Origin of the sequence: Rhodococcus sp. F64268 (assembly GCF_023015605.1) — a bacterium.
GTDB lineage: Bacteria > Actinomycetota > Actinomycetes > Mycobacteriales > Mycobacteriaceae > Rhodococcus.
In genome coordinates, this window is the sequence record NZ_JALKAI010000003.1 from 57,510 (window position 1) to 384,081 (window position 326,572).

Consider the following 326,572-nt stretch of genomic DNA (forward strand, 5'->3'; position numbering starts at 1 on the left):
CCGTCGTACTCGACCTCGTCGGACAGCGGGTACCGGCTCCAGATCCCGGTCCCGCCCGCACCGGGCTCCGGCGACACGAAGTGATACGGCAACATCCGATCGAGGCCTTCGCGCGCATAGGCTTCGACCGCTTCGGGTGTCAGCTCACTCACGGTCAGCAGATCGACGCGGCGCTCCTCGACTTCGGAGACCACAGTTGCCGGATCGGCTTCACCGAAGAGAACGTTGGCCTGCATCACGGTGAGCACCTCTCCCCCGCCACCGGCCGATTCCCCGATGTATCGGGGCGCCTGGATCCACACTGCGGCGACGACGGTCAGCAGCGCGACCGCGGTAGCGAGGCGGTACCGCAACAGCGCGAAGACCACTGCACCGAGCACCGATCCAATCATCATGTACGACGCCGCGGATGCCGCGAGGACAGGAAGTCGCGCCGACGAGGTGCTGTAGTGCAACCCGACCCCGACCGCGCCGACGAGGGTCGCGAGACCCGCCACGACCGCCGCAGCCCACCGAAACGCCGTCACCATCACACCCGACAGCAAAGCACGCAAAGATGTAGAGAGGATGTGGGGCGGGCGGGGCTCGAACCCGCGACCAATGGATTATGAGTCCACGGCTCTAACCGACTGAGCTACCGCCCCTCTGCAGCGACACGTCGCCGCAGAGCACTCTCCCGTACCGGACAGCGCGTACGCATGGTACCCGGCAGCAGATACCTTCCGACGCATCGGGGGTCGCGACCCCTCTGAGAAACCTTCCCCCGCTTACTCGGGTCTCCTCAGGTTGTCGACGCGAGGAAACCCGAGAACGTGGGGGAAAGTCGCGAACCTGGCCTACAACCCAGAAATCCTCCCACCCCGCGTGGGGTGGGAGGATTTCGTGCGCTCCCCCGGCTGGACTCGAACCAGCAACCCTTCGATTAACAGTCGAATGCTCTGCCAATTGAGCTACAGGGGATTGACCTGCGGTGCTCCGGGGCGTTTCCCCCGGTGCGTGAAAAACCATAGCGCCCCTCCCACCGCAGCACCAAATCGCCTGCATGTGGGCATGCGGAGCGTCATCGGGCAGGATGGAGCAGACGCGCACACAGGGTGGAAGGACGACACATTGATGGGATTGTTGGTCGGGGTTGCCGCGGGATACGTGCTCGGCACCCGGGCAGGCCGAGCCCGATACGAACAGATCAGCAAGACCGCCAAGGCGGTGGCCGCCAGTCCGGTCACCAAAAAGGCCATCGAGGTGGGACGCCAGAAGCTCTCGGACTCATTGAACCCGCAGCCGAAGCTCGAACCGATGAAGCCGATCGACGAGACGACGACGGTCATGATCCCGCGAGATCAGCTCAAGAAGTAGCGTCAGCCGGCCAGGCCATCGCTGCCCGAATCGCCGATGGCCTGGTCGAGCAGGCTACGCCGATACTGTTCCAATGCGACGAGGTCGCCGAGCAGCGCATGGAATTCGTCCGACTCCGTGGCCGGCGAGATGCGTTGCAGCTTCGATTTGAGCTCTGCGACCTGCTCGCCTACCCATACTTCCTGCAGACGCGCGAGCACTCCCCCGATGTAGCGGGGCATGCGGTCCTCTTCCGCGGGGATCGGCTCGACTGCGAGTTCCGTCACCAGCGAGTGCACAACCGGGTCGGTTGCGGCGCGACCGACCGCGTCGACCCATTCGGCACCGCCCATTCCCGAACCGACGCCACCGACGCGAGCGATCGCCTCCCGCACGGCAGAATACGCGGGGTCGGTGAACGTCTCAGCGGGCAAGGAATCGAACACCGTGCCCGCGATACCCGGATACTGCAGCGCAGCCTTGAGGCCGTCTCGTTGCGGCCACAGCGCAGGGTCGCCCGGCCGTGGACGGCGCATCGCCGACTCCTGCGACGAGGAACTCTTGTCGACCGCGGCGGCCCGCGATCGGGGCGCTGATGCCCGGCTGCTCCCGCGACGCGCGTCTTCCTGGACTCGGCGGCGAACCATGGGGATGTCGTCCCAGCCCACCCAGTGGGCCAGTTGCACCGCGTAATTGTCCCGCAGGGAGCGGTCCTTGATCTGGGCAACAACCGGTACACAGCGACGGAGCGCTTCGACGCGCCCTTCCGCCGTGTCGAGATCGTGTTCGAGCAGGATCGACTTCACCACGAACTCGAACATCGGGGTGCGCCGCGCGACGAGATCACGGACAGCGGTGTCGCCGGATGCCTGCCGGAGCTCGCACGGATCCATACCTTCCGGTGCGATCGCCACGTACGTCTTCGCTGCCGTCTTCTGGTCGCCCTCGAACGCTTTCATGGCCGCGGCCTGCCCGGCGGCGTCACCGTCGAAGGTGTAGATGACCTCGCCGCGGAAGTAGCTGTCGTCCATGAGCAGGCGCCGCAGCATCGCGAGGTGCTCATCACCGAACGCGGTACCGCACGAGGCAACAGCGGTTTTCACCCCGGCGAGGTGCATGGCCATGACATCCGTATAGCCCTCGACGATCACCGCCTGATGCGATTTGGCGATCTCCCGCTTCGCGAGGTCGAGACCGAACAGCACCTGAGACTTCTTGTACAGCACCGTTTCCGGCGTATTCATGTACTTGGCGGTGATGGTGTCGTCGTCGTAGAGCCTGCGGGCACCGAATCCGATGACATCGCCTGCGAGATTGCGGATGGGCCAGAGCAACCGGCGGTGGAACCGGTCGATCGGTCCGCGACGCCCCTGCCGCGACAATCCCGCCACCTCGAGTTCCGCAAACTCGAATCCGCGGCCGAGAAGGTGCTTGGTGAGCTGATCCCAGCCCGCCGGCGCGTACCCGCAGCCGAACATCTCGGCGGCAGACTGGTCGAAGCTGCGCTCGGTGAGGTAGTCGCGCGCGGCCTGCGCGTCGGGGCTGCGGAGCTGTTCGGCGTAGAACTGCTGCGCAGCGGCATTCGCGGCAACCAGACGGGCACGGGTACCGCGATCGCGCTGCACGGATGGGCCGCCGCCCTCGTAGCTGAGGGTGTAGCCGACACGTTCGGCGAGCTGCTCGACCGCCTCCACGAAGCTGACGTGTTCGATCTTCTGGATGAACGAGTACACGTCGCCACCCTCACCGCAACCGAAGCAGTGGAAATGCCCGTGGTTGGGTCGGACGTGGAACGACGGCGACTTCTCGTCGTGGAAGGGGCACAGCCCCTTCATCGAGTCGGCGCCCCCACGTTTGAGGGCGACATAGTCGCCCACTATGTCTTCGATCCGAACGCGGTCGCGAATGGCCGCGATGTCTCTGTCTGAAATTCTGCCGGCCACGACGACGAGTCTAGGCCGTGATCACACCACGTCCGGCAGCGGACGCTGCTAGCCCCAACTGGCCTGCGCGGCGAGACTGTCGCGGTCGATCCGCTCCAGTCGCGATTCGGTACAGGACGCGATCTGATCGACGACGACACGCACCTTGGCTGCCTCGTCGGGCGCGGCCTCCCACTCCGCGACGTAGATCGGGTCGAGGCCTACCGGCGCCGTACGCAGCAACCATTCGGCCACCCGATGGATTCGTTCGCGCTGGCCCGCCTGCCTCGTTCGATGAGCGCTGTCGGACATCACGAACTGCAGAGCCATGGTCTTGAGCAACGCGACCTCGGACGCCACGATCGACGGGATCACCAGGTCGGCGTCGTAGCGGGTGATCGGCGCATCGCCGGTGGCGGCACGGGTACCGCTGATCGCGGCCGTCGCATAACGGCCGACGAGTTCACTGGTGAGCCGTTTGAGCGCGACAGAGCTGGTGAGCGTGCCGTCGTATGTTCCCACCCCGACCACGACAGGCAGAGTGAACAGGCGCTGCGCGGCCTCCTCGAGCTCGGCCGGGTCGAGGCCGGAGAACTCTTTCATGCCCAGTGCGATCAGACCGGCCACGGAGTCGGCGTCGCCGAGGATCCGCAGGTCGATGCGACCGTCGATCACACCGTCTTCGACGTCGTGCACCGAGTAGGCGACGTCGTCGGACCAATCCATGATCTGCGCCTCGAGGCACCGGCGACGCTCGGGAGCACCGTCGCGGATCCAGTCCAGTTCGTCGGCGTCGTCGTCGTAAGCGCCGAACTTCGCTCCCGGCGCGGGGCGGATCCACGGATATTTGAGCGTCGCGTCCAACGAGGTACGAGTGAGATTCAAGCCCGCGCTCGTGCCGTCCGCATGGAGGATCTTCGGTTCGAGTGCAGTGAGGATCCGCAGGTTCTGGGCATTTCCTTCGAAGCCCCCGCACGGCGCCGCGACCTCGTCGAGCGCGCGTTCACCATTGTGGCCGTAGGGCGGGTGACCGATGTCGTGGGCGAGTCCTGCCAGGTCGACCACGTCGGGGTCGGCCCCGAGTCCTTCGGCGATGCTACGACCGATCTGGCCTACCTCCATCGAGTGGGTGAGCCGGGTGCGTGGGGTGTCGCCGTCGCGGGGACCCACCACCTGCGTTTTGTCCGCGAGGCGGCGTAGAGCAGCGCAGTGTTGGACGCGGGCGCGGTCGCGCGCGAAGGCGGTGCGATCGGCCGCAGCGGCTTCCGCACCGGCAAGTCCCGATCGTTTCGGCGCTTCCTCCGCACGCCGCGCGAGGTCGTGTTCGCTGTATCCCGGCATCCCACCGCCCTTCGTCGTTGCGCTTCTGCTCACTGGTCTGCCGTGTATTCGAAATCCGCCGAGTAATGCGTGATCTGGTACCAGATGAGCGCCCCGGTTTCCCGGGCAATGCCGTGGAACTGCGACTCGCGTGTGAATACTGCCGGACCCTGCCGAGTGGGTGCGGTCCATGCATCGAGCCCGGCATCGCGTGCCATCGTCCGCGTGCGCAGGCCGTGCCAGGGGTCGCTCACCAGGACGGCGGAAGACAGACCCATCTCGCTCATCTCCTCGCTGACCGCCTTGATGCTCAGGAGGGTGTCGGACCCCTCCTCGACCGCCACGATGGCGTCCGCGGGCACGCCGGACTCGATGAGGTAGTTCTTGCCCGCGGCCGCTTCGGTGAACAGATCGCCCTCCTGCTTGCCACCGACCGTGACGATCGTGTCGGAGACACCGTGTTCGTAGAGTTTGCGCGCCTGCTCGAGGCGCGCCTCGAACACCGGCGACGGAGTTCCCGAGTACTGAGCGGCACCGAGGACGACGATGGCGTCGGCCGGTGTCCAGTCATCGATGCGCGCAACCTGCCACACCCGCACTGCCGTGCCGCCCACCACCAGGAGCGCAGCGAGGATCACTCCGGCAATCAGTCGACGGCACCACCGAGCGAGTCGAGCCCCGAGACTGCGCTGGTCGTCGGCGACGCTCGTGGCGATGTCGGGGCGGCGGGATGCGGTGCTCACTCCCCGATTCTGCCAGTGTCCGCCCGGACACCCTTGCGGACACGCACCACGGAACCATCCGGACGCACGAAACCGATAGATTCGTCCCATGGCTCACCCACCGGCCGCGCAACGGCATCTCACGCCTGCCGCACTCGCCCTCATTCCCGTCCTGCTCGCGGTCGCAGCCTGGTTGATGGCTCCTGCACTGGCCTCCGCCGAGCCGCCGTCGCGACTTCCGCAACCGATCACCGACACAGCGGGTGTACTGAGCGACGACGACACCGCCCGCATCCAGGCCGCGACGAATGTCTTGTACGACGAGCATCAGCTGCAGCTGTGGGTCACGTACGTGTCGACGTTCGACGGGTACGACCGCGATACCTGGGCCCAGACAACTGCGCGAGCCAGCGGATTCGGCTCGGACACCGCCCTGCTCGCTGTCGCGACCGACGATCGCGACTTCGCACTGTGGACTCCGAATGGATCCGAGATCAGCTCGTCCGAACGCGACCGGATCGCGACGAACGACGTCACGCCAGCGTTGCGCACGAGCGACTGGGCGGGAGCCGCAGTGGCCGCCGCCGAAGGCCTCGGCAACGCCCTGACCCCCTCGAGCGCACCCGTGACGACACTGCTGGTCGGCGGTGGTGTCATCGCCGCAGGTGCCGGCGGGGTGTACCTGTACTCACGGCGGTCGAAGAGCAAGCGCGCGGAGGCCGGTGCCGCGCAGGCGGCCCAGCTCGACCCCAATGACGTGGACAGCCTGCGTTCGCTGCCGCTCGAGGGTCTCGAACTGTATGCGCAGGAGGTACTCGTCGAGACCGACAACGCGGTGCGATCGAGTTCTGAAGCTCTCGAGCTGGCGCGCGGCGAGTTCGGGCCGTCCGCGGTGCAACCGTTCGACCGGGCGTACGAGCAGGCCAGAGCTGCTCTGACTTCCGCGTTCGAGATCAGGCAGCGTCTCGACGACGACATCCCGGAGACCCCGCAGCAACAGCGCGACATGCTCGTGCAGTTGATCTCGTCGTGCGGTAAGGCGAACAACGATCTCGACGCGCAGGTCGAGGCGTTCGACACCATGCGCAATCTGCTTCTCGATGCCCCGAAACGCCTCGACGCGCTGACTCAGCGCGCAATCGGCCTGCGGGCGCGGCTCCCCCGGTCCGAGACGGTCCTCACCCAGCTGCGCGGCGAGTTCCCTGCCGGTGCGCTGGCCCCCGTCGCCGACAATGTCGAACTCGCGCGGGAGGAAATCTCGTTTGCCGAGAAGGCAATCGACGAGGGCCGGACCGCGGTCGCGCGACCCGCAGGCGAGCAGGGCGACGCGGTACGCGCCATCCGCGAAGCCGAGGGCGGCCTGGGCCATGCGACCACGCTGCTCGACTCCCTCGACCATGCGGCCGAAGACATCCGGCGAGCCATCGCAACGCTCCCCGCCGCGATGGAGGATGCGGCACAGGGCATCGCAGATGCTGCGCAGCTCGCAGCAGCGGGCGGACCGGAACTCGACGAAGCACGGAAGTCGGCCCAGGACGCGCTCGATCGTGCGCGGGCCGAGCAGCACAACGACCCGCTGGGCAGTTTCACGCGCGTGGTGGAAACCGATGCACGACTCGACGCGTTGCGAGCTCGGACCCGTGAGGCGCAAGAAGCCGCGGAGCAGGCCCGGCTACGCTTGCAACAGGACATTGCAGCGGCACGAGCACAGGTCACCGCTGCGTCGGATTTCATCGGCACGAGGCGCGGTGTCGTCGGAGCGCAGGCCCGCACCCGGTTGTCCGAGGCCGAGCGTCACCTGCAAGCGGCACAGCAACTGGAGCACTCCGATTCCGCCGCCGCGATGCAGCACGCGCAGTCCGCCGCGAACCTGGCTGCGAAGGCGTTGCAGTCGGCTCAGAACGATGTGCAGAAGTGGGACCGGCAGCAGCGGCCCCCGGGTGGAGGCTCGTCGGGCGGCAACATGACCGGCGCGATCCTCGGCGGCATCCTCATCAACAGCGTCCTGAACAGCGGCCGCGGAGGCGGTGGCTTCGGCGGTGGGGGCGGTTTCGGCGGCGGTGGCGGTTTCGGCGGCGGTGGTTTCGGCGGGTCGAGCGGGGGCCGTTTCTAGAGAACACGCCGAGCCCACACCATCAGTGATGCGAGAACATCACTCTCGCCACCACCGAATTGCCTTCTTGTTTCGGAGATCCCTGGTAGCTTGCCCGTCAACCGCCGAATAGGTGATGAATGCCACATTCCACGTGAGGAGCTCCTTGTCGTGACGCAGACGGATTCCGGCAGAAATCGCATCCACTTCGATCGACACGCCCCTGCGTATCGAGAACAGTTCGAGTCGATCACCAAGGACATGCACGCGGGTTGCCCCATTGCGTGGACCGACACCCACGGTGGGCATTGGGTCGCGGCCGGGGCCGACGAGGTGTTCCACCTCGCCCGGTCCGAAGACATCTCCAACGACAACGACGTCCAGGGCGTCCGGCGCGGATACCGTGGCATCACGATTCCCACCGGAGAACTGCCGAACGGCGCACGCGGCGGCATGCTCGAGATGGACCCGCCCGAGCATCGGTACTACCGCCAGACGCTGAACCCCTACCTCTCACCGGCGGCTGTCAAACGATGGATTCCGGTCATCGACGAGGTGGTCCGCGCGTGTCTCGACGAAAAGATCACCACCGGACGGATCGACTTCGTCGACGATCTCGCAAATATCGTGCCTGCGGTGCTCACCCTCGGAATGCTCGGCATCCCGCTCGAAAAATGGGCGATCTACAACGAACCGGTGCACGCGTCGGTGTATACCCCGCCCGACTCCCCCGGTCGAGCCCGCGTCGCCGACCTGCAACGCGCGATGGGAGCCGACCTCTATGCCGCTGTCGCGCAGGCTCGCGTGGATCCACGTCCCGGACTTGTGAATGCGGTGGTGCATGCGGATATCGACGGCGAGAATCCGCCCGATGTGGAAGTCCTCGGCATGCTGTCGCTGTTGATCGGCGGAGGGTTCGATACGACGACCGCACTCACCGCGCACTCACTCGAATGGCTGTCACACAACCCGGACCAGCGAGAACTGCTGAGCCGCGAGCGGGAGACCTTACTCGACTCCGCAACCGAGGAATTCCTGCGATTCTTCACACCCGCCCCCGGAGACGGGCGTACCTTCTCGGCCGACTGCGAATACGCAGGAGCACAGTTCCAAGAAGGCGAACGACTGTGGCTCTCGTGGGCGATGGCCAACCGTGATCCGGCGCTGTTCGACGATCCTCACAACATCGATCTCGAACGAAAAGGAAATCGCCACTTCAGTTTCGGACTCGGGATTCATCGCTGCATCGGATCCAACGTCGCGCGAACAGTGTTCAAACGGATGCTCGTCGCGGTACTGGACCGAATGCCGGACTTCCACTGCGACCCCACCGAGGCCGTGCATTACGAGACCATCGGGATCATCCAGGGAATGCGGAACCTTCCCGCAACCTTCACTCCCGGCCCCCGACTGGGCGCCGGTCTCGACGAGACGCTCGCCCGACTTCAGACGGAGTGCGACGAGCAAGGACTCGCCGAGCCCATCACAGCGCAGACCGGAAAGTCGCAGTAGACGCAGAAGGCAGGCCCACCGCGTCGACGCGGTGGGCCTGCCTTCTGCTTTGTGCCTGGGATCACCCAGCGCGGGTACCGGCTATCAGCACCCGATCAGACGCTGCGCGAGGTAGCCCTCGACCTGATCGAGGCTCACGCGCTCCTGCGCCATCGTGTCGCGCTCACGGACGGTGACGGCCTGATCGTCGAGGGTGTCGAAGTCGACGGTGATGCAGAACGGCGTGCCGATCTCGTCCTGGCGACGGTAGCGACGACCGATCGCGCCCGCGTCGTCGAACTCGATATTCCAGTTCTGGCGAAGACGGGCGGCGAGATCCTTGGCCTTCGGGCTCAAATCCGCGTTGCGGGACAGCGGCAGCACCGCTGCCTTGACCGGCGCGAGCCTGCGGTCGAGGCGCAGCACGGTGCGCTTGTCGACGCCGCCCTTGGCGTTGGGCGCTTCGTCCTCGGTGTAGGCATCGACGAGGAATGCCATCAGCGACCGGGTGAGGCCTGCAGCCGGTTCGATCACGTACGGCGTGTAGCGCTCGCTGGTGGTCTGGTCGAAGAAGCTCAGGTCGGCACCCGAATGCTGTGCGTGGGTGGACAGATCGAAGTCGGTGCGGTTGGCGACGCCCTCGAGCTCACCCCATTCGCTGCCTTGGAAGTGGAAGCGGTACTCGATGTCGACGGTGCGCTTCGAATAGTGCGACAGCTTGTCCTGCGGGTGCTCGTACAGGCGCAGGTTGTCCTTGTTGATGCCGAGGCCGGTGTACCAGTCCATCCGGTAGTCGATCCAGTACTGGTGCCACTGTTCGTCTTCACCCGGCTTGACGAAGAACTCCATCTCCATCTGCTCGAACTCACGCGTGCGGAAGATGAAGTTGCCCGGGGTGATCTCGTTGCGGAAGCTCTTGCCGATCTGGCCGATACCGAACGGCGGCTTCTTGCGCGACGTGGTGAGCACGTTTGCGAAGTTCACGAAAATGCCCTGAGCGGTCTCGGGCCGCAGGTAATGCAGACCCTCTTCGCTCTCGATCGGGCCTAGGTACGTCTTGAGCATCATGTTGAAGTCGCGGGGCTCGGTCCATTGCCCCTTGGTGCCACAGTCGGGGCACGCGATCTCGGTCATCGCGACGGAGTCCGGGTCGTCGAGCTTGTTCTTCTCGGCGTACGCCTCCTGCAAGTGGTCCTGCCGGTGGCGCTTGTGACAGCTCAGGCACTCGACGAGCGGGTCGTTGAAGACACCGACGTGGCCGGAGGCGACCCACACCTGACGAGGCAGGATCACCGACGAATCGAGGCCCACGACGTCGTCACGGCTGGTGACCATGTTGCGCCACCACTGCTTCTTGATGTTGTCCTTGAGTTCCACGCCGAGCGGGCCGTAGTCCCAGGCCGACTTGGTGCCGCCGTAGATCTCACCGCAGGGATAGACCAGCCCACGGCGCTTGGCGAGGTTGGCAACGGTATCGATCTTGGATTTGGGTGCCACTCGGATTCTCTCCATCTCGGATGCGGGTTCGCAGCATGCGTCGATCTCCAAGACTATCGTTCGGTGGCCGGGCACCGAACACGCGGCGGTTGACATGCACATCCATGCATATCAAAATGAGATCGGTTTGCAATAGTGCGCTGTCCGCCTCCGAAGGAGCATCCTTGAGTCTCGACTCCGGTCAACACGACTGCACGGTGAGCGCTCGCACTTCCGAACCGCACGAACCCTGCGAGATCCGGCAGCCGATCCCCCCCGACACTTTGGTCACCGCGGGCGAATTGCTCCGTGCACTGTCCGCGCCGATCAGAATCGCGATCGTCCTTCAATTACGGGAATCCGCGCGATGCGTGCACGAGCTCGTCGGCGCACTCGGCGTCACCCAACCACTGATCAGCCAGCACCTACGTGTCCTGAAGACCGCCGGTGTCGTCCGCGGAGACCGATCCGGACGTGAAGTCCTCTACCGACTCTCCGACGAACATCTCGCCCACATCGTCGTCGACGCTGTCGCCCATGCCCAGGAACCTACCGCCCAGGGCACAATCGCCCTGGGAACACCTGAACAGGAAGGTTGACGTCCACCTTGACCTCCGCCCGCAAGCCCCTCGTCGGGGTTCGCTCGACCAAACAACGCAGCGCGATCGTCGCCCTGCTCGACGACACCGAAGAGTTCCGGACGGCCCAGGACCTCCACGACGAACTCCGCAAGCGCGGAGACGCGATCGGCCTGACCACCGTGTATCGAACACTGCAGTCGCTCGCCGAGGCGGGCAGCGTCGATGTGCTCCGCACCGATACCGGGGAGTCGATGTTCCGACGCTGTTCCTCGGGTCATCACCACCATCTCGTGTGCCGCCGCTGTGGATTCACCGTCGAGGTGGACGGACCCGAGGTCGAGCGCTGGGCACACGAGATGGCCGACGCGAACGGATTCGTCGACGTCAGTCACACCATCGAGATCTTCGGCACGTGCAAGGATTGCGCATTCGCCGAGGACTGATCGGTCATGGCGTTTCGTCTGTAGAACCGGCGCCTGCGCCGACGGCCTCCCGAGCGCTCGCAGCACCGTCGAGTACCAGCAGGAGCATCGTCGTCAGTGCGGTGTCTTCGAGGCCGCTGATGGGGAACGAGTAACGCAGGACGACGTCGGCCTCGGCGTCTCGTTCGATCAGATGAACCGAACCGAACTGCACGGCGTCGGCAGCCGTGACCACCCGAGCGCGCACGTCGTCGTCGAGGGGAAGGTCCCAGCCGAGGACCCCGGTGAGCGACACGACATCGAGCCCGTCGGTGAGGGTGACCACCTGTGCCGCGAACGGGACCGCGCCGTAATCGAATCCGAGGGCGTCGTCGCCATTCGGCCCGGAGGTGCGCAGGTCGACGAACGGGGCGAGCAGACCGGCAATCCGCTCTCGGAAAACCGTCATTTCACACCGCCGAACCGACGGTCGCGGGACGCGTACTCGACGCAGGCCGACCAGAGGTCGCGTCGGTCGAAGTCGGGAAAGTTCTTGTCCTGGAATACCATTTCGGCGTAAGCCGATTGCCACAGCAGAAAGTTCGAGGTCCGCTGTTCCCCTGACGGCCGAAGGAACAGATCGACATCGGGCATATCGGGCTCGTCGAGATAGCGGGCCACCGTCGCTTCGGTCACTTTCTCGGGATCGATCTCGCCGGCCGCGACGCGACGTGCGATCTCGCGGGCCGCATCGGCGATCTCGGCTCGGCCACCGTAGTTGACGCACATGACGAGAGTCATCACGTCGTTGTCCTTGGTGAGCTCCTCGGCGATCTCGAGTTCCTTGATCACGCTGCGCCACAGGCGCGGGCGACGCCCGGCCCACCTGACGCGCACACCCATCTCGTGCATCTCGTCGCGGCGGCGGCGGATCACGTCACGGTTGAAACCCATGAGGAACCGGACCTCGTCGGGGCTGCGCTTCCAGTTCTCGGTGGAGAACGCGTACGCGGACAACCACTTGACGCCCACCTCGATGCTGCCGCACACGGCGTCCATGAGAACTGCTTCGCCTCGTTCGTGGCCGGCGGTGCGCGGCAATCCGCGCTCCTGCGCCCAGCGACCGTTTCCGTCCATGACCAACGCGACGTGCTGCGGAATCAGCTCGGGCTGGATGATCGGGGCACGCGCCCCCGACGGATGCGGGTCTGGTGGGCGGATGGTGCGGTCAGCCGGTCGGTGCGGTTCGCGTCGTCGAATCACGGTCTCCATCCTGCCTGACGCCGACTTCCGGGCTCCCGCCCGCGTGCGGACCGCCACGTTCGATGAGCGGCAGTGTCCGTAGTTGACGCTCGAGGTGCCATTGCAGATGCGCAGCGATCAGACCGCTCGTCTGACTCAGTACCGAGGCCGATGCAGATTCGCTGACCTCCCAGTTCCCCCGATTGAGCGCATCCATCAGCTCCAGCACTCCCGGCGCGGGCGTCGCCGCTCCCGGCGGCCTGCATTCGACACAGACGGCACCGCCCGCTCCTACATGGAACGCCGTGTGTGGTCCCGGACGGTCACAACGGGCACAGTGTGTGATCGCGGGTGCCCAGCCTGCGTAGAGCATGGCGCGCAGCAAGTAGGCGTCGAACACCAACTCCGGAGGACGCGTGCGGTCGCACACCGCGCGCAGGGCACCGACGGTCAGCCCGTGGAGCCGCGGAACGGGAGCGCGTTCCTCGCCGGCAAGGCGTTCGGCCGTCTCGAGAATCGCACACGCGGTGGTATAGCGCCCGTAGTCGTCCACGATGCCGATTGCGAACGCGTCGAGTGTCTGGACCTGGGTGACGACATCGAGATTGCGCCCGGGGTGCAACTGCACATCGATGTGAGCGAAAGGTTCGAGGCGCGCACCGAACTTCGAGCGGGTGCGGCGAACCCCCTTCGCGACGGCTCTGACCAGCCCGTGACGGCGGGTGAGCAGGGTGACGATGCGGTCGGCCTCACCCAGCTTGTGCTGGCGCAGCACCACAGCGTTGTCCCTGTACAACTTCACGCATCCGAGTGTGTCATGTCGCAACGACAACGCCTTCGCGGTGCGCGACCCCGCGTCGGGAACCTCGACACCGATACTGAAACGCGTTACTGTTCGTTCGAACGAACAACTTGGGGGATGCATGACCACGCACGACGTAACCACCCGATCCGCCGGGCTGACCGAGACCGTTGCCGCACTCGACGCCGGCATCGCCACCTCGGTCGAACTCGTCCGCGTCGCACTCGACCGGATCGACGCGAGCCGATCCACACTCAACGCTTTCCGCGTCGCACGGCGGGAAGCAGCGCTGACCGAGGCAGCCGAGGCCGATCGACGCCGCGCCGCGGGCGAACGCGGTCCCCTGCTCGGCGTCCCGATCGCAGTCAAGGACGACACCGACGTCACCGGTGAGACCACAGCGTTCGGCTGCCCGGGCGAACTCCCGGTTCGCAACGACGACGCCGAGGTGGTCCGCCGTCTGCGCGACGCCGGTGCAGTGATCGTCGGCAAGACCCATTCCTCCGAGGTCGGTCAGTGGCCCCTGACCGGGAACTCCACCTACGGATACACACGCAACCCTTGGTCACGGGGGCACACACCTGGCGGATCATCCGGCGGGAGCGCCGCGGCGGTCGCCGCCGGACTGGTCCCCGCAGCACTCGGCTCCGACGGCGCCGGTTCGGTTCGGATCCCGGCCGCCTGGACCAATCTGGTGGGCATCAAGCCGCAGCGCGGTCGGATCTCGATGTGGCCCCATCCCGAGGCGTTCTATGGGCTGACCACGCACGGACCACTCGCCCGCACGGTCGCCGACGCTGCGCTTCTCCTCGACGTGGTGAGCGGCAATCGCGCAGGCGATCTCCATCGGCGCGAGCCGATGGCCGTCTCCGACGCGGTAGGACGCGACCCCGGACGACTGAGAATCGCGTTGTCACTGAAGCTTCCGTTCACCGCCACGCCGAGACAGCTCGATCCTCGGGTACGTGTCCGCATCACCGCACTCGCCGCGACCCTCCGCGATCTCGGACACGAGGTGATCCTCGCCGACCCGGACTACGGAATCATGTTCGGTCTGAATTTTCTTCCGCGGTCGATGGCCGGAATCAACGACTGGGTGAGCGCGTTGTCCGACCCGTCCCTGACCGACCCGCGCACACGTGGCAATGCCCGCACCGGCAAACTCCTGCACGGATTTCCGCTTCGCGCCGCGAGAGCCGCCGAGCCCAGGCTGCGGCGCCGTGTCGGCCGGATATTCGACCGGGTCGATGTCGTCCTCACACCTACTACCGCGACACCGCCGCCGCCGATCGGTGCGATCGACGGCCTCGGTGGCTGGGCCACCGACAAGGTGATCACCGCAGCGTGCCCGTATGCGTGGCCCTGGAACGTACTCGGATGGCCCGGAGTGAACGTTCCTGCCGGTTTCACCGACGAAGGATTGCCCGTAGGTGCACAACTTCTCGGGCACGACGACTCCGAGCCGATGCTCGTCTCGCTCGCAGCGCAACTCGAATCGGTATTGCGCTGGGACGAACAGAGCCCGGTCAGGTGGTGGTAGTCGTGGCCACCGATGCCCGGCACCGAATCATCGAGGCAACACTGCATCTCGTCGGAACGGACGGAATCGCGGGAATCACCAATCGGCGCATCGCGTCCCGCGCCGAGGTGTCGCTGGGGTCGATCACCTACCACTTCCCCAGCCAATCCGATCTGCTGAAGGCGGCGCTCACGACCTTCGTCGATGAAGAGACCGAACGACTGCGCACGATCGCCGACACGTATCGTTCCCAGACACTGTCGGTCATGGAAGCCGCGGCTCTCACCGAGCGGGTCGCAGAGGATCTCGCATTCACCGCCGAACGGATCGCACCGTACGAACTGTGGATCCAGGCGGGCCGGGATCCGGATCTGCGTGCAACTGCGGACGAATGCTGGTCAGCGTACGACGCACTGACCGTGGCGATTCTCCGCGCCCTCGACGTCCCGAACGCGGAGGTGATCGGGCCGATCCTGGTCGCGACGATCGCCGGACTGCAACTGCGGCGTCTGTCGACCGGGTCCGGCGCGGATCTTGCCGCCGCGACACTCCTCCTGCTCCAGGGAGCAACGCAACCCTGATCCACCGCGTTACGCTACGTCTTCCTCAGAGTTGCACCGTTCCGCTACCCACTTCCCTACCGCCCTCCAGGACACCGACTTCCACGTCCTCCGAATCGACGGTGACTTCGGCTGTGCATACGATCGGAACGGTCGACCTCGTCCCCGGTGCGAACGGCTCACCATGCGCAGGCCCCTTGATCGTGCAGGTGATCGCGTCCGCCGACGCAAAGGACACCTGTGGGCGATATCCGGAGAAGAATGGGCTGCTGCGTCCACCGACGTTGCTCGGCTTCATCGACAGGTCGACGAGAATCTCTTCTCCCGCAGGGAACGTGACCGGACCCACCGCGACTTCGTCTTCCGCGAGACACCCGGCGACGAAGAGCAGCGACGCCGCGGCAACCGCAAGAGCGGCATATACACGCATTCGGACCTCCGCATCGACAACGATGCGGAGACCCTAGCTCCATCGGACATATCCGACATCTACGTCTTCCATCGGGAAGATCATCCGAACGCGGCAGCGACGGGGGTCAGAATCCGAGGCGACCGAGTTGCTTGGGATCCCGCTGCCAATCCTTGGCGACCTTGACATGCAGATCCAGGAAGATCTTCACCCCGAGCAGCTTCTCGATCTGAGTGCGCGCCGCCGTGCCGACCTCGCGCAGACGCGCGCCACCTTTACCGATGACGATGCCTTTCTGGCTCGGGCGTTCCACGTAGAGCAAAGCGTGCACATCGAGCATCTCACCCTGTTTCTCGGTGCGCCCCTCACGCTCTCGGATCTCCTCGATCACCACGGCAAGCGAATGTGGCAGCTCGTCGCCGAGGCCCTCGAGTGCCGCCTCTCGAATCAGCTCCGCCATGAGGGTTTCTTCGGGTTCGTCGGTGAGTTCACCGTCGGGGTAGAAGGCAGGCCCCGGCTCCATGTGCGAGGCGATAACGTCGACGAGGACTTCGACCTGCTCCCCCGAGGTCGCCGATACGGGAACCACGTCGGTCTCGCTGCCAAGCAACTTCGACACAGCGAGTAGCTGCGCTGCGACCTGCTCCTTGCCCACCTTGTCGATCTTGGTCACGATGCCGATCAGCGGAGTGCGCGGCGCCACGGTGCGGACCTGTTCGAGAATCCAGCGGTCGCCTGGGCCGATCTTCTCATCGGCGGGAAAGCACATGCCGATGGCGTCGACCTCGGAGTATGTGTCGCGTACGAGGTCGTTGAGCCGCTGACCGAGCAAGGTCCGGGGCCGGTGCAGTCCCGGCGTGTCCACGAGGATCAACTGCGTGTGGTCACGGTGAACGATTCCTCGAATCGTATGGCGAGTGGTCTGCGGTCGCGACGACGTGATGGCAATCTTGCTGCCCACCAGAGCATTCGTCAGCGTCGACTTGCCGGTATTGGGACGCCCCACGAAACAGATGAATCCGGAACGGAATTCGGAGTCGCTCATACTGTGTTCTGCCATCTGGTGTTCGACGCTGCTACGTCCTCGTTCACGATGCAGAGCACGCGCCGTCCTCCTTTCGTGAGGTGGGTGAGTCGTCGGATTCCGGAACGCGCCGGACGAACACGGTATTGACGCGGACGCGGCCGCGGACATCCGGGCCGCCTTCGCCGCGCAGGATGAGTCCGTGGGTGTGCACCTGCGACCCCGGCAGCGGAACGCGCCCGAGTTCGTAGCCGAGTAGTCCGCCGACGGTGTCGACCTCGGCGTCGTCGATCTCGATGCCGAACAGATCGCCGAGATCTTCGACCGGGAGGCGCGCGGAGACACGATAGGTGCCATCACCGAGAGCCTCGATATCGGGGATTTCCCCGACGTCGTACTCGTCGGCGATCTCGCCCACGATTTCCTCGATGAGATCCTCGATCGTGACCAGACCCGCGATGCCGCCGTATTCGTCGACGAGCACGGCCATATGATTGCGGTCGCGCTGCATATCGGACAAGAGGTCGTCGAGACGCTTCGAATCGGGCACGAACACCGGCGGACGCATCACCTCAGCGACCGAGACACTGTGGCCGCCGTCGCTCGCGTCGTAGGTCTGTTGTACGAGGTCCTTCAGATAGACGACCCCGCAGATGTCGTCGACGTTCTCGCCGATCACCGGGATGCGGGAATGTCCGCTGCGCACGGCGAGAGAGGTCGCCTGCCCTGCGGTCTTGGTGCTCTCGATCCAGACCATCTCCGGTCGGGGAACCATGATCTCGCGCGCGGTGGTGTCGCCGAAATCGAAGACCGACTGGATCATCCGTCTCTCGTCATCGGCCACCACTCCGCGTTCCTGCGCCAGGTCGACGAGCTCGCGCAGCTCGATCTCGTTGGCGAACGGGCCGTTACGGAACCCTCGGCCGGGGGTGACGGCGTTACCCACGAGGATCAGGACCCTGCTGATCGGGCCGAGGACCACACCCAGCACGCGCAGCGGCGAAGCAGCGGTAAGTGCGATCGTGTAGGCGTGCTGCCTGCCGAGTGTCCGCGGCCCCACACCGATCACGACATAGTCGATCACGACCATGACCGCGGCACTGATGACGAGAGCCGCCGTACGATTCAAATGACCGAGCAGCTCCCCGGCGAGCACGACTGTCGCCGTGAGCTCACACAGAATACGAAGCAGCACGGCAAGATTGACGTATCGAGGCCGGTCGTCGAGGATTGCGCGGAGCCGGCGGGCACCCGCACGGCCTTCCTTCGCGAGGTCGTCCACGCGCGCAGGCGAGACCGTGTTGAGCGCAGAATCGATGGCCGCGAAGAGCCCGCCGATCACGACGAGCAGTACCGCGAGGACGTAGGAGATCACGGTGCTCACGCCGGCCTCACTCCAGCGGCGATGCCGGTGGTCTCACATCGCGTCCCATCTTCCGACGACACGGCTCAGATCTCCGGATTGTCGACGAATCCGGCCTTTCCGAGCAGCTGCTGATCGCGCGCGGCAAGCCGTGCGTCACGCTCGGCAAGGCGCAGTTCCTCGTACCACTCGGCGAGTAACTGGTTCTGGAGGCCGAACATCTCCTTCTCTTCCTCCGGCTCGGCGTGGTCGTAGCCGAGCAGGTGCAACATTCCGTGCACCGTGAGAAGAGCAAGTTCGTGGTCGAGCGAATGACCGGCCTTCTCCGCTTGGTCTGCGGCGAACGACGGACACAACACGATGTCGCCGAGCATGGACGGGCCCGGCTCGGGTGCGTCCGGTCGGCCTCCAGGCTCGAGTTCGTCCATCGGGAACGACATCACGTCGGTGGGTCCGGGCAGATCCATCCAACGCACGTGCAGATCGGCCATGGTGTCGGAATCCACGAGCACCATCGACAGTTCCGCAGCGGGATGCACGTCCATTCGGGCGATGACGAAACGGGCGACGTCGAGCAGTTCTTCCTCGACGACCTCCATCCCGGACTCGTTCGAGATTTCGATGCTCATGACTGTCGTTCCTTCTGCACTTCTGACGGATTCGGGTTGTGCGGCATGCTCACCGGCGCTGGATCCGGTGTTGTGCGGCGCGACGCTGGGCTCGGTTGCCGATGCCCGTTTCGCCGGCCCGCTCGGCTTCGAAGCGCCCGTAGGCGTCGACGATGTCGGAGACGAGCCGGTGACGCACCACGTCGCTGCTGTCGAGCCGTGCGAAGTGGATGTCGTCGATGTTGTCGAGGATTTCGGCAACAGCGGCGAGACCCGACCGGGCGCCCCCGGGCAGGTCCACCTGAGTGATGTCGCCGGTCACGACGATCTTCGACCCGAAGCCCAGACGGGTGAGGAACATCTTCATCTGCTCAGCAGTGGTGTTCTGCGCTTCGTCGAGGATGATGAAGGCGTCGTTGAGGCTCCGACCACGCATGTACGCCAGCGGCGCGACCTCGATCACCCCGGCCTGCATGAGCTTCGGAATCGCTTCGGGATCCATCATGTCGTGCAGGGCATCGTGCAGCGGACGCAGATACGGGTCGATCTTCTCGTGGAGAGTTCCCGGCAGGAACCCGAGGCGTTCACCTGCTTCGACCGCGGGTCGGGTGAGGATGATGCGGGTGACCTGCTTGGCCTGCAGAGCCTGCACTGCCTTCGCCATCGCCAGGTACGTCTTGCCGGTGCCCGCCGGACCGATACCGAACACGATCGTGTTGGCGTCGATCGCGTCGACGTACCTCTTCTGATTGAGCGTCTTCGGACGGATCGTCTTTCCACGTCGCGACAGGATGTCGAGGCTGAGCACCTCCGCCGGCGACTCGGACAGCCCGTTCGTGAGCATTCCGACGGTGCGGCGCACGGCATCGGGCCCCAGTTGCTGACCTCGGCGCACCAGCGTGACCAGTTCACCGATCACCCGTTCGGCAAGGGCTACGTCAGCGGGCGTACCACTGAGGCTGACGGTGTTGCCTCGCACATGGATGTCGGCGGCAAGGGCCGCTTCGAGTGCGATGAGGTTCTCGTCGGCTGTGCCGACCAGGGGAGCTGCAGCCTCTGGCGGAAGATCCAGGCTCGATCGGACCGGGATCCGGCCTGCGTCGTCGGGGTCGCGTGTGCGGTCTGGTTCACTCACGTGGACGGAACGGCCTGCTTTCGGGTCAGATACGGACACGACGGGCGTCGTGTCCGTAGCCCAGTCTAGCGCCGTACGGTGCGCGGCTTCACGGCATTGCTGCGGCCGGCGCCCGGGCTCCGCATCGCGACCCCGGAATCACGCCCTTGCGTGCAGCCACCGCTGCGCCGATGCGACCACTTCGGCGGCGCGATCGGGAGTCACGCCGGCGAGGACCAGCACGCCGAGCGCCATGGCACGGCTCGCATCGTCGACCACCCCGTGATTGGCCTGTTCGAGCGTGGCCATGGTCAGGCCTTCCATCATCCCCACGAGGACAACGGTCGGCAGATAGGCGGAGAACACCCCCGCTGCGCGTCCCCGTTCCACCACACCGCACGTGTGGGTGCGGACCGGCGCGATCAGCTCGGCGATGCGTTCCTCGCCGACTTCCTTTCTGGCAAAAGACAGCAACACCCGGTATCGATCGCCGACAGGACTCAGGCGCAGCACTCCGACGGCAAGCGCCACGTCAGCATCCTCGGGCTCGGGCTGCTCGACGGACGCCGCGAGCGCCGTCCCTGCCTCGTCCGCGAGCCCTTCGACGAGCGCGTCGCGGTTCGGGAAGTGCGCGTATACGGTGCGTCGCACCACGCCTGCTGCTTTCGCGACGTCGTCCATGCTCGCATCGGAGTTCGCTGCAAAACATCGCATCGCCGCGTCGAGGATCCGCGAGCGGTTCGCGTTGGCACGCTTCCGCGGACTGGGGACCGATTCCTCCACGCTGCTCATCCTCGCTTCGCCACAGATGTGATTCACCGTCCAGTCTAGTTGCACACTCATGTGCAACTAGTTACATTGCACATGACTGTGCAATTACGGCCCGGTGTCCGGGCTTGCCCGAGGAGAACCGCATGACCGACACCGTCCCGGATGCTCGGAAAACCGCCGAACCGGACCCCTATCCCAGGCGTTGGGCCGGCCTGGCAATCCTTTGCCTGAGCTTGCTCATCGTGGTGATGGCGAACACCGCCCTGATCGTCGCGGCACCCGGCATGCTTCGCGATCTGCAGCTCACAAGCACCGACATGCAGTGGGTCATCGACGGATACACCGTTCCGTACGCGGCGCTGATGCTCCTGTGCGGCGTTCTCGGCGATCGGTTCGGTCGACGACGCGCACTCCTCGTCGGGCTCATGGTGTTCGCCGCCGGAGCCGTGTACGGAAGCCTGGCAGACAGCGCCACCGAGGTGATCGCCGCCCGCATCGCGATGGGGGTCGGCGCTGCGGTGATCATGCCCGCAACCCTCTCGCTCCTCGTGGCGATGTTCCCGGCACACGAGCGCACCCGCGCGATCGCGGCATGGGCCGCAACCTCCGGACTCGCCATCGCGCTCGGTCCCCTGCTTGCCGGATGGCTACTCGAATCACATGAGTGGGGCTCGACATTCCTGATCAACGTGCCGATTGCCGCGGCCGCGGCAATCGCTTCCCTGATCCTCGTCCCACCGTCCCGCGCAGACAACGTCGACCGCACCGACTGGATCGGGGGGTTGTTGTCGATCCTCACCGTCGGCGGTCTCGTCTACGCGATCATCAACGGATTCCACTTCGGCTGGAGCACAGCGACTCTCGGCATCATGGCGGTGTCCGTCGCTGCAGCGGTGGCATTCGTCGTGTGGGAATTGCGGCACCCGCAACCACTCCTCGAGCTCAGGCTGGTCGCCGATCGGACGGTCGGGGCAGCGTGTATCGCGGTGTTGCTCTTGTTCTTCGCAACTTTCGGGGTCATCTACTTCGTTGCGCAGCAGTTCCAGTTCGTGCTGGACTACGGACCGCTCGAAACAGGCCTGCACCTGCTTCCGCTCGCCGGGGCGGTGTCCGCGGGCGCGGCCGCAAGCTCTCGCCTCGCACCCCGCTTCGGCTCACGGGTGACGGTGACCGCCGGGATGGCTGCGGCTACGGCCGGGGTACTGGTGCTCACGCAGTCCCACTCCGATTCCGGGTACGGGATCTACCTTGCGTGCCTGCTGCTCCTGGGCATCGGCATCGGCATATCCACGCCGCCTGCCACCGACCTGATCATGGCCGGTTTCCCCGAGAACGAGCTCGGTGCAGCCGGCGGACTCAACGACACCGCTGTCGAATTCGGTGGTTCACTCGGAATCGCTTTGCTCGGCTCGGTTCTCGCCACCACCTACCATCAGTCGATCGCAGGCTTCCTCTCGGAGCTGCCGTTCGGACAGCTGACGGGTCCCATGGCCGAACAGGCAGAACTGGCCGTTGCCGCAGCGGGCGACTCCGTGGGCGGTGCCTCCATCGTCGCGGAGGAACTCGCCACGAATCCGTTTGCCTCGCAGCACGCGGAACCGTTGCGAGAAGCTGCGGGCTCCGCGTTCTCCGACGCCATCGGGCAGGCGAGCCTTGTCGGGGGTATTGCACTGGCGGTCGGGACTCTGCTGGTCGCGACGATGCTGCCCTCAGCAGACCGAAGCCCACACGATCACATCGAGCTCGTCTCCAGAAAGTAGTCGCTCAGCGGACCGATTCACGAACCCACCGGCAGGTCTTCGTCGAGCCACGGGTCTTCATCGAGCACCGCCTTCATCGTGAGGTCCCAGCTGCGAGTGCTGCGGTCGAGGAAGGCATTGTGGCCTTCCCCAGGTACCTCCCACAGCACGACCCGGTCGCCGGCAGCGCCTGCGGCCGTCGCGTAGGCGCGGCTGGCAGCCACCGGCACCTGCAGGTCCTCACTGCCGTGGATGCAGACCGTGGGCACGCCGCTCGGTACCCGATGCAGCGGCGACGCATCGCGATAGACCTGCGGGTCGTCCGCATAAGACGCTCCGAAGAGGGCTTCGAGTGCGGCGCCCCCACTCCGGGTGGCGGCTCGGGACGCGAGGTCGAGTGCCCCGGCCTGGGAGATCACGCGACTCGGCCGCACCGGGCATTCCCGCTGCCCCGCCACCCACAGCGCAAGTTGGGCACCTGCGGAATGCCCGACGATCCGGACATCGCCGGTATCGAGCGGAGTCGGCGACGCTGCGGGCAGCAACGTCCGGGTCGCGGCGAGCGCCGCCTCGATGTCTGCGCTCGTTTCCGGCCAGGCCCCACCGGCACCGACCCGACGGTATTCGACGTTCCACGCCGCCACCCCTCGCCGAGCGAGTTCCGCACCCAACGTCGTCGCCAGATTGAGGTGGAAGTCGGCGCTCCAATAGCCGCCGTGAATCAGCATGACGACAGGGACCGGGCCGTCAGCCCCGGGCGGGGTGTACAGGTGCCCGAACTGGGCAGGCTCGGAACCGTAGTCGATGCGGAGGCGTGGCATACCCAGCATTATCGATCAGCTCAGGGGCTGCCTGCCCCACCGATCGGTGAGCACACCCACTGCACCGAGCGCGACGGCAGCGGCCGACGAGGTACGCAGAACCGTCGGACCGAGCGAGACCGCTGTCGCGCCTGCTCCGACGAGCGCTTCGACCTCCGCATCGTCGAGCCCGCCTTCGGGGCCGACGATGAGAACGAGTTCGGGGGCCTGCGCAAGGGGCAGCGACGAGAACGGAACGGTGGCCGATTCGTGCAGCACCGCGACGACACCACCGCGTTCGACGGTCGCCCGCGCCCGGGAAACGACTTCGGCGGTGCGGTGTAGTGAGTCCACCTCGGGCACATATGCCCGACGGGACTGCTTCGCGGCGGCCGTCGCCGTCGCCTTCCACTTCGCCAAACCCTTGTCTGCCTTGGAATCCCACCGCGCAACGCAACGTGACGACTGCCACGGCACGAACCCGTCGGCGCCCGCCTCCGTCGCGAGTTCTATGGCAAGTTCCGACCTGTCGGATTTCGGAAGGGCCTGGACCACGGTCACGACCGGGCGCGGCGGTTCGATCATGCCGCGCCGGAGGACGGTGGCTTCGAGCCGGTCCTTGGCCACGGCCGTCACCTCGACGTCGGCGACGCCACCCCTTCCGTCGGAGAACACGAGCCGTTCTCCGACGGGGATGCGACGCACCGTCGCCGCATGCCTGCCCTCTTTACCGTCGAGGACTGCAAGCGCCCCGATCTCCGGCAGCGGGTCCAGATAGAACAGCGTCGCAGCCACCGTGGTCGCCTAGCGGACGTTGAACGCGTCGCGGAGACGCGAGAACAGCCCCGACGAATGCTGAGACGACTTCGACACGACCTCGACACGGTCCCGGTCGCTCACGGTCCGGTACTCACCCAGGATCTTGGTCTGTTTGTGGTCGAGCTTGGTCGGCACCACCACTTCGAGGTGTGCGTGCAGGTCACCGCGCGCGCCCGAGCGCAGTTTCGGCATGCCGTGCCCACGAATGACCGACACCGAGCCTGGTTGGGTTCCGGCGTCGACGGTGATGTCGACGGTTCCATCGAGGATCGTGTCGAGGCTCACGGAAGTTCCCAGGGCGGCGTCGACCATCGGCACGCGAATGGTGCAGTGCAGGTCGTCGCCGTCGCGGACGAAGATGTCGTGCTGTTGTTCCTGGACCTCGACGTACAGGTCGCCTGCCGGACCGCCACCCGGACCGACCTCGCCCTGCGCCGCGAGACGGATACGCATTCCGTTGCCGACCCCGGCGGGGATCTTCACCGTGATCTCGCGGCGGGCGCGCACGCGGCCGTCGCCGCCACACTTGTGGCAGGGGTCGGGGATGGTCTCACCGACACCGCGACATGTGGGGCACGGTCGCGAGGTCATGACCTGCCCGAGGAACGAACGCTGCACGGACTGCACTTCACCGGCGCCACCACAGGTCTCACACCGGACAGGCTTGGAATCGCCGTGCGTGCCGGAACCCGTGCACGAGTCACACAGAATCGCGGTGTCGACCGTCACACTCTTGGTGACCCCCCGGGCGCATTCGTCCAGGGTCAGCCGCGTACGTAGCAACGAGTCCGCGCCCGGCTGGACACGGCCGCGAGGCCCGCGGGATCCGCCTCCCCCGCCACCGCCGAAGAACGCCTCGAACACGTCGCCGAGGCCACCGAACCCTGCTCCGCCGAATCCGCCGGCGCCCGCGCCGCCACCCGACGCGAGCGGGTCGCCTCCGAGGTCGACGATGCGCCGCTTCTCCGGGTCGGAGAGCACCTCGTACGCGGCAGAGATCTCCTGGAATCGCTTCTGCGCCGACTCGTCCGGGTTGACGTCAGGATGGTGCTCGCGTGCCAGCTTGCGATACGCCCGCTTGATCTCCTGGTCGGTCGCATCCTTGGACACGCCGAGCGTCCCGTAGTAGTCCACGTTTGGTTCTCGTCCTTACTTCGTCTACACAGAATTGGGCATGCTCAGCGCTCGCCGAGCACCTCACCGATATATCTCGCAACGGTTGCGACCGACGCGATGGTTCCCGGGTAATCCATCCGGGTGGGGCCGAGTACACCGAGCCCACCGAACACCGTCCCGGCCGCACCGTAACCGGTGGACACCACGGAGGTGCTGCGCATCTCGGCGACTTGGGTCTCCTCGCCGATTCGGACGGTGACCCGTCCGGCGTCCTGGCTGGCAGCGAGCAGTTTGAGGACCACCACCTGCTCCTCGAGTGCCTCGAGGACGTTCCGCAACGAACCCGGCATGCCGGGCAGGTCTTCGAAATCGGCGGCGTTGCGAGTCAAGTTCACGGTACCGCCGAGCACGAGCCGGTCCTCGGGGTGCTCGACGAGAGTTTCCACCAGCACGGTGGCGCAGCGGATCACGACGTCACGAAGGTCTTCCGGTGCGTCCTCCGCAAGTTCGGAGACCGCGATCGATGCAGCGGCGAGCCGCTTTCCGCTCAGCGCGTTGCCGAGCAGATCGCGTAGCCGCACGAGGTCGTCGTCTTCGAGGACGTCCCCAAGTTCGACGATCCGCTGATCGACACGTCCGGAGTCGGTGATGAGTACGAGGAGCAGACGCGCCGGGGTCAAGGCGACCACTTCGAGATGTCGCACGGACGACGACGACAGGGTCGGGTACTGCACCACGGCTACCTGCCGAGTCAGTTGCGCCAGCAGCCTGACCCCTCGACGCAACACGTCATCGAGATCGACACCGGATTCGAGGAACTGCAGAATTGCGCGACGCTCGGCCGCAGACAGTGGCTTGACCTCGGAGATCCGGTCGACGAACTGCCGGTAGCCTTTGTCGGTGGGTACCCGTCCCGAACTGGTGTGTGTCTGCGTGATGTATCCCTCGGCTTCGAGGACCGCCATGTCGTTCCGGACCGTTGCGCTCGACACACCCAGATTGTGACGATCGACGAGTGTCTTCGACCCGATCGGTTCCTTGGTGGACACATAGTCCGCCACGATCGCCCGCAGAACCTGGAATCTCCGTTCCTCGGTGCTCGACATCTGCCCACCTCCGTTCCCCACGTGCATGCCCGAACACGTGCACCTCGCGCGCGATGCACGCGGGCGCAGTGTGCCGTACCCGATCAGTCTAATCGTGCGGGAACCGAACAGACCCATCCGCCACCCCGTGCGTAGTGTGGGCGCATGATCTTCAAGGGCGTCCGGGACGGAAAGCCGTATCCCGATCACGGCCTGTCGCTGCGCGACTGGTCGAGGATTCCTCCACGTCAGATTCGCCTCGACGAGATCGTCACCACCACGAAGGTTCTCGAGCTCGATCGACTCCTGTCGGAGGACTCGACGTTCTACGGCGACCTGTTTCCTCACGCTGTGCAGTGGAAAGGGGTGCTGTACCTCGAGGACGGGCTGCACCGGGCCGTGCAGTCCGCGCTACGGAACAGGCCGGTACTCCACGCTCGTGTCTTCGACTACGACGCACTCGCCCCGCTCTCGGGAGCGGCCTCCCCCGAGCAGACCGATCCGGCCGGTCCCGAGATCCTCGGCGAACCCCGGTTTTTCTAGCTCATTCGCGGGTCGGTGCCGAGCAGGATGGTCCGCACCACCCCGTCCGCGAGCAATCGGCCGCGGTCGGTGAGGATCAGGTGATCATCGGCTACGACGGCGAGGCCGTCGTCGACGACCGTCCGCGCCGCGTCGAGTTCACCGGCGTCCAGCTCTGCCAGTGGAAGTCCGGTGCGCAGCCGCACGGTGAGCATCACCGATTCGGTGTGGATGTCGGCAGCGGTCAAGGTCTCGCTACCGGCAACCGGTAGCTGCCCTTCGGCGAGCACGCCCGCATAGCGCCCGGGGTGTTTGACGTTCCACCAGCGCACTCCGCCGACGTGACTGTGTGCCCCCGGACCTGCCCCCCACCAGTCCCCGCCCTCCCAATAGCCGAGATTGTGACCGCATCTTGCCGAACGGTCCTCGGCGCGAGCCCAATTGGAGACCTCGTACCAGGTGAGTCCAGCTTCCGCGAGCCGGCGGTCGATGCGTTCGTACCGAGACGCGAGTACGTCGTCGTCGGGCGCAGGGAGTTCACCCCGCCGGACCCGGCGGGCCAGTGCGGTTCCGTCCTCGACGATCAGCGCATAGGCCGATACGTGATCCACGCCGGCGTCGAGCACGGCATCGAGCGACGCATCGAGATCGGCGTCGGTCTCGCCCGGGGTGCCGTAGATCAGGTCCAGATTGACGTGTCCGAATCCGGCCTCGCGAGCTTCACGCGCCGCGGCGACGGGACGCCCCGGAGTGTGCGTGCGGTCGAGCACCGCGAGTACGTGGGAGGCCGCCGACTGCATACCCAAGGAGATTCGGGTGTAGCCGGCGTCACGAATCCGAGCGAAGAACTCGGGCGACGTCGACTCGGGGTTCGATTCGGTGGTCACCTCGGCACCGGGTGCGAGCCCGAACGACGATCGGACCGCACTCAGCACGTCGGCAAGCCCGTCGGCGCCGAGCAGGGACGGCGTACCGCCACCGACGAACACGGTCTCCGCAGCCGGGGTACCGCGGCCGCTGCGGTCGAGCATTTCGGCGCCTGCGTCGAGTTCGCGCCGGAGTCCTTCCAGCCACGACTCGGGCGAGGCCGCGGACCCGAGCTCACCCGCGGTGTAGGTGTTGAAGTCGCAGTAACCACAGCGGGTCGCGCAGAACGGCACATGCACGTACACCCCGAACGGTCTGCTGCCGACGCCGTCGAGTGCGCTCGCCGGCAGTTCGAACCCGTGTCCCGCACCGGGCGCAGTGCGTTCAGCACCTAGTGCACTGCCGGTTCTCGTCTCACTCACAGCCTCCAGTGTTCCAGAGACCCGGCGAGCTCCCGTCGGCGCAGCGCGCCTACCTCGACATTTCCCCGATTTTTGGTGGAAATGCCTTCCGGATTCGGAAACAGCCCCGTGACATGGCACAATGTTCGCCATGACCGGACTCGGAGTGCGACTCGTGGCGCGACGCCACGTCGACCTCAAGCGTGTCTGTGCGTCTTTCTGTCTGCCCTGCGCCGCCTGTCGCTAGTTTCGGCACTATCCCCGGCACATCCCAGATCCCGCCGGGTCGAGGCGTGTTCGCATGAGGTCAGCCCCCTCGCGCCTTCGATCCGGTCCTTCGAATCCAGGAGAACTGCATGTCGTCGACCACCGACGTCGCTCCCGCCGCCGACACGGCACCCCCGGCTCGCCGCCGCTCGGCGAAGCCCACCAAGCGCCGCGCAGAAGGCCAGTGGGCGCTCGGTTACCGCGAGCCCCTCAACCCGAACGAGCAGACCAAGAAGGACGACAACCCGCTCAACGTTCGACAGCGGATCATCGACACCTACCAGCATGTCGGATTCGACAACATCGACAAGGCGGACCTCCGCAGCCGCTTCCGCTGGATGGGCCTGTACACGCAACGGGCCGAAGGATACGACGGTACGTGGACCGGCGACGACAACGCCGATCTCCTCGAGGCCCCGTATTTCATGATGCGGGTCCGCACCGACGGCGGCGTTCTCAACACCGCACAGGTGCGCGCGATCGCGGGCATCTCGAAGGATTTCGCGCGCGATACCGCCGACATCACCGACCGCCAGAACATCCAGTTCCATTGGGTCGAGATCGAGAACGTGCCGGAGATCTGGCGTCGCCTCGAGGCCGTCGGACTCGAGACCACCGAGGCCTGCGGCGACTGCCCCCGCGGAATGCTCGGCTCCCCCCTCGCCGGTCTGTCCCCGAACGAGGTGATCGACGCGAGCCCGGCGCTCGCCGAGATCAAGCGCCGCTACATCGGCAACCCCGAATACTCGAACCTTCCTCGCAAGTTCAAGACTGCGATCTCCGGACAGCCCGATGTCGTACACGAGATCAACGACGTCTCGTTCGTCGGCGTCGTTCATCCCGAACACGGCCCGGGCTTCGACTTGTGGGTCGGCGGCGGTCTGTCGACCAATCCGATGCTCGCCGAACGCACCGGCGCGTGGATTCCGCTGGATGAGGTCCCCGATGTGTGGGAAGGCGTCGTCGCGATCTTCCGCGATTACGGCTACCGTCGGCTGCGTTCCAAGGCACGTCTGAAGTTCCTCATCAAGGACTGGGGCATCGAGAAGTTCCGCGAGGTACTCGAGACGGAGTACCTGAAGCGGCCGCTGATCGATGGGCCGGCGCCCGAGACACCGCTCCATCCGATCGACCACGTCGGCCTCACCAAGCAGACCAACGGACTCAACGCGGTCGGATTCTCCGCCGTGTCGGGTCGAGTGTCCGGCACGACGCTCGACGTGATCGCCGACGCGATGGACGAGGCGGGCACGGACTCGCTGCGGCTGACCCCGTACCAGAAGCTGATCGTCGTCAACGTTCCGGACGACAAGATCGCCGGCCTCGACAGTGCTCTCGAAGGCGTGGGTCTGAGCTCGCGTCCGTCGCGGTGGCGCCGCAACCTGATCGCCTGCACCGGCCTCGAATACTGCAAGCTGTCGTTCACCGAGACCCGGAGCCGGTCTCAGAACCTCGTGCCGGAACTCGAGAAGCGCCTCGCCGAGCTCAATTCCCAGCTGGACGTGCCGATCACGCTCAACTTCAACGGCTGCCCCAACTCCTGCGCGCGCATTCAGATCGCCGACATCGGGTTCAAGGGAATGCTGGTCGACGATGGTGACGGAAACCAGATCGAGGGGTTCCAGGTACACCTCGGTGGCAGCCTCGGGTTCGATATCGGATTCGGACGCAAGCTGCGTCAGCACCGCATCCTCGCGCACGAGGCGACCGATTACATCGAGCGCATCGTACGCAATTTCATCAAGCACAGGAACGCAGGCGAACGCTTCGCCGAGTGGACCGTACGAGCAGATGAGGCGGATCTTCGATGACCACATCGACACACACCACCGACGACCTGCGAGAGCTCGCCGCGCAGGGGGCGGCAAACCTCGCAGGTGCGTCGGCTCAGGAATTGCTTCGCTGGACCGAGGACACGTTCGGTGACTCGTACATCGTCGCGTCGAACATGCAGGACGGGGTGCTGGTGCACCTCGCCGCCCAGATCCACCCCGGCGTCGACGTCCTGTTCCTGGAAACCGGCTACCACTTCCCCGAGACCCTCGGCACCCGTGACGCCGTGGAGCAGGTGTACGGGGTCAACGTGATCAATGCCGCAGCGAAGCAGACCGTTGCCGAGCAGGACGCACTGCTGGGCAAGGATCTGTTCGCCCGCGAGCCCAACGAGTGCTGCCGGCTGCGCAAGGTGGTGCCTCTGAAGGAGTCCCTGAGCGGGTATCGCGCGTGGGTCACCGGCATCCGGCGAGTCGAATCGCCGACGCGAGCGAACGCACCGTTGATCTCGTTCGACGAAGCGTTCGGACTCGTGAAGATCAATCCGATCGCCGCATGGTCCGACGAGGACATGCAGAACTACATCGACGAGCACGGGATTCTCGTCAATCCCCTCGTCGACGAGGGCTACCCGTCCATCGGGTGCGCCCCGTGCACGAACAAGCCACTTCCCGGGGCCGATCCGCGCAGCGGACGCTGGGCCGGCCAAGCCAAGACCGAATGCGGGTTGCACTCCTCATGACACTCATCGATACGAAGCCCAACGAAGAACGAATCAAGCTCGACGGCAACAAGTTCGACACCCTCGACGCCCTCGAGTCCGAAGCGATCCACATCTTCCGCGAAGTTGCGGGCGAGTTCGAGCGTCCCGTGATCCTGTTCTCGGGGGGCAAGGATTCGACCGTTCTGCTGCATCTCGCGATCAAGGCCTTCTGGCCTGCACCACTGCCCTTCGCGCTGCTGCATGTCGACACCGGCCACAACCTCCCCGAGGTGCTCGCATTCCGCGACCACGTCGTCGAGAAGTACAACCTGCGGCTGCATGTCGCGAGCGTCGAAGAGTACATCGCCGACGGCCGCCTCACCGAGCGGCCCGACGGAATCCGCAACCCCCTGCAGACAGTGCCTCTCCTCGACGCGATCTCGGAGAACCGCTTCGATGCCGTCTTCGGCGGCGCCCGTCGCGATGAGGAACGTGCACGCGCAAAGGAGCGGATCTTTTCGCTGCGCAACGCATTCGGCCAGTGGGATCCCAAGCGCCAGCGCCCCGAGCTGTGGAATCTCTACAACGGCAAGCATGCCCCCGGTGAACAGGTGCGTGTGTTCCCGCTGAGCAATTTCACCGAGCTGGACATCTGGCGCTACATCGCGCGCGAGAACGTAGAACTCGCAAGCATCTACTACGCGCACGAACGCCCCGTCTATCAGCGTGACGGTATGTGGATGACGCCCGGTGTGTGGGGCGGCCCGAAGGACGACGAGGAGTTGCAGACTCTCTCGGTGCGTTACCGCACGGTGGGTGACGGCTCCACTACCGGCGCCGTGCTGTCCGACGCCGCCGACAACGAGGCCATCCTGGCCGAGGTTGCGGCATCGCGCCTGACCGAACGCGGCGCTACTCGTGGCGACGACCGAGTTTCCGAAGCGGCCATGGAAGACCGCAAGCGAGAGGGCTACTTCTGATCATGAGCGACCTCCTTCGCCTGGCTACCGCCGGGAGTGTCGACGACGGCAAGTCCACCCTCGTGGGCCGCCTGCTGTACGACACGAAATCCGTTCTGGCCGACCAGATCGATGCCGTGACCCGTGCATCCGTCGACCGTGGCCTCGATACACCCGACCTGTCGCTCCTCGTCGACGGCCTGCGCGCCGAGCGGGAGCAGGGCATCACCATCGACGTTGCCTACCGGTACTTCGCCACCCCGAAGCGCAGTTTCGTGCTCGCCGACACCCCCGGTCACGTGCAGTACACGCGGAACACTGTGTCCGGCGCCTCCACCGCGCAGCTCGTCGTGCTGCTCGTCGACGCACGCAAGGGTGTGATCGAACAGACCCGCAAGCACGCAGCCGTGCTCGCACTTCTCGGCGTGCCCAAACTTGTTCTCGCTGTCAACAAGATCGACCTCGTCGAAGACCCGGCACAGGTCTTCGCCGACATCAGGGACGAATTCACCTCGCTCACGCGCTCACTCGGCTGGGCCGCCGAGGACGTGCAAGAGATTCCCGTGTCGGCGTTGCACGGGGACAACGTCGCCACCCGCTCGCAGAACACCCCGTATTACGACGGCCCGACCCTCATCGAGCACCTCGAGTCCGTCCCGGTCGACGCCGATACGCACGGACGGCACGATGTCGGCCTGCGGTTCGCGGTCCAATACGTGATCCGGCCCCGCACTGCTCAGTTCCCCGACTATCGCGGCTACGCCGGTCAGATCGGCGCCGGTTCGGTCCGTCCCGGCGACCAGGTCGTGATCCTGCCGTCCGGTATCCGCACGACGGTCGAGCGCATCGACACCGCCGACGGTGAACTCGACGTCGCGCATGCCGGTCGATCGGTGACGTTGATTCTGGCCGACGACGTCGACGTTTCACGTGGCGACGTGATCGCAGCGCCTGGAGCACCGGAGCCGATCGGCGAATTCGAGGCGACCGTGTGCTGGCTTGCCGAGAAGCCGCTGCGTCCGGGTGCTCGTCTGCTGCTCAAGCACGGCACGCGCACAACGCAGGCGATCGTCGGCACTCTCGAGGAGCGCTTCGACGAGCAGAACCTGACCTCTGTCCCCAACCCGGAATCGTTGGAACTCAACGAGATAGCACGGATCTCGGTGCGCGTCGCCGAACCGATCGCTGCCGACGACTACAAGGTCAACCGCCGCACCGGAAGTTTCCTCCTCATCGATCCGGCCGGTGGCAACACCCTTGCGGCCGGTCTGGTCGGGAACGGGCTCTCCGACATCGAGCTCGGGGATCACGTTCCCGCATGATCCCGCTGATCGCTGTCGCGCACGGCAGCCGTGACCCGCGCTCAGCGCGGGCCGTAGCTGCCGCGCTCGCAGCGGTCCGCGACCGGCATCCCGAACTCGATGTCCGGCTCGCGTTCCTCGATCTGAACAGCCCGTCGGTCCCGCAGGTGCTCGATACGGTGGCCGCCGCAGGGCATCGACAGGCTGTCGTCGTTCCGTTGCTGCTCGGCAGCGCGTTCCACGCGCGTATCGATCTTCCGGCGCTGCTCGCGGAATCCGCGATCCGCAACCCCTACCTCGACATCGTGACCTCCGAGATCCTGGGCGACGACGAACTGCTCGTGTCGGCGGCGCGCGACAACATTGTTGCCGCGGGCGTGTCGCGGGACGATCCGGCGGTCGGAGTCGCGCTCTGTGCGGTCGGTTCGCGCCGGGCCGGTGCGAATTCGTCGACCGCGATGGTCACACCACGCGTATTGGCCGGGACCGAGTGGAGTTCGGGCCGAACATGCTTCGCGACGGCGACCGAGCCGTCCGTGGAAACGGCACTGACGGAACTCTCCCGCGCGGGTGCGCGCACACTCGTGCTCGTGCCGTGGATGCTGGCGCCCGGACTGCTGTGGGATCGGGCGTGCGCCGCAGCCGAATCTCTTCGGGGCGTGCACATCGCGGCGACCCTCACCGATCATGCGGCCATCGGTGACGTGATCGTCGCCCGCTACCTGGCCGCCGTCGCTGCGTCCCGCATGCTCGTCGCCGCCTGACGGAGGTCACACGAGACACGGCATCCGCCACTGCGAGTGTTCGCGCGGTATTCACCTTCTTCGGCTAGAACGGTAGATATCCGTCCGTGGGCAACCCGTTCGCCGGGAATCCCGATCCGCGAGGAGAACGCGTGCAGAACGAGCTACGGCACTACATCGACCGTCTCCGCACCGAAGGCTATTCGGTCCGGGACGATCACGGCGAGGATCCCGACCTCATCGACACCCACGGACGCGCGGTCGACACCTGGCGTGAGAACTACCCCTACAAGAAGCGGATGGACCGCGCAACCTACGAGGTCGAGAAATACCTCCTTCAGATCGAGCTACTGAAGTTCCAGGCGTGGGCGCAGGAAAACAGGTCGAAACACATCATCGTGTTCGAAGGCCGTGACGCCGCCGGCAAAGGTGGCACGATCAAACGCTTCCAGGAGTACATCAACGTTCGGCATGCGCGTGTGGTCGCTTTGAACAAGCCGTCCGACCGCGAGTCCGGACAGTGGTACATGCAGCGGTACATCGAGCATTTTCCCACCGCAGGCGAGCTGGTGATGTTCGATCGCTCCTGGTACAACCGCGCGGGCGTCGAGCGCGTGATGGGGTTCTGCACTGACGAGGAGTACAAGCGGTTCCTGCGACAGGTGCCGTTGTTCGAGCAGCTGATCATCGACGCGGGAATCTCACTGACAAAGTTCTGGTTCTCGGTGACCCAGAACGAGCAGCGCACCCGCTTCGCAATTCGCCAGCTCGATCCTGTCCGTCGATGGAAGCTGTCGGAAATGGACCTCGAATCCCTCGACAAGTGGGATCAGTACACCGCTGCGAAGGAAGTGATGTTCCGGCGTACCGATACCGACCACGCGCCGTGGACCACCATCAAGTCCAACGACAAGAAGCGCGCCCGCATCAATGCCATGCGCTTCTTCCTCAACCAGTTCGACTACGACGACAAGGACAGCCAGGTCGTGTTCGCGGCCGACCCCAAGATCGTGCAGCGCGGAAAGGACGCGGTCGGCGACTGAACACAGTGCGCGGCGGTGTCCGTCAGGTACCGAGATCCTCGATCCCTGGCGGCCCGATGTGGTCTGTACCACACTGGTGGCAGAGTAAGGAGAGACCACCATGGGCACTACACCGAACAAACGGGGAATCGTGGCGGGCGTCGACGGTTCCGACAGTGCGCTCGGTGCGGCGCGCTGGGCCGCATCGATCGCGCTCCGCTTCGGCGAACCTCTTCAGCTGACACACGTCGTGCCGGAACGACCATCGAGCAACGGTGCCGCTGCAGGCCCGGCAGGAGATAATGCGCTCGACGCGGCGGAGGCCGCGGTGCGTGCTGCGCAACCCGAGGTCGTCGTCGAACGCACCATCGAAGTGGGTAAGCCCGCACAAGCCCTCGTCGAGAGGTCGGATGCCGCACGCATGATCGTGCTCGGCCACACGACGACGAGTGAGCTGCAGTCCATGTTCGCGGGGTCCGATGTCGTGCGCACTGCGAACCATGCGCACTGTCCGGTCGTGTCATGGCGCGGCGAGCCCGGTCCGACCGAACTCGACGGCAAACCCATCGTTCTGGGGGTCGACGGCAGCGCATTGAGCGCGAAAGCCATCGCCCATGCCTTCGAGATCGCGGACAAGGCGGGCGCGCCGCTCACCGCGGTGCACACCTGGACCGAACAGTCCACCCTCACGTACGGCGAAGGCTCACGATTCACCGACTGGGAGGCCTACCAGGAGCACCGGACCGCGGAACTCGCGGAGAGCCTGGCAGGCTACCGCGAGAAGCATCCCGACGTCGAGATCTCGTACAGCGTCGAGCGCGGCAAACCCGATGTGATGCTTCTCGAACATTCCGCGCACGCACAGCTGGTGGTCGTCGGCAGTCACGGACGCAGCACCATCGCGTCCGCGCTGCTCGGCTCGACCAGTCAGAATCTGATCCACCACTCGATGTGCCCGGTCCTCATCTGCCGTAGCTGAGGCTCCCGCCTAGTCGGCGCTCACCACAACGGGCCCACCGGGTGCGGCAGTGACCTGCGCGTACACCGTATCTCCGGCCTTCAGACCGAGTGCACGCGCATCGCCACGGGTGATCTGCGCGATGAACGGCTCGCCGGTGGCGGCGTTCGTCAACTCGACGCGCACCTCGAACCCGAGATGCACCACCCGTTCGACGGTGGCGCGGGCGACACCGAGTTCCTCCGTACCCGACGCCTGCGCGACCTCGAGTCCGGGTTCGTGACCGAGCCGGATGTCGTGCGGCCGCACGAGCCTGCCGTTGAACTTCGAGACGTTCCCGAGAAACGACATCACGAAGTCGTTCTCCGGGCGGTCGTAGAGATCCTCCGGCGTCCCGACCTGCTCGATCCGTCCTCGGTTCATCACGGCGATGCGGTCGGCGACATCCAGCGCTTCCTCCTGGTCGTGTGTGACCAGCACAGTGGTCACGTGAACCTCGTCATGGAGTCGGCGCAACCAGGTCCGCAGGTCGGCGCGTACCTTCGCGTCGAGCGCGCCGAACGGCTCGTCGAGCAGTAGCACCTGAGGGTCCACCGCCAGAGCTCGGGCGAGCGCCATACGCTGCCGCTGCCCACCCGAGAGCTGTGCGGGGTACCGATGCTGGAATCCGTCCAGGCCGACGACCTCGAGGAGTTCGTCGACCTTCGCCCTGATCTGCTGTTTCGGGAGCTTGCGGATCTTCGGACCGAACGCGACGTTCTCACGAACCGTCATATGCTTGAAGGCAGCGTAATGCTGGAACACGAAGCCGATCCCACGTTTCTGCGGCGATACGTGCGTGACGTCGTTGCCCGCGATGTGGACGGTGCCGCCGTCGAGGGATTCGAGCCCGGCGATCGATCGCAGCAGCGTCGATTTACCCGAGCCGGACGGACCGAGAAGGGCCGTCAACGAGCCGGGCGGGATGTCGAGGGAGACGTCGTCGAGCGCGGAGAAGTCGCCGTAGTTCTTGAACGCCCCGGTAACGGTGATCATGCTTTGGTGCTCCTCTTGCGGTCGAGCAATGTCATCAGCAGCAGGACCAGCACTGCGATGGCCATGAGCAGGGTGGCCGCGCTGTACGCGCCGAAGGTGTTGTGGTCGTCGATGTAGCGAGCATGAACGAGCAACGTGAGGGTCTGAGATACCCCGGGAAACCCGGACGAAACCATGATGACCGCACCGAACTCGCCGAGCGCGCGGGCGACGGTGAGGACGATGCCGTACGTCAACCCCCAGCGAATTGCCGGCAGGGTGATTCGCCGGAACGTCTGCCACTTGCCCGCACCCAGCGTCGCGGCGGCCTGCTCTTGTTCCTCTCCGATCTCGTAGAGGACAGGTTCGACCTCGCGCACCACGAACGGCAGGGTGACAAAGATCGTCGCAATGACCATGCCGGGGAGTCCGAAAATTACTCTGAATCCCAAGGATTCGAGCCCGCCGAGCCAGCCGCCCGCACCCCACAGCATGATCAGCGCGACACCGACGACGATCGGCGACACCGCGAACGGCAAATCCACGACGGACTGCAGAAGTCCGCGTCCCGGAAATCGTCCACGCACGAGCGCGAGCGCGACGACGATGCCGAACACGACATTGACGGGGACGACGATCGCGACGATGAGCAACGACAGGTTGAGCGCGGAGATCGCTGCGGGCGTCGAGATCGAGTCGACGAACGCCATCACACCGTTCTCGAAGGTGCGGTAGAGGATGACGCCGATCGGTACGACCAGCAGTGCCACCAGATAGCCCAGAGCGATCACACGCAGCGAGATACGCGAGAGCGGAGAGAGTTTCACGCGTCGCTCTCCTCACGGACACGACCGCGGTTCGCGACGAGCCGCAGCACGAACAGTGCCACGAACGCGATGAGCAACAGTGCCACCGAGACCGCCGCGGCGTTGACGGGCCGGTCGATCTCGATCTGCTGCTGAATGTACTGTGATGCCACCTGAGTCCGGCCGGGAATGTTCCCTCCGATCAGCACGATCGAGCCGTACTCCCCGATTGCGCGGGCGAACGCAAGCCCGACTCCGCCGAGGATCGCGGGCGCCAAGGTCGGTAGCACCACGGTCCGGAAAGTCGTGAAGTTGTCGGCACCGAGTGATGCCGCGGCCTCCTCGACCTCTCGGTCTGCCTCGATCAGGACGGGTTGGACCGACCGCACCACGAACGGCAGCGTGACGAACGCAAGCGCAACGACCAGACCGGGCTGTGTCGCGTTGAGCTGGAGACCGACGGGGCTCTGCGGTCCGTACAGCGCGAGCAGCACGATGCTCGCCACGATCGTGGGAAGAGCGAACGGCAGGTCGATCAGTGCGTTGACGATCTTCTTGCCCGGAAACTCGTCCCGTACGAGTACCCACGCGATCAATGTGCCCATCACCGCGTTGATCAACGCCACCACGACGGACACGGTGACCGTGATGCGAAGGGTGGCCAGCGCGTTCGGTGTAGTTACGGCGTCCCAGAATCCACCGAAGCCTTCCGCGAAGGCTTCGGTGGCCAGGGCCGCGAGTGGTAGCAGGACGATGATGCTCAGCCACAGGGTGGCGATGCCGATTCCGAGCGGGCCTACGGCCCCGGTTACTTTCGCGGCGGTTCGCCCACGCTGCTTCGGGGCGGGCGCTTCTACTGGCGTACTCACGGTCGGTTCTGCTTCCGGCTCTACTTCGTTGCGTTGTCGTAGATCACGGCGATGGCGCCGGTGCCTTCGGCAAAGAGCTCCTCATCGACGGCACCCCATCCACCGAGGTCGTCGATCGTCCACAACGTTTCGGGTTCCGGGAAGTCCGCAGAGAATTCCTCTGCAACGGCAGGGTCGACGGGCCGAAATCCGGCTTCACCCCACAGGCGCTGGGCGTCCTCTGTGTAGAGGAAGTCGAGGAATGCCTGGGCCTTTTCCGCGTTCGCTGAATCGCTGATCACCGCAGCCGGGTTCTCGATCTTGAAGGTCACCGGCGGCGTCACATGCTCGACCGGATCGCCGTTGCGCTCGATGAACAGTGCCTCGTTCTCGTAGCTGAGTAGCACGTCTCCGGTGCCCTGCAGGAACGTTTCGGTGGCCTCGCGACCGGACTTGGGCTGCACTTTCACGTGGTCCTGGACGAGGGCGGTCACGTAGTCGAGCCCGGCCTGCTGGTCCTGCCCACCGTTGCTCTTCGCAGCGTAGGGGGCGAGCAGGTTCCACTTCGCCGATCCCGAGCTGAACGGATTCGGTGTAACGACCTCGACGTCATCACGCAGAAGGTCGTCCCAGGTCCGGATATTCTTGGGATTGCCCTCACGCACGACGATCGTCACCACGGAACCGAACGGCACGCCCTTGTCTGCGCCGGTATTCCAGCCCTCGTCGATGAGACCCGCGTCGACGAGTCGTGTGATGTCGGGTTCGACGGAAAAATTCACGAAATCGGCGGCGGCGCCATCGCGTACCTTGCGCGACTGGTCGCCCGAGGGGCCGTAGGACTGCTGGAACACGACTCCCTCACCTGCCTCGGTCTCCTGGAATGCCGGGATCAACAGGTCGAAACCGGTCTTCGGCACCGCGTACGCATACAGGTTGACGGTGCCGCCGGAACCATCGGCGCCCGTGTCACCACCGACGGTATCGCTGGCTCCGCCGCCCGAGCACGCGGTCAAGAATGTGGACGTCGCGACGGCGAGCGCCGCCAGGCCGAGAAATGTGGAACGAATCGTCATCGTGGGTGCCTCCTGCAGGCTGTTCCGGACGGAACAGAGCGGACAGATCTGGGATTCGGGAAATCCGGGTCGATGTCATCACGAGACCGCAGCCACGGTCGCCCGCCTCACAGAATCGGGCAGGGCACAGCACTCGTCCGAAGCCGGTCCATTGGAGAACCGACGACAGGCGATACCACGGGGTCGCGAACCCGGTTGCCGGTGCGGTGGAACCGCTGACATCGGCGCGGGTGGATCAGCGACAACAACAGTCGATGTCGGCAACAGACGGCATGCCCACAGCAATCAACGCCAGTTCATGGCGTGCGCTGGGCAATGCGTTTGCAGACACTCGGCAGACTCTAGCAGAGCTTGAACGGGGGTCCAGCAGGAAGTTCGACGCCCGAGTTCTACAGCGTCAGCAACCACGCGACGACTACGAGAACGAGAAGCGCGATGAGCGCCAGGGTCACTCGCGAGCGTGGCATGTCAACAATCCTCCGTGTTCGGTGCCGATGGTGCTGTGTCTCCGTTCCGTGGAGACGGTCCGGGTTCGCCTCGCCCCAGCGCGGCGAAACCCGTCGCGATGACGCGGTCCAGCACCCAGGCCACCGCACCACCCAGCGGCACCATCACGATCAGCACCAAAGCGGTCTGGGGCACGAACGACAGGCCCGTGAGCCACAGTTCGAACCCGTCCCACCACGATGCCGCCCGTTCCATCCCGCCCACTGTAGTGCGTCCGCCCGTTTGCCCTGCGTCACACCCGCGCCGGACCGATCATGGAGAGATGACCTCCGCCGCACACACACCGTCGTCCCTGCCGAACCGCACACCGTTCCCTCCGATCGGCGACTACGGGTTCCTGTCGGACTGCCAGACGTCATGTCTGGTTGCGCGCGACGGTTCCGTCGAATGGTTGTGCGTGCCGCGCCCCGATTCACCGAGTGTGTTCGGCTCACTGCTCGATCGCAGCGCAGGTCACTTCCGCATCGGGCCGCACGACCGGTCGGTGCCCGCGGCCCGCCGGTATCTTCCGGGAGGAGTCGTACTGGAGACGACGTGGCAGACCGAGACCGGTTGGATCGTCGTCCGTGACGCGCTGGCCATGGGACCGTGGTACGACCTTCACCGACGCTCCCCCATCCAACGCAGGACTCCGTCCGATTGGGAAGCCGAGCATATTCTCCTGCGCACTGTTCGGTGCGTGAATGGCACGGTCGAACTGAACATGAGTTGCGAACCCGCCTTCGATTACCATCGCGGCGGCACGCAGTGGGAGTACACCGGCGACGTGTACGAGGAGGCGACGGCCGTGTGCGCAGACGCACCGGACGAACACCCGCGGCTGCGCCTGACCTCCAACATGCGCCTCGGCATCGAGGGCCGGGAAGCGCGTGCCCGGACCCGCATGAGAAAAGGTGACACCGTCTTCGTCGCCCTGTCGTGGGGCGATCAGACGCCGCCGCGCACCTTCGAAGAAGCCGCCACGAAAATGCTCACGACTCAGGACTACTGGCGCGAGTGGGTCACGACCGGCAGGTTCCCTGATCACCCGTGGCGCACCTATCTCGAACGCAGTGCACTGACCCTCAAGGGACTGACGTATTCCCCGACCGGCGCTCTCCTCGCAGCCGCCACCACCTCTCTCCCGGAAACACCTGGAGGTGAACGTAATTGGGACTACAGATACGCCTGGGTGCGCGACTCCACCTTTGCCCTGTGGGGCCTGTACACCCTGGGCCTCGATCGCGAGGCCGACGACTTCTTCTCGTTCATCCTCGAGGTGTCCCGGGGCGCCGACGGCAAGGACCACCATCCCCTACAGGTCATGTACGGAGTCGGGGGCGAGCGCGTACTGGAAGAATCGCAACTCGACCATCTGAGCGGCTACAACAATGCCAGACCCGTGCGCATCGGCAACGATGCATACCGGCAACGCCAGCACGACGTGTGGGGCGCCCTCCTCGACTCGGTGTATCTACACGTGAAGTCGCGCGAGCAGATACCGGAATCCCTGTGGCCGCTGCTCAGCAACCAGGTCGAGCAGGCGGCCGCGCACTGGCGGGAACCCGATCGCGGGATGTGGGAAGTGCGCGGCGAGCCTCAGCATTTCACCTCGTCGAAGGTGATGTGCTGGGTCGCGCTGGACCGCGGCGCCAAGCTCGCCGAGATGCACGGCCAACCCGACCACGCGGCGCGCTGGTCGGCAGTCGCCGACGAGATCAAATCGGACATCCTCGAGCACGGCGTCGACGAACGCGGCGTTTTCACTCAGCGGTACGGCGATCCGGCACTCGACGCGTCGAACCTGCTGATTCCGTTGCTCCGATTCCTCCCGTCCGATGATCCGCGGGTGCGCGCAACGGTACTCGCGATCGCGGACGAACTGACCGAGCACGGTCTCGTGCTTCGCTATCGGGTCGAAGACACCGATGACGGACTTTCCGGACAGGAGGGAACATTCACCATCTGCTCGTTCTGGCTGGTGTCCGCACTCGTCGAGATCGGCGAGGTCGAACGGGCATCGATGCTGTGCGGTCGATTGCTCGATTTCGCGAGCCCGCTGAAGCTGTATGCCGAGGAGATCGACCCGGCGACCGGGCAACACCTGGGCAACTTCCCCCAGGCTTTCACCCATCTCGCTCAGATCAATGCGATCGTGCACGTAATCCGCGCCGAACAACGCACCGAATCAGGTGAATTCAAGCCCGCGCATGCGCGGCACTGAGCCCGGTCACGAACCCGCGAGGGCCTCCAATTGCGGGCGAAGCTCGTCGAGCGCGTACCCGATCGACAACGACGAGGGAACATTGAATGCGGCAACGGTCGGATAGTCGACCACAGCCAGCCCACCGTTCGCCACCGACGGCAACCGATCGAAACCGGGCAGGGCCATCAGATCTTCCTCGGTCCCGCCATTGGGAAGTATGACGAGCAGGTCGGCGACCAGCGCGTCGACACGTTCGGGACTGAGCATCACGCGACCGGAGGAGACACCGGCCTCCTCGACCAGCGCCTGCGGAAGCGTCATCCCCAGTTGTTCGAAGAGGGCCGACGCGCCGTCGGACGGATCGGCGACGACGACGAACTGCTGATCGGCGAACATGAACTGGGACAGGACCGCGGTCTTGCCCTCGAGCTCAGGGAAGGCATACTCGTCGATCTCGGCGTTCCTCTCGGCGATGATCCGCTCGGCGTCGCCGGAGCGATCGAGCAGGGTCCCCAGGGCGCGGAGTTGGTCGTCCCAGTTGTCGACGCCGGTCTCACCGAGCGGAGCGACCGTGGGTGCCACCTCGGTCAGAGTGTCGTACGAATCGGCGGAGGTGATCTGCCAGTTCCCGAGAATCAGGTCTGGTTCGAGTGCTGCGATCGGTTCGATCGGCAGTGGCCCCTGCATGGTCGCGTCGTTTCCGGCCGTGAGGTTGACGGCGTCTGCCGATACGTCACTCTGCCAGGGGTACAGGCCGCGCTCGTCACCCGCCGACCCCGCGCTGAGGTAGCCGACGGGTTGGACGCCGAGTTCGAGAAGCGCATCGACCCACTGGCTCGATGTCGCGACGATGCGCTCCGGGGTGCCCTCGATCGTGGTGGTTCCGAAAGCGTGCTCCACAGAAACGGTCTCGATGGCCCCCACCGAGTCGGTGTCCGCGTCGTCCGTGGTCGAGCACCCGGCCAGCCCGACACCGACCAGAACGGCTGCGGCACACACCGACAGGAATCTCACACGCATTGCAGAACCACCCTTCAGATTTAGGTCAGGCATACCTTAATCTGCGGGCGGCGGAAAGGGAACTGCTTCAACGGAAGCGGCCGAGCAACGTCTCCGCCTGCGCGCCGATACCGCGAATCACCTCGCCCGCGGGCCGCTCGGCCCGGACGAGCCCTGCTGCTTCCCCTGCGTAGACGACTCCGATATCCGGATCGTCGCCGGCGTATTCATCGGCAAGGGTCTGCTCGTCCGCCCCACGGCCATGCCATGTCTCGGTGAAGCTGTTGACCAGGGCGCGGCCGCCCCACCGGGCCGGCCACGGCTGGTGGCGGGCCTTGTCGAACACATCGGTGTACACGGTGTCGGAACTTCCGGCCGCGATCAACCGAGCGCGAGCATAATCCGGTCCTACAGTTTCCGGGCTGGCAAGCAGAGCAGTCCCCACCAGAGCACCGACTCCCCCGGACGCGAGCACGGCGGCAAGCCCGCGACCCGACGCAATGCCCCCGGCAGCGAGTACCGGAAGTTCGGTGGACTCGAGCACTTCCTGCAGCAATGGCAATGTCCCGATCCTCCCGGTGTGACCACCGGCCTCGTGACCTTGCGCAACCACCGCGTCGACTCCCGCGGCCTCGACCACTCGAAGATCCTCGAGGGTGTTGATCTGGGAGATCACGGTGGCACCGGCATCGTGAACCCGTTGGACATACGGAGCGGGGTCGCCGAACGACAGAGCAACCACCTGCGGACGGTGCTCGAGGACCGCACCCAGAAGTGAATCGTCGTCGTACAGAGACCACGTCATGAGACCGAAGCCGAGAAGCCCGCCGCCGATCTCGCGTGCCGTCCGGGCTTGCTGCTCGAGCCACTCGGCGTTGTTGTATCTCGCCGCTCCGATCAGCCCCAGGCCCCCGGCCTTGGTGACCTCACCGGCGAGAGCCCCACCGGCCCGTCCACCCATCGGCGCCCCCACGAGCGGAATCGTGATTCCGAATTCACGTGTCAGCCAGGTCTCGAGCACGATGGGGTCCTTTCGCCGAGCGGTTACTTCTTGGGCTTGTCCGAGGACGCCTCCGACGACAAGGCCGCAACGAATGCTTCCTGCGGCACGTCGACGCGACCGATCGTCTTCATGCGCTTCTTGCCTTCCTTCTGCTTCTCGAGCAGTTTGCGCTTACGACTGATGTCGCCGCCGTAGCACTTGGCAAGCACGTCCTTGCGGATCGCGCGAATGTTCTCGCGCGCAATGATCTTCGAGCCGATAGCGGCCTGCACCGGCACTTCGAACTGCTGGCGCGGGATGAGTTCCTTGAGCTTGGTCGTCATCTTGTTGCCGTACGCTGCCGCGGCGTCCTTGTGCACGATCGCACTGAAGGCATCGACCGCTTCTCCCTGCAGCAAGATATCGACCTTGACCAGGGCAGCTTCCTGTTCACCGGCTTCCTCGTAGTCCATGCTCGCGTATCCGCGCGTGCGCGACTTGAGGGAGTCGAAGAAGTCGAAGATGATCTCGGCCATCGGCAGGGTGTAGCGCAGTTCCACGCGGGTCTCGGACAGATAGTCCATGCCTCCGAGCTCACCGCGCCGTGACTGACACAGCTCCATGATCGAGCCGATGAACTCGCTCGGCGCGATGATCGTGCACTTGACGATGGGCTCGTAGATCTCGCGGGCCTTGCCTTCGGGCCACACCGACGGGTTGGTCACGATGACTTCCTCACCACCCTCGAGCACGACGCGGTACACCACGTTCGGGGCGGTGGAGATCAGGTTGAGGCCGAATTCGCGTTCGAGCCGCTCACGGGAGATCTCCATGTGCAGCAGACCGAGGAATCCACACCGGAATCCGAAGCCCAACGCAACGGAGGTCTCGGGTTCATAGGTGAGCGCGGCGTCGTTGAGCTGGAGCTTGTCGAGAGCGTCGCGCAACACCGGGTAATCGGAACCGTCCACGGGGTACAGGCCGGAATAGACCATGGGCCGCGGTTCGCGGTAGCCGGTGAGCGGCTCCGAGGCTCCACCGCGCGCGAGCGTCACCGTGTCGCCCACCTTCGACTGACGCACGTCCTTCACGCCCGTGATCAGGTAGCCGACCTCTCCGACACCGAGGCCGGTTGCCGCTTTGGGCTCCGGTGACACGATGCCGACCTCGAGCAGCTCGTGGGTGGTGCCGGTCGACATCATCTTGATCTTCTCGCGCGGCATGATCTTGCCGTCGACGACGCGAACGTAGGTCACGACACCGCGATAGGTGTCGTACACCGAGTCGAAGATCATCGCGCGGGCAGGTGCATCGGAATCACCGACAGGCGCGGGAATCTGCCGGATCACCTCGTCGATCAGCTCGGGGACTCCCTCGCCGGTCTTGCCGGAGACACGCAGCACATCGGAGGGCTCGCACCCGATGATGTTGGCTATCTCACCCGCATACCGATCGGGATCGGCGGCGGGCAGATCGATCTTGTTGAGAACCGGAATGATCGTGAGGTCCTTGTCGAGCGCGAGGTAGAGATTCGCCAGGGTCTGCGCCTCGATTCCCTGCGCGGCATCGACGAGGAGCACGGCGCCCTCGCACGCCTCGAGCGCGCGCGAGACCTCGTAGGTGAAGTCGACGTGGCCGGGGGTGTCGATCAGGTGCATGACGTAGTCTTCGCCGTCGAGTTTCCACGGCAGCCGCACGTTCTGCGCCTTGATCGTGATACCGCGTTCACGCTCGATATCCATCCGGTCGAGGTACTGGGCGCGCATCTGCCGTTCCTCGACCACGCCGGTGAGCTGCAGCATCCTGTCCGCCAACGTCGACTTGCCGTGGTCGATGTGCGCAATGATGCAGAAGTTCCGGATCTTCGCGGGATCCGTGAAGGTGGTGTCGGCGAACGTGGTGATGTCGTGCTCCTGACTCGGGCCGGCAGCGGCCTGGGGCCGCGGTCATCTTGAAGAATATCCAAGAGTCGCAATCGCCGAGTCGTCGGCTGTGCCGACAGGTAGGTACCTCGTGTGTACCCGCACGACTGCTCATGCTCGGAAGCGTGGTTACACTGGCCGATCGTGGCTGGCAAGTGGATGCAAATGGGCAAGCAACTCGGACGTCTTGCGGTCGAACACGGCCCGCGGCTGTACAAGCAGTTGCAGCAGTCGGGAGCACTCGACCGCGCGAAGGGTGCACTGACTCAGGACTCCGGCCGAGCTGCGCCCGCACCTACTCCCGGTCGTCCCGTGGCTTCTCGTACCAGCCCGACGGCGCAGCGTGCCCGCACGATCGAGTATTCACCCGATCTCGACGGAAACGCCGATCCCGGCGAGATCGTCTGGACGTGGGTGGAGTACGAAGAAGATGCGAGCCAAGGCAAGGACCGTCCCGTCCTCGTCGTGGGGCGCGAAGGTTCGACGCTGCTCGGCCTGATGCTCTCGTCCAACGGCGACCGCGACGGACACCCCGATTGGGTCGGGATCGGCACAGGCCCGTGGGATCGCGAGAACCGACCGAGCTGGATCCGACTCGACCGCATCCTGGATGTTCCGGAAGACGGCATCCGCCGCGAAGGCGCGATCCTCGAGCGTTCCCGTTTCGATCGGGTCGCATCGCGCCTCCGCGCGGATTTCGACTGGGCCTAGAAGGACTGGGCCTGGAAAGCCGGACATACAGTTCAGGACAGCGGGCTGCTGTTCTACGAGGCGCGCAATCCCTGATTACGGCCGAACAACAACGTGTAGACGAGCGCACCGAGCGCGCCTCCGATGAGCGGGAACACGATGAACAGCCACAGCTGCGCAAGCGCACCGTCTTGATAGAACGCCACTGCAAGACTGCGTGCCGGGTTGACCGAGGTGTTGTCGATCGGGATGGCGATCAGGTGGATCACCGCAAGTGAGAATCCGATCGCGAGTCCCGCGTTGAGCACATCGGAGATCTGATCGGTGCTGGCGAGCACCACGAAGACCAGCAGGCCGGTGAGCAGGATCTCGATGATCATCGTGGCGCCGATTCCGTATCCGTTCTCGATGACTCCGCCGAGTGGTCCCTCGATCGCGGAGGGGCTGTGCGGGCCCCATCCGTTCGCTCCCAGTCCGTCGGCTGCCCGGTCGTAGGATGGCAGTGACGACGCGACCGCGAAGATCGTGACACCGGCGATGAGACCGCCCACGACCTGAGCGATCCAATATCCGACAGCGCGAACGGGCGTGACGTGCCCGACGATGAGCTGGCCCAACGTGACCGCCGGATTGACGTGGCATCCCGAGATCGGGCCGATCGTGTAGACGAGGAAGAGCAGCGTCAGACCGAACGCGAGCGCAACGCCGAGGTTGCCGACTTTCGCTCCGGCGAACACTGCAGTTCCGACTGCGGAGAATACGAGCACGAATGTGCCGATGGCTTCAGCGATGTACTTCCTGACATCCGAGAAGTCGTTCGGACCGGCCGCCTCCTGGGCAGTTTCATGTTCTGACGTCATGCCGTCAGTGTCACGCCGATACCTGTGACGCGTGGCCGACTCGCACCCTTGTTGTGAGATAGACAACATTTTTCGCCCCACAGATCGCCGGAGCGCCGGGGCGATACTGTCGGATCGGTTTGGGCATTGACGGCCAACGCTGGTATCGTCGACCGTCGTGCCCTAGCGCACCCAGAGCTTTCCTATCAACTACCAGCAAGACGACAGGATTTTACGCGTGGCCAACATCAAGTCCCAGGTGAAGCGGATTCGCACCAACGAGCGCAACCGGCTCCGGAACCAGTCGGTGAAGTCCTCGCTGCGCACTGCGATCCGTTCGTTCCGCGAGGCCGCGGCCGCTGGAGACAAGGACAAGGCCAACGAGCTCCTCGTCGCCACCAGCCGTCAGCTCGACAAAGCAGCCAGCAAGGGCGTCATCCACGCCAACCAGGCTGCGAACAAGAAGTCTGCTCTCGCGAAGCTTGCCAACAAGCTCTGAGCCCTCAGCTCCGAGGTAGAGGACGCAAGCTCTGCTGACACAAGGCCGCACCTTTTCGGAGGTGCGGCCTTCGGTCGTATCGGTGGCGGGTCGTCAGGCGACCAATTCCGCGATGGTACGGACCGCGGACTCCACCGCATAGTCGGCGTCGGCTGCCGCACCCTTGACATCGGCGTTGAGTGCCGCGACCACCCCGAGTGCGGTTCCGATCGATTCCGGTGCCCACCGACGCGCTTGCCCCTGCGCCTTCTTGACCTTCCACGGCGGCATGCCGAGCCCCGACGCCATGGAGAACGGATCTCCCCGTCCGGCCGATCCCACTTTCGCGATGGTGTGCACAGCATCGGCGAGGGCATCGGCCAGCAGGACATGTGCGACGCCCCGGTGCATCGCCCATCGCAACGCTTCCATCGCTCCGGGGAGATCTCCTGCCACTGCCTTCTCGGCAACGTCGAATCCGGTGATTTCGGCTTTACCCGAGTAGTAGCGGCGGACCGCGTTCGCGTCGATCTTGCCGCCGGTATCGGCCACCAGCTGACTGCATGCCGCCGCGAGTTCGCGTAGCTCGGAGCCGACCGCGTCGATCACGAGTTGTTCGACGTCTCCTGCAACCCGCACGCCGGCCGCCTGGAACTCCTGGTGCACGAATGCGCGCACCCATTTCGCGCGCTCCCCTGCCTTGCCGGGGACCTGGCACGCATATTCTTCGGCACCGCACTTCTGCAGCGCCCCCACCATCGCCTTCGTGCGTCCTCCACCGGTGTGCAGGATGACCAGGGTGACCCCGTCAGGGGGTGCTGCAGCCGCGTCGAGAATCAGGGTCACCGCATCTTTGCCTGCGTCGGCGGCGGATTCGAGGATGACCACCCGGTCTTCGGCGAACAGTGACGGACTCAGAAGTTCGGCCAGTTCCGGAACGCCCGCATCCCCTGCGCGCAACCGCGAGACCGGAAGATTTGCGCCTGCACCGCTGCGGGCCCGTACCGTCGCGATGATCTTCGTGACCGCGCGGTCGACCAGGAGTTCTTCGTCGCCGAGAACCAGGTGCAGGGGTGTGTCGCTCACGGACCGATCGTGCCACGTGAGTCCGACACTACGGCCAGCGCCCCGGACCCGGCACGCACCACGGCAATATCTCCGTGCAGGTCGGTACGCAGTATCCGGGAGCCCACCTCGTGCAGGGCCTCGACGATCTCGAGGTGCGGATGCCCGAACGTGTTGTCGCGTCCCGCGCTGATCACCGCGACGCGGGGGCGTACCGCGGCCAGGAAGGCTTCCGACGTCGTCCGCGAGCCGTGGTGAGGAACCTTGAGGACGTCGGCGCGCACATCGACCCCGTTGCGCATCAACGCGTCGAGTGCGGGTGCCTCCGCGTCACCCGGAAGCAGGATGCGTCCCACTGCTGTCTCGGCAACCATCACCAGCGAAAGGTCGTTCTCCGAATCGCCGGAGCGTTCAGCGGGGGGACCGAGGATCCGGATCGTCACCGAACCGACGCGCAGTACCTCCCCGGCCGCCGCCTCTCGGATTCGCACTCCGAACTCGGTGGCCTGGTCGGTCAGGTCTGCCACCGTGTCTCGGCCCATCGCACCCGGGCCGACGATCACCTCCCCCACCCTGCGACCCTGCAACACCCCGCGCACACCACCCATGTGATCGGCATGCAGGTGCGAGACGATCACGACCGGCACCGAGTCGATATGCAATCGTCGAAGGCACCGATCCACCGGTGTGGCCTCCGGCCCCGAATCCACGACCACCGCAGTACCGTCACCGGCAGCGAGCACCACTGCGTCGCCCTGCCCCACATCGCAGGCCGCGAACACCCACTCGTTCGCCGGCCAGCCGGGGGCGAACAGGCGTACGGGAATCCACACCGCGAGCACCGAGGCCGCCGCGACACCGGCAGGATACCGAATTCTCTTGTAACGCAGGAGGACACAGCCAGCAAAAGCCGCGCAGCAGACCACCGCCGCCCCCCAAGGCCCGTCCGGCAGCGAGAACTCCGCCGAGGGCACTGATGCTGCGCGAGCGGCGACGGCAATGAGCCACCACAGCATCGGTGCTGCGCCCCGCGCGAGGAACTCGGCGGCACCTGGGACCACCGGCGCGCACACTGCCACGAGCGAACCGAGAACGGTCAGCGGCGCAAGCACCGGCGTCACCAGAATATTCGCGGCCACCGCCACGACACTGACGGTCCCCGTCGCAGCTGCGAGGATCGGTGCGGTCACGATGTACGCCGCGCACGATACCGCGCACACCTCGGCCACCGCCCGGGGCCATCCACGCGCCTGCATCGACGCGACCCAGACCGGCGCAATGAGCACGAGTCCGGCGGTGGCCGATGCAGACAACGCGAATCCCACGTCGACCGCGAGGTCCGGCCACACCAGCACCAGAAGCCCGATTGCCGTGCACAGTGCGGGAAGTGCCTGCCTCTGCCTCCCCGCGACGAGCGCCAGGAGCGCGACCCCTCCCATCGCCGCGGCACGCAACACGCTCGGCGACGGACGCACGACGATCACGAACAGCACCAGTGCCGTACCCGCCAGGACAGCGCCCGTCCGCGGGCCTATTCCGACGAACCTGACCAGCAACAGAATCGCCCCGAGCAGGATACTGACGTTCGCACCGGACACCGCCGTCAGGTGTGTCAGACCCGACACTCGGAAGTCCTCGCGCACGTCGTCCGGGAGTCGGCTCGTATCACCGACGATCAGTCCTGGGAACAGTCCGGCCGCAGAAGGACTCAGCGCTCGTGCCGACACCTCGGCCAGATCCTCCCGGATGCCGGCTGCCCATTCCGCAAGAGCCGAAGGCGCTTCCGTCGCGCGCGGTGCGCCGTCGGCCCGGAGGACCGCCACCGAGGTCCCCGGATCCATGCCTCCCGAGGCCACATTCTCGGATACCCTGCCCCGCATGGTGACTCGCTGCCCCGGCAACAGATTTTCCCAACCACCCGCGGGAGCGAATACCACCGCTGAGCCCCCGACTGCCATCGACTCACCGCCCAGCGTCACGTGGCGTATCGCGACAGGAACACGCACCTGTGGTTCACCACCGAACGGTGAACTCCGAATCAACCGTGGATCATCGGTCGGTTCCACCACTGCGGTGGTCCAGGCATCGGCCGGTGCCGTCGCGAGCGGATGGTTCTCGACGAACCACATCCGCACGGCGACAGCAGCGCCGCATCCTGCAGTGACGACCAGAACGACGACCACTCCCCGCAGCACCGGGCCCCGTGTCGACGAACGCCCCCTGCGCGTTCGCCGAGACGGGGCTCCCGTACCCGCCGCCAATAGTGCGACGACCAGTGCCCCCACCGCGGCAAGCGCGGCCACGAGCACCGAGATCCGCCAACCCCAACAGAGACCGATCAGGGTTGCAGCCCACACCGCGAGGGTGCACGGCAGGAGTCGGGCGTCCACGGAGACCGGTGCGGTCACACGGCCACCAACTCGCGTAACCGGGCCAGTCTGGCGGGGCCTATCCCATCCACCTCGGAGAGCTGCTCTACGTCGGTGAACGGTCCGTTGTCGCGTCTCCACGCGACGATCGCCGCTGCGGTGACAGGACCCACACCGGGCAGCGCATCGAGGGCAGCTTCGTCGGACGTGTTGAGATTCAACGGATTCTGGCCCTGCCCAGGTTCACCATCGGCCCCATCCGCAACACCGCCTCCCGTCCCGGACACCGCGCTGCCTTCGGGAACCGGGTGCGGCGGCGCCACTCCGACGACAATCTGGTCGCCATCGGCCACCCGCCGAGCGAGGTTCAGACCGAGTAGGTCTGCGCCTTCACCGGCGCCGCCCGCCGCTTCGAGTGCATCCGCGACTCGGGCGCCCTGGCTCAGGTGCACCAATCCCGGCTGGGTCACGAGCCCGACCACACTCACCACCACCTCCGCCTGCTGCTCGGGCACCGGAGCATGCGACGACGTCGCGAGCACTTCGACAGCAGGCAGCGGCGGAACGGATTCGGGTACCGGACGGTCCCGCCACACGACGACGACCGCGACGAGAACTGCCACAACCGCCACCGCTGCGAGCGCCTTACCACCACCGCGGCCGGCGTCCCAGCGCGCCGTACGCATCCGCTCGAGGACGCTCAGTGACTCACCGGCCTCATCAGGTCGCGAACGGTCTGTGAACAGGTCGTCGAGCTCGTCCTGGTCGTCGTTCCCGGCCCGACCGATCGTCTCGGATCGCACGATGGCATCCAGCCGCGTTCTCGCGAGGTCTCCGTCGCTGCCCATGCCGTGACGCTAACGCCGGCCCGGGCGGTGAAGCGCTCGCGGACCACCGTGACGCGAAATCTGTGGATGGATGGAGCAGCTGTGGATAACCGTCCGGTCAGCGCTGTGCCACGACGATCCCGATCGCCCCCGGACCGACGTGTGCACCGAGCACTCCGTCGATCTCACAGATGAGGAGTTCGGACGCGTCGGGGATCCGCTCGGAAAGTTGCTCCGCCAGCAGATCTGCGCGTTCGGGTGCTCCACGATGATGCACCGCGAGGAGTGGGGCGGGCCCGGCCTCGGCGACGATTCCGTCGACCAGTTTCGAAAGCGCCTTCGTCATCGTCCGAGTCTTCTCACGCAGCACGAGTTTCCCGTCGACGAGATGGAGAACGGGTTTCATCGCAAGAGCCGTGCCGAGCAGTGCGGTGGCCGTACCGATGCGACCGCCGCGGCGCAGGTGGTCGAGTCGGTCGACCACCAGCAGAGTCCGTCCGGATGCTGCCACCTCGACTGCACGCGAGTACACCTCGTCGAGATCGGCGCCGAGTTCGGCCGCACGCGCCGCTTCGAGTGCGGCAAATCCCAAACCCATCGCGGTGTTCTGTGAATCGATCAGCCGCACCCGATCGCCGAGCGAGTCGGCGGCGTGCTTCGCAGCCTCCCAGGTGCCCGACAGCAGTCGCGACAGGTGTACCGCCACTACCCCGTCGCCGTCGCTGTCGTCGAGTGCACGCGAGTAGACCTCGAGCAGTTCGGCCGGCGACGGGCCGGACGTGGTCACTCCCGACAGATCTTCGGGAAGCTCATCGATACCCTCGCGAAAATCCCCCCCCTCGGAGATCACGTGCAGGGGAACGATCCGGATGTCGTATCGCTCCGACATCTCCGGATCGAGACAACACGACGAGTCGGTGACCACCACTACTGACACGGCACCTACCGTATGCCGTCGGAGGCGGGATGCGCATCCGGACGAGCCATCCGCACCGCGTCGATCATCGCCTCGGCAACCTTGCGGTGCCCGTCCCATCCCCAATGGATTCCGTCGGGGTTCGCCTCGTCCGAGAAGACGTTCTCGCGTACGGCTTCGCCGAGATCGACCAGGGGAACCGACTTTTCGTCGGCCCACCGTGAAATCGCACGGGCAGCAGGGCGCCGCCCACGATGCACCGACCGGTACTGCTCGCTGTCATGGACGGACGGCAATGTCCCGATCACCGGCAGGTCCGGTCGCATGTACGCGAGGGATTCCCGGATGGTTTCGAGATACTCGACACTCACCCGAGGAGGAAGCGCGACCGGCCAACCGAGCGGTGACAACCGCGGTTGGGCCCAGCCGTATGCGGTACGCACGGTCCTCCGCAGCGAGGCAGGCCGGACATAGCGCATGCTTTCCCGCAGGGCCGTGGGCAACGGCGACGGCAACGTGTCCATCCCGCCGACAGCGAGTACGACCGCACCGGCGCGTGGAATGGCAGCCCACACGCGGGGATCCTGTGTCATCGCCCACCATGCGTCACGGGTGGTCCAGCCGATGCGTGCGATGAGGTCGACGTCCCACCCGAGGGCGGCTGCCGTGAGATTGGGCCAGATTCGCGGATCGTCGGCCGGTAGGCCGCCTTTGGGCCCGTAATAGCTGAGGGAGTCGCCTATCACCAGCAGCGAGGGCCTCGGCGCGGCCGTTCCGGATTCAGAGAGCGTCATCGGGCGACACCGTTGCCGACGCGTTCCATACATCGAGCCGCCAGGTCGGCGAATCACCGTAGCCGCTGAGCTGCACCCAGCCGGTGTTCCCCAGCCCCCCGAGAACCGGCCATCGCTCGACCGGCAGGTCGAGCAACGACGCGGTCAGCGCGGCGATCAACCCACCGTGTGCGACGAGCACGATCGGCCGGTCGCTCCACTGCTCGTGCTTGGCGAGCAGCTCGTCGACGACGGGCCGGCTTCGTCGGGCGACGTCCTCGCGGCTCTCACCGCCCGGCGGCGCCCACGTCGCATCTCCTCTCCACTGCGCACGCGCGCCCGGGTGGCTCGCATCGACCTCGGCGTGGGTCAACCCCTGCCACTGTCCCAGGTGTGTTTCACGCAGCCGGGGATCGATCTCGACCGGCAGCCCTGAGCGATCGCCGATCGTCGTTGCGGTGTCGTAGGCACGTCGCAGATCCGACGAGACGATCGTGATCGGATCGAAAGCGGCAACCGTGTGGGACACCGCCAGCGCTTGGCGACGACCGAGGTCCGACAGGTCGGTGTCGAGCTGGCCCTGCATCCGGCTGGTTGCGTTGTACTCGGTCTGTCCGTGGCGCAGCATGATCAAGTGCCGCACCCGCACCGGCGCACTCACTCACGCCCCGTATCGTCGTCCGCCGCGGAACGCGGGCCGCCGATTCCGTCGACCGGGACCGTCGGACAGTCCTTCCACAGACGCTCGAGGGCGTAGAAGTTGCGCTCTTCCTCGTGCTGGATGTGAACGACGACGTCGATGTAGTCGAGCAGGGTCCAGCGTCCTTCACGTGTGCCCTCGCGACGGACCGGCTTGTGCCCGGCGTCGCGCAGCTTCTCCTCGACGTTGTCGACGATCGCATTGACCTGACGCTCATTGGGGGCCGATGCGATGACGAAGCAATCGGTGATCACCAGTTGCTCCGACACGTCGAGCACTACGACGTCGGTCGCCAGCTTTTCGTCTGCCGCGAGGGCCGCGATCCGGGCCATCTCGAGGGCTTCTGCCGTTGCGCTCACTAGGTGCTCTTTCTCTCGGTGTTCACGTGGTTCGATGTGGGTGCATCCACATAGAGGTGACGCTTACTGATGTACTGCACCACACCGTCGGGCACGAGATACCAGACCGGACGGTGATTGTTGACTCGGGTACGGCAGTCCGTCGAGGAGATTGCCAGCGCCGGGATCTCGACGAGGCTCACCGCTTCGGCCGGAAGTCCCTCGAGGTGCGGGGCGAGGTGTTCCACGCTGAGGTCGTAGCCGGGGCGGGAGACCCCCACGAAACGTGCGAGCTCGAACAACGTCGGCCAGTCCTGCCATGACAGGATCGAGGCGAGGGCATCAGCGCCGGTGATGAAATACAGTTCCGAGTCCGGATACTGTTCTCGCAGGTCGCGAAGCGTATCGACGGTGTAGGTCGCAGTACCGCGATCGATATCGACGCGGCTGACCGTGAATCGGGGGTTCGACGCGGTCGCGACGACGGTCATCAGGTACCGGTCTTCGGCGGCGCTGACTCGCCGACCCGATTTCTGCCATGGCTGGCCGGTCGGTACGAAGATCACCTCGTCGAGACCGAATCTGGCGGCGACCTCGCTCGCGGCGACGAGGTGACCGTTGTGGATGGGATCGAATGTTCCGCCCATCACGCCCAGGCGTCGCGGGGACCCCGGGTGTCGGTCGGATGGCTGAGGCACGGTTGTCCAGCTTACGGGTTGACGTCCGTCACGCTATGACTGACCGGGGATTTCTCCCGCAGCCGGCGGTGCCAGGGGCCGGGCGCCCCGGCGGTGAACGACCGGCATGCGCCCGCGGGGCCGTCCGATCAGACCGGCAGCAGAGCAGCCACCACCTCGGCCAATTGTTTCGCCGAACGGCATTCGTGCATGGTGATGACCTCGCTGTACACCCGCGCTGCCGAGTCCCCGGCGCCCCATTGCCCACGCGGCTCCGGGTTGAGCCAGTGCGCGTGCCGCGCCACCTGGACCATGTGCCCGAGGGCATCGAGGTTGGGGTTGCGGTAGTTGTTCCGCCCGTCTCCGAGGATCAGGAGGGAACTGCGGCTGGTGAGGCTGTGCGCGTGCCTCTCGTTGAAGGTGGCGAAGGCGTTGCCGTAGTCGGAGTGGCCATCGTATGTGATCAGCTCCGCTTCGCGGAGCATCTGCGACATCGCTGTCCCGAGGTCGATGCCTGCGGCGAAATGATGGGTCACCTCGTCGGTGGTGTCGATGAACGCGAACACCCGGACGCGCGAGAACTGCTCGCGCAGTGCGTGGACCAGCAGCAGCGTGAAGTGCGAGAACCCCGCGACCGAGCCTGAGACATCACACAGGACGACGAGTTCCGGTCGCGCGGGGCGGGGCTTGCGATTGACCAGATCGATAGGCACACCACCTGTTGACATCGACTTGCGCAGCGTGCGTCGCAGATCGATGGCACCGGCGCGACTCCGGCGGCGCCGCGCGGCGAGCCGGCTCGCGAGCAGACGTGCGAGCGGCATCACCTGTCGGCGCAACGCAACGAGCTCCGAGTCGGACGCGCGCAGGAAATCGACTTCTTCCGCGAGTTTCGGAACCCCGTACTTCTCGACTCGCTCGCGACCGAGTTGTTCGGCGGTGCGACGGCGCGTTTCCCGTTCGATCATCGCCCGGAAGTCGGCGATCCGGCGTGCGGCGGTCTGCCGCGCGACCTCGGTCTCGTAGTCACCGCTGTCGCGGTCGTCGCGGGACCCGTTGCCGAGGAGCCCCTCGAGAATTCGAGTGAGCAGAGTCTCCGGGGAGACGTCGCGCAGAGTCTGGTACGCCGAGAACGACGGCCCGTTCGACGATTTGTACTGGCCGAGCGCTTCGACGAGCTGTGCGGTGAGCATCTCGGTCGCGGCAAGCGCGTCCGGGGAATCGTCGGCGAGGAGTTCGGCGATCAGGTCGCGGACCGCCTCGAGGTCGATCTCGCCGGAGGGCGTTCGAGGCAACGTGAACTCTGCACCGTCGGCGCCACGCCTGCCGGTCGCGGCGGGGAACCACAGATCGAACAACGCGTCGAAGGTCGGGCGGTGGGTCGGCCGACGCAAGAGTGTGCACGCCAGCCCTTCACGGAGGATTTCCCGGTCGAGCAGGTCTATCACCGACATGACCTGCCCTGCATCGACAGTCTCGGACGGACCCACCGCGATGCCGCGACGACGCAGTGCCTCGACGAATCCGACGAGATGACCTGGAATGCCGTACGGGGCCCGCAGCGCTGCACCCGGACCGGATGTCGGTGCGTCGGCCATGTCAGTTCAGCCGGAGCTCGGCTGCCGCACGGTCCTGATCGGACCGATGCTTGAGGACGACCCCGAGAGTGGTGCGTACGGCCGCATCATCGAGGGTGTCCATCCCCAGTGCGAGCAACGTCCGGCCCCAATCGATCGTCTCGGCGACCGATGGCACTTTCTTGAGCTGCATGCCGCGCAACACATGGACGGTGCGGACGAGTTGCTCGGCGACCGCTTCGGACAGCTCGGGGACCCGGCTCGCGAGGATCCTTCGTTCCAGATCGGCATCCGGGAAATCGAGGTGGAGGAAGAGGCATCGCCGCTTGAGGGCCTCGGACAATTCGCGGGTCGCGTTGGACGTCAGGACCGAGAACGGCTTACGGGACGCCCGGATGGTGCCGAGTTCGGGGACCGTCACGGCAAAGTCGCTGAGTACCTCGAGGAGCAAGCCCTCGATCTCGACGTCGGCCTTGTCGACCTCGTCGATCAGTAGCACCGTCGGGTCGTCGCGCCGGATCGCGGTGAGCAGGGGACGCGACAGCAGGAACTCCTCGGAGAAGACGTCCTCCTTCGTCGAATCCCACGATCCGTCTGCTGCGGCGTCGGCGCCCGCCGACTGGATACGGAGAATCTGTTTCGCGTGGTTCCACTCGTAGAGCGCGCGGGATTCGTCGACACCCTCGTAGCACTGCAGCCGGACCAGTTCGGCACCGGAGGTCTGCGCAACGGCCCTCGCCAGTTCGGTCTTGCCGACGCCGGCGGGGCCTTCGATGAGCAGCGGCTTGTCGAGCCGGTCGGCGAGGAACACCGACGTGGCCGTGGCCTTGTCGGCGAGGTAGCCGGTCTCGGCGAGCCGGTCGATCACGTCCTGGACGTCCGCGAAGATCGGCGGAGTGGTCGGCAGCGCACGATCCACGCTGTGTCCTTTCGTCGTGCTGATCGGTCGTCGTGCTGATCGGGCTGGTCAGGCGGGACGCGTGTGGCCGTCGCCCCACACCACCCATTTCGTAGAGGTGAGTTCGGGCAGTCCCATCGGGCCCCGAGCATGCAGTTTCTGAGTGGAGATGCCGATCTCCGCACCGAACCCGAACTGCTCACCATCGGTGAACGCGGTGGAGGCATTGACCATCACGGCCGCCGCATCGACACGAGCGGTGAACTCTCGGGCCGCAGCGAGATCCGACGTGACGATCGCTTCTGTGTGGCCGGTGCCGTACGTGTCGATATGCCCGACTGCGGCCTCGAGATCGTCGACGAGCGCGAGCGCCACATCGAGCGTGAGGTACTCCTGGGTCCAATCGTCCTCGGTTGCAGGCACCAGTCCGGGCAGGTCGCCGTGCACGGTGACGCTGTGGGATTGCAGCACCTGCAACAGCTTCGGCACCGCGGTGTCGGCGATGGCCTTGTCCACGAGGATCGTCTCGACGGTGTTGCACACACTCGGACGCCGTGTCTTCGCGTTGACGACGATCTTCTCGGCCATCTCCAGGTCGGCGGCAGAGTGGATGTACACGTGGCAGTTGCCCACACCGGTTTCGATGGTGGGCACCGTCGCGTCGCGGACCACGGCCGCGATCAGGCCGGCGCCGCCGCGCGGGATGACCACGTCGACGAGCCCGCGGGCCTGGATCAGATGCGTCACCGACGACCGGTCGGCGCTCGGCAGCAACTGCACGGCATCCTCGGGGAGTCCCTGAGCGGCGAGCGAATTCCGCAGCGCCTCGACAAGCGCCGCATTCGAGTGTGCCGCGGACGACGAGCCGCGCAACAACGCTGCGTTGCCCGACTTGAGAGCTAGACCGAACGCGTCGACGGTGACATTCGGCCGCGCCTCGTAGACCATGCCCACCACGCCGAGTGGCACACGGAGTTGGCGGAGTTCGAGGCCGTTGGGCAACGTGGAACCGCGCACCACTTCGCCGACCGGATCGGGCAGCCCCGCGACCTGACGCAGACCCGATGCGATGCCCTCGATACGAGCCTCGGTCAGGCGCAGTCGATCGAGGAGCGACTCTTCGGTACCGCCCGCACGCGCCGTGTCGATGTCGACCGCGTTGGCCGCGAGAACCGCATCCGATGCCGCGAGAACTGCATCGGCTGCGGCGTGGAGCGCAGCGTCCTTCTGCGCGGTGGTGAGGAGGGCGAGACGCCGGGAGGCGACACGGGCGGCGCGTGCGGCAGCGTGTACCGCTTCGCGTGTGTCGATCGCCTGGGCTTCCGCGGAATCGGATGCGGTGGAGTCAGGGGTCACGGCAGTCATGACCACAGCGTAGTCGCGTCGGTGACGGAGCCGACAGGCCGGCCGTACCGGATCGCCGGCGGTACCGGATCCGGGTCGATGGTCAGCGCAGCCCGGTTCCCCGAGCGAGTGCAGTGCGGATCAGCGTCGAGACGAGTTCGCGGTTGTCGATGCCTGCAGCCTCCCACATCCGCGGATACATCGAGATCGAGGTGAATCCGGGCATGGTGTTGATCTCGTTGATCACCGGACCGTCCTCGGTGACGAAGAAGTCCACCCGGGAGAGTCCCTGGCAGTCGAGTGCGCGGAAGGCACGCACCGCCAGGTCGCGGATCTCGGCGGAGATCTCATCGTCGAGCTTGGCCGGGACGTCGAATTCACACACGTCGTCGAGGTACTTGGTGTCGAAGTCGTAGAACGCTTCGTGGTTGCCCGACGAATCCGGCATGCGGATCTCGGCGACGACGCTGGCCCGGACTTCTCCATCGGGGAACTCGAGGACGCCGCATTCGACCTCGCGGCCGACGATCGCCGACTCGACGATGACCTTCGGATCGTGCAGGCGTGCCTTGTCCACTGCGGCGTCGAACGACGGCCAGTCGGTTACTCGGCTGATACCGATCGATGATCCACCACGCGCGGGCTTGACGAACACGGGCAGGCCGAGGCTGTCCTTCTGCTCGTCGGTGAGCGTCGCGACCCCTGGGCGGAGGACGATCTGAAAGCCCACCGGCAGACCTTCGGCTGCGAGCAACTTCTTGGTGAATTCCTTGTCCATACCCGCCGCACTGGCGAGAACGCCCGGCCCGACGTACGGAATTCCTGCAAGCTCCAACAGACCTTGGAGGGTGCCGTCCTCGCCGTTGGCGCCGTGCAACACGGGAAAAACGACGTCGACCGATGCGAACACCTTGCCGAAGTCACCTTCGTCGAGGGCCACGAGGTCGCCGCTTCGGGTCGGGTCGGCGGTGAGCACAAGTGCGGAACCGGTCGTGTCGACGACGGGCAGTTCGCGCCCGGCCATCGCGAGCTTCTCCGGATCCGAGCTTGCGAGTACCCAGGCACCGTCCTCGGTGATCCCGACCGGGACGGCTTCGTAGAGGTCGGGATCCAGGTTGCGGAGGACGCTGCCTGCCGAGACGCAGGAGACGGAATGTTCGTTGCTGCGGCCGCCGAACACGACAGCCACCCGGGTGCGGGGGTTACTCACGGCACACACGGTACCGGTAGGACCGGTCCTCGCCCCAGCCGGTTTCCCGTCGTTCACGAGGTGCGCAGCGCCACGTCGAGATCGGAGAGCAGATCCTCGGTGTCCTCGATACCGCACGATAGGCGCACGAACCCCGGGGGTACCGGATCGCCCCAGCGGGCGCGCCGATCCGCTGTTGTATGGATGCCTCCGAAGCTGGTTGCAGAGACCACCAACTCCGACCTTCGAACGAACCGGTGGAAGCAGTCGGAGTCGTCCAGTAGGAAGGTCACGAGCGGGCCGAACCTGCGCATCTGCGCCGCAGCAACCGGGTGGGCCGGATCCGTCGGCAGGCCCGGATAGCGCACGTCCGCGACAGCGGGATGCTCGGCCAACATCTGCGCGATGGCCTGCGCGTTTGCGCACTGTCGCTCGAAGCGCAGACCTGCCGTTCCGAGACTCCTATGGGCGAGCCAGGTCTCGAACGGCCCCAACACCGTCCCCGACAGCAACCGTTCACGGTCGAGCCGTGGAAGCAGCGCATCGTCACGCACCGCGATGTATCCGAACAGGAGATCACTGTGTCCGCTGAGTGATTTGGTACCGCTCGCGACCACGACGTCCGCACCGAGACCGAGCGGTTGTTGTCCGAGCGGTGTGGCGGTGGTGTTGTCGACGAGGAGAAGGGCGCCTACCGCACGGCACGTCGCCGCCGTCGCAGTGAGGTCCACGGTGTCGAGTCCCGGGTTGGACGGAGTCTCGACGAGAACCAGCGCACCCGCGTGCGCGTCCGCGAGCACTGCGGTGAGTGTGCCGTCACCGAACTCGGACACAGATAGCTCGCGGACCACCACACCGAACGGTTCGAGACAGTCACGCGCGTACTTGCGAACCTGGTAGTACCCGTCCGACGGGACCACGACCACTCCGCCGGGGCACGCGAGCGAACGGAGCGCGACGGTGATCGCGGACATTCCGGAGCCGACGACGCGAGCCGACGACGCGCCCTCGAGGCTCGCGAGCGCCCGTTCGAGGTGGCGCCACCCGGGGTTCGACGCGCGGGCGTAGGTGTCCGACGCGGCGCTTTCGTCCTCACCGAGTCGATACGGCGCCGCGAGCACCGGGCCGGGTTGCAACGGATCTCCCGGAACACCTTCTACGGCAACAGCTTCGACACAGCGGGTCGAATCTCCGAGCATCGGGTCACTCCGGCTTGATGCGGCGGCCGAGCAGCAACCCGATCGCGTCCTGAACCGACATACCCTCGTGGCAGACGCGGTGCACGGCATCCGTGAGAGGCATCTCGACATCGTAACTGGCGGCGAGTTCCCGCACCGATGTGCAGGATTTGACTCCTTCGGCCACCTGGCCGTGCGTCGCCTCCTGCGCACTCTCGAGGGTCCCGCCCCGACCGAGCCGCTCACCGAAGGTGCGGTTGCGCGAGAGCGGCGAGGTGCAGGTGGCGACGAGATCACCCACCCCCGCCAGACCCGCCAACGTCGCAGGCTTCGCCCCGAGCGCGGTTCCGAGGCGGATGATCTCGGCCAGGCCGCGGGTGATGATGCTCGCCACCGTGTTGTCTCCCAGCCCCACACCGGCAGCCATCCCGCACGCGAGTGCGATCACGTTCTTGCACGCGCCGCCGATCTCGCACCCGACGACGTCCGTGTTCGTGTAGGGACGGAAATAACCTGTGGCAGAGGACTTCTGAATCTGCATTGCGCGGGTGGAATCGGGGCACGCGATCACCGTGGCTGCGGGTTGACCCGCGGCGATCTCACGCGCGAGATTCGGCCCGGACAGCACCGCGATCCGGTTCGGTTCCGCCCCCGTGACCTGACCGATCACCTGGCTCATCCGCATCAGCGTGCCGCTCTCGATCCCTTTCGCGAGACTGAGTAGGGTCGTGCCCGAGTCGATGTCGTCCCGCCACTCGGCGAGATTGCTGCGCAGCGCCTGGGACGGGACTGCGAGGACGACGAAGTCGGCTCCGTCCAGCGCCGCCCGGTGATCGGAGGTCGCCGACAGGGTCGCGGGCAAACGGACACCGGGGAGGTAGTCGGGATTCTCGTGCCGCTCGTCGATCGCACGTGCCATCTCCTCCCGACGCGCCCAGACGGTCACGTCGGTACCCGCCTCGGCGAGAACTTTCGCGAACGCCGTCCCCCATGAACCCGCCCCCAGAATCGCCGCTTTGGTCACACGGTCCCCCTCATTCGTCTCGTTGCGCAGTCGTCTCGCCGCGCTGTCGTCTCACCGCATCACGGCCCCGCCGGATGCATGTCTCCACCACGGGTGCGTCCAGTATCGCCCAAACGGGATGGGTGCACCGCGAGACGGGACGCCGGGATGCATCCGGTGGCGGAACTGGCAGAATCCACGACATGACTGCTGTGCACGTGCTCGTCCCCGTCAAGGCCTTGGGCCTGGCGAAGACGCGGCTCGCGCACGTCTTCGACCCGGCCACGCGCTCCGACCTGGTTGTTGCGATGCTCATCGACACCCTTGCCTCAGCACTGGAGTTACCCGGTTCCGTCGCGACCGTGGTGACGTCGGATCCGGTCGCGACCGAGGTCGCGTTCGCGCACGGCGCACGAGTCCTGCCCGATCCTGCCTACCGGGGGGAATCCGATCCCCTCAACGCGGCGCTCGGGGTCGCAGCGGCACGCATCCGCGCGCAATCACCCGAAACCGATCTCGTCGCGCTCCATGCGGATCTTCCGGCGTTGCGATCATCGGAACTCGCGGCCGCGCTCACCGAATCGAGGCGGTTCGGCAGAGCGATCGTCGCGGACCACACCGGAGACGGAACTGCTGCGCTGTTCCAATGCACGCCTGGTCGCCCGCTCGAGCCGATGTTCGGTATCGACTCCGCACGACGACACGTCCGGTCCGGGGCAAGGGCTCTGACGGAACCTCTGGACGGATTGCGTTTGGACGTCGATACCCTCGACGATCTCGAGGCCGCCGTCCGGCTCGGCACCGGCGATGCCACGAGCCGAGTTCTGGACCGGATCGGGTTCGCGCTCACGGAGCGGTCTCCCGGCGTCCACTGAGTGACGTCCTCCCGGCCTCGAACAACCGGGATTCCTGCCGCAGCGCTACACGTCACCTCAGTGAGTTCTTGTTCCGACGAGTCACACTCCCCACCGAGCACAGCTTCCGGTTGCCTCGGATGCTGAACCCGTTGCGGGTGAGCCGGATCGATTGCCGATCGTCCTTGCGACGCACCGCACCGCCACCCCGACGGCACACGATCGACGGAACGGCGAGCACCGACGACGGTGTGGTCACGGATCCACGGTGTTCCTGCAACAATGAGGTAGTGACCCACGGCGATACCACCGACTCGAATGTCGGATTCGAAGATGCAGTCCCCGCCCGCGCCGTTTCCCGACCAGTGCGAGGCACCGCAACACCCGCCGCCCCGCCCGCCGCAGCCGAACATCGCACGCTCGGCACGGAGGGACTCCCGGCCGACCGATACCTCAACCGCGAACTGAGCTGGCTCGATTTCAATGCGCGAGTACTCGCACTCGCCGAGGACAAATCGATACCGTTGCTCGAGCGAGCCAAGTTCCTGGCGATCTTCGCGTCCAATCTCGACGAGTTCTACATGGTGCGTGTCGCAGGCCTCAAACGGCGCGCGGAAACAGGGCTGTCGGTACGCTCCGCCGACGGCCTGTCGCCGAGGGCACAACTCGCATTGATAGCGTCGAGCACACAGGAGCTCGCCGGCCGCCAGGCCCAGGTCTTCCTCGAATCGGTGCTTCCCGCTCTTGCCGCCGAAGGCATCTCGATCATCCGTTGGTCGGATCTGGACGAGCCCCAGAAGACGCGGTTGACACGATATTTCGCCGAGCAGATCTTTCCCGTCCTGACCCCGCTCGCCGTGGACCCGGCCCACCCGTTCCCGTATATCAGCGGGTTGAGCTTGAATCTTGCTGTCACTGTGAAAGACCTGAATTCAGCGGGCGAGCATTTCGCACGCGTGAAGGTCCCCGACAACGTCGACCGCTATGTCCGGGTCGACCAGGTCGACACGTCACACCGGATTCCGGCCTTCCTCCCGCTGGAAGAACTGATCGCTGCGCACCTCGACGTTCTGTTCCCCGGCATGGAGGTCGTCGAGCACCACGCCTTCCGAGTCACCCGTAACGCGGATTTCGATGTCGAGGAGGATCGCGACGAAGATCTGCTGCAGGCCCTCGAACGTGAACTCGCGCGCCGGCGCTTCGGGTCTCCCGTGCGCCTCGAGGTCTCCGACGACATGACCGAGCACATGCTCGAATTGCTGCTGCGAGAGCTCGATGTGGATCCGTCCGATGTAGTGCAACTGCCGGGTCTGCTCGATCTGTCCAGTCTCTGGCAGGTGCACGCTGTGGACCGCCCGGATCTCAAGGATGCTCCGTTCGTGCCCGCGACCCACCCGGCCTTCGGTGAACGCGAAACCCCGAAGAGCGTGTTCTCGACACTGCGTGAGGGCGACGTGCTCGTTCATCATCCGTACGAGTCGTTCTCGACGAGCGTGCAACGCTTCATCGAACAGGCGGCTGCCGACAGCCAGGTGCTGGCCATCAAGCAGACGCTGTATCGCACTTCCGGAGACTCCCCCATCGTCAATGCACTCATCGCCGCAGCGGAGGCAGGCAAACAGGTCGTCGCGCTTGTCGAGATCAAAGCGAGGTTCGACGAGCAGGCGAACATCCAGTGGGCTCGCAAGCTCGAGCAGGCAGGCGTGCACGTGGTGTACGGGCTGGTGGGCCTCAAGACACACTGCAAGACCTCGCTCGTGGTGCGCCGTGAGGGGTCGACGATCCGGCGCTACTGCCACATCGGCACAGGCAACTACAATCCGAAAACTGCTCGTCTGTACGAGGATGTGGGTCTTCTCACATGCTCACCCGAGATCGGTTCCGACCTGACCGATCTGTTCAATACGCTCACCGGGTACTCCCGAAAGGCGCAGTACCGCAACCTCCTCGTCGCTCCGCACGGCGTTCGGAAGGGCATCATCGAGCGCATCGAGCGCGAGATCGAGCATCACGCGACAGGCAAGCCCACCGGAATCCGCCTCAAGGCCAACGCGCTCGTCGACGAACAGGTCATCGACGCGCTGTACCGCGCTTCACGTGCCGGCGTCTCCGTGGAGATCGTCGTTCGCGGTATCTGTGCGCTTCAGCCGGGTGTGCCGGGGTTGAGCGAGAACATCACCGTACGCTCCATTCTGGGACGATTCCTCGAGCACTCCCGCATCCTTCATTTCCGTGGCAGCAACGAGTTCTGGATCGGCAGCGCCGACATGATGCACCGAAATCTCGACCGCCGCGTCGAAGTCATGGTCCAGGTGAAGGATCCCCAACTGTGCTTGCAGCTGGGTCAGATCTTCGACTCGGCGCTGGATCCTGCAACTCGATGCTGGACTTTGGAATCCGATGGTGTCTGGTCCGCGAGCCCCGCGCCGGGAACCGCCGCGCGCGACCATCAGGTCGAGCTCATGAGAATTCGCACCTCGTGAACGGAGGACAGGTGGCCGAGGCATCGGACAATTCGTCACCCACGGACATTTTCGCGGCGGGGACGCTGCTCTGGAGGCCGAGCGCGAGCGGCCTGGAGTTGGCCATGGTCCACCGGCCGAGGTACGACGACTGGACTCTCCCGAAAGGCAAACTCGACCCCGGGGAGACGGCGATCATTGCGGCGCTGAGGGAAACCGAGGAGGAGACCGGATTCCGGGCCGAGCTCGGACGTGGCCTCGGACGTGTCACCTATCCGATGCCCGGTACGGATCAGCGCAAGCAGGTCGATTACTGGACCGCGCGGTGCACCTCGGGCGAGTTCGTCCCGAACGACGAAGTGGACATACTCCGATGGGTTTCGCCCGATATCGCCTTCGACGAGCTGTCGTACTCGATGGATCACACTGTATTGCGCCGGTTCCTGGAGTTGCCTCCCGATACTCGGACAGTGCTCCTGGTACGCCACGCCAAGGCGGGTAGTCGTAAGGACTACGACGGCGACGACCGGGCCCGCCCGCTCGAGGAAAAGGGTCTGCGACAGGCCGCGGCACTTGTACCCCAGCTGTCCGCGTTCGGCGCCGATGCCGTCTTCTCCGCAGACCGTACGCGGTGTATCGAGACCATCGAGCCGCTCGCTGATCACCTCGATCTCGAAATCGCTCTGGAGCCGATGCTCTCGGAAGAGGATTACGCAGCCGATCCCTCGCTCGCTCACAAACGGATTGCGGAGGTCATCGAGAACGGGAAGGTACCCGTCCTGTGCAGTCAGGGCGGCGTGATTCCGGGCCTGCTCCAGTGGTGGGCGGAAAAGTCGGGATTCGACCTCCCCGAGGGACGTACCCGTAAGGCGAGCACGTGGGTCCTGTCGTTCCACGACGGGAAGCTCGTTGCGGCCGAATATCTGGACACTCCGTTCGCATCCGATCGTCCCTGAGCGCTACTGGAATTCGCCGACGCGAATCCCGGTACTCGACTTCCGCCGGATACACCTCCGGCGGCTACCGGATCTCCCGATAGCCGCCGGAGGACTCAGCCCGCAGTGGACGGGCCGATCAGATACCGGACAGGCCTACTTCTTGCCTGCGGCCTTGCGCGCCGTGGTCTTCTTGGCCGGAGCCTTCTTCGCCGCGGTGGTCTTCTTCGCTGCCGCCGTGGTCTTCTTGGCCGGAGCCTTCTTCGCCGCGGTGGTCTTCTTCGCTGCCGCCGTGGTCTTGGCCGGAGCCTTCTTCGCCGCGGTGGTCTTCTTGGCTGCCGTGGTCTTCTTGGCTGCCGTGGTCTTGGCCGCGGTGGTCTTCTTCGCTGCCGTGGTCTTCTTGGCTGCCGTGGTCTTGGCCGCGGTGGTCTTCTTGGCCGCCGTGGTCTTGGCTGCGGTGGTCTTCTTGGCTGCGGTGGTCTTCTTGGCCGCCGTGGTCTTCTTGGCCGCCGTGGTCTTCTTCGCGGCCTTCTTCGCCGCGGCAGCCTTCTTCACTGCAGCAGCGGCACCACGCTTGACTGCCGGACCGCTCGCCGGAAGCTTCTGTGTCCCGGCAATGACCGCCTTGAACTGAGCACCCGGACGGAACGCCGGAACCGACGTCGGCTTGACCTTGACGGTCTCACCCGTCCGCGGGTTGCGAGCAACACGAGCCGCGCGACGACGCTGCTCGAAGACACCGAAACCGGTGATGGTGACGCTGTTGCCGGCATGTACGGCGCGAACGATCGCGTCGACGATGTGCTCGACAGCGTCCGTCGCGGTGCGCCTGTCCGAACCGAGCTTCTCGGTCAGAACATCGATCAATTCTGCCTTGTTCATTGATTTCCTCCGCATATCACGGTCCACCGTCAGACCGACTCGAGTCCACGGTAGCCCCGCAAACGGTCAAGAGTCTATGTGCCACGCCAATTCTCATGCAAATACACGGCAGGCCCGAGCCGAACAACGGTTCGGCTCGGGCCTGCCAGGCGGCGTCGAAAGCCTTCGATCAGGGCGCTGAGATGGTGCGCGGTTTCCAGGAAGGCCTTGCCTTCTCGTACTCGGAAATCGCCTCTACCTGGCGCAATGTCAGGCCGATGTCGTCAAGACCTTCCATCAGACGCCACCGGGTGTAGTCGTCAATGGTGAACGGCACCACGGTTGTTCCAGCGGTCACAGTCCTGTTCTCCAGACTCACCTCGAGTTCGAGACCCGGCTGCTGTTCGATGAGTTTCCAGAGCAATTCGACATCGTCCTGACTCACCTGAGCGGCGAGCAATCCGGCCTTTCCGGCGTTGCCGCGGAAGATATCGGCGAAACGCGACGAGATCACCACCCGGAACCCATAATCGGACAGGGCCCAGACGGCATGCTCTCGGGAGGATCCCGTTCCGAAATCCGGGCCTGCAACGAGAACACTTCCGCGGTCGAACGGTGGCGTGTTGAGGACGAACGCCGGATCGGTGCGCCATCCGGCGAACAGTCCGTCCTCGAATCCCGTGCGGGTGACCCGTTTCAGGTAGACGGCAGGGATGATCTGATCGGTGTCGACATTGGACCGGCGTAGCGGAACGCCGATGCCTTTTACGGTGGTGAAGGCTTTCATCGAATTCTCTCCTCGTCCCGTGCTCTAGTCCAGATCCGCCGGGGCGGACAGTGTGCCGCGAACGGCAGTGGCAGCCGCCACAGCCGGGGACACGAGGTGCGTTCGCCCACCCTTGCCCTGGCGGCCTTCGAAATTGCGGTTCGACGTGGATGCGGAGCGCTCGCCGGGCGCAAGCTGATCAGGGTTCATTCCCAAGCACATCGAGCAGCCGGCCTGACGCCATTCCGCGCCTGCCGCAACGAAGATCTCACCGAGACCTTCGGACTCGGCCTGAGCACGAACACGCATCGATCCGGGTACAACGAGCATCCGAACACCCTCAGCGACCTTGCGGCCCTTCAGAACGTCCGCAACTGCCCGCAAGTCTTCGATACGGCCGTTGGTGCACGATCCGACGAAGACTGTGTCGATCTTGATATCGCGCAAAGGCATCCCCGGCTCGAGGTCCATGTAGCGCACTGCCTTCTCGGCTGCCAGACGTTCGGTCTCGTCGGCGATCTCATCCGGAATCGGCACCGCTCCGCCGAGCGGAAGCCCCTGCCCCGGATTGGTTCCCCACGTCACGAACGGGGTCAATGCGCTGGCATCGATGTGGACCTCAGCGTCGAAAACGGCGTCCTCGTCCGTCTTCAGCTGTTCCCACTCGGCCACCGCAGCGTCCCACTCGGCACCTTGCGGTGCGTGCGGACGTCCCCGGAGGAATTCGTAGGTGATGTCGTCGGGTGCAATCATTCCTGCGCGGGCACCCGCCTCGATCGACATGTTGCAGATCGTCATCCGAGATTCCATCGACAGCTTGCGGATCGCCTCACCGCGATACTCGAGCACATAACCTTGTCCACCGCCGGTACCGATCTGAGCGATGATCGCGAGAATCAGGTCTTTACTCGTGACGCCCGGTGGCAGTTCGCCATCGACGTTGATCGCCATCGTCTTGAACGGGCGCAGCGACAAGGTCTGTGTCGCCAGAACGTGTTCGACCTCGCTGGTGCCGATACCCATCGCGATCGCGCCGAACGCACCGTGGGTGGCGGTGTGGCTGTCGCCGCACACCACCGTCATGCCGGGCTGGGTCAGTCCGAGTTGAGGTCCGACCACGTGGACGATGCCCTGCTCGAGGTCGCCCATGGGATGCAAGCGCACGCCGAACTCTTCACAGTTTCGGCGAAGCGTCTCGACCTGCGTGCGCGACACCGGATCAGCAATCGGCTTGTCGATGTCGATTGTCGGGACGTTGTGGTCTTCGGTCGCAATCGTCAGATCGAGACGACGCACGCCTCGTCCGGCCAGCCGCAGACCGTCGAACGCCTGCGGGCTCGTTACCTCGTGTACGAGATGCAGGTCGATGTAGATCAGGTCGGGTCTACGCGCCGATCCCTCTCCCTCACCGCGCACAACCACGTGCTGGTCCCACACCTTCTCTGCCAGAGTCTTTCCAGCCATCTTCTCCACCTGTCGTACGTGCCGTGCGCGAACCCGGATCTCAGGGCTGTCCGAGTCGCGCCTGGTGCCGTGTCCGTCTCGAATCGGATGCGCTATGCTTCCCACTATGCGAGACGGATGTATCGACCTATGAGACAGCATAGCGGGATCGGCGTGCTGGACAAAGCTATGGCGGTGCTCCATGCGGTAGCGGAGCAACCATGCAACCTCAACGAGCTGTGTGCGCGCACCGGTCTACCGCGCGCAACTGCCCACCGCCTCGCGGTCGGGCTCGAGGTACATCGCCTGCTCATGCGTGACGGCGACGGCCAATGGCGCCCGGGGCCCGGTCTGGCCGAACTGTCTGCGGGCGCGGGCGATACGCTCCTCGAAGCCGCCTCACTGGTCCTCCCCCGCCTTCGCGAGATCACGGGAGAGAGCGTGCAGCTGTACCGCCGGGACGGCACCCAGCGCATCTGCATCGCCGCGCTCGAACCTCCGACCGGCCTACGCGACAGTGTTCTCGTCGGCGCGCGTCTGCCCATGACGGCCGGATCCGGCGCCAAAGTTCTGCTCGCATGGGCCGATACGGCCACCCAGCGCACCCTCCTCCCCGATGCCGCATTCGGGGAACGCGTGCTCTCCGAAGTCCGTCGGCGAGGGTGGGCGCAGAGCGCAGCCGAACGCGAGCCAGGTGTAGCCTCCGTGGCTGCGCCGGTACGTGACAGCAATGGCACAGTCGTGGCAGCGATCTCGGTCTCCGGCCCGATCGACAGAATGGGCCGTCGGCCGGGGGCCCGCTGGGCCGCCGACCTGCTCGCCGCCGCAGACGCTCTGCACAAGCGCTTGTAATCCGCGGGTTTCACGTCGCCGCAACGCTGGACGCGTTGGTGGCACACCCCAGCGGGGTGTGCCACAGTTCTGCGCATGGGAACGAATCGCCGCGCAGAGATCACGATGACAGAACCGGAAATCAGCGACTTCCTACACCAGAGCCGCGTTGCCACACTGGCGTCGCTGGGACCGCACGGCGCACCACATCTGGTGGCCATGTGGTACGCCGTGCGTAACGGCGAGATCTGGTTCGAGACGAAGGCGAAATCGCAGAAGGTCGTCAACCTTCGCCGCGACCATCGCATCACGGCACTCGTCGAGGCCGGCGATACGTACGACCAATTGCGCGGCGTCTCGATCGAAGGCCGTGCCGAGATCGTCGACGATCGCGACATCCTGTTCGACGTCTGCAAGGACGTGTGGGAACGCTACACCGGCCCGTACACCGATGCCATGCGCCAAGCCGTCGAACAGATGATGCACAAGAGGGTGGCGGTGCGGGTGGTACCGCAACGCGTTCGGTCCTGGGACCACCGCAAGCTCGGAATGCCCGCGGTTCCTCTCGGCGGCACGACAGCCGCGTATCTTCCTCGCGCCGGTCGCTGACTGCAATATTCACGCGACAAGTCCGCTCCCGTCGCGCTACATTCGCCATCAGGAGGGAGGTAGGACAATGACCGACCCGGCAAAAGAACGCATCAGGGCAGAGTTCCTCGCAGCACTCGAACGCAAGAAGCAGAACAAGAACGGCGGCACCGCACACCTCGACGCGACGTCGAAGGCGCACGGGCCGCACGCGAACGCCGATCATCATCGGCAGTTCCGGCGCAAGAGCGGGTGATGGAAACGAAAGAAGACCCTCCGGAGATCCGGAGGGTCTTCTTCGTTGTAGCCCCGATGGGATTCGAACCCACGCTACCGCCGTGAGAGGGCGGCGTCCTAGGCCGCTAGACGACGGGGCCGAGAACTTACCCGGACTCGATCGACCGTGTCCGGCGATCGAACCCTACAGAAGAAGAATCCCTCCGACCCGGAGGTCGGAGGAGATCCATGGTAGCCCCGATGGGATTCGAACCCACGCTACCGCCGTGAGAGGGCGGCGTCCTAGGCCGCTAGACGACGGGGCCAGGATCTTCTTCTGTTTGCGCTCCCCGGAGGAAGCTCAGCCAGCATAAACCGGCAGAGATACGATAGCAAATCACCGTATCGCAGCTGGGGTACCAGGACTCGAACCTAGAATGGCTGAACCAGAATCAGCTGTGTTGCCAATTACACCATACCCCAATGGTCTGTTCCTTCGGCCTGCGCTGTTCGCGCTCCGGCCTCCGTTCCGAACCGAGAAGAAGATTAACACCAAGGGGGTACGGAACCACAAATCGCCTGTTCAGAGCCATAAGTTTGCTCGCCTTCCCCGAACGGGTCCATCCCCCAGGAAGACCCGAAGGGCAACCGCCCGTACCGGCGATTGCCCTTCTCCTGAGGGTCGGTCCGATCCGACCTCAGCATCGGTCAGACGATCGTGGCGCGGGCCGCCCGCAGACGCGCGAGCGACCGCTCGCGGCCGAGCAGTTCCATCGACTCGTAGAGCGGCGGGCTCACATGCGAGCCCGTCACGGCAACGCGAACAGGCGCGAACGCCTTCCGCGGCTTGAGGCCGAGATCGTCGATCAGTTTCGTCTTGAGCGCACCCTCGAGTTCGGGGGTGGTCCATGCGTCGAGGCCCTCGACGGCCGCAATCGTCGCGTCGAGCACCGCCGCGGCATCGTCTTTGAGGTTCTTCGCCGCGGATGATTCGTCCAGTTCGAAGTCCGCCTCGTCGACGAACAGGAACTTCAACAGGCCCCACGCATCGCTGAGGACGACGATGCGGGTCTGGACGAGGTCTGCGGCCACTGCGAAGAGTCTGTCGTCGACGTCTGCGGTGATGTGCCCGTGCTCGACAAGGAATGCCTTCAGGCGGGTCGCGAAGTCGGCGGGCGCAAGCAACCGGATGTGCTCGGCATTGATCGCATCTGCCTTCTTCTGGTCGAAACGGGCCGGATTCGAGTTGACCTTGGAGATGTCGAACGCTGCGACCATTTCTTCGAGCGAGAACACGTCACGGTCGTCGGCGAGCCCCCAGCCGAGGAGTGCGAGGTAGTTGAGCAGGCCCTCGGGAATGAATCCGCGGTCCCGGTGAAGGAAGAGGTTCGACTCCGGGTCGCGCTTGGACAGCTTCTTGTTGCCCTGGCCCATCACGAACGGCAGATGCCCGAACTCAGGCGTGAAATCAGCCACACCGATGCGCTGCAGTGCTGCGTACAGCGCGAGCTGACGAGGCGTCGAGGAGAGCAGATCCTCGCCCCGCAGCACATGTGTGATCTTCATCAGAGCGTCGTCGACCGGGTTCACGAGCGTGTACAGCGGGATCCCGTTGCCTCGGGTGAGTGCGAAATCGGGCACGGTACCCGCTTTGAACGTTGTCTCACCGCGCACGAGGTCGTTCCAGGTCAGATCCTCGGCGGGCATCCGGAGCCGCACGACCGGCTTGCGCCCCTCGTCGAGGTAGGCCTGCCTCTGTTCGGCGGTCAGGTCACGGTCGAAATTGTCGTATCCCAGCTTGGGATCGCGGCCCGCCGCCTTGTGCCGCGCTTCGACCTCCTCGGGCGTCGAGAACGACTCGTAGGCCTCACCGGCCGCGAGGAGCTTCGCGACGACGTCGAGATGCAGATCCCGTCGCTGCGACTGCCGGTAGGGCTCGTAGGGGCCACCCACCTCCGGACCCTCGTCCCATTCGAGACCGAGCCAACGCAATGCGTCGAGGATTGCCTGGTACGACTCCTCACTGTCCCGGGCGGCGTCGGTGTCTTCGATACGAAAGACGAACGTGCCGCCGTGGTGCCGCGCGAATGCCCAGTTGAACAAGGCGGTGCGCACAAGGCCGACATGCGGGGTGCCGGTCGGGGACGGACAGAAACGGACGCGAACTTCGCTGGTGGTCATCGGCTCACTCGGGTCGAGGGACGGAAATTCAAAGACCCTCCCAGGCTAGCCCTCGACCGCGCCGCGGGAACGGCGGACCGACAGCTCAGGCGCCCTTGCCGACCACGGGGTTGGTGAGCGTTCCGATCTTCTCGACCGTGACCGAGACGGTGTCGCCGGCCTCGATCGGCCCGACGCCCTCCGGCGTACCCGTGAGGATCACGTCGCCCGGCAGCAAGGTCATGATCGCCGATACCCATTCCACGAGTGCGGGAATATCGTGCACCATCATCGAAGTCCGGCTGCGTTGACGAGGCTGTCCGTTGACCTCGGCAGAGATCTCGAGATCCGAGGCGTCGAGATCGGTTTCGATCCAGGGCCCGAGGGGGCAGAACGTGTCGTGCCCCTTGGCGCGGCCCCATTGACCGTCCTTCGCCTGATGGTCACGGGCGGACACGTCGTTGGCGACCGTATAGCCGAGGATCGCCTCGCGGGCCTTCGCCGCGGTGACGTCCTTGCACGGGCGACCGATCACCACCGCCAGCTCGGCCTCGTGGTGCACGAGCGACGTGTTCCGCGGAATCACGATGGGCGCCCCCGGTCCGATGATGGAGGTGTTGGGCTTGAGGAAGATCACAGGTTCCTCGGGGACATCGTTGCCCATCTCCTCCGCGTGGGCCGCGTAGTTGCGCCCGACCGCAATGACCTTGCTCGCCAGGATCGGTGCGAGTAATCGCACATCCGCAAGCGGCCAGCTCCGGCCGGTGAACGTGGGCGTACCGAACGGGTGCTCGGCGATCTCTTTCGCGATCGCAGAGTCTCCCTCGCCTTCGATGCTGACGAAGGCGACACCGTCCGGACTGGCAATTCGACCAAGGCGCATGCCGGGAGTCTATCGGTCGCCCGACCCTTGGATCGACGCGCGGCCCCCGCAGGTATAGAGTTCTCCCAGGTTTCAAATAACGGGATTTTTATCTCAGATAGTGAGAAACAATGAGTGTCCTCACCATCGGGAACCGACGATGGCTGATCCTGGCGCTGGGCGTCTTCGCCCAGACCGCCCAGGCGACAGTGGTCAACGGTGCCGCATTCCTCATCCCCACCTGGCACGACGACGCCGGATACACCCTCGCTCAGTCGGGAACCCTTGCTGCCGCACCACTGTTCGGCGGAATGTTCACCCTCGTCGCGTGGGGTGCCCTCGCCGATCGCTTCGGCGAACGCCTCGCCCTGTCCACAGGCATGGCGATCACGGCCACCGCAGTCACCGCTGCGACGTTCACCACGTCACCGGCCGCCCTCGGAGTTCTTCTCGCGTGTGCCGGCGCGGGCGCAGTGAGTGCCAACGCTGCGAGCGGTCGCGTCGTGGTCGGCTGGTTTCCGATACATCAGCGCGGGCTCGCAATGGGTATCCGTCAGATGTCGGTGCCGCTCGGCGTCGCCGCCTCCGCACTCGTCATTCCGCAACTGGCACGCGATCACGGGACCGCCTGGGCACTGGCCTTTCCCGCGATCGTATGCGGCGTCGCCGCCGTGGCGTGCGCAGTCGGGATCGTCGACCCGCCTCGTCCCGACCGGGCCGAGGCAGCGCGCACCGGAGCGTTGACGAACCCGTACCGGACCGGCGCTGAGCTGACCCGTATCCATGTCGCATCGATCCTGCTCGTGATTCCCCAATACGTCGTGTGGACATACGCGTTGGTCTGGCTGATCGCCGACCGCGGATGGGACGAGACCGGCGCCGGGCTGGTCATCACCGCGGCACAGATTCTCGGGGCGCTCGCGCGAGTCGTGGTGGGCGCGTGGTCGGACCGTGTCGGCAGCAGACTGGGCCCGCTGCGGATCGTGTCGGCGATCACCGCGGTGTCGATGCTGGCACTCGCAGCAACCTCACTCGCAGACTCCCCCGCAGCTGTTGCGGTGCTGCTCCTCGCCTCGGTCGCATCGTCGAGTCCGAACGGCCTCGCGTTCACGGCGGTCGCCGAAATAGCGGGACCTTATTGGGGTGGACGGGCACTCGGCGTCCAGAACACCGGTCAGTTCGTCTTCGCCGCCGCCGTGGGTCCGGTATTCGGTGCGCTCATCGCGACGGTCGGCTTTCCGTTGGCATTCACTCTGTCGGCGATCGCACCCGCGGCCGCGATTCCGGTGGTGCCGAAGCGGGACTGAGGTCGTGCGTGGTTCCGATGGCAGCTGCCATCGGAACCACGCACCGTCGCTCAGAGTGCGGCGGTGATACGGTCGCCGATCTCGGTGGTCACGACCGGCGAATCACCGCGTGAGGCCAGATCTGCCTCGACCGCGGACTCGACACGCGCGGCATCTTCGTCACGTCCCAGGTGACGCAGCAGCAGCGCCGTGGACAGGATCGCGGCCGTCGGATCGGCGATGCCCTTGCCGGCGATGTCCGGCGCCGAGCCGTGGACCGGCTCGAACATCGACGGGTTCGTTCCCGACGCATCGATGTTGGCGCTCGCAGCCAGGCCGATACCGCCGGTGACCGCACCCGCGAGATCGGTGATGATGTCGCCGAACAGGTTGTCGGTGACGATGACATCGAAACGCGACGGGTCGTCGACCATGTAGATGGTCGCCGCGTCGATGTGGCAGTACGCGGTCTCCACCTCCGGGAACTCCTTGCCGACCGTCTCGACCGCGCGGGTCCAGATCGCGCCGGCGTTGGACAGCACATTCGTCTTGTGGATCAGCGTGAGGTGCTTGCGGCGGGTCTGCGCCAGCTCGAACGCATAACGCACGACGCGCTCAGCACCGAACCAGGTGTTCACCGACACCTCGGTGGCGATCTCGTGCGGGGTCCCGACGCGGATCGCACCGCCGTTGCCGGTATACGGCCCCTCGGTGCCTTCTCGCACCACGACGAAGTCGATGTCCGGATTTGCCGCGAGCGGAGACTTCGAACCCGGGTACAGCCGCGACGGACGCAGGTTCACGTGGTGGTCGAGCGCGAACCGCATGTTCAGCAGCAGGCCCCGCTCGAGGATACCGGGGCCGACGAGCCGCGGGTCGCCGATCGCACCGAGCAGGATCGCATCGTGCTCGCGGATCGCCGCGAGATCGGCCTCGGGCAGAAGCTCACCGGTCTCGTTGTACCGGCGCGCACCGAGATCGTACTCGGTGGTCTCGAGGTCCGGAACAAGCTTGTTCAGGACCTTCAGCGCCTCGGCCGTGACCTCGACACCAATGCCGTCACCGGGGATGACCGCAAGTTTCATTTTATGTGCTCTCTTCCTGTGCGACAGTGGCCGCGACCGTCCGGGACGGTCGCGGCCACTGAACGGTGCAAAGCGATGATCAGGACAGGTCGACCTGCGCCACGCGCGCGTCGAGCTGTTCGACGATCTGCGCGACCTCTGTCTCCGGGACGAGCTGCGCGACGCGCAGGATGACAGTTGCGCCGGGGCCTTCGGCGTCCTGGCTCAGTGCTGCAGCCTGGATATCGATGCCGGCGTTACCCAGCACGGTACCGAGGGTGCCGAGAACGCCCGGCCGGTCCTGGTAGTGGACGATGAAGTTGTGCCCTTCGGCACGCAGATCGAAGCTGCGGCCGTTGATGTTCACGATCTTCTCGACCTGCTGGAGTCCGGTGAGGGCGCCCGCGACGGTGGTGACGCCACCGTCGGCGGCCACAGCGCGTACCTCGACCGAACTGCGGTGGGTCTGGGCCTCGCTGACGCTCTCGACCTCGATGCTGACGCCGCGCTGCTCGGCGAGCTGCGGAGCGTTGACGAAGGTGACCGGCTCGTCGCTGCTGGCCGAGAAGAGGCCCCGCAGCGCCGCGAGACCGAGGATCTCGACATTCTCCACCGACAGCTCGCCGCTCGCGATGACCTGCACGTTCTGGACGGCTTCCGGCGACAGGGTGCCTGCGAGCAGACCGAGCTTGCGGACGAGTTCGAGCCACGGTGCAACCTCTTCGCCGACCGGGCCACCGGAGACGTTGACCGCGTCGGGAACGAACTCGCCGGCGAGCGCAAGGAGCACACTCTTCGCAACGTCGGTGCCTGCGCGGTCCTGCGCTTCTGCGGTCGAGGCACCCAGGTGCGGGGTCACGACGACGTTGTCGAGGTCGAACAGCTTCGAATCGGTGCACGGCTCGGTGTTGAACACGTCGAGACCGGCGGCACGAACCTTGCCCGACACGAGCGCGTCGTACAGTGCGTCCTCGTCGATGAGCCCACCGCGCGCAGCGTTGACGATGATCACGCCGTTCTTCGCCGTGGCGAGACGCTCCGCGTTGATCAGACCCGCGGTTTCTTTCGTCTTCGGCAGGTGAACCGAGATGAAGTCGGCGCGCGAGACGAGCTCGTCGATGTCGACGAGTTCGATGCCGAGTTGTGCGGCGCGAGCGGCAGGCAGGTAGGGGTCGTACGCGATGACGTGGGTCTCGAACGCGGCGAGACGTTGTGCAAACAGCTGACCGATCCGGCCGAGGCCGACGACACCGACCGTCTTGCCGAGGATCTCGGTGCCGTTGAAGCTCGAGCGCTTCCAGGTGCGCTCACGCAGCGTGCGGTCGGCGGCGGGCACCTGGCGTGCTGCAGACATCAGCAGTGCGACGGCGTGCTCGGCGGCGGAGTGGATGTTCGAAGTGGGAGCGTTGACCACCATCACGCCTCGCTCGGTGGCGGCGGCGATGTCGACGTTGTCGAGACCCACACCGGCGCGGCCGACGATCTTCAGCTTCGGAGCTGCGGCGAGGACTTCGGCGTCGACGGTCGTGGCCGACCGCACCAGCAATGCGTCCGCGTCGGGCACCGCAGCCAACAGGGCCGGGCGGTCCGGGCCGTCCACCCAGCGCACCTCGACTCCGTCACCGAGGGCATCGACGGTCGATTGCGCAAGCTTGTCGGCGATCAGGACAACTGGACGGCCATTCTGGCTCACGTGCAAACTCCCTGTGTCGTGTAGATGGTGAACAGTCGACGGCGCGGGCACCTGACGGTAGGCGTGTTCAAGCCGTGACGGCCCATAGTTTAGTGCCCCTGCGGTCCCAGTGGGCCCACGGGGATGCCGCAGTACTCGCCGGTACTCATTGGAACGACACGAACACCGGTTTCGGCTCGACGGTCATGGTCTGCTCGGGTGTGAATGTGGGCACATCCTCGTCGTAGAAGTTCTTCCACGCCATGTGGATCTGTGGCGGGAGCCCTTGTTGCAGCGCACCCCACGTATCCATTTTCTGAGCGGGCGAGCCGTGTCCGTCTGCGTGCAGAACCACCGAAACCTCCGGCCTGCCTGCGTCGACGAGTTCGCGCGTGGTGATCATCGAACTACGGAACTGATGCAGAACGAGCATCTTCTGAGGCAGATCGTGCCGCTGCACGAGGTCGGCGAGGTATGCCACCACTTCGTTGATCTCGGACGAATCGACCGAACCGATCTGCACCATGTGCTGCTGCCCCGGCGCAAGCCGCCATTCCGGGTCGAGTGCGAGACCGACGTTCGGTCGCGCGAGAAACTCTTCGTAGATCCGGGCCTGCTCGAGGAAGTGTGTATGGCCGGGCTGCAGATCCAGTACGACGTAGATGCCCGCCGCTTCCGCTTCGTCGATGATCGGGCGAAGCTGCTCGGGTGGGGTGACGCGCGAAAAACGCCCGTCGGTACCGGGATCGGCGGACGCGACCGTCGCGATGATCTCGAAGGCAGGCAACACCGGCTCGGCCGAATACTGTTGGTATTGCGCCGCGAGGTCGCGCACCCGTGTGATCGCACCCGCGGTGTCCTGCTCCCCGAACGCGCCGAGCGCCGGCCCGCTAGGATGACCGTAGAGCGCGACGAATCGCCTGTCGGGGAACAGATTTCGTCCACCCCCGAACAACTCCGATTGCGCCGGAGGGACGAGGTCGCCGATCTCGGGGACCTCGATTCCAGGTATGACGATATCGGGTCCCGCGGGCGCAGCATGTGCCGTGACCACTGTGCCGCTTGCGCACAACACTGCAAGGATCGCTGCTCCCGCGACAGTTCTCGAAGTTCGTCCCATGGCGATACCGTAGGGTCGCGTGCGCCTGGAACAGCGTCGCCACACCAACAACATCGGTCACAATCCGGACACCGATGATCCATGGGTCACTCCTGGCCGTCACCGGATTCGGCGCTGCCGTCCCCCCATACAGCACTACCGTCGACAACATCGCGGGGCGGTGCGTCGACTTCAGTGCGACCGATACCCTCGTCATCGCGGTGACGAAACGCGATGACTCCGGCCCGGACCGTCGGGTGGAACCGGTCGTCGCCGAAGCGGCCGCCGGTGGCCATTCTCCGCAGTCGATCCTTGACCGGTCCCTTCATCGCCGCGAAATCGAGTCGGACCCCTTTGCGCCGGAGATCCTCGTCGAGTTCCTCGAGGGCCTCCACTGCGGTGGTATCGAGATCGGTGATGGGTTCGGCTGCGAGAATGACCCACTTCACGGGATGTTCGGCGCGGGAAACCCGCTCGCGCACGTATCGCGTGAGAATCGCCCCGTTGGCAAAGAACAGCGGCGCATCGAAACGGACCAGCACCAGCCCTTCGATCCGATGGCCCTCGGGGTGGCGATCGATGTCGTGATATCCCGCGACGTCGCGCAGTTCCACGAGTTCGGTGCGGTGGGGCTGCCAAGCCCGCACGACGACGACGATCAACGACAGGCCGATTGCGACGAGGACGCCCTGCAGGACTCCGGCGAATGCGACGCCGGCGAACGCCGCGATCGACAATCCGAATTCGACCTTGCTGACCTTCCACAGATGCCGGACGGCCCTCACGTCGACCAGAGCGCTCGCCGCCACGATCACCACTGCACCGAGCGCGGCCTGCGGAAGGTACGCCGTCAATCCGGGCGCCATCAGAAGAAACGCCAGAACCGTGAGCGCTCCTACCGCACCCACGAGTTGTGTGCGGCCCCCGGCATGCTCGACGACCGGCGTTCGGCTGCCACTCCCGCACACGGGGAAGCCGCCCGTGAGGCCCGCCGCGACGTTGACCGCGCCGAGGGCACGCATCTCCGAACTTCCGTCGACGTCGTCACCGTGCCGCAACGCGAACGTCCGGGACAGGACCGCCGTGTCGGCGTACGCGATGAGCGCGATGGCCACGGCCGGACCGAGCAGTTCGGCCACATCGTTCCATCCGACGCCGCCGAGCGCCGGCGCGGGGAAGCCCGCGGGTAGTTCGCCCACCATCGCCATCCGGTCTGTCAGGGAGAACACCGCGGTGACCAGTCCGGCCCCGACGACGGCGATGAGGACGCCCGGGATCACCGGAACGAATCTGCGCACCACGACGATCGTGAGGATGCAGGCCAGGCCCATCGACAGCGCGTACCACTGTGGGCCGTCCTCGATCACGTCGTCGACGACATCCGCGAACTCGGGTAACACACCGGATTCGTCGTCTTCTGCGCCGAGAAGCAACGGAAGTTGGGCCACGATGACGATGACCGCGATCGCATTGAGAAAACCGATGCGGATCGGATTGGACAGCAGTTCGGTGACGAACCCGAAACGCAGGATACCCGCGAGCAGGAGTATCAGGCCGACAAGAATCGCCAGGACGCCGGCAAGGGCGATCGCACGTTGCGGATCGCCGCCGGACGCGAGCGGGATCACGGCGGCTGCAATCAATGGGGCGAGCGCGGAATCCGGTCCGAGAACGAGAATTCGGGACGGCCCCACGAGCGCGTACACGAGCATCGGCACGATCGTCGCGTACAGGCCGGTGTAGGGAGGCAGGCCTGCAGCTTGCGCGTATCCCATCCCGGCAGGTACCAGGAGTGCGCTCAGAACCAGTCCGGCGGTGATGTCGCTGCGCAACCACCGACGCTGGTAGGTGCGTGCCACGGCTACGCCAGGGAGCCGGCCGGGAGCGGTCCAGAACGACATCAATTCAGTATCTCTTCCGCGCGGTATGCGCGAGTGCGGTACCGGATCGGCAGCCCTGCAGAAACGCAGCGGCCCGGTGCACCGTGTGGTGCACCGGGCCGCCGGAAGCCCGGACCGACTATGCGGTTTCGGTGATGGGGCGATCGACCCAGCTCATCAGGTCGCGCAGCTTCTTGCCGGTGACCTCGATCGGATGCTCGGCGTTGGCCTTGCGCAGACCCTCGAGCTCGGTGTTGCCGTTCTCGACGTTTGCGACGAGACGACGGGTGAACTCACCGGACTGGATGTCCGCGAGGATCTCCTTCATGCGCTCCTTGGTGCCCGCGTCGATGACCCGCGGACCGGAGAGGTAACCACCGAACTCCGCGGTGTCGGACACCGAGTAGTTCATGCGGGCAATGCCACCCTCGTACATGAGGTCGACGATGAGCTTGAGCTCGTGGAGAACCTCGAAGTAGGCCATCTCAGGGGCGTAGCCCGCCTCGACCATGACCTCGAAACCGGTCTTGACCAGTTCTTCGGTGCCACCGCAGAGGACGGCCTGCTCACCGAACAGGTCGGTTTCGGTCTCTTCCTTGAAGGTGGTCTTGATGACGCCGGCGCGGGTGCCGCCGATGCCCTTGGCGTAGGACAGTGCCAGCGCCTGACCCTCACCCTTGGGATCCTGGTGCACTGCGATCAGAGCCGGAACACCCTTGCCGTCGACGAACTGACGACGCACGAGGTGACCGGGACCCTTCGGCGCGACCATGCCGACGGTGACGTTCGCCGGAGCCGTGATCAGGTCGAAGTGGATGTTGAGGCCGTGGCCGAAGAACAGCGCGTCGCCGTCCTTCAGGTTGGGCTCGATGTCATCCTTGAAGATCGACGCCTGCGCGGTGTCGGGAGCGAGCACCATGATGACGTCGGCCCACTCCGAAACCTCGGCGGGGGTGCCGACGGTCAGGCCCGCTTCTTCGGCCTTGGCCCGCGACTTGGAGCCCTCCTTCAGGCCGATGCGAACCTCGACGCCGGAGTCGCGCAGGCTCAGCGAGTGCGCGTGCCCCTGACTGCCGTATCCGATGACCGCGACCTTACGGCCCTGGATGATCGACAGGTCGGCGTCGTCGTCGTAGAACATCTCGACTGCCACAGTGGTTACCTCTTTCAGAAAATATGGGTGTGTTCAGGCTAACGGGTCGCCGTGATGGACTTCGGACCGCGTCCGACCGCAACGACTCCGGACTGCACTATCTCGCGGATGCCGTGCGGTTCGAGCATGCGCAACAGCGCATCGAGCTTGGACCGGGTGCCGGTGGCTTCGATGGTCAGCGACTCGGGCGAGACGTCGATCACCTTGGCGCGGAACAGGTTCACTGTCTCGATGACCTGTGTGCGCACGCTGGCATCGGCGCGCACCTTGATCAGCAGAAGTTCGCGGGCGACAGATGCCTCGTCCTCCTGCTCGACGATCTTGATGACGTTGACGAGCTTGTTGAGCTGCTTGGTGACCTGCTCGAGGGGGAACTCGTCGACCGTCACCACGATCGTCATCCGGGAGATCTCCGGGACCTCGGTGCCACCGACGGCGAGCGATTCGATGTTGAAGCCGCGCCGCGAGAACAACGATGCGACTCGGGCCAGCACGCCCGGCTTGTCCTCGACGAGGACACTGAGGGTGTGGCTCGTGCTCACTTGTTTTCCTCCTCGGCGGCAGCCTGCTCACTGCGCGCACGGTCGCGCTCGATGGTCTCGTGGATCACGGTGGGGTCGTCGGCGGAGTCGTCGTCGAACAACGGACGGATGTCGCGGGCAGCCATGATCTCGTCGTTGCTGGTTCCCGCAGCCACCATCGGCCACACCTGGGCGTCCTTGCCGACAATGAAGTCGATGACAACGGGACGGTCGTTGATGGCCTGGGCCTGGCGGATCGCGTCCTCGACGTCTTCCTCGCGCTCGACACGGATGCCCACGCAGCCGAGCGCCTCGGCCAGCTTCACGAAATCGGGGATACGCAGGGTATGCGTGGACAGGTCGGTGTTCGAATACCGCTGCTCGTAGAACAGCGTCTGCCACTGGCGCACCATGCCCAGGTTGCCGTTGTTGATCAACGCGACCTTGATCGGCACACCTTCGACCGCGCAGGTTGCGAGCTCCTGGTTGGTCATCTGGAAGCAGCCGTCGCCGTCGATCGCCCAGACCTCGGCCTCGGGCTTACCCATCTTGGCACCCATCGCAGCGGGCACCGCGTAGCCCATCGTGCCGAGGCCACCGGAGTTCAGCCAGGTACGCGGCTTCTCGTAGTCGACGAACTGCGCAGCCCACATCTGGTGCTGACCCACACCTGCGCAGTAGATCGCGTCAGGTCCGGCGAGCTTGCCGACGGCCTGGATCACGTACTGCGGCGAGAGAGTGCCGTCGGTATGCCGGTCGTAGGACAGCGGGTACGTGCTACGGAGGTCGTCGAGGTAGACCCACCACTGCCCGTACTCGAGCGTCGTGCCTGTCGCGAGGTCGGCACGGACCGCTTCGAGCAGCTCGACGATGACCTCCTTGCAGTCACCGACGATCGGCACGTGGGCGTGCCTGTTCTTGCCGATCTCCGCCGGATCGATGTCGGCGTGGATGACCTTGGCGTCGGGAGCGAACGTGTCGAGCTGACCGGTGACGCGGTCGTCGAACCGGGCACCGAGAGTGATGAGCAGGTCGCTCTTCTGGAGCGCCGCCACGGCTGCGACGTTGCCGTGCATGCCGGGCATCCCGCAGTGCAGCTCGTGACTGTCGGGGAATGCACCACGCGCCATGAGTGTGGTGACCACGGGGATCCGGGTCAGCTCAGCGAGCTCGAGCAGCTCCGCGGAGGCGTCGGCCTTGATCACACCGCCACCGACGTACAGGACGGGGTTCTTGGAATCGGCAATCAGGCGCGCGGCCTCGCGGACCTGTTTGCCGTGCGGCTTGGTGACGGGACGGTAGCCGGGCAGATGCATCTCCGGCGGCCAGCTGAACGTGGTCTGCGCCTGCAGGATGTCCTTCGGTATATCGACGAGCACAGCGCCCGGCCGACCCGAGGACGCCAGGTAGAACGCCTCCGCGAGGATGCGGGGGATGTCGGTGCCTTCGGTGACGAGGAAATTGTGCTTGGTGATGGGCATCGTGATGCCCGAGATGTCGGCCTCTTGGAACGCATCGGTACCGATCAGCGGACGCCCGACCTGGCCGGTGATTGCAACGACCGGGACCGAGTCCATCTGCGCGTCGGCGAGCGGGGTGACCAGGTTGGTCGCGCCCGGGCCGGACGTCGCCATGCACACACCGACCTTGCCGGTTGCCTGCGCGTATCCGGTCGCCGCGTGGCCTGCGCCCTGCTCGTGACGGACGAGCACGTGGCGCACGCCCTTCGAGTCGAAGAGCGGGTCGTACACGGGAAGAATCGCACCACCGGGAATACCGAATACCGTGTCGACCTCGAGCTCTTCGAGAGCCCGGACTACGGCCTGGGCACCGGTGACCCGCTCGGGGGCTACCGAGCGTCGGCCGGCGGGCTGTGTCGCGGCCGCTGCGGGAGTCGGGCTTGCAGACCCCGGCTTCCGCGGCGAGGGTTGAGGACGTGCGGTTGGTGCGCTCACTACGAATTCCTCTGATTCTGGCTCCGGGCAACAAAAAACCCTCGTCAGCATTGTGCTGTACGAGGGTGGCGCGTCGTGGGCGAGTTGCAATAAGCGGCTCAGGCGACGACGCGCCGGCCGATTACGAGCAACCCATTCTGATTCACGCGATCGACGGTAGGCGCGTGGAGTAGAACAGTCAACTTGGTTCGGTCACTGTCCCAGAATGTGAGATGCCATGGCTGCGGTGAGAAGATGGTGAGGTGTCATCTCCACAGCAGCCCGTGCCACCGAGCCCATCCTCCCACACTCCCGAGCCCACGACCGAACCGACGACGCAGGTCATCCAGATCTCGCGGCTTTCTTTCCTCGCGTGCGGCCTCCTGTTCCTCGCGGTGCTGTCCCCCGCAATGGCGTGGCCCGCCGCCTTCTCGTGGATGCTGGTGATCCCAATCCTCGTCGTCGCATGGGTACTGCGGGTACGCACCGTCGTCGGACCCGACGGCATAGTCGCGCGCGCGACGTTCTCGACGACGAGAATCGGCTGGGATTCACTGAAAGGCATCCGATTCCCCAAACGCGGCTGGGCACGCGCGACCCTCACCGACGACACCGAGGTCGCCCTTCCCGTGGTCACTTTCGGGCGCCTGCCTCAACTGGCCGAGGCCAGCGGCGGACGGATCACCGACCCGTACGCGGCAGCTCGGGAGGCTGAGCTCGCGGAAGCGGACAAGGAACCGGAGGACGACGACGTGATATCCGATACACCGGCCGAGTCCGAGTCGGATCCGGGTAGCAAATAGCACGGGAGTAGATTCGAACTCGTCGCGCCCCAGTCCCGTCACAGCCCGGCAATCGGGGCGCACCAGGTCAATGCGCCGCACCACAAAGCCCCGTCAAGGAAGTCAGCCCATGCCCCCGTTGAGGTCACGCACCACCACCGTCGGACGTAATGCAGCCGGCGCGCGCTCCCTGTGGCGCGCCACCGGCCTGACCGACTCCGATTTCGGCAAGCCGATCGTCGCCATCGCGAACTCGTACACCCAGTTCGTTCCCGGCCACGTCCACCTCAAGGACGTCGGTGAGATCGTCGCCGACGCCGTACGGGCCGCGGGTGGCGTCGCACGCGAGTTCCACACGATCGCCGTCGACGACGGCATCGCCATGGGCCACGGCGGAATGCTGTACTCGCTTCCGAGCCGCGAGATCATCGCCGACTCGGTCGAATACATGGTCAACGCACACACCGCCGACGCACTCGTGTGTATTTCCAACTGCGACAAGATCACACCCGGAATGCTCAATGCGGCCATGCGCCTGAACATCCCGACGGTGTTCGTCTCCGGCGGGCCGATGGAGGCAGGCAAGGCCGTCGTCGTCAACGGTGTGGCGCAGGCACCCACCGACCTGATCACCGCGATCTCCGCGTCCGCGAGTGAAGCTGTCGACGATGCCGGTCTCGACGAGGTCGAGCGCAGCGCGTGCCCCACGTGCGGTTCATGCTCGGGCATGTTCACCGCGAACTCGATGAACTGCCTCACCGAGGCACTCGGTCTCGCATTGCCGGGCAACGGATCGACTCTCGCGACCCACGCGGCGCGTCGTGCGCTGTTCGAGCGGGCGGGCACCACCGTCGTCGAGGCGGCACTGCGTTACTACCGCGACGAGGACGACTCGGTCCTGCCCCGCAACATCGCTACGCCCGCTGCGTTCCGTAACGCGATGGCCCTCGACGTCGCCATGGGCGGTTCGACCAATACGGTGCTGCACACCCTCGCCGCGGCGCAGGAAGGCGAGGTCGACTTCGATCTCTCCACGATCGATGCGATCAGCCGCAAGGTGCCGTGCCTGGCGAAGGTGTCACCGAACTCCGATTACCACATGGAGGATGTGCACCGGGCCGGCGGAATCCCCGCGATCCTCGGTGAACTCCGCCGCGGCGGACTGCTCGAGACCGACGTGCACACCGTCCACACCGAGAGCTTCGATCAGTGGCTCGACGACTGGGACATCCGCTCCGGCAAGGCCACGGACGAAGCACTCGAACTCTTCCATGCCGCTCCCGGCGGAGTGCGCACCACCGAACCGTTCTCGACCGACAACCGCTGGTCGTCGCTCGACACCGACGCCGTCGGCGGTTGCATTCACGACATCGAACACGCCTACACCGTCGAGGGCGGACTCGTCGTGCTGCGCGGCAACATCGCCCCGGACGGCGCGATCCTCAAGACCGCAGGCATCGACGAAGACCTCTTCCACTTCGAGGGCCCCGCCTTCGTCGTCGAATCCCAGGAAGAAGCGGTCTCGGTGATCCTGGGCAAGAAGATCAAGCCCGGCGACGTCGTCGTCGTGCGCTACGAGGGACCTGCCGGCGGCCCGGGCATGCAGGAGATGCTGCACCCCACGTCGTTCCTCAAGGGTGTCGGACTCGGCAAGGTGTGCGCCCTGATCACCGACGGACGCTTCTCCGGCGGTACGTCGGGGCTGTCCATCGGTCACGTCTCCCCCGAGGCAGCGTCGGGCGGCGTCATCGGCCTGATCGAAAACGGCGACCGGATCCGCATCGATGTGGCGACCCGCGCCCTCGAGGTGCTCGTCGACGACGATGTGCTCGCCGAGCGTCGCGCGAAGATGGAGGCATCGGAGCGTCCGTGGCAGCCCGTCGACCGTGAACGCACGGTCTCGAAGGCACTGCGCGCCTACGCGGCACTGGCCACGTCCGCAGACAAGGGAGCGGTCCGGCAGCTGCCGTAGTCCCTCAGCTGACGAACAGGCCGCCGCGATCGTCCGATCGTGGCGGCCTGTTCTCGTCCGGACGGGCTCAGCGGCCGAAGATCCACAGACACACACCCGCCGCGACCCCGAGAAGCAGCGCGACGAACGACCCGAGGAACGGGCGGGTCGCCCACTTGCGGGGGCCGTCCACGGCGATCCGGCCCGGACCGGTGAGGGTGAGCGACACCGCGGCGGCCACGAGAAGCGCTTCGAACTCGAATCCCGTCTGCTCGCTCGCGAAGAACTGCAGACCGGGTTCGAGTTCGTGTTTGAACAACACCGCGTTGATCATGATCGCGACGATCGCCGCTGCGGCAAGTGGCGTCAGCAGGCCCAGCACGAGGAAAGCACCCGCCGCGAGCTCACCGGCAGCGGCGACGATCGCGAGAATGTTCGGCTGCTGGTATCCGGCCTCTCGGAGCGTCTCCTCGAACCCGTCCAGGCCGGGACCTCCCCACAGTCCCACCAGCTTCTGCAGCCCGTGGACGATGAGGATTCCGCCGACCGCGAGCCGCAGGACGAGAAGGCCCAGGTCGAGAGTTCCGCGACGGGCTTTGACGACGGGCGGTTGCCCGGTGTCCACCGGACCCGCCGCAGCAGGCTGGTGAATCTGCTCGGTCGGCGCCGCGTAGGGCGCGCTGTACCCGGAATTGTCGAGTGCTGAATTGTCGAAGCCGAGATCGTCCTCGGATTCGAGCATCGAGGGACGTTCCCGGCGCATCTGCAACGTCGGGTCGTCGAAGGGACTCGAACCTGTGTCCGGCGCGCCGCCGGTTTCCTTGTCGGCCACGGTTCCAGGGTAGGTCTCCGAGCCGCCCGTACCCGGCATACGCGCCGCCGCGCGTCGTCCCGGTAACGTTTGCTGCATGACGAGGGGCGCGCGGTCGGCAGGTTCGTGGAAGATGCGTACGAGCGCGGTGGCCCTCGCGATCGGGGTGCTTGTCGTTCCGTCATGCGCACAGTTCGACGACGCAGCCACCACCCCGTTCACCTCCGCCCCGTCGTTCGACGCGGGGGGCGTCGCACCCGAGCAATCACCGAGCACGACCACCACACCGAGCACACCGCCGGTCCCTCCTGGACCGTGTGTCGATCCCGATCCCGCCGTGATCGCTACCTGCCTCGATACCACCGGCGGTCTGATCGCTCTCCCCGACGGCAATTCCGCGCTCGTGACCGAACGGCGCACGGGCCGTATTCTGCGGGTCACCGTCGGTGAGGAACCCGTCGAAGTGGCGACTGTGCCCGTCGACGGCTCGGGAGACGGCGGGCTGCACGACGTCGTTCTGTCGCCCACGTACAACGAGGACCGCCTGCTCTACGCCTACATCACCACGCCATCCGACAATCGGGTGGTGCGAATCGCGGCGGGCGACGTTCCCAAGGACGTCCTGACCGGGATCCCGCGCGGCGCCACCGGAAATGCGGGGGCACTCGAATTCGTCTCGCCGACCGAACTCGCGGTCCTCACCGGCAATACGGGGGATCCGGCCGCTGCGGACAACCCTTCGTCGCTGGCCGGAAAACTCCTGTCGCTTCCGCTGCCCGCGCCCGGCGCAACGGCGGCACCGACCGTCACGCTGTCCGGTGTCGGTGAGGCCGGGGACGTGTGTCGTGATCCGAGCGGCAACCTGTGGATCACCGACCGCACCGTGCTCGAGGACCGGTTGCAGCGGGTGAGCATGGACGGCGCGGCAGCAGCCGGGCCCGCGTGGACCTGGCCGGAGAAACCCGGAGTCGCAGGATGTGCCGCGTCCCCCGAGGGTCTCGCGGTGTCACTCACGGGAGGGAAGGCCGTGGCAGTACTGCCGATCGATCCCGGAACGGGTGCTGTGACGGCCGCGCCGACCGTCACGCTCGAAGACCGCTACGGCATGCTGCGTGGTGCGTCCGCCGGACCCGATGGCCTGCTGTGGGTTTCGACCGTCAACAAGTCGGGCGACGAACCCGGGCCCAACGACGACCGCGTCATTCGGATTCAGTTCCCCGCCGGTGGTGGCGGATTCGACTGACGGTCCGCGCCGGCGGTTTCCCGACGCTCGGGTAGCAGCCCGGCAAGCGTCGGCATGATCAGCACGGTGATCGCTCCAGCGGCGACCAGGATCGACGCGCTGGCAGTGGACATGTGCCCCGCCGACACCGCGACACCCGTGACCGCGACGATGAGCGGCAGACCTGTCGTGGAATACAACGCGATCTGCAGCTGCTCGGACGTGGCGAACCGAATTCCGTTCTCACCCCGATCGAATCGCGACGCGACGAACACCGGCACCCCGCGCACGAGCACCAGGAGCACGAGGAATGCGATCAGCACTCCGGGTTCGCTCGCGACCGCGCCTACGTCGATGGCCATTCCGGAGGTGACGAAGAAGACGGGGATCATGAATCCGTATGCGAGGCCGTCCAACTTCGACTCGAGCTGCTCATCGCCCTTGGGAACTGCCCGGCGCAGAATGAAGCCGGCAGCGAACGCGCCGAGGATCACATCGAGATCGAACACTGCGGCCACCGCAATCAGTCCGACAAGCAGCAGCATCACCAGCCGGACCGGTGTCTGTGCGGTGGTGTCCGATGTACTGCGGACGAACTGCAGAAACTGCGACCCCTCCCGCAGGGCCCATCGGGGCAGGACCGCGACGACCACGGCTACAAGGGCGAACACGGCCAGGACGATGAGGGATCCGAGCGCACCGCGCGTCCCCAGCAGCACTGCCATAGCGATCACCGGAAGGAGCTCACCGACCGCCCCGTGGTTGAGCACCGAGCGGCCCAGCCGGGTCGCGACGAGACCGCGGTCGGCGAGGATCGGCAGCAAAGTGCCCAATGCCGTTGACGTGAGTGCGATTGCCACAGCGACGCCGGCATGTACGACACCTGCCGAAGACAACACCGCGACCGCACCGGCGGCGAGACCGAAACACACCATCCAGGTGATGAGTGCGCGGCGTCCACCACGCCCTGTCAGTTCCTTGGGGTCGATCTCGTAGCCCGCGAGCAGGAACAGCAGTCCCAGTCCGAGTTCGCGCAACATCTCGATCTCGCTGTCGACCGACGCGATCCCGAGCGCGTACGGCCCGATCACGACTCCGGCGGCGAGCAGCAGCACGACCTCGGGTACGAGTCGACGCGGCAGCACACCGGCAATGAGCGGCGCGAGGACCGCCGCCACCGTGATCCAGAGGAGCGAGGTGGCGACGGCAGCGTCCATGGATCGCTACATTAGCGACCCAAGATCAGCTGCACGCGGCGATCACGAGTTCCTTGACGCGGGCAGGGTCGGCCTGTCCACGAGTTGCTTTCATGACGTCGCCCACGATCTTGCCTGCGGCCGCAACCTTGCCCGAGCGGATCTTGTCGGCGATGTCAGGGTTCGCGGCAAGTGCCTCGTCGACGGCGGCCTGAAGCTTGCTGTCGTCGCGCACGACGACGAGTTCGGGGTGCGCCTCGAGGATCTGTGCGGGCTCGCCCTCGCCTTCGAGAACGTAGTCGACGACCTTGCGCGCGAGCTTGTTCGTCAGCTTGCCCTCGGCGACCAGCGCGATGACCTGTGCGAGTTGCGCCGGGGTGATGGGCAGCTCGACGAGTTCGACGCCGCGGGTGTTCGCCTGCTGAGCGAGGTAGGCAACCCACCACGACCGTGCTTCGGACGCGGGCGCTCCGGCCTCGGTGGTCGCGATGACCAGTTCGAGAGCACCCGCGTTGACGAGATCGCGCATCTCCTCGTCCGAGACACCCCAGTCGGCCTGGATACGCGCGCGGCGCAGCCACGGCAGCTCGGGCAGGGTTACGCGCAGCTCCTCGATCCATGTGGCGTCCGGCGCGACCGGCTCGAGATCGGGCTCCGGGAAGTACCGGTAGTCTTCGGCGGTTTCCTTACGGCGACCGGGAGACGTCGTGCCGTCGGACTCCTGGAAGTGGCGGGTCTCTTGAATGACCTCGCCGCCACTGGTCAACACGGCGGCCTGGCGGCGCATTTCGTAGCGGACAGCGACCTCGACGGACTTGAGCGAGTTGACGTTCTTCGTCTCGGTGCGGGTGCCGAATTCCTTCGCACCGATCGGCATGAGCGAGATGTTGGCGTCGCAGCGCATCGAGCCCTGATCCATCCGGACGTCGGACACATCGAGTGCCTTCAGCAGATCACGCAAGGCCGTGACATAGGCGCGAGCCACCTCGGGGGCACGCTCTCCTGCGCCGGTGATCGGCTTGGTGACGATCTCGACGAGCGGAACACCGGCGCGGTTGTAGTCGAGCAGCGAATGGCTGGCACCGTGGATACGTCCGGTGGCGCCGCCGACGTGCAGCGACTTGCCGGTGTCCTCTTCCATGTGGGCGCGCTCGATGTCGACTCGCCAGGTGGTGCCGTCGTCGAGAACGACATCGAGGTAGCCGTCGGTGGCAATCGGTTCGTCGTACTGCGAGATCTGGTAGTTCTTCGGCTGATCCGGGTAGAAGTAGTTCTTCCGCGCGAACCGTCCCCACGGGGTGATCGAACAGTTCAGCGCGAGGCCGATTCGGATTGCCGATTCGACCGCCTGCTGGTTCACCACCGGCAGGGCACCGGGAAGGCCGAGGCAGACCGGGCATACCTGCGTATTCGGCTCGGCGCCGAACTCGGTCGGGCACGGGCAGAACATCTTGGTGGCGGTGTGCAGCTCGACGTGCACCTCCATGCCCATCACGGGCTCGAACTTCGCGAGCACGTCGTCGTAGGCGAGCAGGTCAGCAGACACGGAGGCAGTCATGCTCACGATTTTAGACGGCCACCGGTGTCAGCCGAAGATGACCCGCATCTCCTGGTAGCGCTCGTCCGGGACGTACTTGGGATCGGCGAGCGCCTCCTCGAAACCGACTCGGGCGATGTCTGTGCCGTGCAGGGCGACCATATGCCCCCATTCTTCGTCTGCCACCAGGTCGGTGACGGCCATCCCGAGCCTGGTGGCGAGGACCCGATCGAACGCGGTCGGGACGCCACCGCGCTGGATGTGCCCGAGCACCGTCGCACGCGTCTCGATCCCGGTGTGTTCCTCGATGAGCGGTGCGAGCACCTCGGCGATGCCACCGAGGCGGGGCCGGTCGAATCCGTCGAGTCCCTTGGTGGAGTGGGCATGCGTCATTTCGGGCAGGGTGAAACCTTCCGCGACGACGACCATCGGTGCGCGACCCCGGTCTCGCACACTGGTGACCCATTCGCAGATCTGCTCGAGACTTTCGGGTTGTTCGGGAATGAGAATGGCATGCGCTCCCCCGGCAGTGCCCGAGTGCAATGCAATCCATCCGGCGTGCCGTCCCATCACCTCGAGCACCATGCAACGCTTGTGGGAGTTCCCGGTGGTCCGAAGTCTGTCGATCGCGACGGTGGCGATCTCGACAGCAGTGTCGAAGCCGAATGTGTAGTCGGTGCGGCTGAGGTCGTTGTCGATCGTCTTGGGAACCCCCACGATCCGGATGCCTTCCTCGAACAGACGTTTCGATGCGGACGCGGTGCCTTCACCACCGATGGCGACGACCGCGTCGATACCGAGCCGGTCGAGTGTGGCCTGAATGTTCTGCGCTCCCCCGTTCGGTCCCTGATACGGGCCGAATCTGCTCGTACCCAAGATGGTGCCACCCTGCTGGGCGAGGCCCCGAACCCGGCTGCGATCCAAGGGGATCACGTCACCGTCGACAAGCCCCCGCCAGCCGTCGAGAAATCCGACGAACTCCTGGGCGTGCACCTCGGTTCCCTTCAGGACCGCCCCGCGGATCACCGCATTGAGTCCGGGGCAATCGCCGCCGCTGGTGAGAATGCCGATCCTGGTCATTCGCCGAAACCTTCCGCCGCGTGGAATCGTGCCGTCTCGACATCCTGCCCGCTGAGGGCACCGACGGCATGTCGATCGGACATCACCACAGTTCCCGCGACCCTGCCCGCTTCCCGCGGCAGCAGCTGCTGATGTGGGAAGCCGACGACCGCGCGGGAAGGTTCAGCCCGGAGTGACGACACCGGATTCGTAGGCGAGGACCACTGCCTGAGCGCGATCGCGGAGGTGCAGTTTGCCGAGCACCTTCCCGACATGGGTCTTGACCGTCTGCTCTGCGACGAACAGTTTCGCGGCGATCTCCTGATTCGACAGGCCGTGTGCGATGAGTTCGAGAACCTCGAGTTCACGCGGGGTCAGGACGTCGAGCGCACGGGCGCGACCACGCGCAGGCGCACGCCGACTGGTGACGTCGGCAATGAGTCTGCGGGTGACCGTCGGCGCGAGCAGCGCCTGTCCCTCGGCGACCACGCGAACGGCCCGGACGAGTTCGTCGGCCGGCGCATCCTTGAGCATGAACCCGCTTGCACCCATTCCAAGTGCCTCGTACACGTACTCGTCGAGGTCGAAGGTCGTGAGCATCAGCACGCGAGTCTTCGGTTCGCGTGTGTCGGCGAGGATCCGACGTGCCGCGTCGAGACCGTTCATTTCGGGCATCCGCACGTCCATCAGCACGACGTCGGGGCGCAACCTCGCCACTTCGGACACCGCGGTGCGCCCGTCGGGCGCATCGCCGACTACGCTGATGTCGTGCTGCGCCGCGAGCAGCGCACCGAAACCCTGCCGCACCATGGCCTGGTCGTCGGCGATGAACACCGTGGTGGGTGCGGACGCTGGGGCGAGGGAGGTCGGCTCGGTCACGGCCACAGCCTAGTACCGCATTCGTGCGTTGATCTTGTTGCAGCCCCGGCGAGTGCGGTTCGGGGAGGACTGCGGACGCGTCATACTGCGACGACCGTAGGCAGCACCGCGTGGACCTCGAATCCGCCGTCGGGTCGCGGATGCGCAACGAGCCGGCCACCGACCGTTGCTGCGCGCTCTCCCATACCCCTGATGCCACTGCCCCCGTTCCGATCCGACAGCACCACCGCCTCCACGGCCTCCGTACGCGGGCCGTTGGTCACGGCCATCTCCACTGTGCCGGGGCTCCATCGGATGCGGACGTCGACCGCTGCACCCGGAGCATGCCGAGCACTGTTGGTCAACGATTCCTGGAGGATCCGGTACACCGCCAGACCCACACCGTCGCTGACGCCGACCGGCTCACCGGTGATCTCGGTGTTCAGCCGCACACCGGCACGTTGCGACGCGGCAAGCAATTCACCGATTCGCTCGACGCCGGGTTGCGGTTCGTTCTCCGGGGTGTAACCGTCACTGCGCAGTACACCGAGCAGGCTGCGCACCTCATTGAGTGCTTCGCGGGCGGTCGCGCCCAGGGAGTCGAATTCGGCTCGAACCTCGTCGGTGACGTCGGTCAACCGATAGGGGGCACTCTGCGCTTGCACGACAACCATCGACATGTGGTGGGCGACGATGTCGTGGAGATCGCGCGCGATACGCGCTTTCTCCTCCAGTACCGCGCGGCGCGCGCGCTCGAGTTCGCTGACCTCCTCCTCGTGGGCCAGTTGCCGCCGCGAGATCACCAACCAGCGCACCAGTAGACCGAACACGACGAGGGCGGTGAGCCCCACCATCCAGCCCCATCCGTCGTCTCCCGGCATGTACAGGAAGAACAACAGCACCGTCGCGATCCACACCACGAGCACGACGCGGATCTCTTCCAGAACGGACACGGCGAGGACGAGCGCGAGGAGCACGATGATGTGCACTACCTGCCAAGGGTAGGTGTAGTCCCCGACCCTCTCGAACGCCAGCGGGATCACCAGCGCGGCGAGTGCGGTGACAGCCCAGCCCAACGCCGGGCGGCTGAACACGAACACGAACGGGAACACTGCGAAGCCGGCGACGAGCGGCATCAGCTGCGGCATCGTGTCGTGGGTGAGTGGCAGTGTCGGCCACGCAACCGCATACAGGATCAGCGTGACGACGACTGCGATGACCGTCGGCCAGCGACCGCGTCCCAGTTTCGCAGTGGTCTTCACTGCGGAGGTCGCTCCGGTACGCATCATCGTTTTCACGCCCTCCACGCTAGGAGTACGTGTCTTGCCTGTCCTCATACCTGAGAGTGAGTTCGCAGCAACCCTGCGGTATGAGGATGGCTTCCCGGAACCACTCCCGCGCGTGATCCGGCGTGGTGGAGGTCGTTCATACCGTCTGAATCATGATCAACCGAACCGCAACACGCCGCACGGCGGCCACCGTACTACTCGGTGCCGGGGCCGCTCTCTGCGTCGGTGCCGCATCCCCCGCGAGTACCGCTACGACCGCGGACCCGGCAGTTGCGGCTACCGTCGCCGCACTTGTGGCCGACGATACTGTCGGTGCGCTCGCGGCGTTCCCGGACGGCTTCGCCGAGGTCATGGGATACCACCCGTCGATCGAACCGGGCAACACCATCGACGGTGTACTCACCGACCCGGACGGTGACTGCTCGTCACCTGTCGCGCTCCCCTCGGATTTCGAACCTGCGTGCCGTAGCCACGATCTCGGGTACGACCTGCTCCGGTATGCACGCGACATCGGCGGCGAGCTCGGGCCGCAGGCCCGGCGCGACCTCGATGCGCACCTGCAACGGAACCTCAACGCCGCGTGCGCGACCGGGACGAGCGAAGCGACGGGTGATGTCACCGGGGCGAGCGAAACGACGGGTGAGGCCACCGAGGCGAGCGAAGTGACGGGTGAGGCCACTGCCGTTGTGGAACCCAGGTGCGACGTGATGGCGGGAATCGCCTCTGCGGCGGTGCAGATCAACTCGTGGCGCCAGGGTTACCGCCTTCCCGAATCCGAATCGCCGATGCCCTATCTGGCTGCAGCCGGTGCGGCGGTCGTCGCGGGCAGCACTTTCCTGAGGAGGACGAACCGGTGACGATCGACCTGACCCACCCCGCACCGGCGGCTGATAATCCGGGTGGGGATACCCCACACCCTCGTACCCTATTCCCTCACAAAGCTTTCGGACCCCGCCTGGGCTCGACTGTGGCCGCGACCCTCGCGGCTGTGGTCTCGCTCGCACCGTCGCTGTTGCCGAGGGACTCCCTCACCCAAGGGGTCCTCACCGGGGTCCTCATCGCAGTCGCACTTGCAGTCACGGCGTTGAGTCGACGCCTTGTGCCCCATCGGGTTCGAGCGCAGCACGGTCCACGCGAGGCGGAGGCCCGCTGGCTCGCAGCAGCAGTCGCGACTGCAATGGTCGCGGTGAGTGCGACGTGGGCGCATCACTGGCAGAACGCACTTCGTGCCGCGATGGAGGTGGCACCGATCGGATTGCACTACTGGCTCGAAGTACTCGCCGGAGCCGTCGTGACGGCATCGATTCTCGTGGGAGGCGCCACAGGCATCCGCACCCTGGTCCGAATGGCCGGTCGTACGCGCTCGATCGCGGCATTGGCGACGGCAGCGATCCTTCTCGCGTGGGGTATCACCTCGGTCGTCTCCCCGTCGCCGGATACGGCATCGGCATCCACTCCGGTAGCCACGCTCGACCCTGGGGTGTCCGGCTCCCCCATCTCACTGGTGAACTGGAACAGTCTCGGCACGCAAGGGCGACGATTCGTCTCGATCGAATCCTCGGGGTCGCCCGTGCGGGTCTACGTCGGGTTGGCTGCAGCCGCAGACGATGAGTCGCGCGCGGCGCTCGCGGTCCGGGAACTCGAACGCACCGGCGGGTTCGAACGGGAGCACCTTGTCGTCGCGATTCCCACCGGGTCCGGGTGGGTCGATGCCAATGCTGTGCAGGGATTCGAGGACCGCTGGGGCGACGACGTCGCCATCGCGGCACAGCAGTACTCGGACACGCCGAGCTGGGTCACGTTCGTCTTCGACCGCGACGCAGCCTCCCGGTCCGCCCGGGCGCTTGTCTCTGCCGTGCGCGAGCACATCGCCACGATGCCTCCCGATCAGCGACCCGACCTGCACGTATACGGACAGAGCCTCGGCTCGATCGGTGGCAGCGCTGTGTTCGACGACATCCAACCGGGCCTGTGCGACGCACTGTGGGCGGGTCCGCCGGCCGGATCGGTGCGCACCGACGGGGCGACGGTGCTGGCGAACACGTCGGATCCCGTCGTGTGGTGGCAGCCGTCGCTGTTGTGGTCGCCACCGGATCTGTCGCGTGCGGTGCAGGACGCGCCCGTACCGACGTGGCTGCCGGTGGTGGGGTTCCTGCAGACCACCGTCGACCTGTTCACCTCACTCGACTCGGCTCCAGGACACGGGCATCGCTACGGAACCGAACAGGCGCAGTGCGAACCGGCGGTGTCGTAGCCGCGCCGATGCGAACCGGCGGTGTCGTAGGCACAGGCCCACGGCACCGCCGGTCGGTCGATCGGAAAAGTCAGGCGACGATCGGTCCGCGGGCAGCTTCGAATGCCGCTCCGACACGGTAGAGCCGCTCATCGGCCAGCGCGGGAGCCATGATCTGCAGCCCGACGGGCAGTCCGTCGTCCGCCGACAGGCCCGATGGCACCGACATCGCGCAGTGACCCGCCAGGTTGGTCGGCAGGGTGCACAGGTCGGACAGATACATCGCGAGCGGATCGTCGACCTTCTCGCCGAGCTTCCACGGGGTAAACGGGCTCGTGGGCGAGACCAGGACGTCGACCTGTTCGTAGGCCTTGTCGAAGTCCTGCGCGATGAGCGAACGCACCTTAAGCGCCTGACCGTAGTAGGCGTCGTAGTAGCCCGACGACAGTGCGTAGGTGCCGATCATGATGCGACGCTTGACTTCCTTGCCGAATCCGGCGGCGCGGGTCGCGGCCATGACCTGCTCGGCACTCATCGAACCGTCGTCGACGCGCATGCCGTACCGCATTGCGTCGAAACGAGCGAGGTTGGACGACACCTCCGAGGGCAGGATCAGATAGTAGGACGCGAGTGCGTACTCGAAGTGCGGACACGACACCTCGACGACCTCGGCACCGAGCTTGGTGAGGGTCGCCACGGCAGCGTCGAACGACGAAATCACACCGGGCTGGTAGCTGTCGGAATGCAGTTCCTTGACGACGCCGATCTTCATGCCCGACAGGTCGCCGGCTGCACCCTGTCGCGCGGCCTCGACCACGGGACGAACCGCTGCGTCGACGGAGGTGCTGTCGCGAGGATCGTGTCCGGCGATCACCTCGTGCAGCAATGCAGTGTCGAGAACGGTGCGACCGCACGGACCACCCTGATCGAGCGAAGATGCGCACGCAACGAGACCGAAACGCGACACCGTGCCGTACGTGGGTTTCGTCCCGACCGTCGCAGTGACGGCTGCAGGCTGACGGATCGAGCCGCCGGTGTCGGTGCCGATGGCGAGCGGCGCCTGATACGACGCGAGAGCGGCCGCGGATCCGCCACCCGATCCGCCGGGGATCCGCGTGGTGTCCCACGGGTTGCGGGTGGGTCCGTACGCTGAGTTCTCGGTGGATGATCCCATCGCGAACTCGTCCATGTTGGTCTTGCCGAGAATCGGGATACCCGCCTGACGGAGCTTCGTCGTCAGTGTCGCGTCGTAGGGCGAGACCCAGTTCTCGAGGATTTTCGAGCCGCACGTGGTGGGCATGTCGGTGGTGGTGAACACGTCCTTGAGCGCGATCGGAACGCCCGCGAGGGCCGACGCCGGCTTCTCGCCTGCAGCCACCGCACGGTCGACGTCGGCTGCGGCGGCGAGTGCCTGCTCGGAGCCGACGTGCAGGAACGCGTTGTATTCACCGTCGACCTCGGCGATCCGGTCGAGGTGCGCCTTCGTGACCTCCACGGAGGACACCTCGCCGGCGTGGATGCGTGACGCGAGCGTGGCGGCGTCGAGTTTGGTGAGATCGGTGCTCATTCGCCCTCCCCCAGGATCTGCGGGACGGCGAAGCGTCCTTCTTCGACAGCGGGAGCGCCGGACAGAGCCTCGTCGGGCGTGAGTCCGGGCAGCACGACGTCGGCACGGGTCACGTTGGTGACTGCGTTCGGGTTCGCCATGGGCGCCACATCGTCCGCGGCAACCTCGGAGACCGCCTTGACGTGGCTGAGGATGGAATCGAGCTGGCCGGAGAACTCGTCGAGTTCCGCATCGGTCAGCGCAAGGCGGGACAACCGGGCGAGGTGCGCAACCTCGTCACGGGAAATGGCAGGCACCGTAGGTGGCCCCTTTCCGGTGGTGATGGATCATCTGGCGTTCGAACGTCCTGTCCAGGGTAATGCCCCACCGTGGCGGCCGTGTACTCGGTTCGGGCACCACCCGAATCGGCCCGCTGCATTGCACATGGGGGAAACCTTTGTTTCATTCATGTGACGCCGCCACCTATGACCGGGCATTTTCCGGCGCTAGGTCACGATTCCCCCGACGAGCGTTCCTACGCGCGCTGCGCGAGTGAAAAGATGGACGATGCCGGGGGTTCCGACTGCTGTCATGGTTGTGCGACCTGCACCCCTGGGCCGGCGTGTTCACGCGTCGGCGAAGAATGTGGGAAAGGACGCACGTGTCGTACCTGCTACGTGTCCAGCTTCCCGACCGTCCCGGTAGCCTCGGCGCACTCGCGTTGGCTCTGGGTTCGGTCGGCGCAGACATCCTGTCGCTCGACGTGGTCGATCGTGGTGCCGGCTTCGCCATCGACGACCTCGTGGTCGACGTGGAACCGGGGAAGCTGCCCGACACTTTGATCACCGCCGCGGAGGCCTTGGACGGCGTCACCGTCGACTCGATCCGCCCGTACGCGGGCATCCTCGACACTCACCGCGAGCTCGAGCTCATCGATCAGGTTTCGGCGGCACGCGACGACCGCCTGCAGGTGCTCGTGGATGGCGCGCCTCGTGTACTGCGGGTGAGTTGGGCCACTGTCCTCGGAGTCGGGGCGCACGGCACGTACCGCATCGTCGGAAGTCCCGGGGCTCCGGAAACACGGCCCGCCGACACCCCGTGGATGCCTCTCGAGAAGCCGGCACTGCTCGATCATGAAGCCGAGTGGGTGCCTCGATTGTGGCGGGACATGGACACGATGCTCGCGGCGGCGCCCCTTGGCAGATCGGATCGAGTTCTCATGCTGGGAAGGCCGGGCGGTCCCGAATTCCGGCCATCGGAGGTTGCGCGGATGGGCTACCTCGCGGGAATCATCGGCACGGTGCTCGGCTGACTTTTCAGTCGAGCACCAACCGGCGAGCAACCGCGATCGCGTCCCGACGGGAGTGCACACCCAGTTTGCGGTAGAGCGACCGCAATTGGGTCTTGACGGTATTGAGACTGACGAACTGTGCCTCAGCGATCGTCCCAGCATTGCCACCTGCGACCAGTGCTTCGAGAACTGCCGATTCCCGCGGGGTCAGCCGCACCGTCGGCTGTGTCGTGCGAAAGGTGCCGAAGTCGAGCGCGATCTGTTCCAGATCGACCGGGAGGTCGACACCGAGATCCGTGATGTTCCGAACCATCGACGGAGCAAGGCCGGTGAACGGCCTCAGCATCCCGGTCTGTCGCGACAGCGCGGCGGCACGGAACATGCAGCGGCGAGCATCGTTTCGCCTGCCCAGCGCGCATGCTGCTGCCGCGCCGACAACGGCTAGCTCCATCGACACCCGCGGTGGGCAACTCGGGTCGTCGCGATAGTGATGCCCGATGGCCTCGGCGCCTACGGGATCGCCGGCGAACAGGCGGACCCGTGCACGCGCAGCTGCCGTGAGCGTGTCGGTCGACCGCGCCACGACTCGCCGAGCCTCGTCCGGGCGACCGATCGCCAGATTGAGGTCAGCGCGGACCGCATCGAGCAAGTGGCCGGACATCCCGCCGTACAACCGGGAAAAACGCTTGATCTCGGACTCGATGTACTGCAGGCCGTCGGCGGGCAGTCCGGCGAGAAGTGCGTGCTGCCCGTTCGCATACAGAGTGAATGCCCAGACTTCCTCGTTGTCATCGGGTGATCCCAGCTCCGTGAGGATGTCGAACGCGCCATTGGGATCGAGTCGGTCCAGGGCGACGAGTGCCGACGCGACCAGGCCAGGTGACCTCACGATCGTCTCCTCGGCGGGCGGCAGCGGCCCATGCCGATGCTCCTCGTCGATCCAGAGTCGAGCCTCGGTGATCGAACCACGTAGCGCGTGGGTCAGCGCGAGCACACCTGCGGCGGTTCGCTCGACGAAGGTGGCGCTTCCGAGACGATGAGCAAGCCGGAGCAACACCGGCGCGTCATCGATGCGGCCCGCGAGCAGGTAGGTGAACCCGACGTGCAGGTGATCGAGAGCCCCGGCGTTCGGTGTGGCGACATCCGGGGCCTCGGATGCCTGCAGCAGCTCGCCGGCAGCATCCTCACACGCCGCGGCCGCCTCCGCGAAGTGACCTCCGAGGCGCAGATCGATCGCCCGCATCAGTGTTGCGGCGGGCTCAGGCAAGGAGGCGGGAGGACGCTCCCCGTCGACGATCGACCCAGAAATGTCGCGAGGTTCGGTGAGCCGGCGATGCAGCCGCCGGATTGCCGCCACTGTCGGATCGTTCTCGACGACTCCGACCGGAATCCTGTTCACCAGGGCCTCGCTGACGGTGAGAAGGAATCCACCTGAGTACAGGGTGGCCCAATGTTCCGCCACTATCGTCACCGCACATTCCCAATTGCCACTTTCCACCGCTTGTACGAGGGCGTTGTGTGCGTTCGAGTGCTCCAGCCAGAATCGGATCAAGGTGGTCCGGGTGCCCCGGAGTTCGTCGGAGCATTCGGCCTCGGCCGTGCGTAAGAGCGATTCTCGAACGGCGCCGGGGTACGTCCGCATCGACAGGTCGGTTCCCGGTTCCGATTCGACCATTCCGGCAGACTCGAGTGCGTCGACGAATTCCACGGGGTCCACCACCGAAGGCAATACTCCCGCGGACGAAGCGAGCGGAGTCGCGATGGCGGCCGACATCAGAACGGATCGAAACCGCGACGCAAGCGGGGGGTCGATGGCAATAGCTCGCAGAATTGCGGTGTCGACAGCCGTGTCCATGAGGCGATCGATACGATTCTCATCGTCCGGAACCTGCACACTGTCTGCCTTCAGCACCTCACATACGGCTTCGATGAGCGCCGGTGCTCCTCCCGTGCGTCGCACGATTCGCCGAACCACGCGAGAACCGTGCGGCACCGCGGATGCGCGCAGAAAAGCGCTGACCTCCCTATCGGTGAAGGCAAGTACATCGGAGGTGAGCATCATCCGGCCGGGAACACTGTCGACGTGACGACACCATTGTCCCGCAACTCGTGTTGTGACAACGACTCTCAACCGCGGGCACCGGGCGAGCAGATCACCGACATGTTCCTCGACCGACTCGACCGCACCGATTCCGTCGAGAATCAGCACAATCGGGCGGTGCTGCGCCACGAGAAGCGAACGCAACTCCTCGAAACCGGCACCGCAGTGGTCCGGTGGTGCACTACCGAGGTACGCGCACACGGAGCGTAGGACGGCGGACCAGTAATCGTCCTTCGTCACATCGGCCGATGGCGCCTCCACGAAGACCGGGACCGCAGCGGAAATGGGATCCGCCATGAGCCATGTGCGAACCAATGTGGTCTTACCGGCGAATCGGTTGCCGTACACCACAATCAATGTTGCCGAACTCGACAGCAGTGAGAAGAGTCGGCTGCGAAACAGTGGCAGTACGTGGGGCACCTATGCGAAATCCTTCTGCTCGGAAGGTGCGTAACACCACCACAGGCCCGCATCTTCAATCCCGCAATCGAGCTTACGCAGAGCGTAACAACAACGGGGACGAATTGCCGTGATACGGAGCGAATGCAGAAAACCCTTTGCTCGCGACCGATGTCGAATACTTTTCACCCGGCTGATCCACCGGATTCCTCGCAGCGGATAGCGACGCGCGGGAAGGCGTCCAGGCGAACAGCCTCCCCGCGCCGACGATCAGTGAGGTTTTCTCACCAGGAGTTCGCTGACGGCGGCCGGGGACATTCGGGCGGTGTGGCGTGAGATGAGGACGTGGGGTCCTACCTGGTAGAGATCGTTTCGACCAAGAAGCAATCCCGAAGCAGGACCCCACGTGATTTCCTATCGTGCCACGCTCGACGTGCCCGAGCGCACCCTGGCCTTCGTCGCCAGTGCCCTGGCCGCGCATCGCACCCGAGTCGACCGCCGACCATGGCAGCGGGCCGCAACCGTCTACGTCCAGGCGGTAATGGTGCTCCGCTGGTTCCGCGACGGCACCGACGTCGCCGCCCTGGCGCGCGATGCCCGAATCTCGCCGGCAACCGCCTACCGATACCTACACGAAGGCATCGACGTGATCGCCGCCCACGCCCCTGACCTGCACGAGGTCCTCGCCCACGGGAGTGCATCCGGGTCGGAACACGTCGGACTCGACGGCACCTTGATCGCCGCGACCCGATGCCGGGAGCGCTCCGAAGCCGGACACGACTTGTGGTACTCGGGCAAACACCGCCGACACGGCGGCAACATCCAGGTCCTGACCGACCCGACCGGCTACCCGGTCTGGGTCTCCGACGTCGAACCCGGCTCGGTTCACGACATCACCGCTGCTCGACTCGGCGGAGTCCTCGGCGCCCTCTATGAGGCCGCCACCGGCGGGATGCCCACCCTTGCCGACAAGGGTTACACCGGTGCCGGGATCGGTGTCCACACGCCGACCAAGGGCCGCGACCTCGATGCCGGCACTCGATGCCGCAACACACTTCTGTCCGCGATGCGCGCTCCGGCGGAACGTGCGAATGCCCTGCTGAAGACCCGCTGGAAGGCCTTACAACGAATCAGTCTGTGTCCGTGGAGGATCGGCACGATAACCGCTGCCGCCCTCGTGCTTCTTCACCTACAAGCCCCCGCCTGGCGAGAAAACCTCAGTGTGCGAAACCCCTCGCGGTGTGTCCCCTGCCCACTCCGGCACGCAGATGCTCGACCACATCCTTGATCGACACGGCAAGCTTGTATGCGAGGTCGCGGCTGAAACCCTCCCTCAGGACCACCCTCAACACAGCAATTTCCTCGGCGTCGGCGGGCATGGTGTATGCGGGAACCTGAAAACCACGGGCACGCAGTTCGTGAGAGATGTCGAAGACAGTGAATCCCGGATCCCCCACCAGCCGGAACGAGAGAACGGGTATCGCTGACCCATCGGTGATGATCTCCATGTCGTCGATTCCCGAGATCTCGCGCGACAGCATCAATGCGGTGTCCCGCAGCGATTCCATGATCTGGGTGTAGCCGGCGACCCCCAGCCGGATGAAGTTGTAGTACTGGCCGACCACTTGGTTACCTGATCGAGAGAAATTGAGCGTGAAGGTCGGCATGTCCCCGCCGAGATAATTGACCCGGAACACAAGATCCTCCGGTAGGTGTTCCTTCGACCGCCACACCACGAATCCGATTCCCGGATAAGTCATTCCGTACTTGTGGCCGCTGACATTGATAGAGACGACACGGGGAATACGGAAGTCCCACTCCAGATCCGGATGCAGGAACGGGACCACGAATCCCCCACTTGCCGCATCGACATGCAACGGGACATCCGGTCCGCCGTCCGCAGCAACCTCATCGAGAGTTGCAGCGATATCCGCGACCGGCTCGAGTTCACCGGTGAACGTCGTCCCGAGAATTGCCACCACACCGATGGTGTTCTCGTCGACGGCATCGCGGACCTGTTCCGGAGTGATGACGTACCGACCCTCCTCCATGGGCAGATACTTGGGTTCGACGTCGAAGTACCTGCAGAACTTCTCCCAGACGACCTGGACGTTGCTACCCATGACCAGATTGGGTCTGGCGGAGTCCTGACCCGCCGCGGCGCGCTTCTGCCGCCACCGCCATTTGAGCGCGAGGCCCCCCAACATCACAGCTTCGGACGACCCCACGGTCGAGACGCCGGTCGCCGACATCGGATCGGTCGGGGACAGACCCTCGGCATGAAAGAGTGCCGCCACCATGTTCACGCAGCGGGTCTCGATCTCTGCCGTAGCCGGGTACTCGTCCTTGTCGATCATGTTCTTGTCGAAGGTTTCCGCCATGAGGCGGTCGGCCTGTGGATCCATCCACGTAGTCACGAACGTCGCAAGGTTCAGGCGCGAGCTTCCGTCGAGCATCAACTCGTCGTGGATGAACCGATACGCCGCCTCGGGCTCGGTTTCCGTCGTCGGGAGCCGTAGCGCCGGAATCGGGTCGGTTCCGAGACGCCCTGTGTAGGCAGGCGCGAGCGTCTCCGAAGGGGCGGCAATGTGATCTGACATCTCTTCCTCCGATACTCGGCATCGAATCTCTGTCCGATCCGATTCCTGTTGTGGACTGGATTTCGTCTGAACCGATCACGCTGCGATCAGACCTCGATCGGCGGGTAGAGCCTTTCCATCGTGTAGCGGCGATTACGTCGAACGGAGAGCGCGCTCGCGGACAAGGACACGAGCAGGATCCCTGTGAGGACGGCAGTCGCGATCCACAAGCGCGAATCGATCTGGTCGGCCACCGTGAGCTGGCGCAAGCCGTTGACCGTGTATGTCATCGGGTCGAAGGGATGGATGTACTGGAACGGTGTCGCTGTGGTCGGCACGGGATAGATGCCACCGGCGGACACGAGTTGCAACATCAGGAATGCCAGGGTGACGACACGTCCGACCGCCACTCCGAATACCGCGTTGAACGCCTGGATCATCGCCAAGTAGGTCGCGGACACCAACATCAGGAACAGGATCGTTCCCGCCACGTGCTTCACGTCGAGCCCGACACCGAAATGAACGACCGTGTACATGACCACCACCTGGAGCACACCGACGAGCAACGCGGGCCAGTACGACGCCAGAACCGTCCGGTACAGCCCGACACCCGCGACTGTCGGCCGTGACTGCAGCGGAGTCAGCAGCATCCAGGTGATGATACCGCCGACGAACAGCGCCAGCGAGAGGAAGAACGGAGCAAACCCGGTGCCGAACGTCGATGCTTCGTTGGTCGTGTGCTGCTGCAGCGCGACCGGCGTCGACAATGTGTCCGCCGTCGCGGTGCGTTGTTGATCGGTCCAGCTCGGTACCTGCTGCGCCCCCTTGGCGAGCGCATCAGCAAGTTCATGCGAGCCGGACTGCAGTTCGACCATTCCAGAGGAGAGCTGTCCGGCACCGTCCGACAACTGGAAACTGCCGTCGGTCAGCTGAATCAGGCCCGAATGCAGCGTTGCCGCACCCGAATTCAGCTCGTTCACACCACTGCGCAGCTCGCCGACCTCGGCCGCGAGCCCGCCGCCCTGGAGCATCGCCAGACCGCTCTGGAGGGGACTGTTCGGATCGTTCAGCTCATATTCCAGAGCCCGCGCATCCCCCTGCAGTCGTACGATCTCGGCGCGCAACGCCTCGGTATCGGAGACCACCTCCTGTGCAGTGAACGGCGTCAATGCGGTGATGGCCTGCTGGACGATCGGGTCCGAACTCTGCCCCAGGATGTCGATGACCTGTTGAACCGCGATCCCCGCCGAGGCCTGCGCCGGTTGAGGTATCCGGTCTTCCAGCGCGACGATCGATGCTCGAAGCTGTGAGGCCTGACTTCCAACGTTCGACAACTGCCCGCTGTCGAGAGCGTTCAGGAGTGGACCGGTGACACCGTCGATCGCGGTGGCGAGCTGATCCGCACCGGCAGCCAGCTGAGCCGACCCGTCGCGCGCGGTGACCATGTTGTCGGCGAGTTCGGTGGCGCCCGCGTCGAGCTGATCTGCCCCTTCCGTCGCGGTGTCGACTCCCGAAGCGAGCGTTCCCGCGCCGGTGGCCGCCTGCTTCAGGCCCGAGCCCGCAGTTTCCAGCCCGGTGAGCACCTGCCCGACGCCCTGGGCGCCGATCGTCGAGTTGACCTGGCTGATCACCTGTTCCGACGCATCCTGGCCGATGATGGTCGCGAGGTAGTTGTTGGCATCGTTGAAGGTGAAGGTCAGATTCGCCTTCTCGGGATTGCTGCCGTTCGGCGACTCCACCGCCGCAGTGAAGTTCTCCGGAATGGTGATCGTGTAGTAGTACTTTCCGCTCGCCAGACCGTCGGTCGCATCGCTCTCCGACACCTCGTGCAGATCGAGCTGCCCGGACGCGATGAGCGACTCGACGACCTGATCACCCGCGTCGACCTGCTGACCTGTTGCGGAAAGCCCGGTGTCGTTGTTGACGATCGCGGCCGGAATCTTGTCGACCGCACCGAACGGGTTCCAGAAGGCCCACAGATACATGGCGCCGTACAGAAGCGGCATGAGGATGATCGTTGCAATAGCGATACGCGGCATGGTGCCGCGGAAGTACCGTTTCGAATCACTACCGAGGGAAACTCCTGCCAGCATCGGTCACCTACCTTCGGTCATGACGCCGATGTCGCCCGGTCCGAGGAGTCCGTGCAGGTCGACCACCGCCCGCACCCCCGAATCCGGCTTCTGCGGGTTCACGTCGGCGGTGATCACCGATTGCTGCTCTCCGAGGGCGACGAGTCGCTCCAGCAAGGTCTCGCGCTCCGCATCGTCGGCGATCTTGTCGATCCGTCCCACCACCAGAAGGGGCGGTCGGTGGGTATTGGCCACCGCGATGCGCAGCAGTAACTGCGCAATCTCCGGCAGGTCGTCGACGAACGCGTTGAGCGGTGGAATCGGTACGTCCCCGAAGACCTCCGAGCACATGTCGGCGACGCCCTCCTCGTCGACGCGCGGAACGAACTTGTACCACGGTGAGTTCCAACGTTTCTGCTCGGTCACGAGATCACGCACGGTGACGGACGGCTGGACCTCGTCGAGTTCGTTCATGCAGGCGATGGCAGAACGGGCGAGCACCTTCCTCGGCTGGTTCTCGAAACCGAGGACGGTAAGAGATCCCCGCGTCAGCCGCATCCTCCCGCACAACGCCATCAGCAGCGCCGTGCGCGCGGCGCCGGCCTGCCCCGCCACCACCGTCACACCCCCCTGATCGATATCCAGGTCGAGGGGGCCGAACACGTGCCCCCACGGACCGTGGAGTTCGATGGCTCGCGCGGACACGAGACTGCCCGGAATGTGCGTCCATTCGGACCGGTCCACGTCGAACGCGCCGGGATCGTCGTATTCCTCGGCTCCGGATTCTTCGAGATTCGTTTCGGCCAAAGCTCATCCCACATTCCGAGTCATGTTCATCGATGTCCGGACATCCCCGGCCGTGCACTCACGAAGGGACGTCATATACCGAGACCCCGCTTCAGAGCTGGTTCTTGACGATCCGGCCGTTCTTGACGATCACGGATAGATTCTTCTCGGGATCCGCCAGCAGTGTCAGGTCATCGAGGGGATTTCCGTCCACGAGCAGAACGTCGGCCCACGCGCCCTTTCGGATCACCCCGAACAGGGCCTGCCGATACGGGTCCCTCTCGCCGGCGAGGCGGAACAGTTCCGCGTTCCCCGACGTCAACATCCTCAGGGACTCGAGGTTGGTGTAGTGGTCACCGAGCCGGGCTGCCATCTCGCTCTGCCGAGGAGCGATCTGCGGCTCGAGCAGCAGGTCGGTGCCCCACGCCGTCTTGACACCGTACTTCTTCGCCCACTCGTAGACATGGTCCACTCCGGTGCAGATCTCCCGATCCTTCTCCGCGCGATCAGGGTCGGGATAGTGGTGGTCGCCCAGCGCAAACGGCTGCATCGACAACCACACCTCCTTTTCCGCGATGAGCGCGATGGTCTCTTCGTCCGCGAGGTGGCCGTGCTCGATGGAACGGACGCCCGCCGCGAGCGCCCGCCGGATCCCGGTGACGTTGTAGACGTGGGTCGCTACGTAGGTGCCGTAGTCGGTCGCCGCGTTCACCGCGGCCCGAAGTTCCTTGTCGATGAACTGAACCGTGTACAGGGGGTCGTACATCGAGGCCGCCCCACCACCGACCATCAGTTTGATCTGGGACGCGCCCTTCTTCAGTTGTTCTCGCACGCCGGCGAGAACCTGATCCTCTCCGTCCGCGACCCGCATGAACCCGATCTGCTCGGCGCGGCTCTGATCACCACCGAATACCGTCGGGCATTGGTAGACGAACCCGAAGTCACCGTGCCCGCTGGTCTGAGAAAGCGCCGCCTGGGAGGGGTAGATCCTCGGCCCTTCGAACAAACCGCGGTCGATCACCGACTTGATGCTGGCGGTATCACCGGCCATGTCCCGCACCGCGGTGAAACCTCGGTGCAACATGTTCTTCGCCTCCGCGAGGCCGTTCAAGGCGATATGAGCCTCGGAACCCATCACCATGTCGACGTAGGAGTTGGCGTTGCCGACGAGGTGGACATGAGCATCGCTCATCCCCGGCATCAACACTCGATTCGCCCCATCGACGACGATGGTGTCGCGACCCGGTTCGTCGCCGATCGGCGAGTCGGACACCGCGCTGATGGTGTCTCCGTCGATCAGCACATCGCCACCGAGCAAGTCACCGGAGTGACCGTCGAACACGCGAACATTGCGAAATAGCAGACGATTGTCGAAATCGGGGGTTGCCGTCATGAGCCGGACGCTAATCCGGATATTCCCGGCGCGCGCCCGATCCAACCGACGGACACGGAATTCACCCCACCACTTCACCCTCATCGCCCTCACCGCGGAGAACCTTTCCCGAACAGGGACTTTCGGCCCGGATCGGCCTCCTGATATCCCGCGTGTCGTGCGGAACAGTGTTCTACACTGCCGCCATGCTGATCCGCCCGACATTGCGCGTGCAGTCATGGGGATTCGTTGTCGGCGCTTTCCTGTTCGCGCTCGGTTCCGCGCCGGGAATCTCGAGTGCGCTGGGGACTGCCGGTGCAAATACTTCGTTCTTCGTCGGCTCGTGGTTCTTCACAGGCGCAGCGTTCGTCCAGCTCATGCTCAGCGGCGCCGCGACCGTGTCGGACAAGCAGGGCGTCGGAATTCGCGCCGAGTGGCTCTCGGCGATGATCCAGTTCCTCGGAACTCTTCTGTTCAATGTGAGCACCGGCGCAGCTCTGCACGCGCACACAGTCAAGGGCGAAGAGCATTTGGTGTGGAACCCGAACCTCGAAGGGTCACTGTGCTTTCTCGTCTCGAGCGCGCTCGCCGTACTGATCCTGTGGCGCGAGAAGGGATACTGGTTGCCGCGGTCGAAGGACTGGCAGAGCGTATGGCTCAATATGCTCGGGTCCATCGCCTTCGGTGTGTCGGCGGTCGGCTCGTACGTCCTCGATACCGGTAACACACTCGACCCGAGCCTCGCCAGTATCGGAACGTTTGTCGGTGCCCTGTGTTTCCTTGTTGCGTCGGCGGTCTTTCTGGGCAGCCGGAACGCACCCGAGCCGACCCGATCAGTGGCCACCTGAAGTCTCGCGACCCCGGAGTCAGGCCTCGGCGTCGCCGAGCGAACCGAGGACTGCCCCTGGCCCTTGCTCGAGCAGGACACGGAATGCGTCCTCTTCCAGAATCGGGATGCCCAGATCCGACGCCTTGTCGGCCTTGGATCCAGGATTATCACCGACCACGACGAAGGCGGTCTTCTTCGATACCGAGCCCGCTGCCTTCCCGCCCCGCACGAGAATCGCTTCCTTGGCCTCGTCGCGTGAGAGCCCCGCGAGAGTGCCCGTCACCACGATCGACATTCCCTCCAGGGTGCGCTCGATCGATTCGTCGCGCTCGTCCTCCATGCTGACACCGGCGTCGGCCCATTTGTCGACGATCGCCACGTGCCAGTCGACGGTGAACCATTCGACGACGGCAGCAGCGATGGTTCCGCCGACACCTTCGACCGCGGCGAGTTCGTCGAGGGACGCCGACCGGATTCGGTCGAGACTCCCGAACTCGGTGGCCAGGGCTCGGGCCGCGGTGGGCCCCACGTGCCGAATCGACAGTGCGACGAGGACGCGCCAGAGCGGTTTCTGCTTCGCATTGGCGAGGTTCTGCAGCAGACGCTCGCCGTTCTTGGACAACACACCTTTGCCGGTCTTGAAGATGGATGTGCGCATCAGATCGTCGGCGGTGAGTGAGAACAGGTCGCCTTCGTCTCCGATCGCCTCGGACTCGAGCAAGGCTGTTGCCGCTTCGTACCCGAGAGCCTCGATGTCGAAGGCACCGCGGCCGGCCACATGGAAGACCCGCTCGCGCAGCTGGGCCGGGCAATACTGCTGGTTCGGGCAGCGAAGGTCGACGTCGCCCTCCTTCGCCGGGGCCAGAGGAGTCGAGCATTCGGGGCACTCACTGGGCATCACGAACGGGCGTTCGCTGCCGTCGCGCAGGTCGACCACAGGCCCGAGGACCTCCGGGATCACATCACCGGCCTTGCGCAGCACGACGGTGTCGCCGATCAGGACACCTTTGCGTCGGACTTCGGACGCATTGTGCAGAGTCGCGAGCGACACCGTGGATCCGGCGACCGTGACCGGCTCCATATACGCAAAAGGTGTCACGCGGCCGGTGCGCCCGACACTGACCCGGACGTCGAGCAATTTGGTGGTGACTTCCTCGGGCGGGTACTTGTAGGCGATCGCCCAGCGTGGAGCACGTGATGTCGACCCGAAGCGACGGTGCAGTGCCATCTCGTCGATCTTCACGACGAGACCGTCGATCTCATGTTCGACGTCGTGGCGGTGCTCGCCCCAGTACTTCATCCGGTCGATCACCGCGTCGGCGCCGGTGACCCGCAAGGTGTGCGGTGAAACAGGTAGGCCCCAGGCCGCGAGCGCATCGTAGGCATCGGATTGAGATTCGGGACGGAACCCTTCGATCCGGCCGAGGCCGTGGCAGATCATGCCGAGTCGGCGCTTCGCCGTCACCGCCGGGTTCTTCTGTCGCAACGACCCCGCAGCCGAGTTCCGGGGGTTGGCGAACGGCGGCTTTCCCTCGGCTACGAGGCCGGCGTTGAGGGCCTGGAAATCCTCGAGCCGGAAGAACACCTCGCCGCGCACTTCGAGGACCGAAGGAATCGGGTATTCGTCTGTACCGGTGAGTCGTTCCGGGACGGAGTCGATCGTCATGGCGTTGAGGGTGACCAGTTCGCCGGTGCGCCCATCTCCACGCGTGGCTGCACGAACGAGCCGTCCGTCCTCGTAGACGAGGTTCAGTGCGACGCCGTCGATCTTGACCTCGCACAGGTAGTGCAGATTCGATCCCGCCTCGGATTCGACGCGTGAGAGCCAGGCGCGCAGTTCGTCCTCGTCGAAGACGTTGTCGAGGCTGAGCATGCGTTCGAGATGATCGACCGCCGTGAAGTCGGTGGCGAAACCGCCACCGACAAGCTGGGTGGGCGACTCGGGGGTGCGCAGGTCCGAGTACTCGTCTTCGAGCGCGTCGAGTTGCCCGAGCAGCTGATCGAATGCACCGTCGGAGATGATCGGAGCGTCGCGCACGTAGTAGCGGAACTGGTGCTCACGCACTTCCTCTGCGAGCTGCTGCCAGCGCTCGCGCACTTCGGGTGGAGCTGTGTGGGCCACGTCCGTCGGTTCACTCACAGCTTGTAAGCCTAGTCGAGGGGACCGACGATCCCGTCAGAGCGATTCGGGATCTTCGGAGAATGCTGCGGAGATGTCGCTCGCCATCCGGAGCGCCGTGCGGGCCCACGCGGGGTCGGCGCCGGCGAGACCGCACGCCGGCGTCGCCGACACCGACCGCAGCGTCGTGCGCGAGAAACCCAGCCGGTCGATCAACGCGACTGCGGGCTCGGCAAGTTCCCTCCAGGTCGGAATCTTCTCCGGGGCGACCGTCGGAACGAGGCCCATCAACAGAATCGTGCCCGAGTCGAGCAGTTCTCCTACCGGGTCGAGCTCGGCCCGTGTGAGCTGCGCGAAGTCGAACGAAACGGCTGCTGCCTCGCTGCGCCGGAACAGGTCTGCGGGAAGTCCGCCCGAACAGCAATGCACCGCCGCCGGGGAGCCGAGGCCACCGAGTGTCGTATCGAGAACCTGCTGAATCTCTGGTTCGGGCACGGCAGGTACGGTTTCGAGCATCGTGCGCCCCTGCAGTGTGCCCGCGAGGACCGCGGGCAAGGCAGGCTCGTCGATCTGAACGACGACGGAGACGCCCAGACGCCGGTGGAGCTCCGCCGAGTGCCGCGATATACCTTCGGCCAAGGACTCCGACAGGTCTCGTACGGCGCCCCGGTCGACGAGAGCACGTCGACCTGTCGCCAGTTCGGCGTGCGCGGCAAGAGTCCACGGGCCGATCGACTGCACCTTGACGGTGCGATCGGCGCCGGCGCCCGCGAGTTCCCATGCTTCTTCGAACGCGTCGAGATCCTGCTTCAGCAGGTCTTCGGCGATACGTGCGACCGCACCACGCCCGGCGCGCAGGCGGTAGCCAGTGGTCGTGGTGTCGAGGTGCATGTCGACGAGCAGAGCACTCGCACGACCGATCATGTCGGCACCGAGTCCCCGCGCGGGCAGTTCCACCAGGTGCGGCAGTGCAGGGAGTTCCCCGACGATCACCGCGGCGGCCTCACGAGCGTCGGTGCCCGGCCATGAGCCGATTCCGGTGGCCAGGCCCGCCCAGGGGTTCACGTGTTCCCGCTCTGTCGTCACTGGTCTCCGGTCGCTCGGGTCGCCGCGATCGTGCCGCTCCCGAGGACGATGTCGCCGGCCGGGTCCGGTCGATAGAGAACTGCGGCCTGGCCTGCCGCGACACCGGTCAGGGGTTCGCGAAGCGAAATGTCGATTCCGCCGGCGACGTCTTCGGCGACCGCTGCCGCGAGACCGCCGTGCGCACGTACCTGCACGACGCATTCGATCGGCCCGGCCGGCGCGGAACCCGCTGTCCACACTGCCCGTTCGGCCCGGATCGACGACACCTGCAGGCGTTCGGCACTTCCCACCTTCACGGTGCCGGTCTCGGGTTCGATCTCGGTGACGTAGCGAGGGCGACCGTCAGCACCGGGGCCCGCGATCCCGAGGCCCTTACGCTGGCCGATCGTGAAGCCGTGCACCCCTTCGTGTTCGGCGAGAACGTCGCCCGAGTCGGCGTCGACCACCGCACCCGGTCGGACACCGATCCGCGCCCCGAGGAAGGCGCGGGTGTCGCCGGAGGGAATGAAGCAGATGTCGTGGCTGTCCGGCTTGTTCGCCACCGCCAGGCCACGCTCCGCGGCCTCTTCACGGATCTGCTCTTTCGGGGTGTCTCCGACGGGGAACATTGCACGCGAGAGCTGTCCGGCGGTCAGCACTGCCAGTACATACGACTGGTCCTTGTCTGCGTCGACTGCGCGACGCAGGACACCGTCGGCGAGTTGCGCGTAGTGACCGGTCGCGACCGCATCGAAGCCCAGGGCGACAGCGCGATCCGCCAAAGCCGAGAACTTGATCTTCTCGTTGCAGCGCAGGCACGGGTTCGGGGTCTGCCCCGCGGCGTAGGCGGCAACGAAATCGTCGATCACGTCCTCTTTGAAGCGATCGGCGAAATCCCATACATAGAAAGGGATTCCGAGCACATCAGCAGCGCGGCGCGCATCGCCCGCGTCTTCCTTCGAGCAGCACCCGCGCGAGCCCGTACGCAGCGTGCCCGGCGCCGCGGACAGCGCCAGGTGCACACCGACCACGTCGTGTCCGGCATCGACAGCACGGGCCGCGGCAACCGCCGAATCCACACCGCCGCTCATTGCCGCAAGAATCCTCATTCTCGGTCACCTCCTCGTCTGCCGACGCTCGCCATCCCGGCGGCGCGCGCCCGCTCCACCACCTGCGGCAGCGCCGCGAGCAGAGCATCGATATCATCTTGGGTTGTAGTGTGCCCCAACGAGAAACGTAAGGATCCGCGCGATACGACAGGGTCACACCCCATCGCTACCAGCACATGACTCGCCCGCGCCACGCCAGCGGTGCATGCCGAACCCGTCGAACATTCGATCCCGGCGGCGTCCAGCAACATCAACAGCGAATCGCCTTCACACCCGGCGAAGGTGAAATGCGCATTACCCGACAACCGATCGGCGCCGACGGGACCGTTGAGCGCCGCGCCGGGAACCACTCGCTCGACACCGGAAATGAGCGCATCCCGTAGGGATTCGAGTTCTGCAGTACGCGAGGATAATTCGGCAGTCGCGTATCGAAGGGCGGCGGCCATGCCCACGATCGACGCGGCGTCCTGTGTCCCGGACCGCACGTCTCGTTCGTGGCCGCCACCGTGCGCAAGCGGCACACACGGCACTTGCCTGCCGAGCAGCAGCGCACCGACGCCCTGAGGACCGCCGAACTTGTGCGCAGCCACGGTCAGGGCCGACAACCCGCTCGCTGCGAAGTCGACGGGCAGGTGCGCGACCGCCTGGACCGCATCGCTGTGGATCGGGACACCGAACTCTGCGGCCACCGCAGCGAGCCCGGCGATCGGCATCACGGTGCCGACCTCGTTGTTCGCCCACATGACCGTGACGAGCGCGACCTCGTCGGCGTGGGCCTCGAGCGCTTCCCGTAATGTGCGCGGATCCACGCGCCCGACTTCGTCGACGGGCAGCCAGGTCACGTCCGCACCCTCGTGTTCGACGAGCCATTCGACGGCGTCGAGCACGGCGTGGTGCTCCACGGCGCTCGCGATGATGCGGCGGCGCCGCGCGTCCTGCGCACGCCGGCCCCAGTAGATGCCCTTGACGGCGAGATTGTCGCCCTCGGTACCGCCCGAGACGAAGATCACCTCGGACGGACGCGCACCGAGATCCGCCGCGATCGACTCGCGGGCCTCCTCGATACGGCGCCTGGCGGCACGTCCGGAACCGTGCAGGGACGATGCGTTTCCGACCGTCGCGAACACTTCCGTCATCGCCTCGATCGCCGCGGGCAGCATGGGCGTGGTCGCGGCGTGGTCGAGATAGACGGTGGTCTTCGAGGTGCCGGACGGACCGGCGGCGGGCAAGGTCATGACCGATCCAGGATAGCCGGTGGATCGGGCGACTGTTGCGGTCACCTGGGTGACGGTGCGCTCACCTCCGTGTCCGCGCTCGGCGCCTGTTCGGGCACTGCTGCCCGGACCAGGTGCGGGACGCCGTCCCGTCCGGACGACCGTACCGCCCGTTCACACCGGGCAGCGAGGTCGCGGCGATCGGAACCCGGCCACTCGAGCGGTGCCACCGTCACCGACGCGACCAACCCGCGCGAGCGCACGAGCCGGGCGATCGAGGCTCCGATCGTCTCCTCACCCACAAACGCAGGCGCGGCGGTCCGCACGCCGGTGTGGTCCAGGTACGCGAACCCGATCGGCTGCACCGGGCACTCCGCATCGATCGCGGCTTCGAAGAGCGCTGAGCGAAACCCTCCGTAGGCGCGACCGCACCAGGTCGTCCCCTCGGGGAAGACCGCGACACGCTCACCGGCTTCCAGTCGCGTGCGGACGACGTCGACGACACCGGGCAGAGCACGCAGGCGTTCACGTTCGATGGGAATCACGCGCATTCGCCGCGCCAGCGACCCGAGGGTGCCCCAGTCCAGCAGGTCGGCGCGCGCCACGAACCCGGCTGGAGAGACGGTCATGATCACCAGCACGTCGATCCACGACACGTGAGGGGCCACGACGAGGAGTCCCCCCTCGTATCCGCGCCTGTCGCGTTGGTCCGTGACGGTCACGCGCATTCCCACGCACCGCAGCAGGCCGCGAGCGCCCGCGCGCAGGATCGCCTCTCGTGCAGAGGCCGGGGCGAGCCGGGTCGCTGCGAGAATCGGGGCGCAGGCCAGGAGCACCACGACGCTGAACGCACGCATGACGACGATCGGCCACGCGACGCGACGTGACGCCGCGGGAAGACAACCCTCGCCGCAGGGGCTCGCCGGCATCCACGCGTGCGCGCGTGTGGTCATGCTTCGCTGCTTTCCGCGGCGCTCCGAAGGCGCTCGAGGTAGCGGATGTTCGCGTCGTGCAGGCTCAGCATTGCGACGAAGTCCGCTACGCCGAAGCCGGGATCGTGTGCGGGTTCACCACAGATCCGGGCGCCGAGTCGTAGATATCCGCGCATGAGCGGCGGAACGGTCACCCGCGCGGGCTCGTCGACTTCGTCCAGGCATCGACCGTCGACGGTCACCGGGTTCAAGGGACGGACCCGTCGTTCGGGCTCGATGCCGTGACGTGCGAGCACCATGTCGCGCACACCCCGCACGTTTGTTCCCACAGCCTCGCCGGGGTGGAGCTGCATCGGCACCGAGACGCAGCCGATGACCCGATCGTGGCCCGTCAGCTCCAGGTAGCGAAGAATCCCGGCCCACATGAGCGTCAGGACGGATCCGGAACGGTGGGCTGCATCGACGCACGCGCGACCCATCTCGACAGCACGCAGACCGTGAGGGTCGAGGGCTGTGAGGTCGAACTCGGTGGCGGTGTAGTAGCCGCCTGCCTCGAACGCGGCGCGCGGCGGCAGCATCCGGTAGCAACCGACGAGTTCGCCGGTGCCGTTCTCGTGCGCGAGCAGGTGGTCGCAGAAGTCGTCGAACGGGTCGGCGTCGAGGTCGCTGCCGTCCGCGGGTAGTGCGAAACCGGGTTCGGCGGCGAACACTCGGCGCCGTAGCCGCTGCGCGGCTTCCCGGTGGTGTCCCTCGGTGGAAATACTCAGGGAGTATCGCGGACCGGACAGCACCGGAACCGTGGATTCTCGCGTGTGTGACAGCACCGCTGTTGTGGTCATGGTGCAGGTGTAGCGCGGCGGTGCGGCACGTCGGCAGCGGTGCGGTGTCTCGTTCGTGAACAGGGTGGAACAACCACGCGGCCCCGCCCCGGGAGTCCGGGAGGGGCCGCGTGGAGTACTACGCGAAGGACCTTCTCAGCCCTTGTGCTTCTTGATTGCCTCGGTCAGCTGCGGTGCGACGTTGAAGAGGTCGCCCACGACGCCGTAGTCCGCGATCTCGAAGATCGGGGCCTCTTCGTCCTTGTTGACCGCGACGATGGTCTTCGAGGTCTGCATACCTGCGCGGTGCTGGATGGCACCGGAGATGCCGAGCGCCACGTACAGCTGCGGCGAGACGGTCTTGCCGGTCTGGCCGACCTGGAACTGGCCCGGGTAGTAGCCGGAGTCGACAGCGGCGCGCGAGGCACCGACTGCGGCACCGAGCGAATCGGCGAGCTCCTCGACGACCGAGAACTTGTCGGCACTGCCGACGCCGCGGCCACCGGACACGACGATGGACGCCTCGGTGAGCTCGGGACGGTCGCCACCGACGACGGGCTCACGCGAGGTGACCTTGACGGCGTTCTCTTCCTGCGCCGGAACCTCGACGTCGACGCGCTCTGCGGCACCGGCCTGCGGAGCGGACTCGATGGCACCCGGGCGAACCGAGATGACCGGAACCTCGCCGTTGGCCTTGGCGTCCACGGTGAACGCGCCACCGAAGATCGAGTGGACTGCCGAACCGTCGGCCTTGACGTCGACGACATCGACGAGCAGGCCCGAGCCGATACGCGCGGCGAGACGGCCGGACACCTCCTTGCCCTCGACCGATGCTGCGGTGAGGACGGCGGCGGGGCTGGTGGACTCGACGAGGGCGGCGAGAACGTCGACCTTCGGGGTCACCAGGTAGCCGTCGACGAGGTCGGACTCGGCGGCGTAGACCTTGGCGGCACCGGCCGCGGCGAGCGCTTCCTGCAGCTTGTCTGCGGTGCCCGCAGGGCCTGCGACGACGGCGGACGGCTCACCGAGTGCGCGTGCGGCGGTGATGAGCTCGACGCTGACCTTCTTCAGTGCACCCTCGGCGTGCTCGACGAGCACGAGTACTTCTGCCATTGCTTGCTTCTCTCCCTAGATATGTCTGCTGTGTGCCGTGGGGCGCGATCAGATGATCTTCTGGCCGACCAGGTACGTGGCGATCTGGTTGCCACCCTCGCCCTCGTCCGCGACGCGCTCACCCGCGGTGCGCGCGGGCTTCGGCGTGACACCGGTGACGGTGGTGGCAGCGTTGGCGACACCGAAGATCTCCGGGTCGAGACCGATCTCGGCGAGCGTGAGGGTCTGCACTTCCTTCTTCTTCGCGGCCATGATGCCCTTGAAGGACGGGAAGCGCGGCTCGTTGATCTTCTCGGTGACCGAGATGATGGCGGGCAGCGGAGCCTCGATGCCGAAGAGGCCCTCGTCGGTCTCGCGCTCGCCGGAAGCCTTGCCGTCGGCGACGGTCAGCTTGCGCAGGTGGGTGAGGTGGGGCAGGCCCAGGTACTCGGCGATGATCGCCGGCACAGCACCAGCCCGGCCGTCGGTGGCTTCGTTACCTGCGATGACCAGCTCGACGCCCTCGATCTGACCGAGCGCAGCAGCAAGCGCGTACGAGGTCTGGATGGCGTCCGATCCGTGGAGAGCGGGATCGTTGAGGTGGATGGCCTTGTCAGCACCCATCGACAGCGCCTTGCGGATCGCATCGGTGGCGCGGTCGGGTCCGGCCGTGAGGACGGTCACCTCGCCGCCGTCGCGCTCCTTGATGAGCAGGGCTTCTTCGACGGCCCGCTCGTTGATCTCATCGAGCACGGCATCGGCTGCTTCACGGTCGAGGGTGAAGTCGCCGTCGGTGAGCTTGCGCTCGGACCACGTGTCGGGGACCTGCTTGATCAAAACGACGATGTTCGTCATGGGTCTACGTCGACCTCCTGTGTAGCTGCTTCGGATCGGAGAGGCGATGCCTGAACCGACTACTCGTGCCTGTCGCACGCTGCGTGCGTCAGGTTACCAAACGCTAAGTTACCGGGTGGTAACTTAGCAGAATTCACGGTTCACCATAACTGCAGACGAGGAGCGAGATGGCTGTGATCTGGACCACCGAGTCCGACGCCACACACGGTGGGTCTACTCTCGGGGCGGTGAGCGACTCCACCGTCCGCGCCGACGGCGCGCAACAGCTGCCACTGACCGGCGAACGGACCGTCCCCGGCATCGCCGAAGAGAACTATTGGTTCCGCCGCCACGAAGTGGTCTACTGCGACCTGCTTCCGCGATGCGCCGGCCGCACCGTCCTCGAAGCCGGTGCAGGCGAGGGGTACGGAGCCGACATGATCGCCGACGTCGCCACACGTGTCATCGGACTCGACTACGACGAGAGCGCTGTCGCGCACATACGCGCCCGCTACCCGCGCGTCGACATCCGCCAGGGCAACCTCGCGGACCTCCCCCTCGACGACGCCTCCGTCGACACTATCGTGAATTTCCAAGTCATCGAACACCTTTGGGACCAGGATCAATTCCTCCGCGAATGCCACCGCGTCCTGACGCCCGGAGGCGAGCTGCTCATCAGCACCCCCAACCGCATCACCTTCTCCCCCGGGCGCGACACCCCGCTCAACCCCTTCCACACCCGCGAACTCGACGCCACCGAGCTCACCGAACTCCTCGTGGACGCGGGCTTCCGCGTCGAACTCGTCACCGGGGTCCACCACGGCAGCACTCTGCGCGCACTCGACGCCAAATACGGCGGCTCGTTCATCGATGCGCAGATCGAACGCGCCCTCGCCGGTGAGCCGTGGCCCGACGAACTCACCACCGACGTCGCGGCCATCACCTCCGACGACTTCGCGCTCTACTCCGAGAACATCGACGACAGCCTCGACCTGGTCGCGATCGCGGTGAAAGATCCCGCCCCATGAGATCCGCACGCGAACCCGGGATGTTCGCCCTGGTCCTCCACTCTCATCTGCCCTGGCTCGCAAACCACGGCCGGTGGCCGGTCGGCGAAGAATGGCTGTACCAGTCCTGGGCAGCGACCTACCTTCCCGTTGTCGACGTCCTGCGCCGCCTCGCCGACGAGGGACGCACGCGGCTGCTGACCCTCGGCATCACACCCGTGCTCGCCGCGCAGCTCGACGATCCACACAGCCTCACCGGAATGCACCACTGGCTCGGCAACTGGAAGCTGCGAGCACACGAGGCGGCCGCAATGGCCGAACAGTCCTATCGCGCACTCGGCGCGCGAGAACATCGGGCTGCCGACCAGGCACTCGAAACCTTCGAAACCCAGTGGCGCCACGGCGGATCACCCGTCATCCGCAGCCTCATCGACGCCGACACGATCGAACTCCTCGGCGGACCGCTCGCGCATCCGTTCCAGCCGCTGCTCGATCCCCGACTCCGGGCGTTCTCGTTGTCCGAAGGGCTGGAGGACGCACGCCGACGGTGGCAACACACCCCACGCGGAATCTGGGGGCCCGAATGCGGATTCACCCCCGGCATGGAAGAAGGCTACGCAGCAGCGGGTGTCGAGCACTTCATGGTCGACGGGCCCGCACTGCACGGCGACACCGCACTCGGACGGACCGTCCGCGAGTCCGAGGTCGTGTGCTTCGGCCGTGATCTGCAGGTCTCCTACCGGGTGTGGTCTCCGAAATCCGGATACCCCGGGCATTCGGCGTACCGCGACTTCCACACCTACTGCCACGACACGGGTCTCAAGCCCTCACGCGTGACCGGACGTACTGTCGCATCGGAGGACAAAGCCCCCTACGACCCCGACCTCGCATCGGCGGCCCTCGATCGTCACGTCGCGGATTTCGTCGACACCATCCGAAAGCGCCTGCGCAGCGAATCTGCCCGAATCGGACGCGACGCCCTCGTCGTCGCCGCGTTCGACACCGAACTGTTCGGGCACTGGTGGTACGAAGGACCAATCTTCCTGGAACGACTACTGCGCGCCCTTCCCGAAGCCGGGATCGACGTCGGCACCCTCGGCGATGCACGCGACCGCGGATACGTCGGCGGACCGGTCGATCTCGAGGACTCGTCGTGGGGATCGGGAAAGGACTGGCGGGTGTGGGCCGGGGATCAGGTCTCCGATCTCGTCCACCTCAACGACGAGGTCGTCGCCACGGCACTCGACACCATCGACAAGTCTCGCGACGCACTCGGATCGAACGCCCCGGCCTTACGGAACCGGGTGCACGACCAGATTCTGCGTGAAGCACTGATGACCGTTTCGAGCGACTGGGCATTCATGGTCAGCAAGGACACCGCTGCCGGCTACGCGCGCGACCGCGCCCACAAGCACGCCCATGCCACACGTGAGATCGCGGCCGCGGTCGCGGAAGGCCGTACTGCCGCCGCGACCCGACTCGCCGACGCATGGAACAGAGCAGACAATCTGTTTCCCGGACTCGACGCGCGGCGCCTTCCCGGACGACACGGAGGTCCCCTGTGACAACGACGAACGCTCGCCGGCTCAAGATCCTCCTCGTGTCATGGGAATACCCCCCGGTCGTGGTGGGCGGACTCGGCAGACACGTGCATCATCTGGCGACCGAACTTGCCGCAGTCGGACACGAGGTGGTGGTGCTGTCACGCCGCCCCACGGGCACCGACGCATCGACCCATCCGACGATCACACACATCTCCGAGGGCGTCCTCGTCGTCGCCGTGGCCGAGGACGCGCCGCACTTCGAGTTCGGCACCGACATGCTCGCCTGGACACTCGCGATGGGCCACGCGATGGTCCGCGCAGGAGTCGGGCTCAGCCGCGGTGGCATCGGCGACGGCTGGCAACCCGACGTCGTGCACGCGCACGACTGGCTCGTAGCGCACCCCGCAATCGCCCTTGCCGAATACTTCGACGTTCCATTGGTTTCCACCCTCCACGCCACCGAAGCGGGCCGGCACAGCGGATGGCTGTCGGGTCGCATCAACCGGCAAGTGCACTCGGTGGAATGGTGGCTGGCCAACGAATCGGATGCGCTTATCACGTGTTCGGCATCGATGCGGGACGAAGTCACCGAACTGTACGGTCCCTCGCTGCCCAAGATCTCGGTGATCCGCAACGGCATCGATATCACCACCTGGTCCTACCGGGAACGGCAACCCCGGACCGTTCCGGCACAACTGTTGTACGTCGGCCGACTCGAGTACGAGAAAGGTGTGCAGGACGCGATCGCGGCGTTGCCGAAGATCCGGCGCTCACATCCGGGCACCACGCTCGTCGTCGCCGGTGAGGGGACCCAGTTCGAGTGGCTGCGTGAACAGGCACGCCTGCACCGGGTGGCGCGGTCGGTGTCCTTCGTCGGCAACCTCGACCACACCGAACTGCTCGGCTGGTTGCACGGCGCCGACGCCATCGTCCTGCCGAGCCGCTACGAGCCGTTCGGCATCATCGCCCTCGAAGCGGCAGCAGCGGGCACTCCGCTCGTCGCGTCCACCGCAGGCGGCCTCGGTGAAGCGGTGGTCGACGGCGCGACGGGATTGTCGTTCCAGCCCGGCGATGTCGCAGGTCTGGTGTCCGCGGTACGTGAGACCCTCGACGATCCGGTCGCAGCGCAGGAGCGGGCGCGTGCAGCACGTGAACGACTCACCGACGACTTCGACTGGGGCGTGGTCGCCGAGGAGACCGTCGAGGTCTACGCCGCCGCGAAGCGCCGGGTCCGGCATCCGATCGCGCGGCCGACGATCCCGCAGCGTCCCCTGCCCGATCGCGGCTGAGCTACACGCCGTCCTCGTCGAGGCGCAGATCCCTGCGGTAGGTATCGACCTCGCAGGGTACGGCGAGCATGGCGACGAGTTCCGGGTGCGCCGCGTCGACGGGGCCGGTGTGGACCGGCCGGTATCCGAGCGCGGTGTACCACCGCGCCAGAAACCGCTTCGACGGCAACTCGGTGTCGCGGGGACGGATGATCTCGAGTTGCATCACGTCGCAACCCGCTGCTGCACAACGCTGCTCGGCGAAATCGATGAGTCTGCGCCCGATGCCGTGCCCGCGGAAGCGGGGCGCGGCGGCGAGCATCCCGAACTCCGCAGTCGCAGCGTCGAGCCGGACCACCCGTATGCACCCGACGAGCGTGTCGCCGAGCCACGCCGCGATCATCTCACCGGCCCGGATCATCCCGTCGACCTCCGAGCTACTCGTACGGGTCGTCCCGCTCGTCCACATCCCGTCTTCCGCGACCGCGTAGACGGAATTGACGAGGTCCGCGACCGTTGCAGACACTTCGGTACCCGCACCGGCATGCAACTCGGTGATCCGCACCGCCTGCATCGTCACCTTCTTCACCACACCTCGATTCCGCTGGCCCGTTCGGACTATTTCGGGGACACATCCGGCGCAGGCAACAACGGTGGCTGCCTGTCGAACCACGACTCGGCCTGTTCGAGTTCACCGGCGAGTGCGAGCAGCAGCGCCTCGCCGCCGAGCGGGCCGACGAACTGCACCCCCAGCGGCACTCCCTCACTCGTCCAGTGCAGCGGCACGGAGATGGCCGGACGGCCGGTGATGTTGGCCAGCTGTGTATAGGGGGTGCGGCCGAGGTTGTCGTCGATCACCTTGTCGATCAACCCACTCCAGCGCGCGAGTCGTCCCATCCGGGTCGCCATGAGGGCTGAGCCGAGTGCTCGCATCCACCTCGGCGTTGCCAGTTCGCCGACCCGAGCCGGCGGATACGCCAGTGTCGGTGTGAGCAGCAGGTCGTAGCGTTCGTGGAACGCGGCGAGGTCGCGAATGTAGCCTGCCCAGCGGGCATGTGCGGCAAGATAATCCGGCGCCGACACCGTTCGGCCGAGTTCGGCGAGAAAACGGGTGTCGAACTCGAACCCATCCGGCCCACAACCGGTGCGGCGCCTGGCCTCGTCGACCTCGAGCGCGAGCGACGCGAACCACATGGTCAGGAAGTCGGCGGCGAGGCGGCGCTCGTCGATCCCGGTCTCTGCAGGTTCCACGTGGTGTCCGAGTTCGTCGAGCAGCACCACCGCGCGATCGACTGCGGCGATGGCCTCGGTGTGGACGCCGGTACCGATCGGAGAGTCTGTCGCGTAACCGATCCGTAGACGCCGGGGTGGTGTCTCCAACGCCGCCGCATAGGAACCGGGAATACCACCGGTGGTATACGGTGCCGCCGGATATGCCCCGGCCATCACGTCGAGCATCGCGGCCGAGTCGCGGACCGTTCGGCTGATCACTCCGTTCGACACGGCGCCGTGCAACGGTTCGCCCCCGACCGGCCCCGTGGGTACCACGCCCCGGCCGGGTTTGAGACCGACGAGACCACAGCAGGCCGCTGGGATACGGATGGAGCCGCCGCCGTCGTTCGCACCCGCCACCGGAACGACACCGGCGGCCACGGCAGCCGCGGAACCACCCGAAGAGCCGCCGGGAGTAAGCGCACGATCCCACGGATTACGGGTTACCCCACCGGATTCCGGCTCGGTGATGCCCTTCGCACCGAACTCCGGTGTGTTGGTCTTGCCGAAGATGACGAGGCCGGCGTCGATCCAGCGGTCCACCACCACAGCGTTCTGTGCCGCCGGAAGATCGGTGAGGGCTCGGGAGCCACTTCCGGTGGGCGTTCCGATCACGTCCTGCAGGAGGTCCTTGACCAGGAACGGCACGCCCGCGAACGGCCCCGTCAGTGGGCCGTCCGCGCGCACCCGGGCCCGATCGTCGAGTCGCTGCACGACCGTGTTCAGGGTCGGGTCGACGGCGTCCAGGCGCGCGAGCGCCGCGTCGAGCAACTCGACCGGCGACACCTCGCCCCCGGCCACGAGTCCCGCGAGCCCCACCGCGTCGTAGCGGCGATACTCGGCATACTCCACCGTCGTTTCCTTCCAGAGGTCCGTCAGGTTCCAGTGTTCGCGTCGACGGGGGGGTCGCCTGCCTTCTTGCGTGCGATGTCCTCGAGTGCCGCAACATAGGCTGCGCGATCGGCCGCGCCGGCGTCCCAGGCGTCCTTGCGATTCTTCACGACCCGGGCGGGAGACCCGACGGCGATGCCGTAGTCGGGGACGTCGCCCTTGACGACAGCGTGGGCACCGAGCACGCACCCCCGACCGACCCGGGTACCGCGCAGCACCGAAACCTTCGCCGCGATCCAGGTGTCGGGGCCGATCCGGACGGGGCTCTTCACGATGCCCTGGTCCTTGATCGGATAGGTGATGTCCTCGGTGCGGTGGTCGAAGTCGCAGATGTAGCACCAGTCGGCGACCAAGGTCGACGCGCCGATCTCGATATCGAGGTAGGTGTTCACCACATTGTCCTTGCCGAAGACGACCTTATCGCCGATGCGCAGGGATCCTTCGTGGCACCGGATGGCGTTGCCGTCGCCGATGTGGACCCACTTACCGATCTCGAGCCGCGCCAGTTCCGGTGTCGCGTGGATCTCCACATTCTTCCCCAGGAACACCATCCCGCGCAGCACCACATGCGGATTCGCCAACTTGAACTTCGCCAGCCGGTAGTACCGCACGAGGTACCACGGGGTATACGCCTTGTTGGCCATCACCCACCGCAGCGAGGACGGTGTCAAGAATCGGGCCTGGTCCGGATCACGACGCCGCGAACCGCGCCACCTGGTGCTCAACGGTGCACCCCACATGCTCGTCATAGCACGCAAGCCTACGGCGTCGAGACACGCCGTCTGCGGTCTGCCTCGCCCGTTACGTGAAACACCCGGCCCGATACGCTGGCGACTCGAATCCGAAAGTCCTGAAGGAGTTGAGCGATGCGGGGTGCCCTGCGAGCTGCAGTGCTGACGGCAACGGCAGCACTGGCGTTGAGCGGGTGCGGTGGCGGCGACAACGGTGGACCGTACTCGGCGGGCGCGTGGCCGGGACGCCACTCGGACGCGCGCAACAGCAACACGACTGTCAGCGACGGGCTCGACGACATCACGTCGTCGTGGTCGCGGGCGACCGGTGGCGCTGTCGGGTCCCCAGCGACGGTGGCACCGAACGGCCAGGTCACCATCACGTCGGCTACCGATGCAGGATGCAACATCTTCTCGTACCAGATGGACAACGGACGCAAACGCTGGTGTACACGACTCGGTCCGGGAGTGGCGGACATCAGCCCGGTCGCTGACGATGTCGCCAACGTGTACGTCGGTGAGGCCGGTGGTCTGCTCTCGTTCACCGAGAACGGCCAGCGCCGTTGGCGGATCCCGGTGAGCGGCACTCCCCGCACCGTGCAGTTCGCCGGTGACGGAAGCCTGGTCGTGATCACCCATTTCGGTCAGGTCAACATCGTCGATCCACAGACCGGAATGCTCCGTGCACCGCTGTTCGATCTGGTCCCGATCCCCGGGGTCGAGGACGGTAGCAATATTCCGCGCCGGCAACCCGACCACGGATTGGCCGGTTGCTTCGGTGGCTCCCCGGATTGCCCCGTCGCGACCACCCCCGCCGTCGACCAGGGCACCGGCCGCATCTTCACCACGGTGTGGCGTCCCGCCGCCGACCGCGCCGCACTGGTCGCCCTGCGGTACCCGGGGGGCGAGGCCCCCGTCGTCACCGAGGAATGGTCGAACGTCGATCTTCCGGGCGGTGCCACGACAAGTCCGGTGCTCTCGGCCGATGGCACCACGGTGTACGTCCACGACGGCGAAGGCGCACTGTGGGCAATCGACGCCGAGACCGGACAGGCTCGATGGAGTCACGACCTCGGATACACGCCGGCGACCGGTCCTGCCGTCACCGATGACGGCCTGCTCGTGCTGTCGGCAGGTGGCCCCGGCGCGCTCACCGCCCTGCGCGACACCGGCGACGCCGCGGAGGCAGCCTGGGAACGCGACGACCTCCGGCAGGCCGGTGTCCCGGCACTCACGGCGAACGGTCGCGGCTACACGATCATTTCGGGCGACGACGGCCTCACTGCGCTCGTGTTCGACGCGTCCGACGGACGGACTCTCGACGAGGAGATACTCCCCGGGACGACCGGGTTCTCAGTAGGGACGGCTGTCGGTCCGGACGGTCAGCTCGTCGCCACGACCGTGAACGGAGAGTTGCACGTGCTGGACGGCGCCGAGGACTGAGCCGCACCTGCCGGACAGCGGGGTGTCAGCGGCTCGCGCGGCACACGAAAGCCACGGGCGTCCGACCCACACGGGTGAGCACAATGCTCAGGGCGTCGGTGCCGCGCAGCTTCAGTCGCGGGCGCAGCCGGGCGGGGTCGACGTCGACCCCGCGCACCAGGATCTCGGCCGAACCACAGTCGAGTCGAGCGAGGGCCTGTCGCAGGTTCTTCTCGGAATACTTCAGCTGCTCGAGTATCCGGAAACCACGCACACCGTCGGGAAGTACATCACCGGTGAGATAGGCGATGCGCGGATCGAGTTGCCACAGACCATGTCTCGCGGCGTAATGCCGCACGAGGCCTGCACGCACGATCGCGCCATCCGGGTCGATGATCCATTCGCCGGGAGCCTGCTCCGGGATCTCGTCGTCCATCGCATCGGTGATCTCGACAGCCGGCCCGTCCGACCTCAGAACGGTGGCGCGACGACGGATTCCCGCCTCGGTCAGGCCGGGCGAGTAGAGGCAGGCCTCACGAACACCCGAGTCGAGCGAGACGACCTCGACCTCGCCGTCCCATGCAAGTTTGTCGAAATCGAGGCCAGGAGCGCACTTCACGGCGAGATCGCGACCGGAGTAGACGTCGAGCAGGTCCGGAAGCGGAGGCTGCAGCGCGGCCGGATCGTGGGTACGCCGGCCACCGGATCTGCGCGCCGGATCGGCGATCACCGTGGTTCCGCGTGTCACCGGCCGCAATGCATCGGCCCGAACCACGTGGGCGCCGGGGACATTGTGGACCGCCATCGCTAGACGCACCTCGTCGAGATCGCTCCCGACGACGGTGTCGGCCACACCGACCAACGCGGCCAGTTCTGCGCCCACCGAACAGGTCACGTCGTGAACCTGTCGACCTGCGAGGCGGCGCGCTCGGTGCGCTGCGACCGGCGACGGGGTCGCCTGTTGCGCCGCGTCGTCGGTGAGCAACCACACGTGCGCGCCCCACAGCTTGGTTGCGGCCTTGCGACGCGCCAGTACCGTCTCGACGAGTGGTGCTGCGTGGTCACCGAAACGCGTACGCGCCCAGTCGATATCCGACAGGCGCGTACGCGTCGACAGCTCCCGGGCGTCGACATCGGACAGTGCTGCAACGCCGGGACCCGACGTCAGATACTCGACGTCGGTGAGCGTGAACTCGTAGCCCAACTATTTGCCGGGCTTCACGCCGGTGATCATCACGTTGTAGAAGAAGTTGCGCGGCACCACATGCTTGAGCACATTCTCGTCGACCCAGCTGAGGGTCTTCCAGCCGCCGAATGCGAACTTGGCCCAATTCCAGCCGAGCTTCTCCTCCGGGACCGCCGCCTCGAACGTGCGAACCGGCCAACCGAGCAGTGCAGCCGCGAACTCTTCGCTCGAAGCTTCGACCTCGACCGCACCCGCCGAAGTGGCAAGTTTCTCGAGATCCGCGGGGTCGAACGTGTGCAGGTCGACGACCGCTTCGAGCGCAGCGGCGCGCGAGGACTCGTCGAGTTCGGTCTGCGGGCGGCGCCAGTCGCTCAGGAACGGCAGCTTGGTAATGGTCGTGGTCGCCTCCCACGTGATGCGACCGAGCCACCGCGCGTAGAAATTGCCGACGGTGCTGGGCTCGCCCGCGAAGACGAAACGTCCGCCCGGCTTGAGCACACGCAGCACCTCGCGCAGCGACTGCTCGACGTCGGGGATGTGGTGCAGCACCGCGTGACCGACGACGAGGTCGAAGGTGTCGTCCTCGTAGGGAATGGTTTCGGCATCGGCAACGCGACCGTCGACGTCGAGGCCCAGGTTCTCCGCGTTGCGCAGCGCAACCTTGACCATGCCGGGCGACAGATCGGTCACCGACCCGCTCTTCGCGACCCCGCCCTGCATGAGATTGAGCAGGAAGAAGCCGGTGCCGCACCCGAGTTCCAGTGCGCGCTCGTACGGCAATTGCTGCTCACCGGCCGCAAGGTCGAAGCGACCGCGAGCGTAGTCGATGCATCGTTCGTCGTAGGAGATCGACCATTTCTCGTCGTAGGTCTCGGCTTCCCAGTCGTGATAGAGCACCTGAGCGAGCTTGGAGTCCTCGAGAGCAGCCGCGACCTGCTCGGCGGTGGCGTGCGGGTTCGGCGCGGGATCGGTCCCGTCGGTCCTGCTTGCAGTCATGACGCAGATCCTACCCGGCAGTAAGCTCTCGACAAGTGGTCCGTCCCAGCACTTTACTTACCGAGGAACTCGGCCTTACCCGGCCCGTTCTCGATGAACGACTTCATACCGATCGTACGGTCTTCGGTGGCGAACAGGCCCGCGAAGACGTGCTGCTCGATCTTCAGACCGGTGTCGAGATCGGTCTCCAATCCCTGATCGATCGCAGCTTTCGCTGCAGCAAGCGCGCGGCCTGCGCCCTTGGTGAACTGCGCGGCCCACGTGCGTGCGGCATCGTAGACGGCATCGGGTGCAACGACCTCGTCGACGAGCCCCATCGAGAGGGCCTCGTCGGCTCCTACGAAGCGGCCGGTGAAGACGATGTCCTTGGCCTTCGACGGTCCGACGAGACGCGCCAGTCGCTGGGTTCCACCGCCGCCCGGGATGATTCCGAGCAGCACCTCGGGGGTGCCGACCTTGACGTTGTCGCCGGCGATACGGCGATCCGCGCCGAGTGCCAGCTCGAGTCCGCCACCGAGTGCGTACCCGGTGAGCGCCGCGACCGTTGGTTTGGGGATGTCGGCGACGGCCCCGAGCGCGGACTGCAGATCCTCGATGATCTTGCTCATCTGCACGTAACTCAGGTCGGCCATCTCCTTGATGTCGGCGCCGGCGGCGAAGACCTTCTCGCCGCCGTACACGATCACGGCCTTGACGTCGTCGCGCACGGTAGCTTCGCGCGCGGCGTCCCGGATCTCCTCCTGGACCTGCCGGTTCAGGGCATTCATCGGGGGGCGGTCCAGTCGGATCGTGCCGATGCCGTCGGAAACCTCGAGTGTCACGAATTCAGCCATGTGCCCCAGCCTAGAGGTCGTCGCAGGCGCCGTCTCGGCGAGCCGAGTCAGATGTCGTCCTCGGCGAGCCGACTCAGATGTCACTGCGATTCGCCCAGGGGTGCGGGCCGCCTCCCTCGTAGTAGCCCTCATCGCCGTCGAACGCGATGTGGATTCCGGCGTCGGTCCGGCTCATGACAGGCAGGATCGTGGGAATCTCCGGTTCGGCCGCCAGGATCTCGGCGACCGTCGCGTACTTCGACAACTCGGTGAGCTGAGCCCAGGTGGGGGGAAGCAGCACCGACCGACCGGACCTCCAGTGTTCGAGTGATTCTGCCGGCGTCTGCCAGAGCACGTGTTCCGCCTCGCTGGTCTCGCCGTCGGCGTCCTGTCCGTCCGGGGCGGCAGCCACGAAGAAATGCGTGTCGTAGCGTCGCCGCTCACCGAGCGGAGTGATCCACCGGGCCCACGGGCGGAGGAGATCCGCACGCAGTACGAGCTTTTCGCGAGTCAGGAAGTCGCCGAACGACAGCTCGCGTGCTTCGAGCTGCCTGCGGTCCTGCGCGTGGGATGCGGTGTCGGCGAGCACCGATTCGGGGTCCGGGCCGGCGAGCAACACCCCGCATTCTTCGAAGGTCTCGCGCACCGCAGCCAGCACCAACGCCTGTGCCCGGGCCGTTGTGACATCGAAACGCTGCGCCCACCAGTCGACGTCACGCCCGGTCCACCGCACCGACGCCTCACTGTCACTGCGGTCGACACCGCCGCCCGGGAACACGGTCATGCCGCCTGCGAAGTCCATACCCACGACTCGCTGGAGGAGGAAGACTTCGACCCCCCGTGCCGAGTCACGGACGAGCATGACGGTGGACGCGTCCTTCACCGGCACGGATGTGGGGTCGAAGGTGGTTGCCGAGCGTTCGTTAGCCATGCTCGGAGCCTAATCGATCAGGCCTGTACGAACCCGCCCTGTCTCACCCGCGGCGGTGCCGCCCCGGTTCGCTCGTGCGGCGAGCGAAGAAGCGGTCGTCGGCCTTGTCCAAAGTGATCGACTGGCTGAAGGCAGCGCTCAGATTCTCCGCAGTGATCACATCGTCGATCAGGCCCTGCGCGACCACACCGCCCTCCTTGAGCAGCATCGCGTGGGTGAAGCCCGGCGGGATCTCCTCGACATGGTGGGTGATCAGGACTGTCGCAGGCGCGTCCGGGTCGGCGGCGAGTGTCGCGAGCCGCGCCACCAGTTCCTCACGTCCGCCGAGGTCCAGGCCTGCGGCAGGTTCGTCGAGCAGCAGCAGTTCCGGATCGGTCATGAGCGCCCGCGCGATCAGCACCCGCTTGCGCTCCCCCTCGGAGAGGGTTCCGTATGTGCGCTGAGCCAGATGCTCGGCGCCGAGGCTCTCGAGCATTTCGACCGCACGCGAGGTGTCGATGTCGTCGTACTTCTCCCGCCACCGGCCGAGCACACCGTATCCGGCGGAGATCACCAGATCGACCACCAACTCGTCGCGAGGGACGCGATTGGCGAGTGCCGACGACGACAGTCCGATGCGAGGCCGCAGCTCCGACAGGTCGGTGCGGCCGAATGTCTCGGCCAGCACGTGCGCGGTACCGGAGGTCGGGAAGTCCTCGGCAGCGGCGACACGCAGCAATGATGTCTTACCTGCGCCGTTCGGACCGAGCACCACCCAACGCTCGTCGAGTTCCACCTTCCAGGTCACGGGGCCGACGAGGACGTTTCCTCCTCGCCGCACCAAAACATCTTCGAATTCGATGAGCAGATCGGGATCAGGTTGTGCCACGCCGTCCATCTTCGCTCACGTCCCCGGTCGGGACACGGCAGGATCTCCTTCGTGTCGTCATCCACTCGTGTGCACACCTCTGCCGATCGCACGGCCGAGGCCGATCGATCACCGTTTCCCCTCGGCGCAACACCGGGCGACGGGGGTACTCACTTCGCTGTCCACGCTCCGCAGTGCGACCGCGTGCAGGTCTGTCTGATCGGCGACGACGGTCGGGAACGTCGCGTCGACCTGCCCGACCGCACATTCGGTATCTGGCACGGCACGATCCCCGATGCCGGTCCGGGCTCCAGGTACGGCTATCGCGCGCACGGGCCCTGGAACCCCCGCGACGGCCTGCGAACCAATCCGCACAAGATCCTTCTCGACCCGTGGGGCCGACAGGTCACCGGAAGCGATGTCGGCGACACCGGGCGATTGCTCGCGTACGACGACGAGCCGTTCGGCTCGATGTCCTGTGTCGATTCGCTCGGGCACACACCCTTGTCGGTCGTCACCTCGGCTGCCTCGCCCGGGACGGCACAGCATCGCCGACCGCGCATCCCGTGGGAGGACACCGTCATCTACGAATTGCACGTCGGTTCGTATTCGGCCGCGCATCCCGGCGTACCGGACGCGCTACGGGGTACCTATCTCGGGTTCGCGCACCCGGCGGTGATCGGCCACCTCGTACACCTGGGTGTCACCGCGGTCGAACTCCTGCCAGTGCATGCATTCGTCACCGAACCTCCGGTGCGGGCCAGGGGAATGCGCAATCACTGGGGGTATTCGACCGCGTCGTTCTTCGCGCCGCACCCCGGTTATGCCGCAGTACCAGGCAATGAGATCGCAGAGTTCCGCACGATGGTCACGGCGCTGCACGACGCCGGGATCGAGGTGATCCTCGACGTCGTCTTCAACCACACGTGCGAGTGGTCGGTGGCGGGACCGAGCTTGTCGTGGCGCGGGCTCGATGCTCCCGGGTACTACCTTTTGAACGACACCGGCCACGATATCGATCTGACCGGCTGCGGCAACACCGTCGACGGCGCGTCGCCGATCACGGTGCGGATGATCTGCGACAGCCTTCGCTATTGGGCAGCGGACATGGGCGTGGACGGTTTCCGGTTCGATCTCGCGAGTGCCCTGGGCCGCCGGCACGGCGGTGCATTCGATGCCCGCGCCGCATTGTTCACCGCCATCACCACCGACCCGGTGCTCACCGAATGCAAACTCATCGCGGAACCGTGGGATGCGACGTCCGAGGGCTATCAGCTCGGCCGGTTCGGTGTCCAATGGTCCGAGTGGAACGATCGCTACCGCGACGCAACCCGACGCTTCTGGGCGCGACGTTCCGGAGTGCGTGAGATCGCCACTCGCCTGACGGGCTCGGAGGACCTGTATCGGCATTCCGGCCGCCGGCCGTCGTCGTCGATCAATTTCGTCACCGCCCACGACGGGTTCACCGTCGCCGACGCAGTCTCGTTCACTCGCAAACACAATGCCGCGAACGGTGAGGAGGGCCGGGACGGTTCCGACCACAACGAGTCGGTGAACCACGGCATCGAAGGACCGACCGACAACCGCGCGATCCTCACCGCGCGCGCTCGACACGTCCGTGCCCTGCTCGCCACATTGCTGCTGTCGGCAGGCACTCCCCTGCTCCTCGCGGGCGACGAGTTCGGCCACACCCAGCGAGGCAACAACAACGCGTACTGTGTCCCCGCCGGGACGCCGGTGTCCGAGGCGTGGCCGCTCGACTGGGAACGCGCCGACCACGAACGCATCGAGTTCGTCCGCTTCCTGCTGGAACTACGCCGCAGAGTGCCCGTGCTCCGGCAACGTCGATTCTTCGAAGGCCGGGCCCGCACGGTCGGTTATCCCGACCTCGTGTGGTTCGGGGGCGATGGCAACGAACTACAGGATGCCGACTGGCACGACGACGACCGCCACACAGTGCAGGCGTGGCTGGACGGATCGGGCCTGGCGACGATGTCGTCGACGGGCAGACCTCCTCCAGACACCAGCGGCCTGTTCGTCCTGCACGCCGGCGACTCGATGGCGGTGACGTTGGCAAGCCCCGAGTGGTACCACGGCGACATCCGGTGTGTGTTCGATTCCTCCACGTCCGATGGCCGTCCGATCGATTCGGCCGCGTACCGCGTGGGGTCGTCGTTCTCGCTGACGGGACCGACCGTACTGGTGTTCCGGGCCGAGAACTGACCAGCGAGGCAGCGAGGGTTTCGGGCAGGACGGTGACTGGTCAGGACACGGTGGCGATCACGGTCATCGAGCCCGGTTCGACCTCCGTGAAACCGGCGTCACGCACTGCGACGCCCGCACCTTCCTCGACTCCGACTGCGAGCTCACTCCACCGGCCGGGGTCGGCGTCACGAACCGCGCACCGAAAGCCGGTCGCCGCCCATGCGCGCGCCGAGTCGACGTCGAGGGCCCCGGCCAGCAGCATCGAGGCGTGACCGACCTGAGCGGCAGCTTTTCCGACCGTCATTCCGAGTGCCGCGTTCACCCACAGCACAGGCACGCCGGCGGGAGCATCGACAGGATCGTCGTGAGGCAGATCCGTACCACCGATCTGCAGTCGCGCGATACGAGGATCGAGGTCGCCCACCGGGCCGGGGACGAGCGCACGGGCCTGCGCTCCACCGCGGTCGACGGTCACCCCATCGATCTCCTGCACGGCACGCCACTGCGCCCCGCGGGCACGACGGCTCACCTTGCGGATCCGGGCGTCGTTCCACGCGAGGAACGCGTCCTGCCACTCGCCTGGTCCACCGTCTTCTCCGGCGCCGACCCGAGGGTCCAGACACAGCGCCACTGTCGCGACGGCCACGGCCTCGAGCAGCGCGCTGCGGGCAGGAGGTTCGGCTTTCGGGATGTGCAGGACGAGCGGCATCGCGAGCACAGCGGACGGATCGTCCGGGTCGTCGCGGTGTCCGTAGCCGCCCGCGAGTACCCCGTGCCTGGATCGGAATCCGGGATCGGCGAAAACCGGGTGCGGCTCAGGCACCGTGCTCGAGTGGGACGCGCCGGAGCGTTCCGTCGCCGCGGTCTGCTGCCTCGATCTCCTCCCGCGTCACGCCCAGGACGAACAGGACGGCGTCGAGATACGGGTAGGACAGCGCGGTGTCGGCGACCTCACGCAGCGCGGGCTTCGCGTTGAAGGCGATACCGAGACCGGCTGCGCTGAGCATGTCGATGTCGTTGGCGCCGTCGCCCACCGCGACGGTCTGCTCGATCGGGACGCCGGCGTCGTCGGCGAACTCCCGGAGCGCGCGTGCTTTCGCCGCGCGGTCCACGACGTCTCCGACGACCCTGCCGGTGAGCTTTCCGTCGACGATCTCCAGCGTGTTGGCGCGTACGAAGTCGAGTTCGAGGTCGTGCGCGAGGCCTTCGATGACCTGACGGAAGCCACCCGAGACGACTCCGCACCGGAATCCGAGACGACGCAGCGTCCGGATGGTGGTGCGCGCACCGGGCGTCAGTTCGATCTGCTCGGCCACCTCGTCGATCACGCTGGCGGGCAAGCCCGCGAGGGTGGCCACTCGCTGCTCGAGCGATTCGGTGAAATCGAGTTCCCCGCGCATCGCGGCCTCGGTGACGGCGCGGACCTTGTCCTCGACACCGGCGTGTGCGGCGAGCATCTCGATGACCTCACCCTGGACGAGCGTCGAATCGACATCGAACACGATCAGGCGCTTCGATCGGCGGGCGAGACCACCACGCTCGACGGCGATGTCGACGTCCAGACCCGCCGCGAGTTCTGCGAGTGCCTTGCGCAGGGCTTCGTCGGCGACGGCGCCCTGGTCGGTGGCTGTGACCATCAACTCGAGGCCGGTGAGCGGGTAGTCGGCGATGCCGCGGATCGAGTCGATGTTCGCTCCGAGCGAGGCGAGCGTACGGCCGACAGAGCGCATGGCGCGGGCGCTGACGGGGCTACCGAGCACGACAACCGCATGGGTGGAGACAGCGCGGCCGTTCACCGGCCGGGCGCCGACCTCGACGTCGGCGTTCATACCGATGGTGGCCATCGCTGCCTCGACCTCGTCCTGCAGGGCCTCGGGATCGCCGGGGCACACCACGACGACGCCGAGCGTGAGCCGCCCTTTGATGACAACCTGCTCGACATCGAGCAGGTCCACGTCGTGGCGGCTCAACGCGGCGAACAGCACCGAGGTCACACCGGGATGGTCCGGGCCCGTCACCGTCACGAGCACAGTGGTCTCAGACGCCACTACGTCTCCGATCTTCGTCAGTCGAATCGTGCACGGCCGAAACACGTGCCCGTCCATTGTTGCAGTCGCGTGTGTCCCTGACGTGCGGGGGTTCTGGCCCTGCGAATCGACTCGGGCCGCAGAAGGCGAAGACCCCGCCGGTGGGGCGGGGTCTTCGTTACAGCTCTTCAGGGGTGGCGTGTCTAGTCTTCGCCGGCTCGCGGATGGTCGCCGGGAGTGCGATCCGCACCCTCGAGCACGTTCACGTTGTGCTTGTGGCTGCCCGGTCCGACATGCGCTTCGGCGCGCATCCGCTCCACCATGTGCGGGTAGTGCAGTTCGAATGCGGGACGCTCCGAGCGAATGCGCGGCAGTTCCGTGAAGTTGTGGCGCGGCGGCGGGCAGGTGGTAGCCCACTCGAGCGAGTTGCCGTAGCCCCACGGATCGTCGACCGTGACGACCTGGCCGTAGCGGTAGCTCTTGAAGACGTTCCACATGAACGGCAGCGTCGAGGCGCCGAGGATGAAGGCACCGATCGTCGACACGATGTTCAGGTTGGTGAAACCGTCGGTCGGGAGGTAGTCCGCGTAGCGACGGGGCATGCCCTCGTTGCCGAGCCAGTGCTGCACCAGGAACGTCAGGTGGAAGCCGACGAAGGTCAGCCAGAAATGCCACTTTCCGAGACGCTCGTCCATCATCCGGCCCGTCATCTTCGGGAACCAGAAGTAGATGCCGGCGTAGGTGGCGAACACGACCGTACCGAACACGACGTAGTGGAAGTGCGCGACGACGAAGTAGGTGTCGTGCAGGTGGAAGTCCAGCGGCGGGCTCGCGAGGATGACGCCGGACAGACCGCCGAACAGGAAGGTGATCAGGAAGCCGACCGAGAACAACATCGGTGTCTCGAACGTCATCTGGCCTCGCCACATGGTGCCGATCCAGTTGAAGAACTTCACGCCCGTCGGCACAGCGATCAGGAACGTCATGAACGAGAAGTACGGGAGCAGCACGGCGCCGGTTGCGTACATGTGGTGAGCCCACACGGCGATGGAGAGCGCAGCGATACCGATCGTCGCGTAGACGAGGCCGGTGTAACCGAAGATCGGCTTACGGCTGAAGACCGGGAAGATCTCGGACACGATGCCGAAGAACGGCAGCGCGATGATGTAAACCTCGGGGTGGCCGAAGAACCAGAACAGGTGCTGCCACAGGAGCACACCACCGGTGGCCGGGTCGTAGATGTGGCCACCGAGGTGACGATCGACGAACAGGCCCATGAAAGCGGCGGTCAGCAGCGGGAAGACCAGCAGGATCAGGATGCTGGTGATCAGGATGTTCCAGGTGAAGATCGGCATCCGGAACATCGTCATGCCGGGAGCACGGAGGCACACGACGGTGGTGATGAAGTTGACGCCACCGAGGATGGTGCCCAGACCCATGACACCGAGGCCGAGGATCCAGAAGTCCGCACCGACGCCCGGGGAGTGCAACTCACTGGTGAGTGGCGTATATGCCGTCCAACCGAAGTCGGCAGCGCCGCCGGGGGTCACGAAGCCGAGCATCACGATCGTCGCGCCGAACAGGTACAGCCAGTAGCTGAACGCGTTCAGTCGCGGGAACGCCACGTCCGGCGCACCGATCTGCAGCGGCAGGATGTAGTTCGCGAACGCGAACACGACCGGGGTCGCGTACATGAGCAGCATGATCGTGCCGTGCATGGTGAACAGCTGGTTGAACTGCTCGTTCGACAGGAACTGCAGCCCCGGAACCGCGAGTTCGGTGCGCATCAGGAGGGCCATGAGGCCACCGATGAGGAAGAACGACACCGAGGTGATCAAGTACATGATCCCCAGATCCTTGGGATCTGTGGTGGTGATCATCTTGTAGATGAACGAACCCTTTGGTCCCTGCCGCGGCGGGTATGGCCTTGCTGCAGCTATCTCTGGGACTGGCTGGGGCGCTACGGCAGTCACTAATCCTCCTGAATGCGCGCTCGACTCGGGCTGGAGGCGAACGGTCTCTCTGGCTTGCGCTCATCGAATCGTAGACCGTGCGCGCACCACTCGTTAACCGGGTCCTACTCGCTGTCGTACTCGGCCGCCACACTACCGCTGAACCCGCGATTCGCACACGAGCGAATCGCCGCGTCCAGCACGCGATGCACCCCGAGTGACGCACATCACTTCCTGGGGGAGTGCCCGCGTAGAGCACCGTTCTCGACGCGGCCCACTGTGGCAGGATCGCCGGGGCCGATCTGCACAAGCGATAGCCTGATTCGTCCCCTCTACAGGAAGTGGTGGAATTGCCCGCGCATCGTGTCCGCATCGTCGCTCTCGCCGCCGCCACGGCTGCCCTCACGGTCGCCGGCTGTTCGGCTCCGGCCGACGACCCGGCCTCCGAGATCGTGCGCACCACCACTCGCATCGCGGGCGCCGCCGTGGTGGGTATCGAACGCGACACGACGACGGCGTGTGCACTACCGAGCCCCCCCGATCCGGGCCTGCCCGCCGATGGCACACACGCGGTCATCCACACGGCCGGTGTGTCCGAGGTCCCGAACGATCCGCGGCGGATCGTCGTTCTCGATGCAGCTTCGCTCGATGCCGTGTGCGCGCTGGGTCTGTGGGAACGTGTCGTGGGCGTGAGTAGCGCCTCGGACGAGCGCCCCGACTACCTCGGAACCGGTGTCGCGGAGATTCCTGCGGTCGGTTCGCCCGGCTCCCCCGATCTCGCTGCGGTCGAGCAGGCTCAACCGGATCTCATCCTCGGCGCATCGGCCGACACCGGGCTCTACGAATCGTTGTCGTCCGTCGCGCCGACCGTAATAGTCGGGGCCGACCAGGTGTTCTGGCGGCAACAGTTCGAGCGCGTCGGCGAATCACTCGGCCGGTCGGGCGCGGCACGCCAGGTGCTCGAGGAATATTCGGTGGCGGCGCGTGAACTCGGCAACGAACTCACTTCCTCGCAGACACAAGCATCTCTCGTCCGCTTCACCAGCGACGGACCCACCATCGACGGCACCGCATCCTTCCCCGGTCAGGTCCTTGCCGATCTGGGAGCCGAGAGACCGGCCCCCCAGCGGTTCGGAGTCGAGGACGGCCGCGCATACCGACCGGTCGACACCGAGGACCCTTCGCCCGCCGACGGAGATGTGATTTTCGTCCGATTCGACGGACAGGACGGCCTCGATCGGGGTACGGAATACATGAAGCGGGACGAGTGGCTCGATCTCGGTGCTGTCACCGACAACCGGCTGTTCTCCGTCTCGGACGAGGTGTGGTCCACGGCCGGCCCGGTCGCGGCCCACGCAGTACTGACAGATCTGAGGCACTCACTCAATGGCTATTCGAACTGACAACACTGCAGGTCGAACTGACAACACTGCAGGTATCCACCGGATCGGGATCACCCTGGCGGGCGCACTGACCCTCGGCATGCTGGGTATCACGCCGGCAACAGCCCAGCCTGCCGTCCGAGCAGACATCGAGGTATTCGCTGCCGACGGGATCACTCCGCTCGGCGACACTCCCGTCCACGAGGGCGACACGGTGGTGGTTCGCGGTATCGGGTTCGACCCCGAGGCCAACCGCACCGGCGGGCTGCCGGTGCCGGTGCCGCCCGGTGTGCCGCACGGTACGTTCGTCTCGTTCGGCGGTTTCTCCGAGCACTGGCGGCCGTCCGAGGCCGCTCCCACCGAGAATCGCGCCACGGTGCGCTCCACCAACGCGTGGGTGTTGTCGGAGCGTGCACTGAACCAGGTCCCGGATCGTCCGTTCGACATGCGCCGCACGGTGCGGCAGCAATGGGTTCCGCTCGCCGACGACGGATCGTTCACGGCCACGATCACCATCGACGCCCCCGAGACCGTTCCCGACGACGCCCGGTACGGCATCTACACCTTCGGAGCGGCCGACGCTGTCAACGCCGAGCAGGAGCTTGCGGTGCCGGTGAACTTCGACCCCTCCCCCGGGCCGAATGCCCCGGTTGCGCCGTCCCCGGATCTCGTGTGGGGATTCGCACCCGGATACAGCGATCTCGTCACCGGAACCACGCAGGGTTCGGTCGTCGGCAGCGACGGCGCCTCGGTCCGCGACGACGGGACGATGACCTTCGAACTCTCCGACGCACGGATCGATACCGCCACGGGCCTCGGCCGCATCGAGTACCGCGGCACCGTTGTGTCGTTCACGCGCTTCCATCTACTCGAGATCGCGCTCGCGAATCCGTGGATCGAGTTCACCACCGACGGCACCTACCTCACCGCGGAGTCCTCGACCGGCGATCAGGTCGGCACCGACTCGATGAGCCGGATCACGCTGGCCCGCCTCGATACGCCGGCCGAGGGCGGACGCACCCAGTGGAGCGATGTTCCCGCCCAGTTCGCGGTGCCGCTGCAGCCGACCGTCCTGCTGCCGCACTCGGGGCAGACCGCCTCCCCAGTGTCGTTCCACTTCTGAGGCGTTCGGATAGACACGCATGCCCATCCCTGATTTCGTCGCTGCCCTCCGCACTCACGTCGGCCATGACCCGCTGTGGTTGTCTGGGGTGAGCGCAATCGTCCTCGACGATGACGGGCGCGTCCTGCTCACCTGCCGCGCCGACAACGGCAAGTGGGCGGTGGTGTCGGGCATTCTCGAGCCCGGTGAGGAGCCGGCCGCTGCGGCGGTCCGCGAAGTGGCGGAGGAAACCGGGGTCGACGCCGAGATTCTCCGGCTCACGAGCGTCGACGTCACCGAGCCGATCACCTATCCCAACGGAGACGTCGCGCAATATCTGGACGTCTCGTTCGTGATGCGCGCGACCGGTGGGTCGGCCCGGGTCGCCGACGACGAGAATCTCGAGGTGGCGTGGTTCGCGCCGGACGAGTTGCCGACGCCTCTCGCTACAACGTCAGCCCTGCGCCTGGAGAAAGCGCTCGCGGACCGCAGGGAAGCGTGGTTCCGCTCCCCCTGACAGCCCCCTCGGGACTCCTGCAACCGTTACAGACATGCACCCGCTTCCAGGCGGAAGGGGGTGCATGTCGGTATGTGGGGCTTCTACACGGGAATCAGAAGTCCCAGTCCTCGTCTTCGGTGACGACAGCTTTGCCGATCACGTACGAGCTTCCCGACCCCGAGAAGAAATCGTGGTTCTCGTCGGCGTTCGGGGACAATGCCGACAGGATCGCCGGGTTCACGTCCGCCTCGTCCTTCGGGAACAGCGCCTCGTAGCCGAGGTTCATCAGCGCCTTGTTGGCGTTGTAGCGCAGGAACTTCTTGACGTCCTCGGTCAGCCCCGCTTCGTCGTACAGGTCCGAGGTGTAGTGGGTCTCGTTGTCGTACAGCTCCAGCAGCAGATCGAAGACCCACTCCTTGAGTTCGTCACGCTCTGCCTGCGAAACCTTTTCGAGGCCCTTCTGGTACTTGTAACCGATGTAGTAGCCGTGCACCGCCTCGTCTCGGATGATCAGGCGGATCACGTCGGCGGTGTTGGTGAGCTTGGCCCGCGAGGACCAGTACATCGGCAGGTAGAAGCCCGAGTAGAACAGGAAGGACTCGAGCAGCGTCGAGGCGGCTTTGCGCTTGAGCGGATCGTCGCCCTGGTAGTAGTCGAGAATGATCTGCGCCTTGCGCTGCAGGTTCTCGTTCTCCTCCGACCACCGGAACGCATCGTCGATCTGGCGAGTCGAGCAGAGCGTGGAGAAGATCTGCGAGTAGCTCTTGGCGTGCACCGACTCCATGAACGCGATGTTCGTCAACACCGCTTCCTCGTGCGGCGTGACCGCGTCGGGGATCAGCGAGACGGCACCGACGGTGCCCTGGATCGTGTCGAGCAGAGTCAGGCCGGTGAACACCCGCATGGTGAGCTGCTGCTCGTATTCGGTGAGCGTGCCCCACGACGGAATGTCGTTGGACACCGGCACCTTCTCGGGCAGCCAGAAGTTACCGGTGAGGCGGTCCCACACCTCGGCGTCCTTCTCGTCGGGGACGCGGTTCCAATTGATCGCGGAGACGCGGTCGATCAGCTTGACGCGTGTGCCGTCGGCCGGCGTGTGCGCTGCTGCAGTCATCGGTTACCTACCTGAATTGTGTGCTGGTGCAAGGACTGTCTCGACAGAGGTCACAACATGCAGGAGACGCAGTTGTCCACCTCGGTCCCTTCGAGGGCCATCTGACGCAGGCGGATGTAGTACAACGTCTTGATTCCCTTTCGCCACGCGTAGATCTGGGCCTTGTTCACATCGCGGGTGGAGACCGTGTCCTTGAAGAACAGAGTCAGCGACAGGCCCTGGTCGACGTGCTGCGTGGCCGCCGCGTAGGTGTCGATGATCTTCTCGTACCCGATCTCGTACGCGTCCTGGTAGTAGTCCAGATTGTCGTTGGTCAGGTACGGCGCGGGGTAGTAGACGCGACCGATCTTGCCTTCCTTGCGGATCTCGACCTTCGACGCCACCGGGTGGATGGAGCTGGTGGAGTTGTTGATGTACGAGATCGATCCGGTCGGGGGAACGGCCTGGAGGTTCTGGTTGTAGATGCCGTGCTCCTGCACGGACGCCTTCAGCTCGCGCCAATCGCTCTGGGTGGGGATGGTTACGCCTGCGTCGGCGAACAGGGCGCGCACGCGATCCGTCTCCGGCTCCCAGGCCTGCTCGGTGTACTTGTCGAAGAACTCACCCGACGCGTACTTCGACTCCGGGAACCCCTTGAAATGGGTGCCGCGTTCGATGGCGATGCGGTTCGATGCGCGCAGCGCGTGGAACAGCACCGTGTAGAAGTAGATGTTCGTGAAGTCGATACCCTCGGCCGAGCCGTAGAAGATGCGCTCGCGCGCCAGGTAGCCGTGCAGGTTCATCTGGCCGAGGCCGATGGCGTGGGACTCGTTGTTACCCTTCTCGATCGACGGCACCGACGCGATGCTCGTCTGGTCGGAAACCGCGGTCAGGCCACGGATCGCGACCTCAATGGTCTGCGAGAAGTCAGGTGAGTCCATGGTCTTCGCGATGTTGAGCGAGCCGAGGTTGCACGAGATGTCCTTGCCCACATGGCTGTAGGACAGGTCGTCGTTGAACTCCGACGGCGTCGAGACCTGGAGGATCTCGGAGCACAGGTTCGAATGGGTGATCTTGCCCGCGATGGGATTCGCGCGGTTGACAGTGTCCTCGAACATGACGTACGGGTAACCGGACTCGAACTGCAGCTCCGCGACCGTCTGGAAGAATTCGCGTGCCTTGATCTTCGACTTGCGGATGCGCTTGTCGTCGACCATCTCGTAGTACTTCTCAGTGACATCGATGTCGGCGAACGGCACACCGTAGACGCGCTCGACGTCGTACGGCGAGAAGAGGTACATGTCCTCGTTCCGCTTCGCCAGCTCGAACGTGATGTCGGGGATCACGACACCGAGCGACAACGTCTTGATGCGGATCTTCTCGTCGGCGTTCTCACGCTTGGTGTCGAGGAAGCGGTAGATGTCGGGGTGGTGCGCATGCAGGTACACCGCACCGGCACCCTGACGGGCACCGAGCTGGTTGGCGTACGAGAACGAATCCTCGAGCAGCTTCATGATCGGGATGACACCCGACGACTGGTTCTCGATCTTCTTGATCGGCGCACCGTGCTCACGGATATTGGTGAGCAGCAAGGCAACTCCACCACCGCGCTTCGACAGCTGCAACGCCGAGTTGATCGAGCGACCGATCGACTCCATGTTGTCCTCGATGCGCAACAGGAAGCACGACACGGGCTCGCCGCGCTGCATCTTGCCGGAGTTGAGGAAGGTCGGGGTCGCCGGCTGGAAACGGCCGGAGATGATCTCGTCGACGAGGTGCCGGGCGAGGATCTCGTCGCCGTCGGCCAAGGTCAGCGCCACCATGCACACGCGGTCCTCGAAACGCTCGAGGTATCGCTTGCCGTCGAACGTCTTGAGCGTGTACGAGGTGTAGTACTTGAATGCACCGAGGAACGTCGGGAAGCGGAACTTCTTCGAATACGCCTGCTGGAACAGTGATTTGACAAAGTCGCGCGAGTATTTGTCCAGAACCTCGGGCTCGTAGTACTTCTCCTCTACGAGGTAGTCGAGCTTCTCGTCGAGGTTGTGGAAGAAGACTGTGTTCTGGTTGACATGCTGCAGGAAGTACTGGCGTGCGGCGGCCACATCCTTGTCGAACTGGATCTCGCCGTTCGGGCCGTACAGGTTCAACATCGCGTTGAGTGCGTGGTAGTCGAGCGACTCGTCTGCCGCTGCGCTCGTCGTCCGAGCAGGATCGGTAATGGTCACAGTGCTGCCCCTACATATCGGAAGGTATGAAATCAGCCGCGCAGCCGGCGGGCGCGCGGTACTCGAGAACTGCGGGCCGCAGCCCGCCTGTGCGTTATGCCGTCCGGAGGCTCTGCCCCCAGAATTGCGCGAGACCATCTCGAACGCGCTCGACGTCGTCGGCTGTGCCCATCAATTCGAACCGATACAGATACGGCACCTTGCACTTTCGCGAGACGATGTCGCCCGCGAAACAGAACGATTCACCGAAATTGGTGTTTCCTGCCGCGATCACCCCGCGAATAAGACTCCGGTTGTGCTCGTTGTTCAAGAATCGGATCACCTGTTTGGGCACGAAATTCGTGTCGCGACCCGTGATGTTGGTGCCGCCCCCGTACGTAGGCAGGATCAATACGTACGGAGTGTGAACTTCGAACGCGACCCCGCGGTCGTGCAGCGGGATCCGGATTGCCGGGATCCCGAGTTTCTGCACGAACCGGTGGGTGTTCTCGGATGCGCTCGAGAAGTAGACCAGAGACGTCCCCGGGGTTGATCCCTGCGAGGTCATCGGTACTCACCAACTTTTCGGTCGATTGTGAAGACCGGTCCGGATTGCGGTGGTCGTACTGCCGCGGCGGGCCGCGTGGGGTCAGGCTGCGACCGCAAGCGCCTTGATGCGATCGGGACGGAACCCCGACCAGTGATCCTCGCCGGCCACCACAACGGGCGCCTGGAGGTAGCCCAGCGCCATCACGTAATCGCGGGCTTCGGGGTCCTCGGAGATGTCGACGACCGAGTAGTCGATACCGGCCTTGTCGAGGGCACGATAGGTGGCATTGCACTGGACGCAAGCAGGCTTGGTGTAGACGGTGATGCTCATGAAAACCCCTCTTTCACACGGCCCTGACCGGCCGGAAGACTGACTGCTGCGCGACGGAGGAACGCCCATCGAACCAACTCGATCCCACTTCCCCGAGGGATCGATCACGTTGTGGGCTTCCAACGGTCTAGACACTACACCTTGTGCCCGACGGATACATAGAACCCAGGATGTTGTGAGTTACATTCTTGATATTCGCAGGTCGCCTGACTTTCCCGCCTTCGGATCAGGTGCTCGAGCGGCGTGTCGGCACCGCCTTTCACGGGCGTTTCCACACAGTGTGACGCGATCCACCGACAAGTGCGGTGGGACGCGTCACCGTTGCGGTCAGGGCAGCGCCTGGAACACGTCCTCGAGGCGTGCGGGCAGATCTCTCACCCGAACTCCCGTCGCGTGCCACAACGCGTTGACGACAGCAGCTGCACTCCCGACGATGCCGATCTCCCCGACGCCTCGCGACCCCGTTGGTGTGGCCCGCATATCGTCCTCATCGAGCCACCCGGCGTCGACCTCGCCGATGTCGGCGTGGGTGGGCACGTGATACTCGGCCAGATCGTGATTCACGACGTGCCCGAAGCGATCGTCACGAACGCTTTCCTCGAACAGCGCCATCGAGATGCCGAAGCACATTCCCCCGATGAACTGGGAGCGGGCCGTGCGGGGATTGATCACCCGCCCCACGGAGAACATTCCCAGCATTCTCGGCACCCTGATCTCACCGGTGTCGGAATCGACGTGGACCTCCACGAAATGTGCGCCGTACGACTGAGCACGGTGATGCTCGAGCTCTCGATTCTCCCCTGCCGTCGCTGTCACCTCGGCGCCGGCTTCGGGTCGGTCTCCGAATCGTTTCCGGAATTCCTCGGCAGCCGTGACGATCGCGGTGCCCCACGACGAGGTACCCGACGACCCTCCGGCGACGGTCGCGTTGGGCAACGCGCTGTCGCCGATCTCGACGCGCACGTTCTCCACGTTGCAGCCGAGCGCGTCAGCGGCAATGAGGGTCAAGGCCGTCCACGCACCTGTCCCCAGGTCCGCTGCAGCGATCCGCACAATGAACCGGTCGTCGCCTTCGTGATGGATCGTTGCTCCCGAGCCGGGATTGACCATATGCGGATATGTGGCGACCGCGACACCCGTGCCGGTGAGCCACCGCCCGTGACGTCGAAGCCCTGGTTCGCGATCGTCCGGATCCCAGCCGAACCGTCGTGCACCCTCCTGGAGGCACTCGACCAGCCTCCGCGACGACCACGTCGCCCCGGTCTCCGGGTCCACCTCGGGTTCGTTGCGAATACGCAGTTCGATCGGGTCGATTCCGCACGCGGTCGCGAGTTCGTCCATCGCAACTTCCCCGGCGTACATCCCGGGTGCCTCACCGGGAGCCCGCATCCAGAACGGCGCGGGCACGTCCAATGCCACCGCCCGGTGGGCGGTCCTCAGGTTCGGTACCCGGTACAGGCTTCTGGCCGACACCGCGGCCTGCTCGACGAACTCCGCGACGTGCGACGACTGCGTGTATGCCTCGTGGATCATTCCCTCGAGCCTGCCGTTGCGATCGGCCGCGATACGCACGTGTGACGACGTCGGGGCTCGGTATCCGACGTAGCCGAACATGTCCTGTCGTGAGACCGCGAACTTCACCGCGCGTCCCGGTAGCATGCGTGCGGCCATGGAGGCGAGCACGTCATGCGCATGGGGCGCGCCCTTCGATCCGAATCCCCCACCGATATACGGGCAGATCACGCGGATCTGCGCGGGATCGATACCCAGAACGGGCGCGAGTGCGTCCACCACTCCGTGCGGGTGCTGAGTCGAATCGTAGAGTGTCAACTCGTCGTGTTCCCACAACGCCACCACCGTGTGTGGTTCGAGCGGATTGTTGTGTTCCTCGGGGGTCGAATACCACTGGTCGACAACGATCTCAGCAGTATCGAACACAGCGTCGACGTCGCCGCGTTCGCTGTCTGCGGGATAACCGCCATTGGCTTTCTCCGGCGCATACATCGCCGGGTGATCGTGCCGAAATGCCACATCATGCGGCTGCGGCGCGTAGTCGATGATCAACAGATCGCAAGCCTGCCTGGCCACTTCGGGCGTCTCCGCGATCACAGCCGCAACCATCTGCCCCCGATACAGGACATCCGGGCTCTGAAGGACGAAATACTCGCCTTCCGCTTCGGCGGTAAGACGTGGGGCATCGAAGGGAGAGAGCACAGCCAGCACTCCGGGAACCGCCCGTGCCGCTACCGTGTCGATGGTCTGCACACGGCCGCGCGCGATCGTCGCGGTCGCAGGTACGAGATACGCAGGATCGGAAACGTGATGCTCGTATGCATACGGCGCGGTTCCCGTCACCTTTCTCGATCCGTCCACCCGTGCAGTCGACGTGCCGATGGCACGGTTTTCGAGGCGCCTCATGCGAACTCCTCCCGAGAGATGCGGTGGGCGAGGTCGCGCAGTACAGCGACGACGGTGCGCCGAAGCAACGTCACCTTGAAGGCGTTCCCGTCGACCGGCCGGGCGGCGGCGAGTTCGGCGTCCGCCGCCGCGGTGAACGCCTCGTCACTCGGGGACTGCCCGAGCAGCATCTCCTCGGCACGGTGTGCACGCCATGGCCTGTGCGACACTCCACCGAACGCGAGTCGGCAACCACTGATCGCACCGTCGCTCACGGTCAGTTCCGCCGCGACCGACACCAGGGCGAACGCAAACGCTGCGCGATCCCTCACTTTGCGGTAGTCAGAGGCACTACCCTGCGGTGCGGGAATATGGACGCCTACAACGAGGTCATCGCGGGCAAGAGTGGTGTCGAGTTCGGGTGTGTCCCCGGGCAGTCGGTACAACTCTTCGATCGGGATGGCCCGTTCCCCTTCCGGACCGAGGACGACGGCTTCGGCATCGAGAGCGAGCATCGCCACCGCCATGTCGGACGGGTGGGTCGCGACGCATCGATCGGACGCCCCGAACAGCGCGTGATACCGCGTGTAGCCGCCGAGGGCCGAACATCCGCTGCCGGGTTCGCGCTTGTTGCACGGCGTCGACAGGTCACGAAAGTACACACACCGGGTGCGCTGCAGAAGGTTGCCTCCCGTGGTCGCCGAATTCCTCAGCTGCGGCGAAGCGCCCGAGAGCAACGCACGGGCCAGCATCGGATAGCGCCGCCGCACCACCCGATGCGCGGCGAGATCGCTGTTCCGCACGTTGGCGCCGATGCGGACGCCACCGTCCGCAGCGTCGACGATGTCGTCGAGCGACAGTCGCGAGATATCGACCAGCAGGCCAGGTGTCTCGACTCCGAGTTTCAGGTTGTCGACGAGATTGGTCCCTCCTGCAAGAAATGTGGCATCGGGGTTGTCATGGACGAGCGCGACCGCACCGGCTGGGTCCGTAGCCCGTTCGTAGCGCAACAGCTTCATCACTCGCGCCCTCCGGTCGATACGCCCGGTCTTTCTCGCGCGATCTCGGCGATCGCAGCAACGATGTTCGGATATGCCCCGCACCGGCACAGATTTCCGCTCATTCGCTCACGGATCTCGTTGCCGTCGAGAGCGACAGTCGAGTCGAGATCCTCGGTGACGTAGCTGGGACTTCCGTGCGCAGCCTCGTCGAGCATCCCGACTGCAGAACAGATCTGACCGGGCGTGCAGTACCCGCACTGGAACGCATCGTCGTCGATGAACCGCTGCTGAAGTGGATGCAACTTGCCCTCGGAGGACAGCCCGGAGGCAGTGACGATATGCGCCCCCTCGTGGGAGACCGCGAGAGCGAGACAGGCCACGGCACGGCGGCCGTCGAGCAGTACGGTGCACGACCCGCACTGACCGTGATCGCACCCTTTCTTTGCAGAGATGATGTCGAGACGATCGCGAAGCGCGTCGAGAACAGTGGTACGCACATCGACCCTGACGCGCCGTTCTGCGCCGTCGACATGGAGCACTATGTCGCGCTCGTATCCGTTCGAGACGGAGGCCGATACGTTTTCCGTTGCCATGAGCGAACCTTCCGAACGGTGGGCTGTGCACTGGGCATTCCCGTCGGCGACTCGTTCCAATCGTTTGCCGGCGGAATCGCAGATATCGAGCCATGGCAACCCCGTGATTTAGGTAACGCTGGCCTAACCGTAGGATTGCAATGCCGGTCTCGGCATCAGCACGCAGGAGGAAGATCTTGTCCACAACATTGCACCGCCGCCGTAGTCGCGGCGCCCGCCTGGTGGCGGCCGCCGGCGCCCTGGCACTCGGAGTCACCATGACGGCGTGCTCGTCCGGTACCGAGTCGAATGAGGAGGCTTCGAGCCTGCCACCCAATCGAGCGGGGAATGGCCGCGCACCGTGGAGACCTCCGAGGGCCCCGTCACCCTCGATGCCCAACCCGAACGGATCGTGTCGACGAGCGTGACCCTCACCGGTACCCTGCTCGCCCTCGATGCACCGCTGTACGGCACCGCCGCGCAGCCGCCGAGCACAGTCACCGACGAGAACGGCCTGTTCACACAATGGGCCGATATCGCAGCCGACCGCGACGTCGAGACCCTCTACCAGGGCGAGCCCGATATCGAGGCGATCACCGCAGCGACACCGGATCTCATCGTCGTCTCGTCGAGCGGTGCAGATTCCACCCTCGATCAGGTCGAACTTCTCTCCCGGATTGCACCGACCCTCGTCTACGACTACTCGGACAAGTCGTGGCAGGACCTGACGGTGCAGATGGCCGAGGCCGTCGGCGCAGAGGAGCGGGCGGACGAGCTTCTTCACGAGTTCGACACCAAGGTCGACGAAGCGAAGACCGCGATCGCACCCGCACTCGCCGAGGAGAACACGGTGAGCATCCTCACCTACAACTCCCCAGAGGATTCCCGGGTCTTCACCGGCGAGTCCGCTCAGGGCCGCCTCGCCACCCGGCTGGGATTCGAGATCGCGTCCGTTCCCGAGACGGCAGGAGCAGCCGCTGCGGGACGCTCGGACATCATCGCCGTGGCGACCGAGAACCTGTCGCTGGCGCTGACCGGAGCGAACACGTTCATCATCAACGCCCTACCGGAGGACGCCGACCGCTTGAAGACCGATCCGACGCTGGCCAACACGAAGTCGGTCCAGAACGACGCCGTCTACGCGCTCGGCTACGACAGCTTCCGTCTCGATTACTACAGCGCGACCAACGTCATCGATCGCATCGTCGACGCGCTCGGCTGACCCAGCACCCGGCGGCGACGCGCTCCGATATCGACATGGGAACGGGCCGGAAGCCTCTGAGGTTTCCGGCCCGTTCCCATGCGAAAGTCATGATCAGGCGCTGGCGAGAGCTGCCTTCGCATCGGCGAGCGCGACCACCACGGCAGAGATCTGCTCGGCGGTCTGAGCGTGCTCCTTGGCATGCGCCTCGCCGAACTTACCGAAGGTCTCTCCGATGGTGAGTGATCCACCCTCGATGACCTTGCCACCGGCGATACCGGCAGCCTTCGTCGTGTCTTCGAGCGCCCATTTGCCTGCGTTCTGGCTCGGCGACTGACTCACGACAGCGACCGGCTTGCCTGTCATCGCGCCCACACCGTACGGCCGGGAGAGCCAATCGATGGCGTTCTTGAGAACGGCAGAGATGGTGCCGTTGTACTCGGGCGTGACGAGCAGAAACGCGTCCGCGTCCGCGGCAGCATCGCGCAGCGCAGCAGCAGCGGCCGGAACGGTCTCGCCGTCGAGATCTTCGTTGTAGAAGGGGACCTCTGCGAGGCCCTCGTACACGGTGACCTCGACTTCGTCGGGCGAAACTGCGACGGCGGTCTCCGCAAGCTGGCGGGTGACAGCTGCGGTACGGAGGCTGCCGACGAGGGCGAGAACTCGGGTCTGGGCCATGATCGGATCCTTAAAATCTGGGAAGCAACTACGCCGAGCATAACCGGACTGCGGTCCGATTCCATTCCGGGTCGGATAAAGTGTGACCTTGTGAACACCCCGCTACCCATGGCCAGCGAAAGCACCGAACGGTGCGACGCCGCACGCAACCGACAGCGCCTCCTCGACGCCGCCGCGATGCTCGTCGCCGAACGCGGACCTGACGCGGTGACCATGGACGCCCTCGCAGCGCGCGCCGGCGTCGGCAAGGGAACGGTGTTCCGTCGCTTCGGCTCACGTGCGGGACTCATGGCTGCGCTCCTCGATCACAGCGAGTCCGCATTCCAGTACGCCTGCATGTACGGTCCTCCCCCGCTCGGGCCCGACGCCGCGCCGATCGCGCGGCTGATCGCATTCGGCCGGGCGCGCATCGAACTCGTCGAAGTCCAGGGCGAACTCCTCCGCGCGGCGGAGAGCTCCGTCGAGACCCGCCACGGCAACGCTCCCAGGCAGGTCTCGCTCATCCACCTCGAAATGCTCCTGCGCACGATCGGGATGGGCACCCGGTCCGGCCTGCTCGCCCACTCGCTGTTGGCCGCACTCGACCCCGGATTGATCCTGTACCAGTGGCGCGAGCTCGGCCATTCGCTGAAAGAACTCGCCGACAACTGGGCCGACCTCGCGCACAGGGTCGTCACCGGCGACGGTATTCCGAGCACCGAGTAGTCCAGATGAACCCGAGTGCAGAACACTCCACGTAGCGTGAGCGGATGACTCGCATCCTCGGCCTCCTAGCGCTGTGTTCCGTGGCAGTCGCTGTCTCCGCATGCAGCACCGGCGCATCCGATCCCTCCGGATCCGGTTCTGCCGACGATCTCACCGGTCGCACGTTCATCTCGACCGAGGTGAACGGCAGTCCGATTCCCGGCGGTGGGCCACTCGTCGTGGAATTCCCGGAACCCGGCCGACTCGCCGCGACCGCCGGGTGCAACCGCTTCGCCGGTGCGGTCGATCTCGCTGACAGCACCCTGCGTTCCCCTGATCTTGCGAGCACGATGATGGCGTGCCCGCCCCCTCGCGACGGAGCCGACGGATGGCTGAGTTCCCTCGTCGCCGAGTCTCCGCAGTGGAGCCTCGACGGCGACGCGCTCACCCTCACCGGTGACGGAACGACGGTGTTTCTCACCGACAAGAAGGTCGTCGACCCCGACCGGCCGATCAGCGGAACCGAATGGTTCGTCACAACCGTGCGCACCTCCGACGCGGTCATGTCGTCGGCCGCGCTGGATGAGACCGCCCCTGAACTGGTGGTCACGGAGGACGGACAGGTCTCGGGCAGCACCGGATGCAACCGGTTCACCGGAACCGCCGAAGTCAGCGATGGCACCATCGTGTTCGGTCCGCTGGCGACCACCCGCGCCGCGTGCACCGACCCCGAACTCACCGAGATCGAAAACCACGTCCTCGCGGTCCTCTCGGGTGAAACGACCTACGTGATCGACGGGGCCGAGATGACACTCACCGCGTCGAACGGTGTCGATGGGCTGGGCTACCGCGCCCGCTAGGCCCCAGTGTCGTCGGAACCAGTGTCGTCAGAACCGCTCCTCGAGCCACTGTGCGAGGGCCCGTCCGGCGACGTCGATCTGCTTCGGCCAGTCCATTGCCGACTCGTCGGCGTGGTCGCTGACGTACTTCACCAACCGCGCTCGCGTCCCCATATGGCACGCAGCGGACGCCACCGCGAACCCTTCCATGTCGACGAGATCGGCACGCGCTGCCAACGCGTCACGGACCTCTGCGTCGGAGACGAACGTGTCGCCCGTCGCGAGGACGGTGCCGTCACCCTCATCGACCGAGAGTTCGTCCTCGACCGGATGCCCGAGACTGCGCAGCACCTTGCTGCTGATGTCGTGATTGATCACCGTCGACGGCACGTAGAGTCCGCCGTGATGACCGTGCAGCGCACCCGCCGTACCGATGTTGACGACGAGCGGCCGTGCGTCTTCGGGGTAGCGCGCAAGCGCCGCAGTGACCGCAACTGCCGCGGTGACCTTCCCGATGCCGGTGATCAGGACGTCGTACCGGTCTGCCACATGCGCCGCTTCGGCCTTCGTCGCGGATACGACGAGAATCCCCTTCATACGCTGCCCTTCCCGGTCCGATCGGTTGCGCGCGCACCACCCGGTGCAGCAACAACCAGTTTCCCGCACCGTATCGCGGCTCATCGCACGTCGGCGACATGACCTAGAGTTCCCGCATGGAGAATCTTCGCGATCGCATCATCGATGAACTCGGAGTCCGACCCACCCTCGACCCGCGGGCCGAAATCGACGCGCGCGTGCAGTTTCTCGCGGACTACCTGCGCAGCACCCCGGCAAGAGGCTTCGTGCTCGGAATCAGCGGAGGACAGGACAGCACCCTGGCGGGTCGCCTCGTGCAGCTCGCGGCGGAGTCACTGCGCTCCGACGGGCACGAGGCCGAGTTCGTCGCTGTCCGCCTCCCCTACGGTGAACAGGCCGACGAACACGATGCGCGGATCGCACTCGACTTCATCAGGCCGGACCGCGAGTTCCGCGTCAACGTCAAGCCCGGTGCCGACGCGACGGCGGCCGAAGCTGCAGAGGGCATCCGAGAGCTCCTCGGACCCGAGACCGGACTCCGCGACTTCGTCCGCGGCAACATCAAAGCCCGCGAGCGCATGATGCTGCAATACGCGATTGCGGGCCAGCTCGGCTACCTGGTGGTCGGCACAGATCACGCGGCAGAAGCCGTCACCGGCTTCTTCACCAAGTTCGGGGACGGCGGGGTCGACATCACCCCGCTCACCGGTCTGACGAAGCGACAGGGCGCGGCGCTCCTACGCGAACTGGGTGCGCCGGAGACGACGTGGAAGAAGATTCCGACCGCAGACCTCGAGGACGATCGGCCGGCCCTGCCCGACGAAGTCGCACTCGGCATGACCTACGCCGAGATCGACGACTACCTCGAAGGCAAGGACGTCACCGCGGAGGTGGCAGAAAAGGTCGAGCGCATGTTCCTCGCGACGAGGCACAAGCGGACGGTGCCGGTCACTCCGTACGACACCTGGTGGCGCTGAGCGCTACCCGCCGGCGAAGGGCGGTAACACGTCCACCTTCGCCCCCGCCGGGTAGGTCAGATCTCGGGTGAGTTCGCCACCCCCCGCTCCCGGTTCGACGAGGTACGCGGCGACCGACAGGACCCGTTCCATGTCGGCGCCGTGTCGCTCGATCAGAGCCGCGCGCAGTGCTGCCAGGTCGGAGCCGACCGCGAGGTCGACCGTCTCCTTCTCCCGTCCCGCGGCGTCGGCTGCCGCCGCGAAGTACCGCACCTCGATCCCGGTCATCTGATCAACCACCGATTGCTCCCATACTGCGTTCCGGCGGAACGAAATCCGCCGCGTCGATGCCGTGTCCGGCCCACTTGTTCCACATCGCGCCGCGCCACAACGCGGCAAGCTCGTCGTCGGTCGCACCACCACGGATCGCCGCCCGCAGATCGGTCTCCCGATCACTGAACAGGCACGACCGTACGGTGCCCTCCGCCGTCAGACGCGTGCGGTCGCAGTCCGAACAGAACGACCGGGTCACCGAGGCGATGATCCCCACCGTCGCGGGGCCCCCGTCGACGGACCACCGTTCCGCGGGAGCCGACGGGTCCTCACGGGCGGTCTCGGTGAGAGTGAAGCGGGCACCGAGCACCTCGAGCAGACGCTGTGCGGTGACCATGTTCGTCCGCGCCCATTCGTGGTCGGCGTCGAGGGGCATCTCCTCGATGAACCGCAGTTCGACGCCTTCGTCGAGGCACCACTGCAGGAGGTCGGCGGCGCCGTCGAGGGTTTCGGGCATGAGGACCGCGTTGACCTTGACCCGAGTGAATCCGACGGTCTTGGCCGCGCGGATGCCTGCGAGGACCGAGTCGAGTCGGTCGCGGCGGGTCAGCCGGGCGAAATGATCGCGGTCGACGGTGTCGAGGGAGATGTTGATGCGGGACAGTCCGGCGTCGCGGAGGCCCTGTGCGCGGTGGGCGAGTCCGACGGCGTTGCTGGTCAGCGCCAGGGGCACGTCGGGGGCGATGCGGCGGCAGCCGGCGATGATGTCTTCGAGGTCGCGGCGCATGAGGGGTTCACCGCCGGTGAACCGCACTTCCTGTACGCCGAGTCGGCCGGTGGCGACTCCGACCAGGCGCACGATTTCTGCGGTGGTGAGCAGTTGCTCGCGCGGGATCGGGGGTAGGCCTTCTTCGGGCATGCAGTAGGTGCAGCGCAGGGAGCATTTTTCGGTGATGGAGACGCGCAGGTCCCGTGCGACGCGCCCGAAGCGGTCGAGCAGGTCGGGCACGTCGGGGCGGTCCGATACGTCGTCGGTCCCCCCGCGCACGGACGGCATTCCCACATCCACGGCAGTCACAGAATCACCGGCCTCATGCCGCCAGTATGCCTATCGAACGCGCCCGGCGATACGAATGCCACGGAAGGCACCGGTACGGTAGTCGCCATGGCAGGCGGCAGGCGGTCCGTGGAGGAACATGCACAGCACGTAGCGGAGCTTCTCGAACCGCTCCGGTCGGTACCTTCTGTCCAGGTGCCGCTTGCACGGTCGCTGGGCCGGACACTGGCCGAGCCGGTCCACGCACCGATCTCGCTTCCTCCGTTCCGGAACTCTCAGATGGATGGTTACGCCGTCGACGCAGCGTCGGTCGCCTCCGTGCCCGTCACGCTGACCGTGCAGGCCGTCATCGCTGCCGGCGACGCAGTCTCCACCCTGAACGGAGGCGCCGCACTCAAGATCATGACCGGTGCTCCGATCCCCGACGGTGCCGATGCGGTCGTTCCGGTCGAGGACACCGAGACAGACGACGCGGCGGGCACCGTCACCGTGCATCGCACGGCCACCTCCGGCACGTACGTGCGCGAGGCCGGCAGCGATGTGCACGCCGGGGAGCTTCTGCTCCCCGCCGGCACGGTTCTCGCGGCCCGGCACATCTCGGTCCTCGCCGCAGTGGGCCTGACCGACGTGCCTGTTCGGCAGCGTCCCCGTGTCGCGGTGATCTCCACGGGCAGTGAGCTCGTCACCCCTGGCGAAGCACTCGAGCCCGGGAAGATCTACAACTCGAACGGTCCGGCTCTCGCGGCGAGTGCCGCCGCGAACGGCGCCGAGGTCGCCTCGATCGCGCACTGCGAGGACGACCCCGACGAGTTCGCCGCCATGATCGCCCACGCCGTGGCCGTCGCCGATGTCGTCTTCACCTCCGGCGGCGTCTCGAAGGGCGATTTCGAGGTCGTCAAGGACACCCTCGAGCCGCGTGGCGGCACCTTCGTGTCGGTGGCAATGCAACCGGGCGGACCGCAGGGCACCGCTGTCGTCGACGGCGTACCGATCCTGACGTTCCCCGGTAACCCCGTGAGCGCGCTGGTCTCGTTCGAGGTCTTCGCCCGTCCGCTCCTGCGCGACCTCGCGGGACTACCTGCCGTCGTTTCCGGCACGCGACCGCTTGCTGATGGCATCAAGTCCATGCCGGGCCGTCGTCAGTTCCTGCGCGCCCGTCTCGATGGTGACAATGTGGTGCCTCTGCCCGGACACGGTTCTCATCTGGTTGCGGGACTGGCCACCGCGGATGCGCTGATCGACGTCGACCCCGACACCACCACCCTCGAATCCGGAGATCTCGTGAAAGTGCTTCCACTGTGAGCGAATTGAGTCATCTCGACGACCAAGGCCGCGCGCGGATGGTCGACGTCTCGACGAAGAGCGATACGCATCGAGTCGCCGTCGCTGCAGGCGAGTTGGCGACCACCGCCGAGGTGATCGCGCTCGTCCGCGCCGACGACATGCCGAAGGCAGACGTACTGGCCACCGCCCGCATCGCAGGCATCGGCGCAGCCAAGCGCACGTGGGAATTGATTCCCCTGTGCCACCAGCTTGCCCTGTCGACGGTGAAAGTGACGTTCGGTTTCACCGACACGACGATCACGATCGAGGCCGTCGCAAAGACCACCGGCCCGACCGGGGTCGAGATGGAGGCACTCACCGCGGTGGCCGTCGCCGGCCTCACCCTGCACGACATGGTCAAAGCCGTCGATCCCGCGGCGGTACTCAACGGTGTACGGCTGGTGTCGAAGGAAGGCGGCAAGCGGGGGCGGTGGTTCCGTGACGACGCACCCGAGCAATCCGATACGTCGGTAACCGAACCGGCGGCGGCACGATCCGCCGTCGTCGTGGTGTCCTCCACCGGCGTGGCCGCAGGTACCCGCGACGACAAGACCGGCCCGACGATCGAGAAGTGGCTCACCGAGCGGGGGTTCACCGTACGGGGGCCGCTGATCTACGCCGATGCGCAGATCGCCTCGGGCCTGGCCGACGCCCTCACCGGCGGCCCCGCCCTGCTCATCACCACCGGCGGCACCGGAGCGTCCCCCACCGACGCCACGCCCGAAGCCACCCTCGCGGTCCTCGACCGCGAACTGCCCGGTGTCGCCGACTCCATCCGACGGCGCGGCCTCGACGTCACACCGCACGCGGTGCTCTCCCGCGGAGTCGCCGGCCTCGCCGGATCCACGGTCGTGGTGAATTTGCCCGGGTCGCCGGGCGGGGTCAAGGACGGGCTCGCCGCACTCGACCCGATCCTCGATCATCTGTTGGCGCAAGTATCCGGAGGCGGAGCCCATGAGTGACCTATTTGCAAGAATTTCGTCGGAGCCGTTGGATCCTGCCGCGGTGGACGCCGCAGTCGCCGGACCCGAACACGGCGCAGTGGTGGTGTTCACCGGCGCGGTGCGCAACCACGACGGCGGCAAGGCAGTGACGGCGCTCGAATACAAGTCGCACCCGGACGCCGAGGCGTTCCTGCGGCGCGTCTGCGAGGAGGTGGCGACGGAATCCGGTCTTCCGGTCGCGGCGGTCCATCGGGTGGGCGAACTCACCATCGGCGATCTCGCGATCGTCACGGCGGTCGCCGCACCGCACCGAGCAGAGGCATTCGCGACGTGCGCCGAACTCGTCGAACGCATCAAACATGAAGTGCCCATTTGGAAACGGCAGCAGTTCGCCGACGGACTCTCCGAGTGGGTCGGCGTCTGCTGACCACCCCTGCCCTTCCGAGCGAATGGCACCGTCCCCGCCTCGGACGCGGCGACGGTGCCATTCGCTCACATGCGGGGACGCTGGTTCGGCGACGCGTGGGGTAGGCTGTCCCGGTTCGGGTGTCACGACGACATCCACCGTCGTGGGATACCGGCGGCCCGGGATCGTGCCCGGCCCGCAAGCGCACTTCATCGGCCTTCCTCGCGGCGATCACACCGCACCATCTCGGGACCGCTCCCGTATGCGTGCACACACGCCGCAGTGAAAGGCAGCGCTGTTCTATGACCACATCCTTTTCCGATCTCGGGGTTCCCCGTCCCCTCGTCGCCGCACTGAGCGACTCGGGCATCACCAGTCCGTTCCCCATCCAGGCGGATACCCTTCCCGATTCGCTCGCGGGTCGCGACGTCCTCGGCCGCGGCCGCACGGGCAGCGGCAAGACCCTCGCCTTCTCGATCCCACTGACTGCCCGCCTCTCAGGAGGTTCGACGCGCGCTGCCGGACGCCCCCGCGGCCTGGTGCTCGCCCCCACCCGCGAACTCGCCACCCAGATCGCCGCTGTGGTCGAGCCCCTCGCCCACACCGCGGGTCTACGGGTCACCACGATCTTCGGTGGCGTGTCCCAGAACCGTCAGGTCGAAGCCCTCCGGCGCGGCGTCGACATCGTCATCGCCTGCCCGGGCCGCCTCGAGGACCTGATGCGTCAGGGTTTCGTGAGCCTCGATTCGGTCGAGGTCACCGTCCTCGACGAGGCGGATCACATGGCCGACCTCGGATTCCTGCCCGGCGTCACCCGTATCCTGAACGCCACCGCAAAGGACGGGCAGCGACTGCTGTTCTCGGCGACGCTGGACAATGGTGTCGACAAGCTCGTCAAGAAGTTCCTGAGCAACCCGATCCTCCATTCGGTCGACGAGGCCAACTCTCCCGTTGCCGCGATGACGCACCACGTGTTCGACGTCGCAGGCGTCGATGCGAAGAAGGACCTCGTGCGCACCCTCGCGTCGGGGACGGGTCGTCGAATCCTGTTCATGCGCACCAAACATCAGGCCCGCAAGCTCGCCAAGCAGCTCACCGACTCCGGTATCCCCTCGGTGGATCTGCATGGCAACCTGTCGCAGAACGCACGCGACCGGAACCTGGCGGCGTTCGCATCAGGTGAGGCACGCGTGCTCGTTGCCACCGACGTTGCGGCACGTGGTGTGCATGTCGACGACGTACAACTGGTCGTGCACGTGGATCCGCCTGCCGAACACAAGGCCTACCTGCACCGGTCCGGACGGACCGCGCGCGCAGGCAGCGCAGGCGATGTGGTGACCCTCGTGCTCCCGGACCAGCGCAAGGACCTCGCGACCATCATGCGCAAGGCGTCGATCAATGTCACTCCGGTGAAGACCACCGCCATTTCCGAGCACGTCCTCGCGCTTGTCGGCGAGATCGCGCCGCACGTGCCGCCCGCTCCGAAGCAGGCGGCGACATCCGGGTCGAACCGCCCGGCTCGTTCCGGTGCTCGCCGCAACGGCGGCTCTCGCCAGGGCACCGGTACACGCAGCGAAGGTGGAGCACGCCAAGGCGGATCGGGTCGTCAGGGCTCGGGGGCACGCAACGGTTCCGCCGCACGCCAGGGCGCGGCGGGGGGTCGTCGTACCGCAGCAGCAGGCCAGGGCGCAGCGGGCGGCGGCCGACGTCGGGCACCGCGCCGCAACACAGCTGCCCACTAGAAACACCCCGCGGTTGCGCCGCCGAGTACGTAAACAGGTTCTCAGCGCGGCGTGAACCGGTGGACGGCGTACATCGCGTCCGCCGACACCGGTTCGCCCGCCACGCAGCGATGCAGCTGCTCGCGAACGGCGTCGGAATCCAGATCGGCCCCGATGACGACGAGCCGGGTGGTTTCCGGGGCGTCGTCGCCGCGACCGGGTGGTTCGAATCGGATATGGTCGCCGACCGTCTGCAACAGGTATCGGGTCGAGCGCAGGCCCGCGGTGACCGTCACATAGCCCTTGATCCGGAATACTCCGGCCGGCTGGTTCTCCAGGAGATCTACGAGCGCGCGCGGATGCAAGGGTGCGTCGCTTTCGAAGGTGATGGAGTCGTACCCGTCGTGCAGGTGCCGATGATCGTGCTCGTCCTCTTCGCGGAGGAGGTCGTCGAGGGTGAGCTGTTCGCCGGCTCGTGGTTCGGCACGCCCGGAGAAATCGAACAGCAGACCCGGGTCGATCCGACCACGCTCGGTCGAGACCACCGCCGCACGTGCGTTGAGTCCGCACAGGCGGCCGAGCAGGTCGTCGTGGGCGTCCGCGTCGACGCGATCGGTCTTGTTGAGCAGAATCAGATCGGCCATTGCAACGTGCTGGTCGAGTTCGGGATGCCGCTCCCGCGTGTTGTCGAACTCGTAGGCGTCGACCACGAGGACCAGGCCACCGTAGGTGATGTACTCGTTCTCCGAGCTCACGACGAGCCGCACCATGTTGCGTGGTTCGGCCAGCCCACTCGCTTCGACGACGATGACGTCGAGATCGGATTTCGGGTGTGCGAGTCTGTCGAGCATCGCGTCCATGTCGCTGACGTCGACCGCACAGCACAGACATCCGTTGCTGAGCGACACCATGGAGTCGACTTGACCGGCAACCATCATCGAGTCGATATTGACCGAGCCGAAGTCGTTGACTATCACCCCGATTCGTGCACCCCGGGTGTTTCGCAGCAGATGGTTGAGCAACGTGGTCTTACCCGACCCGAGGAAACCGGCGACAACGACGACCGGAATCTTCCGTTTCGCCATGTGTTCCTCCTCGACCGTCGTTCGTCCGGCCCATGCTAGGACGTGACCCGGCCGAGGGGGCCACCCGCCCTCGACGTGCCGTGCGCGGTTCCGGTAGCAGGCGCTACCGGAACCACGCACGGGTGGTAGTCAGCTACCTCGCTTGATCCACTCCTCCAGGTGCGGCGACTCGGTACCGATGGTGGTGCCGTCGCCGTGCCCGGTGTGCACTGTCGTCTCGGCAGGCAGAGCGAACAGCTTGTCGCGAATCGACCCGATGATCGTCGGGAAGTCCGAGAAGGAGCGTCCGGTCGCGCCCGGACCACCCGAGAACAGGGTGTCGCCGGTGAACAGTTCTCCGGCCTCCGGCACGTACAGGCAGGTCGAGCCCGGCGAATGGCCCGGCGTCGCGATCGCCTGGATGTCGGTACCCGCAACAGCAATCCGCTGACCATCCTCCAGCGTCCCGTGCGCGACGCCCGGATGGGTCATCTCCCACAGCATGTTGTCGGCCGGGTTCAGCAGGATCGGTGCGTCGAGGCGCTCCGAGAGCTCCGGTGCAACGGTGATGTGGTCGTTGTGCGCGTGTGTGCACACGATCGCCACGACCTTGCGACCATCGACGGCGTCGATGATGGGCTGTGCGCTGTGCGCAGCATCGATCACCACCACATCGTCGTCGTTGCCGACGAGCCAGATGTTGTTGTCGACTTGCCACTGGCCGCCGTCGAGCGCGAACACACCGGACGTGACGACCCGGTCGATCCTGATGGGGCTCGTCGCGCTCACAACACCACCACCGAACGCAGAACCTCACCGCGATGCATCGTCTCGAATGCCTTCTCGACATCGTCGATACCGATGCGCTCGGTGACGAACTTCTCGAGCGGAAGCCGTCCCTGCTGGTACAGGTCGACGTAGGTCGGGAAGTCGCGTTCGGGCAGGCAGTCGCCGTACCACGAACTCTTGAGCGACCCGCCGTGCGAGAAGAAGTCGATCAGCGGCATCTCGAGTGTCATGTCCGGGGTCGGTACGCCGACCAGGACGACCGTGCCTGCGAGGTCGCGGGCGTAGAACGCCTGCTTGTACGTCTCGGGGCGGCCGACCGCATCGATGACCACATCGGCGCCGAATCCTCCGGTGATCTCCTGGATGCGCTCGACCGCGTCGACGTTCGTCGAGTTGATCACGTGGGTGGCGCCGAGATCGGTGGCCCACTCGAGCTTCTTGTCGTCGCGGTCGACGGCGATGATCGTGCCCGCACCTGCGAGACGCGCACCCATGATGGCGGCGTCGCCGACACCGCCGCAGCCGATGACGGCGACGGACTGGCCTCGGGTGATGCCGCCGGTGTTGACTGCAGCACCCAGACCGGCCATCACGCCGCAGCCGAGCAGCCCCACGACCGCGGGATCGGCGGTCGGGTCGACCTTGGTGCACTGGCCTGCGTGTACCAGCGTCTTGTCGGCGAACGCGCCGATACCGAGGGCGGGGCTCAGTTCGGTTCCGTCTTCGAGGGTCATCTTCTGAGTGGCGTTGAAGGTATCGAAGCAGTACTGGGGTTGGCCTCGTTTGCACGCGCGACACCGACCGCACACGGCGCGCCAGTTCAGGACGACGAAGTCGCCCACCTCCACCGAGTCGACGCCGTCACCGACCGATTCGACGACACCCGCCGCCTCGTGACCGAGCAGGAACGGGAACTCGTCGTTGATGCCGCCTTCACGGTAGTGCAGGTCGGTGTGGCACACGCCGCACGCGGCGATCGCGACAACGACCTCACCCGGTCCCGGATCCGGAATGACAATGGGCACGACCTCGACGGGCGCACCCTTCGCACGTGCAACAACTCCCCGGACTGTCTGCGACATGGTGGTGTCTCCTTCGTGACGGTGTACGGAGCCTGATCGGCCTCCGCCACGACCATATCGACCCGCCGAGCTCTCCGAACCTGATCGAAGGGCGGGACCCACCTATCCGAACGACCAGCCGCTGCTTTCGGCGAATATCCGTCGATATGTAACGCGGCAGTAAGTTTCCGCGACGTGTGTGGTGACCCGCTCGTAATTCCCGCCCGGATTCTTCCGAATGGTGAGATCGGAATGGTAATTGCCCATGGCAACTCATAACTCGTCGTCCCGACGCCGCCTTCTGGCCGGCGTCATGGCTCCTGTCACTCTCGGCGTCGCGGCCATCGTCGCGATCACAGTGGCGCAGCCGAACGTGCCCACCACCGCAGATCCGGCACTCGTCGTGTCGACACAGGACTGCTACGACATGGTGACCATCTCGCTCGGTGGCAGAGGCGACGCGCCGCATGACCAGAGCAAGATGCTGGTCACGCCGGACGGGACCACGCTGCCCGCAGCGCTGTCGGACGATTACCACAGCCATTGGGTGGACCCGGTGGTCAACGCACCGCGGGACACGGTCGGCGACGAGTCCTACGCAGCCGTCTATGTCGACTACCCGGCTCACATGGACTCCTATGAGGAGGCCGTCAACGGCGGCGTCGAAAACACGAAGACGATCATCCAGGCCATCCAGGTTTCGTGCCCCGACACGAAGTTCGCCATCGTCGGCTACAGCCAGGGCGCCGATGTCGCGCGCCGGGCCGCCCAGGAAATCGGCAACCAGAAACCGAACGAGGACGGGTCGTACGACATCATCGATCCTGATTCGGTCGTGGGCGTGGTGATTCTCGCCGACGCCGGACGCGCTGCAGGTGAAGGGCAATTCCCCGGCGCCGAGAACGAATACGGCAATCCCGACGGATTCGACCGGAAGTACCAGGACGGCAAGGACAGCGCATCCGGAAGTGGTGCACTGCCCGACACCGGCGGCGGATTCGGTGCACTCGACGGCAAGGTCGCATCGTTCTGCTCCGAAGGCGACCTGACGTGCTCGGCGCCCGAGAACATCGCACTCCTGCAACTCGCGATCAACGTCGGACGGCAACTCAACATCGATGCGTTGCAGCGTGACGGGCTCACCCCGGAAACCGGTATGAACGTCGCCCAGGTTCTCAGCGGCGTGGCACTGGCCGCCCTCGCCGACATTTCCGCGAACGACGAGTGGATGCAATCGGACGAAACCTTCCTCGATGTGCTGATCAAGGTCTCGGATCCCACGTACGTCCCGAACGATCCTGCGGTGAAGAATGTTTCGACCGATGGTACCGAGGAGCCGATTCCCGCCGACCGTCTCGCGAACCTGGCGTACCTGCCCGAGAAACTGTTCAAGGAGGTCGTCGGTTTCATCGAGGACAACCAGAACACTCTCCAGGTGGCGCTGAGTGATCCGTACCAGCAGACCCTCGGCCCCGACACCGGACACCACTTCGACTACTGGCGCGACAACGGCGAGGGCAAGCCGTTGACCTCCGCCGAGTACGCGGCCGCATGGCTGACCCACCTCGCCGAGCAGGCGAAGAACGGTGAGCCGGTGAAGACCGACGTCGACCCGAAAACCGCGAAGCTCGGCATCGCGAGCGATGAGGCTCTCGCGGTCGAAACCACCTCCACCGCCACGACATCACCTTCCGAGGTTCCCGCAACCGATGCCACCGTCTCGACCGACGCCGCCGTCCCGACCGACGGCATTGCACCGGCGCCGGGGGCAGTCGTCCCCGCACCGGTCCAGGGCACCGCGCCTGTCAATGGCACCGCGCCTGTCAATGGCACCGCGCCTGTCGATGGCACCGCACCGGTGGACCCGCTCGCCGTACCCGCTCCCGGTGCGACCCCACCGGCCGAGGGGCTCGACATCCCGGCGCCCGGACTGACCCCGGCTCCCACAGCGACCACACCCGCACCTCCCGCGGGTGACGGCAGCGTGACCTCCCCCGACCAGCAGGTCCCGGGATCCACTGCAACAACGAAGGCACCGCAGCCAACCACCACCACGTCGGTGCGGGAACCCGCAGCAGCCTGACCTACGACCCGAGAAACAAAGTCCGAGTCACGAACTCGACGTCAGCCCGCGGCTTTGACACCGGCTTCCGCACCGAGTGCCGCTGCCTCGCCGCGGGTACTGACGTCGAGTTTTCTCATGAGGCTCGCGACGTGGAACTTGACCGTGGATTCGCTGACTCCCAACCGCTCTGCGATCACCCGGTTTCGCCGCCCCGCGACGAGGTGTTCGAGAACTTCGATCTCACGAGCGCCGAGTCGTGCCAGAGCATCGGCCGCGGCTCCCCCGGGTGTCGGTATCGGGAGGTCCAGGGGCAACGTCGCACTCACGCGGCAGCCCCATCCGGCCGTCGACTCGGATTCGATGGTGCCGCCCATCGTTTCGACCCGGTCACGTAGCCGGCGTTCGAGGTCGGCCGCGTCGACCTCGCCTTGCCCGTCGTCGCGGATATCGACGCCGAGTTGTGCGCCGTCGCAGCTCCACGCAACCCTGATACGCGTGACCTCGCTCTGCGCCGACATGGCGAGGACCGCTCCGCGAGCCAGCGCGCGGGCAGCGTGCGCGACCTCGCCGGGCAGCGCTCGTCCGTGGACGGGTGGACTCACCATTTCCAATTCGAGGTCACGGTGACGGACGAGAGAGCGCAATTCGCCGTGCATCCGGGCGAACGCTGTCGTCACCGCCTCTTCGGCCAGTTCACGGTGCGCGTCGACGGCCGAGCGCAGTGCGATCAATGCTCCCGTCGCGGTTTCGCGTGCCGTGGCGCGGGCACGGCTGTCGTCGAGATCCTTCGAACGCAGGGTCGCCAGGATCGTTTCCAGGGTGAGCGCGTGCGCTTCCGTGAGTTCGGCGACGGTACGCGCACGCTCCGCGGACGCCGCCCTCGATTCGGCAAGGTACGCGGGGCTCGCACTGTGTACCTGTAGCTGGATGCCGGTCGCGACGATCGCGAACAGCGACCGCACGAGCTCGAGAGACGCAGCGGAAGCGCGTGCTCCGCGTGGTACCAGGACGAGAAGGGTGTCGGTGCGATCCAGCATCACGCATACGTCCCGGTCCCGCCCCGCAACCCGCGCCGGACCTCGCCGGATCTCCCCTACCGTCAACTCGGTTCGGATCCGGTCGAGCTCCGCAATCGTGACCCGATCGACGATTGTGGGATCGCCCGCGACCTTGCGCGGCCGTCCGGTGCATTCACGTGTGAACACCACGAGTGCGCTGTGCGGAACGAGGGCGCCGATCAACACCGAGAAGCGCTGGCCGATCTCGGTCAACGGGCCCACCAGTACGTCCCTCGTGTCGGTGATCAGGATGTCGGGACGAGGCCGTGCAGTACTCACGGACCCACGATATCGGCCGGTATCATCCGATTTACCCCCCAGTCGCGGTAGGAGGTGTTCGGGTATGGACGCCGGAATCACTCCGAGTATCGACCACGGGCCCGGAACTGTGCCGCACCTGCTGCTCGACCGAGTACGTCGGACTCCCGGCGCAGAGGCATACACGTATCCGGATCGCGACGAGTGGCACGCCGTCACGTGGTCCGATGTGTACGCCGCGGTCGTGCCGCTGGCTGCGGGGTTGATCGCCCGCGGTGTCGTCGCCGGTGAGCGGGTCGCGATATGCGCTGCCACGAGCTTCTCTGCGATCCTCGCCGATCTCGCCATCGCCTGTGCCGGCGGTGTCGCGGTCCCGATCTATCCGGCCACCCGGGACGACGAAACTCGCACGCAGACCCATCGGGCCGGCGCTGTGCTCACGTTCGCCGACCGGCCGGTTCTCAGCAGTCCCGTTCAACACCTGGATCGTCTCGACGATCTCGCCGCGGAAGGCCGAGCACTGCTGGCGTCGGACCCCGGAGCGGTGTCCCGCCGGATCGCGGCACTGACCGCGGACGATCCGGCGTGGCTGATCTATACGGCGTGCGACGACGGCCGGACCAAAGGCGTGTGCCTGACCCACCGCGCCGCGACCTACGGCGCCGTCGCGGTGGCACAGACCGGCATCGTCTCCCCGGCCGACCGCCAGCTGCTGTGGCTCCCCCTTGCGCACGTGTTCGGTCGTGCATTGCTGCTGATGGGGATCCGGGTCGGCTTCCCCACCGCAGTCGACGGTCGTGCAGACCGCGTGGCAGACAATCTGCGGGCCACCCGGCCGACGTTTCTCGGATCGGTTCCTCACGTGCTCACCAAGGTCTGCACCCTCGACAGTGAGGATCTCGGTGGTCGATTGCGTTTCGCGATCTCGGGTTCTGCACGGTTGAGCGGCGAGGTGATCGAGCGCTTCGATCGTCGCGGGATACCCGTCCTCGAGTGCTACGGGATCACCGAGACCGCCGGACCGGCATGCGCGAACCGTCCCGACATGCGGCGCGTGGGTACGGTCGGTGTTCCGTTGCCCGGAACACGGATTCGCATCGACGCGGCCGGCGAACTGCTCATCCGCAGCCCCGGGGTGATGACCGGCTACGACCACGACCCGGCAGAGACGGCCGCAGCGCTCGACTCCGAACGTTGGTTCCACACGGGTGATCTCGCTCGAATCGATGCCGACGGGTTCGTCACGGTCACCGGGCGCAAGAAGGAGGTCTTCAAGACCAGCACTGGCAAATACGTGTGCCCGGCAGCGATCTCCGAACGGTTTCGTGCAGTGCTGCCGGGTGCCGAACTCGTCGTCGACGGTGAATTACGCCCGTACTGTGTGGGCCTCGTGTTCACCTCACTCCCCGATCCGGTGGTGGATGCCGCCCTCGACCGGTTGAATACAACCTTGAACCGCTGGGAGAAGGTCCGCCGGTTCTCGGTGATCCGCACGCCGCTGGACACGCACGACCAGAGCAAGGCCGGTAGACCGATCCGCGAGCGGGTGCTTACGCGTTACGCCACAGTCACTTCCGGCCTGTACGAGCGCGGTCAGTTCCGGAATTCCGGTTGATCGAGCAGGCGTAGCCAGCTGCCGTCCGACTGTCGACGCACCACCTGGGCTCGCGCCCCGGCACCGTCGCCGGGAGGCGTGCTGGTCAGCGCAATATCCCCGCTGGCCAGTGTCGGGAGCGGCGCCTCCGGTTCGAATCGTGGCGCGTTCGCGAGGACTGTAGCCCACAGTTCCCGGATCGCAGCCCGTCCGACGGTCGTCTGCCCCGGCGGATACGCCATCACTGCATTTTCTTCGTAGAGCGCTGCCACGCCGTCCGCGTCGCCCGCGTTGGACCGTTCGACGAAGAACCTGGTGAGGTCCTCTGGCCGGTAGGCCTTCTCGTACTGCATCTTCTGCGTCATATCTCCAGCATCGAGCACTCCGATTGAGAACTCCAACAGATTGTTCTTATCGGAACTAGAATCTGTGGTTATGGAACTGAGGCAGCTCGAGTACTTCGTCGCGGTCGCCGAGGAATGCAATTTCACCCGCGCTGCAGAACGGGTTCACATCAGCCAGTCCGGCGTGAGCGCGCAGATCCGGCAGCTCGAACGCGAACTGGGCGCCCCACTGTTCGAGCGTTCCGCGCGCACCGCCACCCTCACCACGGCAGGCAAGGCCGCGCTCGAACATGCCCGGGCCGCGCTGAATTCCGCGAAGTCGGTGAAGACCGCGGTCGATGAGGTCGGGGCGGTGATCCGAGGCGAGCTGACTGTCGGAATGGTCACCGCGTGCACGGTGACGCCTCTGTTCGACGCGCTGTCGCTGTTCCACCGCGCCCACCCCCGCGTCGAGATCGCCTTGCTGGAGGACTCGTCCGATCGCCTCGTCGAGCGGGTGCGGTCACGCGAGATGGATGTTGCGCTCGTCGGCACGCCGTACGGCCCTCCCGACGACCTCGAGTCGATCCTCCTGATCCAGGACCGGCTCGTCGCGGTGATACCCGACGAGCATCCGCTGGCGCGGCGGCCGGACATCAGGCTCGCCGAGGCCACGTCCCACCCGCTGGTGTGCCTGCCCATCGGTACCGGTATCCGATCGGTCCTCGACATTGCATGCCGTGCTCGCGGTATCGAACCGGCCATGGCGATGCAGGCGAGTGCACCCGATGCGGTCGTCGATCTCGCCGCACGGGGCCTCGGCGTCGCGATCCTGAGCGAATCGATGGTGGCATCTCGAACAGGACTGTCGATCGCTGTCATCGACGACGTCGACGTCCCCGCGACGTTGTCGCTGATCTGGTCGGTACCGGCAAGTCCCGCGCTGGGAGTATTGCTCACCCATCTCCGGCACGCCTTCGGCTCATGACTCCACGCTATGGCCGGTGCGGTACGCGTTCCTGTAGTCCGAGGGTCGGACGCCCGCGGTCCGCGTGAAGGCCGCACTGAAGGAGAACGCGTCTGCGTAGCCGACCTCGCGAGCGATACCGGCAATCGTGGGGTCGGTGCCGCGAAGCCGATCTGCGGCGATTGCCATGCGTCGCCCGGTCAGATACCGAATCGGGGATTCGCCGAGCAGTTCGGTGAAGCGCCGAGCGAACCACGCGCGTGACACCCCCGCTTCGGCAGCGAGGTCCGTGACAGTCCACGGGTAGCCAGGATGCTCGTGGATCAGCGTCAACGCCTGTCCGACGGCCGGGTCTGTCTGCGCGCGGTACCACCCTGGGACGGGGGCGTCCGGTCGCGCGAACCAGGCTCGCAACGCGACGATGAGCGTCAGGTCGAGCAGCCGGTCGAGCACGAGCTGCTGGCCCGGCGCGTCCTGAACGACCTCGTCCGCGAGTCGACACACCACCCAGTCCGGAACCTCACCGGCGGGCACGACCAGCACGTCCGGCAGAGCCGCGAGCAATCTGTCGTCGACGTCGCCTGCAACTTGGTAGGTGCCGTACACCACGACCGTCGTGTCGGCGCCCGGTGTCGCCGAGGCAGTTCGCCGACCGGTCCGCAGCTTTTCGGTGACGTCGACCCCGCCGGGTGTCGTGTAGCGATCGCCGGGCAGTGCGACGAGTTGCGGCGCGATTCCCGGCGCATCGGCCACCGTGTACGGCGACCGAAGGCTGACGATCGCGACGTCGCCCGGCCCGACTCGAACCGGCTCGGCGTCGTCGACGAGCACCCACATGTGACCTTCGATCACCGCGACGAGCATCAGCGGTGCGCCGTCGGCGATACGGATCGACCAGCCACGGGCCATCCCGGCCCGGTAGAGCACCGCACCGCGGGCTCGGACCCCATCGAGAAGATCGGTCAGAAGGTCGATGTGGCAATCGTAGAACGGCTGGTCCGTCGACTCGGTGGACGCGCACACATACGTACGAGAGTCACAGAGATGGATCGCCCTCCGCAGGCCAGGTTGACTGGGCACATCACCGCAACCGAGCGAACTGGAGGCACCGTCATGGCGATCATCGTGATGACCGGCAGCAGTTCAGGATTCGGAGAGATCGCCGCACGGCTGGCGCGTGAAAAGGGCGCAGATGTGCTCGCCGGCGCGCGCACGGTGTCGACGAACTTCATTCCGGTGGATCTGGCGTGCCTCGACTCGGTCCGCGCGTTCGCCGCGACGGTCCGGCAACGTCTCGGCGACACGCCTCTCGACGCACTGGTACTCAACGCCGGGTTGATTCTCCCCAACGATGCCGAACGTACCCACGACGGGTTCGAGACGACCTTCGCCGTCAACCATCTCGCGCACTATCTGCTGGTGCGCCTGTTGATGCCTTCATTCGCAGAGGAAGCCCGCATCGTGATCACCACGAGTGGAACACACGACCCGACCCTCCGCACCGGACTGGAGGCGCCGCGGCACGCCGACGCCGACCTGCTCGCGCACCCGGACCGCGACACCGAGCGACACCTGGTACCGCAGCGGGCCGGACAGCATGCCTACAGCGCGTCGAAACTGTGCAACGTGCTCACCGTGCGAGCGCTGAGCGTACATCCCGACATCCGTGCCCGGCACATCACAGCGCTCGCGTACGACCCCGGGCAGGTCTTCGGCACCGGATTGGTTCGAAGCCTGCCGCGTCCACGACGTATCGCATCGTCGGTGTTCGGGACGGCCCTCGGCGCTCCACTGCGGCGGCTCGACCGCACGATGAACACACGCGCCGCTGCGGGACTGGCCCTGGCATCTCTCGTCTCCGGCAGGACGACACCTCCACCCGGCCGCTGTTATGCGGCGCTGCGCAGCGGGCGCTTGAGCTTCCCGGATCCGTCGACGCTCGCACGTAGGGACGACGTGGCGCGCGCGTTGTGGAACGACAGTGCGCGGATGGTCGGGCTGACGGTCGATGAGAGCCTCGGGACGCCAGGTCTGCCGAGTCGCTAGGACAATTCACATCGCAGGAGTTCAGCCCCAGCGGCGAGCGCGACCATCGTGCCCCGTGCGACGCATCGGCCCGGTAGGCGAGGGCCTCGTTGAACACCACCCGGCAGCACCCGAACACTCGGGACAGCGCCCTGTGCTGGTCCCCTGTGGGATAGGCGCGGTAGCGGTATCGCTCGAGCACCTCTCGACGATGACGAACCCACTCCGACTGGGCCGGAGTGGGTTCGTGATTGTGGAGCTAAGGGGACTCGAACCCCTGACCCCCACACTGCCAGTGTGGTGCGCTACCAGCTGCGCCATAGCCCCATATTCTTTTTTGCGCCGGGGCGACCCCCTTGCGCTGAAAGAAAAACTACACCATTGCTCTCTGAGCCAACAAATCGCCTGGTCAGGGCGGTGACAAGCACGAGCGCTCGTCACCGCCCGTCGCCTCAGCCTGCGAGCTCGGACACCCAGTTGTCGTTGCCGAGCGCATCGATGACAGTTCCGTTCTGGATGACGGCGGGAGTGCCCGCCGCTCCTGTGGTGGCAAGAAGCTGCCGACCGGCCTCCGCAGACACCGTTGCCCGCTCGACTCGGGCGCCGTCCGCGATGCACGTCACCGCGTCCTCGGACGCTCCGGCATCACGGGCGATCTGCGCCAGCTGCTCGTTGCTGTGATCGCTGTCCCCGCCCTCTGCCGGTTGATTGTCCGGGGAGAAGATCGCGGCATGGAACGCCGAGAATGCGATCGCGTCACCGGTCTCCGCAACGCACTGGTTGGCTGCGACCGCGCGGGTCGAGTAGTCGCCGCTGCTCGACAATCGGTCGAGGAACGCAAGGATGTGGTACCGCACCGCGACCGTACCTTCGTCGATCGCCTGCGCCAGTTCCTGTCCGTGCTCGTGCTCGAGTTCGGCACAGTACGGGCACATCGGGTCTTCGAAGATGTCGATGGTGGTAGCGGCGTCCGGCAATCCGAGCAGAATCGTGCCGTCGTCGTCGAGCGTGACGTCGACCGCAGCGTTGCTGACGGTGCCGTACCCGTCATTGCGGGAATCGGTGCTTCCCGACTGCCACAGCACTCCTCCGATGACGAGGACCGCAATGATCACGACCGCGATACCACCCAGGATGTAGGTGGACGTGTTCGATGTAGGTTCCGGCGAATATTTGACCGGCTTGACCTTCTTCGCACTCACGAATGCTGTCCTTCGTTCATCGGTGAATTGTCCGGCTCCACTTTGCCACCGGGGTCTGAGTTCCTCCTGAGAGCCACTCGGGAATGCGGACCGAGCGCAAGGGGAGTGCGCGGGAAGACAGCCAGCCATACCGACATGGCGAGGAAGACGACATCACGTGTGATCTCGCGAACATAGTCTCCGGCGTCGATCCCTTCCACCACGCCGCCGCCTCCGAAGCATCCGCAGTCGATCGACAGCCCTCGGCTCCAGGCCGAGATGATCGCGCCGATGAGAACCACGAGCGTCACTCCGGACAGCATCGCGGCAGGCCGCACCGCCAGCCCTACCAGCAGCAGGACCCCGAGAACGAGTTCGACCATCGGGAGTACCGCGGCCACGGGCCTCACCAGTTCGGCGGGAAGAAGCTGATAGGCCCGCACTGCAACCACGGTCTGCGTAGGATCGGCGAATTTGATCCATCCGGAGATCAGCCACACCGCGGCGAGGCCCAGCCGTGCCGCTGCGGAGACGATACGAATCCACACGGGAACGACCTTACATCTCGGCCCGTCAGCGATCCGTATCGCCGGTCACAGGCTTCTGGACGACGGGTTCGGTCGCCGGCGCATCCTGACGCGGTGCCCGCGCCAGGGCCCAGGGAATCACCGCCGCCAGCATTATCGCCCCCGTCACACCGAACGCCACCGAATAGGACCAGCGCTCAGCGATCATGCCGGCCGCGATCGGGCCGACCACTGCCCCGATGTCCGAGGTCATCTGGAACGTGGCGAGTACCGGTCCCCCTCGCGCTTTACTGCCCACCACATCGGCGATCGCAGCCTGCTGCGACGGGTTGATCAGGCCGGATCCCACGCCGGCCACGGCGGACGTGATCAGGAACACCGTGAGGTCGGACGACAGACCCATCATGACGGTGCTCACACCGCAGACGACGAGCCCGGTGAGCACGAACGGTCGCCGCCCGTATCTGTCGGACCACGCACCGGACTTGACCAGCACGAGCGCATTACCCACCGCGAACGCGGTCAGTGCGACACCCGCGATCCCTTCGCTCTGGTTCAGGGCTTCGACGACGAACAGCGGCACCATCGCGACGCGGACACCGAACACCACCCATCCGTTGGCGAAGTTCGAGGTGAGCGCCGCGCGGTAGGTCGACGACCGGAGTGCGGTGCGCAGCCTCATCACGGGAGCGCCATCAGCCGATGCCGGTTGCGCGAGGTGAGACTTGCGAAGACTGATCCAGACCACGGATGCCGCCAAGAGCAGCGCGACCGCGTAGATGAGGAAAGGTGCTCGCAGACCGAGGCCGACGAGGGCTCCGCCGAGCAGTGGCCCTGCAATGTTGCCGAGCAGGAAACTCGTCGCGTACAGCGCGGACACGCGACCGCGCGCATCGGGCGGTGCGATACGCACGAGCAGCCCCAGCGCAGCCACGGTGAACATCGTCGAACCGATGCCGCCGAGCCCCCGGAAGACCAGGAGCTGCCAATAGGTCTGGGCGAAAGCGACCGCGCCCGTGGACACCGCGACGATGAGAACACCGGTGATGTAGATGGGCCGCTCGCCGAGTTTCTGGACGAGCAATCCGCTGGCCGGCGCAAAGGCGAGTCGCATGAACGCGAATGCCGAGATGACGACAGTGGCCGCGGTGATTCCGACGTCGAAGCTCCGCGCGAATTGCGGCAACGCGGGAGCGACGAGACCGAAGCCCAGGGCGATGACGAAGCTCGCCGCGACGAGTACCCAGATTTCCCGCGGCAGAGCCACGTCACGTGTACGCATGATGCGGCAATGTTAGCGATGCACACGACCGCGCTCGGTGCGCGCCCGACGTGCGCCGCGTGTCAGCCCAATACCGCCGACACCAGTTCGCGTGCCGCGTCCTGGACCTGAGCGAGATGTTCGGGGCCGTTGAACGATTCGGCGTAGATCTTGTACACGTCCTCGGTGCCGGAGGGACGCGCCGCGAACCACGCGTTCTCGGTCGTCACCTTCAGTCCACCTATCGCCGCGCCGTTGCCTGGCGCCTCCGTGAGCGTCGCGGTGATCGTCTCGCCCGCGAGCTCGGTGGCGCTCACCTGCTCGGGCGACAGCTGCGCGAGGATCGCCTTCTGCTCTCGCGTCGCAGGCGCGTCGACCCGCGTGTAGGCGGGATCCCCGTACCGTCCGGCGAGCTGGGCGTAACGCTGCGAGGGCGTCGCACCGGTTACCGCGGTGATCTCGGCGGCCAGCAACGCGAGCACGATGCCGTCCTTGTCGGTGGACCACACCGCGCCGTCGCGACGCAGGAAGGAAGCCCCCGCGCTTTCCTCGCCCCCGAACCCGAGGCTCCCGTCGAGCAGCCCCGGCACGAACCATTTGAAGCCCACTGGCACTTCGAGCAACTCACGTCCCAGTCCGGCCGCGACGCGATCGATCATCGACGAGCTCACGAGAGTCTTGCCGACCTTGCTTCCATCCGACCAGCCCGGCCTGTTCCCGAAGAGATAGTCGATGGCCACCGCAAGATAGTGGTTGGGGTTGAGCAGGCCACCGTCGGGGGTGACGATGCCGTGGCGGTCCGCATCCGCGTCGTTGCCGGTGGCAAGGTCGTATTTGTCGCGTGCGCCGATGAGCGATGCCATTGCGTTCGGTGACGAGCAGTCCATCCGGATCTTGCCGTCGGTGTCGAGTGTCATGAATCGCCATGTGGCGTCGACGAGGGGGTTGACGACGGTGAGGTCGAGGCGGTGCCGGTCGGCGATCTCGCCCCAATAGTCGACGGACGCACCACCGAGCGGATCGGCTCCGATGCGCACCCCCGCACCCCGGATCGCGTCGAGATCCACGATGTTCGGGAGGTCGTCGATGTAGGTGCCGAGGAAGTCGTAGCGGCCGGCCGCCGCAAGTGCGGCGACCGCTGATACGCGCTTGACGCCTGCGAGGCCCGCCGCGAGGAGTTCGTTGGCGCGGGCCGCGATGACGGAGGTGGCGTCGGTGCCGGCGGGTCCACCGTGCGGCGGATTGTATTTGAAGCCCCCGTCGCGGGGCGGGTTGTGGGACGGCGTCACGACGATGCCGTCGGCGGACACACTGCCGCCGGAATTGTGGCGCAGGATCGCGTGGCTGACCGCCGGGGTCGGTGTGTACCGATCACGCGAATCGATCACGACGTCGACGTCGTTGGCGATCAGAACCTCGAGCGCGGTGGTCCACGCGGGCTCGGACAATGCGTGCGTGTCGCGGCCGAGGAACAGCGGCCCGGTCGTTCCCTGTGCTGCGCGGTACTCGACGATAGCCTGGGTGGTGGCGAGGATGTGCTGCTCGTTGAAGGCCGCGTCGAGGCTCGACCCGCGGTGCCCTGACGTTCCGAACGCCACCTGTTGAAGCGGGTTCTCGGGATCCGGACGGACCGTGTAATAGGCCGTCACCAGATGCGCGAGGTCGACCAGATCCTCGGGTGCTGCCGGTTGCCCCGCTCGTTCGTGCGCCATGGGTCCTCCTCGTCGAACGCGTGTGGTGACCATCTTGCCTGCGGTGCTGTATCCACGCGGCCGTCCTGTGTCGTTCGCGTCGGATCCGTGGGGCTGCTCGTCACCCGCATTCGGCAAAGGTGCCGAACGGCGAATCCGACATCGTGAACGTGCAGGTAACCGCTGGTCAACGTGGAACCGATCGATGCATGAACCCGGGGTGTAAAGCTCGGCGGCCTCGCGAGCTCATGAAAATACCCCGGGTGAAAGACCTTGTCTGGCCTTTCACCCGGGGTATTCGGTGGAGCTGCCGGGAATCGAACCCGGGTCCTCCGCCGCCTCGCCAAGGCTTCTCCGTGTGCAGTCCGCTATGTCTCTACTTGGATCTCCCGGTCTCGCGAACAAGCCGTGATGACGATCCCAGTCACTGTTTGATGTCCCATCCGACTCCGTGACCGAGCCGGTAGGTGAAGCCCTCTAGCTGATGCCAGTACCCGACCCGAGGGCGAGATCGGACTGACAGACACGCTTCGCTACTTAGGCAGCGAGAGCGTAGTCGCGCTGATTGGAATCGGCGCTTAATTGGTTGCAGCGACGCTTACGGTGGTCTCTTGCCTGCACCGACACGCTTCCCTTGACTCAACGTACGTAGTCGAAACCGTTCAGCCCCGTACGCGCCTGCGACGTTCGCAGGACTACCTACATTAACGTCACCCGCACCCGATGTCATTCCCATTTCCAGGATTGTCGGATGACGCCGCTCACAACGCCCCGATGACCGAGACGAGCACTCAAGTCCCGAAGGTGATCATCGCGACCGACAGACACGCGAGGATCATGCCCGTGTATTGGCCGCGACCGAGTCGCTCTCCCAGCACGACGAGCGCGAGCAGCACGGTGGCCGCGGGGTAGAGAGCCCCGACGACGCTCACCAGCGAGAGCATCCCACCCTGGAACGCGAACATCATCGCGGCGTTCGACACCACGTCGAGCAGCGCGACGGCGACGACATGCCGGTACAGCAACCGCGGCGGACCCGTGAACTGCCGTACGGCCACGGCAACGGCCCACACGACGGCGGTCGCGGAGAGACGTTGGAACACCAGCGGCCAGAGGCCGGTTCCGTCGGGGACCTGATCGAGCGAGATGAAGGTGAGCGCGAATGCCACACCCCCCGCTGCAGTGAGTCCCGCGACACGAAGGGTGAAGGCCGGATGCTCGTCGCCACCGACGGTTTCTTTCGACTCCCTGCTGACGAGCACGACCGCAATGAGCGCGACGACGATCCCGACCCCGGCGAGCGGCCCTGGACGCTCCCCTGTGACGAGGCCGGCAAGGACGGGGATTCCAGCTACGAGCAGCGCAGTCACCGGCGATACCACCGACATCGGGCCGGATGCGAGGGCACGATAGAACCACCACACCGCGAAGCCACCGAACAGGCCCGACGCGGCACCCCAGATCAGCGATTCCGCGGTCACGTCGCCGCCCGCGATCGGTGCGATCACAAGGACGATCACCAGCGACAGCGGATACGACGCAACGACGAACGACAGTGCGGTGGCCCGCCGAGAAGCGACACCACCGAGAAAATCGCTGACTCCGTAGCCGACCGCGGCCACGAGAGCCAACAGGACCGAGGTCAGCGCATACCTTTCACCCGCCTGCCGAGTTCGCGGGTCACCTCGCGTTCGGCAGTGCGACGGGCGAGATCCTGCCGCTTGTCGTAGTCCTGCTTGCCCTTGGCGAGTGCCAACTCGACCTTGACCTTGCCGTCGGAGAAGTACATTGAGAGCGGTACCAACGTCTGGTTGCCCTCACGGGTCTTGCCGACCAGCGCGTCGATCTCACGCCGGTGCAGCAGCAGTTTGCGGGTTCGACGCGGAGCGTGGTTGGTCCAGGTGCCGTGCCCGTACTCCGGGATGTGCAGCCCGCGCAGCCACACCTCGCCGTCGTCGACCGTCGCGAACGCGTCGACGAGTGACGCCTTCCCTTCCCGTAGGGCCTTCACCTCCGTACCGACAAGCGCAATGCCCGCCTCGTACGTATCGAGGATGGCGTAGTTGTGCCGCGCCTTACGGTTCGTGGCGATGACCTTCCGGCCCTTTTCCTTCACGTGCAGGCCTTTCAGGTTCAAATCGGTCGAAGTGGAACACAGTCCAGCATAGGAACCCGCACAAATCGTTATTCACGCACGTACAGGCGCAGTGTCGCGTACGCGGTGATCGCTGCCATGCCCACGCCGACGAGTACGAGGAACGGAGCGACGAGCAGGATGTCGCTGTCGGTGATTCGCGCGACGATGTTCGCGCCGTAGACCTCGGCAAGCATGTCGTCGACGAACAGCGACTTCGCAGCGAACAATCCGCCGATGGCAAGGGCTGCGCCGACGATCGCGGCCACGACGGCTTCGAGGAGGAACGGCAGTTGGGTGTACCAGCGGGTCGCACCGACGAGGCGCATGATGCCGACCTCGGTGCGGCGGGTGAAGGCGGCAATCTGCACGGTGTTGGCGATGAGCAGGATCGCCGCGACGGCCTGGATGGTCGCGATCGCGAAGGCCGCATTACGGATGCCGCCGAGCACACCGAACAACCGCTCGACCAGGTCTTGCTGGTTGAGGATGCTGTCCACACCCGGCCGTTCCGCGAAATCGGTCTGAATGATCGCGAAGCTCGACGGATCGGACATCTTCACCTTGAACGATGCGGGAAAACTCTCGGGACTGACGAGCTCGGCCAATTCGGGTTGGTCCGCGAAGACACGCTCGGTGGCGTCGAGCACCGCATCGTCGCGACTGAGGTACTGGACGGACACCACGTCGTCGGTGTTCTCGAGGTCGGTGCGCAGGGTGCTGCAGAGTTCCTGTTCACATTCCGGGTCGAGTGACGAGATGTCTTCGGTGAGGAACACCTGGATCTCCACCCGGTCGAGGAAGATCTTCTGCGTCTTGTCGGCCATCTGGACAACGAGCAGACCCGCACCGAACAGCGCAAGTGAGATGGCGGTGGTGAGGATCATCGCAACGGTCATGGTGAGGTTGCGGCGCAGGCCGGTGGTGACCTCGCTGAACAGGAAGCTGACGCGCATGGGGTCAAGGTCCTTCGGTTGCCGGATGGACTGGTCTCGGAACGGGCGACCGGGTCAGCGACCCACGCCGTACACGCCGCGTGCTTCGTCGCGGACCACCCGGCCCAGGTCGAGTTCGACGACGCGGCGCCGCATTGCGTCCACGATGTGGTGATCGTGCGTGGCCATGAGCACCGTGGTGCCGGTGCGGTTGATCCGTTCGAGCAGCAGCATGATGTCCTGGCTGGTCTCGGGATCGAGATTGCCGGTGGGCTCGTCCGCCAGCAGAACCAGCGGCCGGTTCACGAACGCGCGTGCGATCGCAACACGCTGCTGCTCACCACCGGACAGTTCGGTGGGAAGGCGCCCCGCCTTGCCGGACAATCCGACGAGGTCGAGGACTTCGGGCACGGTCCGTTCGATCACGGAACGGGGCTTGCCGATGACCTCGAGCGCAAACGAGATGTTCTCCGCCACGGTCTTGCGCTGCAACAGACGGAAGTCCTGGAAGACGCAGCCGAGATTCTGGCGCAGTTTCGGGACCCGCCGCGCCGACAACTTGTTGACGTGGAAATCCGCCACGTGGATCTCGCCGCTCGTGGGTGTGTCCTCGCGGAGCAGCAGGCGCATGAAGGTCGACTTCCCGGAGCCGGACGGGCCGATGAGGAAGACGAACTCGCCTTTGTCCACCTCGACGGACACGCCGTCCAATGCGGGTCTGGTCGACGTCTTGTAGGACTTGGACACATTTTCCAGGCGGATCACGACGGCAATGCTAGCCGTTACCGGATGGTGACCTATTGCCCCGGCTCACCGGTCGGTTCTGTGCCCGACTCCCCGTCGAATCCTGGGAGTCCCGGGATCTGCGGCAATCGGAAGGGATTCGCATCGGCAGTAGTGGTCTCGGGGGGCTGCGTCCCGGTCATCGGGGCGGGCGTGTCGCCCGGTGTCGTCGTGGCAGTCGTCGGTTCGGACGAGGGCGCAACGTCGGTAGTGGTGGTCGGAGGCGCCTGTTCGGTGCTCGACGCGGGTGGAACGTACGGCACGAACGGTGTCTCGGAGATGATGACTGCTCCGGTGGGCGGCGTTCCTGTTCCGTCGGCCTGGCTCTTGTCCTGATTGAGAGTCAGATATGCCGCCCACAGCCCGAGCCACACGATGCACAGCACGAGGGTGCTGGTGCGTACCCGGCCGCGGAACAGATGGGTCGGGATCCGGATACGGTGCGATCGCTGGTCGTCGGTCACGGTTCCCCCGATCGTTCCACGACGCTTGCGGTGTCGAGTTGCGGACTCACTGTGATTCCCTTGGCGCGAAGCGCCCCCGCGATGCGCGCGCGGAGCAGACGACCGACCTGGAACTGCTTCCCCGGCAGAGTTCGGGCGACGATCCGCATACTGACCTGGTCGACCTCGAGGCTCTCGACACCCATCACGCTCGGCTCGTCGAGCAGGAGTTCTCGCACGCGCGGCTCGTTGTACGCGGCGACGCCCACATCTCGGAGGATGTCACTGACCGCACCGATATCGGCACTGACCGGAATCGGGACGTCGATTACGGCGCGCGCCCAGTCCTTCGACAGGTTGATGGCCTTGTTGATCTGACCGTTCGGCACCGTGATCACTTCGCCGGCCGCGCTGCGGACCCGAGTCACCCGGAGGGTGACGTCCTCGACGGTGCCTACGGCGTCCTCGGACGACCCTGTCACCGAGATCTGCACGGTGTCACCGAATCCGTACTGACGTTCGGTGATGATGAAGAAGCCGGCGAGAATGTCCTGCACGATGCGCTGCGCGCCGAAACCGACCGCAGCACCCACCACGGTTGCCGGTGCCACGAGCGAACCGATCGGCAGGTTGAGATAGTCGAAGATCTTGAGCGCTGCAACGATGTAGACGAACGCGATCACCATCCACGTCACGACCTGTGCGACCGAATGACGATGCTTGGTCGCCTCCGAGCGCACGAGGTCGTCGGACTGCCGGTAGCGATCGTCGATCCGCCGGGTCACCCGGCCGCCGGTCCACGAAACGAACCGGGCGATGATGACGGCACCGAGGATCGTCAGAGCGATCAGCAGTCCGCGGGTGGTGACCCAGTTCAGCAGGACATCGGTGGGAAACAGCGTTCATTCCTTCGAAAGGGACCCGGGCCGGGATCCTGCCCGACCCGAACCTACCGGCTCACGCGTTCTGTTCCTCGCCCATCCGCCAGCGGATGCCGGCTTCGAGGAAGCCGTCGATGTCGCCATCGAGAACCGAGGACGGGTTGTTGACTTCGTACTCGGTGCGCAGGTCCTTGACCATCTGGTACGGGTGCAGCACGTAGGAGCGCATCTGGTTTCCCCACGAACTGCCGCCGTCACCCTTGAGGGCATCCATCTCGGCGCGCTCTTCCTGACGCTTCCGCTCGAGGAGTTTGGCCTGGAGGACACGCATCGCAGACACCTTGTTCTGCAACTGCGACTTCTCGTTCTGGCAGGTGACGACGATGCCGGTTGGCACGTGCGTCAGGCGGACCGCGGAGTCGGTGGTGTTGACCGACTGCCCGCCGGGGCCGGACGACCGGTAGACGTCGACGCGGACGTCGTTCTCGTCGATATCGATGTGGTCGGTGGTCTCGACCACCGGCAGCACCTCGACCTCGGCGAACGAGGTCTGGCGTCGGCCCTGGTTGTCGAACGGACTGATTCGAACGAGGCGGTGCGTGCCCATCTCGACCGACAGAGTGCCGTAGGTGTAAGGGGCCTTGATCGCGAAGGTCGCCGACTTGATGCCTGCTTCTTCGGCGTAGGAGGTGTCGTACACCTCGACGCCGTAGCCGTGCTTGTCGGCCCATCGGATGTACATGCGCATGAGCATCTCGGCCCAGTCCGCGGCGTCGACGCCGCCGGCACCGGAACGGATGTTGACGAGGGCATCACGTTGGTCGTACTCGCCCGACAGCAACGTCCGCACTTCCATCGCCTCGATGTCGGCGCGCAGGGTCTCGCGCTCGGAGTCGGCGTCGGCCAGCGCAGCTGCCTGCGCTTCACCCTCTTCGTCCTCGGCGAGCTCGTAGAGCACGGGAAGGTCCTCGAGCCGCTGACGTAACTCTTCGACGCGGCGCAGTTCGCTCTGCGCGTGCGACAGCTGGCTGGTGACCTGCTGGGCATGCTCCTGGTCGTTCCACAGGTCGGGATCGGCCGCCTGATGTTCGAGCTCGTCGATACGGCGGCGCAGCTCTTCCACATCGAGAACCGACTCCACCGTCCGGAGGGTCGTCGCGAGCTCGGCCAGGTCTGCGGAAACATCGGGATGCACGATTCTCTAGGCTACCGGCTAGGGGCTAGCGTCTGACGCATGGCCACCGACTACACCGCCGATCTCGAACTCGCACTGCGTCTCGCCGACGCCGCAGACGCCGTCACCCGCGACCGTTTCCGCGCGCTGGACCTGAAGGTCGACGACAAACCCGACCTGACACCGGTGTCCGACGCCGATCTCGCGGTGGAACGCCTGGTGCGGGAGACACTTTCCTCCGAGCGGCCCGACGACGCGATTCTCGGGGAGGAATTCGGCGGCGATCCGGTCTTCGAAGGCCGCCAATGGGTGATCGATCCGATCGACGGCACCAAGAACTTCGTGCGGGGTGTGCCGGTGTGGGCGAGCCTCATCTCACTGATCGTCGACGGTGTCCCGGTTGTCGGCGTGGTCAGCGCTCCGGCGCTGCACCGCCGGTGGTGGGCGTGCTCGGGGGCCGGCGCGTGGTCCTCGCACGACGGCAGCGAACCTCGTGCCATCGCGGTGTCCGGGGTCGGATCGCTCGCGTCGGCGTCGCTGAGCTTTTCGAGCCTCTCCGGCTGGAACGACCGCAACATTCGTGACCGGTTCATCGACCTGACTGACGAGGTGTGGCGCGTACGCGCTTACGGCGACTTCTTCTCCTACTGCCTCTTGGCGGAAGGCGCGCTCGAGATCGCGCTCGAACCCGAAGTGTCGCTCTGGGATCTGGCAGCGCTCGATGTGCTCGTCCGCGAAGCGGGTGGGGTGTTCACGAATCTCGACGGCACGGCAGGACCGCACGGCGGAAGTGCGGTGGCGACGAACGGCGCGCTCCACGACGAGGTCTTGAGCCGCCTCAGGTCCTGATGCCCATCCGACCCTGATGCCCATCTGGCCCTGCCCGCGCTGCATTTCACCTGCGGCGCGGGCAGTGTCGTCCTGCCCGGACAGCTGTGAACTTACTCGAGAGTAGACACATACCTTACTCAAGAGTAAGATTGACTCCTGTCCGCTCCGATACAAGAAACTTCTGGTGATCATGAGCAAGCAAGACAGTGTGGCCCGGAACACCCCCCGAGACACGTCCGCAGTCGGCCTCAACCCGATCAAACGGGACGCCATGGGAGCAGCGATGCGCGTACTCACGCGGATCACCGGGTCCGAACTCGCCGACCGCTACAACTTCCGGCAGACGATCGACCGGGTCACGTACGAGTCCACCAAGACCGGATTCAAGACCCTCGGCGCCGCGACCCGCACGTTCAAGAAGGTGTCCGGCGGCAACGGCCCCGAGCGCCTCGCCACCGCGAAGAACGCCGACTACTTCGACCTCACCCCTACCGACGACCAGCAGATGATCTCGGAAACCGTGCGCGACTTCGCCGCCGAGATCCTGCGTCCGGCCGCACACGACGCCGACGAAGCTGCAGCCGCACCCGCCGACCTGCTCGCACGCGCCGCCGAGCTCGGCATCACGCTCGTCAACGTGCCCGAAGCGTTCGACGGCGCAGCCGCCGAACGCGGAGTGGTCACCAACAGCCTCGTCGCCGAGGCCCTCGCACATGGCGATATGGGTCTTGCGCTGCCGATCCTCGCGCCGAGCGGCGTCGCCGTAGCACTGACCGAGTGGGGCACCGACGACCAGCAGAAGACGTACCTGCCGGCATTCGCCGGCGAGGATGTTCCGCAGGCATCCGTCGTCATCGCGGAGCCCCGCGCACTGTTCGATCCGTTCGCGCTGCGCACGAAGGCCACCCGATCCCCGAGCGGGTACCGGCTCAACGGAGTCAAGGCCCTCGTTCCGGCGGCCGGTAGCGCCGAACTGTTCATCGTGGCAGCAGAACTCGACGGTAAGCCCTCGTTCTTCATTGTCGAAGCGAAGAGCAAAGGTGTCGTCATCGAGGCCGATCCCAGCATGGGCCTGCGCGCCGCCGGCCTCGGCCGCCTCCTGCTCGAGGATGTCGCCGTGCCGCAATCCGCGCTACTCGGCGACGAGAACCCGGACGTTCGTGCGGAGCAGTACGCCGACGCGGTCCGGTTGTCGCGCCTCGGCTGGGCGTCGCTCGCCATCGGCACCGGGCAGGCCGTACTCGACTACGTGGTCCCGTACGTCAACGAGCGCGAGGCATTCGGTGAGCCGATCAGCCACCGCCAGGCGGTCGCGTTCATGGTCGCGAACATCAAGATCGAACTCGACGGCCTCCGTCTCGTCACCCTCCGCGGCGCAGCCCGCGCCGAGCAGGGCCTGTCGTTCGCTCGCGAAGCAGCGCTCGCTCGCAAACTGGCGACGGACAAGGGAATGCAGATCGGTCTCGACGGCGTCCAGCTACTCGGCGGCCACGGCTTCACCAAGGAACATCCCGTCGAGCGTTGGTACCGCGACCTGCGCGCCATCGGCGTCGCCGAGGGCGTCGTCCTCGTCTGAGCGGCCCTGACACACACAAGGAACCTGTGATGATCAATCTCGAACTTCCCAAGAAGCTCAAGGCTTCCGCGAATCAGGCCCATCAGGTCGCCGCCCAGATCTTCCGACCCGTCTCCCGCAAGTACGACCTCGCGGAACACGAGTATCCCGTCGAGCTCGACACGATGGCGGCAATGGTCGAGGCGCTCAACGATTCCGGCCAGGGCGCAGCGGGTGCGACGCTCGGCCGCGAAGGCAAAGAAAAGAAGTCCGACGGCAACAACGCCAACGGCGGAAACATGGCCGGCCTTCTCAATGTCATCGAAACCTGCTGGGGCGACGTCGGCTTGACACTGTCCATCCCCTACCAGGGCCTCGGCAACTCGGCTATCGCCGCGGTCGCCACCGACGAGCAACTCGAACGATTCGGCAAGGTGTGGGCCTCGATGGCGATCACCGAACCCAGCTTCGGATCGGACTCGGCCGCAGTCACCACCACTGCCGTTCTCGACGGCGACGAGTGGGTCCTCAACGGCGAGAAGATCTTCGTCACTTCCGGCGAGCGCTCCTCGCACGTCGTCGTCTGGGCATCGGTGGACAAGTCGAAGGGCCGGGCCGCGATCAAGTCGTTCGTCGTTCCCCGCGATGCGCCCGGATTGAGCGTCGCGCGACTCGAGCACAAGCTCGGTATCAAGGCCTCCGATACTGCGGTACTGCTGCTGCAGGACTGCCGCATTCCCAAGGACAACATCCTCGGTTCGCCCGAGGTCAACGTCGAGCAGGGCTTCGCCGGGGTCATGCAGACCTTCGACAACACCCGCCCGATCGTCGCAGGCATGGCGATCGGTCTCGGTCGCGCAGCACTCGAGGAACTGAGGGGCATTCTGTCTGAGGCGGGGGTGGAGGTCAGTTACGACACTCCTGCGAACAACCAGCACGCCGCGGCCGCCGAGTTCCTCGCACTCGAAGCCGACTGGGAAGCCTCCTATCTGCTCGCCCTGCGGGCGACGTGGATGGCAGACAACAAGAAGCCCAACTCGCTCGAGGCATCGATTTCGAAGGCGAAGGCCGGTCGTACGGGTACCGCGGTCTCACTCAAAGCCGTCGAACTCGCCGGCACCTACGGGTACTCGCAGCGCCCGCTGCTCGAGAAGTGGGCCCGCGACAGCAAGATTCTCGACATCTTCGAAGGCACACAGCAGATCCAGCAGCTGATCGTGGCCCGCCGTGTGCTCGGGAAGTCGTCTTCCGAGCTGAAGTGACCGAGCTGAAGTGACCGAGCCGACGTAGACCCTGCAACACGGCTCGACGCTCCCCAGGGGAGGCAGGCGAAACCCTCGCCGCACTCGAGTGCGGCGAGGGTTTCGCCTTGTCGGGGCTCCTCGAGATCCAGACATTTCCCCTCACGAGGGTCCCTGGCGCCGCTAGCGTGTAGTGAAGTTCACCGCAGCCGAGAGGGTCCCGTGCCCGAGCAGGACGTTCTGGAACGACTCACAGGTGGTCGCGCGAGCATGCGTCAGATCACCGACAGTCTCGGCGCCCTCGCGGTCATGCACCGCTGCGGCCTGTTGCATTTCCCGCGCATCGATCGAAGCCTCGCGACCATGGCCGCCGCCAGGAAGTACGGTCCCTTCGCCGGCGCGGTGCATGCCCACGCCACTCGAGGCCTCGACGCCACGGCGATCTCCGACGAACGCGGTGGTGTCACGTATATAGAACTCGACGCGGCTTCGAACGCGCTGGTCCGCGCATGGATATCCGACGGGGTGACACCCGGATCCATTGTCGGTGTGATGGCCCGCAACCACCGGGGCCTGGTGCTGACGATGGTGGCTGCAGCAAAACTGGACGCGCGACTGGTGATGATGAACACGGGGTTCGCGCCGCGGCAACTCGTCGAGGTTGCGGCCCGAGAGCAGGTGTCGGCCTTCGTGTTCGATTCGGAGTTCGCGGCCGTCGCCGCAGCGCTACCCGCCGATGTCCGAAGATATCTCTCGTGGCAGGACGATCCCGTTCAGGGGATTCCCACCCTCGATTCCGCGGCCGCGGGTTTCGACCGCTCCGCTGTTCCTCCGCCCGAGAACTTCGGCGGCTTCGTCCTGCTCACGAGCGGCACCACCGGCACACCCAAGGGCGCCCCCCGCGCGCGCACGTCACCACTGGCCTCCGCGCAATTCGTCGACCGAGTCCCGTTGTGTGAAGGACAGACGATGGTGATGGCGGCACCGGCCTTCCACGGAACCGGGGTCTCGCAGCTGGCACTCGCGCTGGCACTCGGGCAGACGGTGGTGATGGTGCGCCGCTTCTCCCCGATCGACACCCTGCGAGCGATCGAGACCCACAGCGGGGACATCCTGGTCGTCGTCCCCACGATGCTCCAGCGCATCCTCGCGCTGGGCGCACCGAAGATCGCCGAGTTCGATACCGCGAGCCTGCGCATCATTTTCTCGGCCGGCTCGGCACTGTCTCCCGACATCTGCCGCCGCACCAGAGAGTCGTTCGGCGACGTCCTCCACAACCTGTACGGCTCGACCGAATGCGCGGTCGCGACCGTCGCAACGCCCGAGGATCTTCGTCGCGCACCGGGGACTGCGGGTCGTGCACCGGTGACCTGCCACGTCGAACTGTTCGACGACGATGGTGGCCGCATCACCACACCGGGCGTGATCGGCAGGATCTTCGTCAAGAGCGGACTGAGCTTCGCGGGTTACACCGACGGCCGCGACAAGGAACGCCTCCGCGGCCTGCTCTCCACCGGCGACGTCGGGCACTGGGACGAACAGGGCTATCTGTTCGTCGACGGCCGCGACGACGACATGATCGTCTCCGGCGGAGAGAACGTGTACCCACTCGAGGTGGAGAACGTGCTGGCCGAACGCGAGGATGTACTCGATGTGGCTGTGGTCGGTGTTCCCGATCCCGAGTTCGGTCACCGGCTGCGGGCCTTCGTGGTGCCGGACCCAGATTCCCGGCCCGCCGCCGACGAGATCAAGACATTCGTCAGGTCCAACCTCGCCCGCTACAAGGTTCCGCGCGACGTAGTGTTCGTCGACCGACTACCCCGCAATGCGACCGGCAAGCTTCTCCGTCGAGTACTCGAAGAAATGGATCCGGTTGCGCCTGACGACGAGCACGGAGACGACGAAAAGCGAAGGCCGGTCTCCTGATTCGGAAGACCGGCCTTTGCGTTGGTAGCGGGGACAGGATTTGAACCTGCGACCTCTGGGTTATGAGCCCAGCGAGCTACCGAGCTGCTCCACCCCGCGTTGCATGTCCAAAGCTACACGAGCAGGGAAACGAAAGGCAAATCGCCTGGGATACCGGCGCTTTGGCACGGATTCGGTGACCTGAGCCACTTTCCTGTCGTGATCCCCCACACATAACGAATGAATAACAAGTGTGCAACTAGGCCGCAAACTTCGCGCCTCACCTGCACTGACGCATCCCCGAGTCTCACATTTTGGACATCGATAGTTGAAATCTGCAGGATGACGCCTCGCCCCATTCACTTGTACGGTCGGTCCCGGTTCGAATCCGCCGGACCACCACCGGCCCGCAGCCGCCGAATCTGCCCGCGGGAACCGGTGCCTACGAAGACCTTCGGAGGGGCAGAGGCACACGCACTACCACCGCAACCCGATCGGTTGTCGATGTCGTGCGGTTGCTGCGAGCGCGAGAGGACCACCCAGCATGACCACACTGTTGAACAAGCACGCACTTCGCACCGTCATCGTCACAGGCGCACTCGCCGCCATCCCGCTCGGCCTTGCTGCGGGCACCGCCTCCGCCGCTCCGAACAACTGGGACGGTGTCGCGCAGTGCGAAAGCGGCGGCAACTGGGCGATCAACACCGGCAACGGCTACTACGGCGGTCTTCAGTTCTCCCAGAGCACCTGGGAAGCCAACGGCGGCACCGGTAACCCCGCCAATGCTTCGAAGGAAGAACAGATCCGGGTCGCCGAGAACACGCTGCAGACCCAGGGCCCCGGCGCATGGCCCACCTGCGGCCAATACCTGACCACCGAGACCGCACCGGCAGCACCCGCACCCGAGGCACCTGCCGCCCCGGTCGTGCCCGATGCCCCGATCGCCGAGGTGCCAGCTCTCCCCGCCGAGGTCCAGCAGGCGATCGACGCTGCGGGCGACCTCGCCGCGCAGCACGGCTTCGACGCGCAGTTCTCGCAGCTCGTCAGCGTCGCCGGACTCTGATCCCGCCGCGAACAACGACGAGGCCATGCCACCGGCAGGGCCTCGTCGTCTCATATGGCACCAGGCCACCGAACATCCCAGCTGCTACTCAGCCGCCACTCGACTGGTAGCTCTCGACCGCGCGCTGCACCCGCGCGAGGGCATTGCCGTAAGCGTCGAAGTCGCCACTGCGCTGCGCGTTCGCGAGCTCATCGAGCGCCGAATCCAGTTCGGTCACTGCAGCCTCACGGCTCGCCGGTGGCACCGCTACCGGCGGCGACCCCGGTTCCGGCTGCTGACCTTCGTCGGGCACCGCACCCTCGACCGGCTCGGAGCGAGTGTCGTCCTCGACCTCCGCGCTCGACACCGCTGACCCACCGGGAGCCGTCGCGGCGTCGCCGACACCGGGACCGAATACCTGATCCAAGGCCGCGGCCAGGGTCGGTGCGTATCCGATCCGCACGCCGCCGCCCGAGCCCGGCTCACGGTAGCTGACCAGCACGCGCGACAGCTGCGGGAACGTCGATGTACTGCCCGCTGTCGGATTGCGCTCGGTGTACATCGGTTGGACGTACAGGATGCCGCCCTCGGCAATCGGCAACGTGAGCAGGTTGCCGTACTGGATCCGGTTGGATCTTTCGAGCAACGTCCGCTCGGAGGCGACACGAGTGTCGGAGATCATCGCGTTCTGTGTCTGCTCCGGACCGAAGGTCTGCGTGTCGGTCGGCAATTGCAGGATCGTGAACTGCCCGTAATTCTCCGGATCTGCCTCCACCGAGATGTACGCAGACAGGAACTGACGGTTGTAGCCCACCATCGCGGACGTCAACCGGAATCTGGCGTCAGCGGTGTCCTCATCACCCATCAACAGGTAGTACGGCGGCTGATTGGCGGTGGTGTCCACCGTCGGGTCTGCCGGGACCGACCAGAACGCGTTGTTCGTGAAGAATTCGAGTGGCTCGTCGACGTGGTACTTCGCGAGCATCTCGCGCTGAACCTTGAACAGATCCTCCGGGTAACGGAAGTGCGAACGAAGCTCGTCGGAGACCTGATCCTGCGGAGTCACTGCATCCGGGAAGACCCCCATCCAGGCATTGAGAACGGGATCCTGCTCGTCGACCTGGTAGAGCGTGACAGTGCCGTCGTACGCGTCGACGGTGGCCTTCACCGAGTTACGGATGTACGAAACTTCCTTGCGAGGCAGCAGACGTCCGGTGTTCTGATCGATGCTGTCCTCGAGGAGACCTTCGAGCGAGCTGCGCTGGGCATACGGATAGTTGTCGAGCGTGGTGTACGCGTCGACGATCCACACGATGCGGCCATCCACTGCTGCCGGGTAGGCGTCGCCGTCGGCGGTGAGCCACGGCGCAACCTTCGTTACGCGGTCGCGGGGGTCGCGGTTGTACAGAATCTTCGAGTCGCCACCGATCGCGCTGGAGAAGAGGATATTGCGCTCGGCATAGGTCGCGGCGAATGCGAACCGGTTGATCCAGTTGCCGATATCGACGCCGCCCTCACCGGTGTAGGTGTAGGTCTCGGTGTCGGTGTCGTACTCGCGCGGTGCTGCGCCCTCACTGCCACCGACGATCGCGTAATCCGGGTCGGCCTCGGCGATCACCTCACCGAAGTAGATGCGCGGCTGCTCGACGGGGATGACCTGGTTGCCTGCCGCCTGAGAGGCGAGGTCGCTGATCATATAGACCGGGTAGCCGCTGTTGCTGTTCGCAGCCTCTTCCGCCGAGGTGCTGGCGGCGGCGTTGACTCGATTCGCAGGAGCGGCGACCAGACCGTTGCCGTGGGTGTACACGGTGTGGCGGTTGATCCAGTCGGTCTGGTTGCCGGTCAGGCTCGTCGGAGACAACTCACGTGCGGCGACGATGTAGTCCTCGACACGCCCCTCGACCTCGTAACGGTCGATATCGAGAGACTCGGGGTAACCGTAGAAGTTCTTGAGCTGAGTCTGCTGAGTAAAGGTGCGCGGGAGCACATTCGGGTCGAGTAGACGGGTGTTCGCGATCGTCGTGATATCGGCGGGAACCTCCTCGGGAGAGACTGTGCCTACTCCGGGATAGTCCTTGTACGTCACCTTGTCATCGGTGATTCCGTATGCCTCACGCGTGGCCGCGATGTTCCGTTCGATGTACTCGCGTTCCTTGTCGGCAGCGTTCGGCCGGACGGAGAACTGCTCGACCATGAGCGGGTAGATCGCGCCCACAAGAATCGACGACAGCACCAGAAGCGCCGTTGCAAGAGCAGGGATCCGCAGATCGCGGAACACGATCGCCGCGAAGAACGCGATCGCACAGATGATGGCGATCGCCATCAGGATCAGCTTGCCGGGCAGAACCGCATTGATGTCGGTGAAACCTGCGCCGCTGAACGTGGGTTCCTTCCGGCCGCTCCACAGCAGTTCGTACCGGTCCAACCAGTAGGCCACCGCCTTGAAGGCGACGAACAGGCCCGCAAGGACCGCCAGCTGAATCCGAGCCGCATTGGAGATGTGGCCACCAGTACCGCCCCGCCCCGCGAGGCGGATTCCGCCGAAGATGTAGTGGGTGACCAGACTCGCGAAGAACGACAGGATGATCGCGACGAACAACCAGTTGAGGACGAAACGGAAGAACGGCAGGTCGAACGCGTAGAACCCGACGTCCAAGCCGAACTGAGGGTCGGTGGTGCCGAACGACCCCCCGTTGAAGAACATCTGGACGGTCACCCAGCTCGACTGGGCGATCAGGCCGGACAACACGCCGATGCCGATCGGGATACCGAGCCCGAAGGCACGCATCCGGGTCATGACGGTCGTGCGATACCGCGCGATCGGATCGCCGGGACCGGCTGTCGGCACGAACACCGGTCGCGATCGGTAGGCGAGGAACAGTGCAAGCCACAGCACCGCCGCCACCACGAGGCCGACGACGAAGAACAGCACAACTCGCGTCAGAAGAACTTTGACGTACACGCCGCGGAAATCGACGGAGCCGAACCACAGCCAATTGGTATAGGTATCCAGGATTCTCGGGCCGAGAAGCAGCAGCACGGCCACCACCAAGGCGAGAATCAACAGAGCTTTGCTCCGCTTCGACAGACTCGGTACTCCGGTCGGGGGCCTCATGCCCACGTGCCACGCTCCCAACTCGTACGGCGACGCGGCGATCCGCGCCGTCTCCACCTCGTGTCACAATCCGGTGACCGTTTCGCCCTACTCTACGGAAACCGCGCGCCGCGGGTGCACCCACCGCTCCGGTGGACACATCCGGGACTGTCGAATGTCAGGATAGGCATGTGAACGATCACCTTCCTGTTCCTTCCCCCGATGCGCTCTCGCATGCCGTCCACGAGATCATCGATTTCGTCGATGCGGAGGGCTGGGACCGACCTCCGGTGATGTTCGCCCTCGTCCCCACGGCCTTGCTCGCAGCCGCGGAACCGACCCTCAGCGACCAACTCGACGACGGCCACCAGTACACGCCGATCGTGCAGGATCTGCTGCCCGACGACATCGAGGGCGGCAGTCCCGCACTGGAGGAGTTCCTCGCGACAACAAGCTGGCCGGCTTCGGTATCCGGGTGTGCCCTGGTGCAAGAGATCGTCGTGCTCCCCCCTGCCGCGGAAACCGACCTGGATGAGGCGCTCGTCCCTCTGCTGGCCGACAGACATGCTGCCGACGATGCCGCCCTCGGCGCAGCACATGCGCACCCGGATCGCCGCGAGGCGCGATTGATCTCTGCGGTGCTACGCGACGGCCCGTCGATGAGCCTGCTCGAGCTGCGTCCCACGGACGACGATCCGTTCGCGGGCGCCGAACTGCGCGTCGCCGACGACCTCGCGCCGAATGTCATCGAGGCGTTGTATGCGACGCTCGAGGCTAGCGAGGACGACTGAGCGGCACCCGCGCGGTGTCCGGTCAGCGAGAATCAGCCGCAGGTGGGCGCGTCGCCTCCTGAGGTGATGGCCGCGAGGGCGTCGATTGCACCCTCGAGTGTTTCCACCTCGATCAGCCGGATACCGTCGGGCGTGTCGGACAGCGCTTCGGCGCAGTTGTCGGCCGGAACCAGGAAGAACTCGGCGCCGTCCTCGGCGGCCGCCGTCAACTTGTGGGTGATACCGCCGATCGGTCCCACGGCACCGTCCGAATCGATGGTCCCGGTACCTGCGACGTGCTTTCCACCGTTGAGTTCGCCCTCACTGAGTTTGTCGACGAGCGCGAGGCTGAACATCAGGCCCGCCGACGGGCCACCGACGTCGGCGAGGTTGAACGTGACGGAGAACGGGACATCCGGGAGTTCCTCCGTACCGATTCCGAGAAAGCCCTTGTCGGGGTCGCTGGGGCGTCCCCCCACCGTGACGGGAACAACCTCCTCGACGCCGTCCCGTTCGACCGTGATCTCCAGATCACTGCCCGGCGCGGTGTCGCCGACCACGCGCTGGACCTGACCGGCGGTGCTGACCACCTCACCGCCCACCGCGAGGATCCGGTCGCCTTCACGGAGCAGATCCGTTGCCGGGGCATCATCGGCCACCTGCGCAACGCGGAGCGTGACGGGCATGTCCAGATAGTGGAGCGCAGCGAGTTCGGCACTCCGCTCGGACTGCGCGAACTGTGCGTGATCTGCCGCCTTGACCTCGTCCTTGCTGCGCGTCGGCGGGTACACCTGTTCGCGCGGCGCCAGACCGTAGCGTCCGCTGAACCAGGCCAGAATTGTCTGAGCGAGCGTGAGGTTGTCGGTGACCCCCACCGTGGTCATGACCAGTTCACCGGTGGTGGGGTCGGATTCGACGCCCTCGATCTCGATGACCGGTGTCCCGTCGACCTCGCCGAGCGTGTCGAAGGTCGGCCCCGGACCGAGCGCAACATAGGGCACACGCACATTGAATGCCAGCACCGCGAGGACCAATACCGGGAGCAGAACGGCAACGGGCAACACGAGGCGTCGATTCACCCGGCCAGGGTAGCGGGCGCGCGCTGTTCGCGTTCAGCGTGACCGCACCGGCCGTTTCCGACTCCGTCCCCTTGTACCGTTGACGGTATGAGCGACACCCCCTTCGGATTCTCGAACCCCGACGACGATCCCGACCGCAAGAAGGACGGGGGGTCCGACGGCGGTGCAAGCGGCTCCGAAGGCGGATTCCCGTTCGGTTTCGGAGTTCCCGGCAGCGGCGGCGACAACCCGTTCGGTGCACAGGGCTTCGACCCCTCCCAGTTCGGGCAGATGCTGAGCCAGTTCGGCCAGATGCTCAGCGGCATGGGCAGCGCAATGGGCACAGGCGAGTCCGGTCCCGTCAACTACGAGGTGGCCACCAAGCTGGCCCGTCAGCAGATCGGATCGGTGACCCCCGTGTCGGCGGGCACGACCGACGCTGTGCGCGACGCCGCGCGCCTCGCAGAATTGTGGCTCGACGCAGCGACAACGCTCCCCGCCGGCGCCACGAAGGCCGTGGCATGGACGCCGGTCGACTGGCTCGACAACACGCTCGACACGTGGAAGCGCCTCGCCGATCCGATCGCGGAGCAGGTCAACGGCATGATGGCACAGGGTCTTCCCGAAGAGGCCCGAGCAATGGTCGGGCCGATGATGGGCATGTTCGCCCAGATGGGCGGAATCGCGTTCGGCTCGCAACTCGGCCAGGCGCTCGGTCAGCTTTCGAAGGAAGTGCTGACCTCGACCGACATCGGTATCCCGCTCGGCCCCGAAGGCACCGTGGCGTTGATGCCCGCGGCAATCGAAACTTTCGGAGAGGGACTCGAACAGCCGGCTCAGGAGGTACTGGTCTTCCTTGCGGCGCGCGAATCCGCCCACCAGCGGCTCTACAGTCATGTGCCGTGGTTGCGGCAGCGTCTGCTCGGTGCGGTCGAGGAGTACGCGCGCGGAATCAAGATGGATTTCTCGGCGATCGAGGATCTTGCGCAGGGCATCGATCCGGCGGCACTGACCGACCCGTCGAAGATCCAGGAACTCCTCGGCCAGGGCGCGTTCGAACCTCAGACCACGCCGGAACAGAAGGCCGCGCTCGAGCGGCTGGAGACGATGCTCGCGCTGGTCGAAGGCTGGGTCGAGATCGTCGTCTCCGACGCTCTCGGTGATCGCCTTCCCGGGGTCGCAGCACTGAGTGAGACTCTCCGCCGTCGACGCGCAACGGGTGGTCCCGCGGAACAGACCTTTGCGTCGTTGGTGGGCCTCGAGCTCCGGCCACGGAAGCTGCGGGAGGCCGCGACGCTGTGGCGACGCCTCACCACCGATGCCGGTGCCGACGCACGCGACAAGGTCTGGGCACACCCCGACCTGCTTCCGGATTCCTCCGACCTCGACAATCCCACGGCATTCGTCGACCGGGTGATCGGGGGCGGAACCGATGCATTCGACGACCCCATCGCGCAGCTGAAGGCGACCATGGAACGCGAGAAGGCCGAGCGCGACGACAACTCGGACGACGAGAATCCCGACGCATCGAACTGAGACCTGTTTACTCTGGTCACAGGCGTTCAGCCCTGTGGATAACTCAGTGATCTGCCCTCGGCCGGACCACCGCGGCTGCGAAGCTTCCCGGTATGACCAGTTCCGTTCGTGCCGAAGCGCAGGTTGACACCGGTAGCGACACCGGCCTTTCATTCGATCCCGCACTACTGGTGTTGAGACGCGCCGACGGTCGCGTGCAGGTGGGGTGGGGACCCGAGACCGGTCGCGTCATCGTGCCGCCCGCGGGCCTCGATGAATTCGATGTGCGGACCGTCCTGCAGTTGCTGGACGGTGCGCACACGGACGACGAGATCGTCGAGACGGCCGTCGAGCGAGGCGCAGATGCCGGCGGCGTGCGGTTGTTGCTCGACGATCTGGTGGCAACCGGACTCGTCCGAGGGACGGCATCGACCAAGACCCGTGTCGCCCCGACGCCCGCGCATCGGATCAGGGTCTACGGCGATGGCCCGCTCGCCGATGCACTGTGCGCGCAGCTGGCGTTGCGGGATACCAAATGGTCCCGCGCGGGTAGATACACCGGCGACGAACGTCTCCAGGAGGGTCTCGCGTGCGTGGTCCTCGCAGATATCCAGGTGCCCGATCCGCTCGTGGTGCGCGACCTCATGCGGCACCGTGTCCCGCACCTTGTGGTCCGCACACGGGACGGCCGAGGAATCGTCGGTCCATTCGTCGTCCCTGGCAGCACGAGTTGCCTACGGTGCGCCGACCTGACCCGCACGGATCTCGATCCGTCATGGCCCGTTCTCGCCGCCCAGCTGTGGGACCGGCCCGGCCACGCCGCGCGCGCGGTGGTTCTCGCCACCGCTGCCTTCGCACTGGCCGAGCTCGATGTAATTCTTGCCGGGTCCCTGCCGCTCGCTGTGGCCGATCACACGGTGGAGATCGATCTGTCGTCGTTCCGGCTGTCGAAACGCCGCTGGTTCCGTCACCCCGACTGCGAGTGTTCGATGTCGATGTGACCCGCCCCGGGTCGAAGATGATGTGGGACCGGTCAGGCATGATGGTGTGCGTGGCCGACATCCCTCGCAAAAGCTCTTCCCGCACCGCCAAACTCGCGAGTATCCCGTTGGGGATCGCGGGACGCGCCGCGATGGGCTTCGGTAGGCGTCTGGCAGGGGGCGATCGCGACGAGATCGACGCCGAGATGGCAGCGAAAGCCGCCGAGCAGCTGTTCACCGTGCTTGGCGAGCTCAAAGGCGGCGCCATGAAGCTCGGGCAAGCGCTCAGCGTGATGGAGGCTGCGGTCCCCGAGGAATTCGCCGAACCGTATCGAGAGGCTCTCACCAAACTCCAGGCGGAGGCGCCGCCGCTGCCCGCAAAGGCCGTGCACCACGTACTCGACCAGCAGCTCGGCACCAAATGGCGCGAACGCTTCACCTCGTTCGACGACGTACCGACCGCCTCGGCCAGCATCGGTCAGGTACATAGGGCGGTGTGGTCCGACGGTCGGGAGGTTGCGGTGAAGGTGCAGTACCCGGGCGCCGACGAGGCGCTGCGCGCAGATCTCAAGACCCTGTCGCGGTTCGCGAGCCTGTTCTCGACCGTGATGCCGGGCACCGACGTCCGCGCAATCCTCGACGAACTCTCGGCGCGCACCGAGGAGGAGCTCGACTACCGCATCGAGGCCGACAATCAGCGTGCGTTCTCTAAGGCCTTCGCCGACGATCCGCAGTTCCTCGTACCTCGCGTGGTCGCAAGCGCGCCCAAAGTTACTGTCACCGAATGGCTTTCCGCTACGCCCTTGTCTTCGATCATCACCGGCGGGACACAGGAGCAACGCAATCGCGCGGGCGCTCTGCTCGCCGAGTTCCACTTCTCCTCCCCGACGCGAGTGGGGATGCTGCACAGCGATCCGCACCCGGGCAACTTCATGCTGCTCGACGACGGGCGGCTCGGTGTCATCGATTTCGGCGCCACCGCAGCGATGCCGGACGGTTTCCCGCCGGTATTGGGCCGGATGGTCCGGCTCGCCGTCGACGAGCGGTTCGACGAGCTGACGCAACTGCTGTACGACAACAAGTTCGTATTGCCCGGCCGGACGGTCACGGATCGGGAGATCGCCGATTATCTCCGGCCGTTCACCGACCCCATCCGGACAGAGTCGTTCCACTTCACCCGATCGTGGTTGCAGCAGGTCGCGGGTGTGGCCACCGACTTCTCCGGTCCTCAGTTCCGGACCGCCCGCACGTTGAATCTTCCGCCCGAGTATCTGAGCATCTTCCGGGTTCTGTTGGGTTCGGTGGGGATCTGCGCTCAACTGGACGCATACGCGCCCTACATGCGGATCCTCACCGAGTGGATGCCGGGGTTCGTCGACGAGTGACCACCCCGGGCGGCCGGAGCATGACCCTCCCCCGGCCGCCTGAGTAGATCATGCACACACCAATTCCTTGTCGGGATCGGTGACGACGGGATGCTTGCGCGGACGCCCCCGGGGGCGCTTGCGTGCGACGACCGTTCCACGGTCGAGGATTTCGCCGCCCCACACTCCCCAGGGCTCCTCGCGATCGAGGGCGGCTGCGAGGCACCGCGAACGCACGGGGCATGCGGAACACAGTTCCTTGGCACGTTCGAGGTCGGCGGGTGTCTCGGCGAACCACAGGTCCGGGTCGTAGTTGTGGCACGGCAGGATTCCGGCACGCGCACCGGTATCTCCGTCGGAATCGTGCGGGGCGGTCGACAGGGTGTCGCTCGGCACGAGAGCTCCTTTTCGATGGTTCGGATGAAATGCGGTGCGAACCCCGGCCGAAAAGCAAGAAGGCCACGGTCCGCTGGGCGGGGTCCGTGGCCTGGAATCGGAATCGTCTACCGGAGGCGAACCTCGGGCAGAATCCTGACCACGGACGAGACGGCTGCTGCACGCACACGACGGGCACGCGGAGCAGCCACGTCGGCTGCCCCGGCGGCGGGGGCAGCGATGAGTGCGAGCGCTGTGAAGCCGAGCATCGGTGCTACCTCCTACCGTGGTTCGTGCACGGGCTCTCCCGTGACATCGTCATTCAGAGTAGTGATGCCCCCGCGGATGACACAAGTTATTTTCTACCTGCGGTTTCACACTTCCGCGGCGGTTACGTTGGACGCATGACACTCGCGACGACAAGATTCATCCCCGTGCTCGATTGCCCCGACCCGCGAGCGCTCGCCGGTTTCTATCGCGACCTACTCGGCTGGCGGATCGTGACGGACCGCGACGAATGGTTCGAGCTTGCCCGCGACGACAGCACCGCGATCGCATTCCAGCTCGCCCCCGACTTCGTTCCGCAGCGATGGCCGGAGGAAGGTGTTCGCGCCCACCTCGACTTCAGCGTTCCGAATCTGGACGAGGCCGAGGGAGTTGCACTCGACCTCGGCGCCACCCGCGTTCACGGCCCATCGGCAACCCCGACGTTTCGTGTGTTCCGCGACCCAGCGGGCCATTACTTCTGCCTCTGTGCCTGCTGACAGGACTTCGCGTCGCCGGATCGGAGATCGGTGACCGAACGCCGACCGAGACCGTATTGCAACCGACCGAACACCGTCGCGCAACCCCCGCGCTCTTGTCGAATGCGACGATCGGTTGATGCGGAAGTTGTGTGTGAGGTCAATGTTACGTGTGTTGTCTGCGTCGTCGGTTATAGTGCTGGCCTCGAGCATCGGGTTCGGCGGGCTTGCCGCGGCTCAGCCGAGTGCGGAGCCACAGCCGCCTGGAACCAGCGCGGTGTCGGACATTGCTCCACACGTGGTGGAGACCCGGGAGATCTCCCCCACTCACACCGTCGTCGACGTCTACTCCCCGGCAATGGATCGGGTGATCTCCAACGACGTTCTCCGGCCGGCACACGGCGGATCGCTGCCTACGTTGTACCTGCTCAACGGGGCTCTCGGCGGTGAGGACGGAGTCGGCTGGATGAACAATTCACAGGCCCCCGCGTTCTTCGCCGACAAGAACGTGACCGTCGTACTGCCGATCGGCGGGCGGTTCAGCTTCTACACGGATTGGGGCGCCCCAGATCCGATCCTGGGCATCAATATGTGGGAGACGTATCTGACCCGGGAACTTCCGGGTGTGATCGACCGCGAGTTCGGCGGGACCGGACTGAACGCAGTCGCGGGATTGTCGATGAGCGGTGGGCCCGCTCTGGATCTCGCGATCCAGGCGCCCGATCTGTACCAGGCTGCTGCATCGTTCAGCGGATGTCCTGCACCGAGCAACCTCCTTGCCAGCGTGGGCATCTCGACCATGATCGCCAGCGGGCTGAACAACCCGTTCAACATGTGGGGCCCGCCTGGCAGCCGGGGGTGGAAAGCGCACGACCCCGCTGCCAATGCCGCGAAACTCGCCGGTACCGCCGTGTACGTCAGCGCGTCCCGCGGGGCTGTGGGTGCGGTGGACCGGATCCCGGAGGGCGCGATCCCGCCGGTCGGCGGCATGGTCGTCGAAGCACTCGTGCACCGATGCACCGCAATGTTCGTCGATTCGCTCGAAGCAGCGGGTGTCCCGGCGACGGTGTCGATGCGTGATACCGGCGCCCACACCTGGGCCTTGTTCGAAGATCAGCTGCGCGAAGCGTGGAGCACCACGATCGCCCCGGCTCTGCAGACCCGCTGAGTCCCTCAGTTCTGGGTCTTACTGTTCTGGGTCTTACAGATCGAGGGTGTCGCCTGCTCGCTCACCGCGCACGAGTGCGAGGACGTCGGCCCCGAACTGTTCGAGTTTTCTCGCGCCGATCCCCGGGATGGCGACGAGCGCCCGATTGTCGGCGGGTTGTTGTTCTGCGATCGCGACCAACGTGTTGTCGGTGAACACCACGTAAGCGGGAACCGAGAGTTCCTTGGACCGGTCGCGTCGCCAGTCCTTCAATGCCACCAGCAGGTCCTCGTCGAGGTTCGATGGGCACCCTTCGCACCGGCCGAGTTTCGTGGAGGTCGACGTCATCAACGGTTTGCCACAGACCCGGCATTGCGGCCGCTTCCGCCTCGGCGGTGCCGGTTCGATGATCTTCGATGCCGGCGAACTATCGGGGATCAACCCCAGCAGGAATCGTGATCGGCGGCGGGTCTTGCGCCCACCCTCCGTGCGCGACAACGCCCACGAGAGTTGCAGATGCACACGCGCGCGTGTCACCCCTACATACAGCAGCCGGCGTTCCTCCTCGATGCCGGCTTCGTCGGGTGCGGTGTCTTTGTCGCCGGTGACGTGAGTGATCGGCAACATGCCGTCGGTGAGCCCGACGAGGAACACGGCATCCCACTCGAGCCCCTTCGCCGCGTGCAACGACGCGAGGGTCACGCCCTGCACGGTCGGTGGCTGCCGTGCTTCGGCGCGCGCCGCAAGATCGCGCAGCAGGCTCGCGAGCGTCAGATCCGGTTCGTGTTCGAGGAGTTCCTCGGTGAGTTGCACGAGGGCGGTGAGCGACGCCCACCGCTCGCGCGCCTGGGTACCGGCAGGTTCGGTGTCGGTCAGGCCGAGCGGAACGAAGGTGGCACGGACCAGGTTGACGAGGTTGCTTCCGCGATCCGCGTCCTCGGGCAGGTCGTCGCGCGAGCCGGTCTGGCGCAGGGCGTTGACCGCCTGGCGCACCTCGGCGCGCTGAAAGAACCCCTCGCCCCCTCGAACTTGATAGGGAATGCCGGTCTCGGTGAAGGCCTGCTCATAGGCCTCGGACTGAGCGTTGATCCGGTACAACACGGCGATCTCGGAGGCCGCGACGCCGTCGCGCAGCAGCTTGGCGATGGCCTTCGCGACGGCTTTCGCTTCGGCGGGTTCGTCGTCGTATTCGGCGAAGACCGGTTCGGGCCCCGCGGGACGCTGCCCGATCAGTTGGAGCCTGGTGCCGGCGATCCGGCCCCGCGCTTGACCGATCACCCGATTCGCGAGGTCGACGACCTGTGGAGTGGATCGGTAGTCGCGTTCGAGCCGGACCATGGTGGCCTCGGGAAACCGGCGGGAGAAGTCGAGCAGATACTTGGGCGACGCTCCCGTGAACGAGTAGATCGTCTGGTTGGCGTCGCCGACCACCGTCAGATCGTCCCGTTCGCCGAGCCACGCATCGAGTACGCGCTGCTGCAGCGGTGTGACGTCCTGGTATTCGTCGACGACGAAACACCGATACCGGTCGCGGAACTCCTCCGCCACCGTCGGGTTTCCTTCGAGAGCGCCGGCAGTCTGTAGCAGCAGATCGTCGAAGTCGAGATAGATACCGTCTTCGCCCCGGTTCTTCAGGGATTCGTATCCCGCGTAGACCTTCGCGACCCGCTCGGCGTCGGCGGGCGGCTCACGCCGTGCCCGGGCGGCGGCCGCAGGGTAGTCCTCGGGCGCGTGGAGTGACCCTTTCGCCCATTCGATCTCGGACAGCAGGTCGCGGACCGTGTCGGTGTCGGTCGGGAAACCTGCGCGATGTGCTGCCTGGGACACCACCGCGAACTTGCGGTCGAGCAGATGCCACGGAATATCGCCGACGACCTGCGGCCAGAAGTAACGCAGCTGCCGAAGAGCGGCAGCGTGGAAGGTGCGGGCCTGAACCTGCGGACCCGATCCGCCGACCCCGAGCTCCCGGAGACGCGAACGCATCTCGCCCGCGGCGCGCGCCGTGAAGGTCACAGCGAGGACCTGCCCCGCCGAGACATGGCCGTCGGAGACGAGGTGAGCGATCCGGCGCGTGATGGTGCGGGTCTTGCCGGTACCGGCGCCGGCGAGAACACACACCGGACCCCGGGGTGCGAGGACTGCTGCTGCCTGTTCCGGGTCGAGACCGTCCACCGCCGCTTCCACACGCATGACCCCCATCATGACAGTGCCGACCGACATCGCGACCTACCGGCATCATCACCGTGCGTGCCAACTGTGCCCGAGAACACATTCGAGGGGAAAGGGAACAGATCGGGGGCTGCGCGACGTTGTCGCCGTCATGACGACCTCCGATATTTCGACCGCCGACACGCACGCGCTCACCATCTACTCGACCACATGGTGCGGGTACTGCAAGCGCCTCAAGAAGCAACTCGACGAGAACGGCATCGGCTACGCCGAGATCGACATCGAGTCCGACCCCGCTGCCGCGGAGTTCGTCGGCAGCGTCAACGACGGAAACCATGTCGTCCCGACGGTGAAGTACGCGGACGGGACGACCGCAACCAATCCGCCGCTGTCCGCCGTCAAGCGGGCGCTGGGTCTGTAGATCGGCCGGTCGGGTCGGGCGGTGCGGGTCACGGAACTGCACCGCCCGACTCATTCGGTGAGCACTCATCCACCGGGAGCCGGGACAGCCGATTCTGCCGCCCGGCTCACCTCCTGCCACGCCGACCAGGTGTCGACACGCTGTTTCGCTGCGTCGATGGCCGCGTCGAGGACCGCGCTGCCCAGAATGAGACGCAATGGCGGCGCATCACTGTCCACGAGTGCGCTGATCGCCGTTGCAGCAAGGGCCGGCTCGCTGTCGATACTGGCATCGGCGAACTGTTCGGCGATGTCGGCGCGGAGCTGCGCGTAGTCGTCGGACGGCTCGGTGAATCCCATCCCGGTGTAGAGGTCGGTCCAGTATCCGCCGGGTTCGACGATGGTGACGTCGACGCCGAAGCCCGCAAGTTCCGCAGCAAGTGCCTCACTCGCGCCTTCCAGTGCGAACTTGCTCGCGCTGTAGATTCCGGAGGTCGGTCCGGTGACGACACCGCCGATGCTCGAGATCTGCACGAGGTGGCCACCTCGCTGGCGCCGCATCACACCCGCCACCGCCTGGCTCACCCATAGCGCCCCGAAAAAGTTCGTCTCGATCTGAGCGCGCACCTGCGCTTCGTCGAATTCCTCGACGAATCCCGACCACATGGTTCCGGCGTTGTTGATCGCGATGTCGATGCGACCGAAACGTTCGACGGCGGTATCGACCGCCCCGAAGACCGCCGCGCGGTCGGTGACGTCGACGGGAAGCCTGAGCACTCTGTCGTCGTCGAGATCGGTGACGGTGTCGATCGTGCGGGAGACGGCGACCACACGGTCGCCCGCCGCGAGCGCTTCATCGACGAATGCCCTACCCAGACCGCGGCTCGCTCCGGTGACGAACCACACGCGCTCCCGCGTATCCGATCGAGTCATTTGCACCTCCTCGAAATAAGACGAGACGTTCCGTCTCGTTATGATCGAAATGGTAACCCCGCCCCTTGCGCGAGTCAATACGGTCCGTCTCGTCTCGACTGGAACGTATGATCGCGCCATGCCCTCCATCGAACCGGACCGTTCGCGACGCAGCGCCGCCTCCCACACCGCAATACTCGATGCGGCCGTCGAACTCGTGGCCGAAGTCGGCTACGCGCGCCTCTCGATCGAAGCAATCGCCACACGCGCCGGTGTCGGGAAGCAGACGATCTACCGGTGGTGGCCGTCCAAGGGGGCGGTGCTCCTCGACGCATTCCTCCGCAAGAACACCGGCGATTCCGAGAATTCGCCGGGCTTACCCGACACCGGCGACCTCGACGCGGACCTGAAAACGGTGATGCGCGCGTCGATCGAGGAACTACACGACCCCGCATTCGAGAAACCCCTCCGCGCACTGACCGTCGCGGTCCTCACCGACGACGCACTCGCCGAGGAGTATCTGCGGCGGTTCGAGGCACCCACACGAGAGATGAAGAAGCAACGACTCCGAACGGCACAGGAATCCGGTCAGCTACCGGACGACCTCGACCTCGACGCCGCACTCGACGCGATCTTCTCGCCTCTGACCCAGCGATGGTTGTTCCGTACCGGGCCACTGACGGCCGACTACGCCGACCGCATGGTCGAAGTCGCGCTGGACGGAATACGCCGTACCGATACGGTGATCAGCCGTTGACCCAGCCGGAGATCAGTCCGCGCGCGATCGAGATCGAGCCGGGCAGCAACAACGGTGCGTCTTCCGGCGACGCCCAGTCGCCTACGGCGAGGGCAGCGCGCACTTCCTCGCGCGTGAACCACCGTGCCTCAGCGATCTCTCCGTCCAGGAACTCGACCCTCTGGTCCGGATCCGCCACTGCGGAGAACCCGAGCATCAGCGAGCGCGGGAACGGCCACGGCTGACTTCCGAGGTACTGCACGTCGTGGACGTCGACACCGACCTCTTCGCGGATCTCACGAACCACGCAGGCTTCGAGCGACTCCCCTGCCTCGACGAATCCCGCCAGCACGGAGAAGCGGCGCTCGGGCCACGACGGCTGGCGGGCAAGCAGGACCCGGCCATCGCCGTCGTGGACGAGACAGATGATGGCCGGATCGGTTCGGGGGAATTCCTCGTGACCGGTCACGGTGCTGATCCTCGACCAGCCGGCGACCGTGGGCTCGCTGGGGGAACCGTCGACAGCGCTGAACGCGGCCTGGTCGTGCCAGTTCAGCAGCGCCACTGCACTGACCATCAGATCGGCGTCGGCATCACCGAGATCTTCGCCCACCCGGCGGAGGTCGGCGACCGTTCCGGTCTGTGCGAGCACACGGACCGCCCACACGTGCAGACCGTCGCGAATCCCGAGGAACACTGCTCCGGATACAGGTTCCGGCCCCAGTTCGGTGGCCTCGGCCAGCACGAGAACCGATCCGACGACAGGCGCCTGGCCTCGGCGATCGATCCGCAAGAGCTTCGCTGTTGCCCATCCGGCGCGAAGCGCGTCGACGTCGGATCGCAGTTCCTCGGCACGGTCGACGACGGTGCGCGACAACAGCGGTGTCTCACCCAATGCGAAAGCCGTCACACCGTGCACACTAACCGCGCATCGCTCCGGAAGCCGAACCGGACACCAGCCGGATGTACAGGAGTTTGTCGCCGGGCTCGATCGCATCGATCTCCGGAGACCCGATCCTCCACATGCGGCCGTCGCGCACCACCGCCAGGACGATGTCCTTGAGATGACGGGGTGAGCCCCCCACTTCGCTCTCGTCCACATCACGTTCAGCGATCGCGAAACCCGCCTCGGGTGTCAGCAGATCTTCGATCATCTCGACGACGTTCGGGGTGGTCGTGGCGATCCCGAGAAGCCGGCCCGCGGTCTCGGACGAGATCACCACCGAATCAGCGCCCGACTGTCGCATCAGGTGGGTGTTCTCCGATTCGCGGATCGCTGCGACGATCTTCGCCTTCGGCGCGATCTCCCGCGCGCTGAGAGTCACCAGGACCGCGGTGTCGTCGCGGTTCGCCGCGACGATAACTGCGGCGGCGTGCTGGACACCCGCGAGTCGCAGCACATCGGACTTGGTCGCCGAGCCCTGCACCGTGACGAGCCCCTGCCGCTCGGCGGCCTCGAGCACGCGCGGGTCGGTGTCCACCACCACGATCTCGGACGGGGGAACCCCGTCGCCGAGCATCGCGTCGACGGCAGTATGCCCCTTGGTGCCGTAGCCGATCACGACGGTGTGATTACGCACGGGGAGCCTCCATCACTGAATCTCGAATGCCTGTCGGGGAGTTACCGGCCGGCAGGGGTGTCGCACCGACCAGAACGGCAGCCTACGCGCCGGGCGCTAGTGTGACGTGCATGTCCACGCAACGTTCCCGTGGCCCCGCGCTGCGGCTTGCCGCGCTCCTCACCGGCGCCGGTGTCATGCACTTCGTCCTGCCCGCGCAGTTCGACAGCATCGTGCCGAAACAGTTACCGGGCGAGGCTCGCCACTACACCTACGCGTCGGGCGTCGCCGAGCTGGCCGTCGCGGCGACGCTGGCGGTCCCCCGCACCCGCCGGCTCGGTGGCACCCTTGCCGCGTTCTTGTTCGTCGCCGTGTTTCCTGCGAACGTGCAGATGGCGGTGAGCTGGCTTCGAAGCAACCGTGTCTCCCCCGCTGCAAAGGCGGTCGCGGTGGCTCGACTTCCCCTGCAGATCCCACTCGTCACCGAAGCGTTGAAGGTCCGGCGTACCGCCGGGAGGTGACTCTCCCCCTAACGGCGCGCCAGTAGGAGTTCGGTGAGCTCCGACGGACACACGAGCGCGGGCAGATGTCCGCTGTCGACCGTCTCCGGTTCGACGCCGAGCCTGTCGTTCGCCAACCTGGTGAGGAACGGAAGCGGAAAGAGCCGGTCGTGGCGCCCGGCGACCACTCTCACCGGCACGTCGGGCCAACTCTCCGCCTCCCACCGCGGTTCGAAAGCCTTGTCCGACAACCGACTCTCCTCACGCGCGAACGCTTCGTCGCGCAACTCCGCAGGCACATCGTGGAAGAACAGTTCCAGAGGATCGGGTGCCGCGTCGGGATCACGTCCGTCGAGGACGTCCTGGGTGCGCTTGGCCTCCTCGTGCCCGACGTTGCCCCACCACAGTCCGGGTGATTCGCCGGGTGCGGGGATCATCGGTGCCACCAGGATCAGTTCGTCGACGGGAACACGCTCGGCGACGAGTACTGCGGTGAACGCCGACATCGACTGTCCCACGACGATCAGCGGTCCCTCGGCACCTCTGATCGCGGCGACCACGATGTCGGCATAGGTGCGCTGGTCGGCCTGATCGTCGCCGTACGGAAGGTCGACCGGCATCGCCGTGTGTCCGTGCTGCGCAAGCAACGGCACCACCAGATGCCAGTACCACGAATCGGAGCCCGCGCCGGGCAACAATACGAACGTCGACATCACTCTCACCCGTTCTCGGCGCCGGCAGACCGCACGAGCCGTTCGAGGAAGTCTGCGCCGGGCAGATCGTCGGGCGCCACCGTCCGGCCCGTCCTCACATAATGGAATGCCGCACGGACCTTGTCGAGAGGAATGTCGGCGGGGCGCCCGGTGATACGCGCGGTCCTCGCCGCCATCAATCTCGCCCACGCCAGCCGGTAGGCCGCAAGCTGCATCCCCACCGAGGCGAGCTTGTCGGCGTCCGGTTCGGCGCCGGTCTTCCAGTCGATGACCGTCCATCCGCCGTCCGGATCCTCGAAGACCGCGTCGATCCGCCCGCGGATCACAGTGCCGGCCAAGGACGTTTCGAAAGGTACCTCGACCTCGATCGGATTCCGGGCGGCCCAGGACGACCGCAGGAACGCTTCCTGCAACCTGTCGAAGTCGGATTCGTCGCCGCCTTCGTCGTCGGCGCCGGGCAGTTCGTCCAGGTCGAGCAGCCGGGTTGCACCGAAGCGACGTTCGAGCCACGCGTGGAACGCCGTTCCCCGCCGCGCGAGCGGGTTGGGCCGAAACGGCAGGGGCCGGCGCAGGCGTGCCGCGAGAGCGTCCGGATCCGCGGCAAGATCCACGAGCTGGCTGACCGACAGCTGTGCGGGCATCACCACTTCGGCACCGCGTTCAGCGCGCTGGTCGCGTTCCGCAAGCAGCGCATCGACGTCTGCCGCCCACTCGTCGGGGTCGTCCTCGGGCTGGTCGAGCGGCTCGGGTTCGCCGGCGGCAACGGCGTCGAGGACCAGCGCAGCACCGCGTTCGACGTCGGCGCGCCTCGATCCGAGGGGGTCGCGTGGCCACACAGCGCTGCGCGGCGTCTCGGTCATCGGATTGGCGGTGCCCGGCTCGGGTGCGGAGTCCCACTGATCGATCACGCCGAGTTCCGGGCGTTCGGTCAGCAGCGCATGCAGCTCTGTGAGGAACTCCGACGGGCCCTTGGGCTCCGACCCGGTGTCGGCCCAGTGGTGTCCGGACACGTACAGCGCCCGCTCCGTCCGGGTCAGCGCAACGTAGAACAGTCTCCTGTCCTCATCGTGCTTACGCCGTTTGAGTGCGTCCTTGTGGGCATCGATCGCATTCTCGACCATCTTGCGGTCCGAGACGTCGTCGAGATCGAGCACCGGTACACCGTCGGTACCCCCGCCCGGTTCGTCACCCGGTTGAGCACGGTCGCCACGGAGCGCAGGCGGGAGTTCGGCGAGCGCACCGAGCCACGTCGACAGTCCGGTCGTCGACGGGAAGATTCCGGTACTCACGTGTGGGACGGCCACTACCTGCCATTCGAGGCCCTTCGCCGAATGCACCGTGAGGATCTGCACCCGCTCGGGATCGACCTCGACCTCCCCCGGGGTGAGTCCTTGTTCGATCTCTTCGGCTGCCGACAGGTAGGCGAGCAGACCGGGCAATGTCGCATGGCCGCGACCGGCAAAGGACGCAACGACGTCTGCGAAGGCGTCCAGGTGTTCGCGACCTGCCACTCCGCTGTTGCTGCCGACCCGGGCCTGCGCCTCGATACCGATGCCGAGGACGCGTTCGACCTCGGCTACGAGCTCGGTCAGCGGTTGCCCCAGTCGTTCGCGCAACGAGGCGAGCTCGCGGGCCAGCGCCGTGATCCGCGCGAATCCGAACTTCGAATACTGCTCCGGCCGCCCGGGGTCGGAGATCGCATCCGCCAGCCCGGCCTGATCGGCGTACTCACCGGGCAGAGCCGAGTCGAGAGCGTCGTCGAGGGCGTCAGGATCGGTGACAGCACCGGTGACGCCGTGCCGGCCGGTGATCGCCAGTTCCTGCGCTCTGCGCCACAGAGCACGTAGATCTGCGGCGCCCAGCTGCCACCGTGCGCCGGTCAGGACCCGTACGGCGGCACTGCCTGCCATCGGGTCTGCGGCCAGACGCAGCATCGCAAGCACGTCGGCGACTTCGGGTGTGTGCAGAAGACCACCGAGACCCACCACCTCGACAGGCAATCCGCGGGCACGGAGCGCCTCTGCCATCGGTGCTGCATCGGCGTTGCGGCGCACCAGAACCGCAGCTGTGGGCGGCGGAACATTCTCGGCGCGCGCGGCCGCGTACTCGGCTTCGATCCGGTCGGCCACCCACCTGCGCTCGGCGTCGACGTCGCGGTGCATGGCGATCCGCACGTCGCCGGGCACCGCATCGGGACGCGACCTCAACCTGCTCACGGCTACGCCGCGCTCGCGCAGCGGCTCGGACGACACGTTGGCGAGTTCGAGCGCCTCCGGCGGATTGCGCCAGCTGGTCAGAAGTTCCAGCTTCGGTGCGGGTTCGCCGTCGGGGAGTTCGAAATCGGTTGCGAAGCGCGGAAGATTCGCGGCAGAGGCTCCGCGCCACCCGTAGATCGACTGCATCGGATCTCCCACTGCCGTGACGGCAAGACCACCGTCCTGGCCACCGCCGAACAGTGCCGACAGCAGGATCCGCTGAGCGTGTCCGGTGTCCTGATACTCGTCGAGCAGGACCACACGGAATCGCTCGCGTTCGCCTGCTCCGACTTCCGCGTGATCGCGGGCAACGCGTGCCGCGAGCGACATCTGACTACCGAAGTCGAGCGCACCTTCACGGCGCAGGGTTTCGGCGAGCCGCTGTACCAGCGGAAGCAGTTGCACGCGGGCGTCCTGTGTCTCGAGGTAGCCGAGGAGCGTCTTCGACGGCCCACCCCGTTGTCCCGGCCCACCCGGCAAGGTGTGGATCAGCTTGCCGAGTTCGGTATGCGCTTCGGCCAGCTGTTCGGGATCGACGAGGTGCTCGGCGAGCTGACCGGACAGCGCGAGGACGGTTTCGGTGACCGACGCGGGGTTCCGATCGGTGTCGAGCTCGCCGTCCCACGCGCTGACCACACGGTGCGCGATCTGCCACAGCTCGGTTTCCGAGAGCAACGCCGCCGACGGCTCGATCGGCAGCAACAGCCCGTGCTCGCCGAGCAGGCGCCCCGCGTATGCGTGGTACGTCCCGACCTCTGGCTCGCTGCCCAGGATCCGATTGCGAAGACCACCTGTGGGGTCGAGGTCGCGGACCAGCGGTGACCCGGCCAGTTTCGCGAGCCGCCGACGGATCCTGGTGGTCAGCTGTTGCGCGGCCTTGCGTGTGAAGGTCAGACCGAGGACCTGTTCGGGCTCCACGACGCCGTTCGCGACGAGCCATACCACCCGCGCCGCCATGGTTTCCGTCTTGCCTGCCCCCGCGCCGGCCACGACGAGGGCCGGGCCCATCGGCGCCTCGATGACCGCGGTCTGTTCGGTGGTCGGCGGTGGTTGGCCGAGTGCCTCGGCAAGTTGCTCCGCGCTCACCCGGTCCGGGCTCATCCGGTCACCTGCCTGCCTTCATCGTGTGCGGGACAACTCGATTGGACCGGACAATGCCGGCACCCGTCGTTGACCTGCGCCAGGAACTGCGGTCCGCGGGTCGCGGCCGCCGCTTCGTGGATCACGCCGCGCCAGTGCTCGAGCCCTTCCTGGTCGAGGGGTGGCTGAACCCGCTGAGTAGCCCCTTCCTTGTTGTGAGGCTTGGCCACGAAGACCAATCGCGCCCCGCCCGGTGTCGCGGCGGGTTCGCCCTCGACGGCACCCTCGGCGACTGCCACCTGATAGGTCGCCAATTGCGCGTGGTCGCGCGCGGCGTCCTTCGACACGGGATTCTTCGCGGTCTTGACGTCGACCACCACGGGACGGCCCTCGGGGTCGCGTTCGAGCCGGTCGATGCGCCCGCGAAGCCGGACGCGGGGCGCGCCTGCCTCACGAGGTTCGATCATGCCGTCGACAGTGACCTCGACTCCCACTTCCTCGAGTTCGCTGCGGGTTCCCTGCAGCCAGGTCGAGAAGGTGTCGAGCATTCTGCGCGTGCGTTCGAGTTCGCGACGCGCATACCAGTCGGAACCGAGGTCGACGGAACTCCAGGCGTTCTCGAGCGCCTGATCGATCCGGTCCGGAGGGATTCGCCCCGCGAGCGCCTGGACGAGGGTGTGCACGAGAGTGCCCGTCACCGCGTGCGAATTCTCGCCGTCGGATCCGCCGTGTCGTTCGAACATCCAGCGCAGCGGGCACGTGACGAGCTGTTCGACGGTGGAGGGCGACAGGCGTACCGCATCGTCCGGTTCCCACAGCGACAAGTCGGTACTCGGATCTGCTGTGCCGTACCACTTTTCGGGGTGAGCCCCTTGCACTCCTGCGCGAGCGAGCCTGGCGAGTTGAACGGCAGCACGATGCACGCGGTCGGGTTCGTGCAGCGCGAGCACCGGATCGCACACGACGGAACGCAATTCCGCGACGAGCGTCGGCAACGCGAGCACCCGCGTGCGCACTTCGTCGGGCACCGACGGCTCATCGGAGGTGCTCTGGTCGTCGGACCCGAGGAGTTCGTCGACGAACCGCGACCGCACGAGTTCGGTGTCGCCGCCGACCGAATCGACCGCGGTCACGAGTAGGCTCGTGCGGGCACGACTGCAGGCGACGAGGAACAACCGCCGCTCGTCGGCGAGCAGAGGCGCTGTACGCGAGAGCCGGGTGCTGCTGCCATCGCCGCCGTCGGCCCCGGACACCGCGTCGATGAGCGCTTCGATACCGAGCAAGGTGCCACGCGCCCGCAGGCTCGGCCACAACCCTTCCTGCACGCCGGCGACCGCGACGACATCCCACTCCCGTCCCGCCGCAGAGTGCGCGCTCGAGATGGTGACGGCCTCGGATTCTGCTGCGGCACGGCTGCGCACCGTGCCCGGAATCTCCTGTTCGGTGAGGTAGTCGACGAATCCGGAGATCTGGGCGCGCGGAAGCCGGTCTACGTAGTCTGCTGCCGCGTCGAACAGCGCCACCACGGCGTCGAGGTCGCGGTCGGCTTGCGCACCGACCGGACCGCCGCGCGCGGACGCCGCTACCCAGCGCCGTTCGAGGCCTGTCGCCTGCCACGCCGCCCACAGCACGTCCTCCAGACCACCGCCGCGCAGCAACGCCGATCGCGCCTCGGCCACCACCGACAGCACCCGTTTCAGCGGAGCGGCCTCCACGTCGGTCAGGCCTCGCATCAGACGGTCGGATTCGGCGGAATCCTCGACGAGCAGGGTTCGGAGGAGTTCGGCGGAGTCCCGGTCGCCTTCGGATGCGAGTTCGGCCCGACGCAATCCGCGCCGGAGCCGACGCAGCGCAACCGGCTCGGCGCCACCGACCGGACCCGACAACAACGCAAGCGCTTCCTCGGGACCGAAGCGGCGTTCGGAGACCGCCCTCAACACCAGCAGCATCCCCGCGACGCTGTGCTGCCTGGCGAGCGGCAGTTCGGATGCAGCAGTGGTCATCGGCACACCGGCTGCGAGAAGTGCGCGGCGAAGTGGCGCGAGCACACGCGGAACGGATCGGACGATGACGGCCATCTTCGACCACGGCACCCCGTCGATCAGATGGGCACGTCGCAGAGCGTCGGCGACGACGGCAGCTTCCTTGGCCTGGGACGACATCACCGCCACGCGCACCTGTCCCGGTGCGCCTGCCGGATCGGGCAGCTGCGCACTCTCGCCGGGGACGGCAGCATCGGGTACCGAGGCGCCGCGGTGCGGCGGAAGCCCGGGAAGACGTCCGGCTATCGCGCCGGTGACGGACGCGATGGCCGCTGCTGCACGGAAATCGGTGCCCAGGATGATGCGTCGCTGCGGATCGTGCTCGGCGAGTCCGGTGAGGAACTCCGGGTCGGCTCCGCGGAAGGTGAACACACTCTGATCCGGGTCTCCCGCGATCGTGCTCGTACGTGTACCCGTGCCGATGACCCGCACGAGGTGCGCGGCCTGCGGATCGAGATGCTGGGCGTCGTCGACGAGGAGATGCCGGATGCGGCTGCGCTCCCCCGCAAGCAACTCGGGATCGGTCGCGAACGCCGCCAGCGCTGCGCCCACGAGTTCTGCGGCGTCGAGTGCCGGAGCCGTGGCTTCAGGAGCTTCGAGCCCTACTGCTCCGCGCAGGAGCATCACCTGCTCGTACCGCTGCGCGAACAACCCGGCCGCCACCCATTCTGGGCGTTCACGACGTTCACCGAGCTCGACGAGGTCTTCGGGGCCGAGACCGCGCTCGTTTGCCCGCAACATCAGATCGCGCAGTTCCACGGCGAAACCGGTCATGCCGAGTGCGGGCCTGAGACGCTCCGGCCACATCGTCGCGCCGTCGTCGATGTCGCCGCGCAACAGCTCACGCAGAACGGCGTCCTGCTCGGCACCCGTGATCAACCGCGGGGGAGGATTTCCGTGTGCGGAAGCCTGCAAGCGCAGCACAGCGAACGCATAGGAGTGGACCGTGCGGACGAGCGGCTCGCGGGTGGCACGTGGGTCGGTTGCCGCCCCGACACTGAGCAGTCCCGCGGTGATCGCCTCTCGCACCGCGGTGGCGGCACGCCGAGAGTGGGTGAGCACGAGCACCGAGTCGGGTTGAGCCCCCGACGCGATGCGATGCACCGCAAGATCCACGAGCAAGGACGTCTTTCCGGTACCCGGACCACCGAGGACCTGCCATGGCCGCCATTGCGACGCGGGCGGAGCGTCGGCGAAGACCTGTTGGACATCCTGCGTCCACTTCCGGGCCGTGGACGTGTCCTCCGGCCGCCGGACGAGCCGCGCGGCCGCGCGGCGCGGGCGCTCGGGCGCTCCACGCAGTCCGGTACGGAGATCGGCGTCGGTCATATCGACATCCCAGCAGATGGGTCCGACAGGGCGGCGCACCGCCTCGGTCGCCCGTGGCCGCACCCGGGATGCCATAGTGAACGAGGTGAGCGCCTCCGCATCGCCCCTCCACACACATCTGTTCGGCCCCTCCGACGGCCCTGGGGTGCTGGCTCTGCACGGCCTGACCGGCCACGGCAGACGCTGGCAGAACCTGGCCGAGCGGCACCTTCCGGATCTCCGCATGATCGCACCGGATCTGCGGGGCCACGGCCGGTCGCCGTGGGAGCCGCCGTGGAGTTTCGAATCCCACGTCCACGATCTGCTGGGTGTTCTCGACGCTCACACCCGCGAGCCCGTCACGGTGGTCGGACACTCGTTCGGTGGCGCACTGGCGCTCCACCTCGCCGCGGCAGAACCCGACCGTGTCCGGGCACTCGTTCTACTCGATCCTGCGATCGCACTGCCACCCGACCGACTACTCGAGATCGCAGATCTCACCGTGCGGTTTCCCGATTACACGGATGCGGCCGAGGCTCGTTCGGAGAAGGTACACGGCGACTGGGGCCAGGTGGCCCCGGAGCTTCTCGATGCCGAGATCGCGGAACACCTGGTCGCACTCGATTCCGGCCGGGTGAACTGGCGTTACTGCGTACCTGCACTGGTGGCGTCGTGGGGCGAACTCGCACGTGAGTTCGTGCTGCCACCCAGCCACCTACCCACGGTCCTCGCACGTGCAGGCCGGGTTCGTCCCGCCTACACCTCGGACGCGTTCCGAACAGCGCTGGCCGAGCAACTCGGACCGCATCTGACGATGCTCGAACTCGACTGCGACCACATGATCGACCAGGCGATGCCCGCGAGTACGGCCGAACTGGTCAGGAAAGTGTTGTAGGCATGGTGACGACAGACGCTCAGATCGAGCACGTCCGCGCCCTGGTCGCGTCGATTCCCCCCGGGTGCGTGGCAACTTACGGCGACATCGCCGACGCGGCAGGGATGTCCAGCCCTCGCACCGTCGGATGGATCATGCGGACCGACAGTTCCGACCTGCCCTGGCACCGCGTGGTCCCGGCGTCCGGCAAACCCGTCGCCCACCTCGCCCATCGTCAGTTGTCCCGACTCGCAGCCGAGGGCGCGCCCGTCACCGATGACCGGGTCGATATGCACCGAGCGCGTCACACTTTCTGACGGCGCACGCGCGTCGTCGCGCGGTCTCGGGCAGCATGAGGGCATGTCCACGCTGTCCGAATCTGCGTCCGGGTCCGAGGCCGTCATCGTTGCGGGAGGGCGAGCGACCCGGATGGGTGGCGTCGACAAGCCCGCGCTCGTCGTCGCGGGCCGATCGATGCTCGACACGGCACTCGCCGCGGTGGCCGGTGCCGCCCGCATCACGGTCGTGGGCCCCCACCGCCACGGCCTCGACCCCGCGGTCGTCCAGGTTCAGGAGTCTCCGCCCGGTGGCGGGCCCGTCGCCGCGTTGGCGTCCGCGCGACCTACCGCAGAGATCGTCGTGACCCTCGCAGCCGACCTTCCGTTCGTCAGCGCCGAGTCGATCGCCACCCTGGTCGGTGCGCTCGACGCCGCCCCCGACGCGGACGCGGCGTTTGCAGTCGACGACGGCGGCAATCTGCAGTTCCTGCTCGCCGCGTGGCGTGGGCACGCGCTTGCTGCGCGCCTGTCGGCACTCGGAGCCGACCCATCCGATCAGCCGATGAAGGCACTGCTTCCGGAGCGTTACGTCACGGCCGTCGTGCCCGGAACCGAGGACTGCGACACACCCGATGATCTGCATCGCGCCCGAGTGGCCACGAGCAGCCATGCCGACCCGGACGAGGCACGACGGCGGCTCCGGAGTGCTCAGCGTCCGATGCCTGTTCGCAGTGTCGCGCGCGACGAGGCCGTCGGATCCACGCTTGCCTCCCCGCTGGTTGCCGCAGCGTCGCTGCCGCCGGCCGCGACGTCCGCGATGGACGGATACGCCGTGTGCGGGGACAGCCCGTGGACGCTGCGGACAGAAGTCAGATACGCGGGGGCAGCAGACGAATTCGCGCTCCGTCCTGGAGAGGCCGCCCGCATCGCCACGGGCGCGCACCTGCCGTGGGGCGCGACATCCGTGGTACGCGACGAGTACGTCACCGTCGACGACGGGGTCGTCACACGACTCCCGGACGCTCCGATCCGCGACGACTTCCGCCGCATCGGTGAAGAGTGGGAACCCGGATACGTACTGGCCGAAGCGGGATCGGCCGTGACGCCCGCGGTCGTCTCGACAGCTGCGAGTGGCGAAGTGTCGCACATCGACGTGCGCGGCCCCCTGCGGGTCCATCTCGCACTCACCGGCGACGAGATCCGTCGCAGCGGCCCGCTGCGCGAGGGGCAGACCCGTGATTCACTCGGGCCGGTTCTTCCCCAGTTCGTGTCGTGGTGCGGAGCAGAGGTCGCAGGCGAGGTCCATCTCCGCGACACGGCCGACGCCTTCGACGTCCTGCTGCGCACGAGCACCGAGGCCGACGCGATCGTGATCGTCGGCGCAACCGGTCGCGGGGCGGCGGATCAGCTGCGCGGTGCTCTCGATCGCGCGGGGGCATCGGTGGTGGTCGAACGGGTCCGGTGCAAGCCCGGGGGATCTCAGGTTGCCGCGATACTTCCGGACGGCCGAGCAGTGCTGGGCCTTCCCGGCAACCCTGTTGCGGCACTGGCAACTCTGTTGGTGATGCTGCCCGCGATCATCGACGGTCGCACGGTCCGCATTCCGGCGACACCACTGACCGCGCCACTGGCGAACGCCGCGGAGGTTGCGGGAGACGTCACCCGCTACCTCCCCGCGCGACAGCTGGCAGACGGAAAATGGATATGCGACAACATGATTCGAACCTCACATCTGGCAGGTCTCATCGGGCGTCCTGCGATCGCCTTGGTACCGCCGGATGCCGCCGACGGCGATGCAGTGGAACTCGTGCTGCTACCCCGATGACACCGTCAGCGGGTACGCGACTGCGGCGTCCGGCGGGAGCACCGCGGTGATCGCGGTCCGGTACCGCCGCGCGACCAGCTCGACGATCGAGTCGGTCACCCCGAGCGGTGCGGCGACTCCGTCGGCGCCGCACTCGAACAGCCGGCTGTGGAACAACCCCTCGGCGAGCAGGTACGACGCGATGAACACTCTGCGGGCCCCCTGCGCCCGCAGATCATCCACGACCTCGGCCACCCGAGGAGTTCCGGTTGCGACGTAACCGATCCCGACCGCGCTGCGGGTCAGCACTTCCAGCATCCGCGCTGCCGCCCTGACGTCACACACTGCGCGCGGATCGGACGATCCTGCCGCCGCAAGCACCACTGTGTCGCCGGGAGACCATCCTGCATCCCGCAAGCGGGACACCAGCACCCTCGCCAGTGCGGGATCCGGGCCGAGAGCATCCGTCACGACGACATCGCGGTGACCGCTGTCGGCGACCTCTCGGGGAACGTCGGTGTGCACGTGATAGCCCGACGCAAGAAACGCAGGCACGAGCACGGTCGGGCGGTCGCTGTCCCGCAGAATCTCGGCGGGCGACGGCCCAAGGACATCGACGAATGCCACACGCGTCGGTCCAGCAGTCCGCGACACCTCGCCCGCGAGCCGCGCGATCATCTCGACCCCCCGAGGATTCCGGGTGCCGTGGGCGACGAGGAGCAATGCCGGAGCGGTCGAATTCATAGTTCCTCCAATTCCACCGCGAGCCGGTATCCACGTTTGACGACCGTCTGTACGAGCCCGGGCGTACCGAGTGCCGAACGCAGCCGTGCCACCGCGGTCTCGACGGCGTGGGTGTCGCCGCCACCTCCGGGCAGGGCTGTCAGCAGTTCCTCACGGGAGACCACGTTTCCCGGCTTTGTCGCCAGCGCACGGATCAGCGCCATGCCTGCGGGGGCAAGGCAGCGCACCTCGTCGTCGACGAGAACGCATCGGCCCTGCAGCCCGAGAACGTGCGCGCCGATGTTGATCCGGACCGCTCGCCGAGGCAGATCCTCCGCGATGTGGCGGGCGAGAGATCCGAGTCTCGCCCGCGTCGGCATCGTCACGGGAACGTCGAGTTCGAGCAGCGGCGCAGCGGTCACGGGGCCGACACATACCGCAGTCACTCCGGCACGCAGCCCCTGGAGCATCGGTTCGAGCATTCCGATTGCCTTGGCCCTCATCAGCATCGACGCGACCGCTGGAGCGCTGGTATAGGTGACGGCGTCGAGTGCGCGGTCGCTTATCTGCTCGATCATCCGGTCGAGCAACGTCGAATCCTCGGGTGGGGTCCAGCGGTAGACGGGAACCGGTACCACGTCGGCCCCGGCAGCGCACAGCACGTCGCACAGGTCATCTCCGGGTTCCCACTCGGTTCGCTCCCCGTGGAGTTGCACGGCAATCCGTTTTCCCGTGACGCCTTCGGCAAGGAGATGCTCGAGAACCTCGCTGGAGGACTCCGACTCGGGCGACCACTCCTCCCGCAGTTCCGCAGCTCGAATCGCGCCCGTGACCTTCGGCCCCCGCGCGAGGATGCGACTCGCGCTCAGTGCCCGCGACAACTCGTCCGCGAGACCCCACCCTTCCGCCGCACCCATCCATCCGCGGAAGCCGATCGCGGTGGTCGCGATGGTCACGTCCGGCGGATCTGTGACGATGGCACGCGTGGCGTGCTCGAGTTCGGCATCGTCGGACAGTGGGATTATCCGGATCGCGGGAGCGCGGACGACGTCGGCGCCTCGGCGGGTGAGCAGCGTCGCGAACTCGTCCGCGCGCCGCGACGCCGTGACTCCGATGGTGAACCCGCGCAGCGGCGTGTTCTCGGAGCTCACGAAACGACGCCGCTGTCCACGGCTTCGGCGCTCCTGCGCCCGCGGAGTGGGCTGTGAACCTGTACGACACCTGCCCACACACGAACCTTGTAGACCGGAAGGCCCACGGTGGGGTCGTCGAGGCAGCGACCGTCGTCGAGCGAGTAGACCTGCTTGAGCAACGGCGACGCGACGGTCGGTTCACCTGCACGGTCACCGACGATTCCTCTCGACATCACAGCGGCGTGACCGATCGGGTCGATGTTGCCGACCGCACGCAGCGTGCCGTCGTCGAGCAGGAACAACGCCACCTGCTCTCCCCCTCGTAGCAACACCGCCACTCCCCGCCCGGGGATGAGGTGGCTCAGCGGGCAGGCCGACGTCCATTCCAGCCGGCCGTTCAGCACGCTGTCGCGTGTCGTGGTCTCCGCGGTCGGCATCGCGATGACAGTCATGGGTCCTCCTCGAGACTTGTTACCCGAAATTCTGATCCTGCGGTGTTTCGACCGCGTTACCCCGCGGTTCCCGCCGGGTAATCACGGCCTACCCCGCATCCGCGGCCCTGATTGCAGGCATTCCCATCAGAACAGGGACCTTACGTGCACCGGATTCATCGAACTGCACGGTGGGATCGGCCTCGTCGGGAGCATTGACGAACGAGACGAATCGGGCCAGCTTCTCCGGGTCCTCGAGTACGCCCGCCCACTCGTCCTTGTAACCGGCGACGTGTTTGGCCATCGACGCCTCGAGTTCGTCACCGATGCCGAGACTGTCCTCGCAGACGACGGCCTGGAGGTGTTCGAGCCCACCGTCGAGTGCATCGAGCCACGGTGCGGTGCGCTGGAGCCGATCAGCGGTCCGAACGTAGAACATGAGGAACCGGTCGATGTACTTGACGAGCGTCTCGTCATCGAGACCACCGGCGAGCAACTGAGCGTGCTTGGGCGACTGGCCACCGTTGCCACAGACATAGAGGTTCCATCCGCCCTCCGTGGCGATGATGCCCACATCCTTTCCTCGGGCCTCGGCACATTCGCGCGCGCACCCGGACACACCGAACTTGAGCTTGTGCGGAGACCGCAATCCCCGGTACCGGTTCTCGAGGTCGACGGCCATGCCCACCGAGTCCTGCACACCGTAGCGACACCAGGTCGAGCCGACGCAGCTCTTGACGGTCCGCAGCGACTTTCCGTAGGCCTGACCGGACTCCATACCCGCGTCGACCAGCCGCTTCCAGATCTGCGGCAACTGCTCGACGCGGGCGCCGAACAGGTCGACGCGCTGGCCACCAGTCATCTTCACGTAGAGCCCGAAGTCGCGGGCCACCTCGCCGATCACGATGAGCTGCTCCGCCGTGCATTCACCGCCGGGCATCCGCGGCACAACCGAATAGGTGCCGTTCCTCTGGATGTTCGCGAGGAAATGGTCGTTGGTGTCCTGCAGGCCCGCCTGGCTGCGATGCAGGATGTGGTCGGAGTCCGTCGAAGCGAGGATCGAGGCGACGACCGGCTTGCAGATGTCGCAACCACGGCCGGTACCGTGGCGCTCGATCAGCGTCGAGAACGTGCGGATCCCCGTGGCCTGCACGATCTGGAACAACTCGGCGCGGGACTGTTCGAAGTGCTCGCACAGCGCCTTCGACATCTCCACACCCGACGACGCGAGCAGCTGTTTGACGGTGGGAAGACACCCGCCGCAGGTGGTTCCAGCGTTGGTACACGCCTTGATCTGCGCGATATCGCATGCGCCCTCGGCGATCGCCCCGCAGATCGCACCCTTGCTGACGCCGTTGCACGAGCACACTTCGGCATCATCGGGCAGTGCTCCCGCTCCCGGCTTCTCGCCGGCCGGTGAGATCAGCGACGCCGGGTCACCGGGTAGTTCACGCCCCACGAGGGGTCGCAACGATCCGTACGCCGACGCATCACCGACCAGAATGCCACCCAGAAGGACCTTGGCATCGTCCGAGACGACGAGCTTCGCGTAGGTCCCTTTGGCGGAGTCCGACAGCACCACCTCGAGCGCGCCGGGGGTCCGTGCGTGCGCGTCGCCGAAGCTCGCGACGTCGACGCCGAGGAGCTTGAGCTTGGTCGACATGTCTGCACCGGGAAACTCGGCGTCGCCACCGAGCAAACGATCGGCGACGACCTCGGCGGTGCTGTACCCGGGCGCGACGAGGCCGTAGCAGACGCCGTCGACGGCGGCTACCTCACCGATCGCATACACGGTCTCGTCGTTGGTACTGCGACACGAGAGGTCGGTGAGCACACCGCCACGGCCTGCGAGCTCGAGTCCGGCCTCCCGCGCCAGATCGTCACGGGGACGAACGCCCGCCGAGAACACGACCAGGCCTGCGTCGATCGTGCTGCCGTCGGACAGCGACACCCGCAGGCCCGCGGTCGTCGTCTCGATCTTCTCGGTGGCGACTCCCGTGTGTGTAACGAGACCGAGGCCCGTGACGAGCCGATCGAGCACCTTGCCGCCGCCCTCGTCGACCTGGGCAGGCATGAGCCGGTCGTTGTACTCGACGACGTGTGCGGTCAGGCCCATACCGCGCAGGGCGTTCGCCGCTTCGAGCCCGAGCAGGCCGCCCCCGACCACCACCCCGTCGGCGCTGCCTCCGGTGGCCTCGGCGGCGGCGACCGTCCGTGCTGCGGCGTCGCGGATCCCGTCGAGGTCGTCGAGGGTCCGGTAGACGAAACAACCGGTCAGGTCGTGGCCGGGTACAGGCGGAACGAACGCGTAGGAACCGGTGGCGAGGACGAGCGCGTCGTAGGGCAGGATTTCCCCGTCGCACGTGGTGACGGTGCGCGCCGATCGGTCGATCGACGCGGCACGCGTCCCGATCCTGAGATCGACGAGATCGTCGCCGCGGTAGTCGTTGCCGGCAAGAGCAAGTTCCTTGCGGTCCCACGAACCGACGTACGACGACAGACCGACGCGGTCGTAGGCGGGCTCTGTTTCCTCGCACAGTACGGTGATCGACCAGGCATCCTGATCGTCGCGGGCGCGCAGCGCTTCGACGAAACGGTGGCCGACCATACCGTGACCGGCGACGAGTACGTTCTTGCGGCTCATGGTTGTTCACTTTCTCTTCGTGCAGGTGGTGCTGGTGCTGGTGATGCCGGTCAGGGGGTCGCAGCCGGCTCGTGTGCTGCGGCCTGTCGCGGCACGCGCAGGAAGACGCTCCAGGTCACGACGATGCAGACCAGATAGAAGGCTCCGAACACCCAGAAGGCCATCGTCGCGGACTGGGCCTCACCCGAGTACGAGGCCCGGAGGACCAGGTTGATGCCGACTCCGCCGAGACCACCGATGGCACCGGCGAATCCGATGAGCGCACCAGCCATGCTGCGCGACCATGCTGCTTTTCCGGCTCGGTCGAGATGCTCGAGGCCCTGCGCCTTCGCTTCGAAGATCGACGGGATCATCTTGTAGACCGAGCCGTTGCCGAGTCCGGACAGAAGGAACAGTGCGACGAAGCCGAGGATGAATGCGACCATGACCCCGCCGGATGCGGCGCCTTCGGTGGCGTCGTCGACGGTTCCCGCGACGATGAGGACGCCGGCGGCGAGCGCCATGGCGACGAACGTCCAGACGGTGATGCGTCCCCCACCGATCCGGTCGGCGAGTTTTCCGCCGAGCGGTCGGGCCACCGAGCCGAGCAGTGGGCCGATGAAGGCGATCTGCGCGGCGTGAAGGGCTGCCTGTGCAGGGGTGTCGCCCCCGGCGAGGAAGTTGATCTGCAGCACCTGCCCGAATGCGAAGCTGAATCCGATGAACGAACCGAAGGTGCCGATGTAGAGGAAGGAGACGACCCACGAGTCGCTGAACTTCAGGCACGCGCCCATCGCCCGGAGATCGGCGCGCTGGTCGCCGAGATTGTCCATGAACAGGGCTGCGCCGAGGGCTGCACCCGAACAGAGAACCAGGTAGATAGCGCAGACGATCCACGGTGCCGTGTTGCCCACTGTCGCGATGACCAGCAGGCCGATCAGCTGGATCACGGGGACGCCGATATTGCCTCCACCGGCGTTCAGACCCAGTGCCCATCCCTTGAGTCGCTGCGGATAGAACGCGTTGATGTTCGTCATCGACGACGCGAAGTTTCCGCCACCGACACCCGCGAGGGCCGCGACCAGCATGAATGTGGTGTAGGAGTGGCCGGGGTTCAGCATCAGATACAGCGTGGCCACGGTCGGGACGAGCAGGATCAGTGCGCTGAAGATCGTCCAGTTGCGCCCGCCGAACTTGGCGGTGGCCACCGTATACGGGATGCGCAGGACAGATCCGACGAGGGTGGGCACTGCGACGAGGAAGAATTTGCCTGCGGCATCGATGCCGTAGATCTCGGTGGGCATGAACAGCACCATCACCGACCAGATCGACCACACCGAGAAGCCGACGTGTTCGGCGATCACCGACCAGATCAGGTTGCGCTTGGCGACGTCCTTGCCGCCGGCCTCCCATGCGTCGACATCCTCGGCGTCCCACTTGTCGATGTAGTGTTTGCGCGCGAACTTGCTTCGCAGCGGCTCTTTTTCGAGTGCAACACTCACGCCGGCCACCTCTCTCAGGTTTCTGATGAACCCAAGGTATGGAGCGGGTGTTGCCGCGGTGCTGCCCGCGGTGACTGGAAAGTCAAGAGTTCCTCACCGGCCCCCGATGTCCGGTGTGAGGGTGTGTCCGGTGTGGGGGCGGCGTCAGAGGAGCAGGCGCACGAGGTCAGTGGTGTGTGCGAGACCGGGGAACGCTTCCTCGGTGGACCGCGGGTGCAACGCGTGCACGGCAAGACGGAACATCGCCGCGCGCAGGAGCATCTGCGGCCATTCCGGCAGATCCTCCCACCGGCCGATCAGTGCGTCGTCGGCCCCGCCCCACGACAATGCGTCGACGACGGCCACCGCCGCGGCCCACGACGCCGGTCGCCAGTAGGGAGTGATATCGGTCAGCCCCGGAGCAGCCCGTCCCGCGAACAACACCGTGCCGAACAGATCGCCATGGACGAGCTGATCCGGAAGGTGGACGGGCTTGCGAAACGTGGCGAGCTGGGCGATCAGGTCGAGACTCTTACGTCCGTCAGGGGTGACCGTTTCCGGCGCACCGGCGGCACGTGCCGAACGCAGCGGCACCGTCTCCCACGCGGCGCGGTCCGCCGCGACGAAGACGTCGACGTCCGCCCACGGTGCGACCGGAGGTTGCATCAGGAATCGAGGACGCTCGAGCTGGGATGTGGCTGCGTGCAGCCGTAGCGACAGGGACACCACTTCGTCGTGTCGAGGTTCGGATGTGCCGACGATGTAGGTGTCGGCACGCCAGCCGGAAACCACGTAGCGTCCGTCGGTTGCGCGGACCGGACGGGCCAGCCGCACTCCGTCCACGGTGAGGGTTTCCCGGACTTTCGCCGACCACGCTGCACGTGCATGGTCGGCGACCCTGGACAGGACCACATCTCCACATCGGTATCCTCCGTCCCAGTCCGCCCCGAGCGGGACCGGCTGGACATCGCGGAGACCGAACGTGGAGCACACGTGTTGCGGGGGTTCGAGCGAACTCACGTGGCCAACCGTACCGCCGGCATGCGGCACCCTAGGGAAGGCGCCCCGACCCTCAGGTCACAAGTTGACACCGATCCGCCGTGCGATCTTGCGCCTCTGCGCAAGAGCCGGGCGCCGGTTGAATCGCCACCCACCGTCGTCAGTACAGCGGAAGGGATGTGTCCACCTGCTGGGCCCAGGCCACCACACCGCCCTGCAAGTGACTCGCGTCTGCGAATCCGGCCCGTTTGAGCACAGCGAGCGCCTCTGCCGAACGGATGCCTGTTTTGCAGTACAGGACGAGCGGTGTGTTCTGGGGTAGCTCGGCGAGCGCGTCGCCGGACAGGATCCGATCTTTCGGAACGAGTCGCGCCCCCTCGATGCGCACGATCTCCCACTCGACGGGTTCGCGGACGTCGATCAGCGCAACGTCTCGCCCCGAATCCATCATCACCCGCAGCTCGCTCGCGGTGATCGTCGCATCTGCCCCCGCCGCCACCGCATCATCCGGCACGATCCCGCAGAACTCCTCGTAGTCGACGAGTTCGGTCACCGGTACTCGCCCGGGGTCACGGCGTAGCGTGACGGTTCGGAAGTTCATGGCGAGGGCGTCGTAGATCATCAGCCGGCCCAACAGGGGGTCGCCGATGCCCGTGATCAGTTTGAGCGCCTCGGTGGCCATGATCGTGCCGACGGTCCCGGGGAGGACACCCAGCACACCACCTTCTGCGCACGACGGCACCATGCCCGGGGGCGGAGCTTCGGGATAGAGATCGCGGTAGTTGAGTCCGCGTCCACCGGGAGCATCCTCCCAGAACACCGAGATCTGCCCTTCGAACCGGAAGATCGACCCCCACACGTACGGCTTCCCGGCAATGATCGCGGCGTCGTTGACGAGGTAGCGGGTCGCGAAGTTGTCGGTGCCGTCCAGGATCAGGTCGTACTGCGCGAACAGCGCCACGGCGTTGCTCGAATCGAGCCGCTCCGGATGCAGGCGCACCGTGATGTTGTCGTTGATGGCAAGGATGCTGTCGCGCGCGCTCTCGCCCTTGGAACGCGCGACGTCCGCCTGCCCATGGATGATCTGCCGCTGCAGGTTCGAAGTTTCGACGTGGTCGTCCTCGACGATGCCGATGGTGCCGACACCGGCTGCCGCGAGGTAGAGCAGCGCTGGCGAACCGAGACCTCCGGCACCGATGAACAGAACCTCGGCGTTCTTGAGCCGTTTCTGTCCCGCGACCCCGACATCGGGAATGATCAGGTGCCTGCTGTATCTCGCGATCTCCTCACGGGTCAGTTCACCTGCGGGTTCCACCAATGGCGGTAGGGCAAGGTTCGGTTCCACCGACGGCAGTGTGGTCACGATCTCCTCCTCTGCGGGTACGCCGCCGATTGTCCCACCGTCGACGACCTCACTCCGAAGTGGTCATGCTCCGCGGGGAAACGGCCACGGGTTGAATCGGCAGACCTTCCCATCTGCGGGAACGATCCCTTCGGGGTCCAGTCGGGAGATATCGTCGTTCGAGGTGCCGTACGTCTGCTGCATCATGATCGGCGCGAGCCCACCGTCGGTGGTGCACCCTTCGTGTGCGGCGTAACCCACCGCGTGCCCCACCTCGTGGTTGATCAGGTACTGGCGGTAGGAACCGATGTCGCCGTCGAACGCCACTGCTCCACGAATCCAGCGTGGCTCGTTCACGAAAACACGTTCGACGCCGGGATTGAAGCACGAGCCTTCGAGTTCGATGTCGAATCCGCAGAACTGCCGGAGGGTGATCTGAGAGGTGAGTGAGATCCGGAAATCCGGCGTCTCACTGTCGACCCGCCTGAATGCGAACGCGCGGTCGGCCGTCCAGCTCCTCGGATCGGCAAGCGTCTCGTCGACCATCTTCGCGAACGCATCGTCTCCGCCGTACGCGGTGGTATCGACACCGTCCTCGATCTCGACCGTGTAGGTGAAAACCTGCCGCTCGCCGAAGCCGGCCTGCTCGGTGACCCCCGGAACCATCCGCCAGGTGCCTGCACCGCGCTCGGTGAAGGCGCCTCCCTCGGGCAGCGCGCCGGATTCCAGGCCGGCCGGGAAGCTTCCGTCCGCGAGGGGCGAATCGACGACGGTGGCGTCGGCCACAACCTCGGTACTGTCGTCGCCGCCCGCGCCCGCACCCATTGCGTCGCCCTGCACCGCATCCCACACCACGAACACGGTCACCGCGGTGAGCACCGGTACTGCGTAGGCGCGCCACCCGTACCGCGCGACGAAGCGCCCGAGCCGGCTCTGCTTGCGCACATCTCGCGCCGGTCGAGGCCTGCGCGGCGGACGACGGTCGCCTTCGACCGGATCCCACTGCGCCCGGAGCGGTTGCCTCGATCCTGGATGCGGACCTGCACCCTCGGGTGACCGGCGCAGATGAGGACGGGAGTCCTGTGATTGCTGCGAGTCCTGCTGCGGCAGGGCCGAGCCGTGCGCTGTGCGGGTCGTACGTGCTCCTCCTCGGTCGATCACGGTTGCCAGAATGTCACACCGCGGTCGATCGGACGGGCTGTCCGTGACGGGTCCTCACTTCTCACGCAAGCACCTACAGCACGATTCGAAAAGGCGGATACTCGACGGTAGGGCCGTCCGCCTGCATCGACACCGACCTGTAACCTGCAGAGATGATTCGCGTCGACGTGGCAATGGTCACGATCGTCGCTTGTGCAGATTGGGAGCAAGCATGACCGAAGTCGCCGCACGAGCCTCGGGACGAGGAAACACCAACGGCACGAAACGGGGCTCTCGCATGCCGAGGGACGAGCGACGCGCTCAGTTGCTCGAGGCTGCCAGTGAAGTGTTCGTCACGCGGGGTTACCACGCCGCAGGCATGGACGAGATCGCCGACTGCGCCGGGGTCAGCAAGCCGGTCCTGTACCAGCATTTCCCCGGCAAACTGGAGCTGTACTGTGCTGTTCTCCAAAATTACGTCGACATCCTGATCAACGGGGTCCGGCAGGCCCTGCGCTCGACCACCGACAACAAGCAGCGCGTCCGTGCCGCGGTCCAGGCATTCTTCGATTTCGTCGACAACGACAGCCAAGGTTTCCGGTTGGTCTTCGAATCCGATCTGATGGGCGAGCCCCAGGTAGCGCATCGCGTGGAGCAGGCCACCGAGGCATGCGTCGACGCCGTGTTCGACCTCGTTGCCCACGATTCGGGTCTCGATCCGTATCGTGCGCGCATCCTCGCGGTGGGTCTCGTCGGTACGAGCCAGTTCACGGCACGATACTGGCTCGATGCGGCACGGCCTATTTCCAAGGACGACGCAGTCGACACCACCGTCGCACTCGCCTGGGGCGGCCTCAAGCACGTCCCCTTGCAGCCCGAGCTGCAGAAGCGCTGACGCCCGCACCGGCGGATACGCCTCTGGATACGCTGAAGGGGCCGGAACGCACCCGAGTGCGTTCCGGCCCCTTCAGCGCTATCGACGTCAGTTCGCGGCGAAGCCGACCTTGCCTGCGGTACCGGGACCGATGTCGACGTAGGTGACCTTCGTGGCCTGCACGAGGACCTTGCGGCCCTTCTCGTCGACCAGCGCGAGTACACCCTTGTTTCCGCCGTTCAGGGCATCGGTCACGAGCGCCTCCACCTCGTCGGGTGTCTGTTCGCTGACGATGACGATTTCGCGCGGGCTGTCCGCGACACCGATCTTGACCTCCACGAAAGACCTCCGAGATTCTCAGGCTGGACTGCTTGTCCTCGTCAGGTTAGTGCAATCCGAGCACTGCCATCCGCTTGGCGTGCTCGACCTGCATACGATCGATGAGTGCCGCGATGTTGGACAGGTCTCCCGACGCGAGAATGACGAGTTCGGCCAGTTCTTCGCGCTGCGCGAGCACGTACTGAGCCTGCGTGATCGCCTCACCCAGCAGACGCCTGCCCCACAACATGAGCCGGTCCTTCTGCGTACTGCTGCGTTCGACGACCGACCTGACCTCATGCACTACGAACTCCGAGTGTCCCGTCTCGGCGAGCACTCCGCGCACCACGGTGGCAACCTGCGGATCGAGCATGTCGGCGATCTCACAATAGAAGTCGGCCGCGATCCGGTCACCGACATAGGCCTTGACCAACGACTCGAGCCACGTCGAGGGTGTTGTCGACTCGTGATAGGCGTCGAGCACCTGATGGTAGGGCTCCATCGCCTCGTAGATGTCCACACCTCGCTCCTCGAGCGCTGTGCGCAAGATCTCGAAATGCCCCATCTCCGAGGTCGCCATCTGCGCGAATGCGACCTTCCCCTGGAGCGACGGCGCAAACGCCGCTTCGTCGGCGAGCCGGTAGAACGCTGCGATCTCACCGGCTGCGAGCACCGAGAACAATTCCGAGACACCCGGATGATCTGCCGGTAGAGGCGTCGCAGGCGAAGACAGGCGAGGTTCTGCCGCGGACGGCGATGTTTCGGCTCCCATGACGACAAAGCGTAGTACTACCTCGGCGAACGCGCCCCTAGCGGTACAATGGGCTCAGAAGACCGCGCATCGAGCCGCTCACCGTGGCCCGCGGTCTTCGACGATAATGTGCGCGCACCCGTTTGAGGATCGCTGCCGCGCTCGCGGGCCCGTCTACACGCTCGCGTGAATTCGCAGGCCGGTCGCCTTGTCCACCTCGTGCGTGCGTGCCGAGACCAGGAAGGCCAGACCCCTGAGCAAGATCACCATCGACCACGAAGACGACGCAAGCGAGAACACCGTCTCCGCACAACTCGACGACACTCACATTGCCCCCACATTCGCCGAACTCGGTGTTCGCGACGAAATCGTCCGGGCGCTGTCCGAGACGGGCATCGAACGTACCTTCGCCATCCAGGAACTGACACTGCCGCTCGCACTCGCCGGCGACGACCTCATCGGCCAGGCCCGCACCGGCATGGGCAAGACGTTCGGATTCGGCGTGCCCCTGCTGCATCGCGTCACCACCACGGCCTCCGGCACTGCTCCGCTCGACGGCACGCCACGCGCGCTGGTCATCGTCCCGACCCGCGAGTTGTGCATCCAGGTCACACAAGACCTCGAGAACGCATCGAAGTACCTGCCCGGCAGCGGCAAGAAGGGCCTCGAGGTCCTCGCCATCTACGGTGGCCGCCCTTACGAGCAGCAGATCGACCAGTTGAAGAAGGGTGTCGACGTCATCGTGGGCACACCTGGTCGTCTGCTCGACCTCGCCAACCAGTCACACCTGATTCTCGGCAAGATCGGTGTGCTCGTGATGGACGAGGCCGACGAGATGCTCGACCTCGGGTTCCTCCCCGACATCGAGCGGATCCTCGGGATGGTCCCCGACAAGCGCCAGACGATGTTGTTCTCGGCAACGATGCCCGGGCCGATCATCACCCTCGCCCGCACCTTCCTCACCCGGCCGACGCACATCCGTGCCGAGGAACCCCAGTCCTCCGCGGTGCACGAGCGCACAAGCCAGCTCATCTACCGGGCTCATGCCCTCGACAAGGCCGAGCTCGTCGCTCGCGTCCTCCAGGCCGAAGGCCGCGGCGCGACGATGATCTTCACCCGCACCAAACGGACAGCGCAGAAGGTCGCAGACGATCTCGCCGAACGCGGTTTCGCGGTGGGCGCGGTCCACGGCGACCTCGGTCAGATCGCCCGCGAGAAATCGCTCGGACGGTTCCGGGACGGCAAGATCGACGTTCTCGTCGCCACCGACGTCGCCGCACGTGGCATCGATATCGACGACGTCACCCACGTCATCAACTACCAGTGCCCCGAAGACGAGAAGACGTACGTACACCGGATCGGCCGCACGGGTCGTGCGGGTCGCACGGGCATCGCCGTCACACTGGTCGACTGGGACGATGTCCCGCGCTGGCAGCTCATCGACAAGGCCCTCGGCCTCGGCATACCGGAGCCTGTCGAGACGTACTCGAGCTCTCCGCACCTGTTCGAGGACCTCGGTATCCCCGAGGGATCGACGGGCCGGATTCGTAAGCCCGCGACCACCCGCACCGAGACCGAGGGCGGCCCGGGCGACCGTCCTGCTCGTAGCGAGGGCCCGACGCGACCCAAACGCACACGGACCCGTCGTCGCACGGTGCGCGGCAAGGTTGCCACCACCGCGAGCACCGAACAGGCGGATACCGCCGCAGCCGAGGCTCCGACGGCGACTCCTGCCGGTTCCGACGCCGGCACAGGTGAAACCACTTCCGATGGCTCCGCTTCGGCCGGCCGCAGACGCCGCAGGCGCCGCCGCAAGCCGGCCGAAGGCGACGCCTCCGCGAGCACGCCGTCGAACGCCGACGACGTGACGAACGCAGTGTCGAGCAACTCGGCCGGCTAGCCACGTGCTCGCGCCCGAACGTCGCACGCGGGCCGACCTGATCATTGCAGCGATACTCGTTGCCGCCGTCCTGGCGGCGGCGAGTGTCGTGTGGCTGCGGTCGGACGCACGCGGGACCACGTCGATCACCTGGGACGGGGCGACCAGCGCCCCTCCTGTCGCGAAGTTCGTGCCCGACACCCTCGCAGAGTCGTGGCGCGCGCGAAGTGCTGCGACGGCACATGCCGTCGTGATCGCCGATACCGCTGCCACTGCCGACGGCGACACCGTTGTCGGCCGTGACCTGCAGACGGGCGTCGAACGATGGAGCTACCGACGCGACCGCCCCCTGTGCGCCGCGATCGGAGCCTGGGGGCACATCGTGTCGGTCTACAACGACCCCCGTGGATGCGGCCAAGTGACAGCGCTCGACGCAGACACCGGTGCCCGTGGAGCACAACGTTCGAGTGATACCGACAGCGAGGTGCGTCTCATCGATACCGGGACACACTTGATCGCACTCGGCGACACGCGCCTGGAGATGTGGCGGTCGGATCTGGTGCGCACGGTCGAGTACGGCCGGGTCGATGCTCCGGTGAACCCCGGCGCACAGCCTCGCAGCGGCTGCGCGCTCCGTTCTGCGGACGCAGACAGCAGTCACCTCGCAGTTCTCGAGCAGTGTTCCAAGGAGCCGGCCGCGCGGCTGACGCTGCTCGACACCACGCCCGAGGACAGCCAGAAACCCGAGGAATTCGCATCCTCGATCCTGCCTGCCGCGGTGCCGGACGGCGCCGCGCAGATAGTCGCGGTGGTCGACGACCACACCGCGGTCTATCTCCCTGCCGGCCCCGATGGCGGTGCACGCCTCGAGGTGTTCGACGGCTCAGGTTCGGCAGTCGACCGATACGAGTTGCCGCAGGTGACGAAATCCGGAGTGGACACCGGTCCGGCGGACAAGTTCGACGATCTGCTCCTGTGGTGGACGGGTACCGACACGATCGCGCTCGACACCGAGGATTTCACGCCGCTCTGGACCGTCGAGGGCACGCTCGGGCACGGCTCCGAGATGGCCGGATCGGTGCTGCTGCCGGTCGACGACGCGATTGCGGTGGTCGATCCGGTCAGCGGCGAGATCGCCCGGACCATCGAGGTCGACCGCGACACGGACGCCACGGTCTCGTTGTCCGTCGCGGGCGAGACGGTTCTCGAACAGCGAGGAGACGACGTGGTCGCGCTGACCGAAAGCGGTCGACGTTGACGCAGCCGATCCGCCGTTGCTGATCGGTTTCCGGCCTACGCCTCGGCCTGGACGGCGAGCGTGGCCGGCTTCGCACCGCTCGTCCAGCACGCCAGCAGGTTCTCCGCGAGTTCCCGGTATGCCTGCGCACCCTTGTTCTTGCGCCCGGACAGCACCGTCGCGCCCGACGCCGACGCTTCGGCGAACCGCACGGTCCGCGGAATCGGGGGTGCGAGGACAGGCAGGCCGTACCGATCCGACACGTCGGCGAGCACGTCACGGCTGTGCGTGGTCCGCGCGTCGTACAAGGTCGGTAGGGCTCCGAGCATCTCCAGATCCGGGTTGGTGATCTGCTTCACCTCGTCGACGGTGCGCAGTAACTGCCCGACGCCTCGGTGCGCAAGGGTCTCGCACTGCAGCGGTACCAGGACCGAGCGGGCGGCGGTCAGGCCGTTGAGGGTGAGGACGCCGAGGGACGGCGGACAGTCGACGATGATGACGTCGTAATCGTCCTCGGTCGCGGCAAGAGCGCGCCTGAGGACGTACTCGCGTCCGGGACGCATCAGCAGCAGCGCTTCCGCCCCCGCGAGGTCGATCGTCGCGGGCAGCAGTGTCAGCCCCTCCCCCGTCTCCAGGAGCACTTGCCCGATCTCGGCGTCGCCCATGAGCACGTCGTGCACAGATCGCTCGAGCCGATCCGGGTTGTGTCCCAGGGAAAATGTCAGACATCCCTGCGGGTCGAGATCCACCACGAGGACGCGCTGCCCGAGATCCACCAGGGCAGCGCCGAGTGACGCGACAGTGGTCGTCTTGGCGACGCCACCTTTCTGATTTGCCACCGCAAGTACTGTTGCCACGCGTCGATCCTCGCTCATTGAGGCACCGCGCGCGAGACTTGACGAATCCACGGTTGCCCGGGCGAATCACCGGTGCGCCGTTCGACACGACACCAGGAGGCACCACGCCCGTGATCCGCCGCGCCCGTCCCGACGACATCACCGCTGTCACCGACCTGATCTACGCCCTCGCCGAGTACGAACACGCGCGGGAACTGTGCACGGTGGTTCCGGAGCAGGTCCACACCGCGCTGTTCGGGCCGGACCCCTCGGTATTCGCTCACGTCGCAGAAGAACCAGGCGGCTCGGTGGTAGGCGTCGCGCTGTGGTTCCGGAATTTCTCGACGTGGGACGGCGTACACGGCATCTACCTCGAGGATCTCTTCGTCCTCCCGGAGCACCGAGGCGCGGGATACGGGCGCGGCCTGCTCGCGGCCCTCGCCCGCGAGTGCGTCGAACGCGGTTACACACGTCTGAGTTGGTCTGTGCTGGACTGGAACGAGCCGTCCATCGGTTTCTACCGATCGCTCGGCGCGGAGCCTCAGGACGAGTGGACGACCTTCCGGCTCAGCGGAGAAGCATTACGTGCGCTCGGAACCTGAACCGCTGCCGGCACCTGTGTCGGTGTCCGATTCCGGCGGTGCGTCCGGTGCATAGTCCTGCGCGAGCCATCCGGTTGTCGCGGGTGCGAACAGCAACACCAAGGCCGGAATCACGATCACTGCCATCAACGTTCCGAGCAGGGGCTGATGCGAGTCGGTGAGCAGCGACCACACCACCGGCAGCAGAAGGATCTGTGCAACGACCGCTACCGCTCGACCCCACCGCACGCCCCGCAACAACGCGATGCCGGCGGCCAGGACACCACCGAACAACAGTCCCAGCCACATCGCGAACCCGTAGCCGTTCGTCACCGACTGGTCGTGTTCACCCGATGCAGCGCGGAAGATCGAGTACACCGCGAACCCCATCGCCACTGCACCCTCGAGAACGACGAGTATGCCGGCGATACGGACCGTCGACGGAATGGCACTGCGGGAAGATTCGGTGGTCACCCGGCCAGCGTAGTGGACCCGACCAGGACCACTTAGGCTGATCTTCCGTGCGTGCACTGCTGATCGTGAACCCCAACGCGACGACGACCACACCGGCCGGTCGCGACCGACTCGCTCACGCTCTGGCAGGCCGGGTCGCGCTGACCGTGGCGCATACGACACACCGCGGGCATGCTGCGGACCTTGCCCGATCTGCGCACGCCGACGGTATGGACGTGGTCATCGCTCACGGGGGCGACGGCACGGTCAACGAGATCGTCAACGGGATGCTCGGCGACCCGTCCCCTCGGACCGCAGATCCCTCGATGCCTCTGCTCGCTGTGGTTCCCGGCGGTTCGGCGAATGTATTCGCGCGCTCGTTGGGGATCGCCGCCGATCCGATGGAGGCCACCGAGCAACTGCTGACGCTGCTCTCCGAGCGGTCCCGCCGCCGGATCGGGCTCGGATTCTGCGAGGACCGCTGGTTCGTGTTCAACGCGGGCCTGGGACTCGACGCTCAGGTGTGCGAGGCCATCGACCTGTCGCGGTCTTCCGGAAAGAAGGTCACGTCCGCGCGGTACGTGAGGCACTCCGTCAAACAGTTCTTCGAATCGAAGAAGGTGGCGCCCGCGCTGGCGCTCGAGATTCCCGGCCGTGATCGCGTCGACGGTGTGTACTACGTCTTCGTGTCGAACTCGAGTCCGTGGACCTTCCTCGACAAGCGACCGGTGCACACCAATCCCGGCACGTCTTTCGATACCGGACTGGGTGTATTCGCCATGACCACCACTCGGGTGGCTGCGAGCCTGAGAGTGGTACGTCAATTGCTGGCCCCACGCGGCGAACCGGAATCCCCGCATCTGATTCGTGTCGACGACACCCCGCGGGTACGGGCAGTATCCACGCGCCCGATCGGACTTCAGGTCGACGGCGATTACTTGGGAATGCGAACCGACGTCGAATTCGTTTCGGTTCCGGACTTACTGGACGTAGTGGCCCCGGCGTCTGAAACCAAGCGGGAAATTCTGTGATTCGTCTTACATCACCGCTGGCCAGGGTGTAAAAATGTACTTCGAGAACAACGCGGCATCAATGTCGGCGTGAGCTTCCCCACGGTCGTGGTCGATTCTATTGACTTCACGCTCGTTCGTGAAAGCATTCACAAGTAACTCCGCGGAAATACTTCGCGACTCCAGCATGAACTCGACAAGACCATCATCCGGTGCGCGCAGCACCATCGAAGGAGAGTAGAAGCATGGACTGGCGCCACAAGGCCATCTGCCGCGACGAGGATCCGGAACTGTTCTTCCCGGTGGGAAACAGCGGCCCGGCGCTCGCGCAGATCGCTGATGCCAAGCTCGTGTGCAACCGCTGCCCGGTCACCACCGAATGTCTCTCGTGGGCACTCGAGTCCGGCCAGGACGCCGGCGTGTGGGGCGGTATGAGCGAGGACGAGCGCCGCGCGCTCAAGCGTCGCAACGCACGGACCCGGGCACGCACCGCTGTCTGATATGACTCCTGCCTGAGGCATCGAAGTCCGACGCACGGCCCGGCACCACTTCGAGTGCCGGGCCTTTGTGCGCTCTGAGTCATGTTCTACGTCGGCTTCCACAAGTTGGTCGTCACGTCGGCCGCTTCCCCAGCGGCAGGCTCAGCCGGGCTTCCGTTCCCCCGGAACTGCTCGTTTCCAATTCGATCGACCCTCCCAACTCTGCTGCGACGAGAGTCCGGACGATCTGCAGGCCGAGACGATCGGAATCCTCGAGGCGGAAACCGTCGGGCAGCCCTTTGCCCTCGTCGTGCACCACCACATCGAGCACCCGAGCAGAACGGTGCGCCGTCACGGTCACCGTGCCGTGTGTACCCGGATCGAACGCGTGCTCGACGGCGTTCTGCACGAGTTCGGTGAGAACCATCACGAGCGGGGTCGCCCGATCTGCGGGAAACACGCCCAGATCGCCCTCTCGATGCACTCGTACCTGGCTGCCGACCGCCGACACATCGACGACGATCGGAATCAACCGATCGAAGACGTCGTCGAGATCCACTTCCTCGTCGACCGACATCGACAGTGCTTCGTGCACCAACGCAATCGACGTCACACGGCGGACAGCCTCGCCGAGTGCCTGCTGAGCTTCCCCGTTGCTCGTGCGGCGCGCCTGCAGTCGCAGAAGCGCCGCGACGGTCTGCAGATTGTTCTTGACCCGGTGGTGGATTTCCCGGATCGTCGCGTCTTTGCTCATCAGCGCACGGTCGCGCCGCTTGACCTCGGTGACGTCGCGGATGACGACCGCCGCGCCATCGATCCGGCCCCCAGGAGTCAGAACGAGGGCCCGGATCAGGACCGTTGCGCCGCGGGCCTCGACCTCCATGCGCTGCCCGTTGCGGCCCTCCACCGCGCTCCTCAGATAGTCGGAGACATCACGACTCTCGAAGGGGTCGCTGACCAGTGCCCGAGTCGTCTCGATCAGATCCTGCCCGCGTAGATCGGCGTTGAATCCCATGCGGTGATAAGCCGACAGGGCGTTCGGACTCGCGTAGACCACGCGCCCTTCCCGATCGAGCCGGATGAAGCCGTCACCGGCGCGGGGACTCGACTTCGTGTCGGAACGTGCCTCGGCAGTCGGGAAACTACCTTCACTGATCATCCGGTAGAGCGCATCGGCGCATTCCAGATAGGCGGTCTCCAGTGCGCTCGCCGACCGTCTCGACACGCGCGCGGCGTCCCGGCTGAGGACTGCCACGATGTCGTCGCCCCATCGCACCGGAACGGCCTGCCGCATGTTGATCGCATCGCCGGAACCGGGCTGCGCAGTGACGATCCGCCCCGTTTCGAACGCTTCACGTACGTACGGGTGCTCGTCGTCCGAGACGATGGTTCCCACCGCGTCCTCCGGCAGCACCGTCGAGGTCGTGGTCGGACGGCACTGGGCGACGCACACGATGCCTCCGGGCTCTGCACTCACCCACAACAGCACATCGGCGAACGACAGGTCGGCGAGCAACTGCCATTCCCCCACCACCCGCTGGAGGTGGTCAACGGCGGCGCCCGGCAGGTCGGTATGGGTTGCGAGCAGCGCGCTGAGCGTCGACACCGTCCGAATTTCCGTGCTCAGGAGATGACCGCGATGAGGTCACCCTGTTGGATGACGTCGCCGACCGAGACGTCGACCGAGGTCACGGTGCCCGCGTTCTCAGCGATCACCGGAATCTCCATCTTCATCGACTCCAGGATTACCAAGGTATCTCCCTCTGCCACCACATCGCCTTCACTGACAACCACCTCGAAGACGGTGGAGACCATTTCGGCGCGCACATCCTCTGCCATCGAAACCTCGATTCGCTGCTCCGGAGCCCGGACGGTGGACCTGCTGACAGGGCCACTCGACCGCACGTGGAACACTGTAATCAACCAGAAAGGAGATCCCACCATGGGTAAGCGAGGTCGCAAGAAGCGCAGCCGTAAGGGTAACGCCGCAAACCACGGCAAGCGTCCCAACGCCTGACACGTAGACAGACGTCGAGGGGGCCGGAAAGCACTGCTTTCCGGCCCCCTCGACGTCGAACTGCGCCTGCAGCAGAACTGCTGCAGTAGACAGCGTCGGAGGTGTCGTCCGTCCTAGTCGGATTCTCTGACGTTCACCACGACGGTTCTCCGGATCTCGATCATCAGGCGTTCCCGCAGCCCCTCCGGCGCGTGTTCACCCCCGCACTTGCGGCTGAGCAAGGCCTTGACCTTCTCCTCGATGCCGTACGTCTCCAGGCACGAACCACAGTCGTCGAGATGTCGTTGCAGTCGCGTTCTCGACGCTTCGTCGCACTCCGAATCGAGGAGCAGGTACACGTCTGCGATGACCGCTGAGCAGTCGAGTTGCTCGAAATCTGCCTGCTCGCTCACTGCGAGACTCCCTTCTGACCCTCGGTACCGATGGTGGTCACCTCGCCGGAGCCGCGCCCGCGGTGGAACCCGCGTTCACGCGCGACATCGGCGAGGAGGCCCCGAAGTTGCTTGCGACCCCGATGCAGCCTGGACATCACGGTGCCGATCGGGGTACCCATGATCTCGGCGATCTCCTTGTAGGGGAAGCCCTCGACATCTGCGTAGTACACAGCCATCCGGAAGTCTTCCGGAAGCTCCTGCAGTGCCGCCTTGATGTCGTCGTCGGGCAGTGCATCGAGCGCTTCGACCTCCGCGGACCGCAGACCGGTCGACGAGTGCTCGGCGGTGGCCGCGAGCTGCCAGTCGGTGATCTCGTCCGTCGGGTACTGGGCCGGCTGGCGCTGACGCTTCCGGTACGTGTTGATGTACGTGTTCGTCAGAATCCGGTACATCCAGGCTTTGAGATTGGTGCCTTCCCGGAACGATCTGAACGCCGAGAATGCCTTGATGTAGGTCTCTTGCACCAGGTCTTCGGCGTCTGCAGGATTGCGGGTCATCCGCAATGCGGCGCCGTAGAGCTGGTCGAGCAAGGGCATCGCATCCCGCTCGAACCGCTCGGCCAGTTGTTCTGCAGACTCCTCGACCACACCGATCCCTTCACTCATCCCCTCGGTGAAGGCTACCGGGCAGTCGGGATCCGGGCGGGAGGGACGGCGGGGAGGACTCAGTACTGGCACCGGTGCTCCGATCTACTCGCTTCGATATGGTTCGCTCGGCCGGACCGAACTCGTCGACCTGCGGCCCACGGGGATCAACAACGCTCCGGGGCGAGTTGTTCCCGAAACCCCGGATTCGCGGGCCTCCCGACGTCCTCTCGACATCCACTCCTAGGGTGATACTCATGGCCTCGACGTCGACACCTGCGACCACTCTGCTGAAGCGGGAGAAGGTCGAGCATCTGGTCCATGAATATTCGCACGACCCGAAGTCCGGCTCGTACGGCGCGGAAGCGGTGGACGTCCTCGGGGAGCGACTGGGGGTCGTTCCCGCGCAGATCTTCAAGACACTGGTGATCTCGTTGTCCGACTCGTCGCTCGCGGTCGCGGTCATCCCCGTCCCCGACATGTTGTCGCTCAAGGCCGCGGCGGGGGCACTGGGCGGCGGCAAGGCCGTCCTGGCCGAACGCACGGCGGCCGAACGCGCTACCGGGTACGTACTGGGTGGAATCTCACCGCTCGGTCAACGCAAGCGCTTGCGCACCGTTGTCGATGCCTCCGCGGCGCAGTGGGAGCGCGTGCTGTGCAGTGCAGGCAGACGGGGTCTCGAGATCGAACTCGCGCCCGCCGATTTGATCCGTCTCACCGACGCTGTGGTGGCACCCGTCACTTCGGGGCGCTGACGACCGGTCGATACCCGGGCCGTTCAGAGCAAGGCCAGCTGGTCACCGCTGCCGTCGTACGGTTCCACCAGTTCGGGCCCCTTGTTCCGAACACGGTTCACCTTGTCGGATACGCGCCGAATCTCGATTCCGGCGACCACCTCCGTGCTGGGCACGATCAGGTCAGGATGCCCGAGGCTGTCGGGGTCGAGCCACGCATCCCACCGTTCGGGAGGCATGATCAGAGGCATCCGTCGATGCACATTGCTCAGCTGCTCGATCGAATCCGCGGTGAGGATCGCAGTACTGAGCAATGGTGGTGCGTCGGGGGTGCGCGGATCACGCCACACCGCCCACACCCCTGCCATGTAGAGGCGTGAACCGTCTCCCTGCGACATGAAGTACGGAATCTTGCGGGTCTTGCCGCCGGACGCCGGTTCGAGCTGCCATTCGTACCAGCCGTCCATCGGTACCAGGCAGCGCTTGTAGCGGAGCGACTGTGAGAACGACGGTTTGCTCGCGACAGACTCGGAACGGGCGTTGATCAACGGCGCACTCGTGCCGACCTCCTTCGCGAAGGACGGCACCAGGCCCCAGCGCATCCGGCGGATTCTGCGTCGAGCGGCGCTCTCCGGATCGTCGCGATCGTGTCGTGCCACCACGGTGAGCACACCGGTCGTGGGTGCCACGTTGTACTCGGGCAGGATCTCTGCGTCACCCGTCTCGTCGATCGCGTCGAGCTCGGTTGCCAACGTCGCCGGATCCGCCGTGATCGCATACCTGCCGCACATGCCACGAGTGTGTCAGCCGAACCCTGTACCTCGCCATTTCGCCGCACCGGACCATCCGCAGTCGAGGTCCGCCCGGTCGATGGGCGAAGATGGTCGGGTGAGCCTGTGGAGAGCACCTCGAGCCGTGAACCCGATCGACGCGTCTGTTGCCCTGCCCGGATCGAAGTCGATCACGAACCGCGCCCTGATCCTGGCTGCACTGGCCGACGGGACGTCGACGATCACCGGGGCATTGCGCAGCCGCGACACCGACCTGATGATCGAGGCCGTGCGCGCGGTCGGTGCCACCATCACCGAACGCGACGGGGGCACGACACTCGAGGTCACACCCGGCACGTTGCACGGCGGTTCGGTCGAGTGCGGCCTGGCAGGCACGGTCATGCGGTTCGTACCGCCGTTGGCTGCGCTGGCCGACGGCGACGTGCACTTCGACGGCGACGAACAGGCACGGGTCCGTCCGATGGGCACTGTCCTCGACGCGTTACGTGGCCTCGGCGTCGACATCGACGGCGACGGACTTCCGTTCACCGTACGAGGCGAGGGCAGAGTACGCGGCGGCAGTGTCACCATCGATGCATCCGGGTCCTCACAGTTCGTCTCGGGTCTGCTGCTGTCGGCCGCTTCCTTCGACACCGGTGTCGTCGTGCATCACGACGGCAAGCCGGTGCCGTCGATGCCGCATATCGAGATGACCGTCGAAATGCTTCGGGCGGCAGGGGTTTCCGTCGACACGTCCGAGGCGAATACGTGGCGGGTCGCGCCGGGCACGATCAAGGCCCACGACGTGACGGTCGAACCCGATCTGTCGAACGCCACACCGTTCCTCGCCGCCGCGGCAGTCACCGGCGGCACCGTCTCGGTGCCGCTGTGGCCTACGAGCACCACCCAGGCCGGGGATGCGATCCGCGGCATTCTCGAGCAGATGGGCGCCGACGTGTCATTGGCCGACGGTGCCCTCACCGTGTGCGGACCGCAGCAACTCGTCGGCATCGACGTGGACCTGCACGACGTCGGAGAGTTGACTCCCACCGTCGCTGCGCTCGCCGCGTTCGCGACCACCCCGTCGCACCTGCGCGGGATCGCTCACCTGCGTGGCCACGAAACCGACCGGCTCGCCGCTCTCACCGCCGAGATCAACGGTCTCGGCGGATCTGTCAGCGAGACCGATGACGGCCTGCGAATCGAGCCGACGCCGCTCCGCGGTGGTGTGTGGCGGTCGTACGCGGATCACCGGATGGCCACAGCCGGCGCGATCATAGGTCTCGTGATCGACGACGTCGACGTCGAGGACATCGGCACGACAGCGAAGACGCTGCCCGGCTTCGAGGCGCTGTGGGGATCGATGTTGACGGGAGTGCGCTCCTGAAACGGCGGCAGTACGACGAGTCCGATGTCCGGGTCCGCCCGGGCAGAGGTTCACGTCCGCGTACCAAGGATCGACCGGCCCACCGCGATGCGATGGACGGAATGGTCGTCTCCGTCGACCGCGGTCGATGGGGTGTGGTCCTCGGCGGCGACCCCGAACGCGCTGTCACCACGATGCGCGCCCGCGAACTGGGCCGGACTCCGATCGTTGTCGGCGATCAAGTGGGCGTGGTCGGTGATCTGTCGGGCCGTCCCGATACGCTTGCCCGGATCGTGCGCGTCGACGACCGCACCACGGTGCTACGTCGCACCGCGGACGACACCGACCCGTACGAACGGGTAGTGGTTGCCAACGCCTCACATCTGCTGATCGTCGTCGCGCTTGCCGATCCTCCCCCGCGCACCGGTCTCGTGGAGCGCGCACTGGTGGCCGCGTTCACCGGCGGGTTGACGCCGGTGCTGTGCTTGACGAAGAGCGACCTGGCCGATCCCGACGAGTTCGCCGCACACTTCGCAGACCTCGCCGTTCCGGTGATGCTCGTCGGGCAGGACAACGACCTCACTGAGCTGACCGCACTCCTGCACGGCCGTGTCACGGCGCTGATCGGCCATTCCGGGGTGGGTAAGTCGACCCTGGTGAATCGGCTGGTCCCCGACGCCGCACGCGCCACCGGTGTCGTCTCCGGGGTCGGCAAGGGACGTCATACATCCACGCAGTCCGTTGCACTGCCGCTCCCCGACGGCGGATGGGTCGTCGACACACCGGGTATCCGGTCGTTCGGACTCGCACACATCGAACCCGACGACGTCGTCGGCGCATTCTCCGATCTTGCGGTCGCCGTCGAGCAGTGCCCCCGCGGGTGCACCCATCTCGGACCGCCGGCAGATCCCGAATGTGCCCTCGACAAACTCGAAGGCCAGTCGTTCCGCCGCGCGATGGCCGTGCGGGAACTGCTGGCCGCGCTCGCCACCAACGACTCCTGGTGAGCTGAGCTACGCACCAGAGCCCGGCTTCGTCGAAACGAAGCCGGGCTCTGGTGTTTCCGTGCGATGTGCTCTGGTCAGCGCATCCCGAGCACACGGCGGACGAGACCACGTTTGCGGGTCTTCTCGATGGCGGTCGCCAGCCCCAGCCTGCGGCCGGTGACCGGATCCACCTCGGCAGACCCGCCGAAACCACGTTCGGAGGCCGTCTCGGGCGCGGCGTCGCGGGTGTCTTTGAGGTACTTGTCGGGCAGCGACAGCTTGGCAATGGTCCGCCATGACTTCCAGTACTGCACCGCGAGCGGACCTGTCGTGTACGGCAGGTCGTATTTGTCGCAGAGTTGCCGCACCCGCACGGCGATCTCGGCGTACCGGTTCGACGGTAGGTCCGGGTAGATGTGATGCTCGATCTGGTAGCTCAGGTTTCCGGTCATGAAATCCATGACCTTGCCACCCGAGATGTTCGCCGACCCGAGCATCTGCCGCAGGTACCACTCGGCGTGGGTCTCGTTCTCGATGTCCTGCTTGGTGAACTTCTCGGCTCCGTCAGGGAAGTGCCCGCAGAAGATCACGGCGTTGGTCCACACGTTGCGGACGAAGTTCGCGGTGGCATTGGCCTTGATCGTGGACTTCCATGCCTTGCCGGTCAGCGCCGGATACACCACGTAGTCGCGGAGGTTCTGCTTGCCGATCTTGGCGAGCACTTCCTTGCCACGTGCTTTCGTCAGTTCACGATCGTCACGACCCTGGATGACCTTGCCGAGTTCGAGGAGCTGAATCGCGATGCCGTATTGGAACAGTGAGGCGAGGATCGCGTTGTATGCGACGTTGCCGAGGTAGAACGGCTTCCATCGCTGATCGCGGGTGACGCGGAGCAATCCGTATCCGACATCGTCGTCCATGCCCAGGATGTTGGTGTACTTGTGGTGGTGGTGATTGTGGGTTGTCTTCCAGTGCGCCGACGGGTCGACGTTGTCCCACTCCCAGCTCGCCGAGTGCACCTCCGGATCGTTCATCCAATCCCACTGCCCGTGCATCACATTGTGCCCGAGCTCCATGTTCTCGATGATCTTCGACAGGGACAGCATGGTCGTCCCGAGAATCCAGAGCGGACGCTTCCGCGACCCGAGCAGCACCACGCGCCCCCCGATCTCGAGACCACGTTGCAGCCGGATGGTGTTGCGGATGTAGCGGGCATCGCGCTCACCGCGCGAGTCCTCCACATCGCGCCTGATCGCGTCGAGTTCGCGACCGATAGCCTCGACGTCGGCCTCGGTGAGGTGCGCATACTCCTTGACATCCGAAATCGCCATGCACTTACCCTACCGTAGGTTACGACTCCGTAGGTTAACGGATTTCTGCTCTGTGACCGGAATCACTCGCCGCCGTGTGCGTGCGTCTTCCCGTGTCGCACAGCAGCCTTCATGCGTCGTTCCGCCACGGCGCCCTCCGCGTGCGCCCGCAACGCGGTGAGCAGACCTCGTCGCCGGCCCGTGATCGGATCTGTGGCGATGGCAGGCAATCCCACATTCGCTCGTGCGTGCCGGAACTTGCGCTCGGACGATGTCTCCGGCGCATCGTCGGATGTCGCCTTCAAGAACCGGTCGGGAAGAGCAAGTTTGTGAATCGTCCGCAGAGCGAGCCAGTACTGACGCCCCAGCGATCCCGTGGTGTAGGGGAGATCGTACTTGCCACACAACGCACGAACCCGGGCCGCGATCTCGGGAAGCCGATTACTCGGCAGATCCGGGAACAGATGGTGCTCGATCTGGTAACTCAGATTGCCCGTCATGAAGCCCATGATCTTGCCGCCCGAGATGTTCGCGCTACCGAGCAACTGGCGCAGATACCACTGCCCGCGCGTCTCTCGCTCGAACTCGCCGGGAGTGAACTTCTCCGCGCCGTCGGGGAAATGCCCGCAGAAGATCACCGCGTACGCCCAGAGATTGCGCACGAGATTCGCAGTGAGATTCGCCTTCAGTGTCGATCGCCATGCAGGACCGGTGACTGCGGGGAACAACACGCCGTCCTTGAGGACCTGCTTGCCCGCCTTGACGGCGAACTCCTTGTTCGGACCTGAATTCCATTGCATACGAGGAACACCCGAAATCTCCTTGGCTGCCGACAGATCGTGCAGCGCGATGCCCCACTCGAAGGTCGCAGCAAGGATCACGTTCGCCACCGGCTGCAGGAGGTTGATCGGACGCCACTTGTCGTCGCGGGTCATCCGGAGGATCCCGAATCCGACGTCGTCGTCCATCCCCACGATGTTCGTGTACGTGTGGTGCGCGTAGTTGTGGGCACGCTTCCAATGTTCGGACGGACCCGTCTGATCCCATTCCCAGGATGTCGAATGGATCTCGGGGTCGTTCATCCAATCCCACTGCCCGTGCATCACATTGTGCCCGAGCTCCATGTTCTCGATGATCTTCGACAGGGACAGCGATGCGGTGCCCAACAACCACCACGCCCGCTCTCGGGACCGGAACAGCGCCAGGCGACCGACGACCTCGAGTGTCCGCTGCAGCCGGATGGTGTTGTGGATGTACCGCGCATCGCGCACACCGCGCGACCGCTCGATATCTGTTCGAATCGCGTCGAACTCACGTCCGAGCGCCTCGACATCGGCATCGGTCAGATGCGCGAATTCGCGAATATCGCTGATAGCCAAACGGGGCCCTTCCCCCTGTGTTGAACGACCTGTTGAACGACGCGGTCAGGCGTCGAGCGTGCAATCGCCCGCGGCCGCAGAGATGCAGGTCTGGACACGTTCGCCCTCTGCATGCTCCTTGCCCGACCGAAGGTCGACGATGTGCCCCTTTGCCAACGGCACAACACAAGTCTGACAGATTCCCATGCGACAGCCGAACGGCATGAGAGCACCGACACTCTCCCCTGCCTCGAGCAGGGTTGTTGCGCCGTCGACGGCGACCGTCTTGCCCGACTTGGCGAAGGTCACCGTACCGCCGGATCCCGACGTGTCGGCCCGGGATACTGCGAAACGCTCGAGGTGGAGTCTCTCGTCGAGACCCGCGCGCTTCCAGAACGCAGCGATATCGTCGAGCATCGCCTGAGGACCGCAGGCCCAGACCGTACGGTCGCGCCAATCCGGGCACACCTCGTCGAGGCTCGACAGAGCGAACTTGCCCTGCTCGCGCGTGAACTGCAGGTGCGAACGGAATTGCTCGTGGCTTTCGTCGAACCCCTCCAGTTCCGAGCGGAACATCACGCTGTCGGCCGTGGGCGCCGAGTGGACATGAACGACGTCCGAGATCGCAGCACCTCGTTCGGTCGCGCGACGATCGAGCGTCCGGAGCATCGACATGATCGGCGTGATACCACTACCCGCCGTGAGGAAGAGAATCTTCTCGGGGGGCGGATCCGGAAGGACGAAGTCTCCTTGCGGGGCCGCCAGCCGAACAACGGTACCGGCCGGAACACCGCTGACCAGGTGACTGGAGAGAAAACCTTCCGGCATCGCCTTCACAGCGATCGAGATGAGCTTGTCGTCGCGAACGGGCGTGGAGGTCAGTGAATACGACCGCCAGTGCCAGCGCCCCTCGATATGCAGTCCGATACCTACGTACTGGCCCGGCTCGTACTCGAAGTCGAAACCCCACCCCGGGCGGATGACGATCGTGGCGGAGTCGGGCGTCTCGGAACGCACTTCCACGATTCGGCCGCGGAGCTCACGTGCCGACCAGAGCGGATTGACCAGATGAAGGTAGTCGTCGGGCAGCAATGGCGTCGTCACACGTGCGACGGCACCGCGCAGCACATTCGACAAGGACCGCTCCGAGGACACGACATGCGCCGCCGGCTTCTCGATCCATTCCTTCAAACCCATCCGACACCTTCTCCTCGCCGACTCCTACGCCACCGTAGGTTAACAGAAGCTACGGTAGCGTAGGTTACGAGATCGCAGAGCAGCTCCAGATCTCAGAGCAGCTCCAGGAGGAAAGGCACCTCCTGAGCGGCGTACCACGCGAGTTCGTGATCCTCGGCGTCGCCGAGCACGAACTCCGCTTCCTCGTCACCGAGATCCGCCGCGTCGATCACCGCCACGGCCCGTGCAACATCGCTCTCGGCCGCGCCCAGATCGACATGGACCGACGCGAGAGCCGACATCGGAACCGGCGCGTCGAGCCTGATCACCGCATCGTCGAGATCGGGGCGGGGCGTCGCGCCTTCGACGTCTGCCGCGATCACGACGCGCCGAGGTCCGAACGTCCCCTCGTCGTCCTCTGCTGCGAGCAGGCGCAACGAGGCTCTGGCTGCCTCTCCCATCGCAACCTCGGCCAGCTCGTCGTCGTCCCCCGCCGTGTACGCCTCACGCAACGCAGCAGTGACAGCGAAGGCCGTCCCGCTGACGGCCTCGAGCCGGCCGTCGGCCACGAGCCGCTGCAACATCGCGAGCGTCGCCGGCACATAGACGCGCGTCACTTCTCACCTACTGGCATCCAACAACTCCTCGAGCGACTCGTGCAGCAATGATGCGAGGACATCCACGTCGGGCATGGCATCGCGGTCCGCATTCAAACCGTAATAGATGTTGCCGTCGTACGACGTGAGGGCAACGCTGAGCGCTTGCGTCTTGAGCAACGGCGACACCGGGTACATCGCGAGGACGCGGGCTCCCGCGAGATACAACGGGTGCTGGGGTCCTGGCGCGTTGGTGATCATGAGGTTGAACATTCGTTGCGAAAACCCCGTCGCCACCCGCGCACCCACGGCGTGCATCGTGGCGGGCGCAAAGCCCGACAGCCTGATCATCGTCTGCGCGGCGATCCGGCGACGCTGCCGCGAATACGCCTCCCCGGCGTGCGAGATGTGGGACAGACGTACCACCGCGTTCGGTTCGCCAACCGGTAGATCCACCAGGAACGACGACACCTCGCCCTGCGGATGGACCTGAATGGTGTCACTTGCGGCGGCCGACTCCTCCGGTTTCTGTACGTACACCGACATCGGCACCATCGCGCGGACTGTCGTCGCTTCGGTGAGCGGTTCTCCGCGCGACAACAGCCAGTAACGTAACGCGCCCGCGATGACGGCAAGGACCACGTCGTTGATCGTGCATCCGTAGCGGGCGTGGATCTTTCGATAGGGTTCGAGACCGGACTGCACGACCGTGAACCGCCTGCTGCGCGAGATGGACGCGTTCAGCGGCGATTCCGGCGCGGACTGCGCAGCAGTCCGCGCAAGCCTGCCCACCACATCGACAGTTTCGGTAACCGTCGACGCGACATCACCCAACGCGGCGCGCACCGCTGCCACGCCCTCCCCCGGCCGCGCCACCACACCCGCAAACGCACCCACAAGCAGCGCGAGGTCGGACGGCTCCCGCTCAGGCATCCAGAGTTCTTCGGCGACCTCGCGCGGCTCGGGCGTGCGATCGAAGAGCACCTGCCCGATCTCGAGGGAGTCCTCACCATCGACGAGTGACGAGTGGGATTTGGTGAACAACGCTGCCCGGCCATCGGCAAGGCCTTCGACGAGATACATCTCCCACAGCGGGCGCGTGCGATCGAGCGGACGGGAGATCAGACGCGCGATCAGATCGAACAGCTGTTCGTCCGATCCGGGGCGCGGCAGCGCCGAGCGTCGCACGTGGTAGGTGATGTCGAAGTCCCGATCATCCACCCAGACCGGACGTGCCATACCGAAGGCCACTTCGCGGACTTTCTGCCGGTATCTCGCGACCTCCGGGAGACGCGTTTCCACGAGGCGGACGACGTTCTCGTAGTCGAGCCCGCCCTCCTGCGGTTCGAGGATCGCCAACGATCCGATGTGCATCGGGGTGTTGCTCGTCTCCAGGTAGTAGAACGATGCGTCCTGCGCCGTCATTCGGCTGGTCATTGCGAAGCGCCCCCCTCGATCCCGTCGGCATCTTCCGATGCCACACCGATATTGAAGAGTACGGCCAACTCCTCCCTCGCCGCGCGCGGAACGTGGTGGTGGACACCGACCATCCCCACCGCGGCGGCCCCGCGCACGTTCACGACGAGATCGTCGACGAACACACATTGCGACGGTTCCAGTGCCAACCGTTGTGCCACGAGAAGATAACTGGCTGCATCGGGTTTCGCCACGCCGACGTCGCCCGACAGGACGACCTCGTCGACCATCCGGTCTGTCCGCAGGCGACGCAGCGCACGGGCACCGGGCCCCGCTCCGCCTGGATCGTTACTCAGGATCGCCGTGCGCACACCGCGACTGCGCAACTCGGCCACCATCGTCCACAGCGCCCGAGGCTCTGTACCCGGTCCGGCGAGGACCCCTCCGAAATCCAAGATCAACCCGCGCAGCACTCTTCTCCTCGGCTTCCGATCGCGACACCCGGGCCTACCGCGCGACAATATGTCACGATATCCCCGGTTCCGCCCTCTCCCGGAGCCTGCCACCGACCGGCGTCCGCCGGCCGGTACCAGCCGACGCCCGGGAGTCTCGCGTATGTCACCTCTACAGTCCGGTCGCTTCATCCGGCCCGTTCCACATTTCGAGCCTCCGGTTCATGAGCCCTGCGCCGCGCACCGGTCGCATGCGTTCCCCCGGACCACCCCGCACTCCGGGCGGTCCGGGCGAACCCGCACAGCAGCGGAGCGGCGGCGACCGCACCGGTCCGCGCAGACGGTGCCGAACAGGAACGTCGATGCGAGCGCGCACCGGTTCGCAGACTTCGCCGTGCGGCTCGTTCTGGAAGTCGTGGACGGCCGCCGACCGGACGCCCAGCTCGCGACGGTCCTCACGCCGGCGCTGGTCCAGACCTTCGGTGCCGCGCGTCGTGTGCGAGGCGACGCGGACTCGGCAGTCGTGCTTCGGGCACGTCTGCAGACGGTCGATGCCCGCACGGCAGAACTGTTCGGGTCCTACGCGCGCGGGCATCGGGTGTTCGCGATGGCCGGACGGGTCGTACGTGCACCGGCACGCGGACACACCCGTCACGGATGGGTGATCACGACCCTGTGGCTCGGCTGAAGTGGATCAGCCTTGCCGGTTCGTCTTGGTCTTGGCGTCCTTGCGTGCAGCGGCACGGCGTTCTCGACGCGTCCCGCCCTGTTGGGGGTTTGAGCCTTCGCTCGGGCCGGTACTGCGGGCGACATGGGCACGGCCGTCCTCGGCCGGACCGGTGTAGGTCAATCGACGCTCGGTCTCGTCGAGTCCTTTCGCCCGCAGGGCGACCGGAGCAGGCTGCGGCCTCGGTGGCACGGGCTGCTGCTCCTGGGGCTGTGCGGGCTTGGTCAACGAGGGCGCGTTGCGGGCAGCCGCGGCCGCGGACGCGGGGGTGACGGCAACTCCGCCGCCCGGCGCCTGCGGCTGGGATGCATTCGCCTCGACCTGCAGGTTGAACAGGAAACCGACCGACTCCTCCTTGAGGCCTTCGAGCATGCCGGTGAACATGTCGAAGCCTTCCCGCTGATACTCGACGAGCGGGTCGCGCTGGGCCATCGCCCGCAGACCGATGCCCTCTTTCAGGTAGTCCATCTCATAGAGGTGCTCACGCCACTTGCGGTCCAGCACGGAGAGCAGGACACGGCGCTCGAGTTCCCGCATCGCGCCTTCACCTGCGATGCTCTCGATCTCGGTCTCGCGGCGCGCGTATGCGTCCCGCCCGTCCTGCAGCAAGATCTCGCGCAGCTCATTGCGATCGAGATCCTCGTTCTCCGCGACGAGCTTCTTGTAGTCCACAGCAACCGGGTAGAGCGTCTTGAGGGCAGTCCACAGCTGCTCGAGGTCCCAGTCCTCGACGTACCCTTCGGCAGCCGCACCGTCCACGTAGGCGGTGACGACATCGGTGAGCATGTGCTCGACCTGGCCTTCGAGATCCTCACCGCGCAGGATCCTGCGACGCTCCTCGTAGATGACGGTGCGCTGCTGGTTCATCACCTCGTCGTACTTGAGAACGTTCTTGCGGATCTCGTAGTTCTGCTGCTCGACCTGAGTCTGCGCGCTCTTGATCGCCTTCGAGACCATCTTCGCCTCGATCGGGACGTCGTCGGGCAGATTGAGACGTGTCATGATCGATTCGAGGGCCGCGCCGTTGAACCGTCGCATCAATTCATCGCCGAGCGACAGATAGAACCGGGACTCACCCGGGTCGCCCTGACGGCCGGAACGACCGCGCAGCTGATTGTCGATACGCCGTGACTCGTGCCGCTCGGTACCGAGGACGTACAACCCGCCCGCCTCGCGCACCCGCTCGGCGTCGGCCTTGACCTCGGCCTTGATCTGTTCGAGGGCAGGGTCCCACGCGGCCTCGTACTCCTCCGGTGTATTGACCGGGTCGAGACCGCGCTTACGCAATGCGATGTCGGCAAGGATATCGGGGTTGCCACCGAGTACGACGTCGGTGCCACGGCCGGCCATGTTGGTCGCCACAGTGACCGCGCCGGACCGGCCCGCCTCGGCGATGATCTGAGCCTCCTGCTCATGGAACTTCGCGTTGAGGACGCTGTGGCGCACGCCCTTCTTGGTGAACTGCTTCGACAGGTACTCCGAACGTTCGACGCTGGTGGTACCGATCAGAACGGGCTGGCCCTTCTGGTGCCGCTCGACGACGTCGTCCACCACGGCGGCGAACTTCGCCTCCTCGGACTTGTAGATCAGATCGCCCTGATCCACGCGGATCATCGGGCGGTTCGTCGGGATCGGGATGACGCCGAGGTCGTAGATCTGGTGGAGTTCGGCGGCTTCGGTCTCGGCCGTACCGGTCATGCCCGAGAGCTTGTCGTAGAGCCGGAAGTAATTCTGCAGCGTGATGGTGGCGAGGGTCTGGTTCTCCGCCTTGATCTCGACCTTCTCCTTGGCCTCGATCGCCTGGTGCATGCCCTCGTTGTACCGGCGGCCCGAGAGCACACGCCCGGTGAACTCGTCGACGATGACGACCTCGCCGTCGCGGACGATGTAGTCCTTGTCCCTGGTGTAGAGCTCTTTCGCCTTGATCGCGTTGTTGAGGTAACTGACCAGCGGTGAGTTCGCCGCCTCGTAGAGGTTGTCGATGCCGAGCTGGTCTTCGACGAACTCGACGCCGGCCTCGTGCACACCGATCGTGCGCTTCTTGATGTCCACCTCATAGTGGACATCGGCCTTGAGCATCGGCACGATGCGCGCGAACTCCGCGTACCACTTGCTCGACGCATCGGCCGGTCCCGAAATGATCAGCGGCGTGCGCGCCTCATCGATGAGGATCGAGTCGACCTCGTCGACGACGGCGAAGTTGTGCCCGCGTTGCACGAGATCGTCGAGGGAATGCGTCATGTTGTCGCGCAGATAGTCGAAGCCGAACTCGTTGTTCGTGCCGTATGTGATGTCGGCCGCATATGCGGCGCGGCGCTGGGCCGGAGTGAGTCCGGAGAGGATCACGTCCGTTTCGAGGCCGAGGAACCGATGAACACGCCCCATCCACTCGGAGTCGCGCTTGGCGAGGTAGTCGTTGACGGTGACCACGTGGACGCCGTCGCCGGACAGAGCATTGAGGTAGGCCGGAAGAACACAGGTGAGAGTCTTGCCTTCACCGGTCTTCATCTCGGCGATATTGCCGAAGTGCAGGGCCGCGCCACCCATGATCTGCACGGTGTAGTGCTTCTGACCGATGACGCGCCACGATGCTTCCCGAGCCGTTGCGAACGCCTCGGGCAGCAGGTCGTCCAGGGTTTCCCCGTCCCTGAGCCTGCCGCGGAATTCTGCGGTCTTGGCCTGCAGCTCCTCATCGGTCAGGCTTTCGAAGTCCGGGGCGATGGATTCGACGTGCTCTGCGATGTGCTTGAGCCGCTTGACCATGCGACCTTCACCGAATCGGAGCAGCTTCGTCAGCGACAGCACTGGTGTGTTCGTCCTCAATCTCGGGTACCTGCACGGACAAGAAATCCGGCCGAGGCCTTTCGGACCCCGGCCGGATTCCATGGTAGGCGTTCTCTCGAGCGGACGGCGATGGCGACTACCTCATCGCCGTCTCACACAGACGTCATCCGAGTCTGAGCAACCCGTAGTCGAACGCATGGCGGCGGTACACCACCGACGGTTTGTCGGTCTCCTTGTCGTGGAAAAGGTAGAAGTCGTGGCCTACGAGTTCCATCTCGTACAGTGCGTCGTCGACCGTCATCGGATCTGCCCTGTGCTCCTTGGTCCGGACGATCCGGCCGGGACCCTCCGGCTCCTGTTCGTATCCGTCGAGGCTGACATCCGGCGAGATTCCGAGCGAGTCGTCTTGCGCGAGCTCGGCTGTTGCCTCTGCAACCGAAACCGGGGTCTTGTCGCCGTAGGAGACCTTACGGCGGTCCTTCGTGCGACGCAGACGAGACTCGAGCTTGGCCGTCACCGACTCGAAGGCGGCATAGAAGCTGTCGGCCGCAGCCTCCGCGCGAACGACGGGCCCTTTACCTCTAGCGGTGATCTCGACCCGCTGACAACTCTTCATCTGGCGACGATTGCGTTCGTGCTGTAGTTCGACGTCGAACAGGAAAATCGTCGGGTCGAACCGTTCGAGCCGAGCTAGCTTCTCCGACACGTAGATCCGGAAATGATCCGGCACCTCGACATTGCGGCCTTTCACCACGACGTCGGCGTTCACGGTCTGCGGAGCGGACTCGCCGGTCTCGGCGACCGCGACGGTGGAATTCGAAGGGTTCGTCACTCGTACCTCCCGAGTACGGCCGGCGCAGCACGCGCACCGGCAGGATCGATGAGCGCTTGGGCGCTCTGCCCGAAACAGGGAAGATCGAGTATTTCTACCCGTCTACCTTGTTGTTTCCGGGTCTGCCGCCGACGGTAGTACGTAACCGGAAGGTCCGCCACTGTTCCGATCGAATTCACTTTTTCGGCAGTTTGCCGCCTATCACACAGACCCGTTCAGGCATGTGAGATCGCCAGGATTCCGGACGTCCGAAACCCCTCTTTTCGGAGCACTCGGACAGCCTCGGCCGCGGTTGCGCCGGTGGTGACGATGTCGTCGATCACGAGCACGGGAAGTCCTCGTGGTATCGAACCCGCCCGAATCGAAATGCGTCCGGCAAGATTGGCCTGCCGCTGACGCGCCGACAAACCGACGGAGTCGCGCACCCCGGCATCGGTGACCAATACGGGATGCACGTGGAGCGACCGATCGTGAGAAGCCGCGCACCGGGCCATCCGGGTGACCGGGTCTCCGCCGCGCGCTCTCGCTGCCCTGGCTCGGCTCGGTGCAGGCACCACGAGCAGCGGTCCGCTGGGGATCTCACCCCAGCGTCGCAATCGGGCGATCGCGACCGCCACCGCCAATCCCAGTGGTGTCGCGAGGTCGCGGCGACCACGCTCCTTCGCCGCGACGACAGCATTGCGCCGAGCACCGGAGTACGCCCCGAGCGCCCACACCGGCACCCCCGGATCGACCCGCGCACGCACCCGGGCAGGCGAGTCGTTCAAAGTGTCAGCGCACCTCCGGCACCACGGAGTGCCCGCCGTCTCACAACCGCCACAGCGGACGGGCAGCACCAGGTCGAGGAGCGCTGAGAGCACCTGCACAGTGTGCCGGGCCGGTACGACAGATCAGCCGGGCAACACCGGCTCCGCGGTCAACCCGGCCAGGCCGGGTACTTCCCGCCAGTACCGGTCGCCTGCAGGATCGCTGTTGTTCAGTTGGAAGACCGCTCTCGTGTCGGCCACGTACTCGGTGGTCGTCGATGCCTCGACCGCGACGACCGGTGGTGTCAGGTTCCGGCTCGGAAGCGCGTCCATCCGCGATCCGTCGATCGCGATCTGAACGACGGGAATGTCGGAGGCCGACCGGGAGACCACGACTGTGTCGGAAGTGCTCCAGTCCAGCGACAAGGCGGGCCCGCCCAGATCGAACGCTATCTCGCGTGGACTCGTCAGCGAGAACTCACCGTTCGGGGTCTGCACCACGATCGCGATATACACGCGTCCGTCGATGATCATCGCGGCGCGCACGCCGTCGCGCGACAGACGCAATTCGCTGATGCGGCCGCCGAGTGCGCGGATCGCTCCGGCCTCGACCCCCACGACCGTGACGCGTCCGCTGCCCGGTTCTCGGACCGCCCTCACCACGGCAGTGCCATTGACGACCGCCCACACGGAATTGCCGTCGGGTGCCCACGACGGCCGGGTGATGGACGCTCCTTCGACAGCCGGTTCCGGCGATCCGTCGTTGTACCCACCGACCACGAGCTCCGCGGCAGGCTCGGGTGCCGGCCGGCCGGTGTCCGCTACGGCCGCAAGAAGGGCTCCGTCGCGCGACATCCCCACCGAACGAAGATTGTCGACCGAACCGAAGAAGCCCTGGACCGGTGTGACGCCGGTTTCCGCGACACTGACCAGACTGCCGCCGAGAAGCGCATGCAACCCGATCGGTGTCCCCGAAGTCGCCAGTGGATTCATCGTCGCCACATCGGCTGTGGTCCACCCGTTGGGGTAGCGCTCGTCCAGCGGTTGTCCGTCCGAGAGGAGGACGTACGGCCCCGCTATCTCGGCGTTGGCCAGCGTCCATATCACCTGGGCTGCGAGGAGTTCCCTTGCCGGTTCCGCCAGCGACGCTAGTCCGCCGAAGTCCACCCGGATCCCGCCGAGGCCCACGCCGACCTGACTGGTCCGGCCGTCCGCCTTGGTGATCGGACCGAGGATCGTCGTGTCGGCCAGCTCGTTGTGCACGGCGGGCGCAAGCGAAGGTTTGGGTCCTTCGATGAGAAGCCCGATCAGCTGCGTCGCCGCTTGCTCGGGTGTTCCGGATATCCACCGCGGATCGGGAACGACGGTGCTGCCGCTTGGAGTGACGAAGTACAACGATCGACGTTGGTAACTGTTGAGGAATCGAGCCTTGTCCATGATCACGCCCGGCGGCGTCTCGTCGATCCGCCATTCACCGTTGTCCCGGACCAGCGAGAACTTCGCTTCGAGATCACCGTTGTCGGCGCGGTAGAGGCCGCCCTCCTCGAGATGCCCGACGATGTTCGCGCGCACGACGTACGTGGCGGTGTTGCCGTCACGCTCCTCGGCCAGAACATCGACCTTGTCAACGATCGTGGCACTGGCTGCGTCGTCCCACCGCGCCGACATCTCCGAGGTGAGGAACTGGCGAGCCGCGACGTGGCGGTTGGCGGGGTTGGTACTGGCCTGGAGGAAGTCTCTCAAAAGCAGGTCGGGCTCGCGTCCCGGTTCCGGCGCGGGCACCTCCGTCGTCGCCGGTCCGCGGTCGATCGTTCCGATGGCCTGGGGCGATGAGGAATCGGGAAGGCTCGCACAACCGGGCACCACCAACGCGAGCGCCGACAACAGGGCGATCACGCAACCGAGCACACGTGAGCGGCGGTGGCTCATGTTGCGGCTCCTTCGGATGGTGCAGGCTCATTCGTTCCGGTGCTGTCGCTGGGCCCGGTGTTCTCGCTCGTTCCGGCCTTTTCCGGACCGGCCGTATTCTCGACGACTCCCGCGTTCTCGCCCGCCGGCAGTTCCGGCGGGGGCTTGCCTTGGACCGCACGAACCGCAGTGGGGACGAGCGGGAGTGGGCTACGGCCCGCCTTGCGCCCCCGCACAAGTGGCAACGTCAACCGGAAGCTCGCGCCTCGCCCCGGCTCACCCCACGCTTCCAGTTTGCCGTTGTGCAGATTCGCGTCCTCCACACTGATCGCCAGTCCCAGGCCGGTGCCACCAGAGCGTCGTACCCGCGACGGATCGGAGCGCCAGAACCGGTTGAAGACGAGCTTCTCCTCCCCCGGACGCAGGCCGACACCCTGGTCGCGCACGACGAACGCGGCCGCATTGTCGTCGGCGCGTAGGCGCAGCAAGATCGGTTTGCCCTCGCCGTGGTCGATGGCGTTGGCGAGGAGATTGCGCAGGATCCGCTCGACGCGACGCGGATCGACGTCCGCGTTGACTGCATCGTCCGGCAGATCCACGATCAATTCGGTGGCCGTCTCGCGCGCGAGATGACGGACCGTCCCGATCGCCGCCCGCGCACACATGCGCAGGTCCAGCTGTTCGGACGCGAGTTCTGCCACTCCGGCGTCGTGGCGGCTGATCTCGAGGAGGTCGTTCAGCAGCGACTCGAACCGATCGAGTTCGGCGACCAGCAGTTCTGATGCACGTTTGAGGGAGGGATCCAGCTCGTCGCTGCCGTCGTGGATGAGATCGGCAGCCATCCGGACAGTGGTCAACGGAGTGCGGAGCTCGTGGCTGACGTCGGATGTGAACCGCTTCTGCAGGTTGCCGTATTCCTCGAGCTGGGTGATCTGCCGCGACAGGCTCTCCGCCATCTCGTTGAACGACATCGCCAGGCGAGCGATGTCGTCCTCACCGCGCACCGGCATGCGTTCCTTGAGCCGGCCGTCCGCGAAGCGCACCGCGATACGCGAGGCCGAGCGAATCGGCAGAACCACCTGTCGGGCGACGATCATGGATATCGCTGCCAGCAACACCAGAAGCACACCGGCACCGACGAGAAGGGTTCCGCGGACCAACGCGAGGGTGCGTTCCTCGCCGGCCAACGGAAATACCAGATAGAGCTCGAGTGTCGAGATGTCGGACTCGGTCGGGCTACCCATGATCAGTGCCGGACCGGAATATCCGTCCGGGTCGTCAACCGGCGCGAATTGGTAGGCGATCTGATCGTTCTGCACGAACGCGCGCAGATTCTGCGGGATCTGGTCGGCCGGCCCGCTCGACGTCGGCGCACGTGGCCCGTCACCGGGGACGATGAGCACCGGATCGAACGTCCCGGCGACCCCGGTGTCCTGCCCTGCATCACTTCCCCGGTTGGTCAGGCTCGCGGCAGCACCGTCGAGCCGGACCGTGAGCGAACCGGAATCGTCGGCTCCCGCGAGCTGGGCTTCCACCAGCGCGCGAGAGCGTTCCATCTCCTCGGTAGCCGCATCGATCTTGACTTCGAGGAGACGGTCGGTGATCTGGCTCGTGAGGACGACTCCCAACACGAGCATCACGATCAGTGAGAGGGAAAGGGTCGATGCAACGACCCTCAGCTGAAGTGATCGACGCCAGGTATGTGCGAGCCCACTGCTCAGCGTGCGTGACCACCTCAGCAGCGGCAGAGTTCTCCGTGTGATCCTCCGCCGCAGACGGTAAGCACGGATCACGGCGGTCCGGCCTTGTAGCCGACCCCCCGGACAGTCAGTACGACCTCGGGATTCTCGGGATCCTTCTCCACCTTCGCGCGCAGACGCTGCACGTGAACGTTCACCAGTCGGGTATCAGCGGCGTGACGGTATCCCCACACCTGCTCGAGCAACACCTCGCGTGTGAACACCTGCCGCGGCTTCCGGGCGAGTGCGACGAGCAGATCGAATTCGAGCGGCGTGAGGGAGATCTGCTCCTCACCGCGACTCACCTTGTGTGCGGGGACGTCGATCGCGATCTCGCCGATGGACAACATCTCGGCGGGCTCCTGCTCGGTGCGGCGCAACCGCGCCCGCACCCGCGCGACGAGTTCCTTCGGCTTGAACGGCTTGACGATGTAATCATCGGCGCCGGACTCGAGACCGAGGACGACGTCCACGGTGTCCGACTTCGCAGTGAGCATGACGATGGGCACGCCCGAATCCGACCGGAGCACCCTGCACACGTCGATCCCGTTCATGCCTGGGAGCATCAGATCGAGCAGGACGAGATCGGGGCGGATCTCGCGCACCGCCCCGAGAGCCTGAGTCCCGTCGCCCACCACGAAGGGTTCGAACCCTTCACCACGCAGGACGATCGTGAGCATCTCTGCGAGCGCAGAATCGTCGTCGACAACCAGAATCCTCGGCTTCATGACCTCTATCGTGTCACTCCTCGACCGTTGTGAAGCAGATTTGAGATCCGAACGGCGAGTTGTCGCGGGTCGGAATCAGGTCCGGCCACAATCCACTCCGACGCCCACCGGTCCGCCGCAAGCCCGTCGTATACCGCACCGGTGCGCGCCTGCAGGTCGGTGTCGCGTTCGTAGGCATCGCGCTCGCGCGTGGAATCGGCGGCCTCGCGCGTGCGTGCGCGCTCGGCGGCGAGATCGACGGGGACCCGCAGCAGCACTTGCAAATCCGGTCTCGGAAGGCCGAACCTGCCGAACTCGAGATCGCCCACCCACTCGACGGACGGCCCCGATGCCGACTCGTGGTGCCGGGCAGCGGTATACGCGGCGTTCGATGCCACATACCGATCGAGCAACACAATATCGTTGTCGGCGAGAAGCTTTCGGAGCTCGCCTCCCGCGTCGCGGCGATCCAGCGCCCACAGCAGTGCCATCGCCTCGATGCTCGAGGCGGTGTCGCCGTGCCCGCCTCGCAGGGCCTCGGCCCCGAGGTCGGCGTGCACGGATTTCCCGTATCTGGGAAAGGCGAGCGTCGCCACCGACGCACCGTGCGCACGCCAGGTCTCGACGAGGCCGGCGGACAGCGTCCGCTTACCCGCCCCGTCGAGACCTTCGACGACGATCAGAACACCCATGCGGTTCGAGTTTCTCGTAGCTCCGGACCGTAGCCGTATCAGTAGCGGTAGTGCTCGGGCTTGTACGGGCCCTCGACATCGACGCCGATGTACTCGGCCTGCTCCTTGGTGAGCCTGGTGAGCGTGCCACCGAGCGCCTCGACGTGGATCCGCGCTACCTTCTCGTCGAGATGCTTGGGCAGGCGGTAGACCTCGTTGTCGTACTCGTCCGGCTTCGTCCACAGTTCGATCTGCGCGATCACCTGGTTCGCGAACGAGTTGGACATGACGAACGACGGGTGACCCGTGGCGTTGCCGAGGTTCAGCAGACGTCCCTCGGACAGCACGATGATCGTGTGGCCGTCCGCGAAACGGAACTCGTCGACCTGCGGCTTGATGTTGACCCGCGTGACATCGGCGGCACGTTCGAGCCCTGCCATGTCGATCTCGTTGTCGAAGTGACCGATGTTGCCCAGGATCGCCTGGTGCTTCATCGCCTTCATGTGCTCGAAGGTGATGATGTCCTTGTTGCCTGTCGAGGTGATCACGATGTCGGCCCGGCCGATGAAATCCTCGACGGTGACAACGTCGAAGCCGTCCATCATCGCCTGCAGCGCGTTGATGGGGTCGACCTCGGTGACGGACACACGTGCACCCTGGCCACGCAACGCTTCGGCGCAGCCCTTGCCGACGTCGCCGTAGCCACAGACCAGTGCGGCCTTGCCGCCGATCAGGACGTCGGTGCCGCGGTTGATACCGTCGAGCAGGGAGTGGCGGGTCCCGTACTTGTTGTCGAACTTGCTCTTGGTGACCGAATCGTTGACGTTGATCGCCGGGAACGCCAGCTCACCGGCAGCCGACAGCTGGTAGAGCCGCAGCACACCCGTCGTCGTCTCTTCGGTGACGCCCTGCACGGACTCGGCGACGGTGGACCACTTCTTCGAGTCCGCGGCGAGCGACTCGCGCAGCAACTGCAGGAACACCTGGTACTCGGTGGAGTCCTGCTCCTCGTCCGTCGGCGGCACGACACCGGCCTTCTCGAACTGGGCACCCTTGAGGACGAGCATCGTGGCGTCGCCACCGTCGTCGAGAATCATGTTGGCCGGGTCGCCGGGCCACGTGAGCATCTGCTCGGCCGCCCACCAGTACTCTTCGAGCGTCTCACCCTTCCACGCGAACACCGGCACACCCTTGGGCTCGTCGGTGGTGCCGTGCGGGCCCACCACCACGGCTGCCGCAGCATGGTCCTGCGTGGAGAAGATGTTGCACGATGCCCACCGGACGTCGGCACCGAGAGCGACGAGTGTCTCGATCAGGACCGCGGTCTGCACCGTCATGTGCAGCGAACCGGAGATACGCGCGCCCTTCAGCGGCAGGACCTCGGCGTATTCACGGCGCAGCGCCATCAATCCCGGCATCTCGTGCTCGGCCAGGCGGATCTCTTTGCGGCCGAACTCGGCAAGCGAGAGATCGGCGACCTTGAAATCGAGCCCGTTGATCTGGTCTGCGACAAGCGTGGTGTCAGACACTGTGCGGATGCCTCTTCCTATCGGCAAATCGGTGGATGCCCACCAGGCTAACAACAGCGGACGGGACGTCAGGTACTCGATAGCACCTTCCCGTGTCCCAACGAACCGCAGAACACCCCGACACACCGGAGGAGAGGATTGCATGGCCACATCGGAGGCCGGTCACGTCCCGTCGTTCCGGTCCGGCCACAGCATCGACGAGCCGTCCCGACCGCAGTGCTCAGTCCGTCACGGCAACCTTCTCGACGAAGGGCACAAGGATGTCGGCGAGCTCGGCCGCGACATCCGACCCCGACGTCGGGGGCATCGAAATGAAACTCAGCGCCACGCGCACGACGACGCGGGCCAGCATCACGGCGTCCTCGGCGGGTGCCGCGATCCAGCTGTTCGCGAAAGTGTCGGCGAGTCTGCCTGCGCCCCGCTCGAGAATCGGCGCGGCGTCGGTCGTGATCAAGCGCAGCAGGTCGGGTTTGGCCTCGCCGTCGAGCAATGACCGCACGAGCGGGTCTGCCGCAGAAGCGACGAAGTACGACGCGAAGCCGTCGACGAGGGCTGCGCGCACGTCACCGACGTGTGCATACACCGAATCCCCCACCGCATCAGCGAATTCGTCCACGAGGCGCAGCGCGTAACCCTGGGCGAGCCCGTTCCGGGACGAGAATTCCTTGTAGAGCGTCTGCCGGCTGATCCCGGCTGCGCGGGCAATCTCGCTCATGGTGACCGAAGACCAGTCCCGTTCGAGAAGCAGCCCGCGCATGGCGTCGAGGATCGTCGTGCGCAGGAGGACCCGGCTTGCCTCGTGGAAGTGACGAGGGGACTGTCCGCGCACCGGTGCCATGACCGTGACAATTTCACGACCGTGCGGGTGCGTCAAAGCGCACAGCTCATCGCCGGACGATCTCGATCATCTCGAAATCGGCCTTCGCCGCGCCGCAGTCCGGGCACGACCAATCGTCAGGGATGTCGCCCCACCGGGTGCCCGGATCGATACCCTCCTCGGGCCAGCCCTGCGCTTCGTCGTATTCGAATCCGCAGACGAGGCAGCGGAACAGTCGGTACTCGTCGGTCATGATTCCTCCCCGAAGTCTGGCGTGCGGCCCTGATCCGCATTCGATGTAGCGCGGTGACGGGCGAGGATCTTTTCCCGGCGCCTGGGGTGCACATTGATCCGGGAGATATCGCCGGAGTAGTGCTCGAGAACTCTGTGGTCCATCACCTTGCGCCACAGCGGCGGGAAATAGGCGAGCGTGAGCATCGTCGCGTAGCCCGCAGGCAGCTGAGGGGAGACCTCCATGCTGCGCAGCGTCTGGTAACGCCGTGTCGGATTCGCGTGGTGATCGCTGTGTCGCTGCAGGTGATAGAGGAAGACATTCGTCACGAGGTGGTCGCTGTTCCAGCTGTGCGCAGGGGTACACCGCTCGTACCGGCCGCTTGGCGTCCGCTGACGCAACAATCCGTAGTGTTCGAGGTAGTTCACGACTTCCAGCAGGCTGAAACCGAATACGGCCTGAATCGCGAGATACGGTGCGATCCCGATCCCGAACGCTGCGATGAGCGCGGCGAACAGGACCACCGAGATCAGCCATGCACTCAGCACCTCGTTGCGCAGCGACCACACGGGGCGACCGAGACGCTCCAGCCGGTCACGTTCGAGCCGCCAGGACGAACGCAGGCTCCCGACCACACTGCGCGGCAGGAACTCCCAGAAGCTCTCTCCGAACCGAGCCGAGGCCGGGTCTTCAGGTGTCGACACCCGGACGTGGTGGCCGCGGTTGTGCTCGACGTAGAAGTGACCGTAGAAGGACTGCGCGAGCGCGATCCGCGACAGCCGTCGTTCCAGGCGGACGGTCTTGTGCCCGAGCTCGTGCGCGGTGTTGATGCCGATGCCGGCGACTACACCCACCGAGATCGCGAGTCCGATCTTCGAGACGACGCCGAGGCCACCGTCGATACCGAGCCACGACAGGTCCTCGGACGACCACAGGTAGCACGCCCAGACCAGCGTCGCGAACTGGAACGGCAGGTAGAGGTAGGTGCAGTACCGGTAGAACCGGTCGTTCTCGAGCGCCTCGACGATTTCGTCGGGCGGGTTCTCACCATCGGGACCGACGACAAGATCGAGGGCGGGGACGAGCACGAACACGAGGATCGGCCCGATCCACCAGAGAACCGGTGTGACCGAGTCGAGCCCCAGCCGGTTACCGCCCCAGACCAACGCAGTGGCCATGAAGACCGCTGTCGGCGGGACGAGACCGAGCAGCCAGAGGTATCGCTTGCGGTCTCGCCATTGCGATGCGGAGGGGTTCGGGACCCCTTCTGTGCGCGTGGCCATGCCCATTCCCCTTCAGCCGGAGATCAATGACCTATATCACTCACTTGTTGACATTACCCGCGTTGACGTACGTAGTCTAGACAAATTGAGGAGTTTGTAACCCGTCATAGGCACGAATGAGGGCGCTCCCGCAGGAGCGCCCTCATTCGACAGATCCGATTCGTCCGAGCCGGTGCTCTCGCGAGATCACCTATCCGCGCGGTCCCACCCGAGACGGGCACGGAACACCTGCACATCGACATCGCCGGCAATGACATCCAGCTTCGGATCGGACGCGGGAAGCCACACCGAGCGGCCCTGTCCCAATTCGATGCTCTCTCCGCCGCACTCGACCGTGGTCGACCCCGACGTGCACAGCAGGATCTGCGGTCCGCACGGCGCCAGCGACACCGTCTCACCCGCCCCGAGTTCGAGCCGCGACAGCGCGAACTCCGGAGCCGGCGTGCGATACCGCCATTCATGCGTGCCCACCGGCTCGGCCTCGAGGACAGGGACATCCGGCGAACCGAAATCGAGCACTCTCAACAGTTCCGGCACATCCACATGCTTGGGAGTCAAGCCACCGCGCAGGACATTGTCCGAGTTCGCCATGATCTCGATGCCCATCCCGTGCAGATAAGCGTGCAGGTTCCCGGCATCGAGATACAGGCCCTGCCCCGGTTCCAGAGTGATCCGGTTCAGCAACAACGAAGCGAGGACACCCGCATCACCGGGATAGATCTCGGCGAGCTGCAATGCGGTCCGCACCTCTTCGACGAACTCGCGGGGAACATCACCTCCGGTCGCGAGATATGTCACGCATCCATCCAGGACGCGCGGAACGAGTGCGGACAGCGCCTGCGCGGGCAAGGTGATCCAGGTGGTGAACAAGGCGCGGAGACCGTCGGAGTCCGGCTGTCCCGCAAGCAGGCCCACATAGGGATCGAGTTCGGGCACGCGCAGCGCCTCGAGCAACTCGACGGTGCGAGCCGCATCGCGGAAACCCGCGAGCGCCTCGAAACGCGTCAACGCAACAACCAGTTCGGGCTTGTGGTTCGGGTCGCGGTAATTGCGCACCGACGAATCGAGGGGCACACCGAGCGCTTCCTCGCGCGCATAGCCCTCGGCGGCCTGGACGGCACTGGGATGTGCCTGCAAGGACAACGGTTCCTCTGCCGCGAGCAGCTTCAACAAGAACGGCAACCTCGGCCCGAACCGTTCGACGCTGTCGTCACCCAGCTGCGCGGGAGGGTCGCCATCGAGCAGTTCGAGCAATGACACCGGCGCCTGACCGTTGTCGACCACCCGAGCCGGATCCGCCGGGTGCGCGCCGAACCACAGTTCCGCCTCGGGATGATCGGACGGCACGGTCCTGCCGCACAACGTGGCAATAGCAGTGCGCGAACCCCACGCGTAGGAGCGCACCGCACCTTCGAGACGGTGCACTACCGACCACCGGCCAGTCGCAGGTAGGCCACAGCCAATTCCAGTCTCGCGGTCAGTACGGCCACCTGCTCGAGCGCAGATGGGACCTCACGGGCTTCGAACTCCCCCACAACAGACACCAATTCCATATCCGGTAGTGCCGCGGCTCGGCGTCGCGCGGCCGGTCGGTCCTCGTCCGTGCTGAGCACGAACACCCGTACCGGTGCGGCCGGCGCGGGTCCATCCAGTTCTTCATCGTGGAAGAACGGGTCGTACGCGTCGGGACCGGCGGACGAGTCGAGCAGACGATTTCGTGCCACGAGCGCGTCCGGTAGCGCCGCCGGGGTGGCGATCACACCGGCAACCATCAACAACGAATCCGTGGCGTGTCGCGCCAGCACCGCGGTGGTCTGCGAATCACCCGCAATCACCACGCGGCGCGACAACATCCGCGTCGCCAGCGACTTCGCCGGGTTCTCGAAGACCTCGTTCGACGGGTGGTCACGCGCAGACTCTGCATCGACCGAATCGGCGATCCTCCCGAGATCAGGGAGTGCGCTGCCGAGACGGGAGGCCTCCAGCGAGTCCAGCACCGCGCAGAACACAGCGAGGTGCCGCGTGAATGCATAGGCGGTCGGCACATGTACGCGCGGCGCGAGCACCAGCGCGCGACCCGCAGCCACCGATCGGACCGGCCCTTCGTCCGGGGCGTCCACCACGACCTCCGCACTTCGCCTGAGCGCACCGTCGATGGACGCGGCGAGCGCTGGATCACCCGCGTCGTCCCCCGCCACGACGACGATATCGAGTGGGCCCACCCACGGGGGTGTCGCGGGAACGGCAACGAGTGGCACCGCACAACGATCCGAGAAGAGCGCAACCACAAGTTCTGCAGCGCGACCGGCGCGGACGTCCCCGCCGACGAGGACGACGCTGCGTGGATGGACGCCATGAAGACGGCCGCGCACGACCTCCTCGGCAGCAGCGACGCTCGCGCGAATCTGCGCACCCCCGAGTGCGGCGCTGCGCAGGATTCCATCGACATCGGCCTCGATGAGTGCACTCGCGTCATCGAAGTCGAACAGCGGCGAGGGAGCCGTCACGACCGTGCCCCCTTTCTCTCCTCACAGAATCGAGTCGGCCCCGATACGGCACGCGCACCGGGTACCTCGATTATCGCTGCCACGAATACTTCCGTCACGCACGCACGACGGCCAGGATTTCCTCGACCAGCGCGCTGACCTCTGCGCGGGTGGGCGCCTCCACATTCAGCCGCAGCAACGGTTCGGTGTTGGACGCACGCAGGTTGAACCACGCATTGTCGGGGAGATCGACGGTCACACCGTCGAGGCGGTCGACCGACCGAGCACGGTCGGCGAACGCGGCGACCACTGCCTCTGTCCGTTCCGACGCGTCGCTGACGGTGGAGTTGATCTCTCCTGACGCCTCGTACCGGTTGTAGGACGCCATGAGCTCCGACAGCGAACCGTCCTGGCCCGCGAGCGCGGCCAGGACATGAAGGGCGGCGAGCATGCCGGAGTCGGCGCCCCAGAAGTCGCGGAAATAGTAGTGAGCGGAGTGTTCCCCGCCGAAAACCGCACCGGTCTCTGCCATCTGCTGCTTGATGAACGAGTGGCCGACCCGAGTACGCACCGGCTTGCCGCCGAGTTCGGTGACCAGTTCGGGGACGACACGTGAGGTGATCAGATTGTGGATGATCGTAGCGCCCGGTTCCTTGCCGAGTTCACGGGCCGCGACCAGAGCGGTAACGGCAGACGGGGTCACGGGTTCACCACGCTCGTCGACGACGAAGCAACGGTCTGCGTCGCCGTCGAAGGCGAGGCCGACATCGGCACCGGACTCGGCGACGAGGCGCTGCAGGTCTACCAGGTTCGCAGGCTCCAACGGGTTGGCCTCGTGGTTGGGGAACGTTCCGTCGAGTTCGAAATACAACGGGACCAGCTCGATCGGTAGCGCGCCGAACGTGGCCGGGACGGTGTGTCCGCCCATTCCGTTCCCCGCGTCGACCGCAACCTTGAGCGGGCGCATCTGCGACAGGTCGACCAGTCCCCGCACGAAGGACGCGTACTGCTCGAGCACGTCCTGTTCGCTGATCGTGCCGGGGGCGCCGTCATAGGCCGGTACCCCTTCGATCACCTCGGCGGAGATTGTTCCGAGTCCGGTCTCCTGACCGACCGGCTTCGCGCCGGACCGGCACAGTTTGATGCCGTTGTACTCGGCCGGGTTGTGGCTTGCGGTGAACATCGCACCGGGCGCGTCGAGGATGCCGGAGGCGAAGTACAGCTGATCGGTGGAGGCAAGACCGATGAGCACCACGTCGAGACCCTGTGCGACGACCCCCTCGGCGAACGCGTTCGACAGCACCGGAGACGATTCACGCATATCGTGACCGATCACCACGCGGGTTGCAGCGCTGTCGCTGCGGACGAGCCGGGCGAACGACGCACCGACCTCGCGGACGAAATCCTCGTCGATCTGCGTCCCCACCACGCCGCGAACGTCGTACGCCTTGATCACGGCTGCAACCGATTCGGCAGATCTCGCCACTGTTTCCGCTCCTGATCGTCGAATTGCACCGCACCATCCTCGTGGCGCAGGTCCGCGATCAGCCTAGTGCGACGGGGTCAGCTCGTGGGATCGGGCAACACGCGAAGGTGGCCTCGGCGGCCCGTACGCGCAGCCGAAGGAACCACCGCACGCGGCGCGACCTCCGCGACTGCCGGGTCCGTCTCGGGCCGGTCGCGTTCGCCCATGCCTGCCTCGCGCACCGCTTCGGCGAGGGCGGTGAGATCGTCTTCGTCGGGGGTGGCGGTGTCGAACGCCCCCTCGTACCGGACGAGTTCCCAACCTTTCGGCGCGGTGATTCTCGAGCCGTGCGTTTCGCACAGATCCCACGAGTGCGGCTCTGCGACCGTGGCAAGGGGCCCTACAACAGCGGTCGAGTCCGAATACACGTAGGTCAGCGTCGCAACAGCAGGGTTCTTGCACCCAGGCCGGCAGCATCGACGCAGTGATCTCACGCCTCGGAGCGTAGCGTGTCACCGGCCCCGGGACTATTCGGACACACCGGGGAGCAGCCCTCCGATTTCGGCTGCCGCAATCTCCCTGTCGTAATCTCCACTGCATGGCCCGAGCACGTCGTACTACTCCCGTGTCGTCCCGCACGGTGACGCGACGCGGTCGCGGAATCCGCGGACCGCTGTTTCCCCACGACCTGCCTGCGCGCAAGTCCCGAGCCGAGAAGTTCGACCTCCTCGTCCTCAGCGCGTTCGCGCCGATCGACGCTCAGTGGCACGACCGCCTCACGAAACTCGACCTTGCGGTCGACGACGTCCCCAAGATTCGCGCACGCGACCCCGACTCGGTGAACTGGCCCGACGAAGTCGTCGCCGACGGACCGGTCCCGCTGTCGCGGCTCGTCCCCGCGGGGATCGACCGCAGGGGCGCCGCGACTCGCGCACGGATCGTGTTGTTCCGCCGCCCGCTCGAGCTCCGCGCCGAGGATCCCGACGATCTCACCCACCTCGTGCACGACGTCCTCGTCCATCAGGTCGCGACCTACCTCGGCATCGAACCGGAGGTCATCGATCCGGAACTGGGCGATCTCGGCGACGAGAGCTGACGCCGGCGGGAGACGAATACAGCGAAGGCCGGGTACTCGGTCGCCCGAGTACCCGGCCTTCGTCGTGGATCGTCCCCGGACACCGATGAATCAAGCCCGTACTCCCCGTACCGGGCCGGACCAGACCGTCAGACGATGCCGCGCTTGAGGCGCCGCCGTTCCCTTTCGGACAGCCCGCCCCAGATTCCGAAACGTTCGTCGTGAGCAAGCGCATATTCGAGACATTCGTCACGAACCTCACACCCCAGGCAGATGCGCTTCGCTTCCCGCGTCGAACCACCCTTTTCAGGGAAGAACGCCTCCGGGTCGGTCTGTGCGCACAGTGCACGTTCCTGCCACTGCTCCTCGACATCCGTCGAATCACCAAATCCTGTAATCAATTGCAGAATCGGTGTGCCACTGTCGGAGTCGTCGCAGACACTCTCGACTGCAGTATCGATCCGAGAGATCTCGAAAACTTCGCGCTCGTCGGCCATCCTCCGCCTCCTCACCTGCAGCGCCGCAACTTTCGCGGATCGGGATCTTTCTGCCACCCCCCGAATCTTGCTCGAATGCGACGTCGTCACAATCGATCCCGATCCGGAAACTCGGAATGACACATATGTGATTAGACACGCCGGGCGTGTCGCGGTCAAGCGGAACGGATTTTCTCGCTTACGATCGACGACTTTGCAATTTCTTGGTTTAGGACGGCGCTCGCCGGGGTACCGCGCGCACCGCATAGGCTGGCCCCGTGAATGTGACTGTATTGGTCGGAGGTGTCGGCGGTGCCCGTTTCCTCACAGGACTGCGAGAATTCCTCGGCATCGCACGGGGCTCGGACATCGACCCCGACGCGCCGCATCGGATCACTGCCGTCGTCAACGTCGGTGACGACGTGTGGATGCACGGCCTGAGGATCTGCCCCGATCTCGATACATGCATGTACACGCTCGGCGACGGCATCGACGCCGAGCGCGGATGGGGCCGAAAGGCCGAAACCTGGAATGCCAAGGAAGAACTCGCAGCCTACGGCGCAGACCCCGACTGGTTCGGTCTCGGCGACCGCGATATCGCCACCCATCTGATCCGCACGAGGATGCTGCGCACGGGATATCCGCTCTCCGCTGTCACCGAAGCGCTGTGCGCACGATGGAAGCCCGGCGTCACGTTGCTACCGGCATCCGACGACCGCAGTGAGACCCACGTGGTAATCACCGATGCCGCCGACGGCATGCAGCGCGCGATCCACTTCGAGGAATGGTGGGTGCGTCACCGCGCCCAGGTTCCTACCCACAGCTTCGCCCACATCGGTGCCGACGACGCGAAACCGGCACCCGGCGTCCTCGACGCCATCGAGTCCGCCGACGTGGTCGTTCTTGCGCCGTCGAACCCCGTCGTGAGCGTCGGTGCGATCCTCGCCGTGCCGGGCATCCGCGGCGCACTACGGACCACGAAGGCGAAGGTCGTCGGCCTGTCCCCCGTGATCGGAGGTAAGCCGCTACGAGGCATGGCCGACGCGTGCCTCGACGTGATCGGAGTCGACACCACCGCCGAGGCAGTGGGCAGGCACTACGGAGCCCGCAGTGGCACCGGAATCCTCGACGGCTGGCTCGTGCATTCGACCGACGAGGCCGATGTTCCCGGCGTCGAGGTACGAAGCGTGCCACTGCTGATGACCGACGTCGACGCGACCGCCGAGATGGCCCGCGCCGCACTGGAACTCGCCGGAGTGCAATTGTGATGCCCGCAGACAGCGCGACCGACACCTCCGTGCGTGACCACGCGCCGGGCGGCCCCGTCGAGATCAGACCGGTCACCGGCCTACCGGAGTTCCGACCCGGCGACGACCTCGCCGCCGCGCTCGTCGCCGCCGCGCCGTGGATCGTCGACGGCGACATCCTGGTGGTCACCAGCAAGGTCCTGTCGAAGACCGAGGGGCGCATCGTGCCCTCCCCCACCGACCCCGACGCACGCGACGCACTCCGTCGGCGCCTCGTCACCCAGGAAGCGGTGCGGGTGCTCGCCCAGAAGGGCCGCACACTGATCACCGAGAACAAGCTCGGCATAGTGCAGGCCGCGTCGGGCATCGACGGCTCCAACGTCGACGGCGCGGAACTCGCGCTGCTGCCCGAGAATCCCGATGCCAGCGCAGCGACGCTGCGCGCTCGGATCCTGGAACTACTCGGAGCGCGGGTCGGCGTGGTGGTCACCGACACCATGGGCCGCGCGTGGCGTGTCGGGCAGACCGACGCCGCGATCGGATCCGCCGGGCTACCGGTACTCCACGGCTACGAGGGCTCCCACGACTCGCAGGGCAACGAACTCATGGTCACGTCGGTCGCACTCGCCGACGAGATCGCGGCCGCGGGTGATCTCGTCAAAGGCAAGCTCGGCGGAGTCCCGGTCGCAGTGGTTCGCGGCCTCGACCTTCCCGACGATGGTTCCACCGCACGCGCACTCGTACGCGGCGGAGAGGACGACCTCTTCTGGCTCGGCACCGCCGAGGCGCTCGAACGGGGCCGACGCGAAGCACTGCTGTTGCGCCGGTCGGTACGCGAATTCTCCGCCGACCCGGTCGACCCCGAAGACCTACGCGACGCAGTTGCCGAAGCACTCACCGCGCCGGCGCCCCACCACACCCGCCCGGTTCGGTTCGTATGGGTGCGCACCGAACAGGTACGACGACGTCTGCTCGACGGCATGCGTGACCGCTGGGCCGACGACCTCGCGGGCGACGGACTCGAGCCCGTGGCCATCGAACGCCGTCTCGCCCGCGGATCGATCCTCTACGACGCGCCCGAAGTGCTGGTGCCGTTCTGGGTTCCCGACGGGGCCCACGAGTACCCGGATGCGCGCCGCACCGCCGCCGAAGCCACGATGTTCACCGTCGCCGCGGGCGCTGCCGTACAAGGTCTACTCGTCGCACTCGCCACACGTGGCCTGGGTAGCTGCTGGATCGGATCGACGATCTTCGCGCCCGAGGTCGTGCGTAGAGAACTCGATCTTCCCGACGATTGGTCGCCTCTCGGCGCGATCGCGGTGGGATACCCGAAAGACGAGCCGCGGCCTCGCGAGGTCTCGGAGCCCGGCGACTCCCTGCGGGAGCTGTAACCGTGTCGGCCGAGTCGTTGCACGCATCCGCACTCGAGCGCCTGGACGCGTGGCGCACGGATTCGGAGAACGCAGAGTCCTTGAAACACACGATGCTCGCGTTCCTCGATTCCGCACCCGGCGGCTGCCTGCGTTCGCACGTTCCCGGGCACATCACCGCGTCGTCGCTCGTACTCGACGCCGATCATCGCAATGTGCTGCTCACGCTGCATCCGCGGGTGGGCAGGTGGATCCAGCTCGGTGGGCACTGCGAACAAAGCGACGAGACCGTCGTCGATGCCGCACTTCGTGAGGCTTCGGAAGAATCGGGGATCGACAACCTCACGATCGACCCGAACCTGCTCTCGGCGCATACGCATCCGATCACGTGCTCACTCGGCAAGCCCACACGACACCTCGATCTGAGGTTCCTCGTCACCGCACCGGTGGGCTCGGTACCGGTCCGCAGCAACGAGTCGACCGACCTGCAGTGGTGGCCGGTCGACGCGTTGCCTGCCGATGCCGAACACGAGACGATCGAACACCTCGTACGGCTCGCTGCCGCCCGCCGCTGATCTACCGGCGGACGGCCCGCTACAGGTCGATGGGCGCGGGGACCGGACGCTTCGGAGCGATCCCGTCCCCCGACGATTCGCCGCGGACGCGTCGCCGGACCCACGGCATCAAGAACTCGCGCGCCCACTTGGCGTCGGCTCGACGCTGCTCCGGGCGAGCCACGACCGCTGCCGGTCCGAGTTCCACAGGCTCGATCTCGTGTTGCGCTCCGAGCGTGTCCAACACCCTGATCGCCATGTTGCGGTGCCCTTCCGGCGACATGTGCAAGCGATCGAAGTCCCACATGCGGTAGTCCCGGTATTCGGAGAACCGCCAATAGTCGACCAGCGTCGCACCGTGGCGGTCGGCGACCTCACGGACGAGTTCGTTGTAGATGGCGACCCGTCCCCGCAGATGCCGGAACACCGGGGCCCAGCCGACGTCGTACGCCGTCCACATCAGCACCCGGGCGCCGGAGCCGGTGAGCGCGGCGATCGCCTCCTCGTACTGCGCGACGAGCACATCGAGATCCAGGCCGGGCCTCATGATGTCGTTGCCGCCCGCATAGATCGTCACGAGGTCGGGTTCGAGTGCAAGTGCAGCATCGAGCTGTTCGTCGAGGATCTGCCGGAGCAACCGACCACGGATTGCGAGGTTGGCATAGCCGAATCCGTCGTTGCCGCGAGCGAGCTGCTCAGCGACACGGTCGGCCCACCCGCGCACACCGTTCGGGCGGGACGGATCATCGTCTCCCACTCCCTCGGTGAACGAATCCCCCAACGCCACGTACTTCGTGTAGGTCGCGGCAGTCTCGAAGTCAGACATCTGTGCTGAACCTGATTCCTCCATCCGGGATCTGGACCCCGGGCCATACCCGCGCACCTCGTAGCAGTTCGCAGCGCGCACCGATATCGGCACCGTCGCCGATCACACCGTCGCGAATCAAGGCACGCGGACCCACTCGCACACCGAAACCGACGATCGTACGCTCGATCACCGCACCGGCCTCGACCCGCGCGCCGTCGAAGATCACCGCACCGTCGAGGCGCGCACCCGCGCCGATTTCGGCGCCGCGGCCGACCACCGTGCCACCGATGAGCAACGCACCCGGCGCAACGGACGCACCGGGATGCACCAGCGACTCACCACGCTGACCCGGCAGTGCCGGTGACGGAGCGATACCGCGCACCAGATCTGCCGAACCACGCACGAAGTCCTCCGGGGTGCCCATGTCGCGCCAATACGCGGCGTCGACGTGGCCGAAAAGCTTCCTGCCCTCCGTCAGGAGTGCGGGGAACACCTCGCGCTCGACCGACACCGGACGGCCTTCGGGGATCGCCTCGATGATCTCGCGACGGAACACGTAGCAGCCCGCGTTGATCTGATCGGTCGGCGGATCCTGGGTCTTCTCGAGGAAAGCGGTGACCCGGCCGTCGGCATCGGTCGGCACGCAGCCGAACGCGCGGGGGTCGCCCACGCGAACAAGATGCAAGGTGACATCCGCCTCGGTGCGGACGTGGGTGTCGAGTACGGCCCCGAGATCTGTTCCACCGAGCACGTCGCCGTTGAACACCATGACGTTCTCTGCGCGAAGCTTCGGCAGCACGTTGCGGATGCCCCCGCCGGTCCCGAGCGGCTCGGTTTCGGTGACGTACTCGATCTCGAGGCCGAGATCCGATCCGTCCGCGAAGTGTTCCTCGAAAACCTCCGCCTTGAACGACGTGCCGAGAACCACATGCTTGATTCCGGCCTCACGAATCCGCGCGAGCAGATGTGTCAGGAACGGCAGTCCCGCGGTGGGCAGCATCGGCTTCGGCGCCGACAGGGTCAGCGGGCGAAGCCGCGTTCCCTGGCCCCCGACCAGAATCACCGCGTCGGTATGCGGTGCGGCAGCACTCGTCATGGTCTCCCCTGTTTCTCGTCGAGATCGGTCCCCTCATGACCGACCTTGCCTGCATCGCGCTCGCGTACAGCCGAAGCAACCACCATCTTGGATCGCACCGCGAGGCCACCACGCAGCGCCCAGCGCAACGGTGCCTGCCACGGATGCGGATGCCGATCTGCCTGGAATCGGTACGCACTCTCATGGTGCGCCGGAAGCATCAATTCCGGGTGGCGTCCTGCGGCATGTCCCTTCGCGTGAGTGACCTCCGCGGACGGAACATAGACGTTGTGCCAGCCGGCTCGCCCGAGACGATCGCCGAGGTCCACATCCTCCATGTACATGAAGTATCGGGAATCGAATCCGTCGACGCTGTCGAACGCGGCACGGCGAAGAAGCAAGCAGGATCCGGAAAGCCAACCTACGGGCCGCTCGCTGATCGCTTCGTTCTCCTGTCGGTAACGCTGCGTCCACGGGTTCGTGGGCCATACCGTACCGAGCAATGCGTGACCTGCCCCGGAGGACAGCGTCGGCACCGTACGCGCGGACGGATAGATGGTCCCGTCCGGTTCACGGATCAGCGGCCCCAGCGAACCGGCGCGCGGCCACCGCTGCGCCGCATCGAGAAGGGTGTCCAGTGATCCCGGGCCCCAGCGCACGTCGGGATTGGCGACCACCACGAACTCCGCCGACTCGTCGATCTCGGCAACCGCACGGTTGACTGCGCCGCCGTAGCCGATGTTCCCCCCGGTATGCAGCAGGGTCGCATTCGAATGCGCCTTCGCTGCCGCTTCCGGCGTGCCGTCGGTCGAGCCGTTGTCTGCCATGATCACGCGAGTCGGCAGCGAGGTCGCCGTCGTGAGCGAAGTCAGGAAGTTCTCCAGGTGCTCGCCGGGCGAGTAGGTCACCGTCACCACGGCCAGCGTCGAATCCACGCGCGCAACCATAGCGGCCGAAGCAGTGTGCGACGAGTCACGGGCAGACTTCGCGAAGCTCACGCGTGCGCATCCAGCGCGCCGAGCGCCGCCTCCAACGCTTCCCGCCACGGCCGGAGCGGCGTGAGACCGGCCGCCGACCAGGACTGCCCGTCCAGCACCGAATACGCGGGACGCGGAGCCGGACGGACGAACTCGTCGCTGGTGCAGGGCAGGACCCGGTGCGGGTCGGCGCCGACACCTGCGAAGACCGCACACGCCAGGTCGTACCACGTGGCCTCACCCCCGTTGGTCGCATGCAGGATCCCCCCGGGCACCGGATCGGAGTCGGCGCGAAAGGCGAGTTCGAGCAGGCCGGCAGCGAGATCGCGCGCATAGGTGGGGCATCCCAGCTGGTCGTCGACGACACGCACGGTGTCGCGGTCACGTTCGAGACGTCGCATCGTCGCGACGAAGTCGTTTCCCTCACCGGTGTAGACCCACGCGGTCCGCACGACGTGCGCGGACGGCAGGATCGCGCGAACGGCCTGCTCACCGAGCAGCTTGGACCGCCCGTACGCGCTACGCGGATCGGGGCGCGCATCGACCGGATACGGCTGTGTTGCGTCGCCGGCGAACACGTAGTCGGTGGAGACATGGATCAGGGCCGCGCCGACGTCGGCGCACGCCCGGGCGAGCACGGCCGGACCGTGCCCGTTGACGGCCGTGGCCGCAACCTCGTCGGTCTCCGCTGCATCGACCGCGGTGTATGCGGCGCAGTTGATCACCACCGACCCCGGCGCGACGGCCGCAGCCACCGCCGCCTCGTCGGTGATGTCGAGTTCGGCCGAGCCCACGCCACGAACAGGACTTCCCGAAGACGTCCCCAGGTCGATCACATGGCTACCGAGCTGACCGTGGGCCCCGGTCACGAGAACGTTACGCACGTGGCCGAGTCTGGCACGCCGGTGTCGAACACGCCCGTCGGGGAATTCCACCAGTAACCTTCATCGAGTACCCGGACGCAAGCCGAAGGAGGACCGCACGTGCCGTCAGAGCCGCCCCGCCGCAGTGCCAGGGGGCGCCCCAGCACGGATGAGCGGCGCAGGACGCGTCCGACGCGCTCGTCGTCCAGGCCCGTACGAGAGCCGAGCACCTCGCGGCGCGCCGCCGGTGACCGCGCCATGCCCCAGGCCACCCAGGGTGTCTCGCGGGTGTTCACAGGACGACCACGCCAGTTCGCTGCCGCGGTCGCCGCCGCACTCGTCCTGATCGCCACCGGCGTCGGATGGCGCACCTACGATTCGTTCGCATCTTCGCTCGCATCGGTCGAAGGCCTGAACCTCGGAAACGGCAAGGACGGCGCCCTCGACATCCTCTTGGTGGGCACCGACAGCCGCACCGACGCGCACGGCAACCCTCTGTCGCAACGCGAACTCGATGCACTGCGTGCCGGCGAGGAGGTCGCCAACAACACCGATACCATCATCTTGATCCGGGTGCCGAACGACGGAAGTTCCGCGACGGCCATCTCCATTCCTCGTGACACGTATGTCGAAGTGCCGGACATCGGGATGTCCAAGATCAACGCCGCATACGGCGCCACGAAGGAACTCGCCCGGCTCGAGGCCGTCGAATCCGGCGAGGACGAAGCGGCGGTCGAGAAGTCCTCCACGAAGGCAGGCCGGGATGCGCTGATCGAATCGGTCGCGGACCTGACCGGCGTGACGGTCGATCACTACGCCGAGGTCGGTCTGCTCGGGTTCGTCCTGCTCACCGATGCGGTCGGCGGCGTCGATGTGTGTCTGAACGCCGCGGTCGACGAACCGTTGTCGGGCGCCCACTTCGCAGCAGGCGAGCAGACCCTTCAGGGGTCCGACGCGCTGAGTTTCGTCCGCCAGCGTCACGACCTGCCGCGCGGAGATCTGGATCGGATCGTGCGTCAGCAGGTGTTCATGGCGTCGCTCGTGCAGAAGGTTCTCAGCGCGAAGACATTGAGCAATCCGTCGAAGGTGGCGCAATTGACCGCAGCGGTGCAACGCTCAGTGGTGCTCGATTCGGATTGGGACATCGTGCAACTCGCGACCCAGATGCAGGATCTCGCGGGTGGTGCGGTGCAGTTCTCGACGATTCCGGTGCAGGACATCAATGCGATGACCGACTACGGCGAGTCCGTCGTCCAGGTCGATCCCGATGAGGTGCGCGAGCATGTCGCTGCCCTGGTGGGTGGAGACTACGAGGGGTCGGAGACGACCACCAGCGACTCGCCGGCGCCCGACATCGATCCGTCGTCCGTGACCGTGAACGTCTCCAACGCGGGCAGCGTGTCCGGATTGGCGTCCGCGGTGTCGCTGGCGATGAGTTCCGAAGGCTACAGCGAAGGTGTGGTCGGCAACTACGCGGGCTCCGCGATGTCCTCGACCACTCTGTATGCAGCCGACCCCGACTCCGACGAGGCGCTGGCCGTCGCGGCGGCACTCGGGGATGTCGACATCGACTCCGACCCGAGCCTCCCGGCGGGCACCGTCGAACTCGTGCTCGCCGACGACTACACCGGACCTGGTTCGTCGTCCTACTCCGGGTCGAGCTCGGCATCCACGTCGGGCACGACGACGCAATCCGACGTGATGCCAGCAGGTGAGTCGGCGACGCCCGCGCCGGCCGCACCGCCCATCGACGCCGGGTCCGACGGGCCGCGCTGCGTCAATTGATCCATCCCGATACGACTCCCAGAACGAGGTTTCCGTGACCACCTTGACCGCCGCCCTGCTCGACCCGATCCTTGCGTCCGATCCCGCCGGTCCGCGCATCACGTGGTACGACGACGCGACCGGCGCACGGATCGAACTGTCTGCGATCACGCTCGCGAACTGGGCAGCCAAGACCGCCAACATGATCCGTGACGAGTTCGGGATCCTGCCCGGCGGCCGGGTGTCGGTGCTGCTACCCGCGCATTGGCAGAGCGCTGCGGTCCTGCTCGGCGCGTGGTGGGCCGGTGCGGAGGTCGTCCTCGACGCCGACCCCGACGCGGAGCTCGCGCTCGTCACCCCGGACCGACTCGACGAGGTCGACGATGTCGCCGAGGTGGCGGCGCTGTCACTGGACGCATTCGGACGCCCCGTTCCCGACCTGCCCCCGGGTGTCACCGATTACGCCACCAATGTGCGGCTGCACGGCGACCAGTTCCGTCCGTCCGGTGCCGGCGACGCCGCGCTCGACGGTCGCACGGTCGCCGATCTCCTTGCGGCAGCACAGGAGTCTGCGTCACGATCCGGGATCACCGGCACCGACCGTGTGTTGTCGAGTCGCGACTGGACCACCGTCGACGAACTCGTCGACGGGTTGATCTCGGTGCTCTCCGTCGGAGCTTCCCTGGTCCAGGTCAGCAATCCCGACCGTGCCGCGATCGGCCGTCGCGTCGAGAGCGAGAAGATCACCGCACGATTGGACGCATGACGCACACCCTCGTTCCGCACCATGGAAGTGAGGTCGGCCCCGTGCGGTAGTCTCCTCGCCGGAGAAGACACGTAGGGGGATTCGTGCCGGGGGGCTCACCATCAGAAGAACTGTTCATCGACGTCGTGGCCGTTGCCATGCTCGCGTCGACGCTCGACACGGCATCGGACGACATGTCGGCGGCGGTCGATGTCCTCGGATCGATCAGCGGTCAGGACCTCGGCTGCGCCGAATTGGATCGCGCTGCAGCCGATTTCCGTGACCGCTGGCAGGACGGTATCCGCAAGATCGCGTCGGCCACAGACGGCCTCGCGGTCGCACTGACAGAGACGTGCGATGCCTACAGCGCTCAGGTTCATGCCACCGCTGCAGCATTGGGCGCGGTCGGTTCGGCACTGCCCGACGGGGACGACTCCGCCGGGAATGCCGCACCTCCACCCGCCCGGCCCCCTGTCGTACTGCTGGGAGACTTCTGATGTCGGCACCCGGCACGTCGGGCGATTCGAATGCCGCGCTGTTCCCGAACCTCGGCTTCGACCCTGCCCCGGGCAATCCGGCCACGGTCGGTTCGGTCGCTACCCAACTGCGCACCACCGCACGCACGCTCGACGAGGCGCACCGAGCACTGGCCCGGATGGGGCACAGCGACGGCATCTGGCGGTCGACCGCTGCGACAGCATTCCGCGCTCGAAGCGCCGAACTTCCACCGATACTCGACACCGCCGGCTCCTCACTCCAGCAGGCCGGTCGGGCGCTCGAGGCATGGAGCGACGACCTTGTCTCGCTGCAGAAAAAGGCAGTGAGCCTCGAAGAGCTTGCTCGGGTCGCACGCAGCAATGTTGCTGCGGCGGAATCCAATCCTGCGCTGCAGGAACGTCATCGCACGTACTCCGATCCCGACCGGTTGGCAGCTGCACAGGCCCGGCTCGACAGTGCCGTCGCGGAGTTGGACCGCGCCCGCACCACACTCGACGACATCATCGCGCGCGCCGAATCGCTCCGAACGCAACATCGCGGACTCGTGGACGAGACCACACGTGTCCTCCGTAAGGCCGCCGAACAGGCACCCGACGAAGGACTCTTCGAACGGCTCGGGCGTCGCCTCGACGACTTCCTCGACGACGTCGGCGAGCTGTTCGAGGACATCTGGGATTACGTGCAGGACAATGCCGATCTCATCAACGAGTTGTCGAACACCCTCGCTACTTTGAGTTCTGTCCTCGGCGCTGCGGCAGCGGTCACGTTCTACTTTCCCGCCATCAGCGGACCGCTCGGAACGGCGGCTCTCGGATTGGGCGTCGCTGCGCTCGCGGGGCACGCACTCGCGAAGGCAGCCGGAGCCGAAGTGACCGCAACAACATTCGTGGTCGATATCGTCGGGGTCGCCACAGGCGGGATCGGCAAGGTTGCTTCGACGCTGGGAGACGGCGCCGGGATGGTCGTCAAAGGCGCCGACAGCATCGGGGACGCCCCGGGCGCTGCTGCCGCGGCCGTCCGGCAAGCGCAGCTTGAAGTGGTCGACAAAGCAGCAGGCAGGACCGGCGCGGGTACCGCACTTACCGTCCCGATTGCTGCACAACTGACCGGCGCTGAAGGGGTGACCAACATCTTTCAGGACGTCAACAAGTACGTACTCCCTGATACCCCTTCCGAACAATTGAGCACTCTCATTTTCGGTCCGATATCCGGTTCAGCCTTCAACACTCTTGTTCGGGAGTCGTCGTGAGACTGCAACTCGATCTCCCGTCAGGGCTCTCTCTCATTCCGCTCCAAAGGGATATTCCGCTGAGGACAGCCGCAGCCGAGGCTCTTGTCGCCTCAGCCACTACACAAGACTCGAAGGCCGACATCTCCAGTGTTCTCGCAACAAGCGAACTCCTGTCGCATTGCGACCTGGTGCTGGCCGGCGCCCTCGCCCTGCCTGATTCCGAGCCGAGCGAGTTCGCCGCTGTGACGCTGGCCGTTCGGCGCCTTCCTGACAGACGCGGCCCCTTCAATCGACCCGAAGCACGGGATGAACTCGCACGAGCATTGGCGGACACACTGGCTCGGGCCAACCCTGCCGCGGTGGTTCAATACCGCCGACTCGGATGCGGACCGGTCGTCCTCGCGCTGAGGGCATCCCTGTTCGATCTGCCGGGGGACATGACGGTCAACGGCAAAGCGGTCCTGATCACTTCCGATTCGTTCCAAGCCCTGGTTCCGCTGCCTGGAGGTGCCGAGATGGCTGTGCTCGATCTCAGTAGTTCATCGCGCGAACTGTGGCCCCGGTTCGTGGACATCGCGCTGACGATGGTCGACAGCATCCGCATCGGATCCTCCGACGATGCCCACTCCGACCGAGCCGAGAGGTGAGCGTTGCATCTGCCGACACCATTGACCGCAATAGTCGCATCAGGCGATACCGGCGCTTACACCGCCAGCTGGTGGGCAAGCGTGGCGCTGCTCGTGGCCTTTCTGTATTACGTTGCCTTCTACGATTATCGAGTCGGTCACCGCTGGAAGGTACGAAGAGGTATCAAAAAAGCACCTGCTATCGACATTCAAGAAACACAGATCCGCGCAATTTTCGACGGCAGCCCCATTGCCACAATCGACCCCAGAGAATTTACGGTCACAGTGGCTCGCATGAACGGTATCGCCAACACCTATGGCTACCACTACATAGGAGAACGCGGCCATGCCTATGGCAGCACTCGAATCGCGTTCCAGTTCCTGCCCTGCCGCCCCCCTCCGCGGATCCCTATCGTTTCGATTCGTTGGCGACCGTCCCCCCTTCCCCAGGTTCCGACCGCGACGCACCCCCAGCACTTCCCCACCGGCACGCAGCACGCCGGTTACCCACAGGGGTTTTCAGCGCATAACGGAATTCGGGCCGCAACCAGCTCGCCGCGTCCGGATCTATACAGAGCGACCAGGTACTTTTTCGACGGCCGCGACCTCGTACGCGTACGGGGCCCCTTGGAGGATCCGGTATACCTCGCCGACATTGCACACGAGCGCGGATATGCCTTCGCATGGTCGTATATGCCCAGAATCCGATCGTCGAAAAACGCACCGTGCTTCTGCTTTCGCCGTCTCTACCCCGCCGAATGACGCGCTCGTTTCGGGGCCGCCCCAACCTCGAGGGTGAGCTACTCATGCTGTCGAGGCCCACTCGCCGTGACGGACTCACCCGTTCCAAGAAGACGGTCGCAGAGAACGGGCCGCGGCCCTCGTCACGCTCGATCCGCGCGAGTTCACCCTCACAGTGGCCCGAATCAATGGCATTGCAAACGAGTTCGGGTATCACTACGTCAATGAGTGCGGAAACAGATTCGGGAGCATACGAGTGGAGTTCCAACGCCTTTCTGAACCTCCACCACCCCGAATACCGCATCTGCCGCGGCGCTGGGCGCAAGGACGCCCCTTCGGATCCACTGGGACGAACACCTCCGTATATCTACCACCAGAGCATGCCGATATTCTCCGCACGCATTGGGATCCCGTCTCGCTGATGCGGTGGAGGTCGGCGAGTATGACGTGCTCGACAACTCGGTTGAGGTGCGTCCGGACTATCGCCCCGGCCGGCCCCGCAGTGGGGATGCTGCCGAAGAAACCCGGCCCTTGCCGTTCGACTCACCGAGACCGATCGGCGTCGGTTGGCGGAGTACGCCGAACGGACTGGGCGGCCGATGAGTGCTGTCATTCGAGCTGCGATCGACGAGTACCTGGCCAGGCATCCAGCCGTGTGAATTGAAGCGTCGGATTCAATTCGCAAACGTAGCGTCTTCAGGTGCGGTAGCCGCCGTCCTCGAGCCCCGCTTCGATTTCGAACTTGTTGCGCGAACCGGGGTTGTGTACTTCCTCCCACAGATAGCGCACCGCGAAACCGAGTCCGTGACGTGCCCACTGATCGGCGTGGACGGCCTCGTGGCGAAGCAGCCGACGCGAGGGCATCGTGCGGGTGAGGAACACTCCCCCGATGGTGGTGCCGCCGCGCGCGAATCCGCCACGCATACCGGTACTCACGTAGAGACCGAACTCGTCGTCGAACGTCACCGCACCGCCCCAGAGACGTGCCCAGGTCAGGGCGAGGGCAGTCGGGATACGAGCGGAGGGGACTCCCCGCGACGCTCGCGTCATACGGTGTGGACTGCGGCCTGTTCTCGACACGCCTCGAGCCTAGCGACGACAGTGGGCGGCCTCCCACGAGGACCGCCCACCTCGACACTTTCCCCCACTTGTCCGAGTTTCCGTTGCCTCACGACCTACGGCAACCCAGGCAACGGGAGGAAAGTGTCGTGCGGTGGGCGACCTTCATACGATGACCGCCCACCGCGACACGTTTCAGACCCGGACAGGGACCGCTTCGTCGACCTTGTCGAGTTGCTTCCGCTTGGCCACCGGAATCGTGAGCGTGATGACGGCAGCGACCAGTGCGACACCGCATCCGATGAGCAGACCGGTCCGGAAGCCCGATTCGGTCGGAATGGTGTAGGCACCCACCTGAACACTCATCTGTGCCAGTACGACGCCGACGACAGCGGCCGAGATCGACGTGCCCATCGCGCGCATCAGGGAGTTGACGCTGTTGGCCGACGCCGTCTCGGTCTGCGGCACCGCCGCCATGATCAGCGCGGGCATTGCACCGTAAGCGAACCCGACGCCGGTGCTGCAGATCGCCGCAACGATCATCAGGCCCCACGTCGAGCCCATGAGCAGCTGGGAGGAGCCGTACGCGATCGCGATGATCACGCATCCTACGAACAGGGAGACCTTCGGCCCGCGGGCCGACGACAGTTTGCCCGCGATCGGCGAGACCGCCATCATCATCAGTCCGCCCGGCGCCATCCACAGACCCATCGCCAGCATCGACTGGCCGAGTCCGTATCCGGTTTCGGTGGGCAGCTGAAGCAACTGGGGAATGATCAGCGACTGCGCGTACATCCCGAAACCGACGACGACCGATGCCGCGTTGGTCAGCAACACTGCGGGCCGGGCCGCGATTCTCAGATCGACGAGGGGTTCGGGACGGCGCAGTTCCCACCAGCCCCATGCCACCAGCACGACCGCAGCGAGAGCGAACAGTTCCAGTGTCGTCGCACTCCCCCACCCCCAGTCGGCGCCCTTCGACACGGCAACCAGCAAAGCCGTCAGCGCAATGCCCAGGCCGATGGCCCCCACCATGTCGAAACGCCCGGGATTCGCTTTGCCGGGACGATCGGGCACCACGTTCCACAGCAGTACGAAGACAACCGCACTCAGGACTGCCGTTGCCCAGAAGAGCACCCGCCAGCTCGTGTTCTCGGCGACAGCTGCAGCGACCGGGAGGCCGAGGGCGCCGCCGATACCCATCGACGCGCTCATCAGAGCGATCGACGAGTGAAGACGCTCTGGCGGGAGGACGTCACGTAGCAGGCTGATGCCCAGCGGGATCAGGCCGACACCGAGCCCCTGCAGTCCGCGACCGAGAAGCATCGGCAGCAGCGATGACGACAGCGCACACATGATGGCGCCGAGGATCAACGGAACCGTGCAGATCAGCAGCATTCGGCGCTTGCCGTACGTGTCGCCGAGGCGTCCGATGACGGGCGTCGCGACCGCGCCCGTGAGCAGGGTGATGGTGATCACCCACGATGCGTTGGACGCGGTCGTGTCCAGCATCACGGGCAGCTGCCCGATGAGGGGAACCACCAGCGTCTGTGTGAGGGCACCGGCGATTCCAGTGAACGCGAGCACCCCCACCAGCAGTGAGGGGCGCACGTCCGGCGCCTCGACAGAACCTTGCATGAAACGAACTCCGTCTTCGAGTAAAGAAAAACCCAAACCAGCGGGTAATATGTATTGAGCACATGGTATGCATGATGCATATACACGGGTCAACACCGAGTTCGCCCATACTGGGAAAACGCGACCTAGGAGTGATGAGACACACAGATGGACAAGCCGACGCACCTGATCGAGTTCGAAATGATGCTCGTCGGGCGGCATCTCAACTTCTTCGGCCCCCGCCGGCGAGATGCCGGACGTCTGGACCGCAGTGCGTACACCATGCTCAGTCGCCTCTCAGCCCAGGGACCGATGAGCATCGGCCAGCTGAGCGACGCATTCGGACTCGATTCATCCACGGTCAATCGCCAGACCTCGGCACTGTTGAAGACAGGGTTGGCCGAGCGCATCCCCGACCCTGACGGGGGCATCGCACGCAAGTTCCAGATCACCGAGGACGGCGCCCGACGCCTGGACCACGAACGCGCCCGAGCTATCGAATCACTCGAACGCGTTCTGGTCGATTGGGACGCCGACGACGTGGCCGAATTCGCGCGCTATCTAGAACGGTTCAACACCGACATCGAACGCTTGTCCGGCTCGCCGTGGACCCGGCGCGCCGATATCGGGCACCCGAAGAGTTCGTGACCACCCGGCCGTCAGCCGAGCAGCTTCTGCCGCAACGCCTCGTCCTTGTCGAGCACCATGCTCTCGAGTCCGGCCTGGAACCGCTCCATGCGTTCACGCAGCGCCGGGTCGGCAGCCCCGAGGATGCGGGCCGCGAGCAGGCCGGCGTTACGTGCCCCGCCGATCGACACGGTGGCCACGGGAACACCGGCCGGCATCTGCACGATCGACAGCAGTGAGTCCATTCCGTCGAGGTACTTCAACGGAACCGGAACCCCGATCACGGGCAGTGGGGTCGCGGACGCGACCATTCCCGGCAGGTGAGCTGCACCGCCGGCGCCGGCGATGATGACTTTGATCCCGCGACCGGCGGCGTCCTTCGCATAGTCGAGCATGCGCTGGGGAGTGCGATGGGCGGAGACGACACCGACCTCGAATCGGATACCGAACTCGGCCAGCGCCTCGGCAGCGGCTTCCATCGTGGGCCAATCCGAATCGCTGCCCATGATCAGGCCGACCTGTGCGCCCTGCGTCATCGGGGTCCCCTGTGCCGTGTCCGTCATTCTGATTCTCCCGTGTGTTCGTTCCAGCCGTCGGTCCACTGTGCGTGCGAGAGCCAATGCGCGGCACGTTCGGCGCGTTCCCGAACCGCTGCGACGTACTCGGGGTCGTCGAGTGAGCCGGACGGGTCGCCGAGCAGGTTGACGTGCCCGATCTTGCGGTCCTTGCGTTCGCCCTTGCCGTAGAGGTGTACACGCACGTCGGGCATCCGGGCGAACAGATGATGGAGTCGCTCGTCCATGCTCATCGCCGGAGCCTCCGGAGCACCGAGGACGTTGGCCATCACCACGACGGGTGCGAGGGGAGTCGTGTCGCCGAGGGGGTAGTCGAGCACCGCGCGCAGATGCTGCTCGAACTGGCCCGTTCGCGCACCGTCCATTCCCCAGTGTCCCGAGTTGTGTGGGCGCATCGCGAGCTCGTTGACGATCAGCTCGCCGGCCTGAGTCTCGAACAGTTCGACGGCCATCACACCGACCACCCCGAGCTCACCTGCGATCCGCAACGCAAGCTGCTCCGCGTCAGCGGCAAGGTGGGCGGGCAGACCCGGTGCCGGTGCGATCACGACGGAGCACTGGCCGTCTCGTTGCACAGTCTCCACGACCGGCCAGCTTGCGCCCTGCCCGAACGGTGAGCGGGCGACCATCGCCGACAGCTCCCGACGCCATGCGACCTTCTCCTCCGCGAGCAGCGGCACACCGCGGTCGAGTTGCTCGGAGACGATCCGCTCGAGTTCGGCCTCCTCGTCGACGATCCACACCCCGCGGCCGTCGTACCCGCCGCGGGCAGCCTTGAGCACGAACGGCCATCCGAGGTGTTCACGAGCCGAGGCGAGGTCGCCGATCGAGGTGATCTCCGCGAACTTCGGCATGGGCGCACCGAACGCGCCGAGCCGCTTGCGCATCGCGATCTTGTCCTGCGCGAAGATCAGCGCCTGCGGCGGAGGCAGTACGGCGACACCCTCACTCTGCAGAATTTCGAGGTGTTCGGTCGGAACGCCCTCATGGTCGAAGGTCAGCGCGTGGGCACCGGTGGCGGCGCGCCGCAGCGCGTCGAGATCGTCGTGGCTGCCTAATACGACGTCGGGGCTCACCTGAGCGGCCGGTTCGTCCTCACTGCCCGCGAGTACACGCAGCGTCTGGCCGAGCGCGATCGCAGCCTGATGCGTCATCCGCGCGAGCTGGCCACCGCCGATCATCGTGACGACGGGCATCCCCGCAGTCAGCGCGCGGGGAGAGTCGGATCTGGGGAGCGAGTCAGGTCTACCGGTCACAGCTGCCAATGGTGTCACAGGCCGGAGCGCCGTCGTGACTGGGCAGCAAGCGGCCGCCGGGTCGCGTGACCGATCACTTTCGCGGCCCGGCGAACATTTCGGGACCAATATTCCGAATCGTCACTTTCCTGTGGTAAGCCTGAAAATTTTCGATGTAGTTCGTGGAAATCGCTCCGTGTTTCGTAGACTCGGCCGAGTGTCCGTCGTCGATGATGCTCTGAGCCGCCTTCCCGCACCATTACGGGAGCTGATGCTGCGTCACCGCGAACTCATCAAGTTCGCGATCGTCGGAGGTACGACCTTCTTGATCGACTCCGGGATCTTCTACACCTTGAAGCTGACGGTCCTCTCGGAGAAGCCCGTCACCGCGAAGATCATCGCGGGTGTGGTTGCAGTGATCTGCTCGTACATCCTCAACCGCGAATGGTCGTTCCGAAACCGCGGGGGACGAGAACGGGCGCACGAGGCGTTCCTGTTCTTCTTCGTCAGCGGGATCGGAGTGGTTCTCAGCTTCATTCCGCTGTGGATCTCGAGTTACGTCTTCAACTTGCGGGTACCCGAGGTCAGCCTTGCCGTCGAGAACATCGCCGACTTCGTCAGTGCGTACATCATCGGAAACCTGCTGCAGATGTTCTTCCGCTTCTACTGTTTCAAGCGGTTCGTATTCCCTGACGAAACCGTCCCGGATGTGCGCACGGTGGACGAACTGGACAAGTCCGACCTCGACCGGACCTGACCGCCTTCACCTCGGTTCCCGGACTCCGTCCATGTGCACCGACGTCCAGTCGCGCGCCGCGCCGAGGAACAGCGCGAACAGGGCTGGTCGCCGTCGCTGCAATTCGAGTCGCCCACCGTCTGCTTCCGCGAGCGCACGAGCGAGCGCGAGACCGACCCCGGTCGATCCTCGTCCTGAGAAACCCCGATCGAAGATGTGCGGCACGAGGTCGTCGCCGACGCCCTCACCTTCGTCGCTGACTTCGACGCACACCGTCGAATCCCCCCGCATGGCGACATGCCGCACCGAAACCGTGCACGTGCCACCGCCGTGAGCAAGAGCGTTGTCGACGAGGACGGCAACTGCTTCACGCAGACGCGATGCAGTCACGGAAGAGCGCAAGGACGGGTCGCCCCGAAGGACCAGATCGCGATCCGCATCGTGGTACGGACCGCGCCAGTCTGCGATGACGCCGGCAAGCTCACCTACCACGGAGACTTCGGTCCGTAGTTCGGCTCCGCTGTTCCGAGACTGACGCACGAGCCCCGCGATGGCTGTGGTGAGGCGATCGACCTGAGCCATCGCCGCCTCGGCCTCCTCGACCACTGTCGGATCCTCGTGCGTGGACAGTTCGTCGAGTCGAAGGCGGATCGCGGTCATGCGGGAGCGGAGTTGATGAGAGACGTCGCCGACCAGCGCATGCTCGCGTTGCAGGCGGCCGGAGATCTCCACCGCAGCGGAGTCGAGCACATCCGAGACCCGGTCGAGCTCGGCGATGGAATGCCGCTGCGGCACCGGTTTGAAGTCGCCCTCGGCAAGCCTGGCTGCGCGCGCGGCCACATCACGCAGCGGGAAGGCCAGCCGTCTGGCGGTAGCCACCGCCACCAGCGCCCCTACTGCAACGGACAGCAGGACAAGGAAGCCGACCGCGGCAAGTACCTGTCGTTGCAGCGTGCGCATGTTCTCGGAGGGGGCCTCGATCCGCAGCGACCCGGAGGTACCCATCGACAAGGATTCGACGAGGGGATACTCCGGGGTGACGTCACCGATGTCGAGACGCGCTGCCTCGTTCTCAGGAGTGGGATAGACCACGACCACGCGCCCGCCGTCGGGTACGAGAAGCCGCAACGAACCGGTATCGAGTCCTCCCACCACGAGGCCGTCCGTGCCTTCCTGCGCAATGATCTCGTCCGACATCCGCTCGAGCCGATTTCGGAGGTCTCTGCGTGTGGTGTCCTCCACGAACAGGTAAGCGGTGAAAGCGAGTGGGATCCCGAGCAGAAGGGCGACGAGCAGCACCGCAGCCAGGACGGCGTTGAGGATGCGCCTGCGCACCGTCCGCCCCTTCTAGTCGGTGTTCAGCCGGAAACCGACCCCGCGCACGGTCGCGATGCGTCGTTCCCCGGCCGGCCCCTCGTCGCCGATCTTCCGACGCAGCCACGACATGTGCATGTCGAGGGTCTTCGAACCTCGGAGATCGGCGTCGCCCCACACCTCGTCGAGGATTGCGTCGCGCGAGACGACCTGCCCGGCGTGCTCGAGCAGGACACGCAGGAGTTCGTACTCCTTGTTCGCAAGAGTCACCTCGGAGCCGTCCACAAGAACACGCCGCGCTGCGCGTTCGAGGCGGATCCCGGAGACCTCGACAACTTCGTCCGCGTCACCGCCCCCGCGGCGGCGCAGCAGCGCGCGTACCCGCGCCATCAGTTCGGCGAGCCGGAACGGCTTACCGACATAGTCGTCGGCGCCTGCGTCGAGCCCCACCACGAAATCGACCTCGTCGGTGCGCGCTGTGAGCATCAGCACCGCCAGGTCGGAACGATTCGCTCTGATCTGACGGCACACTTCGAGGCCGTCCATGCCCGGCAACCCGAGGTCCAGGATCAGCAACTCGTAGTTCCCGGAAAGCGCTTGTTCGAGCGCTCGGGGGCCGGTGGCCTCGACGGTCACGTCGTAGCCCTCGCGCCCCAGCGCTCGGGACAGAGGCGCAGCGATTGCTTCATCGTCTTCCGCTAGCAGAACGGCAGTCACTCGCTCAGCCTACGGACAGGCCGACGCGAAACCGGATCACCACGCCAGTCACCATGCCTTGCGATGTCCTTCACCTTCGCCGGAAGGTTGCGCCGCGGGACGGCCGGTAGGCGAACCGTCCTGTGCCTCGAACGCCGTCCGGTACAGCAGGGCGTGCACCTTCTGGACGTCGGGAATGTTGTCGAACTCGAGGGGGTCGTCAGCGGCAGAGACCACCACGAGCGTGCCTGTGCGCAGGATCCGGTCGACGAGCCCGTGCCGGAACTGCACGTTGCTGATGCGCCCCATCGGGATGTCGATGCCGGTATGAGTGATCACGCCCTGGCGCACGAGCACTCGCCGATCCGTAACGATGAAATGGGTGGTCAGCCACCGAATCAAGGGGACGAGACAGCGCCACCCCACGAGGATCGCCCACAACACCAGCACCGCTATCACCAGAGCTGCGGATGCACCGCCGTCGAGGCGGGTCTGCGCAAGCCCGACCAGGAACCCCGTGACGGCCGTGGCCAGTAGGAATACGACGACCGGAACGATCAGCATCTTCGCGTGCGGATGCCGGTGCAGCAGCAGATTCTCATCCGGTGCTAGAGCATCCTCCGGGTATCCCATGGACACCACGATGGCACACCGCCCTACACCGGCCGCAGGTGCGTGATGTCGCCCGCCGCCACCGCGACAGGCTCACCTTCGCCGTCCGGTTGGATGACGATGCGACCCTGCTCGTCGATGTTCACGGCCTTGCCGTGCAGTTCTGTGTCGCCGGGCAGGATTGCGCGCACCCGCCTGCCGATGGTGCTGCACCGATCCCGGTACGCGTCCGCGGCGGCCGTCGGATCCCAGCCGTGCCGTTCCCACTGCCGGATGCGCTCGGCGAACGAAGCCAGCAGAGCCTCTGTGAGCCTCGTGCGATCGAGTTCGTTCGCACCGGCGAGCAGCAGTGACGTCGCAGTGGGTACGGGCAGTTCGTCGTCGGTGAGCGTGACGTTGAGCCCCACACCGACGACGACTGTGGGAACCGGGGCTGTCGACGCTACCTCGACAAGGATGCCCGCAAGCTTACGGTCGTCGACGAGGACGTCATTGGGCCACTTGAGCTCTGCCGGAACACCGGTGACTTCACGGACCGCATCGACGATCGCGATACCGGTGAGCAGCGGAAGCCAACCGAGATCCGGAAGGGCGACACCGGGCAGCTTCAGCAGCACCGACACGATCACCTGTGCCCGGGGAATTCCGTTCCAGGCACGCGAGTGCCGTCCGCGCCCTCCGCTCTGGAACTCGGCGAGCAGAACGCGACGGTCGCCGGATGCGGCCTCGGCGAGGAGGTCGGCGTTCGTCGACCCCGTTTCGTCGACGACGTCGACGCGTTCGTAGAACCCTTCGCCACCTCCTGCGCCGTCCACCAGCACGCGTCGCAGCTGCGACACGTCGAGCGGAACACGCAGGTCGGAATCATTCGGCAATTCGGGGTTGCGGGACATGCGCCCCAGCCTAAAGTGACCGGAAACAACTACTCGCGGGTAGCTCCAGTTCAATAATTCAACGCACACGGACCTCCGTGCGGCGGCGCAGATTGACGATCGCTAAGCTGACTGCCCATGACCACTGTCCAGGAGCCGTCCGCGCCCGAGGCGGCGAGTACGCCCGATATCCACACCACCGCCGGTAAGCTGGCAGACCTGCGCGAACGCCAGGCCAAGGCTCAGGCTCCGGTCGGTGAAGCAGCCATCGAGAAGGTCCATGCCAAAGGCAAGATGACCGCCCGCGAGCGCATCACTGCGCTCCTCGACGAAGGCTCGTTCGTCGAGATCGATGCGCTTGCCCGCCACCGCAGCACCAACTTCGGCCTCGCCGACAACCGTCCCGTCGGTGACGGCGTCGTCACCGGCTACGGCACCGTCGACGGTCGCGACGTCTGTGTGTTCTCCCAGGATGCGACCGTCTTCGGCGGCAGCCTCGGTGAGGTCTACGGCGAGAAGATCGTCAAGGTGATGGACCTGGCGCTGCGCACCGGCCGACCGCTGATCGGTATCAACGAAGGCGCGGGCGCCCGCATCCAGGAAGGCGTCGTCTCCCTCGGCCTCTACGGCGAGATCTTCCACCGCAACGTGCAGGCCTCCGGCGTGATCCCGCAGATCTCGCTGATCATGGGCCCGGCTGCCGGTGGGCACGTCTACTCCCCTGCCCTGACCGACTTCGTGGTGATGGTCGACCAGACCAGCCAGATGTTCGTCACCGGCCCCGACGTCATCAAGACCGTCACCGGCGAAGACGTCACCATGGAAGACCTCGGTGGCGCCCACACCCACATGGTCAAGTCGGGTGTCGCCCACTACGTCGGCAGCGACGAGCAGGACGCCCTCGACTACGTCAAGGATCTGCTCTCCTACCTGCCGTCGAACAACCAGGCCGCAGCACCGCGCATGGCGCCGACCGACCCGATCTCCGGATCGATCGAGGACTCGCTCACCGACGAGGATCTCGAGCTCGACACGATCATCCCGGATTCGGCGAACCAGCCGTACGACATGCACGAGGTCATCCGTCGTCTGCTCGACGACGACGAGTTCCTCGAGGTCCAGGCAGAGCGCGCCCAGAACGTCATCGTGGGCTTCGGTCGCGTCGACGGCCGCAGCGTCGGCATCGTCGCCAACCAGCCGACACAGTTCGCCGGCTGCCTCGACATCGACGCCTCCGAGAAGGCTGCCCGTTTCGTCCGCACCTGCGACGCGTTCAACGTCCCGATCATCACGCTGGTCGACGTCCCGGGCTTCCTCCCCGGCACCGAGCAGGAGTACAACGGCATCATCCGCCGCGGCGCGAAGCTCCTCTACGCATACGGCGAAGCCACCGTCGGCAAGATCACCGTCATCACCCGCAAGGCCTACGGCGGAGCGTACGACGTGATGGGTTCGAAGCACATGGGCGCCGACGTGAACCTCGCCTGGCCGACCGCGCAGATCGCCGTCATGGGCGCCTCCGGTGCCGTCGGATTCGTGTACCGCGGCAAGCTCAAGGAGGCCGCCGCGAACGGTCAGGACGTCGACGCACTGCGCCTCGAACTGCAGAACGAGTACGAGGACACTCTCGTGAACCCGTACGTCGCGGCAGAGCGCGGCTACGTCGACGCGGTCATCCCGCCGTCGCATACCCGCGGCCAGATCGTGTCCGCACTGCGACTCCTCGAACGCAAGATGGTCTCGCTCCCGCCGAAGAAGCATGGGAACATTCCGCTGTGACCGCGCTGACCGAGGAAAAGATCATCACTGACGCAGAGTTGACCGCCGTGACCGACGGTGCCCTCGAGGGCACCGAGACCTCGGCGCCTTCGGACACGGAGCCGGCAGCGACTCCCGACGCGCCCGCGATCCGGATCGTGAAGGGAAACCCGACCGACGCCGATGTCGCAGCGTTGGTCACAGTGCTCGCGGCCGCGAGCGCCGGCGCCGCCCCCGAGGGCGACGGAAAACCGCCGGAGACATGGGGGGCACCCACCCGGATGCATCGGCAGTGGGCGCCGTTCTCGCCGTACTCCTACCCCAACCGCGGCTGATCCATGCCCCGCTTGGTCCTCGCCTCGGCGTCGCCGGCACGGTTGTCCGTGCTGCGCGGCGCCGGGGTCGACCCGCTCGTCCAGGTTTCCGAAGTCGACGAGGACGCACTCATCGCGGAACTCAGCCCCACCGCGGCACCCGAAGCTGTGGTCACCACACTGGCCCGCGCCAAGGCAACCGACGTGTTTCGTGCACTCACCGCGGACGGTCGCGCCCGTGACCAACTCGAGGATCTCGTGGTGATCGGCTGCGATTCGATGCTGTTGTTCGACGGGAAGCTCCAGGGAAAACCCGGCACCGTCGACATGGCCCGGGCCCGATGGAAGCGAATGTCCGGGCACAGCGCAGAATTGCTGACCGGGCACAGTGTGCTGCGTGCACGCGGCGGGCAGATCGTCTCGCAGGTCGACGACCATTCCGGCACGACAGTGCGTTTCGGCACTCCATCCGATGCCGACCTCGAAGCCTATCTCGCGACCGGTGAGGCGCTCGGCGTCGCCGGAGCGTTCACACTCGACGGACTCGGTGGCTGGTTCATCGACGGTATCGAAGGCGATCCGTCGTCGGTGATCGGAATCGGCCTGCCGCTCGTCCGGCGCCTCCTCCTCGATGTCGGGGTCTCCATCGCAGACCTCTGGTCCTCGAACTCCTTCGCCGATGAGTGACGGCAGCGCGACGGAGGGAAGCTTCGAGCGCCTCCGCGCGGAACCGTTCTTCGAGGTGGTCGTCGATCTCGTCGCGGGCTACCTTGCCACCGCATTCGACGATCCGGATTCGGTCGCGGGCGAGAAGTGGACGTTGAGCTGCCTCCCGGCCGTCGACGCACCGTCCGGGGCGACCCGTCTGTTCTCACTCGGCCTCGGGTCGCTCGATGTGCTCTACGTCGACCGATACACCGAGAACGGCGAGACGGTCGACTACCACACCGTGATGGTCATCTCGACCTCCGCTCTCCTGCGACAACTCGGACGTCGACTCGACGAACTCCCCGTGCGCTACCCGCTGCTGCGTTTCCGGCCGGTCGAGAATGCGGCTGCGGAAGGGGACGCTGTGGCGATCGACTGGTTCCTCTCCGACGAGGGTGCCGACGATCAGTTCTTCACGCTGCCGCTCGACGAGTCCACGATCGGACCTCTTGCCGCGCTGCTGGCCGACAGCGGCGGCCGCTCTCATGCCCGGTCTCACAACCCGTGGTTTGCGGAGTATGTGCTCGACGCAATGGAAGACGACGACTGACCTTCCGATCGCGCGCCCACAGCTGCCGTCCTTCGAGTCCGTTGCGCCGAACTGGTGGTCGGTCACACTCCGATCGTCGCGCGTCGCAGTGCCGTGACCATGGCGTCCGCTTTCGACTTCGCTCGGTGGGCGTCGACGCCGATGAAGAGTTCGTCGACCGAGTCGTGCCACAGCTCGCGCCAGCGCTCGAAATGCTCGGGGGTGAGGCCGTATTTCCCGTGCAATGCACGGTGAACGGGGGTGAACGCCCCCTCGTAACGGGTCGTGCGGAAGAGGATCTGTTCCCAGAAATCACCGACGACCACGAGGTGCTCGTCGAGCCCTACGATGGCGAGGACTTCGAAGACCGGGGCGAGCAGGGGGTCGGCCATCGCCCGTTCGTAGAAGAACTCGACCAAGCGGTCGATATCAGCACGCGAGGACAGTTCGGCGGGGCCGGGTCGACTGGACATCACACCGATCGAAGGTACCGCCTAGAATCGACGACGCACCTGCCACCACTGCCTCAGGAGCCCCTGTGCCCGTCGCGCCCGACCCCCACCCCTCCTTCGCTGCCTACGCAGATCCCGGCCGCCTCGTGTCCTCCGAGTGGCTGTCCGCTCATCTGGGCCACCCCGAGGTGAAGGTCGTCGAGTCCGACGAGGACGTGCTTCTCTACGACGTCGGACACATCCCCGGCGCGGTGAAGATCGACTGGCATCTCGACCTCAACGATCCGGTCACCCGCGACTACATCGACGGTGCTGCGTTCGCCGCGCTCATGGACCGCAAGGGAATCCGGCGCACCGACACGGTCGTGATCTACGGCGACAAGTCCAATTGGTGGGCCGCATACGCACTGTGGGTGTTCACGCTGTTCGGTCACGAGGACGTCCGCCTGCTCGACGGCGGCCGCGACGCGTGGATCTCCGAGAACCGCGATACCACCCTCGACATTCCCGTCACGACGACCAGCGGCTACCCCGTCGTCGAACGCAACGACGCTCCCATCCGGGCTTTCAAAGACGACGTGCTCGACCACCTGGGTAAGGGTCCGCTGGTGGATGTCCGGTCGCCGCAGGAGTACACCGGTGAGCGCACCCATATGCCCGACTACCCGGAGGAAGGCGCGCTGCGCGGTGGCCACATCCCCACCGCCGTGTCGATCCCGTGGGCGAAGGCTGCGGCGCCTGACGGCCGATTCCGTTCGCGCGGCGAACTCGACGAGATCTATGCAGGTATCAGCAAGGACGACGACACCGTCGCGTACTGCCGAATCGGTGAGCGGTCGAGCCACACCTGGTTCGTCCTGACCCATCTGCTCGGCTACCCGAATGTGCGGAACTACGACGGTTCGTGGACCGAATGGGGCAACGCCGTGCGCGTCCCGATCGCCCGGGGCGAGGAGCCCGGAAGCCTCCCGGCGTCATGAGCATCCCCGCACCGCTCGCCGAGATCGTGGACGACTTCGCCGCCGTCGAGGGTCAGGACAAACTCCAGTTGCTCCTCGAGTTCAGCCGCGAGTTGCCTCCGCTGCCTGCCGAACTCGAGGAAGCAGCGATGGAGCCGGTCCCCGAATGCCAGTCGCCCCTGTTCCTTTCGGTCGATGCCGCCGACCGGGCGCACGTGAAGCTGCATTTCAGTGCGCCCGCCGAGGCACCCACCACGCGTGGTTTCGCATCGATCCTGCACCAGGGACTCGACGGCCTCAGCGCACAGGAGATCCTCGACGTCCCTGACGACTTCTACTCCGATCTCGGTCTCGCCGACGCGGTCAGTCCGCTGCGGCTTCGCGGCATGAGCGCGATGCTCGCACGTATCAAGCGGCATCTGCGAGCCTGAAAGGCCATGGAGTTCACGGAGCTCGCCGACTACTCCATCCCGGCGGGGATCTTGACCGAGTGGTTGCCTTGCGCCGCGGAAGACGCTTGGCGTCAGGATCCTCGTCCGGCGTCGTACATCCACGAGGCGCACCTGCGCCGGTCTGCTGATCCGCGGACCGGCCAGGGCCGGGAATCGTGGTTGGGCACCGCATTCGAGATTGCGGGCGCACTCGACCCGGAGGTCTTCGGTCGCGCCCTCCAACGGTGGATCGACCGTCATGAGCCACTGCGCAGTCAGGCGACGTTCGCCTCGAAGGGCAATCCGGGCAGCGCGCTGATCCGCCGGACGGCACCACCCGGAAAGGTTGCGGTGCGGCGGGTGCAACACGACCCGGCGGATTCCGCCACCATCCGGACTCTGCTCCATTCGTTGTACGACGACTACACGACACCACAGCTGTGGCCCGCGTATGTCTTCGCGACGCTGACTCACGAATCCGCCGATTCGCACGGGGAATCAGGCGGGCAGAGCGAGCGGGACGCCGACCGGGCCTTCACGGTGTTCTTCGGAGCCGATCACTCGATCATCGACGGCTACTCCATCGTGCTCGTGGCGCACGAGATCACGGCACTGTACGAGGAGGAAAGGACCGGCCGACCGGCCGATCTGTTCCCCGTCGGCAGTTACATCGATTTCGGAGCGTCCGAGCGTGCCGACGCCAGCGACCTCGACGTCAATCACGAGGCGGTCCGGATCTGGCGCACCACCCTGCAAGAGAGCGGAGGCGTGATCCCGGAGTTCCCGCTGCCGATCGGCCGACGCACCACCAGAACCTCTCCCCAGGCACGTCTGTCCGAGCGATGGTTCGACAGCGAGGATGCGACCCGGTTCTCGGAACGATGCCGTGACGCCGATGCCGGATTCTTCTCAGGGGTGCTGGCGTGTTTCGCTCAGGCCACCGCGGACCTCACGGACGCCGGACACTTCCGCACCGTCGTTCCCTCACATACCCGGACCGGACCGATGTGGGCCGGTTCTCTGGGCTGGTTCGTCGGGCTCCGGCCGATCGATCTCGACCTCGGCGGTTCGCCCGGTTTCGTCACCCTCGCAAGCCGAGCAGCACAGGAGTTGCGACGTACCCGCGCGAGTGCGCGCATTCCGTTCGACAGGGTTGCCGAATTGCTCGGCGTACCGATCCGCCCTCGGTTCCTCGTGTCGTATATGGACGTCCGGTTCGTGCCCATGGCGGCCCAATGGCCGGAAACCAACGCCCGGGCGCTGCGTAGCCGCAGTTACACGCACGACGTCTATGTATGGATCAATCGGACGCCCGAGGGAATCAATGTCTCCGCCAGATTCCCCGACAATCCCGAGGCGACGACGAACGTTCCGCGATTCCTGGAACGTGTCCGCATGCTCATGGACCGGCTCAACTCATCCGGACCGTGGGCACCCGACCTGGAACACGCCGGCCTTCCAGCTACTGGTCAGTAGCATTGTGCGTTCGAGTGCGCGCCGTAGTGTGTAGAGGCCATCCGGTTACATCGTCTATCCGATTGGCGCTTAGACTGCCGACGACTGAAATAACCTAACGATCGATCAACAGGAGGCTCCGTGCCCAGTCATGCCAGCGCGCAGATCTCGAAGGTGCTCGTCGCGAACCGCGGCGAGATCGCTGTGCGGGTCATCCGAGCCGCCAAGGATGCAGGCTACGGAAGTGTCGCGGTCTACGCCGAACCCGACGCAGACGCACAGTTCGTGAAGCTCGCAGACGAGGCGTTCGCCCTCGGTGGCCAGACCTCGGCCGAGTCCTACCTGGTGTTCGACAAGATCCTCGACGCCGCGGCCAAGTCCGGCGCCGACGCGATCCACCCCGGCTACGGCTTCCTCTCCGAGAACGCCGACTTCGCGCAGGCGGTCATCGACGCGGGCCTGATCTGGATCGGCCCGTCGCCGCAGTCCATCCGCGACCTGGGCGACAAGGTGACGGCACGCCACATCGCCGAGCGGGCCAACGCTCCGATGGCAGCAGGCACCAAGGACCCGGTCAAGGACGCCGACGAGGTCGTCGAGTTCGCCAAGCAGTACGGCGTGCCCGTCGCCATCAAGGCGGCCTTCGGTGGTGGCGGTCGCGGCATGAAGGTCGCGCAGACCATCGAAGAGATCCCCGAGCTGTTCGAGTCCGCCACCCGCGAGGCCATTGCCGCCTTCGGTCGCGGCGAGTGCTTCGTCGAGCAGTACCTGGACAAGGCCCGCCACGTCGAGGCCCAGGTCATCGCCGACCAGCACGGCAACGTCATCGTCGCGGGCACGCGCGACTGCTCGCTGCAGCGTCGCTTCCAGAAGCTCGTCGAGGAGGCTCCCGCACCGTTCCTCACCGACGACCAGCGTGGTCGCATCCACGCGTCCGCCAAGGCCATCTGCAAGGAAGCCGGCTACTACGGCGCGGGCACCGTCGAGTACCTGGTTCAGGGCGACACGGTCTCGTTCCTCGAGGTCAACACCCGCCTGCAGGTCGAGCATCCGGTCACCGAGGAGACCGCAGGCATCGATCTCGTGCGCCAGCAGTTCCGTATCGCCAACGGCGAGAAGCTCGAGCTGACGGAGGACCCGACGCCGCGCGGCCACTCCTTCGAGTTCCGCATCAACGGCGAGGACGCCGGCCGTGGCTTCATGCCCGCCCCCGGCCCCATCACCGTCTACAAGGAGCCGACGGGCCCGGGCGTGCGCGTCGACTCGGGTGTCGTCCAGGGCGACGTCATCGGCGGTCAGTTCGACTCGATGCTCGCCAAGCTGATCGTCACCGGCGAGAACCGCGAGCAGGCTCTGCAGCGCGCCGCCCGCGCCCTCGCCGAGTTCGAGGTCGACGGCCTCGCCACGGTCATCCCGTTCCACCGCCACATCGTCGAGAACCCCGCCTTCGTGGGCGACGGCGAGAGTTTCGACGTCTACACCAAGTGGATCGAGAACGAGTGGGACAACACCATCGAGCCGTTCACCGGCGGCGGTGCAGCCGATGACGAGGACGAGGCCCTGCCGCGTCAGAATGTGGTCGTCGAGGTCGGCGGTCGCCGCGTCGAGGTGTCGCTGCCCGGGCAGTTCTCGCTCAGCGGCAACGGCGGCGCCGCAGGCGCGATCCGCAAGAAGCCGAAGGCACGCAAGCGCGGCGGCGCCGGTGGCGGCAAGGCGTCGGGTGATGCCGTGACCGCTCCGATGCAGGGCACCGTCGTCAAGGTCGCGGTGGCCGAGGGACAGGAAGTCGCCGAGGGCGACCTCATCGCAGTGCTCGAGGCCATGAAGATGGAGAACCCGGTCACCGCACACAAGGCCGGTGTCGTCACCGGTCTGTCGGTGGAGCCGGGTGCAGCCATCACCCAGGGGACGGTCCTCGCCGAACTCAAGTGATGACGCGCTGAGCTATCACGCGCGCTGAACACCATCGACGGCGCCCGTCCCCGCACAGGGGATCGGGCGCCGTCGCTTCTCCACCTCACAGAAGTTCGGAAGGCATTCGATGGAACCTGTCGAGATCAACGCCGGCAACTGGTACCTCCTCGCGCGTGAGCTCGACGCGTGGGCCGACGACACCGCGTACGGCTGGTCGGTGTGCGAGTCGACGACCGCCGACGTGCAGGCCACCATCACATTGCTGCCCGACGGTGCGCTGAGCGGGACCGCGATCGACGGACACACCGACGCGCTCGACGCTGCCCGCGCCGCGGTCACGAGATTTGCCACGGGAGGGCTGGGCCTGACCGTGCGCGGTGAGTAATCCACCCGTCGCCCAGCTCCTACTACTCTGGGCGTATGGCCGAACTGCCCGAGATCCGGATCGGCACCGCGGAGCGCGAAGAAGCGATCGCGTTGCTCGGTGAACACTTCGCGGCCGGTCGGCTGTCACTCGTCGAGTTCGATGATCGAGTCGCGCTTGCGACACAAGCCGTCACTCGCGCCGATCTCGTTCCGTTGTTCTCGGACCTACCGTCGGCACCGTCGTTCCTGCATACACCCGCGGCAGGAAACGTCGCCACGGACCTCCTCACGTTGGTGCCGTTCGCGCTCGTGGCATTGGTCATCATGGTGGCGGTCCGCCACCCGATCGCCATCGTGCTGAGCTTCGTAATCCTGTTCATCGTCGTCAGGCGCGGACTGCGGCTGATTCGAAAATCCGGAACGGGGTGACCGCCGGGCCGACCTACGGGACGAGTTCGTCGCCGCAGCGAGCACTGAACAGAAAGTCGTGATCTAGGCTCTGATCATGGACTCCCCCGAAATCCGCGTCGGCGACAACGAGCGAGCCGAAGCGTTGAATCTGCTGGGCGAGCATTTCAGCCACGGCCGCCTCAACCTGTCCGAGTTCGAGGAACGGAGCGCGCAGGCTTCGTCTGCGACCACCCGTGGGGAACTCGAGATCCTGTTCACCGATCTCCCCGCAGTAACGGCGAACGTGCCGGAAACCGTGCAGGAGAAGGACAATGCATCGGGCACCCTCGATCATTGGCGAGAGATCGTAATGGGCCTGACGCCGCTTCTGGCTCTCGTACTGTTCTTCGTATTCGACACGTGGCTCTGGTTCCTTCTCGTTCCGGCCGTATCGATCGTCCTGTATGCGGGACGAGACAACGATGACGACAAGCCCGAGAAGAAAAAGAAGAACTGACTCGTGTCCTGTGCGTCCCGCAATCGCTGGCGTTCCCCGTTCCAAGGTGTCTCGTATCGCGTCGTCCCGCTGATACTCGCCACCGTCGCCATCACCTTCATGCTGCTCACACCCGGCGGCACCGTCCCCAGTGGCCCGCCTCATACCGACAAGGTCACGCACGCATTGATGTTCGCCGTGCTGGCCTACTGCTCTCGATCCGCCCGCATCTCCCCTGCCATCACCGTGGCGTGGCTCGCGGCCTACGGAATCGTCACCGAGATCCTGCAGGCCACGGTCGCGGTGCGGCGGTCCGGGTCGGTGTGGGACTGGTGCGCCGATCTGGTGGGTATTGCCATCGGCCTTGCGATCGCCGCCGGTATCGGTCGGCGAGTTCGTGCCGGACGAACGCAGTAGACCACCGGCCCTATTCGACAGGCCGGGCGTTCTCGGTGTCGATCATCCGGGTACGCAATGCCTGCAGGCTGTCGTCGTCGAGTCCGAGACCCGACGCGAAGTACTCGTCGATTGTGCCGTATCGACGCAGCGCCTCGTCGACGGCACTCTCGAGATAAGCGCGCTGGACCCCGAGCAGTGGGAGAAACAGAGCACGGTCGCCGCCGGCGGCTTCGAACCTGGCGAACATCTCCTCGAACTTCGGGAGCAGCATCTCGTTCGTCAACAGGTAGTCGTCGAAGACGTCCTGCTCGGTCGCGCCGGCGAACATGAGCAGCGCTGCGGCGGCCCAACCCGTGCGATCCTTGCCTGCGGTGCAGTGAATGAGCGCCGGAACATCTCCGTGGGCGATACCGGTGTACAGCTGACGGTACGAGGTCACTGCACTCGGCAGGGTGATGAGTTCCCGGTAGGTGCCGAGCAGATGCTGCTCGGCGCGCCCGTCCCCCAAGTGAGTTGCGGCAGCGACAGGGTCGGCGACCACGTCGGCGAGGGATCCCGCGACCGAGCCCGTCGGACGATCCGCGAGTACATCGAGACCGATGAGTTTCGCGCCGTCGGGTAGCCGGTCCGGACGTCGCTCACGTTCCGCAGCCGTCCGGAGGTCGTACACAGCCGAAATCTGCAGCGAGGTGAGCACATCGATGTCGGTGTCGGTGAGATCGGCCAACGCTGTCGAGCGAAAGACCACACCGGTGCGAATGACACCACCGAACGAGCTCGCTCGGCCACCGATGTCTCGGAGGTTGACCAGCGACGGAACCGCAAAGGTCGGCGTGACATCGGTTGCATCCACGGCATCGGTCATGCCACCCAAGTTACGCAACATGATCCGATCCAGCAGCACACGGTCCCGGCTTTCGTTGCAGTAGATCAATTGTTCGATTTTCCTTGTATATCGCTTGTTCGATAGGCTTCGATCATGGGTGGGGACCTCTGGAAATACAACGACGCACAAACTCATGGCCGAGACGCTCGCCGTCTCCGCCGAGATCCACACCGTGCAGGTGCAGCGAGTGGATCTGATGATCGCGATGTTCGAACGCGAAACCGTCAAAGACCATGGTTACCGCAGCCCCGCCCACTGGTTGTGCGCAGCGACGAATCTCGAACTCGGCGAATGCACCGCATCGAAACACTCGCTCGGCTCTTACGGTTGGAACCGGAAGTCCGCGAAGCCTATTCATCCGGCCTGCTCGATGCACAGAAGGCACGGCAGATCGCCTACTTCTGCCAGCACTATCCCCGCACCATGAACCCTTGCGAGTTCGAGAAGGCCCGCGACATCCTGATCGAGCACGCCGGCACGAACGTCGCGACCACAGCGACCGTGAGGGCATTGATCCGCCGACTCGAACACCTCTACGGCACCGGCGACGGGCCACCACCGGGTGAGGACTCGGGCCGCAACGAACTGTTCGTCTCGACCACCTGGCACGGCCGGGTCGTCATCAAAGGCGAGTTCGATGCCGTCACCGGCGCGCGTCTGCGGCATCTGCTGTCCCCGCTGGCCGCACCACGACCGGAGGTAAATGGCGTCAAGGATGACCGGCCGGCGTCGAAACGCAACGCCGACGCGTTCGATCAACTCCTGCAGTTCGTCGAGGCCGCCGGACTTGTCCCCGTCGAGGGCGGCGTGAAACCGCACGTGACGGTCACCGCGTCGATCAACGACCTGACGAACAACACTGCGGTGAAAGAACTATTCGCGAACAGTCCCGAGCTTGGATATGCGACCGAGCCGTGGGCCGGGCCGTTGTCGATCGACGCTGCCCGGATGCTTGCGTGTGATTGTCAGGTCACCCGGATCCTTCTCGACGAACACGGGGTGCTGCTCGCGCACGGGCAGACCCGCCGCACCGCGAGCCGGGAGCAGCGTCGAGCCCTGGCAGTCCGTGACGGTGGATGCGCTTTCCCGGGGTGTTCGACACCCCCGGCATGGGCAGATGCGCATCATCTTCACCATTGGGTCGATGGTGGTGATACCGATCTCGACAATCTGGTGTTGCTCTGTGGTCATCACCATCGGTTGATGCATCACACCGAGTGGGAGGTGGAGATGACCGGCGAGCGTCGGCCGCAGTTCATCCCGCCGGCGAGTGTGGATCTGTTCCAGGCACCGATCCCGGGGAACCGGCCGGATCTGGTCGCCTAGCTCCATCACAGAACCTCCACCACAGAACACAGAATCAGCCACAGTTACCAGGGCACTCGTGTGTCCTGGTAACGGCGGCCGGCTCAACTTCTAGTTCGCCAGTGGTCTGCAGTCGGCATCACACCCAGGGTTGATCGCGGGATGCTCGGCGGTGGCGGGCCGGTGCAGCACTCCCGAGGTCGGCCGGACATGCAACACCGACCCATCCAGTTCCGCCTCCCCGTCGACGATCAACGAGTATCCGCCCGGGATCGCCGGTGGGTAAACGAGTGAGACGCCCGGATGCACCTGCGCGTTGGTACCGGTCCGGCGACCCGGTTCGCCGATGCGGAACACACCATCGACGAGGACCGGAGTCACCGCAACCGCGTGCGGCTTGGCGTCGGTACCGGTGGTCAGCAGGTAGGCATACTCGAAGTCACCGAGCGCGGCGTCGAGTGCGTCGAGGTCGACCTTGATGCTCATACCGCCAAGCGTTCCTTCTGCTTGACGGGAGGTCAATCCCATCGAGACACGTCCCCTGAACTGCTGCATTTGTCGCTGCCGATTCCACAGTCACGCGGGTACCACTGACCTGTCGGCGAGGGGAACGCGAGGTGCTCACGCTCATGGCCCAGGGTGCTACGACATCTCGAGGCAAGCACACCTCGAGCACAACACTTCTCAGACGACAGCTCTTGTTCAGACGACAGCCGCGAGCACCCTGTCGAGCGCGGTAACCGCCTCGTCGAGTTCGGCGGAGGTGACGGTGAGCGGCGGCCGGAAGCGGATTCCGCGCGACCCCGAGCCGATCATGAGGACCTGCTCTTCGCGGTAGAGACGAGCAAGTACTCGATCACGAAATTCCTGTGATGGCAATGTGATCGCGCACATCAGCCCACGGCCCCGCGGCTCGGTGACGATCGGATGCTGCGCCGCGAGCTGCCGCAGCGCAGCCAGCAGATGCGCGCCGGTCGTCCGCGCGTTATCGACCAGTCGATCGCGCTCGATCACTTCGAAGATCCGGCGGGCACGCACCATGTCGGTGAGATTGCCACCCCAGGTGGAGTTCAGCCGCGAAGACACCGCAAAGACGTTGTCCGGGACCTCGTCGAGACGCCCACCGGCCATGATCCCGCACACCTGGGTCTTCTTACCGAACGCAACGATGTCGGGCTCGATGCCGAACTGCTGGTACGCCCACATCGTTCCCGTGATGCCGACTCCGGTCTGCACCTCGTCGACGACCAGCAGTGCATCGTGCTCGCGGCAGAGTGCCGCGATCGCCTGGAAGAACTCCGGCCGGAAATGGTGATCGCCGCCTTCACCCTGAATGGGTTCGGCGATGAAGCACGCGATGTCGTGAGGATTGTCCGTGAAAGCAGCACGCGCCTGCGCGAGCGCGCGTGCTTCGTCCTCCTCGACGGCGCCACCGTCACGCAGGTACGGAGCGTCGATGCGCGGCCAATCGAATTTCGGGAACCGATCGGTCTTGACAGGATCGGTGTTGGTCAGCGACATCGTGTATCCGGTGCGCCCGTGGAACGCTTCTGTCAGGTGCAGCACCTTGGTCCCCAGTGCAGGATCGCGACCGTGCGATTCGTTCAGCCGGCTCTTCCAGTCGAATGCGGCCTTGAGCGCGTTCTCGACGGCGAGGGCACCGCCGTCGATGAAGAACAGGTGCGGCAGTGCAGGGTCACCGAGTATCCGTACAAAGGCCTCGACGAAACGGGCCATCGCCACGGTGTAGATATCGGAGTTGCTGGGTTTGTTGGCGGCAACCGCGGCAAGTTCGTCCCGAAGCTCGGGATCGTCGGCAATGTCGGGATGGTTCATTCCGAGTGCGGATGACGCGAAGAAGCCGAACATGTCGAGATAGCATGTGCGGTCGCGGCGGTCGACGAGGCGCACCCCTCTCGAGCGTTCGAGATCCAGGACAAGGGGAAACCCGTCGGTCAGCATGTGCGACCCGAGGACGGCGTGTACCCGGTCGGGTGCCACAACATCGGCACCGTCCCGATCACGGAATGCAGTGCTCATATTCGCGAGGGTACGCGAATATTTTCAGTCCAGCCGTGGTTTCAATTGAAGAACAAAGCGTCGATACGTCACTTCTCGTAAAATGTCTGCAGCACGACGGTGCTTCGAGTGGCAACATTCGCGGTCGCGCGGATCTCCTGGAGGAGATACTCGAGTTCCCGCGGCGTCGCAACACGCACAAGCAGCATATAGCTTTCATCGCCCGCCACCGAGTGACACGATTCGATTGCCTCGATGTGACGTAGACGAGAGGGCGCGTCGTCGGGCTGGGACGGGTCGAGAGGGGTGATCGCGACAAACGCCGACAGCATGAGGCCGAGCGCTTCCGGGTCCACTTTCGCGGTGTAGCCGCGAATCACGTTCCGGGATTCAAGTCTGCGCACTCGCGACTGCACCGCGGAAATCGACAACCCGGCTTTCTCGGCAAGCACCGACAACGTGGCGCGGCCGTCCGCAATCAGTTCGCGCAACAGCAACCTATCGATCTCGTCCAGCGATTCTTTCGAAGATTCCGGCACCAGCGCAGGTTAACCGAGCGACCAAGGACCCACCGATGAATACAACGGACACTTTCAGTAATCGTGCGCGCACCGCTGTGCAGAAGTGCGGCGCCACGCTGCCCGACGACGGTGGCGCTCTGGCGGTCGCCACACCCATCGACGGCACCGAACTCGCACAGCTGGAACCACACACCGCGGCCCGGATCGACACGGCCATAACCTCTGCCGCAGACGCGTTCGAGCAGTGGCGCAACGTCCCCGCTCCCGTACGAGGTCGGCTCGTCCGCCGGTTCGGTGAACTGCTCGTCGAGCACAAACACGACCTCGCCGAGATCGTCACGCTCGAGGTCGGAAAAATTCCCTCCGAGGCACTCGGCGAGGTCCAGGAAATGATCGACGTGTGCGACTTCGCCGTGGGCCTGTCGCGGCAGCTCTACGGACGCACGATGCCATCCGAGCGACCCGGCCACCGCTTGATGGAGACGTGGCACCCCCTCGGTGTGGTCGGCGTGATATCCGCGTTCAACTTCCCGGTGGCGGTGTGGTCGTGGAACACCGCGATCGCGTTGGTGTGTGGCAACCCCGTGGTATGGAAGCCCTCGGAGACCACTCCGCTGACCGCTCTCGCGTGTGACGCACTGCTGCGTCGTGCCGCGGCGGACGTCGATGCGCCCGCCGGCCTGCATCATGTGCTGCTCGGCGACGCTACCGCAGGTGAAGCGCTCGTCGACGATCCACGGATAGCGTTGGTCAGCGCCACCGGTTCGGTCCCGATGGGACGGATAGTCGCGCCCCGCGTCGCCGCACGGTTCGGCCGCTGTCTGCTCGAACTCAGTGGCAACAACGCCGCGATCGTGACCGCCTCGGCAGATCTGGAACTCACGGTGCGGGGAGTCGTGTTCGCCGCGGCAGGCACCGCAGGACAACGCTGCACCACGCTGCGCCGGCTGATCGTGCATCGCTCCGTCATCGACGATCTCGTGGAGCGCCTCGCGACCGTATACCGCGGACTCCGGGTGGGGAACCCGTTCGACGACGGCGTTCTCGTGGGACCACTGATTTCCTCACGCGCGTACGATGCGATGCGATCGGCCCTCGACCGCGCAGAACTCGACGGTGGCATCCTCGTGGCAGGTGGGCAACGGGTGCAGGTGCTCGGGGACGGCATCTACGTCTCTCCAGCGCTCGTACGGATGCCCGCGCAGACCGACGTCGTACGCGAGGAGACGTTCGCACCTGTCCTGTATGTGCTCCCCTACGACGACTTCGACGAAGCGATCGCTCTGCACAACGATGTTCCCCAGGGATTGTCGTCGTCGATCTTCACCACCGACCAACGCGAGGCCGAGCGCTTTCTTGCGGGTTCGGACTGCGGTATCGCCAACGTGAACATCGGCACGTCCGGCGCCGAGATCGGCGGCGCGTTCGGCGGGGAGAAGGAGACAGGCGGGGGGCGCGAATCCGGCTCCGACTCCTGGAAGGCCTACATGCGTCGCGCGACCAACACTGTGAACTACTCCGACGAGCTTCCGCTCGCCCAGGGCGTCGAGTTCGGGTGAACAGTCGAGTTCGGATGAATTTCTGTGGCCACCCGCGGCGTCAACGGTTGCCCAGCGCGTCGATGAGCTCGCTCTTTTTCATGTCGGAGTACCACTCGATCGTCCCACCGGAACGGACACTGTGGCGTGCGCCACAACCTGTGATAAACCATGGTGCATGTACCCAGGTAACTTCGTCGCCACCTCACCGAACAAGGCCGCTATCGTGCGCCCCGCCACTGGCGAGTCACTGACCTACCGACAACTCGACGAGAACTCGCTCCGGCTCGCGAAGTACCTGCGCGAACTAGGACTGAAACCTGGTGATCACGTCGCCCTTATCTCCGACAACGACCTCCGCGTGATGGAGGTGTACTGGGCCGCACTGCGCTCCGGCCTGTACATCACCGTCGTGAACTGGCACCTCACCGCTCACGAAGCCGCATATGTGGTCGACGACTGCGGCGCGAAGGCATTGATCGTCTCCGCGAATGCCGCCGACGCGGTGGACACCTCTGCCGACGCATATCCGAAAGTGGAGCACCGGCTCGCGTACGGCGGAACGCTGCCCGGATTCGAGGATTACGCACGGGCCGTCGAACGCTTCGACACCACACCTCTCGACGATCAGCCGCGCGGCCAGGACATGCTGTACTCGTCCGGCACCACGGGCCGCCCCAAAGGCATCAAGCCGAAGCTGCGGGACGGGCAGGTCCAGGACATTCCCGACCCGTACACAGCTGTGTTCGCCCCGATGTACGGCTTCGATTCGGACACGGTGTACCTGTGCCCCGCACCGCTGTACCACGCTGCGCCACTGCGGTTCTGCGGCACAATCCAGTCGGTGGGTGGCACGGTGATCCTCATGGACCGGTTCGATGCGGAAGAAGCGCTCGCGCTGATCGATCGGTACGAGGTCACCGCCAGCCAGTGGGTGCCGACGATGTTCGTGCGCATGCTCAAACTTCCCGAGCAAACCCGCCTGAAGTACGACGTGTCGAGCATGAAGGTCGCAATTCACGCTGCAGCACCGTGCCCACCCGAGATCAAGCGGGCGATGATCGAGTGGTGGGGGCCGGTGATCAACGAGTACTACGCCTCCACCGAAGGCTCCGGCGTGACCTTCATCAACTCCGAACAGGCCCTCGCTCGTCCGGGTTCGGTCGGACACGACGGCGTGATGGGCCACGTCCGGATCTGCGGTGAGGACGGCCAGGAACTACCCACGGGATCAATCGGGACGGTGTGGTGGGAGCGCGACGAGCGTCCGTTCGAGTACCACAACGACCCCGAGAAGACCGAGAAGGCAACGCATCCCGATCACCCCACGTGGACGACCAGCGGCGACATCGGATATCTGGACGAGGATCGGTTCCTGTATCTCACCGACCGCGCTGCATTCATGATCATCTCGGGCGGTGTGAACATCTATCCGCAGGAATCGGAGAACGTCCTGACCCTTCATCCCAAGGTGTTCGACGTCGCGGTCATCGGCGTGCCGAACGAAGAGTTCGGCGAAGAGGTCAAGGCCGTGGTGCAACTCGCTGAAGGTGTCGAACCCGGACCCGAGGTCGAGCAGGAACTACTCGAGTACGTGCGGTCCAAGGTGTCGAAGTTCAAGGCCCCGCGCAGCATCGACTTCTCCGACGACCTGCCTCGCACTCCGACCGGCAAGCTCGTCAAACACAAGCTGCGCGCCCGGTACGTTCCGGCTGTGTCGTGACGTCACCGCGTGCCGACCCGACGGCCCTGGCCGGGCAGCTTCCGGCCGGGGTCCTCGTCACCGATCCCGACATCCTCGCGGGGTACCGGCACGATCGTGCGATCGACCCGGACGCGGCCGTGCCGCTCGCGCTCGTCCGCGCGACCTCCACCGCTGATGTGCAGACCACGTTGCGGTGGGCGTACGAGAACCGTGTCCCGGTGGTGCCCCGCGGCGCCGGAACGAGCCTGTCCGGAGGCTCCGGCGGTCTCGCCGACGGAATCGTTCTCAGCACCGAGAAGATGCGTGATATCACGATCGACCCGGCCACACGCACCGCCGTCGCGGGGCCGGGTCTGCTCAATGCCGAGGTCAAGGCAGCCGCAGCCGAACACGGCCTGTGGTATCCGCCGGATCCGTCGTCGTTCGAGATCTGCTCGATCGGCGGCAACGCCGCGACCAATGCGGGTGGGCTGTGCTGCGTCAAGTACGGGGTGACCTCCGACTACGTGCTCGGGCTCGAAGTGGTTCTCGCCGACGGCACCGCGGTGCGGCTCGGTGGCCCCCGGCTCAAGGACGTCGCGGGTCTATCGCTGACGAAACTGTTCGTAGGTAGTGAGGGCACTCTCGGAGTGATCACCGAGGTGACGCTCCGCTTGATCCCACCGCAGCCACCGGCATCGACGATGGTCGCGACCTTCGGTTCGGTGAAGTCCGCGGCGGACGCCGTCATCGCGATCACCGCAACACTTCGCCCGGCCATGCTCGAATTCATGGACCGCACCACGATCAACGCCGTCGAGGACGCACTGCGGATGGATCTGGACCGCGGCGCCGAGGCCATGCTGATCGCACAATCCGACGCTCCGGGTGCGGCCGCGGAGCACGAAATCGAGGTGATGGTGCGTGCGTGCCGGGACGCCGGGGCTCACGACGTCTTCGACACGTCCGATCCTGATGAGGGCGCCGCGTTCACCGCTGCGCGGCGGATGGCGATTCCCGCGGTCGAACGCCTCGGAAGCCTTCTCCTCGAGGATGTGGGAGTACCGTTGCCGATGCTCCCGGTCCTGGTCGCCGGCGTCGCCGAGATCGCCGAGCGCAATGCGGTGACCGTCGCGGTGATCGCGCATGCGGGAGACGGAAACACCCACCCGCTGATCGTCTACGACCCCGATGACGAGAAGATGCTGGAGCGAGCACACGCTGCGTTCGGTCAGATCATGGACCTCGCGATCGAGCTCGGTGGCACCATCACCGGGGAACACGGCGTGGGCAGGCTCAAGAAGCCCTGGTTACCCGATCAGGTGGGCCCCGACGTGATGGCGTTGACCCGCCTGATCAAGAACACCCTCGACCCCCGTTCGATCCTCAACCCAGGGGCTGTCCTGTGACGAATATCCGACCGCCCGACCCCGCGACCATGCCGATCCCCACCTCGGCGCCACCGTGGCAGAGAAACCGCCATAATCGGGGCGTGAACATGCGTACACCAGAACCCGCTACCGATCTTCCATTGCGCGATACCCGCTATCGGGAGCTCGAGCTCTACCCCGAATTCGACTTCGTCACCGCGTGGTTGCGCGACTACGTCCGCTCCACGATCGAGAATGCACGCATCAGCGAACGCGAGTACTGGTCCGTCGTGTGTCTGCCGTCGGTCGGAGCATCGGACGAGGGACATCGGATGATCAGTGTCCATGCCGGTGATCAGGAAATCGCGTGCCTGTACGTCGACACCAGTGTCCGCGAGGACAGGCAGATCGGTGGCTTCGTGATAGTCGACATACGAATCCTCGAGCAGTCGTGCGGCGCCGACCTCGATCGGATCACGGCAAGTTCCCCCGCGCTGAGTTTCCGCCGTCGCGGCGATCAGGTGTCGATCGGGTGGAGTGAGATACCGGCGAGTCGCGAGCAGTTCGATGCGCTCCCGTGGCGGCCTGCGGCGCACGATCTCGTCCGCCGGCTGATGCAGAACGGCAGGAACCACTGGGCGGATTGGCACTGCCCGCAGCTCGCCATGTTCGCACTGGAGTGACCGGCAACGCGTAATTCCCGAGACTGTCGGACATCGGGTGCACCATGGACTGGTGACCGATGTCCTCGACCGCTTCTCCGCTCCCACCCGGGAGTGGTTCGCGGGCGCATTCGACACACCTACACCCGCCCAGCTCGGCGCGTGGGATGCGATCTCGTCGGGTGCGCATACTCTCGTCGTCGCGCCCACCGGGTCGGGTAAGACGCTGTCGGCGTTCCTGTGGTCACTCGACAGGCTCGCTGCTCGCCCCGAGACAACCGACGCGCCACGCGAACACCACACCCGGGTCCTCTACATCTCGCCTCTGAAAGCGCTCGGGGTCGACGTCGAGCGCAACCTCAGGTCGCCGCTCGTCGGCATCACTCAGACCGCGAAGCGGCTCGGTCTGGCGCCGCCCGAGATCACCGTGGGTGTCCGCTCGGGCGACACCTCGCAGGCCGACCGGCGCAAGCTCGCCCGCACTCCCCCCGACATCCTCATCACCACCCCCGAATCGCTGTTCCTCATGCTGACCTCGGCCACACGCGAGAGCCTCGCTGGCGTCGAATCGGTGATCGTCGACGAGGTGCACGCTGTCGCCGGAACCAAACGTGGCGCGCATCTGGCGCTGTCCCTCGAACGTCTCGACCTGCTGCTGCCGAAGCCCGCGCAGCGGATCGGGCTGTCCGCAACCGTGCGTCCGCACGAAGAGGTGGGCCGCTTCCTCGTCGGCGGAGCACCCATCCGGATCGTGGCCCCGCCCACGGCGAAGACCTGGGATCTCACCGTCCAGGTTCCGGTCGAGGACATGACCGAGCTCGGAGGGTCCCATCCGAATGAGGACTCCGAATCGTCCGCTCCCAAGGCAGGATCGATCTGGCCGCACGTCGAAGAACAGATCGTCGATCTCGTCACCACTCACCGTTCGACGATCGTGTTCGCGAATTCGCGCCGACTGTCGGAGCGGTTGACCGGTCGGCTCAACGAGATCTACACCGAACGCCTCGGCAGCACCGTCGACCGCGAGACCGCACCGCCCGCGCTCCTCGGTGCATCCACCGAGGTGACCTACGGCGCCGAAGCGGTCCTGGCCCGTGCCCACCACGGTTCGGTGAGCAAAGACCAACGCGCTCTCATCGAGGATGATCTGAAGTCCGGTCGGCTGCGCTGCGTCGTGGCTACCTCCAGCCTCGAACTGGGTATCGACATGGGCGCGGTCGATCTCGTGATCCAGGTGGAGGCACCGCCGTCGGTGGCGAGCGGGCTGCAACGAGTGGGGCGGGCAGGGCACCAGGTCGGTGAGACCTCGCGCGGAGTGCTGTTCCCCAAGCACCGCACCGACCTGATCCATTGCGCCGTCACCGTCGAGCGGATGGTCGCCGGGCACATCGAGGCCCTGCAGGTCCCGGCGAATCCTCTCGACGTCCTCGCACAGCAGACGGTGGCAGCGGCCGCACTCGAACCCATCGGGGTCGATGACTGGTTCGACACTGTCCGGCGGAGCGGATCGTTCACGTCGCTGTCGCGGGGCGTCTACGAATCGGTGCTCGATCTGCTTTCGGGCCGCTACCCGTCGGACGAGTTCGCCGAACTCCGTCCCCGCGTGGTGTGGGACCGCACCGACGGCACACTGACCGGCAGGCCGGGGGCACAACGCCTGGCCGTCACCTCCGGCGGCACCATCCCGGACCGCGGTCTGTTCACCGTGTACATGGTGGGTGAGAAGAACACCCGCGTGGGAGAGCTCGACGAGGAGATGGTCTACGAGTCCCGGGTCGGCGATGTCTTCGCGCTCGGCGCGACCAGCTGGCGAATCGAGGAGATCACTTTCGACCGGGTGCTCGTGTCCCCCGCATTCGGGCGCGCCGGGCGTCTGCCGTTCTGGCACGGCGACAACCAAGGACGTCCTGCGGAACTCGGCGCGGCGCTCGGTGCGTTCATCCGCGAGCTCGGCCACGCTGCACCCGACGACGCCGTCGCGCGATGCCGATCCGGCGGACTCGACGACTACGCGACCGCGAATCTGATCGGCCTCCTCGACGAGCAACGCACCGCGACCGGTCATCTCCCCACCGATCGCACCCTCGTCGTCGAGCGCTTCCGCGACGAACTGGGCGATTGGCGTCTCGTCCTGCATTCCCCGTTCGGTCTGCGTGTCCACGCACCGTGGGCTCTCGCAGTCGGAGCGCGACTGCTGGACCGGTTGGGCATCGAGGCACATCCTTCGCCGTCCGACGACGGCATCATCGTCCGGCTACCCGATACCGAGGACGATCCGCCCGGCGCCGACATCTTCGTCTTCGACCAGGACGAGATCGAGGATCTGGTCACCGAACAGGTGGGTGGCTCGTCCCTGTTCGCGTCCCGGTTCCGTGAATGTTCGGCGCGCGCGTTGCTGTTGCCGCGGCGCAACCCCGGTAAGCGCGCGCCGCTGTGGCAGCAACGTCAGCGTTCCGCGCAACTGCTCGACGTGGCCCGCCGGTACCCGAGTTTCCCCATCCTGCTCGAGACAGTGCGCGAATGCCTGCAGGACGTCTACGACCTACCCGCGCTGCGCGACCTGCTCGGCCGTGTCGCGCAGCGCCAGATCCGGCTCGTCGAGGTCGAGACACCCACAGCGTCACCGTTCGCCGCGTCGTTGCTGTTCGACTATGTCGGTGCGTTCCTCTACGAGGGCGACAGTCCGCTCGCCGAGCGGCGCGCAGCTGCGCTCTCTTTGGATTCGACGTTGCTCGCGGAGTTGCTCGGCCGGGTCGAGTTGCGCGACTTGCTCGACGCCGACGTGATCGAGCAGGCGGAGCTCGAGTTGCAGCGCCTGGTGCCCGAGCGGCGTGCTCGGGATGCGGAGGGCGTTGCGGATCTGTTGCGTTTGCTGGGGCCGTCGACCGATGCCGAACTGCGCGAGCGCAGTACCGACGACTGTGCTCCGTGGCTCGCCGAACTGTCGGCCCAGCGACGCGTTCTGCAGGTGTCGTACGCAGGCCGGAAGTGGTGGGCGGCAATCGAAGACGCGTCACGCTTGCGCGATGCGCTCGGGGTACCGCTACCGATCGGGGTGCCCACGGCATTCGTGGAACCGGTCGCGGATCCGCTCGGCGACCTCGTCGCTCGTTACGCCCGCACACACGGGCCGTTCACCACGGCAACAGCGGGGGCGCGCTTCGGTCTCGGCGCTGCCGTCGTCGAATCCGTGCTGCAGCGATTGGCCGACGACAAGCGTGTCACCTCGGGCGAATTCCGTCCTGGCGCCACCGGAGCGGAGTGGTGCGACAGCGAGGTCCTGCGCCGTCTGCGGCGACGCTCCCTGGCCGCGGCACGACACGAGGTCGAACCGGTGAGCACCGCAACCCTCGGCCGCTTCCTGCCCGACTGGCACCATCTCGGACGCGGGCCCGGCGCGAGCGCGCTCTACGGTCTCGATGGTGTCGCAGCCGTCGCCGAGCAGCTCGCGGGTGTGCCCGTTCCCGCAAGCGCCCTCGAACCGCTGATCCTTGCGCCTCGGGTGCGCGACTATTCGCCCGCGATGCTCGACGAGTTGACGTCGAACGGCGAGATCATCTGGTCCGGCGCCGGCTCGATCTCGAGAAAGGACGGCTGGATCGCGCTGCATCCCGCCGACCTCGCCCCCGCCACACTCGCACCTGCCGAGGACATCGAGATGACGGGGATCCACTCGGCGATCCTGGAGGCTCTCGCGGGTGGGGGCGCATATTTCGTACGGCAACTCGGGGAGGCAGTGAAAGCGCTCGAGCCGGACGCGACCGATACGGCTGTGAGTGCTGCGCTGTGGGATCTGGTCTGGAGTGGGCACATCGCAGGCGACACGCTCGCACCGCTCCGCGCCCTCATCGGCGATACATCACGGGCCACGCCCGCACATCGGGTGCCGCGGAGGGCTCCGCGGGCTCGCATGTATCGGGCGCGTCCGGCCATTCCGTCACGGACCGGGCCACCGACCGTGGCGGGCCGGTGGTCGCTGCTGCCCGAGCGTGAGACCGACCCGACGGTGCGGGCGCACACGAGGGCCGAACTGTTCCTCGAGCGGTACGGCGTGGTGACCCGGGGCGCCGTGACGAGCGAGGCCGTCCCCGGGGGGTTTGCGCTCATGTACAAGGTGCTGAGCCGGTTCGAGGAAACAGGTCGGTGCCGGCGGGGGTATTTCGTCGATTCTCTCGGCGGCGCACAGTTCTCGACCCCGGACGTGGTGGATCGGCTGCGTTCGTTCTCCGATTCCCTCGAGGGTCGCCATACCCGCACCGAGGCGGTGACGCTCGCCGCGTGCGATTCCGCCAATCCGTACGGCGCCGCACTCCCGTGGCCCAAGGCAGCGGCAGAGGCGGCGAGCACGTCGAAACACCGGCCCGGCCGGAAGGCCGGCGGCCTCGTGGTGCTGGTCGACGGCAGCCTCGTGGTGTTCGTCGAGCGCGGTGGGCGCACTCTGCTCACCTTCACCGACGATCCCGGTCGGCTCCGCACCGCGTTCGCATCGCTCGCTCACACCGTCAAGAGCGGTGGCGTCGACAAGATCGTCGTCGAAAAGATCGACGGCGTCTCGATCCACGGTCACGCCCTTGCGGAACTGCTCGGCGAGGCCGGGTTCTCCGCGACACCGCGCGGATATCGGTTGAGGTCCTGACGTGCCCGAAGGCGATACGGTGTTCCGGACCGCTGCACGACTGCACGCGGCGCTTGCGGGAAACATCCTGACCGAGAGCGATTTTCGGGTCCCCCGCTTCGCGACCGTCGATCTCACCGGTGAAACGGTGGAGGAAGTGGCCGCACGAGGCAAGCACATTCTGGTTCGCTTGCCGCATCACACTTTTCACTCACATTTGATGATGGACGGCCAGTGGCACGTGTATGAGCGCGGAACACGCTGGCGCAAGCCGGGTTTCCAGGCTCGTGCGGTGCTCGGCACCGAGCAGGTGCAGGCGGTGGGGTTCGATCTCGGCATCGTCGAAGTGCTGCCCCGGGACAAGGAGAGCGACGCGGTGGGGCACCTCGGACCGGATCTGCTCGGACCGGACTGGGATCCGGTGCTTGCGGCCGCCAATCTCGTGCGTGAGCCTGCCCGCCCGATCGGGCTTGCACTGCTCGACCAGCGCATCATGGCCGGAGTGGGCAACGTCTACCGTAGTGAGCTGTGCTTCCTGCGCGGGGTGGATCCCGCGACACCGGTACGGGAGGCCGGCGACCCGGCCGGCTGGGCCGAACTCGCCCACCGTGTGTTGTACGCCAACCGGGACAGGACCTCGCGGGTCACGACCGGCGATGCGCGCCGTGGTCGCGGACTGTGGGTGTACGGACGCGCCGGCAGGCCATGCCTGCGCTGTGGGCGGCCCATCGAATCGCGACGCCTGGCCGGTCCATCCGATCTCGATCGCGTGGTCTACCACTGCCCCGGGTGTCAACCCCTGCGCTGAGCGTCGTGCGCGGCGCGCTCGAGAAGTGCGACGCAGTGTTGCACGAACGCTTCCCGTGGGACGGCGATCGCCCCTTCCAGGTACCCCATGAACAAGCTGGTCAAGGCACCGACGAGCCCTACCGCCACCATGTTGCGGACGGCATCGTCTCCGATCTCGGTGAGCTGGGCACTGACGAGTGCGACGAACACCGGTGCGAGTTCGACGCCCCTGCCGCTGATTGCGGGTTCGCGCAGCGGTGCGAGCAGAAGCACGCGACCCATCGCCGGTTCGTCGACCATCAGCGCAACGAATGCCCGGACCGCCGCTTCGGCCCGGCGGGCGTGCGCCGCCGAGGTCACTGCTGCGACGAGCACGTCGCGGGCGCGGTCACCCACGAGTTCATACACCTCCCGGACGAATGCGTCGCGGTCGGTGAAGCTCTCGTAGAAGTAGCGTTCGGTGAGTTCGGCGGCCCGGCACACCGCGCGCACATTCGCGGCGGATCCGTCGGGCGCACCGATGAGGGCGATCCCTGCGCCTAGGAGACGTTCCCTTCGGACACGCCGACGCTCGTCCAGGCCGATTCCCGCCCAGCTTCGGCGCGTGGTGTCCACTGTGCGATTCCCGTCGTCGACTACGTCTGATCGGATCCTACTCTGGCAACATACGTAGTCAGCGCTCGTCGCCCGGAGCTGAGCCGACGTCGGCCGCGACGGCAGGACCTTTCCGAACAACGCTGAGATTTTCGCCGACACATGCCACGCTGTCGATATGGGACTCGACGCCAACGCATTACTCCACGGGCCGTTGTTCTCCCGAAGTACGCCACTCGACCGTACCAATGCCGCAAGCCGCATCAGCGCGTATGTCTACGGGAACGTGCTGGTGCTGGCGGCGCTCATCCCGATCGTCCCGGGACCGAACTACGTCGGAATCGCGATCGTCCTCGGCACCGCCTTGTCGACGTTCGTGGCGCACGCCTTCGCGGAATCGGTGGGGCACAGCGTCCGGCAGGGCAGCCGCCTCACCGGCGCCGAACGGCGGGCCGAAGTACGCGACTCCGTGCCGATTCTCACCTCGGCAGTGGTCCCGTGCGTCGTCCTCGCGATCGGTTGGCTCGGCTGGATCGAGCCGCGTACCGCTCAGTTGCTGGCGGAGCTTGCGGTCCTGGTGCGAATCGGCGGCATCGCGTTCGTGATCGGACGACTCAACGGTGATCGCCCCAGCACCCGACTGCTGATGACTGCGGCCGCGCTCACCCTGGTGGGTGCGACTGTCGTGGTGGTCAAGGTACTGCTCACGCACTGATCAGTTCGAAACACCGATCAGTTCGAAGACACCGATCGGTTCACGGACATTGCTCACTTCACAGGCACCGGTTCGAGAATTTCGGCGCGCGCCTCCGGAGCGGCCGCGCGCAACGCATCAGCTGATTCGTCGTCGATCCGGCTCTGCGAATCGACCTCTGCCTCGACCCGGGCCCGATACGTCTCTATCTCCCGGTCGATCGCGGCCTCGTCCCAGCCGAGGATCGGCGCTACCAGATGCGCAACCTGTTCCGCGCAATGCACGCCCCGGTGCGGATACTCGATCGAGATCCGGGTCCGGCGGGCAAGAATGTCCTCGAGGTGCAGCGCACCCTCGGCGAATGCCGCATAGACGGCCTCGACCTGGAGATACAGCGGAGCGTCGGTGATCGGCTCGAGCAGTTCGGGCCTACCCTCCGCGCACGCGAGCACGTCCTCGACCAGTGAGCCGTACCGGTCGAGGAGATGCTTGACCCGGTACGGATGGAGCCTGTGCTGCTCAGCAAGGTGCATCGTCTGATTGACCAGGGCGAAGTATCCGTCCGCACCCAGCAGCGGAACCTTCTCGGTGATCGACGGCGCAATGCGGGCCGGAATGTCCTCGGCCGCGAGATCCACCGCGTCTTCGGCCATCACCCGGTAGGTCGTGTACTTGCCCCCTGCGATCGCTACCAGCCCCGGCGAGACCCGGGCGACCGCGTGTTCGCGCGACAGTTTCGAGGTCTCGTCGCTCTCCCCCGCCAGCAACGGACGCAGGCCCGCGTACACACCGTCGATGTCGTCGTGGGTGAGCGGGACGACGAGCACACTGTTGACGTGGTCGAGGATGTAGTCGATATCGGCCTTCGTCGCGGCGGGATGCGCAAGATCGAGGTTCCAGTCGGTGTCGGTGGTGCCGATGATCCAGTGGTTTCCCCACGGGATGACGAACAGCACCGATTTCTCGGTCCGCAGGATGATCGCCGAGTCGCTCACGATGCGGTCGCGCGGAACCACGATGTGCACGCCCTTCGATGCGCGGACCCGGAATCGTCCGCGTTCACGCGACAACGCCTGGATTTCGTCGGTCCACACGCCGGTCGCGTTGATGACCACGTGGGCACGCACTTCGGTGACAGAACCGTCCTCGCTGTCGCGCACCCTCACACCCGACACACGGTCGGCCTCACGCAGGAATCCGACGACCTGGGTCGAGGTTCGCACCACCGCGCCGTAGTGGGCGGCCGTCCGCGCAACCGTCATGGTGTGGCGGGCGTCGTCCACAACGGTGTCGTAGTAGCGGATCCCACCGACGAGGGAGTTGCGCTTGAGTCCCGGCGCCATGCGCAGGGCGCCCGCGCGTGTCAGATGCTTCTGTGCGGGAACGGATTTCGCTCCACCCATCCGGTCGTAGAGGAAGATGCCCGCCGCCATGTACGGGCGCTCCCAACCGCGATGGGTGAGGGGAAACAGGAACTTCAGTGGCTTGACCAGGTGCGGAGCGAGCGTGGACAGCGACAGTTCGCGTTCGCGCAGCGCCTCGCGGACCAGGCCGAACTCCAGTTGCTCGAGATACCGCAGGCCCCCGTGGAACATCTTCGACGACCGGCTCGACGTGCCGGACGCGAAGTCCCGAGCCTCGACGAGTGCCACGCGCAGGCCACGGGTCGCGGCGTCCAGAGCAGTCCCCGCCCCGACGACACCACCGCCTATCACCACGATGTCGAACTGCTCGTCGCCGAGGCGTCGCCATGCGTCCTCGCGCTGCCGCGGACCGAGAATCTGCACACCTGATCGGTTGGTCACCACACCGCTCCCTCAGTCGCCGACATGTCCGGTACAACGCTAGTAGGTTCGACCGCACAGTGCTGTGCAGTGAACACTCTTCCGATACCTCGAGGACGCCCGTGAACCAGTACATCGCCGCGATCGACCAGGGCACCACGTCCAGTCGATGCATCATCTTCGACCACGACGGGCGCGTCGTGTCTGTTGCTCAGAAGGAACATCGGCAGGTGTTCCCGCAGGCCGGCTGGGTCGAGCACGACCCCGAGGAACTGTGGCTCAACACTCGCGAAGTGGGTGCTGCGGCTCTCGCGAAGGCTGATCTGCGCAGGAAGGACATCGCTGCGATCGGGATCACCAACCAGCGTGAAACCACGATCGTGTGGGATCGCACCACCGGGAAGCCGGTGTACAACGCGATCGTGTGGCAGGACACCCGGACCGATCGGCTGGTGGAGCAACTGGCAGGAGATGCCGGTCCCGATCGGTATCGCGCCACTACGGGGCTGCCGCTGTCCACCTACTTCTCCGGCCCGAAAGTTCGGTGGATCCTCGACAACGTCGACGGGGCGCGGGAGAAGGCCGAGGCGGGCCGTCTCGCGTTCGGCACGGTCGACACCTGGATTCTGTGGCACCTCACCGGCGGCTGTGGGCAGGACGGCAACCCACCGGGCGTCCACGTCACGGACGTCACCAACGCGTCGCGCACGATGCTGATGGATCTCGAGACCCTGCAGTGGGATCCACAGATCTGTGACGACATCGGGATCCCCATGTCCATGCTGCCGGAGATTCGTAGTTCGTCGGAGGTGTACGGGTATGCGCGCGAGCGGGGCCCGCTCGCCGGGGTTCCCGTTGCCGGCATCCTCGGCGACCAGCAGGCCGCAACCTTCGGTCAGGCGTGCCTTTCGCCCGGGGAGGCAAAGAACACCTACGGCACGGGCAACTTCCTGCTTCTCAACACCGGTACCACGCCGGTGCACAGCACCCACGGCCTGCTCACCACCGTGTGTTACCGCATCGGTGACGCCGACGCCGTGTATGCCCTCGAAGGGTCGATCGCGGTGACCGGATCCCTCGTGCAATGGCTGCGCGACAACCTCGGCATCATCGACTCCGCTGCCGAGGTCGAGACCCTCGCGTCGGCGGTGCCCGACAACGGCGGCGCCTACATCGTTCCGGCGTTCTCCGGACTGTTCGCGCCGCACTGGCGACCCGACGCCCGCGGAGTGATCGTGGGCCTCACGAGGTTCGTCGACAAGCGCCACCTGGCCCGAGCCGCCCTGGAGGCCACGGCATTCCAGACACGGGAGGTGCTCGAGGCGATGCGCGCCGATTCGCAGGTCGAACTGAGCACGCTCAAGGTCGACGGCGGAATGGTCGCGAACGAGATGCTCATGCAGTTCCAATCCGACATGCTCGCCGTGCCGGTGGTTCGTCCGATCGTGCCGGAGACCACTGCGCTCGGCGCGGCCTATGCAGCCGGTCTTGCCGTTGGCTACTGGAGTGGCGAGGACGACATCCGACGGAACTGGGCCGCCGACAAGACGTGGGAACCCCACATGACCACGGCCGAACGTGAGCGTCTCTTCGCCGCATGGAACAAGGCGGTCGAACGCACCTACAACTGGGCGTGACGACCTACCCGGTGACCCACATGCCGTCGGGAATCGGCGCACCGAGACCGGAGAGGCGGATCCCGTGCACCTGGTCGCCGATGAGCACCGCCGGCGCCGGCCGGACGTACCACGCGCCTGGGGTCAGCTCCGCCAAGCGCTGCTGCACGACCTCGTACGCGGCGGCACGCTCCTCGACGGTCGTGCCGACACGACCGGCATCGAGCGCCGCATCGAGGTCGGGATCGTCGATTCCCACGATGTTCCCCTTCGACGTCGAGTGAAAACTCGACCAGAGCGAGTGATCGGGGTCCTGAATGGTCACTCCGTGGACCATCATGTCGAAGTCGCGCGTACCGAATCGCGCGAAGGCTGCGGGGAAATCGAGGACCTCGACCTCGACGTCGACGTTGTCGAATGCTCTCAGCTGTGCCTGCGCGGTCTCCGCGACCGCTTTGTTCTCCACGGTCGGGAAGGTGGTGAATGTGAACGACACCGGCTTTCCTTCCGCCGCCAGTTCATCGAACAGTTGCTGTGCGGCGTCTGCATCGTGGCGACCGAGCGGGATGTCGGAGTACCACGGAGACTCTTCCAGGAAGAGGGTCTCGGGAACGACACCTTCGCCGTTGTAGACGGTCGTGTTCATCGCGTCCAGGTCCACGGCGAGCGCCACCGCCCGTCGGGCACGCGGATCGTCGAAGGGTGCGCGGCGGTTGTTCATACCCAGATACTGCCCACCGCCCATCGGCACGACCTCGACGGCCGTTCCGGCGCTCTCGGCTTTGGCGAGGGTGTTCCAATTGCTGTCCGAGGCGAGATCGGCGCCGCCGGTGGTGATCGAATTGAGTCGTTGTGTGGTGTCGGCGGACGTGCGGATCGTGAGGCCGTCCAGGTAAGGGCGGGGCGCGTCCCAATACCGCGGGTTCTTCTCGAGCTCGATGACGTTCTGCCGGGACCACGTTGCGAGCGTGAAAGGACCTGCACCGATCGGGTTCTCGTCGAATGCTGCCGCGCCCTGTTGCAGTGCCGCCGGCGAAGCGATCCAGTTCATCGAACTGACGATCACGCTGTGTGCGTAGTTCGGGTTCGGTGCGGTCAACGTGACCTGGAGTGTCGTCGGGTCGAGCACCTCGGTCGATGCGATCTGCGATGCTTCACCGATCGATCCCGACGCGGTGGCGGGGTCGCGCAACCGATCCCAGTTGAACTTGACCGCCCCGGCATCGAACGGTGTTCCGTCGGAGAACGTCACGTCGGGCCGGAGCGTGAGCAGCATCGTGGCGCCGCCGTCGTCGCTCGAGAAATCGGTGGCCAGGCCGTATCCGATCTCGAGGGTGTCGACGTCGGTGGTCATCAATGTGCCGTACAGCGCGTTTCCCAGCAGGGACGATCCCGCATAGGTGTTGCTCATGGCCGCGGGGTCGAGAGTGCGCGGCTCGCCCATCTGGATGACGGTCGCGACCCCGCCCGCCACCGGTTCACCAACCTCCGCCGGATCATTTTCTGCGCGACCGGAATCCGACCCGCCGCACGCACTCAGCAGCAGGACGGAACAGACCGCGGCGGCCACCGCACCGATACTGCGCCGCCTCCATGACCGTCTTCCTCGAAACATTGGCATCTCCCGGCATCCTCGTCTGGACGAGACCGAGACTACGTTATTACTGTAATGCTCACCATAAGATTTACTGCGGTGGCGTCGGCGGTTTTGGATCGAGTCCGGGCACCTGGTGCACGACCCTCGTGAGCATGTTCTCGGCACCGACCTCTGCCGGATCGGTGAGGTAGTACTCGCGCACGGGACCCACGGCATCGACTCCGCGGGCCGCGAGGTCTGCGAACAGAGCGTGATAGGCAACGGGCAGAAGCGCCGCCGGTCCGGTGAAGTCCACGGCGGCGAAGAGACCGCCGGGCATAAGAAGTGCCTCGACGCCGGATTCGGGAGCGACTTCGATACCCACCCCGAAGTCGACGGTCCCCTCGAGCACTACCGGATATCGACCGACCACCGGCGCCTCCGTATCGACACCGAGCGCAGCTGCATCCGCGAGGAGGCCTTCGATCGACGCAGCGACGGTGCTGTCGAGATCATCCGCCTCAGCACTGCCTTCGCGCCACAGTACGACCTGATCGTCGATGTGGCGCAGCCGAACGGGAAGTTCCATTGCGGCAAGCTCTTCGAGCGACCCGACGAGGGCGAGCGAACGCATTGCCCGCTCGGCCTCGTGCTCGATACGGGCACGCTCGACGGCCAGCACATCCGCCCCGCGCTCCGGATCGTCGACGATGCTGCGGATCGCGGCGACAGAAACTCCGGCGCGACGAAGGAGGCCGATCCTCAGCGCCGACGCGAGCTGGGCGGGCGTGTAGTACCGGTATCCGGTGTGCGGATCGACTCGACCCGGGGGCAGGAGTCCCTCGCGGTCGTAGTAACGCAGGGCTTTCACAGTGAGCCGGCACGCCCGCGCGAACTCACCGATACTCATCCACTGCGTCGGATCGGTCATGTCGGATCGGTCATGTCGCGTCGACGCCTTCCGTGAACGGAATCACCGTGATCACATCGACGAGGAGCCCGTCGGGGTCGACGGTCATGAAGTGCCGTTGCCCGAAGTCCTCACTGCGCAGAGTCGAGGCGATGGGCAGTCCTGCCGCCCTCGCACAGTCGTGGACCGCGTCGACGTTGTCGACCTCGACCGAGACGAGCACTCCCGCGGGCGGTCCGCGGAAACCCTCCGGGATCGTGTCGTGGTCTTGTATGACGAGCCCGAGCTGCACCGATTCGGTGGTCGATGATTGCAGCTGGACGTACCAGTCGCTGTCGTACACGACGGTCAGACCCAGGAGGCCGACATAGAAGTCGCGACTACGGCCGATGTCGGCGACCGGGACGACGGGAAAGATGCTCTGCGTGACGGAGGTACTCCGTGTTGTGAAGGTGCTCATACATCTCACCGTCTTCCCTCCCCCGAGGGGAGAGTCAACACCGGGCGCCTCCATCACGCGTGACCGGTCGATCAACCCAGGTCGTCGTGCCGCATCAGCTGCCGAGCAGCCTCGGTCACCGAGCCGCTCAGCGACGGGTACACCGAGAAGGTCTGCGCGAGGTCTGTCACATTGAGGTTGTTCTGTACCGCCAATGCGATCGGCAGGATGAGTTCGGATGCGTTGGGCGCGACGATCACACCGCCGATCACCACACCGGTCGCGGGGCGGCAGAAGATCTTGACGAAGCCGCGTCGCAACCCGGACATCTTTGCCCGCGGGTTGGTGTTGAGCGGCAACATCACTGTCCTGGCCGGGATCTCGCCCTTGTCGATGGTTGCCTGACTGACACCCACGGCCGCGATCTCGGGGCGGGTGAACACCGCCGCCGCAACCGTCTTGAGTTTGATGGGACTCACACCCTCGCCGAGCGCGTGGTACATCGCGATGCGCCCCTGCATCGCGGCGACCGAGGCGAGCGGCAGGAGGCCGGTGCAGTCGCCCGCGGCGTAGATTCCCGGCACCGACGTGCGCGACACACGGTCGACGGGCAGGTAGCCGCCCCGGTCGAGTTCTAGTCCTACCTTGTCGAGCCCGAGGCCCTGGGTGTTCGGGACCGATCCGACCGTCATGAGAGCGTGACTACCCTCGACGACGCGACCATCCGAGAGGAGCACCCGGACACCGTTGCCGGTGCGTTCGACCGAATCGGCGCGCGCGTGCTTGACGAGGGTGACGCCGCGTTCGGTGAGCACTTCCTCGAGTACGAGCGCCGCGTCTTCGTCTTCGTGAGGAAGGATGCGGTCGCGACTGGAGACCACAGTGACCTGGACCCCGACCTCGGTGTATGCCGAGACGAACTCCGCGCCGGTCACACCGGAGCCGACCACCACGAGATGCTCGGGGAGTTTGTCGAGGTCGTAGAGGTGACGCCACGTCAGGATGCGCTCGCCGTCGGGTTCTGCGTTGGGAAGAACGCGCGGACTCGCGCCGGTCGCGATCAGCACCACATCGGCGTCGAGCACCTTGTCTTCACCGGTGAACAGCTTGGCGCGGACCTTGTGGGCCGCCATCCCGATCTCGGGATCGATGAGCTCGCCGTACCCGGACAGCAGCGAGATTCCTGCAGCCTCGAGTTTCGTGCGGATGTCGGCCGACTGTGCACGCGCAAGGCTCTTGACACGCGCATGCACCTGCGGCAATGCGACGGAGGTGCGTTCGAGTTCGATGCCGAGGTCGGCGGCGCGGCGCATGTCGGTGCGGATACCGGTGGAGGCGATGAAGGTCTTGGATGGGACGCAGTCGAAGAGAACGCATGCGCCGCCGATGCCATCCGAATCGATCAGAGACACCGATGCGCCGTACTGCGCCGCCACGAGCGCAGCCTCGTAACCGGCGGGTCCGCCGCCGATGATGACAATCCGAGTCATTGTTCTCCTCTGTATCGATTCCGAATCAGGGTATCGGGCCGTACTCGGGCATCCGCTGGGGTGTGCGAACGCCCGCGACAACGCTATGCCACCGCGGGCGCACTGCGCAGACGGACCACGCAACAGTGTCGACAACCCGGTCACCGCTGACGACGCCCGGCACGGTGCAATCGAGACCGAACCGTTAGCCTTGTGGACGTGCCGATCTACGCCGCCTACGGGTCCAACATGCATCCGGAGCAGATGCTGACGCGCTGCCCGCACTCGCCGATGTCCGGCACCGGCTGGCTGCACGGGTGGCGGCTGACGTTCGCGGGCGCCGATATCGGCTGGGAAGGCGCACTGGCCACCGTTGTGGAGGACGCCGATTCCAAGGTGTTCGTGGTGTTGTACGACGTCCCCGAGGACGACGAGCGCAGTCTCGACCGCTGGGAGGGTGCCGAACTCGGCTTCCACCGCAAGATCCGCGTCCGCATCGACACCGCCGACGGCCCCACCCTGGCCTGGCTGTATGTCGTCGACGGATACGAAGGCGGGCTCCCGTCCGCTCGATATCTGGGCGTCATGGCCGACGCCGCAGAGATCGCAGGCGCTCCGTCGGACTATGTGATGAACCTGCGCACCCGCAACAGCCGCAACGTCGGCCCGGGGCGTCCCGACTCCTTCTAGCCGTTGCCTTCTGGTGAGCAAACGTGAGCACGCTCTGTTTGCTTCTTCATCAGGCAGCCTCACCTTCCGATGAGACAGTCCCGGACTCACCCAGCAACTGCTGGTGCCGGGTTGACGCTTCCTCGCCTGCAGCGTTGACCACTGGCGTAGTCGCGGACTCCCGCGTGGCTCCACGTCCGTCTCCACCCGAAACAGTGGCGGCCGGACTACTCCCGGTACCGGTCCCCGTTGCACCCGTGCGGTGGGCCTCGCCGAGGCGGGCGAGGTTGATCGCGGCATTATGATCACGATCGATCGTCAGGCCGCAGTGGTCACACACATACGTTCGGTCCGCGAGGGTCAGGTTTGATTTTCGCCTGCCACACCCCGAACACAAT

The 326,572-nt window shown here is 65.8% G+C and carries 307 protein-coding genes, 7 tRNA genes, 1 other RNA gene and 4 pseudogenes (1 of these 319 running past the window's edge); 119 read left to right on the forward strand and 200 right to left on the reverse strand.

What is annotated here, in order from left to right; all coding sequences use genetic code 11:
• The 3 genes from MWU77_RS08740 to MWU77_RS08750 form a co-directional block, all read right to left on the reverse strand.
• A protein-coding gene (locus MWU77_RS08740) for an endonuclease/exonuclease/phosphatase family protein (protein WP_247273479.1) crosses the window boundary here: on the reverse strand, positions 1 to 554 show its 5' portion. 430 nt of this gene lie to the left of the window's left edge; only the first 554 of its 984 coding nucleotides appear in the window; it begins with the start codon at positions 552 to 554; its stop codon lies off the left edge, out of view.
• Positions 555 to 570: 16 nt separating this feature from the next.
• Positions 571 to 644, reverse strand: a tRNA-Ile gene (locus MWU77_RS08745).
• Between the two features lie 243 nt (positions 645 to 887).
• Positions 888 to 960: transfer RNA gene (locus MWU77_RS08750), tRNA-Asn, on the reverse strand.
• A 153-nt stretch (positions 961 to 1,113) separates the two neighbouring features.
• On the opposite strand from MWU77_RS08750, the gene MWU77_RS08755 reads away from it, so the two are divergent.
• The gene (locus MWU77_RS08755) at positions 1,114 to 1,356 is read left to right on the forward strand and encodes a hypothetical protein (RefSeq protein ID WP_169686231.1); all 243 of its coding nucleotides are present in this window, start codon (positions 1,114 to 1,116) and stop codon (positions 1,354 to 1,356) included.
• 2 nt (positions 1,357 to 1,358) lie between these two features.
• On the opposite strand, the gene dnaG is transcribed toward MWU77_RS08755, so the two are convergent.
• The 3 genes from dnaG to MWU77_RS08770 are packed head-to-tail and all read right to left on the reverse strand — an operon-like array spanning position 1,359 to position 5,320.
• Positions 1,359 to 3,278 (reverse strand): DNA primase, encoded by a 1,920-nt coding sequence (dnaG, locus tag MWU77_RS08760; RefSeq protein ID WP_247273480.1) that lies wholly within the window; start codon positions 3,276 to 3,278, stop codon positions 1,359 to 1,361.
• A gap of 48 nt (positions 3,279 to 3,326) precedes the next feature.
• Positions 3,327 to 4,598 carry a deoxyguanosinetriphosphate triphosphohydrolase gene (locus MWU77_RS08765; protein WP_169686846.1) on the reverse strand — a complete coding sequence of 424 codons (1,272 nt, stop codon included), beginning with the start codon at positions 4,596 to 4,598 and terminating at the stop codon, positions 3,327 to 3,329.
• A gap of 29 nt (positions 4,599 to 4,627) precedes the next feature.
• Positions 4,628 to 5,320 carry a YdcF family protein gene (locus MWU77_RS08770; RefSeq protein WP_374229839.1) on the reverse strand — a complete coding sequence of 231 codons (693 nt, stop codon included), beginning with the start codon at positions 5,318 to 5,320 and terminating at the stop codon, positions 4,628 to 4,630.
• A gap of 88 nt (positions 5,321 to 5,408) precedes the next feature.
• On the opposite strand from MWU77_RS08770, the gene MWU77_RS08775 reads away from it, so the two are divergent.
• Positions 5,409 to 7,412 carry a TPM domain-containing protein gene (locus MWU77_RS08775; RefSeq protein WP_247273481.1) on the forward strand — a complete coding sequence of 668 codons (2,004 nt, stop codon included), beginning with the start codon at positions 5,409 to 5,411 and terminating at the stop codon, positions 7,410 to 7,412.
• Positions 7,413 to 7,562: 150 nt separating this feature from the next.
• Entirely contained in the window at positions 7,563 to 8,903 is a 1,341-nt protein-coding gene (locus tag MWU77_RS08780; protein WP_374229840.1) for a cytochrome P450, read from the forward strand.
• A gap of 84 nt (positions 8,904 to 8,987) precedes the next feature.
• Here the strand turns inward: MWU77_RS08780 and MWU77_RS08785 are convergent, their stop codons facing one another.
• Entirely contained in the window at positions 8,988 to 10,379 is a 1,392-nt protein-coding gene (locus MWU77_RS08785) for a glycine--tRNA ligase (protein WP_169686224.1), read from the reverse strand.
• Positions 10,380 to 10,543: 164 nt separating this feature from the next.
• On the opposite strand from MWU77_RS08785, the gene MWU77_RS08790 reads away from it, so the two are divergent.
• Complete coding sequence (locus MWU77_RS08790) at positions 10,544 to 10,957, forward strand: metalloregulator ArsR/SmtB family transcription factor (RefSeq protein ID WP_240958882.1); 414 nt, start codon at positions 10,544 to 10,546, stop codon at positions 10,955 to 10,957.
• 8 nt (positions 10,958 to 10,965) lie between these two features.
• Positions 10,966 to 11,382 (forward strand): Fur family transcriptional regulator, encoded by a 417-nt coding sequence (locus MWU77_RS08795; protein WP_169686844.1) that lies wholly within the window; start codon positions 10,966 to 10,968, stop codon positions 11,380 to 11,382.
• 4 nt (positions 11,383 to 11,386) lie between these two features.
• On the opposite strand, the gene MWU77_RS08800 is transcribed toward MWU77_RS08795, so the two are convergent.
• From MWU77_RS08800 to recO, 3 genes are read right to left on the reverse strand one after another with little or no spacing between them, the layout of a single operon-like run.
• Complete coding sequence (locus MWU77_RS08800) at positions 11,387 to 11,809, reverse strand: hypothetical protein (RefSeq protein ID WP_247273482.1); 423 nt, start codon at positions 11,807 to 11,809, stop codon at positions 11,387 to 11,389.
• On the reverse strand, positions 11,806 to 12,612 hold the full coding sequence (locus tag MWU77_RS08805; protein ID WP_169686218.1) for an isoprenyl transferase: 807 nt from the start codon (positions 12,610 to 12,612) through the stop codon (positions 11,806 to 11,808). The genes MWU77_RS08800 and MWU77_RS08805 overlap by 4 nt, the downstream gene beginning before the upstream one ends.
• A complete protein-coding gene (gene recO / locus MWU77_RS08810) occupies positions 12,569 to 13,384 on the reverse strand; it encodes a DNA repair protein RecO (protein WP_247273483.1) in 816 nt (271 codons plus the stop codon). The genes MWU77_RS08805 and recO overlap by 44 nt, the downstream gene beginning before the upstream one ends.
• A 121-nt stretch (positions 13,385 to 13,505) precedes the next feature.
• Here recO and MWU77_RS08815 point away from each other — a divergent pair, with 121 nt between their 5' ends.
• Together MWU77_RS08815 and MWU77_RS08820 are read left to right on the forward strand one after the other, a co-directional pair.
• Positions 13,506 to 14,924 carry an amidase gene (locus MWU77_RS08815; RefSeq protein ID WP_169686214.1) on the forward strand — a complete coding sequence of 473 codons (1,419 nt, stop codon included), beginning with the start codon at positions 13,506 to 13,508 and terminating at the stop codon, positions 14,922 to 14,924.
• 2 nt (positions 14,925 to 14,926) lie between these two features.
• Positions 14,927 to 15,484, forward strand: a complete 558-nt coding sequence (locus tag MWU77_RS08820; RefSeq protein ID WP_169686212.1) for a TetR/AcrR family transcriptional regulator — start codon at positions 14,927 to 14,929, stop codon at positions 15,482 to 15,484.
• A 25-nt stretch (positions 15,485 to 15,509) separates the two neighbouring features.
• Here MWU77_RS08820 and MWU77_RS08825 read toward each other — a convergent pair whose 3' ends face one another.
• The 6 genes from MWU77_RS08825 to MWU77_RS08850 form a co-directional block, all read right to left on the reverse strand.
• Positions 15,510 to 15,893: a hypothetical protein gene (locus MWU77_RS08825; RefSeq protein WP_247273484.1), complete on the reverse strand. Its 384-nt coding sequence runs from the start codon at positions 15,891 to 15,893 to the stop codon at positions 15,510 to 15,512.
• Between the two features lie 106 nt (positions 15,894 to 15,999).
• Positions 16,000 to 16,917 (reverse strand): GTPase Era, encoded by a 918-nt coding sequence (gene era / locus MWU77_RS08830; protein ID WP_247273485.1) that lies wholly within the window; start codon positions 16,915 to 16,917, stop codon positions 16,000 to 16,002.
• Between the two features lie 43 nt (positions 16,918 to 16,960).
• Complete coding sequence (locus tag MWU77_RS08835) at positions 16,961 to 18,280, reverse strand: hemolysin family protein (RefSeq protein WP_247273486.1); 1,320 nt, start codon at positions 18,278 to 18,280, stop codon at positions 16,961 to 16,963.
• Positions 18,281 to 18,345: 65 nt separating this feature from the next.
• Positions 18,346 to 18,888 (reverse strand): rRNA maturation RNase YbeY, encoded by a 543-nt coding sequence (gene ybeY / locus MWU77_RS08840; RefSeq protein ID WP_247273487.1) that lies wholly within the window; start codon positions 18,886 to 18,888, stop codon positions 18,346 to 18,348.
• Positions 18,889 to 18,937: 49 nt separating this feature from the next.
• On the reverse strand, positions 18,938 to 20,002 hold the full coding sequence (locus tag MWU77_RS08845) for a PhoH family protein (RefSeq protein WP_169686202.1): 1,065 nt from the start codon (positions 20,000 to 20,002) through the stop codon (positions 18,938 to 18,940).
• Between the two features lie 138 nt (positions 20,003 to 20,140).
• A complete protein-coding gene (locus MWU77_RS08850) occupies positions 20,141 to 20,773 on the reverse strand; it encodes a TetR/AcrR family transcriptional regulator (RefSeq protein ID WP_169686843.1) in 633 nt (210 codons plus the stop codon).
• 122 nt (positions 20,774 to 20,895) lie between these two features.
• Here MWU77_RS08850 and MWU77_RS08855 point away from each other — a divergent pair, with 122 nt between their 5' ends.
• Positions 20,896 to 22,512 (forward strand): MFS transporter, encoded by a 1,617-nt coding sequence (locus tag MWU77_RS08855; RefSeq protein WP_247273488.1) that lies wholly within the window; start codon positions 20,896 to 20,898, stop codon positions 22,510 to 22,512.
• A 17-nt stretch (positions 22,513 to 22,529) separates the two neighbouring features.
• On the opposite strand, the gene MWU77_RS08860 is transcribed toward MWU77_RS08855, so the two are convergent.
• Genes MWU77_RS08860 through hrcA form a run of 4 tightly spaced genes read right to left on the reverse strand, consistent with a single transcriptional unit; the run spans position 22,530 to position 26,332 of the window.
• Complete coding sequence (locus tag MWU77_RS08860; protein WP_169686198.1) at positions 22,530 to 23,312, reverse strand: S9 family peptidase; 783 nt, start codon at positions 23,310 to 23,312, stop codon at positions 22,530 to 22,532.
• Between the two features lie 15 nt (positions 23,313 to 23,327).
• On the reverse strand, positions 23,328 to 24,086 hold the full coding sequence (locus MWU77_RS08865; RefSeq protein WP_169686196.1) for a 16S rRNA (uracil(1498)-N(3))-methyltransferase: 759 nt from the start codon (positions 24,084 to 24,086) through the stop codon (positions 23,328 to 23,330).
• A gap of 9 nt (positions 24,087 to 24,095) precedes the next feature.
• Positions 24,096 to 25,244, reverse strand: a complete 1,149-nt coding sequence (gene dnaJ / locus MWU77_RS08870) for a molecular chaperone DnaJ (RefSeq protein ID WP_169686194.1) — start codon at positions 25,242 to 25,244, stop codon at positions 24,096 to 24,098.
• Positions 25,245 to 25,288: 44 nt separating this feature from the next.
• Positions 25,289 to 26,332 (reverse strand): heat-inducible transcriptional repressor HrcA, encoded by a 1,044-nt coding sequence (gene hrcA / locus MWU77_RS08875; RefSeq protein WP_169686192.1) that lies wholly within the window; start codon positions 26,330 to 26,332, stop codon positions 25,289 to 25,291.
• A 144-nt stretch (positions 26,333 to 26,476) separates the two neighbouring features.
• Between hrcA and MWU77_RS08880 the strand changes: the two genes are divergently transcribed.
• Entirely contained in the window at positions 26,477 to 26,854 is a 378-nt protein-coding gene (locus MWU77_RS08880; protein ID WP_169686190.1) for a type II toxin-antitoxin system VapB family antitoxin, read from the forward strand.
• On the opposite strand, the gene hemW is transcribed toward MWU77_RS08880, so the two are convergent.
• Positions 26,851 to 28,050 carry a radical SAM family heme chaperone HemW gene (hemW, locus tag MWU77_RS08885; protein ID WP_247273581.1) on the reverse strand — a complete coding sequence of 400 codons (1,200 nt, stop codon included), beginning with the start codon at positions 28,048 to 28,050 and terminating at the stop codon, positions 26,851 to 26,853. The two genes, MWU77_RS08880 and hemW, sit on opposite strands and share 4 nt — an antisense overlap.
• 407 nt (positions 28,051 to 28,457) lie before the next feature.
• Between hemW and MWU77_RS08890 the strand changes: the two genes are divergently transcribed.
• The 7 genes from MWU77_RS08890 (at position 28,458) to MWU77_RS08920 (ending at position 35,848) form a co-directional block, all read left to right on the forward strand.
• Entirely contained in the window at positions 28,458 to 30,179 is a 1,722-nt protein-coding gene (locus MWU77_RS08890) for a nitrite/sulfite reductase (protein ID WP_247273489.1), read from the forward strand.
• A complete protein-coding gene (locus MWU77_RS08895; protein ID WP_169686184.1) occupies positions 30,176 to 30,883 on the forward strand; it encodes a phosphoadenylyl-sulfate reductase in 708 nt (235 codons plus the stop codon). Before MWU77_RS08890 ends, MWU77_RS08895 begins: the two co-directional genes overlap by 4 nt.
• Complete coding sequence (cysD, locus tag MWU77_RS08900) at positions 30,880 to 31,824, forward strand: sulfate adenylyltransferase subunit CysD (protein ID WP_169686182.1); 945 nt, start codon at positions 30,880 to 30,882, stop codon at positions 31,822 to 31,824. The genes MWU77_RS08895 and cysD overlap by 4 nt, the downstream gene beginning before the upstream one ends.
• A gap of 2 nt (positions 31,825 to 31,826) precedes the next feature.
• Positions 31,827 to 33,125, forward strand: coding sequence for a sulfate adenylyltransferase subunit 1 (locus MWU77_RS08905; RefSeq protein WP_169686180.1), 1,299 nt, complete (start codon positions 31,827 to 31,829; stop codon positions 33,123 to 33,125).
• On the forward strand, positions 33,122 to 33,868 hold the full coding sequence (locus tag MWU77_RS08910) for a sirohydrochlorin chelatase (RefSeq protein ID WP_169686178.1): 747 nt from the start codon (positions 33,122 to 33,124) through the stop codon (positions 33,866 to 33,868). Before MWU77_RS08905 ends, MWU77_RS08910 begins: the two co-directional genes overlap by 4 nt.
• A 131-nt stretch (positions 33,869 to 33,999) precedes the next feature.
• Positions 34,000 to 34,890 (forward strand): polyphosphate kinase 2, encoded by an 891-nt coding sequence (ppk2, locus tag MWU77_RS08915; protein ID WP_247273490.1) that lies wholly within the window; start codon positions 34,000 to 34,002, stop codon positions 34,888 to 34,890.
• A 100-nt stretch (positions 34,891 to 34,990) separates the two neighbouring features.
• The gene (locus MWU77_RS08920; RefSeq protein ID WP_169686174.1) at positions 34,991 to 35,848 is read left to right on the forward strand and encodes a universal stress protein; all 858 of its coding nucleotides are present in this window, start codon (positions 34,991 to 34,993) and stop codon (positions 35,846 to 35,848) included.
• A 9-nt stretch (positions 35,849 to 35,857) separates the two neighbouring features.
• Here the strand turns inward: MWU77_RS08920 and MWU77_RS08925 are convergent, their stop codons facing one another.
• The 6 genes from MWU77_RS08925 to MWU77_RS08945 form a co-directional block, all read right to left on the reverse strand.
• Positions 35,858 to 36,862: a sulfate/molybdate ABC transporter ATP-binding protein gene (locus MWU77_RS08925; protein WP_169686172.1), complete on the reverse strand. Its 1,005-nt coding sequence runs from the start codon at positions 36,860 to 36,862 to the stop codon at positions 35,858 to 35,860.
• A complete protein-coding gene (gene cysW, locus MWU77_RS08930) occupies positions 36,859 to 37,668 on the reverse strand; it encodes a sulfate ABC transporter permease subunit CysW (protein WP_169686170.1) in 810 nt (269 codons plus the stop codon). The genes MWU77_RS08925 and cysW overlap by 4 nt, the downstream gene beginning before the upstream one ends.
• Positions 37,665 to 38,516: a sulfate ABC transporter permease subunit CysT gene (cysT, locus tag MWU77_RS08935; protein WP_169686168.1), complete on the reverse strand. Its 852-nt coding sequence runs from the start codon at positions 38,514 to 38,516 to the stop codon at positions 37,665 to 37,667. Before cysT ends, cysW begins: the two co-directional genes overlap by 4 nt.
• Before the next feature lie 20 nt (positions 38,517 to 38,536).
• Complete coding sequence (locus MWU77_RS08940) at positions 38,537 to 39,571, reverse strand: sulfate ABC transporter substrate-binding protein (protein WP_169686166.1); 1,035 nt, start codon at positions 39,569 to 39,571, stop codon at positions 38,537 to 38,539.
• Positions 39,572 to 39,806: 235 nt separating this feature from the next.
• The gene (locus tag MWU77_RS25110) at positions 39,807 to 39,902 is read right to left on the reverse strand and encodes an Ms4533A family Cys-rich leader peptide (protein WP_374229841.1); all 96 of its coding nucleotides are present in this window, start codon (positions 39,900 to 39,902) and stop codon (positions 39,807 to 39,809) included.
• 137 nt (positions 39,903 to 40,039) lie between these two features.
• Positions 40,040 to 40,273 (reverse strand): hypothetical protein, encoded by a 234-nt coding sequence (locus MWU77_RS08945; RefSeq protein WP_247273491.1) that lies wholly within the window; start codon positions 40,271 to 40,273, stop codon positions 40,040 to 40,042.
• Between the two features lie 67 nt (positions 40,274 to 40,340).
• Between MWU77_RS08945 and MWU77_RS08950 the strand changes: the two genes are divergently transcribed.
• Complete coding sequence (locus MWU77_RS08950; protein WP_169686162.1) at positions 40,341 to 42,281, forward strand: glycoside hydrolase family 15 protein; 1,941 nt, start codon at positions 40,341 to 40,343, stop codon at positions 42,279 to 42,281.
• Positions 42,282 to 42,287: 6 nt separating this feature from the next.
• On the opposite strand, the gene MWU77_RS08955 is transcribed toward MWU77_RS08950, so the two are convergent.
• The 3 genes from MWU77_RS08955 to lepA form a co-directional block, all read right to left on the reverse strand.
• Positions 42,288 to 43,283 carry an ABC transporter substrate-binding protein gene (locus MWU77_RS08955; protein ID WP_247273492.1) on the reverse strand — a complete coding sequence of 332 codons (996 nt, stop codon included), beginning with the start codon at positions 43,281 to 43,283 and terminating at the stop codon, positions 42,288 to 42,290.
• Positions 43,284 to 43,350: 67 nt separating this feature from the next.
• Positions 43,351 to 44,283 (reverse strand): nitronate monooxygenase family protein, encoded by a 933-nt coding sequence (locus MWU77_RS08960; RefSeq protein WP_247273493.1) that lies wholly within the window; start codon positions 44,281 to 44,283, stop codon positions 43,351 to 43,353.
• A gap of 23 nt (positions 44,284 to 44,306) precedes the next feature.
• The gene (gene lepA / locus MWU77_RS08965; protein WP_169686842.1) at positions 44,307 to 46,148 is read right to left on the reverse strand and encodes a translation elongation factor 4; all 1,842 of its coding nucleotides are present in this window, start codon (positions 46,146 to 46,148) and stop codon (positions 44,307 to 44,309) included.
• Between the two features lie 162 nt (positions 46,149 to 46,310).
• Between lepA and MWU77_RS08970 the strand changes: the two genes are divergently transcribed.
• Positions 46,311 to 46,877 (forward strand): type II toxin-antitoxin system PemK/MazF family toxin, encoded by a 567-nt coding sequence (locus MWU77_RS08970; RefSeq protein ID WP_169686156.1) that lies wholly within the window; start codon positions 46,311 to 46,313, stop codon positions 46,875 to 46,877.
• 53 nt (positions 46,878 to 46,930) lie between these two features.
• Here MWU77_RS08970 and MWU77_RS08975 read toward each other — a convergent pair whose 3' ends face one another.
• Entirely contained in the window at positions 46,931 to 47,716 is a 786-nt protein-coding gene (locus MWU77_RS08975) for an aquaporin (protein WP_169686154.1), read from the reverse strand.
• A gap of 217 nt (positions 47,717 to 47,933) precedes the next feature.
• On the opposite strand from MWU77_RS08975, the gene rpsT reads away from it, so the two are divergent.
• Positions 47,934 to 48,194: a 30S ribosomal protein S20 gene (gene rpsT, locus MWU77_RS08980; RefSeq protein WP_169686152.1), complete on the forward strand. Its 261-nt coding sequence runs from the start codon at positions 47,934 to 47,936 to the stop codon at positions 48,192 to 48,194.
• A gap of 93 nt (positions 48,195 to 48,287) precedes the next feature.
• Here the strand turns inward: rpsT and holA are convergent, their stop codons facing one another.
• The 14 genes from holA to MWU77_RS09050 all read right to left on the reverse strand — a co-directional run bounded on the left by holA (position 48,288) and on the right by MWU77_RS09050 (position 63,048).
• A complete protein-coding gene (gene holA, locus MWU77_RS08985) occupies positions 48,288 to 49,259 on the reverse strand; it encodes a DNA polymerase III subunit delta (RefSeq protein WP_247273494.1) in 972 nt (323 codons plus the stop codon).
• Positions 49,256 to 51,646 (reverse strand): DNA internalization-related competence protein ComEC/Rec2, encoded by a 2,391-nt coding sequence (locus tag MWU77_RS08990; protein ID WP_247273495.1) that lies wholly within the window; start codon positions 51,644 to 51,646, stop codon positions 49,256 to 49,258. Before MWU77_RS08990 ends, holA begins: the two co-directional genes overlap by 4 nt.
• Positions 51,643 to 52,455 (reverse strand): ComEA family DNA-binding protein, encoded by an 813-nt coding sequence (locus MWU77_RS08995; RefSeq protein ID WP_247273496.1) that lies wholly within the window; start codon positions 52,453 to 52,455, stop codon positions 51,643 to 51,645. The genes MWU77_RS08990 and MWU77_RS08995 overlap by 4 nt, the downstream gene beginning before the upstream one ends.
• Before the next feature lie 97 nt (positions 52,456 to 52,552).
• Positions 52,553 to 53,371 (reverse strand): DegV family protein, encoded by an 819-nt coding sequence (locus MWU77_RS09000; protein ID WP_247273497.1) that lies wholly within the window; start codon positions 53,369 to 53,371, stop codon positions 52,553 to 52,555.
• A 5-nt stretch (positions 53,372 to 53,376) separates the two neighbouring features.
• Positions 53,377 to 54,144: a diglucosylglycerate octanoyltransferase gene (octT, locus tag MWU77_RS09005; protein ID WP_169686143.1), complete on the reverse strand. Its 768-nt coding sequence runs from the start codon at positions 54,142 to 54,144 to the stop codon at positions 53,377 to 53,379.
• Positions 54,131 to 54,751, reverse strand: a complete 621-nt coding sequence (locus MWU77_RS09010; protein ID WP_169686841.1) for a histidine phosphatase family protein — start codon at positions 54,749 to 54,751, stop codon at positions 54,131 to 54,133. Before MWU77_RS09010 ends, octT begins: the two co-directional genes overlap by 14 nt.
• A gap of 29 nt (positions 54,752 to 54,780) precedes the next feature.
• On the reverse strand, positions 54,781 to 55,182 hold the full coding sequence (gene rsfS, locus MWU77_RS09015) for a ribosome silencing factor (RefSeq protein WP_169686141.1): 402 nt from the start codon (positions 55,180 to 55,182) through the stop codon (positions 54,781 to 54,783).
• A complete protein-coding gene (gene nadD / locus MWU77_RS09020) occupies positions 55,182 to 55,859 on the reverse strand; it encodes a nicotinate-nucleotide adenylyltransferase (RefSeq protein WP_308198779.1) in 678 nt (225 codons plus the stop codon). Before nadD ends, rsfS begins: the two co-directional genes overlap by 1 nt.
• A 128-nt stretch (positions 55,860 to 55,987) precedes the next feature.
• The gene (locus MWU77_RS09025) at positions 55,988 to 57,436 is read right to left on the reverse strand and encodes a VWA domain-containing protein (RefSeq protein ID WP_169686139.1); all 1,449 of its coding nucleotides are present in this window, start codon (positions 57,434 to 57,436) and stop codon (positions 55,988 to 55,990) included.
• A 1-nt stretch (position 57,437) separates the two neighbouring features.
• Positions 57,438 to 58,334 (reverse strand): MoxR family ATPase, encoded by an 897-nt coding sequence (locus MWU77_RS09030; protein ID WP_169686137.1) that lies wholly within the window; start codon positions 58,332 to 58,334, stop codon positions 57,438 to 57,440.
• Positions 58,335 to 58,382: 48 nt separating this feature from the next.
• A complete protein-coding gene (locus MWU77_RS09035) occupies positions 58,383 to 59,678 on the reverse strand; it encodes a glutamate-5-semialdehyde dehydrogenase (protein WP_169686135.1) in 1,296 nt (431 codons plus the stop codon).
• Positions 59,679 to 59,760: 82 nt separating this feature from the next.
• Complete coding sequence (locus MWU77_RS09040; RefSeq protein ID WP_169686133.1) at positions 59,761 to 60,867, reverse strand: D-alanine--D-alanine ligase family protein; 1,107 nt, start codon at positions 60,865 to 60,867, stop codon at positions 59,761 to 59,763.
• A gap of 53 nt (positions 60,868 to 60,920) precedes the next feature.
• A complete protein-coding gene (locus tag MWU77_RS09045; RefSeq protein WP_169686130.1) occupies positions 60,921 to 62,045 on the reverse strand; it encodes a cystathionine gamma-lyase in 1,125 nt (374 codons plus the stop codon).
• A 4-nt stretch (positions 62,046 to 62,049) separates the two neighbouring features.
• Positions 62,050 to 63,048: an NAD(P)H-dependent glycerol-3-phosphate dehydrogenase gene (locus MWU77_RS09050; RefSeq protein WP_169686128.1), complete on the reverse strand. Its 999-nt coding sequence runs from the start codon at positions 63,046 to 63,048 to the stop codon at positions 62,050 to 62,052.
• A 182-nt stretch (positions 63,049 to 63,230) separates the two neighbouring features.
• Between MWU77_RS09050 and cofC the strand changes: the two genes are divergently transcribed.
• Positions 63,231 to 63,902, forward strand: coding sequence for a 2-phospho-L-lactate guanylyltransferase (cofC, locus tag MWU77_RS09055; protein ID WP_169686126.1), 672 nt, complete (start codon positions 63,231 to 63,233; stop codon positions 63,900 to 63,902).
• Positions 63,903 to 63,954: 52 nt separating this feature from the next.
• On the opposite strand, the gene MWU77_RS09060 is transcribed toward cofC, so the two are convergent.
• Entirely contained in the window at positions 63,955 to 64,140 is a 186-nt protein-coding gene (locus tag MWU77_RS09060) for a hypothetical protein (protein ID WP_169686124.1), read from the reverse strand.
• 31 nt (positions 64,141 to 64,171) lie between these two features.
• On the opposite strand from MWU77_RS09060, the gene MWU77_RS09065 reads away from it, so the two are divergent.
• A complete protein-coding gene (locus MWU77_RS09065; protein ID WP_169686122.1) occupies positions 64,172 to 66,364 on the forward strand; it encodes an RNA degradosome polyphosphate kinase in 2,193 nt (730 codons plus the stop codon).
• A gap of 11 nt (positions 66,365 to 66,375) precedes the next feature.
• On the forward strand, positions 66,376 to 67,299 hold the full coding sequence (locus tag MWU77_RS09070) for an NUDIX hydrolase (RefSeq protein ID WP_247273498.1): 924 nt from the start codon (positions 66,376 to 66,378) through the stop codon (positions 67,297 to 67,299).
• A gap of 135 nt (positions 67,300 to 67,434) precedes the next feature.
• Here the strand turns inward: MWU77_RS09070 and MWU77_RS09075 are convergent, their stop codons facing one another.
• The 3 genes from MWU77_RS09075 to leuC form a co-directional block, all read right to left on the reverse strand.
• Positions 67,435 to 68,160 (reverse strand): HU family DNA-binding protein, encoded by a 726-nt coding sequence (locus MWU77_RS09075; protein ID WP_247273499.1) that lies wholly within the window; start codon positions 68,158 to 68,160, stop codon positions 67,435 to 67,437.
• Positions 68,161 to 68,329: 169 nt separating this feature from the next.
• Positions 68,330 to 68,926 (reverse strand): 3-isopropylmalate dehydratase small subunit, encoded by a 597-nt coding sequence (gene leuD / locus MWU77_RS09080; protein WP_169686116.1) that lies wholly within the window; start codon positions 68,924 to 68,926, stop codon positions 68,330 to 68,332.
• Positions 68,927 to 68,950: 24 nt separating this feature from the next.
• Positions 68,951 to 70,369, reverse strand: coding sequence for a 3-isopropylmalate dehydratase large subunit (leuC, locus tag MWU77_RS09085; protein WP_247273500.1), 1,419 nt, complete (start codon positions 70,367 to 70,369; stop codon positions 68,951 to 68,953).
• 129 nt (positions 70,370 to 70,498) lie between these two features.
• On the opposite strand from leuC, the gene MWU77_RS09090 reads away from it, so the two are divergent.
• From MWU77_RS09090 to MWU77_RS09100, 3 genes are all read left to right on the forward strand, one after another.
• Complete coding sequence (locus tag MWU77_RS09090) at positions 70,499 to 71,200, forward strand: IclR family transcriptional regulator (RefSeq protein WP_169686111.1); 702 nt, start codon at positions 70,499 to 70,501, stop codon at positions 71,198 to 71,200.
• Between the two features lie 75 nt (positions 71,201 to 71,275).
• Complete coding sequence (locus MWU77_RS09095; RefSeq protein WP_169686109.1) at positions 71,276 to 71,788, forward strand: pyridoxamine 5'-phosphate oxidase family protein; 513 nt, start codon at positions 71,276 to 71,278, stop codon at positions 71,786 to 71,788.
• Between the two features lie 67 nt (positions 71,789 to 71,855).
• Positions 71,856 to 72,023, forward strand: coding sequence for a DUF5302 domain-containing protein (locus tag MWU77_RS09100; RefSeq protein WP_169686107.1), 168 nt, complete (start codon positions 71,856 to 71,858; stop codon positions 72,021 to 72,023).
• A gap of 48 nt (positions 72,024 to 72,071) precedes the next feature.
• On the opposite strand, the gene MWU77_RS09105 is transcribed toward MWU77_RS09100, so the two are convergent.
• The 5 genes from MWU77_RS09105 to MWU77_RS09125 all read right to left on the reverse strand — a co-directional run bounded on the left by MWU77_RS09105 (position 72,072) and on the right by MWU77_RS09125 (position 75,026).
• Positions 72,072 to 72,144: transfer RNA gene (locus MWU77_RS09105), tRNA-Glu, on the reverse strand.
• An 89-nt stretch (positions 72,145 to 72,233) separates the two neighbouring features.
• Positions 72,234 to 72,309: transfer RNA gene (locus MWU77_RS09110), tRNA-Glu, on the reverse strand.
• Positions 72,310 to 72,394: 85 nt separating this feature from the next.
• Positions 72,395 to 72,466 (reverse strand) — tRNA-Gln (locus MWU77_RS09115).
• A 225-nt stretch (positions 72,467 to 72,691) separates the two neighbouring features.
• Positions 72,692 to 74,164 carry a glutamate--tRNA ligase gene (gltX, locus tag MWU77_RS09120; RefSeq protein WP_169686105.1) on the reverse strand — a complete coding sequence of 491 codons (1,473 nt, stop codon included), beginning with the start codon at positions 74,162 to 74,164 and terminating at the stop codon, positions 72,692 to 72,694.
• An 85-nt stretch (positions 74,165 to 74,249) separates the two neighbouring features.
• On the reverse strand, positions 74,250 to 75,026 hold the full coding sequence (locus MWU77_RS09125; RefSeq protein WP_169686103.1) for a fumarylacetoacetate hydrolase family protein: 777 nt from the start codon (positions 75,024 to 75,026) through the stop codon (positions 74,250 to 74,252).
• 110 nt (positions 75,027 to 75,136) lie between these two features.
• Here MWU77_RS09125 and MWU77_RS09130 point away from each other — a divergent pair, with 110 nt between their 5' ends.
• The gene (locus MWU77_RS09130) at positions 75,137 to 76,312 is read left to right on the forward strand and encodes an MFS transporter (protein WP_247273501.1); all 1,176 of its coding nucleotides are present in this window, start codon (positions 75,137 to 75,139) and stop codon (positions 76,310 to 76,312) included.
• Positions 76,313 to 76,362: 50 nt separating this feature from the next.
• Here MWU77_RS09130 and MWU77_RS09135 read toward each other — a convergent pair whose 3' ends face one another.
• The 7 genes from MWU77_RS09135 to MWU77_RS09165 form a co-directional block, all read right to left on the reverse strand.
• Positions 76,363 to 77,376 (reverse strand): 3-isopropylmalate dehydrogenase, encoded by a 1,014-nt coding sequence (locus tag MWU77_RS09135; protein WP_169686099.1) that lies wholly within the window; start codon positions 77,374 to 77,376, stop codon positions 76,363 to 76,365.
• Positions 77,377 to 77,455: 79 nt separating this feature from the next.
• Positions 77,456 to 79,048 carry a phosphoglycerate dehydrogenase gene (gene serA, locus MWU77_RS09140; protein ID WP_247273502.1) on the reverse strand — a complete coding sequence of 531 codons (1,593 nt, stop codon included), beginning with the start codon at positions 79,046 to 79,048 and terminating at the stop codon, positions 77,456 to 77,458.
• A gap of 145 nt (positions 79,049 to 79,193) precedes the next feature.
• Positions 79,194 to 80,147, reverse strand: a complete 954-nt coding sequence (locus MWU77_RS09145) for a hypothetical protein (protein ID WP_247273503.1) — start codon at positions 80,145 to 80,147, stop codon at positions 79,194 to 79,196.
• Positions 80,148 to 80,233: 86 nt separating this feature from the next.
• On the reverse strand, positions 80,234 to 82,027 hold the full coding sequence (locus tag MWU77_RS09150; protein WP_247273504.1) for a SulP family inorganic anion transporter: 1,794 nt from the start codon (positions 82,025 to 82,027) through the stop codon (positions 80,234 to 80,236).
• A 118-nt stretch (positions 82,028 to 82,145) separates the two neighbouring features.
• The gene (ilvC, locus tag MWU77_RS09155) at positions 82,146 to 83,147 is read right to left on the reverse strand and encodes a ketol-acid reductoisomerase (RefSeq protein ID WP_206039570.1); all 1,002 of its coding nucleotides are present in this window, start codon (positions 83,145 to 83,147) and stop codon (positions 82,146 to 82,148) included.
• Positions 83,148 to 83,197: 50 nt separating this feature from the next.
• On the reverse strand, positions 83,198 to 83,701 hold the full coding sequence (gene ilvN / locus MWU77_RS09160) for an acetolactate synthase small subunit (protein WP_169686092.1): 504 nt from the start codon (positions 83,699 to 83,701) through the stop codon (positions 83,198 to 83,200).
• Entirely contained in the window at positions 83,698 to 85,635 is a 1,938-nt protein-coding gene (locus tag MWU77_RS09165; protein ID WP_169686090.1) for an acetolactate synthase large subunit, read from the reverse strand. Before MWU77_RS09165 ends, ilvN begins: the two co-directional genes overlap by 4 nt.
• A 263-nt stretch (positions 85,636 to 85,898) precedes the next feature.
• Here MWU77_RS09165 and MWU77_RS09170 point away from each other — a divergent pair, with 263 nt between their 5' ends.
• Together MWU77_RS09170 and ilvD are read left to right on the forward strand one after the other, a co-directional pair.
• Positions 85,899 to 86,417 (forward strand): PH domain-containing protein, encoded by a 519-nt coding sequence (locus MWU77_RS09170; RefSeq protein WP_169686838.1) that lies wholly within the window; start codon positions 85,899 to 85,901, stop codon positions 86,415 to 86,417.
• A 109-nt stretch (positions 86,418 to 86,526) separates the two neighbouring features.
• On the forward strand, positions 86,527 to 88,368 hold the full coding sequence (ilvD, locus tag MWU77_RS09175; protein WP_169686088.1) for a dihydroxy-acid dehydratase: 1,842 nt from the start codon (positions 86,527 to 86,529) through the stop codon (positions 88,366 to 88,368).
• Positions 88,369 to 88,435: 67 nt separating this feature from the next.
• Here the strand turns inward: ilvD and MWU77_RS09180 are convergent, their stop codons facing one another.
• Positions 88,436 to 89,179 (reverse strand): DoxX family protein, encoded by a 744-nt coding sequence (locus MWU77_RS09180; RefSeq protein WP_247273505.1) that lies wholly within the window; start codon positions 89,177 to 89,179, stop codon positions 88,436 to 88,438.
• 76 nt (positions 89,180 to 89,255) lie between these two features.
• Here MWU77_RS09180 and MWU77_RS09185 point away from each other — a divergent pair, with 76 nt between their 5' ends.
• Positions 89,256 to 90,401, forward strand: coding sequence for a sorbosone dehydrogenase family protein (locus MWU77_RS09185; RefSeq protein WP_374229842.1), 1,146 nt, complete (start codon positions 89,256 to 89,258; stop codon positions 90,399 to 90,401).
• Here the strand turns inward: MWU77_RS09185 and MWU77_RS09190 are convergent.
• From MWU77_RS09190 to MWU77_RS09200, 3 genes are read right to left on the reverse strand one after another with little or no spacing between them, the layout of a single operon-like run.
• Positions 90,368 to 91,597, reverse strand: coding sequence for a cation:proton antiporter (locus MWU77_RS09190; RefSeq protein ID WP_169686082.1), 1,230 nt, complete (start codon positions 91,595 to 91,597; stop codon positions 90,368 to 90,370). The genes MWU77_RS09185 and MWU77_RS09190 overlap by 34 nt on opposite strands.
• 25 nt (positions 91,598 to 91,622) lie before the next feature.
• Complete coding sequence (gene gatB / locus MWU77_RS09195) at positions 91,623 to 93,134, reverse strand: Asp-tRNA(Asn)/Glu-tRNA(Gln) amidotransferase subunit GatB (protein WP_247273506.1); 1,512 nt, start codon at positions 93,132 to 93,134, stop codon at positions 91,623 to 91,625.
• 27 nt (positions 93,135 to 93,161) lie between these two features.
• Positions 93,162 to 94,193 (reverse strand): 6-phosphofructokinase, encoded by a 1,032-nt coding sequence (locus MWU77_RS09200; RefSeq protein ID WP_169686079.1) that lies wholly within the window; start codon positions 94,191 to 94,193, stop codon positions 93,162 to 93,164.
• Between the two features lie 20 nt (positions 94,194 to 94,213).
• On the opposite strand from MWU77_RS09200, the gene MWU77_RS09205 reads away from it, so the two are divergent.
• Complete coding sequence (locus MWU77_RS09205) at positions 94,214 to 94,369, forward strand: hypothetical protein (RefSeq protein WP_169686077.1); 156 nt, start codon at positions 94,214 to 94,216, stop codon at positions 94,367 to 94,369.
• On the opposite strand, the gene MWU77_RS09210 is transcribed toward MWU77_RS09205, so the two are convergent.
• On the reverse strand, positions 94,356 to 95,051 hold the full coding sequence (locus MWU77_RS09210) for a response regulator transcription factor (protein WP_308198780.1): 696 nt from the start codon (positions 95,049 to 95,051) through the stop codon (positions 94,356 to 94,358). The genes MWU77_RS09205 and MWU77_RS09210 overlap by 14 nt on opposite strands.
• A gap of 80 nt (positions 95,052 to 95,131) precedes the next feature.
• The gene (locus tag MWU77_RS09215) at positions 95,132 to 96,319 is read right to left on the reverse strand and encodes a sensor histidine kinase (protein WP_169686836.1); all 1,188 of its coding nucleotides are present in this window, start codon (positions 96,317 to 96,319) and stop codon (positions 95,132 to 95,134) included.
• Between the two features lie 152 nt (positions 96,320 to 96,471).
• Between MWU77_RS09215 and MWU77_RS09220 the strand changes: the two genes are divergently transcribed.
• Both MWU77_RS09220 and MWU77_RS09225 read left to right on the forward strand, forming a co-directional pair.
• On the forward strand, positions 96,472 to 97,176 hold the full coding sequence (locus MWU77_RS09220) for a hypothetical protein (protein ID WP_247273507.1): 705 nt from the start codon (positions 96,472 to 96,474) through the stop codon (positions 97,174 to 97,176).
• Between the two features lie 131 nt (positions 97,177 to 97,307).
• The gene (locus MWU77_RS09225; protein ID WP_247273508.1) at positions 97,308 to 98,573 is read left to right on the forward strand and encodes an alpha/beta-hydrolase family protein; all 1,266 of its coding nucleotides are present in this window, start codon (positions 97,308 to 97,310) and stop codon (positions 98,571 to 98,573) included.
• 70 nt (positions 98,574 to 98,643) lie between these two features.
• On the opposite strand, the gene gatA is transcribed toward MWU77_RS09225, so the two are convergent.
• Both gatA and gatC read right to left on the reverse strand, forming a co-directional pair.
• Positions 98,644 to 100,119, reverse strand: coding sequence for an Asp-tRNA(Asn)/Glu-tRNA(Gln) amidotransferase subunit GatA (gatA, locus tag MWU77_RS09230; RefSeq protein WP_169686074.1), 1,476 nt, complete (start codon positions 100,117 to 100,119; stop codon positions 98,644 to 98,646).
• Positions 100,116 to 100,415 (reverse strand): Asp-tRNA(Asn)/Glu-tRNA(Gln) amidotransferase subunit GatC, encoded by a 300-nt coding sequence (gene gatC, locus MWU77_RS09235; protein WP_169686072.1) that lies wholly within the window; start codon positions 100,413 to 100,415, stop codon positions 100,116 to 100,118. Before gatC ends, gatA begins: the two co-directional genes overlap by 4 nt.
• 344 nt (positions 100,416 to 100,759) lie before the next feature.
• Here gatC and MWU77_RS09240 point away from each other — a divergent pair, with 344 nt between their 5' ends.
• Positions 100,760 to 101,410 carry an amino acid-binding protein gene (locus tag MWU77_RS09240; RefSeq protein ID WP_169686070.1) on the forward strand — a complete coding sequence of 217 codons (651 nt, stop codon included), beginning with the start codon at positions 100,760 to 100,762 and terminating at the stop codon, positions 101,408 to 101,410.
• Positions 101,411 to 101,414: 4 nt separating this feature from the next.
• On the opposite strand, the gene MWU77_RS24950 is transcribed toward MWU77_RS09240, so the two are convergent.
• Positions 101,415 to 103,910 (reverse strand): helix-turn-helix transcriptional regulator, encoded by a 2,496-nt coding sequence (locus tag MWU77_RS24950; protein ID WP_247273509.1) that lies wholly within the window; start codon positions 103,908 to 103,910, stop codon positions 101,415 to 101,417.
• A gap of 385 nt (positions 103,911 to 104,295) precedes the next feature.
• On the opposite strand from MWU77_RS24950, the pseudogene MWU77_RS09250 reads away from it, so the two are divergent.
• A pseudogene (locus tag MWU77_RS09250) lies at positions 104,296 to 105,096 on the forward strand (IS5 family transposase); the annotation flags it as partial.
• Positions 105,097 to 105,106: 10 nt separating this feature from the next.
• Here the strand turns inward: MWU77_RS09250 and MWU77_RS09255 are convergent.
• The 4 genes from MWU77_RS09255 to MWU77_RS09270 form a co-directional block, all read right to left on the reverse strand.
• Positions 105,107 to 106,489, reverse strand: coding sequence for a glutamate decarboxylase (locus MWU77_RS09255; protein WP_247273510.1), 1,383 nt, complete (start codon positions 106,487 to 106,489; stop codon positions 105,107 to 105,109).
• Positions 106,490 to 106,575: 86 nt separating this feature from the next.
• The gene (locus MWU77_RS09260; RefSeq protein ID WP_247273511.1) at positions 106,576 to 108,561 is read right to left on the reverse strand and encodes a YhgE/Pip domain-containing protein; all 1,986 of its coding nucleotides are present in this window, start codon (positions 108,559 to 108,561) and stop codon (positions 106,576 to 106,578) included.
• Between the two features lie 3 nt (positions 108,562 to 108,564).
• Positions 108,565 to 109,347, reverse strand: coding sequence for an ATP-binding cassette domain-containing protein (locus MWU77_RS09265; RefSeq protein ID WP_240958881.1), 783 nt, complete (start codon positions 109,345 to 109,347; stop codon positions 108,565 to 108,567).
• A gap of 91 nt (positions 109,348 to 109,438) precedes the next feature.
• On the reverse strand, positions 109,439 to 110,719 hold the full coding sequence (locus MWU77_RS09270; RefSeq protein ID WP_169686062.1) for an amidohydrolase family protein: 1,281 nt from the start codon (positions 110,717 to 110,719) through the stop codon (positions 109,439 to 109,441).
• Positions 110,720 to 110,904: 185 nt separating this feature from the next.
• On the opposite strand from MWU77_RS09270, the gene MWU77_RS09275 reads away from it, so the two are divergent.
• The gene (locus MWU77_RS09275; protein WP_169686060.1) at positions 110,905 to 111,546 is read left to right on the forward strand and encodes a hypothetical protein; all 642 of its coding nucleotides are present in this window, start codon (positions 110,905 to 110,907) and stop codon (positions 111,544 to 111,546) included.
• 18 nt (positions 111,547 to 111,564) lie between these two features.
• Here the strand turns inward: MWU77_RS09275 and ligA are convergent, their stop codons facing one another.
• The 8 genes from ligA to MWU77_RS09315 form a co-directional block, all read right to left on the reverse strand.
• Positions 111,565 to 113,667 (reverse strand): NAD-dependent DNA ligase LigA, encoded by a 2,103-nt coding sequence (gene ligA / locus MWU77_RS09280; protein ID WP_169686059.1) that lies wholly within the window; start codon positions 113,665 to 113,667, stop codon positions 111,565 to 111,567.
• Positions 113,668 to 113,703: 36 nt separating this feature from the next.
• Positions 113,704 to 114,732: a methionine synthase gene (locus MWU77_RS09285; RefSeq protein ID WP_247273512.1), complete on the reverse strand. Its 1,029-nt coding sequence runs from the start codon at positions 114,730 to 114,732 to the stop codon at positions 113,704 to 113,706.
• Positions 114,729 to 115,820 carry a tRNA 2-thiouridine(34) synthase MnmA gene (gene mnmA, locus MWU77_RS09290; RefSeq protein WP_169686057.1) on the reverse strand — a complete coding sequence of 364 codons (1,092 nt, stop codon included), beginning with the start codon at positions 115,818 to 115,820 and terminating at the stop codon, positions 114,729 to 114,731. Before mnmA ends, MWU77_RS09285 begins: the two co-directional genes overlap by 4 nt.
• A complete protein-coding gene (locus MWU77_RS09295; RefSeq protein WP_169686831.1) occupies positions 115,817 to 117,055 on the reverse strand; it encodes a cysteine desulfurase family protein in 1,239 nt (412 codons plus the stop codon). Before MWU77_RS09295 ends, mnmA begins: the two co-directional genes overlap by 4 nt.
• 41 nt (positions 117,056 to 117,096) lie before the next feature.
• Positions 117,097 to 117,987, reverse strand: coding sequence for a 1-acyl-sn-glycerol-3-phosphate acyltransferase (locus MWU77_RS09300; RefSeq protein ID WP_169686055.1), 891 nt, complete (start codon positions 117,985 to 117,987; stop codon positions 117,097 to 117,099).
• The gene (locus tag MWU77_RS09305; RefSeq protein ID WP_247273513.1) at positions 117,984 to 118,805 is read right to left on the reverse strand and encodes a GNAT family N-acetyltransferase; all 822 of its coding nucleotides are present in this window, start codon (positions 118,803 to 118,805) and stop codon (positions 117,984 to 117,986) included. The genes MWU77_RS09300 and MWU77_RS09305 overlap by 4 nt, the downstream gene beginning before the upstream one ends.
• A gap of 135 nt (positions 118,806 to 118,940) precedes the next feature.
• Complete coding sequence (locus tag MWU77_RS09310) at positions 118,941 to 119,897, reverse strand: electron transfer flavoprotein subunit alpha/FixB family protein (protein ID WP_169686052.1); 957 nt, start codon at positions 119,895 to 119,897, stop codon at positions 118,941 to 118,943.
• Between the two features lie 48 nt (positions 119,898 to 119,945).
• Positions 119,946 to 120,731 carry an electron transfer flavoprotein subunit beta/FixA family protein gene (locus MWU77_RS09315; protein WP_169686050.1) on the reverse strand — a complete coding sequence of 262 codons (786 nt, stop codon included), beginning with the start codon at positions 120,729 to 120,731 and terminating at the stop codon, positions 119,946 to 119,948.
• 173 nt (positions 120,732 to 120,904) lie between these two features.
• On the opposite strand from MWU77_RS09315, the gene MWU77_RS09320 reads away from it, so the two are divergent.
• From MWU77_RS09320 to MWU77_RS09330, 3 genes are read left to right on the forward strand one after another with little or no spacing between them, the layout of a single operon-like run.
• Positions 120,905 to 121,738 (forward strand): bifunctional 2-polyprenyl-6-hydroxyphenol methylase/3-demethylubiquinol 3-O-methyltransferase UbiG, encoded by an 834-nt coding sequence (locus MWU77_RS09320; protein WP_247273584.1) that lies wholly within the window; start codon positions 120,905 to 120,907, stop codon positions 121,736 to 121,738.
• Complete coding sequence (locus MWU77_RS09325) at positions 121,735 to 123,282, forward strand: glycoside hydrolase family 57 protein (RefSeq protein ID WP_240958880.1); 1,548 nt, start codon at positions 121,735 to 121,737, stop codon at positions 123,280 to 123,282. The genes MWU77_RS09320 and MWU77_RS09325 overlap by 4 nt, the downstream gene beginning before the upstream one ends.
• Positions 123,279 to 124,550 carry a glycosyltransferase family 4 protein gene (locus tag MWU77_RS09330; RefSeq protein ID WP_169686046.1) on the forward strand — a complete coding sequence of 424 codons (1,272 nt, stop codon included), beginning with the start codon at positions 123,279 to 123,281 and terminating at the stop codon, positions 124,548 to 124,550. Before MWU77_RS09325 ends, MWU77_RS09330 begins: the two co-directional genes overlap by 4 nt.
• A gap of 1 nt (position 124,551) precedes the next feature.
• Here the strand turns inward: MWU77_RS09330 and MWU77_RS09335 are convergent, their stop codons facing one another.
• The 3 genes from MWU77_RS09335 to MWU77_RS09345 are packed head-to-tail and all read right to left on the reverse strand — an operon-like array spanning position 124,552 to position 127,441.
• Entirely contained in the window at positions 124,552 to 125,121 is a 570-nt protein-coding gene (locus tag MWU77_RS09335; RefSeq protein WP_247273514.1) for a GNAT family N-acetyltransferase, read from the reverse strand.
• A gap of 26 nt (positions 125,122 to 125,147) precedes the next feature.
• Positions 125,148 to 126,653 (reverse strand): amidase, encoded by a 1,506-nt coding sequence (locus tag MWU77_RS09340; protein WP_247273515.1) that lies wholly within the window; start codon positions 126,651 to 126,653, stop codon positions 125,148 to 125,150.
• 23 nt (positions 126,654 to 126,676) lie between these two features.
• Positions 126,677 to 127,441 (reverse strand): acyltransferase, encoded by a 765-nt coding sequence (locus MWU77_RS09345; RefSeq protein ID WP_247273516.1) that lies wholly within the window; start codon positions 127,439 to 127,441, stop codon positions 126,677 to 126,679.
• Positions 127,442 to 127,558: 117 nt separating this feature from the next.
• Here MWU77_RS09345 and MWU77_RS09350 point away from each other — a divergent pair, with 117 nt between their 5' ends.
• A complete protein-coding gene (locus MWU77_RS09350; protein WP_247273517.1) occupies positions 127,559 to 128,866 on the forward strand; it encodes a PQQ-binding-like beta-propeller repeat protein in 1,308 nt (435 codons plus the stop codon).
• Positions 128,867 to 128,891: 25 nt separating this feature from the next.
• Here MWU77_RS09350 and MWU77_RS09355 read toward each other — a convergent pair whose 3' ends face one another.
• The 5 genes from MWU77_RS09355 to MWU77_RS09375 form a co-directional block, all read right to left on the reverse strand.
• A complete protein-coding gene (locus MWU77_RS09355) occupies positions 128,892 to 130,049 on the reverse strand; it encodes a class I SAM-dependent methyltransferase (RefSeq protein WP_169686038.1) in 1,158 nt (385 codons plus the stop codon).
• Complete coding sequence (locus MWU77_RS09360) at positions 130,050 to 131,027, reverse strand: class I SAM-dependent methyltransferase (RefSeq protein WP_247273518.1); 978 nt, start codon at positions 131,025 to 131,027, stop codon at positions 130,050 to 130,052.
• Positions 131,028 to 131,080: 53 nt separating this feature from the next.
• On the reverse strand, positions 131,081 to 131,860 hold the full coding sequence (locus tag MWU77_RS09365; RefSeq protein ID WP_169686034.1) for an enoyl-CoA hydratase-related protein: 780 nt from the start codon (positions 131,858 to 131,860) through the stop codon (positions 131,081 to 131,083).
• Positions 131,861 to 131,933: 73 nt separating this feature from the next.
• Positions 131,934 to 132,770, reverse strand: a complete 837-nt coding sequence (locus tag MWU77_RS09370) for an NUDIX hydrolase (protein WP_247273519.1) — start codon at positions 132,768 to 132,770, stop codon at positions 131,934 to 131,936.
• A 43-nt stretch (positions 132,771 to 132,813) separates the two neighbouring features.
• Positions 132,814 to 133,647, reverse strand: coding sequence for an ABC transporter ATP-binding protein (locus MWU77_RS09375; protein WP_169686030.1), 834 nt, complete (start codon positions 133,645 to 133,647; stop codon positions 132,814 to 132,816).
• Positions 133,648 to 133,689: 42 nt separating this feature from the next.
• On the opposite strand from MWU77_RS09375, the gene glgX reads away from it, so the two are divergent.
• On the forward strand, positions 133,690 to 135,840 hold the full coding sequence (gene glgX, locus MWU77_RS09380; protein WP_247273520.1) for a glycogen debranching protein GlgX: 2,151 nt from the start codon (positions 133,690 to 133,692) through the stop codon (positions 135,838 to 135,840).
• 40 nt (positions 135,841 to 135,880) lie between these two features.
• On the opposite strand, the gene MWU77_RS09385 is transcribed toward glgX, so the two are convergent.
• From MWU77_RS09385 to ctaD, 3 genes are all read right to left on the reverse strand, one after another.
• Positions 135,881 to 136,645, reverse strand: coding sequence for a peptidyl-tRNA hydrolase (locus MWU77_RS09385; protein ID WP_247273521.1), 765 nt, complete (start codon positions 136,643 to 136,645; stop codon positions 135,881 to 135,883).
• Positions 136,638 to 137,927: a phosphoserine phosphatase SerB gene (serB, locus tag MWU77_RS09390; protein WP_169686028.1), complete on the reverse strand. Its 1,290-nt coding sequence runs from the start codon at positions 137,925 to 137,927 to the stop codon at positions 136,638 to 136,640. The genes MWU77_RS09385 and serB overlap by 8 nt, the downstream gene beginning before the upstream one ends.
• A 125-nt stretch (positions 137,928 to 138,052) precedes the next feature.
• Complete coding sequence (gene ctaD / locus MWU77_RS09395; RefSeq protein WP_247273522.1) at positions 138,053 to 139,822, reverse strand: cytochrome c oxidase subunit I; 1,770 nt, start codon at positions 139,820 to 139,822, stop codon at positions 138,053 to 138,055.
• A gap of 323 nt (positions 139,823 to 140,145) precedes the next feature.
• Between ctaD and MWU77_RS09400 the strand changes: the two genes are divergently transcribed.
• Genes MWU77_RS09400 through MWU77_RS09410 form a run of 3 tightly spaced genes read left to right on the forward strand, consistent with a single transcriptional unit; the run spans position 140,146 to position 142,802 of the window.
• Positions 140,146 to 141,204, forward strand: a complete 1,059-nt coding sequence (locus MWU77_RS09400) for an iron-siderophore ABC transporter substrate-binding protein (protein WP_247273523.1) — start codon at positions 140,146 to 140,148, stop codon at positions 141,202 to 141,204.
• A complete protein-coding gene (locus MWU77_RS09405) occupies positions 141,188 to 142,306 on the forward strand; it encodes an HtaA domain-containing protein (RefSeq protein WP_247273524.1) in 1,119 nt (372 codons plus the stop codon). The genes MWU77_RS09400 and MWU77_RS09405 overlap by 17 nt, the downstream gene beginning before the upstream one ends.
• A gap of 19 nt (positions 142,307 to 142,325) precedes the next feature.
• Positions 142,326 to 142,802: an NUDIX domain-containing protein gene (locus MWU77_RS09410; RefSeq protein ID WP_169686019.1), complete on the forward strand. Its 477-nt coding sequence runs from the start codon at positions 142,326 to 142,328 to the stop codon at positions 142,800 to 142,802.
• 94 nt (positions 142,803 to 142,896) lie between these two features.
• Here the strand turns inward: MWU77_RS09410 and nrdF are convergent, their stop codons facing one another.
• The 7 genes from nrdF to MWU77_RS09445 form a co-directional block, all read right to left on the reverse strand.
• Positions 142,897 to 143,898 carry a class 1b ribonucleoside-diphosphate reductase subunit beta gene (gene nrdF, locus MWU77_RS09415; protein WP_169686017.1) on the reverse strand — a complete coding sequence of 334 codons (1,002 nt, stop codon included), beginning with the start codon at positions 143,896 to 143,898 and terminating at the stop codon, positions 142,897 to 142,899.
• A gap of 50 nt (positions 143,899 to 143,948) precedes the next feature.
• The gene (gene nrdE, locus MWU77_RS09420) at positions 143,949 to 146,105 is read right to left on the reverse strand and encodes a class 1b ribonucleoside-diphosphate reductase subunit alpha (protein WP_169686015.1); all 2,157 of its coding nucleotides are present in this window, start codon (positions 146,103 to 146,105) and stop codon (positions 143,949 to 143,951) included.
• A gap of 94 nt (positions 146,106 to 146,199) precedes the next feature.
• Entirely contained in the window at positions 146,200 to 146,652 is a 453-nt protein-coding gene (gene nrdI, locus MWU77_RS09425; protein ID WP_169686013.1) for a class Ib ribonucleoside-diphosphate reductase assembly flavoprotein NrdI, read from the reverse strand.
• A gap of 81 nt (positions 146,653 to 146,733) precedes the next feature.
• Positions 146,734 to 146,964, reverse strand: coding sequence for a redoxin NrdH (locus MWU77_RS09430; RefSeq protein ID WP_169686011.1), 231 nt, complete (start codon positions 146,962 to 146,964; stop codon positions 146,734 to 146,736).
• A 327-nt stretch (positions 146,965 to 147,291) separates the two neighbouring features.
• Positions 147,292 to 149,382 carry a xanthine dehydrogenase family protein molybdopterin-binding subunit gene (locus MWU77_RS09435; protein WP_169686009.1) on the reverse strand — a complete coding sequence of 697 codons (2,091 nt, stop codon included), beginning with the start codon at positions 149,380 to 149,382 and terminating at the stop codon, positions 147,292 to 147,294.
• Positions 149,379 to 150,380 (reverse strand): xanthine dehydrogenase family protein subunit M, encoded by a 1,002-nt coding sequence (locus tag MWU77_RS09440; RefSeq protein WP_169686822.1) that lies wholly within the window; start codon positions 150,378 to 150,380, stop codon positions 149,379 to 149,381. Before MWU77_RS09440 ends, MWU77_RS09435 begins: the two co-directional genes overlap by 4 nt.
• A complete protein-coding gene (locus tag MWU77_RS09445) occupies positions 150,380 to 150,955 on the reverse strand; it encodes a 2Fe-2S iron-sulfur cluster-binding protein (protein ID WP_169686007.1) in 576 nt (191 codons plus the stop codon). Before MWU77_RS09445 ends, MWU77_RS09440 begins: the two co-directional genes overlap by 1 nt.
• 340 nt (positions 150,956 to 151,295) lie before the next feature.
• Between MWU77_RS09445 and fepB the strand changes: the two genes are divergently transcribed.
• Positions 151,296 to 152,156, forward strand: coding sequence for a Fe2+-enterobactin ABC transporter substrate-binding protein (gene fepB, locus MWU77_RS09450; RefSeq protein ID WP_247273525.1), 861 nt, complete (start codon positions 151,296 to 151,298; stop codon positions 152,154 to 152,156).
• Between the two features lie 93 nt (positions 152,157 to 152,249).
• Here the strand turns inward: fepB and MWU77_RS09455 are convergent, their stop codons facing one another.
• Positions 152,250 to 152,813, reverse strand: a complete 564-nt coding sequence (locus MWU77_RS09455) for an NAD(P)H-dependent oxidoreductase (protein ID WP_169686005.1) — start codon at positions 152,811 to 152,813, stop codon at positions 152,250 to 152,252.
• 108 nt (positions 152,814 to 152,921) lie between these two features.
• On the opposite strand from MWU77_RS09455, the gene MWU77_RS09460 reads away from it, so the two are divergent.
• Positions 152,922 to 153,518 carry a TetR/AcrR family transcriptional regulator gene (locus tag MWU77_RS09460; protein ID WP_169686820.1) on the forward strand — a complete coding sequence of 199 codons (597 nt, stop codon included), beginning with the start codon at positions 152,922 to 152,924 and terminating at the stop codon, positions 153,516 to 153,518.
• Positions 153,519 to 153,562: 44 nt separating this feature from the next.
• Positions 153,563 to 154,357: an META domain-containing protein gene (locus MWU77_RS09465; protein ID WP_247273526.1), complete on the forward strand. Its 795-nt coding sequence runs from the start codon at positions 153,563 to 153,565 to the stop codon at positions 154,355 to 154,357.
• Positions 154,358 to 154,384: 27 nt separating this feature from the next.
• Here MWU77_RS09465 and MWU77_RS09470 read toward each other — a convergent pair whose 3' ends face one another.
• On the reverse strand, positions 154,385 to 154,933 hold the full coding sequence (locus MWU77_RS09470) for a nucleosidase (protein WP_247273527.1): 549 nt from the start codon (positions 154,931 to 154,933) through the stop codon (positions 154,385 to 154,387).
• Between the two features lie 116 nt (positions 154,934 to 155,049).
• Between MWU77_RS09470 and nadE the strand changes: the two genes are divergently transcribed.
• Positions 155,050 to 155,889, forward strand: coding sequence for an ammonia-dependent NAD(+) synthetase (gene nadE, locus MWU77_RS09475; RefSeq protein ID WP_169685999.1), 840 nt, complete (start codon positions 155,050 to 155,052; stop codon positions 155,887 to 155,889).
• A 3-nt stretch (positions 155,890 to 155,892) separates the two neighbouring features.
• Here nadE and MWU77_RS09480 read toward each other — a convergent pair whose 3' ends face one another.
• Positions 155,893 to 156,156: a MoaD/ThiS family protein gene (locus MWU77_RS09480; protein ID WP_169685997.1), complete on the reverse strand. Its 264-nt coding sequence runs from the start codon at positions 156,154 to 156,156 to the stop codon at positions 155,893 to 155,895.
• 4 nt (positions 156,157 to 156,160) lie between these two features.
• Positions 156,161 to 157,219 (reverse strand): GTP 3',8-cyclase MoaA, encoded by a 1,059-nt coding sequence (gene moaA / locus MWU77_RS09485; protein ID WP_169685995.1) that lies wholly within the window; start codon positions 157,217 to 157,219, stop codon positions 156,161 to 156,163.
• An 87-nt stretch (positions 157,220 to 157,306) separates the two neighbouring features.
• Here moaA and glp point away from each other — a divergent pair, with 87 nt between their 5' ends.
• From glp to MWU77_RS09505, 4 genes are all read left to right on the forward strand, one after another.
• Positions 157,307 to 158,500 (forward strand): gephyrin-like molybdotransferase Glp, encoded by a 1,194-nt coding sequence (gene glp / locus MWU77_RS09490; RefSeq protein ID WP_247273528.1) that lies wholly within the window; start codon positions 157,307 to 157,309, stop codon positions 158,498 to 158,500.
• Complete coding sequence (moaCB, locus tag MWU77_RS09495; protein WP_247273529.1) at positions 158,497 to 159,483, forward strand: bifunctional molybdenum cofactor biosynthesis protein MoaC/MoaB; 987 nt, start codon at positions 158,497 to 158,499, stop codon at positions 159,481 to 159,483. The genes glp and moaCB overlap by 4 nt, the downstream gene beginning before the upstream one ends.
• Complete coding sequence (locus MWU77_RS09500) at positions 159,476 to 159,892, forward strand: molybdenum cofactor biosynthesis protein MoaE (protein ID WP_247273530.1); 417 nt, start codon at positions 159,476 to 159,478, stop codon at positions 159,890 to 159,892. The genes moaCB and MWU77_RS09500 overlap by 8 nt, the downstream gene beginning before the upstream one ends.
• 281 nt (positions 159,893 to 160,173) lie before the next feature.
• Positions 160,174 to 161,613 carry a DEAD/DEAH box helicase gene (locus MWU77_RS09505; protein WP_247273531.1) on the forward strand — a complete coding sequence of 480 codons (1,440 nt, stop codon included), beginning with the start codon at positions 160,174 to 160,176 and terminating at the stop codon, positions 161,611 to 161,613.
• A 41-nt stretch (positions 161,614 to 161,654) separates the two neighbouring features.
• On the opposite strand, the gene MWU77_RS09510 is transcribed toward MWU77_RS09505, so the two are convergent.
• From MWU77_RS09510 to MWU77_RS09520, 3 genes are all read right to left on the reverse strand, one after another.
• Positions 161,655 to 162,677 carry a GTP-binding protein gene (locus MWU77_RS09510; RefSeq protein WP_169685987.1) on the reverse strand — a complete coding sequence of 341 codons (1,023 nt, stop codon included), beginning with the start codon at positions 162,675 to 162,677 and terminating at the stop codon, positions 161,655 to 161,657.
• A gap of 129 nt (positions 162,678 to 162,806) precedes the next feature.
• On the reverse strand, positions 162,807 to 163,445 hold the full coding sequence (locus MWU77_RS09515; protein WP_247273532.1) for an MBL fold metallo-hydrolase: 639 nt from the start codon (positions 163,443 to 163,445) through the stop codon (positions 162,807 to 162,809).
• Complete coding sequence (locus tag MWU77_RS09520) at positions 163,442 to 164,527, reverse strand: S-(hydroxymethyl)mycothiol dehydrogenase (RefSeq protein WP_169685983.1); 1,086 nt, start codon at positions 164,525 to 164,527, stop codon at positions 163,442 to 163,444. The genes MWU77_RS09515 and MWU77_RS09520 overlap by 4 nt, the downstream gene beginning before the upstream one ends.
• A 244-nt stretch (positions 164,528 to 164,771) precedes the next feature.
• Here MWU77_RS09520 and MWU77_RS09525 point away from each other — a divergent pair, with 244 nt between their 5' ends.
• Positions 164,772 to 166,589: a cutinase family protein gene (locus MWU77_RS09525; protein ID WP_247273533.1), complete on the forward strand. Its 1,818-nt coding sequence runs from the start codon at positions 164,772 to 164,774 to the stop codon at positions 166,587 to 166,589.
• 41 nt (positions 166,590 to 166,630) lie between these two features.
• Here the strand turns inward: MWU77_RS09525 and MWU77_RS09530 are convergent, their stop codons facing one another.
• Positions 166,631 to 167,908, reverse strand: coding sequence for a LuxR C-terminal-related transcriptional regulator (locus tag MWU77_RS09530; RefSeq protein ID WP_169685979.1), 1,278 nt, complete (start codon positions 167,906 to 167,908; stop codon positions 166,631 to 166,633).
• A gap of 64 nt (positions 167,909 to 167,972) precedes the next feature.
• Here MWU77_RS09530 and MWU77_RS09535 point away from each other — a divergent pair, with 64 nt between their 5' ends.
• The gene (locus MWU77_RS09535; protein WP_169685977.1) at positions 167,973 to 169,502 is read left to right on the forward strand and encodes a long-chain fatty acid--CoA ligase; all 1,530 of its coding nucleotides are present in this window, start codon (positions 167,973 to 167,975) and stop codon (positions 169,500 to 169,502) included.
• Here MWU77_RS09535 and MWU77_RS09540 read toward each other — a convergent pair.
• Positions 169,481 to 169,846: a nuclear transport factor 2 family protein gene (locus MWU77_RS09540; RefSeq protein ID WP_206039478.1), complete on the reverse strand. Its 366-nt coding sequence runs from the start codon at positions 169,844 to 169,846 to the stop codon at positions 169,481 to 169,483. The genes MWU77_RS09535 and MWU77_RS09540 overlap by 22 nt on opposite strands.
• Positions 169,847 to 169,916: 70 nt before the next feature.
• Here MWU77_RS09540 and MWU77_RS09545 point away from each other — a divergent pair, with 70 nt between their 5' ends.
• The gene (locus MWU77_RS09545; protein ID WP_247273534.1) at positions 169,917 to 170,792 is read left to right on the forward strand and encodes a LysR family transcriptional regulator; all 876 of its coding nucleotides are present in this window, start codon (positions 169,917 to 169,919) and stop codon (positions 170,790 to 170,792) included.
• Here the strand turns inward: MWU77_RS09545 and MWU77_RS09550 are convergent.
• A complete protein-coding gene (locus MWU77_RS09550; protein ID WP_247273535.1) occupies positions 170,787 to 171,794 on the reverse strand; it encodes an AraC family transcriptional regulator in 1,008 nt (335 codons plus the stop codon). The genes MWU77_RS09545 and MWU77_RS09550 overlap by 6 nt on opposite strands.
• Before the next feature lie 21 nt (positions 171,795 to 171,815).
• Here MWU77_RS09550 and MWU77_RS09555 point away from each other — a divergent pair, with 21 nt between their 5' ends.
• Positions 171,816 to 172,817, forward strand: a complete 1,002-nt coding sequence (locus tag MWU77_RS09555; protein ID WP_247273536.1) for an SDR family NAD(P)-dependent oxidoreductase — start codon at positions 171,816 to 171,818, stop codon at positions 172,815 to 172,817.
• 73 nt (positions 172,818 to 172,890) lie between these two features.
• Here the strand turns inward: MWU77_RS09555 and MWU77_RS24690 are convergent.
• The 14 genes and pseudogenes from MWU77_RS24690 to prfB all read right to left on the reverse strand — a co-directional run.
• Positions 172,891 to 172,998 (reverse strand): annotated as a pseudogene (locus MWU77_RS24690) (helix-turn-helix domain-containing protein); the annotation flags it as partial.
• Between the two features lie 52 nt (positions 172,999 to 173,050).
• Positions 173,051 to 173,123, reverse strand: a tRNA-Ala gene (locus MWU77_RS09560).
• 125 nt (positions 173,124 to 173,248) lie between these two features.
• Positions 173,249 to 173,998, reverse strand: coding sequence for a DsbA family protein (locus MWU77_RS09565; RefSeq protein WP_169685973.1), 750 nt, complete (start codon positions 173,996 to 173,998; stop codon positions 173,249 to 173,251).
• Positions 173,995 to 174,525: a MauE/DoxX family redox-associated membrane protein gene (locus MWU77_RS09570; protein WP_169685971.1), complete on the reverse strand. Its 531-nt coding sequence runs from the start codon at positions 174,523 to 174,525 to the stop codon at positions 173,995 to 173,997. Before MWU77_RS09570 ends, MWU77_RS09565 begins: the two co-directional genes overlap by 4 nt.
• Positions 174,526 to 174,550: 25 nt before the next feature.
• On the reverse strand, positions 174,551 to 175,786 hold the full coding sequence (locus MWU77_RS09575; protein WP_247273537.1) for an MFS transporter: 1,236 nt from the start codon (positions 175,784 to 175,786) through the stop codon (positions 174,551 to 174,553).
• Positions 175,787 to 175,848: 62 nt separating this feature from the next.
• Positions 175,849 to 177,477 (reverse strand): phosphoglucomutase (alpha-D-glucose-1,6-bisphosphate-dependent), encoded by a 1,629-nt coding sequence (gene pgm / locus MWU77_RS09580; RefSeq protein ID WP_247273538.1) that lies wholly within the window; start codon positions 177,475 to 177,477, stop codon positions 175,849 to 175,851.
• Positions 177,478 to 177,755: 278 nt separating this feature from the next.
• Positions 177,756 to 178,126, reverse strand: a transfer-messenger RNA (tmRNA) gene (ssrA, locus tag MWU77_RS09585).
• 121 nt (positions 178,127 to 178,247) lie between these two features.
• On the reverse strand, positions 178,248 to 179,090 hold the full coding sequence (locus MWU77_RS09590) for an EamA family transporter (protein ID WP_169686815.1): 843 nt from the start codon (positions 179,088 to 179,090) through the stop codon (positions 178,248 to 178,250).
• 8 nt (positions 179,091 to 179,098) lie between these two features.
• Positions 179,099 to 179,572 carry an SsrA-binding protein SmpB gene (gene smpB / locus MWU77_RS09595; protein ID WP_169685965.1) on the reverse strand — a complete coding sequence of 158 codons (474 nt, stop codon included), beginning with the start codon at positions 179,570 to 179,572 and terminating at the stop codon, positions 179,099 to 179,101.
• 68 nt (positions 179,573 to 179,640) lie between these two features.
• Positions 179,641 to 180,546: a permease-like cell division protein FtsX gene (ftsX, locus tag MWU77_RS09600; protein WP_247273539.1), complete on the reverse strand. Its 906-nt coding sequence runs from the start codon at positions 180,544 to 180,546 to the stop codon at positions 179,641 to 179,643.
• Between the two features lie 54 nt (positions 180,547 to 180,600).
• Positions 180,601 to 181,290 (reverse strand): cell division ATP-binding protein FtsE, encoded by a 690-nt coding sequence (ftsE, locus tag MWU77_RS09605; protein WP_169685961.1) that lies wholly within the window; start codon positions 181,288 to 181,290, stop codon positions 180,601 to 180,603.
• A 32-nt stretch (positions 181,291 to 181,322) separates the two neighbouring features.
• The gene (locus tag MWU77_RS09610) at positions 181,323 to 181,772 is read right to left on the reverse strand and encodes a hypothetical protein (RefSeq protein WP_169685959.1); all 450 of its coding nucleotides are present in this window, start codon (positions 181,770 to 181,772) and stop codon (positions 181,323 to 181,325) included.
• Entirely contained in the window at positions 181,769 to 182,605 is an 837-nt protein-coding gene (locus tag MWU77_RS09615; protein WP_206039556.1) for a mechanosensitive ion channel family protein, read from the reverse strand. Before MWU77_RS09615 ends, MWU77_RS09610 begins: the two co-directional genes overlap by 4 nt.
• Before the next feature lie 103 nt (positions 182,606 to 182,708).
• The gene (gene prfB, locus MWU77_RS09620; protein ID WP_169685957.1) at positions 182,709 to 183,827 is read right to left on the reverse strand and encodes a peptide chain release factor 2; all 1,119 of its coding nucleotides are present in this window, start codon (positions 183,825 to 183,827) and stop codon (positions 182,709 to 182,711) included.
• A gap of 39 nt (positions 183,828 to 183,866) precedes the next feature.
• On the opposite strand from prfB, the gene hisN reads away from it, so the two are divergent.
• The 4 genes from hisN (at position 183,867) to MWU77_RS09640 (ending at position 189,359) form a co-directional block, all read left to right on the forward strand.
• A complete protein-coding gene (gene hisN, locus MWU77_RS09625; protein WP_169685955.1) occupies positions 183,867 to 184,655 on the forward strand; it encodes a histidinol-phosphatase in 789 nt (262 codons plus the stop codon).
• A gap of 166 nt (positions 184,656 to 184,821) precedes the next feature.
• Positions 184,822 to 186,213 carry an acyl-CoA dehydrogenase family protein gene (locus tag MWU77_RS09630; RefSeq protein WP_169685953.1) on the forward strand — a complete coding sequence of 464 codons (1,392 nt, stop codon included), beginning with the start codon at positions 184,822 to 184,824 and terminating at the stop codon, positions 186,211 to 186,213.
• Positions 186,214 to 186,242: 29 nt separating this feature from the next.
• A complete protein-coding gene (locus tag MWU77_RS09635) occupies positions 186,243 to 187,454 on the forward strand; it encodes an acyl-CoA dehydrogenase family protein (protein WP_169685951.1) in 1,212 nt (403 codons plus the stop codon).
• Between the two features lie 249 nt (positions 187,455 to 187,703).
• On the forward strand, positions 187,704 to 189,359 hold the full coding sequence (locus MWU77_RS09640; RefSeq protein ID WP_169686812.1) for an acyl-CoA synthetase: 1,656 nt from the start codon (positions 187,704 to 187,706) through the stop codon (positions 189,357 to 189,359).
• A 22-nt stretch (positions 189,360 to 189,381) separates the two neighbouring features.
• On the opposite strand, the gene MWU77_RS09645 is transcribed toward MWU77_RS09640, so the two are convergent.
• Positions 189,382 to 189,458 (reverse strand) — tRNA-Met (locus MWU77_RS09645).
• Between the two features lie 424 nt (positions 189,459 to 189,882).
• On the opposite strand from MWU77_RS09645, the gene MWU77_RS09650 reads away from it, so the two are divergent.
• Positions 189,883 to 190,401: a transglycosylase family protein gene (locus MWU77_RS09650; protein ID WP_169685949.1), complete on the forward strand. Its 519-nt coding sequence runs from the start codon at positions 189,883 to 189,885 to the stop codon at positions 190,399 to 190,401.
• 88 nt (positions 190,402 to 190,489) lie between these two features.
• Here the strand turns inward: MWU77_RS09650 and MWU77_RS09655 are convergent, their stop codons facing one another.
• A complete protein-coding gene (locus tag MWU77_RS09655) occupies positions 190,490 to 193,501 on the reverse strand; it encodes a UPF0182 family protein (protein ID WP_247273586.1) in 3,012 nt (1,003 codons plus the stop codon).
• Between the two features lie 164 nt (positions 193,502 to 193,665).
• On the opposite strand from MWU77_RS09655, the gene MWU77_RS09660 reads away from it, so the two are divergent.
• On the forward strand, positions 193,666 to 194,265 hold the full coding sequence (locus tag MWU77_RS09660) for a PPA1309 family protein (protein WP_169685945.1): 600 nt from the start codon (positions 193,666 to 193,668) through the stop codon (positions 194,263 to 194,265).
• A 32-nt stretch (positions 194,266 to 194,297) separates the two neighbouring features.
• On the opposite strand, the gene MWU77_RS09665 is transcribed toward MWU77_RS09660, so the two are convergent.
• Positions 194,298 to 195,323 (reverse strand): PDZ domain-containing protein, encoded by a 1,026-nt coding sequence (locus MWU77_RS09665; protein WP_247273540.1) that lies wholly within the window; start codon positions 195,321 to 195,323, stop codon positions 194,298 to 194,300.
• Between the two features lie 87 nt (positions 195,324 to 195,410).
• Between MWU77_RS09665 and MWU77_RS09670 the strand changes: the two genes are divergently transcribed.
• From MWU77_RS09670 to MWU77_RS09680, 3 genes are all read left to right on the forward strand, one after another.
• Positions 195,411 to 196,838: a zinc-dependent metalloprotease gene (locus MWU77_RS09670; RefSeq protein WP_169685941.1), complete on the forward strand. Its 1,428-nt coding sequence runs from the start codon at positions 195,411 to 195,413 to the stop codon at positions 196,836 to 196,838.
• A 92-nt stretch (positions 196,839 to 196,930) separates the two neighbouring features.
• Positions 196,931 to 197,818 carry a TOMM precursor leader peptide-binding protein gene (locus tag MWU77_RS09675; RefSeq protein ID WP_169685939.1) on the forward strand — a complete coding sequence of 296 codons (888 nt, stop codon included), beginning with the start codon at positions 196,931 to 196,933 and terminating at the stop codon, positions 197,816 to 197,818.
• 38 nt (positions 197,819 to 197,856) lie between these two features.
• Complete coding sequence (locus tag MWU77_RS09680; RefSeq protein WP_169686811.1) at positions 197,857 to 199,182, forward strand: AarF/ABC1/UbiB kinase family protein; 1,326 nt, start codon at positions 197,857 to 197,859, stop codon at positions 199,180 to 199,182.
• Positions 199,183 to 199,230: 48 nt separating this feature from the next.
• On the opposite strand, the gene MWU77_RS09685 is transcribed toward MWU77_RS09680, so the two are convergent.
• Together MWU77_RS09685 and MWU77_RS09690 are read right to left on the reverse strand one after the other, a co-directional pair.
• Positions 199,231 to 199,542, reverse strand: coding sequence for a WhiB family transcriptional regulator (locus tag MWU77_RS09685; protein ID WP_206039552.1), 312 nt, complete (start codon positions 199,540 to 199,542; stop codon positions 199,231 to 199,233).
• 122 nt (positions 199,543 to 199,664) lie between these two features.
• Positions 199,665 to 199,805 (reverse strand): hypothetical protein, encoded by a 141-nt coding sequence (locus MWU77_RS09690; protein ID WP_169685935.1) that lies wholly within the window; start codon positions 199,803 to 199,805, stop codon positions 199,665 to 199,667.
• Between the two features lie 135 nt (positions 199,806 to 199,940).
• Here MWU77_RS09690 and MWU77_RS09695 point away from each other — a divergent pair, with 135 nt between their 5' ends.
• Together MWU77_RS09695 and MWU77_RS09700 are read left to right on the forward strand one after the other, a co-directional pair.
• Positions 199,941 to 200,300, forward strand: a complete 360-nt coding sequence (locus MWU77_RS09695) for a VOC family protein (protein WP_169685933.1) — start codon at positions 199,941 to 199,943, stop codon at positions 200,298 to 200,300.
• 256 nt (positions 200,301 to 200,556) lie between these two features.
• Positions 200,557 to 201,447 carry an alpha/beta hydrolase family protein gene (locus MWU77_RS09700; RefSeq protein WP_247273541.1) on the forward strand — a complete coding sequence of 297 codons (891 nt, stop codon included), beginning with the start codon at positions 200,557 to 200,559 and terminating at the stop codon, positions 201,445 to 201,447.
• Between the two features lie 33 nt (positions 201,448 to 201,480).
• On the opposite strand, the gene MWU77_RS09705 is transcribed toward MWU77_RS09700, so the two are convergent.
• A complete protein-coding gene (locus tag MWU77_RS09705; protein ID WP_169685931.1) occupies positions 201,481 to 203,616 on the reverse strand; it encodes an ATP-dependent DNA helicase UvrD2 in 2,136 nt (711 codons plus the stop codon).
• Between the two features lie 130 nt (positions 203,617 to 203,746).
• Here MWU77_RS09705 and MWU77_RS09710 point away from each other — a divergent pair, with 130 nt between their 5' ends.
• Positions 203,747 to 204,016, forward strand: coding sequence for a mycoredoxin (locus MWU77_RS09710; protein WP_169686808.1), 270 nt, complete (start codon positions 203,747 to 203,749; stop codon positions 204,014 to 204,016).
• 65 nt (positions 204,017 to 204,081) lie between these two features.
• On the opposite strand, the gene MWU77_RS09715 is transcribed toward MWU77_RS09710, so the two are convergent.
• The gene (locus MWU77_RS09715; protein ID WP_169685930.1) at positions 204,082 to 204,927 is read right to left on the reverse strand and encodes an SDR family NAD(P)-dependent oxidoreductase; all 846 of its coding nucleotides are present in this window, start codon (positions 204,925 to 204,927) and stop codon (positions 204,082 to 204,084) included.
• A 118-nt stretch (positions 204,928 to 205,045) separates the two neighbouring features.
• Between MWU77_RS09715 and MWU77_RS09720 the strand changes: the two genes are divergently transcribed.
• The gene (locus MWU77_RS09720) at positions 205,046 to 205,663 is read left to right on the forward strand and encodes a TetR/AcrR family transcriptional regulator (RefSeq protein WP_169685928.1); all 618 of its coding nucleotides are present in this window, start codon (positions 205,046 to 205,048) and stop codon (positions 205,661 to 205,663) included.
• On the opposite strand, the gene nudC is transcribed toward MWU77_RS09720, so the two are convergent.
• Together nudC and MWU77_RS09730 are read right to left on the reverse strand one after the other, a co-directional pair.
• Complete coding sequence (nudC, locus tag MWU77_RS09725) at positions 205,653 to 206,552, reverse strand: NAD(+) diphosphatase (protein WP_169685926.1); 900 nt, start codon at positions 206,550 to 206,552, stop codon at positions 205,653 to 205,655. The genes MWU77_RS09720 and nudC overlap by 11 nt on opposite strands.
• A 10-nt stretch (positions 206,553 to 206,562) precedes the next feature.
• Positions 206,563 to 207,258, reverse strand: a pseudogene (locus MWU77_RS09730) (TrkA family potassium uptake protein); the annotation flags it as partial.
• Between the two features lie 74 nt (positions 207,259 to 207,332).
• Here MWU77_RS09730 and MWU77_RS09735 point away from each other — a divergent pair.
• Positions 207,333 to 207,722, forward strand: a complete 390-nt coding sequence (locus MWU77_RS09735) for a hypothetical protein (RefSeq protein WP_169685924.1) — start codon at positions 207,333 to 207,335, stop codon at positions 207,720 to 207,722.
• Positions 207,723 to 207,730: 8 nt separating this feature from the next.
• On the opposite strand, the gene MWU77_RS09740 is transcribed toward MWU77_RS09735, so the two are convergent.
• The 3 genes from MWU77_RS09740 to MWU77_RS09750 are packed head-to-tail and all read right to left on the reverse strand — an operon-like array spanning position 207,731 to position 215,120.
• Complete coding sequence (locus MWU77_RS09740) at positions 207,731 to 208,414, reverse strand: alpha/beta fold hydrolase (protein WP_169685922.1); 684 nt, start codon at positions 208,412 to 208,414, stop codon at positions 207,731 to 207,733.
• 5 nt (positions 208,415 to 208,419) lie between these two features.
• A complete protein-coding gene (locus tag MWU77_RS09745; RefSeq protein ID WP_169685920.1) occupies positions 208,420 to 211,770 on the reverse strand; it encodes an ATP-dependent helicase in 3,351 nt (1,116 codons plus the stop codon).
• Positions 211,767 to 215,120 (reverse strand): ATP-dependent DNA helicase, encoded by a 3,354-nt coding sequence (locus MWU77_RS09750; protein ID WP_169685918.1) that lies wholly within the window; start codon positions 215,118 to 215,120, stop codon positions 211,767 to 211,769. The genes MWU77_RS09745 and MWU77_RS09750 overlap by 4 nt, the downstream gene beginning before the upstream one ends.
• An 85-nt stretch (positions 215,121 to 215,205) precedes the next feature.
• Here MWU77_RS09750 and MWU77_RS09755 point away from each other — a divergent pair, with 85 nt between their 5' ends.
• From MWU77_RS09755 to MWU77_RS09765, 3 genes are read left to right on the forward strand one after another with little or no spacing between them, the layout of a single operon-like run.
• Entirely contained in the window at positions 215,206 to 215,994 is a 789-nt protein-coding gene (locus tag MWU77_RS09755) for an alpha/beta hydrolase (protein ID WP_247273542.1), read from the forward strand.
• 2 nt (positions 215,995 to 215,996) lie between these two features.
• A complete protein-coding gene (locus MWU77_RS09760; RefSeq protein WP_247273543.1) occupies positions 215,997 to 216,290 on the forward strand; it encodes an MGMT family protein in 294 nt (97 codons plus the stop codon).
• 43 nt (positions 216,291 to 216,333) lie between these two features.
• Positions 216,334 to 218,076: an NTP transferase domain-containing protein gene (locus MWU77_RS09765; RefSeq protein ID WP_247273544.1), complete on the forward strand. Its 1,743-nt coding sequence runs from the start codon at positions 216,334 to 216,336 to the stop codon at positions 218,074 to 218,076.
• Here the strand turns inward: MWU77_RS09765 and MWU77_RS09770 are convergent.
• From MWU77_RS09770 to MWU77_RS09805, 8 genes are all read right to left on the reverse strand, one after another.
• A complete protein-coding gene (locus tag MWU77_RS09770; protein WP_169685911.1) occupies positions 218,065 to 218,799 on the reverse strand; it encodes a sirohydrochlorin chelatase in 735 nt (244 codons plus the stop codon). The genes MWU77_RS09765 and MWU77_RS09770 overlap by 12 nt on opposite strands.
• On the reverse strand, positions 218,796 to 219,929 hold the full coding sequence (locus tag MWU77_RS09775; RefSeq protein WP_169685909.1) for a uroporphyrinogen-III synthase: 1,134 nt from the start codon (positions 219,927 to 219,929) through the stop codon (positions 218,796 to 218,798). Before MWU77_RS09775 ends, MWU77_RS09770 begins: the two co-directional genes overlap by 4 nt.
• Complete coding sequence (nirD, locus tag MWU77_RS09780; protein ID WP_169685907.1) at positions 219,926 to 220,363, reverse strand: nitrite reductase small subunit NirD; 438 nt, start codon at positions 220,361 to 220,363, stop codon at positions 219,926 to 219,928. The genes MWU77_RS09775 and nirD overlap by 4 nt, the downstream gene beginning before the upstream one ends.
• 88 nt (positions 220,364 to 220,451) lie before the next feature.
• A complete protein-coding gene (gene nirB / locus MWU77_RS09785) occupies positions 220,452 to 222,986 on the reverse strand; it encodes a nitrite reductase large subunit NirB (protein ID WP_247273545.1) in 2,535 nt (844 codons plus the stop codon).
• A gap of 50 nt (positions 222,987 to 223,036) precedes the next feature.
• Positions 223,037 to 224,467 carry a NarK/NasA family nitrate transporter gene (locus MWU77_RS09790; protein ID WP_247273546.1) on the reverse strand — a complete coding sequence of 477 codons (1,431 nt, stop codon included), beginning with the start codon at positions 224,465 to 224,467 and terminating at the stop codon, positions 223,037 to 223,039.
• Positions 224,468 to 224,611: 144 nt separating this feature from the next.
• The gene (locus MWU77_RS09795; RefSeq protein ID WP_169685901.1) at positions 224,612 to 225,466 is read right to left on the reverse strand and encodes a TIGR02569 family protein; all 855 of its coding nucleotides are present in this window, start codon (positions 225,464 to 225,466) and stop codon (positions 224,612 to 224,614) included.
• Positions 225,467 to 225,605: 139 nt separating this feature from the next.
• Complete coding sequence (gene moeZ, locus MWU77_RS09800; RefSeq protein ID WP_374229844.1) at positions 225,606 to 226,808, reverse strand: adenylyltransferase/sulfurtransferase MoeZ; 1,203 nt, start codon at positions 226,806 to 226,808, stop codon at positions 225,606 to 225,608.
• A 63-nt stretch (positions 226,809 to 226,871) separates the two neighbouring features.
• Entirely contained in the window at positions 226,872 to 227,948 is a 1,077-nt protein-coding gene (locus MWU77_RS09805) for a DUF3152 domain-containing protein (protein ID WP_374229845.1), read from the reverse strand.
• A 211-nt stretch (positions 227,949 to 228,159) separates the two neighbouring features.
• Between MWU77_RS09805 and MWU77_RS09810 the strand changes: the two genes are divergently transcribed.
• Complete coding sequence (locus tag MWU77_RS09810; RefSeq protein WP_054719363.1) at positions 228,160 to 228,822, forward strand: TetR/AcrR family transcriptional regulator; 663 nt, start codon at positions 228,160 to 228,162, stop codon at positions 228,820 to 228,822.
• Between the two features lie 87 nt (positions 228,823 to 228,909).
• Here MWU77_RS09810 and MWU77_RS09815 read toward each other — a convergent pair whose 3' ends face one another.
• Both MWU77_RS09815 and MWU77_RS09820 read right to left on the reverse strand, forming a co-directional pair.
• A complete protein-coding gene (locus tag MWU77_RS09815; RefSeq protein ID WP_132470929.1) occupies positions 228,910 to 229,140 on the reverse strand; it encodes a DUF3107 domain-containing protein in 231 nt (76 codons plus the stop codon).
• 46 nt (positions 229,141 to 229,186) lie between these two features.
• Positions 229,187 to 229,891 carry a ferritin-like fold-containing protein gene (locus tag MWU77_RS09820; RefSeq protein WP_247273547.1) on the reverse strand — a complete coding sequence of 235 codons (705 nt, stop codon included), beginning with the start codon at positions 229,889 to 229,891 and terminating at the stop codon, positions 229,187 to 229,189.
• Between the two features lie 202 nt (positions 229,892 to 230,093).
• Between MWU77_RS09820 and MWU77_RS09825 the strand changes: the two genes are divergently transcribed.
• Both MWU77_RS09825 and MWU77_RS09830 read left to right on the forward strand, forming a co-directional pair.
• Entirely contained in the window at positions 230,094 to 231,770 is a 1,677-nt protein-coding gene (locus MWU77_RS09825) for a DEAD/DEAH box helicase (RefSeq protein ID WP_247273589.1), read from the forward strand.
• Between the two features lie 4 nt (positions 231,771 to 231,774).
• Entirely contained in the window at positions 231,775 to 233,007 is a 1,233-nt protein-coding gene (locus MWU77_RS09830) for a hypothetical protein (RefSeq protein WP_169685895.1), read from the forward strand.
• A gap of 35 nt (positions 233,008 to 233,042) precedes the next feature.
• Here MWU77_RS09830 and MWU77_RS09835 read toward each other — a convergent pair whose 3' ends face one another.
• Positions 233,043 to 233,843, reverse strand: a complete 801-nt coding sequence (locus MWU77_RS09835; RefSeq protein ID WP_169685894.1) for an AAA family ATPase — start codon at positions 233,841 to 233,843, stop codon at positions 233,043 to 233,045.
• Between the two features lie 110 nt (positions 233,844 to 233,953).
• On the opposite strand from MWU77_RS09835, the gene MWU77_RS09840 reads away from it, so the two are divergent.
• Positions 233,954 to 234,424, forward strand: coding sequence for a GNAT family N-acetyltransferase (locus MWU77_RS09840; RefSeq protein ID WP_169685892.1), 471 nt, complete (start codon positions 233,954 to 233,956; stop codon positions 234,422 to 234,424).
• Here the strand turns inward: MWU77_RS09840 and MWU77_RS09845 are convergent.
• A complete protein-coding gene (locus tag MWU77_RS09845) occupies positions 234,404 to 234,877 on the reverse strand; it encodes a hypothetical protein (protein WP_169685890.1) in 474 nt (157 codons plus the stop codon). The genes MWU77_RS09840 and MWU77_RS09845 overlap by 21 nt on opposite strands.
• 47 nt (positions 234,878 to 234,924) lie before the next feature.
• Here MWU77_RS09845 and MWU77_RS09850 point away from each other — a divergent pair, with 47 nt between their 5' ends.
• A complete protein-coding gene (locus MWU77_RS09850; RefSeq protein ID WP_169685887.1) occupies positions 234,925 to 235,887 on the forward strand; it encodes a diacylglycerol kinase family protein in 963 nt (320 codons plus the stop codon).
• Between the two features lie 6 nt (positions 235,888 to 235,893).
• On the opposite strand, the gene MWU77_RS09855 is transcribed toward MWU77_RS09850, so the two are convergent.
• A complete protein-coding gene (locus MWU77_RS09855) occupies positions 235,894 to 236,094 on the reverse strand; it encodes a hypothetical protein (protein ID WP_169685885.1) in 201 nt (66 codons plus the stop codon).
• A gap of 17 nt (positions 236,095 to 236,111) precedes the next feature.
• Here MWU77_RS09855 and MWU77_RS09860 point away from each other — a divergent pair, with 17 nt between their 5' ends.
• On the forward strand, positions 236,112 to 236,366 hold the full coding sequence (locus tag MWU77_RS09860; protein ID WP_132470936.1) for a WhiB family transcriptional regulator: 255 nt from the start codon (positions 236,112 to 236,114) through the stop codon (positions 236,364 to 236,366).
• A gap of 112 nt (positions 236,367 to 236,478) precedes the next feature.
• Here MWU77_RS09860 and MWU77_RS09865 read toward each other — a convergent pair whose 3' ends face one another.
• Positions 236,479 to 237,951: a PAS domain-containing sensor histidine kinase gene (locus tag MWU77_RS09865; protein WP_169685883.1), complete on the reverse strand. Its 1,473-nt coding sequence runs from the start codon at positions 237,949 to 237,951 to the stop codon at positions 236,479 to 236,481.
• Positions 237,952 to 237,968: 17 nt separating this feature from the next.
• On the reverse strand, positions 237,969 to 238,184 hold the full coding sequence (locus MWU77_RS09870; protein WP_169685882.1) for a biotin/lipoyl-binding carrier protein: 216 nt from the start codon (positions 238,182 to 238,184) through the stop codon (positions 237,969 to 237,971).
• 103 nt (positions 238,185 to 238,287) lie between these two features.
• Between MWU77_RS09870 and MWU77_RS25115 the strand changes: the two genes are divergently transcribed.
• Positions 238,288 to 238,362, forward strand: a complete 75-nt coding sequence (locus MWU77_RS25115) for a 50S ribosomal protein bL37 (protein WP_022597109.1) — start codon at positions 238,288 to 238,290, stop codon at positions 238,360 to 238,362.
• A gap of 113 nt (positions 238,363 to 238,475) precedes the next feature.
• Here the strand turns inward: MWU77_RS25115 and rsrA are convergent, their stop codons facing one another.
• The gene (gene rsrA / locus MWU77_RS09880; protein ID WP_169685880.1) at positions 238,476 to 238,754 is read right to left on the reverse strand and encodes a mycothiol system anti-sigma-R factor; all 279 of its coding nucleotides are present in this window, start codon (positions 238,752 to 238,754) and stop codon (positions 238,476 to 238,478) included.
• A complete protein-coding gene (locus MWU77_RS09885; protein ID WP_169685878.1) occupies positions 238,751 to 239,401 on the reverse strand; it encodes a sigma-70 family RNA polymerase sigma factor in 651 nt (216 codons plus the stop codon). Before MWU77_RS09885 ends, rsrA begins: the two co-directional genes overlap by 4 nt.
• A gap of 236 nt (positions 239,402 to 239,637) precedes the next feature.
• On the opposite strand from MWU77_RS09885, the gene ybaK reads away from it, so the two are divergent.
• Entirely contained in the window at positions 239,638 to 240,135 is a 498-nt protein-coding gene (ybaK, locus tag MWU77_RS09890; protein WP_169685876.1) for a Cys-tRNA(Pro) deacylase, read from the forward strand.
• 23 nt (positions 240,136 to 240,158) lie between these two features.
• Here the strand turns inward: ybaK and MWU77_RS09895 are convergent, their stop codons facing one another.
• Complete coding sequence (locus MWU77_RS09895) at positions 240,159 to 240,905, reverse strand: SOS response-associated peptidase (RefSeq protein WP_169685874.1); 747 nt, start codon at positions 240,903 to 240,905, stop codon at positions 240,159 to 240,161.
• A gap of 79 nt (positions 240,906 to 240,984) precedes the next feature.
• On the opposite strand from MWU77_RS09895, the gene aroA reads away from it, so the two are divergent.
• Both aroA and rsgA read left to right on the forward strand, forming a co-directional pair.
• The gene (gene aroA / locus MWU77_RS09900; protein WP_169685872.1) at positions 240,985 to 242,271 is read left to right on the forward strand and encodes a 3-phosphoshikimate 1-carboxyvinyltransferase; all 1,287 of its coding nucleotides are present in this window, start codon (positions 240,985 to 240,987) and stop codon (positions 242,269 to 242,271) included.
• Complete coding sequence (rsgA, locus tag MWU77_RS09905) at positions 242,238 to 243,257, forward strand: ribosome small subunit-dependent GTPase A (RefSeq protein WP_169685870.1); 1,020 nt, start codon at positions 242,238 to 242,240, stop codon at positions 243,255 to 243,257. Before aroA ends, rsgA begins: the two co-directional genes overlap by 34 nt.
• 74 nt (positions 243,258 to 243,331) lie before the next feature.
• On the opposite strand, the gene MWU77_RS09910 is transcribed toward rsgA, so the two are convergent.
• From MWU77_RS09910 to MWU77_RS09935, 6 genes are all read right to left on the reverse strand, one after another.
• Positions 243,332 to 244,567, reverse strand: coding sequence for a fatty acid desaturase (locus MWU77_RS09910; protein ID WP_169685867.1), 1,236 nt, complete (start codon positions 244,565 to 244,567; stop codon positions 243,332 to 243,334).
• 62 nt (positions 244,568 to 244,629) lie between these two features.
• Positions 244,630 to 245,925 (reverse strand): fatty acid desaturase, encoded by a 1,296-nt coding sequence (locus MWU77_RS09915; protein ID WP_169685865.1) that lies wholly within the window; start codon positions 245,923 to 245,925, stop codon positions 244,630 to 244,632.
• A gap of 45 nt (positions 245,926 to 245,970) precedes the next feature.
• Entirely contained in the window at positions 245,971 to 247,101 is a 1,131-nt protein-coding gene (locus tag MWU77_RS09920) for a ferredoxin reductase (RefSeq protein WP_169685863.1), read from the reverse strand.
• 92 nt (positions 247,102 to 247,193) lie between these two features.
• Positions 247,194 to 247,697 (reverse strand): hypothetical protein, encoded by a 504-nt coding sequence (locus MWU77_RS09925; RefSeq protein ID WP_374229848.1) that lies wholly within the window; start codon positions 247,695 to 247,697, stop codon positions 247,194 to 247,196.
• A 3-nt stretch (positions 247,698 to 247,700) separates the two neighbouring features.
• Positions 247,701 to 249,113 (reverse strand): wax ester/triacylglycerol synthase family O-acyltransferase, encoded by a 1,413-nt coding sequence (locus tag MWU77_RS09930; RefSeq protein WP_169685860.1) that lies wholly within the window; start codon positions 249,111 to 249,113, stop codon positions 247,701 to 247,703.
• Positions 249,110 to 249,562 carry an HAD-IA family hydrolase gene (locus tag MWU77_RS09935; RefSeq protein WP_247273591.1) on the reverse strand — a complete coding sequence of 151 codons (453 nt, stop codon included), beginning with the start codon at positions 249,560 to 249,562 and terminating at the stop codon, positions 249,110 to 249,112. The genes MWU77_RS09930 and MWU77_RS09935 overlap by 4 nt, the downstream gene beginning before the upstream one ends.
• A gap of 325 nt (positions 249,563 to 249,887) precedes the next feature.
• On the opposite strand from MWU77_RS09935, the gene MWU77_RS09940 reads away from it, so the two are divergent.
• Complete coding sequence (locus MWU77_RS09940) at positions 249,888 to 250,232, forward strand: Rv3235 family protein (RefSeq protein ID WP_247273548.1); 345 nt, start codon at positions 249,888 to 249,890, stop codon at positions 250,230 to 250,232.
• Positions 250,233 to 250,238: 6 nt separating this feature from the next.
• Here the strand turns inward: MWU77_RS09940 and secA are convergent, their stop codons facing one another.
• The 15 genes from secA to MWU77_RS10015 all read right to left on the reverse strand — a co-directional run bounded on the left by secA (position 250,239) and on the right by MWU77_RS10015 (position 267,964).
• Entirely contained in the window at positions 250,239 to 253,034 is a 2,796-nt protein-coding gene (gene secA, locus MWU77_RS09945; RefSeq protein WP_240958905.1) for a preprotein translocase subunit SecA, read from the reverse strand.
• Between the two features lie 184 nt (positions 253,035 to 253,218).
• The gene (gene hpf / locus MWU77_RS09950; protein WP_374229849.1) at positions 253,219 to 253,887 is read right to left on the reverse strand and encodes a ribosome hibernation-promoting factor, HPF/YfiA family; all 669 of its coding nucleotides are present in this window, start codon (positions 253,885 to 253,887) and stop codon (positions 253,219 to 253,221) included.
• A 215-nt stretch (positions 253,888 to 254,102) separates the two neighbouring features.
• Positions 254,103 to 254,747, reverse strand: a complete 645-nt coding sequence (locus tag MWU77_RS09955; RefSeq protein ID WP_169685852.1) for a ComF family protein — start codon at positions 254,745 to 254,747, stop codon at positions 254,103 to 254,105.
• A 30-nt stretch (positions 254,748 to 254,777) separates the two neighbouring features.
• Positions 254,778 to 256,562 (reverse strand): MtrAB system accessory lipoprotein LpqB, encoded by a 1,785-nt coding sequence (lpqB, locus tag MWU77_RS09960; RefSeq protein ID WP_247273549.1) that lies wholly within the window; start codon positions 256,560 to 256,562, stop codon positions 254,778 to 254,780.
• Complete coding sequence (mtrB, locus tag MWU77_RS09965; RefSeq protein ID WP_308198784.1) at positions 256,559 to 258,334, reverse strand: MtrAB system histidine kinase MtrB; 1,776 nt, start codon at positions 258,332 to 258,334, stop codon at positions 256,559 to 256,561. The genes lpqB and mtrB overlap by 4 nt, the downstream gene beginning before the upstream one ends.
• Complete coding sequence (gene mtrA, locus MWU77_RS09970) at positions 258,331 to 259,008, reverse strand: MtrAB system response regulator MtrA (protein ID WP_281499284.1); 678 nt, start codon at positions 259,006 to 259,008, stop codon at positions 258,331 to 258,333. The genes mtrB and mtrA overlap by 4 nt, the downstream gene beginning before the upstream one ends.
• 5 nt (positions 259,009 to 259,013) lie before the next feature.
• Complete coding sequence (locus MWU77_RS09975; RefSeq protein ID WP_169685848.1) at positions 259,014 to 259,679, reverse strand: dTMP kinase; 666 nt, start codon at positions 259,677 to 259,679, stop codon at positions 259,014 to 259,016.
• 38 nt (positions 259,680 to 259,717) lie between these two features.
• Entirely contained in the window at positions 259,718 to 261,187 is a 1,470-nt protein-coding gene (ahcY, locus tag MWU77_RS09980) for an adenosylhomocysteinase (protein ID WP_169685846.1), read from the reverse strand.
• Positions 261,188 to 261,407: 220 nt separating this feature from the next.
• Entirely contained in the window at positions 261,408 to 262,025 is a 618-nt protein-coding gene (locus MWU77_RS09985; RefSeq protein ID WP_169685844.1) for a TetR family transcriptional regulator, read from the reverse strand.
• A 46-nt stretch (positions 262,026 to 262,071) separates the two neighbouring features.
• Positions 262,072 to 262,257: a rubredoxin gene (locus MWU77_RS09990; protein ID WP_169685842.1), complete on the reverse strand. Its 186-nt coding sequence runs from the start codon at positions 262,255 to 262,257 to the stop codon at positions 262,072 to 262,074.
• Entirely contained in the window at positions 262,254 to 263,519 is a 1,266-nt protein-coding gene (locus tag MWU77_RS09995; protein WP_169685840.1) for an alkane 1-monooxygenase, read from the reverse strand. Before MWU77_RS09995 ends, MWU77_RS09990 begins: the two co-directional genes overlap by 4 nt.
• 186 nt (positions 263,520 to 263,705) lie before the next feature.
• The gene (gene manA, locus MWU77_RS10000) at positions 263,706 to 264,944 is read right to left on the reverse strand and encodes a mannose-6-phosphate isomerase, class I (RefSeq protein WP_247273550.1); all 1,239 of its coding nucleotides are present in this window, start codon (positions 264,942 to 264,944) and stop codon (positions 263,706 to 263,708) included.
• Positions 264,944 to 266,026: an SIS domain-containing protein gene (locus tag MWU77_RS10005; protein WP_247273551.1), complete on the reverse strand. Its 1,083-nt coding sequence runs from the start codon at positions 266,024 to 266,026 to the stop codon at positions 264,944 to 264,946. The genes manA and MWU77_RS10005 overlap by 1 nt, the downstream gene beginning before the upstream one ends.
• Positions 266,027 to 266,120: 94 nt before the next feature.
• Complete coding sequence (locus MWU77_RS10010) at positions 266,121 to 267,491, reverse strand: phosphomannomutase/phosphoglucomutase (RefSeq protein ID WP_247273552.1); 1,371 nt, start codon at positions 267,489 to 267,491, stop codon at positions 266,121 to 266,123.
• Between the two features lie 77 nt (positions 267,492 to 267,568).
• Positions 267,569 to 267,964: a DUF3499 domain-containing protein gene (locus tag MWU77_RS10015; protein WP_247273553.1), complete on the reverse strand. Its 396-nt coding sequence runs from the start codon at positions 267,962 to 267,964 to the stop codon at positions 267,569 to 267,571.
• Between the two features lie 104 nt (positions 267,965 to 268,068).
• Between MWU77_RS10015 and MWU77_RS10020 the strand changes: the two genes are divergently transcribed.
• Positions 268,069 to 268,566 carry a metallopeptidase family protein gene (locus MWU77_RS10020; RefSeq protein ID WP_247273554.1) on the forward strand — a complete coding sequence of 166 codons (498 nt, stop codon included), beginning with the start codon at positions 268,069 to 268,071 and terminating at the stop codon, positions 268,564 to 268,566.
• Positions 268,567 to 268,694: 128 nt separating this feature from the next.
• Here the strand turns inward: MWU77_RS10020 and MWU77_RS10025 are convergent, their stop codons facing one another.
• Complete coding sequence (locus MWU77_RS10025) at positions 268,695 to 268,955, reverse strand: WhiB family transcriptional regulator (protein WP_169686803.1); 261 nt, start codon at positions 268,953 to 268,955, stop codon at positions 268,695 to 268,697.
• Between the two features lie 344 nt (positions 268,956 to 269,299).
• On the opposite strand from MWU77_RS10025, the gene cofD reads away from it, so the two are divergent.
• Genes cofD through MWU77_RS10040 form a run of 3 tightly spaced genes read left to right on the forward strand, consistent with a single transcriptional unit; the run spans position 269,300 to position 272,213 of the window.
• Entirely contained in the window at positions 269,300 to 270,289 is a 990-nt protein-coding gene (gene cofD / locus MWU77_RS10030; protein ID WP_247273555.1) for a 2-phospho-L-lactate transferase, read from the forward strand.
• On the forward strand, positions 270,289 to 271,659 hold the full coding sequence (locus tag MWU77_RS10035; protein ID WP_247273556.1) for a coenzyme F420-0:L-glutamate ligase: 1,371 nt from the start codon (positions 270,289 to 270,291) through the stop codon (positions 271,657 to 271,659). The genes cofD and MWU77_RS10035 overlap by 1 nt, the downstream gene beginning before the upstream one ends.
• A 2-nt stretch (positions 271,660 to 271,661) precedes the next feature.
• A complete protein-coding gene (locus MWU77_RS10040) occupies positions 271,662 to 272,213 on the forward strand; it encodes an NUDIX hydrolase (RefSeq protein ID WP_169685826.1) in 552 nt (183 codons plus the stop codon).
• Positions 272,214 to 272,232: 19 nt separating this feature from the next.
• On the opposite strand, the gene MWU77_RS10045 is transcribed toward MWU77_RS10040, so the two are convergent.
• From MWU77_RS10045 to rfbD, 4 genes are read right to left on the reverse strand one after another with little or no spacing between them, the layout of a single operon-like run.
• Positions 272,233 to 273,018: an SGNH/GDSL hydrolase family protein gene (locus MWU77_RS10045; protein ID WP_247273557.1), complete on the reverse strand. Its 786-nt coding sequence runs from the start codon at positions 273,016 to 273,018 to the stop codon at positions 272,233 to 272,235.
• Positions 273,011 to 274,096, reverse strand: coding sequence for a sugar phosphate nucleotidyltransferase (locus tag MWU77_RS10050; RefSeq protein ID WP_247273558.1), 1,086 nt, complete (start codon positions 274,094 to 274,096; stop codon positions 273,011 to 273,013). Before MWU77_RS10050 ends, MWU77_RS10045 begins: the two co-directional genes overlap by 8 nt.
• A complete protein-coding gene (locus MWU77_RS10055; protein ID WP_169685823.1) occupies positions 274,093 to 275,010 on the reverse strand; it encodes a glycosyltransferase family 2 protein in 918 nt (305 codons plus the stop codon). The genes MWU77_RS10050 and MWU77_RS10055 overlap by 4 nt, the downstream gene beginning before the upstream one ends.
• Before the next feature lie 59 nt (positions 275,011 to 275,069).
• A complete protein-coding gene (gene rfbD / locus MWU77_RS10060) occupies positions 275,070 to 275,936 on the reverse strand; it encodes a dTDP-4-dehydrorhamnose reductase (RefSeq protein ID WP_247273559.1) in 867 nt (288 codons plus the stop codon).
• Between the two features lie 237 nt (positions 275,937 to 276,173).
• On the opposite strand from rfbD, the gene MWU77_RS10065 reads away from it, so the two are divergent.
• The 7 genes and pseudogenes from MWU77_RS10065 to MWU77_RS25120 form a co-directional block, all read left to right on the forward strand.
• Entirely contained in the window at positions 276,174 to 277,700 is a 1,527-nt protein-coding gene (locus tag MWU77_RS10065) for an LCP family protein (RefSeq protein WP_247273560.1), read from the forward strand.
• Positions 277,701 to 277,734: 34 nt separating this feature from the next.
• Positions 277,735 to 278,445 (forward strand): TIGR03089 family protein, encoded by a 711-nt coding sequence (locus tag MWU77_RS10070; protein WP_169685818.1) that lies wholly within the window; start codon positions 277,735 to 277,737, stop codon positions 278,443 to 278,445.
• Between the two features lie 83 nt (positions 278,446 to 278,528).
• On the forward strand, positions 278,529 to 278,921 hold the full coding sequence (locus MWU77_RS10075) for a hypothetical protein (protein WP_169685816.1): 393 nt from the start codon (positions 278,529 to 278,531) through the stop codon (positions 278,919 to 278,921).
• Entirely contained in the window at positions 278,921 to 280,171 is a 1,251-nt protein-coding gene (locus tag MWU77_RS10080) for a putative T7SS-secreted protein (protein ID WP_169685814.1), read from the forward strand. The genes MWU77_RS10075 and MWU77_RS10080 overlap by 1 nt, the downstream gene beginning before the upstream one ends.
• Positions 280,168 to 280,800, forward strand: coding sequence for a hypothetical protein (locus MWU77_RS10085; protein ID WP_169685812.1), 633 nt, complete (start codon positions 280,168 to 280,170; stop codon positions 280,798 to 280,800). The genes MWU77_RS10080 and MWU77_RS10085 overlap by 4 nt, the downstream gene beginning before the upstream one ends.
• 81 nt (positions 280,801 to 280,881) lie before the next feature.
• Complete coding sequence (locus MWU77_RS10090) at positions 280,882 to 281,541, forward strand: hypothetical protein (protein ID WP_206039469.1); 660 nt, start codon at positions 280,882 to 280,884, stop codon at positions 281,539 to 281,541.
• Between the two features lie 527 nt (positions 281,542 to 282,068).
• A pseudogene (locus MWU77_RS25120) lies at positions 282,069 to 282,179 on the forward strand (ribbon-helix-helix protein, CopG family); the annotation flags it as partial.
• Positions 282,180 to 282,216: 37 nt separating this feature from the next.
• Here MWU77_RS25120 and MWU77_RS10095 read toward each other — a convergent pair.
• Positions 282,217 to 282,570 (reverse strand): hypothetical protein, encoded by a 354-nt coding sequence (locus MWU77_RS10095; RefSeq protein ID WP_169686801.1) that lies wholly within the window; start codon positions 282,568 to 282,570, stop codon positions 282,217 to 282,219.
• Between the two features lie 204 nt (positions 282,571 to 282,774).
• Complete coding sequence (locus MWU77_RS10100; RefSeq protein ID WP_169685806.1) at positions 282,775 to 284,217, reverse strand: MFS transporter; 1,443 nt, start codon at positions 284,215 to 284,217, stop codon at positions 282,775 to 282,777.
• Between the two features lie 147 nt (positions 284,218 to 284,364).
• On the opposite strand from MWU77_RS10100, the gene MWU77_RS10105 reads away from it, so the two are divergent.
• Positions 284,365 to 284,844 (forward strand): MarR family winged helix-turn-helix transcriptional regulator, encoded by a 480-nt coding sequence (locus MWU77_RS10105; protein WP_169685803.1) that lies wholly within the window; start codon positions 284,365 to 284,367, stop codon positions 284,842 to 284,844.
• 11 nt (positions 284,845 to 284,855) lie between these two features.
• On the opposite strand, the gene purE is transcribed toward MWU77_RS10105, so the two are convergent.
• Positions 284,856 to 285,359 (reverse strand): 5-(carboxyamino)imidazole ribonucleotide mutase, encoded by a 504-nt coding sequence (purE, locus tag MWU77_RS10110; protein WP_247273595.1) that lies wholly within the window; start codon positions 285,357 to 285,359, stop codon positions 284,856 to 284,858.
• A gap of 23 nt (positions 285,360 to 285,382) precedes the next feature.
• A complete protein-coding gene (locus MWU77_RS10115; protein WP_247273561.1) occupies positions 285,383 to 286,654 on the reverse strand; it encodes a 5-(carboxyamino)imidazole ribonucleotide synthase in 1,272 nt (423 codons plus the stop codon).
• A 196-nt stretch (positions 286,655 to 286,850) separates the two neighbouring features.
• Between MWU77_RS10115 and MWU77_RS10120 the strand changes: the two genes are divergently transcribed.
• Positions 286,851 to 287,390 (forward strand): GtrA family protein, encoded by a 540-nt coding sequence (locus tag MWU77_RS10120; RefSeq protein ID WP_374229850.1) that lies wholly within the window; start codon positions 286,851 to 286,853, stop codon positions 287,388 to 287,390.
• Between the two features lie 6 nt (positions 287,391 to 287,396).
• Here MWU77_RS10120 and MWU77_RS10125 read toward each other — a convergent pair whose 3' ends face one another.
• From MWU77_RS10125 to MWU77_RS10140, 4 genes are read right to left on the reverse strand one after another with little or no spacing between them, the layout of a single operon-like run.
• Entirely contained in the window at positions 287,397 to 288,704 is a 1,308-nt protein-coding gene (locus MWU77_RS10125) for a HAMP domain-containing sensor histidine kinase (RefSeq protein ID WP_247273562.1), read from the reverse strand.
• Between the two features lie 12 nt (positions 288,705 to 288,716).
• Complete coding sequence (locus MWU77_RS10130) at positions 288,717 to 289,400, reverse strand: response regulator transcription factor (RefSeq protein ID WP_169685797.1); 684 nt, start codon at positions 289,398 to 289,400, stop codon at positions 288,717 to 288,719.
• 48 nt (positions 289,401 to 289,448) lie between these two features.
• A complete protein-coding gene (locus tag MWU77_RS10135) occupies positions 289,449 to 290,012 on the reverse strand; it encodes a PH domain-containing protein (protein WP_169685795.1) in 564 nt (187 codons plus the stop codon).
• Positions 290,013 to 290,035: 23 nt separating this feature from the next.
• Complete coding sequence (locus MWU77_RS10140; protein WP_169685793.1) at positions 290,036 to 290,884, reverse strand: biotin--[acetyl-CoA-carboxylase] ligase; 849 nt, start codon at positions 290,882 to 290,884, stop codon at positions 290,036 to 290,038.
• 117 nt (positions 290,885 to 291,001) lie between these two features.
• Between MWU77_RS10140 and MWU77_RS10145 the strand changes: the two genes are divergently transcribed.
• From MWU77_RS10145 to MWU77_RS10160, 4 genes are read left to right on the forward strand one after another with little or no spacing between them, the layout of a single operon-like run.
• Positions 291,002 to 292,642, forward strand: coding sequence for an acyl-CoA carboxylase subunit beta (locus tag MWU77_RS10145; RefSeq protein ID WP_169685791.1), 1,641 nt, complete (start codon positions 291,002 to 291,004; stop codon positions 292,640 to 292,642).
• Positions 292,639 to 292,956: an acyl-CoA carboxylase subunit epsilon gene (locus MWU77_RS10150; RefSeq protein ID WP_169685789.1), complete on the forward strand. Its 318-nt coding sequence runs from the start codon at positions 292,639 to 292,641 to the stop codon at positions 292,954 to 292,956. The genes MWU77_RS10145 and MWU77_RS10150 overlap by 4 nt, the downstream gene beginning before the upstream one ends.
• A 3-nt stretch (positions 292,957 to 292,959) precedes the next feature.
• Positions 292,960 to 293,622, forward strand: coding sequence for a nucleoside triphosphate pyrophosphatase (locus MWU77_RS10155; protein ID WP_169685786.1), 663 nt, complete (start codon positions 292,960 to 292,962; stop codon positions 293,620 to 293,622).
• Positions 293,615 to 294,193: a hypothetical protein gene (locus MWU77_RS10160; protein ID WP_247273563.1), complete on the forward strand. Its 579-nt coding sequence runs from the start codon at positions 293,615 to 293,617 to the stop codon at positions 294,191 to 294,193. The genes MWU77_RS10155 and MWU77_RS10160 overlap by 8 nt, the downstream gene beginning before the upstream one ends.
• 62 nt (positions 294,194 to 294,255) lie before the next feature.
• Here MWU77_RS10160 and MWU77_RS10165 read toward each other — a convergent pair whose 3' ends face one another.
• Positions 294,256 to 294,645, reverse strand: a complete 390-nt coding sequence (locus MWU77_RS10165; RefSeq protein ID WP_169685782.1) for a group III truncated hemoglobin — start codon at positions 294,643 to 294,645, stop codon at positions 294,256 to 294,258.
• Between the two features lie 65 nt (positions 294,646 to 294,710).
• Here MWU77_RS10165 and MWU77_RS10170 point away from each other — a divergent pair, with 65 nt between their 5' ends.
• The 8 genes from MWU77_RS10170 (at position 294,711) to MWU77_RS10205 (ending at position 301,052) form a co-directional block, all read left to right on the forward strand.
• A complete protein-coding gene (locus MWU77_RS10170) occupies positions 294,711 to 295,604 on the forward strand; it encodes a sulfurtransferase (protein ID WP_169685780.1) in 894 nt (297 codons plus the stop codon).
• Positions 295,601 to 296,014, forward strand: a complete 414-nt coding sequence (locus MWU77_RS10175) for a SufE family protein (protein ID WP_169685778.1) — start codon at positions 295,601 to 295,603, stop codon at positions 296,012 to 296,014. The genes MWU77_RS10170 and MWU77_RS10175 overlap by 4 nt, the downstream gene beginning before the upstream one ends.
• A gap of 6 nt (positions 296,015 to 296,020) precedes the next feature.
• Entirely contained in the window at positions 296,021 to 297,490 is a 1,470-nt protein-coding gene (locus tag MWU77_RS10180; RefSeq protein WP_247273564.1) for a condensation domain-containing protein, read from the forward strand.
• A gap of 120 nt (positions 297,491 to 297,610) precedes the next feature.
• Positions 297,611 to 299,401, forward strand: a complete 1,791-nt coding sequence (locus MWU77_RS10185) for an acetyl/propionyl/methylcrotonyl-CoA carboxylase subunit alpha (protein ID WP_169685774.1) — start codon at positions 297,611 to 297,613, stop codon at positions 299,399 to 299,401.
• A 109-nt stretch (positions 299,402 to 299,510) separates the two neighbouring features.
• Positions 299,511 to 299,768 carry a hypothetical protein gene (locus MWU77_RS10190; protein ID WP_247273565.1) on the forward strand — a complete coding sequence of 86 codons (258 nt, stop codon included), beginning with the start codon at positions 299,511 to 299,513 and terminating at the stop codon, positions 299,766 to 299,768.
• A 35-nt stretch (positions 299,769 to 299,803) separates the two neighbouring features.
• The gene (locus tag MWU77_RS10195; protein WP_247273566.1) at positions 299,804 to 300,178 is read left to right on the forward strand and encodes a DUF1707 domain-containing protein; all 375 of its coding nucleotides are present in this window, start codon (positions 299,804 to 299,806) and stop codon (positions 300,176 to 300,178) included.
• 76 nt (positions 300,179 to 300,254) lie between these two features.
• Positions 300,255 to 300,656 carry a DUF1707 domain-containing protein gene (locus MWU77_RS10200; RefSeq protein WP_247273567.1) on the forward strand — a complete coding sequence of 134 codons (402 nt, stop codon included), beginning with the start codon at positions 300,255 to 300,257 and terminating at the stop codon, positions 300,654 to 300,656.
• A gap of 99 nt (positions 300,657 to 300,755) precedes the next feature.
• On the forward strand, positions 300,756 to 301,052 hold the full coding sequence (locus tag MWU77_RS10205) for a VanZ family protein (RefSeq protein WP_247273597.1): 297 nt from the start codon (positions 300,756 to 300,758) through the stop codon (positions 301,050 to 301,052).
• 10 nt (positions 301,053 to 301,062) lie between these two features.
• Here MWU77_RS10205 and MWU77_RS10210 read toward each other — a convergent pair whose 3' ends face one another.
• Complete coding sequence (locus MWU77_RS10210; protein ID WP_247273568.1) at positions 301,063 to 301,899, reverse strand: tyrosine-protein phosphatase; 837 nt, start codon at positions 301,897 to 301,899, stop codon at positions 301,063 to 301,065.
• Positions 301,900 to 302,053: 154 nt separating this feature from the next.
• Here MWU77_RS10210 and MWU77_RS10215 point away from each other — a divergent pair, with 154 nt between their 5' ends.
• The gene (locus tag MWU77_RS10215) at positions 302,054 to 302,347 is read left to right on the forward strand and encodes a hypothetical protein (protein ID WP_247273599.1); all 294 of its coding nucleotides are present in this window, start codon (positions 302,054 to 302,056) and stop codon (positions 302,345 to 302,347) included.
• Positions 302,248 to 303,246, forward strand: coding sequence for an HNH endonuclease signature motif containing protein (locus tag MWU77_RS10220; protein WP_247273598.1), 999 nt, complete (start codon positions 302,248 to 302,250; stop codon positions 303,244 to 303,246). The genes MWU77_RS10215 and MWU77_RS10220 overlap by 100 nt, the downstream gene beginning before the upstream one ends.
• Positions 303,247 to 303,336: 90 nt before the next feature.
• Here MWU77_RS10220 and MWU77_RS10225 read toward each other — a convergent pair whose 3' ends face one another.
• The 3 genes from MWU77_RS10225 to MWU77_RS10235 all read right to left on the reverse strand — a co-directional run bounded on the left by MWU77_RS10225 (position 303,337) and on the right by MWU77_RS10235 (position 305,783).
• Positions 303,337 to 303,711, reverse strand: coding sequence for a pyridoxamine 5'-phosphate oxidase family protein (locus tag MWU77_RS10225; protein WP_169685764.1), 375 nt, complete (start codon positions 303,709 to 303,711; stop codon positions 303,337 to 303,339).
• A gap of 216 nt (positions 303,712 to 303,927) precedes the next feature.
• Positions 303,928 to 305,265: an L-lysine 6-transaminase gene (gene lat / locus MWU77_RS10230; protein ID WP_247273569.1), complete on the reverse strand. Its 1,338-nt coding sequence runs from the start codon at positions 305,263 to 305,265 to the stop codon at positions 303,928 to 303,930.
• Between the two features lie 68 nt (positions 305,266 to 305,333).
• Entirely contained in the window at positions 305,334 to 305,783 is a 450-nt protein-coding gene (locus MWU77_RS10235) for an Lrp/AsnC family transcriptional regulator (protein WP_247273570.1), read from the reverse strand.
• A gap of 35 nt (positions 305,784 to 305,818) precedes the next feature.
• Between MWU77_RS10235 and MWU77_RS10240 the strand changes: the two genes are divergently transcribed.
• From MWU77_RS10240 to MWU77_RS10265, 6 genes are all read left to right on the forward strand, one after another.
• Positions 305,819 to 307,324: an aldehyde dehydrogenase family protein gene (locus tag MWU77_RS10240; RefSeq protein WP_247273571.1), complete on the forward strand. Its 1,506-nt coding sequence runs from the start codon at positions 305,819 to 305,821 to the stop codon at positions 307,322 to 307,324.
• 157 nt (positions 307,325 to 307,481) lie between these two features.
• Complete coding sequence (locus MWU77_RS10245; protein ID WP_247273572.1) at positions 307,482 to 309,026, forward strand: AMP-binding protein; 1,545 nt, start codon at positions 307,482 to 307,484, stop codon at positions 309,024 to 309,026.
• On the forward strand, positions 309,023 to 310,396 hold the full coding sequence (locus tag MWU77_RS10250) for an FAD-binding oxidoreductase (protein ID WP_169685755.1): 1,374 nt from the start codon (positions 309,023 to 309,025) through the stop codon (positions 310,394 to 310,396). The genes MWU77_RS10245 and MWU77_RS10250 overlap by 4 nt, the downstream gene beginning before the upstream one ends.
• Before the next feature lie 89 nt (positions 310,397 to 310,485).
• Positions 310,486 to 311,040 carry a hypothetical protein gene (locus MWU77_RS10255; protein ID WP_169686791.1) on the forward strand — a complete coding sequence of 185 codons (555 nt, stop codon included), beginning with the start codon at positions 310,486 to 310,488 and terminating at the stop codon, positions 311,038 to 311,040.
• A 52-nt stretch (positions 311,041 to 311,092) separates the two neighbouring features.
• The gene (locus tag MWU77_RS10260) at positions 311,093 to 315,655 is read left to right on the forward strand and encodes an ATP-dependent helicase (protein WP_247273573.1); all 4,563 of its coding nucleotides are present in this window, start codon (positions 311,093 to 311,095) and stop codon (positions 315,653 to 315,655) included.
• A gap of 1 nt (position 315,656) precedes the next feature.
• Entirely contained in the window at positions 315,657 to 316,442 is a 786-nt protein-coding gene (locus MWU77_RS10265; protein WP_169685751.1) for an Fpg/Nei family DNA glycosylase, read from the forward strand.
• On the opposite strand, the gene MWU77_RS10270 is transcribed toward MWU77_RS10265, so the two are convergent.
• Positions 316,427 to 317,008: a TetR/AcrR family transcriptional regulator gene (locus MWU77_RS10270; RefSeq protein ID WP_169686789.1), complete on the reverse strand. Its 582-nt coding sequence runs from the start codon at positions 317,006 to 317,008 to the stop codon at positions 316,427 to 316,429. The genes MWU77_RS10265 and MWU77_RS10270 overlap by 16 nt on opposite strands.
• 187 nt (positions 317,009 to 317,195) lie before the next feature.
• Here MWU77_RS10270 and MWU77_RS10275 point away from each other — a divergent pair, with 187 nt between their 5' ends.
• Positions 317,196 to 317,732: a hypothetical protein gene (locus MWU77_RS10275; protein ID WP_169685749.1), complete on the forward strand. Its 537-nt coding sequence runs from the start codon at positions 317,196 to 317,198 to the stop codon at positions 317,730 to 317,732.
• Positions 317,733 to 317,785: 53 nt separating this feature from the next.
• Here the strand turns inward: MWU77_RS10275 and MWU77_RS10280 are convergent, their stop codons facing one another.
• Entirely contained in the window at positions 317,786 to 319,516 is a 1,731-nt protein-coding gene (locus MWU77_RS10280; RefSeq protein ID WP_247273574.1) for a glycerol-3-phosphate dehydrogenase/oxidase, read from the reverse strand.
• A gap of 101 nt (positions 319,517 to 319,617) precedes the next feature.
• On the opposite strand from MWU77_RS10280, the gene glpK reads away from it, so the two are divergent.
• Entirely contained in the window at positions 319,618 to 321,132 is a 1,515-nt protein-coding gene (glpK, locus tag MWU77_RS10285) for a glycerol kinase GlpK (RefSeq protein ID WP_247273575.1), read from the forward strand.
• Positions 321,133 to 321,136: 4 nt separating this feature from the next.
• On the opposite strand, the gene MWU77_RS10290 is transcribed toward glpK, so the two are convergent.
• From MWU77_RS10290 to MWU77_RS10305, 4 genes are all read right to left on the reverse strand, one after another.
• Entirely contained in the window at positions 321,137 to 322,681 is a 1,545-nt protein-coding gene (locus MWU77_RS10290; protein WP_308198785.1) for an ABC transporter substrate-binding protein, read from the reverse strand.
• A 115-nt stretch (positions 322,682 to 322,796) separates the two neighbouring features.
• Positions 322,797 to 323,618: a MerR family transcriptional regulator gene (locus tag MWU77_RS10295; protein WP_247273577.1), complete on the reverse strand. Its 822-nt coding sequence runs from the start codon at positions 323,616 to 323,618 to the stop codon at positions 322,797 to 322,799.
• 10 nt (positions 323,619 to 323,628) lie between these two features.
• Positions 323,629 to 324,057: a VOC family protein gene (locus MWU77_RS10300; RefSeq protein WP_169685741.1), complete on the reverse strand. Its 429-nt coding sequence runs from the start codon at positions 324,055 to 324,057 to the stop codon at positions 323,629 to 323,631.
• Between the two features lie 71 nt (positions 324,058 to 324,128).
• A complete protein-coding gene (locus MWU77_RS10305) occupies positions 324,129 to 325,526 on the reverse strand; it encodes an NAD(P)H-quinone dehydrogenase (RefSeq protein ID WP_169685739.1) in 1,398 nt (465 codons plus the stop codon).
• A 198-nt stretch (positions 325,527 to 325,724) separates the two neighbouring features.
• On the opposite strand from MWU77_RS10305, the gene MWU77_RS10310 reads away from it, so the two are divergent.
• A complete protein-coding gene (locus tag MWU77_RS10310; RefSeq protein WP_169685737.1) occupies positions 325,725 to 326,195 on the forward strand; it encodes a gamma-glutamylcyclotransferase in 471 nt (156 codons plus the stop codon).
• 49 nt (positions 326,196 to 326,244) lie between these two features.
• Here MWU77_RS10310 and MWU77_RS10315 read toward each other — a convergent pair whose 3' ends face one another.
• Positions 326,245 to 326,514 carry a hypothetical protein gene (locus MWU77_RS10315; protein WP_374229853.1) on the reverse strand — a complete coding sequence of 90 codons (270 nt, stop codon included), beginning with the start codon at positions 326,512 to 326,514 and terminating at the stop codon, positions 326,245 to 326,247.
• Between the last annotated feature and the right edge of the window lie 58 nt (positions 326,515 to 326,572).

Bases quoted from the DNA above. Each gene is read 5' to 3' on its own strand.
- MWU77_RS08755 (WP_169686231.1), top strand. From the start codon at position 1,114: ATGGGATTGTTGGTCGGGGTTGCCGCGGGATACGTGCTCGGCACCCGG.
- MWU77_RS08765 (WP_169686846.1), bottom strand. From the start codon at position 4,598: ATGCCGGGATACAGCGAACACGACCTCGCGCGGCGTGCGGAGGAAGCG.
- MWU77_RS08775 (WP_247273481.1), top strand. From the start codon at position 5,409: ATGGCTCACCCACCGGCCGCGCAACGGCATCTCACGCCTGCCGCACTC.
- MWU77_RS08800 (WP_247273482.1), bottom strand. From the start codon at position 11,809: ATGACGGTTTTCCGAGAGCGGATTGCCGGTCTGCTCGCCCCGTTCGTC.
- MWU77_RS08805 (WP_169686218.1), bottom strand. From the start codon at position 12,612: ATGGAGACCGTGATTCGACGACGCGAACCGCACCGACCGGCTGACCGC.
- MWU77_RS08815 (WP_169686214.1), top strand. From the start codon at position 13,506: ATGACCACGCACGACGTAACCACCCGATCCGCCGGGCTGACCGAGACC.
- MWU77_RS08825 (WP_247273484.1), bottom strand. From the start codon at position 15,893: ATGCGTGTATATGCCGCTCTTGCGGTTGCCGCGGCGTCGCTGCTCTTC.
- era (WP_247273485.1), bottom strand. From the start codon at position 16,917: ATGAGCGACTCCGAATTCCGTTCCGGATTCATCTGTTTCGTGGGGCGT.
- ybeY (WP_247273487.1), bottom strand. From the start codon at position 18,888: ATGAGCATCGAAATCTCGAACGAGTCCGGGATGGAGGTCGTCGAGGAA.
- MWU77_RS08850 (WP_169686843.1), bottom strand. From the start codon at position 20,773: ATGAGCAGCGTGGAGGAATCGGTCCCCAGTCCGCGGAAGCGTGCCAAC.
- MWU77_RS08855 (WP_247273488.1), top strand. From the start codon at position 20,896: ATGACCGACACCGTCCCGGATGCTCGGAAAACCGCCGAACCGGACCCC.
- MWU77_RS08860 (WP_169686198.1), bottom strand. From the start codon at position 23,312: ATGCCACGCCTCCGCATCGACTACGGTTCCGAGCCTGCCCAGTTCGGG.
- hrcA (WP_169686192.1), bottom strand. From the start codon at position 26,332: ATGTCGAGCACCGAGGAACGGAGATTCCAGGTTCTGCGGGCGATCGTG.
- MWU77_RS08880 (WP_169686190.1), top strand. From the start codon at position 26,477: ATGATCTTCAAGGGCGTCCGGGACGGAAAGCCGTATCCCGATCACGGC.
- MWU77_RS08890 (WP_247273489.1), top strand. From the start codon at position 28,458: ATGTCGTCGACCACCGACGTCGCTCCCGCCGCCGACACGGCACCCCCG.
- MWU77_RS08895 (WP_169686184.1), top strand. From the start codon at position 30,176: ATGACCACATCGACACACACCACCGACGACCTGCGAGAGCTCGCCGCG.
- cysD (WP_169686182.1), top strand. From the start codon at position 30,880: ATGACACTCATCGATACGAAGCCCAACGAAGAACGAATCAAGCTCGAC.
- MWU77_RS08905 (WP_169686180.1), top strand. From the start codon at position 31,827: ATGAGCGACCTCCTTCGCCTGGCTACCGCCGGGAGTGTCGACGACGGC.
- MWU77_RS08910 (WP_169686178.1), top strand. From the start codon at position 33,122: ATGATCCCGCTGATCGCTGTCGCGCACGGCAGCCGTGACCCGCGCTCA.
- MWU77_RS08920 (WP_169686174.1), top strand. From the start codon at position 34,991: ATGGGCACTACACCGAACAAACGGGGAATCGTGGCGGGCGTCGACGGT.
- MWU77_RS08925 (WP_169686172.1), bottom strand. From the start codon at position 36,862: ATGATCACCGTTACCGGGGCGTTCAAGAACTACGGCGACTTCTCCGCG.
- MWU77_RS08940 (WP_169686166.1), bottom strand. From the start codon at position 39,571: ATGACGATTCGTTCCACATTTCTCGGCCTGGCGGCGCTCGCCGTCGCG.
- MWU77_RS08945 (WP_247273491.1), bottom strand. From the start codon at position 40,273: ATGGAACGGGCGGCATCGTGGTGGGACGGGTTCGAACTGTGGCTCACG.
- MWU77_RS08950 (WP_169686162.1), top strand. From the start codon at position 40,341: ATGACCTCCGCCGCACACACACCGTCGTCCCTGCCGAACCGCACACCG.
- MWU77_RS08955 (WP_247273492.1), bottom strand. From the start codon at position 43,283: ATGCGTGTGAGATTCCTGTCGGTGTGTGCCGCAGCCGTTCTGGTCGGT.
- MWU77_RS08975 (WP_169686154.1), bottom strand. From the start codon at position 47,716: ATGACGTCAGAACATGAAACTGCCCAGGAGGCGGCCGGTCCGAACGAC.
- MWU77_RS08995 (WP_247273496.1), bottom strand. From the start codon at position 52,455: ATGGGCAGCGACGGAGACCTCGCGAGAACGCGGCTGGATGCCATCGTG.
- octT (WP_169686143.1), bottom strand. From the start codon at position 54,144: ATGACGCTCTCTGAATCCGGAACGGCCGCGCCGAGGCCCTCGCTGCTG.
- MWU77_RS09010 (WP_169686841.1), bottom strand. From the start codon at position 54,751: ATGCTGCGCCACGGACAGACCGAGTACAACGCAACCAGCCGGATGCAG.
- MWU77_RS09025 (WP_169686139.1), bottom strand. From the start codon at position 57,436: ATGGCCGACGCACCGACATCCGGTCCGGGTGCAGCGCTGCGGGCCCCG.
- MWU77_RS09035 (WP_169686135.1), bottom strand. From the start codon at position 59,678: ATGACTGCCGTGACCCCTGACTCCACCGCATCCGATTCCGCGGAAGCC.
- MWU77_RS09045 (WP_169686130.1), bottom strand. From the start codon at position 62,045: ATGCTCGGAGATTCGACCCGCTGTGTCGAAGCTGTTGCCGTAGAAGGT.
- cofC (WP_169686126.1), top strand. From the start codon at position 63,231: ATGACTGCTGTGCACGTGCTCGTCCCCGTCAAGGCCTTGGGCCTGGCG.
- MWU77_RS09075 (WP_247273499.1), bottom strand. From the start codon at position 68,160: ATGAACAAGGCAGAATTGATCGATGTTCTGACCGAGAAGCTCGGTTCG.
- leuD (WP_169686116.1), bottom strand. From the start codon at position 68,926: ATGAAAGCCTTCACCACCGTAAAAGGCATCGGCGTTCCGCTACGCCGG.
- leuC (WP_247273500.1), bottom strand. From the start codon at position 70,369: ATGGCTGGAAAGACTCTGGCAGAGAAGGTGTGGGACCAGCACGTGGTT.
- MWU77_RS09090 (WP_169686111.1), top strand. From the start codon at position 70,499: ATGAGACAGCATAGCGGGATCGGCGTGCTGGACAAAGCTATGGCGGTG.
- MWU77_RS09095 (WP_169686109.1), top strand. From the start codon at position 71,276: ATGGGAACGAATCGCCGCGCAGAGATCACGATGACAGAACCGGAAATC.
- MWU77_RS09100 (WP_169686107.1), top strand. From the start codon at position 71,856: ATGACCGACCCGGCAAAAGAACGCATCAGGGCAGAGTTCCTCGCAGCA.
- gltX (WP_169686105.1), bottom strand. From the start codon at position 74,164: ATGACCACCAGCGAAGTTCGCGTCCGTTTCTGTCCGTCCCCGACCGGC.
- MWU77_RS09125 (WP_169686103.1), bottom strand. From the start codon at position 75,026: ATGCGCCTTGGTCGAATTGCCAGTCCGGACGGTGTCGCCTTCGTCAGC.
- MWU77_RS09130 (WP_247273501.1), top strand. From the start codon at position 75,137: ATGAGTGTCCTCACCATCGGGAACCGACGATGGCTGATCCTGGCGCTG.
- MWU77_RS09135 (WP_169686099.1), bottom strand. From the start codon at position 77,376: ATGAAACTTGCGGTCATCCCCGGTGACGGCATTGGTGTCGAGGTCACG.
- MWU77_RS09145 (WP_247273503.1), bottom strand. From the start codon at position 80,147: ATGGGACGAACTTCGAGAACTGTCGCGGGAGCAGCGATCCTTGCAGTG.
- MWU77_RS09150 (WP_247273504.1), bottom strand. From the start codon at position 82,027: ATGTCGTTCTGGACCGCTCCCGGCCGGCTCCCTGGCGTAGCCGTGGCA.
- ilvC (WP_206039570.1), bottom strand. From the start codon at position 83,147: ATGTTCTACGACGACGACGCCGACCTGTCGATCATCCAGGGCCGTAAG.
- ilvD (WP_169686088.1), top strand. From the start codon at position 86,527: ATGCCCCCGTTGAGGTCACGCACCACCACCGTCGGACGTAATGCAGCC.
- MWU77_RS09185 (WP_374229842.1), top strand. From the start codon at position 89,256: ATGACGAGGGGCGCGCGGTCGGCAGGTTCGTGGAAGATGCGTACGAGC.
- MWU77_RS09190 (WP_169686082.1), bottom strand. From the start codon at position 91,597: ATGGACGCTGCCGTCGCCACCTCGCTCCTCTGGATCACGGTGGCGGCG.
- gatB (WP_247273506.1), bottom strand. From the start codon at position 93,134: ATGACTGCCTCCGTGTCTGCTGACCTGCTCGCCTACGACGACGTGCTC.
- MWU77_RS09200 (WP_169686079.1), bottom strand. From the start codon at position 94,193: ATGACCAGGATCGGCATTCTCACCAGCGGCGGCGATTGCCCCGGACTC.
- MWU77_RS09215 (WP_169686836.1), bottom strand. From the start codon at position 96,319: ATGATGCGTACCGGAGCGACCTCCGCAGTGAAGACCACTGCGAAACTG.
- MWU77_RS09220 (WP_247273507.1), top strand. From the start codon at position 96,472: ATGATCAACCGAACCGCAACACGCCGCACGGCGGCCACCGTACTACTC.
- gatA (WP_169686074.1), bottom strand. From the start codon at position 100,119: ATGAGCACCGATCTCACCAAACTCGACGCCGCCACGCTCGCGTCACGC.
- MWU77_RS09255 (WP_247273510.1), bottom strand. From the start codon at position 106,489: ATGTCAGATCACATTGCCGCCCCTTCGGAGACGCTCGCGCCTGCCTAC.
- MWU77_RS09260 (WP_247273511.1), bottom strand. From the start codon at position 108,561: ATGCTGGCAGGAGTTTCCCTCGGTAGTGATTCGAAACGGTACTTCCGC.
- MWU77_RS09270 (WP_169686062.1), bottom strand. From the start codon at position 110,719: ATGACGGCAACCCCCGATTTCGACAATCGTCTGCTATTTCGCAATGTT.
- MWU77_RS09275 (WP_169686060.1), top strand. From the start codon at position 110,905: ATGCTGATCCGCCCGACATTGCGCGTGCAGTCATGGGGATTCGTTGTC.
- mnmA (WP_169686057.1), bottom strand. From the start codon at position 115,820: ATGAGGATTCTTGCGGCAATGAGCGGCGGTGTGGATTCGGCGGTTGCC.
- MWU77_RS09295 (WP_169686831.1), bottom strand. From the start codon at position 117,055: ATGACCTTGCCCGCCGCCGGTCCGTCCGGCACCTCGAAGACCACCGTC.
- MWU77_RS09300 (WP_169686055.1), bottom strand. From the start codon at position 117,987: ATGACCACACGCGCGCACGCGTGGATGCCGGCGAGCCCCTGCGGCGAG.
- MWU77_RS09305 (WP_247273513.1), bottom strand. From the start codon at position 118,805: ATGACCACAACAGCGGTGCTGTCACACACGCGAGAATCCACGGTTCCG.
- MWU77_RS09310 (WP_169686052.1), bottom strand. From the start codon at position 119,897: ATGGCAGAAGTACTCGTGCTCGTCGAGCACGCCGAGGGTGCACTGAAG.
- MWU77_RS09315 (WP_169686050.1), bottom strand. From the start codon at position 120,731: ATGACGAACATCGTCGTTTTGATCAAGCAGGTCCCCGACACGTGGTCC.
- MWU77_RS09325 (WP_240958880.1), top strand. From the start codon at position 121,735: ATGAGATCCGCACGCGAACCCGGGATGTTCGCCCTGGTCCTCCACTCT.
- MWU77_RS09345 (WP_247273516.1), bottom strand. From the start codon at position 127,441: ATGACGAGCATGTGGGGTGCACCGTTGAGCACCAGGTGGCGCGGTTCG.
- MWU77_RS09350 (WP_247273517.1), top strand. From the start codon at position 127,559: ATGCGGGGTGCCCTGCGAGCTGCAGTGCTGACGGCAACGGCAGCACTG.
- MWU77_RS09360 (WP_247273518.1), bottom strand. From the start codon at position 131,027: ATGACTGCAAGCAGGACCGACGGGACCGATCCCGCGCCGAACCCGCAC.
- MWU77_RS09365 (WP_169686034.1), bottom strand. From the start codon at position 131,860: ATGGCTGAATTCGTGACACTCGAGGTTTCCGACGGCATCGGCACGATC.
- MWU77_RS09370 (WP_247273519.1), bottom strand. From the start codon at position 132,770: ATGGCTAACGAACGCTCGGCAACCACCTTCGACCCCACATCCGTGCCG.
- MWU77_RS09375 (WP_169686030.1), bottom strand. From the start codon at position 133,647: ATGGACGGCGTGGCACAACCTGATCCCGATCTGCTCATCGAATTCGAA.
- serB (WP_169686028.1), bottom strand. From the start codon at position 137,927: ATGGACGGGCACGTGTTTCGGCCGTGCACGATTCGACTGACGAAGATC.
- MWU77_RS09405 (WP_247273524.1), top strand. From the start codon at position 141,188: ATGGCTATTCGAACTGACAACACTGCAGGTCGAACTGACAACACTGCA.
- MWU77_RS09410 (WP_169686019.1), top strand. From the start codon at position 142,326: ATGCCCATCCCTGATTTCGTCGCTGCCCTCCGCACTCACGTCGGCCAT.
- nrdF (WP_169686017.1), bottom strand. From the start codon at position 143,898: ATGACTGCAGCAGCGCACACGCCGGCCGACGGCACACGCGTCAAGCTG.
- nrdI (WP_169686013.1), bottom strand. From the start codon at position 146,652: ATGACCTCGCAGGGATCAACCCCGGGGACGTCTCTGGTCTACTTCTCG.
- MWU77_RS09430 (WP_169686011.1), bottom strand. From the start codon at position 146,964: ATGAGCATCACCGTCTACACCAAGCCTGCTTGCGTCCAGTGCAATGCC.
- MWU77_RS09435 (WP_169686009.1), bottom strand. From the start codon at position 149,382: ATGAGGCGCCTCGAAAACCGTGCCATCGGCACGTCGACTGCACGGGTG.
- MWU77_RS09440 (WP_169686822.1), bottom strand. From the start codon at position 150,380: ATGAAGCTGTTGCGCTACGAACGGGCTACGGACCCAGCCGGTGCGGTC.
- MWU77_RS09445 (WP_169686007.1), bottom strand. From the start codon at position 150,955: ATGGCAACGGAAAACGTATCGGCCTCCGTCTCGAACGGATACGAGCGC.
- MWU77_RS09455 (WP_169686005.1), bottom strand. From the start codon at position 152,813: ATGGCCCAGACCCGAGTTCTCGCCCTCGTCGGCAGCCTCCGTACCGCA.
- MWU77_RS09460 (WP_169686820.1), top strand. From the start codon at position 152,922: ATGGCCAGCGAAAGCACCGAACGGTGCGACGCCGCACGCAACCGACAG.
- MWU77_RS09465 (WP_247273526.1), top strand. From the start codon at position 153,563: ATGACTCGCATCCTCGGCCTCCTAGCGCTGTGTTCCGTGGCAGTCGCT.
- MWU77_RS09470 (WP_247273527.1), bottom strand. From the start codon at position 154,933: ATGAAGGGGATTCTCGTCGTATCCGCGACGAAGGCCGAAGCGGCGCAT.
- nadE (WP_169685999.1), top strand. From the start codon at position 155,050: ATGGAGAATCTTCGCGATCGCATCATCGATGAACTCGGAGTCCGACCC.
- MWU77_RS09480 (WP_169685997.1), bottom strand. From the start codon at position 156,156: ATGACCGGGATCGAGGTGCGGTACTTCGCGGCGGCAGCCGACGCCGCG.
- glp (WP_247273528.1), top strand. From the start codon at position 157,307: ATGGCAGGCGGCAGGCGGTCCGTGGAGGAACATGCACAGCACGTAGCG.
- MWU77_RS09500 (WP_247273530.1), top strand. From the start codon at position 159,476: ATGAGTGACCTATTTGCAAGAATTTCGTCGGAGCCGTTGGATCCTGCC.
- MWU77_RS09505 (WP_247273531.1), top strand. From the start codon at position 160,174: ATGACCACATCCTTTTCCGATCTCGGGGTTCCCCGTCCCCTCGTCGCC.
- MWU77_RS09510 (WP_169685987.1), bottom strand. From the start codon at position 162,677: ATGGCGAAACGGAAGATTCCGGTCGTCGTTGTCGCCGGTTTCCTCGGG.
- MWU77_RS09520 (WP_169685983.1), bottom strand. From the start codon at position 164,527: ATGTCGCAGACAGTCCGGGGAGTTGTTGCACGTGCGAAGGGTGCGCCC.
- MWU77_RS09525 (WP_247273533.1), top strand. From the start codon at position 164,772: ATGGCAACTCATAACTCGTCGTCCCGACGCCGCCTTCTGGCCGGCGTC.
- MWU77_RS09535 (WP_169685977.1), top strand. From the start codon at position 167,973: ATGGACGCCGGAATCACTCCGAGTATCGACCACGGGCCCGGAACTGTG.
- MWU77_RS09540 (WP_206039478.1), bottom strand. From the start codon at position 169,846: ATGACGCAGAAGATGCAGTACGAGAAGGCCTACCGGCCAGAGGACCTC.
- MWU77_RS09545 (WP_247273534.1), top strand. From the start codon at position 169,917: ATGGAACTGAGGCAGCTCGAGTACTTCGTCGCGGTCGCCGAGGAATGC.
- MWU77_RS09555 (WP_247273536.1), top strand. From the start codon at position 171,816: ATGGATCGCCCTCCGCAGGCCAGGTTGACTGGGCACATCACCGCAACC.
- MWU77_RS09575 (WP_247273537.1), bottom strand. From the start codon at position 175,786: ATGCGTACACGTGACGTGGCTCTGCCGCGGGAAATCTGGGTACTCGTC.
- pgm (WP_247273538.1), bottom strand. From the start codon at position 177,477: ATGGCGCACGAACGAGCGGGGCAACCGGCAGCACCCGAGGATCTGGTC.
- ftsX (WP_247273539.1), bottom strand. From the start codon at position 180,546: ATGCGCGTCAGCTTCCTGTTCAGCGAGGTCACCACCGGCCTGCGCCGC.
- hisN (WP_169685955.1), top strand. From the start codon at position 183,867: ATGGCCACCGACTACACCGCCGATCTCGAACTCGCACTGCGTCTCGCC.
- MWU77_RS09635 (WP_169685951.1), top strand. From the start codon at position 186,243: ATGATCAATCTCGAACTTCCCAAGAAGCTCAAGGCTTCCGCGAATCAG.
- MWU77_RS09640 (WP_169686812.1), top strand. From the start codon at position 187,704: ATGCGTCAGATCACCGACAGTCTCGGCGCCCTCGCGGTCATGCACCGC.
- MWU77_RS09650 (WP_169685949.1), top strand. From the start codon at position 189,883: ATGACCACACTGTTGAACAAGCACGCACTTCGCACCGTCATCGTCACA.
- MWU77_RS09670 (WP_169685941.1), top strand. From the start codon at position 195,411: ATGAGCGACACCCCCTTCGGATTCTCGAACCCCGACGACGATCCCGAC.
- MWU77_RS09675 (WP_169685939.1), top strand. From the start codon at position 196,931: ATGACCAGTTCCGTTCGTGCCGAAGCGCAGGTTGACACCGGTAGCGAC.
- MWU77_RS09680 (WP_169686811.1), top strand. From the start codon at position 197,857: ATGATGGTGTGCGTGGCCGACATCCCTCGCAAAAGCTCTTCCCGCACC.
- MWU77_RS09690 (WP_169685935.1), bottom strand. From the start codon at position 199,805: ATGCTCGGCTTCACAGCGCTCGCACTCATCGCTGCCCCCGCCGCCGGG.
- MWU77_RS09695 (WP_169685933.1), top strand. From the start codon at position 199,941: ATGACACTCGCGACGACAAGATTCATCCCCGTGCTCGATTGCCCCGAC.
- MWU77_RS09705 (WP_169685931.1), bottom strand. From the start codon at position 203,616: ATGCGTGTGGAAGCGGCGGTGGACGGTCTCGACCCGGAACAGGCAGCA.
- MWU77_RS09710 (WP_169686808.1), top strand. From the start codon at position 203,747: ATGACGACCTCCGATATTTCGACCGCCGACACGCACGCGCTCACCATC.
- MWU77_RS09715 (WP_169685930.1), bottom strand. From the start codon at position 204,927: ATGACTCGATCGGATACGCGGGAGCGCGTGTGGTTCGTCACCGGAGCG.
- MWU77_RS09720 (WP_169685928.1), top strand. From the start codon at position 205,046: ATGCCCTCCATCGAACCGGACCGTTCGCGACGCAGCGCCGCCTCCCAC.
- MWU77_RS09735 (WP_169685924.1), top strand. From the start codon at position 207,333: ATGTCCACGCAACGTTCCCGTGGCCCCGCGCTGCGGCTTGCCGCGCTC.
- MWU77_RS09740 (WP_169685922.1), bottom strand. From the start codon at position 208,414: ATGTCGACGTTCGTATTGTTGCCCGGCGCGGGCTCCGATTCGTGGTAC.
- MWU77_RS09745 (WP_169685920.1), bottom strand. From the start codon at position 211,770: ATGAGCCCGGACCGGGTGAGCGCGGAGCAACTTGCCGAGGCACTCGGC.
- MWU77_RS09750 (WP_169685918.1), bottom strand. From the start codon at position 215,120: ATGACCGACGCCGATCTCCGTACCGGACTGCGTGGAGCGCCCGAGCGC.
- MWU77_RS09760 (WP_247273543.1), top strand. From the start codon at position 215,997: ATGGTGACGACAGACGCTCAGATCGAGCACGTCCGCGCCCTGGTCGCG.
- MWU77_RS09765 (WP_247273544.1), top strand. From the start codon at position 216,334: ATGTCCACGCTGTCCGAATCTGCGTCCGGGTCCGAGGCCGTCATCGTT.
- MWU77_RS09770 (WP_169685911.1), bottom strand. From the start codon at position 218,799: ATGAATTCGACCGCTCCGGCATTGCTCCTCGTCGCCCACGGCACCCGG.
- nirD (WP_169685907.1), bottom strand. From the start codon at position 220,363: ATGACTGTCATCGCGATGCCGACCGCGGAGACCACGACACGCGACAGC.
- nirB (WP_247273545.1), bottom strand. From the start codon at position 222,986: ATGAGCCGCAAGAACGTACTCGTCGCCGGTCACGGTATGGTCGGCCAC.
- MWU77_RS09810 (WP_054719363.1), top strand. From the start codon at position 228,160: ATGACCGAAGTCGCCGCACGAGCCTCGGGACGAGGAAACACCAACGGC.
- MWU77_RS09820 (WP_247273547.1), bottom strand. From the start codon at position 229,891: ATGGGAGCCGAAACATCGCCGTCCGCGGCAGAACCTCGCCTGTCTTCG.
- MWU77_RS09855 (WP_169685885.1), bottom strand. From the start codon at position 236,094: ATGGTGCTGCGCGCACCGGATGATGGTCTTGTCGAGTTCATGCTGGAG.
- MWU77_RS09860 (WP_132470936.1), top strand. From the start codon at position 236,112: ATGGACTGGCGCCACAAGGCCATCTGCCGCGACGAGGATCCGGAACTG.
- MWU77_RS09870 (WP_169685882.1), bottom strand. From the start codon at position 238,184: ATGGCAGAGGATGTGCGCGCCGAAATGGTCTCCACCGTCTTCGAGGTG.
- MWU77_RS09885 (WP_169685878.1), bottom strand. From the start codon at position 239,401: ATGAGTGAAGGGATCGGTGTGGTCGAGGAGTCTGCAGAACAACTGGCC.
- ybaK (WP_169685876.1), top strand. From the start codon at position 239,638: ATGGCCTCGACGTCGACACCTGCGACCACTCTGCTGAAGCGGGAGAAG.
- MWU77_RS09895 (WP_169685874.1), bottom strand. From the start codon at position 240,905: ATGTGCGGCAGGTATGCGATCACGGCGGATCCGGCGACGTTGGCAACC.
- aroA (WP_169685872.1), top strand. From the start codon at position 240,985: ATGGGCGAAGATGGTCGGGTGAGCCTGTGGAGAGCACCTCGAGCCGTG.
- MWU77_RS09910 (WP_169685867.1), bottom strand. From the start codon at position 244,567: ATGGCGATTTCGGATGTCAAGGAGTATGCGCACCTCACCGAGGCCGAC.
- MWU77_RS09920 (WP_169685863.1), bottom strand. From the start codon at position 247,101: ATGGGTTTGAAGGAATGGATCGAGAAGCCGGCGGCGCATGTCGTGTCC.
- MWU77_RS09930 (WP_169685860.1), bottom strand. From the start codon at position 249,113: ATGACCAGCCGAATGACGGCGCAGGACGCATCGTTCTACTACCTGGAG.
- secA (WP_240958905.1), bottom strand. From the start codon at position 253,034: ATGGTCAAGCGGCTCAAGCACATCGCAGAGCACGTCGAATCCATCGCC.
- lpqB (WP_247273549.1), bottom strand. From the start codon at position 256,562: ATGAGCCACCGCCGCTCACGTGTGCTCGGTTGCGTGATCGCCCTGTTG.
- mtrA (WP_281499284.1), bottom strand. From the start codon at position 259,008: ATGAAGCCGAGGATTCTGGTTGTCGACGACGATTCTGCGCTCGCAGAG.
- MWU77_RS09975 (WP_169685848.1), bottom strand. From the start codon at position 259,679: ATGGGTGTTCTGATCGTCGTCGAAGGTCTCGACGGGGCGGGTAAGCGG.
- MWU77_RS09985 (WP_169685844.1), bottom strand. From the start codon at position 262,025: ATGGCACCGGTGCGCGGACAGTCCCCTCGTCACTTCCACGAGGCAAGC.
- MWU77_RS09990 (WP_169685842.1), bottom strand. From the start codon at position 262,257: ATGACCGACGAGTACCGACTGTTCCGCTGCCTCGTCTGCGGATTCGAA.
- MWU77_RS09995 (WP_169685840.1), bottom strand. From the start codon at position 263,519: ATGGCCACGCGCACAGAAGGGGTCCCGAACCCCTCCGCATCGCAATGG.
- MWU77_RS10020 (WP_247273554.1), top strand. From the start codon at position 268,069: ATGGCCCGAGCACGTCGTACTACTCCCGTGTCGTCCCGCACGGTGACG.
- MWU77_RS10035 (WP_247273556.1), top strand. From the start codon at position 270,289: ATGCCCGCAGACAGCGCGACCGACACCTCCGTGCGTGACCACGCGCCG.
- MWU77_RS10045 (WP_247273557.1), bottom strand. From the start codon at position 273,018: ATGTCTGACTTCGAGACTGCCGCGACCTACACGAAGTACGTGGCGTTG.
- MWU77_RS10050 (WP_247273558.1), bottom strand. From the start codon at position 274,096: ATGACGAGTGCTGCCGCACCGCATACCGACGCGGTGATTCTGGTCGGG.
- MWU77_RS10065 (WP_247273560.1), top strand. From the start codon at position 276,174: ATGCCCCAGGCCACCCAGGGTGTCTCGCGGGTGTTCACAGGACGACCA.
- MWU77_RS10080 (WP_169685814.1), top strand. From the start codon at position 278,921: ATGTCGGCACCCGGCACGTCGGGCGATTCGAATGCCGCGCTGTTCCCG.
- MWU77_RS10095 (WP_169686801.1), bottom strand. From the start codon at position 282,570: ATGACGCGAGCGTCGCGGGGAGTCCCCTCCGCTCGTATCCCGACTGCC.
- MWU77_RS10100 (WP_169685806.1), bottom strand. From the start codon at position 284,217: ATGCAAGGTTCTGTCGAGGCGCCGGACGTGCGCCCCTCACTGCTGGTG.
- MWU77_RS10105 (WP_169685803.1), top strand. From the start codon at position 284,365: ATGGACAAGCCGACGCACCTGATCGAGTTCGAAATGATGCTCGTCGGG.
- purE (WP_247273595.1), bottom strand. From the start codon at position 285,359: ATGACGCAGGGCGCACAGGTCGGCCTGATCATGGGCAGCGATTCGGAT.
- MWU77_RS10135 (WP_169685795.1), bottom strand. From the start codon at position 290,012: ATGGGATACCCGGAGGATGCTCTAGCACCGGATGAGAATCTGCTGCTG.
- MWU77_RS10140 (WP_169685793.1), bottom strand. From the start codon at position 290,884: ATGTCCCGCAACCCCGAATTGCCGAATGATTCCGACCTGCGTGTTCCG.
- MWU77_RS10145 (WP_169685791.1), top strand. From the start codon at position 291,002: ATGACCACTGTCCAGGAGCCGTCCGCGCCCGAGGCGGCGAGTACGCCC.
- MWU77_RS10155 (WP_169685786.1), top strand. From the start codon at position 292,960: ATGCCCCGCTTGGTCCTCGCCTCGGCGTCGCCGGCACGGTTGTCCGTG.
- MWU77_RS10160 (WP_247273563.1), top strand. From the start codon at position 293,615: ATGAGTGACGGCAGCGCGACGGAGGGAAGCTTCGAGCGCCTCCGCGCG.
- MWU77_RS10165 (WP_169685782.1), bottom strand. From the start codon at position 294,645: ATGTCCAGTCGACCCGGCCCCGCCGAACTGTCCTCGCGTGCTGATATC.
- MWU77_RS10175 (WP_169685778.1), top strand. From the start codon at position 295,601: ATGAGCATCCCCGCACCGCTCGCCGAGATCGTGGACGACTTCGCCGCC.
- MWU77_RS10180 (WP_247273564.1), top strand. From the start codon at position 296,021: ATGGAGTTCACGGAGCTCGCCGACTACTCCATCCCGGCGGGGATCTTG.
- MWU77_RS10190 (WP_247273565.1), top strand. From the start codon at position 299,511: ATGGAACCTGTCGAGATCAACGCCGGCAACTGGTACCTCCTCGCGCGT.
- MWU77_RS10195 (WP_247273566.1), top strand. From the start codon at position 299,804: ATGGCCGAACTGCCCGAGATCCGGATCGGCACCGCGGAGCGCGAAGAA.
- MWU77_RS10200 (WP_247273567.1), top strand. From the start codon at position 300,255: ATGGACTCCCCCGAAATCCGCGTCGGCGACAACGAGCGAGCCGAAGCG.
- MWU77_RS10205 (WP_247273597.1), top strand. From the start codon at position 300,756: ATGCTGCTCACACCCGGCGGCACCGTCCCCAGTGGCCCGCCTCATACC.
- MWU77_RS10210 (WP_247273568.1), bottom strand. From the start codon at position 301,899: ATGACCGATGCCGTGGATGCAACCGATGTCACGCCGACCTTTGCGGTT.
- MWU77_RS10215 (WP_247273599.1), top strand. From the start codon at position 302,054: ATGGCCGAGACGCTCGCCGTCTCCGCCGAGATCCACACCGTGCAGGTG.
- MWU77_RS10225 (WP_169685764.1), bottom strand. From the start codon at position 303,711: ATGAGCATCAAGGTCGACCTCGACGCACTCGACGCCGCGCTCGGTGAC.
- lat (WP_247273569.1), bottom strand. From the start codon at position 305,265: ATGAGCACTGCATTCCGTGATCGGGACGGTGCCGATGTTGTGGCACCC.
- MWU77_RS10240 (WP_247273571.1), top strand. From the start codon at position 305,819: ATGAATACAACGGACACTTTCAGTAATCGTGCGCGCACCGCTGTGCAG.
- MWU77_RS10245 (WP_247273572.1), top strand. From the start codon at position 307,482: ATGTACCCAGGTAACTTCGTCGCCACCTCACCGAACAAGGCCGCTATC.
- MWU77_RS10255 (WP_169686791.1), top strand. From the start codon at position 310,486: ATGCGTACACCAGAACCCGCTACCGATCTTCCATTGCGCGATACCCGC.
- MWU77_RS10275 (WP_169685749.1), top strand. From the start codon at position 317,196: ATGGGACTCGACGCCAACGCATTACTCCACGGGCCGTTGTTCTCCCGA.
- MWU77_RS10295 (WP_247273577.1), bottom strand. From the start codon at position 323,618: ATGACCGATCCGACGCAGTGGATGAGTATCGGTGAGTTCGCGCGGGCG.
- MWU77_RS10300 (WP_169685741.1), bottom strand. From the start codon at position 324,057: ATGAGCACCTTCACAACACGGAGTACCTCCGTCACGCAGAGCATCTTT.
- MWU77_RS10305 (WP_169685739.1), bottom strand. From the start codon at position 325,526: ATGACTCGGATTGTCATCATCGGCGGCGGACCCGCCGGTTACGAGGCT.